A 461,373-nucleotide genomic window follows, 5' to 3' on the forward strand; every position below is an offset into this window, starting at 1 on the left:
AACGATAGCTCATCAGCACAAAAGAAAGCAGATGACTGATCAAAGTCAGTGCCAATAGGCTTGACCAAAGGGCGAACACCCAGAAATGAAGCCAGTTTTGCATGGATAAAAACCAAAAAGAAGCAGCGAAAAGTAAACTGAAAATGATCAGTGAAGTAATTGTCCGCAACCGCCAAACACGGATGATGGTCTGAGGCATTTGTTCATTTAATAAGGGATAATTCAAGGGAAACGTCCTTTCTACATAGAAATAACTGGTTTACCCACAAATATAGTGGAGATAGAAGAAAAAAACAAGCTTAGAAATTAAAAATAGTTAATTGTGATTTAAATAGTGTGGCTCTATCGAACAAAAAGAAAAAGCCGCTTTTAGCTAACCAATGAACATGAGTTTGATCGTCATGAAAAAAGTGAGTCTGCTATTGACTCTCCCTCAAGAGGAGACAGTATGCTTTAGTAGAAAGGGGCGATTGCTGTGGAAAAAATGATTGAGGTTGCCGAGCTATCTAAGAAAATCAACGGTAGGAAAATTATTGATCAACTTACCTTCACCGTAAAAAAAGGCGAGGTGTTCGGCTTATTAGGACCAAATGGAGCAGGAAAAACAACAACGATTGAAACAATTTTAGGTATCAAAACACCAGAGGAAGGTTCTGTCAAAATTCTCGGATCAGATCCTCAAAAAAAGCGACGTGAGGTATTTGAAAAAGTGGGGGTACAGCTTCAATCTTCAAGTTATCAGAACAATATTCGCGTCGGAGAATTGTGCAAAGAGATGACGCTCTTGTATCGACAGCCTCAAGACTATCAAGAGCTTTTGCGTTTGTTTCAGCTGGAACCATTCGAATCGCAATTCATCGACAAACTTTCTGGTGGAGAAAAACAAAAGCTTTCAATTGTACTCGCGTTGATCCCGAATCCCGAGGTGATTTTTTTGGATGAATTGACAACGGGACTGGATACAAAAGCACGGAGAAGTGTCTGGCAAACGCTCCTCAAAATAAAAGAAGCGCAAATGACGATTCTATTGACGACCCACTATATGGAGGAGGCGGAGATTCTTTGTGATCGGCTATGCATCATCGCTCATGGGCGCAAGGTAGTTGAAGGCAGCACGAAGGAGCTGTTAAAAATAAGCGGTCAGCAAAAACTTGAAGAGGCATATCTTTGGTTTGTAGGGGAGGAGATAGAATGAGCAATGTAATGAAACTAGCAAAAATTGAAGGTAAGTTAGCGTTGCGAGGAATTGATGGGATCGTCTTTGGCATTGGCATGCCGCTGGTCGTCCTGTTTTTGACGAATATGATTGGTGGAGAGAAAGTGATTGGTGCTACTTCATATACATTTCAAGAGGGCAGTTTTGCTTCGTTGCTGGTGGTGGGGATTTGCGCAACAGCCTTTATGGGGATTCCGTTAACTATCTGTGATTATCGAGACAAAAAGATTTTGAAACACTTTTTTGTTACCCCAGCTTCTCCAGTTCATCTGATTGCGGCTCAAGTGGTAGTAGCTGCAGCGACTGCACTGCTCTCAGCGATAGGTGTCGCATTCGTGTCGGTGGTATTTCTCGACTATCAAATGAAAGGCAGCTGGATAGTATTGATAGCTAGCTATTTTTTCGTTATGATTGCCATGTATAGCCTAGGACTATTGATTGCTAGTTTGTGTAAAAATATCAAGATTGCCAATCTCGTATGCACAGTGGTTTATTTTCCCATGTTGTTTCTTTCTGGGGCAGTGATTCCCTTTGAGCTCTTTCCAGAAGGTGTGCAAAAAGTCGCTAATGTTCTGCCATTGACACAAGGCGTTAAATTGTTAAAGAGTGTGAGTCTCGATCAACCAATCGGTGACCCTCGATTCATTCTTTTTCTATTGACAGTGGTGACGATCATAGGATTTGGTTTGGCAGTTAAGCTTTTCCGTTGGGAATAACAGGAAACGGAGGAAAGAGTTATGACACAAGAATGTGAAAAAACACCAGATAAGCTGTATCGAATCGGCATGTTTTCTAAAATGAATCAAGTGACGATAAAAACACTGCGTTATTATGATGAGGTGGGGCTGCTTAAGCCCCATTTTATCGATCCAGATAATGGTTATCGCTATTATATCTCTAGTCAGTTGGCACCATTGCATCGGTTATTAGCTTTACGCAGAATGGGGTATAACATCGATGAAATCAAACAAGTGCAAGCAGGAGAAAGCGAAAGGAGAATACTGCATCGCAAGAGACAGCAACTGATGAGAGAGATCACGGAACGGATGGCGATGCTCACGCAGATCGAAGGGTATTTGCAACAGGAAGAAGCCAATTACCAAATGATCGTGAAACGTTTGCCAGCAGTTATCGTCGCTTCAATGAGAATGGTCGTGCCAAACTTCGATCGGTTGTTTTCTATGATCCCAGAAATGGGGCTGCAGATGGAAACAGCTGGTTGCGTCTGCGCATTGCCCGAATATTGTTTTACTATCTATCATGACAACGAGTACAAAGAAGAAAACATTGATGTGGAAGTTTGCGAAGCGGTCACAGAAATGAAAGATAATCAAGGAAATTTGACCTTCAAGCAGATAGAAGAAGTACCAGAGGCAGTTTGCACGGTCCATAAAGGAGCCTACACTGAGTTTCCGAAAGCCTATGCTGCGGTGATCCAGTTTGCTGAAAATAACGGCTATCGAATCACAGGGCCTTTTCGTGAAAGCTATATTGATGGCATTTGGAATAAAGAAAGTGAAGAGGAATGGCTGACTGAGATCCAGCTTCCTGTTGAAAAAATCAGCAGGTGAAGGGAAGCAAAAAATCAGCGTTCTTGCAAAATTTCTACTCCGTAAGGCGTGAATTTCGGCAAGACCATCTTTTAATCGAGTGTCTACAGTCAATTCCCATTGACAAATCGACTGGCGCCTTCTAAACTAAAGGCAGAAAAACAAGAGAAAAAGGTGATGTCTCCGGCCTATCTGCTGTTATTCCTTCGTTAACAGGGGTAGGACTGGAAAAGAGTAAATAAAATCAATTTCATAGGCAAAAAATTGACTGCATGCAGTTTTATTTGAAGTGCCTATCATTGATTTTATTTTACTCTTCGCTTTTTGATCTTCATCGCTTGAAGATTGACCGCAGAGTAAAATCTGCGGTCTTTTTTGTTTTTCAATTATTTTGAAAGGGGAAAAGAAGATGTACCAAGAATTGAGAAAGGCAATCGAGCGGCCACCGCTCTATAAAAAAATGGCAGAGGCGTTTTGGGACGATGCGTATATTTCCAAGCAAATGTTAAAGGCTCATTTGGATCCTGATTTTGAGGGAGCGAGTAGAAAGGCTGACTTTATCGACGAATCTGTTCGCTGGATCAGTCGCATTGTTCCACCAGAAAAACAGACGCAACTTCTTGATATCGGCTGCGGACCAGGGATCTATGCGGAAAAATTTGTAGCGCTGGGCTATCAAGTGACAGGCGTTGATTACTCCAGAAGGTCCATCGCCTATGCGAGAGATTCCGCGAGTAAGCAGCAATTAAACATTACCTATCTATTTGATAATTATTTGGAGATGGCATTGCCTCAGCAGTTTGACTTTATTACCTTGATTTATTGCGATTATGGAGCCTTAAATCCAGAGAAACGAAAACTGCTGCTAAATAATGTGCTGGCGCATCTAAAACCAGGTGGCAAATTTTTGTTCGATGTATTTACGATTGCCCAGTTTTTAATGCTTGATGAAGAACAGACCTGGGAAGTTCATGAATCAGAAGGGTTTTGGCGGGGCGATCCTCATCTTGTGCTGAATCAACGATGGAAATATCCTGATCACGTCTTGCTGGAGCAAACAACGATTTTAGCAGAAACTGAGCTCACCAATTATTATTTATGGACGACCTATTTTACAAAAGATGCATTGCTGAGGGAAGTTCAGGCTGCAGGCTTTGATATCTGTGAGGTATTTGGCGATGTCAAAGGCAGCCCTTATAGCGAGGAAGGTTCAACAATGGCGATACTACTGAGAAAACCATGCACTCACTGAAAGAGTGGTTTTTATGTAAATAGAAACAAAAAGAAACGACGATTTTTTGTCGTTTCTTTTTGTTTGGCGCAGGTTTGGTCGATTGATTCCTAGGTACGAATGATGTGGCTCTTTTCGTACTATTCAGCGAACCGTCGAACCATCGTAATATCTGTTTCCAAATAGCCCATTTTTTTGTATAGCTGATACGCAGACTGATTATGGGCAAAAACGTGCAAGCCGATTTCAATGATGCCTTGCTGGATCGCCCACTTTTCTAAAGCCTGTAACGCTTTGGTGCCATAGCCTTTTCCTCGCTGGTCTTCCTCGATGATAAAGTCATAGATGAAGGCTTTCTGGGCAGCTGTGTTGACCCAAATCACCCCGATCGGTTCACTAAAATCAGCTGCAAATAAAGAAAACAAGTGATTGTTTTCGGTGGCAGTCCCTTGAGGAAGTAAAGAAGCAAAGCTTTCTTTGGCTAGGGCGAGGGCCTCGTCTTTGGCCCATGTGCCTGCTTGGACTTTGTCATTGGCGTATTCGAAAACTGCATTGGTTAAGTAGGCAGCATAGTCGCTGTCTTTCATTGGGATTAAGTTCATCTATTTCTCCTTTTGTCCTTTTCGGCTCTTCTTAACCTACAGAATGATTGTAGGCAATGAGAAACAAAGACATTTGATATGAAACGGTTTGTTTCCCCTTCAGTTGAGACGCTCTGACAGCGGGTCTCGTCGTTGAAACAAAAACAGGTCATCCGGTGCAAACTGGTGTCGTGCATCGCAGGTATAGCCTCGTAGCCAGTCAATCCCATCGATGCGGCGAACGTAGAATCCTTTGGGGAAATCGTCGGTTTTTTCCAAAGGCACAGAAGCGATCGTGATTGCGGCAGCTGGCGCTTTTCCTTGGGATTTCAATCCGGTACTATTTGCCAGTTGGCGATAGCCCAGACGAAAGTGTAAGGCCATTTCCAAGGTACAACAAGTCAATCCATAAGGAGGCGCAGCTGCAAAAATCTCCGTCAAAGAGCCGCCTTGGGGGAGTCCCAGTTCTTTAAGGGGAACAATCACACAAGCAGCACGCTGTTTATCGGCACTGAAGGAGAGCTGGGGATGGCGCAAGAGCTGGTTGGCATACGCGTTTAAGTGAATCTGATTTTCTTCCAACTGCTGGCAAAGGCGGTTTAGCGAAACCCCGCCATACTGTACGATCACTTCTTTCAAAATCAAACACTCCTTTCAATAGGGATCCTTTTCTTAAACAAATCAATTCGCACCCTCGTTCTTGGACAAATTGGCATAAATCGCAGCAACTTCTTCTTGGTAACGATTCTTTAGTCGAGGGGGACTTAAAATGCGTAGGCTTTTTCCAAAAGAGAACAAATAGGGCACTACCCAGCTTTCCTCGGGCAAATCAACGGTAACGACAGCAGTGCCTTCCTCCGTCAAAGTAATATCCTGATGATCGAACTCATCATATACCCGATAAAGAACGTCGGCTTGAAAGAATAGACGCGCAGGATAGGTGTCAACAGTCAACTCAATGGCAGAATCAGGCGCAGTGACTGGGAAAAAATGCTGGTCAGTGACGTAGACCTGACTCATGCGGCTGATTTTATATGTCCGAAAGGCATTCTTTTGCTGGTCGAAGGCTTGCAGATACCAAGCTTGCGAGCGAAAAAGCAGTTTATAAGGCTGGCAGATGCGTTTTTGCAGTCCCTGTTTACTGATATAGTCAAAGGTGATCACGTGGTTTGTTAAAATACTCTTTTTTAATAAATCAAACGTGTCGTTGCCGTTTTCTCGCCGATGCCAAGTGGAAAAATCCACTTCTAGCCAATCAGCATCGGGCTGCTTAAACAAGGATTGCAGTTTTGCCAGCGATTGCCCACTGATCTGTGGCGTCAGCTGGCGAATCCCTTTCAACGCCAAAAGCAGGTTTTTCCGTTCTTCCTCTGATAATAACACTTTATCCAACATAAAACTGCTTAACAAATAAACGCCGCCATTTCGACCCGTTTCGGTATAGATGGGCACGCCAATACTGCTTAGTGTATTGATATCTCTGGTGATGGTGCGAGTCGAGACTTCAAATTGTTTGGCTAATTCAGAAGTGGTTGCTTTTTCATGATTCAACAGGTGGTAGATAAGGCCGAATAGGCGTGTCGTGCTCACTTGGTTTACTCCTTTTATAAAAAGATGATAAAACACTGACACAAGGTGTCTAGGTTTCTATCGTATCATAAAGACAAAGAAGGAGGAACTCCAATGAAATTTTCGATAATGGCAACGGAAAGAACCAATAATTTTACTGATCCAGCGATTCAAGCAAAAATCACTGGCTTATGGGAGAAAAACAGCGAGGCGGTCAAGAAAGCCGCAGAAAAAGGAACGGTCATCGCTTGCGTTTACCACGAGTATGAGTCAAACTATCAAGGAGACTATGCCGTTTCGCTTTGTTTCGAAGAAACGGAGCAAGCAGACTTTGATACAGAAAAATATACTTGGAAAAAGTATCCGATCGATCGGCGCGATGCGCAGGGCATTTTGACTACTTGGCGTCAAATCTGGTCTGAGGAAGAAAACCAGCAGCTGCAGCGCAAGTATTCCTTTGATTTTGAACAGTATGCACCAGACGGCGAGGTGACGATTTTTATCGCCATTGCTGAAAGCGACAAAGAGCAGCTATTTTCCTGAATAGGAGGACAAACAATGAGACAATATGAAAGCAAAGCAGCGCTGATCCAAGAGATCGCAGAACGTTACCAAAAATTTCGCCAAGAATTTGATGAAATTCCTGAAGCCTTGCGAAATCAACGGATAGCAAGTGTCGACAAGACCCCTTCAGAAAACTTGTCTTACCAAATCGGCTGGGTCAGTTTGTTATTGTCATGGGAAGCACAGGAACAGCAAGGGATGAGCGTTCACACACCTGCTGACGGGTACAAATGGAACAACCTTGGCGGATTGTATCAATCTTTTTATCAGACATACGGCAGTTTGACCTTAGCACAGCAACAAGAGCTCTTAGACCAAAAAGTGACGGCCCTTTGCCAGTGGATCGAGGGCTTATCCGATCAGGAATTGTTTGAAGCAAGGCAGCGGGATTGGGCAACCACCAAAGCACAGTGGCCAGTCTATAAGTGGATCCATATCAATACAGTAGCACCCTTTACCAATTTCCGAACGAAAATCCGAAAATGGAAAAAGGAAGCACTGCATTGATCAATAAAAGAAGCAAGCTGGTTGAGCGTTTTTAGCAACTGAGGGAACAGCTGACTTAAAGAATTGTTAAACAGTTGATCTGTGAAGGTCAGCTGTTTTTTTGTTTTGTGTCATCGCAAGAAACCACCTGGAAAGCCTATGCTAGCTTATTGTCTAGTCGGTTCAGTTTAAGGAATAAACTGTTATTTTAATTCCTAAAGTGACGCGAAGGTGACAAAAATGAAACGCCAATTCGTAAAAGGGTATGCTATATTTTAAACAGTACTTGTTTTTTTACAGAAAAAAAGCGGGGAGTCGATGGCGTATCTTACGCAATCGACGCCAATTGTTTTTATAGAAAAAACACAAAACCATTCCCAAGTCTGATGCAAGTTTGCTGAATATTCAGCAAAATAAAAGTAAATGACTAAGAATAGAAAGGGTGAGGATCATCGAAAACAACCAAACCATTGGCTTGACGTCAGGAGAAGTCAAGGCGCGGGTGCAGCGCGGTCAAGTCAATAAGACAAAAAAGGATACGACGAATACGTACCCGAAAATCCTTTTTACTAATATCTTTACCTTTTTCAATTTGATCAACTGTGTCCTATTCTTTCTCGTCTGTTTGACGGGTTCTTATCAAAACGGCTTGTTCGTTTTTGTTGTCTTCAGCAATGTGATCATCAATCTCTTTCAAGAAGTTCGTTCCAAACGAACGCTGGATAAGCTGGCATTGCTAAAAGTTGCCAAAGCCGATGTTTATCGGGATGGCAAGCTAGAGAATTTGCCGATCCACAAACTCGTAATGGATGATGTGTTACGACTGAAAAGCGGGGATCAAGTGCCGACGGATGCCAAAGTTATTCAAGGATCTTTAGAGGTCAATGAATCCTTGCTGACTGGTGAAATGGATACGATCTACAAGCAGCCAGCAGACGAGTTGTTTTCTGGCAGTTTTATCACTGCTGGCGAAGCGTTATGCCAAGTGATCCACGTAGGCGCTGACAACTATATCGCAAAAATCAACAAAGAAGCCAAAACCATCAAACGACAAAAATACTTGATCCAAGGCAGTCTAAACAAAATCATTCGTTGGATCAGTCTGATTTTGGTCCCATTATGTACCCTCTTGTTCGTTAAACAGTTCTATTTTTCTCATGCAACTTTCAACACCGCCATCTTACGGACGGTGGCGGCAGCTGTGGGAATGTTCCCCGAAGGTTTGTTTTTATTGACGAGTGTCACGTTGACCATCAGTGCCGTCTATCTGGCGCGCAAAAAAGTGATGGTGCAGGAATTGAACTGCATTGATGCCTTGGCACGGGTCGATGTTCTTTGCTTAGATAAAACGGGCACGATCACCGAAGGCAAGATGACGGTGGAAAAGACGATTTCCTTTCAATCGGACACACCGTTGGCAGAAATCACTGGTAACTTAATGGCGCAGCTACCCGATCAGAACCCAACGGCAATGGCGCTGCGAACCTTTTTCCCAGAAAAAACGACGTACCAGATGCAGCAAGTCGTCCCTTTTTCATCAGATCGTAAATTCAGTTGCGTCACGTTTGAAGGACAAGGTACTTATTTCATCGGAGCTGCGTCGATTTTACTGGGAACCAACCATGAAGCTGTTTTAAAACAGGAAAGGCAGCTGGCAGAAGAAGGCTACCGTGTGATCGTTTTGGCTCACAGTACGCAAGGCTATGAGGAGGCAGGACTGCCGACGGATATTGAACCGTTAGGATTTTATTTACTGTCAGACACGATCCGTGAAGATGCCAAAGAGACCTTGGAGTATTTTCGTTCACAGGCAATCCAATGCAAGATCATCTCTGGCGATGATCCAGTGACAGTCAGTCAAATCGCGAAAAAAGTCAATCTACCAGGAGCAGCTGATTTTATCGATGTGTCAAAATTAACTGCGACCGAATTAAAAGAAGCTGTCAGCAACTATCAGATTTTTGGTCGAGTGACGCCGCAACAAAAGAAAGAAATGGTGCTCTACTTGAAAGAACAAGGGCATACCGTCGCAATGACTGGCGATGGCGTCAACGATGTTTTGGCGCTAAAAGAAGCCGACTGCTCCATCGCAATGGCTTCTGGTGTTGATGCTGCGCGTCAAGTATCAAATCTGGTTCTTTTGGAAAATCAATTTGATGCTTTGCCATCGGTCATGGACGAAGGCCGCCGAGTGATCAATAACATTACCCGCTCAGGTTCATTGGTGCTAGTGCAAGTCTTATTTTCCATCATGATCACCATGGGGACGTTGTTATCAGGAACGACCTATCCTTTTGAGCCGATCCAATTAACGATCATCAATGCCTGCTTTGTCGGCATTCCGACCTTCTTTTTAAACTTTGAACCAGACTTCAATCGGATCAAAGGGGACTTTATGACGACGATTTTCAAAAATGCTTTTCCAACAGCCTTGACGATTACGGTAGGAACTTTATTGATCATCAACTTTGGCTATTGGTTCAACAGCAGCAGTAAAGCTCTATCGATCATGAGCATTATTTTTACTGCTTGGAACTATCGCTTGATCCAGAAAAAAGTCTATCCAGCGATCAACAGCTATCGAACGATGATTTTTTTCAGCACCCAGATCTTGTACTTTGCCGCTTTGATCGTCGGTCGCGACCTCTTTAACCTAGGCAATACCAGCTATCTCAACCTCATTCTCTTGATTGCCTTGTTGAATTTTTCCGCTTACATGCAACGCTTTGCGGATAAGGGCATCGAGCTGCTGATGCGAAGATATACGAAGAAACGAGCGCTGCAGAAAGTGCAAAACTAATAGAACAAGCCTGAAATGATGGATACCACTCATTTCAGGCTTATTTTTTTGCAAAGAGGAGCTTTAAGCAATCATATTATCAAGACTGAACCTGTGAAAGGGAATCCTTGTCTAGGGGAGCTTGATTCAATGCACGTTTGCCGATATTGGTTACTAAGACGATTAGACTAATGATCACGCAAGCAATTCCACCGAATAAGAAGGCTTGTTCACCGGGATTAATCGTTAACCAACTTAGGATGATTGGTGAAAAAATACCGCCCAGTGAGTTCAAAAATTGGAACACGGACATAGCAATTGCAATCTCAAAAGGCCGTGCCTTCAAAGAGATATAGTAAGGAATGGTGGCCATAACCATAGCCATAGCAAATCCTGATAGAATAGCGCCGATAGACATGGTCAATACCGTTGAAGAAAAACGGCTGATCAAAAACGTCAAAGCTAACGATAGAAATCCTAATGCAAGTGTTTTATCTTTTGTCACGCGATTGATGTATTTCAAACTGAAGCCGGCAATGAACCCACCGACCGTTCCAATTGCATTGACTAATCCAGTCGTACTTGTACCGCCAATTTCTTTATGATTGATCAAAATAGAGAGATTACTTGGATAAATTGTGTAAATAAATGACATGAAAAATGAGAGCCCTGCAATAACAAAAATCAGTTTACTCATTGATTTTAAAACATCAATAGGAGCTAAGGCGGGCTGGCTCTTTTTATCAGCCGCCGTTTTTTGAATAATTTTATCCATAGGCAGATTAATTAGCAATAATAAGAAGATCAGGATGGTTATTAGAAAAATGTAGTAGGTATTCTGCCAATTTGATGCCCCTAACAACCCGCCACCCAGCATCATTACGACGGAGCCTAGCGAAGTAATTGCTGTTCCGATACCCATTAAGCCGGCTCGTTCTTCTCCTTCAAAGTACTCTGAGAGCAACATAGGACTGAGTGTATTCATAAAACCAATCCCAATGCCCAAAATAAGCGCAAACCCCAATAGGAGATTGATGCTTGAATGAAAGAAGATAGGGACTAATCCTCCAATAGCTGTTAAAAGAATTCCGAAGAGAGCTAAGATTTTTTTGGGGCATTTCATCGCTAATACTCCTACGAATAGTGTGGTAATCAAAGACCCTAAACTAGGGATCGTACCGATCATTTGAATCTTCGCAATCGGTTCATTAGGAAAATCAGCAATAATGGCACTGTAAGCATTCGTCACAACTAAGGCACTCATACTCATAAAACTCAGACTAATGATGCCGATTTTTAACCTCAATTTACTCATATATTTTCTCTCCTTTAATCGTTAAATGATGTTCGCCAGATGTTAAAACTTTTGAGGTCTCTCCATATTGGAAGACTGCGGTTGTATTCTGTGGCACACATAAACGGAATTGGTCATTGCTTCGTTCGATCTCAATGTCACCATATGCCGTTGTATAGTTCAAGTGATAACTTGGGATCACGTTTTGCTCAAGCGGTGAAATTGTAAAAGAAGTAAAACCAGGTTCTGTTACTTGCAATCCTGCCAAACGTCTCACTAGCCAATCCCCAACACAACCAAATGCATAGTGGTTGAAAGAAAAATCACAGACTGTACCATCAGGTTGAATCGATGCCCAGGATTCCCAAATCGTCGTTGCCCCATGTTTGACTTCGTAAAGCCAAGAAGGGCATTCCTCTTGTAGTAAGAGCTTCAGTGCCAATTCTTGATAGCCATAATCACAAAGAACGTCAAGGAGATAAGGGATGGATAAAAACCCAGTGTCTAAGCAATAATTGTTTGCAATAATCAGTTTGGATAGTCTTGCTGCTGCAGCTTTTGCCGCTGTTTCATCTAAAAGACCAAACGCGAGTGCGATCACATAGCTTCCTTGAAAATCAGCGGTAAGGTGATCATCGTGCCAGTAATATTTCTGAAAAGCAGCTTTTACCTTATGACTAAAATCATTCCAATCTTCTTCCTCTTCATCCAGTAGCTGGCTGATTTGAGCAAAAAGTTGAGACGAGTGTGCTAGAAAAGCCGTACCGAAAAGGTCTTTCGTGACGAATGCCGTTTCCATCGGACCTTTCGCATCTTCTCCGATCATAAAGCTAGGAAACATCCAGTCACCAAAATGAAACTTTGTATCCCATAAATATTGTTTGTCATCCTTCTTGTCTGCAGCTGCGCTTTTTCGACTAAAGGAGAGCCAACGCTTCATTGCTTGATAATTCTCGGCTAAAATTTCTAACTTGCCATACCGTTGATACAATGTCCAAGGAAGTAAGACGATTGCGTCACCCCAACCAGCAGAAGACAAAGAACCAGTAAGTGACTCTCCTTCAAAATAATCTCGTGGGGCAGGGGTATAGTCGACGATTTGTCCATCTACTTGTTGCTCCAATCGAACGTTGTCTAGCCAACGCCCTAAGAAGTCATAAACATCCATAAAGAAAGTTGCTGTGGGTCCGAACACTTGAATGTCACCTGTCCAGCCGACCCGTTCCCGTTGCGGACAATCTGTTGGAATCGATAGCATATTCCCTTTTTGACTCCATTGAATATTCTCAATCAGCTGATTTATTTTTTGATTGGATGTAGTAAAAGAGCCGGTTGCTTTCATATCAGAATAAATCGCATATGCCCAAACAGACTGTTTATCAGGCAGGACGTCAAGCCCGTCAATTTTGATGTAGCGAAATCCGTGAAAGGTAAAATCAGGCTCTAGGCAGGCTTCACGTCCGTTGCCAATAAATACATCTTTTTGGTCTTTGTTTCTTCCAACGATATTATTGAAAAAATGCCCCTCCCGATCGAGCACTTCGCTATGCTCAATGGTAATTTCCTGTCCATCAGCCAATGGAATCTGTAACTGGACGCGACCTGCGATCACTTGGCCGAAGTCTACGATCACAGCGTCCTTTTCCCACCAAATACTCTTTGCTGCAAGCTTTTCTTGGCGTTTGACTTGCGGTCCTCTTTGAGGAGTCAAATGATCGAAGCCATAATCTGCTTTTGATACTTTCGTAAATCCAGTTAGGTCAAAATCGGTTTCCCAGTTTTCCTTTTCTAAACGCAAATCTTGTTTTTCACCAATAAAAAGATCACTGTAGACATATTTGCCATGGCTGCTAACAAAATCTTCGTCTGTCACAATGATTTCATACGTACCGTCGGTATAGTAGATTTCGATTTCTCCTAAAATACCTAGTCGATCACCGAATTGAGCACTGCCGCCACTGACACTGACCCTGCCGGCGTACCAGCCGTCAGCTAACGTTACCGACCAAACATTTTTTTCTTTTAACATGTAGGTCACATCATATGTCTGGTATTGAAGATACTGCGTGTAAGAGGTATAATCTGGCGCAAATATGGCTTCTGATACAGCTTGTCCATTGATTTTTGCTTGGTAGATGCCGTGTGCCGTCATCGTAAGGGATGCTTGTTTGATAGACTTGTTTTCAACAGTGAATATTTTTTTCAAATAATGTGGTGGGAGTAACCTTTCTTCGGGAGGAGCCTGCACAACTTTTTTTCCTGAAAACATATCCGCCAAACTGAATGGTGGTTCTTTTCGAGTTGGCTCTTGCTGCGGTTCGATCCAAGTCGCTTGCCATTTTTTTGTCATAAACTGTCCTTCTTTCTTTCAACATTTGCCCTAAATGAAGCTTGCAATTCTTTTAATGGCTTGTTAGTATTACTACTAAGTTTTTGATACCTAAATTGTAAGCGCTATTCTTTTTTGTGTCTTAGCTATTATTGCCAACCCGATTAGTAAAAAAAGACATTGGAGGATTTCACAATGGCGACACTAACGATTCTTGAAAAAGCATTAAAAGAAGTTTATTTGGCTTGCCCAGAATTAGAACTCCAGGTACCGTTTCATGACAAAGTAATTCCCAAAAATTTAGCCTCAAGCAAACGGTTGATCCTAGAACAAATTTTCTCGGAATTCAGACCAGAACTCTCGGAGCACTACTTGATCGAAGAAGATGCTGACATTCAAGTGATTAGACACATTCGCTATTTACCGGCAAATTACCATGCACATGAATTTTTTGAAATGATTTATGTATTAAATGGTAGCTGTTATAATTTTTTTGAAAATCAGACCTATGAATTGAAAAAAGGGGATGTTGTGATCATTGCACCAAGGACTACCCATGCTATTAGTGGATTTACCGATGATTTAGAAGCTTTCAATATTTTGATTCGTAAAAGTACATTCAATGCTTCTTTTTTCGGTTTATTAGAGGATAAGGATATTTTATCGCACTTCTTTTTAAATGCACTTTACGAAAACAGCAAGCGATATCTTTATTTTCATACGAAGCCAGCTGCTGATTTATCAGAAGGAATTTTATTGATGACAGAAGAAATCAATAAAACGGATGGTTATTCTCAAAGAATGTTGAAGAATATTCTTGATACTTTTTTTATCAGGCTTTTAAGGGGATTACAAACCAATCAAGTCAGCCTAGATACTGAAGCGGGAGAGGAGTCAGAAATAATCGATATGCTTCAATATTTGCAGAATCATTTTGCAGAAGTATCAATTGCCGATTTATCTAAGAAGTTCAACTATAGCCAGCGACAAATTGCACGTATTCTAAAAAATAAAACTGGTAAAACTTTTTCACAATTGATATTGGAAATGAAAATCAGCAAAGCCAAAGTCTATTTAAAACAAACCAACTTACCCATCCAAGAAATTGCGGAACTCGTCGGTTATGGCGATTTGAGTAATTTTTATCGCTATTTTTTTAAAGTAACGGGTTGTTCGCCAAAGCAGTTTAGAGAAATGAATTGAGCGCTTATCAAAGAGAACTGCTCTTCTAGAGATGTTGAGCAGTTTTTTCGTATGCTAGGTAGTAGTTAAAGAAAAATAATGTGGGCAATAGTCTTGCTATGAAACTCGTTTCATACCGTACAATCAATCAAGAGACCTTTTCAGAAAATTGTCGAAAGTGGAACAACTAATTTTCTATGGTAGACTTAGGTCATTAGCAAAACAATCAGATAGGAATGAAAGAAATGGCAACGATTCGCGATATAGCAAAAATTACTGGTTTTTCGATCACGACGGTCTCTCGTGTGATCAATGGCCATCCTTATGTTGATGAGCAAAAGCGAGCAGCGATTTTGGCGGTGATGGAAGAACTGGATTACAAACCGAATAAAATCGCCCAAAAGCTCAGCTCGGGGAAAACCTATAATATTGGAGTCATCGTACCGTTTGTCAATCACGCCTTCTTTGATGGAATTTTAAATGGCATCATGGAAGAAGCCTTTGCCCAAAAATACAAGGTGACGTTGCTGCCGACCAATTTTGATCGGAAGCTAGAGCTAGAATATCTGGAAGAATTCGCTGCAAAGGGATTTGACGGCTTGATCGTCATCACTCGCGCAAATCATATCGAGACATTTTATCCCTACATGGAAAAAGGACCGATTGTTTTTTGTGAAAATTCGACCGGTACTGCCGTTCCTTTCGTTGCGATCGACTTGGTCGGCTCTGTGACAGCCAGTATCAATTATTTGAAAGAACAAGGTGTAAAACGCTTGGGACTGACGCTAGGGCGCAGCAAACGCCTCAGCTGCAATTCAGTCAACACGATCGCAAAAGCCAAGGAGCTGTTCCCTAATTTTTCTGAAGCAGATATTTATTGGGATTGCATCAAAGCACAAGATGGGATTCCCGCAGCTGCATTTTTTAAGGAACGAGGAATCGATGGGGTGATCACAAATGGGGACGAGATCGCAGCGATGATCTTAAATCAATACCCTCACGGAACAGCACCCGTCGTGATTGGGCAAGAAAACCTGCTCATCAGTCAAATGCTGCACTTTTCTTCCGTTGAGTTTCATCTGGATCAGTGCGGCAAAGAAGCCTTTCGCTTGTTTCAAGAAAGAAAACAAGAGCAGATCATTCTGCCTTACGAACTTATTATCCGTGAATAATCATTGTTATAAAAAGAACACACCTTTTTGTCGAGAGGTGTGTTTTTGCCTGCTTATTAAAGGGGAATTGTAGAGATAAAATAAAAAAATAAAGAAAAAATTTATTTTGAAAGCTTGCTTTTCACAGAGTAAAGGGCTACCATTGGTCTGTGGCTTTTTCGCCACAAAAATAGGAAACGTATCAGACAAGAGTACTTGGGGAAGATTCTCTTGGGGGAAGCCTGATACGTTTCCTTTTGTTCATTCTAACACTATTTATATATAAAGTAGAGAGATATTGAGTAGATAAATAAAAATACTACTGTAATTGATGAATAGGAAAAAGGCAATCTCACAGACGAGTATCTCTGGAGCGATTTCCTACAACATGCTGGATGGCAAATTGCTCCATCATGTTTTGATTAATTACAAAGCATCAACTAACTAATTGTGTTGCACCCACTAGAAAATTACATAATTTCGCAACACCTGTTTCAGCTGTTTCTTTGATTAGAACAGTCGCAGTATTTTCGTAAACATGAATCACACTAACTTCTTGTAAACCGGTAAAGCCAATAACATTTGCCTGATAGTTTTGACCAGGGAACACTTGGTATTTTTCCATGTTTTTATCTCCTTCATTAATCTTATTTCAAAAGAATAATAATTAAAATTTAAGAAAAAGTAAAGTGAAACGATTTTTCATTCAAAAACTCATCCTTTCGGCTGTTTATTCGAGTGGAAATCAACCTTTTCTGTAATTTTTCATTTGGTTTTTCAATAAATATACGATGGCTAGTTGAATATTATTCAATGGATCGTACCAATTTAGCGAGCGATCGACTACAAAGTTGAGGGAAAGAAAGCCAAAAATTCCCAGCTATTTTGTTTGTTTTGTCCCGTCTTCACGCTTATAATAAAGGTAGGAAGAACGATCGGCGTCACCACTTCCTAATTCAATTGAAAAGGGCGTGCAAGTTATGGAAAACGTATACCGAAATAACTTTGTCAAAAGAACGGTTCAACTGATGTTTGCACCAAAAAAAATCAGAAAACGTCCACCCGAACAATGGATCAAAATGCCTACCGACCGAGGTATTCGGAGAAAGGACGCGTGATCCAGCATCTCGCAGCTATGCGTGAAATAGTGTTTGAAGAAACGAAACTCAGGAAGTCCCGTCATGGGACTTCCTTTTTTATGTCATTTTTATCACATTCTTCATTGAGAAAATTATTAGTACAGGCGCTCTTTTACAGACGCAAGGTCAAGAATACGATGGAATAAGAAATCACAAACTACAAAGAAACGAATGTCAGAACTCAATGGATCATTGGGTGAAAGACTACAATCCTTCTTTTCATTGAGGGATTTCCCTGTTTCTTTTGATCGATTTTAAATTGGATATTGCCGGGAAAAATGCGCGCCAACGAACGATCACTTTCTAATGGTACAGGAGACCAACGTTTAAGGAGGGTAAAAGCAATCAAAAAAGCGCTTTTTTCGTACAAAGATTCTGTTAAAATGAAGATATGGATAAAAAAAAGTAATTGCTGCAAATCAATCATTTAAAGAAGGTGAAAGCATGGACTACCAAGAAATCGCGCGTCATTTTCAGACAACATCGTTTGATCCCCAACCGTTTGTGCAAACGGCGATCGATGATCGAAAGGTAAGGGAGAAGCTAGTGGAGAATGTCGTTGATGGTCAAAATCATATCAATGAGTATTTTAATAGTTATTTGATCATTAAAGAAGTAGCCATTAGAAATCCTGAGTTGATTTATGATGAGTGGGAACGGATTTGGGCATTGCATACCCACAAAAATTCCTATCATCGGTGGATCGCCCACGATTTGATCACGCAACTTCTGATGATCGATCATGAAGACAAGTTTGAAGCAATCAAGCGAGAATATGTACTGCTGCCAAAAGAAGAAAAAATCAGTAATTACAAGAAGATGTCTGAAAATATCCAAAAGGCTATGAAGCTCAAAGACCTCAGCAAAGAAATTTCACTGTTATGGAAAATTAAGTACATGTGATGAATGAACGGATAATCAGGTTGATGGTATTGCTTTCTATTAGCTAAATCATAGAAAAAACAGGCTATCTTTTTGTGATTCAAAAAAGAGCAGATGTATCAGTAGTAAGCAGCGATTATGAAGTTTAAAAAATTGATATCTCTGCTTTTTTTAGCCTGTAGTTGACTCATTATCCGATACTGAGCGCGCGTATTTCAACATGTCACTGTATGAAATAACAGGGAAATCTCCCTTAAGTCCTTGTAAGAAGCCAAGTGAAACTTTATACTAGAATGTAATACTTATTCAAAAAAAGGACAAATAAAATGAGGACATGAGCTTTTATGAAGAAATATTGTAAGGAAAATGTGCTAGAAGCGGCGATGACGCGTTTGGAATATATTTTTGATACGTTTCCCCATGTGTATTTCTCTTTCAGTGGTGGAAAAGATAGCGGGGCCATGATCCAATTGGCAGACCAAGTCGCACAGAAAAAAAAGAAAACCTTTGATCTGCTGATTTTAGATATCGAGGCAAATTATGATGCTACGAGAACGTTCATGGAAAAAATCAAAGCGTTACCAAGTATCAATCAAACCTTCCACTTCTGTTTGCCCTTTTACGAGGACAACAATACCAGCGTCTTTCAGCCACAATGGCTGATGTGGGATGAACAAGAACGTGAGAAGTGGGTACAGCCGATGCCAAAAGATGCGATTTCACTTGCTGATTTGGATGAATCATTGATGGAAATCTATCAGAGTGCAAATATGAACCCTGATAAGTTCTTACGAAACTTTGCTCATTGGTACGCAAGCTATCATCAGTTTGAGCCTGTTGCTTGTGGTGTGGGGATACGAACCCAGGAAAGTCTGTATCGGTATCGATCGATCACATCGCCAAAGTATAACTTTCGGAAGCAATGCTGGATCAAACGGCAAGTAGCAGATTCAATGGTCGTTAATTTTTACCCCATCTATGATTGGAAGACCGAAGATGTGTGGGGAGCCTATGCCCATTTTGACTGGCCGATCAATGGCTTTTATGAAAAGTTGTATGATCATGGCGTTCCGATCCATCAAATGCGGATCTGTCAGCCTTACGGTATGCAGCAACGAAAAGGCTTGTACCAATATGCTTTGGTGGAACCGGAAACGTGGGAACGCGTCGTAAATCGTGTGTCAGGAGCCAATTTTGGTCGCTTGTATGCCCAGACAGGATTGCTGGCGCATTACAATACGAGAAAGCCCAGTCATATGACTTGGCAAGAGTATGCGGTCTTTTTACTGGAATCAATTGGACTTTATTCAAAGAAATTACAGGATCATTATTACCGCAAAATCACGATTTTGATTGATCATTATCGAGAAAAGCACGGGATCGAAGTGGAAGATATACCCGATGTGACCAAACGTAAGGACTGGCTGAAAAACGAAGTACTCTGGCATGACTGGAAAGGGATCGCTCGTGCGTTAGAAAAAAATGATTTTTCTTTGAGTACGCGACAATATAGTTTGACGAAAAAAGATGAGTCTGAATTGTATGAGTTGGCGGTCGATTTTGGCGCGGCTTTGGGGATTGAGCATTTACCCAAGTATCAGTTAAAAAAATTGAATGCCAAATACGAGTATTTAACGAAAAAAATCACCTAACGATGGACGAGTGCGTCCTTAGAGAGGAAGGGTTTTGTGAACGAACGATTGGTTTTATTTTTTCCACCGTATAAGAAAAGCCAATTCTATCAATTGATGGGGGCTTTTTTTGCGGAACGGGTGTATCAGCAGCAATTTCCGTACTTAGTCAATGATGAGAACTGCTACTGGTACGTGATTCTTGATGACGAAAAACGGGTGACTGCTTTTTCTTATTATGAAAAAGGCGCCAACAAAGTGGAGCTAGGGGAATTTTATGAAAAAGATCCAGCCGCTCAATTTAAAAAGTTTCTTTTACGGAAAATGTTGGTGGATATCAGCCGCAACTACCCAGAAGCAGAGATTCTCGCTTCTAGTAACCAGCCTAGTGAAATTGCCCTTTTGGAATCAAAAGGGTTTGCGGTCTATCGCCAAACAAAAAATTATTCATTTCTAAAAAGGAGTGTAGTCCCTCATGAGCGATATCGATTTTCCAGTGTTAGCGGCGAAGCTGATCCCAGTCAGCAAGATTCACGCGAATACGTATAATCCCAACACCGTGGCTGCTCCAGAAATGGATTTACTGGAACTGTCGATTCGAGAAGATGGCTTTACGCAGCCATTGGTTTGTTACCACGATAAGGAGCAAGACAAGTATATTTTGATCGATGGGTTTCATCGGTACATCGTAGCAAAAGACCGCTTGGAATTGCCAAGTGTTCCGGTCACGGTGATCGATAAGCCTTTTGAGAATCGCATCGCTTCAACGATTCGCCACAATCGAGCACGTGGTACCCATGGCATCGAGAAGATGGGAAATATCGTGCAGCAGTTGGTGGCTAACGAGTGGTCGGATGAACGAATTGCCAAGGAATTGGGGATGGACCGCGAAGAGGTCTTTCGCTTTAAGCAGCGTTCAGGTTTAAAAAGTGCCTTTTCTAACCATGAATTCAGCAAATCTTGGATTGAGTTTGAAAAAAGATACTACAAAGGCAAAAAAGAGACCTGAGAGGTTGAAAAAACCATTGAAAAAACTATCTAAAAAAGCTATCTATTAGAAGATAGCGATTCGTTAATAATTCTTTTTAAATTTTGAATAGGTGTTTTTTACAACGATAACGATCAAATTGACCACCATCGACAAGCAAAGCGTCCCTAAGAGAATAGCTAGGATCACACCTAATGCGTCTCTTAAAAAGCTGAAGATCGCTTCAATGATAAACATGGTTTTTCCTCCTTTTCTCATCGTCTATTTTTTCTGACAATTGCAAAAACAGCTTCCTTGAGCAATAACTACCCAAAGACTTTGCCCTGCGGGGTACAAGCCTCAGTTTCTTGAGAACTCGTCGCTTCAAAATTGAGTATACTTTGTAAATGATGAAAAAACGTTTCTATTTTTTACAATCGGAGAAAAAATCGGAAATGTTAAGAATAACGACATCTTTTCTGATTTTTCTTCGGTTTACATGAATAATCGTATCAGGTTGCATAAAAAAAGTAAAATGATAACAAAAAATCGAATCGAGAGAAAAGATACCATCTCATAACTTTATAACCGTAAGCGAATTCAAAAACCCTGCTGCACCAAGTCTTTAATACGTAAAGACTTGGTGCAGCTCTTTTGTTTCCCGCTGTGACGAAGTTTACAAAATGACTGACATTATTTTTCTGGAAAAAGCATCATTGCATAAAAATCAATGCGGATTAAAACCGTTTTATAACAAAGATAGTAAGCGCATTTTTAGCTCGACGACAAAATTTTTTGTGATGCTGGGAGAAAGCATCAGTGGATGTTTTGACAATAAGCCGATCGACATGTGGGGATCAGGCAAAGGAAGCGAGATGATTTTTACTCGAGCATGAGTTTGCTCAATGATGGAACGAGGGATCAGACTGCAGTATCCAGTTCGTTCGATCAAGTAAGGAATCGTACTGATATTGCTGACAGACTCCCAATGGATCGAAGGAACCTGATTGTCAAGATAGCTTTCAATTTTTGTGCGAGCTGGACAGTCAGACTTGGAACGATAGAGATGGCTCCCTTCAAGGTCGGCTAGCTCATTGATGATTAATGGGTTTGAGAGTGAGGTAATGCAGCAAAGCTCTTCTTGAAACAATTCCTCGTAAGCAAAATGTTTCTCGTGAGGAAGTGAGCATAAGGCGAAATCAATTCGGTTTTCATTTAGTGCATTGGCTAATTCCAGTGTTGATCCCACGACGATCTCGAAGTTTATTTTTGGATAGTGCTGCGAAAAATCGTGAAGCAGTGCAGGCAAAACCAAAATGTCATAGGGTTGAAGGATGCCCATCCGCAACGAATACTCGACCGTATGGGAAGCATTGATCAACTGTTCTTTGACCCGCTCCCAGTGGGCAATCAGTTCGGGTACTTCCTGTTTCAACAATTCGCCTTCCAAGGTCAATACATTGCTTTTTCCTTCCAAAAATAACGCTACTTCTAATTCGTCTTCTAACTTTTTGATATGGTTCGTAACGGTCGACTGGGCATAGTTTAGTTTGGCGGCAGCTCTAGTAAACGTACCTTCCTCGACGATTGTTTTGAAGGATTGCAGCTCCTTGATAAAATCCACGTTTGTTCCCCTCTCTTTTTACCTATTATACAAAAAAGGAGCGGGGAGAAAATTTCTTTTTTTTCTAGTAAATAAAAAAAATAGATACAAATGTTATTTAAAGTATGCAGTCTGTTTTGACCGTATGTTTCTTTGTTTTTAAAATAACGCTTCTCACAGTTGGGGCTAAGAGTAGCTGCTAAAATTTCATTCATTAAAAAATCCACGAAGCAGGCCAACTTTTCAGGGATTACGAACAGCACACGAAAACAAGACAGTGGCTTTCTCCGCTGCGCTTGAATGGAAAAGCGTTTATTAGGAGAAGAATCTTGCGAAAAAGATCTGATTTTTTTCTGATGTGAAAAAAATAGACACGCTAAGAGAAATGAAAAATGGATACTTAGGAAAGGGCAAAATAGCGAATCATGCAATGAAAAACTGACGGCGCTTCCTTCAAGAAGGCCGCCAGTTTCCTTAGCTCAACGAATCGGTGTGATTCTTGGCTGAATCAGCTGTTCAATCGTTTTGTGGATGATCGTCCAATCCGAAAGGGTGGGGACATTGGAAATGCGCAGTTGCTGAAATTTGGTGTTGCTTTTCAGATGTAAGTCAAAATTGCTGACGATCAAATCTATTTCCCGATGGATCAATTCTTGTTCATCAGGAGCCACTTCAAAAAAGTAACTGATTTCTGTATGGTCGTTTTTAAATAATTCCGTTGATGCGGCTAAGAAAGCATCTAATCCAGCACCGCCTTGAAAAGCAAAGGCTACTTTGAGGTGTTTTTTCAGCTGGGGATTAGGCGCTAACTCGCTTAACAAAGTCAATGTGACTGCGATATGTTCCAAGTGTGTAAAGGAAAAGAAGCGGCTTTGATCGTTGAAAGGTTTCAACCACTCATTCCAAGAAAGGTAATCCGTCTTGAATGTCGTTTCAACAAAGGCTTTGATCTGCGGATCAGCAAACTCATAATTGGCAGAAATCATCGTCAGCAGGCGAAGATTTACGAGATAAGCGATGATCTTGTGGGCAGCTGCAGGTGGAATAGCGACGCCAGATTTCTCTAAAAAGGCAGCCGCTTCTGCAATAATTTCTGGTCTTTCTGTATGGTGAAAAATGTAATCCGCATCGCTTTCGCCGTTGATGTCCATCGTACTATAGGAAAGACAGTGGAGCGCATTGACAAAGATCCAAAGCAGCTCTTGTTGCGGCAAGTGGATGATTCGGTATTTTTTCAAGTAATATTCGTTTAATATTTCTGAGAAAATAGCGAAGCGTTCTTTCTCCAATAGATTGCGTTCTAAAGACGGCGGCAAGGTCAAAAAGTAAGAATAGCGCCACCTACGCTTGGCGATACTTAGCCACAGAGCAAGTCGGTAATGGCTGTAATGCAAATCTTTCGTGTTGGCTTCCTTGGCTTTTTGGACCAGCAGGCGGGCATCCGCTGGACTATCCTTATCTAAAATCGTGCTATCGCCATAAGCAGAAAAAAAGACGAACAGACAAAATCGGATGTCCGCTTCGGTACCAATAAAGTCAAGATGATTCGTGGCAATAGTTACAGAATAGGTTTGCAACGACTTGTTCATGTAGCTGATCGTCCGTAAAAGATGACTGCGAGAATAACCGAATTCAATCGTTGCTCGGTGAATAGAGTATTTTTTATTATCAATAATACTCGTCATGATTTTAAACTCCAGCGTTTCCATCCCCAGGTATTGGATGGCAGAATTGATGGAAGCGTTCGGCGCATAAGCGATCGAGACGATGTTCGTTTCTGAGAGTGTGATCTTGACCAGTTCTTTTGGCAAACTGTCACTTAAAATACTCAGCTCTTTGGTAACTGTAGGCAAAGATAGCCCTAGTAAGGTCGCTAATTCTTGTGGATGATACCCTGTCGGTGCAGCATTTAGCACTTGCAAGATTTTTACTTGTCGAGAAAATGCTTTGTCCCGATGCAAGTTGATAGATAAATTTTCTAACATTGAAGTCACCACCTATCCATTGAAATTACGCTCGTTTTAAGTAAATTATATAATACTCTGCGCCAATCAAGAAGTCTTATCCCTTGAAAATTGGCGGATTTCATGTTAATAGTGCGCCGCATGTTTCATCGAGTGTGAAGCAGTCATTGAAAACAGCTTTTTTAGAAAAAACAACCTTGCCAGTTGCAGACCTAAAACGCTTGGATAGATTGGTCCAAAGATAAGTGTGAATAACGTTGGGGAAAAGAAAAAGGAGAAAAAATGATAATGAAGAAACGCGTAGTTATAAGTAAGAGCGCTTTAGTAGGGATGCTGATTTTAGGGACAACCTTTCCAAGCACATGGCCGATCGCTCAGGCAACAGATACACAGCAAACAAAGCAGCAAACACCATCCATAGACTCATCGGTTCCCTTGCTGGCAGATTCAACAGGAAACATGAACACAGGAGAAACAAGCAGTGTCTTGCTAAGTGTGACAGGTATCTTATTCTTAATCGGCGGACTGGTGTTCTTGTACCGTAAGAAATCATAGAGAAAACAACAATAGGATCAACAGAAGAGCCAGAAGAATAAAACATACAGGACGAACAAGCTGGATGAATTGCTTTAAGAGAACAAATATCGATCTTTAAGCAATCACAAACATCAGCAATGTTCGTCCTGTTTTTTATATAGTGAGCAGCCGAAAGTACTAAGTTCAGCCAGCACGTGTATTTATGAAATGACCTCATCCTTCTCCAGACTAAGATAGCGATAAAAAGTCGAGCGCTTTAAGCCTGTTTGGGCACAGATATCCACAACGGCTTTTCCTTCCTTTTGATAAAGGTGCAATGCGTGTTGGATCAGTGCGGGATCGATTCGTGGACGACCGCCAATATTTCCTCTAGCACGTGCGGATTCTAAGCCTTCTTTGGTCCGTTCAACGATGATGTCTCGTTCGAATTGGCTGAAGGCTTGGAAAACAGTCATCATTAATTTTCCTTGAGGGGTTTGTGTATCAAAATTTTCTTTGATACTGATGACTTTTACGCCTTTCTTTTCAAAAAAGTAGACGAGATCAATCAGGTCTTTGGTACTTCTTCCTAGCCGCGAGAAACTTTCAATAATGATTTTATCGTTTTCTTTCACTCGTTTTTTTAGTTTATTTAATTCAGGACGATTTGCGCGTACACCACTGATCTTTTCAGTATAAATTTTGTTGCATTCATACCGGTCAAGTAAATCCAATTGACGAGAGAGATCCTGTTGTCTTGTGGATACACGGGCGTATCCATAAACCATATTTGTCATACAAATTCCTCCAGTTGCACAAAAGAGTCTACATAGAGAATACCTTGTTTGTTCACTTAAGTACATATTCTAACACCAACTTAAGTAAATTTGGGAAATAGGAAGGTTTTTTTATAGACGCAAATATTGTACTATAGAAAAGAAACCAGTCGGTGAAGGAGAAACACGGAGGGCAAAATGAGAGAATTGCAGTTAAATTTTATGCTAAACAAAACGACCGTTCGATGGCTTCAAATGTTAAATACCTTTGAGCGAGAACGGACTTGTTCCATCGCAAGTTTAGCCAACAAGCTTGATGTGACCCAAAGGACGATCAGCTCTGACATCAAGGAATTGAAAATCTATCTGCAGGAGGCAGCGGAATTTACTCTTGAAGCCAATGGCTATCATTTTAGGGAAACTGATCCGAAAAGATACTTGTCTCAAAAAAAGGAGCTTGTTGCAGAAGAAGGCATGTATCAAATCGTGGAAGCCATTTTCCACGGGGAATTCTGTTCGGTTGAAGAGTGGGCGCAGCGCTTGTATGTATCAGAAAGTACGATGCGTCGCTATTTGAATACCGCTTCTGCGACGTTACGAAAGTATCATTTGGAGTGGATCTTGCAACCGGTCAATTTGAGTGGATCAGAAGCCAATATTCGCAAGTTTTTTAAAGATTTTTATTACGAATCAGATGTCACGCCGCATACGCTCTTGCCCCCCAAAGAACTGATTGCGTTAGTCAGTGATGCCTTCTCAAAAATTCCCACAGCGCTGGTGAATACAGGCGTTTCTCCGAGTGATTTTTATTATAGTTTGTATATTGCGATCAAGCGCTATCAACTGGGAAAGACCGTTCAGATTCCTCGATCGTTGGCAGCAATCGTCGAAACGCATGAGGCATTTGCGATAATGAAGAACTTAGCGCCTAAAATCGAAGCGTTATACCGAGTAAGACTACCGCAACAAGAAATGATGTGGCTTTATTTAGTGACCGTGATGAAACGGACTTTGACCGAGCCTGAAAAAGAGCAGCAATTCGTTGCAGCGTTTGGGCTGTATCCTGAACTCGAAGAACTGAGTCAGCGCTTCGTGCAAGAATGGGGCATTTCCTTTCAAGAGCCTCAACAGGTTCAGACGATGATCCACGCCTTTTTCCTGTCAAAGAAAATCAATGAGCAGCTGGCGCCCGTTTTAAATCACTTGCTAACAGAAGTAAAAAATGAAGCGCAAAAGCATGGTTCTGCTGCTTATCAAAAAAATCTGGCATTTATGAAGCAGCACCAAGCGATTCTAGGAATCAAACAGGAGTATCTGTCAGATATTTGTGCCGCACTGACCCTTTATAGTGAAGCAATTAGGGAGCTTTATGCACAAAAAGTCAAACGGATTGCGTTGATAATAGAAGGTGATCTCTATGCCTGTCACACGATCCGTGCGCGCTTTTTGCGTTATGTCGGCAATGATCATCGGGTATTCTTTCCAAAAATCAATGAATTGACGAGCGATTATTTGAAGGAAAACGCCATTGATCTTGTGGTCACGAATTATAGTGAATATTTATCAGAGTTCATCTTATCGACTGATTCTCTTTTACTCAAAGCAATCCCCGATCATCAAGATTGGCTAAGAGTGATTGAAAAAATCGATCCTCAGTTAGGGCAAGCGTTAAGCGTTCCCACAACCTGATACACGTGTTGCAAAACAGCATGACGAGGACATAGGTGGATAGATCAAAGAGAAAAGCCGCAACCGTTACGATCGACGGGTGCGGCTTATATTCGTTTGTCTAATAAAAAAAGGAGTTATCTGAAAATATGCCCACTATTCCTGAATACCAAAAGATTGGGTTGTTTTGGTGAAAGAACAGCCTACGCGAAAATAATTAGTTGGCATTTACTAGTTTATCAAAAATCGCTTCAAAGGTTTCGAACGTATCACTATCTAACTGACAAAGCCATAAAAGGTAGCTTTTTTCTTTGAATGTCCATTCGATTGAAGGGTAAGAGGCAATCAAGGCATGGTATTTCTCTCGTTGTTCACTGGTAGCTAATAACCACCGCTTCTCAAAAATCTTTTTCTCTTCCATTTTTTATCTATCCCCCATAAAGAAACGTTGCCTGAAACTTCACTAACGGGCAACGTAAATCTAATGATACGCAGATCTATATTCAGTATACCAAAGAAAAATGAATTTTTTTAGAAGGTGTGTAAAATTACAACGAATTTCTTTTATTTTGCTTTTTTTCGGACATTTTTATAGAAATCGAATTGGCAGAAGAAGAGATCGTCAAGATGATCAAAAAGGACAAAAATGTCTATTACCGACAAATGGCAGGGATCGGCACGAACCAGAAAGCCCCCCATGGGTTGATCTACCTCAGCGAGAAATGAACACTCTGATCGGCTTGATCGATCAGAGTTTCAACCACTCGTTATGTAGGAGTTGTTCTTATAAAATAACGAGTTGCAGCTGCAACGATCCTACAAGATAGTGCCTGAGAAAATGTCCTATGCGTTGTTCAAAACCACCAGACGCAAGATTCGTGGATTGATTTGGTTAAGTAATCGATTCCAATCCGTGGCATCTGGAAAAGATTTTAGCAGGATACACTCGACTTCAAGCAAATATTCCATCGTATATTCCGAATAATTGGTTACTAGCAGATCAATTTGCTTTTCCTTTAAATAGGCTGGGGAGAGTTCGCTGGCATCAGGATAATACAACGTGTGGAAGCGTCCTAGATATTTCCGTACGATACTTTCGGCATATTCGCAGACATATTCATTTCCTTCAAAAATCACAGCGATCGTCCGTTGTGTCCCCCAATTTTCTTCTTTGATCGCTTCCATGTGAATCGTTAGACTGGCACAAAAGTCTTCGAGATAAGAAGGCGAATAGAGCTTTTTGACTAGCTTATGCTTTGCCAAAAATGCATAGTTTCTCTTATATTCGTGGGAAAACTTGTCTTTGACGAATTGGGTAAGATCGTCAATATTGACATTCATGATGGGAGAGAGCATGTCGCGTATTTTCACGATCGTAAAAAACGACTCTAACCAGTGTAAGTCTTTTTGTTCATCGTAGGAATTGCCGCGATTAATGGCATAGAAATCTTTTGCCACTTGTTTGATCTCAGGCCAGCGATTGTAGGATTGGCAAAATTCTTCGATCGAAGGATGATTGATTTTTCGGCGACAGATGAGGCAAAGAAGCAAATAAATGATTTCATCTTCAGGTAGGCGATAATGAAAATAAGAATAAAGGATCTCCGTCAACGTCTCTGGAGAAATCAATGAATCGTAAGCATAAAAAATCTCCTTCAGCTCAGGAGAAAGTTCGACCTGCAACCCTTTCTTGCTGCGTTCCAGCGTGATGTAGAGAATATAGGAAAAGTAAGAAAAGGTAGAAGCCGGTTGTTTTTTTGAATGCAAAAGATTCGTGATCTCAATCACGGCATCTTGGACATCCAATGACGGGAAGATCGTATTGACATTGATATCGGACTCATAATAAAACAGACAAAAAAAGCGGCGAATATCGATCTCGGAACCCACCAGTGTGACAGGATTCGTTGATAGGCGAAGGTTGAAGGGCTTTAATAAGCCATTCATTTTTTTTAAGTAGCCAAGCAATGCTTGTTCAGAAAGATTAAGGGTCAGGCTCCAATCCAGCACCGATTGTAATTCATCGAAAAAAATACTTTCGAGAATCATAAAAAAAGGTTCATCTTTGACTAAGTTTTGTTTTTGTTTGATATATGCCTCGGGATCCAGTTCTTCAAATAAATAACCAAACTTCGAGGAGTAGATTTCGATTGCATCATTGAAATGTTCACGAATCATAGCAATGTCCGCAATGATCGTGCGAGTACTGCTTTTTGTTACTTCTGATAAATCGCCCAATGTTGAAGACGGATTCTTCTCAAATTCATTTAATAATTGCAATCGTCGAATTAAAGAACGATTTTTGATAAATTTTAACTGAAAATTTTTCATAGATGCCCCCGTTGAATTTAAAAAAGAATTAATCACATTATAAACAATTGCTTAAAATACTTCAATTTTTATGTTTGTTTTTAATTTATTTGACTAAATACAAAGTTTTTATTATTCTAATGAATGTAAACGTTGAAACTATTTGGAACAATGTAGGTTTTTTCACCGACAGGTGAAAATTGCTATTTTTTTTTAAAGAGATTTGACGCTATAGTGAGACCATAGTCCGATGCTTAGGAGTATTTGTTTTTTCTCAAGAGGAAACCTGTGAATTGTTGGTTGGATCAAAAGAGAGAAGATGGAAAATAAATGGAACTAGCAAGTGCGTGAATGTGCCATCAATACCTAGAAATGCAGTGTCGTTGAAGGCTGTCCACGAATGAGATAGAAGGAAAAGAGATTGGTTGAAGAAAATCTACGGTTACTAGAAGAGGGAAACTGGGAACGATCGTACAGATAGATTACGAGGAGGCTAATATGCTGGCAGAAAAGATAGCGGGAGCAGAAGAATATTTGGCGCATTTTCAAACAGAGCTAGAAAAACAAGGGGTGTTACGCTTTTTTCCAAAACTAAATGCCTTTTATCATCGGTTAGCAAAAGAGTTTTTAACGATTTTTCATAGCAAGGAAGAAAACCTGTTTGTTCAATGGGGCAACTTATTGGCGATTGATGCACAATTGCAAATATTGATGGAAATCAGCAACAATCGCAAAGAAGGATTGCTAGATGACCTTGGGATGAGTGAGGAAGAAGTCATTGAAATGATTGAAAATGACCATAAGTATTTTTATCGTGAGATCACGGGGGCAAAGCTAACGCAAAAACCTAAAATGGGCTTGATTTATTTGAGCGAGCATTTAGCAGAGTCCTGAACATTCATTCTTGGTGCGCCGAGTTGTGTCTGAGAATTGGGAGAAAAGCTTGCGATAAATGGAAAACGATGACGAGCAATAGACTATTGGGGAAGTTTTATAGATAGAGCGTTTTTGGGATAGAAATGAAGAGTAGTAGTGGGGCGAAACGGACAATTTTCAGGTGGTAAGGACCCTTGAGAATAACCAAGAGCAAAAGGGCTACTCAAACAACGCAGTGGGGAAGGCAATTGGTTGGTCTTCCTTGCTTGAGTAAGAGCTTTTTTAGAAACGTTAGACTGACTGGTCAGGATCGTGGCAATGACGAACGCTGGTTGACCTTTTCGGCGAAACGAGTTACCTTGTAAGACAAGTCACAAAGAATACAAAAAGCGTATGAAGGTAGGACATCAATGGAATGAAACTTTTTATCATTTTTGCCTGTTTATCGGTAGGCATATCGGTGGCACAATATGGCGTATATTATTTCTTTCCCAGCATATCTGTGATCCTTCGCAGCTGGTTTCAATTGGGACAAGTCATTCTTTTGCTAGGCTATTTCTTTCTGCTGGTTATGTATTTTTGGGTGCAGCGCGACAGAACAAGGAAAGAGAAGCAATCTTTAGGAGAATGATCAATAGGTAAAGCACAAGGATCTGCAAAGAAGCGTTTCTTTTAAGTAGGAAGAAATAGCTTATTTGTAAAAAAAAGTATACATAAATGAAACGACCCAGACGATCCTTTTCGTAGGGGCTTACTTAACATAAGAGAATTGGCAGCAGATGTTTGCTCCTTTTGGTGAAAACCTAGGAGTGATCGTCTGCTGCTTTTTTGGTGCAATTGAACAGCCAATAATATATGTTTTCGGACGTGTGGAAGGGAACTGTAGAACAAGAAATTGAGAAATTCTTAAGGGGAAGGTTAGAAGAATCGATTCGTTCTGTAAATAATAACCAAAAATGGATGACTGAAGAATTATTTGTAAGAGAGTCAACAAAATGATTCATTTAGGAATTGTTTATTTGGCAAAGCGGCATTTCTAAGGAGTAATGAGGGATGTTAGATAGAGAGGATAAAGCAATGGACAGGTAACGCCAAATTTTTAGAGCCCCAATAGCCATCGGAGTACTCTTTGTTTTGACAGCATCACCTGTATTGAGAACAACGGATTGCTCAGTAAAGGGCTGGATAAGTGAAAGTGTACGGTAAAAGTGGCGATCTGAAAGAAGAACCATAGCTGCTGCTCCGTTAATCGTCGAGGAACCACCCAACCATTTTCCGCAGAAAAATACCCAACCGAGCGGAAGGCTACCACTGATAGACATGCTCCTTGTTCTTATCAGTTTAGTGATTCTAAGAAAAACGACATAAAAGAAAGAATACCCGACAAATGTAGCTTGGGGAATCAAATGAAAAGAGAGGAACGTTCTTAATAAGGATGACACTCCTTTTTTGACGTTATTTTATTGTACTTTTATACAAGGAAGAACTGCGGGTGCTTTGGAGAGTGATAAATGTTTTTTCTATGATAACAAGCGTTTTGACATATGTTAAGGATTGCTCACTTTAGTCAGATTCTCTGGTGAACAATTTATTTAAAACGGGGGTTTGTTTTTTTTATCTAGGCATCGATTTCATCAGCCAGTGAATTTATTGATTTTTCCCGCATCACAAAGATAGCTATAATGAAGTATATCGAGGGTAAAAACCAGCGTTTTTGAAAGCCAACTGAAACAAAGACCGATCGACTTTGTTCAAGGTTACCGTTTAAGTGAGGGTGTCTAAAAAATGGTGGTTTTTAGGCTTGATGATGTCAAAAAGGGGGAGGGAGAATGAAAAGAGCGAGGGGGAATGTTTGGGTCCACCTGATGATCTTCGCTGCTTTTTTTCAAGTGATCAGTGCTTCGACGATTTTGGTTTCGGCACAAGAGCAGCGTTCCGTCGATACAGAAGGCTCAGTGCAGTTCACGGGTGTCTATGAGACAGACAAACCAGAACCTTCACCACCGAGCGGACCGTCACAGCCTGGCGGCGATGGGGGACGTTTGCCCCAGACGAATACCCGAAAAAGTTCCAGTGCCACGGCACTCGGATCCTTGCTGCTATTGATCGCTGGCTATGCAACAGTGAAGAAGACACGCAGGTACCAAAAAGAACGAGCAACCTCACGAACACCAGAAAAATTGAGCAAGAGAGAATAAGGGAATGATCTTATGAGATTTTTGCGATTTGCAACGAGTACCGTACTTGCCGCAACCCTTTTGATTGGCGGGTTCCAAGGGACCGCCGCTGAAGTAAGAGTCGCTGAAACCGATGGTCAAGTCAGCTTTGTGCCCAATGACCGAGACCCGACGGAAGTCATCCCACCTGATCCAGGACCAGACGGACCAGATGTGGTGATCCCGCCGATCGGACCAGACGGACAAACAGGGCCATTGACGATCGCTTATGCGCCGACTTTGGATTTTGGTACCCAAGAAATCTCCAACCGCGATGCCGTCTATTCGATGGTGGCAGAGGAACAACAACTAGCGGATACTCAAGGGGAAGAAAACAAAGTGCCCTATGTTTCTTTCGCCCAAGTACAAGATACCCGCGGGTCAAATGCTGGCTGGCGTTTGACGGTAGCATTGAGTGCGTTTGAATCTGGGACGCAGCACAATGAACTGCGAGGGGCGCAAATCATCTTTGCCTCACGCGAAGTCGAGTACATTAGCTTTAATCAAGAGAATGCACCGTGTGCCCATGAAGCGGGCTTACGTTTGGATGCCAATGGGGCGGCACAAGCTGTTCTGACCGCCGATGCGGGCAAAGGGGCAGGCACCTCATCCGTTGTTTGGGGCGATCAAGATGAGCTGAATGCACAGTTCCATGACCAAGCGCCGGTGGTTCGCAATGAGGCGATCCAGTTGTTCGTCCCGGGAGCCACCGCCAAAGATGAAGCCCTCTATGTGGCGACATTGACATGGCAATTGAGCACCACCACCCCCCAATCAGGAGAAACAGTTCCAACGGCGCAAGCCGATGAAACAAACTAATTTAAAAGAAAGAAGGAATAAAAATGAAATGGATTCGCTTAACAACAGTCGCTGTACTGACCTCTACGATCTTCGCAGGCGGCGTACAAGTAGTAGCAGATGAGGAAGAAAATAATCAACCAAGAACACCACTTTTTGAAGTAGAGACACCAAATGAGGTTAACTTTGTCGAAGGGGAAGATGACGTTGATGACGTTGAAAATCCAATTCCTTACCCACCAGTTATCATTGATCCGCTTCCAGTAAAAGGTCCATTAACGATCGTTTACGTGCCAGAAATGTTCGATTTTGGTGAACAAGCCATTACTTCATCTTCAGCTGAATATTCTGTGATTGCTGAAATGCAAAAAGTAGATGAAGAACATCCACTTGCAATTGATGATGAGCTTACAGGCGAAGTTCCTTACGTTTCCTTCGCACAAGTCAGTGATACACGAGGAAACAGTGCGGCAGATTGGACGTTAAGTCTTTCTTTAACAGATTTTGTCGGTAAAGATACAAAAGATATCCTCTATGGCGCCCAGCTTCACTTCATTGATCCGCAGATCAAACACAATGATGGTACCGGGCCTGCTAACGAAGCGCCTGTAGCACCAGTAACTGAAACTGATGGCGATCGTGTGATTTTAAATGCTAATACAGATTTAGCATCGAGCATTCCAGTCATGACCGCAGGAGCCAACCAAGGACAAGGACGCTCCTCTGTCTTCTGGGGAGACCAAGACAAAATGATGGAGCAGTTTAATGATGATGATTTTAACGACACGATTCTGAATGATCGTATTCAGCTGTATCTTCCATCAGCTGCGACTCCACAACAAGACACCTATACAGCAACCTTGACCTGGACATTATCTACCACAGTAGGTGAAGATGGTGAAAATGGTGGCGATGAAAATGGCGGCGGTGAAGAGGACAACGATTCAAATCAAGAAGACTAATTTTCAAAGCAACGCAACAATAATGTGAAACAACTGGCAGGAGTAGACCGTTATTCCTGCCTTTTTTTGGAAGGAGAACCAACAGTGATCGAACAACCAACAAACCAACGCTGGCTGCGGCTTTTGACTGCAATGATCATGCTTTGCTCATTGATTACTTTGCCGACACCAGTACGAGCAAATGATGACATAGAATCAGAGTTGAATTTTTTTGTCACCCCGATTTTCCCTGATAGCCAGATAGAAGGCGGTGCCAGCGGCTATTTTGATCTGAATTTAGGCGCAGGGGAACAAGAGGAATTGCAGTTACGCATCCAAAATACATCGGAAGAAACCATCGACGTCGAAGTATCGGCTCATACTGCCTTCACCAACGTCAACGGAGTAGTAGAATACGGTCGTGATGCCGAATATCCTGATCCGACATTGCCGGCCTCGATTGCCGAATTGATTGAAGCACCCGGGGTCATCACCTTAGAAGCCCAAGAAGAACAGATCCTTACCCTTCCTCTGACGATGCCTGAAGAAGAATTTGAAGGAGTACTGGCAGGATCGATCCGAGTAGAAGAGGTCCGCGATGCAGCGGCAGCGGAGGCGGAAACAGAAGGAATCGGGATTCGTAATGAGTTTGCCTTTATTTTAGGAGTCGTCGTAAGCAATAACCGCTCGTCAACGGATCCGGGACTTGAATTGCTGGAAGTTTTTGCCAGTCAAGTCAATTATCGGAACGTGATCAGTGCCAAGATTCAAAACTACACACCGACTTTCGTCAACCACATAGAAATTGATGCCGAGGTTCGTGCCAGCGGCAGCGACACCGTCTTGTATGAAACACAGCGCACAAGTATGCAGATGGCACCAAATTCGCATATGGATTTTCCGATCCCTCTAAACGGCGAGCGTTTCCGTCCAGGAGACTATGTCCTGACTATGACGGCCCGTTCACAAGGGGAGGAATGGCATTGGGAAGAACCCTTTACGATTGCGGCTGCTGATGCTCGACGTTTGAATGAGGAAGACGTGACATTGGAACCAGAAACAAATTGGTGGCTGATAGGCGGAATCGCCGCACTTGTTTTGTTGCTGATCATCGTTGTTGTTTTAATCATTAACAAGAAAAAAAAGGCTAAGGAAAACAGTGAGCAATAGAAGAAAAGACACAGAAAAACGAGCGATCACATAAGATAGAAAGGTTTTGGATTTCTTTGTCTTGCTTAGCTGGTGATGTTTCCTTCATGGAAAAAAGGCAAGCGGCAGCTGCAGTTCCGTTACGCTTTTTTAGTTGTTCTTGAAAAATCAGACAGGCAGACAGCAATACCCTCGCTTTGCTGCTAGCGACCATCGATTTACTGGTGAGAGGAGCAGTAAAAGCAAAAGGGAGGCAGCGTTGTTCCGATGGAAACCGTTGATACCATTATGTGAGCGCAGAAAAACGAGGTTTTAATAAGAATCAAGCAGAAGCTGCTGGAAATTGCCTGCAGCTTCTCTACTTTCGGATGTGTGGGGAGGTGAAACGATGAGAAACAAGCCGTCTTTATTGATGAACAGTTTATTTTCAATGACGCGCAAACGGCAACTGACGATTTTGCGGCAGTTGGAATGTTACGGTCATTTAAGTGGGCAGCAGTTGGCACAAGCGTGCGGTGCTTCACGGCGGACGATTATTTCAGACATTGAGGAACTTCGCCAACTGTTTGGGGCTTCGACGATCCTCGCATCTGCCAGCAATGGCTATGAATTGGTGATCCAAGAATTGGCGGAGTATCAGGAAAAAAAGCGAGCATTGCTGGCGGATGACCCAAATCTGTTGTTTCTGCATTTCTTGTGTCAGCAAGAAACGGGGATACCTGAAAAACTGGCTGCCATCACCGGGTTAGGCAATCAAACCTTTTTGAAACAATGCCGCCAGCTTCAGACCTTGTTCGCTGCTTATGAGCTGACTTTGAATAAAAAGCAGTGGTGCCTAGAAGGGGCAGAAGGAAATATACGGTATTTTTATAAAGCCTTTTATTTTGAGGAAGAGGAACAGCCCCACCAACTCTTTGAGCAGCTGGCTGAGACGTTGACACTGCGGTATCGCCCCTCCTTGCCGATCGATCCAGTGGTTTCGCTGCAGTGGACGAAGGTCTTTCTTTTGCGGGCGCAACAAGGTGGGCGCTTGGAGGAAAATTGGGAAATGGCTGACTTTTGTCGGTTGTTTCTTGAAAAAACGGGCTTTGTCATCGAAGGCTTGGAGGTCTGCAGATCCTTGTCGCAGCAAGAACGGTGTGTCCTGCTATTCCTGATGATGGCAGATGAAGGGGTACTTTCGTTTTTATTGAAACATCCATGGGTCGAAGAAACGGTGCCGTTTGATCCAAGCGATAGTTTGCGAGAGACGTTTCCTAAGCAAGCAGAGACATTGAGAGAAGATCGCGTATTCGTGCAAGTGACGTTAGCAGTCATGTTACTGGATCGACTCTTCCATGTGCCCCCTCCATTACAGCGGGATCGTCAAAAGCCAGCAGTGTCTTCTGGTATTGGAAAGTCTACGGCACTTTCTAGCGCTGCTTCTCGCTACTTGGTGACATTGGGGGAGACGTATTTAAACAAGCAGCAGTTAAAAAACAAACAGCTGATGATCACCTATCACTTGAGTGGAAATGAGAAAATCAAAGGCTGGATCAAGCAACGTCTGAGGGATTGGCTGGTTGCACAAGGAGTGGATGTCGTCGTCGAGGCTACGAGTGAGCTGTCGATTTTCACCGCCCGCCAGGTGTTGGTCACCGATCAACCGCTCTTTTTGCTGGAATTGGAACAGCCCATCTATCGGTTGGAACGACCGATTGAGCCAAATTCCATCGAACGCCTCGGCAAGGCAATTTTAGCCGATTTTCTTGGTTCATGTGAAGGCTCGATTCCTAGTGAAGAGCTTCCAGCAACATCTGCCCTTCGCTAAAAGCGGTAGAGTCAACGGTATAATCAGTCAAAGGCTACGTACGACGTAAAATTATGGTAGAGGAGCAACAGGTATCATGGGTCGATTCCAAAAGCAATGGACACTTCGTGTGTTGGGAATAAGTTGTCTGCTACTGCTGCTGTTCTTTTTCTTTTCAAACTACAAAATTGCTCGGGTCAGCGGTGAGTCGATGGTCCCCATCATTCAAAACAACGAGTTAGTCGTTATTCAAAAGAATCAGCTGCCCCATCGCTATGATCTCGTGGCTTTTGAGCATGAAGGGCGGCTGATCGTAAAACGAGTGATCGGGGTTCCTGGCGATTCTTATGCCCGCAGTGGCAATCGCTTGCTATTGGGTGCGTCAGGTTCCTATTATGATTTTTCCTATACCTTTACGCTGACGCAAGAAACGGCGAGGGAACTGCCAATCGGGGGCATCTTGCAACCAGGTGAGTATTTCGTCGTCGGGGATGCGATCATGCACTCGATCGATAGTCGTGAATTTGGCATGGTGACGAGCGAGGCGCTTCGTGGGGTCGTCTTGAATTTATTTTAAGGGTTCAACGAGGTCAGTCAGCGTGTCGGATTGAAAATCGAGGCTTATTTAGAGACCGAAAGCTGGAAAGGGGGATGTCCGTGAAGATTGTTTATGGCAGTATACTGCTGCTTTGTTTTGTGGCGATCGGGGTACTTGCTCAACGGGGATACCTCGAAATCTTTGTTCGAAGGCTTGAGCGGCAAACAAACATGACGGAGTTGGAAAAAAGAAAACTGGCTTTTTTTAAGCATAAGATTCGTAATGAACATCCGTTAGCGTTGCTGATGGTCAGTGGTCTGTTTCTTTTAAGTCTGCTGCTTTTTACCTTTCCCCATTTTTCCTTACAGACGCAAGTTCGTAGGATTGAAAAGGAAAGCCAGCAGCTGAAACAGGAAATCTTGCATTTACAAAAAGAACAGATGGAAGGGATGCAACAACCGTTATCGGTGTACCCGTCTGCGGGGCTCCCTTTTGAAAGCCTTGCTTGGCAGACGCTGCTGATGGCGGATGATCGAGAAGCGCGATTTCAGCTAGAAGAAGAATTTGGGACACAAGTGACGCCCTTTTTAGGACCGACCGTCGTATTGATCCATATTGACCAACCGCTGCAAGAAATCACCTTAACGAGTGCCAGTCATTTGCGCTCAGTTGACGATTTTTCCACTTGGGAGGCCAACTTGGAACGAATCATCGATGATCTATCACAGGCACAAGGCGTGCAACGGTGCCATTTCGTTTTACAAGTAGCAGATGCGCCCGATACGTCATTTGAACAAACGATCGTCCGTGATGCCCAGGGACAGTGGCAAGTACTCAGCCGAAAAGAGCTTGCTCAAGCTTCAGACACGGGCGCTTAGAAAGAAACAATCAAAAGAGTTATTGATGAAAGGGAGGGATTCATGGGATGAGTAAGAAGAAGGGGCGTGGGTGGTTTTCTGCTCAGACGCTATTCGATGAAATGAACCAAGTATCATTGAAAGAATTAAAAGGATTTGAAGAAACGTATGAGAAAGAAAACGGATCTGCTGAGGCAGCTGTTGTCAGTGGACCAGTCAAAGAAACGATCACCGATACCTCAAAAAAGAAGACTACGAGTAACGATCAAGGGCTAACGGATACCAGTAGTAAACCCCAAAAAGGCAAAAAGCAGGGGCAACGAAACGGGCAGACGCTGGTACCGTCTCCTTCAGCACAAGCAGGGCTAGAGGAACGATCAGCGCCAGAAGGATCGCCTAAGCACTCTGCGCAATCCTGGTCGTCAGAAACTGGCATGCCCCATCCGACAAGCAGTAAAGGGAAGAAAAAGCGTAAAAGCACCAAAAAGCGCAATGACACCGTCAATGCGCCCTTACAGGGCTACCAAGAAAAACGCTCTTTTGAAGAGTTTAGCGCAGAAGCCAACAGGGGGCAGTTGGAGCTGGCGCCTGAGCTACCAGCAGATATGAGCTTTGAACAAACCCATCAAGAGTTAGCATTGGCACGTACGAGAATCACCGAACTTGAAAAACGGCTCCATGCAGAAGCCTTGCAGCGCTCACAATCGGATATCCAGCAAGTGAAAGAAAAAGCGATTTTTGAACGCTTGGATTGGGCGAGAGAAAAACAATGGTATGAAAGCAAAGCCCAAGAACAAAAACAGCTGTTGCTCCAAAAAGAAGAGGTCATCACTAATTTGGCGAACCAACTCGCTGAAAAAGAAGCACAGCTGGAGGAGCAGGCTCGAGGTGTTCAGGAAGAAGAAGCCGCTGCGCTTCGCAAAACAGTCAATGAGCTGCAAAAAGAAAACCAAGAGTTACAAAAAGAAAATCAGCAGTTTCAAGCGGAAATGCGGGATATTTTGCTATTTGCTAGAAAGAAAGCAGATCGGACGCTTGAAGAAGCGCAGGTTGAAGCAGAGCGGATGATCTACAACGCTGAAATGCGCTTGAATATCGCTCATCGGACGGCAAAAGAGATCCTTGATGAAGTGAGCGATACGAAAGAAAACATGAATACCCTCTTTGATTATTTGTATGAACAAGTCTATTCACTAGCAGACAAGCAAGTATTTGAAAAATATCCAGAGTAGGTTTGCTTCGGGCCACTAGAAGCAGACAGATAGTACTGTGAACGATACATAACGTTAGCGATCTTCGCTTTGCGCGGTGAGCGCTTGAAACTTCTCTTTGTTTCTCAAAGACATTTTGATTGGGAAATGGATTTGTTCTGTACCGGCTGCGATCGCTGATTCATAATACCAGCACTTATGGTCGATCAACGCCATCGATTGCTGCAAAGCGTCTATCTGCGCTTGCAGCGCTTTTTTTTGTTCAAGAAACATTTTATGGCGTTCTTGCAGCGAGTCATCACCAAGGCGTGTCAATTGTGCATAATCTTTGATCTCTTTAATGGTCATGCCTGTTTCCTTCAGACATTCGATCAATTCCAGCATCTCAATTTCGGTATCTGAAAACAAACGGTAGCCAGATTCTTTGCGCGCTAACGTCGGCAAAAGGCCTTCTTTGTCGTAATAGCGGATGGTTGACGTAGGGATATTTAAAGCTTTCGCAACTTGGGATATTGTATAGGTCATTTTTTCCACTCCTTAACATTGACTTTGAAGTTAACTTTAATGTTAGTATGACAGTAAGCAAAGGAAAAAGCAATGAGGAGGAAACAGAAATGACAGAAAAAACCATGAAAGCTGCTGTATTAAAAGGACCAGAAACAATCGAGGTCAAACAAGTCCCTGTGCCGAAAGTGGAAGAAGGACTGATCGAGATCCAAGTTTCAGCGTGCGGCGTCTGCGGCAGTGACGTGCATATGTGGCAAGCAGGGAAAGGTTGGGGCAAAACAGGGGAGTCCGATTTTATCATGGGTCACGAGTTTTGCGGTGTCGTGACGGATGCAGGCGATAGTTCCTTTAAAATCGGCGATCGTGTTGCTTTTTGGGCCAATCTTTATTGTGGGAAATGTGATATGTGCCAAAAAGGGCAAGAGCATTTGTGTCGGGAAGTAAATGGCACCAATTATATCGGCTTTGTCTGCAATGGCGCCTATGCCGAACGGTTTGTCGGAAAAGCGTCCAATGCTTATAAATTGCCAGATACAGTTTCAGATACAGCGGCTAGCTTGATTGATCCTTTGATGGTTGCCTATCATGCTGTCCGTAAATCCAACATCAAGTTAAATGACAAAGTCTTGGTTTCTGGAAGTGGGATCATCGGGCAATTGATTGGCGAATTGGCAAAAAAAGCTGGGGCTTCTTATGTGGCGATGTCCAAAATCAACGATACAAAAATAGAGAAAGCCAAGGAATTGGGAATCTTTGACGATTACTTTGACGCCAAGGATCCAAACCGTGGGGAAGTATTGAAAGACGCGTCTGCTGGTGGGTTCGATTTGATTTTTGAAGCAGTCGGTTCCAGCAGTTCCTTAGCGACGTGCATTGAGGCTGCTCGTCCTGGTGCAACGATCGTGGCGATCGGAAATTCCGTTGCTCCCGAAATTCCTTTTTCATTAAATCGGTTGGTCTTGCAAGAAATCAAGCTCATCGGCAGCGTTTCATGCACCCGCCAAGAGTTTGAAGAAACGATCGACTTGATTGCTAGTGGCATGATCGATCCCACAAAATATATCACGGAAGAATACCCATTAGAAAAACTGCAAGAGGCGCTAGAACGCCAAACGTTAGAAGATGATCCATTGGTCAAAGCGGTTGTGACGTTTTAACGCTACCTGCGGCACAGAAGTGAAGAACTTCTGTGCTTTTCGTTTGTAAAAAAGCATCTGGAATAAAAACACAAGCCCCCTCTCAATGTTGATTTGTTGAGAGGGGGCCACTCTTCATTTTATGGCGTAACTATTTTTTCCCAGCATTCTTCACGCTTTCTGCCACGACTTTAGCAACATCAGGCTGAAACGCATCTGGAATGATAGTGGTCGGAGTCAATGCTGATTCGGGGATCAAACTAGCGATCCCTTGTGCTGCTGCGATCTGCATCTCGATCGTGATGTCTCTTGCTCGAGCGTCTAATGCGCCTCGGAAGATTCCTGGAAAGGCCAAGACATTATTGATCTGGTTAGGGAAATCACTGCGACCAGTACCGACGATAAAGGCGCCAGCTGCCAGTGCTTCATCAGGAAAAATCTCTGGCGTTGGATTCGCCATCGCAAAAATCACTGGTTTTTCTGCCATCGTTTTGATCCATTCAGGGTGCAGCACACCAGGAGCGGAAACGCCTACGAAGACATCTGCTCCTTTAAGGGCATCTTCTAGTGTTCCTGTTAGCTGTTGACGATTGGTGACTTTGGCGATTTCTGCGTGATGGGGCGCAAGTTCATGGTTCGTTTCTGAAAGGATCCCTGCTTTGTCGACGACCGTGATGTGTTTGATGCCAGCAGCCAGAAATTTTCGGGTAATGGCAAGGCCAGCAGAACCACCGCCGTTGATCACGATTTTGACCTCTTCAAAGGATTTGTCGATCAGCTTCAGGCTATTGATCAAAGCGGCTAAAACGACGATGGCAGTCCCGTGTTGGTCATCGTGGAACACGGGGATCGGTAATTCCTCAATCAAGCGTCGTTCGATCTCAAAGCAGCGAGGGGCGCTGATATCTTCTAGATTGATCCCACCAAAGGTTGGTGCGATCGCTTTGATCGTTTGAATGATTTCTTCGGTGTCTTGCGTGTCTAGGACGATCGGGATAGAGTCGATCCCAGCAAAGCGTTGGAACAAGGCCGCTTTGCCTTCCATGACCGGCATAGCGGCTTTGGCACCAATGTTGCCCAAACCTAAAACTGCCGAGCCATCGCTGATCACGGCGACGGTATTTTTCTTCGTGGTCAAGGTGTAGGCGAGTTCTTCGTTTTCCGCAATCGCCGATGAAACAGCTGCGACCCCTGGAGTGTAAGCGATACTTAAATCTTCTTTTGAGTCAATAGTGACTTTAGAAACAACAGCTAATTTCCCCCCATTTTCCTCGGCTTGTTTCATAGCTGCTTCTTTGACATTGATCGTTGACATTCTTCATTTCTCCCTTCCGATTTCAAACAATTAAAATAATAGTCGTAACAGTGCGGTCATTGAGATAACCGTGATCGCGCCACCCAAACGTGTAGCTACTTGGGCAAATGGCATCAAATTCATGCGGTCGGCGGTACTTAAAATCGCGACATCGCCGGTTCCACCCATTCCGCTTTGGCAAGCAGAAACGATGGCCGCTTCGATGGGGTACATATTCATAAAGCGAGAAACGACAAAGCCCGTGGCGATCACGGTGAAAACAACGCTGATAACGACTAAAAAGTACTGCCAGGTCAGCATGCCGACGACATCCTTCAAAGGAATATAAAGCAGTCCTAATCCTGCCATGAGTGGAAATGTAAAGTTACCCGAGATGAATTTGTAAAGCTGTTTCGATCCTTTTTGGGTTTCTTTTGGTACGACATTCAAATATTTCAAGAAAGCGGCTGCTACGATCATGAGTACAGGTCCAGGGAACCCAGTGACGTGTTCCAACAGACCGCCTAGAATAAAGAGCGTACAAGCGGTCAGCACACCTGCGCCCATCAATTTGACATCGATTGGCGATTGATCTTCAATCAACGCATCTTTCAAATCATCCCCATCACTCATTTTAACGAGTTGGCCTTTTCCTGAAAGCCGCGGTTTTTGTTCCCCTAAGCGAGTCAACAAGCCAGTACAAACGATCGCGAAAAAGTTGCCGATGATGGTGGCTGGAATCAACTGCCCGACTAATTGCTCGCTACCTAAACCAGTGATGGCACTATAGCCTAAGGAAAGCGGCAAGATTCCTTCCCCAATACCGCCAGCTAAAACAGGAGTCACAATAAAGAACAAAGTGTGTTTCCAATCTAGCCCTAACAGGACACCGACAAGCGTACCTACGCCCATCGCTAAGACCATGCCTAACATCATAGGAATGATCATTCGCATCAACCCTTGGACTAAGATTTTGCGATTCATCCCTAAAATACTGCCGCAAACCAGACAGGCGATATAGAAATAAAGAAAGTTCGCTTGCTTCATTAAGATATTGGTTGATTCCAATACGTTTTGATTGATGAGATTAAAAAAGACCAGGATTGACGGAATCAACAAAGAAAAAATAGCGGGACCACCGAAATTCTTAATGATAGGGATGTTGGCACCAATCGTTCCTAATAACCAGCCTAAACTTAGGATAACTGCGAAGCCACCCAGCATATTGACAGGCAGTTGCTGCAGAAAAGCAGTGATCAAGATAATGGCAGACATTACCAGATAGACGGGCAAGGGAACGGAACCAACATAGAAAGACCACCACTTTGCTTTGGTTTGCGTTTTTTCAACAACGGGTTGTTTTGCGACGACTTGTTTCATTCAAATACCTCCTTTGGATGTCTCTAGTATAAGGAAGCGCTCACAAACAAAGAAGATTATTTAACTAATTTAATTAAATGCAACTTAAAAAAAGACCTTCGGAAAAAGATTCCTATGTTAAAATGAGCGTGTAATGAACGCTTATTAGCAATTGAGGAGGAACGACTATGCGGGAGCGGCCAGTCCGGCTGTGGATGCTGTTAGTAGGGATTTTTACCAGTACCTTATGTATCGTTCTAACATTATTTTATGTACTGATGATGATGGAACAAAAAGAGCAAATGCACCGAGATGAAGAAACGCTGCTGCTATCGATCGGCCGTCAGTTAGCGTCAGAAGCGGAGGTCAAGCAAGCACTGCGGGATGAGAAAGCCAGTCCCCAGTTGCAATCATATACCAATGAATTAGCAAAAAATTATGGGTTGGACTTTATTGTTTTGATGAACCAAGACGCTATTCGGATCACGCACCCAGATCCTGAAAAAATTGGTCAACCTTTTACTGGTGGCGATGAAACACCTGCCATTGAAGGCAAGGAGTCTCTCTCCATTGGCAACGGCACCTTAGGACAATCCTTCCGGGGGTTCGTTCCAGTGAAAGAAGATGGAGAACAACTTGGCGTCGTGGCATTAGGGATTAAAATGACTTCACTGCAATCGTTGATCTTACTATCACAAAAAGGCTATCGGAAAGCATTGTTCATCAGTTTGCTATTAGGCGGGGGGATTGCATTATTCGTGGCATTTTATTTGAAACGCCAACTGCATAATTTGGAACCACAAGAAATCTCACGTTTGTTAGAAGAGCGCAATAGTATGCTGGAAGAAACCAAGGATGTTGTTTTTGTCTTAGACTTAGCCAAGAACATCTTGCTGGCAAATCGAGCCGCCACGGCATTGCCGCTTGCTACTGCATCAGAAGATGGCTTGGTTGGCCAATCCCTGCTAACGATCCTGCCTGCTTTGCAGCATGTTGATTTTGACAAGAAGCAAGAGCGGTTAGTACAGCAAGAAGGGCAGGACTATGTCTTTTCATCGGCGCCGATCATCGTGAGAAATCAGCAGATAGGGTATATTATTTTTCTAAGAAATGCGACAGAGTCCTTATTCATTGCGGATCAGTTGGCAAATACGACAGCCTATGCGACGGCACTGCAAAGTCAAGCCCACGAATTTATGAACAAGCTGCATGTCATCTATGGTTTGGTGGACTTAGAAGCCTATGAAGAGTTGACGATCTATTTAGATGATATTTTGAAACCAGAGAAAGAATTTGCTCATCGGCTAGCGATTCTCATTAAAAATCCCTTGCTGGCAGGTTTTTTGATTGGCGAGCGGCAAAAATTTTTAGAAAAGAAATGCCAGCTGTTGGTAGAAATTTTTCCAGAGATTCCCCAAGGAGCCGTTGCACATGAAACCAAAGTCTTATTAAACCTTTATCAATATATACATCATCTTTTGCTGCAAAAGCATTTGACCCAAGAGGTATTTATGAAAATCGAGTACCAAGAAAATCAACTGCAAACGAGTTGGCAGCTAGCGGAAGAAATGCTGACACCCACAGAACAAGTGACTTTACAGCGAGTTGGCTATTTTCAGCAATTGTTGCATGAAGTCAACGGGAAAATCATTTTTCAACAAGCCCAAGGTGTTTTGGAAGTGACGATCACGAATGATTATCGGAAGGAGCAGCTATGAAAGCCAATATTTTGATTGTTGAAGACGACCCGATGGTTCAATTTATTCATCGCAGCTATTTAGAACGTTTGGCGGTTTTTGAGCGAATTTTTTCGGTGGAAACAGTGGAAGAAGCGCAAGAAATGCTGCAAAAAGAAACCATTGAGCTGCTCTTGCTGGATATCCATTTGAAAGATGGTAATGGTTTGGAGCTGTTGCAAACATTACGGGAACAACAACAGGCTGTGGATGTCATCATGATCACGGCTGCCGATGAAACACGATTGATCAGCCAAAGCCTGCATTTGGGGATGCTGGATTATTTGATCAAGCCGTTTTCCTTCGAACGATTTGCCCAAAGTATCCAAGTATTTCAGCAACGACGGGAAAGCCTCAAACATCCACGGATCGCTCAGCAGCAAATCGATCTGCTGCTGCAGGGAAACCAAAAAAGTCCGTGGATCGAACTGGAAAAAGGGTTGACAGAAGACACGCTTCAGCTGATCCAAGAAACGATTCGTACCATCAAACAGCCATTTACAGTCCAAGAATTGGCGCAAGCTTGTGCATTGTCCCATGTATCGGTACGAAAGTATGTCGCCCATTTAGAAAAGACCAAAGCCATTTGCAGCGAAAATGTGTATACAAAAATTGGGCGTCCATATAAACAGTATTTTTTGATCACTGACAAAGAAGAGTGAGCTTTGTTATCTTTATCCTTATCAGTGTTTTTGAAGCTAGCCAGTTCTCATGGTACTCGCCAAAAACAACGGTTCAAGTGATCTACCACTTGAAGGGGCGGTGAGCAACGGGCTGCATGGCTGGTGATTCCAGGCGCAATCATGGTAGGCGGTGTGTTAATAAGCGTACTGAAAAAGAAATAGGAGATGGTTCTAACTTATAATTCTATATAGTCAGCTAGACAAGTGTCTAGCTGCTTTTTTGTGCTTCAATCAGTTGAAATCGGCGCTGTTACTAAAAAAGCTGTGGCTTATTTGTGAGTATAGCTAGAAATTGATAAAGGAGAGATAATAAACAAAAACGTAGCGGAACTATTTAAAATAACAATTAATATTTACCTTTGAGAGTCTAAAAAATAGATGAATATTGATAGAAAGTCAATATTTTTGCACCCTCGTGTGCAAATGCTGGATAAAAAATAGGTGGTAATTTTGTTAGAATCAAACAAGAAACATTGCAACGATTCGAAGGCAGCGCTAAAGGAGGGACCTACGATTTGATAAATAATTTATAGGAAATTTGCTAAAGGAGATTAAGCCCGTGAACAGTCTTACATTCCAATTGGTAACGAACTCAGTGAATCGAAGAAGCCTAATACTATTGGCGTACATGGAAAACGAACAGATTTTGAGTGTCAAGCAGCTCTCAGAAAAAGCGAGTATTTCTCGGCGGACGATCTTAACGGACTTAAAAGCACTACGCACATTTTTTGGTGATACGATCTCTCTTGAAGGGACCCATCACGGGATGAAGTTAGTGATCAAGGATCATGGTGAGTACTATAAAAAACGACGCGCTTTCTATGAGCGAGAACCACTGATTTTATTAGTACAAGCTTTTTATGCGGGTCAAACGTTTCCTTTTCTAGCTTGGATACGAGCCATGCATATTTCAGAATCAACGGCAAATCGACTCTTAAAAAAATTACAGATGATTCTTGATGAATACGGTTTGGTGGTAACCAAAGCACCGATTGGGCTGATGGGAGAAGAAATCAATCAGCGAAAGTTCTTCTGGGATTTTTATTGCGAAACGCACTATTTTGAGTTGCCAGTTATTGATCATCAGCTCCAAGAAACGCTTTTAAAAAGAATTGAACAAAACGTGGGGATCGTTTCAAGAAAAAAGCTTCTCAATATTATTCGTTTGTCTTTTCAGCGTGCCACTTTTGGAACCTTGATCGTTGATCCTGAGGTCCTAGCAGTGATCCAGCAAGATCCGCTTTTTCTGACGATCAAGGAAACACTTCAAGAAAGTAGCAGTCTTCAACCCATCGCAAAAAAACGGCTCCTTCAGGAAGCGTGTTTTATTTACCTAATGCTCTATGCGCAGTGGGCGCTTCGGGGGAAAACGAGGATTCCCCTCAATACCTTTTCAAAAACGAGTAAGCGATTCGTTGAACTTTTTGTTGCTTTTTTTGAACAGCACAATTCTTACCTTGACGAACCTTGTGCAATTCAACAGGTCGTTGAAGATTTTTTAGTACGACAATATGCAAAAGTTGGTTTAGCACCTATCTACCTAAAAAATCCGGATAGTACGAATCAATTTGTGTTTTCTTTGCCTTTTGATCTGTATGAGCCTTTGATTAGGTTTATGGAAGTGAATGAGATTCCGCAATGTTTCAAAAATCAATTTTTGACGGACTTTTGTTGTTCCTTCGTTCTTTATCTTTTTGGCAATCAATTGATTCGGGTTTCGCAAAAAATCGTGGTGTTACTTGCCAATAATTATGTGATCGATGAATGGGTCTATAGTATCTTTGAACATCATTTTAGTGGTCGAATGGCTGTGCTCTATGAAGAGCAATTAACATCGGAACAGATCAACCAGCTTGACTGTGATATTTTGATCACCAATATCATCCCATTTGATTACTCCATAGAAAAGCAACCGCAGGTCTTTTTTTTGCCTAAATACATTGGGTATAAAGAAGCGATTAAAATGGTTGTCTCCATCCTAAATGAAGGATTGGAGGACTTCGTTTGTGTCTGAAGTATGTTTTTGGGAAGAGAAAAAGGAGTGAAAGGAAAATGAGGGGGAATACATGGCGCTTCGTAAATTGAGGTATTTTATTGTACCAATGTTGCTGTTAAGTTGTCTGCTAGTCGCTGATTTCGTAGAAGCCAAAGAAGTGTCCACCGCTAGAACAGAAGGGGTCATCCGTTTTGTTGGTGGCCAGGAACCTGAAAAGCCAGAGCCCAAACCGCCGACAGGGGAATGGCGAGCACCTGAAGAAGATTCGTCTGATAGCGCAAAAAATGATCGTTTTCCGCAAACGAACAGTCACCAACGACTACTTATTTGCTGGATAGGTCTGCTGCTCGTCATCTTGAGTGTGGTTGTTTACTTGAAACGATGCGCAGGACGATCCGCTAACGAGAAAAATGGCCTTTAGGCAATACGGTCGCGCGCTTGTTTTAGGATAAGGCAGTTGTGGATTTTGAAGAAAAGGAAAGATTAGTAAGTCATCTGGCAACCAATTCTAGCGAAAAAAGGTTTATGCATCGATCAATAGTAATCATCGTAGAGTCTTTCTACGAATAATAATAGTAAAAGGAGTAATTTTTTATGAAACGTATTTATTTAGCAACAATCAGTATCATGAGTATCGCTGTGTTATCTGGGGGAGTGACCGCAGCAGCAACACCCATCCTGCAAGGAAATACCGAAAATGAAGTAGACTTCATCCCTGGGAATGAGGAGGAGATCGATGTTGAATTACCTGAAAAAGAGCCAGAGGTAGAAATTGATCCGATCGATCCAGAGGTAACCGGTCCATTCACTTTGGTGCATGTGCCAAAGCGCTTCGATTTTGGGACCCAAGTGATCAGCACAGGACCTGGAAAATCCGCCATGCTTGCGGAGCTAGAACGACTGTCTGATGGGTCAGGAACCGCGCCATATGTCTCTTTTGCTCAAGTATTGGATACCCGTGGTGGACATAACGGTTGGACGTTAAATGTCGACTTGGATCAATTTACAAGTAACGATGCCACTTTGAATCATAAATTACGTGGGGCTTATATCGAATTTCAAAATCCACAGATTCGTTCGAATGCATTAGATCCGGCTACTTTCCCAACGGCACCTAGCGATCAATTTAACCATCAAACTATCGACGTTGGGACGGAAGGCAACACCTTGATGTCTGCAGCTCCTGGCCAAGGGGCGGGTCTTTCAACGGTTCAATGGGGTGATCAAACCCTGCTAAATCAACAGCATGCAGCTGGGGAAGAGGATATTCTCAATGAAGCGATTTGGCTCCATATACCGACAGGAGCGAATCCGCAAGCAACCGTTTATACGGCTACTCTGACTTGGCATTTAAGTGCCACTCCTGGTAATTAAGGAATAAGTTTTTTGGAAGAACACAGCAAAGAAGCCGGTCTTTTAGCTTGGCTCAAAAGCACGAATAAGGGCACATGGATTTAACGGATCATTTTACCAGTAAACGCGAGAGCGAATGATCCGCGTGTTGCGATTAGGGAAAAACGAATCGGGAAAGTGAGCAAGGGATATAGGGAATAGGCAGGAGACGAGTCGTTCCTGCCTATTTTGAAAGGAATGATTCATTATGAAGACACAAAGCAAGAGATCAATCAAAAAGAGGCTAGTAGCTGGGTTTGTTTTACTGGTGATAGTACTCGTTGGATTGCCGATGACAGGTTGGGCAGAAACACAATCAGAATTGCCATTTCATGTGGTTCCTAATTTACCGGAAAGCCAATTGCCAGATGGGAATAGTGGCTATTTTGATCTAGAACTAGCGCCAGGGACCGATGATGTTCTAGGAGTGACGATTCAAAATCGCGCGGAAAAGGAAATCACGATCGAAATATCCGCGCATACGGCGTTCACTAACGGAAATGGCGTCGTGGAATATGGCAAAGATGCCGCAGAACCTGATCCGACTTTGCCTTATTCGATAGCTGATCTAATCGAATCACCTGGAGAGATCATTTTGTCAGCCAAGGAAAAAAAGACGATCGAGTTACCCATACATATGCCTGAAGAAGCCTTTGCTGGTAGTCTAGTCGGCGGTTTACGTATTCGAGAGGTCATCGCAGAAACGACTGGATCAGAGGAAGAAGGTGTTGCGATCCAAAATCGGTTTGCTTATATTCTAGGCGTCGTTGTCCGCAATGAAGCTTCTATTATTGAACCAGAGCTTGCGTTATTGGATGTGTTTGCCGGTCAAGTCAATTATCGCAATGCGTTTCGGGCAACGCTGCAAAATCCGTTGCCGCGTTTTGTCAATCGCCTAGAGGTAGAGGCAGCTGTTCGACGAGCGGATCAGGAAGACGTTTTATATGAGGCGCAGCGTGAAGGGATGCAAATGGCGCCAAATTCACACTTTCATTTTCCCGTTTCATTGCAGGGGGATCGTTTTTACAGCGGAGAATATGTAATGAGCCTAACCGCTCGAGCTGAAGGCGAGGAGTGGACCTGGGAATTTCCGTTTACTGTGGAAGCAGACACAGCACGACAGTTGAATCGTGAAGATGTCACCATTGAAGAGGAGCAAAACTGGTGGTTGATCAGCGCATTAGGACTAGTGATTTTCCTTCTTGGCATAATCATTTGGCTGTTATGGAAGAACAAAAAGCCGACCATGGATACGTAAGAAGTAAAGGAGAGCATGGAATGAAAAAGCAAAACTTGAAGTATTGGATTCGCTTGCTGCTTGTTTTTATGGGATTACGCGTGATGAGTGTCCCTCTCATCGTTGTTTTTGCTGAAACCGAGCCGCCTTACCTTGCACAAACGCTAACGGATGAGGGCGTTCTTGAGGAGTTTGCCGCAGAAACCTCTGAGCCTGAAGGGACGGTGCAGTTCAAAGAACCTAAATTTGCTGGTACGGTAGGTCAACCGCTTACGATCGAATTGGTCAGCGACCAAGCAGTGGCAGAAATCTTCCTAGAATTACCAGCAGAAGTCAAGCTGATGACTGATGTATTGGCGCCCGGACAAACAGCAGTAAAACAAAGCGATCAAGGCTGGCAGATCAAAGCAAGTCAAGCGCAGCAGACATTTTCTGTCTTGGTCGTTGCCGAACGTCCTGGAAGTTTTGTTGTAGCCAGTGTAGGGAATGAAGCGATCGTCGAAATAGCTGCCGCAGAGACAGAAAATGAGGAAACACCAAAAGACATGGAAAACGAGTCCCAAAAATCGCCAGAAAAGGACAATGATCCTGCTGAAAAAGCAGCAGACGACGAAAGTTTGCAGCAAGCGTCAGAAGAACAGGTGGCTAGTGCGATCGTACCAAGCTCCTTTGCTGGTGGCACAGCTTTTGTAGCGAACATGTCGGAGTTTATTAGTGCTTTACAAGATCCAGCCGTATCAATTCTTTCCTTACAAGCAGACCTTGTCCAATCTACCCTCAGCATAATGACCATCGATCGTCCGATAATGATTCAAGGAAATGGCCATACACTGACCTTCACTAACAATAGTGCCTATTTTCGATTATTAGCTGTTAATGAAGAAACGATTTTTCGTATTGAAAATCTCACGTACCAAAAAACAGGCAACACCGCTTTGATCCAGACCACCAATGCGTTGAGTCAAAACTGGGTCGTTGAACTAGAGGGAGTGGAAGAAGCCGCGGAGAATCGGTCGCCTTTTATTTTAGCACGGGAAGCGACGGTTCGTTTTACAGGCGGTATCAATCGCTTTGAAGCAATGACGATGGATTCCGATACTCTGTTCAATCTGAAGGAAGTAGAAGCGAGCAATCAAGCACAGGTGGTTATTAATAAGCCGAATATGTGGATTTTTTATACAGCACCAGATATTCAAGAGCCACGATTTTTGCTTGGCGAAGAGACCCAAATGACCATCACTACGCGACAAGGGGATGCGAATACGATCGACCTGCGTGGCGATAATGGTCAAATGACAATTAATCACGGTGCCTCTTTAATCATTCAAAGCCCTGGAACAGCTGTTGATGCGACGATTTTGAATAACAATGCCGTGATCCTATCTGGGAAAAATCCCCGATTTATTGTAGCAGAGAACTCGGTTTTTTCCATCGATGTTGCGTTAAGAAAACGCGGGCTTGTTCTGACTGGCGAGCAACCAGAATTGACGATCCAATCTGGTGCAAACGTAACGATAAACACAATGCATGCGAGCGCCATTCTCTTAAATGGATTCTTTCCTTCTGCTACGATCTCAGGAGATACAACGCAAGTGCGAGTGAAAAATGAGACGGCAACAGATGCCAATGCGATCGAACTATTAGGAGACGACAGCAATTTTTATCTGATTGATGGAGGTACGCTCATTGTAGAAAGTCAAGGAGTAGCGACGGACACTTCTGAAGAACAAAATATTGCACTACTCATGAAGGGCGCTGATCCAAGAATGATAGTGGGGGAAGCTGCCTTATTGCAAATTGAAACGACACAAAAAAGGCGCGGCATTTATCTGACTGGAGAGAATCCTGAGTTGACGGTCCAGAACGGGTCAAAAGTACGCTTGATAGCCGAAAATGCAAATGCTTTACGAGTCAACGGAAAAAATGCCGACGTCACCATTAGTGGCGAAGACACACATGTACGGATTTTCAGTGAGATTGCAGCGGCAGAAGGAGCAGCAGCTTTTGTTTTAACGACACCGTCGAATGCGGCAGAAGCTGGCGTTCTTACTTTGAGTCAATCAGCAATTTTAGAGGTTGAAAGCATCACTGCTAGTGCGATCAATATCACCAGTCTCAACTTTACCTTTGAAGTGCAAAGCAATGGACAACTAATAGCTAGCAGTCATGAGGCTGACGGTGACCATGCTGTGATTCGCTTTTTATACTTCGGTATGGTGACGTTTCATGTGACGGATGGTGGAATAGTAAATGTTCATAAAAAAGGGGGCAGCGCACCCTTGATCCGAATTCCTAGTGGAGGAAATTCTTTTGAGATCACCGAAGGCGGCATCGTTGATCTTTATAATCCAGGAAATGGCAACGCGCATGATGGGAATGTTGCTGGAGGAAACCAAGGGATTTTTTATGCGAGAGGTATCCATGATAACGGGACAGAGAATAATTTTTCAATCGTAGGTGTCGATAGTAAATTTATGTGTGTAGCAGATAGTGGTCCAGGGATCGACATGCACACCTACTTCAATTCAACAATTTACGTTGAACAAGGATATTTCCAAGTGGAAGGGCGGACCAGTACCCCGAATGGTGGGGTATTTCGTTCAGGCAAACTATCTGTCTTCTTGAATGATCCAGTCTTTTTTGATTTTCGTAACGATCGGCTTGATGGAGGAAACATCTTTAGTGTTTCTAATCTTTCAACATTAACGGCGACGAATAGTGACTTAGCTGTCTGGAAAAATGGGTCAAATCTTTTTGGAGATCCCGATCTAAATTTCCCAACCCTTGATTTTGCTTTTTCAGGCGCTGATTTTGGCCTGTTGGGTTTGACGAATAAGCCAGAGATATTGAATACGGAGACCTTTGGCAATCAGGGACTGACGGCATATTCTCGCGTAAGTTCAAACAATGCGCGTTGGGCGATCGTTGATGAGTTGCGGGTGCCGACGAATGCGGACAAAAAAATTCATGGGCGAGTCAGCTTGCCTGTTGGGTTTGACGGGACTCGACCAGCTTGGGACGATGAAGCGAAAGTGACCGTTGAAATTGAAACAGCAGATGGTCAGAAGGAAGAAGTTACTGCAAAAACCGTTGGACATACAGAAGACACACCGGGGATCAGTATCTATGGAGAAGAGGCGCAAGGAGGAATTTTTGAGATTCCTCTTGTGGCTCCCTTGGAAGCAGGAACCATCGTCCGAGTCATCGCCGTCGAATTAACCAGCGGCGAACTGACAGAAGGTGCCCAGCATCAAATACGAACCGAGCCCGTGCAGGTTTTCCCCATTTTGCCGCCAACGCCCGCAGCTTTTGCTTCCTACGTTCTTCTTGAAGAAACAAACGAGATCCATGGCCACACGGAAGACACAAAGGTTGAGCTAAGTGCTACCCATAATGGTATCTGGTTTGATACAGAGGCGGTGGTTATCGATGAAGAGGGAACGTTTACGATTGATGTAAGTGATCGGCAGTTAAAAGCGGGGGATGAGATCCAAGTCTTTCTGAAAGATTCTGCTGGTTCGGCAAAAGAAGCTGGAGTGATCAATCCGCCGTCAACGAATGACGAACAGGGCAATCAGAATCCAGCTTCAGAACTCGTTTTTCGGGATACTGTGTTTCCCGCTGCAACTACCCTGCGAATCGCCCAGAGTGGCCCACTGCCGCCGGTTGATCCATTGGAACCAGATGTAGAGGTGAACCCAGAAAATCCACCGATCATTCCTGAAGACCAAGGATTACTTAGTCTTGATTTTGTTTCTCAGTTCCGATTTGGTCAAGCGCCGATCCGCAGTACCAAAGGAACGTATCACGCATTGCCTCAGCAAATGATTCCTACTGAAGGGGCAAGCGAAACTAAGGAACGTCCAAATTATGTACAGATAACGGATCAGCGTCAGGATACAGAAGAGACGAGTTGGCGTCTATCTGCGACTCTTAATTCACAGGGCTTTCGAAATGAAGACAATGAGCCCTTGATCGGTGCTCAAATCAGTTTAGCCAATCAACGGCTTATGACGACTTCAGAAAATTCCAATGCTAGTATGCCAGAGCTTTCAACGATGAAGGATAGGGTAACTTTGGCGCCAGGCGAAGCGCAGCCTCTACTAACTGGCGATAGTCAGAGTACGGGAACATGGGTCTATCGTTTTGGTGATCAAGAGACGGCAGCCACCAGTGTCACCTTAGAAGTACCTGCTGGTGCAAATCCCAAGTTGGGACGGTACCGTGCAACGATTGAATGGTCGTTAAGTAGTGTGCCAGAGTGAAGAACAAATACTACTCGTCCATAGAAACGAATGGAAAAGACGTGTGCGGCGTTCAAGTGCCGCACACGTCTTTTCAGTTATAGAAGGAGCTTTTTTCGGTGTTTTGCAACGCAAAATTATGGATGATTTTTGGGTTGATGATTTTCAAGAAATTGTTCCAATCATCTGCATCTGGGATCGATTTTATTAGGAGGCATTCAACATCCAGAATATACTCTTCCAAATACTCTGCGTAATTCGTCACGACTAGATCAATCTTGTTTCGTTCCACATAATCCAAAGAAAACTCACTGGAATCAGGGAATTGTAAAACATGATATCGACCAAAATATTTTACAGCAAAAGCATTGATGTGAAGGCAAATATGAGCATCCCCTTCTAAAAGAAAGGCGATCCGGCGTGGGTTGCCCCAGTATTTTTCTTTTAATCCTTCAAAGTACAAAGTGAAGCGGGCACTGATTGCTGGCAGAGCGGTCGCTTCAAAGAGAGGCTCTCTAAGAAGAAACCGTGTATTTTCCTCATACTCTTTAGGGTATTGTGTTTGTGCGTAATTGGAAATTTCTTCCATGCTTTGATTGTAGGTAGGGGATATCAGCTGCTTTATTTTTTCCGTAATAAAGAAAGAATGGAGAAAAACAAAATCTCGGGACTGATCATGATCGGAAATCTGCTGGAGCTGGCAAAAATTGGCAGTCAGTTCTTTTAGCTCAGGCCAATGGTCAAAGCGGGTAACAAATGATATTTCCCTGAGATAGTTGTTTATCCCACGGTTACTTGCTAGTAGAGCGAAAAGATAGACCAGCTCCTCTGACGGTAAAGACAAGGAAAAAGCGGTTTGGAGTCGTTGATTGAGGGGCTGGATTTCTTGGAAGAGTTCATCTGCCAAGACGATCTTTTTTAATTGTTCGGAGACAACGACAGTTTCTCCCGCTTGATGACGCTCAAGGATAATATACAACCAATAACTGATATACCAAAATGAAGCTGTATTATTGGTTTTGCCGCGTATATTGCGAAAAAAATCTAAGACGATATTTTGCACAGCAATGGTTGGACGTACCGTATGAGGCGTAGCGTCCGACTCATAATAAAAGGCATGGAAAAATTTGCGAATATCCGCTTCTGATCCGATCAGACGGAAATTCTTATGATCAACAGATAACTGAAAGGGCTTCAGGGCTTTTTCAAAAAGTGTCAAATAGCGTAAAAGGGAACTCTCAGAAAGATAAAAATAGTCTGCCCATTCGGAAACTGTTCGATATTCTCCCTTAAACAGATGCTCAAGAATAACGAATAACGGTTCATTTTGAAGGAGCGCTCGTTTTCGTTCCAGATATTCCTTCGGTAGTAATTCGTGAAGAGAATAGCCATTCGACGTGGATTCGATCATGAGCGTACTTCCAAAGTAGCTCCGTAGCCCCTCCATATCATAAATGATCGTGCGCCGCGAACTCTGGACAGCTTTGGACAACTCACGATTCGAAAGGATCTTATGCCGTTCCAAAAGATTCAATAGTTTCAACCAACGAATGGTGGTCGTAGAAGTAATAAACGTCATCTGAAAATTTTTCATTTGCAACACTCCCATACGGTCTGTTTGATGGATCATCGCTCACGTCTGATTATGGAATATGAATACGGGCAAGGCAAGGGAAAGGTTTTTGGATTCAAATTATCGAAGTGGGCGCAGAGTATAAGGAGAATTTCACCAATTCAACTTTGCTTTCCCTAGCTTTCATTGTATATTTAGGTGAAAGCGTATTTAGGAGGTAGATAGATCGAATGGAAAATAAAGGAACCTCAGTCAGAAGTCTTTTGTTGCGCTATTTAAATAATCAGAAAAAACAAGACAATAATTACTTTATTGCACAGGCGATTCTAAGAAGTTTTTCGAAAATCCCTAAGATGACCATTTATGAACTCGCAGAAGAATGCTTTGTGTCGACTGCAGCGATTTCGCGATTCATTCGAATTTTGGCTTTTTCATCTTATACGGAATTCAAACAAGCGGTTGAAAAAGAGATCGATATCGCCAGCGATTATTCCAAAAAAGTGATCCAGCCCGTGGAACAAAGGGAGGAATTTCTGGACGAATTCACCTCAAATCTTTTGATCAATTTGAGGTACGCCAAAGAACATCTCTCGATTTCAGAACTTGAAACAGTGGTCTCTGCGATCCATGAAACAGAAAACGTTGCTGTGTTTGGCTTAGAATTTGCTGCTTTTATGGGACAGCATTTGCAAAGCAAATTAGCAAGCATGGATAAAATTATTCGGATTGGTTTTACAGTGGAAGAGCAATTAAAAATTGTGGAAGAAAGCTCGCCAGATAGCTTGGTTTTGATTTTTTCGATGGAGGGTGGTTTCTTTTACTTTAGTGAAAAAGTGATTGCAGCCTTGAAGAAAAAGGGAATCAAAATTATCGTCTTTACGTTTAAGCATTCTCCAATCATTGAGCGAAGTGCAGACCAAATTATCCTCTGTGGAGAGATCAACGAAAACACCGAAGGACGGATTGCTATTCTATATATGATGGAGTTACTGATTTATATGTATATGAAAAAGTTCTATTTGCCTCAATAGTTTCATATTTTGAAACAAGACCTTTGGATTTGAAACCAGAGGTCTTGTTTTGTTGTCGTTAGAATTAATTCTGAATGGTATCGTTTTCTTATAAGGGAAAGGTGGAAGGAACAATGGTCAAAAAAGATTTTTATTGGGGGGCATCAACCTCAGCATTTCAAGTAGAAGGAGGCTTTGGTGAAGGTGGAAAAGGGGTTGCAACAACAGATGTGCGTCACGTACCGGAGGGAATTGCAGATTCGAAGATCGCGTCCGATCACTATCATCATCTAAGCGAAGACATTGAATTAATGGCAGACTTAGGGATCGATCTCTATCGTTTTTCGTTCAATTGGACACGTGTCATGGGTGATGGTGATCAGCCGAATCAAGAAGGCATCGATTTTTATAATCGTTTGATTGATGGGTGTCTTGAAAAAGGAATCACACCTTTTCCTACCCTCTATCATTTTGAAATGCCGCAAGCATTAGTAACCAAATTTGGCGGATGGAAATCAAGAAAATGTATTGATTACTTTGTTGCTTATGCAAAAGTTTGCTTTCAGCATTTCGGTGATCGCGTCAAGCTGTGGGGAACGATCAACGAGCAATTGATCGTCACAGCAGCTTCTGATTTAAATGGCAATCACGAAACGGATGCAGATGAAAAAATGAAGCAGATGTATCAAATGAGTTACAATATGTCGCTAGCTGAGAAAAAGACAATTCAAGTTTTTCGAAAAATCGTAAGAGATGGTCAAATTGGTCCCGTGTGCTCTATGCAAGTTGTTTATCCTGAAACACCTTCGCCAAGGAACATCTTAGCAGCTAAGAACGCCGAAGACTTTTTACAAAATTGTTTTCTCGACATGTCAGTATTCGGCGAGTACCCGAAAAGCTACTGCAATTATTTGAATGAAAAAGGTTGGTATCCAGAAACGGAACCAGCTGATCGAGAAATTTTGAAGAAGAATAAACCAGATCTTATAGGGATAAACTATTACTGTAGTACCTGTATTCGTGCCGTTGAACCGGGAGAAGATACAAGCAAACTACCACCATTTTATCGAAATGAGCGATTTACGTTAGGGAACAATCCTTATTTAACGAAGACGAAATGGATGGAATTTGGTATTGACCCTGAAGGATTATATATAGGTATGCGGTCGATTTATGAAAAATACCATTTACCAATGATGGTAACTGAAAACGGTTTAGCGTATTCTGATAGTATTGAAGACGGGCAAATTCACGATGTCTATCGTATTGATTACTTGGAACAGCATATTAAGCAATGTGAGCGTTTTATGGAGGAAGGATATCCTTTATTGGGTTATAGTCCTTGGTCACTACTTGATTTGGTTAGTTCACACCAAGGGTTTAAAAAGCGATATGGTTTGATTTTTGTTGATCGCACAGATGAAGATCCGAAAGAATGTCGACGAATTCCCAAAGACAGTTACTATTGGTACCAAAATAAAATAAAAAACACTAAAAAGGGGTAAGAAAAATGAATGCATTTATCCACTTTATGGAAAAGAGATTTATTCCCGTTGCGAATAAAATTTCTTTGAATCGCTATTTAAAAAGTGTGAGTACAGGTTCGATGTCATTACTAGGCGTTATTATGTTAGGTGCCATCTTTACAGTTATTTCTAGTTTAAGCTGGGAACCGTATCAAAACTTTCTATCAGTGACCAACATTGGGACAGTGATGAATTATATTCCAGCTTACACAATTGATTTATTAGGTTTGTATATGGCATTTAGTATTGCCTACTGTGGAGCAGGAATATTCGGGATCAAAGAACAAGCTTTGGGGACGGGGTTCATCTCATTGGTATGTTTCCTGTTATTAACGCCACTCACTGAAAATCCCGAAGCAAGAGCTTCATTTTTAAGTACCAATTATTTAGGCGCGCGCGGGGTCTTCGTGGCAATTTTCGTTTCACTGATCACGATTCAACTGATGAAATTGTTTGTGGAAAAAAATATTACGATCAAAATGCCTGATGGGGTGCCAGAAATGGTGACCAAGTCATTCACTTCTTTAATTCCAGCAGTTGTGATTGCATCACTTTTTGGAATTGTTAAATTTGGCTTTAGTGTAACTAGTTATAATTCGGCGACAGATTTTGTTTATACATTGCTTCAAGAACCATTGCAGCGATTGACGGGTTCCTTAACTGCCTTTTTGATTCTTATTTTGATCTCGAATCTCTTATGGTTTTTCGGGATCCATGGTTCAATGACCGTATTGCCGATTCTCATGCCGATTTTCTTGGGTTATCTTGCAGACAATAGTGCTGCTGTGGCGGCGGGAGAAGCAGTCCCTCATGCCATTAATTTTGGGTTATACGATTTGGCATGTTTAGGGGGCAGCGGTGCAACGATTGGTTTAGTGACTGACATGTTTTTATTTTCCAAGAGTAAGCGCTACAAATCATTTTCAAAAATCGTATTTCCAAGCGGTCTTTTTGGTGTAAATGAACCAGTTGTCTTTGGAATGCCGGTAATGTTGAATGTGATGCTTTTGATTCCGTTCTTATTGACGCCATTAGTGATCACTTCTCTTGGGTACGCATTGATTTCCATGGGAATCATTACCGCACCGATTGGCATCCTAGGGGCGGGCTCGTTACCTCCGCTGATCCACGGCATCGTTCAAGGGAGCCTCTCTTTTGGTATCTATCAACTATTTGCAGTTGCTATTTCTATGGCTATCTATTACCCGTTCTTTAAAACCTTAGATAATCAAGCAGTTCAAGAAGAACGTTTAGCACAAGAGCAAGCTGGATAAGAAACTCGCACAGGATTTACAGTTAACCATAATAACAACAAACGAGCGCAAGAGTGAAGTGATTCTTGCGCTCGTCGTCTGTGAAACTATCGATTGGAGGACAACTCAGTGAGAGAGACAAGAGAAACACTTTTCAAATTTACAGAGACAAGGAAAAAACAAATTCAGAAGATCGTAGAAAACATGTCAGTTATGGAAAAAATTGGTCAGCTTTTTTTCGTGATTGGACAATCAGGTTCTGTAAAGGAATTGACGGCTTTTATTAAGAAATACCAACCGGGAGGAATGATGTATCGCCCCGACAATGCTGAAAAATTGAAGGATCAGCTAAGAGCAGTCCAAGATGCTAGCACAATACCGTTATTTCTTTCAGCAAATTTAGAGTCAGGTGGGAATGGTATTCTTACGGAAGGGACATGGGTCGGTAATCCTATGCAGATCGCCGCTACAGATTGCACCGAAAATGCCTATTACTTAGGAAAAATTGCTGGGCTGGAAGCGGCTCGAATTGGTATTAATATGGCTTTTTCACCGATTGTCGATATTGATTATAACTTCAAGAACCCAATCACGAATACTCGCACATTTGGAAGTGATCAAAAACGAATTATTCGCATGGCTCAAGCGCAGATAGACGGTTTTTCTGAGAGTAACATCATTCCAGTGATCAAGCATTTTCCTGGGGACGGTGTTGATGAAAGGGATCAACATTTACTGAGTTCGATCAATTCACTCTCCGCGAATGAGTGGATGGAATCGTATGGGACTATTTATCGCCAGTTTATTGAAAAAAACGTCAGATGTATCATGGTGGGACACATTTATCAGCCTGCATGGGAGCGAAAACTTTCACCAACTATCAGAGAAACCGAATTGATGCCTGCTTCTTGCTCGAAACTTCTAGTTAACGGGTTACTAAGAGATACACTGGGCTTCAATGGTTTGGCTATCACTGATGCAACACCAATGGTCGGTTACACGACGATCATGCCTCATAGAGAGCGACTCGTTGCTTCAATCAATGCAGGAATCGATATGTTGCTTTTTAATAAAAATATTGATGAAGATTATGAAGTGATCGCATCTGCTGTAAAAGAGGGAAGCATTCGTATGGAACGTTTGGATGAAGCAGTCGCACGAATTTTAGCAGTCAAGATGTACCATGGTTTATTTACTGAAGTAAGGGAAGAGACAGTCAATAGTACTCCTAAAAGTGTCATCGATCGTACTGAATATCAGTGGGTAACGAAAAAAATTGCTGATGAGTCGATTACATTGGTCAAAGACAGAGAAAAACACTTACCACTCACCCCACAACGATACCCTCGAATCCGTCTCGTTATTTTGGGTGATTCTGACGACGGTGGATTTAAAGAGGGAGGACGAGTGGGTCCGCTTTTTCAAGCTGGATTAGAAGCTGCTGGATTTGAAGTCAACCTTTTCGATAATCAACAATTGGATTTCCAAGAGGTTTTCGAGGCAGGGGTTGAGGATCTTAGAAATAAATTTGATTTGGCATTGTATGTTGCTAATGTTGAGACCGCCAGCAATCAGACAACAGTTCGTTTGGATTGGAATCATTTGATGGCCGCAAATGCTCCCTGGTATGAAAAGGATCTCCCTACCATTTTTGTTTCTACTGCCAATCCCTATCACTTATTTGACATCCCTTATGTTTCAACTTTTATCAATGCGTATACAGGAAATCCAGAAACAGTGGAGGCTGTAATCCAGAAATTGCTAGGGAAAGAACCGTTTAAAGGTAAGAGCCCGATCGATCCATTTTGTGGGGACTTTTTAGCTAGAGCAAAATAACTTTTATAAGAAGGAGGAGAAAAAATGAGACAAAATCGATTACTGAATGATGGCTGGCAATTTCACTTAGGTGAGATAGAAGAGCCAATGAAAACAGTCAGAAAAGCCGCAGCTATCGGTGGCTTGGCAGCTCCGCTTGAAAATGAAGCGGGGGATACTGTTTTGATAGGTGCTGGTGGAGAACATTTTCTACGGCTGATTGCTCAAGGTGATCGTGAAAAAGGCTTGAGAATGTTGGCGAACACTGCTTTGGGAAGTGAACTTGACGAAGATTGGGTATCTGTTGATCTCCCTCATGATTGGAAAAATGAACTTCCGTATGTTAATGATCCCGATTTACTGATGAGTGGATCAAAGCCAGATGGCATTGCCTATTACCGTAAGACTTTTGCGTTAACTCTAGATGAAGTGAACGAAAAGCAAGTGACTCTCCACTTTATGGGCGTCATGCGTATGGCATCTGTCTGGTTTAATGGTGTATTTCTAGGTGATCATTACAGTGGATACGACGAAAGGCGCGGAAGGCTGGTGGTATGAGGGAGCAGGTATATATAAGGATGTATATTTAGAAATAAAGCCAAAGCTTCAGATCGTGGCAGAAGCATCGTTTATCGAAACAACTGAAATAAACCAGCAGGAAGCGCTCCTTAAAATCACCGTTGGTCTTGCTAACCATCATTTTGAGAAAAAACAAAAGATAACGATCAAAAGTCAGGTGGCTGATCAACAAAATATCCATGAGTGTAACGTGGATCCTTTGGCGACAACAGAATGGAGTTATTGTCAAAAAATCTGCGCGCCTCAGCTATGGTCTCTCGAGAATCCACATCTATACCAAGCTACTTTTCAACTATTTGATGGCGAGAACCAAATCGATGACTATCAGCTTTTTTTTGGTATTAGGACAGTCGTATATACTACGAAAGGTTTTCTGCTTAATGGGGAACGTAAAGAATTAAGAGGGGTCTGTGAGCATCAAGATTTTGGTGGTCTAGGTGTCGCATTACCAAAAGATATTTTACGGTATAAGCTGTTGAAAATGAAAGAAATGGGGGTAAACGCCTATCGCAGTGCACATCACTTTGCTTCTAAAGACCTCCTTGAATTATGTGATGAGTTAGGTATCATCGTTATGAACGAGAACCGCATCTTGGAATCTAGTGAGTGGCGGACAAATGAGCTGGCAAAAATGGTGAAGCAAACACGTAATCATCCTTCTCTTTGTTTTTGGTCCCTTTGTAATGAAGAGGTGATTGGTCATACGCCGCTTGCTTACCGAATGGCACAAAAATTAGCAGCTGTGATCCGAACCCATACTTCGCAAAGTCTTATTGTTTCAGCGGAATTACTTAATCCTGCTGGTCAGGTGGATGCTTCTTATATGCGTATTTTTGATGTGAACGGGGTCAATTATCCTGAGTCTGCTGTAAATGGGACAGGTTTAGTTGCTGTAAAGGAAAAGTATCCGCTATTTTCATATCTTAGTACGGAAAGTGCTTCTTACTTTTCGACAAGAGGGGTCTATCAAGATAACAGCGAAAAATGTCATACTTCAAACTTTGGTTCTCTTTATTCTATGGTCTTACCTGGGAAACGAAAGCCTGAAGAGCCAGGAACCGGTGGTACGGCTAAACCGAAAGAAGTACTGCGTTACTTAGAAGAACATGCCTATATGGGAGGTGTCTTCTTGTGGACATTTATGGATTACTACGGTGAGCCAGCACCGTTTCGCTGGCCTGGGATCAGTTCTCAATTTGGAATTACAGATACGGTCGGATTTGAAAAGGATTCTTTTTATTATTATCAATCAAGGTGGACTGAAACACCAATGGTTCATGTGTTTCCTCACTGGAACAAAGAAGGGTTAACAATTGACCAAGGGGTTACGGAGGTGAGGATTTTTTCTAATTGTCATACTGTTGAGTTGTTTCTGAACGGGAAGAGTTTTGGAAAGAAAAAAAATGATAAAGATGGCCTATCTTGGCGTATTCCTTATGAACCAGGTTGTTTAAAAGCCATTGGTGTCAAAGAGGAACAAACAATTGAAGCAACTCGAAAAACAAGTGGTCCGACTGATTCTGTCACAGTTAAAGAACGATTCTGTGGAGCGGACTACTCTCTATTTGAGATCCAAGGAATCGATTCAGAAGGGATCGAGGTGCCAACTGCAGACGAACTTGTAGCGGTTTTGGTAAAAAATGGCACAATCCTCGGACTTGCTAATGGCGATCCCGCAGATCTAGACGGGTATAATTGCCAAGAGAAAAAACTTTTTTCAGGAAAATTAATGGCAATCATAAAAAAAGAACCAGGAAAAGTACCACTTATCCAAGCAGCACTAAAAAAAGTTGAGTAAAAGAGAAACAATTGAAGGTAATAGTAGTTAGCTTTGGTGCTCACAGATTTTAACGGAAAAAGAAAAAAGCCGAACCACAACCTCGACAGTTTATAAAGTCATTGGTTGGTGGTTCGGCTTTTTCATCAAGCTGTTGCAAACTGGCTGTTATATAGTTGGGCGTAAAGGGAATCTTGTGCCAGTAATTCTGTGTGGGAGCCTTTTTCGACGACGGAGCCGTCTTTCATCACTAAGATCAAGTCAGCGTTTTTGATGGTAGAAAGACGATGGGCGATGATAAAGCTGGTTCGTCCTTGGGTCAAACGATCCATCGCCGTTTGGATCATTTGTTCCGTCCGCGTGTCGACACTGGAGGTGGCTTCATCAAGGATCAGGATCGTTGGGTCTGCTAAAATCGCCCGAGCGATCGTCAATAATTGTTGTTGTCCTTGTGACAGTTCGCTTTCGGAACCAATGACGGTATCGTAACCGTTGGGCAGGGTCCGCACGAAGTGGTCGCATTGGGCGGCTTTGGCGGCAGCCAAGATGTCTTCTCGAGTGGCATCGGGATTGCCATAAGCGATATTTTCAACGATGGTTCCTTGGAATAGCCACGTATCTTGCAGCACCATACCGAATTTTTTTCGTACTGCTGGTGCCGAAAAGGACATCATGTCTTGATCGTCCAGCAAGATCTTCCCACCATTCAATGGATAAAAGCGCATCAAAAGATTGATCATGGTGGTTTTTCCAGCACCTGTTGGTCCAACGATCGCGACCGTTTGTTTTGGTTTGACGGAAAATTCGACGTTTTCCATCAAGAGTTTTTCCTTGCTGTAGCCAAAGGAGACGTGTTGAAAATCGATTTTTCCTTTGATAGTTTGTGGAACTGGCAGTTGTTGGGTCGCAGTTTCTTCTTCAGGATAATCAAGGATCTCAAAAATTCGTTCGAGAGATGCTAAGGCACTTTGCAAGGTGTTCATAATATAAGAGGCTTGCGTGATCGGTTCAGACACTTGGTTGATGTATTGCAGATAGGCTTGTACGAGACCAATGGATAATTGCCCTTGCAACACCATCAGACCACCAACGACGGCGCTTAAGATAAAGCCGATTTGATTGATAAAGCGCACGAATGGATTGATAGCTGCACTGACGAACTGTGCTTTCCGAAAGGCTTTAAATTGGGCTTCACTCAATTCCGCCATTTCCGCTTCAACGGCAACTTGTTGGTTGTAGGATTTGATCAGCGGATTTGCGGTATAAAACTCTTCCGCACGACTGCTGACTGCACCTAATGTTTCTTGGTTTTTGGTAAAGTAGCTCAAGTTTTTTCGTGCGAGAACGGTAGTCACAAAAGCACTCAAAAGCAAAATCAGGACCACGCCGATCGTCAGTAATGGGCTGAGATAAAGCATGGCGATCAAGCCGAAGGTAATGCTGATGGTTGCGGTGATCAATTGCATCAAACCAACTTGCAAGACTTCAGATACTTTATCTAAATCGAGAATCACTCGGCTTAAAATATCGCCAGTATGGTGTTTGTCGTAAAAACTGATAGGCAGGCGATTGAATTTGTCACTGATTTGTTTGCGTAAAGTCAAGGTCAGGGTTTCACTGACACTGGCCATCGTATACTCTTGCAGCAAGGAAAAGAGACTGATCAAAAGCCACGTTCCCGCTAAAAGGACGACTGGACCTAAAATACTTTGCCAAAAATCATTGATCTGCCAGCCTTCTTGTTGAAACAAGGCAATCAGATTATCCAGTCCACGCCCCAAGATCAAAGGGGCGATGGACATTAGTAAGGAAAAGAACAAGGCGGAAGCGATAATCAGTAGAAAGCGGGCTTTTTGTTCCATCAGCAAACGCAGCAAGCGTCGGCTTGTATGTTTCATGTTTTTTGGTGTATCCATTGTTTGTTTACTCATCCTTCATTCCTCCCATTCCTTGAGATGAGGCAAACTCTTGATAAGTTTGGCAATTGCGTAATAATTCTTCGTGGGTTCCTTTACCGACCATTTTGCCGTTATCCAAGACAATGATTTGATCGGCATTTTTGACGGTCGATACCCGCTGAGCCACGATAATGACGGCGGCATCTTTCGTGTATTCTTTCAATGCACGCCGCAAATTGGCATCTGTTTGATAATCCAAAGCAGAAAAACTGTCGTCAAAGAAGTAGATTTCTGCTGGCTTTGTCAGCGCTCGGGCAATACTCAGTCGTTGCTTTTGACCGCCAGAGAAATTGCTGCCTTTTTGAGCAACTGGACTTTCATAACCTTCAGGCAAGCCTTCAATAAATGACTTGGCTTGAGCAACTTCAGCGGCTTTTGCCATCGCCTCATGGGTTGCTGGACGATTGCCGAAACGCAAGGTTTCTTGAATCGTGCCGCTAAGCAAGAGCGCTTTTTGCGGGACATAACTAATTTGGTCCCGTAATTCGGCTTGTGAGATCTCTTTGATGTTGCGGCCAAAAAGCGTGATCGAACCAGCAGTCACATCTTTGAAACGCAACAGCGCTTTGGCGATGGTGCTTTTGCCAGAGCCAGTTCCACCAACGATCGCTGTCGTTTTGCCTCGGTGGATCTCAAAGCTGATATCTTCTAAGACAGGTTCTTCGGCACCTTCATACGTAAACTGCACGTGATTGAAAGCTGCGATCGTTTCTGACACGGCGGTCTTGTTTAAGGTTTGGTCACCGTCGATCAAATCAATTGGTTCTTCCAAAACTTCTGTGATCCGTTGCAAGGAAGTCAAGCCTTTAGGCACCATCACGATCACCATCGCTGCCATAGTCAAAAACCAGAGACTCAGGATCGTGTATTCGATGATGGCAGTAATACTACCAATAGCAAGGTGGCCCTGCAGACTTTGATAGCCGCCGTAGACAAGGATAGTCGAAATCGAGAGTCCCATTACTAAATTGACGGTCGGATTCAAGACAGCAAAGAGGCGATTGACTTGGATCATGGTTTTCGCATATTCCGTCAGTGTTTGATCTGTCCGTTCTTTTTCGTAAGCAGCTTTGTCGAATGCTCGAATCACCCGAGCGCCAGTAAAGGTTTCTCGTAAGATCCGCATCATTTTATCGACTAGTTTTTGCGTAATTTGTGATAATGGGATCGCTTTGCGAATCACTCCATAAGCGATCATTGAAAAACATAGGATCGCTACGATTGGGACCCAAATCATCCGTAAAGAGACGGTGCCGGTTAGAAAAATTGAAGCAGCGACGATCATTGGGGCTGGCAAAATCATTTGCAGCGCCATCATCAAAATTTGTTGGATGTTGTTGATGTCGCTGGTGGTACGTGCCAGCAAAGTGGGCGTACCATAGCCATCAACAGCGGATACAGAGAGTTCTTGTGTTTTTTTGAAAAGGCGCATCCGCAAAAAATGCCCGAATTTTCCTGAAAGATGGGCAGATAAATAACTACCGCCTACAGAGACGATCACGGTGCCGATGGCAATGGCAAACATCCACCAGCCATTGTGCCAAATGGCTGTCGTGTCGACTTTCAAGATCCCTTCATCAATGATTTTTGCCAAAAAATACGGCAACAAGAGTGTGCCGAAGGATTGGACCAGCATCAAAAGAAATAAACTGAAAAAGAAGCGTCGTTCTTCTTTATAAAATAACTGTAATTGTTTCATGATTTCCCTCCAAAAATATCGTTCTATGGTAGAATAAACTGTAACGTTACGTTACAGTCAAGCAAGGAGTGAAATTTTTTTGAAAAAACAATTGACCATCAGTGAGATGTCCGCTTATGCTGGCGTGAGTCGGCGCACATTGATTTATTACGATCAGATCGATTTATTCAAACCGCATTCGATTGGTGAAAACGGCTATCGCTACTACGGCTTTGAACAATGCCTTGAGTTAGACGTGATTTTGCTCTTGCGTTCTTTAGACATGCCCTTGCAAGACATTCGACAATTTTTGAAAAACCGCAACCCTGAATACACGCAAAAGGAACTTGTGGAACGGCGAGGAGAAGTTCGTACCAAAATCGCTGCGCTGCAAGAATTGGAACGAACCTTCGATCGCTACATCCAGCGCTATGAAAAAGTACAGAAAGCCGATTTTGAGACCTTTACGATAGCGCACCACGAAGCAGAGGCGTTTATCGTTTCCGAAGAGATCGCTGGCGATGATCCAGAATCTGCTTATCAAGTGTACGCCCGTTTTTATCCGCTAGTGGATTATAAAGATGCTTTCAGTGGCTACCCCATCGGCTTTTTAAGTGCTGGAACGACATTAGAGGATCAGACCTTTCACGCATCGCCTTATCGGGCACTGATCTTGATTCCCCAAGATCGGCTACATCTCTATCCTGAAAAGCTGATCATCACGCGCCCTACTGGCACGTATGTGTCTGGGTTTGTCAGTGAGGGAGAGGAACAAATTGCTGCTTTTACCCATCGCATCCAAGCCTTTCTAAAAGAGAAGCAGTTGAAGATCGATGGCGATGTTTGGGAATTGTTATGGCAAGATGAAGTCTTTACCGCCCAAAAAGAATTGCAGATATTTGAAGTGATGGTCCCAGTGAAGCCCGAGTAATGGACGAGGCACGCGTATCTGTAGGAACCGAAAATCAAGATACGCAATCGCAATGGTTGTTGCGGGCTTTTCAATGGAAGCAAAATAGAAGCAAAAGAGATGGACGAAGCAAGATCCCTCCCCTACAAAGAGCCCAGAGAAGCGTTGAAATTCCCATTTTCCTTTTTTCTCGTTATACTTGAAAGAACAGATGAGAAAAAAGGGGAAATTTTAATGAAAAAAGAAACAGGATTACGCTCGCTTTATGCGTTGATTGGTGTCGCCATTTTAGGATTCGGGGCGGCATTGTTGCGGGTCGGCGGAGTAGGGCTAGACCCATACACAGCAGCCAATATTGGTGTCGGCGAGCTGCTAGGGTTATCTCTTGGGGTCTATCAATTGATGATCAATATCGCTGTCCTAGTATTGATTTTTATCTTTGGCCGTCGCCATATCGGTATCGGGACGGTCATCAATATGGTGCTGACAGGATTCTTCATCGACTTTTATACCAATGTTTTTGATTGGTTATCCGTCGGTCCGAATAATTGGTGGCAGCAAGGTTTGTTCTTGTTGATCGGGATCATCTTCTTTACCTTCGGAGCTTCATTTTATATGTCAGCGAATTTGGGCAGCGCCCCCTATGACGCGATCGCCCCAACCATCGTCGATCAGACGAAAGCTAATTACCGAGTGGTGCGGGTGATTCAAGACGTTGCCTTTGCCTTGATTGGACTCTTTACAGGCGGACCAATCGGGATCGGAACCTTCATCAGTGCCTTTTTAGTGGGCCCACTGATCAAATTCTGGGACAACCGTGTCTCTCAGCCATTCATCGAAAGCAGTGTCAAAAAAGCGATTTTTAAATAAAAAAGGTCTGCAGCAAAGAGAAGTCGAAGCGATTTAGTCGCCCACTTCACTCAGCTGCAGTTTTTTTGCCATTTGATCAAGGAATTCTTGCATAATTGCTTCTCAGTCGCTAGAATAAAAAAGCCGAGGAGGGGTAAGTATGCAATTACCAACACCGTTTATTGAAAAATACCAACAGTTGCTAGGAGAAGAAGCATCAGTTTTTTTTACCGCTTTAACCGATAATCAGCCAATCAAAGGCTTTCGCTTGAATATTGCTAAGCCGCACGCACAAGCGATGCTGGCAAAATATGGACCAGCTGCTGTACCCGCCCCCTATGCAGAAGCGGCTTATATTGGCGAAGTCAAAGGCCGTTCGCTGCTCCATCAAGCTGGCTATGTCTACAGTCAAGAACCTAGTGCGATGATCGTAGCAACGATCGCAGCCGCTCAACCAGGGGAGCGGGTCTTAGATTTATGTGCGGCACCAGGGGGCAAAACAACGCAGCTGGCAAGCCAATTACAAGGAAAAGGGCTGCTTGTAGCAAATGAGATTTTCCCCAAGCGTGCCAAAATCCTATCAGAAAATGTGGAGCGTTGGGGTTTTCCGAATGTAGTCGTTACCAATCAGGCACCGCAAGAATTGAGCCGCCATTTTCCTCAGTTTTTTGACAAGATCGTGGTGGACGCCCCATGTTCTGGTGAAGGAATGTTTCGTAAAGATCCCGTCGCATTAGAAGAATGGCAAGCAGATACACCTGATCAGTGTGCGATCAGGCAAAAAGACATTTTGGCACAAGCCGTTGCGATGCTAAAACCGGGGGGCCAGCTGATCTATTCCACCTGTACCTTTGCCCCAGAAGAAAACGAAGCGATGATGGCTTGGTTAATGGAGGAGTATCCCTTCACGATCGAAGCGATCGACTTGGACAATGTATCTCATGGGCGCAGCGAGTGGGGAGCTGCACCTGGGATTGAGAAAACCATCCGCTTATGGCCGCATTTAAACCAAGGAGAAGGTCATTTCGCTGCGAAATTGACCTCGCTAGCAGAAGCAGCGCCAGTGAAAAAGAAGAAAAAAGGCAAAGGAGCGACAGCCAAGAGTCCATTGGATGCAGCGACTCAAAAGTTGTGGCAAGCCTTTCGCAAGGAGTTTCCGTTTTTACAGGCACTGAATGCGACGCCACAGCTGCTAGGAGAAAACCTCTGGCTCGTTCCTGAAGAAATGCCTTCTTTAAAAGGGATCAAGTTTATGCGCCCAGGTTTGCACGTCGGCGTCGTTAAGAAGAATCGGATCGAGCCAAGTTATGCGTTGGCATTGGCGATCCATGCAGAAGAAGGGGCACCGACAGTGCCGATCACTTTGCCGCAATGGCAGCAGTATGTGGCAGGTGAAACCTTGAGCGTGCCAGGAAATGCTGGATGGGTGATTTTGACAGTCGATGAGATCCCAGTCGGTTTTGGAAAACAAGTCCAAGGAACCGTAAAAAACTTCTTTCCTAAAGGATTAAGATTCAAAGCGATTTAAACGAAATAGTGTTTTTATTTCAGTCCTCGTGCTATGATGGAAGTAGCAAAATAAGGGAGCTGATCGATATGAAAACATCATCAAAAGTAACGATTGGATTAAGCATTGCAGCGATCGCTGGGATCACTACTGCCGTCGTTGTATCAGACAAAGTATTCAATAAAGTACGCTTCGCTTGCAACCGACACAAAGTAAAGAAATTTGTCGATGACAAATTCAACGGCAATGAAAAATTGCTGGATGTCGTAGACGGCTTGTCTGACAATGAATTGGATTCGTTGTTAGGTGTGATGAAAAAAGTCAATGAGGGCCGCAACAAAATCTCTGTTTACGGAGACAATATCAAAGATTCGACAGAACATGTCAAAGACAAGTTGACGAGCTTTGTTGATTCCGTCTTTTAAGCCAATCATTCCATTTGAAACTCGCAGGGACATCGGTCTTTGCGAGTTTTTCTCGTCTTTCTAAGCGTTTTTCGTTATACTAACAAGGAAATGCACGAAATGGTGCGAGGTAGAGGAGTGAAAGTGAAGTCGTGGAAAAAACAAGTACCTTGACTGCCGAGGAAAAAGCCTTCTTTATGGAAGAAGCAATCAAAGAAGCCCGAAAAGCAGAAGGGTTGGCAGAAGTACCGATCGGTGCTGTCGTCGTCTTGGATGGTAAAATCATTGGTCGTGGGCACAATCTACGAGAAACGCAGCAGCAAGCCGCAGCGCATGCGGAGATGTTTGCGATCGAAGAAGCCTGTCGCACTGTCGGAAGTTGGCGCTTAGAACAAGCGCAGCTGTTTGTGACCTTGGAACCATGCCCAATGTGCAGTGGGGCGATGTTATTGGCACGGGTGGAAGAAGTGTATTTTGGTGCCTACGATCCCAAAGGCGGCACTGCCGGTACATTGATGAATTTATTGGAAGATGAGCGCTTCAACCATTGGTCCTATGTGGAAGGCGGCATTTTAGAAGAAGCATGCGGCCAGCTGCTAACAGATTTTTTCCGAGCATTACGAGAAAAGAAAAAACAAAAAAAGGCTGGCAATCTCTAACGAAATACGTTATACTAAGTTTTGCCGAAAGGCTAGGACAATGGAGGTCTTGTGAAGCGTGTCAGATCCGGAAGGAAGCAGCACTAAGCAGGATTCTCCATGTGTCTGATTGAAAAACTGCCTGCTATTGAAGAAAGCAGTAGTACTAATTGAATCGATGATCATTCAAACCTGAGACAGACTGTCTTAGGTTTTTTTATTTTTGAAATTCTTTGTGACACCAAGGACTGTTCTAATTGTATTCTGCTTTAAATCTAGGCAAGCGATAGCAGCTCTCAGAGGGTTAAGTTGTATTTTTGATACAAAGGCTTTATTCCTGTTTAGAACCTTACTCTGATAACTTTTGCGTTGGCGATTTTTATACTCTCAAAAAATCAGTAGTTCTGACGAACTGAAACATGGATTACCTGCTCTCGATATTCGATAGAATCGTCGTTTCAAAAACTCTTTATTTTCGCTTCAACGAATTGCCACCGTCGTGTTATCGATAGAACTTCCCCCAAATAACCAATAAAAATTACTTTCCTTTTTACAGTCAGAAAAGTGATTTTTTCTTTTGAACAACTGTCACTGCAGCTGGTTGTTTTTTACAAAAAGTCACCATTCTTTTCCAAGCATTCCAATGGTTTCCCAGAGATTTTATGCTATGCTTATTTTGTAGAGACTTCCGTCGTCTTTCTACTGGCAACCCTTGATGCCAAGAGAAATGGATAGTGATTTCAGGCGACGTATTTGAAAAGAGGCGCATAATGGAAAAAATTACGATTATCCATACCAACGATCTGCATTCCCACCTAGAACATTGGCCGAAGATGCGGCGTTATTTGGATCAAAGAAAACGAGAAGCGGATACGACCGAAGAAACAGTGATCGCAGTCGACTTAGGCGACTTTGTCGATCGCTGGCATCCTTTGACAGAAGCAACTGACGGCAAGGCGAATGTCGATTTGATGAATCAAGGACATTACGATGCGGTGACGATTGGGAACAATGAAGGGGTCGGCAATCCCAAAGAGGTCTTGCAGCATTTATATGACCAAGCAGAATTTCCTGTCATTTTAGGCAATTTATTTGATAAACAGGATTTACGTCCACCCAAATGGGCACAAGAATACAAAATCATGGAAAGCAATCAAGGCGCCAAAATCGGCCTGATTGCTTTTACAGCACCGTTTCCGCTGACATATGCCCCAAACGGCTGGGACATTCGCGAACCCTTGGAGATTTTGCCTTCATTGGTGCAGCATTTGCGCCCCGAGGTCGATCTGTTGGTCTTGATGAGCCATCTAGGCATCAATGCTGATCGCCAGATTGCGAGGGACTTTCCAGAACTAGATGTTATATTAGGTTCCCACACGCACCATTTGTTTGAAAAGGGCGAAGTCATCAATGGGGTTCAAATTGGTGCAGCTGGCAAGTTTGGTTTTAACATTGGCGAAGTCGAAGTGGTCTTAGATGATCACCACCGCCCGATCAAGCATCGCGCCCGTGTGATTCCGACGGATTCGTTGGTGGCTTTTCCGCAAGATGAGGAAGAGATCGCCGAATATCTATCGATCGGCCATCGCTTGTTGCGGGCAAATCAGGTGGCAGAAATTCCAGCAGCGTTTACGAGGGATTGGCAAAGTGAACATTCCTTGGTTCGGGAGGCGCTTTTGGCATTATGTGCCAAAGGACAGACAGATGTCGCCATCTTAAATACGGGGCTATTCTTAGATGATTTGCCACAAGGACGGGTTGATCAAGATCAACTGCACACGATTTTGCCCCATCCGATGCATTTGATTCGGGTGACGCTGCAAGGCGCGGATGTCATTCGATTGGTCTTAGAGATGGAAAAAAATCGCAACTTTTTGCGCAATTTCCCAATTATGGGAATGGGTTTTCGAGGGAAGATTTTTGGCGAACTGGTTTATGAAGGCATCCGCTTTGATGAAAAAAACCACCAAGTATTGTGGAAACAAGAGCCCGTCGATCCTGCTCAAAGCTACACGTTGACCCTTGTGGATCACTACTTGTTTATTCCGTTTTTCCCGACGATCGAGATTGCTGGAACCGTTGAGTTTCTTTTTCCAGACTTTATTCGCACAGTGGTCGGTGATTACCTGAGTCAGAAATACCCCATCCAGTAGTTCGTCACTCCTCCAGCTGGATTTTGCGAGAAAACCGCGACTATCATTGGGGAATAAAACAAGGTATAATAAACAGCAGGTGGTGAAAAAATGACCGAAAAACAAACGATCACAGATGAAATGACATCTGTACTAGAAGAAATTATTGAAGAACCAGCGAAACAACCGCAAAAAGGCGAGTTGGTGACTTTGTTAAATGATGAAGAATTAATGATTGGCAATCGACAATACAAATTGGTCATGGATTATCGTGAAGGCTTCAATCCAGAAAAACTTGGCGAGCGTTACAGTGAAGTGTTGGCACGTTATGATTATATCGTAGGCGATTGGGGTTATGAGCAGTTGCGTTTGAAAGGTTTTTTTGAAAAGGATAACCGCAAAGCATTACCCGATCAGCGTATCGACATGCTGGAAGACTATTTGTATGAGTATTGCAACTTCGGTTGTGCCTATTTCGTGATCCAACGAGTTGGCGGCAAAAAAGAAAAAAGTACCTCCCGCCGACGCAAGAAAAAGCCAACCCAAAACAATCAAAATCAAAACACACAACAAAACGCCCATATAGAAGAAAAGCGTGACACCGTACCGCAGAAAAAAAGCAAACCAACGATCAAAAATCGTAAACCAAAAGAAAAGAACGTCAAAAAAACCGAAACAACCACGGTGAAAAAAGGCAAAAAAGAGTTTACGATTCGACAAAGGGAAGAATAAGATGAAATATAAAGGCTATTTGATTGATTTAGACGGCACGATTTATTTAGGAAAAGCGCCGATCCCTGCTGGGAAACGCTTCGTAGAATCCTTACAAGAAAAAGGACTGCCCTATTTATTTGTGACCAATAATACGACCCGCAGTCCCGAAGTCGTGGCGCAGCGATTAGCGGATGAATTTTCGATCCATGTGGCACCAGAAACGATCTATACCGCAAGCTTGGCGACGATCGATTTTATGAAAGATCATGGCAAAGGCCGCAAAGTATTTGTGATCGGCGAAGCGGGGTTGATCGATTTGATCTTAGCTGCTGGGTTTGAGTGGGAGGAAACCAACCCAGATTATGTCGTGGTTGGCTTAGACAACCACGTGACGTATGAAAAATTTGTTTTAGCAACGTTAGCGATCCAAAAAGGGGCAACCTTTATCGGGACCAATCCAGACAAAAATATCCCGACGGAAAGAGGTTTATTACCTGGTGCAGGTTCACTGATAGCAATGGTGGAGACTGCCACCCAAACGCAACCGATCTTTATTGGCAAACCAGAAGCCATCATTATGGAAAAAGCGGTGGCACACATCGGCTTATCAAAAGAAGAGGTCTTGATGGTGGGAGACAATTATGAAACCGATATTCGATCGGGGATCCAAAACGGGATCGATTCTTTGCTCGTATTATCTGGCTTCACCCCGAAAGCGGCAGTTCCGACATTACCAGTAGCACCAACCTATGTGGTTGATTCTTTAGATGAGTGGGATTTTGAACAATGAAAAAACAAGTGTGGCTTGAACGCTTAGGATTTGTCTGCTTGTTTTTGTTTTTGGTCAGTCTAGCGATCACCCTAACGATCAATTTTCGACCGTTATATTGGTTTGATGTCGATCACTTGAATCTGCTGGATTATACCTCGCTAACAAGAGAAGAGTTGTTGAAGAACTATGGCTTATTGTTAGATTTTCTAAACAATCCCTTTGCAAGTACGCTCGCCTTGCCAGATTTTCCAATGTCTGAAGCTGGCGCTGGGCATTTTTACGATGTGAAACAGTTGTTTCTATTAAATTATGCCGTCATGATCGTCACTTTGCTGCCCAGTATCTGGTTCGTCAATCGGTTACGGCAAAAACAACAGCAATGGCGCTTGATTCGTCCCTTTCAATGGGGGATGATTTTGCCGCTGATTTTCGGGTTTTTGATGGCTGTCGGCTTTGACCGCTTTTTCGTTACGTTCCATGAGATTTTCTTCAGTAACGACGATTGGCTCTTTAATCCAGCCACCGATCCGATCATCAACGTGCTGCCAGAAACGTTTTTCATGCATTGCTTTATTCTCTTTTTCGTCTTGATTGAAGTCTTCTTTTTTGCCTTCTATTGGTGGGGCAAACGAGGCTTGAAAAAAACAGCATAATGAAAAAAAGACCAACGATCCCCTTCCTTTGAGGGAGGCGAATCGTCGGTCTTTTTTTATTGCGTAATGTAATGAGATTTACTTGGGTGTTGATGGGCTAAGCGACTTGCGGCAGAAGCTGCGATGGCACCTACGATATCATCTAAAAAGGTGTGAACGCGGGGACCGTCGTGCTTGTTCAGTTCTTTCAAAATACCCGGTTTGACTTTATCAATGTATCCGTAGTTAGTAAAGCCGATCGAGCCGTACACGTTGACGATGGATAGAGCGAGGATCTCATCGATCCCATAAAGCCCTTCGTCTTCTTTAACGATTTCTTGCAGTGGATGCAGCAGTTGATTTTCTTCTGCCAAAATATCCAATTGGACCCCCGTTAAAATCGTGTTGTGGACTTCCCGCTTGCTTAAGACAGCGTTGACGCTTTCGATACACATCTCCAAGGTGATGCCTTCAATGTAATCTTTTTGCAAGAACATCACCAATTCGCCAATGTCTTGCAGCGAGACACCGCGGTCGGCTAACAATTCTCTTGCTTTGTCTTCAAGTGTTTTGCTTTCTAATACCATATAGTTCCCCTCCATGTAAAAATAGTTTATTCAAAAGTCAACGTGCGACTGATGGATTGCGATCATAAGTAGTGCCCTATTCCAGTTGCAGGCCATGCCATTTGGGTCTTAATCCCTTCTGACATCCATTGAAGCACAGTTGTTGGCTAGTTCTGCTTTGGCTGCCACTGCCCAAGGATGGGGGACCACCAAGTCACCAGCAAAAAGCCAGTCCATATAATACCCAGCGGCGGCTTCCAAGGAATCATCGAGGCGGTCTAATAAGCCGGTTAAGAAAGGCGCTTGATCTTTGCGATCCCATTTGATTTTGTCGGCTAAAAAAACAACTAGATCGAGACGACGATAATGGGCCTTTAAGGTGGTATGACAGCTGATGGCGGACAGAATGTCTGGATCAGACACCTGAAAAACCGTTTTTGCCAACAAAGCGGATTGCTGCTGATGCAGCAAAAAAGGTGCTTGCCGCTCCGCATCTAAGATCGGTTCGCCTACCGCTATCTGCAAGGCGATTCGCTGGTCATGAGGGATGACGACGCTGACATCGTGCAGCAGTCCTGCCAAGTAAGCTTTCTCCGCATTGACTTGAAACCGTTCTGCCAATCGTTTGGCTTCTTGGGCAACGGCTAGATTGTGGACTGCCGTTTCGGCATGATCGAAGGCTTCCAGATACTGAACCATTTGCTCAGTGAGGGTCTCTCCCTGCAAAGGGAGGGTATAGGCGGCAAGTTGACGTTGACCAGCTTGTTTCATCTCAGCTACTCCTTAAAAAGACTTGTACTATGAGCAGGTTGTGTCCGCGTTTTGGGATTAATGTAGTGGAGCGCATTGTTCACCGCGGTTGGGGCTTCCCCGAAACCAGTAGCGATCAGGTCGACTTTTCCATCGTATAAAACGACATCCCCACAGCCATAGATCCCAGGAATAGACGTGCTCATATCTGAAGAGACGAAGACTCCTTGGCGGCTGCTTTTCATGCCCCAATCCTTGATGTTCAATGTGGAAGAAAAACCGTAATTGACGATCAAAGCATCCAATGAAAGGCTGACTGTTTCATCACCCTTGACTTGCTGCAACGAGACGCCAGTCAAACGTTGCTCTCCTTGGATTTCTTGGATCACATAAGGAGTCAAAATGTTGACGGCAGAAGCTTGCAATTTGCTGACGCTATGTTCATGGGCACGAAATTCAGGACGGCGATGGATCAAGTAGACTTCACTAGCGATCGGCTCCAGCATCAATGCCCAATCGATGGCAGAATCGCCGCCACCGGCGATCGCTACTTTGCGTCCAGCATACTTCATCAAATCGGTGACAAAATAGTCTAAGCCGTATCCTTCAAACCGCTCGCTTTCTGGCAAAGTCAGTTTGCGCGGCTGAAAGGAGCCGTTTCCTAAAGCCAAAATCACGGCTTTCGAGTAATGGATTCCTTTGTCGGTGGTGACTTCGATATAGTCTTCTTGTTTTTCGACCGACAAGACGGTTTCTTCTAAACAATATTGGTGATTGAAGGTCGTCAACTGTTTTTCCAGGTTTTGGACAAGATCGCCCGCTTTGATTTTCGGATAACCTGGGATATCGTAGATGTATTTTTCTGGGTATAAAGTAGCAAGCTGACCGCCTAATTGCGGCAAGCTGTCGATGATCTTGGTTTTGGCGTTACGCATACCGGCATAGAAAGCAGAAAACATCCCGCTAGGTCCCGCGCCGATAATCGTTATATCAAAAATATCCATGTTATTCCTCTTTTCTAACCACGTTGGGGTGAAGCGTGTTCGTAGTGTACGAATAGCTTCATTATAGCAAAAATTATCCAAACTAGCATTTTTTCAATTTTCTGCTATCATGGATTTATGAGAGAGAAGGAGGAGTTAATGTGTCTGAATTTCCACAGTTAGCATTAGAAAAACAAACTGGCCATAAAGCAGTCATCAAAACCAATCGTGGGGATGTAGTTGTACAATTGTTCCCAGAATTGGCACCAAAAACAGTGAAAAACTTCGTTGAATTAGCGAAAAAAGGGTATTACGATGGGATCATCTTCCACCGTGTCATTCCTGATTTTATGATTCAAGGCGGCGATCCAACTGGTACAGGGATGGGCGGCGAAAGCATCTATGGTGGCAGCTTTGAAGATGAATTTTCAAAAGAATTGTTCAATCTTCGTGGCGCTTTATCCATGGCAAACGCTGGTCCGAATACTAACGGCAGCCAGTTTTTCATCGTAAACAATCAAAATGTTCCTAGCAACATGTTAGGTCAATTAGAAGGTGCTGGTTATCCAGCTGAAATCATCGAAGCGTATCAAGCAGGTGGTACTCCTTGGTTAGATTTCCGTCACACAGTCTTCGGTCATGTGATCGAAGGAATGTCAGTCGTTGATGAAATCGCTGGCGTGCAACGGGGACCACAAGATCGTCCAGTGCATGATGTAGTGATCGAAACGATCGAAATCAGCGAATAAAACAAAAGAACCCAAAAGCAGTTTCAACGGTCATCCTCAAGGAGGTCGTTGAAATGGCAGCTTTAGGGTTCTTTTTTTCATAAGAAAGAGTTAACCGATCGGTTGGTCTTTAAACGCAGCGGCGATTTGATTGAGTGCTTTTTCTAATAGCTCTTTAGGACAGGCAAAGTTCAGCCGCATATGGTGACTGCCGCGAGGACCAAAGATACTTCCTTGATTCAATACGACATTGGCTTCTTTGATCAGTTTGCGCTGCAGCTGATTGTCCGTTAGGCCATAGGCAGAAAAATCCAGCCAGATCAAGTAAGTACCTTCGGGTTTTTGAAAGGTCACTGCTGGGAGTTGTTCAGTCAAAAAGTCGCAGACAAAGGTGCGATTTGCTTCTAAATAGGACAAAAGTTCTTCTAACCATGCTTCAGATTCACGATACGCTGCTTCAGTAGCGACCAACCCAAACGTATTGATTTCCCCTTGAACGTTGCGTTCTTGTGTTTTTGCAAATTGGCTGCGCAAGGTTTTGTCTTTGATGAATACCATCGAATTTTTGATCCCAGCTAAATTAAAGGTCTTGGTTGCTGAGGTCAAGATGATCGAAAAATCGGCAAAGCTTGGCTCGACTGTTTGGAAAGAGACAAATTGATTTGGTGCAAAAACGATGTCTTGATGGATCTCATCACTGACAACGATCACCTGGTGCTTTTGACAAATACGGCCGATCGTCAGCAGTTCTTCTTTGGACCACACGCGACCGCCAGGATTATGAGGATTACATAGAAGAAACAATTTTACCTTCTTTTCGATGATGGTTTGTTCCATCGCCTCAAAATCGATGACAAAGTGGCCATCTTTTTCTAGTAACGGTTCTTGAATTAAGGTCCGCTGATTGTTTTTGACAACATGGGCAAAGGGATGGTAGACCGGATCGTGGATCAATACGGCATCTCCTTCTTGCGTATAACTTTGGATCGCCAGTGCAATACTAGGGACCACACCGCTATTAAAAAGGATCGCTTCTTTATTGATGGTATAACCATGACGTCTTTGGTGCCAATCGATGATGGATTCAAGCAGCGAATCAGGGATGGTAGAGTACCCATAGATCCCTTGGGCAACTGCTTTTTCTAAAGCTTTTTTCACAGGTTCTGGTGCCAGAAAATCCATGTCGGCTACCCAAAGCGGCAACAAGTTTTCTTCCTTATAGGTTTTTGCAATGGTATCCCATTTGACGCTATTGGTATTTAAGCGCGGATGAACTTTGTCAAAATTGATCATGCGTTTCCCTCCTATATTGTGCAACGTTGTTTCTGATGCTTCAAATCTACCACTAGTTCAAGTATAATGAAAGTGGAAAAGAGAGGAAAGACTATGAATTATCAAATCGGGAACATTATAGAAGGAACAGTCACTGGGATTCAACCCTATGGTGCATTTGTTTCGTTAGATAAGGAAACACAGGGATTGATCCATGTTTCAGAGATCCAATCTGGGTTTACCAAAAATATCCATGAAGTCTTACAGATCGGGCAAAAGATCCGTGTACAAATCATTGATATTGACGAATACAGCCAAAAGATCAGTTTGTCCCGCCGTACATTGGAAACGAGTTTTGTTCAGCCACCCTTTAAGCGTAAACGCTACTTTACAAATAAGAATAAGCGGATCGGTTTTCGTACGATTGGAGAAGCTTTACCAGTGTGGGTGAAAGAGGCCAAAGAAATGTTAGAAAAAGAAAACAGCAGCAGATAATCGTGCATATTTTCTGAAAATGTGCTAAAATTAGTTTACAAACAGATGAATAACTGAGGTGGGTATTTTGGGATCCAAAAAAGTAGCGGGTACAGTTATGATGCACTTAGCAAATGGTTCGAAACGATTTTTGATGCAAATACACGAAGGCACTGCGGAATTAGCGTCAACGGATTTTTCTGAAGATAAAACCGGCTTGGCTACGATCTTACAATTGTTTAAAGACCGTATCCACCTTGATGTGACAGCGATCGAACTCGTTGAGCTCACAAATGGCAATATTGATACGCAAAACATTCCTTTATTTGTTTTTGAAACACAAGAAGCAGGACAAACGCAACAGCTGCCAGAAGGGTATGCGTGGGAAGAGCCCAATATCTTTCGTAAGATCATTGAAGACTACGAGATTGAAGGCGTTCCGTTCTTTTAGCACCTGAATATTAGCGAAAAGACTGAAGACCGTTACGACGGTCTTTTTTTATTGAAAACTTTTTGTAAATAAAATGAAATATTTCCTTGACCTGAGTCAAGAAGAATGGTAAATTAGTCAACGTTGGCAATGGAGCCAGCGGGTCAAAACAACAGTTGAAAAAACTTCAAAAAAAGACTTGACCAAAAATGCAACAGATGATATTATAACGAAGTCGCAATAATAAAACAGTTAATCAATGTTGATACATCAACAAAATTAATTGAAAAAAGTTGTTGACAAATAACAAATTATTTGTTATTCTAATTAAGTCGCTGAGACAGCCGCTACGAAGTTGAAAAACAACGAGCGAAAAAAACTTTTAAAAAAGAGTTGACAATTAAATGTCACTCTGATATGATATAAAAGTTGCTAACACAGCACGGTAGACCTTTGAAAACTGAACAAAGCAAGCAAACGAACCAATGTGTAGGACGTTTCAATTTATTGAAACAAATACATGCAAGCAATAGCTAGCAAAGTTAATTTTTATGAGCTTAATGACTGTATGGTCATTCAAACAAATCATTATGAGAGTTTGATCCTGGCTCAGGACGAACGCTGGCGGCGTGCCTAATACATGCAAGTCGAACGCTTTTTCTTTCACCGGAGCTTGCTCCACCGAAAGAAAAAGAGTGGCGAACGGGTGAGTAACACGTGGGTAACCTGCCCATCAGAAGGGGATAACACTTGGAAACAGGTGCTAATACCGTATAACACTATTTTCCGCATGGAAGAAAGTTGAAAGGCGCTTTTGCGTCACTGATGGATGGACCCGCGGTGCATTAGCTAGTTGGTGAGGTAACGGCTCACCAAGGCAACGATGCATAGCCGACCTGAGAGGGTGATCGGCCACACTGGGACTGAGACACGGCCCAGACTCCTACGGGAGGCAGCAGTAGGGAATCTTCGGCAATGGACGAAAGTCTGACCGAGCAACGCCGCGTGAGTGAAGAAGGTTTTCGGATCGTAAAACTCTGTTGTTAGAGAAGAACAAGGATGAGAGTAAAATGTTCATCCCTTGACGGTATCTAACCAGAAAGCCACGGCTAACTACGTGCCAGCAGCCGCGGTAATACGTAGGTGGCAAGCGTTGTCCGGATTTATTGGGCGTAAAGCGAGCGCAGGCGGTTTCTTAAGTCTGATGTGAAAGCCCCCGGCTCAACCGGGGAGGGTCATTGGAAACTGGGAGACTTGAGTGCAGAAGAGGAGAGTGGAATTCCATGTGTAGCGGTGAAATGCGTAGATATATGGAGGAACACCAGTGGCGAAGGCGGCTCTCTGGTCTGTAACTGACGCTGAGGCTCGAAAGCGTGGGGAGCGAACAGGATTAGATACCCTGGTAGTCCACGCCGTAAACGATGAGTGCTAAGTGTTGGAGGGTTTCCGCCCTTCAGTGCTGCAGCAAACGCATTAAGCACTCCGCCTGGGGAGTACGACCGCAAGGTTGAAACTCAAAGGAATTGACGGGGGCCCGCACAAGCGGTGGAGCATGTGGTTTAATTCGAAGCAACGCGAAGAACCTTACCAGGTCTTGACATCCTTTGACCACTCTAGAGATAGAGCTTCCCCTTCGGGGGCAAAGTGACAGGTGGTGCATGGTTGTCGTCAGCTCGTGTCGTGAGATGTTGGGTTAAGTCCCGCAACGAGCGCAACCCTTATTGTTAGTTGCCATCATTTAGTTGGGCACTCTAGCGAGACTGCCGGTGACAAACCGGAGGAAGGTGGGGATGACGTCAAATCATCATGCCCCTTATGACCTGGGCTACACACGTGCTACAATGGGAAGTACAACGAGTTGCGAAGTCGCGAGGCTAAGCTAATCTCTTAAAGCTTCTCTCAGTTCGGATTGTAGGCTGCAACTCGCCTACATGAAGCCGGAATCGCTAGTAATCGCGGATCAGCACGCCGCGGTGAATACGTTCCCGGGCCTTGTACACACCGCCCGTCACACCACGAGAGTTTGTAACACCCGAAGTCGGTGAGGTAACCTTTTTGGAGCCAGCCGCCTAAGGTGGGATAGATGATTGGGGTGAAGTCGTAACAAGGTAGCCGTATCGGAAGGTGCGGCTGGATCACCTCCTTTCTAAGGAATATTTCGGAAGACTACACATCGTTTGCCTTTGTTCAGTTTTGAGAGGTTTACTCTCAAACAAAATTTGTTCATTGAAAACTGGATATCGAAGAAATAATCAAAACAAGTAACACACACCGAGTTGAAATGTTAAAAGAGTTTTTTAATAAGTTCAACGCTTATTTTCTTGAGCAACCTTCTATCGCTAGAAGAAGTACTCAAAACCGACCGTAAGGTCAAAGGTTAAGTGAATAAGGGCGCACGGTGGATGCCTTGGCACTAGGAGCCGATGAAGGACGGGACTAACACCGATATGCTTTGGGGAGCTGTAAGTAAGCTATGATCCAGAGATTTCCGAATGGGGGAACCCAGCATCTTTTATAGGATGTTACGTCTGCGTGAATACATAGCGCAGTCGAGGTAGACGCAGAGAACTGAAACATCTAAGTACCTGCAGGAAGAGAAAGAAAATTCGATTCCCTGAGTAGCGGCGAGCGAAACGGGAAAAGCCCAAACCAACAAGCTTGCTTGTTGGGGTTGTAGGACTCCGATATGGTAGTCTATTCAGATAGTCGAAATACTTGGAAAAGTATGTCAAAGAGGGTAAAAACCCCGTAGGCGAAATTTGGATAACACCTAGGAGGATCCTGAGTACGGCGGAACACGAGGAATTCCGTCGGAATCCGGGAGGACCATCTCCCAAGGCTAAATACTCCCTAGTGACCGATAGTGAACCAGTACCGTGAGGGAAAGGTGAAAAGCACCCCGGAAGGGGAGTGAAATAGATCCTGAAACCGTGTGCCTACAACAAGTTAGAGCCCGTTAATGGGTGATAGCGTGCCTTTTGTAGAATGAACCGGCGAGTTACGATAGCATGCGAGGTTAAGTTGAAGAGACGGAGCCGCAGCGAAAGCGAGTCTGAATAGGGCGAATGAGTATGTTGTCGTAGACCCGAAACCATGTGATCTACCCATGTCCAGGTTGAAGGTGCGGTAAAACGCACTGGAGGACCGAACCCACGTACGTTGAAAAGTGCGGGGATGAGGTGTGGGTAGCGGAGAAATTCCAAACGAACTTGGAGATAGCTGGTTCTCTCCGAAATAGCTTTAGGGCTAGCCTCGGAATTGAGAATGATGGAGGTAGAGCACTGTTTGGACTAGGGGCCCATCTCGGGTTACCGAATTCAGATAAACTCCGAATGCCATTCATTCATATCCGGGAGTCAGACTGTGAGTGATAAGATCCATAGTCGAAAGGGAAACAGCCCAGACCACCAGCTAAGGTCCCCAAATAACTATTAAGTGGAAAAGGATGTGGGGTTGCACAGACAACTAGGATGTTGGCTTAGAAGCAGCCACCATTTAAAGAGTGCGTAATAGCTCACTAGTCGAGTGACCCTGCGCCGAAAATGTACCGGGGCTAAATAGTTTACCGAAGCTGTGGAGTGCACCATTAGGTGCATTGGTAGGAGAGCGTTCTAAGGGCGTTGAAGGCAGATCGTGAGGACTGCTGGAGCGCTTAGAAGTGAGAATGCCGGTATGAGTAGCGAAAGACAGGTGAGAATCCTGTCCACCGAATGACTAAGGTTTCCTGGGGAAGGCTCGTCCGCCCAGGGTTAGTCGGGACCTAAGCCGAGGCCGACAGGCGTAGGCGATGGACAACAGGTTGATATTCCTGTACCCGTTGTTTTTGTTTGAGCAATGGAGGGACGCAGGAGGCTAAGAAGTGCAGACTGATGGATATGTCTGTTCAAGCAGTAAGTCTTGGTAGGAGTCAAATGCTTCTACCTGTACGGACAAGCTGTGATGAGGAGGGAAATAATAGTACCGAAGCTTCTGATGTCACACTGCCAAGAAAAGCTTCTAGTGAGAAAACAACGGCCCGTACCGCAAACCGACACAGGTAGTCGAGGAGAGAATCCTAAGGTGAGCGAGAGAACTCTCGTTAAGGAACTCGGCAAAATGACCCCGTAACTTCGGGAGAAGGGGTGCTGCTCTAACGAGCAGCCGCAGTGAATAGGCCCAAGCGACTGTTTATCAAAAACACAGGTCTCTGCAAAATCGAAAGATGACGTATAGGGGCTGACGCCTGCCCGGTGCTGGAAGGTTAAGAGGAGTGCTTAGCGTAAGCGAAGGTACGAATTGAAGCCCCAGTAAACGGCGGCCGTAACTATAACGGTCCTAAGGTAGCGAAATTCCTTGTCGGGTAAGTTCCGACCCGCACGAAAGGCGTAACGATTTGGGCACTGTCTCAACGAGAGACTCGGTGAAATTTTAGTACCTGTGAAGATGCAGGTTACCCGCGACAGGACGGAAAGACCCCATGGAGCTTTACTGTAGTTTGATATTGAGTGTCTGTACCGCATGTACAGGATAGGTAGGAGCCGTAGAGATCGGGACGCCAGTTTCGATGGAGGCAATGGTGGGATACTACCCTTGCGTTATGGCCACTCTAACCCGCAGCCCTTATCGGGCTGGGAGACAGTGTCAGATGGGCAGTTTGACTGGGGCGGTCGCCTCCTAAAAGGTAACGGAGGCGCCCAAAGGTTCCCTCAGAATGGTTGGAAATCATTCGAAGAGTGTAAAGGCAGAAGGGAGCTTGACTGCGAGAGCTACAACTCGAGCAGGGACGAAAGTCGGGCTTAGTGATCCGGTGGTTCCGCATGGAAGGGCCATCGCTCAACGGATAAAAGCTACCCTGGGGATAACAGGCTTATCTCCCCCAAGAGTCCACATCGACGGGGAGGTTTGGCACCTCGATGTCGGCTCGTCGCATCCTGGGGCTGTAGTCGGTCCCAAGGGTTGGGCTGTTCGCCCATTAAAGCGGCACGCGAGCTGGGTTCAGAACGTCGTGAGACAGTTCGGTCCCTATCCGTCGCGGGCGTTGGAAATTTGAGAGGAGCTGTCCTTAGTACGAGAGGACCGGGATGGACTTACCGCTGGTGTACCAGTTGTCTCGCCAGAGGCATCGCTGGGTAGCTATGTAGGGAAGGGATAAACGCTGAAAGCATCTAAGTGTGAAGCCCACCTCAAGATGAGATTTCCCATTTCTTTAAGAAAGTAAGATCCCTGAGAGATGATCAGGTAGATAGGTCAGAAGTGGAAGGCCAGTGATGGTTGGAGCGGACTGATACTAATCGATCGAGGACTTAACCAAAAAGAAAAAAGCACGTAAACTCGTAGAGTTTTGATTTCTTCGATCCAGTTTTGAGTGAGCAAAACTTACTCAATTGAATAGTGTGGTGGCGATAGCAAGAAGGATACACCTGTAACCATGCCGAACACAGAAGTTAAGCTTCTTAGCGCCGATTGTAGTGAAGGGTTTCCCTTTGTGAGAGTAGGACGTCGCCACGCATTTCAATTTTTCCGGCATAGCTCAGTTGGTAGTAGCGCATGACTGTTAATCATGATGTCGTAGGTTCGAGTCCTACTGCCGGAGTTGCTTGATAGCATCTGCTATCTTTTTTTTTACATAAAATGACAAAAATAAAGACGTTGCCTTTGATGGGGCAGCGTCTTTTTTATTTAGATGAGATCAGAACGAAAAGGAAGAAGTGTTGCTTGTCCTGCTGTTTTTTTCTATACTATTAGAAAAGGAGACGATGGTGTGAGAAAGAAAGTACTTTTTGATTTAGATGGAACGATCATTGATTCGAGTGAAGGAATCTATGGATCGATTCAATATGCGATGGAAAAAATGGGAAAAGAGCAATTAGCGCAAGACGTACTGCGGAGCTTTGTGGGGCCGCCTTTGATTGATTCCTTCCGTGGCTTGGGCTTCGATGAAGCTGCTGCCCAGCAAGCAGTTGCCTTCTACCGGGAAAATTATCGTCAAGCGGGCATGTTTCAAGTCCAACCATATCTGTTGATCGAAGAAACATTGCAGGAGCTGGTGCAGGATCACGATTTGTATATCGCTACGTCGAAACCAGAAGTTTTTGCAAAAGAGATCCTGACCCATCTCAAGTATGATGGCTATTTCAAAGGAATCTATGGGGCGGATCTTGAGAATAAACGTGGGGAAAAAGCGGCCGTTATCCGCTACGCGCTAACTGAGATCGAAAAGGAGCAAAAAGTGCTGCAAGCCATCATGATCGGTGACCGTGAGCATGATATTTTAGGTGCAAAAGAAAACCAGTTACCGGCAATCGGCGTTCTATATGGTTTTGGGTCAAAAGAAGAATTGCTTGATGCTGGTGCGATCGCTTTAGCCGCTGAGACACAAGAACTCTTAGCGTTGATTCCAGATTCATTATAGAGAAAAAGAGCTGACAAGCACCTTACAAGGCGTTTGTCAGCTCTTTAGTTACGCATTCGTTTGTTTCAACTGTGGAGAGGATTCCAATAAAAGATTGGTATCCAGATAGCCGCTTTCGTTTTTCAAAATCAAGGTTCCTGAAGTTGGGTGAACATCTAGAATCAGATGACCAGTCAAGAACATTTGATCATAGGTTGATGTAAAGAAAGTAAACTGATTGCTTGAGACTAACTCATTGTATGGGTCTAACGGTTCGTCGATCGGTGTGATCAAAAAACGTTCACCGATCATACAGCATCCAGCTGCTGAAGAAAATTGGTTCGATCCGTCATTACTCGTCAGAATATATAAGTCGTGTCCTTTTGGAAAGCGAGCAGCGGCAGTAGGGGTAATATGTAAGTCCATTTTGCATGATCTCCTTTTTGAAACGAGTGAGCAGCAAACTGTTTCGTTTCGATAATTGTTGATAAACCAAGTGTATCACTCCTCTTAGGGATGTGACAGCAACTTGCTTTTCAACAAACCAAGCTTAAAGTTTTAGCAAGAAAAAGGCGATAATACCGATTATCAGCAAGAAAAGCCCTAAGTACAAGAGCACAGTGACCGCAGCCTGGAAAAAAGAGCGCATTTCTTTCACCTCGAATCATTCTTCTCTTTATTTTACTGCATAATCACAGAGACAAGTAAGGAACTTCACAAATCTTAAAGGAAGTTTTAGGTCTCTTAAGAGTAGACCTTGCCCTTTTTTGTAACGCTTCCATTTTTTGTGGTAAAATAAAGAAAAGGAGGCGATTTGGATGTTACGTAATTGTCAAAATGTACTTGTTGCCTTGGATGGGTCGGATCAGTCAGAAAAAGCGTTCCAAGAAGCACTCGCGATTTGTCGTATGAACAAAGCCAAATTGTATGTCCTCTCTGTTATCAACAATGCTGAGTTATCCACAAGTGCCTATGCTTTTGCGAAAATTTTCGACCAAGAAAAATTGCGTGTGGAAACGGACATGTTGAAAAAAATCTATGATGCCAATCAGCATGGGGTAGAAGATGTTGAGGTGATCGTTGAAGTCGGCGATCCAAAACGCTTTATCATTCATGCAGCAACAGAATTGTACCCGATTGATTTGATCATTATCGGTGCAACTGGTAAAGGTACATTGACCCGAGCTGTCGTAGGCTCAACCACCGATTATGTCGTCAATCATTCGAAATGTACGGTGTTGGTCGTGAAGTAAGAAGTTGAATCAAACGGAAACAGTATGTTATTTTTTAAGTCAGCATAAAGCGTATCCTTTTAAAAAATTCACTGCAGTTGAAAAACTCGCTCTTAGCTTTAGGAGAGCGGGTTTTTTGTGGTAAAAAAGATGTGTCTAAAATTGAGCTGTAAGCACCGATTGAAAAATCCGTTTTGTTCGTTTTGTAAAAAAGTATTTATTTAAATTGATAAAAATTAACTATTAGAAGAGATGGTTTGTTACACTTTTAATAAGCAAAGGCTGTAGGAAAAGTATTTGAGAGAGGGGCTGATAATTTATCGACTTTACAGAATGCAGCAGAATACAATCGAATATTGTTGGAAAGGAGAAATAAATGATGAAAAAGATTTTTAAAATTTTAATGATCATGTTTGTTATTTTTATAGTAATTATTTTTCTGCCTACTATTATACTTTTCATAATTAAATAGAAAGAAGGCATTTGAAATGAATTGGTTAAATTGAATTGAACCTTCACCCCGTGGTAATTGTTCAAGTTTGACTTGCGGAATTAAACCTTGTATTTCAGATTCTTGTTTAAATAATGAGGGACATTGAGAGGATGTTGGAATAAATCTTGTTATATCAATTTTAAACAATAAAAAAGGAGAATGAAATGAAGCGTGTTGCAGAAAACTATTTGGTTGTTTTTTCGATTCTTTTGCTGATTATATGGCTAGGTTTGATCCAAGTGAAAGAATATTCGCAAGAAGCAGTCCTGGCGATCATTTACTTTATTAATCTTTATACGCTCTTGTTTAAATTCAAAGATGCAGCGAGGATAGTGAAAGCAGTTGTATCTGTCCTACTATTGGGTTTTACGCTCTTATTTCTTTTGTATATCGCAGGGAATTAAGGGCGTACGAATGATTAAGTTCAGAAATTATCGCTATATTTTGGGAATTAGATGCACAAAAAAAAGACAACGTCCGACAAACGTTGTCCTACTAAAGCCACTTGACGGGCTTGAACCGTCGACCTCATCCTTACCATGGATGCGCTCTACCAACTGAGCTAAAGCGGCGTGTTATTTAACACAAGATATAGAATACCGTAAAGGCGCTGCTTTGTCAATGAGATTTTCGGATATTTCTTGAGAAAAACACTTTGCGGGAAGGGAAGTTTCTAAAAGGGGATTTTCTTGAAAAAAAGGAACAAAAAATTGATTTTTGCTCTTGCTAAATTATCTGACTATTTGGTATAGTACAGATAGATTCTTCCGGCATAGCTCAGTTGGTAGTAGCGCATGACTGTTAATCATGATGTCGTAGGTTCGAGTCCTACTGCCGGAGTATCAAAAACGACCTTCGTTTCGGAAGGTCGTTTTTTTGGTTGTGGATAGCCTGGGGATAATGGGTTCCCCAGTTTTTTCTCCAGAACACTCACTCCGCTGAGGAAATCTTCTGTACTAGTTCCTCGTATAAATCCGTCGTTTCGGCGGCTTTTTTATTTGTGTAAAAAACGGTTGGCCCATCTTTGGTGGTGACTTTTAAAATAGGTGTCGAGTTTATGTCCACGAACATTCTGGCAGGATCACCAGCAACGGTAAATTTACCGATTTGGTAACTGGCGGTTCCTACACCCATGGTACGAACACGAGGCGATGGCAAAGCTTCGATCAATTCCACCGTCTCTATATCTGCCAAAGAGACCGTTGTTTTCCCAGTCATTGGTGCATCGAAGGTGACTTCTTGTCCTTGCACTTCACCGATAATCGCATCAGGAGCGAAATCTAAGCGATACATCGGAATGATGGTACCGACCATTAATACAAGTAAGAAGACAGCGGTGATACCTGAGACGATTTGTCCGCTACGTTTGCCTAGATTGATGCCGATATTCATCCCGACACGGTCAGGAACGAACAGTCGCGCATCATTAGGATTGATGTAAAAACCATATCGCCAGTAAGCATCTTCACCATAATAGCGCGGTTGTCCTGCTGGTTCTAAGAGCTGATCTTGTTTTTTACGCAGATCTAGCAACAAGAAGAAGGTAAAGACGATCAAGAAAACAACCAAAACAACAAAGAGCACTAAGAGGATAGTACTGAATGCTCCAGTAGCGGACATGGATGCCAGCGGGACAGTCAACAAGAGCAGCGTAATGGTACAAGTGACAGCGATCAATAAGGACCAATAGCGCTTTGTTAAATCATTGATGTGCTGGTCGATAGCTGAATCACCGCTGATCCCGCGAACGGGTAAGCGGCTGATGATCACCCAGAGATAGACGAACAGCGCAAAAGTTGCTAAGGAGACGCCGCCCATCAAGTATCCTGTAGAAAGATCAGGCAACTGCCATGCTTGGTACAAACTGATCATCAACAAAATCCCCGCAGGAACGAGGCTATACCACGGCAGCATCCGTTTATTTTTGGCTTGAACGAGTTTGGTATCGATCCGAATCGGATCGATAGGTAGTTCCCATCCTTTGGCAAGGATCAATTGCCGCATTTTTCCAATGTAATGCACTTGCACCAGGTAAGCTGTCCCCAGCAAAGCGGCCATATAAAGCCAGAACAGGGTAAGGATGATGGAGTCAGATAAATTGAACAAAAAAAGGAGACTTGCTACACTAAATGTACCAACAATTTGTAAGATACGCTTGCGAAATTCTGTGATCAAGCTGTGGACGCTAGGATCATCCAGATGCTCAGGGGCAAGGGTATTTTCGAGTAAAACATTTTTGTGGGGTTTACTGATCAAGCGTAAACCAAAGGCGCTCGTCCCACAGAGGACAAGAGCAATAATGAAAAAAAGATAGGTCATTTGCATTCATTCCTTTCAGGAAATTGGTCCAGCAGTTGTTGAACATCCGTTAAAAGCGCTTGCTTGCTTTTGCCGTGTAAGAGAGCGGTTGCTAGCTGCAGCTGCAAGTTTTGGCGATACTCCGCTTCTTGTCCAGAAGTAAACGGTGGTGGCGCGGCAACGGCGGTTCCTTTACGGCGATCCGTGACCAACAAGCCTTCTTCTTTGAGGGAATTGTAGGCTTTTGAGATCGTCATGGTATTGATGCCGATCTCTTCGGCTAATTGACGGACGGATGGTAGCAATTCGCCAGCGGATAAATCGCCTTTTGCGATACCGACAATGATCTGTTCCCGCAACTGCTGGTAGATCGGTTGATTGCTTTGAGTTTGAATATCAAATATCATCGAAGACAGCTCCTTTGTATTATATATATTAATACAAAGTATACAAAATAGCAACTGGTAATCAAATGAACAAGAATCGTTAGGAAAAAGTAAATAGCTTGTTACAGTTCTGTTTCATGGATCAGGTATCCTTTGACAGATACAGCTTAGAGGAGGAACTTTTTATGAGCCAATCGCAAAGAACGGCTTACTTTGATAATGCAAAATTTTTACTGATGATCTTGGTCGTCTTCAGTCACTTACTACAGCCTTTTATCGGCGATCAGAAGTTTTATCATGACCTATATTATTTTATCTTCACTTTCCATATGCCAGCTTTTGTTTTTCTGGCTGGGTACTTTGCCAAACCGTTGACGAAGGGACACAAGCTTCGTGAGCTGATGAAAAAGTTCTTGCTGCCTTATGTCTTCTTTCAGGTGTTTTACACCGTCTATTACTGGTTGATCGGTCTACGGGAGTCGTTAAAAATCCAACTGTTGAATCCGCAATGGGCACTTTGGTTTTTGCTTAGCATGTTCTTTTGGCAGCTCTCCTTGCTGGTCTTTCAAAAAATGTCCAAAAAGCAGGCGATCTTGCTGAGTATCGGCTTGAGTATCTTCGCTGGCTACGTGCCATTTTTAAATCAAGTGTTGACCTTGCAGCGGACCTTTGTCTTTTTGCCGTTTTTCATCATCGGGTTTTATTTTCCCAAAAATGAGATGCGCTTTTTATTGAAACCAAAGATTCGGACTATCAGTTTGCTTTTCTTACCGATCATCTACACCTTTATCGCGTTTTTTCATGGGATGAACAAGTACATGGTTTTTGGTTCCAAGCCTTATGACGATTACTTGAGCTATCCGTTGTTCGGCGGTCCCTTGCGTGCGGTCTTTTTCGTGATCGGGCTGATGGGGATCATCGGCTTTCTGAGCCTCGTGCCTAGAGAGCACCTCTTTTTTACGAAGTGGGGCAAAAACACCCTGCTGGTCTATCTTTTACAGGGGATCTTCATCAAGGGCTTGCGGGCATTAGCGATCACCGACTTGAACCTGTCGGTATTAGGCTTTGTGACGTTGGTGTTAGCCAGTGTTTTACTGACGATCTTGCTAGCTAGTCGTCCGATCCGCTTCCTTTATGCACGATTTGAACGAGGACTATCCTTTGTTTTACTTGGCTTTTTGCTTTTGATGCTAACTCTTTAAATCCTTGATACGAGCAACCGCTCTTAGAAAGATGATCCTTTCATTTTTCTAGGAGCGGTTGTTATTTGAGAGGCAGAGGCGTAAAATGGAAGGAACGGAAAGTGAAAGGATGAAGAAATATGTCAGAAATTTCAAAAAAGACCACCGCTGCCTTTGCGCAAGCGTATCAAGACAATAATAAACAAACGGCACTGCAACGGAGTGTTGTGAAAAATGGGATCACCGCTTCTGCGGAAAACGTGTCAGCAAAAGTCAACAATGTGCCAGTTTTTTCAGTTGATGTGACAACCGGGAAAGTCTCAAACCAAAAACAATCAGGCCGCTGCTGGATGTTTGCCGCATTGAATACATTCCGTCATAAGATGCTGAATGATTTCAATTTAAAAGAATTTGAATTGTCGCAAAACCATACCTTCTTTTGGGACAAATACGAAAAAGCCAACTATTTCTATGAAAATATTTTAGCAACTGCTAACGAGCCTTTAACAAGTCGCAAAGTTGCTTTCTTATTGCAAACACCACAACAAGATGGTGGGCAATGGGACATGATCGTTTCGATTTTCCAAAAATATGGTGTCGTACCAAAAACGGTCATGCCAGAAAGCAGCAACTCTTCCAATTCTCGTGACCTAAACAATTACTTGAACAAAAAACTGCGTAAAGATGCGGTTGCTTTGCGTCAGCTAGTGGCTGAAGGCAAAACAGCTGAAGACATCCAAACAGCCAAAGAAGCGATGTTGGAAGACATTTATCGTTTCTTAGCGACTTCTTTAGGCACACCGCCAGAAACCTTTGATTTTGAATACCGTGATGAAGACAAAAACTATCACATTGATCGCAACTTAACACCGCAAAGCTTTTATGAAAAATATGTCGGGGTGGACCTTGACGATTATGTCAGCATCATCAACGCACCAACTGCCGACAAGCCTTACAATCAATCGTATACCGTAGAAATGCTAGGCAACGTGGTTGGCGGCAAAGAAGTCAAATACTTGAACGTCGATATGCCGACCTTCAAAAAATTAGCGATCGCTCAATTGGAACAAGGGGAGTCCGTGTGGTTCGGTTGTGATGTCGGTCAATCTTCTACCAGAGATACTGGGATCATGGCATTAGATGCGTATGATATCAACGACCTATTTGACATCGACTTTACGATGACCAAAGCAGAACGCTTAGATTTTGGCGAAAGCTTAATGACCCACGCGATGGTCTTGACTGGCGTTGACTTGATCGACGGCGAATCAACCAAATGGAAAGTCGAAAACAGCTGGGGTGAAAAAGTCGGAACGAATGGCTTCTTCGTTATGAGCGATGCGTGGATGGATGAATACACCTATCAAATCGTGGTTCGCAAAGAGTTCCTGACAGCAGAACAATTGGCTGCCTTTGAAGCAGAACCAACAGTCTTAGCACCTTGGGACCCAATGGGTGCTTTAGCGTAAGACAGCAATTTCTAATGATTGCCTGAATATTCTCTGAAATTTTTCAAAAGTCGAAATGAAAAAATAACGAACCAGTTGCCGCAATCCAACCGTTAGGAAAGTAGAAATCCTAACAGTGTGGGGTTGCGGCAACGGTTCTTTTTTTATTTTCTGACAAAAAAGCGGTACCACCCCAGAAAAGTGGGAACTTATTTATTGTAAGATGAAGCAAACTTCTTTAAAATGGAATAGTCACTAATGATGCCACACGTCTCATTAGAGTGAACTGTTGAAGAATGGTCACTGGGAACCTTTACTTCCTCTGACAGACTTTGTCATGTTTATTGAACAAAAGGAGGATTCAAATGACAAATCTGTTAACTATTATTGTTGTTCTACTTTTTGCTGCCCTTATTTATGGGTTCTACTTATTGCAAAAACGTCACGTGAAGTTTTCTACGCGGGTCTTTGCGGCGTTGTTCGTCGGGATCGTTTTTGGTGGCGTGCTGCAGCTGATTTTTGGGACAGGCTCTGACGTTGTCACGCAAGCTCTTGACTGGATCACGATGGTCGGTAGCGGCTATGTAGCTCTCTTGCAAATGCTGATCATGCCCTTGATCTTCGTTTCGATCGTTGGTGCTTTCACTAAGATGAAAGAAAGCGAAAAAATCAAGAAGATCAGTTTTACGGTTCTTGCGACTTTGCTAGGGACAACGGCGATCGCTGCCTTGATCGGAATTGTGATGGTCATGGTCTTTGGTCTTGACGGTGCCAGCTTTACCGAAGGGGCAACGGAAACAGCGCGGATCGCAGAATTAGCGGAACGTTCGACACAAGTCCAAGACCTATCGATCCCACAACAAATCGTTTCCTTCATCCCAAGCAATGTCTTCGCCGACTTTGCGGGTATTCGTTCGACAAGTACGATCGGGGTCGTGATTTTCTCAGCCTTTGTTGGGATCGCCTTTCTTGGTGTCAAACGTAAATCACCGAAAGAAGCGGAAACTTTTGCGAATTTGATGGACAGCTTATATAAAATCGTGATGCGTATCGTCACGTTAGTTTTGCGCCTGACACCTTATGGCGTTTTGGCATTGATGACAAACGTATTAGCTTCAAGTGATTTTGAAGCCATCTTGAACTTAGGCAAATTTATCATCGCCTCTTATGCGGCTTTGATTTTGGTCTTACTCGTTCATTCATTATTGCTGATCGCTGTTCGGGTCAATCCAGTAACGTATTTCAAAAAGGCCTTTCCAGTCTTGAGCTTTGCCTTTACTTCTCGTTCAAGTGCGGGAGCCTTGCCATTGAACATCGAAACCCAAACCAAAGCGTTAGGTGTTGATGAAGCCACGGCTAACTTTGCAGGCAGCTTTGGGTTATCGATTGGTCAAAACGGCTGTGCGGGTGTGTATCCAGCGATGTTGGCAACGATCGTTGCACCAACGGTTGGGATCAATGTCTTTGATTGGCAGTTTATCCTGCTGCTAGTTGCAGTAGTTACGATCAGCTCATTCGGCGTTGCTGGTGTCGGCGGTGGGGCAACCTTTGCTTCATTGATCGTCTTAGGCTCAATGAACTTGCCGATCGCCATCGTAGGCTTAGTTATTTCTGTTGAACCATTGATCGATATGGCACGGACACTCGTTAATGTCAGCGACAGTATGGTTGCAGGAATGGTGACCAGCAGTCGTATCAACGAACTGGATCGTTCGATCTTAGATGATTCTGCCGCCGTGATCGAAGCCGAATAGAAACGTTTTGTAACAAGCGAAAGCAAAGAAAGACTGCGTGTGGTCTTTCTTTTTTTTGTCCGTTAAAGCTCAGCTCATAGAAAAATCTAGGTTTCAGTGCCCTTAATAGCGAAGTTTCTGCTATACTTTTAACTAGAACATCGCGGGAGGGATAAGCAATGACACAATTGATTCAACTAGAACGAGCAGCAAACGTCAGAGAACTTGGCGGCTATCAAACGACAAACGGCACGACGATCAAACGAAAAAAATTGATCCGCAGTGCGGCGATCAATGAATTGACTGCTTCAGATCAAGCAGTACTGGCAAACTATGGGGTCAATCAGGTCATTGATTTTCGCTCTATCGCTGAAGCCAATGCACAGCCTGATCGACCAATCGCCACAGCAAAGCAGCTTTTTTTACCTATTTTTAAAGAAGACGAAACGATGGTTTCCTTGTCGCCAGAAAGCTTGAAGCAGCGCTTGGAAGATGGGGAAGATGCCGAAGAGCAGATGAAAAAAGTCTACCGTCACTTTGTTGAAAGCGACTATGCCCGCCAACAATATCGGCAGTTTTTTGATCATGTGATCGCCAATGCGGAAGGCGAAGGTGCAACCTTGTTCCACTGTACCGCTGGCAAAGATCGCACAGGCTTTGGCGCCTTTTTATTGCTGCATGTGTTGGCGGTGGCACCAACGACGATCAAAGAAGATTATTTAGCGACCAATCGCTATTTAGCGCCAATGCTAAAAGAAAAATTTGCCCCAATGACCCAGCATTTGCCGCAAGAGCTGTTAACGGCGATCACGGTTTTGATGAGTGCCAAAGAGAGTTTTCTTGATGAAAGCTTGGCTGCGATCGATCAGCATTTCGGTTCGGTTGATCAGTATCTCCTGCAGGGACTAGGGGTGACGAAAGAAGAGCAAGCGTATTTGAATGCCCAACTGACTGAGTAAAGAAAGGGACATCCGTATGGAGGAAGCATTGTTCGCAGCAATCGGGATGACCGGCTCGCTGACGCCCATCAGTGGTGGGGATGTCAATCAAACGTATCGTTTCACTACAGCAGAAAATCGCTATTTTTTAAAAACTCATCCTCATGTTTCATCGGTGTTCTTTCAAGCAGAGATCAACGGCTTAGCTGAATTAGCCCCTTTCGTGCGGGTGCCAAAAATCGAACATATCGGTCAGACTGAAGAGAGGGCATTTTTATTGATGGAATGGATCGATGGTGGGGAAGGACAGCAGCGACGCTTAGGTCAAAGCTTGGCTCGGCTTCATCAGCAGACGCAGGAGTCTTTTGGGTTTTACGAAGACAATTACATCGGCTTTTTGCCGCAAGTCAATCCGAAAACCACCGATTGGCTTGATTTTTACACAGTCTGCCGTTTGGATGTGCAAGTCGAATTAGCGAAGCTGGGTAACCGCTGGCATGCCAAACGGGGAGCTGCTTATCTGCGTTTGAAAGAATTTTTGCATGAAAATTGGCGTGATCGCAGCGTCACACCTGCTTTATTACACGGTGATTTTTGGCGGGGGAATGTGCTGTTCGATCAGCAAGGAGAACCAGTGTTTCTTGATCCAGCAGTCGCTTATGGGGATCGAGAAATGGATATTGCGATGTCCCAGCTCTTCGGTGGTTTTCGTCAGGAATTTTTGGAAGGCTATCAAGAAGTCTATCCATTAGATGAGGATTGGCAAGAGCGACTGCCAGTGTATCAATTGTATTATTTATTGGTCCATTTGAATCAGTTTGGCGAAAGCTATGGACCAAGTGTCGATGAAATATTGAGTCGTTTTTAGGAGGCAATTAGAACTATGGCAGCAAAGTATCAAACCACGCATGAAGTGGCGTATTATGAATGTGATGTCAACCAAACGATGACGTTTCCAGCCATGCTAGGCATCGCCATCAAGACAACAGAAGAACAAAGTGCGGCGTTAAACCGCGGACCAGAAGTCATCGCTAGTTATGGCTTGACCTGGATCATTACCAGCTATCACATAACGGTGACTCGTTTGCCGCGCGTAGGGGAGCAGATCCAAGTGGCGACCCAGGCGAGAGAATACAATAAATTTTTCTGCTACCGTTACTTTTGGTTATTGGCAGAAGATGGAACGGAACTGGTCAAAATCGAGGCGGTTTTTGCGTTGATGGACCCTGAGACGCGCAAAGTCAGCAGTGTACCAGATGAGATCGTGGCGCCTTTTGGCAGTGAAAAAATCAAGCGAATCAAACGCTACCCGAAGATCACCCCTATCACGCAAGGACAATTTTTGCCGTATCGGGTGCGTTTCTACGATATTGATAGCAATCAGCATGTCAACAATGCCATGTATTTCAATTGGCTGATGGACGTCTTAGGCTATGAGTTTTTAACAAAACATGAAGTGACACAAGTGACGATCCGTTTTGATCGGGAAGTGGCTTACGGCCATTTGATCGAAAGCCATTTTCAAATCAATGAGAAGACAGTCGATGAAGCCGGCGAGGCTGTGCCGCTGCAAACGATCCACGAGATCAAGATCGGTGAGGATACTTACTGCGAAGCCATCTTTACTTGGCGAGAAAAATAAAACAACCCTTTTGCCTCCATTAGCGGAATGGCAAAAGGGTTTTTGTTTGGTTAATTCTCCATGAAATCAGGCAGTTCATCCATGGTCAACCCACGGTTTTTCGCTATCAGCAATTTGATGCGGGCTTTTTGGCTATTGATGCTATTGCAGAAAATCACCCCAAGAGCTTGCAATTCGATCCCGCCGCCTAAGTAGTCATAGACCGGCTCGGCAACTCCGTTGAAGCAGCGAGAAACTAAGACGACTGGAATGTTTCTAGCGATCAGTTTTTTCAAAGGCTCTATGGTTTGCGGCGGCAGATTGCCAGCGCCTAAAGCTTCGATCACTAGTCCATCGATCAGCGAGTCGGCTAAAGCATCGAACAATTCCCCAGTCATTCCCGCATAGGCTTTGACGATCGGAAACAGACCATCGACACGATCAACATCCAAATGGCGGTTATTTAACAGCTCTTGCATGAACAAGATACGGTGCTTTGTGACTAAGCCGATCGGACCTAATGTCGGGGTGCGGAATGTCGCAATATTGGTGGTGTGGGTCTTCGTAACATAACGTGCGGAATGGATCTCATCGTTCATCACGACTAAGACGCCTTTTCCTAAGGCATCAGGTGATTTCGCCACCCGAATCGCACTTTCAAAGTTATAAAGTCCGTCACTGCCGATTTCATTACTTGAGCGCATGGCGCCAGTCACCACGATCGGTAACTGACCGCCGATTGTGGTATCTAAAAAGAAGGCTGTTTCTTCCAGCGTATCGGTTCCGTGAGTGATCACGACCCCATCGACACCGCTTAAATGCGCCAGCTGGATACGTTCTTTCAACTGCAGCATTTCTTTTGGAGTCATATGAGGACTGGGAATATTAAAAATGTCTTCGACGATCAATTCAACATCGTCGTCAATGTGGATCGGTGCATCCATCAGCGGATTGCTGACATCAGGGCTGACGCCGCCTGTCAGGGTGTCTTCTTTCATGGCGATGGTGCCGCCAGTGTGCAACACGAGAATTCGTTTCATTTTTTCATCACCTGCAATGATTTATTTACTCTTAACTCAAAACTATTGTATACTATTAAAATAAGAAAACAAGGAGCGATGGGAAAAAATGATTCGAATTGGCTGTACCACATTTAGTGAACATGGCAGTCTCGTGCAAAGAAAAAACTCGAAATTATTTGAGTATGCCCGTTATTTTCCGTTAGTTGAGCTGGATACCACCTATCATTTTTTGCCAAAAGAAAAAGACGTGCGCAACTGGTTGACCCAGATTCCCGAAAATTTCCGCTTTGTGTTGAAAGTCCATCAAAGTGTGACCACCCAAGGGGATTTGCCAGATCAGTTGACCATGACCGAAGCACTGCAGCTTTATAAAGAAGCGATCGCGCCAATGGTAGAAGCAGGCAAACTCTTTTGCCTATTGGCGCAGTTTCCCAACAGCTTTAAATGTACGAAAGAAAATGTCGCCTATTTAGACCAAGTGCGAGAATGGTTTGCGGGCTACCCAGTGGCGATCGAGCTGAGAGACAGCAGCTGGTATCAGCCGAAACTGTATCCGGGAATGATCGATTATATGAAGCGAAAACAGTTTTCCTTAGTAGTTGTTGATCAGCCGAAAAAGCTATCGACTACTATTCCCCTTGATCCAACCGTGACCAATCCCGCGTTTGTCTTGTGCCGTTTTCACGGACGCAACGACAGCGGCTGGACAGCGACAGGACCAGATGCCAAAAATCTGCGGACCTTGTATCGCTATGATCAAGCCGAACTAAGGGAGTTAAAACACGCAGTCCAAGCCATCGAAGCCAATGCCAAAGAAGTCGCAGTGGTCTTCAATAATAATGCCGGTCGTGATGCCGCTGACAATGCCCGCGCATTGATCGATGCGCTGCAGATCGATTACGAAGCATTAAATCCTAATCAGTTGAAATTATTTTGAGGAGTCATATGATAAAAGCAATCTTTTTTGATATTGATGGCACGCTGATTGCCAGCAACGGCAAGGCGCTTGCCAGTACCCGTGAAGCCATCAAACAAGCCCAAGCCAATGGCGTCCTCTGCGGCATTGCCACCGGACGTGGTCCGGTTGATTTAGAGAAGGTGATCGATTACTTGTCGTTAGACATGTTTATCACCTATAACGGCCAATATGTCTACACGAAGGAAAACTTGATTTATGCGAAACCTTTTCCAAAACAAACGCTGGAAGCGATCGTAGAATACGCAGATGAAAATTACCGCCAAGTCATGTTTGGCGGAGAAACCCAAGTGGCTGGCAGCTTGACGATCCGTTTAAGCCAATCACCCGTTATGCAGCGCTACTTGCGCTATGTACCGAAAAAATTTCCCGTCGGTTTTTTAAAGAAAGTCTTGCAGCGCTTTAGTCCTAATCGCAACGCCAAGCGCTATGAATCGTTGGACATTTTACGAGAGCCCATCTATCAGTGCATTATGCTGAGCCCTGAATCAGAGCGCGAAAAATTACGGTCCAAGCTGCCGCAATGTGATTTTAAGCGATCCAATGCCTATTCTGTTGACATCGTGCCGAAAAACGGTTCGAAAATTAAAGGCATCAAAGAATTTTTGGCCTATGAAGGGATCGCGATGGAAGAAGCGATGGCATTTGGGGATCATTTTAATGATGTAGAAATGTTAGAAGGCGTGGGGATCGGGGTTGCGATGGGCAATGCCCAGCCCATCACTAAAGCCAGTGCTGACTTTGTGACGGATACTAACGATCATGACGGCATCAAGAAAGCCTTGATCCATTTTGGCATTATTGCCGAGGATGCCAAAGCCAGGGAATGAAAAAAATAAGCAAGTAGCCAATCTATGAAGCAACGTAGAAGACAGCGCAGAACCATGAAACAGAACCATTAGAAAAAGCAGAAAGAAGCGAGCAAAATGAGTCCATTTGAAATGACGGAAGAGTTTCATAAAACCTTTGATCCAACGCGACCGCCATATCCACAAGCTTTTTCAGCGGAAAAAGCCCAGTTTCGTGCTGGTTTTAAAATTGAAGAATTAGTTGAGTTCCTTTATGCTGCCAGCAACAATGACGAAGAGACCTTTCAAGCAGGTCTGGAGCATTTGCATCAAGCGATCGATCAAGCCCAAGCCAAGCTGGCTGCCAAACAACAGCCTGTCAGTGATTCTCTAGTAGAACAAGTCGATGCGCTTTGTGATCTGCTGTATTTTACCTATGGCTCGTTTTCACTGTTAGGGGTCGATCCAGCGCCGATCTTGGCTATCGTTCATGACGCCAACATGGGAAAACTTTTCCCAGATGGGCAGCCTCATTATGATCCTGAGACCCACAAAGTCATGAAGCCGAGCGATTGGGAAGAACGGTTTGCTCCTGAACCGCGAATCAAGGCAGAAATCAACCGCCAATTGGCACAAAAACAAGTGCAAGCCCAAGAATCGTCAGAATAAAAACCAAACGTGCCAGTTGCCCGTTCCGATTGCTTATCAGCAAAAGGAGTGGTGCAACTGGCACGTTTGGTTTAATCAAAGAAAGTGTAGTAAAGGGTTCTGACAGCGGCTTTTTCTTGTTCTTTGTGGATACCGAACATGATGCTGACCTCAGAGGACCCTTGGTTGATCATCTCTAAGTTGATATTTTTCCGCGCAAGGGCAGCGGTACTGTCGGCAGTGATCCCGACTCGTTGACGCATTCCTTCACCAACGACGACGACCATGGATAGATCGTGGGTCATTCGCAGTTCATCGGGATCGATCTCGTAGGCGATCTTGCGCAGCAGTTCTTCTTCCAATACTGGATTCAACTGGTTGGAGCGCATAATGATCGAGATATCATCGATTCCTGAAGGCATGTGTTCATAATTTAAATCAAATTCACGGAAAATCTCTAAGACCCGTAACGTGAACCCAACTTCGCGGTTCATCAAGTATTTGCGGATATAGATCATACAAAAGCCTTCGTCACTGGCAACGCCGATCACGGGCTGATCCAAATTGTCCCTCTGGTTGGTGATCAAGGTACCAGGATGACTTGGATTATTGGTGTTTTTGATCACGACGGGAATTTTCGCATGGTATGAAGGCATCAACGCCTCATCGTGCAACACAGTAAAGCCTGCATAAGACAGCTCTCGCATTTCTCGGTAGGTCACTTCTTTGATGGACTCTGGATGATGAACATAGCCTGGATGAGCAGAAAAAATCCCATCGACATCGGTAAAGTTTTCGTACAATTCTACTTGCAGACCAGCCGCCACGATGGCACCAGAAATATCTGATCCTCCTCGAGAGAAGGTACAGATCTCGCCGGCTTCTGTGTAGCCAAAGAAGCCAGGAATCACTAAGATTTCAGGACTGTCGCGCCATTGTGCAATCTTGGCGTACGACTTGTTCAAGATACGGGCGTTTTGAGGTTCATCCGTCACCAGCAACCCAAGTTCTTGCGGATTCATGTAGCGAGCAGCTAACCCACGGCTTTGTAAAATCCCTGCGATCAATTTGGCATTGTTGTCTTCGCCGCTTGCCAAGACCGTATCATAAAGATGCGGATTGTCTTGGGTAGGCAGCGTTTGAAAAGCCGCCAAAGATTGCCAGATGCGGTCTAAATGGACTTGTTCGATCCCAAAGGGGGCAGCGATCGCTGTATAGCGGGCATAGATTTCTTCTATTAAATCAGTGATTTCTTCTTGAGCACACAGACGGGTACAGACTGCTAGTAACAGATCGGTGACTTTCTGATCGTCGCTGGAACGCTTACCAGGCGCTGAAACAACAACAAACCGTCTTTTAGGATCACTTTCAATTATCGCAACAACTTTTTCGACTTGTTCGGCTGAGGCAAGGGAACTGCCTCCGAATTTCGCTACTTTCATTTGACATTACTCCTGTTCAAGCTTTTTACTAGAGTACAGTTTCAATAGGGAGAAATCAAGCGGTTTCTTGAAAAAAATCGGAAAAATCAGAAAAAAAGTCACTTGTTGATGTAAATTTCACGATTTGTTTTCATTATCGCTGGAAAAGCCGTGATTTATTTTATTCGATGCGAAAAAAGTCGATCTTTTTTGCCTCAATCTAATGCTTGATTTTTTTCTTTATGCTATAATCTAGCGTAGATGCTTTTTTATAAAGGGACTATCTGTCCTTTTTATACTCAACGAACTTATCAATCAATCTGCTGATCAGCAGGTTTTAGACGAAACATGTATATTTGAAAATTGGAGGAACCACAAAATGGGAACTAATATCATCTTTGGAATTGTCATTGCCATCATCATCATCGCAGCGGTCTTGTATGCAATTGGCTTTTTCATGCGGAAGAAAAACCAAGAAAAGCTGAATGACTTGGAAAAACGCAAAGAAAATCTGTTTGACTTGCCGGTGATCGAAGAAGTCGATGAAGTAAAAAGAATGCACTTGGTTGGTCAAAGTCAAAACACCTTCCGTGAGTGGAACCAACAATGGACAGATATCTCCACAAAATCTTTTGCTGAACTTGAAAGTCAAATCTTTGAAGTGGAAGAGCTGAACGAACGCATCCGCTTTTTTAAAGCAAAAGGGGCGATCGTCCAAGCCGAAGCGACCATGGACGAGATGGAACGCCAAGTGGAAGAGATTCGCGCAGGCCTGAAAGAATTACGAGAAAGTGAAGAACGAAATTCCCTGGAAGTCCAAAAAGCGCTGGACGTTTACGAAGACTTGAAGAAGAAGCTGCGGGATCAAGGCGAAGAATTCGGTCCTGCTTACAATGAGCTGCAAAAACAAATCAAAAACATTGAAATTGAGTTCACCCAATTTGTTACCTTAAATACTTCAGGCGATCCTGTGGAAGCACGGGAAGTGTTAGACCAAGCGGAAAAACACACCTATGAAGTGGAAGACCTAATGAAACGGATCCCAGCGGCGTACGAAGAATTAAATCGTACCTTCCCTGATCAGTTGAAAGAAATCCAAGAAGGTTATAAAAAATTATTAGAACAAAAATATGTGTTCCCAGAAGCAAACTTCCAAGAAGAAATCAATCGTGTGAAAAAACGGGTTGAAAACTCCATGAACGATCTAGCGAAAACAGAAGTCGCTTCCGTTGAAGTGGCAAGCCGTGATACAGCAAGTGATATTGATGCCTTGTATACGGTGATGGAACGTGAGATCAATGCCAAGAAATATGTCATGAAAAATCGTCAGATCATCGAAGACTACATTGACCATGCAACGAAGAACAACCGTCAGTTGTTGATCGAGTTGGATCATACGGCACAAAGCTATACTTTGAATCATAATGAATTGGGTCGCGTCCGCGGCTTCCAAACCGAAGTGGACGAATTGGCTCGCCGCAACAACGAGTACTTACCGAAATTGGAAAAACATGAGATTCCTTATTCAGAAGTGCAAAGCTTCTACAAAGATGCCTACAAGATTTTAGATGATGTGGAAAGCCAGCAAGTCGAAATCGATGATTCTCTTGCGGAATTACGTCGTGGCGAAAAAGTTGCACAAGAAAAAGTGGAAAGCTTCGAATTCCGTCTACGCAACTTGAAACGGTTTGTTGAGAAACAACGCTTACCTGGTTTGCCAGGCGAGTATTTAGAATTCTTCTTCGTGGCAACGGATCGTGTCGAAGAATTAGGCAAAGAATTGAACAAGATTCGCATCAACATGCAAGAAATCAATAAATTGGTTTCTGTCTGTGAAGAAGATCTTGATCTTTTAGATGAACAAACGAAAGACTTAGTGGATGCTGCGGCATTGACTGAGCAAATGATGCAATATGCCAACCGCTATCGTCATTCTCATCCAGATATCAAGGCAGCGATCGATAAATCACTTTACTTGTTCAGTAAAGAATATCGCTACCAAGATGCGCTAGATGAAATCGGCACAGCGTTGGAACGAGTAGAACCAGGTGCCTTCAAACGGATCGAAAACTTCTACTTCAATAACCGCGACTTAGTATAATACGAAAGCCAGCAGTGAAAAACTGACTGGCTTTTTTCATGGAAAGAATGGCTCGCTGCATGAGTACCGCTTACGAAGGAAGGAAAAGTTTCCTTTAAAAAAAGCCAAAGCTAGCGAGTCACCTTGAAACTCAGCCCAAGAGCAGTTATAATGGGAAAGAATTTTTTTAGAGAAAGGGTCCTATCATTGATCTATTTTGACAACAGTGCAACAACCGCTATTTATCCACAAGCTTTAAATACATATGTCCAAGTCAGTCAGCGAATCATCGGCAATCCCTCAAGCCTGCATGATTTAGGAAATCAAGCCAATCGCCTGCTGCAGCAATCTCGACAGCAGATCGCCGATCTGTTAAACGTTTCTTCCAAAGAGATCGCATTTACCAGTGGAGGAACTGAAGGAGACAACTGGGTCATCAAAGGGACTGCTTTAGCGAAAAAAGCCTATGGGAATCACCTGATTATTTCCAGTATTGAACACCCTGCCGTCAGTGAAACAGCGGCTCAATTAGCCGAGTTAGGGTTTGAGGTCAGTGTTGTGCCTGTCGATGCCCAAGGCTTTGTCAACGTGTCTGAATTAGCAAACATGATTCGCAAAGAAACGATTTTGGTTTCGGTGATGGCGGTCAATAATGAGGTAGGGTCGATCCAACCGATCCATGAGATCGCAGCTGTGCTAGCGGACCATCCAACGATCCATTTCCATGTAGATGCCGTCCAAGCCATCACAAAGGTGCCGCAAGAACAATGGTTCAATGAGCGGGTCGATTTTGCCGTGTTCTCTGCACATAAATTTCATGGACCTCGTGGCGCGGGCTTTATCTATTGGAAACAAGGCCGTAAGCTGGCCCCATTGATGACCGGCGGTGGGCAAGAGCAAAACCAGCGCAGCGGTACCGAAAATGTGCCAGCAATCGTTGCTATGGCAAAAGCCCTACGTTTAGCGACAGAACAAAAGGCTGAAAAGCCGAACCATGTTCAATTATTAAAACGCTATTTGCAAGAAGCACTGGCTGGGTACGAGAAAGTCACGCTTTTTTCTGGCACAGAAGGGTTTGCGCCGCACATACTTTGTTTTTCATTAAAAGGGATCCGAGGAGAAGTTTTAGTCCATGCCTTTGAAGAAAAGCAAATCTATCTTTCGACGACGAGCGCTTGTTCCTCCCGTAAAAAGATGGCCAGCAGTACGCTTCATGCGATGCACGTTCCAGAACAGTTAGCAACATCGGCTGTTCGTATCAGTTTAGATGAGAGCAATACAATGGCAGAAGTCGAGCAGTTTCTGATCGTCTTCCACCAGTTGTACCAAAAATTTTCGAAAATCAATTAAGCACGACAGACCACTATAAAATCAATCCAAATCAAAGGAGTTTTCTCGTGAATTATTCAGAAATCATGGTTCGTTATGGCGAACTGTCAACAAAGGGCAAAAATCGTCGTAGTTTTATTATGCAATTAGCTTCAAACGTCAAACGTACCTTAGCAGATTATCCCCATGTCAAAGTTCATGCCGAGCGAGATCGCATGCACTTGCTATTGAACGGTGAAAACAGCCAAGAGATCATTCCTAAGCTGCAAAAAGTCTTTGGGATTCAAAACTTTTCCCCCAGCATTCGGGTCGAAAAAGATATCGAAGTATTAAAGAAAGCCGTTCAAGACGTCATGGCAGAGATCTATACGGGCGTTGAGACCTTCAAAATCATAGCCAAGCGCAGTGATCATTCGTTTGTGCAAGATAGCAACCAGTTGAATTTGACCTTAGGGAATGCGGTGATCGACCGTTTTCCTGCTATCAAAGTCCAAATGAAAAAACCAGACATCAATTTGCGTGTAGAAATACGGATCGATGGCGCTTATTTGTCTTATGAAACGATCCAAGGAGCAGCCGGGCTGCCAGTGGGCACCAGTGGAAAGGGAATGTTGATGCTTTCTGGCGGTATTGATTCGCCAGTCGCAGGCTACTTTGCCATGAAACGCGGCGTTGAGATCGAAGCGGTCCATTTTGCAAGTCCTCCTTATACGAGTGAACAAGCGTTGCAAAAAGCCAAAGATTTAACGAAGAAGCTTGCGCCTTATGTGGGAAGCATCCAGTTTATCGAAGTTCCGTTTACAGAAATCCAAGAAGAAATCAAAAATCGTGTGCCACAAGGCTATTGGATGACCATCACCCGTCGGATGATGCTGCGTTTGACGGATGCGATTCGGGAAGCTCGTCATGGCTTGATCATCTTAAATGGTGAATCATTAGGACAAGTGGCTTCACAAACTTTGCATAGCATGGTCGCCATCAATGAAGTAACCAATACGCCGATCGTGCGCCCAGTGGCAACGATGGACAAATTGGAAATCATTGAAGTTGCCGAAGCCATTGATACCTTTGAATTATCAGTTCAGCCATTTGAGGATTGCTGCACAATCTTTGCACCTCCTCAACCAAAGACGCGCCCAAGACTGGATAAGGTCCACCAATATGAAGAACGTCTCGATATCGAAGGGATGATGGAACGTGCGATGGCTGGGTTGAAACTGGAAGCAATCACGGCAAATCAAGAAAAAGCAGCAACGGAATTCGCTGAATTTTTATAATAAAACCCCGATTTTAATGCTACGACCACAACTGTTTTTGAATAGTTGTGGTCGTTTTTCATCGAGTGAGAGAGTTTGTGAATATTTTCTTGCTATTGAAAATGGAACATGCTACACTCAATATGTGAATCATTTAACAAGGAGGGTGGACAGGATGGAAGCATTAAGAGATAAAAAACTTCCGAAAGCGACGGCAAAACGTTTGCCAGCTTATTTACGACACTTAAAATTACTGGATGCCTCTGGTATTCAGCGAATCAAATCGAAAGAGTTTGCAGAAATCACGCAAGTTCCTTCAGCCACGATCCGCCGAGATTTTTCTCATCTAGGAGAATTGGGCAGAAGTGGCTATGGCTATGATGTTCCCTATCTGATTGAGGTATTGAGCTATATCTTAGAAACCAATGAAGAGAAAAAAATCGCCTTGATTGGTTATGGAAATTTAGGAAAAGCGTTAGCCAACAACAATTTTCGCAGAAATGAAAATCTTTCCGTGGTCGCGGTTTTTGACAATGATCCAGAAATGATTGGTCAGACCATTAGTGGGCGTTATGTCTATGGAATGGATCAATTGGCGGAAGTCGTAGCAGAAAAAGGGATCACCGTAGCGATTTCGACCGTTCCTAGTCGTTATTCACAAATGGCGATCGATGCGATCGTGGATGCTGGGATCACAGCGATTTTAAATTTTGCCCCTGATCCCGTCATCGTGCCAAAAGACGTCAATATCCAATACATTGATTTGACGACAGAATTGCAAACATTGATCTTTTTTGATACGACCTACTCGCAAAAATCGAAAGTCTGAGCAAATCCTTTTCGTTTTTTGACAATCTTTCTTATACTGGGAGAAAATGCTATAGGAGAGATGTTATGCAAGTTACACGCAAAGAAACGGTTTATGAGATGCCTGGCAACCAACCAAAAGTAGGGGATAAAGCGGCTGATTTTCGCTTGAAAAGTTTAGAGGACAAGGAATACACACTGACTGATTTTTTAGGAAAACCAACGATCATCAGCGTGGTTCCCGATATCGTGACACGCGTCTGTGCATTGCAGACCAAGCGTTTCAACCAAGAAGCAAGTCAATTGGATGACATCCATTTTGTCACGATTTCTAACAATACAAAAGAAGAACAAGCGCAATGGTGCGGCCAAGAAGGTGTTGACATGATCATGCTTCATGATCCGGCGAATACCTTCGGTGAGGCCTATCAAATCATGATCCCTGACTTCGGTCATTTTGCCCGAGCAATTTTCGTTTTAGACCGTGAAGGCGTGATCCAACACGTTGAGATCGTGCCTGAGATCTCCCACGAACCGGATTATCAAGCAGCCATTGATGCTGCGAAAGCAAACCTCTGATTGACTTTCAAAAAAGTTCATTGTAGAATGTAGCAAGATGAAACAAGAATCTATGATAGCAAGACAATGTTCAAGAGGAGTATCAGTGACCCTGGCGGTCAGAGAGAAGTCGGTCGGTGCAAGACTTCCCCAGACACTGAAAAGGTAGCTTGAAGGTCTTTGATCCGAACCACGGTTTGTTTCTTGCAGACAAAGCCGAACAGTAAGATCAAGCGCGTCGTGAACGTTACCTCACGTCAAAGTGGCAGAGCAATCTGCAATTTAGGTGGTACCGCGTATCAGCGCCCTAATGCCGAGGCATTAGGGCGCTTTTTGCTGTGAATCACTGCGAGTGGCCCACAAAGTGGGACAGAGCAGATGATGAACAGTACTAGGCGACCATAGGGAGCGTAGTAACCATACTAGGAATCACAATGAGTGGCCCACAAAGTGGGACAGAGCAGATGATGAACAGTACTAGGCGACCATAGGGAGCGTAGTAACCATACTAGGAATCACTGCGATTGGCTTGCGGAGCAAGACAGAATAGATGATGAACAGTACTAGGCGACCATAGGGAGCGTAGTAACCATACTAGGAATCACTGCGATTGGCTTGCGGAGCAAGACAGAATAGATGATGAACAGTACTCGAAGTCATCAAAATTGGTTCACGAAGCGAGGCAGATCGTTTGCCAAAATCCCTAAGACACAATAGCGGATCACGGAAGCGAGCCTTGACCTCTGTAAGCAACGTTTTTTTTACGAATAACAAGCGAGGCGTCAACAAACAGCTGATAATCATCTCTACCACGGCACTAATCCTGAACGATTCAAACATTGTCACGCTTTACCCAGTAACAGGCGCAAAAAACCCACACCAACCATTACGTCTAAAAAACGTAACTTTAGGAGGACCAACTATGACAGAAACTGAAAATCTATCCACCAAGTACAATCCCCAAGAAGTAGAAGCGGGGCGCTACCAAGATTGGTTAGAACATGACCGTTTTAAACCAAGCGGCAACAAAGAAGCAAAACCTTATTCTATCGTGATTCCACCACCAAACGTAACAGGAAAATTGCACTTAGGTCATGCCTGGGATACCACGTTACAAGACATCATCATTCGTCAAAAACGGATGCAAGGGTATGACACCTTATGGCTACCAGGTATGGACCATGCCGGGATCGCTACCCAAGCCAAAGTAGAAGAAAAGCTGCGGGAACAAGGGATTTCTCGCTATGACCTTGGTCGGGAAAAATTCGTTGAACAAGTATGGGATTGGAAAGAAGAATATGCCGGTCACATTCGGGAACAATGGGCGAAACTAGGTTTATCCCTAGACTATAGCCGTGAACGGTTCACATTAGATGATGGATTATCCGAAGCGGTCCGTAAAGTTTTCGTGACGCTATATGAAAAAGGCTTGATCTATCGTGGCGAGTACATCATCAACTGGGATCCGCAAGCCCGCACGGCATTATCTGATATTGAAGTGATCCACAAAGACATCGAAGGTGCTTTTTACCATATGTCATACGAATTAGCAGATGGCAGCGGTGTGGTGGAGATCGCAACGACTCGTCCAGAAACGATGCTGGGGGATACAGCAGTCGCGGTTCATCCAGAAGATGAACGTTATCAAGCATTGATCGGTAAAAAAGTGATCTTGCCTTTGGTCAATAAAGAGATCCCAATCATCGCAGATGAGTACGTGGACCAAGAATTTGGAACTGGGGTCGTAAAAATCACTCCTGCCCATGACCCGAATGACTTTGAGGTCGGTAACCGCCATGACCTACCACGGGTCAATGTCATGAATGATGACGGAACAATGAACGACTTAGCAGGTACTTATACAGGCATGGATCGTTTTGCTGCTCGTAAGCAAATCGTGAAAGACTTAGAGGCGTTAGGTCGTCTGATCAAAATCGAAAAAATGGTCCATAGTGTAGGGCACTCAGAACGGACAGGCGTAGTAGTCGAACCTCGTTTGTCGACACAATGGTTCGTAAAAATGGAGCCATTAGCAAAACAAGCCATCGACAACCAAGAAACCGACGATGCGGTGGACTTTTATCCGCCACGTTTCAACCAAACATTCTTACGTTGGATGGAAAATGTTCATGACTGGGTGATCTCTCGTCAGTTGTGGTGGGGCCATCAAATCCCAGCTTGGTACCACAAAGAAACGGGAGAAATGTATGTAGGACTTGAAGCGCCAGCAGATGCCGAAAATTGGCAACAAGATCCAGACGTATTGGATACCTGGTTTAGTTCTGCTTTATGGCCGTTTTCAACAATGGGGTGGCCAGATGAAACCAATGAAGATTTCCAACGCTACTTCCCAACCAATACATTAGTGACTGGCTATGACATTATCGCATTTTGGGTAAGCCGTATGATCTTCCAAAGCTTGGAATTTACTGGCAAACGACCATTTGAAAATGTCTTGATCCACGGATTGATCCGTGATGAACAAGGTCGCAAAATGAGTAAGTCGCTTGGAAATGGGATCGATCCGATGGAAGTCATTGAACAATACGGTGCCGATGCATTGCGTTGGTTCTTATCAAATGGCTCTGCACCGGGACAAGACGTGCGTTTCAGCTATGAAAAAATGGATGCCGCTTGGAACTTCATCAATAAAATTTGGAATGCTTCCCGTTTCGTCTTGATGAATGTCAGCGAAATGACTGCTGAAGACATTGATTTTTCTGGTGAAAAATCAGTGGCGGATCGTTGGATCTTGACGCGCTTGAATGAAACGATTGAAAAAGTCACTGACCTTTTTGAACGCTTCGAATTTGGGGAAGCGGGTCGTCAATTATACAACTTTATCTGGGATGACTTCTGTGACTGGTACATTGAAATGTCGAAAGAAACCTTATACGGTGACAATGAAGCAGCGAAACAAGTCAATAAGAGCATCTTAGTCCATGTTCTTGATCAAATTTTACGCTTATTGCACCCAATCATGCCATTTGTTACAGAAGAAATCTGGAGCAAACTGCCGCATACAGGGGAATCATTAGTCGTTGCTGAGTATCCACAAGTGGCACCAGAATGGACCGATGAAAAAGCGGCGCAAGGGATGGAAGTGTTGAAAGAATTGATTCGTTCGGTTCGAAACATCCGTGCAGAAGTAAACACACCACTTTCGAAACCAATCACTTTGCTGATCCAAGCAAATGAGCCTGAGATCGAAGAATTCTTGGTCGCCAACAAAAACTATATCGAACGCTTCTGTAATCCAGAAGAACTAGAAATCTCTAACAGCTTACAAGCCCCTGAATTGGCGATGTCAGCTATCCTATCAGGTGCGACGATCTACTTGCCGTTAGCTGGGTTGATCAACATTGAAGAAGAAATCGCGCGTTTGGAGAAAGAACTAGCGAAGTTCACCCAAGAAGTTCAACGGGTACAAGGCAAACTGGCGAATGAACGCTTCGTTGCCAATGCACCAGAGGAAGTCGTAGCACAAGAACGCAGCAAAGAAGCCGATTATCTTGAAAAACAAAAAGCAGTCCAAGAACGGATCGAGCAATTGCGCACGATTCAATAGGAAGCGTCGACTGTCTGCAAACAAGCATCTCTTGTAGATGCTTGTTTTTGCGTAATCAATAGAAACCGTCAAACAAATTTCTCGTTTAAAGGAAAGAAATTGGGAAAGCTGTGTGATTTTTGATAAAATAAGAGCGAGGTGAAGGAGATGACAAGCGAAGAAGCAACAGCGTGGATCCATTCGCGTTTGGCATTTGGGCAAAGACCCGGATTGATGCGTGTCGAAGCATTATTAAAACGAATGGGCAATCCTGAAAAAAACATAACCATGATCCATATCGCCGGCACGAATGGCAAAGGATCAACCGTCAGCTATTTGCGCAGTCTTTTAGAAGAAGCTGGGCAGCAAGTGGGGACTTTTACTTCCCCGCACATTGAAGCGTTCAATGAACGGATCGAAATCAATGGACAATTTATATCAGATGAGGATTTGGTCGCTTGGGTGGAAAAAATCCAGCCGCTGGTTGCTGAAATCGATCGTGATGAAACCCTGACGGGCATCACTCAGTTTGAGATCATTACTGCCATGGCATTAGGCTATTTTGAAGAAAAAAAGGTCGATGTTGCGATAATGGAAGTTGGCCTAGGGGGACTTTTAGATAGTACCAACGTTATTTCCCCGATGTTGACAGCGATCACGACGATCGGCATGGATCATATGGATGTCTTAGGCGATACCATTGAAAAAATCGCTGCCCATAAGGCGGGGATCATTAAACCACAAATTCCCCTTGTGACTGGCAATATCGTCGAAAGTGCGCTTTCGGTGATCGATTTGAAAGCTGCAGAAGCACAGGCACCTGCGTATCATGCAGGGCAAGAGTACCGTGTGACCTATCGTCACCCTGATGAAGAGTGGGGCGAATTGTTTGATTTTGAAAATGAGCATGGCAAAATCAAAGGCTTGAAAACGCCGATGTTAGGTCGCCATCAACCAGAAAATGCCGGTGTTGCGATTCAATTGTATAGCCTGTATTGCGACCTGCGGCAGCTGCCATTTTCAGCTAAAGAAATTCGTAATGGGCTAAGAAAGGCCTATTGGCCCGCCCGAATGGAACGAATCAGCAGTGAACCACTGGTGATCATCGATGGCGCCCATAACGTGCATGCCATGGCTCGCTTGGTGGATACGATGAAAGAAGAGTTCAGCGACTATCGCATCCATGTGCTGTTCTCAGCCTTAGAAACCAAAAACGTCAATGAGATGCTTCAGCAATTGCTGGCAATTCCGCAAGCCGAGATTTATTTAACGACCTTTGATTTCCCAAAAGCATTGCATTTAGCAGACGGCTATCAGGAACTCGATGAAAAACGAATCTCAACCGTCTCTTTATGGCAGTTTGGCTTGGCAGAATTATTAGAAAAAATGACCAATGAAGATTTGCTGCTGGTGACAGGATCGTTGTATTTTGTTTCAGAAGTTCGTGAATTGTTGTTGGCAATAGGAGGAAGAAATGGCTAAGTTACGTGGTGTGATTTTCGATATGGACGGCTTGATTTTTGACACGGAGCTGCTCTATTACCAGGCTACTCAAATCGTGGCGGATCAAATGGGGATTCCCTATACAAAAGAGTTGTATTTAGCTTATGTGGGGGTCTCGGATGAAGAAGTCTGGGCAGCTTACCATGAGCGGTTCGACGAAGCCTTTGGCCATCAAATGATCGAAGACTTTATCCAAGCGGCTTTTCAGCAAACGCTGGAAATGTTCCAACGGGGCGAGGCTGAATTGAAGCCGGGCATCCACGAGTTATTGCATTATCTTGATGAGAAAAAGATTCCCCGAGTGTTGGCGTCTAGCAACCAGCGCAAAGTGATCGATACCTTGCTGGAAGCAGCAGGCTTAACGGCGGAATTTCCTGAGATCGTCTGCTTTGATGATGTCACACGGGCAAAACCAGATCCTGAGATTTTTGAAAAAGCCCACGCATTATTGGCGGTACCAAAAGAAGAATTGGTGATCCTTGAAGATTCGGCTAACGGTATTCATGCTGCTCATGGGGCAGGGATCTCAGTCATTATGATTCCCGATTTGATCGCGCCGACGACCATCATTGAAGAAAAAGTCTTGAAAGTCTTACCATCACTAGAGGATGTCCCAGATTTTCTAGAAACCGCCTTTTCGATCTAGCTGCGATTTTTTGCGCACCTGACTCATGAAATACTCTCTCCTTTGCGTATCTTTTATTAGACCGACGCAAAGGAGTTTTTTTATGATCAATGAAACTGTGATTCCCCAAAGTTCGTTTCCCCGAGAGCGTTTAGTAGAATATGGAGTGGATGCCCTTTCGAATCAAGAATTATTGGCCATTTTGCTGCGAACTGGCTCACGTCCTCTGAATGTCCTCGAATTAGCGGCCAGTGTCTTAAATCGTTTTCAAGAATTGTATGAACTAAAGCAAGCGACGATCGATGAATTACAAGAAATTCGCGGCGTCGGACAAATCAAAGCCATCGAGATCAAAGCGATGGTTGAATTAGGTGTGCGAATCCAGCGCTCCGCTCAACCAAAGTACGGTAAGGTCAACTCTAGTATGGCGATCGCCCATCAGTTGATCCAAGAGTTGAAGGATTGTCGTCAAGAGCATTTACTAGGGCTATATTTGAATACGAAAAATGAGATCATTCAGAAAAAAACGATCTTCATCGGATCGTTGAATCAGTCGATCGCTCACCCACGGGAGATTTTTCATTGGGCGGTACGCTACAGTGCCGCCCGAGTGATCGTCGTCCACAACCATCCCAGCGGCAGTCCCCAAGCCTCAGAGGCAGATCTGCTGTTTACACGCCGCTTGATCAAGTGCGGAGACTTGATGGGGATCGACATATTGGATCATTTGATCATTGGCGACAACGCCTATGTCAGTTTGCGAGAAGAGGGACTGTGGCAACAAGAAGACTTGTAAAATAAGCCGAGTTTGCGAACATTATTAAAAATAAAGGTGAATTGTCTAATCGTCTGTCTTGCAAAAAAATACGGGCAAGTGTAAAATATTATTGTAATTTTGTTTGCTGAATAGATGTTGAAACGCACGTTAGGCCTCTATCGCACAAAGGCAATGTTACACACAATTAAGTGCTTATGCACGAGGAGGTTTTTTTTAATGGAACAAGGTACAGTAAAATGGTTCAATGCTGAAAAAGGGTTTGGTTTTATCTCTCGCGAAGACGGTACAGACGTATTTGTACACTTTTCAGCGATCCAAGGTGAAGGATTCAAAACTTTAGAAGAAGGTCAAGCAGTAACTTTCGACGTGGAAGATTCTGATCGTGGACCTCAAGCAGTTAACGTAAACAAAGCGTAAGCTTTCAAACAAACTGCCAGTAAGAGCACTTTGAAATCAAAAACCCCAAAAGACCATCTAATCGATGGTCTTTTTTTTTGCTTTTTATAACGGAAAGGAAAAAGGGTAGTTCTCAGTAACCTGAGAACTACCCTCGCATGTGAGACTATAAATCGTCCGGCGTCATGATCATCGAAAGGATCATTGGATGACGCTCGGTTTTTTCAAATAGGAATGGCTGTAACGCCGAAGACATCGCTTCTCTTAATTTGTGTTCTGTTGGGTCTGGTTGGTTCAAGACTTCCCGCAATGCACGGAAGAGGATCTGCTGTGCTTCATTGATCATCTCGCCAGATTCCCGCATATAAACAAACCCACGAGAAAGGATATCTGGTCCAGCAAGGACTTCTTTCTTCGCTACATCGACTGTCGCGACAGCTAAGACGAGGCCTTCCTCTGAAAGAATGCGACGATCTCGTAGGACGACATTTCCGATATCACCGATACCGCTGCCGTCGACATAAACATCATTGGCATTGAAATGACCAGCCAAGCGAGCGGTATCCGCTGTTAAGGCCAACATGTCACCATTTTCCATAATGAAACAATTTTCTTTTGGTACACCGACATCTTGTGCCAACTGGGTGTGGATGTTCAGCATCCGAAATTCCCCGTGGACAGGCATAAAGAATTTTGGCTTCATTAGACGCAACATCAGTTTTTGTTCTTCTTGGCCACCGTGACCAGAAGTATGGATGTTGTTCAATTTGCCATGGATCACGTTTGCGCCAGCTTCCAACAACAAGTTGATCAGCTGATTGACACTCGTAGTATTTCCTGGGATTGGTGAGCTTGAGAAAATCACGGTATCATCTGGGTGAATTTGGATTTGACGGTGAGTCCCGTTGGCAATCCGACTTAAAGCAGCCATTGGCTCTCCTTGAGAACCCGTACAAAGGATCATGGTTTCGTTTGCAGGCAAACGATTGATCTCATGAGATTCCACAAAGGTTCCATCTGGGACCTTGATATAGCCAAGGCGCTGTCCGTTGACGATTGCATTTTCCATACTGCGTCCAAAAACGGCGATTTTACGTCCAGTCGCAACCGCCGCATCTGCAGCTTGTTGGAGACGGAAAATGTTGGAGGCAAAGCTGGCGAAAATGATCCGACCATCGATTTTTTCAAAAATCTTTTGGATCGAGCTGCCAATCGTTTTTTCTGATTTGGTAAAGGTCGGAATTTCTGCATTGGTACTATCGGAAAGGAGGCAAAGGACGCCTTCTTCACCAATTTTTGCCATTTTGTGCAAGTTTGCTGGTTCGCCCACAGGCGTAAAGTCAAACTTGAAATCGCCAGTTGCGACGATATTGCCAGAAGGCGTTTTGACAACGACACCTAAAGCATCAGGGATACTGTGGGTCGTTCTAAAGAAGCTGATGGATGTTTTACGGAAACGAATCACCGTATCTTCATTGATTTCGTGTAATTCCGCATCCCGCAATAAGCCATGCTCATCTAATTTGTTGGTGATCAAAGCAAGTGCCAAGGGTCCCGCATAGATCGGGATATTGGCTTCCCGCAACAAGTAAGGGATTCCGCCAATATGGTCTTCGTGACCATGAGTGACGATCAAGCCTTTGACTTTCGGTAAATTTTGAACGATGTAGCTATAATCGGAAATGACATAGTCGATCCCAAGCAGTTCATCTTCGGGGAATTTGATTCCCGCGTCAATTAAGATGATCTCATCTTGGAATTGAACCCCATAACAGTTTTTTCCGATTTCGCCAAGTCCACCGACGCCGAATACGCCAGTCTCATTATTTTTCAGCGAAACTTTCATCTTAAAACTCCGCTAATTTGAAATCAGCGTTTTCTTTTTCGTAAGCTAAATGTTTTTCATCTAGTTCTTGAACGAACTCGATGTTGTATGGGGTATTTTGTTCAACCAGACGGCGTGCGATCACTGCATCGTCTGCTTCAATGTACAAAGAGTGGGTTTGTTCTCTCTTTGGGTTGCGGTCTTTTGTTTCTTGGTAATAAATTTTGTAAATCATATCTTTTCTCCTTTATCTGCTTTTCGCAGTAGTCTATTTGGTTGATGAATTCGCTGCATCACAAAATCGAGGTCCGAATAAAGTGACCTGAAAAGAAGGCTTCGAGAGCCGCTGCATGCTTTTTTCAGACAATCGTTGTGAGAAAAAAGAGAAAGCCTCGTCTTTGCTTTCCAAATGTCGTCATAAAAAATTCACCGGGTTTGTAAGTCGTTCCACTACAAGTATCCCTAGTTTATCACAGAAAAACGAATAAGTATAGAAACACGTCATTTTGAAAAGGCTTACTGAAAGAAAATGAAAGGACTATCGCTGAAGTTTGCTTTTTTTCGTTGAAAGTGCATTACAATAAGAATATTCCTATGCTATAGTAGAAGTAATGAAGTAAAAAAGGAGGGGATTTTTTGAAATTAATGTGGCACTACACGATGAGAAACAAGAAACTGCTGGTTTTTAATTTCATCTGTGTTTTTGGTTTTATTTTGATTGAATTAGGTTTGCCGACGTTATTGGCAAGAATGATCGACAAAGGGATCGCCGCTGGTGATCGCGACTACATATGGAAAATGGGTGCGGCGATGATCGCGATCACCATTGTGGGGATCACGATGAACATTTTGTTAGGCTATTTCACGTCACGTATCACCACTAACATTGTGGCAGATATTCGTGACGATCTTTTTGAAAAAGTCCAAGGCTATTCACATACCGAATATGAAAAAATCGGGGTTTCATCATTGATCACCCGTGTGACCAATGATGCGTATCAAATCATGCTGTTTATGCAAAGCATCTTACGGACAGGTTTGATGACACCCATGATGTTTGTGGTCAGCTTGTACATGGTCATGCGGACAAGTACACAACTAGGGTTGTATGTTTTGGGGGCATTGCCGATATTGCTGATGGCCGTCATCGCCATTGCCAAAATCTCGGAACCCTTATCCACTAAACAACAAGCCAATCTAGATAAAATCAATGGCATCTTGCGGGAAAATCTCTCTGGTTTACGAGTGATCCGTGCCTTCGTCAATGAAAAATTTGAAGAAAAACGCTTTGGCAAAGTTAACCAAGCCTATGCTTCTAGTTCTCGCAGCTTGTTTCGCTTGATGGCAACGGCACAACCGGGCTTTTTCTTCTTATTCAATATCGTGATGATTTTGATTATTTGGACGGGAAGTATTCAAATCGATCAAGGGCAACTGCAGGTCGGTGACTTGATTGCATTTATCGAATACATCTTCCATGCGCTGTTTTCTTTCATGCTGTTTGCGACTGTCTTTACGATGTATCCACGAGCGGCGGTTTCTGCTCGTCGAATCCAAGAAGCGTTAGATGCGACTTCTGAAATCAAAGAGCCAGAACAGCCAGTGACAGAAACTAAGACGAAAGGCTTCTTGGAATTCAAAAATGTTACCTTTGCTTATCCAGGACATGCTCAAAGTCCAGTGATCCGTAATGTTAGCTTTACCGCTTCACCAGGGGAAACCGTGGCGTTTATCGGTAGTACCGGGAGTGGAAAATCAACCTTGATCCAATTGATCCCACGTTTTTACGACGTCAGTGAAGGCCAAGTTTTGGTGGATGGTGTTGACGTTCGGGATTACAGCTTAACGACGTTGCGCAACAAGATCGGGTTTATCCCTCAAAAAGCGTTGCTATTTACAGGGACGATCGCAGAAAACCTACGCTATGGGAAAGAAGATGCCACGCAAGCAGAGCTGGAACGAGCAGCCGAGATTGCGCAAGCGGCAGATTTCATTTCTCGCACACCAGATGGCTTTGATGCTCACTTGGCAGAAGGCGGAACCAACTTCTCTGGCGGACAAAAGCAACGCCTAGCGATTGCCCGTGCGGTGATCCGCCAACCAGAGATCTATATTTTTGATGATAGTTTTTCTGCATTGGATTACCAAACGGATGCAAAATTGCGGGCACGCTTGAAAAAAGAAACCACAGAATCGACCGTTTTGATCGTTGCTCAACGAGTAGGAACGATCATGAATGCCGATAAGATCGTCGTCTTGAACGAAGGCGATGTGGTTGGCATCGGCACCCACAAAGAACTGCTGCAAACTTGTCCAGTATACTACGACATTGCGGCGTCACAATTATCAGAGGAGGAGTTGGCACAATGAAAGCAATCTCTTCTTTAAAACGGTTAGGTGCTTACATCAAACCGTACAAAGTACAATTTATCCTAGTCTTGCTGTTTACTGTTGCAACCGTCGGCTTCAATGCGGCCATGCCGTATGTTTCTGGATTACCGACGACAGAGATCAGCCGCAACATCGCCGCTGGCGAAGGCGTTAATTTTGATTACGTGATCCTTTGCTTGATCTGGATCGCAGTCGTTGGTGTCGGTTACTGTTTCTCACAATTGATGTCAGGGCTGCTGATCACCAACGTTGTCCAATCTGCGATGCGAGATTTGCGGCAAGATATTGAAGAAAAAATCAATCGTTTGCCCGTTTCTTACTTCGACCGCAACCAACAAGGGAATATCTTGTCACGGGTGACCAATGACGTGGATGCCGTCAGCGGTGCGATGCAGCAAGCCTTGATCGGGATCGTCAATGCCTTCTTAGGAATCGTTATGGCGGTTTCCATGATGTTTTACATCAATACCTACATGGCATTGGTTTCATTGATCATGATCCCAGCCTCCTTATTGATTTCTCGCACGATCGTCAAAAAGTCGCAAAAAGACTTCCAAGGCATGCAAAATGCGTTAGGGGATCTGAACGGCTACGTACAAGAAAACATGACTGGATTCAGTGTGTTGAAAGTGTATGGACGGGAAAAGCAAACACTTGAAGGGTTTAAAAACGTTAACCACCAGTTGCGCTATTACGGCTTTCGTTCTGCCTTTGTTTCAGGATTGATGATGCCGTTGGTGCAAATGACCGCTTACTTTACCTATATCGCAATGGCAGTCATGGGGAGCTTTTACGTGATCAGCGGCGTGATCGTTGTTGGTCAGCTGCAAGCATTCATTCAATACATTTGGCAAGTCAGTCAGCCAATGGGGAATATTACCCAGCTGTCTTCCGTCTTGCAAAGTGCCTCAGCAGCAGCAAAGCGGGTCTTTGAAATCCTAGATGAGGAAGAAGAGCCAGTCAATCAAACCGATATCCAATTGCCAGAACAAATCAGAGGCGACGTGACCTTTGAACATGTCGGCTTTGCCTATGATCCGAAAAAACCGTTGATCAAAGACTTGAACTTTGAAGTCAAAGCTGGACAAACCGTGGCGATCGTGGGACCAACAGGTGCTGGGAAAACCACCTTGATCAATTTGTTGATGCGTTTTTATGATGTCAATGAAGGGGCCATCAAGATCGACGGCATCGACACGAAGAAAATGGAACGTCACGATGTTCGGTCACTATTTGGGATGGTCTTACAAGATGCATGGTTGTACGAAGGCACGATCGGCGACAACATTCGCTTTGGGAAATTAGATGCCACCGATTATGAAGTCGTTGATGCAGCGAAAACCGCCAACGTCGATCACTTCATTCGCACGATGCCAGACGGCTACGAAATGATCATCAATTCTGAAGGGGACAATGTCTCCTTGGGGCAAAAACAATTGTTGACCATCGCTCGGGCAGTCATCTCTGATCCGAAGATTTTGATTCTCGATGAAGCCACCAGTTCGGTGGATACCCGCTTAGAAGCGCTGATTCAAAAAGCAATGGATAAAGTGATGGAAGGTCGTACCAGCTTTGTGATCGCCCATCGTTTGTCAACGATTCGTGAAGCAGATCTGATCTTAGTGATGGATCAAGGGTCGATCATTGAAAAAGGCAATCACGAAACCTTGTTGGCAGCTGGCGGCTTTTATAGCCAACTGTACCAAAGTCAATTTTCAGAAGAAGCCGAGTAAGCCCAAAAGAGCGTCCAGTCTGACTGGCGCTCTTTTTGCATTGTCGCAAGGGTGGTGCTATAGTGAAAAAAGAAAGCGCAGATCCGTTTATGGATTGGAAGGAGAAGTTGATGGACAAAGAACAATCAGGGAATGAAACCCACAAAACAGTTTCGCCAGCCTCGTTGCAAGGAACACCTTGTTTTGTGGCAAAAAATGCGACGATCGTAGGAAACGTGACTCTAGGAAAAGAGAGTACGGTCTGGTTTCAAGCAGTGATTCGAGGCGATGCCAATCGCATCGAAATCGGCGCGCGTACCAATATTCAAGATGGAACGATCATTCACGTTGATCACGATGCCCCGACGATCGTGGAAGACGATGTGACTGTTGGGCATCAGTGTATGCTTCATGGCTGTACCATCAAAAAAGGGGCGCTGATCGGCATGAGCTCGATTGTTTTGAATCATGCAGTGATCGGTGAAAATAGCTTGTTAGGTGCTGGTTCGTTAGTAACGGAAGGAACCGTCATTCCGCCCAATGTGTTGGCGTTTGGTCGTCCTGCACGAGTGATCCGTCCGTTGACAGAAGAAGAAATCGCCAAAAATCAGGCAAACATCACGCATTACGTGGAAAATGGGTATGCTTACCAACAGGGCGAATATGGTGAAGTCTGACGCCGAACCAAAAGACGCAAAAAGGTGTACGAATTGCTTCGTACACCTTTTTTTATGCAAGCTTATTTCAATTTGTTTGATTCCATGATCTCGTCGATCAAGCCGTAATCTTTGGCTTCTTGTGCGGTCATGAAGTTGTCACGATCGGTGTCGCGTTCAATCACTTCGATTGGTTGACCAGTACGTTCTGACAAGATTTTGTTCAGACGTTCGCGGGTTGCCAAAATGTGGCGGGCAGCAATTTCGATCTCAGTTGCTTGTCCTTGTGCGCCACCTAATGGTTGGTGGATCATGATTTCTGCATTTGGTAATGCAAAGCGTTTGCCTTTTTCACCAGCGGTCAATAAGAATGAACCCATAGAAGCAGCCATCCCCATAACGATGGTTTGAACATCGGCTTTGATAAAGTTCATGGTATCAAAGATCGCTAGACCAGCAGTAACGCTTCCGCCAGGCGAGTTGATGTACAAGTAGATGTCTTTTTCAGAATCTTGCGCGTCCAAGAATAAAAGCTGAGCAATGATCGAGTTTGCTAAGTCATCGGTTACTTGACCACTCAACATAATGATCCGGTCTTTTAATAGACGAGAATAGATGTCATACGCTCTTTCACCGCGAGATGATTGTTCAATGACTGTAGGAATTAAATTCATAGTGATAGTCCTCCTAAAAATCGTTATAGATATAGTTTAGCATAAAGTTTTCGCAATATCTAAGAGATAGTATACCGATTAGGTCAAGAAAGGTCAAATAAAAAGTTCGTTATCTTTTTTGCGAAACTTTCAAATATGATACAATATGAAAAAAGGAATGAGGAAGGATCGAAGAATGGCAGTAGCAATAGCAGGTTTGATCGGCGTCTTAGTGGGCGCATTGTTAGTAACCATCATTTTTAATTTACGCATTCGGTATGAGGAGCAAAAAGAAAAACAACGCCGTTTGTTGGAGCATAAAGTCAAAGAAATCGAAACGTTGGTTTTATTGAATCAAAAAATCAGTGAGATTCTACAAAAACGGGTCATGCTGATGGATGAGTATGTCAGCTTTGATGCCTTTGACGACTGTTATATCACCATCGATGATTTTGCCTATCTACAATCTTTTGCGGCGCAAAACAGTTTTTATCTACCGAATTTTTTCTTGGAAGAATTTTTCAAAAAAATCGGAACACGTCGGGTGATTTTATCCCCAGAGGAAACTGTTAAAATCGGTGGGTATACCTATAAAGGCGGTCGGATCATTATGGAAAATTTCCTTGATCAATTAGTCGAAATGGTCAATGAGCGTAAAACCCAAATGAAAAACATGACGAGCGAACCGTTGACCTATTTTTCAAAAACGATTTGATTCTACTGGTCAGCCGTTTTCCTTGGTTAAGGCAACCAAACCAGAGTATCGACGGTTGCGCTTTTTTAACTGATCACACACACTCTTACTGCGATCATAGTAAGGGTGTTTTTCTTTGACCGAAACAAAGCGTTATTATGCATTAAGAGGATCGAAACAAACAGAGGCTTTTTGGTTCTAGGAGATTCCATGGTAAAATAAAGAGTGAGAATGGAGTGAAAGAATGATGGTACAAATCGTTGCCCACCGCGGGAGTAGCGGCAACCGACCTGAAAACACGCTACCAGCATTTGCGGAAGCGGTGCGGGTCAAAGCTGATATCATTGAGTTAGATGTACATCTATCAAAAGATGGCGGCTTGATCGTCATGCATGATGAAACGGTTGATCGAACGACCAACGGCAAAGGTCGGATCTGTGACCTGACGGTTGCTGAACTAAAAGAACTCAATGCTGGCAGCTGGTTTTCTGAGGAATTCCAAGCCGCCAAAGTCCCCACACTAAAAGAAGTGTTGGATTTACTTGCAGCGAAGAATTATCGTGGCATTTTGACGATCGAATTAAAAACCGATCATTATGAGTATGAAGGAATCGAAGCCAAAGTATCCGACTTAATTAATAGTCAAGAATGGCCCTTTACTCATTGGTATTGTTCCTTCAATATCGAGACCTTGGATCGGATCCATGCGATCGAACCGGATGCGACCCTTGATTTTATTATGGGACGCGGGGAAGACAAACCACCGTTGGCGCTCAGCCGACCGTATATCGAAGGAATTCATCCTGCCTATCGCTGGGTCCAAGAGACAGCAACGGTCTTAACTGATTTTCCGATCGCGATCCGTCCGTGGACTGTCAACGAAGAAGCGGCGATTCGCACCTGCTTGGCTCTGGGGTTGACGGGGATCATCACCGATTTTCCAGAAAAAGCTCGGGCAATTGTGCAACAGGTCCGCGAGGAAACAAAAGGATGAAAAAAGTCTTAGTAATCGTGGGACCGACCGCAGTCGGCAAAACCGCCTTGAGTATCCAGTTAGCCCAAAAATACCATGGGGAGATCATCAGCGGGGATTCCATGCAAATTTACCGTCAGTTAGATATCGGTACCGCCAAAGTGACGAAGGAAGAAATGGCAGGGATTCCTCATCATTTGATCGATATTCGTGGGATGACGGAAGCATACTCTGCCGCTGATTTCCAGCAAATGGGGCGTGAAGCCATCGAGACGATCCAGCAGCAAGGAAAGCTGCCGATCGTTGTAGGGGGAACAGGGTTATACATCCAAGCGCTTTTGTATGACTTTCGTTTAGGGGCAGAAGAAGGCGACCCAACGATTCGTCAGCGTTACGAACAAGAAGCAGTAGTCATCGGCAAAGAAGCTTTATGGCAAAAGCTGCAGGCGGTCGATCCCTTGGCAGCAGCGAAGATCCACTACAACAATGAGCGGAAAGTGATTCGTGCGTTGGAGGTTTTTGAAACGACTGGCGAAAGTATCGCTGCACCAAAAGAGACACCACAAGCTTTGTACGATTTCTTCATGATCGGGTTAACCACTGAGCGAGAAGTGTTATACCAGCGAATCAATCAGCGGGTGGACTTGATGATGGATCAAGGCTTGATCGAAGAAGCAAAAGCTGTTTTGCAGTATCCAGAAACGCAAGCCGCTAAGGGGATCGGCTACAAGGAATTTTTGCCCTATTTTCAAGGGCAGGCCACATTGGAGGAGACCATTGAGCAAATCAAGCAAAACTCACGCCGCTACGCCAAGCGGCAGCTGACGTGGTTCAATAACCGAGCACAGCCCCGATGGATTGATTTAGTGAGGCAACCTGAAGAACAACGTACCCTTGAAACAGAAATCGACCAATGGTTGGAGGAGAAAAGATGAGCCAAGAACGTGTGATTCTTGTCGGAGTAGAAACGGAGAAAAACTATCTTCATTTTGATTCGTCAATGAAAGAATTGAAAAGCTTAACAAAAACCGCCAATGGTGAAGTTGTTTTTTCACTGGTGCAAAAACGGCAGCAAGTCGATCGACAAACCGTGATCGGCAAGGGGAAAGTTGCGGAATTGCAGCAGTTGGCAGAAGCACATGAAGCAGATCTAGTGATCTTCAATCATGAACTGACACCAAGGCAAAGCCAGTTGATCGGTGATGCGCTAGAAGTGCCAGTGATTGATCGCGTTCAGCTGATCCTTGATATTTTTGCGATGCGTGCCCGTTCCAAAGAAGGAAAGCTGCAAGTAGAATTGGCGCAGCTGGATTATTTGCTTCCACGCTTGATAGGGCAAGGAAAGAACATGTCTCGGCTAGGGGGCGGAATCGGAACGAGAGGACCAGGGGAAACCAAGCTGGAGACCGATCGTCGACACATCCGCAACCGCATCACCATCATCAAACGGGAATTGAAGGAAGTGGCAGCCCATCGAGACCGGACACGCCAAAAGCGCAAAGACAGCCAAGTCTTTCAAATGGGCTTGATTGGTTATACCAATGCTGGAAAATCAACTATTTTAAACATTTTGACCAGTGCGGATACGTATGAACAAGACCAGTTGTTTGCGACACTTGACCCTTTGACGAAACGCTGGCGGATGCCAGAAGGATTCGAAGTCACCATTACCGATACGGTTGGTTTTATCCAAGAATTGCCGACCCAATTGATTGATGCGTTTCATTCCACACTGGAGGAAAGTCAAAACATGGACTTCTTGCTGCATGTCGTCGATGCCAGTTCCGAAGAACGGGTCCAGCAAGAGGAGACGGTCTTAAAATTAATGGAGGAACTTTCTTTGACCCAATTACCGATGTTGACGGTCTACAATAAGGCGGATCGCATCGACGCCGATCAGTTTGTCCCAACACTATTTCCCAATGTCTTGATCTCAGCAAAGAGTACCAAAGGCAAAGAGCGCTTGACTCAGGCGATCAAAATGGAATTGATGCAGATCATGCAGCCTTATCATCTGGTGTTGCAAGCCGATGAAGGCAATGCGCTGAATCGTTTAAAACGGGAGTCGCTAGTGTTGAGTAATGCCTTCGATGAAGCAACACAGACCTATCATATCAAAGGATTTGCGCTGGAGGATACCTATCCACTACGCAGAATGGCGCAAGAACAGGAATAAACAGAAACGGTGCAACCGATGCACCGTTTTTTTGTGGTGACAAAATTATGGGAGTATAAGTGGTTTGACTTTCTTCAAGTGCAAAACCCGAACATTTTTGGCTAAGGCACCATTTCTTCCAGAAAAAGGACTGCTTGAACATGCGATCAAATCAAGGGCCCAATGGAAAAATCAAAAAAATTTGCATTCATGTCACTTTTTCTAACATCAGGGGTTGACACACAAAAAAAGAATTGGTATAGTTTCCATAAAGTTACGCAGCATCATTGAAACGGAGGGGAGCCAAGTTATGCGGGAAAAAGAATTGCGGCGCTCAATGTCAGTCTTTCCTATCGGAACAGTCATGAAATTGACCGATCTCACCGCCCGTCAAATTCGTTATTACGAAGAACAAGAATTGATCCACCCGGAACGCAGCGATGGCAATCGACGAATGTATTCGCTGAATGATATTGATACCTTGCTAGAGATCAAAGACTATCTTTCCGATGGACTGAACATGGCGGGAATCAAACGAGTTTATGAAATGAAAGTTGCCAAAGAAAAAGAAGCGAAGAACAAACCGCCGCTGACCGATGAAGATGTACGACGAATTTTTTATGATGAACTCTTGGCTCAAGGTGGATTGAATCAACAACAGCCATACCAGCAAAAAGGTCCACGAATGTAGAGCATTAGTAGATCGTTGCTGTGATATAAAAAAAGAATTGGGAAAAAGGAAGGGATACTATGCCAAAATTTGAAAGAACTGCCGAAGACATCAAACAAATCGTAAAGGATGAGAACGTGCGCTTTTTACGCTTGATGTTTACTGATATTTTAGGAACGAACAAGAACGTTGAAGTACCTGTAAGTCAATTAGATAAAGTACTGGAAAACAAAATGATGTTTGACGGTTCTTCTATTGAAGGGTTTGTCCGTATTGAAGAAAGTGACATGTATCTGTATCCTGATTTGTCCACCTGGATGATCTTCCCTTGGGAAAGTGAACATGGCAAAGTGGCTCGTTTGATCTGTGATATCTACAATCCAGATGGCACCCCATTTGCAGGCGACCCTCGTGGCAACTTAAAACGGGCATTAGCTGACATGCAATCCCTTGGTTTTACTTCTTTCAATCTTGGACCAGAACCCGAATTTTTCCTATTCAAATTAGATGAAGCAGGCGAAATCACAACGGAATTAAACGACAAAGGCGGCTACTTCGATTTTGCCCCAACCGATCTAGGGGAAAACTGCCGTCGCGATATCGTATTAGAATTAGAAAGCCTTGGCTTTGAAGTTGAAGCGTCTCACCATGAGGTGGCACCAGGGCAACACGAGATCGACTTTAAATATGCGGATGCAGTGGAAGCATGTGACAACATCCAAACCTTCAAGCTTGTCGTGAAAACCATTGCTCGTAAACATGGCTTGCATGCGACCTTCATGCCAAAACCATTATTCGGTATCAACGGTTCAGGCATGCACTGCAACATGTCCTTGTTCAAAGGTGATGAAAATGTCTTCTTTGATGAAGAAGGACCAATGCAATTAAGCCAAACAGCGTATCACTTCTTAGGCGGTTTGATCGAACACGCCCGTGCTTACACGGCTGTCTGCAACCCAACCGTCAACTCTTACAAACGCTTAGTGCCAGGTTACGAAGCGCCTGTATACGTGGCATGGTCAGGACGCAACCGTTCACCATTGATTCGGGTACCAGAATCAAGAGGCTTGTCAACACGTTTGGAATTGCGTTCGGTTGACCCATCCGCTAACCCATACTTAGCAATGGCTGTTTTATTACAAGCAGGACTTGATGGCGTTAGACGTGAGTTGACACCACCACCAGCTGTTGACCGCAACATCTACATCATGAACGAAACAGAACGGGCAGAAGCACAAATCGAAGATCTGCCATCAACGATCCACAATGCCATCAAAGCATTGCGTAAAGACCAAGTGATGATCGATGCCTTAGGCAAACACATCTATGCCAACTTTGTCGAAGCAAAACGATTAGAATGGGCAGCCTTCCGCCAAACAGTCTCCGAGTGGGAAAGAGAACAATACTTGGAACTCTATTAAAATCGCAAAAAAAGCCGCTAGAGATAAACAATCTAGCGGTTTTTTTATGATGAAACCAGCGTTTATCCTATTGACTCTGGTTTTATTTATTTCCGATCGTCAATAGCTACTTGATCAAAGTTTGGGAAAAACCATTGCGAAGCTAGAGCGGTTCTGTCTATAAGAAGTGTAACTCTTGACCATTGGGAAAAATCAAAAAATACCAGTCGGGCGAGGACTGGTAAGAGGAAGAAAAATAGTTTTGGTATAAAACTAGCATAGTCGGTCAAAGTAAAATGAACCTTAAAAAGTAGAAAGTTTCTTGTAAGAAGTCCTTATTCGTCAAAGGTTTCCAGCTCAGATAGTATTTTTGCGGGGACTTCTGATTGAGGGACTTCATTGGGACCAGAAATGATGCGGGTCTTACTGATTTCTGCTTTGACTAAAGTATTTGGAGCCAATGGTTTTACATTTTCGCCCGTCAGGTCATAGGTCATGAGTTCTTTTTCACCATTTTTCTTTACGAATTCAAAGGTGTATTTGTAGGTAAAAGAGCCATCTATTTTTTCACCAGAATCGCTGTAGGTTTGTGTCTTTTCAGGGACTTTGTTGGGCGTGATAGCATAAGCCGTGATGCCGCGATACGTTGTTGCATAGTACGTGTAGCCGAAATAGCCGGCTACGACAATAATCAAAACGCCAAGCGTTACTAGTAGTTTTTTCATGGGTGTCATTCCTTTCCATTACTAGCATCACTATAGCATGTGGCCACTAAAAGCACTCATCGAAAGGGATAACAATATTGTAAGTTTAGCATTTTTGAATAAAAATCCTGTAACTTTCTGTTTAACAATTGTGATAATGAAAAATATTTCTGAAACCTTCCTGCAATATTGTAATGTTATTCTCTTACTTGTGCCCGATAGCGGGACAAATAATCAAAAGAGAGGTTTTTTCATTTGAAAAAATTTGCATTTACAGTTGTTGCAGGATTTGGTTTATTCATTGGCGGAACAGTTGTTTCAGCAGCAGAACAAACCCATGTTGTCAAACCAGGAGACACTCTATCTGGGATCGCTGCTACTTATCAAACAACGGTCGAAGACCTTTTAGCTTTAAATGATTCGATCGAAAATCCAAATATGATTTTTGATGGCGAAACATTGTTGGTTTCTAACGATGGCCAATCAGTAGAAAACAAAGAAACAAGTACGAAAGAAAGCACAGAAAAAAGTGAATCCACAGCGACTGCTAACGTGAGTCAAACCCGTTCAAGCGTTCCTGGTGCTGGTTCTGGTGTCTTGAATCCAGTGGATGGGATCAATTACTTCAATGGTGTGAGAGAATCGTACTACTCACAAAAAGTCTTGCCAGGAGGCGGATTGAATATCCCTGGTCGCCATGTAGCATCAGACGGAACCATCCGTGATGCCGATGGGTACATCGTTGTTGCTAGTGATAATCAACCGAAAGGATCGACTGGTCAATCATCTTTAGGTGCCTATAAAGTCTATGACACAGGTGTCGGTCATAGCGGTATTGATGTTTATACAAATTGGTAAACAAGTAGAATACGAGTAGAGACGAGCGCATTTTAGAGCTCGTCTTTTTTTATTGGCGAGAAAAAATCGTCATCTGGTCTAGACTAATTATTGTAATTAAACACAACCTGTGGTATTATTGGACTATACCAAATAGAAACGGAGCGCTGATCATGGAAATTATTCGCGTTAAAGATGCTGCTCAAGGCGGAAAGAAAGCTTTTGAATTGATTCAAGAAGGTATGGCAAATGGCGCCAAGGTCCTAGGCTTAGCAACAGGAAGCACGCCAGAGACCCTTTATGCAGAAATGACTGCCAGTGAAGTTGATTTTTCAGAAATGACTTCAGTCAACTTAGATGAATACGTAGGACTAGGCGGCGAAGACGAACAAAGCTATCGCTACTTCATGAATGCTCATTTATTCAATAAAAAACCATTCAAAGAAACCTTCGTACCAAACGGCAAAGCGGAAGACTTAGAAGCAGAATGCCAACGCTACGATAGTGTGATTGCGGATCACCCAGTTGATATCCAAATCTTGGGTATCGGTCAAAACGGACATATCGGCTTCAACGAACCTGGTGCATCTTTTGAAGGAACGACCTCAGTCGTTGATTTGACTGAATCGACCATCAATGCCAACAAACGCTACTTTGATAAAGTCGAAGACGTCCCAACGACGGCAATTTCAATGGGGATCGGTTCGATTATGCAAAGCAAAAAAATCATTTTGATGGCATTTGGCGAAGTCAAAGCGGATGCGATCCAAAAAATGATTGAAGGACCCGTAACCAACGAATTACCAGCTTCTGTTTTACAAAAGCATGATGACGTGATCGTGATCATTGATGAGGCTGCTGCAAGCAACCTGTAAAACAAAATCAGCCCTTTTCAGAAATAAGTCAGAAGGAAAAATGAGCCATCCTCGCAGCTTCCCCCTGCGCTTGTGCAGTAGCGCCAGCGCAGCTGCGAGCAATGGTTTGTAGCTAACTTGCTTATTTTCTGAGGGGGCTTTTTTTATTTGGCTGATTCGGCGCTGTTTTTTTCTTTTTTTCATCAGAGATGCTATAGTTAAAAGAGAGAATACGAAGAAAAGAGGGATGCCAATGGTTGATATGCATTTATCCATTCCTGAAGTAGCGCTGAGATTGCTGCTGGCAATGATCATGGGAGGAGCGATTGGGTACGAGCGGCAATACAAAAGCCGACCAGCTGGTCTTAGAACCCACATCTTGGTTTGCATGGGGGCTTGTGTCATTGCTTTGATCCAAGTGGAGATCGCCACAGGTGCCATGCGAGATGCGCTGGATCATCCAGATTTAGCGGGCGTGATTCGTTCAGACGAAGCACGATTGATCGCCCAAGTCGTCAGCGGGGTCGGTTTTCTAGGCGCCGGAACGATCATTGTGACGAAGCGCTCGGTGACGGGGTTGACGACGGCTGCTTCCTTATGGGCGATCGCAGGTTTAGGAATTGCCATCGGGATGGGCTTTTACACCATCGCATTAAGCAGTTTTATCGGGATCTTCTTTGCATTGACGATCGTTAAGCGGATCGTCCGCGTACCGACAGCAAAAAAATTAGAGATCCAGTACATCCATCGCACCGAGACCAAAGAGTTTTTGACGGAGTACTTCCAAGAGAAAAATATCGTGATCGAAGATGTCAATTTTGATGTCAAATTCATGGAAGACTATCGCATTTATACCAACATTTATACGATTGATCTTCCCCGAGGACTAGGCTTTTCTGAAGTGATCGAAGAATTGTCTGTCTACAAAAATGTCACGAAGATCCGCTTAGTGGATATTGCTTAAAAGCAAAAAAAAAGCGAGATTGAAACGTAACGCAAACAGGTATCGTTTGCTTCGTTCCAATCTCGCTTTTTGTTGTGTTTTAGAAACGTGGATCGATCCAGTTTTTTGCCATAGCGCGACTAGCATCCCAGGAATCCCAGCCATACCAAGCAGGCTCATTGATCGTATCGATGGATAACTTATAGGTCCAGTACATATGTCCGGCTCCTTGGTTCCAAGCTGTGATTGAAGCACGCCACAAAGTTTGATAAACTTCTTCTAATTCACTTTTTGTCAAACTACGGTTACTGCTGAATTCTTCTTGTGTTGGATTGATGCCGCCTTTGGTATCTGTACCAACAGCATAGGAGTTGAACAAGGACCACTCTCCAACAAAAACCTCGACATATTGTGCAACCGTGGCGATCTCTTTGGCTAAGCCATCAATGAAAGACACGTAGGCTTCCAAGGATTGCTCTGTGCCGGCCATTTCTGCCATCATAACGTATTGGTGCGTATCTAGCATGACATTGTGAAAATCGTTTTGGGCGAAAAACTCTTTCCAAGCATGCAATTGGAAGCCGTCATGAAAGACGATCACTTTGTCATTGCTTAAATAGTTGCGCATTCTTCGATAGGCATCTTGATAAAAAGTTTTCAAAAAGTCTAAAGAGATTGGTGCGCTACCTTTTGCTAACGCAAGATCACGAGGTGGAAAACGATCCATGGGATTCATGCTGTGCCATACTTCACCATCTGTGATCGGTTCGTTTAATACTTCAATGCCCCACAATGCTTCGTGATCTGCATATCTTTGCGCCAAACGTTCCAAGACCGTTAATTCGAACGCCACTTCTTCGGGCATTTGTGCCCATCTGACTACACCCGAGAGACCACCATTGTCAAAACCATTTTGGCTGAAGGGTGCGGTATGAAGATCGATCAAGATTTTTAGGTCATAAGCCTTCGCCCAAGCGAAGGCTTTATCCAAATAGTCGATACAGCCAATAAAGGGGGCACGATCACCAAAAATAAAATAAGGGACAGGTATTCGAACGGTATTGAAGCCAGCTGCTGAAATGCGCAAGAAATCAGCTTCAGTGATGAATGTTTCACGATGAATCAACAACCGTGCTTGGTATTCAGCTTCTGGTAGATCATAGGCTAAATAATACTCGTCATCGGCAGGTGTTCCTTGAAAGAGACTAGGTGCCATCCATTTTTCTAATACAAGCCAACCGCCTAGGTTGACGCCTCTAAGTTTTTGTTCCATCTTATAGTTCCTCCTTACTAATAGGTGTGGTCGTTTTGTTGAAAGCGAGAAATAGAAAAATCAGAGCAATGATAGCCATGATTCCGGCAGCGATTCTGACTTGCATGACTGCCGTTGTCATGCCAAGTAGTTGACTGATAAAGTTTATGACATAGGGGGAGGAAAAAGCACCAAGATTACAAGCGACCATTGCCAAAGAAACAACTAAGTTATTGGCTTCTGGATCTACATCGCTAAGAATGACACTGTATACATAAGGCACTACAAGATTGGCAAGATAAACCACTAATAGACCAATGAAAAAGACGGTCATCGTAGGTGCTAAGGTTATCGTGAAAAAACCAACCATTGCGAAACTGATGACGACAACTGGCGTAAAGCGCTTTAATAATTTGGTGATTTGACCAAAAGCTAATGCGACCAAGCTGCTAAAAATACCGGCGATCGCTAATGAGGTGGAAAGAAATCCTTGATTCGTCAGCGCCAATTCTTGAATCAGTAATGCAGAAGAAGTAATGACGACCATCAAACTAATGAAGAATAAAAAGAGAGTCAAAATACCTAAAGTTACGCTTAATGGCAGCTTTCTTCTTTTTGCAGCGGTGGTTGATGGCTGCGTTGTTTTTACGGGTTTTTCATTGACGTTGCGGTAACCGAAAAGAAAAAGAAAGAGAATCGGTAAGATGACCAAGTACACTAAGAATGAAGCTTGCCACGAGATCGTTAACAGTAGGCCCGCAGCGAACGTCGCTAGGCTATTCCCTAAAGTCATCACGGCTGATTGAATACCTAATAAATTTTTTTGCTCGGCACCTGTAAAGTTGTCGCCGATCAAGGAGACGGTCATTGAGTTAAAGAGTCCCAGACCTGCGCCAAACAAAATACGGGCAAATAAAATCAAGCCAAAGTTCATTGTAAATGCCGGTAAGATGCCACCGACTAAAGCGATCATCAAGCCTAAACAGACCGTTCGCTTTTTGCCAAGTGCTTTGATAAACCATGAACTTAGCAGAATGAAAATCAAGATTGCCATTGATGGCAGTGTCAAAATAGATTGGATTTGTGCGGTGGTTCGGTCAGAAAAATCGTTCATAATAAAAGGTACGGCTGCTGCTACTGCACCAGCAGCTTGTACGACCAATGAAAGACTCAAAATTCCGATTTTTAACGGCAACCGACTTTTGATTGACATTGAATTTTCTGAAATCATACATATTCCCCTTAATGTAGTGCAAAGCAAGTGTGCTGAGAATACCCACTCATCTTGCTCTTTTGCAACTAACTGTTTTTATTCCTGCAAACGATTTCTTGGTATTAATCATAAAGAATGCAGACAGGACTTGAAATATCAAAAAAAAGGGGAAATTTACCATTTTTCATTTATTATGCGAAAAAAAAGCTTTTTTTCGCATCCTCAGAGGAAGAAGTAGGGGTCGCTTTTCTCGAATCATTATTTGTCGATTATTTATTTTGCTGCTTCTAACTGGAGCTTACGGTATTTATTCGGCGATATATTTGCCCATTTTTTGAATTGTCTCGTAAAGTGGGCGGCATTTTGATAGCCAATGATCTCAGCGATTTCGGCGATGGTCAATTTGGGTTGATGGAGATAGAATTTTGCCTGGTTGAAACGTAATTGATCTAAGTACTGTTTTGGACTACTAGCATAAACTTTTTTGAAAACCGTCAGCATCGTACTATTACTAATGTTCAATGAATTGGCTGTATAACTCATGGAAAGCAAGGCTTTGTTTTCTTCCGTTGGGCTTTGTGTGTACGTACGAAAATTTTGTTGGATCGCTTCAGCGATCGCTTTTGCTAAAATAAGGGAAGTGTTATCTGTATGCGCTAACTGATTTTTTTCATCTTCGACATAGTCTAGTAAGGCACGCATCAGTTCTAACAGTAAGATCTCAATGGCGATTTTTTCTTTCATTCCAAAGTATCCGCTTGCCAAAAACGCAATGTATTGCTGAAGGATCGCAACGATCGCTTGGTAGGCGGGATTCGTCTTTTTTAATAGTAAAGGACAATACATCAACAACTGTTGCTGAATCTCAGGATCATCAAGATCGAAATGCATACAAAAATACTCTAAACCTTCTGCTACGAGACAAGTATTTTCATGAGCGGTACCAGGCGGTATCAGGATCACATCATTTGCCACAAAATCAAACTGCCTGCCTTCAAAAATTGTTCGCTGCTCTCCATCAATGATCATCATGATCTCAAAAGCAAAGTGGGTCTCTTGTGGTGCACACCATCCTTGGGAAACACGTTGCTTGTGTCCGCCAAAGGTTTTTAAATTGATATCGATATCGGGTAATTTGACCAGCTGTTCTAGCCATTTAGGTGTTGGGTTCATTCAGAACGACCTCCTTAAAAATGAAAAATGGTAAGTATTGGCTTTTTTTTGATATTCATTCTACCCTAAAAGTTTCGTAAGATAAATGTAGCAACTAAATAAAACGGTTTCAATTTATCGCCTTCGCCTGCAAACGATGATAAAAAAACTGTCGTTTGGTTGCAAAACGAATAAAAAGTTAAGAATAGGAAGGAAGCTTATGACAATCATCAAAAATCCAGTTATTCCTGGAATGGCGCCTGATCCCTCTATCATTTGTGTGGATGAGCGTTATTATATCGCAACTTCAACCTTCCATTGGACACCTGCGATTCAACTTTTCGAATCAAAGGATCTTGCGAATTGGCAACTTGTTGGCTATGCCTTGAACAATGAAGAAGTGAATTTACGTGGAACCAATACACCAGCTGGTATTTGGGCACCGCATTTATCTTATGATCCACAAACAAAACGATTTTGGCTGGCGTATTCACATATGGTCAACATGGCAGGACGTGAATTTAATGCTGATTCTTATGCCATTTGGGCGACTGACATTCGAGGACCATGGTCAGAACCGATTTATTTTACCTCAATTGGCTTTGATCCAGCGCTGTTTCATGACGAGGATGGGCGGCATTATTTAACGATTTTGGAATGGGAAACAAGAGAAGGTTATCAAGCGCCGGGGCATATTGTTCTTGCGGAGATCGACTTGCCTTCAGGTAAATTACTGTCCCCTTGGCATCGCGTAACGCAAGGATTCACCACCAGAGGGTGTGCGGAAGCACCTCAAATCTACAAGCATCAAGGGGCGTACTTTTTATTGCTGGCATCTGGAGGCACGGGCTATGCTCATGGTGTGGAAGTCGGTCGCGCAGATACTATTTTTGGTCCTTATGAAGCGCATCCTTCAGGCGAACCGATCCTTACTTCTTCTCCAAGGCATCTGTTTTCTTTGGGGGACCCTGATGCTGGGCATTTTGAAATGGTCAATCCTCATTCAGTGATGCAAAAAGCAGGACATGGTTCGCTCGTCCATACCCATACTGATGAATGGTTCATGGCTCATTTAATGTCAAGACCCTTAGAGGGGCAGCTGTTGAATCCTCTTGGAAGAGAAGCTTCTATTCAAAGGATGCACTGGACCGAGGACAATTGGTTGGAAATGGAAGATAGAAGCAATTTGGCAAAAATGACTTTTAAAGGATTAGCTGGTGTTCCAATTGACAATGAACCAAACACTGATTTATTTGATTCATTTCAAGAGCCGCAGTATCTGTTAGAATTTATGACACCGTATCGCCAACAGCATCAGTCATGGGTCAGTACGCAAAAGCGGCAGGGGTTCTTACGGATCTATGGGGGCAATTCCTTGTTTTCACAGATGAATCCTGCCATCATGGCAACACGAGCAACCTCTTTCACCTATGAGGTGGAGACCTTGTTGGAGTTTCAACCGAACCATTATTCACAAACAGCAGGACTTGGGCTTTATTATGATTCAAACAATTGGTTATATGCTCATGTTACCTATTCAGAAGAAAAGCGATGTCCTTATTTGACTCTCTTACAAGCAAAATTAGGACAAAGGATCGAATATGTAAATACGCGCGTCGTCGTTCCCGAAGGAAATATTCAGCTGAAAATTGGATACGACCACGGGATCGCAAATGTCTACTATCGATTAGAGGAACAAGAGACTTGGCAAGTTGTGCTCCAAGATCTGTCAGTGGCTTACTTATCTGATGAAGGAGTCAATGGAATGCCTGGAGAAATAGGTGGCTTCACAGGATTGTTTAATTTTATTGGTGCCGTGGATGCACATCAACATCAATCCTATGCTGATTTTGCTTATTACAAAGTGACGAATCATTCGCCTGCATCTTAAGCAGGCTCCTTATGGAGTGAGCACCCGTATCATTCTTTCACTAAACAAATAAAAACCTTCAAGAGAAACACAAACGTGTAGCTCTCGAAGGTTTTTTGTATGAAGGAACTGTCATCGCAGTGGATTGCCTGATTACTTGAAAAAATAGCCAGTTAGCAAGACCGATACAATAACGATCACTATTGAAGTCAGCAAATTGACCCCTTCATTCGTTACAAAGGAAAGACCGCCGACTTGCTTGGTGGCAACGTCGTGGTGGACTTTTTTTTCGGTGTATTGGAGACAGACAGGGCATTGATAGCGCACCTGAATCGTTGCGCCCAGTAAGCTGTCCAAGAGACTGCCGCCAAAGCCTAAAGCAGTCAAGGTCAACCAGAGATCAAAGGAGAACGGCTTGCCGTTCAACCATAAGGCTGCTGCGAATAAACCAGTGATGGCGAGACTCCCTGCTAGGGAAGCGGCAGTTCCCAACCAACTGACACCGCCGGAAAGTCCCGGTGGTAATTTTTTTCCCGTTAGTAAGTGACGCGGTGGACTTGGACTCAGCACGCCTATTTCTGAGCCCCAAGTGTCAGCCGTACAGCTAGCGATTCCCGCCACAAATCCCCAAAGGAATAGCGGTTCTTTCGTCCAAAAGGCAAGCAGTAGAGCAAAGATGCTTGGTGCGATGTTCGCAAAGACTTGTTTTGCATCACGGCGAGCACCTTTGGCAAGCACAGCTAACTCTGGCTGACTGCGCATTTTCTTTAAAAGTCCAATGATGCCAGAGCTGGCAAAGAAAAAGCCAATCAAAAAGATGCTGTACCACGGACCAAAGCCAATGACCAGTGTGCCGCAAAGAATCGCAGCCAGTGCGCCAGAAACAGTCAGCCACTGAAAGACGAATGCTGCCGCTGCAACGAATGTACTGGCAAACAATCCCAGCATGAATTGATAAAAGAAAACCATTTGAACACTCCTTTGCGTATAGTGTAGCATAGGTCTCATTTATTTTACCGCAGTTAACAAAAAAATAGTCAGCCTGATAGCTTTTTACTCGTCAAATGAGAGCGTTTCATTTAAGCTAAGGGAGAGAGGTGATCCAATGAAAATCATTATCGTAGGCGGGTCCTTTGGGGGTGTCAGTTGCGCCCGTGAAGCACGCCGATTATACCCTGACGCAGAGATTTTATTGATAGAAAAAAAAGCCCATCTTGGGTTTGTTCCAAGCGGTTTGTTATTGCTGATCGAAGGCAGGATCGCATCGCTGGAAGAAGCATTCTTTTGTACGAAGGAGCAGCTGGAGGCAGAAACGATCGACGTTGCCTTAGAAGAAACGCTTCTGGAGATTTTTCCTTCGGATCATCGGATTCGAACGGATCAGCGAGAACTAAGTTATGATCGACTCGTCTTGGCAGCAGGCTCCAGTCAAGATTCCACTGTTTTGCCACAACCAGAAGAAGCACTACTGACCTACAAGGAATATGATGCAGCCAAGCATTTCTTGCAGCAATTGCCCCAAGCAGAGTCGATTACCATCGTAGGTGCTGGTCAAGCGGGGATGGAAGCGGCGAATACCTTGACTGCGATCGGAAAAAAAGTCAGTGTGATCGAATCAATGTCATATCCTTTATTCAAGTACTTTGATCACGATTTTTTGCAGCCCTTTTTAACGGAGATCGAAAAAATCCCCAACTTGCAGCTGCATTGGTCCAAGCCAACTTTGGCAGTCGTTAAAACGGAAACAGGCTTTCGGATCGAAACCGCCGATCAAGGCTATGAAAGCGATCTGGTATTGACGACAGTCAACGTTCATCCTCGCTTGCCAGAGGCATTTGCGGTCTTTGAATTACACAGTGATCAAACCATCTGGACAGATGCCTACTTGGAAACTTCTGCCACGGATATTTTTGCGGTCGGCGATTTGATCCAAATTCCAAATGCTATTACGAAAGACACGGTCTATATGCCCTTAGTCAACAATGCTGTTCGCTCAGGAATCGCAGCAGCTCGTAATCTGGCAAGCAAAACCACCCCGTTTCGTGGTGGATTGCGGACAGTCGGAACGCAACTGTTTGGGTGGTACTTAGCAAGCACCGGCTTGACCGAGTCGGATCGGTTTTTCTTCGAATCTCCGATCGTCTGTCATGCGTTTACTGCCGCCAGTTCCTTGTTTGATCCAACACAGGTTCATGGAAAAGTGATGATCGAACAAGCCAGCGGCCGAATCGTTGGTGCGCAGCTTTTATCAAAAGCCAATATTTTGGAAAAAATCAATTTACTAGCGTTTGCGATCGAGCAGCAGGCAACGATGGAGGAGTTGACCCAAAAAGACTTTTTCTTCCATCCACGATTCACTAATGTAATCGACGAAACTTTTCTGTGGTCGGGAAGTGATGCCGATGAGACTTGATCAGTTATTAGAAAAAAAAGAAGCAAAGCAATTGCAGCTGCTCAAAAAGCTTTTACTGGTGGGCGGAAAAATGGAGCTGCACGAGCTGGCGAGCTATCTTGGCATCAGTAAGCCTTCCTTGGAAAAATATGTGGAGGAGTTGCAAGATGAGCTGGCTCACTACCAAGAGCAGTGTCAGTTGTATTATCGAAAAGGTGTCCTGGTCTTTGAAATGAGTCCCACTTTTTCCCTCAATCAAATCGAATGGGCGTTTTATCGGTCAGCATTGAAATTTCAAATCCTCGAGCATCTTTTGCAGCATCAAGAGGTGACCACTGTCCAGCTGGCACAAAAATTAGCGGTCAGCGAGTCATCCTTGTTTCGCAAAATCAAAGAGCTAAATGGCTTGCTAGCAGAATTCGAGTTAGAGATCTGGCAAGGAAAGCTGATTGGGGAAGAAACGCAAATTCGTTATTTCTATTTTGAACTCTTTTGGTATGTCCATTCTTTCGACAGTCAGCCGCTGCCGATCGATGAAAAATACGTCGGTCTGATCACACGAGGTCTGAACATGACCTTCACGAAAGAAGCCCAACAGCGCTTGTCCCTATGGCTGAGGATCATGAAGGCGCGACTGAAAATTGCTACTCAATCCTTTCAAGTCTTACGGGAGAAAATGGTACCCTACACGAAAGATCCTTTGTTTCAGCAATTACGGGAGTTGGTATTTCGTGGGTTTGGCCATTATGCATTAGAAGTCAGAGAAGAGGAGGCGATGCTGCACTTTGTCTTTTTACTGTCGTTCTCGGTGTTATCCGAACACGATCTGCAAGTGTATATGCTGCAGCGTTCTCGGTTTACACCAACTGCCTTGACGGATACCTTGATTTTGGAACATATTTTGCATCTCTACCGCCCATCGTTTGTTCCCCGTGAAATCGAAGCCACTTGTTATGGTCACCTGCTGCAGATCCACAGCCGCGTGTATTTTTTCAAAGGGGATGTGGAGGTTTTTGATCGAGAAAATATTTGGCAGTTAGAAGCGCAGCTATCCAGTCGTAACATCCAGCAAATCAGTCACGAACTATTGGATAAGGCTTTAGCAGAGCTTGATATCAAGCCATCTGATAAAAATAGTTTGTTGATGATGACGATGGTCAAATACTTGAGCGTGATCACGATCATCGATTATCAAATCAATCGGGAGTTTCGCGTCGGGATCGCTTTGAAAATGGATGAACTGTTTAAAGAAGCCCTCTATTACATGTGGCTGCTGTATCTCAAAAATTTGAATGGCGTAGTCGTAGAACGCTATCGCCCGGAACAAGAATATGATTTGATCTTGGCAAATTATGCTATCGAGACGAAAACACCGACTTATCGAATCAGTGAACTAGGTACCGCTTATGATCGGGAAACGATCAAAAAAATGATCCGCGAACGCTTTCAATAGTGGATTTCGTCAATTTCTTAGAAATTTGAAAAAAAATTGACGAACCACATTGCGAAAGTTCAGCTAAAATAAAAGCAAGTCAGAAAGCGCTAACAAGAAAAGCGTATAAAAAACTAAAGGGAGCGAATCAAATGGCAGAAAAAAATTATGTAATGGCGATCGACCAAGGAACCACTAGTTCAAGAGCAATTATTTTTGATCGTAACGGGAAAAAAATCGGCAGTTCACAAAAAGAGTTTCCGCAATACTTTCCAAAATCGGGTTGGGTAGAACACAACGCCAACGAAATTTGGAACTCTGTCCAATCAGTCATCGCAGGGGCATTTATTGAATCAGGTATCCGACCAGAAGCAATCGCCGGCATCGGGATCACCAACCAGCGTGAAACGACAGTGGTTTGGGACAAAACGACAGGCCAGCCGATCGCAAATGCAATCGTTTGGCAATCCCGCCAATCTTCACCGATCGCTGACCAATTAAAAGCAGATGGCCATACAGAGATGATCCATGAAAAAACTGGGTTAGTCATTGATGCGTATTTCTCAGCGACCAAGGTGCGCTGGCTTTTAGACAATATCGAAGGGGCACAAGAAAAGGCGGATAATGGCGAGCTACTTTTCGGAACGATCGATTCATGGCTTGTGTGGAAACTGACAGATGGGCAAGTCCATGTCACCGATTACTCCAATGCTAGTCGGACGATGCTTTACAACATTCATAAATTAGAGTGGGATCAAGAAATCTTGGATCTTTTGAACATTCCAAGCTCGATGTTGCCAGAAGTCAAAAGCAACTCAGAAGTCTATGGTCACACCCGCAGCTACCATTTTTACGGCAGTGAAGTACCAATCGCTGGAATGGCTGGGGACCAACAAGCCGCCCTCTTTGGACAAATGGCCTTTGAAAAAGGCATGATCAAAAATACTTACGGCACTGGGGCATTTATCGTCATGAATACGGGTGAAGAACCACAATTGTCTGACAATGACCTACTGACGACCATCGGGTATGGCATCAACGGCAAAGTCTATTATGCCTTAGAAGGAAGTATCTTCGTTGCTGGATCAGCGATCCAATGGCTGCGGGACGGTCTACGAATGATCGAGTCTTCTCCGCAATCAGAAGAAATAGCTGCCAAAGCAAAAGGCGATAATGAAGTGTATGTGGTGCCTGCCTTTACTGGATTGGGTGCACCTTATTGGGATTCAGATGCAAGAGGAGCCGTCTTTGGCTTGACTCGTGGGACGACGAAGGAAGATTTTGTTCGGGCAACATTGCAAGCTGTTGCGTATCAATCAAAAGATGTCATCGACACGATGAAAAAAGATTCTGGCATCGATATCCCATTGCTGAAAGTCGATGGCGGTGCAGCCAAAAACGATCTATTGATGCAGTTCCAAGCGGACATTTTAGACATTGACGTGCAACGAGCAGCGAATCTGGAAACAACCGCATTAGGTGCAGCTTACTTGGCAGGGCTAGCGGTTGGCTTCTGGAAAGACTTGGATGAATTGAAATCAATGGCAGAAGAAGGGCAAATGTTTACACCAGAAATGCCAGCAGAAGAAAGAGACAATTTGTACGAAGGCTGGAAACAAGCGGTGGCAGCTACTCAGACCTTCAAATTCAAAGCGAAGAAAGAAGGCGAGTAAGCCATGACCTTTTCACATAAAGATCGGAAGCAAACCATTCAAGAAGCGGCAAAGACCACCTATGATGTATTGATCATCGGTGGTGGGATCACTGGCGCGGGGGTTGCTGTTCAAACCGCAGCCGCTGGGATGAAGACGGTGCTTTTGGAAATGCAGGATTTTGCCGAAGGAACGTCTTCGCGGTCCACCAAACTCGTTCATGGCGGTATTCGCTATTTGAAAACCTTTGACGTGGAAGTGGTCGCTGACACCGTGCGGGAGCGGGCGATCGTGCAGCAAATTGCTCCGCATATCCCGAAACCAGATCCAATGCTTTTGCCAATCTATGATGAACCAGGGGCAACCTTCTCCTTGTTTTCTGTCAAAGTGGCGATGGATCTTTATGATCGCTTAGCGAATGTGACAGGCAGTAAATACGAAAATTATCTGCTGACGAAAGAAGAGGTCTTAGAACGCGAACCTCAGCTGCAGGCGGAAAACTTAGTCGGTGGCGGTGTCTATCTTGATTTTCGCAACAACGATGCCCGCTTGGTGATCGAAAACATCAAACGAGCACAAGCCGATGGGGCAGCAATGATCAGTAAAGCCAAAGTCGTCGGCATCTTACATGATGAGCAAGGCATCATCAATGGGGTAGAAGTGGAGGATCAACTGACAAACGAGCGCTTTGAGGTTCACGCCAAAGTCGTGATCAACACGACAGGCCCTTGGTCAGACATCGTTCGTCAATTAGACAAGAATGATGAGCTGCCGCCACAAATGCGTCCGACGAAAGGTGTCCATTTAGTGGTCGATCGGGAAAAACTAAAAGTGCCGCAACCAACCTATTTTGATACTGGGAAAAATGATGGTCGGATGGTTTTCGTGGTACCAAGAGAAAATAAGACCTATTTTGGCACAACCGATACGGATTATACAGGCGATTTCGCCCATCCAACGGTCACGCAAGAAGATGTTGATTATCTACTGACCATCGTGAATGAACGCTTCCCTCACGCTCAGATCACCCTTGATGATATCGAAGCGAGCTGGGCAGGATTGCGTCCGTTGATTGTGAATAATGGCGGGTCTGATTACAATGGCGGCGGTAAAGGCAAACTATCGGATGAAAGCTTTGAGCAGATCGTTGAAAGCGTCAAAGAGTATCTTGAAGATGAGCGGCAGCGACCAGTCGTAGAAAAAGCTGTAAAACAAGCACAAGAACGAGTAGAAGCCAGCAAAGTGGATCCATCGCAAGTTTCTCGCGGCAGCAGTTTGGAACGCTCAAAAGACGGACTATTGACGTTGGCAGGGGGGAAAATCACCGATTATCGCTTGATGGCGGAAGGAGCAGTTAAACGGATCAATGAATTGCTCCAAGAAAGCGGTGCATCCTTCGAGTTGGTGGATTCAACCACGTACCCAGTTTCTGGTGGTGAGCTTGATGCAGCCAATGTAGAGGAAGAATTAGCGAAGCTGGCTGACCAAGCGCAAGCCGCTGGATTCGATGAAGCAGCTGCGACGTATTTGGCTCATCTTTATGGGTCGAATCTTCCCCAAGTGTTGAACTACAAGACGAAGTTTGAGGGCTTAGATGAAAAAGAAAGTACGGCCTTGAACTATTCCTTGCATGAAGAAATGGTTCTGACGCCTGTCGATTATCTATTGCGTCGGACCAACCATATCCTATTTATGCGAGACACCTTAGATGAAGTCAAAGCCGGTGTCGTTGCAGCTATGACCGACTTCTTTGGCTGGAGCGAGGAAGAAAAAGCAGCCCGTGTAGCCGAATTGAACCAAGTGATCGCAGAATCAGATTTAACAGCCTTAAAAGGAGGAAAAAAAGATGAATGAAACAACCCAGATCTTTAGTGAATTTCTAGGAACGGCTATTTTGGTTTTGTTAGGGGATGGTGTGTGTGCGGCTGTCAATCTGAAAAAGAGTAAAGCAGAAGCCTCTGGCTGGATCGTGATCGCAATGGGCTGGGCGACAGCGGTAACGATTGCCGTTTACGTTTCAGGGTACATGGGACCTGCTCACTTGAATCCAGCCGTTACATTAGGCATGGCGATGACGGGGAATTTTTCTTGGAGCTTGGCTGTACCGTTTATGCTGGCACAAATTGCTGGTGCGATCGTAGGGGCGATCCTCGTTTGGCTCAACTACTTGCCATTATGGGATGAAACAAAAGACCAAGGCGCGATTTTAGGTACCTTTGCAACAGGGCCTGCAGTTCGTAATTTAGTATCGAATACCATCACTGAAGTGATTGGTACCTTTGTCTTAGTCTTTGGCTTATTGGCTTTTGGTGCCAATACCTTTACGGATGGATTAAATCCCATCGTCGTTGGGATCTTGATCTTAGCGATCGGGCTGTCGCTTGGTGGACCAACAGGCTATGCCATCAATCCGGCACGGGACTTAGGACCACGGATCGCTCACCAAATCTTGCCAATCAAAAACAAAGGGACTTCCGATTGGGGCTATGCGTTAGTACCAATCATCGGTCCAATGATCGGGGCAGCGATCGCTGCTGGTTTGTTTATGATGTTGCCATTATAAACGATGTTATTTTAAGGATGATGCCTATTGGTATCATCCTTTTTTAATCTTTAGCGATTGTCATTGAATTTGCTAAAAAAACATGGTTAAATGAAAAAGCTGAAACAGAAAGAAGGAAGGAGCTTTTACTTGAAAAAAATTCTGCGCTTTTTCATGTGGGTGGCGATTGTCCTGATCGGACTCTTAGCTGCCGTTTTTCTGGCTTTTCAACTCTCCCCACGACCGGGGGCTTTTTTGATCGGTCATCTGTTTAACCAAGAAGTGACCATCAAGGATGAGGCAGCTTATCAAAAAAGTTTGCCGAATGTGACGGTCAAACAGGACTTGACGTATCAATCGGATTATCAACGTAGTACCTTTGATCTATATTATCCCAAAGAGGCACAAGAAGGCCCTGTTCCAGTCATTTTTTGGGTCCATGGGGGCGGCTATGTCGGCGGAGACAAAGAAGGGGTCAAAGAGTTTGCGACCTATGTCGTCGATGAAACCAAAGCCGCTGTGATTTCGATTAATTATGAATGGGCACCAAGTCTGCATTATCCTGGACAGGTCAAACAATTAGCCCAAGCGGTAGACTCGATCAAAGCAGATGCCCAAGCATACCCCATGCTGGATTTCGATCAACTCTTCTTCGGCGGGGATTCTGCAGGAGCCCAAATCGCTGGGCAATATGTGGCGCTGCAAACCAATCCAGCGTATGCGAAGGAAATGTCCTTTGATCAAGACATTCCTGCATCGGCCCTGAAAGGGTTTATTTCCTATTGCGGACCGCTTGATTTGAAGCAGATCGCTGGGACTTCTTCAGATGATCGCTTTATGAAATTCTTTGTCAAAACGGTGGCTTGGTCGTTATTAGGCAAAAAAGAATGGCAAGATAGTCCCCAACTGCAGGAGATCTCACTGGTGGATAAATTGACGGCTGATTTTCCACCAACATATATCACGGATGGCAATGCCTATTCCTTTGAAGACCAAGGCATTGCCTTTGCCAACCAGCTGCAAGCTCTTGATATTCCCGTGACGAGTCGCTTTTACAAAGGGGATTCGGAAACGGTGACCCACGAATACCAATTTGATTATAGCTTGCCCCAAGCACAGGCCTGTTTGACAGAAACGTTGACCTTTATCAAAGACCAGTTGGCTCACTAAAAAACACCTTGTTTCTCACCCTCAATTGGCGAGAAACAAGGTGTTTATTTGTCAGCAGATCAATCAAGTCCGATGAAGTAGTCATCGTCTTTCATCGCTTCTACGGAACCAAGCAGATACCCGTTCCCAACTTGTGAGAAGAAGTCGTGGTTGCTGGTACCAGTTGAAATACCGTTCATGACGATTGGATTGACATCGTTGGCGGTATCTGGGAAAAGCGGGTCTTGTCCTAGATTCATCAAAGCCTTATTGGCATTGTAACGCAAGAAGGTTTTGACTTCTTCGGTCCAGCCGATCTCATCGTATAATTCTTCGGTATAACGCTCTTCATTTTCATACAACTCATACAACAAGTCGTACATCCAGTCTTTCAGCTTTTGCTGTTCGTCTTCTGGTAATTCGTTGAAACCTAATTGGAATTTGTAGCCGATATACGTGCCGTGAACGGATTCGTCACGAATGATCAATTTGATGATCTCCGCTACGTTCGCTAGTTTGTTATTGCCTAAGTAGTAAAGGGGTGTATAGAAACCTGAATAGAATAAGAAGGTCTCTAGAAATACACTGGCGATTTTTTTCTCTAGCGGTGTGCCATTTTTGTAGATCTCATTGATTCGTTCGGCTTTCTTTTGCAAATATGGATTGGTGTTGGTCCATTCAAAAATATCAGCGATCTCCGCTTTTGTATTCAGGGTGCTGAAAATCGATGAATAGCTTTTTGCATGGACAGATTCCATAAATTGGATGTTGTTCAAGACCGCTTCTTCATGTGGGGTGCGGACATCTTTACGCAGTTGATCCATACCGCTTTCTGATTGAACGGTATCTAATAAAGTCAAGCCGCCAAAGACGTAGCCCACCGTTGTTTTTTCTAATGGAGATAGCGTCCGCCAGTCATCAAGGTCATTTGATAAAGGGATCCGCGTATCTAACCAGAATTGTTCTGTTAATTTTTCCCAAGTGGATTTATCGATGATATCTTCGATCTCATTCCAGTTGATTGCTTCATAGTAAGTCTTACCCATAGTCGGTTCCTCCAATAATCGTATCAAGACAACAGCCGACCCGCTGTCAAGAAAGAGCAGGGGCAGGCGGTTGGTTCGTTTTCAGGCAAAAGTTGGATTAGATGACGCAGCTTTCACATTGGTTGCTGCCGATCTCTTCTGCATCATCTGTAAAGGTCCGTACATAGTAGATCGATTTGATGCCTTTGTGGAAAGCGTAGTGACGCAAAATGTTCAAATCACGGGTGGTTTGTTTTGTCGTTTCTTTCCATTCGTAAAGACCTTCTGGAATATCTGAACGCATAAACAAGGTCATACTCATACCTTGATCGACGTGTTTTTGAGCAGTTGCGTAAACATCGATCACTTTGCGCATATCCATATCGTAGGCTGATTTGTAGTAGCCGATCGTCTCATTGCTCAAGTAAGGTGCTGGATAGTAGATCTTGCCGATTTTCTTTTCTTGGCGTTCTTCGATCATCCGAGTGATTGGGTGGATGCTGGCACTCGTATCATTGATATAAGAGATCGAACCATTTGGTGCAACGGCTAGGCGGTTTTGGTGATACAAGCCGGTTTCTTTGACGGTTTGTGCCAAGGCTGCCCAATCTTCACCAGTTGGTAAAAAGACGCCTTCAAACAATGCTTTGACTTTTTCCGATTTTGGTTGGTAGTCACCTTGGATATAATCGGTGAAGTAGCTGCCGTCTGCATACGCTGATTTTTCAAAGTTATGGAAAACTTCGCCTTTTTCTTTGGCGATGGCATTGCTTTCAACCAATGTCCAATAGTTCAACAACATGAAATAAAGATCAGTAAATTCAAGGGATTCTGGTGAACCGTATTCCATTTGATTTTTTGCAAAATAGGTATGCAAGCCCATTGCGCCTAAACCGATCGTGTGGTTCAAGGCATTCCCATTTTGGATCGATGGTACTACGTCAATGTCAGACGCATCAGTAACAAAGGTCAAGGCACGAGTCATTGCTCGAACAGATTTCCCAAAGTCAGGGCTGTCCATCAAGTTCACGATATTGGTGGAACCTAAGTTACAGCTGATATCTGTTCCTAAAACTTCGTATTCTTGTTTGCCGTTGATCTCAGATGGTGCTTGGACTTGAAGGATCTCGGAACAAAGATTACTCATGATGATCTTGCCATCAATTGGGTTGCTGCGGTTTGCTGTATCGATATTGATGATATAAGGATAACCAGATTCTTGCTGCAATTTAGAAATTTCGTTTTCTAGATCACGGGCTCTGATTTTGGTTTTGCGAATCCGTGGGTTCATGACTAAGTTGTCGTATTCCTTGGTGATATCGACATAAGAGAAGGGTACGCCATATTCTTTTTCGACACTGTAGGGACTAAAGAGATACATCTCTTCATTTTTGCGCGTCAATTCGTAGAATTTGTCAGGTACGATCACGCCTAATGATAAGGTTTTGACACGGATTTTTTCATCCGCATTTTCTTTTTTCGCTGATAAAAAGCTGATGATGTCTGGGTGGAAGACGTTCAAGTAGACCACGCCAGCCCCTTGCCGTTGACCCAATTGGTTTGAGTAGCTGAAGCTATCTTCAAACAATTTCATTACAGGCATCACACCACTTGCTGCCCCTTCGTAGCCTTTGATAGGCGCGCCGGCTTCCCGCAAGTTTGATAACGTGATCCCGACACCGCCACCGATTCGTGAAAGTTGCAGCGCGGAGTTGATCCCACGACCGATCGCGTTCATGTCATCAGTGATTTGGATCAAGAAACAAGAAACCAACTCACCGCGACGTTTGCGTCCTGCATTCAAGAAAGAAGGGGTTGCTGGTTGGTAACGTTGGTAGATCATTTCATCTGCCAAGCTCATTGCTAACTCTTCATTGCCATCCGCAAAGTAAAGGGCGTTGAAAGCGACCCGATCTTCGTAACGTTCTAGATACGCGGTACCATCATTCGTTTTTAATGCGTATTGTGAATAAAACTTGTAAGCAGCCATAAATGATTTGAAAGTAAAGTGTTGCTCATCTAAGAATTGATACAATTGCTCAATAAAGGCAGGGCGATACTTTTTGATAAATTCTTCTTCTAAATAATCATTTTCAATCAAATAATTGATTTTGTCCATTGCAGTCGCAAAGGTTAAGGTATTTGGTTCAACGTTTTCTTTAAAGAATGCCGCTAAGGCTTCTTTGTCTTTATTTAATGGAATTTGACCATCTACTGGACGGTTGATCTCATTATTCAATTTGAAATAACTGACATCTTTGATTTCTTTCAAGCTCATAAATGGCTAACCTCTTTTCTTGTTTTGTTCGTATAAAAAAGGACTTGCGGTCTGGACGACTGACAAATCCCTCAAAAGCATCACATTGAGAAAAATCTTAGCTCGCTAATTGACGTAGTTGATCTGGACGGAAACCGATGATCGTTTGCGCATCAGAGGTAATGACTGGCACACTTTGGAATCCTTGTTCTTTCAAAAATTCTAATGCTTCAGGCTCATTATCAATATTGATTTCTTCAAATGCAATCTGATTTTCACTTAAAAAGCGTTTCGCCATTTTACATTGCATGCAGTTGTTTTTAGAAAATAGTTTGATATTCATAATTGTTTCCTCCGAGTTGTAATAGTTATAAACCTAGTATAAATAAGTCTCGGAGAAAGTCAACGAAAAAACACTATATCTTGTGCTTGTGAATTCGACATACACAATTTATAGTGTTTCTGTGTTTTTTATGCAAGGGAAAAAAGCGGAAAATACTTAGAATTACAAGGTTTTTGCGTAATTAATACAGGGGATATGCAATCAAAATGAGTAAAAAAAATCCTTATTGTGAAGGAAGATTCAAAGTGAGGACCGAAACAGATTGACTTCTTATGGAAATGGCTCTATTATAATGATAATCATTCTCAATTAAAGTAGGTTAATTATAACAACACTTCACAAAAGGAGTAAGAAGCAATGAAAATGGCGCAAACTCGGGCTTCTGGAACATACAAAATCGACTCGTTGGCAACCACCAAAGAAATCACGGCTCATTTAAATGATCTTGGTATTCGCACGGGCGTTGAAATCGTTGTGGTACAAAAAGATCGCAAAGGCGGCATCATTTTACACCAAGGGACGCGGATCGCTTTAGATGAACGGGTCATGGAACAAATCGATGTCACAGAAACCCAGCAGCAAACCATCATTACCTCCTTGGATCAGCTGCAAGTCGGTGAAAGCGGGAAGGTCAATCAGATCGCCGCCAAAGGTGCGGTGCGCCGTCGATTGATGGATATGGGGCTTACGAAAAACGTCCATTTGGAAGTGGTGAAGCTGGCTCCTTTGGGTGATCCGATGGAGATTCGGCTCCGCGGCTATGAATTGTCTTTGAGAAGGCAAGAAGCAGCGTTAGTTTTTGTCGAAAAAGGAGTCGAAGCGTAATGACCTATCACTTTGCATTAGCAGGAAATCCCAATAGCGGGAAAACGAGTACCTTCAATCAATTGACCGGTGCCAAACAAACAGTGGGGAATTGGCCAGGCGTTACCGTGGAACGAAAAGCGGGGCGACTGCGAAAAGACCGACAAGTATTGATCCAAGATCTACCAGGGATCTATTCCTTGTCGCCGTACACACCAGAAGAACTGATTTCTCGCAATTATTTGATGGAAGCATCATTGGACGCGGTGATCAATATTATCGATGGAACCAACCTGGAGCGCAACCTGTATCTAACATTGCAATTATTAGAAATGAATGTCCCGACTGTGGCAGCCATCAACATGATCGACCTATTAAAGAAAAAAGGCTTGCAGATCAATTTCGAAAAGCTAGCTTACGGTCTAGGGATTCCCGTATTTGGCATCAGTGCTTTGAAGCAACGCGGCTTAACCAAAATGATCGAGGCAGCGAAGCATGTAGCCAATACACAACCGTTTCCTCCCCGCTACGATGCTCGTCTAGAAGCTGGCTTGACCGAGATCATGGCGATTTTGCCAGAGACGATCCCTCAGCAGCAAAAACGCTGGTTTGCCATAAAACTCTTCGAAAAAGATGAAGCGATTCAAACAATGTGTAAACTGACTGATTCCCAGCAGGCAGTCCTTCAGGAGACGATTTCGATTTTAGAGCTGATCTTTAAAGACAGCAGTGACGCCATTCTCGTCAATGAGCGCTATGGCTTCATTGAAGAATTGTTGGCGCTGGCAGTCATCAAGGAAACAGATCAGCACTTAGCCTTCAGCGACAAAATCGATCGCGTGTTGACCCATCGCGTATTGGCACTACCGATTTTTGCCTTCATTATGTGGGGAATCTACTATTTATCGATTCAGACGATTGGTACGATTGGTACTGATTGGGTCAATGATGTATTATTTGGCAGCTGGATTCCCGAAACAGCAGCGCACTGGCTAGAACAGCTGCAAGTCGCCCAGTGGCTGCAAGAACTGATTTTAGACGGCATCGTGGCAGGGGTCGGTGCGGTCTTAGGCTTTTTGCCGCAGATCTTCGTGCTGTTTTTTTGTTTGGCTATCTTGGAGGACTGCGGATACATGGCACGGGTGGCATTTGTCATGGATCGCCTGTTTCGCAAGTTTGGTCTATCTGGCAAGTCGTTTATCCCCATGTTGATCGCTACCGGTTGCGGGGTGCCCGGCGTGATGGCAAGCCGAACGATTGAAAATGAAAAGGATCGTCGGTTGACGGTGATGGTCACGACCTTCATGCCATGTTCTGCCAAATTGCCGATCATCGCATTGATTTCAGGAGCCTTTTTCCCTCAGTATAGTTGGGTCGCCCCATCGGCCTATTTTGTCGGCATGGGTGCTGTGATTTTTTCAGGGATCGTCTTGAAAAAAACGCCTTTATTTGCAGGTGATCTGGCACCATTTATTATGGAACTGCCAGCGTATCACTTGCCGCAGCTCACAACGATTTTGAAAAGTGCCTGTGATCGAGCCATTGCTTTTGTGAAAAAAGCCGGTACGATAATTTTTGTGGCTTGTATTTTTGTCTGGTTTACCTCCAGCTACAGCTTTGCCTTGCAGCGGGTCACAGGAGACCAAAGCATTTTGGCCTTTTTCGGACGACTTTTGGCGCCGCTTTTTGCTCCCCTAGGCTGGGGAACCTGGCGAGGCGCCGTGGCGACGATCACTGGCCTGGTCGCCAAAGAAAATGTGATCGGCACCTTTGGGATCCTCTACGGACAAACTGGGGAGTTGTCAGAAAGTGGGACGGAGATTTGGCAAGTGTTGCGCGGCGATTACACTGCTGTGGCGGCATACTCTTTTCTCGTCTTTAATTTACTATGTGCCCCTTGTTTTGCTGCTATCGGTGCGATCCACCGTGAAATGGGGGACAGCAAGTGGACGTGGTTAGCCATTGGCTATCAATGCGGCTTGGCATACTGCGCCAGCTTGTTGGTCTACCAATTCGGGCACGTCATCTTTGAAGGCGGACACCTCACGCTGGGTGTTTTCGCGGCAATCCTCATTGCTGGGCTATTGGTATTTGCTCTGTTGAAGAAACCATTCCGAGGGAGTGTACCCTTGATCCAAGTCGTAGGAGGCGAAAAATGATTGCTACAATAATTCTAAGCGGCCTGATTTTTGGCTATGGCACCCGTGTGGTGTACCGCATGGTGAAAAAGGATCATTGTTCTGATTGTCATAGCAGTTGTCCCGTGAAGCATGAGGAAGCAAAGTAGAAAATAGCAGTTGTAAGTAAAAATTTGTGTGAAAATACCTACGGGTAGAAATACAATTGAAACGGTAGATCTTAGCCATGAATAGATTGTTTGCTTTAAGAAGTTCTTAGTTTATTTAAGAGCTTCTTTTTTTATTGTGGGTGCAATCAAAAGATCTGTCCATTTTTGGTTCACTTTTTCCTTGAGAGAATAAGTTTTGTGAACTGCTCAAGAAGGTTATTGAGAAAAACTGGAGGCTAATAAAAAAAATAGCCAGTATACCTAGTCTTTTTGAAAAGAGCAGTTCACTTAATCTGGAAGCGCGTACAAATATGTGGTCTCAAATCGTCTATTCAGGCCAGAACTTTTCACTTATAGTGTGTGTATAGGAATGATCTCGAGAAATTCTTTACTAAAACCTAAAGAAATTTTTTTAGAAAGGAAATCGTCGTTTGCAAACTACATTATTAACAAAAGAAAACATTTTACTTCAGCAAGACAGTACCAGTTGGCAAGAAGCAATCAAAAAAGCAGCCCAGCCGTTATTGAAGAATGGCAGCGTTACAAAACAGTATGTCGATGCGATGGTTCAATCTGTCTTAGATGCCGGGCCGTATATCGTGCTTATGCCTGGGTTTGCTTTGGCCCATGCCCGATCAGAAGATGGGGTTTGTCGTTTAGGACTAAGTGCGATGACATTAAATACCCCCATCTCATTTGGTTCGCCCAATGATCCAGTGAAAGTCATTTTCTGTTTGGCAGCGATAGACCCGACCAGTCATTTGGAACTGATGGGTGAGTTAGCAGAAGTTTTAGCAAGGGACAATATCATTGATCGTTTAGCAAATGTGCAGACACCAGAAGCATTTATAAAACTATTAGAAGAAACGAGGAGTTAAGATGGGATTCTTTCAAAAAAAGAAAAATGATGCATCGATCCAAGCAGATGCAAAACCTAAGACAAGTAATGGCAAGAAATATTTGATAGCGGTTGCATGCCGTGCGGGGATGGGGAGTTCAACGCTGCTTCACATAAAAGTAAAATCAGTGATTGAAGAAAACGGCTATCCCATTGAAACGATTCATGGAAACCTAGACGTCCTCATTGGTTTTACGGGCGATGCCTTTATGAGTATGGCAGATATCGCAGCGGAACCTGATTTTCAAAACAAACCTTATGAAGTCATAGGCATTCAAAATATTATGAGTAAAGAAGAGATCCAAGGAAAACTAGAAACATTTCTTGAAACGATGCAAACAAAATAAATTGATGGAGCGAGGAATAAATTGAATGGCAATTTTAGTAATGAACCAATTCAGAAATACTGCTGTGTTGCTAATGATTTTGGCTTTGATTGGGTTACTTGCACAAAGAAAGCCTGCGAAGGAGACCCTGAGCGGTGTCCTCAAAGTGGGCATTGGGTTTATGATTTTTAATATTGGTGGTGGTCATGTAGGAACGATTGCTGCAAATTTTGCCACGTTGTTTCAGACCGCATTTGGTGTTCAAGGGACGGTTCTGGCAGTAGAGCCTGCTACAGCGTTAGCCATGGATGTATATGGTTTTGAAATATCAATGATTATGGGCTTAGGGTTCATATTCGGATTAGTTATTGCGAAATTGACGCCTTTAAAATCAATTTTCTTAACCGGTCAGCATTATCTTTTCTTTGCTGCTGTCATTGGGTTGATTTTTATTTCGAATGGTATGCCCACTTGGGTAACAGTTATCTTTGGTTCTTTGGTGCTAGGTTTTGCAGGAGCAGGGCTGCCCAAATTGGCTCAGAAATATACAGATGAGCTGACAGGTAATGCAGGGGTTGCACTAGGTCACTTTAACTTGATTTTTTACTGGTTCTCAGGTGTCATCGGCAGTGTCATTGGAGGGAAAAATTGGCAAGCAAAGAAAGAGAAAGCAGCCAATCGCGAGCTTCCTGATTTCTTCTCCGTATTCCGAGATTTTGTCTTCTCTGTTGCATTTTTCATGATTATTCTTTTCTACATTGCAACGATCGCAGCAGTTTTAAGTGGTCATATGGATGTCGTTCAAGAAATGGCTGGCAACGACTTATGGTTCTTATATCCGTTGATTCAAGGGTTGCAATTTGCTGCGGGGATGTCTGTACTGATTTATGGCGTGCGTCAATTTATTGCTGAATTAACGGCTGCCTTCGTGGCGATCTCAGAAAAGTATATCCCAGGATCAATGCCGGCAGTAGATGTTCCTGTGTTTTTCCAATATGCGCCAACCATGGTTCCTGTCGGTTTTATTACCTCGTTTATAGGTGGGTTAACAGCGACGTTTGCCATGGCTGCTATGGGTTCTCCCGTTGTGCTTTTGCCAGCAGCTGGGATTGCTTTTTTCTCGGGTGGAACCATGGGTGTCTTTGGTTCAATAAGAGGCGGATTGAAAGGGGCGATCATCGCATCCTTCTTAGGCGGTATTTTGCTGACCGCATTGCCTTTGGTGCTTTTCCCAGCTTTTTCTGAATTAGGCATCACAGACGCTGGATTTCCTCAAATCGACTACAATATTATCGGAATTTTACTAGACAAAATCTTAAAACTATTTAGTTAAACAGTATGATTAGCAAGGAGAAGGATGGATACAATTTCTCCTTGCTATAAGAAAGGAAAATCTGTATTGAATGAAAAAAACGTTTTGTTTGCATATAGTACGAATTTAAAAGCCCAAAGCGATGCTCAATTTTATCGGCTTGAAGAAGAAGAAGTCTATCAACAGATGGTGAAGGCCAAAGAACTTATTCTCCATGCAGAAAAAAATCATAAGCGCGTTCATGTAACAGGCGTGGGAAAATGTTCCTATGTAGCAGGCTATGCAGCTTCACTTTTCTCCTCTGTCGGTACGCCAGCCTATTTTTTAGACACAACCGAAACTGTGCACGGATCGGCAGGACAAGTCGTGGCTGGCGATGTAGTGATTGCGATAAGTAATAGTGGGAACACCAAAGAATTAGAATATGCACTTGCTGCCTTAAAAGCCAATGGCGCTGTAATTTTAGCGGTAACAGGAAATGAAGATTCTTCCCTAGCTTCCTGTGCTGAAGTCACATTGTCTTCTTATGTTTCCCAAGAAGGGGACTCATTGAATAAACCGCCACGTTCCTCTGTGATCGCCCAAATGATCCAGCTGCAGGTTTTGTCGGTGTTGCTGCAAGAAGCAAAAGAAATCAATTTAGAAGATTACCTTAAATGGCATCCAGGGGGAAGCTTAGGAGCAACGACAAAAAAGGAGCTTACGCAATGAAAATCAGAGGAATTATACCAGCAATGGTCACACCATTAAATGAGAACGGCATCAATGAAGAGGGCACTAGAAAGCTTGTAAGGCATTTGATTGCTGGTGGTGTCCACGGGTTGTTTATTTTAGGAACCAATGGCGAATTTCATACCTTAAGCAAAGAAGAGAAAATCCAGTTTGCAAAAATCGTTGTCGATGAAGTATCGGGCAGAGTACCAGTATTTGCAGGTGCCGGAGATATCGCAACGAATAAAGTGATTGAGTTAGTAAATGCGTTTGCAAAAATCGGCGTTGATGCTGCTTCCATTATTACACCATATCTTTTGAAATATACCGATGAAGAGCTGATTCATCATTACCGTGTGATTGCTGAGCAAACGACACTACCAATCATTTTGTACAATATTCCGCCAAATACTAGAAATTTCATCAATCGTCATGTTTTCTCGGAATTACTCAAAATTGATTCGATCATTGGGATAAAAGATTCAAGCGGTGATCTAGAAAACTTTAAGGGCTATCTTGAATTAAATCATCGAGAGGATTTCTCTTTGCTGATGGGAAGCGACTCTAAGATTTTAGAAGCGCTACAGTTAGGAGCAGATGGCTCTGTGGCTTCAACCGCAAATGTTGTGACGAAAACAGATGTGTCGATCTATGAACAATTTGTAGCTGGAAACATAGAACAAGCGCGGCAAGCACAAGCAAGTATTGATGATTTTAGAGAAGCCTGCAAATGCTCAACGATTCCGTCTGGGCTGAAATACTGTTTGCGGGCAATCGGACAGGATGTTGGGTTACCGAAACTGCCTGTTCTAGATCTTACGAAAGAAGAAAAGCAGCAGGTGGATCAAGTGCTTCAAAAATATGTACAAGCGGAAGGATTTACATTGAAAGTAGAACAGTAGGCTGCAGAAATGGGGGAACATTGATGGTGAGAATTGACTATAGGACGAGAAAGATGATGATGGCTCTGATTGAAAAACCGACCATCAGTTACGATTATCTTCAGCGGAATTATTCTATGAACCGCACTCAAATAGAGTATACCATTGATAAAATCAACCAGTTTCTATCTGCCCAAAAACTACCACTTAGCGTGAATAAGGAAAGTGTGATCCGACTGCCTGAAAAAAGCAAGGAATATTTGTTGGAGTCATTTTTACGTGAGCGTATGTTTAAGTATTATGAGATGAGTTCAAAAGAACGAGGAAAATATATCTTTTTGACGCTCTTTTACTACGAGAAAGACTATCTGTCGGTCAACCATTTTTTAGATGCGTTAAAAATCGGCAAAACAACCTTTATGAGTGATCTGCGCAAATTACAAGCGGAATTGCAGGGGTACGATATTTCAATCAGTTACTCGAGAAAAGAGGGGTATCACTTAGCAGGTGATGAACTGATGATTCGTTACGCTTTATTTCGAATGATTTTGGAAGATGTGACTAGCAAGGACGATGATTTTATTTACCGTTACTTTATTCATAACGAACGAATACAATTGGCGGATGAGCAGGATACCTATCTTTCTCTTCTTTTAGAAAAACATGCGATAGAGTTAGTTGAAAATAGGTTGATTGAATTGAACTATATCCTTATTTTTTTATACCCAAGAATGGGCTTGAATGAATTTGATCTAAAGCCCTTTTCTAATGATCATGAGTTAGTAAAAATGAAGGAGTACCGCTTTGCTGAAGAAGTTTTAGAAAACGCAGGGGTGATGAATAGTATAGAAAAGAACTATCTCTGTGGGTGGGTACTGGGAATGGCATTAGGGAATGAAAAGGAATGGCTTCAAGGAAATTTGGTCATCATTGACTTGGTAGAAAGAATTGTCGAGCGATTTGAATTGCTTTCAGGTATTCGTTTCAAGGATAAACACTCTGTCATCAAGCAATTATATAGTCATTTTCGACCGACCTATTTCCGAATGCTGTTTCGATTACCGATCATCAACCCTATGCAGGAGAAAATTTTTGAAAAATATAATGACCTTTATCAGATCGTAAAAGAAACCTTGAGACCAATCAGTGATAGCTTTGATTCAAAGCTTCCAGATGAAGAAGTAGCCTTTTTAACTATGCACTTTGCGCTTTTGATCAGAAATTCTGAAGAATATATGGTGCAACAAAAAGTGGGAGTCGTTGTCTGCCCAAATGGTATTGGAAGCTCAGCAATCATTTACAATGAATTAAAGGAAATCTTTCCCTCTTTTATCTTATTGGGACCGATTGAAACAAGCGAACTGCATTCATTTGATCAGTCATACGATATCATTTTTACGACAAAACCCAACTTTCAACTTTATCCGTTAAAAAAGCCGATTTTTGTAGTAAACCCGATCATGTCTTACGAGGAACGAACCCAGTTGTTTTTAGATGTCAAATTCGAAACCAGTACAAGCATCAAGCCCAATACTGTGACGATCGACGGCTTGATGCAGGTTATTCAACAATATTCAACAGTTACTAGTGAGTCAGCTCTGCGGCATCATTTAGAGAAATTTGTACAAGAGACCTGCTCGCCAACGGCATCTATCATGTCTCAAAAAGAGAAAAAGTCAAAAGAACCTGCAATGCTGTTGGATATGATGCGTCCAGAATTGATACAATTAAACAAAAAAGCCAGAACATGGGAAGAGGCCTTTTATCTCGCAGCCAATCCATTGATTGAAAGAAAGATCATCACTAGAAATTACATCGATTCGATCATTCAACAAACCAGATCAGAAGGCGCTTATATGGTGATATTCGATCAAGTTGCCTTACCGCATACGGTTCCTGAAGCAGGTGCAAAAAAACTTGGCATGGGATTGACAACGTTAGAATCTGAAGTATATGTCTTGGGAACGATTCCTGTAAAGTATATCTTTACCCTTTCTGCATTAGACAGCAAGCAGCATCTAAATGCGATGACTCAGTTTATTACCCTTATTGAATCCAAAGATTTTTTTCGAGAATTAGAAAAACATGAATGTCCGGAAACAGTTTATCAATGGTTTGCAGAGATTTTACGTACTGCTGTTGTATAAATTTTTTCGAAAATACTGTAAGTCTTATAGGATAAAACAGATACTCTTTGGTCTTTATTGAGAGAAGCGTGCGAAGGGGAGTCATTTGCCTTCATCATTTGCTGCTGTTCATCCGAACGCAAGCGATGTTACTCAGAACTGTTAACAGCGGAAGAATTAACTAATGATACTATTTATGCCGTTTGAGGTTAGTCCAGTTCTACAAGAAAGATGCATTCGGAAATCAGCTACCATAGAAGTGGAGAAACAGTTCGATCACGATCGGCTGTTTTTTTATTCTTTACAAAACGACCTATTAAAGGAATCTCAAATATAGTATAATTATTTAATGAAAAGATATTATTTAGTGGGGGTCGCAGGAAAGGGAGCAGGGAACCTCGTTAGAACGTAAACGAAGATAGGTTTTTGATAAAGCAGAGTGAAAGGGTGAGGGCATGAGACAACAACGAAGACGGGAGCGTCAGAAACACCAGCAGATCATTGTGGGGTTAAGTACAGCGTTGCTGGCAATCATACTTGGAGTGATTTATCTAGTGATTCAAGTGACAAGCATCCCCGAACAGCGTCATACAGCAGAAACGACAAAGGCAACAAAGCCAATGCAAGAAACGAGTAGTTCTACCGAAACAAAGCCAGCAGTAAAAACCATCACAGTGACAGCTAGTGGCGATATGCTTTATCATACACCTGTTTATTTAAGCGCTTACGATGGGAAGCGTTATGATTTTGACAATGATTTTGAGCAAGTCAAACCGCTGATTGCATCGGCGGACCTTGCTTTAGGTGATTTTGAAGGAACCATCAATCTTAATAAACCGCTTGGCGGTTTTCCCTTATTCAACGCCCCTATCGATGCTGTTGCCAGTATCAAAGACGCGGGCTTTGATGTGATTGATCTTGCCCATAACCATATTTTAGATACAGGGATCGAAGGAATCAAAACAACGGCGGCTGCTTTTCACGACCAAGGCTTGGCAACGATTGGTGTCACGGTCGACAATAGCGGAATCCTGGTCAAAGAAGTCAACGGGATTAAAGTTGCTCTCTTGGCCTATGCCTATGGCTTCAATGGCCTTGAAGAAAGCTTAACTCAAGCAGAGTATGACACCTATTTGAAAGACTTGTCGTTAGATAAAGTGGAAGCAGAGATCAAAGAAGCGGAAAGCTTGGCGGATATCACCATCGTGATGCCTCAGTCTGGTGTCGAGTATTCTTTAGAACCAACGGAAGAACAACAAACTGTTTATCGGAAGATGATCGATTTTGGTGCTGATATTATCTTCGGTGGCCATCCGCATGTAGCAGAACCAACCGAAATCATCGAAAAGGACGGTGAAAAGAAATTTATCATTTATTCAATGGGAAACTTATTGTCGAATCAACGTTATGAAACCGTCAATAACAACTATTGGACCGAACGAGGCGTCATCCCAGAAGTTGAAATCTCCAAAGAAGGGCAGCGGACCTATTTAAGCAAGATTGCCATGCATCCGACTTGGGTCTCCAAAGAACCGATCCCTGATCGTACCTATTATGATCCAGAATACGGCGTCTTGCAGGCCTTTGATTTTCAAGTTTACCTTGCCGAAGATTATCTGCCAGATGGGCAATATGCCAAAAATGTCCCTGAAGAAAAGCGCCAGCGGATCGAAACCGCCTACCATAAAATGCTGGAGCTGTTGGATTTGAAGTGGGAGTAGTGAGGACAAGAAAGCAATCTGGCTAACAGGTTGCTTTTTTATTGGCTATCGAAGAGTATGAACCATGAAATGAAAGTCAATCTATTTTTTTAAAACATGACACCAGATCACCATTTATGAACAAAAAATGACACCTCAAGCTGATAAAAATAAGTAATAATGTCAACATAAAGTATTCAGAAATCATTTCCAACTCATTTCTGAATAAATAAGAAAGGAAAGTAGGGTGTATCATGAGAATTATCATATTGACGAAAAATATATCATATGAGATTGATTTGCAGCGGGAGCTGCAGATTTTGAGCCATGAAGTGTTCGTGGGCAGAAGTACCGAAGAGGAGGAATGGTTGATAGAAAGCGCCAAGTTATTTGACTGTTTATTTGTCAGTGAAACAATTGCTGATCCAGAATTTTTATTGCTCAATCAGACATTGGCTCCTTATTATCAACAGCGGATCGTTCGAATCTTGCCAGGGAATGACGAACAAGAAATGATACTGGAAAAAGCGGAAAATGCGACCTATCTTAATCGGTCATTTGTCGAGTTGAGAGAATTTTTGGCGGCTTTGCCACCAAATACTCGCAAGTTAGAAAAGGCATCAGTAACGAAGGAATCGTTCCCTAAATTTCTTAGTCTGCAAGAACAGATCTTTTTCAATAATCTAGCAGAAGAGCAATTTATCAACCGAGAGGACCTTTGCTGGAAAATTTGGGGCAACGGCGGCACGAATTCCCGAAAATCGCAGCTATCGATTTTGGCGAAACGAATCAATGAGAAATTAGATGAATACGACTATACTGAAAAACGCGTCCGTACCGCTTGGGGCAAAGGATATATCTTGCAATAAAAAAGCTAAAAATGGGTTTAACTTTTTATGTCTGACAAATAGGCCTTCAGGTAAATTTGCCTATCTTGTAGAAACGACTCTGTGTTCAAAGCGAGTCGTTTTTTATATAAGTATATTAGCAATAAATGAAGAAGGTTATGAAAAAATATGATAATGCTTTTTTTTAGTGATAAAATAGAGATAATCAGTAATGGAAAGAAATACTGCGTAAATGAAAAAAGCATTTGTAGAAAATTGATGGAATACCTTTTGGAGGAGGAAATATCGTGAAGCAGGTTGAATGTGTGCTATTTGATTTAGATGGAACTTTATTGGATTCAAAAGAATGTAGTGTGAAGGCGACAAAAGCAGCTTTTAAAGAGATGGGACTCAAAGTACCCAGTGAAGTAGTCATTGAACATTATATGGGGATACCGATCGAAGAATCATTTTTTAAAATGTCTGAACAGCCATTAGATCAAGAAACCGCAGCGGAATTGATTCGGATTTTCCGAGCCTATTACCAAACCTTTGAAGAAAGTACCTTGAAAGTATTTCCAGAAATTCCCCATGTCTTAGAAATCTTAAACAAACGAAAGGTACCTTGTTTCGTCGTTTCAAGTAAGAAGACAGCGGTCGTCAAACGAAACCTAGCTGCTCAGGACCTTGTGGCGTTCTTTGAAGAAATCATCGGCTCTGATGCGGTGACCCACTACAAACCTCATCCCGAAGGAATCAATAAAGTCGTGGCACACTATCAATTTGACCCGACAAAGACGATCATGATAGGAGATGCTATTTTTGATATCCAGATGGGAAAAGCCGCGGGTGTCAAAACGATCGCCGTTACGTGGGGCAGCCACGATCCGAAAAAGCTTTCTGAAGAAAACCCAGATGCTTTGGTAGACGCGCCACGTGAGATTTTAGATTTTCTATATGCATGATCCTTTTTTGTGCTCACAGTGTAAGAGGACGTTTTAGCCTCGCTTATATCTTGGCATGATCGAAAAAGAAAGGACAGATTGTCCTTTTACAACATGCAATTTGAGAACTTTGACCAATGATCGAAACCAGCGATCATTGGTTTTTTGTGCTGTCGTGAGAATGAAGGTGCCACAACATTGGTTAAAAGCATTCATTTCCATTCGTTCTTTTGTTTGATCGTGTAATCATCGGAAAATCACTGCAAATAAATTCCTTTTGATCTTTCTTCTTGTTGATACAGCAATACTGGTACGCTGGATTTTTCTCTCTTATTCCTCTGCTAGAGCAAAAAGGAATTATAAGCTTGGAGCAACAAAAAACTATAATGAGAGTAACTGATTTCCTTAGATCATGCATTGGAGGTGAGCGCAGAACGGGATGCCACCCAAGGATTTCATGTGATTTGAAATACTAGAAGATAAAGCCTTTGTTTTATGTGAAGGGATGTAGGGGCGATTAACGAAGAAGGAAATCATTACGATTAAATGAGGGATCAATGCTATCATTGAAGAAAAGCCATGGATGGAAAGGAGTGATTCTGTGTTATCAGAAAAAATAAATAACCCGAAAGATTATCTGTCTTATTCAAAGGAAGTATTGTTAAGCGCTGGGGTACTGACAGCCTATCCAAAACTTTTTACTTATTATCAGGAACTTTGTGTTGACTTCGATGACATTTACTATGATCGAACAAAGAACTTATTTGATACCTTTCGAGCGCTTCTGGCTGTGGACGCACAGATCCAAATTCTACTGGAACTTGTGACCAATACCAAAACTGACCTATGTCAAGAGCTGGGGATGAAGGAAGAGGAAATTATCAGTATGATCAAGCATGACAAACGGTACTATTATCGCGAGCTTACGGGTCATGCAACTAACCAACTACCTAAATGGGGGTTGATTTATTTAAGTGAAGAGTAAGCTACGCAAAGGATAAGTCACCTTAAAAGTGATCAAATGAAAGCCATTTGACGATCATCAAAGATAAAGGGCATCGAGAAAAAAGGAGAGCGTGTTTATGTATGAGTCAGTAAAATAGTCTAGCGAGGTTATCTTGTGATTTGTTATACTAATAGCAAGCGGCTGATGGTGACATCTTGGATTCAGCAAATATGTTCATGTGAGCGCTTTATTGATTGGGTTAGGAAAGAGGGAATGAAATGACGAAGAAAATTGTCTTTTTAGATGTAGATGGAACATTGTGCGATGATGCGGGAAACGTACCTGAAAGTGCTCGCCAAGCGATCACAGCGGCACATAAGAAGGGGCATGAATTTTTCTTGTGTACGGGTCGTTCAAAAGCCGAAATCACAGAAGATGTACTGGCACTGCCTTTAAGTGGAATGATTGGTGCCGGCGGCGGTTATTGCGAGGTGCACGATGAGGTGATTTTGCACAAAGTTTTTGAAAAGGAAGCCTTATTAAGACTGATCGATTTCTTAAAAGCAAACCAAATCGAGTATTACTTGGAATCGAATCAAGGATTATTTGCAAGTACCAATTTACGAAATCGTTTGCTGGAGATCATCTTAGCAGGTGAGCCTGTTGAAAGTGAAGCAGGAAAACAACGTGTTCAAACTATTCAGTGGTTCCTTGATTTATTGATTGAGGACGAAGCGAAAATCGATTACGATGACGTGAACAAAGTTTCCTTCATCAATCATTCCATTCCTTATGAACAGGTCCATGACCAATACCACGAACAATTCCAAATGATTCGCAGTACAGTTCCTGTTTTTGGCAAAGACAGTGGCGAGATCGGCATCAAGAATATCCACAAGAAAACAGCCGTCGATTTTCTCTTGAACCATCTAGGGATCGATAACAAAGATACCTTGTCATTTGGTGACGGCCATAATGATGTCGAAATGTTTGAAGCCGTTGCGACAGGAATTGCGATGGGCAATGCCTGTGAACAGCTATTGGCAGTAGCTGACGAGGTGACGGCTCGACCAGAAGACGGCGGGATTGCGCAAGCACTCCAAAAGCACGGTCTGGTGTAACCACCAAGAAGCATGACCAGCACATGCTTTTTTATGCTAGTCAGGTTTCATAGCAACAAAGTTCAGAAGACCTGTGAAGTGATCGACAGAGTAGTTTTTTGCTTCATTCTTGTGAAGAAGACTCTGATTAGAAAGAAGTACTATCAGTGACTATACAACATACAATAGGTAAAAGGGGACAGAAGCCGAATTCTGTGCCTCTTTTTTTATTTCTAGATAAGATTTAACTGGGGACAAGACATGCACCCCAATATTGGAAACGGATACGTTATAATTTAGATACAATCAAACTTGGCCAAGGGAGATTAAAAAAATGGATAATAATCGATTGAATTTCATTTATAAGTTAAATCATATTGTGAACGAAAATGAAGTAGGGACGGTTGAATTTGAACTTGCTAAATTTTTCTTAGAGAACTTCAAAAGCGTGACTCGATGGAACATTTATCAGATTGCAGAAGAGCAGCATGTATCGCGGGCCTCCATTCGACGATTTGCGAAACAATTGGGCTACGAAAACTTTTTAGATATGAAAAAGAATGCGGAAACTTTTGATGATGGAATCAATGAATTTCTGAGGTTTTACGGCTACCCCAATTTTTTGACTAAGCTTCAAGACAATATTACTTCCTTAATGGAAGAATTAAGTCTGCGTTTTAATACACAAGAAGTCGATCGTCTTGTCCGATTAATCAATGATAGTCGAGAAGTTATGATTTTGTGTTCAAGCAATATTACAGGTAGTGTAAAAACATTCCAACAGCGAATGGTTATCTTCGGCAAAAGAATTACTCTATTAACGTCAAAGAGCGATCTGACGTTAGCCTTGGAACACTACCAAGATCCCTTGATCATTGTTTTTTCGCTATCGGGTCTCTTCGTTTCTTCCATGCTTGAAATACTAAAAGAAGTCAAGGCACCAACGATTTTGTTTACAAATAATAGAAACCCAATCTATAACCGCTATTTTGATAAATTGTATCATTTAAGTTCACAAACACATGAAAAAGAAATTAATGAGCTGCTTTACTATACGTATGGCATTGATTTCGTACTTGATCTGCTATTCAATGGTTATTTACTTAAATTTAAGAGAGAAGGCAATGGGCATGCATTATAAAGATAAACCACTATTTCCAAAGGATTTTTTATGGGGCGCTTCAAGTGCGGCGTGGCAAGTTGAAGGGGCTGTAGCAGAAGATGGGCGTTCAACTGCGATCATCGACTTAAACAGCAAAAAGAAAAAGCCCTATACAGATAATTCGATCGCCGCTGATCATTACCATAAATACAAAGAAGATGTCCAATTAATGGCTGATGCGGGCTTTACTTCATATCGCTTTTCGATTGCTTGGCCTAGGATCTATCCTGATAATTCAGGGGTGCCCAATCAATTAGGCATTGACTTTTACAATCAGCTGATTGATGAATTAGTTGAACATGGCATTACTCCAATCGTCACTTTGTATCACTACGATATGCCAGTCTGGGTTGATGAAGAATTTAATGGTTGGTACGACCGAGGCATCATTGATGCATTTGACCAATATGTTAGAACCTGTTTTGAGTCATTCGGCGATCGTGTGAAATACTGGCTGGCAATTAATGAGCAGAACATGCAAATTGTCTATGGAGACTGGTTAGGAGTATGCAAATACCCAGAGACTTGGTTCGAAGATAAGTGGAAAGTCAATCATATTATGAACCTATGTCATGCAAAAGCGGTGATTGCGTGTCATGAATTGGTTGAAGACGGCAAGATCGGCCCGGTTCCTGGGATGGTTCCGTTTTATCCTGAGTCAGCAAAACCAGCAGATCAGATTGCAGCGATGAATGCAGAAGAACTGACGGAAAAAATCTGGAATGATTTTAATGCAAATCGTGAATACAATGGTTTTATTAAACGTTATTGGAAAGAAAATAATATTGACCCAGATATTCGCCCTGGGGATATGGAATTGGTTGCACAAGCAAAAATCGACTTTTTCGGCATCAATTGTTACCGTAGCAATGTAGCGAAGGAGTCACCAGTGGCATCCGATCATCAAGAAATTGGGTTGAACAAATCGGGGATAAAAGGGGAATTTGTTTACCCAAATTATCCAGGGATTTTTGCGCAAACGGTCAATCCTTTTGTCGAGACAACCGATTGGGATTGGGAGATCGATCCAGTTGCTATGCGTTACTTGTTACGCTACATGGAAGACCACTATCATTTACCAATGGTGATTACTGAGAATGGTTACGGGGCGCATGAGAAGCTAGGTGAGGATGGAAAAGTACATGATCAAGAACGAATTGATTTTTTAAATGATCAGATTTATCAAGTCGGATTGGCGATTGAAGATGGCGCAAAAGTCTTTGGTTATAATCCATGGTCCTTTACTGATCTTTTGAGTACGGGCAATGGGATGGCGAAACGGTATGGACTTGTCTATATCAATACAACTGATGAAGAGTTACTGGATTTACGTAGAATCCCGAAAGATTCTTACTATTGGTATAAAGAAGTGATCCAATCAAATGGTCAAACGTTAGTACGTCCAAAAGGATGAGAAATGAGCGATAGAAGAAAGAGCTTCTATCGCTCCTAAAACTACTTTTGTGAAAGCGGTTTATAAAATAAAGTGAGGATGAATCACTATGTCAAACTATCATGAACTGGTTGTGTATATTATAAAAAATATCGGAGGAATCGAAAATGTTCAAACAGTCAATCACTGCGCTACTAGGCTTCGGCTGCAGTTAAGTGATCCGACCGCTTTTGATGACAAGCAATTAAAAGAAAATAAACTTATTTTGGGCACAGTGAGAAGAGGCCATGAAGTTCAACTGATCATCGGTCCTGATGTGCCAAAAGTATATGCAATTTTTACAGAAAAGCGAAATCAAATGAATGGTCAGACGAAGGAGGAACGAAAAACGAAGCACACCCTCAAAGACTACGGCTTGCTGGTTGTCGATTTTATCAGTGGAACCTTCGTTCCAGTTCTACCGGTATTGGTAGCTGCTGGGCTGGTATCGGCGGTATTGAATATTGGCGTGACCTTTTTCGGACTTGCAGCTGACAGCGGAACCTACACGATTTTAAATGCTATCAATGATGCGGGTTTTTATTTTCTACCGATTTATATCGGTTATAGTGCTGCTAGAAAACTTGGAATCAATGGACTGATGGGTATGTTCCTAGGTGCGATCCTCGTCCACTCATTGATCAATGGCGTGGAAGGGTTGAATTTCTTAGGAATCGCTATCCCAACGATGAGTTATAATACAACGACTATTCCCGTAATATTTGGTGTTTTGTTTATGGCGTTAATGGATCGAATCGGGGATAAGTTTATTCCGCAATCGATCAAGTATTTCGTCAAGCCATTATTAGTTATTTTAATTATCGTACCTGTCACATTAATCGTATTAGGGCCAATTGGAAATGCAGTGGGCGGATACATTGCTAGTGGTTTGAGCTTTTTATACGACAAACTCGGCTGGTTTTCAGTTGGTGTCTTAGGAGCAATGACTCCGCTATTAGTCATGACAGGTACCAATCAAGCGTTGTTCCCCTTGGTCTTTGCTATGTTAGGAGACTACGGCTATGATTCATTTGTTATGCCAGCTATGCTGGCAGCCAACGTTGCCGTGGGTGCATCAGCCTTAGCTATTTCTTATACGGAAAAAAATACTGAAAAACGAGCTTTGGCTCTTTCTTCAGGACTGACTGGTGTGATGGGGATTACCGAGCCGGCTATTTTTGGCATCTTGATCAACTATCGAAGTGCTTTTATAGGAGCGATTCTAGGTGGTGCAGTAGGTGGGATCATGGCAGGGTTTGTTCAACTAAAACAATATGCAGTTGTTTCACCAGGTCTGGTTGCGATCCCGACTTTTATCCCGACAGATGGTTCTGGATTCAATAGCAATTTTTGGTTTGCAATCGTCGTCATTCTTCTGGCTGTATGCGTTTCTTTTACTACAACGATTCTCTTAGAACGAAAACGAGTTCAAGCAAATCAAATGAGTAAAGCCGAAGATGCTTTGAAAGTCAGCAGCCCAATATCGGGAAGTGTTATTTCTCTTGAGGCAGTCAAGGATCCGATGTTTTCGGAAAAAATGATGGGGAATGGAGTGGCGATCATTCCTTCTGATGAAAACATAGTTGCTCCTTTTGATGGCTATGTGATTATGACTACACCCACCAAGCACGCGATTGGCTTAAGAGGCGAGAATGGGGTCGAACTTTTGATCCACATCGGGATCGACACGGTTCATCTAGATGGAAAAGGATTTACCCTTTATGTAGCTGAAAATCAATACGTTAAAGCTGGAGAAAAATTGATTTCTTTTGATGAAAAAGAAATCAGTGCAGCAGGCTATGATCTAACGATTCCCATCATTGTCACCAACACAGCTGATCATGAACCCTTTGCTCAGACGATACAGCAAAAAGTAAATAGCAGCGATTATTTATTTTCAGTTCAATAATGGGTTCCCAATCAATTCTTTTTCAAGCTCCTAGGCGCGGACCTCAACTATACCTTCAAGTGAAAGCCCTGTCCTGAATTTTCAGCAGGGCTTTTTATTTGATGCCCTTTCTTTGTCGCTACCAATAAAGTGTATAGAAAAATTCCAGAATATTTCGAAAAATACCATTGCTTATTTATGGCAAAACCATTAGTATTATTAGAAAAACTGATGGTGAATCGATGATAAAGCGAGCCTTTAACAGTGAGAAAGCCGAATCAGTGGCATGAAATAGGAGTGATAAGTGTGGAAGAGTTATGGAATGTATTAAAACCAGCCGAACAAGTCGAACTGAAATTAAGAAAATTGTATACGCAGCATCATTTTTCACCTTATCACTCGAACAATTTTGAAGAGTATCGCAACTATCAGCAAAATGATCAGTTTTTGCGTGGTTCTTCCATCATCACGTTTACAGGCACGGATGGCAGGACGATGGCGCTAAAACCTGATGTCACCTTGTCGATTGCCAAAAATACACCTTCTGGAGAAGCGCGCAGAGTGTATTATGTGGAGGATGTCTATCGACAGGATCGTCAAGCAGGGGAATACCAAAAGATCGATCAAATCGGTTTGGAGCTCATTGACCAAATCACATGGGAAGATCAACTGGAGGTTGTAAAACTGGCTTGGGAAAGTTTGGCTCAGGTGGGAAAAGGGACCTTGGATCTGTCTCATATGGGGATTTTGGATGGCATCTGCCAACGCTTCCCCGAAGCGGATCGACAAAAGGTACTGCACTGCCTGCGGGACAAGAGTTCTCATGGCATGGATGCACTGACTGAAAAAGCTGGCTTGTCAGCAACAGAAGCTGAAAAATTGGCGAAACTGGTACGTTTGTCAGGTGATTTTGAAACCAAGTATCAAAAGGCCAAAGAGCTGCTGGCAGAGTATCCCCAAGCACAAGCTGGTTTAGCAGAACTAAAACAATTGTATCAAGCATTGCAAAAAGAACAACTGTCAGCCTCCATTCGGATAAGGCTGGATTTTTCAATTTTAAATGATGCCGATTATTACAGTGGCTTGCTGTTTCAAGGATTCATCGAAGAAGCAAGAGAGACGATTTTATATGGCGGCCGTTATGATCGCTTGATGAGTCGGCAAGGCAAAGAGCAAGGAGCGATCGGGTTTGGTATGAAGCTCAACCATGTAGGGCAAAAGGTGCCGACTGACAACGAAAGTTCAGGCTATTTGAACATTGCGCTACCTAAAGGTCGAATGGGGGATGCCGTATACGATTTGTTTACGAAAGCTGGAGTTGCTGCGCAAGGCGTCTTCAAAGACAATCGCCAACTAATTTTTTGTGATGAAGAAAACAAGCTGCGCTTTTTCTTAGTCAAGCCTAGCGATGTGGCGATCTATGTGGAGCACGGAGTGGCGGATATCGGTGTCGTAGGCAAAGATATTTTAATGGAAAGCAAGGCAGAAGTCATCGAATTTCTTGATTTGCATATGGGGGTCTGCCGTTTGGCAGTAGCTGCGCGTACGGATTTTGAGGAAGATTTCTCCCGCCCGCTGCGGGTCTCCACAAAATATCCGCAGATCACCCGCCGGTTTTATCAAGGATTAGGTCGCTCGGTGGAATTGATCCAACTGCATGGATCGATTGAATTGGCTCCTTTGTTAGGTCTCTCCGATGTGATCGTTGACATCGTCGAAACGGGGACGACACTAAAAGAAAATGATTTAGAAGTGATCCAAGACATCGCGCCGTCTTCAGCGCGTTTAGTGATCAACCACGCCACGTGGCGTTTCAAGCAAGAACGCATTCAAACAGTGATTGAGAAGGTGAGGGAGCAATTATGAGAATTTTTTCGACCCAAAAAGATACGATCGAAACGATTGTGGCAAGGAAACAGTCGGAAACGAAGGATGTTTCAACCGTTGTCGCCCAAATCATTGACCGTGTTCAGCAGCAAGGAGATCAGGCGTTGTTTCAATTAATTGAAGAAATCGATCAAGTGACCTTGTCTTCCTTAACCGTCAGTCTTGAGGAGGTTGAAACGGCTGTCCAAGCCGTCTCCCCTGAGCTGCTTGAGGTGATGGAACAGGCGAAGGAAAACATTTTGGCATTTCATCAAAAGCAAGTCCAGCAAGGCTTTGTCTTGACGAAGGAAAATGGCGTTGTGATGGGACAGCGGGTCTTGCCACTAGCAAAAGTCGGGGTCTACGTTCCTGGCGGCACAGCAGCTTATCCTAGTACGGTTTTGATGGATGTCCTGCCCGCAAAAATCGCCGGGGTCAAAAAAATCGTTATGATCACACCGACGGACAGCCAAGGAAAAGTTCCAGCTGCTATCTTAGCGGCAGCTTCCGTTGCTGGAGTGGATGAAATCTACAAAGTCGGTGGTGCCCATGGCGTAGCGGCATTGGCTTATGGGACAGAAACGATTCCCAAAGTCGACAAAATCGTGGGACCAGGAAATATTTATGTCGCCACAGCGAAAAAAATGGTGTACGGCGAAGTTGATATCGATATGATCGCAGGGCCCAGCGATGTGCTGATCATCGCCGATGCCAGCGCAAATCCTCGCTGGCTGGCAGCGGATCTTTTGGCACAAGCCGAGCATGATATCTTAGCGCAAGCCATCTTAGTCACAACAGAAGCAGCCTTGATTGAACAACTCCAAGTAGAGCTTGACTTGCAGCTGAAGCAACTGCCCCGAAAAGACATTGCAGCTGCGGCACTTGAATCTAGCGGAAAGCTGATCCTAGTCAAAGATTTGACCGAAGCACTTACCATTGCCAATCAAATCGCCCCAGAACACCTTGAATTAGCAGTGGCAGATCCTTTTGCTTTGTTGGGACAAGTAGAAAATGCGGGCAGTGTCTTTTTAGGACATCATACACCAGAAGTGCTGGGAGATTATTTTGCTGGGCCAAATCATACCCTACCAACAGAAGGGACCGCTCGTTTCTACTCGCCGTTATCAGTGGATGATTTTATTAAGAAAAGCAGCTACTTGTATTATCCAGAAGCAGCCATGAAGGCGGCTGGTCCAGCCGTAGCGTTGTTCGCAGAAACCGAAGACTTGATCGGCCATGCCCGTTCGATCAATGTACGAAGAGAGGGAGAAAAATGACCTTTTTACATCAAAAGTATCACAAGCTGACTCCTTATACACCAGGGGAACAAGTAGACGAGCAAGCCGTTATTAAACTGAACACCAATGAAAGTCCTTATCCGCCAGCACCAAGTGTTCAAGCAGCGGTTGCCGATGCCACCCACAAGCTGAATCGTTACTCGGATATTGCTGCTGAAGTGGTGACAACCCCTCTGGCTGCTTATCTTGGCGTTACACCAGCCCAGCTGTTTCTCGGTAATGGTAGTGACGAAGTCTTGTCCTATCTCTTTCAAGGCTTCACGGAAAACGGCATCGCCTTTCCCGATGTGACCTATGGGTTTTATCAAGTGTATAGTGCCTTGTACCAAGTCGCTGCCACCGTTGTTCCGCTGCAAGAAGATTTCTCGATCGCGTTAACGGACTATGATTCGCTCAAAGGGACCGTCATTTTTGCCAATCCCAATGCGCCGACTGGGGTTTATCAAGAACAAAGCGAAATTTGTGCCTTTCTAAAACGGCATCCCGATCGCTTAGTGATTGTCGATGAGGCCTATATCGATTTTGGCGGCACTTCAATGGTTTCTTTGATCGATCAATACCCAAATCTCTTGGTTGTCGGAACGTTTTCGAAATCTCGGCAGCTGGCAGGGGCACGTCTGGGCTTTGCGGTTGCCAATGAAAGACTGATCCAAGACTTGAATCGGTTGAAATTTAGCTTGAATCCTTACAATGTTAATAGTTTGACCCAAGCCGCAGGTGCAGCCGTTTTGCAGGAACAAGCGTATGTCGATGAGAAGATCCAAGCAACGATCCACGTGCGTGAGTGGAGCAAGCAAGCCCTAGCGAAGCTCGGCTTTGAGCAGACCGACAGCCAAGGAAATTTTTTGTTTGCAAGGCACCCTGCGATTGCTGGTGAAGAGTTGTATCAGGCACTGAAAGAGCAGAAAATCTTCGTCCGCTGGTTTAATCAGCCCCGCATCAAAGAGTATTTGCGAATCACGGTAGGAACGAGGGCCCAGATGGAACGATTGATGACGGTGTTAACAACGATCATAGAAGAGGTGAAGGAATGAGAAAAGCAGAAGTTACCCGCAATACGACTGAAACCAAGATCCACCTGCAGTTGACGATCGATGGTACTGGTCAGCAATCAATCAAGACTGGTGTGGGGTTTTTAGACCACATGCTGGAATTATTTGTCCGCCACGGTCGCTTTGATTTGACGTTGGTCTGTGATGGCGATACAGAAGTAGATGCCCATCACACAACAGAAGACGTTGCCATCGCCATTGGCCGAGCGTTTTCAGAAAGTCTTGGGGAGCGACGAGGCATCAAACGTTATGGCAGTATGCTGCTGCCGATGGACGAAGCCTTAGTCATGACAGCGATCGATATCAGCGGTCGTGGCATGGCAGTCGTAGAGTTGGCGATACCGAGCGAAAAAATCGGGCAGCAGTTTGATACAGAATTGGTTGAAGAATTTTTCATTGCTTTTGCCCGTGAATTAGGTGCTACGATCCATCTCCATCAAATCGCTGGGAAAAACAGCCACCACATTGTGGAAGCTTGTTTTAAAGGCTTTGGGCGTGCCTTAGGTGAAGCAGTAGCGATCAATCAAGCAGCCCCAGATGAGATCCCTTCAACCAAAGGGACGATCCAGTGATTCATGAGGGAAAAATGATTACGTATCTTCCACACAGATGGATGAGATAAGGAAAGGGGCGTATTATGTTAGCAATCATCGACTATGGGGTCGGCAATTTGTTCAGCTTGTCTCGTTCGCTGGATTATTTGGGTGTTGACTGCCAAATCACGCGTTCACTAGCAGAATTAAAAGCTGCTGACCGCATTCTTTTACCCGGCGTAGGCGCTTTTGGCGATGCCCGCCAAAAGTTGGCAGAGTTGTCGCTGATCGAACCGATCCAAGAATTGGCAGCAGCTGGCAAACCCTTTTTAGGCATTTGTTTAGGGATGCAGCTGTTGTTCGACAGCAGCGAGGAGTTTGGCACACATGTGGGGCTCGGTTTGATTCCAGGACGGATCGTTTCCATGCAAAGCGCCTTTGAAGAAGCCAAACTGAATCTGAAAGTGCCGCAGATTGGTTGGAATCGGCTGACTGTCAGAAAGGAAAGTCCTCTCGTCAGCGGGCTAGGGGAACAAGACTTTGTCTACTATGTCCACAGTTATTTTGCTACTGATTGCCAAGAGTATGTCATAGCAGACAGTGACTATGGTCTAGCAATTCCCGGTATCGTGCAAAAAGACAATGTCTTCGGCACTCAGTTTCACCCAGAAAAAAGTGGGGCTGTCGGGTTGAAGATTTTAAAAGCATTTACGGAGGTGCCGCTATGAAAATTTTTCCAGCAATTGATCTGTTAGATCAAAAAGTGGTCCGTTTGTACCAAGGAGACTATGAGCAAAAAGAAGTGTTTGGGGATGATCCAGTGGCATTTGCTCGTTCATTTGAAGAAGAAGGTGCCAACTATCTGCACCTCGTCGACTTAGATGGTGCCAAAGCGGGCAAACTCCATTACTTTGATGTCGCAAAAAGCATCGTCCAGCAAACCAATCTGTTTGTCGAAGTTGGCGGTGGGATTCGTGAGGAAGAAACGATCCAGCATTGTTTAGCAGCAGGCGTTCATCGGGTGATCCTCGGCACGATTGCCCAGAAAGACCCAGCATTCACAAAAGCGATGCTCAAGAAATACGGCAATAAGATCGCGATTGGGGTCGATGCCAAGGAAGAAAAAGTGGCCGTGGAAGGCTGGCTCGAGAAAACGGCAACAGACGCGTTTACTTTTTGCCAACAATTGGTGGCATGGGGAGCGCAAACGATCATCTTTACCGAAATCTCGCGTGACGGTACAGGAGAAGGAATCAATCTGCCCTTATACGAAAAACTCAATCAATTGGATTGCGACATCGTGGCTTCTGGCGGCGTGGCTTCATTGGCAGATATCAAAGGATTAAAACAGTTGGGCATCTCTGGCGTGATCGTTGGGAAATCCCTATATAACGGCAGTCTCCAATTGGCGGATGTCTTAGCAGCAGGGGAGGCAGAAGCATGATCGCCAAACGAATCATTCCTTGCCTTGATGTGCGAGATGGGCGAGTCGTGAAAGGGGTCAATTTTGCTGGCTTAAAAGATGTCAATGATCCAGTGACTTTGGCGCGCTTTTACAATGAACAAGGCGCCGATGAGCTGGTTTTTTATGACATTACTGCTTCTGCAGAAGAACGCGGCTTATTCACGGACATTTTGCAGCGCGTGGCGTCAGAAGTGTTTATCCCCTTGACGGTGGGCGGTGGCATCAATCAAGTAGCAGATTTTGAGCGAGTCTTAAACTGTGGCGCCGACAAAGTCAGCGTCAATTCGGGAGCGCTTCGCCGACCAGAGTTGATTGCAGAAGGCGCGAAACGCTATGGCAGCCAGTGCGTTGTTTTATCCGTTGATGTTCGCCGAGTCGGTGAGAACTGGCATGTGTTTGCCAAAGGCGGCCGGGAAGATACAGGCTTAGAAGCATTGGCGTGGATTCACCAGGCTGAGCAGTTAGGTGCTGGCGAACTTGTTATCAACAGCATGGATACCGATGGCGTGAAGCAGGGGTTTGATTTAGACTTGCTGAAAGCTGTCAGCGAAATCACCAAATTACCGATCGTCGCATCGGGTGGTGCTGGCAAAAGTGCCGATTTTATCGAGCTGTTTCAATTGCCAAATATTGAAGCAGGGCTGGCGGCCTCGATTTTTCACTATGGCGAGGTGAAAATCCCAGAGCTGAAAAAACAATTACAGGCCGTCGATATTCCCGTACGAATCGTATAGCGTTGGCGTTTTGATAGGCAATAGAAGGAGTGGATAACATGGTGCAAGTACGATTTGATGAACAAGGATTGGTTCCAGTGATCGTGCAGGATGTGGAAACGAATGAAGTTTTGACCTTGGCTTATATGAACCAAGAAAGTTTGACCTTGACCTTGAAGGACCGATTGATGACCTTTTATTCCCGCAGTCGCCAAGAATTGTGGCGCAAAGGAGAAACCAGCGGCAATTACCAGCATTTAGTATCATTGACCGCAGATTGCGATCAAGATGCCTTAGTCGCCAAAGTAAAAAAAGACGGACCTGCTTGCCATACAGGCACAGAAAGCTGCTTTACAGAGGTGCTTTATGGTACAGAATCCTCTCCGACCATCGATGCGTTGTATGAGCTGATAAAAGGTCGTAAAGATACGCCGCAAGAAGGCAGCTATACCAGCTACTTGTTTGAAAAAGGCTGTGAGAAAATCTTAAAAAAAATTGGCGAGGAAGCAACCGAGGTCGTGATTGGGGCGATGAAGGAAGACCGCCAAGAAACCGTTTATGAGATTGCTGATTTGGCGTACCACACATTGGTTTTAATGGCAGAAATGGGGATTGATTTAGCGGCTATCCGCCAAGAGCTTGCCAAGCGTCATGTTGTGGACAAGAAAGTCAAACAAGAACGGATGCAATAATGGTCAGGGTTTTTCAGTAGAAAGAAAGCAACTGACGATAAAAAAAGAAGCCCTTCATCCATTGCTTGAAGGGCTTTGCATCCGTGCGATAAAGTTGATCTGCTGGTTCTTTGAGTGAGCACACAAACTGGCTATTTGTTTTCCAACTCTTCGATCAATTCTTTCATTTCTTTGATTTCTTTTTCCTGTGCGTCAATGATTTTTTCTGCAAGTTCTTTTACTCTTGGATCAGACAAATCGGCATTTTTACTGGTTAGAATCGCAATCGAATGATGGGGAATCATGGCTTTCATCCAGGCCGTATCTCCCACGGCGGTTTGGCTTCTGACCATAAATAGTGAACCAAAAAAAAGTACAACACTGACAACTAAAATTCCGATATTCATTTTCTTGTTGTCATACATCTTCCACATAAATAACAGCATGATGATCGCCATCATCGCGCCCATCATCAGTGCCATAAATAGGCGGGTTTGGCTGAAAAAGATATGATCGAGGGCGTAGACATTGAAATACATCATACAAAACATAATCACCGTCGATACCCCAATCATCACCAAAAATTTCCCGTATTTCTTCATTTCTTTCCTCTCCTTTTTGTTTTTGCTACACGAAATAAAACAATAAAATCAACCAAAAGGGTCAAGAACACCTGCCTTGCTTTTGATTATTTTATTGTTAAGCAAAAAATTTTCTCGTTAAATTAAGTATAGCGGATAAGAAGAGTTTAGAAAAATAATACACTTAAGCAGGTTCCTTTTAGAGATGAGGAAACGATGACCAAGCGTGCATCCTGTCATCCATATAGAGGCAACGATCGGCTAAGCCCCCCATTTTAAAAGAAGATTGAAAATCAGGGGATTTTAAGCAGTAAATGAAAAAGGACGAAAATACGCCCTTCATAAAAGAAATCAAACTCCCTTATTTCTTTTTTCTTTTGTTCGTTGAATAGATACTAAGCACAAGGGCTATTCCTATACATAGAATCAACACAAAAGTCATTTTTCCCCTCCTAGTTCTTTGTCCTGAAAAGCGAAAACCATCCATTTTTTGTTCCTTCAGTGTTTGATTGCGTTATGATGAATGAAGGATAAAGCAGACCTACTTTTATCATCGGTAATGATCGGCAGTAGAAAATACTCGAATGATTTTCCTAATCTATGTATCATGTTACAGTGAAGAAGACAGATGATGGCGACAGAAACTGTTTTGGTCGTTACTGTTTGTGTCGTGAATCAGTACAAGTGACATTCACATGAACGCAAACGGGTGTTATCTAAGCGTTGGACAATTGATTTTCTAGCAATCCCAAGCAAAGGAATTCAAAAATGATGGTTCTTAAGCATTTTTATTTGTTATAATCAACCTAAGAAATGGATGGTGTATAGAATGAATCACAATGATCGCTTGACGCGTTTACGCTATGCTTTGGATATCAAGGATACCGACATGGTGAAAATTTTTGAACTTGGCGGCGCTTCTTTCACAAAAGAAGAAGTAAGACAATTATTGAAGAAAAAAGATCCTGAGACCTACGAGATTGAGTGTACCAATGAAGCCTTTGAGCGTTTCTTAAATGGTTTGATTCGCTCGCAACGAGGAACAAAGCCAGATGCTGCAGAACCTGTCTTAGAGTTGAACAATGGCAATGTAAATAATTTGATGCTGAAGAAAATAAAAATCGCCCTTTCCCTAACAACAGATGAAATGCTGGACATTTTCGAGCAAGCGGGAGTCAAAGTTTCAAAAGGTGAATTAGGCGCCATTTTACGAAAAGAAGGCCATCGCAATTACAAGCCATGCCTAGACAAATATGCCCGCAACTTTTTAAAAGGATTGACGATCGAGTATCGGGATAATTAGTTTGACAGGTAAAAGGCAGATAGTGGGAAAAACATATGAAATAGTGGCACTTCGGCAATAGAGACTGATGAGTCATAGGTGAAGAACCCCACCAATTTCCAGATTGATAAACACAAGGATGATCTGCTTTTACTTATCCGTCTTTTTTCTATTCAATACATGTATATGTATTGAATAGAATTTGATGAAATCTCAAAATAGCCTGTTTAGACAGTTTCTTTCATACAGAATTGTCTAAATTGTGATCTTAGCAGTTATTTAGCTACTATTTTTCTTTACTCTTGAAAAAATATAAATTCATCATAATCTTTTAAAACAATACAAGGAGGAAGAAATTTGTTCGGATGCGCCCCAAGAAGCTGATCCGAATTGGTTCTTCGATATGAATAATCTGTTAGTGTATTTTGCTTCAGTTAGGGCGGCTGCCATTGGCTATTATCAGAGCATTATGCAAAGCAGTATCATGATTTTCTTAAAATTTGGATGACCAGATTATATACTAATAAAAGTGAAGGTGTGAGTACCTGAAAGTGAAATACCTAAGTTTTATCATAGATGTCTGAGTTGTGCTTTTATGATAATAGTCCATAAATAGTATTCGTCATTAATGAGAAATATGGTAAAATTATTAATGGAATTATGACTTTATTTTTGGTGAAAGTGATTTAATACAACAACGAGTTGACCCATCAATGATAGAAAGCTAGGCGACAATTGCTATGAAAAACAAACTATTCTTTTCTTTAGTATTGTGCGGATTACCAATAATCCCAACTATTTATTTCTTTTCAGATCTTCCTGATCAGATGGTTATTCATATCAATAGTGAGGGAATACCAGATGCTTATGCAAACAAATACTTGGCTACATTTGGTGTTATTCTCTTTTGCATGGTCATTCAATTTGTACATTATAAATGGAAGATTCAGAATAAAAATGAGTTAGATGGTATGGCAGAATTAATATCTTTGCTGGTCATGCCAGTTATTACTAATCTTACGCTATTAAGTATTCTACACTATTCATTAAAGGGGCAAAAATTGATTATTGATCCGACTAAAATAGTTGGAATCCTGTTACTTATTTTGGGTTTACTAATTTTCAACTTTAAATGGAATTTTATGTTCCTAAATCCGTGGAGAAAAATAGAACAGCCACTTAACGATTCACTCATTAAAATCACTTCAGTATTATATTCTCTTTCAGGTTTGTTTCTAATTTTTTTGCATCCCTCGGGATTGTTACAAATTTTAGTATTAATAATATTAATTGTGGCTCCTAGATTTTTTCTATTGTTATTAAACTGAATGAAATGGCTTTTTGTCAATAAGGACTAGTGAGTTGTGCAAAATCAAATCTGGGTCAGAATGAATCTCATTCTGGCTCAGATTTTTTGTTATCTTACTTTGAATACTTGATTGATTAAAAAGTTTCTAATTCTCATATTTACAAATGATTTAAGTTCGTAGGATATTCATTTCATTGTCTTTATGTGGCTGTCCTTCACTTCTATTTTTCCATTGGAGTAAGGATAGAACCTCGCAATGTGATGCCTTCTTCCTTTGAAGTAAAAATCATTCATTTTGAAAGGGGCAATGGAGTGAAAGTATTAGGAAGTTGTGTAAACACTCTAGGTAAGTAGCAGTGGCTTCTCCAAAATCCTTCGTATCAATAAAATTCGTTTTCTCATGACCGGCAGGAATGCAAGTCAAGCAATCCATAACTGAAAACTTTTCCTGTGGTTTTTTGGCAAAGTCAATCAGACAAACTTTTCACATAATATTTTCTTTCTTTACTATGGGTTCAATCAGGGGAAAACCGACTTTGAGATGAAAAAAATACTATGATTACAGGTTTTAAAAGAGATAAAAATAACCAGTATATCGAATTCGAATTTATTCGTAATTGTTATTTTTTATTGGATGCGCTTTCTATGGTGAAGGAAATATGTCACAATTATCATAAGATAAGAGGATTTTTTCGGTTAAAAGAAGAAAACAAAAGGAGGAGTAAAAAATGAAGACAGTCCTTTTTCGAGGCATGATGAATGGATTGGAAATCGATCGTGCACAAAGAGACAGTACGTATAACATGGTGAAGCATTGGCATCCAGAATGCGAGATTCAATATTTTATTGAAGGGAAACGCTATTTTTTAATCGACGAAAAAACCTATGAAGTTCAAACGGGTTCTTTGGTTCTGGTTCCTTCAACGCTTGTCCATAACACATTTTCGGGAAACTATATCTTTCACGATCGTATATTGGTCCTGCTTGAAGCAAACAAGTTTCCTAGAATCAATCAAGCTATTGGCGAACCCCTTTGTCAGTTTTTTGTAAAGCATCAAGGGAGGGTTCAAATTCCTAAAGAACAGCAAGCATATGTTCAAAAACTTTTGACTCAACTGGCAGACGAAGTCATCCAAAAGGAATCTAACTATCAGGCAATGGTCGAAACAAAATTGATTGAACTCCTGATCTTTCTTCAGCGAATCAAGCAAGCCGATTGTTTAAGTGATAAACCCTCGGGAAGCAAAGTGAAGGAACTTGTAGAACAGCTTTCTGCTTATATACGGCTTCATTACGCCACGATCCATTCGCTAGATCAAATTGCAGCTGCTTTTTATTTTGATAAATCGTATTTAAGTCGGATATTCAAAAGTGCCACTGGCTATACCATTACTGAGTATTTAAATATTCAACGCATTCGCCAATCACAGCGTTTGTTGGAAGATACCGATTGGGATATTGCAGAAATAGCGAAATCCGTTGGGTATAGTAATATTACTTATTTCAACCGTGTGTTCAAAAAATACACAGAGACATCGCCCCTTCAATACCGTAAAAAACAAAGCGCCTACAAAGAAAGTTTACGAGAAAAGAATAATTTTTGAACAGCTCATCTTATGTTTCTTTGGTTTTGCCACGTAACATAAAACTACAATCAAAAGAAAAAGTCAAAATTGTATAAGTTTCATGATATTTCATCACTATTTTGTGGAGGTTTTTGGGATCCATTGCTGAGAAAACATTCCTTCGTTAAAATCGTTAATGAATAGAGGATCACTGAAATGAAAACGTGTGCATTTAATGAAGGAGGAAAGAAATGTTATGAAAAGAAAGCTATTATTAGTCAGCCTTTTTAGTACGTTGGTTTTAGCTGCTTGTGGAACTCCGGCTGATTCCGACAGACCAGAAAGCGGAAGTACAGAAGAGGTTACCATCAAGTTTGCTTGGTGGGGCGCAGACAATCGTCATGAGGCAATGCAAGACTTGGTACAGCTATTTGAAGAAGAACACCCTCATATTAAGGTGGAAACTGAGTATGGCGCTTGGGATGGTTGGCAAGAAAAAACCTTGACGCAGCTATCAGGAAAAACAGAAGCTGATGTGATGCAAGTAAATTACAATTGGCTGTTTTCATTTGGAAAAGGCAAGAATATTTTTATGGATCTAAATGAAGTCAGCGATTATTTGACCCTGGATAATTGGGGAAGCTCTTATTTAGAAGCAATGCAAGTTGATGGTGAACAAGCGGCTGTTCCTCACGGATTAATGACTGGGCGAGTCCCCTTGATGAATCAAGCGTTGTATCAAGAAAATGGCCTTGATTTACCAACGACCTATGATGATTTACTTGCCGCGGGTCAAACGATTGCTAAAGATAATACGGCTACAGGGGAAGACAATCAGTATGCCTATCTAACAGTTGGTGAATTTGCACTCGATTTGTTTATTGCCCAAATGCTCTATGACTACACTGGAAAAATCATGCAAACCGATGGTACTGTCAATTATAGTGTAGAGGAAGTCCGAGAAGTGTTGAAACGCTACAAAGCGTTAGAAGATGCAGGGGCATTGCCAACCTTTGAACAGACAAGTCCAATTGATACGGAGTCTAACCCGCAGTGGGTCGAAGGAAAAGCGGGTTCGGTTTATGAATGGGCCAATACCTTGGCGAAGTGGACAGACTCTTATAAAGGCGGTCAGGCACAAGAGGAGCTGGTTGTGGGAGATTTCTTACAAGTTGATGCTGCAACTAAGCCGAAAGTTTATGTGAAGCCCACTTTCGGATACGCAATTTCTAGAAATTCCAAACATCCAGAAGCTGCAGCCACATTTATTGAATTCTTATTTACCAATGAAGAAGCAGTGAAAATCGCTGGTGGCACATTAGGAATTTCTAGCAATGCTGTTTGTTACGACTATCAAGTAGCGAATAATCTAGTAGAAGGTGCAGTTGCCCAAGGATACGAAAAGCTCGATGAGTATGAGACAACTGTTTTAGATCCCTATTTCGAAGACGAAAATGTTCGTGGAGAAAGATACACCGTTTATGAAGCATTTCGAACAGGTAAATTCACTGCCGAAGAAGCAGCCGCTCAATTTGTTGAAAAACAACAGGCGGCGTTAGATAAGCATTATCAAGAATAATTGATGGTTGGGAAGGAGTTGGGAAGGAGTCTGAACGAAGCTTTGCGGAGAGTCCTTCCCTTCTATTTTCAAAAAGCAGACACGGCTGTGGTTATTTCGCGTTTATTTTAAAGACAAAGGAGTCATTTGCATGTTGAAAAAAATGAAACGGTCACATTGGTTGATTTACTGTATGTTAATGCCATGGGCCATTGGGTTTGTTGTATTCAAAGTCTATCCCATCGTTGTTTCTTTCTATTATAGCTTATTAGAGTACCCGATTTTAGGAGATCCGGAGTTTATTGGCTTGCAAAATTATGTTGAAATATTCACAAAAGATGATACATTTTCAGCTAGCTTTTTTGCCACCATCAAATATGTTTTGATTGGTACGCCTGCTGTGATCATTGTGTCATTTACAGTTGCAGCTATCTTGAATTTTAAACTCAAAGGAGTAAATTTCTTTCGTACCGCGTATTACATCCCTTCCATATTAGGTGGGAATGTCGCAGTCTCCATTTTGTGGACTATGCTGTTTGATGTTAATGGTCCTGTCAATACGATTCTGAGTGTATTTACACTAGGCAATGACGTAGCGATCAACTGGACCAAAGATCCTAGATTTGCGATTTTTACCTTGATTATTTTAAAAACGTGGCAGTTTGGTTCCACCATGCTGATTTTTCTATCTGCCTTACAAGGGGTGTCCAAAACGGTTTATGAAGCAGCAGAGATGGATGGTGCCTCAAAAATCAGACAATTATTCAGTATCACTGTCCCTATCATTACCCCTGTGATCTTATTCAATGCGGTGAATGTCTTAGTCAAAGCATTTCAAGAATTCAATTCCGCCTATCTGATCACTAAGGGTGGGCCGAATAAAACCACTTATTTCTTGAATCTTTATATTTACGATCAAGCATTTCAAAATGGAAATTATGGTTATGCCAGTGCACTGACATGGATTTTGCTAGTGATAATTGGGGTCTTTACGATTATTATCTTCAAGTCATCCAACCGCTGGGTATTCTATAATGATTAAGGAGGCGAACTAATGGAAATGAGTCGTTCACGTAAACGGATGAATGAAATCATCCGCTATGGTTTGTTGATTGTTTTCGGAATAATTCTGATATATCCCTTATTGTGGATGCTGGGGTCAGCATTTAAGGAAAATCGCGATATTTTCGGGAGTATCAGCATCTTTCCACCAAGAGATCGGATAGTGACGAATAATTTTGCGGATGCTTGGCAAATGACCCGAGACCGATCGATCTGGTTTTTCTTTGGCAACACTTTACGATTTCTAATCCCCAAAACCATTTTTACCGTTTTATCTTGTGTCATTACGGCTTACGTCATTGCTCGCAAGTCGTTTAAAGGGAAAAAGTTTATTTTTGGTGCCGTGATTGTCACATTATTGATGCCAGAACTTGCCTTTCGAATCCCCCTTTATCTTTTGTATCGTGAAGTTGGTCTTTTAGACACCTTTGCCAGCCTGTATGTTGCGGATATGTTTGCTAGTTCTTCCTTCTTTATCTTTATGATCATTCAATTTATGCGGACTATTCCGAAAGAACTAGATGAAGCGGCTGTCATGGATGGCTGCAATGAATTTCAAATTTTGTTTAAAGTCATTATTCCTGTCATCAAACCAATTCTGATTACAGTCGCTCTTCTTAGCTTCATGTGGGGAATGAATGATTTTCAAGGACCATTGATCTATTTGAATAGCTCCGATAAAACAGTTCTATCCGTTGCCTTAAAGCAATTACTCGATGGCGAAGCGATGATTTCATATGGTAGAGTTTTTGCAGCATCTTGTTTAGGCTTATTACCGATGATTGCGATCTTCTTCACGGGTGCGCGGTATTTTGTTGATGGTGTTGCTTCAACAGGAAGCAAAGAATAGGTGGATGCAATGTTGATAAAAAGAGTTCTTGCACAAATTATTGACTTTGTATTAGGTATCTTAACCATCTTTTTAGTTTTTACAAAAGGAATTCCAATTATTAGTCAGATCATAGCAAATGATTTCGTGGTCGTGTTTCTTGCGATTGGTTTGATGGGAAGTCTGTATTTCCTTATTCAATACCCCTTTATGCAAAATCAGCAAACGATTGGAAAAGCATTCTTTCATTTACAGATCATTTCAACCGATCAATATCGCAAAGAGGTACCAGTCGCAGTCATCTTTCAACGGGAGATTTTATGCAAATTAGCCAGCTGTTTCTTCATCTGTTTACCGCTTTTTTTCGGCAAAGAAGGAGGACATGAGGCTTCCACCCACACCAAGTTAATATCAGTTATGAATGCAAAGGAGCAGAGGATTTGGAAGAAATCAGACACTATTTAAATCAGATCATTGAACGTTCATCTCCAGAGTCACCAATCTGGAATCAAGAAGCTCGTTTAGATAAGAAAACGGGGGGATGGAGTTATATTGATGGGTGCATGCTCATCGCTATCCAATCGGTGTACAATACAACCCAGGAGCAAACGTACTTTTCGTTTATTGAAAACTTTATTGACTACTATATTGACGATGAGGGACACCCCGTAGGATACGAGCCAGAGACTTATAATTGCGATTCGATCAATGAAGGAAAAGTCTTATTTCAATTATATGCGCAGACCAAAAAGGAGAAATACCGTAAAGCGTTAACTCACCTTTATCAGCAAGTTGTCTTACAACCGCGGACGAAAGAAGGCAGCATGTGGCACAAATTGATTTATCCGCAGCAAGTCTGGTTAGACGGGCTATATATGGTACAGCCATTTGCTCTTGAATATCAATTAACCTTTGGCACATCTCAAGACATCAGCGACATTGTTCGGCAATTTGAAAATGTTGTGACAGCTATGAAGGACCCTAAAACCGGATTATTGTTTCATGGATACGATTGTACCAGAAGCGCTTTTTGGGCAGACAAAATAACGGGGTGTAGCGCCAACTTTTGGACGCGTTCTATCGGGTGGTTTGCGATGGCATTGGTGGATACTCTCGCTCTTTTAAACGAACGTCAAGAATACGGTTCAGAAAGGAAAAAATTGCAAAGGTATTTGCAAGACTTGATGGAGGCAATCCTCGCTTATCAAGATCGTGAAACGAGCCTGTTTTATCAAGTCACAGATCATATTGGGGCACAAGGGAACTATTTGGAAACAAGTGGTTCAGCTGCATTGAGTTACGTCATGCTAAAAGGTGCACGGCTAAAACTATTACCATCTAACTTTCAAACGATTGGAAAAACAATACTGACCTCGCTTTTAAAAGGCAAGCTGACCTGTGAGAATGGTGTGTTTTCATTGGAAGATATCTGCTTGGTAGCTGGTCTGGGGGGAATCTCAGGAAAAGGCAATTATCACATAAGAGATGGTTCTTATGACTATTATGTATCAGAACCTGTCGTTTGCGATGATGCCAAAGGGATCGGTCCGTTTTTGTATGCCTATAGTGAGTGGTTGTTGCTATAAAAACTGCTCGTTCTTTCAATTATAGATGCGAATATGAAAAATCGAAGAAAACACAAGTCAGAAATAGATGTGGTTGCGAAGAACACTGCAACCTATTAAGTAAAATCATTTAAGAGAACGCTTCTCAACCTATCGAAATGAAGCAACCCCAAAAGTTAGACCAAAAAATCTAACTTTTGGGGATCACTACAAGATGCATGTTATGTGTCTCTTTTTTTTTATGTAAATTCAAAAACAATGTAAATCAGTAATTATAACGCTAACTGAGGCCAAGCTTGGAGCATGAAGGAGCAGGTGAAGTGAACGATCTGTTTGCTTGAATAACCTGTTCGTTAAAACCTGACAAGTTTGGTCATTTCTGATACAAATGTTGACGTGTTCAGAACGATCAACCATGTAATACTATCAAAATGAACAGGGGTATCCTGTGTCTAAAAGTTGTAATTAACAAGTCGTCACCATCATCAGAAGGGGAAGTTTGTCGATAGGTGAAAGATAGGAAAGCGTATCGTATTTAAACGAATATAAAAGGAGAATGTTATGAAAAGGAAATTTTGGGGTTATTTGTCATTGGCGATCTTGTTAAGTCAGCCTGTGTTGGCACCTTTGGCACAAGTTATGGCTGAGGAACAGGAAACCATTCCATCAAACAAAGAAATAACGACATTAGGAACATTAGAAAAAGTGGAGGAGACTACTGAAACAGTCGATTCTTCTCATATAGAAGAAATCAATGGAGACACCACAAGTAACTCAGAATCGCAAGAAGTGGTTAATGATGATGAGAAAAGTGGCTCGACGGAAAGTACAGAAAAAACCCTCCCTGATCCAAGTGAAGACACAGCTAGCTCGGCAACTGAATCATCAGCGGAAATGAAAGAGGCATCTAATCGCAGCGTTTCATTAGACGCTTGGATGCCAGATAAGAATTTGCAAAATGAGGTAGCGAAAGGGCTAAACAAAACAGTTGATACAATCACTCAAGAAGATATGGTGAATCTAAAACAGTTAGATTTTTCTTCTTTAGCCAAAGACACAGTAGTCGATTTTACTGGTTTAGAATACGCTAGCAACTTGCAAGCGTTATACACGACATCTATTATTGCTACGAATGTTCCCAAAATCACTATGGCGGAAAATGCAACATTGTTTACCCGTCCTAATGTACTAGCACACATTCTTCCAAAAGGATCTTTTTCAAATATCCACATAGGAAATTATGATGCCTATTTGACAGCCCAAGAATTAATTGGGGTTGGTCAATATCTTAGTGGATGGGTAACAGATTATCTGACGGTCTATGCAAGTAGCATGACGGATTTTTCTAAGTTAGAGCTATCTCCAGAACACCATCAAAATTCCCAACTATCTATTATGACTCAGGAGAAAATACTATTAGAGCCAATGCTAGTAAAAGATGGCCAATCTGATGTTCTTTATAAAGACCGTATGATGGTTGATACCCAAGGAAATGCGTTGCTCTCTTCTTTGTCCAACAAAAAGTATTCTTATTCGATTCGGGGGATAGATAAAAATGGCTATATCTTTCCCTTATATGAAAATGATGGGTTTGAACTGACTGAAGAAGGAATTCAATTTAAAAATATTCCCGCCAATGTTGCCTATTTGTCAATCACTTCTCTTGTTCCTAATCGTTTATCCACCGAGAGAGCTGCTAGTACAGGTACCATTCAATATTTAGTGAATTATCAAGTACCTGTGAAGTATGTGAATACTGCAGAAGATGTTACGGTCAAGTATCTTGACGAAAACGGACAGACGCTTGCACCAAATGTCACTTTATCAGGGTATGTAGGCGACCCCTTTACTACGGAAGAAAAGGATATCTCAGGCTATACACTGAAAGAGATCCAAGGGGATAGGATAGGGACCTTCAGTGATGTCGCGCAAGAAGTCGTTTATGTCTATGAGCGTAGTGATGCAGCGCCAGTGACGGTAAGATACGAAGATAAAGAAGGCAATGAATTGGCAGCACCAACCGTAATGAATGGCAAAGTAGGGTTACCCTATACAAGTGAAGCCAAAACAATCAATGGGTGGTACGTTTCTCAAACACCAACTAACGCTAATGGGACTTATAGTGAAACAGCTCAAGAAGTCGTTTATGTCTATGAGCGTAGTGATGCAGCGCCAGTGACGGTAAGATACGAAGATACAGAAGGCAATGAATTGGCAACACCAACCGTAATGAATGGCAAAGTAGGGTTACCCTATACAAGTGAATCTAAAGCAATCAACGGCTGGTATGTTTCCCAAACACCAACTAACGCCAACGGGACTTATAGTGAAAATGCGCAAGAAGTCGTTTATGTCTATGAGCGTAGCGATGCAGCGCCAGTGACGGTAAGATACGAAGATACAGAAGGCAATCAACTATCTGCCCCGACAGTATTGAACGGCAAAGTAGGTTTGCCCTATGAAAGTGAAGCCAAAGCAATCCCAGGCTGGTACGTATCCCAAATGCCAACTAATGCCAACGGGATTTACAGCGAAACAGCTCAAGAAGTCGTTTATGTCTATGAGCGTAGCGATGCAGCCCCAGTGACGGTCAAGTATGAAGATACAGAAGGCAATGAATTAGCAGCACCAACCGTAATGAATGGCAAAGTAGGTCTGCCATATGAAAGTGAAGCCAAAGCCATCCCAGGCTGGTACGTTTCTCAAACACCAACTAACGCCAACGGCAATTACAGCGAAACGGCACAAGAAGTCGTTTATGTCTATGAACGTAGTAATGCAGCGCCAGTGACGGTCAAGTATGAAGATACAGAAGGCAATGAATTGGCAACACCAACCGTAATGAATGGCAAAGTAGGTTTGCCCTATGAAAGTGAAGCCAAAACGATCCCAGGCTGGTACGTTTCTCAAACACCAACTAATGCCAACGGGACATACAGCGAAACAGCTCAAGAAGTCGTCTATGTCTATGAGCGTAGTGATGCAGCGCCAGTTACTGTGAAGTATGAAGATAAAGAAGGGAATCAACTATCTGCCCCGACGGTATTGAGTGGCAAAATAGGTTTACCATATACAAGTAAAGCTAAAGCCATCCCAGGCTGGTATGTTTCCCAAATGCCAACTAACGCTAACGGGACTTACAGCGAAACGGCACAAGAAGTCGTTTATGTCTATGAACGTAGTGATGCAGCACTGGTTATCGTAAGATATGAAGACATGGAAGGAAATCAATTAGCTGAACCAACGATCCTTAGTGGAAAAGTTGGCTTGTCTTATGAAAGCAACGCCAAAGAAATATCTGGCTGGCGGGTTTCAAAGACGCCTAAAAATGCAAAAGGTACCTTCAGTGATACCGTCCAAGAAGTTATTTATGTTTACAGTGCTGATAAAGAGAATGAACCGGGAGAAGATTCAGGAGAAGATACACCAGAATCAGAAAACAAGACGCCGAAAGAAGAGAACGGGAATAGCTCAGGAAATAATAGCAAGCAAACAAACACACAAACCAAATCAAAAAATAAGTTGCCTGCAACAGGAGAACAACTTACAGGTCAACGAATCATGGGCTTTTTGGGAGTCATCACTGTTCTGTTTTCTTTCGTAGTAATTTTGAGACGAAAAAGAAAAACTGAAAATTAAAAGCTATTTAATAGAGAGGAAAGAGTATCCAGAATTGATTGTTTTCTGGATACTCTTTGTTTAACCCTATTTAAATATGAGCGAGAATATTAGATTTTTATCAGTTATCTTTCGAATGTTACGTTCTTGAATTCATCATTCAAGCCATCCCGATAGGCAATAGTCAAGACTAATTTTCCTGTTGTTTTGTCATAGTCTATCACGTTTAGTTCTAGAGAGAAGTTCTTAACATTGGCATCAATATAAGAAACGATTTCTTTTTCTTCCTCACCGATTTTTATCGAAAGTGTGCTTTCACCTAGTAAATTCGCATCATCCAGAACTGTTTTTGCTGAGCGAATTTCAGGCTGATAGAAGACAGTGTTTGTTTGAGTTAAATAGGTTCTATTTATTCGCAACGGGACTGTGATTTTTCCAAAGTCATTTGAGACAACGATCCCAGGTTTATTACTAGGGGATAGAAAGACAGCGATACCTATTAAAATTAGAACGAGAATACTAGCAACACTTGACCATACTATTTTTTTTGATATTTTCATTGATTTCAGTTCATTCAGCGAAGCATGAATAACTTTCCCCCATTCTTTTTAAATAACGTAAGAAGTTAGCTTGATTATGGCGAAGATACTTTAAAAATGACTGTCACTAATTTTCAACTATATATAATCATAATCTTGATTGATAGAAAGTAGAAGCTTTTGGAATTGTTGAAATGCTCAAAGGCTACCTAACTATTCGATTGTAAATACTCCTAAAAACCGACTCTCTTATTATCGTAGCAAAATATACGGTCTTTTACTTTTATTATTATAAAATAATTTTTTGATAAATAGCGGTTTGGACTGTTTTGTCGTCTTAAACTAGCTGTTAGAAAGAGCAATGTTCTCCAGATGCAGTAACTCGTAGTTCTAAGTAGTTGTAGCCATGATTTTGCTTATCCTAAATGATTCAGAAGGTGATAGCTTAAGAGATAACTTCTTATAAAATGAAATAAGTGATCAATGAATACACACTAAATGAAAATAGATCGTGAAAGGAGTATAATTACCTTAAAAATAAAGTTAAGAGGTATTAGTATGTATAAATTTCTTTTAACTAAATTAGACCAAGATGTTTATGAATTGTTTGCGCATTTTTTTGAGCAGGCTGTGGAGCGTGAAAAACTAAATGTCCTTGCTGAAAAGACTAACTTATCAAAACGAAGAATCGTCTTAGTTTTTGAGCGAGCACTTGATTTGCAAAAGGCGTATCCTTATTTTGAGATTGCGTTGCATGAAGGTAGAGAGATGACGCTTTATTTTGCACCGAATTTTCTTTTGTCTAAGCTTTATTCGGTCATGCTAGAAGAAAGTATGCCATTTCAAATTTTAGACAGACTCTTTAGTGATAAATATGTTTCGCTGGAAGAAACCGCCCAACAACATTATGTCAGTAATCGCACCGTTCAAAGAAAACTAAAGGAAGTAGAAGCGATTCTTGAAAATTATCACATTCGACTGAATCTAAAAAGAAAACCGCTTTTTGTGGGAGAAGAATACCGCATTCGGCATTTTTTCCATATCATGTATTGGCAGATCTATGATGCAACGAACGCGCGTTATAGTGGCTTGTCGAAACAAAGTGTCAGTACATTGAAGAAAAAGTTGACAAGTTATCCTAGTTTTTATCGCGGGATTGATCAGGAAAAATTTGTTCAATTGTTGGCGTTAAGTATTTATCGTTTTAAAAGAGGCTTTCCTGTAAAAGAGATTCCTCAAGAGATGAGGGAGATGAGGCATCTGACGATTCCCTTTGATGAGTTTAAAGAAGAGCTCATCAAGCCGTTGCTAAGAGACAATTTGATTCTAAATGGGCTTCCAGAAACAGAGTTTCTCTTCTTGTATTATATGTTTTCTGTCATGACGACGTACTTACCCGAAGAGATTCCTAGTCAGTTAACAATTGGGGATCATTTTTCTCCTCAAGCAATCGCTGCAGCAAGGCTATTTACGGAAACCGCCCAGAAAGTTTTTCTCGTTTCTGAAAGTAATATTGATTATCTGTTGGTTAATGCCTTGAATATTCATTCGGTTTCGCTTCTTTTTGCATCGAAAAATAAGATCGATGCCTTTGGAAAAACAACAACAGACAAAGATTATCGTCGTGTCTTTCCTAAGATTTTTCCGCTTGTTCAGGAGATGTATCCATCGTTAGCGCAACAATCACCAATTTTTGTAACCATGTATGAAGCGAACAATCGCTTGCTTTTTCAATATAGTATGCTTCTTTCTTTGGTAGCAAAAATTGATCGTTCTACGGTTCGAATTTTTCACGAATCAAAATTCGGAAAAATCCAAGAAATCAGACAAAAGGAACGATTGAAGCGCTGGTTCGGAGACACACTTTCATTTGTTTCCGAAAATCCCGATTTTGTCGTGACAGATTATCCCGTCAATCGGCAAGCCTTTATTGACCAAAACCCTAACGTCCAATTTTTTAAATGGAATAGTTTTCCAACAGGTGATCGCTGGCTTGAACTGATTGAAGCAGTTGAAAAATTCCAGAATGAGTTTAGTCAAAAACATACGTAAAACTGTGGATTGCACAGTATGAAAAAAGGAGGATTCTCAAAAACAGAGAATCCTCCCTTTTTTAGTGGGAAGTGAAAAGTTTTGCACATCGTTTCTCAGATTTCCTATGTAGTTTGTCAAACGCTCAAACGGCTACTGGGCTTGTTTACTTTTATGAAACTAAAATTGATACGATCCAACTCAAAGGTACCTAACAGGACTTTATTTGCTTCTAACAAACCAATGATTGGCGTCTCCTTTCCTAAAAAACATGTAATAATGCAGGCATAAAGACATCGGTCAATAGAAACATTTTACGAAAAAGCGAAGCTAAAAAGTGTTCGAATCCTCTATCTAACGTAATGCTAATGATTTCAGCCTAAACGCCGATTTCCTTTAGACATTTCCATAGAGTACGCATCGACGTATTCGTTCCAACTACAAACATATAAACAGGGTTTTACATAAGATTCACCAATGAATAGAACAGGAGGGCTAAAGATGGAGTCAGCATTTAAGATCCATTCAATGGAAGAATATTTAAACTTCTACATGGAAGAAACGGAGCGGCTTTTTTTCAAAGAAGAGTTTCCAGAACTCAAAGAAAAGATTCTTGCCAATTGCTTCGAAATCAAACGAGCGATCCAAGAAATCAATCACGAAAACTTTTTTGAACAGTATGCGAGAATCAATACATTAGAAGCAGAGATTTTGATTATTTTGGAATGCAGTGAATTGCGGGGGAGTGACAATGTGGTTCCTTTTGCTGAAGCAGAAATTTTGCAAGTGGCGAAACAAGATAGCAAAACCTATTTTAAAGAAAGATGTGGGCTGACATTGATCGCGCCTACGCCACATTCATTGCATTTTTCCGTGGAGTAGTTGAAGTATCAACAAAGATCATTAGTGAGGAAAAAGTGTTGTAGGAAGTTTGAAAGGAGCCTTTCATTAAGGTTTGTGCAGGAGTAATTGTTTTACCAAAAGAAAAGGCTGCAGTCTTTTTATGCAACGTTGGACGCATTGTGGAAAAAAGCTGTACCTTTGATATAAATTTTTTTAACAAATAATTGGAGGTCAAATATGAATGCAATAGAAAAGAGGATCCAGTTTATTGTCGAAGCTGACAAGCTTAAATCTATCCTTAGACAATCGACACTGATCTATGATAGAAACCAACGGGAAAATGATGCAGAGCACACCTGGCATTTGACATTATGTGCACTATTGCTTGCAGAACATGTCGCAACCGAAGGGCAAGTGGATTTGTTGCGAGTACTCAAAATGTTAATTATTCATGACATGGTAGAAATCGAAGCAGGTGATACCTATTGTTATGATGAAGCTGGGTACCTGGATAAAGTACAGCGAGAACGGGAAGCAGCTACAAGTTTATTTTCTACATTACCGAGAGAACAATATGATGAATTTATGGCTTTGTGGGAAGAGTTTGAGGAGATGGCAACCGTAGAAGCAAAATATGCAGCGGCAATCGATAGGTTACAGCCTGTCTTGCAGATATACTACTGTGACGGGAATACCTGGTTAGAAAATAACATTGATGTTGAACGCGAATTAAAACGAAACGAGGTCATCAAAGAAATTATTCCAGAAGTTTGGGACTATGTTAGAAAACTTATTGATGATGCCGTAAATAAAGGCTGGCTGAAGCAATAAAGCAAAAATCAATAAGCTGCTAAACATGAGCCAAAGTAGAAGAGCATCATCAAAATGAACACTAAATGTACTAGAAGAGAAGGAATGGTTATGAGTATCGGGGAAGCAGGGTATATTTTTACAAAGTATTTTATCGTAACAGTGTCTATTCTTACATCAATATATGGAGGCTATTGGGTATACTATGCCTTTGTCCAAACGAAAGATGAACAAGAAAAGTCGCTTGTTTGCTACACGGCAGCAAAAGCATTCGGTGTCACTGCCCTCTTGTTTTTCCTCTATTATCTTTTACAGCTGATCGTAAAAGCCGCAAATGTAAAGCAGCTGACAAGGCTTTGGCAGATTCTTCATTTTGGAAGTCGTGATGAGTTTTCTGTAGGAATGGCTCTTTCCATCATGATGGTGGTCCTAGGTGTTTTTCTTTTGGTTGAAAAACGAAACATTCATTTGCGGTAATCACTGAATTTCCTGAGATTTGGCAAAACATAGGCATAGAAGTTTTTTTTAAAAGTAGTGAAAAAAATGGCTCAAACGCAAAAGGAGTAAAGAAGAGAATGATAAAGCGTTACGATGTTAATGAGGAATGGGCGCTTTCAGGCGTGATCGAAGCAGGAAATTTTGTTTTTGTTGGCTATTGTGTGGGAAATATTGGCGAGCCGATCGAAAAGCAGATTGTAGGGGCACTGAAGCAATTAGAAGCGCGATTGAAATTGGTGGATTTGGCACTAGCAGATGTGGTAAAGATGGATGTACTTTTCAAAAATATTTTTGATATTCCGATTATGGAAAAGACTTTGAAAGAAACCTTCCATGGGAAATTTCCTGTTAGAAAATCGATTCAGACTGAATTTGCTCATTCTGGCGAGGTGGGGATTCTTTTTCAAATTGATGCGATAGCTTTTAAGGGATAGTGCGATAAAACGAGTACGTTTCGAAAAAAACGGAACGTCTCTTTATGGTTACCTATCGGCAAAAGTAATGGCAAGCCAGTGTTTTCTTGAATGACGGTGTTGCTTACGGCTTCATTGATTAAAAAAGCAGACAAAGAAAAGGGGGCTGAAGAATCAGTCCTCTTTTTTTAATCTAACACATCTTTTTTAGAATCACGGAACTCCCATCAGTGTGGTAAGTTATTGAGAAGAAAGAGTTAAAAATAGAGTGTAGTCTGACAATAACGTGTTATTTATTGTATTTTGTATACACTTTTAGCGATCGCCCCCTTCATATTCCTTTATTTTCTTTTTATAAAATAGGACTTTTTTTGTATTTTTCAAGCCGTTTATTGTCGTGTCCTGATCCGAGAACCATGTAATAATGCAGGCATAAGGAATGAGAACAACGAACGTATTACATAGAAGTAAGAAGTAGTTGTCAACGGGCAGCTTTTTTGCGTTGGGGAGAGTGTCGCTGTGCTTATTCACTTAAATTGAAAGAGGGAACAGTAATGAAAAAATCAGCGAAGCAAGAACTATTGACACGTCTTCTTGTTAGTTTGTCAGTGTTTATTTTGGGAAGCCCAATTGTCACACAAGCAGTTGTTAGCATTCCTGCTGCGGCCGAAACAATCAGCACTTCAGAGATAGAGGAAGCAACACTGAGTACGAGTGAGAATCTTTCTGAACAGCAAGTTTCCGAACCAGCAGTAACGGAGGAAACGACCACTTCTGAAACGGGGAGCAAAGAAAAAGCAGTTGAACAAGAAATAGTCGAGACAACTCCAGTAGAAGAAACGGAATCTGATCAGCGAACAGAACAGTCTGCAGAAAACGCCAGTACAGAAGAAGACACAGAAAGCAGTATGGCGGCTGATGAGAGTCAGGAAGTAAAATCTGCGCTAGCAGAAAATATATTGTGGACGGGCATGTGGGGGACGGCGCCAGCAACATTAGATATTGAAGGGGTCTTGACTGTAGGAGCAGGTACACTGTCTACCACCGTGGATCAAGTGATCCCATTAGATGATTCTCTCAAAAACATGGTCATCAAAAAAGTTGTTCTCACTGCGCCAGTCATTCTGCCAGCAAATGTGCCTGGTCTGTTTGAGAGCACCTCTCATTATGGAAAAGTTCCATCAGAATTGGATGAGATTGTTGGGCTGACTTATCTTGATACGAGTCAAGCAACGACAATGAATAGTATGTTTTATGGATTTAGAGGAACAACGCTAGATTTGTCGAACTTTGATAGCAGTGGTGTAATAAGTTCTTTAGGAGCTGGGATGAACCAGTTTTTAGCCAATGTTTGGTATTTAAAGGAATTAAAGTTAGGACCAAATTTTAGTTTTGTAGGATGGAACAATTGGTCAAGCAATCCCTATCCAGTGAACTTAGTTGACCCTAGTCGAATGTATGGTTTTCATTCCAGTTACTATACCGGCTATTGGCAAAATGTTGGGACTGGTACCGTCGATGCGCCATATGGTGAAAATATATTGAAGTCACAGGAGCTAGTGTTGACCTATGATGGAGAAACAATGGCGGACACCTATGTGTGGCAGCCTCGGTTTATTGAAGGCGCACCAGTCACTATCAATTATTTAGATGAAGATGGTCAGGAATTGTTGCCTCCGAATGTACTGACTGGTGGAAATATTGGCGATTCAATTGAAGTTATTCCTGAAGATATTCCTAACTATACATTGAAGGAAGTCCATGGTGATGAGAAGGTTGTCTTTAGTAATGTTCCGCAAACGGTCACGTATATCTATAGTCCCTTGATAGAAACCAAGGAAGAAAGGAAAATTGTCGCACGAATCATTCACTATTTGCATGAAGACGGTACGGAAGCTGCTCCAGATCATGTAGATACAGTTGAATTTACTCGAGAAATAAGGACGAATCTAGCCACTGGCGAAGAAACGTTCGGTGAATGGCAAGCAAGAGATGATGATACAACCTTTGACTTAGTCAAAAGTCCAGAGATAGCCAACTACTATACAGACAGGGATTTTATTGATGAAGTCATGGATGTAAAGGCCGATTCAGAAGATATTGAAGAATTTGTCATTTACTCGCCAAAGATAGTCGAATCAACGGAAACAAAAGAAGTCAAGCGAATGATCCATTATGTGTATGAAGACGGCAAAGAAGCTGCGCCAGACAATGTAGACACGGTCACGTTCACACGCACAGTGACCACGAATGAAGCAACCGGTGACAAAACTTTTGGTGAATGGCAAGCCAAAGATGATGATACAACGTTTGATGAAGTACAAAGTCCTGAAATTGACAAATACAATGCAGACCAAAAAATGGTTGATAAAGTCATTGAGTTGACTGCAGAATCAGAAGATCTTAAAGTAACGGTCACTTATTCGCCAAACATGATCGAATCTACGGAGACCAAAGAGGTCAAGCAAACGATCCATTATGTTTATGAGGACGGTAAACAAGCCGCACCAGACAAGACGGACACTGTGACTTTTACACGGACAGTGACAACGAATGAAGCAACAGGTGACAAAACTTTTGGTGAATGGCAAGCCAAAGATGATGACACGTCGTTTGATGAAGTGAAAAGTCCTGAAATCAAGAACTATCACGCAGACAAAACAAGCATTGAGGAAGTCACAGGTTTGACAGCAGAGGACAAAGATCGCGAAGTGACTATCACTTATTCGCCAAACATGATCGAATCTACGGAAACCAAAGAAGTCAACCAAACGATCCGTTATGTTTATGAAGACGGCAAAGAAGCCGCCCCAGACAAAGTAGACACGGTCACGTTCACACGCACAGTGACAACGAATAAAGCAACAGGGGAAAAAAACTATGGGGAATGGCAAGCTAAAGATGATGATACAACGTTTGATGAAGTGGAAAGTCCTGAAATCAAGAACTATCACGCAGACAAAACAAGCATTGAGGAAGTCACAGGTTTGACAGCAGAGGACAAGGATCGTGAATCGACTGTTACTTACTCACCAAATATGACTGAGTCAACAGAAACCAAAGAAGTCAAACAAACGATCCGTTATTTTTATGAGGACGGTAAACAAGCCGCACCAGATAAACTAGACACGGTCACCTTTACACGCACAGTCACAATGAATGAAGCAACAGGTGACAAAACTTTTGGTGAATGGCAAGCCAAAGATGATGATACAACGTTTGATGAAATGAAAAGTCCCGAAATCAAGAACTACCATGCAGACAAAACAAGCATTGACGAAGTTACAGGTTTGACAGCTAACACCAAAGACTCCGAAGTAACTGTTACTTACTCGCCAAATATGACTGAGTCAACAGAAACTAAAGAGGTCAAGCAAACGATCCATTATGTGTATGAAGATAGTAAACAAGCCGCACCAGACAAAACGGACACTATTACTTTTATACGAACTGTCACAATGAATGAAGCAACAGGTGACAAAACTTTTGGTGAATGGCAAGCTAAAGATGATGACACAACGTTTGACGAAGTGGAAAGTCCTGAAATCAAGAACTATCACGCAGACAAAACAAGCATTGATAAAGTCACAGGTTTGACAGCAGAGGACAAGGATCGTGAATCAACTGTTACTTACTCACCAAATATGACTGAGTCAACAGAAACCAAAGAAGTCAAACAAACGATCCGTTATGTTTATGAGGACGGTAAACAAGCCGCACCAGATAAACTAGACACGGTCACCTTTACACGCACAGTCACAATGAATGAAGCAACAGGTGACAAAACTTTTGGTGAATGGCAAGCCAAAGATGATGATACAACGTTTGATGAAGTACAAAGTCCTGAAATCAAGAATTATCACGCAGACAAAACAAGCATTGACGAAGTTACAGGTTTGACAGCCGACACCCAAGACCGAGAATTGACCGTTACTTACTCGCCAAATATGACTGAGTCAACAGAAACTAAAGAGGTCAAGCAAACGATCCATTATGTTTATGAAGACGGCAAAGAAGCCGCCCCAGACAAAGTAGACACGGTCACGTTCACACGCACAGTCACAACGAATGAAGCAACAGGAAAAAATACCTATGGTCAATGGCAAGCCAAAAATGATGACACGTCGTTTGATGAAGTGTCAAGTCCAGAAATTGACAAATACAATGCAGACCAAAAAATGATTGATAAAGTCATTGAGTTGACTGCAGAATCAGAAAATCTTGAAGTAACTGTCACTTATTCGCCAAACATGATCGAATCTACGGAAACCAAAGAAGTCAACCAAACGATCCGTTATGTTTATGAAGACGGCAAAGAAGCCGCCCCAGACAAAGTAGACACGGTCACCTTCACACGCACAGTTACAACGAATGAAGCAACAGGTGACAAAACTTTTGGTCAATGGCAAGCCAAAGATGATGACACGTCGTTTGATGAAGTGAAAAGTCCTGAAATCAAGAACTATCACGCAGACAAAACAAGCATTGAGGAAGTCACAGGTTTGACAGCAGAGGACAAAGATCGCGAAGTGACTATCACTTATTCGCCAAACATGATCGAATCTACGGAAACCAAAGAAGTCAACCAAACGATCCGTTATGTTTATGAAGACGGCAAAGAAGCCGCCCCAGACAAACTAGACACAGTCACCTTTACACGGACAGTTACAACGAATGAAGCAACAGGTGACAAAACTTTTGGAGAATGGCAAGCTAAAGATGATGACACGTCGTTTGATGAAGTGAAAAGTCCTGAAATCAAGAACTATCACGCAGACAAAACAAGTATAGATGAAGTCACAGGTTTGACAGCCGACACCAAAGACCGCGAATTGACCGTTACTTACTCGCCAAATATGATTGAGTCAACAGAAACCAAAGAAGTCAAACAAACGATCCATTATATGTATGAAGATGGTAAGAAAGCCGCTCCAGACAAAACGGACACTGTTACTTTTACACGTACAGTGACAACGAATGAAGCAACAGGTGACAAAACTTTTGGAGAATGGCAAGCGAAAAACAATGATACGACCTTTGATGCGGTGAAAAGCAAGAATATTGATGGCTACACGGCAGATGTTACGACGGTCAAAGAACAAACAGGATTGACTGTGGAAGATGAAGATAGGGAACTGACTGTGACGTATATAAAAAATCCAACCGAACCGACAGACCCATCAAAAGAGCCAAGCAACACACCAAATGATCAGACAAATCCAGAAGCTACGACATCGTCTACTGATAAGGAACCAACGACTAAAGTACCAGAAACAACAAAAACAGCAACTAGTGAAAAAATTCTTCCGAAAACTGGGGAACAAGCAACGCCGTACGGTTTGTATGGAGGAGTGGCATTGGTTGTCGCATCACTATTAGGTCTCTTTATGAAACGCTCAAAAAGAAAGAGTGAGTAAGAAGGATCGAAGAAACGCTTGAAGAAGCTTTGATCGAGTGTTGCTTATACTAAATTAGAGGTAGGAAACTGCAAACAATTTTCGACTGTGACGATTGTTTGCAGTTTTTCTGCTTTACTTCTGCGAATAAAAAGTGAGTGATCTATGAACAGGTACTGATCACAGAAAAAAAACTCGGTTCCCATCTTAAAGGGACCGAGTTTGTTTTTTATAAAAATTGTTTTCTATACTGATAAACCAAACTCAGCCCACTCACTATAAAAGCCAGAGCATACTTGTAAAGGAAAAACTGATTCCACATGTAATCTTTTGGAAAGAGAATGTCTAAAAAGACGATCGTTAGCAGCATCGCATTCACGGAGATGTAATAAATTTTTTGCGAATGTTCATCTTCTTTGCCAATTTTTTTAGTGTAAACATAAACCAAAGCAATGCCAAAAATCAGTAAAAGCATACCGATACCTAGCAATAGGTTCCAGTTGGCATTAGAATATTCTGCCCAAGTTTTCAGACGGTAAAATAATGCGCTGGGAATATCTGAAAGTGATTTAATGACCATATTTCCTCTCTCCTTCTGTATAAGTAAATAAATCTGTGATGTCCACTTGAAAAACGTTCGCTAGACGATAGGCTAATAAAAGCGTTGGCGTATAGTTGCCTTTTTCCATGACAAAAATCGTTTGTTTTGAAACACCTACTTTGTCCGCAAGTTCTTGCTGAGTAAGCCTAGCTAACACCCGATATTCATATACTTTATTAGCAATAGAGTCGCCAAAATCTTCCTTCAAACGATCACCTCCCAAAATCATTGTAAACCATAGTTATATAAAAGTAAAGTTTAATTATACTAAAGCTAACTATATCTATACTGAAACTGAATGAATTGCCATAAAATAGCCGCCAGAAATGAACTGACGGCTGTTTTTTTAGATATCATCAATGTCCGCTGGTAAACTTGATGCCCAAAATCCCGACTATTAATAAAGCAACGAACACCCAAGTCAGAAGGGATAGCTGGTCTTTGAAGAACACGACGCCGATAATGATCGAACCAACTGCGCCTATCCCTGTCCAAACGGGGTAAGCAATACTTAATGGTAAGTTTTTTACCGCTAAAGCCAGGAAGCCAAAGCTGAAAATCATTCCGAGTAGTGTAGAGACACTATACCAAAAGTGGGTAAATCCATTACTTAGCTTCATAGTCGAAGCCCATACCACTTCAAAAAAACCGCCTAAAAATAAATACATCCATGTCATATACTTTTTCCTCCTCAAAAAAAAATAAGCATCCAGTAAACTCTTCAAGGACCTAATGAGTTTACCAAACACTTCTATCACCCGGTGGTGGTTTGGATATTGAATTAATGTAACAATAATAAAATCTTAGCTGAAAAGGGAGGGATTGTCAAACTCTCCCTTTTCAGCTAAGATTTTCATTTACTAACCATAGTTTGCATGCATTTCACAAAAATTAGAATCAACAAAAGGAGCTGGATTCCCCAGCTCCTTTTATAATTGCTTTATACAGCTCAAAAAGTGGTGATAGTCACTTTTTTGCAGGATTGCTTGTTGAATATCTTCACGATCCATCAACTCTAATAAAAGACTATAGATTTCTTCGGTATCTTCATATTCGTCTTTTTGAATCGCAAAGAGAAAGACGAATTTAACCAAATCACCATTTCCCCAATCAACGCCATCAGGAATGATCGCCACTGAAACGGCTGAGCGTTTTGCCATCAATGTCATGGGATGGGGGATAGCAAGCCACTCGTTAATATTAGTCTGATTGATTGCTTCTCGTTTTTTCACACTGTCATAAAAATCTTGGGGCACAAAATCTTTTTGGTACAGTTGCTGCGCCATTTTCTTTAGTAAGGTTTCTTTATCTGCATGATTTTCATGAAGAAAAAATGCTTTTTGAAACAATGAATAGATGCCGTCTTTTGTTTCACTGAGCGTTTCAATGAACGGTTCGATTTTGCCAATTTCTTTATCTAGCTTGGCCATGTTGATGTAAATAGAAGGAACCGAGAACTGTTCTAATGGAACGGTTGTGATCACAAAATCAATCGCAGAAAGATCACATTGTTGTAGCTCGACGTAAGAAAAGCGATCAACGACTTCGATCGTTTCTTGATAGTGCTTGATAACTTTCGCTTCAATAATACGACTCATAGCTCGACCGGTTCCGCAAACAAGGATGACGCGATGTTTATGATGATTTCTGATAGAACTCCTTTCCATAGCACCTGCGATGTGCAAAGCGATATAGCCGATCTCATCAGGAGAAAAATAAAAACCGTGTTTCAGGCTTACCGTTTCTAAATGGGTCAAGCATAAATCATAAGCCTGTGGAAAAGATTTCTTGATTGTTGCCAGCAATGGATTGCTACGGCGTGCATCCATTAGATTCATATTGATAAAGCCCTCAATATGAGATGTCAGATCTTCTATTAGCATCTTGTCTGTTTCTAATGCATAGTTTGCCGTCTGTTTGATCGCAGTTAATAATTCTTCCACAATGGCTTTCGCAGTTTTCGTGGAAGAATCGCTTGCATCACCTGTTTCAACTAAACGTGGTGCATTCATCGCAAGATAGTAAATGAAGTATTGTTTTTCTCCAGCAGTCAATTGTATATCAAATGCATGATCGATTTCTTCTAAGAAGTGACCTACAACTTTCTGGGCGTCTTTTTTGAGCGCGGGCACGTGCAAGGGAAATTCGTTGATATGATGACCGGCTATAAAGCGACTGATTGCTAAAGCAAAATGAGAAAGAATGTTTTTATGATAGTAGTCAGAGTCTAATAAGTCTAAGGGTGTCAGATGATTTAATGACAATTCTTGCAAGCGGGTCAGATCAATCGTATCAAACAACTCAAGTTCCATTTCCGTGAAGCCGACCAAATACTCTTGGAGATCTTTTTCAATCAACAGATCACTGATTGCTTGGCGTTTAGCGAATTCGTTACCCAAGACTTCAAAACCAATATTTGGACGATTTACTATTTTTAATTGATAGGTCGCTAAATTGTCTCGAGCCGTTTTTAAGTATGAGTAAAAGGTGTTTTTACTAATAAATAATCGATCAAGAAAATCATCTAAGGATAAAGGGTTTTCATTCTTAAACAAAAGGAAAAGTAGATAGGCTTGTCGTTCTTCACTCGTAGTTAGAAAGGACTCGGTAGTCGACATACTTTCAGTCCACCAGTCATGAAATTGTTCTTTTGAACCAATAGACAACAAATAGCCTTGCCCTCGAATCAACTTGATGGAGGCACCCACATTTGTTAACAAATCATTCAAATTTGCAATGTCGGTCCGAACCGTTCGCTCAGAAATCGAGAAGCTTTTCGTTAACTCCTTCATTGGTAGCGGCGCCGTTTGTCTAGTTAATACTTCCATTAGATCATCTAATCGTTGATAAGCAAGTTTTGACACTTGTTTCACCTCCGTGCTCTTTCTCATCATACAATAGAAAGAATAAGAATGAAATGCTTCACCAGTACCGAAAATTTCCAGAAGAGTTGGCAATCATTTTGGAAAACGCTTTACTAATGATTGCCACTTGAATTGGAAATTTGTTGTGTTTACATCGTGAATCAGAAACCGTAAATTAAACGTGTACAGAAAATAAACCACACGAATTACGCTAATGGTTTCATAATATAGGAAAGGAGCAGATGAGATGGATTTTCAGGAAAAAAATATTCTCTTGAATGTGGCTGTTACATCAAAAGAAGAACTGTTTCACGTAATTGCGCATCATGCCTATGAATCAGGTATCGTTACCAATGCAGTAGATACATGTGCGGCATTCATTGAACGGGAAGCACAATATTCAACCGGCTTACAAGAAGGCTTTGCTATTCCACATGCAAAAGCTGAACCGGTTTTGGAACCGACCGTTTTGTTTATTCGTTTAGAGCAAGCCATCGAATGGGAAACCTTCGATGATTCGGCAGTCAAAAATGTGTTTGCTTTGATGGTTCCTAAAAAAGATGAAGGAACGGTGCATCTGCAAATGTTGAGCCGCCTAGCAACTGCATTGCTTGAAGAGACATTCACTCAGCAGATTCAACAATCAGAAGACAAAGCTTATTTAGCAGAATTGATCAAAAAGGAAATGATGGGAGAGAAAATTGTATGAAAATAGTAGGAATTTCCGCCTGTCCAGCAGGATTGGCACATACACCGATGGCGGCAAAAGCTTTAGAAAAAGCTGGTGCGAAACTTGGCTATGAGGTCAAGATCGAACAGCAAGGCTCGTTAGGGCAAGTAAATGAGATCACTGCAGCCGAAGCAAAAGAAGCAGATTTCTTGCTTTTAGCGACTGACCAAAAAGTTGTTGGGATGGAACGGTTTGAAGGAAAACCGCAAATTCGAGTAAATATCAATACGTGTATCAAAGCACCGGAAGCGGTGCTGAAGAAATGTGTAGCTGCTGTTGAACAAAGAAACGCAAACTAAAGGAAAGAGGCAAGGATGATGAAAAGAGTTCTAGCAGATTTAAAAGGCCACTTGATGAGTGGAATTAGTTTTGTACTGCCATTGATTATTGGTGCTTCACTGGTTGTTGCCATTCCGAAAATGATTGCTCTTGGTATGGGAATCACAAGCTTAGATCCATATGCTGACACGGAAGGCTTTAAACATGCGCTTTATTTGATTGAACAAGTAGGGTGGACAGGAATCGGCTTGATCAATACTGTCTTGGCTGGTTTTATCGCGTATTCTGTTGGAGATAAGGCTGCGCTAGGTGCCGGCTTTATCGGTGGTGCGGTCGCTTCTAGTACCAATGCTGGGTTTTTAGGGGCAGTTATTGCTGGGTTCTTAGCAGGATACTTAGTGAAGTGGGCGAAAGAACATATCAACTTACCGGAGTCGTTTGCTGGTGTAATGCCGCTGGTAATTTTACCCTTGATTGCTACATTGTCCGTAGCAATCGTCATGGGCGCTTTACTCTCTGAGCCATTGGCGTGGATCAATACTAGTTTGGTTGAATGGATCCGAACCATGATTGAAAATGACGTTAACAAAATTTTACTGGCAGTCATCATGGGGGCAATGATTGGCTCTGACTTAGGGGGACCTGTAAACAAAGCTGCTTGGATGGCAGGAAATGTGTTACTAGCGGAAGGGGTCTATTTGCCAGCCATCATCGTGAACGTTGCGATTTGTGCGGTACCATTTGGATATGCCTTAGCAACTTTGTTCCACAAAAATCGATTCAACAAAGAGCTACTGGATGCTGGGCGTAATAACTTTATTATGGGGTTCATCGGAATCACAGAAGGAGCAATTCCTTTTACATTAGTCAATCCATTACGACTTGTGCCGATCAACATGTTGGGAGGTGCAATCGCTTCTGGTTTGGGGATCGCATTAGGAATGTATGACAAAATGCCGCCAGTTGGGGGAATCTACGGCTTCTTCACTGTTGGAAACGGTTGGGCGTATTTGATTGGACTATTTGCAGGAGCAGCCTTCATCGGTTTTGTCGCGCCTTTATTCGTGAATTTCAATAAGCAAGAAGAACAAACAGAAGATATTGCCCTCGATGATATTGAAGTGAGCTTTGAAAATTAAGCAACAAGGCTGATTAGCTAAATAGTAGCAAAAGAAAAGGCACGAGCAGGTGATTTTTCAAGAACGTTTTAAGGTATCTGACAAGGACAAGACTTGGGGAAGAAAACAAGAGTATTTGAAGAGAAACGATTTTCAAAATTCGAAGCATTTATGTAAGGATCAAATTATGCGTACCAGATGGTAAAAAAATTGAGAAAAATTAATAGGCACGAACGACACCCATCGTTACGTGCCTTTTTTAATCACGGGAGAGGAATGATTGAATGAAAAAAACAGTACATGTCGTACCCCACAGTCATTGGGATCGCGAATGGTATTTTACGACGAGTCGCTCGAAAATCTATTTGATGCACGATCTAAAAAACGTCATTGAACAACTAGAAAAGGATGATCCTTATGAAAGTTTCATTTTAGATGGACAGGCTTCTCTGTTAGATGATTACTTGAAATGGCGCCCACAGGACAAAGAAAGGATTCAACAACTTGTTCAACAAGGGAAATTGATCATTGGCCCATGGTACACACAAACCGATCAATTAGTGATCTCGGGAGAAAGCATTGTTCGAAATATGTTATATGGCATGAAAATTTGTGAAGCATTCGGAACCTACATGAATGTCGGCTATGTGCCAGATTCTTTCGGACAAGCAGCTAGTATGCCACAAATCTATCGTGAGTTTGGTATCACTGACACGATGTTTTGGCGCGGTGTCAGTGATGACGATGTTAAACACACAGAGTACAAATGGCGTGGAGAAGATGGTTCTGTGGTCAATGTTTACCAGATCCCAAGTGGGTACTACATTGGCGGTGCCATTCCTGAACGAGAAGCAGAATTAGCAGAGTTTTTACATCAAGAACCGTTTAAAACAACTTGGGGACGCAGTGCAACGGATCAAGTGTATTTTCCAAATGGTTTCGACCAAGCACCAGTTAGAGAAAATCTTCCAGAATTAGTTGATCGAATGAATCAATTGTATCAGGATGAGTATGAGTTACAATTTTCAACGATTGAAAAATACATTGCTGCGGTCAAAGCACGCCATCCTGAGTTGGAAGAAATCGCTGGTGAACTGATCAACGGCAAATTGATGCGAATCCACAAAACGATTTTTTCTTCACGTCCTGATTTGAAGGCGATGAACACTCAGATCCAACATTACTTAGTCAATGTCATGGAGCCTATCTTAACCATGGCTATGCAATTAGGATTTGAGTACCCCGTGGAAACAGTCATAGAGATTTGGAAGTTAATGTTTGAAAATGCGGCGCATGATTCGATTGGTTCTTGTGTTTCTGATACGACCAACGAAGATATCTATATGCGCTATAAGCAAGCGCGAGATATTTCTATGAATCTTGTCGAATTGACGTTACGACAGATTTCTACTGCAATCAACAACCCACAAGCAAAAGAAATTACTTTTACGCTTTTCAATACCTATGACACAAAACGTAATGGGGTGATCGAAGCAGAGATTTATTTGCCGCAAAAAGATTTTGCGATCCTTGACCAGTCAGGTCAGGCGTTACCTTATACGATTTTAGAGCTTACCGACCAAACGGAGTATGTGTTGAATCAGGGGAACATATTAGATCCAGTCAAGGAGATCTATTTGCCGGAGAAAGTCTATAAAGCAAAGATTGCCATAGAAACGACTGACGTGCCGAGTATGGGGTATACCCAGCTGACAATTGATTTAAAAGGTGATACAAGCGCACCATTGCAGGAGATTACAACCAATACGATCGAAAATGAGTACTATCAGATCACTGTCAATAGCAATGGCTCGTTAGATATTCTAGATAAAACCAATCAGGTGCTTTATCAAAATCAAGGGATCATTGAAGAAAATGGCGACGATGGTGATTCATTCAATTATTCACCACCTGTGAAAGATTTTGTGATTTCATCAATTGATGCGCAACCAACGATCTCGATTCAGCAATCAGCAATCTACCAAAAGATTGATGTGGCATTCACGCTGAGGGTTCCGAAGGATTTAGCTGAACGTGCAGAAAAGAAGGTCTCGGCTTCACTACCGATCCAATTGACGATCGTGTTGAAAAAACAATCGCAACAAATTGATTTCAACTTAACGGTTGAAAACCAACAAGTGGATAGTCATCGGGTATGTGTGCTATTTGATACCGGAATTGCCTCGAAATTTTCGCTGGCTGACCAACAGTTTGGTACGTTGCAGCGCCCTGTTGTGTTTGAAAAAGAAATGGCTCTTTGGGAAGCTAATAAAGAGCAATGGAATGAGCAGCCGATCGCCATAGAAACTTGTCAATCGTTTGTCGGTTTATTCGATGCATCCCATGGCGTAGCAGTCATGCCCAAGGGTGTACGTGAATATGAGATCGTGGGCAAAGCGTTTAATACGATTCGCCTAACGATTTTCCGAACCTATGGCTTCATGGGGAAAGAGAATCTACTGTATCGACCAGGGCGTGCTTCAGGAGAATCAGTGATTGCGACACCAGCTGCACAGTGCCACAAAACGATGCACTTTGATTTCTCTGTTGCTTACTTTGCTCAAGGATTTGATCAAGCAAATGTTGCACAACGTGCCAAACAAGCAGTAACACCGATCACTATTTATCAAACCGCAGAATTCCTGAATTCCCGCTTGATTTTTACTTTAGGACCGGTTGAACCAACCTTACCGGCAAACTTTAGTCTTTTTGAGATCAATGGCAATCTGACCCTGAGTGTATTGAAAAAAGCCGAAGATCGTCCAGGTTATATTTTTCGCCTATACAATGGGCTTTTAGATGAATGTGGACACGCGACGATCACATTCAATCATCCAGTGAATGTAGTAGAAACAGTCGATTTAAAAGAAGCTACAAAAGAAGCACTTGTTGTGGAAAAGAATGTAGTCACTCTTGAAAAAATAGGCCACGCAAAATTTGTGACATTGTATGTAGAGTAATTGCTAGTGATCGAGAGTAAGGATATTCAAACACAGAGTTGAAGAAAATTCATACTTAAAAGGTCAACCTCCCGTATACATTTTAACCAGATGTGTACGGGAGGTATGTTTTATTTTCGACTATTTTTAGCAGTCTTTTTTATTGAGAGTCTATCAATTCATAGCAATGACAAGTAAAGAATTTTCTCAGCCACAGCTTTTCCTAAAATTTCCCCTCCAGTTTGAGAAAAATGCAGATGATCCCCCGAATCAAATACAGAAGCTAATCTTGTTATATCAGAAGGATCTCTTACCATATCATTGATATCGATCGTATTTTCTTGCGTCATTAACCATTGATTAAACGCAGTTCGGATAGCTTCTTTTTCCTCGGTCCAACTCGGCTTTCCTTGGTTGTAAGAATAGTTAAAAGGGGGAAGCGTGAGAGGAACAAACGGAATTTCGGCTTTTTTTGCCAGACTTATTAGAACTTTGTAGTGTTTGATCAACTCCTCTTTGGTAGGTAATTCTGAAAGTGGAGAGCCCGTTCCTGGATGAAATAAGTCATTTAACCCAATCAATGAAACGATCATATCTGGCTTTTGATCCACGGCATCTTCTTGGAACCTGTTTATCCCAGCAACCCCAAAGCTGTCTTTCCAACGAGAAATCCCTGAACCTGCACATGTCAGACGGTTACCTGATATGCCAGCATTAAAGCTTGTTGCAACCAGACCACATTTATTTAGATTGTCGATGACATTATCACTAAAATATCCTTGATTCGTTAAAGAGTCGCCGAAAAAAGCAATGACTTTTGCATCAACTTTCGTTTCTAGAGCAACTGAAGTAATACCAAAAATAAAGTTATTGGTTTCTCTTATATTCGAACGGACTAATTGATCAGACAGTAAGTTTGCCGAGGAAGATACTCGATTGATCTCGTTAGAAAATAATGCTTCTATCAGAATATCGGCTCCTTTGGTTACTGAAAAATCAATGTCATCTGTCCATAAAGTGGCCCCAGCTGGGACAATGAATTGTGGTCGATTATCTAAGGTAATAACACTAGATTGTTGGTTTCCCGGATCACTACTGATTTTTATCGACTCTACGTTTAAATCAAAAGAATCATAGCGGTTACAAAGTTCGAGTGCTAATCGTTTTCCAGAAAGCGGCTGCTTGATTCTCAAACGTAATTTACGTCCATTAGGAGAAAAGTTTAGTACTTGGTAATTAGAAAATACTTGATGCCAAATTATTTTTTTCATCATATATCACCTTACAGTTCATCTGCAGCTTTCATTTTATCATTGAAACCAAAAAGCCAAGTCAAAAGAAAGGATAGCAAAAATGTTCCTATATGAGAGAGTAGATAAGCATAGAAGTTGTTATCGATCCCTGCAACCGGGTTGATAAAAGAGGCAAAGCCTATAACCCCACCTGCGAATCCATAGTTGACCAAGTGAAGGAAGCCTGCTAGAGCACCACCAAAAATATTTGAAAGGGTCACGAGATAGAAAACTTTTTTGTATTTTAGTAGAATACCATAGATTGCCGGTTCGCCAACACCGCATATTTGTGAAAGAGTGGCAGCAAAGGCAACTTGTTTTAGTTGAGCTTTTTTTGTTTTTAATGCAATCGAGCACGTTGCACCCGCAATACCCATCATCAATACAGACGAGAAGGCATTCATCATACTAAATCCGTTGACAGTTAAATCGTTGACGATGATCGGAATCAATGGCCAGTGCATGCCGAAGACCACTAAGACTGGAAAAAGTGCGCAATAGACGGCTCCGCCAATAATCGTGTTAAAGTCAAAAATGGTACTAATTCCGAATGCAAGCCCATCACTAATAATCGTTATGATTGGTCCGATGATAAGAAGAACGGCTAAGCTTAGTACCAGAACTTCAACGATTGGTGACACAATGGAAGAAATCACGAGAGGAACAATTTTCTTTAAAAACTTTTCAACATACGTTGCTAACCAAGCAGCGACCAGAATAGGGAAAACCGAAGCTGTATAATTCATAATGGGGAATTCTATGCCAAAAATAGCGACCTTCGCAGCTGTACTTGAAGCAATAGTGACTATATTTGGATGAATGAGTATCGCACCCACGACTGCCAGAACAATAGGATTCACCTTTAATTTTTGAGCCGCAGTAAAACCTAAGATGACAGGCAAAAAATAAAAAATGCCATCTGCAATCGTGTTAATCAATAGATAAGATTGCGAACTATCTTGTAATAAATCAAACGTCACCAACGAAGCTTGTAATCCTTTGATTATTCCAGCTCCTGCAAGAAGACCGATGACGGGCATCATTGAACCTGTAATTATGCCAATAAACTGATTGAAGCCATTTCGAAATAGCTGAAGAAAATCACTATTGGAATCATTTTCCACCACTCCTTCTGTAGAATCAAAGGCTTGATCATTGTTTAACTGGCGCATTACTTCCTCGTAAATAGCATTTACTTTGTTTCCAACAACCACCTGATATTGTCCTTGGGCTTCTACGACGCCCATTACACCATCCAACTCTTTTATCTTATTTGTATCGGCTTTCTCTTTGTCCACTAGATAGAAACGAACACGTGTAATGCAGTGGATTACATTTTTGATATTATGTTTTCCACCAACGTACTCAATCATGTACTCTGCTAACTGTTTGTCACTCATACTAAAACCTCCTCATTTCTTTATTTGTTTTAACCGGTTACGCTCATTTTAAATTTGTTTAAACAAATAATCAAGTATTTGTTTAAACAAATTTAAGTTTTTTGTATAGGTAGAATGATATCATGCTATAATTAACTGAAAGAGTGAGGTGGAACTATGGTGAACAAGTTTCGGGATATATATGACACTTTGAAAAATGAAATTAATGAGGGACTCTATAACGATACAATGGTTTTACCGACCGAAATGGCGTTAATTGAGCGATTTGGTACTAGCAGAAATACAGTTCGCCGAGCGATTCAACTGCTTAATGAAGATGGATTGGTTTATAGTGTGAAAGGAAGAGGGGTAGTGATTCTTGAAAGAATCGAGATTGACAAGAAGTCATTCAAGGTAGGAAATTTTCAAGGATTGAAGGCACTATCCTCAGATACTGAGGTCGAAAAAAAAACAATTGTGCAAGAATTTCGCGAGTTGACTGTTGATGATTCATTAGCAAAAAAAATTTCATTTCCGGTTGGTGAAAGAGTATACCTTGTGAAACGATTACGAATCATTGATGGGAAAGCGATGATGTCAGATACGAGTTATTTCAAAAAAAGTATCGTTAAGGGACTTAATGAGAAAATCATAGCCGGATCAATCTACGACCATATCAAACAAAACTTAGATTTTAAAATCGCTGCATCAAAGTCCATTATGAAAGTTGAGTCTGCAAAAGATTCTGACTTTAAAGAATTAGCTTTAGGAAAAAATAATTGTGTGGGGATACTGGAAAATGCGGTCTATAATGATATGGGAAAATTATTTGAATATACGACCATCAGGTATATACCTAACGAGTACGCACTCATTTCATTTGATCAGACGTAAATATTGATTTAGCAAAATAACTTGAAGGAATTTAGCAAGCGGGAAAAAGATAGTGAAAACAATAAGGTGATCGCTAGTATACTGTCTGTATATTTCCGTTTTCTATTGTGGTTGCACAAAGCGACTACTTACCATTTTTCCAAGTTGAAAATGAAATTAAACTTTCTAAAGAAATGACCGAACCAAAAGCAAAAGACAGGAGAATATCATGAAAATTAGAGCCGCAGCATTGTCTGATCATAAAGAACTAGCTCATTTGTCGAAAGTACTAGGCTATCCAATCGAAGAAGAAGTATTGATCGAGGGTTTAAAGAGGATCATAGCTGAGGAGGACCATCTCTTGCTTGTTGCCGAAATAAAGGGAAAAGCAGTTGGGATGATTGAAGCACAGCCGTATTCAACAGTTTATTCTGCTGGGCAATTTTTTAATGTCCTAGGTTTGGTAGTGGATGATCAAGTGCAAAAGCAAGGCGTTGGCGGGAAACTACTGTCGGCAATTGAAGAAGAAGCCCGACAGCGAGGAATGCAAGGCATTCGATTAAATTCGAATGTTAAACGCCATGCTGCTCACAGGTTTTATGAAAACCATGGCTATCATAGCAGTCATGAACAGAAACGGTTTATCAAGGAATTATAAAAATACAAAGACGCTGGAGGAGTGACAAACGACACTCCAGCGTCTTTTTTTATATTCACTTTAATTGGTTCAAAAGATTAATATTTATGGAATCAATGCCAACAACAGCCGTTTAATCTCCTCATAAACCTCTCCGGTTTCCGGCGTCACACGTTGACGATTCTGAATGATAAAAAGATCACGATAGCGGTACTCTGGATCAAGTTCCTGCCAAGGCAACCCTTCTGGTAATGAAAGTTTCGAGATGATCGATTTGCCGATGTTTTGTTTTAATAGGGACAAAATCACTTCACTGTTATTGGCTTTGAAGATTTGCGGATGCAGGTGCTGTGCGTACAGATAGGTTTCGTTAATGTAATACATCCCCGAGTCGTTTTCTCGCAAGACCCAAAAATCAGAAGCGAGGTTGCCTGCTAACACCAATTCATCGCGATAAACGAATTCTTTTTGGATCAATGGCGAAACGATTGATTTTTCGATCAGGCCGATATGGGCTTTGTTTGATTCGACGGCATCGATCACTTCTTGCGAATTCATGATTTTGATTTCAAAGGCAAATGTTGGAAATTCTGCAATCAGCTGTGCCATGATGCTGGGCAGTAAGTAAACGGCGGTGGTATTCGAACAAGCGAGCACACACGCTGTTTTAAAATTTTTGGTGTCTTTGGCTTGCGAAAAAATAGTGGACAAAGAGCGGAGGGACTCGACCACACGAGGATACAAAAACTCCGCTTGGCTAGTGGGTAAAATCAATTGTTTTCCTTTACGTTCAAAAAGTTTAAAGCCAAGTTCCGCCTCTAATCGTTGGATTTGTAAGGAGATCGTTGGCTGAGTTTTATAGAGCTGTTTGGCGGCAAGACTAAAGTTTCTCGTTTCATAAACAACAATGAAGGTTTTGAGCAATTCAATCATTTTGCGGACTCCTTTATTATTAATAAAATTTATAATTAGTATTTAAAAGTACAATTTTACAAATAGTTATCAGGTGATTATAGTATAAGTGTAGAGAAAAAAGAAAGCAAATTTAATTGAAATTTTCATACGTTTAGAAAGGATGAGTTGATGAAAACATCGATCCAGCATTTTTTACATTCATTGCCAATCCCGATTTGCGGCTTGATTTTAGGCACTGTGTCTTTGGGGAATTTATTGTATTCAGAAGGAATGGAGACGGTTGGAAATGCGTTTTGCACCCTTGGTATTTTCATCATGGGGCTCTTCCTTCTGAAAGTATGCTTTACATTTAAGCACACGATGTCAGAGTTGCAAAACCCAATCGTTGCTTCGGTGGCGCCGACCTTTACGATGGCGCTGATGGTGATCTCCACTGTTTTTGAACGGGTCATTCCCAATGCAGTGGTGAATGATCTGCTCTGGTGGGGGGCTATCGGCTTACATTTTGCTTTAATGATCTATTTTGTTGTCGTGCATATCTTGCCTGTCGACCTTTCGCTGGAATACATTTATCCAAGCTGGTTTATTACCTTCGTCGGGATTGGCGTCATTCCCAATACTTCTGCTGTCTTTTTTAAAGAGCTAGGAGAAGTGATCGTCTGGATCGCATTGGTATTGTATTTTGCGCTTTTGCCGATTATTTTAAAGCGAATCGTCCATCAAAAGCTGACGGAACGGGCGGCAGTTCCATTGATCACGATTTTAACAGCACCAGGTTCTCTTTGCTTAGCAGGTTACCTTTCCGTATTTGAACAAGGCTCTGCTTGGTTTGTCGCCTTTATGCTGTTATTGTCACAAACGATTTATTTCTGTGTCGTCGCTTATATGAAAAACATGCTGGCAGTCGGGTTTTACCCAAGCTATGCGGCATTTACGTTTCCTCTTGTGATCTCGGCGACTGCAATGTTCAAATCAGCACTGTTTTTTGCAAATCACCCACTGATATTTGGGTTTCTACAAGCCTTAACGATTATTGAAACCAGCTTTGCCGTGATCGTCGTCAGCTATGTGTTAGGAAAATATGCTGTTCATTTGTATCAGCAAACCAAAGCCCTGATTGCCGATCATAGTTACTAAGAAAGTACAAAAAATCATCCATTTTTCAAGAAAATGCGTAATCTACGCAAAACAATAGCACAAGTATTTGAAAAGAAAGGGAAGGGATCGCACATGAAAAGTACAAGCAGAAAAGTTGTCGTTGTCGGAACAGGTTTCGTTGGAACGAGCATTGCGTATTCCATGATCAATCAAGGACTGATCAATGAATTGGTCTTGATCGATGTCAATCGGGACAAAGCAGAAGGAGAAGCCCTCGATTTGTTAGACGGTATGTCATGGGGACAAGAAAACATCAAAGTTTGGGCGGGAGAGTACTCGGAATGTAAAGATGCTGATATCGTCGTTATTACCGCAGGGGTCAACCAAAAGCCAGGACAAACACGGCTTGAATTGATCGATGTCAACGCCGAAATTATGGCAAGCGTCACAAAACAAGTGATGGCTTCAGGCTTTGATGGCGTGCTTGTTATCGCTTCAAACCCAGTCGATGTCTTAACTTATCAAGCATGGCGTGTGTCCGGGTTGCCAGCCAATCGTGTCGTTGGTACGGGAACGACCCTCGATACCACAAGACTTCGAAAAGAAGTGGCGGCAAAATTAGCCATCGATCCACGGAATATTCATGGGTATATCATTGGGGAACACGGTGATTCGGAAGTCGCTGTCTGGTCCCATACAACGATCGGTGGGCAACCGATCGTAGAATTGATCAAGCAACAGGATCGTTTGACCGTTGCCGATCTAGCGGTTCTTTCTGAACGAGTAAAAAATGCCGCCTATGAAATCATCGATCGAAAACAAGCAACTTTTTACGGAATAGGGATGAGTGTCGCAAGAATCGTTCGAGCGATCTTAAATGATGAGCAAGCGATTCTGCCGGTGTCTTCCTACCTTGATGGGGAATATGGCATCAACGATTTATTCACAGGTGTTCCTGCAGTCGTGGACCAAAACGGTGTCCGCGAAATTATTGAATTGACGCTTACCCCTGAGGAAAAACGGCAGTTTGATACTTCGTGTCATCAGTTACGATCAGTAATTTCCACAATTGGACAAAGCAAAGTCAGCTGATCTCAAGAATACCAGTAATGAAATCCTCGTGTTCGTTTTTGCCAAAGCATGGTTCGACTATTTACGGTCGGCCATGTTTTTTTTACATCTAGCCAAGAATATTAAAAGGAAATGGCGTATTTTACGCGAAACGCCCACTATTCAACGCTCTTTTTTCTCACTCCTTTAGAAAAAACATCCTCAGTGAATGACAGAAAAAGAATGATCGATCAACCTTGCAATCTTTCCGAGTTGTAAAAAGTGACAAAGTGTCACCTTGTGTGGTATTCTTCAAAAAGTGACACTTTGTCAACATTTGGAAAACAGGAGGAAAGAGCAATGTTTCTGGCTATAAAAGAAATGCGTTATTCAAAATTAAGATATGGGCTGATCGTAGGAATCATGTTTTTGATCGCTTATGTTGTTTTTATATTGTCTGGCTTAGCTACCGGGCTTAACTGGGATTTTAAAAAGGCCATCGTCGACTGGGATTCATCCGCGATCATTTTATCAGAAGATGCGAATGACACATTTGCGGCTTCGCAATTGACGAGAGGGGATTTAAACCGTGTAGCAGGGACTCAAAAAGCCCCGATTGGTCTATACAGCAGTGTCATCACGGTCAACGATGAACAAGTCAATGTGACTGTTTTTGGTACACAAGACGATGCGTTCTTGTTACCAGAAGCCTTAGAGGGCAAGCTGTTTTCAAAAGAAAATGAGATCACGATTTCAGAAAACTTAGCAGAAGAAGGTATCAAGGTCGGGGATCAAGTGAAAATCGGGCGTTCAGATGAAACCTTCAAAGTCGTTGGGATCACCCCAGAAACGTCTTATACGGTGTCACCAGTGATTTATACTTCCCTCGATACTTGGACGAAAATGAAGTTTGCTAATCAACCATTTGCATCTGACAAGGAGCAGCCCATCAATATCATTGTGACCAAATCAAGTGATCCGAAAGTCGATAACCAAGAAGGAACCCAGCTTAAAGTGTTGGCAACGGAAGACTTTATTGAAAAGCTTCCTGGATTTTCTGCCCAAAACTTGACCTTAAATGCCATGATCTACTTCTTATTTGTCGTTGCAACGGCAATCGTGGGGATTTTCATGTATGTGATCACCCTGCAAAAAACGGCGATTTTTGGTGTGATGAAAGCCCAAGGCATTCGGACCAGCTTTATTGCCAAATCAATTATTGCGCAAGCATTTATGGTAGGTGTGATCGGGGTAGCCCTAGCATTTGCGGCGGCATACGGCACCAGTTTGTTTTTACCAGATGCCATGCCATTTTTCTTTGAATTAAAGCAGTGGCTGCTTTATAGCGGCATCTTGATTCTCGTGGCAGTTCTAGGCGGCTTATTCTCCATTCGGACGGTCACAAAAGTCGATCCAATCACTGCAATAGGAGGGTAACAAAGATGAAAGACATTTTAGTAATGAAGGATATTATAAAAAAATTTGGCAAGCAGCATACCGAAGTAACGGCATTAAAAGGACTGAATTTTCACGTTCAAGAAGGGGAGTTTGTCAGTATCATCGGCCCTTCTGGTTCAGGAAAAAGTACCTTTTTGACCATCGCTGGCGGCTTACAAAGTCCAACATCGGGAGAGATCATCATCAACCAGGTGAACTTTTCCCAATTAAATGAAAAGCAACGAGGAAAGTTGCGTTTTAAAGAGATTGGGTTTATCTTGCAAAGCTCGAATTTGATCCCTTTTCTAACGGTAAAGGAACAATTTTATTTGGTCGACAAAGTTTCAGGAAAAGCCAAGGAAAAGGAACGGATTGATGAATTGCTTGCTTCATTAGATATTCTCGATCTTCAAGACAAGTTTCCCCGTGATTTATCTGGTGGGGAACGTCAACGAGTAGCAATCGGCAGGGCGTTGTTTAATGACCCAAGCTTGATTTTGGCGGATGAACCAACTGCCAGCTTAGACACCGATCATGCGTATGAAGTGGTGAAGTTATTGGTGAAAGAAGCGCATGAGAAAAAGAAAGCGACAGTCATGGTCACTCACGACGAGCGAATGATCCAATGGAGTGATCGCATTTTCCGAATGGAAGATGGCAATCTCATCGAACAAAACGCCCCATCAAGAGAAACTGCACAAGTCTGAGTGGAAAAGTAGAGGGATTTGTTTATAATAGAGGGAGTAGATTGCGAATGATGGAGGAGAATCCCTTGCCAAGTACAACATTTTTTCATTTAAAACAAGAGAAAAAAGAAAAAATCGATGCCGTGCTTTTAGAAGAATTCTTCAGCAAGCACATCAGTCAAGTCAAGGTCTCTGCCATCGTCGAAAAGTCGCACATTTCTAGAGGAGCGTTTTACAAGTACTTTCAAAACTTAGAAGATGCCTATGACTATGCGATCGCAGACTATTCAAACCAAATCCATTCCGCGATTTTTACGTTTATCAATCGCAACAAAAATGATTTTTTCAAAGGGATCGAAGAATACTTGGCTTGGTGCAGTCAATGGTCACCTGAAGATGATCATTGGAAAATGATCCACTTATGTACCCAAAGCAATGCCTGGACGAAGCGCGATGCGATCCCTGACGATTCGCCCATGATTCGTCAGTGGTTGGAGCTGTTGGAAGAAAATCGCTTCACGATCCATGATACGCAAGAAGCCGTCAGTTTCCTTTACTTTATTATGGCGGTCGTGATGGATAGTCTGACAGATTTTATTTCCAATGAATGGAACGCAAAAGAGCTGATCAAAGATTTTCGCTATAAGGTGCAATGGATCAAGTATGGAATCAAAGAGGACAACAAAGAGGAAAATGACGAAGAATGAATGCTTCGGCAAGAGGATGGAGCAAATGCCTCGCACGGCGGAAAAGTTCATATATAAGGAAAGAGGTGCCCGACAACCGAAATAGTTGTCGGACACCTCTTTTTTGAGGGAATGATTATTTTTTATTTACACGTTTCGCAATGATCGGCAAGATCAAGCCAATCAAAAGAAAGGCGATTGGCGTAATGATATTTAAGGCCAATTGGAAGAACCAAGCTTGCGGATCTGCCGCATAATCAAGCTTAGGAACCATCCCTAAAATGCAGGCAAAGGCCGTAAACAAGAAGCACCATAAGCCGATCCCAAAGCCAACCTTGGTGTTTTTCACGAATTTATAATCGGAAGTAAAGCGATTGGCATGTTTGTTGACTAGCATAAAGGCTAAGAAGACCCATAAGTAACGCAATGGCATGACAACTGAATTCAAGTTTAGCAACCAACGATACAGTTCGGTCATATTGCCGATTCCTAGTGCTGGAATGATGATCAAAATGCTGACTAGGATACCAGTCATAATATACCCATTTACTGGTGTTCCTTTTTTGTTTAGTTTTGCTAAGCCATTTGGTACAAATTCTGAATCAGCATCAGACAATAATATTTTCAATGGGGCATCAATTGAAAATGCCAACGCAGAAATTTGCGCTAACGCATTGGCGATGGAATAAAGAATGACAAAGAAGTTGCCGATTCCGTAGAAGTTTCCTAGTCGTTGAAAGGCTTCATAAGCGCCGTTGACCATCAAATCTTCTGGAATATGATTGGCATCAAAAAGCATCCCCATAGCAATCGAGCCGAGCAATGCACATAACGCCACCATACCGGCTAAAAAGATCATGCCTTTTGGAAATTCTTTGGCAGGATTTTTTGTGTTATTTACGTAAGGCGAGATTTTTTCACAGCCACCTACTGCAAATACCAGCATCGAGATCGTGGTTAAATAGGTAAAGTCAAATTTAGGGATATAGGTTGAAACAGATGACATGTTTGGTGTAGCAATTTCAGCACCAGTCATTGCTGGAGCAGTGACTGCTAAAAGAATAAAAAGAATCGACATCACGAACATGGCTGTTCCCGCGATGTTCCCAATCATTTTTAAGGTCGTCAATCCTTTAGAGGCAATCCATAAAAAGAATAGAAAAATAGCTAAACAAATCAACGAGACTTCCATGGAGCCCATCGTTGATACAAATGTACCATTTCCTTTAAATAACCAACTCAATGATACTAAGATTCCTTGGGGTTTTTGTGCCAAATAAGGCACGTGAACGACCCAATAAGTCCAAGCAGCAAAAAAAGCCAACCGCTTTGTTGAGGTTTCTTTGATCCATGAGGAAACCCCACCACTTGACTCTTTGAAGGTTGATCCTAACTGACCAACACTTAATGCATAGGGTACAAAATAAAGAGCCATAATTAATAGCCACGAAACAACAACAGTCAACCCTTGTTGAGCGTAGTTGTTTACAACATTTCCCAGTCCCCAAACAGAGACGAACGCCATCAGCGCAATATTATACCAGCGTAATTGTTTCTCATTCATCGCTTTCTCCTTCTTAAAATGATTTTTCTGACTGGTTAAAATAGAGCGTTTTTTGAAATTTAGTGAGAAAAAAATTTCTTTCCATAAGCGCTTGATCACGATCAAGTTTCTTATGCACTTTTTCACAAATGTCAAAGGTCAAATTGAATAAAAAATTTCACTTGCTTCTTTTTTATCCAGTCGTTGATTTTCCATAGTTAGGATAAACCTCTGAATTCTTTTGGTCAAGAAAAATTAAATTGTTATTTAAAAAAAATAATAAATTTCTGATGATAGCAAAAGCAAACATCATCATTCATTAATAATCTGAAAGAAATCCAACTACATTTAGTCAAGGGCATGGATGAAAGAGGGAGTGTTTCATTCAAATGAATGGACGTATAAAGATGGAAGAAACCCTTTCGAAAGGCTTTTCAATGGTGCTTTTTGGATAGATTTTTAAGCAAAGGAAACAGGAGAGTAGTCGTAGTTTTTTTGTTTTTTAAGAAAAGTTTTACGCGAACATTCTTTCAAAGAAACACGAAAACAAAGTTAGCCGAATGCTTCGTTCCATCGAAATCACTCGTTTTTTTTCGCCAATTTATAGGAAGTGGGTGTTATTCGCTCAAATACTGGCGATAAAAGCAGATAAAAGACGAAGTTTCCACTGGCATGGAAGAAATCGAACAGTAGTCCTTGAAGGTAATAGGCAAGAAACGAAGGAAACTGATAAAGCCAAACCTCCATCAACGAAACGATCAAGCCATAAAGAAGTCCGCAAAGAAAGGCAAAGAAAGCTTGCAAGAAGCGGTTTTTCTTGATGATCGGCATTTTTCCAATCTGATGAAAAAGAACGATGGTGACAGTAAGTGCAGCCAATTGACTGATCGTCCAGGGACCCATGCCTAGATAGATATTTGTTCCGAGCAAACTTAATAAGGCAATCATCAACGCATCAGATAAACGGTAAGAAAAAGCCACTAAAAATAAAAGGGCACTCATAGGCTGAACGTTAGGGATAAAGACAAAAACTAACCGTCCAACGATACAAGCCGCAGTGATCAGTGCTAAATGAGAAATTCTTTGGATGGAAAATATCTTGGTTTGGGGAGGAAGCATGAAAATCGCCGTCTTTCTAATTGATAATCATTCTCATTATACATGGAAAATAATAAAATTCAAGATTGAAATACACATTATATAGTACGATAATAAAAAACGAGCACAATATGTTGTGTTTTAGAAGGCGAGGGAAAGAAATGGAATACAAAAAACAAACGATTGAGAAATTGAACGAGGATATCAAGTTGTTCCAAGAAGTTTCGGCGATCACACCAGAAATGACCCAAACATTTGAGGGAATCGCTCGTTTGATTATGCTGGATCGTTATTCATACAAGGATCAAACCCATCAAACATTGCGTAAGGATGATTTGGTGATTTTGACAACGAAAGCTGATCCTAAATATCCTGCAAGAGGAATCGGTGTGGTGAAAGCAATCGATGGGGAACTTGTCTCTATCGAAGTGGAAGAGGCCTATCGCTCAGCGTTAGAAGATATTGATGAACAAGCGAGTGGACTTGTTAAAAGAAGAAAAAGTGACATTGAAAAACCGTTAGAACTCTTTTTTGAGCAAGTGGCGCATCGTGTGGCCAAAGGGATTTCTGCCAACGAGTCCCATGACCAGGAGCGCTTCTTCGAGGCGTTTTACCAACAAATCGTGGCGCAAAATCTAATTTCTGCAGGCAGAGTACTTTATGGAGCAGGAACAAATTCTCAAGTTACCTACTTCAATTGCTTTGTGATGCCTTTCATTCATGATTCCCGAAAAGGGATTGCTGTTCATCGACAAGAAGTTATGGAAATCATGAGTCGAGGTGGCGGGGTTGGAACCAATGGGTCGACCTTGCGACCAAAATCAAGTGTGGTCCACGGTGTCAGTGGTCGGTCTTCTGGGGCAGTTTCTTGGTTGAATGATTTGGCAAACTTGACGAACCTTGTCGAACAAGGAGGTAGCCGCCGTGGAGCGCAGATGATTATGATGGCAGATTGGCATCCAGATATTTTTGCGTTTATTCTTTCTAAAATTCAAAATCCTGCTGTATTGCTTCACCTAAAAAAAACAATCACAAATGCGACGATCAAACAACTGATCAATGAAAAACTGCAATTTGACCCTCTGACAAAAATGGAAGAAAGAATGTTCACTTATCTAGCACAACTGCCTGAATCGTCAGATAAGGAACATAATGACATGATCCAAAAGGCAAAAGAAAAATTGCGCATAGGTGGCAGCTATACGGTGAAAGAAAGTGATTTCTTAACTGGCGCGAATATCTCAGTCTGCTTGACAGAAGAATTCATGGAAGCAGTGAAGACAGATGGGTGGTATGAGCTACGCTTTCCAGATATCGACAATTATTCAGAAGCAGAGATGGCGCAATATGATGCAAAATGGGCTGAAGTCGGGGATGTGCGAGAATGGGCAGCTACTGGCCATAAAGTCAAAACCTATCAAAGGATCAAAGCTCGTGAGTTATGGGAGTTGATTACTTTTTGTGCAACATATTCTGCTGAGCCTGGTATTTTCTTTATCGATAATGCCAACAAGATGACGAATGCTACAGCATACGGACAAAAAGTCGTGGCAACCAATCCGTGCGGTGAACAGCCCCTAACCCCTTATGCGGTCTGTAACTTGGCAGCCATCAATCTCGCAAACATGGCGGATCGCCAAAAGGGCACCGTTGATTTTGCCAAACTAAAAGAAACCGTGAAAACAGCGGTTCGTTTCCAAGACAATGTTATTGACGTAACGCCTTACTTTTTTGACAAAAATGAGCAGCAGGCGAAAGGGGAAAGACGTGTTGGATTAGGGATCATGGGCTTGGCAGATTTATTGATCTACTGCGGGAAAAAATACGGATCGGCAGAAGGAAATCAATTCGTTGATCAAATTTTCGAGGCAATGGCAGTCACTGCCTATGAGGCATCCATTGAACTGGCGAAAGAAAAAGGCAGCTTTCCCTTCCTGATTGGAAAAAATGACCAAGGGACGCAAGCGTTGCGGAAGAAATTTATCGATACAGGATACATGAAAAAAATGCCAGCGCACATCCGCGAAGGCGTGCTGCGATTCGGTATTCGCAACTCTCATCTTTTGACTGTTGCGCCAACAGGATCGACAGGCACGATGACGGGAGTTTCAACTGGTTTAGAACCTTACTACTCCTTTTCTTATTTTAGAAGCGGTCGACTAGGTAAGTTTATTGAAATCAATGCGGAAATCGTTGACGAATACCTGATGGATCATCCTGAACGAACCAAAGCGGAGTTGCCGGCATGGTTCATTTCCGCTATGGAGTTGACGCCCGAAGAGCATGTCGGTGTGCAATGCACCATTCAACGCTGGGTGGATAGCTCCATTTCAAAAACGGTCAATGCACCAAAAGGATATACAGTAAGCCAAGTAGCCAAGGTTTATCGAGATCTTTATGAAGGAGGAGCCAAAGGAGGGACTGTCTATGTAGACGGCAGCCGAGATTCACAAGTACTTACCTTAGAAGCGGTTGAAAATGAGCTGACCGCACAAGTTGAACCGCTGCCTGTCGTTCAAGTAGATGAACCCGTCGCCTCTGGTGAAATCTGTCCCATCTGCCATGAAGGAACCATTGAGGAAATCGGCGGCTGTAGTACCTGCACAAACTGTAAAATCCAATTAAAATGCGGGCTCTAAAAGGATACAGGATTGATAGAGCAAGTCTTATCCGCATATTGGATAAAAAAACGATTTGTATTTTGACTATTGGAGAGGAAGAAATAGATGAAAAAAGTATTTGTCGTATTCATGCTAGTGAGCACATTACTCGTCGCTGCAGGATGCCAACAGGCAAGTGTAACGCCAGAAAGCACGCAGCAAAGTTCCTTGAAGCAAGAACAAGGAACAGCTACGATCGTCATCCAAAATCAAGAAGCTGTGACCTCAAAAGAAGTAACATTCCGAGAAAATGAGTCGCTGCTGGAAGTAATGAAAGAAAACTTTGCGATCAAAGAAAAAGATGGCTTTATCACCTCTATCGACGGCATCAGTCAAGATCAAAAAGCCAATCTATTTTGGGTCTATACCGTCAATGACGAAATGACCGATAAAGGGGCACAAGCGTTGTTTTTAAAGAACAATGACACTATCACATTTGATTTGAAAGCATTCTGATTTGTTTGATTCTAAGGATCTTTACTGGTACAAAAGAATTTGCCCATAAAGAGCTTTATCTATAAAGATAGACCCTTGCGTTGATTTTGGAGGCAGTTTTGCATTCAAGTTCTACTCAAGAGTCTATTCTTGTTTTTCTATCAGGGGTTGGGGTGGTCGCTTAGTTTATTTTAAAATTGGAATAATAGAAGTAAAGATACCATTACATACATAAGTTTTAACGATGATGCTTCTTTCGTATTTTGGCTTGCGTTCCTATTTTTGTAGAAAATAATTTTTTATAGAAGAGTGGAAATGGACAAAAATTTGATTTATCCGTTAGCTTAAGTGGCTAACGCTTCTATTCTCTAATATATGGTTTTACTTCCTATTTTTCTTGAGATTGTTTCCCAATCTGCTTGTTGTTCATAAAAACAATGTTATCATTGTATCATCAGATGTAGGTGGCAAACAGTGGTCTAAAACATGAGCGTTGATTACAAATAAGGTTTTTTCGTTCTCTTTGTTTATTGATCAGAAAAGGTAGGAGGAGAATAATGGTTGAGGTACTTTTGATGTGTGGCGTTAGTGGTGCAGGCAAAACCACTTACTCAAAACAAAAAGAGCAAGAAGGCTATGTAAGATTAGCAATAGATGAATTGATTTGGGAAGACTATGGCGTTTATGGTGTTGATTACCCTTCGGAGAAATATGCAAAAGTTTCTTCATTATCTTCAGTTAAATTGAAAGAGCTTACAGTAAAGGCTGTTCAAGAAGGAAAAAACGTAGTTGTCGATTCTAGTTTTTGGGCTAAAAGTCACCGAGACGCTTATAGAGAACTACTGGCAGCATATGATGTGACGATTAAAGTAATCTATCTAAAAGCTGATTATGATACTTTACGAAAACGATTAGCGATCAGAAATAAAGTCCAGACTGCAAATTCCGCTTTTCCTATTACAGAAGAAATCCTTCAACGGTTTTTTTCAGGATTCGAAGAACCGGTAAATGAAGATGAGGTAGTGATCGAGCAAAAGAATATATGAAGTAGTATCAAAACGTTTTTTACTCTTTTTCAATACAGTTAGTCTTATTCCTGTGCAGGACACGAAGGACAGTCATGCTAGAAGCAAAATAGTGATTGGCAATTTCTTTTCTTGTTGTATTCTTCGATAGAAGAAAAAATTTAGCGGTGACCACCCCAAATGAAGAATAAGAGCAGCTATTACGAAATTTGTATCCAATTGCTGATGAGAGGAATTAGATCAGCCAAAATTGTAAAAGAGGGTAAGAAATAGGAGAACTATTTTAAAATGACGATCGTCCCCTCAGAACCTTCAGAATGCAAATAGAATAAAATCAATTGATTGTATAGGTGAGTTATGAAAGTTCAGTATAAACTAATTTTTCTTTTTATATTATTTATTTTGATAGGGTTAGTTTTAATTGGAGATCCTACAGATATTTTTTATATAGTGTTAAATTTTTCTCTTCCTGTGTTATTTATAATTTTTAGATTGTTTTTTTCTGATGTGAAAAACAGGAAATTGTTTTGGCAAAAAAGGTCGCCATACTTTGGAGAGCAAAGAAGAAAAATAAATAAAAACATTTTAAATCTATTTTTTATAATAGGATTAGTATGGTTTATGTATTTAGTTTATCAATACCTGAATTAAAAAAACAAGGGACATGACATAGGTTAACTAGTTATGCTCCTTGTTTTATGGTATTACGATAATTAGTGTTAGTGTAATATCCATGGATTTTTTGAAGAATACATGGAGATAATATAAGTAGGGGTTCGCGCCACGATTTACCTGTTCAGTGGGTGTCAAACCCACTGACTAAAAGTTAGGTAATTTAAAGAAGTAAGATTTCTTATTCGAAAAATAAATTTATTTATGAGTATAGTAAGTGAAAATAGCGTTCAAATAGAGTATAATATGAGTATAAAAAACTCTTTTTGGAGGTGCGTTATGAAGAAGGAAAAAGAAAGAATTCAGATTGCGGTTGAAAAAGATCTAAAAATGGAAGCAGAAGATATTTTACATGATTTAGGAATGAATCCCACTACGGCAATTACTATTTTTTATAAACAAGTCATAGAAAAAGGGGGATTACCCTTTGAGGTAAAACTTTCTGAACAAACAAAGCAAGCAAGGCGAATTGCTAAGTTAGCGAAAAAATCTACTAATGTGACGAGGATAGATGATAATAAGGCTTTCGAGGCTTGGTTGGATGAAGATGAATAAAATAGTTTCAATGTATGTGGCTTATGTGGGTAAACCAGAAGGAAAAAGACGACCAGTTTTGATTATTGAGAATAGTGAAAATGAAGTTCTTTTTTATGCGATTACAAGCAAGTTTGAACACAAATCAGAGCGCATAAAAAAGCTTTATTTTCATATCAATGATTGGCAAGATTCAAATTTAAAAAAAGAGTCTTGGATTGACACAGGAACGTTATTCGTTCTTTCCAAAGAAAAAATAGATTTTAAATATAAAGATATAGCGGAACTATCTCAGAAAGATTTGAATCGTTTAGAAGAGTTTCTTAAGGATCGCTCTTAGAAGAATGAACAGTATTAAAAATACACTACCTTTTCATTTGGACTAGGTAGTGATTTTTTTGATTTCATATCTAATTTGTAGTGGTAATAGTGAGAAAAAAATTACTGTAAAGGTTTTTGAACTAGCGAAGCACTCACTGAATTTATACAGAAGCTATTACTTCCACAAATTATCTGACTCAGTTAATTTATGGAAAAACGAAGCATTTCACGTGCAAAGAGTTCAGTCATCTCGTAGAAAAAAACTTTTCGAAAAGCATAGCTCTTACATACATCATTTAATAAGAAACTTTTTGACAGCAAGGCATTTCTTCTTATTCACTTGGCAATAAATTAATTATAAACAAAAAAAATGGAACAGCATAAATGTTTTCGAAATGCTTTCGCACCAACATTTACCTGTTCCGTGGGTTTGGCACCCAATGGGCCGTGAGGGGCTCGAACCCGCGACCCGCTGATTAAGAGTCAGCTGCTCTACCAACTGAGCTAACGGCCCGTACCAAAAGTACTTCATTATCTTAGCACTCCATTGTTGAAAAATCAATCATTCTTTTGAAAAAAATATGCGCTTTTTTCAGTTGGGAAACTGGCGTTATCTTAATAAAACACCATTTGTTTCCCAAATTCAAATGATAGGAAATTCTTAAAAGATTGATCAGATTGCTTTAAAAACTCAGAAAACCGTGATAAAATGTATCTAGTTATCAAAACTAGATGATTAGTTTGTGATAATCTAACCTTCTGTTCGTCAAAATGGAGGATGACATGGAAAAATTACAAGCAGACATGAAAAATTGGGGCAATTCATTGCTGAAATTCCACCTGCCGAGATGGGAAGAATTGCCAACGCTGGAACTGTATATGGATCAGGTGATCACATTGATCGATCAATATTTATCGCCGGTGATCCAAACGGAAAAGCATCCGCTATTGACCTCTTCCATGGTCAATAATTATGTCAAAAAAGGGATGATTCCAGCACCAGAGAAGAAACGTTACAATCAAAAGCATCTCGCATTTTTGATTGCGATCACGATGCTCAAGCAAGTGCTGACGATTCCTGAAATAAAGACGGGGATCCTTTTTCAAGGGAAAGTTGTCGGCATCAGAAATGCCTACAATGTATTTTGTGAAGAACAAGAAAAAGCGATCCACCTTGTCGGCAAAGAAGCGATGGGAGAACCCGAACAAATGACGTCGGAACCGATCCCGATTGAATTAGTAGCCATGAAAGGTGCGACGCGTTCCTTTGCCAACAAACTATTGGCAGAAAAAACGATTGAATTAGAAGTCATTTATTTAGACACACATAAAGGAGAAGCCCATGAATAAAGAGAAAATTGCCCTATTAGTTGATTCAGGTACCGATGTTCCCGCACAGATCATGGAGCAATACGGCATGTATATGCTGCCATTGCAAATTATCTACAAGGATCGGACCTATACCGATAAAGTTGATATTACTGCGGAAGAAATCTACGAGCGCTTGCCGCAAGAAATCCCTAGTACCTCGTTACCTGACGGTGCTGCGATCGGGGAAATCTTTGATCGGATCAAAGCCGATGGGTATGAGAAAGTCTTTGCCGTAACCATCTCCAGCGGATTGAGCGGAACGTTTAACGTCGTTCGCCTGTTAGGTGAACAACGGACGGATCTTGAGGTTTTCGTGCTTGATACGAAAAATATCGGAATCGGTGCAGGGCTGCAAGCGATTCGTGCAGCAGAACTGTTAGAAAAAGGCGTGACTTGGGAAGAACTACGGGCACAATTAACGAATGAAGTGCCGAAAAACAAAGTCTTTTTCAACGTAGCTACCTTAGAGTATTTACAAAAAGGCGGCCGCATCGGTCTGGTCGCATCCATCTTAGGCAATGCCTTGAAATTGAATCCAATTATCTCTTGTAATGAAGAAGGGATCTACTATACGGTCGCAAAATCTCGTGGACGGAAGAAAAGCTTGGACAAAACCGTTGACTTGATCAAGCAATTCATCGGTGATCATCGCCATGTGCGTTTAGCCGTGGCGCAAGGTGATGCACTGCAAGAAGCCAAAGAAATGAAAGCACGATTAGAAGCCGAATTTCCTAAGGTCAAAGAAATCTTATTTGGACAAATCTCTCCCGCATTAGTCGTCCACACGGGTCCTGGGTTGTTAGGGATCGGTATCCAACTTTTAGAAGAGTAAAAAAGAAAGGCCCCGTGCCTTTCTTTTTTTGTGCTTTCCTTAAGAATGAGGCTGCGGTTTTTGGGAAAGATGAAAAGCCCGTTTAAATAATGTATAATAAGTAAGAAACCAAAAAAAATTGAGGTGACATTTTTGAAAAAGATCCTAGTCGTGGACGATGAGAAACCAATTTCTGATATCGTCAAATTTAATTTAACCAAAGAAGGATATGAAGTATATACCGCCTATGATGGAGAAGAGGCATTAGAAAAAGTAGCCGAGGTCGATCCTGATCTGATTTTGCTTGATTTGATGCTGCCAAAAATGGATGGGTTGGAAGTTGCACGGGAAGTGCGCAAAACCCATGACATGCCGATCATCATGGTCACAGCCAAAGATTCTGAAATCGATAAAGTACTAGGCCTCGAGCTTGGTGCGGACGATTATGTAACCAAACCATTTTCAAACCGGGAATTGGTGGCCCGTGTCAAAGCCAATCTGCGTCGCGGCTCGGCAGCTGCGAAGGAAGCAGACGATAACGCCAACAGCGAATTAACGATTGGTGATTTAACGATTCATCCTGATGCGTACATGGTCACTAAAAATGGTGCAGCCATCGAATTGACGCACCGAGAGTTTGAATTGATGCACTACTTGGCAAAACATCTTGGTCAAGTGATGACCCGGGAGCATTTATTGCAAACGGTTTGGGGCTATGACTACTTTGGCGATGTCCGAACCGTTGACGTGACGGTACGCCGTTTACGTGAAAAAATCGAAGACAGCCCGAGCCATCCAAACTATTTGGTTACTCGTCGCGGAGTGGGCTATTACTTGCGGAACCCAGAACAGGAATAAGCTATGAAAAATAAAGTTCGCTTTTTTCAATCGGTGAACTTCAAAATCGCCCTGACTTTTATCTTGATCTTATTGATTGCGATCCAGATTATCGGGGCGTATTTTATTCGCGAATTGGAAAGAACAACGGTCGATGCCTTCAAACGCGACATGGAGGCACGTGCCAGCACGTTAGTGGTAACATTAGGCTCTGAATTGAGTCGAATGGATAATGATGACGGGTTGGATTGGGATTCCATGAATGCTTCCTTGAATCGAATCTTAACGAGTACCAACTCATCGGAAATTTTGGAGATGCGGGTGGTGGATGAGCAAGGGATCATTCGTGCAACCACCAATATCAATGATCGTGGCTCGGTGGGAGAAAAAAATGATTACCGTGATTACGATACGAACCGTAGTGAGGTCCTTTATGATGAATCCAGCGGACAGCGGGTGTTCAATATCGTGCAGTCGATCCAATCACCGACAGGGGATACCGTTTTAGGAACCCTTTATTTACGGAGCAATCTTGAGTCAAAATACAATGAAGTCAGTACGACTGCGGTCATTTTTGTGACAGCCTCGCTGATTGCGGCAGTGATTTCGATCATTGTGGCACTATTGGTCTCTCGTTCCATCACCCAACCAATCGGAGAGATGCGCGAACAAGCGATTCGCATCGCCAAAGGAGATTATAGCCGCAAGGTCGCGATTCATGGAAAAGATGAATTGGGGCAACTGGCGGAGACCTTTAATCAACTAGGAGAACGAATCGAAGAGACTCAAGAGGCGATGGAATCTGAGCGAAACCGCTTGGACAGCGTCTTGTCTCACATGACAGACGGCGTTGTTGCCACCGACCGACGAGGCAAAGTCATTACCATCAATGAGATGGCGATGTCCTTGTTGAATGTCAGCAACGAAGAAGCGATCGGGCAGTCGATTTTGACCTTATTGGAAATCGATGAAGAATACACGTTACGAAAGCTTTTGGAAAATCCTGAAGATATGCTGTTGGAGCGTCCTAGCAATGATTTGACGGGAGCAAATATGATTTTGCGCATCGATTTCTCCATGATTCGTCGGGAGTCTGGCTTTATTTCTGGGTTAGTTGCGGTGATGCACGATGTTACAGAGCAAGAAAAAAACGAACAGGAACGGCGAGAGTTCGTTTCCAACGTTTCTCATGAGTTACGGACACCATTAACGAGTATGCGCAGCTACATCGAAGCGTTGAGTGAGGGTGCTTGGAAAGACCCAGAAATTGCGCCGAACTTTTTGAAAGTGACGTTGGATGAAACGGATCGAATGATTCGGATGATCAATGACTTGTTGAGTCTGTCGCGGATGGATAGCGGCAATTCGCAACTGCAGTTGGAATACATCAACTTCAATGAAATGGTCAATTTCGTGTTGGATCGTTTTGACATGATGGTGACGAATGAAAGCAAAAAATACTTGATTCGTCGGGAGTTCACTAAACGAGAATTGTGGGTGGAAGTCGACACCGATAAAATGATCCAAGTGATCGATAACATCATGAATAATGCCATCAAATATTCGCCAGATGGCGGGATCATTACGGTGAAATTGATGGAGACCCATAACAACATCGTACTTAGCATCAATGACCAAGGACTAGGGATTCCGAAAAAAGATCTCACGAAGATCTTTGATCGTTTTTACCGAGTCGACAAAGCTCGTGCCCGTCAGCAAGGAGGTACTGGCTTAGGATTGGCGATCTCACGAGAAGTCATCAAAGCTCATGGCGGTGCGATTTGGGCGGAAAGTCGAGAAAATCGCGGGTCAACATTTTACATCATGTTGCCGTATGAACCGTATGAGGAGGATTGGTGGGTATGAGAATCTCAGAAAAAATCATTCGTGTAGGCTTGATCGTAATGATCGCCTTGAGTTTTTATTTCTCCTATATGATTTGGCTGAATCCGACTGGGTTCAACAATGCCAGCACGGAAACAGATACCGGCGTCAATCCTTCGGTTCAAACCTACAAACAAAAAAGCGATTTGTTTTTGCCCCTGTATTTGACTTGGAATGACGAGGACGCGATCAAAGAAACCAACTCTGAAGCGGTGATTCGTGAGATCCAAGAGGCGATCAATGAGGCAACGATCAGTGATTTGACGCTGCGAACCTATGGCGAGGAACAAGCTTTTTCAAAAGCCCAAGAAGTCAATCAAGGGGTGTCCTTAAACTACTATACAACGTTTTACTTGAAAGATTATGAGAAAACCTTTGAAAAAGAGCTGTCCTTAGAGGACGAAAGTGAAACAGAGGATTTTCCGTTTTCCCGCATCCAGTTTGACCTTGAAGAAAACACGATCCAATTTGTTGATTTTACCCATCAACGAGTGGTGCGAGGGAAAATCGACTGGGACAAAAGCCAAGTAAAACACTTACTAGCAGACAACCCTCGGGAATGGACGACAATGGTGGCAGATGAAGAACGATCCAGCAAGCAATATTATACGCAGGATTCGATCAAGCTGAAAAAATACAGCTACTATTCTTCGACTCAATCTCAGAGCTTGTTTCGAGAAGCCTTTTTCAGCAATCCTAAAAACGTCAAGATCAATGATGAAAGTGTCGATACCTACTATTATGAAGGTGGGCAAAACATGACGGTCTTGCAAGATCAGCAGCAAGTCAAGTTTGAAACTACCACAGATGATTCCGATGAAACGGATCTGGCGATGTTGAGTGCGGATTATATTATTCGTTTAGGCAACAATTTTGGGACGATCCGCTATTTTGATCAACAAGACAAGCACTTGGATTATCGGGTTTTCGTTGAAGGCTATCCAGTCTTTAGTACTGGTGGTCAAGGGGTGATCAGTGTGGCTTTTTCAGAAAGTGGTCAGACCGGCAGTCGGGAAATGACGATTTCTGCCAGTTTGAACGCGATTCAAGTGCCGATTCCTTCTGAAACCGAGATTGAATTACCCTCTAGTTTGTCGGTCAAAAATGATCTGATTGCGGCAGGGGCTGATCCTGAATTATTGCAACAGATCATCGTTGGCTATCAATGGGGGGAGATCAAAGATGCACCACTCGTTGATTTGACGCCTGCTTGGTATGTCAATTATGACTCGTCTTGGATCAGTTATGATGCATTAATGACAAAATTAGCAGAAACGGAGGAGAATTAATTGGATTTTAAACGAATCGAATGGATTTTTTTCCTCGCTTTTCTTGGTCTGAACGTCTTTTTATTCAATGTTTACAGTGAGGCTCGCAGCGAGCATCAGATGGTTTCACAATCAAACCAAACGATTCCTATCGAACAACGTCTCGAGTCTGAGGACATTCGGTATTCTGGCGAATTATCAGATGAGGTCTTGAGTGGCTATTATTTGAGCGGTGAACAGACGGATTTTGATGTGGAGCTACGAAATCCGCAACTCAATACGCAGTTCAAAAGAGGGTCGACGGTCAAAGGTCAGCAGTTGATCCATGTCTCAACCAATGGCTTTTACATCAGTGATGATTCCCAAACGGAAGAAACCGTCAATGGTTTTTTGCAACGAAAAGATCAAGTCCTGTTTGGGGATGAATATGACTATTTGGAAAACCTCTCTGTCTTGAACGCCAATCATCCGACGGTGGTGGCGGTCCAGTCGTATGAAGGCATTCCTTTCAATGACAGCTCAAGTCGGATCGATATCACCTTAGAACAAACGGATGATCTACTGCAGATTGCCCGTTATACGCAAACACATATCTCCAATATTACGCCTCTAAGGGAAAAGATGACGGTCTATTCAGAAAAAGAAGCAGTAAATACGCTTTATCTAAACAACAAGCTGCCGAGTCACTCGAAAATTCTCTGGACGGAATTAGCCTATACGATGATTTTGAAGGTTAGGGAAAAAAATGTGTACATTCCTGCATGGTTTATTGCGTTCCAATTAGATGGCGATGACACCATCCAAATCGAAACGGTCAATGCCTTTAGCAATCGGATCATCACGAATAATGCCGTTCAAAAGGTAGAAAATCCATAAAAAAGCGGGTATAATGGAACTCGTTGAAACAACCAGAGAGGAAGTCACGTAAACCATGATGAAGGAAAATGCCTTTCAAGTAAGTATTCTAGCCAGCGGAAGCTCAGGAAATTCGCTCTATATCGAAAGCAATAAAAAGCGGATCTTAGTGGATGCCGGTTTGAGCGGCAAGAAGATCACTTCATTATTGGATGAAGTAGGGCGGAAACCAGAAGACTTGGACGCCATTCTTGTGACCCACGAACATCGAGATCATATCCACGGTGTCGGAGTACTGGCGCGAAAATACAAACTTGATGTCTATGCGAATACAAAAACATGGCAAGCGATGGATCCAATGATCGGTAACGTCGCTGTCGAACAAAAACATATCTTTGAAATGGGAAAAGTGCTGACCTTGGGTGACTTGGACATTGAAAGCTTTGGCGTCTCTCACGATGCTGCAGCGCCGCAATTTTATCGTTTCCATAAAGACGGCAAATCATTCGTGATGTTGACGGACACCGGTTATTGCAGCGATCATGTGCGAGGCATTATCAAAGGCGCCGATGCGTACCTTGTGGAAAGCAACCATGACCTAGAAATGCTGCGAATGGGCCCTTACCCATGGAGCCTCAAACAGCGAATTCTTGGAGATCGTGGTCACTTATCGAATGAAGATGGCGCTCTGGTCATGACGGATATCTTGACCGACAATACCAAACGGGTCTATCTTGGTCATTTAAGTAAAGAAAACAACTTGAAAGAGTTGGCGCACTTAACGATGGTCAACACCATGAAAGAACATGATCTAGGTGTTGGAGAAACATTTGAAGTCTATGATACCGATCCTGACAAAGCGACGGAGTTATTTGCAATCTAATCGATCAACAAAGGATAAAATTGTCGGGTGGAGGCAGCAGGTATGTTTGATGAAGAAAAAATCAAGCGTCTGAACGAGCTTGAAATGGCTGTTTATAAGTACATTGTCCAGCATTTTGAAGAGATCGATCAACTGACGATCCGCGAATTGTCAGCTGCATGCCATGTCTCGACCTCGACGATTTTACGATGTATCACGAAATTAGGCTATCGCGGGTATTCAGAGTTAAAGTATGCGATCTGTCAAAAAAAGGAACAAGATGCACGAGCGTTTGATCTTTTCTATGATGCAACGATCCAAGTCAATACATTCTTAAAAAAAGTCAATAATGAAGATTACCGTAAGTTTATCCAGCCAGCGGTAGAACTGATTCTTTCCGCACGCCATGTGGCGTTTTCAGGTATCGGCACAAGTGGCATTCTTGGCACCTATGGCAGCCGCTATTTTGCTAATTTAGGCATCAATGCCTATAGCATCGTCGATCCCTTTTTGCCAGTACCGCCTCGTGGGATGGAAAATACGTTAGCGATCATTTTATCAGTTTCGGGGGAAACCATTCAAATGATCAAGCAAACGGAGGACTTCAAACGGTATGGGGCAAAAGTACTCAGCATCACCAATGATGAAAAATCGACGATCGCCCAAATGGCAGATTACAATATTTCCTACTATATGCCCGTCGTCAGTGGGGGAAAAGAAGTCGATTTGAACCTGACGACGCAAGTCCCAGTGATTACACTGATCGAACTTTTAGCCCATCAAGTCTACAAGCAAATCTAAGTGATCGTAAAAAAACAGCTTCGGCTGTTTTTTTTGTTGGAACATGTTTCATAACTTAGAAAAGCTATAGGCAAGGGGAATATTATCTATTAAGATTTATTTGTAAGCGAATTCACTGGCCGGTGGATGGAATTTTATTTTAGGAGTGATGTGAGATGAACGAATGGATCAATGAGAAATTATTACCCCCAATATTAAAATTTGTCAATACGAAAGCAATCACTGCATTAAGAAACGGTATGCTCTATACGATGCCCTTTTCAATCGTAGGATCGATTTTCCTACTATTAGCAAACTTTCCCGTCCAGTCGATTGCGGATTGGGTAACGAATAGCGGCTTAGGTGAATACTTCAACCAAGCCTATGGCGCCTCTTTTGCAATTATGGCCTTTTTCGCCGTAATGGGCATCGCCTATTCATATGTAAAAGCAGAAGGTTACGAAGGACTCCCTGCAGGAATGATTGGTTTAGTTATTTTCTTATTAACTATGGAGTCAAGTGTGACGGATGCTGAAGCAAATGTGACCATCGCAAATGTCATTGATAAGACGTGGACCGGTGGACAAGGAATGATCAGTGCCATCTTAGTGGGACTTTTTGTGGGTTGGGGTTATACGTGGTTCTTGAAACGCGACATCCGAATCAAACTGCCAGAGCAAGTACCCACCAATGTCGCAAACTCATTTACAGCATTGATTCCAGCCGCTGTTTTGACGACCATCGCATTAGGCATTTATATTTTCTTTGATAAAGTTTTTCAAACAACCGTGGTCGAATGGATCTACACCGTGATTCAAAGTCCAATGCAAGGGGTGACGGATTCCCTTGGTGGCGCAATGATGCTAGGCTTCTTAGTGCCATTCTTGTGGTTCTTTGGGGTTCATGGTTCGACGATCGTGGGCGGGATCATGGGACCAATTTTACAAGCCAATTCATTAGCCAATACGGCTATTCTTGAATCTGGTAAAGCATTGACATTAGAAAATGGCGGACACATCGTGACCCAGCAGTTTTTGGATCAATTTATGACGGTAACTGGCGCAGGAATGACGATTGGGATCGTGCTATACATGGTGGCTTTTGCCCGTTCGGCGCAGTTCAAACAATTAGGACGTCTTTCCTTGATACCGGCATTCTTTAATATCAATGAACCAATTATTTTTGCGACACCGATCGTCATGAACCCAATCATGGTATTACCATTTATTTTGACACCGATGGTTTCAGGCGTGATCACGTATTTTGCACTTTATACCGGTATCGTACCGCTATTTACTGCTGTGCAAGTTCCCTGGACGACCCCGCCGATCATTTCAGGTTTTCTAGTAGGTGGCATTCGGACCGCTATTTTACAATTTGTTGTTTTAGCAATCGGCTTCTTTATTTACTATCCTTTCATTCGTAAAGTCGATAGTTTGAACTATAAACAAGAAACAGAGATCGTTTAATACCAAGGAAGCAGGTTGAATAGAAATGAATAAACTAAGAAGCGATTTTTTATGGGGTGGCGCAGTCGCTGCTCACCAATTGGAAGGCGGCTATCGTGCGGGTGGAAAAGGCGTGAGTGTCGCTGATGTCATGACTGTCGGAGGCAACGGAATTCCTCGCCGAATCACGGAAGGTATCCAACCGGGCGAAAGCTATCCCAATCATGAAGCGATCGATTTTTATCATCGGTATCCTGAAGACATCAAGCTTTTTGCCGAATTAGGGTTGAAGTGCTTCCGAACATCGATTGCCTGGACCCGTATTTTTCCAAAGGGGGATGAGCGCGAGCCGAATGAGGAAGGCCTGGCCTTTTATGATCAATTATTCGATGAGTGTTTACGCTATGGCATTGAGCCAGTCATTACCCTGTCTCACTTTGAAATGCCTTATCATTTAGTGACCGAATACGGAGGTTGGCGTAACCGTAAATTGATCGATTTGTTTGTCCGCTTTGCAGAAGTTTGTTTTACGCGCTATCAAAAGAAAGTGAAGTATTGGATGACCTTCAATGAAATCAATAATCAAGCAAACTATAAAGAAGATTTTGCGCCATTTACCAATTCTGGTCTGTTCTTTACGGAAGGAGAAGACCGAGAAAAAGTCATGTACCAAGCAGCTCATTACGAGCTCGTTGCCAGTGCAAAAGCGGTGGCGCTAGGACATGCGATCAATCCTGCGTTTCAAATCGGATCGATGATCGCGATGTGCCCAATCTATCCGTATTCTTGCGATCCCAAAGACATGATGGCAGCCACGGTGGCCATGCAACGGCGCTATTGGTTTTCAGATGTTCATGCCCGTGGGCACTATCCGAGTTATATGCGCAGCTATTTTGAAAGAAAACAATTTGATTTAGATATCACCCCTGAAGATGAAGCAGCTTTGGCGAAAGGTTGTGTTGACTACATTGGTTTTAGCTACTATATGTCATTTGCGATCAAAGGCAAGGAGAATGATCCAACCTATGACTATGATGAGAGCCAAGATCTGGTGGGCAATCCTTATGTCGATGCTTCTGAATGGGGCTGGCAGATTGATCCCGTAGGCTTGCGCTATGCCATGAACTGGTTTAACGAACGCTACGAATTGCCGCTTTTCATTGTAGAAAATGGCTTTGGTGCGGTGGATACGGTGGAAGAGGATGGACAGATCCACGATGACTACCGTATTGACTACCTAAAAGCCCATATCGAAATGATGAAAGAAGCAGTAGCTTATGATGGCGTCGACTTATTAGGTTATACACCGTGGGGCATCATTGACTTGGTTTCTGCGGGGACAGGGGAAATGAAGAAACGCTATGGTGTGATCTATGTGGACAAAGACAATGAAGGAAATGGAACCCTTGCTCGTCGGAAGAAAGATTCATTTGCATGGTATCAGCAAGTGATTGCGTCCAATGGCACGAAGGTCTAAAGAAAAAAACGTTACGCAAAATTTCTGCGTAGCGTTTTTTCTTTAGGGCATTTGGATATAGCCGTAATGAAGCAATAACTGAATAATAATAACTAAAGTGTTCATTCCCACATGGGTGATCATGGAAGTCCAAATACTGCCGGTCAAAGCATAAAGCCCAGAAAAGAACAGTCCTAAGAAAATATAGACTAAGAGATGATTGTCATTGTGGGCAAAGGCAAAGGCTACGGCGCTGACCACTACACCGACCCAAACATTGCTGTATTTCCCAATGATGCCAACTAAGGCTCTGCGGAAGACAAATTCCTCCATAATTGGCCCACCGACCATTGCTGCGAGAGCAAAGAGTGGGTTTTGCACCACGATGGCAATAATGTTTTCGGTATTTTGCGAAGCGCTGACTTCTCCGAAAAAGGATTCGATAAAGATGGCTAGATTTTGCAACAAAATCGCTGCGACAATGCCGGTTAGCCCGTAAATAAGAATCGCTGAGACTTTGGTTTTTTTGTGTTCAAACGATAGCGGTTCTGTTTGTTTGAAATACAAGAAAAACATGATCGCTGCACCAGCTAAGTAACCGATCGTTGTTGCTGCTACTTGATGTCCGCTAGGGACGAAGGCGATCGGTAGAAAAAAGACGATGCCGTAAGTAAGAATCGTGGACAAAGAATATTTTGATAAAGACATAGTTGTTTCCTCACACTCCTTTGCTTCATTATAGACTAGGTTGCTTCTAGAAACAAAAAATCCTACTATATTTATCAATCAATTAGAAATGCAAAAAAAATTTAGCAAAAGGCTTGCAAAAATTTGGGAAAATGAGTAATATTGAAACTGTAAGTTAGCACTCGATACAAGAGAGTGCTAATGCTAAATTCTAAAACATTCATTGGAGGGATTTATCGTGTTAAGACCATTAGGTGATCGTGTGATTATCGAAGTCGCAAAAGAAGAAGAAAAAACTGTAGGCGGAATCGTGCTTGCATCAGCAGCAAAAGAAAAACCACAAACGGGTACCGTTATTGCAGTCGGCGAAGGACGCACGCTCGAAAACGGTGAAAAAGCTCCTGTTGCTGTCAACGTTGGCGAACAAGTAATGTTCGAAAAATACGCTGGCACAGAAGTGAAATATGAAGGAACAGAATATTTGATCGTTGCTGCAAAAGATATCATTGCAGTAGTAGAATAAGAAAAATAAAAAATACTTGAGGTGATGAAATCATGGCAAAAGAAATCAAATTTGCAGAAGACGCACGCGCAGCAATGCTTCGTGGGGTAGATAAATTAGCAGATACAGTAAAAGTAACCTTAGGCCCTAAAGGTCGTAACGTGGTTTTAGAAAAATCTTACGGTTCACCATTGATCACAAATGACGGTGTAACGATCGCTAAAGAAATCGAATTAGAAGATCATTTTGAAAACATGGGCGCAAAACTTGTTTCTGAAGTCGCTTCAAAAACAAACGATATCGCTGGTGACGGAACAACGACTGCTACGTTATTGACACAAGCAATCGTTCGTGAAGGATTGAAAAATGTCACCGCTGGTGCGAACCCATTGGGTATTCGTCGTGGGATCGAAATGGCAACAAAAGTGGCTGTAGAAGAGCTACACAACATTTCATCAATCGTTGATTCAAAAGAAGCAATCGCACAAGTTGGTGCTGTTTCTTCTGGTAGTGAAAAAGTTGGTCAATACATCGCTGATGCAATGGAAAAAGTCGGCAATGACGGTGTTATCACTATTGAAGAATCAAAAGGGATCGAAACAGAATTAGATGTTGTGGAAGGAATGCAATTTGATCGTGGTTACTTATCACAATACATGGTAACTGACAACGATAAAATGGAAGCAGCGTTAGAAAATCCATACATCTTGATCACTGACAAAAAAATCTCTAACATCCAAGATATCTTGCCATTGTTAGAACAAATCTTACAACAATCAAAACCATTATTGATCATCGCTGATGACGTTGATGGCGAAGCATTACCAACACTTGTATTGAACAAAATCCGTGGAACATTCAATGTTGTTGCAGTGAAAGCACCAGGATTTGGTGATCGTCGTAAAGCAATGCTAGAAGACATTGCGATCTTAACTGGTGGTACAGTGATCACTGAAGACTTAGGTCTTGAGCTGAAAGATGCAACCATCGATAACTTAGGTCAAGCAAGCAAAGTGGTTGTGGATAAAGACAACACAACAATCGTTGAAGGTGCTGGTGAAAAAGAAGCAATTGACGCACGCGTTCAATTGATCAAAAACCAAATCGCTGATACAACTTCTGACTTTGACCGTGAAAAACTACAAGAACGCTTAGCAAAACTTGCTGGGGGGGTTGCTGTGATCAAAGTTGGGGCACCAACTGAAACTGAATTGAAAGAATTGAAATTACGTATTGAAGATGCATTGAATGCAACACGTGCCGCTGTTGAAGAAGGCATGGTCTCAGGTGGGGGAACTGCCTTAGTGAATGTCATCAACAAAGTTGCAGAAATCGAAACAGATGGCGATGCAGCAACAGGTGTCAAAATCGTTTTACGTGCCTTAGAAGAACCAGTTCGTCAAATTGCTGAAAATGCAGGCTACGAAGGTTCAGTTATCATCGACAAATTGAAAAACGCTGACTTAGGCGTTGGTTTCAATGCAGCAACTGGCGAATGGGTAAACATGCTAGAAGCTGGGATCGTTGACCCAACAAAAGTGACGCGTTCTGCATTACAAAACGCAGCTTCTGTTGCCGCATTATTGTTAACAACTGAAGCAGTCGTTGCCGACAAACCAGAACCAGCAGCGCCAGCAGCTCCTGCAATGGACCCATCAATGGGTATGGGCGGCATGATGTAGTTATAATAAAAGAACCTCTATTTATAGGGGTTCTTTTGTTTGTTTATTATTAATTTTATATAAAAGGGGCAAAAAAGGGGCAAATTACAAGTTGTTTAATCTATCGATAACTTGTAATTTTGATTTTTTGGTTACATGATTATAGATTGATAAAGTCGTGTTAGCATCTGAATGTCCGACTCTTTCCATTATAGTTTTTAAAGGAAGGTTTAGTTCAGCTAGTAAAGAAATATGACTATGTCTGAATATGTGAGAGGATAAGTTTTTATCCCATTTAAGTTCGTCCTGTACCCGATGTAGTACCATATTAAAGCTATGGAGAGACAGCGGAGTACCTCTAGACGATTTAAATATATAGTCCTCATTACTTTGGGAGCCGAATACTAAAGAGTTGTGTTCTATAACTTCATTCACAATTTTTACTGCCCTATTAGGCAGAGAAACTATTCTTTTAGAATAGATATTCTTAGGTGAAGTTTTTACAGCATCTTTCATTTTTAAGAAAGAATAGTCCAATGTGCCGTTAATATCCAAAGCATTCCCGTCAAAGTCCTTTATTTGTAATGCCTGTAACTCTCCGTATCTTAGGCCGGTTAAATATAACAATTCTGCAATGTTAGCGTGCAATAATCTTTTAGTAGATTTTCTCATATATACAAGCAAATCTGTCATTTCGCTTTGATCAAGGTATTTTTCTTCCATGTTCTTTTTTCTTTTTTCTTCTTCAGCTTTTTTTCTTTGAATTTTGACATTTAGCGCTAGATTTTGTTTGATATACTTTTTCTCAACAGCATAACTCAACATGATTGAAAGGGTCGTCTTGGTCTGTTTCGTATAATTCAAGGATAGGTCACCGAAAGTATACATTTTTTCTGTAATACTACGAATCATATTCTCGTCGATATTTCGAACTAGAACATCGTCAGATATAACTTTTTGAATATGTTTTATCATCTTTGGAACTTTGGTCCAGCTTGTTCTTTTTACATGTTGTTGGTAATAAACAAACCACTCTTCGTAAAGCTCCTTGAAAGTGATGTCAGATTTATCATAATTACTCAAAGCTTCCGCTATTTTTTTGTCTAATATTTTCTGTGCATTCTTCCAGGCTCTGGAAGAATCACTTGTTAGAACAGTACTTGTCTTTTTCCATTTTTCGGTATAGGGATCTTTGTATCTTTCTATAAACTTATATCTTCCGTTGCCTAAAGATTCGCTCCACATTGTGTGTACCTCAATTCTTTGTTACAATAGGCATGACTAAATAAGCCTATCGTTTATTTTGTTTTGCACGCCTGTCTTTGGTCGGAGGGGCGTGTTTTTTTCTTTACTCGTAATAGCCTTGTTCGATAGCTTCTAATGTTTGAATTTCACCAGATGTTAATTCTCTATCTTGAATACTTTTTATTTCATTATATATACGTCTTGCATTTTCAGAAGTTCCTTCAGGCAATGTTGTTTGCTCAGCTTGACTACCATTAAATGAATCTTCATATTGACCGGAACCTACTACATAAGTTTCGTTTTCACTAGCTCTGACTGCTTCTTCCCAATCCTCGGCTGTCCAGCCTTCAGCCTTTGCTTTTTTCCACTCAGCTTCACCTTCTTGCCAGCTTGCTGGCATATCGGAAAGGCCTTCGTTATAGGAACTATCTTCATTGGGATTATTTGTATTGGCTAAAGATTTTGTTTCTTCAGGCTTTTCTAATTCAGTCAAATCAATTTCATAAATACCTATTTCTTTATCTTCATACATAGCTATCATTTTAACTGGGAAATCTAAGTTATCCAGAGAGTAAGTCTCTATTATGTCCACGGTTTTATCGGGTAACAGTTCATCAGAACGAGAGTTTTCTTTATCAACTTGCTCATTATATGATTCGACATCATCTGTTGATCCAAATGCATCTAAGCTATAGTAGGTATTATCGAGATCAACCTCAGAAGTTTCATTCTCTTGCTTAAATAAAACGTAATCATTAATAATATCAATAGGTGTGATATTGTTATCTGAAGTATTCTTTAATGAATACGTTATATATAACCCATAGCCATCTTCAGACGGACTTTTAACTATTTCAGAATTTTTATAAGTAAGTTCAAACTCGTCAGTAATGATTTTCCCATATTCGAAGTCAGCTTTCTGTTCTTCAGAAACAGAAGTCGTTTGAGAAGTTGTATCAGTTGGGGGAGTTGTACTTTCTTCATTATTAGAACATCCGGTCATTATTAAACCAACAAACAATAAGCACGGTACGACTTTTTTCATCTTCTTTCCTCATTTCTTTGATATAATATATTTGTACTATCTCAGAAATGAGTAACCCTTATCGAAGCTGGTCCTTTGATAGGGGTATTTTTATCTAGCATATTTAACATCGTAGCCCATCCCAATACTAAATTCTTCTATTAATTGACTATAATTATAAATGTCATCGTATTCGCTGGTGAAGTAGCTTATCATAAATCTATCTGCAGCATATTCCATTTTCGACTTTAAGACAAATGAGAGTTTATAAAGCTCGTAATTATCTTGATCTTCACAAGCATGCCCTAATTCATGAAGTAAAGCCTTCTTCGTATCAAAATCATTTAACTTACTATTCAATACAATTATATTTACAATTGGTAGATATTTCCCATGATCTTCCAAAAATTCATCATAAACTATTGTTATGTTCAACTTTTCAACAATTTCTAAAATCTGAGCATCCAAACAAACACCCTCTTATATTTTTCCGTCCAAGTATGCTTTTGCAATCCTCTCTAAAACTTGACGGTCATTTTCCGAAACTTCTTTACCGTTATAACTCATAACAGATTTCAAAGCTTCTTCTATGGTCATTTCTTTTTGTTTTTCGGACATTCCCATGTGTGGGTTGTCTGTCCTTCCTAAAAGGTAATCTGTCGATACGTGAAAGTAGTTTGCAATAAGCTCTAAAGTCTCAGCTTTTGGACTACTCGTTCTCCACTGATAGATAGCATTTTTAGATAATCCATTATCTTCTGCAACTCGATTTAAACTTTTCCCCTGTTTTTTTGCAAGTTCTGAAACCCTTTCAAATAAACTCATTTTCAACCATCCTTCTTGCAAATGAGTTATTTTTCCCAAAGTATAATAAAAAACGCTTTACAATTATAAAGTTATGGGATAATATTAGCTCATAAGCAAATTAAATACGCTAATAAATACAGAAAGACACTTATATTTATTAAAAACAATCGAGGTCGGGAAACTAAGAATGTTTAATATATAGGTATTATTCCGTCTTTTTATTAACCATAAACCAATATTATAAAACTTTGGGATTGATGTCAACTATTTTAGCGTATTTTGTTCGCTTTATTAAAAAAAGGAGGTGTGGGTATGTCTAAAGATTTCATCGTTAAAGTTAGGGTTGAGTTAGCACGGTACGATAAAACACAAAATTGGCTTGCTGAGACAATTGGAATTTCGAAAACATATATGTCTGACATTATGAATGGTCGACGTAAACCGGATAAACAAATAAAACCAATCGAAACAGCTCTAGAACAACTTAAGAATTCACATTAGAAAGGAATGTAAATATGAAAAAACCAACTATTCCGGAATTAATCAAAATGGCTACGGATAAGACTTCGATTTCTGAATGGGATAGGCGTGAGGATTTAATGATTCGTTTCAATGGGTTATCTCGTACTACTTTAAATACGTATCAAAAAGAGATGGAGAGTATTCCTGAATTCAAAGAGGGGGTTTTAAAACCAACCCATAGCGTAACTTGGATTCATCTTGGAACATTCCTTTGGTATTTGAAATGGAAAGAAGCTAACCGTTATAGATCAAAAAAGTTGAAACCTTCAGAGGTAGCATAAAGAGGAGGAAGCAAAATGAGCACACCGCAAATTTTCAATTTCGAAAAAAACGAAGTTCGAACATTTTTAGTGAATGATGAGCCGTATTTTGTTGGTAAAGACGTTGCAAGTGTTTTGGGTTATTCAAATACGCCAAAAGCAATTAGAGATCATGTAGATGAGGAAGATAAAACGCAGAACGAATCGTTCACCGTTAATGGAACAGCATTAATGCTAATAAATGAATCGGGGCTATACAGCTTAATACTTAAATCCAAGCTACCAAATGCAAGAAAGTTCAAACGTTGGGTAACGAGTGAAGTCCTTCCAACAATCAGAAAAACAGGTAGCTACACAAACGTTCCTCAAAGTTTCGCTCAGGCATTGCGACTAGCAGCTGACCTAGAAGAAAAGAACCAACTGCTCGAACAGCAAATCGCTGAATATGAACCGAAAATCAGTTACCTAGATATGATCCTGTCATCAACTGATACAGTAGCAACTTCTCAAATCGCAGCAGATTACGGAATGTCGGCAATCGCACTGAATAAATTGCTTAATGAGTTAGGTGTTCAGCATAAAGTCAGTGGTCAATGGATTCTGTACCGCAAACACATGAACCAAGGATACACAAAATCGCACACAAGCGAGATTCCAAAAGCTGATGGCGGCGTAAAAGTTGTGATGAATACTAAATGGACGCAAAAAGGTCGTGTCTTCATTTACAACTTATTAACTGCAGAGGGTTACTATCCTCAAATGGATCTACTAGATTAAAAATAACCCCCACACGGAAGGAGGGGCTTAGTCTTATTACTATTTCACTTGTTTGGTTTGATAAGTATTTTGCAAAGAATCGAAACAACTAGCATAAGAGTTATGGGTGAGGTGACACCATTAATTACACCAGAAGCCATTGCAAAAATAGTTTGGTAAATAAAGCCAGAAAGTTCATTATAAAATGTCTGTTTATTTAGAAGCACATCTAAGAAAGAAGGGTCGATATCTTGATTTATAACTTTTTCTTCGTGTTCGGAATCTTGAGTTTTATTAGATACCAACTCACTTTTATCACTTATTTCTTGATTGTCCTTGAGCAACGTAGGGGACATCGAATTAAGATAATTTCGAATCTCATTGGATTCTTGAATGTTCTGATTGGCAATAAATTCCGACGCTAACAACAAACTTTCTTTTTCCTCTTTTGTAAAATCTTGTTTCTCTTTCAACTCAACTAATCTGTAGTCTAAACTAGTAAGTTGAGTTTCGATCGGACCATCATTTTTGAGTTCATCGGGAGTAGTAATACCGCTATAAAATTTCTTTACATCTGGGATTAAGGAACGAATCTTGTCGTAATGTTCAGTTGCTACTTTCACATTTTCAGTAGCAGCATTCATTATCTTAACATGTGGAGCAATCACTTCTTCAAATTGTCGGATTTGTTCTAAGGCAGGCTCAATAATTTTCTTTCGTTCTTCTAAGTAAGAATTAAATGTTTCGAGATTAAATCCATCCACATTAACACCACCAGTTTTTAACAATTATACCAAAGGAGGAACAGCATGAAAATCACTATCTCAATAGAAACAAACGGATCGACAATGCAGCATACCGTATCAACAAAAGAAGAAGCGCTCGCTTTGATCGATCGATACTTCAAGGAGGAAAAACTATGATTAAGAAATTTTGCATCTGGTATTTACGAATCACTGAAACACCGGTATTTCTCAATTTAGAAACGGTGGATGGGGACATCAATCTTGCCGCAAAAAAAGGACCGGTTTTCCTAAGTGCGGATACTGGCCCCTATGGAGTATTCCTTAATTACAAAAGCAAAAGGAAGGTGAGACGGTATGACTAGGGCAGAAGCTTTGCGCATCGGTAAAGTCATTGCTGATCGCATGTATGAGATTGAAAAGCCATCTATTTTAGCTAAACAACATATCGAACGAATGAAACAAAAAAAGAGACTCAGCCGACCAAAGCATTGAGTCACAAACAAAATGTATTTAAGGAGAGTGTAACATGGATCAATTTGACAGTCTAGGGGCAAAACAGTTGTCAACTGATGAACCGGATCCGATTGCGTTTGATTGGCGTGGAAATCCTCTTTTCCAAGGTGAACTAGTATATTCCATTGATGATCAATTCATCCATGAGGATGACCTGTTGGAGTATTGCAAATCAAAACTGGGAAAGCCGGTGCCGTTATGAGTGAATTAGAACTGACTTTTAATCAGAAACTGATAAAAATCCAAGCGGAATTAAAGGTCCCGAAAAGTAATTACAGCGACTTCGGAGGATACAACTTCCGAAACGCAGAAGATATTTTGAAAGCAGTAAAGCCACATAATCAAAACCATGGTCTTTTGTTAACTTTGACAGATATGCCCATTTTTATGGATGGTCGCTTTTATATCAAAGCTACTGCAACCCTAACTGATGGAAAGGATTTATTGCAGGTGGAAGCATATGCTCGAGAAGCTGATGCGAAACCCAAAATGGATGATAGCCAAGTAACAGGATCGGCATCTTCATATGCTCGTAAATACGCATTACAAGGATTGTACTTGATTGATGATGGGAGTTGATTCGGATTCATTACCAAATGATGAGGGCGACAATGAGAGTCAAATGCGGACAGAATTCACTAATTACTTCAATCAATATGTTCAAGAAGTTGCAAATATATCTGGCACTGATCCTAAAATCATTGCAGCGAACATTCTAGGTAAACATGATTACGACAGTTTGGATCAGGTGACACCAGATTTTTACCAACAAATCATCGGTTACACAAAAGTGATGGTCAAAAAAGCCGAACAGAAAACAAAATCGAATAATAAACCTGTAGCAGATCCTAAGCCACAGCAAGAAACTAAATCTTTTACATGGGGGAAATAGCGAATGAATGAATTAATCAAAACAGACACAACAATTCAGATTGACTATACACCAAGTACCATTGAAATCAAAAATGAAGCAGAGCTTGAAGCGCTTGTTGAAAATACGGCCAATCATTACAAAAGCTTGACCTTTAGTGAAGGAGATATCCAAGGAGCTAAAGATGCACGGTCGTCTCTGAATAACATTATTAAGTTGCTGGAAGAAAAACGAAAAGAAGTAAAAAACGGATATTCTGAGCCGTTAAAAGCATTTGAAGCCAAGATCAAAACATTTGTTGATCAGATGGAAACTGCCAAAGAAGGAATTTCTCAGAGCCTCGAAAAGTTCGAAACTAAAGAACGTGATTCCCGATTGCAGAAAGTGAAAGAAAAAATAGAGGATCTGTGCAATGCATTAGGTGTCGATCAAAGTGAAATTGAAATTCCTGATAGATGGACAAATAAAGGCGCCTTTACTGCTGCAAAGGGTGAATTAACAAAAGCGATCAGTAAAGAAATCACAGATACCATCAACGAAATCGTGGCTAAAAAACAAACTTTAGCAGCGAACAAACAAGCAGTTGAAAGCTATGCGCAGGCCGTTGGCTTAGAATCATCCTCTTGGGTCCGTTGGATTGATCAAGGTCATGAATTGCAAGAAGTCTTTGATCAAATCAATCAAGTTGTTGCTGAACAAAAAGAAAAGCTTGCCAAAGCAGCAGCTATCATCGAAAAAGTTGAGAAACAAGAACATGTTCCATCAGTACCAATTGATCGAGAAACTGGGGAAATTATTGAGGAGCCTATCCGAGAAAAGAAAGTACCAGTACAAGGCAACGTGGTAACGCTGAAACTCAAAGGCTCAGATGAACAATTTAGTCTATTAAATCAAAGTATTGTGCAATTAGGGATCGAAGTTGTCGATGTGATTGAGTGATGCTAGCAAAGATTCTAATGCAAAAGGGGAACAGATTTCTACTGGAAGTTGACGAGGATGTGAATCCTGAACACCTTGAAACGATCCGACGGGGACAAGAGGGATTCGCAGAAATCCAGTTTATAGATAATGATCCCAGAAGTGCGAAGCAAAATGCGTTGTCTCATTCATTGATCAAAGATATTGCTGAGAGTGAAAATATTCCACGCTATGAAGCAAAAGAGAAAATGCGAAACATCTATCAAAACACCTACGATTGTGAATTCAGCCATGCGGAAGCTACAAAATCAGAGATGAACCAATGGATTGACTTTCTAATCGAATACGTTGTTGCAGAAGGAGTTCAGTTGCCAAGGCGCTATAACTACCTTCTGGAACACGACAGTTTCTTCTACTTCTGCTGCAAATACCGTAAGTGTGCAGTAACTGGTCAATCAGGAGCGCAGATCCACCATGTAACGGCAGTAGGGAATCGCCACAGGGACAAGGTCGATCATCGAAAGTTTCCGTTTGTTGCTTTGAGTTGGAAATACCACAATATCGCTCACAAATTGGGTCAAGAAGAGTTTATCCAAAAATATCAAATCAAACCAGTCTACTTAGACCAAGAGGCATTGATCAAGATCGGAATTATGAGCAATGCCCAGATCATGCGATTTGATGAAGAATACAAAACAGAGGATTTATTCAAAAAAGCTACAAAGGAGGTATAACGTGGCAATTCACAGAAGTTACTTTGCGATCATACCGGCAAGCGTTAGATATGACAACAGGTTGATACCCAGTGCGAAACTTCTGTATGGCGAGATAACCGCTTTATCAAATGAAAGAGGCTATTGCTGGGCAAGTAATGATTATTTCGCCCAATTATACGGAGTTAGCAAAACAACAATAAAATCATGGCTTAAATCTCTTGAAGATAATGGTCACATCAATCGAATAGTAAAGTACAAAAATGGCAGTAAAGAAATTGAAAATCGCTGGATTAGCATTAGTACCCCTAGGCAAGAAAACTTACCTACCCCAGTAGGGAATCTTACCGACCCTAGGCAAGAAAACTTACTTACCCCTAGGTCGGAAATCTGTCCAGATAATAATACATCTATTAATAATACATTTAATAATACAAATAAAGAAGAAGTTGAAACTTCTCCTGTGAAGTATTCTACCGAACACTTCACGCTTGCTTCGAAGCTAAAAAATAATTTGATTAATGATTTTCCAAAAGAAATGAAAAAAGCCAACTTGGAAAATTGGGCAGATGTTATCCGCCTTATGGAGGAAAAGGATGATCGTACTATCAAACAAATTGAGTATGTGATCAATTGGCTTCCTTCAAGTGAGTTTTGGTTTGGCAATATCAGAAGCGCTAAAAAGCTGAGAGAAAAATTTGACAGTCTCAAGTTTGAGATAAAAAAAGAAACAAGTAACCAAAAGCGAATAAAGAAACCTTTTATTCGAGAAGAACCATTGCCTGAAAGATTTGTTAATCCTGAACCGGAGCCTGAAATTGATCCTGAACGTCAAGCGGAAATAAATGCCAAGGTTCAAGCTTATCTAAACAAAAAGGGAGGCGGTTAGATGAATAAAGAAAAAAGACTTGAAAAAAAGATTCGCCGGCAGCGGATGGTGTACCTTGCAGAAAAAGTCGATCTCGAAAAAGACCCAGATGCCAAAAAGGAATGGGAAAAGCTTAGTGAGGATCTCTATGAAGGTGTAAATCCTGAACAACGTTTAGTTGAGGTTCTCTATAAAGGGGATGTCATTTTTACAGGGAATAAGAAAACCGTTAGTGAGAAATGCAAGAAGTCCAAAGTCACTGTTAAAAATTTAATCCAAAGTGGGAAACCTGATAAACAAGGGCGAATTTACCGCTGGAAGGACTGACCTCCAAGGTGTCCCACCATTTCATAGGAGGTGTCCCACCTGTTGGCTACGAAGAAAAAAAGACCCAGATACGCTATGGATGATGCAACCATCGAAAAGCCGTGGTAAAGGACTGCATAGTCTCAGAAAATACGTTAGCGGCAATTAATCAGTAATTGGAAGAAATAGAAAACTAGGAGGACCAAAAATGACTGAAGAAAAAAAGCAGCTAGACAAAAGAATTGAAGAACTGGAAAAGCTAGTAAAGAAACAGGAAACTCAAATTGATAGATGCAGTCTATCAGTTGAGCTTTTACTGGCTGGTCATCCAAATCAAGCATACAAAGCTTTACAAGGTTATGATTTAGACGGTTTCGAGTATTGATTGGAGGAAGGATATGAACAAAAAGCAACAAGTAGCAATAGAAAGAGGGAAAAAGGACTATTTGGAAACAGGCGATGTTTATAGCGCTGTTAATAACATGATGTTTTATATAGATGCTCCACTGTCTGACAAAGAATGGGCTGCAGCTGTCATTGAATTTTTAACATGGGTCAAAGATCAGGCGGAGTGATTTCACTATTGACAGATATAAACAACTAGGAGGGAATGATATGAGAATAGCTTTCCATCTATTTGATTTAACTGACCAGTCATTTAAAAAAGTTTATTTCAAAAAATGGCATGGAAATGTGCCAGAATTCTCAGATAAAAAGCTTGCACAAGAATACTGGAATGAGCGTCAAGCAGTTGATGACATAAGTCGACTAAAAAAGGCAACATCACAAAGAGCTAGGACGCTGGCAGTTAGATTGGAAGGTAAAATCGAGTGAACAAAAGACAAAAAAAGAAGCTTGCTAAGAAATGGTTAATCAAAGCAGGGTATAGTGCCGATGGGAAAATGTACTGTTTGAATTGTAGCGATAAATTAGATTACAACAACAAATGGCAGATGATGAATGGAGCATGTGATCGCCACTGCTATGGAAAAGCAGTTGGTGTTTACTAGTCCACTATCCACCAAAATAGTCAACTAGCGAAATGAGATAAGTATTAGTTGTGATTTTCAGATTTCTTTAGTTTCATTGCTCGTATTAGATGGACGCAAAAGCTAGCAAAAAATAAAAGCCCTGCAATTTTTGGAATGGCACCAATTGAAGTTAAAAATAAAAAAGCTGCTATAAGGTTTACAAAAGCGGCTAACAGATAAAGGTAGAAACTAGTTTTTCTGTTCAATGTACTCACTCCTTTTGAACAGAATATCATATTTTATTTTTAATGTAAAAAAATAATTAAAAAGAAAGTCTTGAATAAATAATTTCACTATCTACGGAAATAAAAAAAACTACCCTAATAGAGTAGTAACTATGTCACAGATTATCTTTATTAGAATCGGCAATCCCATGTTTAACTGCTAACCTGATGATTCCATAAAGCATAAATCCTATAAAAATATACCAAATAAAAGCTAAAAAAGTTCCCAAAGCAATACCTCCTTTTAGGTATTGTAACATATTTTATATTTTACCAAGTCAGTTATCCGACGAAATAGAAAATATACAAAAAAGCCTGAGACTTATTAGCTAAGACTTTTGAAATAGGATCTTTTATCAAAGAACGACAATCAATCTTTAGTATTATTCAGAATTTCAATTGCTTTAATGCATTTCTCTCTATATACCAATGCATCAGAATAGGTGACTATAATATTAGAAGTATGAATAACATTATTCCGTAGTGTTTTTAATTGCATAAAAAATTTTTTATCTTTAAATGATAAATCATTACTTTTAAAGAAGTCATTAATATTCACAGGCTTACCAGTAAAATTTGTGCTTTTTAGTTTCATATCATCAGTTATTCTTCTTTCGACAGATTGCCAAGAATCCAAAATAGCATAGTCTGGTCTGAGTTTTGCTAGTTCTAAGAATTCATTTTTTGGAGTGAACCATTTCAATACCATTTCTTGGTTAGAAGGGTCAGTAGCTTCTTCATTGATCGAACTTTCTTTATAAATTTCTTCATCTGAATCTTCATTTTTCTGAGGATCATCAACTTTTTTTAAGTCCTCAGTAAACTCTATTGATGCTTGTCCAATTTTGACTGATTTAGTTCTTTTTAAAAAATCTAACAGGAATGGGAGATGTTTAATAATATATTTTCTTTTTTTATAAAGAACAACAAATATGAAAAAAATTAGAAGGGGCCAAATAGTTGATTTAATAATGTCAGAAATAAACTGTAACCAATATGGCGTGTTGTTAAATTGAGCTGATGTAACTGGATGTTCCATGCAGATATCACTCCTTGTTTTTTATCTAAATCATAACATAAAGAAAGTTAAACAGCAGGAAATTCTACAATCGTCAGCGATAAATGAATGGAGGAACATTATGTATCTAATAGGGGCGTTTATTATAACTTGTTTAACTAACATTATTTTCTATCGGTGGTATACAAGTGAAATTGCAAAAGAATTAGAAAAAATAGAAAAAAGAGTAGACAAAAAGCTACTCTTTTTCTGGGAAAATCATTGAACAAAATATATCTCCTAAATCTGTTATCGTTATTGAACCACGAGAGTTAATAATATCAAAATCAATTCCAATAAAATAAGGATGATTCTGAAAATCTTCTATTAACTGATCCTTGGTATCTGAAAATTGCTTTGAATTTTCGAAAATGTCATAAAGTGCGAATTTTTTTTCATCTTTAAGCAGAACTGAAGGAGCGATGTCAATTAGTCCATATGATTGCAAAGTTTTTATAGCTAAGTTCTCATCAACATAATTGTTTTCATCAATTAAGAGTAAATTTTCGATTAGGTCCACACCATCTCCATTAGATTTCTGAACTCTTAATGATTCTGTAGGAATGCCTTTTAAATTATAAAATTCAGAAAGTAGTCTTGCTTCTTTTGTGGTCAATTCAGACAAAATCATAGAAAACCTGGGTGAAGATTGACTGTTTTTTCTATTATCAACTAAACCCGCTAAAAGATTGGCAAAGTATTCACGCATTTCTTCATTTTCAAGTTGGTATCTAGCATCTTCCATTGTTTTCAAAGCCAGACCGAGTTTAGAAATATCTCTATTTTCAGGTGGTATTTCATCAGTATTTGTATTAATTTTGTCAACAAAATCTTGGAAAGATTTTTCGCTTGTAATATTGAGCCTACGTAAAGGTCCCATCACATAGTTAGCAATTCCTCCCAATCCTTCGCCGATAGATTTTGATGCAGGGCCAAAGATATTGGTTATGAGCTCTTTTGGGATAAGTTCAATATTAATTAGGGATTTTTTTTCATCTGACATTTGAGTACCTCTTTTTTTATAAAATTATATCAGCAAAGAAGGTGTAAATCCATGGGTTTAAATTTTAATAATTATACATGTTTTATTTTGAAGAAATCTGTGCTTCTTATATATTCGATTGCATTTAGTTGGCTATCCTATACGATAGTTGACCAGCAAAAACAGATCGTGAAGCTAGAACAGCAGCTGCAGCATGAGCAGATGAAGTACAAGATTATTATCAATGATCCGCTAGTGCGAGATGCGATGGAAAGTGGAGGATAAATGATGGACTTTGCAGTAGCATTTTTTCTCGCAGTCGTAGCGACAGTGGTTGCAAGTGTGATTTTTGGTAAAGAAGACAATGAGGAGGGCAAGTGATTGAGTAAGAATGATTCATTAATCAATGAGCTAGATAGAAAGTTTGCTAACTACCATGCATATAACAAAGAGATTGCTATTCGAAAAGAGGAGCTGAAGCTTCGAGAAGTCGATGAAAATATTGGTGGCGGTCGAAGTAATATCATGAGCAATCCGATTGAGTCACAGGTAATCAAGGAAATGTCTGATCCGTACATTATGAATCGAGAACTGTGGAAAAAGGCAGTCAAAGAAACTCTAAGCGATCAAAGCGCGGAGATAAGACAGTTGATTGAGACAAAATACTGGGGTGAAGATAGCTGGATGGATTGGAAATCTTTCGGAGATAAACACGGATACAGCAAACCAACAATCTATCGGATCCGTCAAAAAGTATTATTCGATTTTGGTAGAAGAATTGGCGAAATCAATTAATTTGAGACAAAAATGTATAGTTGTCTCACTGTCAATAGGTGTAAAATAGTATTATCAGATATCATCCACAAGCAAATGACAGATCACTCTCCTTTCATTAATGCTTAGTTGGTGTTTGTGGGCGATAAATAGATTTTTGCAGTGAGCAAGGCAAATATTTCTCAGTGAGTTAATAGATTTAGAAAGGTTAAAAAAATCTAACTATCAATGGGCGTTTCTTCTTTTCCTGTTATTATAAAAGGAAAAGGAGTTTTTTTATGATATCAAATGATTATCAGGACATTAGAGAGTTTAAGCAATACCTTCAAATCGAAAAGAGAATATCTTCTTGTGGAGAGGGAGAAGTTGAGGTAATGGTTTCTCTTATTGAACAGAACGATAGACTTTCTGTGCCGATATTGATTTTAACAATGGATTCAAATAGGTTTGGTATCGAGATTTTCTGGGATAGAGTAAACATTAGTGATGAACAGGTTAAATCGATGGGTCTGTGGTCAAGGTACAGTACCGGATATAATTATAATTTCAGATTTTCTGATAAGGACAAAACATTAACTATTTTTGATAGCAAAAAGAAAATATTAGTTTTTAAGTAAGAACTTAACGCTCACAATTGTGGGTGTTTTTTTATTGTGGGTAACTTTTTAATATAAGAATAACGTGAGGTGGTAATCATTACTAAATGGACGGAACCGCAGGTCAAGCGATTGTCGGAATTGGCAAATGAAGGACTAACAAATATAGAGATAGCACCTATGTTGTCAGAGGAGTTCGGCAAAGTCTTTTCTTGGCCAAGTGTTAGAAGTAAACGTGCCAGGTTGAAGTTGCCACCGAGTGAAAAGAACATGCGTGTTAAGCAAACTGATAAGTCTAAGAAGAATGTAGTATCTACAGAAATCAAATCAGATGGTACTCAGACAAATCTTATCAAGCTGCGTATGACTGAAGAGCAGTCAAAGAATCCTGATTATGTATTACAAGCACACGGATATGATCCCGAAAACTGGGAACTGGTCCAAGCGACTAACAACATCTGGGAGCAGAACAACCAAGTAGATGGACTTATACAGCTTTATCATCCAAAGATAGTTGTTAAGCCGAGGGCAGCAGTGAGCATCCAAGCGTTGGCTGCAAAATTGTTGCAAAGTACTAAGTCGATTACTATTCAACCAATTATCAAAGGGAAGTGCAATCTAGTCATACCGTTGGCTGACTTGCACTTCCCTATTTTGTCGGAACGAAAGTTTGAAGCCTACCTATCCGATGTATTAGCAATCATAAATAAAGGCTATAAGACAATCGTCATAGAAGTTTTGGGGGACATCTTTCACTCAAACGCTATGAAGGCAAGCCAAACGATCAAAGGTACCCAACTTGAAGATGTGGATATGGTCGAAGCAATTGAGTTGGCTAAAACATTCTTCATTACGCTGATCGATGAATCATTAAGAAAAAGCTCAGAGGTGCGAATTGAATTTGCCAGTGGTAATCACAGTGACTTTGAGTATTTGTTTCTAATGTACTTAGAGACACTCTATCCACAAGTAACGGTAAACAAACACAACCTACCAAGGATCGCATATCAGCTAGACAATGTAGGCATTATGCTCACTCATGGACACTTTGGGAAAAAAGGCGATTATCCTATGCTTTTCGCTACCGAGTTTCGAGACGTATGGAGCAAGAGTAGTTGGCTAGAGATTCACCAAGGGCATTATCACTCAATGGAAGCTCAAAACCTTAAAGGCGTGATTCATCGGCAGTTAGGAACAATAAAACCTAATGATCAGTATGAGTCGGAGAATGGTTACACAATGAACTATAAGAGCACACAGGCCTTTGAGTATTCAGCGGACAAGCTGAAAGTAATCTATGAGTTGGAGTGACTGATATGCATTACTATTACATCCAACTATCAGTAGGAATACTAAGGCATAAGAACATCCGACAAGCGGAGTTGAAACCTAAGCACACATTGCTTGAATGCTATGGCCAGTTTAGTGACGAGTATATCGATAGGCATAGGTTGATATATGTTGGACATGGTTGGAAGAGTGATCCGCATATTGTGCAGAGGTTGCACAGATATTTATAGAAAGGTGGCGGCGTTAATGTGCAGAAATGGGAGTTAGCATACATAGATTATCAAAACGGCATGAAGTACAAAGACATAGCCGCTAAATATGATGTATCTATAAATACAGTTAAGTCTTGGAAGTCTAGAAAGTGGAATGCACCTCCTGAAATAAAGGGTGCAACAAAAAAAGAAAAGGTTGCACACAAAAAAGAGGTGCAACCAGTAATAGATAATGATGATCTTACAGAGCAACAAAAACTGTTTTGCCTTTACTATTTAGAGTGTTTTAACGCTACTAAAGCATATCAGAAATCATACCAATGCGACTATCAGTCCGCCAAAACTGCTGGAAATAGATTGTTGACAAATGTTCACATTAAAAATGAATTGCATCGACTCAAAGCTGAATTGCAAAATGATATGTTTTTAGATGTTAAAGATTTGATTAGCGAGTATGCAAAACAAGCCTTTTCTGATATCACTGATTTTACAGAGTTCGGACAAGAAATAGTTCAGTTCAGTGATGGTAGCGAGGGTCCAGTGTCATTTGTACGATTAAAAGATTCGGATTCGGTTGATGGCACTCTTATTCAAGAAGTGAAAAAAGGCAAGGACGGTGTATCTGTTAAGCTTTACGATAAGCAAAAAGCAATGTCAGAACTTATGAAATATCTTGGTGGAGATCGGTTGCGAGAAGTACAGATTGCTGCAGCTATTGCTAAGAATAAGGATGGCAACGAAGAGTTTGAGATGGAAGACGATGGTTTCTTGGCAGCATTGGAAGCTGAAGGTGAAGAACTATGGCCAGAAGAGTAAAACAGGCAGCATTTAAGTTCAAACCTTTCAGCAAAAAGCAGAAGATGATTCTTACATGGTGGACCAAGAAGTCTGCTGTCAAAGACAAAGATGGAATAATAGCCGATGGCGCTATTCGTTCAGGCAAAACTATTTCAATGTGTTTATCATATGTCATGTGGGCTATGTCAACATTTGACAGTAAGAACCTTGGTATGGCAGGTAAGACAATCGGCTCGTTTCGGCGGAATGTTCTTTTTTGGTTAAAACTCATGCTTCTATCAAGAGGATATCGATACAAAGATCATCGTGCTGACAATATGTTGGAAGTGACTAAAAAAGGCAATACCAATTACTTTTATGTTTTTGGTGGTAAAGATGAACGATCTCAAGACCTGATTCAAGGTATTACATTAGCTGGCATGTTTTTTGATGAAGTAGCACTTATGCCAGAATCCTTTGTAAACCAAGCGACTGGGCGTTGTTCCGAGAAAGGTTCCAAGTTTTGGTTTAACTGCAACCCAGATGGCCCATATCATTGGTTCAAACTGAATTGGATTGACAAGATTAAAGAAAAAAATCTGGTGTATCTTCACTTTACGATGGAAGACAACCTTAGTTTAGATGAATCAATCAAGAAGAGATATCGCAGCATGTATTCAGGAGTCTTCTACAAACGATATATTCTTGGTTTGTGGACAGTTGCTGAAGGCGTTATTTACGATATGTTTGATCAGTCAAAGCATGTCTACAATAAACTAATTGATTTTATTTTTGGCGATAATTATATAAGCGTTGACTACGGTACGCAGAACGCTACCGTGTTTTTATTGTGGCAAAAAGGCAAAGATGGCATTTGGTATTGCGTGAAGGAGTTCTATTATTCTGGACGTGATAGCAAGAAACAAAAAACAGACAGTGAATTTGCTGATGAACTACAGAAGTTTACAGAAAGTATACGAATCAAAGAGGTGATTGTAGATCCGTCTGCTGCTTCTTTTATTGCCGAATTAAAGAAGCGAAACTTCAAAATAAGAAAAGCAAAAAATGATGTGCTAGATGGCATTCGTTTTGTTAGTACTCTCCTTAACGAAGAAAAAATAGCGTTTAATTCCTCTTGTGTGAATACGCTTAAGGAATTTAGTTCATATATATGGGATTCTAAAGCAATGGATCGTGGGGAGGATAAGCCAATAAAGCAAAATGACCACGCAATGGATGCTGTAAGATATTTCGTTTACACGATTATCTTCAAGAGCAATAAAGTTAAAATTACTAATCGTCCTACATGGATGGAATAAAGAAGGTGAAAGAATGGCAATTGCTATTGATCGTGAATTAGCTGGTGATATTAATAACCCTAGTATGGAAGTAATCAATTTCTGCATGGATGAGCATAAGAAAGAAATACCACGGCTAGATATGTTGTTTGATTACTACGAAGGTAAACCGCATAAAATTGGGCAAACGAAGATTCGAACACCACACGATATGGACGAAATATTCGTAAATAACGCCAAATATGTAACGGACATGATGGTCGGATTCACAGTCGGCGCTCCTGTATCTTATGCACCAGCAAAGGATAAAGATATTACACCAGTCACAGAAGCGTTAGAAAAGATGAAAATCAAAAAGCACGATAAGGAATTAGAAAAAGGTTTATCAACAATGGGCATGGGGCTTGAGTTACATTACCTTGCTATTAAACCTGGTACCAAAGGAAACGATGTTCCTGAAACCATACCTAAGATTGCATGGATTGATCCAAGAGGAATGTTTCTTGTTGTTGATGATACTATCGACCGAACGAAACTATTTGCTGTTCGTATGGTTAAAAAGCGGGATTTAAAACGAAGAACATTTTGGGAAATATCAGTTTATACAAAAAAAGGAGTAATCATTTATTACTCAAAAACAAAACATTTGGATAAGACTAGTTTAATAAAGCGAACTCCTAATCCGAAGTTCAAACCACATTACTATAAGGATGTGCCTGTAGTTGAATTTCGGAACAATGAAGAAAAACAAGGCGACTATGAGCAGCAATTGTCCCAAATAGATGGGTACAACGTCTTGCAGACTGATCGTATCAAAGACAAGAAGAACTTTGTCAAAGCGATTATGATTATGTTCGGATTTGGTTTGCCTGACGAAAAACCAGATGAGATAAATGGAACAATGGCCATTGAAGCGCCAGCCAAATCAGATGGTGGAGATTTCCAGTATGCTACGAATACATTCGATGAGACTCAAGTACAGACACTTGCTGATTCTTTGTTAGACGATTTTCACAAGACTACTTATGTTCCTAACCTGAACGACGAGAACTTCGCTGGAACCCAGTCAGGTGAAGCTATGAAGTACAAGTTGTTTGGATTGCTACTTGTGTTATCAATTAAAATTGGATACTTAGAAGATGGAATCATGCAGCGGTTGGAATTGTTGCAAAACATTTTAAATGTAAAAGGCCATAACGTTGATGTCGAAGGAACAACAGTCAAGTTCAAACCTAACTTGCCAATCAACCGATCGGATATCATCAATCAAATCAAGGAGTCACAAGAGTTTATCCCGTTGTTGATTAGCCTGGGATGGTTGGATGACATTGACAATCCGCAAGAAGTAGTTGAAATGTTGAATCAGCAAAAAGAGGAAAATATGAAGCTTCAAGCCAAAGCATTGGGTGTACAAGCTGAAGACAGTCATTCGGAATTGGACAACGAGCCAGGGGAGGGCAAAGAAGATGAATGAAAAGCAGCTAAACGAACTAATGAAGATGAATGAGAACAACCAAACACTTGAGGCCACTTTCTTTGAAATGCAAAAAGGTTTAGATTATATAGCCAAGCAAGGGAAATATTTGTTTGATAAATGTTTAGAAGAGGGATTTAACGAAGAGCAAGCTTTAAAATTTTCTATCAGCATTTTAACTGGTGGGGTGAAATAAGGAGCTGATTAAATGGCTCAAAAGAAACGTAAGCTATCCTACTGGGAGCGCCGCAATGTTGATGCTGAACAAAAGATAAACGATGGCGCAATCAAAGTCGAAGAAGCTGTAGCCAAGGCATACAGACAAGCACAGACCTACTTAACCCAAAAGGTTAGAAAGTTATTCGCTCGCTCTCAGCAACGTTCTGGACTATCTGAGGATGAAGCTAAACGGATACTGAATCAAACAACATCAGTTGAAGAATTAGCAGAATTGAGAAAGCTATCCAAGCAGATTAAAGATCCAGAATTACAATCTTCAGCAAAAAACAGATTGCAAGCATTAGCATTTAAAGAGCGTATCACTCGTGCAGAAGACTTGAAAGCCAAGTCTTTTTTAGTTTCTAAGCAAGTTGCTGATGTTCAGCTAGAAAAGCAGACAGAGTTCTATGTAGATGCTATTCATGAGTCATATCGTGAGGCTACTGCTGAAGCGGTCATTCGTAAGGCGCAAGAGAATGCCAAGAATGGTGTAGTCATAGAGGTGTGGAATAAAAAGGATTATCAGTTCAAAGAATTATCTACCAGGTATACGAAAAACATTCTTGATAGCCATTGGCATGAATCAAATTATTCTAAACGGCTGTGGGGCGATACTGAAGCTTTAGCAGCAAGGTTAGAAGATCTGTTCGCCGTGGAGTCTATGACCGGTATGTCAGAATTTGAAATGGCTAAGGCAATAGCAAATGAGTTTGACCGCTCTATTGGCGTCGCTAGGCGTTTGATACGCACAGAAGCTAATTACATGGCTAACCAAGCAAAACTAAAAGCGTGGCAAAACAACGGCGTAAAAGAGTACATGCTTGTTGCTGTGTTGGATTTGCGAACATCTGAAATTTGTAAGGGTAAAGATCATAAGATCTATCTTGTATCTGAAGCAAAGGTAAACGGTTCTAGCGGAACGTATCCGCCTTTCCATCCTTGGTGCAGAACAATAGCTATCATGTACAGCAAACGCACGCTGAAGCTTCCTAGAAACGCTTTGGATCCTATTAGCGGCAAAATCATTTTGATAAAAGGTGAGACGACCTATAACGATTGGATGAACAAGCTGAAAGAAAAGTATTCTGAAGAAGAAATAGCATTGCAAAAAAAGAAGATAAAAAATGCTACAAAAGATAATGCTGAATACAGAAACTTAAAAAATGTAATAGGGTATAAGAATGCACCTCAGATATTGGATAAGTACCAGGATAGCAAGTATAATAAGGGTAATGAATGGGATGAATTAAGAGATCATTACTTTGTTAAATCTCGTCTGAAAGACGGAAGGTATGGTTCTGTCATAAATACTGACAAGCAAGCACCACATATGAAATCTACAGTTGATAAAGGGAAAAGTTATTTTAATGATGACGTGGATATTCAAGAGTTACTTGATAAGTACGCTGGTACTGGTAATGTTGAAAGGGATAGAAACGGGAGAAGTAACAAAGAAATAGTTTATGCTAAAGAGTTTGAAGGAATAACAGTCAATCAAGGTAATGAAAGTAAAACAAATTACTTTAAGATACATTACTCAAAAAAACGAACACATGTTGTTCCGTATGAAGGGAGAAATCAAGAATGAATCTTCATCAATATCTTGGGAAGAAAATAAAAGTTACATTTACTGACAATAAAGTTCTAAGTGGATTCTGTAATGGTTTCACTGGCAAGCTTGATACTGATGATGAACTTTATGATGAAATTACAATTGAAACTGATAAATATAAATATGTTGGTTTCAACGAAAGTGAAGTAAAGGAAATCGAAATAATTAACTAATAGCGTTTTAACCAATAAAAAGGTTATGTGCTATTTTTGTACATTAAATTAAGAAAATAATCAGATGAAATTTACAGATTTAGACCTTGATGATTGTGGAAGTAGTTCTCTAAATGGACGAATAACCTTCCACTAGGTGCGGAAGGTTATCAAAATAGTAAAGAATAACTGTCTATTTTTAAAAGGTGGTCACTGTAATTCTTTTAGCGAATACTTTTTTAAACCATTCTCAAAAATCAAATAACAAAAATTCGAAGATAATAGACAGAATAGCATTAAACTAAAAGCTTTTACTTGGTTAGTTTCTGTTTCAGGGTATAGCAGAATAATGAAACTAATTACAAGGGTGAAAAATTCAGATGATATGTTTTGAAAGTTTTTGTCTATTAATAAAATCTGTAGTATTTTGTACTTCTTCTTAGCGCTAAAACTTTTTTGAACTCTATATATGATAAAAAATATAATGAGATAAACAAATATCAATTTAAAAAGGTATGGTTTTGCAAAAGCTAACACTCTATCTGAAATAGTTTTTAATTCTGTATTATTTGGCAAGGGTTCACATAAATACAAAAGTGCTGGGGTAAAAAAAGTTATTAAGACTAAAAGAGTATTAAAAACTAATTGTCCAAATTTGTACCAATCGATTTTACGTATGTTAGTTTGCCATTTATATATCAGTAAATACCAAAAAGGGAAATACAAAGAAATGCAAAATGCTATCAAGATTATTGAAAATAAGTAACTCAATGTCAATCTCCTCCAAAAATTTATTTTTAATAACTGATTAACTATATCATAAAAAAGCTTTATGGAACGACCGAAAATTAACTATTGATACTTATAAAAAAGGTAAATATTTAAAATAATGCGTAGTAAGTCACTAGTTTTTTTGTCCAACACTTTGAAGACTTTAAAAGCTAAGTAGAATCTAAAAACGTGTGTGGATTCAAAAAGGAATATCAAAGTAAAAGCACTGTATCTGGGCGAAAGCGTGGATGGGGTGCTTTTTGTTATGCCTGTTTTGAGTGTGCATGGGTAAAGGAGAAAGTTATGAAAGGGAATAAATTGTTAATGAACCAATTTGTAGGACAGGTATGTGTCAATCGTTTGATGAAGATGAAACTGCAGTTCTTTGCTGAAGGCGGCGAAGGTGACGGTACAGATGGTTGCCAAGATGGCGATGAAGGTGATGGAGAAAGCAAACCAATTTCTTTTACCAGCCAATCTGAATTTGATTCTGTTGTTGACAAACGTATTTCTAAAGCTATCGAAAAGGCGCAGGCTAAATGGCAAGAAGAAGCAGATAAAAAAATTAAAGATGCTGAGAAAAAAGGTCAAATGTCTGCCGAAGAAAAAGCACAATACGAGTTGCAACAAGAGCGTGATCAATTAGAAGCCGATCGTGTGGCTCTGAAGCGTGATAAAGACGAAGCGGGTGTAATCAAACGCCTTTCTACTGATAAACTGCCTGATTCGCTATCAACTGTTTTGGCACCATTGTTCGGCGGTGATGAAAAGAATTTGGATGAAGCATATGGCAATGTATCTAAAGCATTCCGTGAAGCAGTTGAGCAAGCAGTTAACATTCGTCTTGCCGGATCAGCTGATAACCCAGCAGGTAATGGTGGCGGTTCAGAAGCAGAATCAATCGGTAGTCAATATGCCAAAAATGCAAACAGTCGTACAAAAGCAGACAATGATAACTTTTGGAAATAAAAAATAGGAGGAAATACAAATGTATGTAAAACCAATCAAAACAGCTGAGCAATTAAACTTCTTAGCTAGCGCAACGTTCCAAAACTTTACCTACCAAGCTGACAAATCTTTTAAAGCTGGTGAAATTTATCCAGCTAATGACGGTACAGCTTTAGGTATTGTATTCAATTCAGTAACTGTAGATGCCGAAACAGGTTCGCAACCAGTAGCAATCCTTGTGGGTGGTTATGTATTGGCTGATCGTTTGCCAGAAGCGCCAACGGATGCTGCCATCATTGCACTGAAGAATATCACCTTCTTAGATGCTGATAAAAAACCAAAAGTAGCCGCTGACAGCGGAGAATAAAAGAAAGCAGGAGGAAATAAGCATGCCAACAATTATGGAATTATTTACACAAAATGAAGTTTTAAGCTATGTTCGTGATCGCGAATATAAACCTTTACTAGGTGAAACACTCTTCCCAGAGCGCAAACAACCGTCTTTGAAATTGGATCAATTAAGCGGTGGTAGCCGTATCCCTATCGCAGCATCTATCCACGACTTCGATACTGAGGCTGAAATCGGTAGCCGTATTGCTAACAAGCAAGAATTAGAACTAAGCTTGATCAAACGCAAAATGCAATTGAAAGAAACAGACATTATTGCATTAGAAAACCCACGTACACCAGCAGAACAAGCGTATCTAGTAGGACAAGTTTACAACGACATCGATCAGTTAGTAGCTGGTGTTCGCGCTCGAGTGGAAGCTATGCGGATGGAAGTATTAGCAGCTGGTCAAGTGACTGTTAAAGAAAACGGATTGAACTTTACACTTGATTACCATGTGCCTGCTGAACACAAAGAAGCTTTGACTGGTACAAACGTATGGACGAATGAAAATTCTGATCCATTGGCTGATATCGAACGTTGGATTGATGCATTGGATACTAAGCCAACTCGTGCATTGACTTCTCGCAAAATCTATCGTGCACTTGCTACCCATCCTAAAATCATTGCAGCAATCTTCGGCAAAGATTCTGGTCGTGTAGTTTCTCAAGCTGATCTGGATGCATTTATGGAAACTCATGGTTATCCAGTGATCCGTACCTACGATGAAAAATACAAAGTACAGGAAGCTAATGGAACATACACTACTAAGAAATACTTCCCAGAAAACAAATTTGCAATGTTCAATGACGACTTGCTGGGAGAAACATTATATGGGCCAACCGCAGAAGAAACTCGTTTGACTCGTGATCCGGCTGTCGATACCAGCTTAGTCGGAAACGTCTTAGCTTCTGTATATGACGAAACTCGTGATCCAGTTGGAACTTGGACAAAAGCTGTTGCAACTGCATTACCTTCATTTGCAGCTGCTGATGAAGTGTTCCAAGCACAACCGATTTAGGTCTAGCTTATGAAGGTAAAAGTTAAAGATACCCCGGTGTTCTATGATGGACACCGGTATAAATCAGGAGAAACACTTCAAATCGACAAGAAGTATTTTAACTCAACTCTCTTTGAAGAAGTACAACAGAAGAAAAAAGCTAACTCAAAGGAGTGATAGCTTATGAACGAACAAAATCAAATTGTCCTAGATAAGCTTGCTGTCGAACTAGGGCGTAAGTTTTCTATCACGGATCCAACGGCCGTAGAAGTTTTGAAAGATGATATCAAAGATGCAATGTATGATGCATTGGATTATTGCAATCGAGATGTACTTGTGGGCAATATGTCGTCTTCTGTTAAAGATTTGTATATCTTTCGCAGAAATACTGAAGGAAACGAAGGAGAAACCGCTCGTACTGAGGGCGGCGTATCTCAATCGTTTGAAATTGGTGTGCCTGCAAAGATCCAATCAAAACTCAATCGCTACAGAGTGGCTAAAGTGAGGTCGTTCAGATGAGACTTAGAGAACGAGACTTGCAAACAGTCTACCTAAAAAAGCGAAAAGTCACTCATGACGAAGAAGCAGAAGAAATAGTCATATACCCGTTTGATCCAATTGAATTACGAATGAACGTGCAAGCAGCAAGCGGCACAGTAAACGTACAAATCTACGGTAGCAAGCTTGAAACAATGAAAGCTTGCAAATATCAAGGCGATACGATTAACGAGGCGCAAAACGAACTAGATGGTGTTTGTGTATATGTTGGCAAAGACGAGGAACCAGACTTCACAATCAAATCTATCCAGACATTTTCGACACACAAGAACATTATGCTAGAAAGGAATGATAATCGTGGGAGTTGAAATCAAAGGACTGGAAAGCTTACATCGAAAAGCCAAAGCACTGCCTCAAATTTTAGATGATGCGATGTGGGATGCGACTTTTGAAATCACCGAGTTGATCAAACAAGTTGCCGAATTGCGGTTATCATCTAGCATGAAATATTCAAGTGGAGAATTATTGGGTAGTTTGAAGAACGAAGTCGTGATCAACGCACAAAACCAAATTGTTGGGCGTGTCTGGTCCGACAAGCAAGAAGCGCTATTTCGTGAAGTTGGTACTGGTCCTGTCGGTGAAGCTAGTCAAAAAGACTTACCAGAAGGATTTACACCAGTTTACTCGCAAACAGCATGGTTTATCCCAGCAAAAGATGTTGCTGTGGATTTGGAAGCTATATACGGTATTCCTCGTGTGACTGTTCAAGGTACAGACTTCTACATTACCAAAGGACAGCCAGCACGACCGTTCTTGTATCCTTCTTTAGTAGATTTGATCGGTGAAGCACCAGAAATCTACAAAGAGCATGTACAACGGAAGTTAAGGGAGTTGAAGTGATGGAACGAGTGAATATGAAGACAGTCACTGTTGAAGTATTACAAGCCGTCACTGACATCAAAAAGATTGCCACGGACTATCCTTCAACTGGGAATACATTCCCATTGGCTATTTATAGGACAGCCAATAAACCACATCAGATTGATTCGTTGGGTAATGAGTTACAAACAGATTGGACAATCACAGTTGAATTATACGGAGACAAAAGCCAGACCAGTATTGCTGAAAGTGTTTTAAGCACATTCGGTAGTATTGGTTTTTCTGGTACCGCTAAAGATGCTAACACGGCTGATCTAAAGCGAATCATCGTTGAAGTAACAGCTGTAGTTGATAATGTTACGAAATATGTTTACAAAAAATAGGAGGAATTACACATGGATTTTGCAGGACTATTATCAAAAGGTACCGTCTTAACCTACAAAGATGGTGCAACAACTAAAACTGTAGCAGCAGTTAAATCTATCCCGGCATTGGGCAGTGACCCAGAAAAAGTTGATGTTACACACTTGGGATCAGAAAAGAAAGCTTATATCAAAGGTATCGAAGATGTAGATAACTTTGAATTTGCGATCGTTTATCAAGGGGACAACTTCCGAGATGTCCATGCATTGGTTGAAACTGGCAAATCTGTGGCTTGGACGATCACATATCCAGACGGATTGAAAGCTGAATTCACTGGCGAGCCTTACTACAAATTTGATGGAGCTGAAGTTAACCAAGCGATTGGGTTTAACTTAGGTATCGTTGTAAGTGACGGTCCAGATATCACACCAGCTCCAGCAAAGTAATTAACCCCGAGTCGGTTTCTTTGTCACCTAAGACATCTACCGCAGTTGCGGGGACTGCATCAAATCGCCAACTTTTGGCAACTGTAGCACCAAGCAATGCTACCAATACGACAGTCGTATACACCATTGCCCCAGCAACCGCAGGTTTAGGTGTATCGAATACTGGCAATATAACTTGGACAGCAAGCGTGCCAGCCGGAACGTATACAACAACAGTTACGACGAACTCAGGAAGTAAAAAAGATACACACGTTTTAACATTAACTGAACCACAAGAAGGTTAGTCGAAAGACTAGCCTTCTTATATTAGGAGGAAAACAATTATGTCAAAAAACAATATCGCACAATTTCCGCACACAACACCATTTGAATTAGGTAACTTAAACCTACAACTTCGGTTAGATGGTAAAGCAATTATTGCAATCGAAAAGAAACTAGATGAAGGAATCATGGGCCTGTTCGTTAAAAAACAAGGTGAAATTAAACTGCCGCCAGCAAATAGCTTGCTGATTGTTTTGCAAGGAGCAAATAAAACGAGCGGTGTTACTGAAAAAGCAATTATCGAAGCTTTTGAACAATATATTGAATCAGGCAAAACAACCATGGATCTATTTGGTGAAATCAATGACTTCTTGGATGAAGCGGGTTTTTTCGGAAAGAAAGAAACGGCGAACGAAGCGACCGATGGGGAATCTTTGGATCAGACGAACAGCGAAGACAGTCTTCTATAAAAAACTTCGATAATCTATCCGAAATGCTTGAATTCATGTACCCACAAGCGGTCGAATCAGGAATCCCTGCCACTGACTACTGGGGAATGACGCTTGAGGAAATTATGATACAAGTTCAAGCCAACAAGAAAATCAAGGAGAATGAGTTAAAAGAAAAAGCATTATTCGACTATTCTCAGCAAAGGTTAGCCGTTTTTGCATTCAATGATCCGAAGAAGTTTCCAAAATTTGAAGATGCTTATCCATTTCTCAAACAAATTGAACAAGCCGTTGAAGAAGCGAAAACGGAGGAAGAAACAAAGCAAGAAGCTATGCAGCGTGAGCAAGAAATGTTCTTGGCCCAAGCGCAGGCTATCAAAGCAACAAGAGAAAGAAGAAAACTCATAGAAGAAAGGTAGGTGAGAAAGCATGGAATTAGAAACACTTGAAGTCTTGTTAGATATCAATACTGCTCGAGTTGAGCAATCCCTAGAGAGTGTATTGCCAAAAATTGAGGGTGCAATGAGTCGAATCCAACAAATGTCCGGTAACTCAATGGATCGCACAGAAAAAAATATGGATATTGAAAAAGGCGCTAGCAATTTCACGAAACAACTAGAAAAAATGAATCAAGCACTTGAAAAGACATTAGCAAACTTCGAGCGATCGACAAAGCAATCGTCTGAAGCTGCTGGCGACAACTTCGCAACCGGGGTGCGCAAAGCACGTCCGAAGGTTACCAAGGAAATAGATGCGATGGTGAATGAGATCAACGCTAAAATGGGACAAGCGAAAGCAGCACAAGAAAAGGTTGCTTATCTGAAATCGCAAAGGCAAACGGCATCCAGTCAAGGAGATACAGGGAAAGTCGTTAAATACGATGAACAAATCGCTCGAGCGCAAGCTCAGATGACAAAATTCCAAGATCAGGCAAAAGGAATGGGTAATACAATCAAGCGTGAATTAGATGCTGTACCGTCTTCCTTGGAAAGTATAACAAAAGGCATGAGCCAAAACGAAGCCCAAATTGAAGCGATGAGAAAACGAATTCGGACGTTGAAGGCGGAGTACAACGACCAACGTGTGCCAACTGGCAGCTTTACATCTGGATTCAAGAGTTATGAAGATACTCCTCAATCACTGAAAACGTCTGGTGAGATTCAAAAACAATCAATCAAGATGAATAAGCTTATAAGTGATAGTGATCGTTTGCAAAAGGAATACGCACAAACAGAAGACAGAGCAGATGCGTTGAGAAAGGCTCTGCAACGAGTTAACTCTGCTTTGGGACAATCATCCATTCAAACAGGCAACGCTTCTAGCGGTGCTAGTATGACGGGGACAGGACTGAAGCAATCTGAGCGAGCTGTTTCTAAATACGGCGGTGTATTCAACCGCATGTCCAATGCTGTTTCACACGGATTCGGGAGCGTCGGAAATGGATTAAGGAACTCTCTTGGATTTATTGTAAAGTTCGGAAGTCTATTTTCTAGTAATTCCAACAAAGTTACAGCTGGAACAAATCGAATGACAGGAAGCACGAATGCTTTTGGTCAGTCAATGAAATATCTGTTACCTTCATTGGTCGTTTATCAGCTGTTAGGTGGCGCAATTACCAAACTAGCTAGCGGTATGATGTCAGCGTTGAAAACGAACGATCAATTCAGCGATTCGTTGAATCAGATTAAAGTCAATCTTATGACGGCATTCTATCCAATATACACGGCAATCTTACCAGCGTTGAATGCGTTAATGAGTACAGTAGCCCAACTCACGGGGCAGCTTGCTTCATTTATTGCAATGTTATTCGGGACAACCTATGATGCAGCAAAACAAGGCGCTAGTGGATTGTATGACAATATCCAAGCGCTAAACGATACTGGGTCTTCTGCAAATAAAGCCAATGAGAAAGTGAAGAAGCTACAAAAATCTCTCATGGGATTTGACCAAATCAACAAGTTGACAATGGATACGGATAATGAAAAGAAGGAAGATTCTACAACTCCTGGCATTGATTTTGGTTCAGCGACAGGCACTTATTCAACGCCTAAATGGATGAAAGACATCCAAAACTTGTTGAAGGATTTCTTCAAGCCTTTCCAAGATGCATGGAAAAATCAAGGACAACGAGTGATCGATGCTTGGAAGTATGCATTAGGTGAGGTAATAGCTTTGGCTTCTGCTATCGGCAAGTCATTTATGGAAGTTTGGACAAACGGAACGGGTCAATTATTTATTGAAAATATCCTGATTTTATTAGCAGATGTGCTTGGCATAATTGGCGATATTGCTGGTGCGTTCAGACGTGCATGGGAAGATGATGGGCGAGGAACAAGGCTGATTCAATCGTTCTTTGATATGTGGAATCGAATTCTTGAATTACTTCATGAAGTTGCTGTTGCTTTTCGAAACGCGTGGAACGATGGGCGTGGAGAAAGTGTAGCTGCCAATATTCTTGAAATCTATACGAATATCTTCAACACGATCGGCAACATTGCTGAGCAACTTAAAAAGGCGTGGAAAGAAGGAAGAGTTGGAGAATCAATCTTCGGAACAATACTCGATGCAGTAGATGATTTGTTAGGTAATATCAACAGTATGACCAAAGCCACAGAAGAATGGGCAAAAAACCTTGATTTCACGCCATTACTTAAAGCGATCGATGGATTATTCAAATCGATTCGTCCTATCCTGAAAAATGTTGGCGATGGACTTGAGTGGTTGTATAAAAACGTTCTACTACCTTTGACAAGCTTTTTCATTGAAGACTATGTGCCTAAGTATTTTGATATGTTCTCAGCAGCATTGAAGGTCTTGAACCAAGTGATTGAGATTTTCAAACCAATCTTTAAATGGTTCTGGGACGTCGTTATTGTTCCTCTTAGTCAAGTGGCTAAATTCCTGATTATTGGACAAATTGAACTTTTGACAAAAGGGTTAGAATTTCTTGCTGGTGTGTTAGAAAAAGTTGCTAACGCAGTTAAGAATCCTAAAAAAGCGATTGGTGAACTTAAAGATGTTATCGATGATCGCTTTGGCAAAATAATGAAGACTGTTTCAGATACTTGGGGCAATGTCCAAAAATGGACCAGTGACACTTGGAATAATGCTAAGAAAACAGTTGCTGAGAAAGCTTCTGATATCTGGAATAATGTTAGCGGTCGATGGAGTGACATCAAAAAGAATACAAAGGAAACTTGGGATACTTTTTCCACAGATGTATCAAACAAAGCAAGAACAGCAAAAGATAATGCATCAAACCGATTACAAGAACTTCGGAATAACGTTTCTGATCGATGGAATAATGTCAAAAATAATACCGTTGATAAATGGAATGAAATTCGTGATAAGGTTTCAACTTCAGCTAATTCAGCTAAAGAAAAAGCAAGTACTGCATTTAGTAATTTAAAAACGAGCATGAGTGGCTCGTTTGATACTATGAAGACAAATGCTTCTGAAGCGTTCGGAAAGATTACCGGTTGGGCTAATGAACTAGGAGAAAAAATAGGGAAAGGGCTTGGCAATGGCGCTAAGAAAGTTAAAGAAGGAGCAGGTAAAATTTTCAATGGCATGGTCGGCGTTATCGGAAAAGGTGTCAATGGTGTTATCAGCGGTATCAACTGGGTACTAAGTAAAGTCGGAGCAGGAGACAGCGCTCTGAAGAAATGGACCATTCCTACTTATGCTAAAGGTACCGGCTATCATCCGGGCGGACCCGCTTTAGTAAATGATGGGTTAGGATCTAATTATCAAGAAGCTTACCGGACACCTGATGGACGTACTGGTATCTTTCCAGCGCAAAGAAATCTGATGGTTAACCTTCCAAAAGGAACATCCGTCTTGAGTGGTCCAAAGACTGCCGCAATGTATGGTGTACCAGCATACGCAAATGGGGTAGGCGAATGGCTAAAAGAGAAATGGGATGGCGCAAAAGAGATTGCATCGGATATTTGGTCTTATGCATCAAATCCTAAGAAGCTTTTGAATGCAGCAATTTCTAAATTCGTTAATTTGAAAGGCGCTGTTGAACCAGCTCTATCAATGGCGAAAGGTTCTGTTGGAACGATCGCAGAAGGTTCTTATGAATGGTTTAAATCGAAGTTCGATGCAGGATATGAAGCACAAAATAGTTCGTTTGATGGATCAATGGGAAGTTGGGGTGTTTACAAATACCTATATGATATCGCTAGAAAAACCGTTGATCGATATCCTGGTATGAGAATCACTTCTGGCTTTAGACCAGGTGATCCACATTCCCATGGGAAGTATCAAGCGATTGACGTTGCGTATCCAGCAAGTATGAACGGATCTTCGAAATACTTTGCCCCAGCGAACTGGGTGTTTGATAACTTTGCCTCAAAAGTAGCTTACGTTATCACCCAAGGTAAAGTTCGAGATCGCAAAGGAATGTCTGGTACTGGATCGAGTGGTAGTTGGGTAAGATGGCCACAGAATGACCACTACGACCATTTGCATATCAACGGCTCACTCGGAGCAAGCGACATTGACAAGAATGCTTCTTTTGGTGCATCTGGAGGTGCAGCAGCTGGTAAGTATGGTTCATCAGTAGAAAGATGGCGATCGACTGTCAATAGCGCATTGAACAAATTAGGCATTTACTCACTAGCCAATGCAAATCGCACGCTTTACCAAATGAAGACTGAATCAAATGGTAATCCTAACGCTATCAATAATTGGGATATCAACGCTAAGAACGGAACCCCTTCTAAAGGATTGATGCAGGTCATTGATCCAACCTTTAGAGCATATGCAAGAAGCCCGTACAACAAAAATATTTGGGATCCAATGTCTAATATTTTGGCTTCTATGAGATATGCACTCAGTCGTTACGGGTCGCTTGCGTCAGCGTACAGAGGTGTGGGCTATGAGAATGGCGGACTAGTTACCCAAGACGGTTTATATCGTATGGGAGAAGGCAACAAGAAAGAGATGGTTATCCCTCTTGAGAAACCGAAACGTGCTGCTGAATTGATCCAACAAGCTGTTGAGTATCTTGGACTTGATATGTTCAATTCAAGCATAATGTTGCCAGAAATGTTCCAAACACCAACATTCACACCGTCGAATAGTACGTTTAGTAACAATAACCAAATGAATTATGAAGGTGGCGGCATGAAAGACTTCACTTCATCTATAGTAACAACATTGATGAATGCTATTTCTGCATTGGGTGCTACACCAACACAAGCGCCAAATGGCGATATTGTCATTAATATTGGCGGTAAAGAATTCGGTCGTATTGCAGTGAAAGAAATCAACAAATACCATCAGCAGCTTGGTTATACAGAATTAAACATTTAGGAGGATTGATCTGATGGCTGGATATTTGAAAATTAATGGAGTTACGATCAAGACTCCTAAAAAGTTTACTGCGGGTATACAAGCAGTTGATGGTGATTCTGGTCGTAATGCGAAAGGCGATATGACTCGTGATTATATCACTACAAAACGAAAAGTGGACCTTGAATGGGGCGCCTTAACGGATGCGGAGATTTCACCAATTTTAAAAGCGGTGATGTCTCCTTTTTTTGAAGTCACTTATCCCGATCCGATGGAAGGCAACATTATTACGAAAACATTCTATGTCGGCGATCGATCAGCTCCAGCATATTCCTGGCATGACAAATTGCCTAAATGGGAAGGGTTAACGATGAGTTTTATTGAAAGGTAGGTGAGGTAATTTTGTTAGTCACAACAGATGATGTAATAGCTGCTTGGTTAAGCCCTTCAAGACAGCTATCTATTCGAGTAAAAATGAATGACGTTACGTATGGGAGTGAGGATATTACCTCACTCTCTTTTGATTCTGGCAGCATTTCTGGTGAAACGTACCAAATAGGATCTACTTACATGAATTCTATTCAGCTAGTTTTTCCTTCGATAATTGAAACGGTCAAAGAAGATTTAGAGGTAGTACCTGAACTTGGTGTTTTGGTAAATGGTAATTACGAATACACAAAGCTTGGCCACTTCTTTATAGATGAGTTTGAGCGAAACAGAAACAGCAATACTACAATGATTAAAGCAACTGATAAGATGCGTTTCATGGAAGGGCCGTATGATTCCAAACTGAGTTATAAGAAACCATATAGAGAAGTGGCTTTGGAGGTAGCGAATATCGCAGGGGTCGAAATAAATGAAGCATCATTTTCTGCTCTGGGAACAGCTGCAATTAACAAACCAGAAGGATATACATTCAGACAAGCAATTGGCTTAATCGCACAGTTCGAAGGCGGTTTTGCTAGCTTTAATAGAAATGGTGAGTTGGAGATCCGAAGATTAGCGCCTACAAACTTTGAAATCACACCAGAAAGTTATATGTTAAAAGGATTTACAAAAAATGAGGTCAGCTATCGAATTGGCGGAATAACAGTAAAAACGGGTGAAGAGGAAACGGATGTCATACGTGTAGGATCAACAAATGGTTCTCAAGTTCAATTAGAAAACAAAGTTATGACCCAACAATTGCTGAACCAAACTTGGGAATTGGTTAAGGATTTGAATTACTTTCCTTACGAATTGAAATGGCGAGGTTGCCCGCCACTTGAAGCAGGCGACTGGATATACGTTATTGCTAATGACGGAACAAAATACTCAGTTCCTAATTTATCTTATAGTATTACTTTCAATGGTGGGATGTCTTCCGAATCAAAAGCAACTACCAGTTCAAGCTCGCAAGCCACCTACAAGTATAGAGGGCCTCTGAATCAACGAATTGATTATCTTGATTCTATTTTAAGCTCGAATAATTGGAACTCGAACTACTATGATACAAACGAACCTCTTAATCCCAAAGAAGGTGACATTTGGTTTAAGCCAAATGGACAAGATAGAGAGATATGGATTTATAAAAACGTAGATGGCGTATTAGATTGGGTGATGGAAATCACCTCAGCTGGTGATCCCGAATTGCTCGCCGCAATTGAAGAAGCGATACAAGCTGGGAAAGATGCAGAAGCATCTGCAGAAGGAGCAAAAGAAGAAGCAGCTGCAGCAAAGCAAGCAGGGGAGAATGCGGCAAGCTTAGCCACACAAGCTGGTATAGATGCTCAAGCAGCCAAAGATAAAGCAGATGCGATACAGATTGATGTGAATGGACTGGTATCTGATGTAGCTAATATCAACGGCACTGTTACATCAATCAGCAAAAAGGTAGACGAAGCATATGATAAGGCGAATGCTGTTGAAGGCAGAACAGCAACTCTGGAAACCTCAGTTACTGGATTAACTGGCAGGTTGACTGATGTTGAAAGCACGGCTGGATCAACCACGAAGAAATTGAATGAATTAGTTGTTACAGTTGATGGACAGAAGCAAACATTGGCAACTGTAACGACAACAGCAGAAAGTGCTTTGAATAAGGCGAATGTATTAGAAACAACTGTTGATGGGTTTACTAGAACTATATCTAGTGTACAAACGGACTTGGCAACAAAAATTACTGATCAAAGCTACGCTACCTCTTCGAGTGCAGATGTAAATATAAGAAAATGGACTCTTATCGCAAAAACTAAACTTATTGTTCGTTATCAAGATATTCGGGTTGGTATTGATTTTATTGGATCAGGAGCAGGGAATTCCAAGACTACTCTTGGCCGTATATATTTGAACCATAAGCAACAGGCAGCTATGGGACAAAACAGTTTGTTCGAGATATCTATATCTGATACCTCTTTAGTTACAGCTAGTGATCTGGTAGCTATAGAAGTAACCACGAGCGAGTCTCTTAGTGAAGTTTGGTATTACATGAAGTGGTCTCAAACCTATACCGCATTTAGGATGACACCATTTAGCAAAGCGGGCGCAGGAACAATTGAACACATGGCTACACAACCTTTTATAACGGAATTGCCGCCATATAATGCCATACAATATGGAGTTGAAAGAGGTTCTCTAGCTAGTAATACTGAAACCATTACAAAAGTAAATCAGGTCTCAGAAACAGTTGACGGACACACACAGTTAATAGCTAGTACGAAAACAACAGCAGACTCTGCTCTTACTAAAGCAACGCAAGTCGAAACAACTGCGAATGGCTTGAAAACAACAATATCAAGTGTTGAGACAACAGCTAATACTGCTTTGACGAAAGCAACTCAGGTTGAGCAAACGGCTGATGGCTTAGTATCAACTGTTAACCGAATCGATGGCGGAGGAACAAATCTAGTATCAAATGGAGGTTTTGAGAATGACTACGTTGGGTGGACACAACCTACGGGGTTCACAATTACAACAAATGATTCTCATTCAGGTTCTAAGTCCTTAGCTGTGAGCAATACTGGTTCTGCGGGAAGAGCGATTGGAAGAAGGCTAAATGTTCCAGTAGTTCCCGGGCGAAAATATGAAGTTAGTTATTGGTATAAGACAACGGCGGATGCAAATGGTGTTTCTGGTAACCAGAAGCTTAGAATAGGACAAGCTAACGGAACGTTAATTAACGCTCTAGGTTGGGATGGGGCATCAACAGAATGGAGTCAGAAATCACAAATATACACTGCAGGGAACAATATATTTGAGTGGAGTATTACGCTAACTGCTTCTCATACAGTGGGAACTGTTTGGTGGGATGACATATCTATTGTTGATGTGACCGATCGAGAAGCAACTGCGTCTCAAATAACCCAGTTGTCAGATACCATCAATTTAAAAGTTTCAAAGAACGATGTGGTGAATCAAATCAACTTGTCTACTGAAGGTGTTTTGATTGCGGGTAATAAAATTCAAATTGTTGGTACTACTTATATTGCGGATGCGGTTATCAAATCAGGGAATATTGCTGATCTAGCGGTTACCAACGGTAAAATTGCTAACCTTGCTGTAACAGAAGGGAAGATAGGCAATGCTGCCATTACAACGGCGAAAATTGGCGATTTATCTGTGAGCACAGCGAAAATAGCAGATGGTGCAATTGTTAATGCAAAGATTGGGAATGCAGCAATCACTAACGCTAAGATTGCTGATGCGACTATTTCAAGTGCGAAAATCATTAGTATAGATGCAAACAAAATAGTTGCTAATAATTTAGCCGCCATAACCGCAAATACAGGCACTTTAAATGTTTCAGGATATCTTAATATCTTAAATCAGGATACAGGAATCTATGGTAGTTACGATTATGGTGATAGTCTGACAGGAAGTTATAATCCAAGATGGTACACAGGATCTTGGCGGATCGGTAATAACTTATTTCGTCATACTGCAGATATTTTTTCTTTGACCACATCTGGGGGGAAAGGCACACGTCAAGGATATTTCGAGACTTCATATGGTTCAGATTATGTAGCAATGCGTAAATACAACACTAATACTTCAATGACAATGTCAGCAAGGGTTGATATAAATTCGGACCGATTGCAGGTATCAAATAGTTGGAATGAAACTTCAGGAGTGATTCTCTCTGCAAATGGAGAGATGAGTGCTTCTGAAGTTCGTTCACGTGGTGCTGCTTTTCTGCAGTCCACTTTAGACGTAGCCGGTGCGGCTTACCTGAGGAGTAATGTCGATATCAGTGGAGGGCTTATTACACGATCAACAGCTGATTTACAGGGAAGTGTCATTACACGATCGAGATTTGAATTTCAAGGTAGTTTATGGTTAACAGGAGATAGTTACATCAATTCTATGCCTACTTATAACCGTACTACCTCGTCAGCAGCAAATTTAATGGTAACTTCAAATGGATATTTTGCACGATCAACATCAGCTAGAAAATACAAAACTGAAATCGAAGTTGCTTCAGATGTTATAGCAAAGGCGAAAAAAGTTTTATCTATTCGGCCAGCATCTTGGATGGATAAAGCTGAAATTGCTAGAGGAGAAGTGAGACACAGATACTATGGTTTTATTGCAGATGAATTCGATGCGGCAGGATTAACAGAAGTAGTATCTTACGGTGATAGCGGCTTGGTTGAAAGTCTGGCCTATGATCGTTTATCCATTTATCACAATGTAATCCTCGGAGAGCATGAACGAGAAATCCAAACTTTGAAAATGGAAAATGTAAGACTACTTGCACAACTCTCGCAATTAGAAAGTCGTTTAGATGCTGTGAATGTTGCTTAAAAATGGAGGGAAAAGAATGAAAATTACACTGAGAAACAATGAACTAGCACCAGCCATCAATTTTTTGGAAGGAATGACACTTGAAGCTAATAAAGATAGCCGACATCGAACGAAATTAGCTAAGCAGATTCGAGAAGCATTTAAAGAATTGGCTGAGGAAGAGAGAGCTTTAATGAAAAAATTCAATCTTCTAAATGAAGAAGGACAACTAAAAGAGTCAGAAGCCCAAGATAAAACTGATGTTGCTAATTTTACAAAAGAACAGTCGATCCTATTGGAGGAAGAAGTAGTAATAGAAGGCGGAATGTTTACTAGAAACTTCGATGAAATCCCTCGGATTCTCTTAAATTATGATGGGATGCTTTCTGGAAAAGACGCAGAGATATATGATCGCTTATTAGATGAATTCGAAAAAGAGGACACTGAATAATCGGTGTCCTATAAAAATATAAAAAATGGAGGAATCAATCATGGCACTAGAAGTAAAAAAATCAATCAACATTACTGGTGAATCTAAAATCAGTGGGCAACAAGTCATCTATCTTTCAGCAAATGTCACTACTGATAGCGCTGGGAATACAAATATTAGTCAATCAATCGTAAATCAGGAACTGTATCGACAAAATCGAACAGAATGTCGCAAAGATGTTGAAGACTTCCAAGACAGAGTTTGGACAGTGGAAGATGATCTATTACAAGAAGTTGAGGGGCAGGCGTAAGCTTGTTCCTTTTTCTTTTAGAAAGCAGGTGACCTATGTGGAAAGTGTTGGTATTAAAGTGGGATAGTTTGATTTTATCACTGGTTTCAATAATCTATGGCGTTCAACTTCTATTTTATCCAGATATTCTTCAGAGCTATAAAGTTTATCGTTTGATAGATGGAATGTTTGATCAGAAATTAATCAGTTTAACATTCGTTGTACTAGGACTAATGAAGTTGTTAGGTGTGGTGTTAAACAAGAAGGTCATCAAAAGATTTTCACTGACGACCCTTTCATTTTTATGGATGGTTTTTGCAATCTCGTTTTTAATTAGTCCGCCAGCAAATACTGTGTGGATATTCTCTCTAGCGATGGCGCTTCTAGCGTTTGGAATCGCACTGAAAGAGGGTTAATTATGACTGAGCAAATGTGGATAGTAATATTACCGTCATTAGTAACTGGATTGATTACCTATGCAGCTACTAAAACTACGAATAAAACTAACTTAGCTGAAACGAATATCAAAAATGCAACTCAGCTTTATCAGAAGTACGAAGAACTAAATAAAGGATTAGAAGCGAAAGTTGATCGTTTAGAACACCAAATTGAAATCATGAAAACCAAGTACGAAAAAGAAATAGCATTTTATCAATCTGAAGTTGAAAGACTAGAGGATGAAAATGAAGAACTAACAACGAAACTAATAAATATTGAGAATGAACTAGGAAAACTGAAAGGTGGAATTTAAATGGATTTATCAGTAGTAACAGAAAACTTTGTACCAGTGATTGTGATTGCGTGTTTAGTAGTTGGTTATATTATCAAGACTACACCTGTTTTAACCAATAAGGTGAATGATTACATTCCATTGATTGTCGGCTCACTAGGAGCAATTCTAGGACTTGTCATGAATGGTCTTACGGTTGAATCTATTGTTTATGGTGCAGTTAGTGGGCTAGCGTCTACAGGGTTGCATCAAACATTTACCCGGATTATCAATCAAGGAGTGGCTGAATAAGCCGCTCTTTTTATTTTAGAAAGGATGATACAAATGAGTTTTATTAAGTACGAGTATATCAATATGAACAAGTTTTCTCGCCCAGGTATCAGGAACAGCGGTATTAAAGGCATCATCATGCATTATACTGCAAACAACGGTGGCACAGCCCGAAACCATAAAACGTATTTTAATAATTTGAGCGGTGTCTATGCTTCGGCTCAATTGTTCGTTGATGATATTGAAGCAATCTGCATTATTCCGTTAAATGAAGTTGCTTATCATGCGAATGATATCCAAAAATATGTAAATGGCCAACCGTACTATCCACTTAGAAGTATCTTAGGAAATGCTAACTACTCCACGATTGGGGTTGAAATGTGTTTGGATAAGAATGGAAGAATTACTGAAAAAACTTTCCAAAACACTGTTAAGGCTGTTAAAGAATTGATCGCTATCTATCCTAATATTACAAGAGAAAAGATTTGGCGGCACTTTGACGTAACAGGCAAGAATTGTCCGGCTCCTTGGGTAGCAAAGCCAAGTGAGCTGGAACGTTTCAAAGATGCGGTGTTTGAAAAAGCGAATGGAGGCACAACAAACGTGACAAACAAAAAAACATATATTCAAAGCGCAAGACGTGTTGAAGTGATTCGTGAAGGTGGAGATCAAGAGTACACGGATTTAGAATTTACTAATATGCGTGGTAACTATTATCCGAAGGGCAGCAAGCTTCTGGTGAAAGAGGTTGTGAAGCATGGCAATATTACACGGCTTCTTTTAGAATCTGGTGGGTATTTTACTGCCAATGAAGCTTACGTGAAGAAACTCAGATAATTAAAAACAGCCCGCTATGGCGGGCTTGTACATAATTCATATTCGTTTTACTTGCAGTAACCAAGTTTATCCTATAGATTAGTAGGTGCGTGCAATACTCTACGAGGAGTATTAGGCGGTAATGCTTGGGGAAGTGTGCCTAGTACTCTTCGATTTTTTTATTTTAGCATTATTTCAATGTAATAGATATTATTGATTAGAAAATCGTCATAAATTGGTTCAGTTTAATTAATAAAAGATGTATCGTAGATTCATACCAACCAATCCAATTTTTCATTTGTTTACTTTTCTTTTAGTCCACTCTAGGCAGAATAGTTAATGTTTTTTGTTGAAACAAAAAATATTAACTTGTAGAATGAAGTCATAGCCTTGACCGGGGCTACTTCATTTTATATCTTTTTTCAGGCCCACTCTCCTTGAGGGTGGGTTATTTTTGAGCAAAAGATTATTACAATGGTGCAGTCGATGGACTTTGTGGAAAGAATACAATCAAAGCAATGCAGAAAGCTTTGGGTACAATACAAGATGGCACCATCAGTCCAACTTCTAATATGGTAAAAGCAGTACAACGGACGCTTAATAACGATAAGTTACCATGGTAAATAAATACCCTCTTCTCTTAATTGAGTAGGAGGGCTTGTACATAAACTCAGATAAATTATAGAGGGGAATCAACTTCTGCCTGAATTACGTTAAAAGTTTTTCTTTTTTTCATTATAAAATAGAAAAATTCCAAAAAGTACAATGAACGATTTTGGACTTAATATATCGTTGAATAGAAAGTACGAGAAAGTAAGATTACCAGAAATTAAAGAAACAATCAAAATAATTAAGACATAATAAAAGAGCATTTTTGAGATAAATATTATAGTTTGCTTTTTAGTCATATAAAATTCCTCCCTCAAACAAATTCACTTGAAAAAAGTTTACTTTAAAATATTATTATATAGTGCAACATGCACAAAAAAGAGCGTTAGGCAGAAACTTGGGGAAGTTTTCTGGACTGCGACCAGTACTCTTCATATTTATTTTATCATTGTTCTTACTTAATAGATATTATTGTTCAGAAAGTCGTCTAATTTATCTACTTATCTTCAGAAATTATCTTATAATTTGGTCATAACTATTATTATATTTATGGAATTATTATTTTATCAAAACTAAAAATTTGATAAAAGATTAATTTTACGTTAGATTTGTATTAGAGGTGATTCTATGAAAGTTGATAAATTACATTATAGAAAAGTAATTAATAGTGCAAAACACCTGGAGTACAACGCAATACGATACTTTCAGTCATTGTCTGATCAAAGCAACCTCGAGACAATTAATGAGGAATTAGACTATTTAATTAAAAATGATGTTTATCATAAATTAGCACGTACATCTCGAAAGTCGTTATTGGGAGATAAAATATTGATCAGAAAAAACTTCGAGCAGGACTTTAAACTTTTAGAGAAGTATACAGCGTTTTTTAACCAGCATGAAATTTGAAAAACAATATTCATTAAAAAAACTTTTCATTTAATTATGTTACTCCTCCATGAAGATGGTTGGTTTTTATAAATAAATAGCCCGCTTCGGCGGGCTTGTAAAAATATTTAGTTAACCGTTAGATCTTTTGTAAAAAATTAATAAGATTTTCTGCATCTTTCATATTATCCAACTCATAGATGCTCTGTGCATTATCGGTTTTTACTGTGACAAAATTTCCATAAAAAGTATAGCTAGTAATTATCTTATCATTTTCAGATAAATCTAGCGTATAAGTATTAGCTCCAACAAGTCCATCGTAATCTTTTACTTTATTCTTATCTGTAAGCTCAAGTTCGGAGATCATATCTTGAACCTTTGAAATTATTTTTTGATCCGAACTTTTCTTATCTATATCTTCAAATTGATAGATACTTCCGTTCGTAACTTGAAAATGAACTTCATCGATATTATTCGAATCAGAATTTTTACTGGCTGATGCACAGCCACTTAAAACTAATATTAGCAATAATCCACCTAAAATTTTTCTCATGACGGTCCTCATTTCTTTTTTTCAGTATATCAGAAATTTATTTAAATAAGTCTGAAAAAAGAAAATCTTAAAAAGGGTAATTGTATCAAAATAAGGGTATAGTATTTAAATAACTAACCAATTCAATTTTTTCATTGTTTTACTTATTTTGATCCACTCTATCATAACTAGGGCGGCCTTTTTGTTGAAATAAAAAATATTACCTTGTAAAATGGAATCATAGCCTTGACCGGGGCTATTTCATTTTATATCTTTTTTCAGGCCCACTCTCCTTGAGGGTGGGTTATTTTTGAGCAAATGGTTTGAAAGATTTGGAAATAGTTAATATAATGAAATCACCTTATAAAAAACTTTTTCATCTAATTGTGCCACTCCTCCCCGGGAGTGGTTTTTTTTGCAAAAAAAAGCACAGCATATTCTCATATGCCGTACAAGTGGAACTATGTTCCGTCATCATAATAATTATAAACCAAATTAATGGACAGGCCAAGAACTATGTAGATACAATGTTTATATTTTCAATTTCGTGCAGAGTAGCTTTTTGTTTATGCAAAGAAAAATATAGTGTTTACAAAAGTAATGTAAAAGGGGATAATTAATGAAAAAATAAGATTGAGGTGTAATATGACTGCTGAAATAGCAATTCTAAACAAAAGTGGTATTGTCTTGGCTTCAGATTCTGCTTCAACCATAGGTGACAACAAAGTGTATAATTCTGCAAGAAAGCTATTTACTCTTAGTTCGAATCACTCTGTTGGAATTATGGTATATGGTAACGGAGAATTTATGCAAACTCCTTGGGATATTGTGATAGGAGAGTATCGAAAGTCTATAGGAAACATAAAACAATCCAAATTAGAAGATTACGCAAGTTCGTTTATAGAATATCTAAAAACAAATGATTTTTTAAAAAATAAGGAAATCCAAGATAATTATATCTATGCCTTCATAAATAAAGTAACTACGTTTGTTTTTTCAAGCACGGAAGAATCAGTTAATTTTTTGATTTCTCAGGGCCAGACAGTTGGCTCTGACGTTTTGATACCTTTATTAAGAGAAGAAATTAAGAATATAAAAAATCAATTTAATGAAGCTTATGTTTTGGAATTGGATCTAGAGGATTTTAAAGAAAGATACTATGCTGTTTTTTTAGAAATACTGTATAATATTTCTGCTATAGATGAAGTTTCTGAAGCTATAAGTTCAGATTTGTTTGATCTAATTTATTTTACTTTAATCAGAGATAACTTATTTTTATCATCAACTGGAATAGTAATTGCTGGTTATGGTGAAGATGAAATTTTTCCGTCTTTAAGTTCTTTTAGAATATACTCTTTTATTATGGATGAATTCAAATATTCTCTTCATCAACAAGCTAGAGTTGGACAGGGAAGTAATGAATTAAAATCGACAATTATTCCTTTCGCTCAAGACGATGTTGTCAATACCGTCGTCCAAGGTATAGATCCACAATTATCTCAATTTCTTGTTGATCAATCTGCGGTGTTTGACGGCTTAGACAAAGAAAAGTATAATCGTATTATTAATAATTTATCTGAAATACAAAGAAAAGTATATATAGAACCAATGCTAGATATGATTGCATTATTGCCAGTTGAAGAAACATCAGTGATTGCCGAAACTTTAATGAATCTTACAAGTTTTAAACGAAAATACAGTACATCAGTAGAAACTGTTGGTGGGCCTATAGATGTTCTTGCTATTACGCCTAGCGAGGGTCCAATATGGGTTAAAAGGAAACATTACTTTAATTTGGATGATAATTTAGGATATAAATTAAGGAGGAATTCAAATGGTTAAATTGATTAAAGAAACTAGTACAAAATCACAGTTTTTTTTAGAAACAAAAAATTTTTCTCCAAGAAATATCGATGTAAGATCCACTGTTAAAGATTTTACACCTAAAGAGCACAGAAACGTGCATAATAGTTTCAATAGTAAAATAAATAATTTGTCACACACATTTTAAGTTTCTTTCAAAAAAAGACCCTAGCGAAAGCTAAGGTCTTTTTTCATTGCTTCAAATTCAATCATGATCTTAGTCTTACCAATCACCGAATACTTTTTCACAACGAACTGCTTTCGATCGTTATACTCACCAGCAACCACAATCTGCATTCCTTCATCCACATCTGCCAAGAAGTTCAAGCTATGAGCTGCAATCAAGCAATTCTCATTATTCAAAGAGAACCGCACCAAAGGGGTCTTGCTCATCTTCAACACACGTATCTTCGATACATAGCCTTTCATCGATTTCATAACAATCGCCTCCGTAAGCTTGTACATAATAGCGACAATCCGTTTTGCCTAAAGTGACAGCAACATAAAACTCGACACATTTTGAGCCGAATAATGCTTCCTGTGATTCAGAAATAGAGTCGGGAAATGCGTTTATAAACTCAGGAAGAGATAAGTAGCCTTGATCGTATTGGCTGATTATATTCATATCAATTACCGCCAGGCTTGTACTTAATGCTAGGGTCGTATTTTCGAAGAATCTTGTCTTGCGTTCTAACGTGATCGAACAGATAATTATCTCCGTCTTTCTTAAATACATAAGCTAATTCTTTAGGATATCCACTGTAGGTGCGGGGTACCGTAAAGTAGGGTTTCCCGAAATTATCCATAGTTTTAGCGAATTGATCGTATAATAGATGAGCTGGTCCCATTCTTTCGATAAACTCGTAGTAGTAACGTTCAAAAGCATAGGTTCTTTGATGCGCTAATGGTATTTGCATATCAATCACTCCTATTCCATTTCGACATCAGCAAGAGAATCTGACAGTACTTCAAACAGATTTCTACTTTCCATAAATTTAAGCCAATCATTGTAAGGGTCTATTGACCGACTGTTTGGAATCTTATCCATATTTTTTACAGTCTGGTAGATATTTTGTGCAGCTTGATCCCACATACCGTTAATTGCTTTGTTAACTTTTTTATCGTTCCACTTAGCCTTTCCAGAACGCAATTTATTCTTAGCAATTTGGAATTCCTCGGCTTTTTGCATAAATACTTCGTAACCAGATAGACGGTTTTCCAAAAGATTTTTAAAATTATTATATTTCAATTTGACCACTCCTCCTGTTTACTTCTTCTTCAGTATAAGAACGTTTGTTCGTTTTGTAAAGTGGTTAAACAAAGAATAGGGGGCAAAAAAGGGGCAAAATAACTTTATTAGTTCGAACTAGTTGATTTATTTTTATAATTAAAATTGATCAAAAGGCTGTTATATAGACATTTTTATACTGGTATAAATAAGTGAGTCAGATAATCTTTGATGGGCGGCATGATGTAAGCAAGCCTTGAGAACTCCTCTTTTGAGGGGTTCTTTTTTTATTTGTGGAAAAAGTTTAGTGACTAGGGGCAAGAAAAAGCAAATTGTTTTTTAAAGCGAGAAATACCTACTCAGCGAGGGCTCTGATTTCTGATAGCTGAACAGACTAAGGCATCGATTCGGTTCGAAAATCCCAAGATTTTTTAGAAAGCGGCAACAATAATCATTTCTTTTCATGGTATACTAAAAAAAATTTGAAGAAGGTGATTTTGTGCAGCTGGTAAACCCTTGGGAAAATATAAAGATAGAAAAACTAAATACTTCAGAGCTCTATTATTTTGATAATGATATTCATCTGCTGTTCGTTCTGATCGGCGATGTTTCGATTCAAGACAGTGATCAGCTATTTGTTTTGCAAAAAGACGATTTTTTAGTTGTTCCTAAAGGAGAAAAAATTTTGATCCAGAACAACAATGCGGAAGTGTTCACACTGACTTTGTCTTATGATTTTCCCATGAACACAAAGGATACTGATATTGAGTATATCTTCCAAGGCAACTCTATTGAAAAGCAAAGTACTGTTAACAATGAGATTCGTAAATACATTCATCGCTTGTTGCAATTATTTGTTTATAAAGAATATAACCAGAATGCGTTTGCCTTTCAAAATTATTTTGCGCTGATCGGAAATCTGGAAAAGCATTTTCGAAAAAAAGAGACCATGGACCGTAAAAAAAGTACAACGAAAAAAATTGAAGAAATCAAGTTTTACATCGACAATAATTTTCAAAAGGATATCAAATTAGCGGATATCGCCAATAATCTGTACTTGTCTGAACAATATATTTCTCGAGTCTTTTCTAAAGAAGTTGGGCTTTCGATCAGTGATTATTTAGTGCAGAAACGTCTGGAAAAAGTCAGAAATGAACTGCTTCATACGGAAAAATCGGTGATTGAAATTGCTTATGATGCCGGTTTTTCCAATATCAATTCTTTCAATCGAATATTTAAAAAGTATCAAGGCCTGACGCCGACTGATTATCGGAAAGAAGTAAAGCAATCAATCGTTGTCTTATCGAATCCTGTGGAAGAGGAGGAGACAGATCTGGCGGATTTAAAGAAGCTGATCGATACGACAACTTCCCATGAAGGAACCGACACTTATGCCATCCAAATCAGCAATGAGAAAAGTTTTGAAAGCTATGCACCGACTTTTTTGATAAATTTAGGGTTTGCACAGGACTTGTTAAGAAAGGATTTTCATGTAGCGCTAGCACGTGTGAAGAAAGATGGACCATTTACTTACGGACGGATTTGGGGTCTATTGTCGCCGGAAATTATCGGTTGTGACCCAGATCAGCTGGACTTTTCGCAGACAGACCAAATCCTTGATGCGATCCTTGATGCTGATTTAATTCCATTTCTGGAACTTGGCTTTAAAGGGAAAACAATCTACAAAGATTACACTTCGATTTTGGCGAATCAAGTTTTCAGTAAAAACAGCCTTCACTTAGAAGCGTACCTAAAAACCATTGCTCTGTTTTTTAAGCACTGCATCAGCCGCTATGGTCGGATCGCAGTTGAAAAATGGCAGGTCGAGGTATGGAAACCGCATCCCATCGTCCTACAAGCAATCCAAGCTCCATTTCTTGGTGAAGTCTTTTATGATGATACGCGGTTAAAAATTACGCGAGCCAAGGACTTCTATTGCTTTTTTACCAAGATAAGTGAGCAAATCAAGAAAATCCTTCCGAACATGAAGGTGGGTGGTTGCGGCATTAGTGTCGATATCAAAAATAGTGACGAAAATTTCCCTACATTTATCGAGTTATGGCTAGAACAAAAACAGCAACCGGACTTCTTTAGTCTAGCGGTTTATCCGATGGATGAGATCAAAAGTGATTTTACTGAACAAAGAAGAAGTAATCCAATATCACCGGATATGTACTTTATGTCGCGCCACGTAAAAGCCGTCAAAAAGATATTTAATCGCCTTCAAGCTGATATCCCGATTTATATCACTGAGTTTAATGTTACGATCGCAAATCGAGATCTGATCAATGATACAGCTTATAAAGGCAGTTATATCATTAAAAATGCGATAGAAGTCAGTCCGTACTGTAAAGTGATCGGCTATTGGCTGCTTTCAGATACCTCAGCTGTTGCTGTTGATTGCCAGGAGAAGGAAGTATTTGGCGGGGCAGGTCTCCTAACCCGTCATGCGATTCCGAAAATCGGTTACTATGCGTTCTTATTTTTAGCGAAAATGACAGGGCGAACCCTCTACTATAATGAAGAACTGCTCGTTACAATGCCTGATCCGTATACAATCAATATTCTGGCGATCAGTTATGCCCATTTAAATTCAGCATACTATTACAATTCTCAAGGAACCTTCCGCAAAGAAAATGTCTATGCAGTTTTCAATAATATGCCAGATAAAAAATTTCGCGTGACGATTGATTTGCCGGAGATTAACAAAAGGCAACAAGCCAAAATCACTACGCAGCAGATTGGCTTAAAAAACGGGACTCACTTAGAAGAAATGGCAAAAATTGCGATTGAGACTCTTAGTACAAGAGAAGAAGAGGCGTATTTACAAGCGCAAAGTCTGCCAAAAATGTGGATCGAACATTTGCCGCTAGGGGAACAGCTGACGATCGAATTTGCGATGGAAACCCATGATTTGCTTTTTAAACGTATTGTAATCGAAGAATAATAAGTAAAACAAACAGGAAAGTATCACACTTTCCTGTTTGTTTTATTTGCGAAACATAGTAGTGTCATACACATACAAGAGATAAGGAGAAACCTGCGAAGTAACCACAAGGAGAACTTGATATGATTCAATTGTAATCGATTACAAGATTTTTAGATTATAGAAGTAAGCAGATGTGATGACAGAAAACGAGGCGAGTGAAGATGGAAATTTATTTTGTTCGACATGGTGAAACGTATTTGAATAAATACGATCGTATGCAAGGATGGGCGGATACCCCGCTGACACATCAGGGGAGAATAAGTGCTGAAAAATGCGGAGCTTATTTGGCTTCTAAAGGAATCAGCCAGATTGTTTCAAGTGATTTAGGCAGAACGATTGAAACCAGCAAAATCATTAGAACTCAGTTAAACATAACAAAGGAGCTCTATCTCATGCCAGAGTTCCGCGAAACATTTTTCGGTTATTTTGAAGGTGAATTGAACCAAAACGTTTGGCCCAAAGTTGCAAAGTCAAAAGGCTTTGAGACCGTCAACGAGTTTTATGCAAATTTAAAAATCAACGAAGTGATGAATGCTTTTCATGAAGCTGATCCGCAAAAAGACGCAGAGGATTACGAAACTTTTATCACTCGAATCAAAGCTGGGTTGGAAAAACTCGAAAATACGTTTTCTTCTGACAGCAAGATTTTAGTCGTGACTCACGGCAATACGATTCGAAATCTCGCCTATTTAATTGATCCGCAGATAGATTGTGCGGAAGTTGTCTTGAATGCAGCAATCACAAAGATAGCACTGACAAAGCATGAAAAAAAACTGCTCTTTTATAACCAGAGCGTGAATTTATAAGTATAGTTTTATCGAGAACGAGAAAAGACGATCACAATGGGAAGGAATTTGTAGTACGTATTATGCAGACACTAAAGCGATGAGTGACTCATAAATTTAAAGTAAGTCATCGAAGAGTGGGTTAAATTAGAGAAACGAATGGGGAGGTTTCAAAAATGAATTTTATAAATAAGCTTGAAAAGCTGCAAATAGCGGCAGAAGGAATGTCGAATAATTGTTATTTCAAGGCAGTCAGTAAAGGGATGGTCATGACAATTCCTTTCAGTATCACAGGATCGATGCTGACTTTGTTGGCAAATATACCTTTTGATGGTTACCAAAATTTTGTTGATGCGAATGGGTTAAGAACATTGTTGCTGCTTCCAGGAATGTTTACTAGCAATATCATGGGGGTCATTGTGGTGTACTTTATTGCCTTCAATTTGGCAAAATCGTTTAAACTTGACGGAATGGTTCCCGGTTTCTTAGCAATCGTTTCATTCTTGTTACTGACCCCTTTAGCAACGATTGATCAAGAAGTACGCGGAGCCATGCAACCAGTCGATTTTATTAGCTTTGATTTTATCGGTTCCAGAGGGATGTTTGTAGGAATCATTGTCGGCTTAGTCGTAGCAAAGTTATACAGTTGGTTTATTGAAAATAATATTACCATCCGAATGCCAGAAAGTGTGCCGAGTTTTGTAGAAAAATCGTTTAGTTCCATCATCCCGTGTTTTTCGATCGCTTTATTGATGGCGGTTATTTCTTGGGGCTTTGCTTTCACAAGTTATGGTAGCGTTCACAATATGATTTATACAGTGGTTCAAGCGCCGATTCAATCGATTGGCGGGTCGGTTGCCGGTGTCTTAGTCGCCTATTCATTGATTGGCTTGTTCTGGTGGTTTGGTCTGCACGGCAAAGCGATTATTTTCGGAGTATATGCGCCGATCTTACAAGCGATGACGACCGAGAACATGATTGCAGCAGCAGCTGGTGAGGTACCGCCTAATGTGATTGATCTTGGTTTTACTTATGTCTTTTTGGAAATTGGCGGGGGAGCCTGTGTTTTAGGACTTGCGGTTTGTTTTATTCTTTTTGCTAAAAGCAGTCAGTACAAAAACATCGGTCGGATCACCAGTATTCCAACCTTCTTTAGCATCAATGAACCCATTACTTTTGGAACACCGGTTTGCTTGAATCCGATATTTCTTGTACCGACCCTGGTAACGCCGTTAGTGACTGGTTTAATTGGCTACTTCTCGATTGTCAGCGGATTGGTACCTAGACCGCAAGGGGTCCATCTTCCAACAGGGTTTCCAACTTTCTTTAATGCAATAGTGGTCGGTGGCTGGAAAATGATGCTAGCACAAGTCATTTGTGTCATTGTTGCCACTGCAATTTACTTCCCGTTTTTCAAAGCAGTCGACAATCTTGAATACAAGCGGGAGCAAGCAGAAGAAAAAGAACAAGCGGCAGAAAAAGCAGTCGATTTAGGTGCTGTCGTAACGGAATAAACATAAAGGAGCGAGTGAAAATGAAAAAAATCAACATTTTATTAGTCTGTAATGCGGGAATGAGTACTAGCCTTCTAATTGAAAAAATGGAGAAAGCCGGGGTAGCCAAGGGAATTGCCGCTACTGTTGATGCGCGACCAATCGAAGACATCAAAAGTTATCTTCCCGGCAAAGAGGTGATTCTGTTAGGTCCACAAGTTCGATTTAAGGAAAAACAGATTCGCGCAATGGTAGAAGATCAGATTCCGGTTTCGGTGATCGATATGTCTGCATACGGAACGATGAACGGAGAAAAAGTACTACAACAAGCAATAGGATTGGTATCGCAAGCACAGTAACCGAGTGTTAAGAAAAGAAAAAGCGAGTTGCGAATACAGGATTAGTAAAATCAACAATGTATCAGCTGGAGGCTACCCCAATTTTCGAAGACTCGTCAGTCACGTTGTTGCCAATCAAGCAATGCGAAAATTTGCGATAGACAGCAGGAAACCTTAAAAAACAGCACATAGAAGGGATTTATTCCTTCTGTGCAAAGGAGAGTCAACCGATGAATCAAGAACAGTTAGAAGCAGTGATGGGATTGATCATCCATAGCGGTAACGCAAAAAGTGACGCGATGGAAGCTATCAGTGCGGCAAAAAATAGCGACTTTAAGCAGGCGAAAGAACGGATGAAAAGCGCAGAAGCTGCGATTGTAGAAGCGCATCATGCCCAAACCACTATGCTGACAAATGAAGCCCAAGGAATCGCAGCAGAGATTACGCTGCTGACCATCCATAGTCAGGATCATCTGATGACAGCGATTGCGTTTTGTGATTTAGCGAAAGAAATCATTGCGATCCACCAACGGATCGAGCAAGACGAAGCATAGATGCTTAATCATTGCTCTTTGCGTGTTCTAAGGTATTTTGTGCAAAATCAACTTAATCTGTGTTTCCTAACGTACCGGACGTTCTTCAAATGAAGGATATGTCCGGTTTTTTTTATTGATAGGCCAACAGCGGTAATGCAGTATGAAAAGTATGGTGTTTTTTTGCTTTGGATCGAGATGAAGTTTTTTTTAGTTAAATTTGTGTGTGCAAATTTATTGAAATAAGGAAGTGGATTTTTTTGAAAACGGTTAATCTATAAATGTAAAACAAAACAAGGAGGAACCAACATGACAAAATTACGCTTTGGATTTATCGGATGCGGAGGAATTGCGAATACAAAACATTTTCCAGCACTAGCTAAGTTAGCTGACCAAGTAGAGCTGGTCGCCTTTTGTGACATTATCGAAGAACGAGCTGTTCAAGCGGCGGAAACCTATGGAATCGGTGGTGCTTTCGTTACGACAGACTATCAGGAATTGACCCAGCGCCCAGACATTGATGTGATTCACGTCTTGACACCGAATGTTTCACATGCGGAAATCACAGTGGCAGCGCTGGAGGCTGGCAAACACGTGATGTGTGAAAAGCCAATGGCTATCAATTATGAAGAGGCAAAAAAAATGTTGGAAGCAGCCAAAAGAACAGGTAAAAAATTAACGATCGGCTATCAAAATCGCTTCCGTTCGGATTCATTAGCTACCCATGATGCCTGCGCCAAAGGGGAATTGGGAGACATTTATTTTGCTAAAGCTCATGCGGTAAGACGCAAAGGAGTACCAACCTGGGGTGTGTTTCCGGACAAAGAAAAACAAGGCGGCGGACCGCTGATTGATATCGGGACACACGCATTAGACCTTACTTTATGGTGCATGGATAATTACAAACCAAAAATGGTCTTAGGGTCAACCTATCAAAAACTAAAGGATAATCCAATGGCGAATATGTTTGGTCCTTGGGATCCTGAAACATTTGAAACCGAAGATTCAGCGTTCGGTTTAATCAAAATGGAAAATGGTGCCACGATCTTTTTAGAAGCTGCTTGGGCCTTAAATATGGTGAATCCGAAAGAAGCACAAGTTACCTTATGCGGAGATAAGGCAGGTGCGGAAATGTTTGGCAAAGCCTTTCTTGATCAGGGCTACGTCGTTTTCAATAAAGCCGATCATAATCAATTAGAGCAAACACAACCTTCTGATGCTGGCGGTGTCTTCGGTTTTGAAGGGGCTTCGTTGGAACAAAGAGATGCGGAAGCGAAACAATGGGTCGAAGCAATCTTAAATGACACTGAGCCGTTGGTAAAACCGGAGCAGGCAATCGTTGTGACACAGATTTTAGAAGCAATTTATCAATCAGCAGAAACCGGGCAAGTCGTGGAATTATAGAAGAGGGGAATAGACGATGTTAAAATTTGGAATCATCGGTTTTGGTTTTATGGGCCAGACCCACGCAAAGACGATCGAGACATTGGACTATGCAGAACTGCTTGCAGTATGCGATACCAATGCACTGCAGTTTAAAGAAGCAAGCGATCCTATTTTAACCTTTTTAAAAGCAGATGAGTTGTTGGCTGTCCCTGAAATCAACACAGTCATTATCGCAGTTCCGAATCACCTGCATTTAGAAATGGTCAAAAAAGCAGCCGAAGCCGGTAAAGACATTATTTGCGAAAAACCAGCTGCTATGAATGCCGCAGAATTTTCCGAGATGATGCAGATCACTCAAGCTGCCAATGTCCGCTTTACGATTCATCATCAACGTCGCTGGGACAAAGATTTCTGTATTGCCAAGGAAATTTACCAAAGCCAGACGTTAGGAAGAATCTTTACGGTCAAAAACAGTCTCTATGGGTTTAATGGCAACATGCATGATTGGCATATTTATCCAGAATTTGGTGGTGGCATGCTTTATGATTGGGGCGTTCATTTGATCGATCAAATGTTGACGATGCTCTCACCGAGTCGGTTAACATCTGTTTACGCCGATGTGCAAAACGTCATTAATAAGAATGTTGATGATTATTTTTCGATTATGCTTCGCTTTGACAATGGAGTGACCGGGCAAGTCGAGCTAGGCACCTATATGCTGAGTGAGAAAGAGCATTGGTTTGAGCGCCACTGGTTTATTGGTGGGAACAAAGGAAGTGCGGTTATCGATGGGTTTGATCCGCAAGGTACGATCACTCGTACTTCTGAGCTGCTGCAAAGTGTTAGTGGCAAAGTAACCATGACCCCAGCAGGTCCGACCCGTTCATTTGGCCCACCGCCGGAAGGCCGAATCATCAGCGAACCGCTGCCAAAGGTTCATGTGAATCATGAAATGTTTTTTGATAATTATTATCGCTTTGTCCAAGGAGAAGAAGAGTTGGCTGTTAAACCAAATCAAATCTTTTTCTTGATGAAAGTACTGGATGCTATTCGCGTATCTGCCGAAACGAAGCAGGCAGTTGCGCTGGCCTAGTCGCTTGGTCGTTTTATCAGACAAATTTCAGACAGTAGCTACAGAAGGAAAATAATTGAAACGAGAAAAACCCACTTGAACAGGTGGAAAAAAGAAGGAGCAGATAAGGATGAAACTTGGTGTTGTAAGTGCCATATTTGATCAAAGCAATTTTGAAGAAATGATCGATATCGTTGCTGCTAACGGCTTGGAGTGCGTGGAAGTCGCTTGCTGGCCGCAAGGAAAAGCCCAAAGGCGTTATGCAGGGGTATCGCATATCGATACGAAACAGTTGACGGATGAACGCATTCGAGAAATCCAACACTATTGCCAAATAAAGGGAGTGGAAATTTCTGCATTGGCGTATTATCCCAATCCTTTAGACGAAAACCTGAATAAAAGGCAAGAAGCGATTGACCATTTGTATACGCTGATTGATGCGTCCAAACGCATGGGAATCAATCTTGTCACAACGTTTTTAGGAAGAATGCCAACGAAAAATATCCGAGAGAACCTTGAGGAAGTGGTCAATGTCTGGCAACCGATTCTTGCTTATGCCGAAAAGCAGAAAGTGAGAATCGCCATCGAAAATTGTCCGATGCTTTTTACAGAAGATGAATGGCCGGGAGGACAAAATCTGATGACCACACCAACGATTTGGCGTCAGGTTTTTCAGCTGCTCGACAGCGAATACCTTGGTCTAAACTATGATCCATCCCATTTTGTTTGGCAGCAGATCGATTATATTCAACCTTTATATGAATTTAAGGAAAAGATTTTTCATGTTCATTATAAGGACATCAAGGTGTATCAGGAAAAGCTAAACGATGTTGGTACGATGGCTGTGCCTCTGAGTTATATGAGTCCTAAATTACCTGGTCTCGGCGATGTGGATTGGGGCAAGTACGTCTCGGCATTAACAGATATCGGCTTTGACGGATACAGCTGTATTGAGATCGAGGACAAAGCCTTTGAGAATAGTTATGAGGCCGTCAAGAAATCAGTTGCCCTAAGTACCCATTACTTGCGAAATTTTGTTTAGGAGAAGCTGCTATGGAAAACTATTATCTTGGCATTGATTTAGGCGGTACTACGACTAAATTCGGGTTGGTCACCACCGAAGGCAGATTGAAAAAAGAATGGTGGATTCCGACAGACTGTCGTCAGAACGGAACACGGATCATTCCTGACTGTCTGGCAAGTATTCAAAAAGAGCTGGCATCAGAACTGAAGCAAAAATGGATTTTAGGTATCGGGATGGGCTGTCCTGGCGCCGTTGACCGGGTCCATGGAACGGTCAGTAATGCCTTTAACCTAGGATGGACGCATGCGCAACCGATTCGTGCGGCCTTTGAACAAAGTTTGTGTCTGCCTTTCTTTCTTGAAAATGATGCCAACGCGGCGGCTTTAGGAGAGAAATGGCAGGGGTCTGGGGATGGCGAAAAGGATGTAGTTTTTTTGACACTAGGAACTGGAGTCGGTGGAGGTGTCATTTTGAACGATCAACTAGTTACCGGAGTCGGGGGTGCCGGTGGTGAGATCGGACATTTTCCTGTGACAAATCCTCATTCGTTTGATTGTTCGTGCGGTAACAGCAGTTGTTTAGAGACGTTAGTCAGTGCTACCGGTATCGTCAAGTTAGCAGAAAGTTATCGGCTTACCACTGCGACTACGTTGAATGATTGCCCTAAATTGACCAGTGCAATCATCTTTGCTGAAGCCGAGAAAGGGGATTTGCTTGCATTAAAAGTGGTGAATGAAGCTGCCAACTATTTGGGACAAGCCTGTAGTATGATTGCCAATCTGCTAAATCCCCATTCGATCATCATTGGCGGCGGGGTAGCAGAAGCTAAGGACTTTTTAATGGACCGTGTTCGTGCACGATTCGAACAAGGGAATTTCCCAGCAGTTCGCAAGACAACGAAACTCAAAAGGGCATCATTAGGTAAAGATGCTGGTATCTTCGGCGCAGCTTATTTAGTCAAAATCAGAAACACTGCTGGCTGAAAGAATAAGACAATAATAAAAATAGTAAAGGAGAAGTTAGTATGGGAATAAAATCAGGTGTAAGCTTATACAGCTTGCAAGACGAATATATGAACAAACGAATGACCCTTGCAGAAATCATCGCATTTTTAGATGAACATGACGTTGAGGGGTTTGAAATCTTACCGGATCAAATGCTCCATAACACACCTCATCCAAGTAAAGAAACGCTGGCTGATTGGGATCGCATCATGAGTAAAGCACAGGTCAAGCCGGTTTGCGCAGATGTCTTTCTTAATACAAATTTGTATAACAATCGTGAGTTGACGCAAAAAGAATGCCTGGATCTTTTAATCGATGAAATCAAGCTTGCCTCTCGCTTAGGCTTCAAACTCATTCGACTGGTCTCGATGGTTCCAAGTTTTGTGATTGAACCGTTGCTACCGTATGCGGAAAAGTATGATGTGGCTTTCGCGCTGGAGATCCACGCGGGGATGAGCTTTGATATTCCCGAAACAAAAGCATTTATCGATGAAATGAAACGAGTCAATTCACCCTATTGCGGTTTGGTGATTGATACCGGTATTTTCTGTGATCGAATTCCCCGTGTCTTTAATGAATTCAATAAGCAAGTTTTGGGAGTCAATCCAGCTATTATCGACTATTTCAATGCCTTTTTTGATCAAGGATTGGATGGCTCGCAAGCCTTTGATGAAGCTCACCAATTAAAACCAGAATTGGCTGCGATGGCTGAACCAAAAGACATGCCTTACATTATGTTGGCTGACGGTTATGAGAATACACCTCTCTCAGTTTTAGAGGACGTTTTTCCGTATATCAAACATTTCCATTTTAAACTGTGGGAAATGACAGACGAAGGAGAAGAGTATTCCATCGATTATCGTAAGATTTTGACTTACTTGCATGAACATGGCTACGATGGTTATGTGGCGACAGAATATGAAGGCAACCGTTGGATTTTGCCAGGGCACCCAATGGTCGAAAAAGAACAAGTGATTGCCCATCAGAAATTGATTAAGTCGATAATCACTGAATTGGAAGGGGCGACGAGCAATGTTTGATAACAATGTGTTTATTAAAGGATCTTGCAAAAATAAAGTCGTTGAAGGAGAGACGGCTGGGTTTGAATTACAGACGCACATCACGTATTATCGTGGTGTTCCTTTATCAATGGTCAATGATATTCGCGTCACTGTAGACGGTGAAGAAGTAGCAAGAGAAGCTATTCGTTGCAGTGTTGACCAAAAAGATTGGTTCACACTAGATGAGATGACGACGGTTACCACCTATAAGTGGGAGTATGGCGAGCCTTTATACATTTATGCTCAGCAAGCAGGCGGTTTACCCGTAGGTACTCATGAAGTAGAATTAGCTGTGGTGACTCGTACAGCTTACATCCCGATTCCGATTGAAGGGATCTGTAAGAGAGAAGTAGTTGTTTAAGTAAAAAGAGATAGCGGAACCAACTGGTTCTGCTATCTCTTTTTCTACTCTTTCTTCGCAACAGCAATGAAAAAGCAGCAGGTGTGAGAACAGGATATCCCTTTCAAATGATTGTTCCTGTTAGTTGGCTATTTTTCATAGGCTAGAGACTTGCTAGCGCTCTATATAATTTTTAGTTAACGAAAGATTTGTTACAACCGTTCCCAAAATCCCTGCGCAAAACCAGTAATAAATTCGTAGAGAGCCGGCAGTATCACCGAAATACATAAAACGACAAAGACCATTTTCTGAACAGCAGTTAATTGTTTGAGGAAATGTTTTTTTGTGAACAATAAATACGCGATACAGGTAACGGCAAGCAGCTGCAATAGATCAAATAAAATGGACAAGAAAATCACCTTTTCTGATTAGATTGAATGGACGATAGAATGATGGATTCTCTCAACATAGAGCAAAGAGTTGAATGATATGGTTCTGAGAAAACGTGAAGATCAACGTTTATAAAGAAACGGTATTTCGACTCCAAAGAATGCGAAGATCCCGCTTAAAAGAAAGTAAGTCAATAAGCCTAGATAAAAAAGGACTTTCCAATTCAATTTCTTTTTCATTCGATCCACTCCTTTTGTGTATCATAGCATAAAAAAACGATAATATAAATAAATAATCTAAAGATGCAAATTTGCATTTTTCAGCAAGTGTAAGCTCTCTCAAGCTACATTTTCGCTATCTTGAAAAACCTGAGCTAAAATAGAAAGAGGAACAAAATCATGGCTCACTTTGATTTTTAAATGAACAACGAGTCGAAAGAAGGAGACATTTCTTTGAAAAAACCATGGATAAAACGCAAAAAGAAGCAAAACGAAAATGAATTATTAACGGAACAGTCCGTTCAAGTCGAGCAAAGTCAAATGGGAGAAGAGTTGCAAGAAGAAGCGGAGTTTACTTCTTTTTTTGCGGATGTCATGAAGCGAATGCCGAAAAAATCGGCTGCCCTGGTGATGAAAGGCTATGACGGATCAAAAGCCCAGGCGGAAAAAGTGTTAGCGAAAAGCAAGGATCAATTTGATCAGGTGTTTGAGGAGTTTTTGGTTGGCGTAGATGATGAAACGCGGAAAAAAGCCCACCGCACGATCCATGCGGCTTCTTTGACGGCGGCGATCATCGGCTGTTCACCGATTCCCTTTTCAGATGCAGTGTTACTTGTGCCAGTTCAAATGACGATGATGGCCCGTTTGTATCGTATTTTTGGGCGAACATGGCGTGAAGGGTTAGCGAAAAGTATTTCGAAAGAGCTAGTCGTTGTGAGTTTTGGTCGCAGTGCCGTTGGCAATATCTTGAAATTTGTTCCAGCAGTTGGCACCGTTGCTGGAGCTGCAATCAATGCCAGTGTGGCTAGTGGTATCACCGAAGCATTAGGCTGGGTGACTGTCAAGATGCTGAATGATGGGGAAGATGTGTTTGAGCAAGTGATGTCCTTTAAAGGCCAATTTCACACGCTGTTCAATGCGTTGAAAGTTGGCAAGAAATCTAAGTGAGACAAACAGAAGAAGAACGAAGCAGGTCCAGACGACTTGCTTTTGTTGCTTCTTTTTCTTCACAGCAAATAAAAAATATTTTTTAAGGAGTGAGTAAAATGAAACAACGAGTGACACGGGAAGAAGTCAAAGAACGGTTGGTCACCGATGCGTATTTTCAAAAAGGTCGTTCCGCTTTAAAGACCCGCCAAACGATTTTGACGATTCTTGCTTGGCTGATGGTCTTGGTTCCCTTTGTCTGGCTGGCCATTCCATTGACGCTGCCGAATCTGGCGGATCGGATCGCCTTTCGGACCTATTTAGAAGAAGCTGTCACTTTCGAATTTCTAGCGTTATTTTTAGGCATTTCTTTTTTGATTTTAGTTCTTACGTTTACTTTATTAACTTTGAGGAACAACCGCCGCTTCAAACGATTGCTGCAAAAGCAATCGATGCATGATGAAGCTGACTTGGAAAAACGCAAAGAGTTGCTAGAAGCATTTTACGAAGAACGCTTCGGGACGAAAGAAGAACGCCACGGGGCAAAATACTACGCGGTTGCACCGGAGCAAAACATCGGAGAAAGAGAGATCCAAGAACTTTTCCGTAGAAATGGGGTGGGCTGATGGTTGTCAATTTTGATACTGGGTTCCCGTGGTTGGACACATTTTTAACAGTCGTTTTAATGATTCTGTTCACGTATCCGATTTTAGGTGGCTTTGCTTGGTTCATCGGGGTGATCTGCAATCGTTTTTTGTTCCGTTATCGACAATTAGAGTGGATACCGATCCCCGAAGAGATCGAGCCGATGATCACGATTATGGTACCAGCTCACAATGAAGAAATCGTTATTGAAGACACGATTCATTATTTAATGAACAATCTGAACTACAGCAATTATGAGGTGTTGGTGACTGATGATGGCTCAACGGATAAAACCCCTGTGATATTAGACCGATTGATGGAACAGTACCCAAATCTAAGAGTGTTGCGCATTGAAAAAAACCAAGGAAAAGCCCATGCCTTTAATATTGGGGTAGGGTTTGCCAAAGGGGAATTGATCTTGAGCAACGACGCAGATACGGTTCCTGAACCTGATGCGTTATGGAAATATGTCAATTATTTCATCCGTCAAGACTCCATCAATATTTCTGCCATTACGGCGAATATGGACGTTCAAAACCGCACAACGATCGTAGGAAAATCACAAACCGTTGAATTTTCAAGTATCGTAGGAATTATCAAACGGACCCAGCAAGCCGTTTTTGGCGTCATCTATGCCTATAGCGGTGCCAATACGATGTATCGACGCGCGGCATTGATGGACGTGGGACTGTTTCGACAAAATCGAGCAACAGAAGACATCAGTATTGCCTGGGACCACCAATTCCGAGGTTGGCTGTCTTTATTTGCTTCACGAGTGATGTTTTTCATGGAGGTGCCAGAAACACTCAAGATGCTCTACCGACAACGGAAACGCTGGGCGAAGGGCGGTACAGAAGTATGGCTGACCAACTTTAAAAAGGTCTTTTTGCATCCTTTTGAAAACATTGGTCGAACCGCTATGTTTGTCGATCAAACATTAAGTATCATCTGGTCATTCTTTTTCTGGCTTTCATCTGCCTTGTTTGTCTTCTATCTGATCTATTATGGTGCAACTGGGAATTACGAACGGATCTATCATATGTTTACGATGGCCTTTCTCTTCGTTTGTTTCGAGATGATTGCGGGGGTCATGCAGCTATTTACCAGCCTCTTGGCGGATGATAACCGCAGCAAGCTGAAGTATTTCCGTTTTGCCCCTTTTTACATGCTGTTTTACTGGATGATCAATGCCATAACGATCGTCACTACCTTTATTCCAGCCGTCAAGACCATCCTTGGCTACGGCAGCGGCGTTTGGGTCAGCCCTGAGCGAACGGCGAAAAAAACCGAAGAATCTTAATGAATTCACCTTCCCTGGATAATAAAAAAACAAGTCTGAGTTTTCTTCAGACTTGTTTTTTGCCATTAAGGTTCAGAAAGATAGTAAATCTCACGATTTTGGTATGGATAACGAGTTTGCGAAAATTCGAAAGGTCGTCCGTCGGAGAGACGAGCAACTTGTTCTAATTCTAAGATCGGATCATTGGGATCGACTTCTAAATATTTGATATCATAGGAATCCGCTTTGTCGGCACGGATTTTACGTATGGCGGGACCTATTTTGAGATGTAAGGAATCAGTGATATATCGATAGATCGAGTGTTCAAGGATCGCCATATCAATATCGGGAATGGTTTTGATGGGCATGATCGTGTACTCCAATTCAAAGGGTTCGTTATCAACATAGCGCAGTCGTACGATATCATAAACAGGTTCGTTTTCTCGCAAAGACAAGTAATCCATTTCGTTGGCTTCTGGAAAACGTACATTGAAACTAATGATTTTACTTTGCACTTTATGCCGTCCGCCATATCGGTTGACTAAACCGATATACTCATTGATCTGTCCTTGGTAGGTCGCTGAATTGACATAGGTGCCATGACCTCTTTTGGTAGAAATCAGGCCTTCTTGCTTCAATTGATTTAGCGCTTTTTGGATCGTCATTCGCGAGGTTTGAAATCGTTTGGCTAACGCCGTTTGTTCCGGTAGTTTTGATAAAGCTGGAAAAACTCCTTCATAAATATCCGTCCGCAACTGATCAACGATCTCTTTGTATTTTGTCATAGTCATCACTCCTTATGTAAAGAAATTCATGGACTTGAGTTTTGTTTGAAGGGGATAAAAACAAGGTATATCACTAAAGAATCCGCTGAAATTCACATGTATAGAAAAAGCTTTACATGTGTTTTTGAAAAATTTACATGCCTGTTTCGCCTAATTATAATAGGTTTTGTAAGCGAATACAAACGATGGAGGAATCAATATGAAAAAATTTTACTGGGGAAACAGTGTCAGCAGTATGCAGACAGAAGGTGGTTGGAATGAAGGCGGTAAAAGCTTATCCGTTTATGATATACGGGAAGCTTCGGAACAGGCTAGCGATTGGCATGTAGCAAATGATAACTATCATGCGTATACAGAAGATTTTGATTATATGCAAGATTTGGGGATGAACATGTATCGTTTCCAAATTTCTTGGTCAAGGGTCGTTCACGATGGAGATGGTGCCTTTAATGAAGAAGGGATCGCCTATTACGATCGTTTTATTGATGATCTGTTAGCTCGAGGGATCGAGCCTATGATTTGTTTGTACCATTTTGATATGCCTCTGCATCTGGCGAAAACCTATAACGGGTTCATCAGCAAAGAAGTGAAGGACGCATTCATTCGTTTCGGAAAAGAAATGGTGGATCGTTTTGCGGATAAAGTCCATTATTGGTTAACCTTTAACGAACAAAATCTTTTCCACCAAGACCATGGTTTTAAGATCAGCGGCTATTTAGAAGGGGAAGAAACGACAGAAGAATTGTATCAGATTTTCCACAATGTCATGGTTTGCCATGCAGAACTCTGTAATTATCTTCATGAAACAACAAATGCGAAGATCGGCGGCATGCTGGCGTATTCTGAGGCGTATCCAGCGACTTGTCGTCCACAAGACATCAAAGCAGCAAGAGAGTTTGATGAATTTGCGAACTTTACTTTATTAGATTGCTATGCGCACGGCAAGTATTCGGCAGCACAAGACCGATACGTGAAAAATCATCAACTCAATATGAATATTTTACCTGGGGAATTAGAAGCGATCGCAGCGCAGAAAAATGATTACATTGCCTTTAGCTATTATGCTTCTTCTACCTTGAATGCTGAAAAAATTCCTGAAGGAACGCCGCCGAATCGGTACATGACTTTTGGAAAACAAGACAATCCGTATATTGAAACGACGGAATGGAATTGGCAAATTGATCCGCTCGGCTTCCGTGATGTCTTAAATAAAGTCTATCAGCGGTACCGGTTGCCAGTGTTTCCGATTGAAAACGGGATTGGGGTCAGAGAGCATTGGAATGGCAAAGAACCGATTCAAGATGATTACCGTATTGCCTACCATCAAGAGCATATTCGAGCGATGTTTGAAGCGATGGTGGAAGATGGAGTGGTCTGTCTTGGTTATCTTGGTTGGGGGCTGATCGACATTTTGAGCTCGCAAGGTGATATGGAGAAACGATACGGACTCGTGTATGTCAATCGTGGCAACCATGAGTTGCGAGATATGAAACGTGTACCGAAAAAATCGTATGAATGGTTCAAAGAAATGATCAAAACGAATGGTAGTACGATCTATACAAACCCATATACAGAATAGGAGGAACAAAAATGGCAGCAGAAAAGCGCACGTTTTTAGATAAATTTACAGAGTTTTCGGTCCGTCTCGGCAATCAGGTTCATCTCAAAAGTCTTCGTGATGCGTTTGCGACCTTAATGCCTGCCTTTATTATCGCAGGGATCGCTGTGTTGTTTAATAATGTCTTCTTTCCATGGTTTTTAGAAGGGGCTACCTTGGCGCGAATGCAAGTGTTTGGCAATTCCATCACCAATGGAACATTGAATATCGCCGGTCTGCTGATCGCCCCGATGATCGCTTATTTTCTTTGCCGCAATAAAAACAATCCGAGCGCCATCAATGCAACCTTTGTGGCAACGACTTGCTTAGTGGTCATGTTGTCGATGGCTCATGCCGTGATGCCAGAAGGCGCTCAAGCAGAAGTGACCATCAGTGGTGTGATGCTATTTGACGATGTCGGGACCAAAGGGATGTTTTCTGGAATCATTTGTGGGTTAGTTGCCACGGAATTATTTATTCGACTGTCAGAAAACAAGCACCTAAAAATCAATTTAGGGGATCAAGTTCCTCCTGCCGTCAGCAAATCCTTCAGCACGTTGATCCCTGCTATTTTGGTGATTTCCTTCTTTGCCGTAGTTGCGACCGTGCTAGCAGCCTTTGATACCGACCTGATTCAAATCATTTCAACAGTGATCCAAGAACCACTGCGTTTATTGAACACATCGATTTTTGGGTTCTTGATCATCTATTCAACGGGCAATTTTCTGTTTACTTTAGGCATTCACCAAACCGTCATCAATGGCACCTTGTTAGATCCATTGCTGTTAGTCAATATGAATGAAAACATGCAAGCCGTGCAAGAAGGCGCTACGCCACCCAATATCTTAAATTCAGCATTCGTGACGGTTTTCGCACAACTAGGCGGGACTGGATTTACGATCAGCTTGATCATTGCAGTGCTCTTATTCGTCCGCAATTACCAACCTTTTCGGGATGTCGTCAATCTATCCCTAGCTCCGGGTATTTTTAATATCAACGAGCCAATCATCTTTGGTTTACCGATCGTCTTCAATTTACCCATGATCATTCCCTTCGTTGCAAGTCCAATTGTGGCAACGTTGATTGGCTACTTTGCTACCGCAGTAGGATTCATTGAGCCGCTTTCTGTGATGGTTCCTTGGACGACACCACCAATTCTTAGTGCATTGTTGGCATCAAAAGGGGATTTTAAAGTTGTTTTGGTTCAAGTGATCATCATCGTCGTCTGTGTAGCAATCTATTTTCCATTTTTAAAAATCGCTCAACGGGTTGCAATCAAATCTGCTGAATTGGAGCGGGCAGAATAAACAAGCTAGTGTTTAAGTAAAAGAACGAAAGAGTAGAGAAATCTACTCTTTTTTGATTGTTCTGAATAAAAAAGTGTTCTTTAACTCCTCAAGAATGGTTCAAAAGTCAGAGATTCAATGATTTTTCAGCAAAATCTATAAATCGAATAATGTTTTGTTAAAAAATACTGCTTTACTTTCGTTATGTCACCGTTTACAATGAGCTTGTACTCGGTTGTACACACTGGTTTAAAGTTGTCTATAGTGGTGTATACATGTACGCAATGAATGAAGGAGGTGATTGTATGATTATCAATCGTAATGTTTCCAAGCCGATTTATCTTCAAGTGGCAGACTACTTGAGAAATGGTATCTATGCTGAGGAATGGGGAAAGGGGGAACAAATACCGTCAGAGAATCAAATTATGACGGATCTTGAAGTCAGTCGAGGTACAGTCAAAAAAGCAGTGAATATGTTAGTTGAAGAAGGGCTTCTCCATCAGATACAGGGGAAGGGTACCTATGTAACAGAAGGAAATATTTCCTATCCTTTAGGAAAAGGGTTGCTTTCTTTTGCTGAATCTTTGGAAAGTCAAAAATTGTCTTATGAAACAAAAGTTATCACTTCTGAATTTCGAAATGCTACGAAAGAGATCGCGACAAGACTCAGTATTAATGTTGGCGATGAATACCTGTACATGAAACGGATTCGATATGTTGAAGGTGAAAAAGTCATGTTGATTGAGAACCGTTTAAATGCAGAGCTGTGCAAGGGAATCGAAGCGCATGATTTTAATCACGAAAGCCTATTTCGTGTAATCGAACAATTGACTGGCAGCAAAATTGCGTATTCAGAAAGTCGGTATGCTGCGAGAGTAATGGGAGAAAAGCGAGCGCTAGAATTAGAGGTTTCACCGGATTCGCCCGTTCTTCATTTAGAACAATTAGTTTATTTGGAAGGAGGAACCCCTGTCGAATTTGGAAATGTCTGGTTAAAGGCTAATAAATACTACCTTGGAACGATCCTTCAAAGGGAGGAAATTTAATTGCCATTAGTAAACGGATTCACATTGTTAGATATTATAAAAGAACGGAAAGTCATTGCGGGAGCATTCAATACGACGAATTTAGAAACAACTATAGGAATATTACAAGCAGTTGAAAAGACAGGCATCCCAACATTTATTCAAGTTGCGCCTACTAATATAACGCTTGCTGGGTACGAATACTTAGTTGATATGGTTTCACGATATGCAGAAAAGATGGACACACCTGTTGCATTACACTTAGACCATGGCAAAAAATTTGATGATGTGAGGAAAGCGATACGCGCAGGATTTACCTCAGTTATGATTGATGGTGCTGCTTTTGATTTTGAAGAAAATATTGCCTTCACTAAACAAGCAGTGGAATTTGCGAAATCGTATGGTATCCCAGTTGAAGCGGAACTTGGTGCTATTCTTGGGAAAGAAGATGATCATGTTTCTGAAGCCGATGCAAAAACGGATCCTCAACAGGTGAGAGAATTTGTTGAGCGGACAGGTTGCCACATGTTAGCGGTTTCTGTCGGCAATGTTCATGGATTAGAAGATGAACCGAATATTGATTTTGATCTATTAAAAGAAATCAATGAAGTATCACCAGTTCCATTAGTGATCCATGGTGGATCAGGTATCCCAGATGAACATATCCATCAAATGGTTGAATACAATGTTGCCAAAATCAATATTGCGAGTGATTTGCGGCAAAGCTTTATTAGAAGTGTCGGGAGAGCGTATGAAGAAAACCCGAATGAAGCAAACTTAATCAAAGTGCTGCAAAAAGCAGAGGATTCGGTTTTTAAGACGGTTCACGAAAAAATCTTGAGTATGAATAGTGTGGTGCAAAAATAGTGGTAGAAGAATTAACAAATGAAGAAAACATTTTTGTTGATATTGAGATCTCAAATTTTGAAGAGCTTGTGGAAATAATCGCGCAACCATTACTTGAAAACAATGATGTGACTGTGGATTTCCCTAAGCAAGTGATAGAAAGAGAACGAGTATTTCCCACAGGATTACCGACACAACCGATAGGCGTGGCGATTCCCCACACGAATCCAGAATTTGTATACAACAATAAAGTAACGATTGCCACCCTGAAAACTCCGATACAAATGGAAATTATGGGGGGAATGGATGAAGGAACGGTCGATGTTTCAATTGTTTTTCTTTTAGCACTGGGAGAATCAAATAAACAATTGAATATTTTACAAAAATTGATGGGGATCTTAAATCAAGAAGAAATCTTAAAAGCATTAAAGAATAGCAGCAAAAAAGAAATTTTTGCTTTTGCTAAAAATGAATTGAACTTTTAAAAATAGGAGGAAAAAAAATGGCTAAAAATCTTTTATTCGTATGTGCTACAGGTATTGCAACTTCAACAGCAGTTACTGAGAAGGTAATGGAATTTTTAAAAGAAAAAGGCTTGAATTCAGTGAATTATTCACAAACAAATGTTGCTTCAGTTCAATCGAATTCTGATGATGCAGACTTGATCGTTTCAACAACAAAAATACCTTATGAGTTAAATGTTCCAGTAATCAATGGATTAGCGCTTATTACAGGTATCAATGAAGAGAAGGTATTGAACAGTATTTATGAAAAACTAACAGAAGGAGAATAAAATGGGGGATCTTACACAGAAATTATATGATGGTGTGCAATATATTTTAGGGTTTGGACCAACAGTTATGCTGCCTTTAGTATTGTTCATTTTGGCACTATTTTTCAAAATCAAGCCAGCGAAAGCACTGAGGTCTTCTTTAACCGTGGGAATTGGGTTTGTCGGCATTTATGCGATTTTCGATATATTGACTAATAATGTAGGTCCTGCAGCACAAGCAATGGTAGAACAAACAGGGATCAATCTTCCAGTAGTTGACTTAGGTTGGCCGCCTTTATCAGCAATTACATGGGGATCACCGATTGCTCCATTTGTTATTCCACTAACGATGTTGATCAATGTAATCATGATCGCAATCAAGCAAACGAGAACCGTAGACGTTGATATGTGGAACTATTGGCATTTTGCGCTTGCAGGAACCTTAGTATATTATAGCACAGGTAGTTTTTGGTTGGGAATACTAGCTTCTGGTGTGATCGCAGTCATTGTCTTCAAATTGGCAGACTGGGCAGCGCCCATGGGAGAAGAATATTTTGGTCTAGAAGGAATTTCATTACCGACTGTTTCTTCTATTACTTTTTTTCCAATCGGTTTGATTGGAAACAAGCTGATCGACATGATTCCAGGCATCCGCAAAATTGATATCAATCCGCTGACGATTCAAAAAAGATTTGGAATTTTCGGCGAACCGATGATGGTGGGAACGATTTTAGGTTTATTATTAGGAATCGTTGCTGGATATGATTTACAAGGGATTTTAACGACCGGTATCAGTATCGGAGCGGTAATGTTTATCTTGCCACGAATGGTTCGTATTTTAATGGAAGGATTGCTTCCCCTATCAGAAGCAATCAAAAAGTTCTTGAATGAACGTTATCCAGATAGAGATGATCTGTATATAGGTCTCGATATTGCCGTGGCGATTGGTAATCCTGCGATCATTTCTACTGCATTGCTCTTAACACCGATCGCAGTTGTATTGGCATTTATCTTACCAGGAAATACGGTTCTTCCTTTGGGAGATTTAGCTAACTTAGCAGTGATGGCGTCAATGGTAGTTCTTTCGACTAAGGGAAATGTTTTTAGAGCAGTCTTGATTGCAATTCCAATCATGATTGGTGATCTTTATATTGCTTCAGCAATCGCCCCTTTCATCACTACTATGGCAAAAGATGTGAATTTCAACTTTCCAGAAGGTTCGAGCGGCCTTGTTTCAAGCTTCTTGGACGGTGGGAACCCTTTACGATATTGGTTACTACAGATTTTCAATGGGAATATCATTGCTCTTGGTCTGATTCCTGTAGTTGGAGTGGTTATATTCTGGATTTATAAAGTAACTTACAATCAAACGCATTTAATTGATAAAGGAACTGCACAATGACCAAAAATCTTGCCATTACGGTTGACATAGGGACAACGAATGCGAAAGTTACTTTATTTGACTATACTACAGGAGAAATTCGTGAAAGGGCCTCTTTTCCTACGATAAAAATAGAGGATAAAGAGGGTGAATTATTTGATCATCAGGCAATTTGGGGACAATTGGAAGCAATCTTGAAATCATTTGTAGTCCAAAACAAGGAGAAAATCGATTCAATCACTATAGCCAGCGTTGGGGAGGCAGGTGTTTTGCTTGATCAAGAAGGAGTAGTTGTAACTCCAATGATCGCTTGGTATGATCAACGGGCAAGAGAATATATCGAATGCTTATCAAAACAACAGAAAGAAACGATCTATCGGATCACTGGGTTACCGGCGCATTCTAATTATAGTTTGGGGAAAATCAAGTGGCTGATGGATCGAATTAAGAACAAAGAGCAAGGTCCATATTTGTGGTTGAATATTCCTGATCTTTTTGCTTACTATTTAACGAAAAGAAAAGTGACGGAATATTCATTAGCCAGCAGAACAATGTGCTATGACATTGAAAAAAAAGACTGGTCCAATGAACTACTGAGCTATTTTGACTTAGATGGGATGATTCAGTTTCCAGAAGTCATCTCTGCAAGCACTATTATTGGTTATACCACAGATTCTGGGTTACCTATTTTAAGTGATGAAAAAATAGCTATACGTATTGCTGGACATGACCACATGGTGGGTGCTTTTGGAATCGAATTACAGGAAAACGAGCTTTTAAATTCAACTGGTACGACAGAAGGCCTACTTCAATTAATGAAAAGTCCAGCAAATAATCAAGAAAATTTCGGGAAATCATTGTCAAATGGTGTTTTTATTGATGCGCAGATGTACACGATTTTTTCCTCTATGCCAACGGGAGGGAGTGCCTTTGCTTGGTATCAGCAGCTATTTAACAAATCCAAGGAACAATTAACTAGCGAATGTGGCCAATTGCTTAATGAGTATCTAAAAGATAAAATCGTTCCATTAGAAACTGGTTTTTTTATTCCGCATTTAAATGGTTCAGGCGCTCCTTTTAAAAACGGACGTTCGAAGGGAATGCTCTATGGATTGGACCTGACGACGCAAGCTAAGGACATTCTTTTTGCCTTAGTTTTAGGACTAGTTTTAGAACTAAAATTAGTAACTGAATGCTTTGAGCATAATATTGCTGACAGAATTGTTGTTATTGGTCCAGCAATCAATAATCCGTTATGGCTGCAACTAAAAGCAGATGCGATGAACAAAGAGTTGAAAGTCATTAATATCGATGAGGCAGTGTCCTTTGGCGCACTAAGAATCGCCTATCCGACGTTTACTGCAAAACTACCTTCGGAAACTTACCAACCGAATCCAAAGCGAGCAACAGAACTTTCTCAAGTTTTTGAAAAATATCAAACGCTGTATCAAAGCAAAAAACAAATAACGAAAGGAAAGCTCACTTCTTAGAAGGGGCTTTTCTTTCGTTAATACAATTATTGATTGGCAGAATTGTTAATTAGGTAAGATAAAATGGTATACTATCCCAAAAGGAGCGACTATGAAACTTTCAGAAATGCAAAAAGCGATTTATCAAAACAAAATCGATCACCAATTCAATGTCACAAATATTGAAAAAGAGTTTTTAGCTTTATATGGTGAAGTAGGGGAAGCCTTTGACGCGTATCGGAAGCAACAAGAGGTAGGAGAAGAATTGGCGGATGTGGCGATTTATCTTCTTGGGTTAGCGGAAATCCTTTCCATCGATCTTGAAGCAGAGATTCATAAAAAAATGGCCGTCAACCAAAAGCGTCGTTATACGAGTTATGGCAATGGCTATGCCAAACGAATCGATAATTGATACACGCACAAAAACTAGTGGATTCCTCGAGTATAGGCCCTTACCGAAATATAGATGGAAGCAGGAGATAGGATGGAAAAGAATGTAAGCATGCGTGAATTAACCACGGCGGATTTAGCAGAAGTTGTGGACCACTATATTGCCGTATTTTCAGCAGAACCATGGAATGACCAATTGACAGTGCCGCAAATCACCGACTATGTATCTTCAATGATGGCAATGAATACTTTTATTGGTTATCGACTAACAGACCGAGCATCGAATGAATTGATTGGTCTTTCATTAGGCTTTATCAAGCCCTGGTATCAAGGAAAAGAGTATGTGATCGATACCTTTTTAATTACTGGCACGCATCAAGGAAAAGGCCTTGGTTCCACTTTTTTAGAAAGAATCAAAGAGGATCTGCTCAAGAAAGAGATTCCAACGATTTTGTTAGATACCGAAGAAAGTATGCCAGCAGCGGATTTTTATAAAAAGAATGGCTTTAAACCACTACCAGATAATGTGAGCTATTATTTATCTCTAGATTAATCCAAGCATGTCAATAAATAAAAAAGTCTGCGAAAAAATCGCAGGCTTTTTAGTTATGCACAGTTTCAACAGGTTTATCCACAATATGTTGTAGGAACATGTTTTCGCCTACTAAATATTGGGTGTGTGGTTTTTAGAAAAGGATTTCAAAGAGATTCTTATGGACCAATGAGCGTAAAAGTGAAAAAAGTACTGAAACGCTTATAGAATATAGCAAAATTTATCTAGATGAGAGGCTCTGTTGGTACCGATCAGCTAATTTCTATCATCTTCGCGATAGGTTTTGCGATACTGTAGCGGCGTTAAACCAAATTTACGCTGAAATCTTTTGCTAAAGTAGCTCAAGTGATTGAAGCCAACGTGGTAGCAGATGGTTGAGATCGGCTCATCCGTTTCGATCAATAGGTTTTTGGCTTGAGACAATCGATAATCAATCAGATAGTTGATTGGGGTCAATGTCGTGTATTGCCGAAAAAGGGCGGTACAAGTACGTGTATTGATGGCAGCAGCTTTAGCGATCGCAGGAACCGTTAATGGTTCTTGATAACGCTCATGGACAAATGCCAGCATTAAGTAGATAGTTTCTTTCTTGGGTGAAGCAGGTCTTGCAGCCATTAGCTGTGAAAGGGCAGCTAAAAACAATTCATAGAGAGTAAATCGTTGTTCAATAAGCAGAGGCAGACGCACGGTTTGAACAAATGCTTGATGTTGGGCGGTTAAGGTTAAGCGCCGATAGCTGCGGGTGCGATCGTGGACTAATTGTTCGATCGCTTCTTTAAAAACAGGGTCAGCAATAAAGCCTGAAGAAAAATCAAAGCAGCAATATCGGACGTTTTCTGAAGCTAAAACAGCACCATGGAGTACACGGCTATTAATAATGATCGCCTCATTCTTGCTTAGCAAAATTTGCTCGTCGTCTATCGTATACACGAAGCTACCTTCTTCGACCCATACAATTTGCAGCTCGTCGTGCCAATGCAGAGGCAATTGGTCGCCACGCTTTTGTTGCAAGCAACGTTGATAAATTGCGAAGGAGCGATTTGTAGTTGTATGTTTGGTCGTTTCTTCGTTTTCTTCTGTGCGTTCAAAGTACATACCGCACCACCTTTTTACAGAATAGTGTTAAAAACAATCAGGATATTGACAAAAGTTCACTATCTGATTCGGTATAATACTAACAAAGTAAAGTGAAAGACAAAAGGTGTTTTTATGAAAAAAACAGTTGGGATTGTTTATGCTTGTTCAGCAGCAGCTTTGTGGGCAGTTTCTGGCATCGCTGGACAAATTTTATTTACGAAATATAGTATTTCAGCAAATTGGCTCGTTTCAACACGATTGGTTCTTTCAGGGTGTTTGTTGCTAAGTATTGGGTTAAAGGATCGCGCCCGTTTGATTTCCCCATTTCGTGAGAAAAAGGACTTCATTCAGCTGCTCTTGTTTTCTTTCTTAGGCATGTTTCTCGTTCAATTTACCTACTTTAAAACGATTGAGCAAAGCAATGCTTCGTTTGCAACGATTATTCAATATACTGGACCTTTCTTTGTTTTACTCTATGCTGCGATAGCCAAAAGGCAGCTCCCCTCTTTAAAGACATGTTTCTGGTTACTGGTAACCTTACTTGGTGTGACGGCTGTGGCATCAAAAGGACAGATTGAGCAATTAGCGACTTCCCAATCTGCGCTAGGCTGGGGGTTAGCATCAGCGATATCACTAGCTTTTTATTCTATACAGCCGCGTAAACTCTTGCAAAAATATGGGAGTTTACCAATTGTCGGCTGGGGGATGTTGATTGGTGGAGGCTTGGCGAATGTGGTTCATCCAATGTGGCAGATTGATAGTCAACTGAACGTTCAAGTGATTCTTTATTTGTTGGTGGTCATTTTATTTGGAACAGCACTAGCGTATTTGATTTTTTTAACAAGTTTACGCTATTTATCCTCAACACTTGCAACAGTTTTAACAGCAGTTGAGCCACTGCTGGCTGCTTTCTTATCGATCATTGTTTTTCATGATCACTTCACAGTGGTGGAGCTAGTAGGATTTATGGCAGTTATAGGGAGCATCATGTGTTTACAAAAAAATATGGAGTGAGTTAAGTAATGAAGTAATAGAATAATGAAATCTCTCTATGTTCCTTTATCAATGAAGGAACATAGAGAGGTTTTTTTAGTTATACCCATATCAAAAGGGTTACCCACCAAATATTAGGAAAACTTATTTTCGCCTAATAAATATTGTATGTTTAGAGTTTTTTGATGATGAGAAGGATAGTGGAAAGTTCCAAATCGTTGATCAAAACATCGAAGCTTTTTTCTAATTTTCTTAAGATCTTTGCAATAATCAAAGCATCTTGCTTAAATGTTTTCATTACAGCGAGATTTGCTTTGGCAATGTTGGGTGAACGGTTTTCTAATAACCGTTCGATCAGACAAGCTAAGTGCATGAATAAGCCAATGGATTGATCAAGGGAAAGAGGATAAAGGGCGCAAATCTCATCAATGACTTCTGGCAAGACCATTTTTAATTTGCCAATGTCGGTATACTTGAACGAATCAGCTAAGTAATTATAGACTTCTGTGTAATCAAAGAATTGCGTCTTTACGGGCTCAAATAAAAGTAAGCGATCGAGTGTTTCCTTTGGTGTCTCAAATACTTTCCCAATTGAGATAAAAGGAATACCGAAAATGTTAGGATCATAAGTCCCAACAAAAGCATGTACTTTATAGACTTTCTTTAAGTTACTCACTTCTTTGATTAGTTCATTTCTCGAAGAGATAGCCAGTGCTTTAACTTTCATACCAAGTTTTGAGTAACTTTCGATGTACCGTTTTAGTTGTTCTGCGCCTCCTTCTCCGGTATGGCATAAAGTAATGATCAATTCATATCCTTTTTCCGCTTTTTGTAACAAGTCGTTCATACTCATACTGACCGTGTGATAGACATAATCAATATCGGTTTCCATTGCACTTTTTCGAGCTGCTTCGATGCCGATAAGAGTTATAGGTAAGTAAATCAGTCGAAGCTTACAATTTAATTCCTCAGCGATCGTTTCAACAATCGTTTTTATTGAACCCATATCATAAAGAACGATCACACCTTGTCCTTGATCAATTCGTTTGATGACTTGTTTAATTTCGATCATCGACTGGCGAGGTGTGCTATCAAGTTTCATGTCGTAGCTATAAATGTTATTTGTCTGAGTCAGCATGTTTGTTGTTTCAGCCAATGAAGAAGCTGTTCGATTTCCATGCATGAGATATAACAATACTGGATGACCGGTTAATTGAGTCTGCTCTTGGTTAATCAGAAAAAGTAAAATCAGAATAATCTCATCTTTTGGTAAATTCAAGTTGAGCTGCTTTTTTAATTCAATCGAAAGCTGAACACTTAGCGCATATTCCTCAGGGTATTGTTGAATAAATTGAGTGACTTCCTCTTGCGAGAGGGTTTGTCGATTGGAAGCCAGTGTCAATAAGGAGTTGATATGAAGACAAAGCCCATAAAATACGCTTGATTTAAATTCTCTGTTGAGTTCCTTTTTACAGGTTTTTAGCCAGAAATCAACAATTTGAATGACTTTAGCATCGACGATTTTTGCTAATTGAGTAATGTTATATTGATCATCAAAGACATTGTAATAGTTGTACTTATTAAAAAGATTTTGCACATACTTGTTCATTAGGGGAGTGATCGTTAATTCATTGATGCCGCTCTCCGAAAGTGATTGATATTGATTGCGAATCTCCTCATAAAGGTATAAGCGTTCATTTTTTCCAAATTCTTTTAAGTAACCCTCATTCTTATCATAAATAATATGCTCAACATTTCCGAATAGCTCGTCGAAAACCATCGCATTTTCTTTCACCCGTAACAAGCTCTGTTTGATTTCTGGTTTGAAATCAGCGAGGGAAAGAGCAATATCTTGGTCACCCTCATTGATTACGCGAACATACCCTTTGGCACAAGCAGCTGTAATATCCATTTTCAGCTCTTTTACTTGATAAGAAAAATTTGCTAACAATAGACCTCGGATCACTTCTGAGGGAACAACGATTGTACGTCTAGAATGAACGGCTTCTCTGGAAAAGAAATGATTGATCAAGTCAAAACGTTCTTTATAGGAGCGCTTCTCTATTTCAGGCAATTCGATCGTCAGTGGAATCGCTTGATTAATTAAAAGTTCTTTTGAAGGCATGATTGATAAGATCACCATCACATTATTCGGCTGAGATTGCTTTTTTTCTTGAAATAGGGGGATTTTGTTGTTTAAAAAATCTAAAATTTTGTTTTGCTGCTTCGTGTTTAATGAATCGTATGCTTCTAGAAAAAGAATACCAGACCAAGCTTTCTCAAATACGCTATTGGCATAATCCTCGTTGGTTCCGAAAAGATCCTCATCAAGCAAATGAGGATCTTTGGAATAATTTCGACAATTAATTTTTATATAAGGAGCTTCTTTAGTCAGCACCTGTCGCTGTTTGGCAAAATCTACTAGTGTATCAACAAAGTAACTAGTACCACAGCCTGGTTTGGCTTGAATCAGCACATTTAATGGATTTTTTGGATATAAGACGGCGGCTTTTGCCAATTGAATCGCATTTTTAAGGCTTTGATTGGCACCAATGATGACGTCAAATGCATCCTTTTCAGCGATTGGTTCTGCTAAAGAATAGAGAACAGGTCTCGATGTGGATTTCACTAACTTCTTTTCTTGAACAAGTTGATTAAGAAGGGTGCTGGCATTCGATCTTTGTAGATTCAATGCCTCAGCAACCTGCTTTGTAGTCAGACCATTCACTTGTTCTTGATTGGTGTAGATTTGATTTTGGATAAAGTCAAATACGATAGCTTTCATTCTACTCATAGTTTTACTCCTTTGAAACATTCTCAATGTATTGGCTTAGAAATCGCCTATCCCCATTCTATGTCAATTCATCAGGACAAATTAGTCCTCCTCTTCTCATGGATTTTTTTTTGGATATCGAATAGAGTATCAGACATTCTTCCTAAATAGACACCTTCGCTAAAGAGCCGCATCAGTCGGTTTTGTTTTTTCATTTCAAAACTTTCGATGTGCTGTTCGAATTGTATCTCTAAACCGTTTTCATTTTCTTGTGTTGTGTACTTAAGAAAATATGTCTCATAGGAAGAGGAGATTTTGACTTCATAAAGTGTGCCACGAATATAGTTGATCACGAAAACTGAAATTTCCATTTGGGTTTTGGAATCAGTTTTTTTGTAATTCAGTCCTTTCTCAATCTTTGTTTTCGTGAGCTGACATTCGCGAATGAGTTCACTTTCAAGATAGTCATAGAATTCGTTTTCGCTTATTTGTAACGTTCGTTTGATTTTCATGAGTGTATTATAGGGGGAATTAATTGAGGGTGCAACCGACGGTATTTTCTAGAAATTGACAAATTTTATACAACTATTTTATAGGATTATACAGTAGGAAGAAATTGATTTACTTCTTTATACACTAGTTATAGAAATGGATGAATGAAGGTATTATTTTGATTTTTTCAGATTTTAAAGGTTGTTTTTGTGAAACTTAGTGTATAAAAAATTTTTTTCGCGAAATGTAAGCGCTTGATTAAAAAGGTGTTTATGATAGTTTTGATTTTGTAAGTGAGAAAAAAATTGGGAAGGAAGAGTCACTATGGAAAAAATAAACAATACAGAGTCGGCAGCCATGAACTTGATTGCTAACTCAGGAGATGGGCGTTCCTATGCATTCCAAGCATTAGAGGAAGCGCGTAACGGCAATTTGGAAGAATGTAATCTTTTATTGAGAAAATCGGATGATGCGATCAAAAAAGCCCATCAGGCACAAACAGAGCTATTATTTTCAGAAGCAAGGGGGGAAAAGCAAGAAATCAATGTCCTATTGATACACTCACAGGATCATTTTATGACAAGTATGTTAGCCAATGAATTGATCAAAGAAATCATTCGATTCTATCAAAAATAAAATGGAAAGAAGGGAAATTCATGAAGAAGATGAAAATTTTATTGGTTTGTGCTGGAGGTATGTCTACCAGTATTTTGATGCAAAAAATGAGTAAGTACTGGAAAGAAAATGATATGGAGTTAGACATTAAGGCCGTCGGACTATCGGAATATCAGGATGTTTATCAAGAGTATGATGTAGTGATGGTGGGACCACAGGTCTCTTATCGTTTGAAAGAAATCGTGGAAAATACTGGTTTGCCAACTGAAGCCATTCCATCTTTTGATTATGCAATGGCAAATTGCTCGAATATTATGAAGCTCGCAACGAAATTGTATGGTCAAAAGTAAGACACAATAATAAAAGGAGTGTGGATCATAATATGGAAAAACTTTTTGATAGTCCAGTGATGATAAAATTACAAGATTTTGGACAGAAACTCGGGAGTAATAAGTTTCTAGCAGCTTTGCAAGCATGTATGATGTCTTTGATGGGCATCATTATGGTTGGGGCAATCTCTCAAATCACTGTTTCGGTTTTAGGTCCTACGATGTTTCATGTGATTGCTGCGGAAAGTCAGCTCTACGAAATTATTTATCTGCCTTATAAGTTCACAATGGACCTTTTATCTGTATGGGTCGTCATTCTATTTTCTTTTAATTATGCCAAAAACTTAAAAATGAAGTCGCCCATCATGAATGCAGTTGATGCATTGATTTGTTTTTTCTTGGTTGCTGGCACGTTAATGATCAGTGAAGCAGGAGTTACTAGTATCGATATGACTTACTTAGGATCGACTGGTATGTTTATCGGATTTGTTGTTGTCTTCCTTTCTGTTCAAATTGAAAAATATTGTGCGGATCATAATATTCGCATCAAAATGCCAGACGTAGTACCGCCATTTTTACAAGATGGCTTTGCCTCGATCGTACCGTTAGCAATTAGCGCCTGCTTTTTCTTAGCGTGCAGTGCTGCGGTAGATATCTTTACCAACGGCAATTACACGATTGCCTCTGGTTTTATGGCGCTTTTAGGCATTCCATTGTCTGCATTGTCTTCCACCGTTGGGATGTTTATCATGTGTGTATTTGCAGCGTTATTATGGTGTTTTGGGATTCATGGCACGATGATCTTAGTGCCGATTATTATGCCTCTTGGAATCCAAGCTGCAACCGCAAATGGCGCTGCTGCTGCTGCAGGCGAGCCACTCGTTTTTTATCCCGTGGCTTTGTTTGGTGGGATGGCAATTGCCGGAGGAACAGGGAACACGTTACCACTAGCTTTAATGGGTTTAAAATCAAAATCGAAACAAATCAGCGCGATATCAAAAATCGCAGCTGTGCCAGGATGGTTTAACATCAATGAACCGCTGACTTTTGGTATGCCGATTATGTACAATCCAATCATTTGTATTCCATATGTGCTAAATATTCCTGTGGTGATGTTACTGACATTAATTGGCTATCGAATCGGTTTTCTAACACCTGGTTGGATTTCCATTTCTGCTTTGCTGCCAATGGGGATGGCAAGTTATCTCAGTACGCTCAAATGGCAAAATGCTATCTGGGATTATCTAATGTTGATTCCTGCAGGCTTAATTTATTATCCATTTTTCAAAGCATATGAAAAACAATTGATCGCCAAAGAAGCGTTGGCGGAACAAGAGGAACAATTTGGTGTAGTAGCAGAACAAGAATAAAGGAGCGAACAGAATGAATAAACGATTTCCAGATAATTTTTTATGGGGTGGCGCAACTGCTGCGAATCAATTAGAAGGAGCATTTCTTGAGGATGGAAAAGGATGGTCAACTGCGGATACTGCCCTTTACATTGGAAAAGAGGCACGGACAAAAATGCTGTTAGGGGAACCTATGACTAGAGACCAAGTCGAATTTGCTATGAAGGATAAAAAGGGACATTATCCAAAAAGGCATGGTATCGATTTTTATCATCGATACAAAGAAGACATCGCGCTTATGGCAGAGATGGGGTTTAAAACATTTCGTTTATCAATCTCTTGGCCAAGGATCTTTCCAAATGGCAATGACCAAGAACCCAATGAAGCTGGGTTAGCCTTTTACGATGCAGTCTTTGATGAGTGTCTAAAGCATGGAATCGAACCGTTGGTGACGATCTCACATTACGAGTTCCCATTGCACTTAGCGCTGACTCAAAATGGCTGGCTCTCACGGGATACTATTGATCATTTTGTTCGCTATGCAGAAACGCTGTTTAACCGTTACAAGAATAAAGTCAAATATTGGTTGACGTTTAATGAAATCAATATAATTGGGATGACTGGTTATCTGAGTGGAGGGATTTTGGCAGACGGAATTGACAATATGCTAGCAGCACAATATCAAGCAGGACATCATCAGTTCCTTGCAAGTGCTTTAACTGTAAAGAAATGCCATGAAATTATCCCAGATGCCAAAATCGGTTGTATGTTGGCTCGAATGGAGGCATATCCTGAAACATGTAATCCGCAAGATGTTTTGGCTTCTGTAAAAGCAGATGAAATGAATTTCTTTTATACTGACGTTCAAATACGTGGAGAATATCCAGCATATATGGATTCATTTTTTGAAGAGAATGGAATTGTGATCGACGTTCAGGAAGGCGATCGTGATATTTTGAGAGAAGGAACAGTGGATTTTCTTTCCTTTAGTTATTATATGTCAATGGTTGTAGGAGAATCAAAAGAAGAAACTGGTGGGAATCTTTTTGGATCCATCAAGAATCCTTACTTAAAAGCAAGTGATTGGGGCTGGCAGATCGATCCAGTAGGTTTACGAATCACCATGAAAAAAATGTATCAGCGTTATCAAGTCCCTCTCTTTATCGTTGAGAATGGTTTAGGTTCTGAAGATGTGGTGACAGAGGATAAACGGATTCACGATGCGTATCGAATCGATTATTTGCGTGACCATATCGAGCAAATCGGTTTAGCGATTCAAGAAGGAGTTGAGGTGATGGGCTATACTCCTTGGGGATGCATCGACTTAGTCAGTGCTAGTACAAGTGAAATGTCGAAGCGTTATGGGTTTATATACGTGGATCTTGATGATGATGGAAAAGGAACCTTGGAAAGAATTCGTAAAGACTCTTTTTATTGGTATCAAAAAGTGATAGCGACCAATGGTGAAGAGCTGGCATGAAAATTTTATCCCTATAATAATCTTAGCTTTCATGGATTCCCACTCTGCATTGGGGAATCCTACAATCTATATCGAACCCAACAAAGTTCAAAAAAAGTGATCGGACTAAGTATTTTTTAGACAAAAATAGTAATCGTCAAAAAAGACGAGACTCGCCAAAATTGGTGAAGTCTCGTCTTTTTTATAAATCAACAGAAAAAGAAAACGCAGGAGTCTACGCTTTCTTTTTCTGTTCTTCTTTTTTCTTGTCTGTGGTCGGTACGGAATCTAGGGCTTTTTTGAAAATCTCTTCTTTTTTCGTTTTATAGTTATGTTGTCGTTCAGCATAAACTTTTTCTTTCGTCTTTGTTTTCATACTCGGTCACCTCTTCCTTTTTTTAAGTATAGCACGATTTCACAAACTTATGCAAATCCTTGGTTTTCTCCTTGGTGTTATAATCTTTCCCATAAAATACATTGTGAAAATATTTCTTTTGGCAGAGATGAGGGACTTCTCTATTAAGAAATTCGCATCCGGTTGGAAGCGATGTAACAGGATTTCATCTAAGCGTCGATCACACAGGTGAAAGCAGCGTTCTTTTTGAAACAATTTTTTCACAGAATCCCTCGTGTAAAAAAGGAATGATAAATGGGTGGTTTTAGTATCGATTTTTGAAAAAGGGAATCAGGAAAGAAATGTTATTCAAATAACAGTCTTGTTTTTCAAAAAGTGGGTTTGTTTGCAAAAAAAATCCTGTTTTTATTCGCGAATTAAAATAACGTTGAATGAAATAGCGTTTTTCTGTAGTTTATAGAAATCTTTGTAAATAGAGTGCCATTGAGCAACACCAAAGAGAAAGTGATCAAAAAGAATAACGCAGGAAAATAAATGACACGTTTTATTAAACGTAAAGTAAAAAAATACAAAACGAAAACAATATCAAAAAATATTAATTTTTGTTAAAATGGGGTACAGGGGGTGTTTTATTGGAATCTCGGAAAATCAAACGTAAGCGTTTAGTGAAACAAAAACGGTCCCTTTTCGTACAAAAAGGATTGGGTATCACAGCAGCGTTAGCATCGACTTCAGGTGTCTTTACGTCTCTTGCTCATGCGACCGAAACGACAAACGCTTCGTCATCAACCAACACAACTGCTACTCTTGCCAGATCGTCAGCTGAAACGGCGATCAATCGACAATTTAAAACAACAGCTTCACTGAATGTTCGTTCAAATGCTTCAACAAGTGCCTCTATCGTAAGTGGTGTAGGAGCAAATACAACAATCACTGCGGTGGCTCAAAAGAACGGTACCTCAGTGAATGGCAATACAACATGGTATAAGCTATCAACAGGCGGCTGGATCTCAGGGGCTTATGTGAAAAGCACTTCAGGCTCTTCTTCTGCCAATACAGGCTCGTCCAATTCGTCGTCTTCATCGGAAAAAGCAATTTCGAAATCAGTGAAAACGACCACTGCATTGAACGTCCGTTCAAATGCAACGACTAGTTCTAGTGTCGTACGTGGACTAAGCAGCAATGCGACGGTGAAAGTCGTTGCACAAAAGAGTGGAACGTCGGTGAATGGCACGACCACTTGGTACAAATTGTCCACAGGCGGTTGGATCACGGCGGCCTATGTCAAAGATGTTTCCAGCAGTTCGACAGGAAATAGTTCTTCTGGCGGCAACACAAGTGTTTCTGCAGAAACGGCTATCAACAAGAACGTGAAAACAACAGCGGCATTGAATGTCCGTTCGAGTGCCTCAACAAGTGGTAGTGTCGTTGGCAGCCTAAGCAACAGCACGACGGTGAAGGTCGTTGCCCAGAAAAATGGCACATCCGTTGGCGGCACCAATGTTTGGTACAAAGTATCGACTGGTGGTTGGATCACAGCGGCATATGTGCGTGACGTCACGTCTAGTTCTGGAAATACAAGTAATAACAATAATTCAAACACAGGTTCAAGCAACACTGGTTCATCAAACGGCTCAAGCAATGCGAGTGAGCAAGCCATCAATAAAACGTTCCAAACAACCACTGGTATGAATGTCCGCTCAAATGCATCGACTTCTGCAAGTGTAGTCAGCAGTTTGGGCAGCAATGCGACCTTCAAAGCAGTCGCTCAAAAACAAGGAACGTCAGTCAATGGCAATGCCACTTGGTATAAGTTATCAACGGGTGGCTGGGTATCTGCAGCGTATGTGAAGGAAGTCAGTGCAACGACTCCTGGCAACAATAACAACGCAGGCAATACCAATGTTCCGATGAGCGTGAACGGAGCAGCGATCGTTGCAGAAGCTAGAAAACATATCGGCACTCCTTATCAATGGGGAGGCAAAGGACCAGATGTCTTCGACTGTTCCGGGTTTACACGCTACGTCTTCTTAAAAGTGACGGGCAAAAACATCGGTGATTGGACAGTCCCACAAGAAAGCGCAGGGACAATCATTCCTGTCTCGCAAGCACAAGCTGGCGACTTGCTGTTCTGGGGTCAAAAAGGGAATACCTACCACGTAGCGATCGCTACCAGTAATACAAGCTATATCCATGCGCCAAGCACGGGTTATACAGTCACCGAAGCACAATCAGGCTTTTCGACTGCTAGCTTCGCTCTACGAGTGAAATAAATGTTTCATTGAAAAAGCAAAGGGTTTGTCCTTTGTTAGAAACGCCCCTAAGAAAGCTGCCATCAGTTTTCTTAGAGGCGCTTTTTGGGTTGGGCGCAGATCTTTTTAAAAGGTGGGCCTTTGCCCTGTTTTTTTGACAAAAAGGCCGATTTGTCAAAATCACTTGTTTTTACTAGTACAAATTTTTGTCAAAAAAAATAGTTACTGATACCATAAAAACGTACCAATATTAGGAGGGATCTACATGAGATATACGAACGGAAATTACGAAGCTTTTGCAAGAAGCAGAAAACCGAAAGATGTCGAAAAGAAAGAAGCCTATATTGTTGGTGGGGGATTAGCAGGACTTGCTGCGGCAGTCTTCTTGATCCGTGACGGCCATATGGCGGGTGAGAAAATCCACGTCCTTGAAGAACTTTCTTTATCAGGCGGTTCATTAGACGGAAAATTCATTCCCCATGATGGATTTGTGACCCGCGGCGGTCGAGAAATGGAAAATCATTTTGAGTGTCTGTGGGATCTATTTCGCTCGATTCCATCTTTGGAGGTGGAAGATGCTTCGGTGCTAGATGAGTTTTACTGGTTGGACCACGATGATCCAAATTCGTCTAACTGTCGGATCATCCACAATCGCGGCCAACGAGCAGCAGATGATGGAGAATTTACCTTGTCTGCTACAGCACAAAAAGAATTAACCCAATTATTTATGACTTCAGAAGATCAATTGATCGGGAAAAAAATCGAAGATGTTTTTGGCGATGAATTCTTTGAATCCAATTTTTGGCTATACTGGTGTACGATGTTCGCCTTTGAAAAATGGCATTCGGCGATTGAAATGCGCCGCTATGTGTTGCGTTTTGTGCACCATATCGATGGCTTGCCTGATTTTACTGCGTTAAAATTTACCCGTTACAACCAATATGAGTCATTGGTCAAACCACTACTTGCTTATTTGGAAGAACAAGGAGTTGACTTCCAATATGAATGCACCGTCAGCAATATTGATGTTCGGATCGTGGGCGAGGAAAAAGTTGCTCAAAAACTTGTGCTAGAAAAAGCGGGTGCAATCGAAGAAATTCCTTTATCAGAAGATGACTTGGTCTTTGTTACCAACGGATCGATCACTGAAAGTTCCACGCAAGGGGACCATTATACTCCAGCGCCTATCTCAAAAGCACCTGGTGGCAGCTGGCGTTTATGGAAAAACTTGGCGGCGCAATCGCCTGAGTTTGGTCATCCAGAAGTCTTTTATGAAAACTTACCTGAAGAAAGCTGGTTTGTTTCGGCAACCGTGACTTGGCAAAATTTTGATGTGGAACCTTATTTAGAAAAATTGACCCATCGCAAGTTACGAACAGGCAGAATCGTCACTGGCGGGATCATCACCATCAAAGATTCCAATTGGATGATGAGCTTTGCGACCCATCGCCAACCGCACTTTAAAGAACAAAAAGACCAACAAACGATCACATGGGTGTATGGCTTGTTGTCAAATACACCAGGGAACTACATCAAAAAACCAATTGAACAATGTTCTGGACAAGAAATCGTGCAAGAACTGCTTTACCATTTAGGCGTGCCAGAAGCAGAAATCCAACGCATTTCAAAAGAGTCAAGTGTGGCAGTTCCAGTCTACATGCCGTTTATCACTTCTTACTTCATGCTGCGTGAACCAGGGGATCGGCCATTGGTTATTCCAAATGGCTCCAAAAACTTAGCTTTTATCGGTAATTTCGCAGAGACTGAACGAGACACTGTTTTTACAACAGAATATTCCGTTCGGACTGCAATGGAGGCTGTTTATCAGCTATTAGCTGTGGAACGTGGGGTACCAGAAGTGTTTGCTTCCGCTTATGATCTACGTACTTTGGCCAAAGCTGTCTATTATCTGACCGATAAGAAAAAAATTACGGAAATGGAGCTGCCGTTTATCGAACGGAAACTCTTGGAAGGCTTCGTTAAGAAAACCGAACATACCTACATTGGCGATCTGTTGAAAGAAAACCATTTGATTTAAATAAAACGCAACGACAACGAGGCGAAAGAAGCTGCTCGTTGTCGTTGCGTTTTTTATTTGCTTTTTAGCGCAGTTTGAACGAATCATTATTCCTCAGATAAAATCCGAACTTGGATCTCTGTCAAATAAGCTTGCTCGTTGCTAAGGGTCGTTTCGTGGATCGATCGTTCATAGAAGTAGTCATCGATTTGCCATTGGTGCGTCGCAATCAGCTGCTTGAGTTTTTGATAGAACTGCTTCAATCCTTCGTCATCCCCCTGATAAATGGCGGTTAAATAGCATCCTGCTGGTTTCACGAAGGAAGTCCCTTGCGGCTCTTCTTGCCGCACGTAAACGTAGTCGATGTCTTGCGTATCGTCTTTGTTCGTCCGAATCATAAAACCGTACTCGTTATTCGAGAATAGATAAGGCTGTGCCATCAAGAGATCGTAGGCTTGGGTGATCATCTCTGGGATGGAGCTGCCGTTTAATCTAGGACTAAGGGAGAAATATTCCTCTGGCTGTTCCTTCAAGGTGAAGGGGGAAGTTTTTTCTGCAGCCAGGCGCAAGTCCGCAGCTTTTCGTTCGATGATTTTTTTGATGTTGGTCAACTGCTGAATTTTTTCATCGATGGTTTGCCGCTTGGCTTCCAATAAGTTTCTCATGGTCTCGGCATCCCCCTGCAGCGCTGTTTGGATCTCTTTTAAGGGCATCGATAATTCTTTCAATGACAGGATCAATCCGAGATCCAAAAGTTGATCAAGGGAATAATACCGATATCCGTTCTCGTCTTTGCTGTTTGGTTGAAATAGCCCAATCTCGTCATAATAGTGGAGTGTCCGAGGATTGATCCGCGCGAAGCGTGCCATTTCCGATACTTTTAATTTGGTTTTCATGGCGTTCCTCCTTGACTTTACAGTTACTGTAAACTTTATACTAAGGATAGTCAACTACTGGGAGGAAGATAGAATGAATAAAAAAGTAACGTATCGACCATTTAAACGAGAAGATCTGCCTGCGCTTGTGCAAGTAATTATTGATAGCTGGAACTACGACAAGCAATTTGACAAGAAGACTGCCAAGCACTTTGCTCATGTCTTTTTGTGTTATGAACTTGCCCGTGCGACCTATTCGCGTGTGGCTCTTTTAAATGGTGAAGCTGTCGGCATCTTATTAGCAGACAGTAAAAGAGGGAAGAAGCTTCATCCAATGCGCTATTGGGGGAAAACGATTTGGCATGCTGGCTGCTTACTGCTTACGAAAGAAGGGAGAAACACGCTGCTGCATTATGCCAAAGAGGTGGCTGAGTTAAATCAAGCGATGTTGAAAGACTTACAAACTCCTTTTCAGACCGAAGTTGGTTTGTTTGCCGTTAGTCCCAAAACACAAGGATTGGGTGTAGGCAAGCAGCTCTTTACTTCCTTTTTAGCGATGGTCCAGCAGGAAAAAACGGCTCCGTTTTTCCTTTATACCGATACCACCTGTAATTTCGGTTTTTATGAGCATATGGGCTTGAAGCGGGCAGCTGCTGTGAAACGCTGGATCAAAAAACCGATCAAGAAGGAAATCGAGTTTTATATCTATACTTCCTAAGAGTGCAGCGATGCACTCTTTTTTCATTGGCTAGTATGGTAAACTGGAAGCAAAGAAGGACAAGGAAGCTGTTTTCGGTTTATGGAAACGGCGCTTGTTTTGGTCGAAAGCGATGGCTCAATCCGCTTTCGTAAAAAGGATGGGGAATGGGAAAGGATGGTTTATTTGGAAAAAAAGCAGATAGGGTTTATTTTAAGTGATATTGATGGGACGATCTTGGATCATAAGCATCAAATCGATCTGGATTTGATTGAAGAAATCAAACGATTGAAGCAGCAAGCGATTCCTTTTGTTTTGGCTTCCGCTCGCTCCCCGAAAGGAATGCTACCGATAGCTCAAGAATTAGGGATAGAAGACTGGCCCTTGGCTTGTTACAACGGTGCCCTGATTGGAGGGTACGATCAAAAGGGCACACTGGTACCGATTTTCAGTCATGAGGTCAAAAAAGCAGAAGCAAAAACTTTGGTTGCGCGCATCAAAGCTGATTTTCCTGGTGTTTCCATCAATGTCTACTCTGGTGATCAATGGTATTGCGAAAGAGTGGACCAATGGGCACGAGCAGAAGCGGCGATCACCAAAGAGACTCCTGTAGAAACTTCATTAGAACAACTGTTGGCACAAGAAGCTTTTGAGGTTCATAAGTTTCTTTTGATCGGCACAACGGCAGAAATCCAAGCGCTTCATGCTGCCTGCCAGAACGCTGGATTTTTAGAAAGCGCCTTTTACTTATCCAAAGAGAATTATTTGGAAGTCACTCATCAAGCTGTGGGAAAAGATAAGGCGCTAAATGAATTGGCGGCCTATTTTCAAGTGCCGCTGGCGCAAACCTTAGCGATTGGCGATAATTTTAACGACCTGCCAATGATTGCTTCAGCTGGTATTGGTGTTGCGATGGAGAATGCGCCCGAATTGGTCAAAGCAAAAGCTGATTTTGTGACGACTAGCAATACAGACCATGGGGTTGCTGATGCGTTGCGGCGATTTGTCACAGAATAGATAAAAAAACTAGGTTTTTTGAACAAATTGATTGACTTTCATTTCTACTCTCCTTAAACTTTTAGCTATACCTAAAAAGGTAAGTGTTTGTTGGAAAGAAGGAGAAAAATGAATAAGAAGATCGAGAAGACATTGACCAAATTTGCCGAGCCGTTGGGGCTCTCCGTTGATACTTCCACTGGGGTGATTTATGGAACGTATCATAGTTATAAACTTTTTTTAGTTCAAGAGAATAACAATAGTTATTCTCTAGTGGCTCATTTTTCACTTAGCAAAGATGGCGAACTTCCCAACCAAGAAGAAGTCAAAGAAGTTTTAAGTGAGTCAAAAGAGATCATCGACTGTGTGATCCAAGGATATCAAGTTGCCTATACTTTACGCGGAGCGATGACTGCAGGGAAAACTGTGGACAAGTTGCGTACTGCGTTGGACCAGTTGACGAATTTTTTGAAGACCAAAGGCTTCCAAAATGCTTGTACCTTCTGCGGCGCGGTCACTGAGCCGGTTTCGCTGTACGCTATTGGCGGCGCTCCCGTCATTGCCTGTGAAGCTTGCTTTAAGAAACAACAAGAAGCAGTCCTTGCGCAAGAACGGGAAAAAGGGCAGAAAAAAGAAAATTGGTTAGCTGGAACCGTGGGTGCGTTTCTTGGCTCACTGATTGGTGCCGGCGCAATTATTTTATTAGGACAACTGGGGTATGTTGCTGCATTGTCGGGGATCGCGATGGCGATCTGTGCCATCAAAGGGTATGAATTATTAGGTGGAAAACTCAGCACAAAAGGTATTATTAGTAGTATTATCGTCATGATCATCATGGTCTATGTCGGGAATCGTATCGACTGGTCGATCAGTGTAGCGAATTATTACACGGACGTTGATGTCTTCTATGCCTTTCGTATTTTACCTGATTTGATTCGTGAAGGATATTTGGAAGCGAGTCAGTATTACGGGAACTTAGGTCTGGTCTATCTCTTTACGGCGATTGGGGCTGTGCCAACTATTATCGCTACGGTACGAGAGGGGAAAGTGACACGTCAAAGCTATAAAATGGAGTAATCCACGTTTCTATCCAAAGATAAAAAAACACAAAGCGAGATCTTGTTCGCTTTGTGTTTTTTGTTTTTGTGTCATAAATAATAACATGCAGTGTTAATATAAAAAATAAATAATAATAAAATGAGAAAAATAGCTTGCTTTTATAATTAACATTTATTAAAATCTTATTTACATTCAGAGTTTTGTAATAATTCTGAAAATTTTGGATTTTCATAAGGGGTAGGTAAGATGAAGAAAAAATGGGGATATGGTGTCGTCGCTGTTTGTGGAATCGTATTAGCAGGTTGCTCAACAGGAGGGACATCAAGTACAGGTGAAAGTTCAAGTGATAGTGGGACAGCAGCTGCCGAACAAATTTTTAATGTTGTGGTTCAACAAGAAATGCCGAGTGCCGATCTATCCTTAGCCACCGATACGATCAGTTTCAGTGCTTTAAATAATGTGTATGAAGGGTTGTACCGCTTAGATGCTGATAGTAAGCCCGAACCAGCAGGTGCCGCCGAATTAGCGGAAGTCAGTGAAGATGGTCTGACCTATAAATTGAAATTACGAGAAGATGCCAAATGGTCAAATGGAGAACCAGTAACAGCAGCGGATTATGTGTTTGGTTGGCAACGCACCGTAAGTGCGGAAACAGGTTCTGAGTATGCGTACTTATTTGCGCCCGTAACCAATGCCGAAGCGATAACAGCAGGTGAAAAAGATGCCTCAGAATTAGGGATCAAAGCAGTCAGTGACTATGAATTAGAAATCACGCTGACGACGCCTACGCCATACTTCCAATACTTATTGGCGTTTCCATCCTTTTTCCCACAAAGCCAAGCAGTTGTAGAAGACAACGGCGATCAATATGCTTCAACAAGCGACAATGCCGTTTACAATGGACCCTTTGTGTTAGCTGGCTTTGATGGGCCAGGAACCGATACAGAATGGTCATATGAAAAGAACGACCAATATTGGGACAAAGAGACGGTGAAACTTGATACCATCAATGTTAGTGTCGTAAAAGAATCATCAACTTCCTTGAATCTATTCCAAGATGGGCAAGCAGACGACGTCATCTTAACAGGAGAATTGGCACAGCAAATGGCCAATGATGAAGCGTTTGTTTCAGAACCATTAGCCCGTACTTCCTATATCGAGTTGAATCAGCGAGAAGAAGATTCGCCATTCCGCAATGAGGATCTGCGTAAAGCAATTTCTTATGCCATCGATCGTGATGCATTAGTGACATCGATTTTAGGGGACGGTTCATTGGCTTCCACAGGATTGATACCAAAAGGAATGACCTTTAACCCAACTGATAATACTGATTTTGTCGATGAAGCGGAAAGTGTCATTGAATACGATCAAGAAAAGGCCAAAGAACATTGGGAAAAAGCCAAAGAGGCGTTAGGAATCGATTCCTTGAGCTTTGAAATTTTGGCTTCTGATACAGATTCAACCAAAAAGGCCATTGAGTATATTCAAAGTGCGATTCAAGACACGCTGGATGGGGTGAAAGTTAGCCTAAGTCCTGTTCCTTTCTCCGTTCGTTTAGATCGTTCAAACTCAGGTGACTTTGATGTCGTCATGGGTGGTTGGGGAGCTGACTATGCGGATGCTAGTAGCTTTACTGATTTGTTTGTTACCGACAATTCCTACAACCGCGGTCGTTGGACAAGTGAGGAGTACGATGCAGCAGTGAAATCGTCTGCCACGACAAACGCTGGCAATCCAGATGCTCGCTGGCAAGACTTGTTAGATGCAGAGAAAATCATTATGGATCAACAAGGGGTTATCCCTGTGTACCAAAACGTTGAAGCTCATTTACGTGCACCAAAAGTAAAAGGGGTCGTATCACACGGTGCTGGTGCGCAATATGACTACAAGTGGGCAGTTATTGAAGAATAAGCGCCTAAAGAAGAAACTGGTTTTGCGTAAGCAAGCCAGTTTTTTTTCGTGGGCTTTGTTCTTACTTACACAATGTTAGTAATGAGAGCGGATGCAATTGTTTATAAAAAAACAAAAAAAGTTGGCAAGGGATCAACGATCGACTTGCCAACCTCGTTTTTTGTTCATCTATTTCACAGAAATCCAGTGAAAGATTATTCGCTAACTGTTACGTCACCTGTTACAGAAGCGCCATCTTCGTCAAGTGTTGCTGAATCTTGGAATTCTTTTGAAGTGAATGTTACGTTACCTTCAACTTTTGCACCGTTCAATACAAAGCCGTTAGCATTCACTTCAACGTCACCTTTGATTACACCGTGAACGATGTTGAAGTTTTCTGAGTTAACGATCAATTTAGGAACAGTTACTGTGTATTCAGCTGTTACGTTGCGGTCTTCATCTTGTGAGTACAATGCAAATTTACGGTAGATATCAGCAGAGTCGTCACCTTTGTCGTGGAATTCGCCATCAACGGTTACATCGTTATCAAATGTCATGTCGCCAGTTACAGCAACGATCCAGTTACCATCTGCGCTCAATGCTTTTTCGATCACTGAAGTTTGGTCACTGATAGAAGCAGTTGAAACAACGTCATCTGATGATTCAGTTGATGCAGCAGTTGAAGCTGCTGTTGATGATGATGAGCTTGCAGCTGTATCGTTATCTGAACTACATGCAGCTAAAAGAGTGCCTCCCATAAGCAATGATGCAGCGATTAAAGTGATTTTAGTTTTTTTCATGTTTCCTTCTCCTTTGTATTCCCATAGTTTTCTTAAAAACAAAATGATTATACCATACCGAGGTGAAGTTTGTGAAACAAAAAACATAAATGAGGAGAAATTTAATAAATAGCAGCCTAGGATTAAAAAAATTTCAAAGAAACTAAGAATAAATGAGTGACGCTTACGAATGAATGAGACATCTTATTCACAAAGAACCCTCCATTATGGAAGAAATGCCCTTCTTCTATAATGGAGGGTCATTACTACATGCGCTTTCGATCCGTCAACTGCTTGAACTTCGATACGATCAAATCCATGATGAACTGATACATAAAAGCATGGGTTTGAAAATGGGTTTGGTGAGGGAAGATGATTGCTTCTTGGACAAAGGGCAGTTCCGAGATCTGTGGATTAGCGGTGATCACGATGACTTTGGCTTTGGTTCGATCGAAGAAATCTTTCCGTGGTGTTCCATTTCGAATTTGCTGTTTCGTTAGGTAGTCACCGGAGTTGGTAAAAATGATAAACAGCGATTCTTCATCAGCGGTCTTGATGATTTCTTCCTGTACGAGATCGTCTTGGAAGGTCCGAATGAACTTGCCGTTGTATGCTAGTTTGATCTGGAAATCAATAGCAGCCGATTCTGAGAATAAAATTCCAAAAGCAAAGACATTTTTATGCGTCACAATGGCTTTTGCGACCCGTTCGATGGCTGGCAGATCAAGATGATGACGCAGATAATCGATGTCTTGTACAACTGCGTCAAAATAGGAGTCTACGCCCTCTTGCTCTAAGGCAGACAAAATATTCGAACGATAATTCAGGGGATTGTTGAAGCGGTTTTCGATAAAGGCAGCGTTGTCTTTTAGATCGCCATAATCATCAAAGCCCAAGGTGCGAGCGAATTTTGAAACGGTTGACTTTGACACATGGCAAAGAGCAGCGAATTCACCAATGCTTAGAGTTTGGATCTGATCATAATGGTTGATCATGGTCAAACCGATATAGTAGTTGGTGGAATCAGTGGGTGCATTATTTAAAAGATTCAATAAACGAATGATTAAGAGGCCCATTTTCTTTCCTTTCTTGTAAGCAGTTTCCAAATTGCGAACTTTCGCAGGTGAGAGAAAAAAATCTGCTATAGTAACGCCATAAAGCGCTTTATAAATCAAACACGGGAGTGAGTCATTTGGCAAAAGATTATTCAAAACTTGCTAGTGAAATTATAGCACAGGTCGGTGGGGAACAAAATATCGTTAGCCTGTATCATTGCATCACTAGATTGCGTTTTAAGTTGAAAGATGTCGAGTTGGCACGAAAAAATAAGGATAAGATTCAGCAGCTTGATGGGGTATTGTCTGTCATTGAAGGAAATGGCCAGTTTCAAGTCGTGATCGGTAATCATGTAGCGGATGTTTTTCAAACGATCATGAGTAAGTATTCGATCCAAAATGCTTTGGAAAGTGATGGGGATGCCGAAGAATCAACAGAAAAACAAGGTAATGTATTTATCCGATTCTTCAATGTATTGTCTGCGATCTTTAATCCAATCATTGTTGCTCTTGCAGGGGCAGGGATGTTGAAAGCTTTGCTAGTTGTTTTTACAACCTATCATTTGATGGATGCGGAAGGAAGCACCTATAAAATATTAGCTGCTGCTGGCAATAGTGTTTTTTATTTCTTGCCTTTATTTTTAGCGATCAGTGCAGCGCGGATTTTCAAAGTCAATATGTTTATTGCTTTAGCAATCGTTGGGGCGTTGCTGGAGCCGAATTTTACAGCAATGGTGACGGAAAACGGTGTGACGGTCGATTTCTTTGGCATCCCAGCTGTGTTGATGGGGTATTCGGGTACCGTGATTCCAGCGATCGTTTCGATCTATATCTACTCGCACTTGGAACGACTACTCAAACGGATCATTCCTAAGAGTATCGAGATTTTTGCTCTATCACTAGTAGCTCTTTTGATCATGGTGCCTTTGACCGTTTTGATCATTGGACCGGTCGGTGTAATGCTTGGGGACGGTTTAGGCAATGCCATGAACTTTATCAGCGACAAGAGCGGGCTGTTGGCTGGCTTGTTGATCGGTGGCGGTTGGACATTCTTAGTAATGATCGGGATCCATTGGGGAGTTGTACCGATTATGGTCAATAACCTAGCGGTATATGGCTATGATACGCTGCGCCCGATGATCGCAGCAGCAACATTTGCGAGTGCTGGGGTTGCTTTAGGTGTGTTTTTACGCTCTCGCAGAAAAGAAACCAAAGGTCTGGCGCTATCTTCTTTGCTTCCAGCATTGCTTGGAGGAATTACAGAGCCAATCGTCTATGGACTTTCGGTAAAATTTAAAAAGCCGTTGATTGCTCAAACCATCGTTGGTGCCCTTGCTGGTGCGTTTATGGGAATGATGCAAACCAAGGCCATCGTCTATGTTTTCCCAGCATTGACGACATTGCCAGCTTTCTTTGGGGACACCTTTGTGTACTATTTGATCGGCATTGCCTTTGCGTTCTTCGGTACTGCTATTTTGACCTATGTATTAGGATTTGAAGAAACGGTAGAACCTGTTTTAGAAGAAGGTGCAGGGCTGCAAGTGATGACACCAGTTGCTGGTGAAGCGATCACGCTTGATGATGTCAAAGATGAAGTATTTTCTTCTCGAGCAATGGGGGATGGATTAGCCGTTTATCCATCAGCCGGCGATATTTATGCGCCACTTACTGGTACGGTTGTGACAGTTTTTCCAACTGGACATGCTTTTGGGATCCAATCAGCTGCTGGGACGGAAGTGTTGGTTCATATCGGCTTAGACACGGTTGATTTAGCAAAAGGCGTGTTTGAGATTTCGGTGAAACAAGGGGATCAAGTCGTGAAGGGGCAAAAAATTGGCACCTTTGACTTAGCAAAAATTATTGAAAAAGGATATGATCCGACAACCATGTTGGTCTTTACCAGTGTGATCAAAGAAGATGCATTGACAGTTGTGGATCAAGCGAAAAAAGACGTTACCGCTTTGGTAGCAAATGATTTATTAAAAGGAGCGATTTCATGAGTGTATTTCCAAAAAATTTCCTATGGGGCGGCGCGATCGCCGCAAATCAAGCCGAAGGAGCTTATTTGGAAGGAGGAAAAGGATTAAGTGTAGCAGATATTTTACCAGTTGGTGAAAAACGTATTGAGCAAGTTTCACTGCAGCTTGAAGAGGATAACTTTTATCCGAGCCATGAAGCCATCGACTTTTATCATCGGTACCCAGAAGACATTGAACTGTTTGCGGAAATGGGCTTGAAGTGTTTGCGTACCTCAATTGCTTGGAGTCGCATTTTTCCGAATGGGGATGAGACGGAACCCAATGAAGCAGGTTTACAATTTTATGATGATTTATTTGATGCCTTGAATGAAAAAGGGATCCAACCAGTTGTTACATTAGCTCATTTTGAGACGCCACTGCATTTGGTGACGAAATATGGTGGTTGGCAAAATCGTGCACTGATCGATTTTTTTGATCGGTATACAAAAGTGGTTTTTGCACGCTACAAAGGGAAAGTGAAATATTGGATGACTTTCAATGAAATCAACCATACCCATACGATCCCGTTACTCGCAGCAGGTATCGATGTGTTTTCTTTCGAGACTGAAGAAGAAAAATTACAGGCACTTTATCAAGCGAGTCATAATATGTTTGTTGCAAGTGCCAAAGCAGTTCTGAATGGGAAGGCAGTAGATGAAAACAATCAGATTGGCTGTATGCTGTCACTGAGCCCGATTTACCCTGCGACGTGCAACCCGCAAGATGTTTTTGAATCGTATCAACTGCGCCGTCGTTCCTTGTTCTATAGTGATGTGCAATTGCGAGGAGCCTATCCGGAATACTTCGACCGCATCGTGAAGGATAATCATCTGTTGCTGGACATTACAGAAGAAGATCTAGCGATCATTAAAGCGGGGACCTGCGATTATTTAGGCTTTAGTTTTTACCGCAGCTCATTGCATGAAGCAGGCATGAAAATTTTAGGCAATACTGGCGGATTACTAGGGAAAAAGAATCCTTACCTAAAAGAAACTGCTTGGGGATGGCCGATCGATCCGCTGGCATTACGCTATGTTTGCAGCGAATTGACTGATCGTTATCAAAAACCATTATTTATCGTTGAAAATGGAATTGGTTTAAAGGATGTTGTCAATGAAGATGGATCGATCGTCGATGAAGAACGGATGGCCTATTTGAAAGACCATGTAGAAGCAATGGCGGAATCGATCAAAGATGGCGCAACGATTCTAGGCTATACATGGTGGGGACCGATCGATATCGTTTCTGCGGGGACAGGAGAGATGGAAAAACGATACGGCTTTATCTATGTCGATAAGCAAAATGATGGTAGCGGAGATCTTTCCCGCAAGAAAAAAGCTAGTTTTGCGTATTATCAGCAAGTGATCGCCACGGATGGGGAAGCGTTGGCATACGAATCATTTTTGAAAGGCGGCAAGTAAAATGAAAAGTTATTTTCCAAAAGATTTCCTCTGGGGAGGAGCAACAGCTGCCAACCAAGTTGAAGGAGGTTCTGGAATCGATGGAAAAGGCTTGTCGGTTTCTGATGTCTATCTATTCGATTCCTCAATGCCGAAAGAACGATGGACTGACCAATGGCATATGATGACTCATCAGCAAGTTGCAGAAGCCCAGGATCCAAACAGCACGAAATACTATCCGAAAAGACAGGGAATCGATTTTTATCATCACTTTAAAGAAGATATTCGTTTATTTGCTGAGATGGGCTTCAAAGCCTATCGGATGTCAATTGCCTGGACACGGATCTTTCCAAAGGGGGATGAGGTAGAGCCAAACGAAGCTGGATTGGCATTTTACGACGCAGTCTTTGATGAGTGTTTGAAGTATGGGATCGAACCAGTGGTATCACTATCCCATTATGAGATGCCTTTGTATTTAGTGACTGAGTATGGAGGATGGCCAAACCGGCAAGTGATCGACTTTTATGTCCGTTTTGCCAAGACGGTGATTGAGCGATACCAAAAGAAAGTCAAATATTGGGTAACTTTTAATGAAATCAACTGTGTTAAACACCATCCATATGTTAGTGTCGGGATCATTGAAGAAGGTCATCCTAATATTGAACAAGACAAGTACCAAGGGGCGCACCATCAATTTGTCGCCAGCGCAATCGTGACTGACTATTGCCATCGATTGATTCCCGATGCCAAGGTCGGCTGTATGATCAGCTATCAATTATTAACGCCGTACAGCTGTGATCCGGACGATGTCCAAAAAACAGTCGAAAGTCAACGAACCTCACTCTTTTTCAGTGATGTGCAGGCAAGAGGCTATTATCCAGCATATGCCAACCGCATGTTTGAAGAAAAAGGAGTGGAATTGGTGATCGAACCAGGAGACTTAGAAGTCATCCGAGAAAACCCGGTTGATTTTGTTTCCTTTAGTTACTATATGTCCAGTGCAGTCAGCGCACATCCAGAACGATTGGAAAGTGCTGTTGGGAATCTGATCACTGGTGGGATTAAAAATCCCTATTTGCCAAGCAGTAAATGGGGCTGGCAGATCGATCCCAAAGGGTTGCGAACAGCATTGAATCAACTCTATGACCGCTACCAAAAACCTTTGTTTATTGCCGAAAACGGTTTGGGAGCAGAAGATGTCGTAAACGAAGATGGCACCATCGATGATTTTTATCGAATCGACTATCTGCGTCAGCATATTGAACAAATCAATGAAGCGTTGCATGATGGCGTCGAGGTCTTTGGCTATACGGCATGGGGCTGTATCGATATCATTAGTGCCTCAACCTCACAAATGTCGAAACGTTATGGCTTTATCTATGTTGACCAAGACGATGAAGGCAATGGCACAAAGAAGCGCATCAAGAAAGCGTCATTTGATTGGTACAAAAAAGTAATTGCTTCAAACGGCGCAACTCTTTGATTTTTGATTCTTCCAGATAAAGCAATTGCTAGGCTTAATCATAAGGTTTCTTAACAATTTACCTTTTTATCAAGAAAAAAAGCCAACTTTATTTGCTATTTTATTTTAACCATGCTATGATGAATAGGTAAAGTTCTGATATGTTAATACTTGTTTATCTTTTCTATTGATACACACTTCAATTACACATCATTTTCTATTACAAACAAATAAACACAGTCGATGTGTAATATGGAGGTATACGTTTATGAATAACGGTACAGTAAAATGGTTTAATGCAGATAAAGGTTTTGGATTTATTACAGGTGAAGACGGCAATGATGTATTTGCTCACTTCTCAGCTATCCAAGGCGACGGCTTCAAAACTTTAGAAGAAGGTCAAGCAGTGACTTTCGACGTTGAAGAAGGCCAACGTGGCTTACAAGCAACAAACATCGTTAAAGGTTAATTGACGTTAACAAGCGAGAATCCATTGGGTTCTCGCTTTTTTTGTTTTATTTTATATAAATATTGAAATGGATCGGGTGTTGATGATCTGCTACAAGAGAATAGTTGCAGGTTTTGAGGACCTGACATGGTAAATAGTACATCTTTGATTTCACTATTCATCTAGCCCTAAGCGTCGCGGTTTACTTACCTATGATTTCTCATTCGATGATAAACATATAAAAAGAAAGAGAGGCTGTATACCGTATTCAATAAATTAATAAAGTGGTTGAATAGGTTTAGTGGCGTTGCTACCATTAAAAGCAATGATTACTAGTGATTCAAATGGCATGACTCACGTGAATGGAATAAAGAAACAGGTAAAGCGGAACATGCCACGATTCAGGTACCCCGTACTTATACAAGAGTAATCGATGTGAAAGGTCGATAATTCTTATTCGTTTCATCGATATTGTCTTGAATGAATTGTAAAAGTAGAATATATTGATACAAATTAGCTACTTTTTTTATTGCGATTGGAACAAAGATGATTACATTTCGAGGGGGATTTATATGAAGCCAAAAGAAATACTTTGCCAATGGGTTGATGCGTTTAATCAGGCAGATGTTGAAATTATTTCAGAATTATATGATGAGAATGCAATAAACCACCAGGTTGCTAATGAGCCAGTTGTTGGGAAACAAGCGATCAAGCAGATGTTTGAGCAAGAATTTTCTAACGCAAAAATGGTTTGTATCGTTGAGAATATTTTCGAAGATGGACAATGGGCAATTTTAGAGTGGCGTGACCCCTTAGGTTTGAGAGGTTGCGGTTTTTTTCAAATAGTAAATGATAAAATTTTATTTCAAAGAGGCTACTGGGATAAATTATCTTTCTTAAAACAGCACGACTTGCCTATTGAATAAAAGGAATTCCCTTATAGGAATGGTTAGCAGATATGCATGACAGGAAGGTTGATCGCTTCACGTAGAATTCTTAAAGGAGCAACACTGTTTGAAAACAATACCTTTTGTTTAAGTAATGATTAAGAATAAGCTAGTTTACTTCCGTCGGCGCCTAGTTGCGTGGTATAGTTATTGATAAGCGACAAATATTTTTGTACCACACGTTACTTGTTTTGAAGAAATTTATTCAAACCTGGCGTAACTTCAGAGTTACAAGGATACAATAGAGGTTAGGGATTGTATCGTTTAAATGAGAAATAAATAATAGTAGTAATAGTATGCTGCACTTTCAAAGAATAAATATTGACTCGTCAGATAGCCTTCTCGTTTACCCAAACGAGAGGGCTATCGTTCATTAGAAAAGAAAAAGTGTCTTTTTCCTAAAAGAAAGGAAGAAGACACTTTTTGGCTTTATTCTGCTGTGAGGGGGATCGTCAGTTTGCGATCATCGGTTTGATCGTCGAGCATTGAATCGACATATTGCTTCAAAAAGTAAGAATAGGTCGCTAACCACTGATACTCCTCGGAGTCTTTGATAGCAGTTTTTTCTTCGGCTGAGTAAGTATCATTGCCAGTAAAAAGGGCGGTGTTCAACTTCGTGACAAACGCGCAAAGTTTTGTCATCTGGGCATCTGACAGTTCAGACACTGCGGACAATTGGTCACGGACCAGTTGGTCGGTGTCTTTTTCAAAAATACTTTTCTGGTAGTTTTGATAGTTCAGCAACTGTTCATCTGTTTGCTTCGTTTCAGCCGCCCAAGCATCGAGATCAATCTGGCGTGCTTCGTAGTTGATTTCCTTGTCAGAAAGAGAAAGGACACCGTAGCCTAATTCTGCCGTTGAATAAGACCCAGTGACTGCTTCATAAAGCGAATCATTCCCTTCGTTAATGTCTTGAATGTGGATATGACCAGAGAAAACGGCTGGCACGTTGAAGCGTTCCAACAAAGCGACAGTCTCAGAGGCGTTGTCAAGAACATAACCGTCTTGTAAGAGTTCATTATGACTGAACAAGTTATGGTGCAAAAAGACCAGTGGTACTTGCTCCGCTTCTTTCGTCAGGGTTAATTGCTCCTCCAACCAAGTTAGAGTAGCCGGTTTTAACTCACCATTCGTAATAGGATCATCCCAATTAACCTCAGAATCGTAGATACATGAATCGAGCAAAAAGAGACGATACTTGTCGTTTAACTGAATGCTGTAGCTAAGGGAAGACTTGTCGATACTGTTGGCTTTTTCGTAACCTTCAGCAAAAATCGTTTGAAAATCCTCAGGACTGATTTGATCTGCGTAGTATTCCTTTTCACCTTTAAATGCTCGCGCCCAACCATTGTAAATCTCGTGGTTGCCAGGTAATGCTAAAACCATAATGTCAGCTTCTTGCAATGGTTCAAGCAATCTTGCCAACTCTTGAGCACTTGCTTTCTCGCCATTGAGCGTCATATCACCGGTCAAAATAATTCCCGTGGGTTTCTCTTTTAAGGCTTGAGCGGTGAAGGCCTCGATCGATTGTTCTTGATACGTCATCTCTTTGCCAGCAGCTCCCTTTGTGAAGGTCTGAAAGGCTGCGCCGTTATCATGGAGCGTGGAGGAAAGAAAATGAATATCACTTAAGAGCCAAAACTCACTGTTGCTCGCCTGTTGCAATGGAGTATCGGCTTCATGCACCTTACGAAATTGAAAGAATAACAGGAAACAGGTGACAAAAAGTGTAAGTAGTGCCAATGGCCAAAACCATTTTTTGTGTGTACGAATCGCGATTCCCTCCTCGCTTGTTTTATTTATTATAGAAAGGAATAGGGATCTTGTCACATAAATGGTCTTTTTTTGAATGATTTCTTGTTTTCATAGTTTTTCTTATTAAAAAAAGTGTGATCAAGCTTTAAACCCTGACGAATTAGCTTTACTTTCGATAAAGATAACATGAATTGATTTTAGTTTTGATGATGAAAATGAAAAGAAAACGCGGTAATTTATTCAGAAACGTTGATTTAACGGTCTTTAATTGTCCTGTTATTTATCGTTGAGATAAAGGGAGTGTTAGATTGAAACATTTTTGTAACATATCCTTTATCTGTGTGTCATATCATTATGGTAGAATTCATTTGTCGTTAAATCGAACATTAAACTTTCTTAGACAAAATTAAGTTTTTATAAAGGCAGTTCATCTGTCAAATCAACCAGCTAGTCGGAGGAAAAACGAGTGAAGAATAGTTTGTTATCAGCATTAATGGTGTGTTCACTAACATTAACAGCAGTTGCAGCACCTGCATTAGCATTTGCAGATTCCATTGATGATCAAATCGAGCAGCAAGACCAAAAAATCAATTCTCTTAAAGGTCAGCAAGCTGACGCACAATCACAAATCGATTCTCTAGAAGCAGAAATTGAAACAGTGAGTGCAAAAGTTGCTTCATTAGAAGCGAAACAGGTTGAGTTAGGTCAAGAAGCTGAGAAATTGCAAGACAAAATCGCAACATTGAAATTGCGTATTGCCAAACGTGAAGAAGCAATCCAAAAGCAAGCCCGTGATGTACAAGTTAACGGTCAAAGCACCAATTTCATTGATGCTGTTTTAGAAGCAGATTCTTTAACGGATGTTATCGGTCGCGTACAAGCGATGACAACGATCGTCAATGCAAACAATGATTTAGTTGAACAACAAAAACAAGACAAACAAGATGTTGAAGACAAAGTCAAAGAAAACGAAAGCAAGATCCAAGAAGTTGCTGCGAACCAAGCAGAACTTAGCCAACAAAGAGATGCCATCGCAGCAAAACAAGCTGATTTAAATGTCTTGAAAGCAAACTTAGCAGCAGAACAAGCAACTGCTGAAAAAGACAAAGATGCATTGAATAAGAAAAAACAAGAAGCAGAAGCTGAAAAAGCACGTATCTTGAAAGAACAACAAGAAGCTGCTGCTGCTCAAAAAGCAGAAGAAGAAAGACAAGCTGCTGCTTTGAAAGAAGCACAACAAGAAGCTGCTGCTCAATCAACTGAAAGCACGACAGAGAATACAACAGCTTCTACTGAAACAGCAACAAGTAGTTCTTCAAGCAACACAAGCTCAAGCAATACCAGCAGTTCGAACAGCTCAAGTTCATCGAACGCAGGCTCTTCAAACACTGGTTCAAGCAATTCAAGCTCAAGTAACTCAGACTCAAACTCTTCATCAAACAATAATTCTACCGGAAGTATTTCTACTGGCGGCGGAAAAGATCATTCAAGCTCAGGTAACATGTATGCTTGGGGTCAATGTACTTGGTACGTGAAAAACCGCGCTCCTTGGGTAGGTACTTACTGGGGTAATGGTGCACAATGGGGTGCGTCAGCTGCAGCTGATGGATACACTGTCAATGGTACACCAGCAGCCGGTGCCGTTGTAGTCTTTGCCGCTGGTCAATCAGTTGGTGGCGAATGGACTGCTGATCCAACTTATGGACACGTAGCCTATGTTGAATCATACAACCCATCAAACAATACCATCACAATCTCTCAAGGCGGAATGGGCTTTGACAGTCCTGGTGGACCAAACACTGCAACAATGAGCGCATCTGGATATACTTACATCCATCGCTAATCAATTCAAAAGCAAAGCATCAACGCAATCGCGTTGATGCTTTTTTTTTTGATCGATAGCTTTCTAAATCAATCAGATAAGAGAACTACTCAGAGAGGCAAGACAGGGTTCTCTCAAATCTCATCAAGATTCTATAGAAAGTAGGAGGTTTCTCGTTTTACTATTCAAGGAGTGAGAAACGGCGAAAAGGTTCCTTTTGAAGTTACCACCAGTTCTTCCATTGCACGAGAAATCGCCGTGTAGAGAATTCGCCGGTCTTGATCGGTATGATAATTTTCTTCTGAGACATCATATAAGAGGACCTGCTTAAATTCCAATCCTTTGGCAAGATAAATCGGTAAAACCGTTCCATGAAATGACACGGCCTGTTTATCGAAGAACTGTTTGAGCTCCTCACTGGATCGACTATCTTTGGTGATGATCGTTACTGGTTGCTTAAGTTCCTTTATTATGTCTACTAACGCAACGTCAGGCAGATTGGCATAAAACCGTGGCAACTTTCCTTCTGGTCGAACGGCAGAGATGTTTAAATTGGTTTCTTTTGGTAGCATTTGGGCAAATAACCGCGTGATTGCACCGCTAGAACGATAACTCGTAGTCAGCTGATACGTTTCGAGGAATTTCGCCTGTTGTTGAAATAACGTTTGGATTTCTGATACGGTGATGGCACTTGTAAAGATCGCCTGTTGCTGATCCCCCACGAGGGTAAAAGCGGTCATAGGAAAAAGACATAATAGAAACTGAATTTGTGCTGGCGTATAATCTTGGACTTCATCGATAAACAGATAGCGTAACGCAGGGACAGGTTGTTTTTCGGCGAGCAAATGACGAATCAGCAATAGACAAACGGTATAATCCAAACTATCTGTTGTTTGCGTCAAAGTGATCTGTCCGTGAGTAAAATAGTCGGCACTGTCTGCTAACAATCGTTTCGTATCAAACCAAGTAAGGTCGTTGATTTGTTTGGAAACTTTTGCGTATTTTTTCTTCAGGAGGCGAATGGCTGCTTTCTGAATCGTTTTTTCTGAATCATCCTTTAAAACTGTCCCTAATAGGGAGCGCTGTTCGTCTTCAGTCAAAGAACGAACTTGGTCGTGAACATTTGCTGCTAAGGCATTTTTTTGCAGTCGATCCTCCCAAGCGTAAGCCAATTTCTTTTTGACTGCTTGGATGCGATCGCGCAAGGATGCCTGTTTCGGTGTCTCTTGGAAGAAAGTGTCGATCGTTTCTTCAGAAAAAAGGACGACGTTTTTTCTTTTGATTGGTTTAAACTGAAGCACAAGTTCTTCTGGCAGCTGTTTGCTCAAGGATTGAAGAAAGCGGCTGAAGTCCGCACTGCGCAAAAGGTCGATTGCTTCACTGGGTGTTTGCTGGATGCGGTCAAAATACGCCTCTTCCGATTCTAAGTCAACACTAGGAAATGCTTGGCAAAACTGGCGCATGGTCAACGTCAATGGATTTTTTTCACCGAGGGAAGGCAGCACTTGCGAAATATAATCAATAAACCGAGAGTTCGGGGAGAGGATCAAGACATTCTCTGCGGTCATCTCTTCACGAAAATGGTACAGCAAAAAGGCGACTCGCTGCATGACAGCAGACGTTTTTCCGCTTCCAGCAACACCGTTGACCAGTAGGTTTTTATGCGCTAAGTCACGGATGATGACGTTTTGTTCGTGTTGGATCGAAGCGGTGATATCTTGCATTTTTTGACTATTATTGGCTTCAAGGGCTGCCAGTAACACTTCATCTTGAATCGCGACTGAGGTATCAAAGGCTTGCTTCATGTGATCTTTTTCGATAATAAATTGTCGGCGATGTTCAAGAGCAGCAGAAATCGTCTGATTGTTCACTTGATAAGAGACCGGGCCCAAGCGTTTGGCATAGAACAATTCGGCAATAGGGGAGCGCCAATCATAGATCAACCCTTCCTTATTTTCATTAACAAAACCATTGATCCCAATGTAAAAATCTTCTATCGTTTCCTCATCTTCAAATTGTAGGGAGATTTTACCAAAGTAGGGACTATCCAGTAGACGGTCGATGGCAGCTAATTCACGTTCAGCAGATTGAAGAGCGGCGTTCATTTGGTCGATCTCACGATTCTTACTTTCGATGGCAGCAAAAGTATCTAAACGGTCAGCAAAATTATCAAAGTTTAAGCGAATCTCTTCGCCGATGCTTTGCATCTCAAGGCGATCTTTTTTTCTGCCTTCAGTCAATAAACTGTTCAGCACTGTCTTTCGCGTCAGCAATTGCTGGTACGTGTCTGCGAGATGCTTCTTTTCAGCCTTTAGGTCGTTCATTTAGACTCACATCCATTCTCCAAAGTATCTCAATTATACGGGCATCCACCAAAAATACTAGTCTATTTTTTTGACTCTGGATGCGGTATAATAATAGTGGGAAGAGGCAGCTGATTGTTCCAATGTCATGGGAGCAAGCAGAATGCGTCTATTTTTTTGTTTTAAAAATGGGAAAAAGGGTCATTGCTTGTGTTTTTGAAGGGGCTGTTTATACTGAATATAGAGAAAAATACAAAGCGAAAAATCGTTGAGGGAGTGTCAGCATGTCCAAATTATTGTCACCAGTGAAGCTAGCGAATTTAGCATTGGCCAACCGCGTCGTTATGTCGCCGATGTGTATGTATGAAGTAAAAAAAGAAGACGGTGTTGCGGAGCCTTTTCATTTTGTTCACTACGGGGCACGAGCATTAAGCAAAGTCGGCTTGATCATTATTGAAGCGACTGCCGTTGAACCAGACGGACGAATCACAAACAATGATCTAGGGTTATGGAATGAAGAGCAGCAAACAGAGCTAACGAAATTGGTGGAACTGCTGCATGGGTTCGATGCGCAAGTAGGCATCCAACTAAGCCATGCAGGACGAAAAGCAGTTGATGCCAGCAATCCTTTGGCACCAAGTGCCGTTGCCTTTAACGAACGCTACCCGTTACCGTCAGAAATGACCCTGTCGGAAATCAAACGGGTGCAAGATAGTTTTGTTCAGGCTGCCCAACGAGCAGCCAATGCGGGTGTCACGATGATCGAGCTTCATGGGGCTCATGGCTACTTGATGGATCAATTTCTTTCGCCTCTCGTCAATCAACGCACCGACCTGTATGGTGGTTCCTTAGAGAATCGGTATCGCTTTGTAAAAGAAACGATACAAGCAGTTCGAGCAGTCTTTTCTGGGTCCTTGTGGATGCGCTTGTCACTGACAGACTATGAAGAACCAGGACGCCAAAATTCGTTGGAAGATTGGCAGCAAGTGGCCCAATGGCTTCAAGCAGATGGCATTGATTGTCTTGACTGTTCCACAGGCGGTGTGGTGGATAAAAAGCCTAATATTCCGATCTATGATGGCTATCAAGTGCCCTTTGCTACAGCTATCAAGCAAGTGGTCGATATTCCCGTAGCAGCAGTCGGTTTATTGGATAATCCTGATCTTTGCGAATATCTTTTGCAAACCAATCAAGTGGATTTGGTTTTACAAGGCCGCGCATTGATCAGAAATGTCAACTGGTTGGCAGATGCAGCGACTAAACTTCACGATAAGTCCTTTCAAGCGTACAATGATTCCTATCAACGCGGGGTGAAGCGTTGAATCATTTGATAAAAAACTCTCCTAGAAGAAAATTCTTCTTAGGAGATTTTTTTATTCTACTAGTATGCTTTACAAACTAGTGACGAACACGTATACTAGGTACAATACTAGTTTGTATAACAAACTAGATAAAGGGAACCAAAGGAGGGAAATCGTGAAAGAGACGCAATTGCTAAAAGGGGTTTTGGAAGGGTGTGTTTTGCAAGTGATTGCTCAAAAAGAGATTTATGGTTATGAACTGGTACAGGAACTGAAGCAAAGAGGCTTTGAAACGATCGTTGGCGGCACGATCTATCCTTTGCTGCAGAAGTTGGAAAAACAAGAACTTATTACCTCTGAGATGAAAAAATCACCTGAAGGACCTGATCGCAAGTACTTCTCGATCACCCCGAAAGGCATAGACTATTTGGCACAATTTAGAGAACAATGGACGAACCTAATGAAGAAAGTCGAAGGATTATTTAAGGAGTGAGGAAACATGGCAAATAAACAAGAGACGACCTATTGGCGAGAGCAAACCAATCTGATCGAGCAACAATTCAATGAGAAAAATCGCCAATTTTTTGATGATTTTCGAAGCTACCTCTTACTTTCCAGCCTTTTTTACGATGAGCATAAAGTCACAGAGCAGGTATACGCGATTGCAATGGATTTATTAGAAGCACAAATTCATGGAGAAGAGGCGCAACACTATTTTGGCAATGATCCGAAAGGGGTGGCAGATGAACTATTGGCAAACACGCCAAAGAGCAATCTCAAAGAGCGTCTCAAATTGGCATATCTAGCGGTTGGTATCAGTTGGGGCATCAAGTTTATAGCTGATTTTACAAATCAAGGACCACTGGTTCTTAACCTGCTGGATTATCTTTTAACAGGATTGGTAACTGTGGTAGCGGTCATCGGGATTTTTGCGATTATCAGCAAAACCATCTATCAAAAGAAGGGCACAAGCAAGGTGATTCGTTTCGGCTCCCTTTGGCTCGTTGTGAGTGGCTGGATTGGTCTTTCACTGTTTATCAATCTGCTGACCCCAAACTGGTGGCTCCTGACGATCGCATTTCCTTTTGATGTAGTATTGGTTGGCAGTTTGCTGGTAGCGGCGATCGTTTTTGTTGTATCACGCAAAGAAAAAGCTTTTTATCCGATCGTTTTTCTACTGGGGGTATTTGTGTTGCTTGGTTGCCTGCAAAAAGCCATGGCATTTTATCACATTGGGGATCCATCGTGGATGACCGGAGGACTTTTGACACTGCTCGTTGTAGGGTTTCTTATTTTTCTCTGGTGGACCCGTCGAGTGATGAAAAAGCAATAAGCAAAGCCAGAAACAAGTGTGTTGCTTGTTTCTGGCTTTTTTACATGGACAAAGGCATTATCCTGAGGAATCTTTCTGCTTCATGCTACACTTAAAAAAGAAACGGAGGGAAATCAAGATGTTGACAACAGATCGGTTCTTTCACGGCCACAATAAGCAGACCGCTTTTTTTGAAGGCTGGTACCATAAGCACCAAATCGGTGAAGAAGTCTATGCTTTTATTCCAGGTCTTTCGATTCAAGAAGACGGTACCAAAGAAGTGTTCATTCAAGTGATCAATCATGAGGGCGCGCATTACTTCTCCTTTCCAGAAACTGATTTTCAGGTTTCAGAAGAGGAGCGAAAAGTAACGATTGGTGACAATATCTTTAGTGAAGCAGGCATTCAAGTTTCTTTAAAAAATAACGATCTCCAAGTACAAGGAGCAGTAAAATATAACGACCACAAACCGATTCAGCGGACACGTTATGCGCCGAGTATCATGGGGCCTTTTTCGTACCTGTCATTTATGGAGTGCTACCACGGTGTCTTGAGCATGAGTCATACCTTAGAAGGTACGCTGTACTGGAACGAAGAACCAATCGATTTTACGAACGGGATCGGTTATTTGGAAAAAGACTGGGGTACCTCCTTTCCAGCAGCTTATATCTGGGTTCAGTGCAACAGTTTTGATGCACCAGATGTACGGTTCTTTTTCTCCGCAGCCGACATTCCCTTTGCTGGTTTTGCTTTTTTGGGAACGATTTGTGTTCTGCAAGTCGGCAGCCAAGAATATCGTTTTGCTACTTATCATGGTGCAAAGATTCATGATGTCAAACGTACGGAAGACCGTTTAGTGATCCATCTCAAACAAAAACAGTGGCTGCTGACGATCGAAGTGTTGACGAAAGAAGGCCATTCGTTGTTAGCACCTTCTATTGGGCAAATGAATCGGATCATTCGCGAAAGCGCCAGTACGGAAATTGCCTTGACCCTTTTAGAAAATGGGCAGGAGATCTTGCGGCAGACAGGGACGTCGGCTGGTTTTGAAGAAGTAGCGAATCTGCGAGGATTTCACTATTAAAAAAAGGCGGGAAAAAAGCAGAAAAATTCGTTTCTTTTGATATACTAGTAGATAGTTACTGCGAAAACACGTATCTTTGGAGGGAAACGGATGGAAAAAATAACGAATGAGACACTGTTTGAACTGAAAACGATTGCGCAGCCTGCAGTGGGGCAAAATCAGGTTTTTTACTTGGAAACGGCAGTCAACCAAGAGACCAATACGTATGATTCAGCGATTTATAGTATTGACCCAAAGACCAACGAACGGCGTGAGTGGGGCACCGAAGCGACGACCCACAACAACCTAAAGGTCTCGCCAGATGAGCAAAGGCTCAGTTTTGTGACGACCGATCCAAAGAAAGGTGAAAGTACGTTATGGACTATGCCAGTGTCCGGCGGCAAGCCCCAAGCACTTGTCACTGAGAAGGGTCTGGGGGACTATTTTTGGAAGCAAGACGCAACGGCGGTCTATTATAAGCTGGCACAAGAAGAGCCGGTCTCAGAGAATCAAGACGACACAGAAAAGACGGACAAGCAAAAGGAATTTCCAAAAGTAAAAGCTACTACGAAAGTCAATTATTTGGCGGATGGCGTCGGATTTTTAAAAGAAAAAAAACATTCGATCGTCAAAAAAACGATCACGACACAAGAAACGGAACTGATTTTTGAGCATGATTCTCCCTTTGTTTTTTCTGGCATCGCGGATGATCAGAAGACGTTGTTCCTCACCTTTGACAAAGAGGAAGAAGATGAATGGGACTATGGCTCGAAGGTTTGTCTCCTTGATAGCCAGACGAAAAAGACAGAAAGTTTAGAAAACATCCTGCCAGAAGGAACCTACACTTTTGCTGCTGCGCGCAATGATCAGCTGTTACTATTAGGCAATGATCTCTCTTACGGATTTGTGACCTTGGATGATTTGTTTTTGATCGACTTAAAAACGAAAGCAGTCAAAAATCTTTCCAAGGAGTTAGATGTTGCCTTTGGCAATGCGATCATCAGTGATTTTCAACAAAAAAATCGTGGCGTAGCGATCACCTGGTTGACGGATGACACATTCCTTGTACCCGTAACAGAACATGGCAAGCTACAATTGTATCGTGCCACGACCCAAGGAGAATGGACCAAACTCCTTGATGAAAAAATGGATATCCTCGATGCGGCGATCTATTCAGAAGCCAAACTTGCTGTTGCTTATGCGTCGCCAACGATCCCTAGTCGCTTAGCATTGATTGACTTAACAAGTGGTGAAGTAACCGATCTCTATGATCCTAACCAAGCAGTTATGTCACAGTTAGCGATCAGTAAACCCGAAGCGTTTTGGTACGAAGGAGCAGATGATTGGCAAATTCAAGGCTGGTATTTGCCCCCGACCGAAACACAAGAAAGTCATCCAGCAATTTTGTACATCCATGGCGGTCCGCAAGTCTGCTACGGCGAAACATTTTTCCACGAGATGCAAGTCCATGCCGCCAACGGCTATGGGGTCATCTTGTTGAACCCTCGTGGCGGGCAAGGGTACGGTCAGGCGTTTGTCAAATCGATTTTAGGTGATTATGGCAATAAAGATTATCAAGACTTGCTGTTGGGGGTGGATGCCGTGGTGGCAAACCATCCAGAAATCGATACGAACACGATCCATGTAGCTGGTGGCAGCTATGGTGGCTTTATGACCAACTGGATCGTTGGTCATACCGATCGTTTTTGTGCGGCAGTTACGCAACGCTCGATCTCAAATTGGATCAGCTTTTATGGGACGAGCGACATTGGACCTGCCTTTGTCAAATTCCAATTGTTGAGGGAACTTGATGAGACCGAAGGACTTTGGAAGATGTCGCCTTTGGCCTATGCCAGCCAAGTCAAGACACCCACGCTAGTCCTCCATGGGGAAAATGATTTGCGATGTCCGCAAGAACAAGGACAGCAGTTTTACATGGCATTGCAACGTCAAGGCGTCGATACGAAGCTGATACTGTTTCCTCAATCCTCTCATGGTTTATCACGCAATGGCTTGCCGAACTTGCGGATAGAACGCTTGCAGGCGATTAGTGAATGGCTTGCGTCACATGAGAACCAATCAGTAAATTAACCGAATGAAATCACCTGACAAAGAATCACGACTTGGGCTGCTTGAAAAGCCCAACCAGTGATTTCTTAAAGATCAGGTGATTTTTTTGCGCGATCAAAAGCTATAGGTTCCTGATATCTTGCCGCCAATGACAGCGACGGTTGAAAACAAATTCATATGACGTTTTCTTCACGTGTTAAATAACAAAAAGAAGAAATAGTTTTGCTTGCTTCCTGTGTTTTAGTGTGATATGATACAAAACGTAATCGTTACACTTTGAGTGTTCTTTTGGTGTGACGCAAGAGAAAGGAGCTGGTTATTATGAGAAACAATATTATTTTGGCATGTGTGGAGACAGGGGAAAGACTTTATTTGACCAATAAGAACCAGCGCAATACGCCGGAACGTTTAGAATTAAAAAAATATTCACCAAAGTTGCGGCGCAGAGCGATTTTTCGTGAAATCAAGAAATAGGAAGGAAAATAACTGAATGGCAAAAAAATCAAAAATTGCAAAATACAACAAACAAGTACAACTCATCGAACAATACCGAGCAGTACGTCAAGAACTAAAAGCACAAGGAGATACCCAAGCATTGGCCAAACTACCGAAGGATTCGAATCCGACTCGTTTGAAGAAACGGGATATGATCGATGGTCGTCCGCGCGGCTACATGAATAAATTCGGCATGTCACGGATCAATTTCCGTAAGCATGCACATCTCGGAGAAATTCCCGGCGTTACAAAAGCAAGCTGGTAACAGAAAGGAGTCAATATGGAAAAAACGGACTTGTCTAGTGCGTATCGACGTTTAAAGAGCCCGAACATCAAAACAAGGAAACGCGCATTAAAGATCATTCATGAATTTAAGCGAAATAAACGAAAAAATGCATTGCAGCTGCATGCATAATGAGAAAGTGAAAGAAAGTTGGAAATGACATGGCAGTACCTGCAAGAAAAACATCAAAAGCAAAAAAGAATAAGCGCCGGACCCACTATGGCGTCAAAGCACCAGCGATTTCGTTTGATGGGACAACAGGAACCTTCAAGCGCAGCCACCATGTATCATTAGCAGAATATAAAGCGCAGCACCCGATCGAAAAGAATTAACGGCGTCTTATGACGCCGTCCAGAAAGCAGGGGGAAAATGGAGATCATCTATCCGTCATTGATTGAAGAAGCCTATCGTCACAGTAAAAAATTTCATCCAGAGATCACCAAAGAGGCAATCTATCGCCATTTTTACGAAGCGGGCTTGATCAAAGAAAACGGCGATCCGACGGAAAAAGCCTTGTCAGAAGGGGTCGTTAAAGATTATACTGAGGACTGGGATCTTACCTTTGAAGAATTTTTGATGATCTACCCCGTGTTTCGTTCCTTTGACTCAAAGCATTTCAAGAAGATCGAGCATTTTTGGGAAATGGATTTGGCTTTGCAAGAACAAATTCTTGCCCAATGGGAGCAAGAAACCTTCACAGAGGAAGAGATCATCGACCTAACTGCTTTTTTTGAAGAGCGATTACCTTCTAAAAAGCAACAGTGAATGAACCGTGAAAGGCGTACATGTGATGAAAAAGACGATCCAGCCATTTTTAAAACTTTTAAAGCCCTATGATTATCTGCTGTTTGTTCTGTTAGTTGTCGGCTCTTTTTTACCGCTTTTTCTATTTGAAGCACAAGCTCAAAGTGATACCGGCGATCGGTATGCAATCGTGCGGATCAATGGAGAAGAGGTTGACCGTTTTAACTTAGAAGAAATCGATGCGATGGAAAAAACCTACTATCCAGCAGAAGGTCAGTACAATATCGTCGAGATCAAAGATGGCGCGATCCGAGTTCGTGAAGACAATAGTCCCGACCAGATTGCTGTCAAAACCAGCTGGATCTATCGCAATGGGCAGACGAGCATTTGCCTGCCTCATAAGCTGGTGATCGAGATCAAGCAAGCCGGTGCCTCTGACTATTTAATTTATTAACAGAAAAAGGAAGCCAGCTGAACAATTCCTGTTCAGCTGGCTTTTTTATGAGGATGAGCAGAAGAAGCTGTCAAAACCGCCAATCGACCAACGTGTAAGTCAGCCAGAAACAGCGTTTTTGATACAAGAAAAGCGCAGAATTCCAACTGTCAGAAGAAAGAGGAACTATGGGTGAAAGCTACAATCTCTGTCCAATCGTTCACAAAAATTTCTGCCCAATCATCTAAAATAGTTGGGGAACTGCGGCTCTATTTGGTATACTTAGGCAAGTCAGTTCCTTTGAAGCTTCTTTTTCTAAGGACTATGAACGAGCGATGATACAAATATGACCAATTTTCGGAAGTGATAACTTTACTAGATGGGGGCTTAACGAAGATGGGAAATGAAACAATTTGGGAAAACACAGACAATTTTTATCTGTTATGTCAACCAATCATGCAGGTAGAATCGCTAAGTCAGCAAGAGGTGAACGGCTATGAGGTCTTGCTGCGCAGCGAGAAAAACAACCGCTTTCCGCAACAAGAATTCAGCGCAATGATTCAATCTGAAAGCGGCAATCAGCAGTTGATGGGGTGGTATGCCCAGGAGTTGCAACGGTTGTGCCAAAAAAAGCCGAAAACCCGCTTTAGTGTCAATATTCATCCACAACAGCTGCTGTGGCAGTCAACGTGGACTTTTTTTGAGGGGATGACTGCCCACAAAGAGCAGTTGCAGATCGAATTAACAGAGCATCCTGTTAAAGGTCAGCATGATTCTTTTGATTTGTCTACTGCCCTTGCAAAAATCAAAGCCTATGGCTATGTGATCGCTGTCGATGACATCGGCTGTGGCCAAAATACCCTGTCATTGGTCTTTGCCAATCTTGAAAATGTGGATTGTTTGAAATTTTCACTACTGCCGTTTATTCAGCTCGATGAGGAGATCGGGTTTAGTTTCTTGACTTGTTGGTTGAAGGTCGCCAAAAAGTATCAGCTTGAGTTGATCGTTGAAGGCATCGAGACCCGCGATAAGATGGCGCAGCTGCTTGAGATGGGGGTTCATTTACAACAAGGATATTTATGGTCTAAAGGAGAGCGATTGTGATGGAATGTTAGAACGAGGCGTGCTCTTGGCGTTTGGTTTGCCGCTGATGATTGCCAGTTTACTGGTGACCGCAGATGTTTTTGTACGAAGTGTGCAAAAAATATCGGTTTCTCGTCCATTTAAGTATTTTATTATTGGTATTCTGACGTTTACGCATTTGTATTTTATTCTTTCTTTCTCAATGAATTCAGTTGGGTTTATCTGTTATCAATACACAACTGCTTTTATTGCGAGTCATTTTTTCTATGGTGATCGTGGCAAGATCTTGATTTTGATAACGCCGTGTATGGTCGTTTTCTATTTACTGTTTGTCGGTTTTTCTGACATTGGCAAAGCCTTTTATTTACCGCTATTAGGTGTCGGCGTCTTTGTCCTTGATTTTCTCTTATCAAAAATCAAGCCGCTGCGTCCGCAACAGCAATTTTATTTGATGTATTTTTTGACCTGTCTGATCTCACCGCGTTTTTCGATGTTGGTCCATCATACGACGACCTATGACTGGGAAGCGATGTTGGCAGTACTTGTTGGTTCTTTTGTGCTGTTGGGCGGCTTTATGTGGCTGCATCGGTTGATTGAAGGCGAAGAGTACCAAGTACTGGCAGAGTTGGCGAATAGTAAGATCGATGCATTGACCGGCTGCTTCAACTATGGGACCTATAACCACGATCTGCTTCAAGCCGTTTCACAGAAAAAGACTGTGACGATCGCCATGATCGATCTCGATCACTTCAAAAAGGTCAACGACCGTTATGGTCATATCGCTGGAAATGAGCTGTTGAGAACCTTTGCCACACGGACAACTATTTTTTTAGAGGCGCATTTTGCCGAGACCTTTTCCTTTTATCGTTATGGCGGCGAAGAGTTCTGTGTCGTGATCGAAGGGGATGTCAAAGAAAAGACCGTAGCTGCGATGACGACGCTGTGTCAAACTATTTCCAGCAGTATGTTTCCTGTCGCCAATTTTGAAAAAGGGACGATGTCTTTGTCTTGCGGCGTTGAAGCGAGCACCGTTTGTCATGGCGATATCTTGGCAGCCGTCGAAAGAGCCGATCAAGCACTCTATCTCGCAAAACAAAGTGGTCGAAATCGGGTGTGCACCTTACCTGAGACGTAAAAAAATAATGAAAAAATGATTTGCACAAATTCACAAAGAATTAAATCTTTATGCACAAAAAGTTAGTAATAATAAAGAAATAATGTTATTTATTTAAAAAATATACATTTTGCTTTTTTTGTTTATCTTGAGAATCTTCGCATATCAACAAAAAGATTGAAACTATGTATAATTTCTGGTAAATTATTCTAAATCAAGAGTGATAAAAACTGTCAATAATAAATAGTGATTCTTACTTGATGCTTTGTCCGCTTTTCCAATGAAATGTTTCTGGAATTGTCCCGTCGAATCAGCAAGTAAGGGTTCTTTTTTTTAGAAAGGAAGCACAGGAAATGGCAAATACGTTGGTTGTCAATACACTCGCAAATTTAGGCGCAATTATCATCAATATTTATTTGTTATTCAAAATCAGTGACGGATTCGTTGGCCAAGGGACGTTCAAAGCGAAACAGATCGCAGCTGCGATTGCTTGTGAAACCGTGGTGGGGATGCTGATGATGAATTTCTCTTACGTCGTATATGAAACGCGATTTGACCTGCGCTTTTTGCTTTACGCTTTTTCCATGAAATATCTGGGGTGGAAGGTGACCGTACCGACGATGGTCAATCTAGCGTTAGGGCGTTTCTTGTTTGAAGTATCAAAATCGTCTTGGTTGAACTTATATCTTACGTTTTTTTTGATAGTGACACTGACATTTCTGCATGCTTGGGCCAAACGGCGATTTACTGACAAACAAGAGTTATTCCTATCAATTACCTACTTGATCGCTATCTCCTTTCTTTTTGGTTTTTATCTGACGGGCGATATTCAAAAAACGACCCTAATTTATATAGTTTATGGCATTCTCGCCTATACGTTGGCGTTTTTCCTTTACTCGATAGTAAATGATATGCAGCGCATTTTGGCATTGGTCAAAATCGACGATCTTACGCAGTTGAACAACTTCCGTAAATTTCAAGATGACCGCCAACGCCTAGACACGACCGAGGTGGACTTATCGATCGCTTTGATCGATATCGATCATTTCAAAAATTACAATGACCGTTACGGACACCGTGCTGGGGATGTGATTTTGCAAGAAATCGCTCGTATTTTTTCGACCTACTGTACGGCGAGCAATCCGGTCTATCGCATCGGTGGGGAAGAGTTTGCGATCTTGATCCAAGGAGACGCACAGGCTGCTGCTTATCTCCTCGAAAAAATCCAAAAGCGCATCCGTTACCAAGAGATCATCTTGGATGCAGGCGATTCGGTCAGCATCACGTTGTCGATTGGGATCGCACAACGGCAAAAGGGCGAGTTGCTACAGCAAACACAAGAACGAGCCGATCAAGCATTGTATCGAGCCAAGCGCAGCGGTCGCGACCAACTCTGTCTTTACTGATGGAGTTGGCTTCTTTTCTTTTTTATTTTCAAAAATACTACCTTAAATGAGGAGCGCATATGGAAAATAGTTTAATCATGATTCCTTCGCTAGAACCTGACCACAAACTGCTGGCTCTGGTGGAGAAAATTCGTTTGCATAACCAGCACCTGCCGATTTTGGTCGTGGATGATGGCAGTGGGGCAGCTTATCAGCCTGTCTTTTCGGCATTGGCACAGCAGTTTGGTTGTCAGGTTTTGACCCATCCAAAGAATCTTGGAAAAGGCGCAGCCATCAAAACCGCCCTCACCGAAGTGCTGACAAACCAGCCAGCTGTTGAATTTATGGTGACCATTGATTCGGATGGGCAGCATGAGTATACCGATATGATGGCTTGTTTAGCAAAGGCCCAAGCCCATCCCGACAGTATTATTTTAGGGACCCGATCCTTTGGCAAAGAAGTGCCCTTACGGAGTAAGTTCGGCAACATATTGACCCGAAATATCCTACGTTTAGCGACTGGTCTTGCCATCGAGGATTCGCAGACGGGCTTAAGGGTTTTCCCTCGGAAATTCATGACAGATTTGTTGGCGATCTCAGGTGAGCGCTTTGAATATGAAACGCGGATGCTGATCGAAGCCCAGAAACGGGGGTGGCCGATTCTCTCGCAACCGATCGCCACTATCTATATTGAAGAAAATGCCTCTTCCCATTTTCGGGTCTTGGCAGATTCCGTCGCTATCTATAGCGTCTTTTTGAAGTATTTGTTTTCATCTGTGGTCTCCTTTTTTGTCGATGTGATCGCCTATGCGTTATTGATCCATTTCTTGTCTGTCATCGATCTGTCCTCCATCGTGATCGCTTCGTTGGGTGCCCGCTTGATTTCGGCGATCGTCAATTACTACATCAATCGCGAGCTTGTTTTTGGTCAACGGACAAAGAACAGTATGCTGCAGTATTTTTTATTAGTGATCGTACAGATTTTGCTGTCCTCTTTCCTCGTCTACCTGATCTATTTGATCCTGCCGATCGGGGATTCTGTGTTGTTAAAAATAGGCGTCGATTGCCTGCTCTTTTTCTTTAGTTACCATGTGCAAAAAAATGTCATCTTTAAGGAGTGATTGAGGTGGAACAAAAACGTTTGCCTTGGGCGAAAAAAGTCGTTTACTTTCTGGCGTTTGTCTTCTCACTGATCTATTTATCATGGCGGGGGCTGTATACATTGCCATGGCACGAGTCTTGGTTTGCCCTGCTGTTTGGTTTGCTGCTTTGGGGCAGTGAGATCGTATCGAACTTTACGGGCTTGCTGTTGATTTGGAACAAAAACAAAGCAAAGCCTTTTGAAAAACCGATCGTGCCAGAAGCCGACTATCCAGCGATCGATGTGTTGATTGCTACCCATAATGAAGAAGTGCCGCTTTTATTAAAAACAGTCAATGCGGCAGTTCATATGAAATACCCCGATCCCAAAAAAGTTCACATCTACTTGTCAGATGACACCAACCGTCCAGAGGTCAAAGCACTGGCAGATAAATTTGGCATCGGCTATATCGGATTGACAGGCAATCAGCATGCCAAATCAGGCAATCTCAATCATGCATTGTCAAAAACCAATTCGCCGCTAGTGGCGACCTTTGATGCAGATATGATCCCTTACTCAGATTTTTTGCTGGAAACAGTGCCATATTTTGTGGCAAATCAGCAGGAACGCCGCAAAGATCAGACCATCAAACCGTTGGGCTTTGTCCAAACACCGCAAAGTTTTTACAATGCGGATCTTTTTCAGTACAATCTTTTTTCAGAAGCGGCGATCCCTAACGAGCAGGACTTCTTTTCCAGAGAAGTCAATGTTTTGAACAACGCCCATGATACAGCTATTTATACAGGTTCCAATACGGTGATCGCACGAGAAGCGATCGAAGCCGCTGGCGGATTTCCGACGGACACGATCACGGAAGATTTTGAATTAGGTGCCTTGATCAATTGCCAAGGTTATCGCAGTTTATCAACACTGCAGCCCATGGCCAGCGGTCTGTCTCCCATTGATATCCCAAGTGCCTTAAAGCAGCGGATTCGCTGGGGAAGAGGAGTGGTCCAAAGTGTCCACAATCTCCATCTTTTTAAGAACAAGACGTTGTCTTTGGCGCAAAAAATGGTTTTCTTAAACAGTTATTTGTATTGGTGGTCGTTTTTGCGTCGGTTGCTGTTTATTTTCGCGCCGATTTTGTACACCGTCTTTAATGTAAGGGTCGTAGAGACCAACTTTTGGGTCTTGCTGCTGTTTTGGCTGCCAAGCTATACGTTCTTGCATTTGGCGATGCAGGATTTGAGCAGTGATATTCGAACGCAGCGCTGGGGCGAGATCCAGGAAACGATTTTTGCACCTTACCTAGTGATTCCTGTCTTTTTACAAGCCATTGGCATCAAAGAGACCCGTTTCAAAGTGACCAATAAAGCAGCAACTCAGTCTAAAAAAGACTTGTTGTTTGTGGTGCCGCATTTGTTGCTGTTGATTTTGACGATTATCGGCTTAGTGAAGTTTAATTACGGCAAATTCGGTTCAGAGATTTTCTATGGCAGCGTGTTGACCTTCTGGCTGCTGACCCATTTCTTTAACTTAACCTTTGCGGTCTTATTTTATCTCGGTCGCCCGATTTACCGAACGACGGAACGGTTCAGAGCCCATTATCCTGTTGAAGTTTCCGACCAAGACGCCAGCTATTCTTTGATGACAGAAAATATCTCAGAAAACGGCTTGTCCTTCGTTTCTGACGTTCCTCTTTATTTTCCGCCAGATGCGCAGCTGACGTTTAAAATCACCCGTAATGGCTACCAAGCAGAGATGACGGGAAACGTCGTCCGCGTCTTTTCAGGCAAGGATCGCTGGGTCTATGGGGTTGCTTTACACCAATTATCAGAAAAAGACTACTTGGCTTATTTGCAGATCATTTATGATGGCTTCAATCAAAGCTTGCCAGTTCTGCGTGATCCGTGGATGACCTTCTTTGACAGTCTTTTTGAAAATCTCGGTAAGCATCTGCTGCAAGCCAAACAAAAGCCATTGCCGCCTCAACGAGTGCCCATACTGACCATTGATCAAAAATGGAACTTTGATGAAGGAACCTATACGGTCACAACGTTTGGTTTTGACCAGCTCACGTTGGCAAAAACAGAAGAAGTCGAGATGCCGACCCATCTAACCTTACCGATCAGTAATCTTGTGCTTCACGCTGAAAAAGCAACGCTTCAACCAACAGAAAATCAAGTGATTTATCAAGTAAGCAATCTTTCCGAGCTGCGTTTTACAGCACCCTTTCAAGAATGGGTAGACAGCTTGCTGAGAAAGGAGGAAGATGATGATCGAGATCCTGCTGCGATTTAGTCTCTTTGGTTTATCATTAGCTGGCTATGCCTATCTTTTTGTACGAGTTTGCCATTTTCCCAAACACATCAGCTGGATCGCTGCTTGCTGTTTGCCGATCCTCGTTCTTTCCTTTGTCGCATATGGTCCAAAAGGATGGTTGATCTGGGGGGCATGGGTTTTATTTGGTCTTGGCTTACTATTATGCGTTTGGCGTTTTTGGCAGGAGCGCTATCAGGTACGGTGGGGCTTACAAGAGCCCATCATGCTGTGGTTTTACGGCTATTTTGCTTTGTTCGTTTTAACATTGCTTCACAGTCATTTGACCCACTATGACAACTTCTCCCATTGGGCGACGATCGTTAAATTCCTTTATACGCAGGGACAATTGCCAACGGCAGCCGATGCCATCATCAGTTTTACTTCCTATCCTTTAGGCAGCTCGCTGTTTGTTACTTATACATCGATCATCGTTGGCTATCATGAGAATGTCTTGCTGATTGGTCAATTGATTTTGATTTTCTGTAGTCTGTATAGTTTCTTTGCGATTATTCGTGATCCGAAAAGAAAGCTGGCTTTTGCCCTGATCTTCACCAGTATGGCGGTTTTCAATTATTTTAATATTGCGATTCGAATGAATAATTTGTTAGTAGACTTTATCCTGCCAATGTTGACTTTAGCTGGCATCGCTGGCTTATTCGCTTTAAAAGGCAAAGTATTACCGTCGATCGGTTTCTTTCTTTTGATTGGCGCCTCTCTTGATTTGGTCAAAAATAGTGCCGTCTTTTTTCTGCTGATTTTAGGCGGCTATTTACTAGTCTGCTTGTGGCAGGCATCAGTTCGTTGGCGGCAACGACTGGGCATGATGATTGTAGGATTAGCTGCCATTGGGCTATCTGTCCTGCCAGCGATTCTTTGGAACCTGCATGTCAAAGCGAATTTTCCTAAATCGAAGCATGAAGTCAGCGTGACCGCTTATAAACAGATTTTTGGTGAAAAGGATTCTCAGATACTGCAGCAGATTACGGATGTGTTTGTCAAAACGATCACGGATGTTGCGACGATCTCCACGCAAGGGATTCTCTTGATCCAGGTCATCCTGTTGGGCAGTTGGCTATTTGTCCGATTTATCATGAAAAAACGCAATCCATTTTTAAAAGAACTGCTGTTGATCGATGGTATCATTGGGGGGTATTATTTAGGAATCTATGCCATGTTCTTGTTCTCGATGCCCACTGATGAAGCATTGTCTTTGGCAGGGTTCGATCGCTATGCCTCAAGTATCGTGATTTTAGCACTTGGCTTAATGACCTTTTTCATGGTCAGAGGCATTGATCATTTGTATCATGAACAAGCGATCGATCGGCGAAACTACCGTAGTTTTGCCAGCTTGACCACGAAAAAAATCTATCAATACAGTACTTTGATTCTGTTGTTTTTTGCGACATTGCTGATCCTTTCAGAAAACAATGGCATGCGTTATACCAATCGTGAATATGCTGCTTCGATTCCAGCACAAGTTTCAGCCGTTACTGGCGATCACTTTGACCTAAACGAGAAAAAATATTTGGTGGTCAGTACTAACAAAGAAGCAGTAGATAGCTACTTAGTTGGCTATGTCGGAAAATATTACTTGTTTTCACCTAATGTCGATGGCCGAGAGAATTTCCTCTTATCCGATGCAGATTTTCGCACGCTTTTAAAGCAATACGATGAAGTCGTCGTCTTAGAAGAGCACTATACCTTTAATGCCATGACGAAGAAGCTAACAGGCAAGACCTTTGCCCCAGGCGTATATTCGGTGGCGGAGGTGTTGGGGCGTTAAGGAAAGGAATTTTTCAAGCGTGTCTCGTTATTAGAGAATCAAAAGTTAAAATACCAATGAAACAGACGACAGTTCGTTTGTTCATTGGTATTTTTTTTCTGTTCCCACTGAGTAATATCCTCTATACTATGAAAATACCAAAGGACATGTAAATAATCTGGATTAAACGAAAAAGTACACATGAAAAAAACGGTGCAATATATTCAGTGCCTATGAATTACTGTAATGAATGCAGTAAAAGTAAGTGTTTTCATTTTTTTAAGAAAAAGCTACCATTAGTAATGTAGATGAGGTGATAGTTTCATGATCAGTGAACGGGAAAAAGAAATTATTCGATATCTCTTAGAAAATGGACCAACAACGGTTGCTAAAATTGGGTTGCATATGTCGCTTTCGCAAAAGACAGTTTCGCAATCGCTAAAGAGAATTGATGAATTTTTGCAGGAAACAGCAATAAGGCTTGTTCGCAAACCTAGAGTAGGGGTATTTCTTGATGGCGATTCAGCTGAAATTCTAAAGTATCTTGATGGGCACGAGGAATCAAACTTACCGACGAGCAAAAAAGATCGTATTCAGTTTCTTTGCTTTGAAATACTGAAACAAAAAACGTATTTTACGCGTCAACAACTACAAGATGCACTTTACATCAGTAAATCAACTTTAGAAAATGACATGGGGCAGGTAAGCGAGATCTTTCGTCATTTTAACGTTACGATTGAAGTTTTACCGGGGAAGGGTTCCTTTTTGAATTTGTCAGAACAAGAAAAACGTCGTTTAGCATTTGATTTGATCTACTATTTCTGGGGTGGAAATTGGAAAATAACACAAGAGCAGCAACGCTATTTGCATTCGATTCAAGGAATTCCTCAGTTTGTTAATGATTTTATTGACCTGACAAAGATTTCTTTAGTTGATACGCTCTTACAAGAGTATTTGAAAAAAGAACAAATTACGCTTAATGATGCTGCCTATCACTCACTATTGCTTCATCTAATCATCATGATTGATCGGGTCAAAGAGAAGAATTATCTGACTTTCGAAGAAAGAAGACATCCTTTGATGGAGAATAGAGCTTTTTATCGTTTTATTGCTTCAATAGAAGAAACGTTTTCTCTGTCGTTGCCAGTTTCGGAAGTTCATTATATTTCGCTTCATATCTATGGGGATTCGTTGGTGAAGAAGAATGACTCCGATGATTTGCTTGATGAAACGATACGCAAATTGATTCATGAAACGATCTCCCTACGCAATGAAAGTCTTTTGTTAGGATTGGTATCACACATCAAAGAAGCTATTTATCGCATTCAAAAAGGATTAGTCATTCATAACCCTTTTCTAAATGATGTGAAGAAGAATTTCCCTTTGTCTTTTGAGGAAGCGCTTCGATTAGCTCGTGCCTTAAATTGGCATTTTTCGATTTCGATCCCCGAAGATGAGGTTGCCTTTCTGGCCGTACACATCCAAGTGATGAAAGAACAACGAGAAGAAAAACAACCGAAGAAAGTGAGTGTCTTATTAGTTTGTAGCAGTGGGAAAGGCACTTCACAGCTATTAGCTGCTCGTATTCGGAGAAATTATGAGCAAATCGATATTTCCAGGATTCTTTCAATTCAAGAGTTGATTCAGACCAATATTTATGAGGACTTGATTTTATCGACAGTGGATTTAAAAATCGATTCGATTCCAACAATCCATGTTTCACCTGTACTGAATAAAGATGAGCAGCGAAAAATAGAAGCCTTTTTAAGAAAAATCGAAGAAAAACAAAATGGTTCTTTCAATCAGTTTGCGAAATTGATTCATGAGGACTTGATTTTTTTAGATCATCATTTTGAAGATTATCAAGAGGTGATTACATTTATTGGGGAGCAATTGATTACTCGTGGGTATGTAAACGAGGAAATGATTGACTCTTCACTAAAAAGGGAACAGCTTTCCTTTACTTCTTTTGGACGATTCGCAACACCTCATGGTACACCAGAATACGTGAAAAAATCAGCGATTGTATTTTTACGTCTTAATAATGAGATCCACTGGGGAGAAACAAAGGTGAAATATGTCTTTTTCATCTGTATCAAAGATGAAACTGTACAAGAACTTGAGGAAATCTATGACACGATGCTTAATGTGATGGAATCAGATGAACGAACCTTCCTCCTTAAAGGGACGAAAGAGGAATTAAAAAAGTATTTACAAGGGGGAACATAATATGAATATAGAAACACTACTACCTTTTGAACATATTGTTCTTGGTCTAGAGGCAACCACTAAAGAAGAAGTGGTCCGTCAATTAGCAAAAATATTGGTAACTGAAGGAATTGTTCAATCCGAAAATGAGTATGTTCAATCAGTTATGGAAAGAGAAGATCACTCGACCACAGGAATAGGCAATAATATAGCAATCCCCCATGGAAAAAGTCGTGCAGTTTCTGAACCCGCAATCGTTTTTGCTCGGTTAAAGGCACCATTAGAATGGCAATCCTTAGATGATGAACCAGTAACGGTTGTGATTATGCTTGCTATTCCTGAAGAACATCAAGGAGACACCCATTTACGGATCTTATCAGAAATTGCCATGAAATTGATGGATGAAGACATCACAGAAGCGCTGAAAAGCGAAACAGATAAAGAGATTATCGCGAAACTATTAAGCGAATAAAACGGAGAAAAGGAGAAAGAAGAATGAAGAGAAAAATTATTGCAGTAACGGCGTGTGCCACAGGAGTTGCCCATACCTTTATGGCGGCACAGGCGCTAAAAAAAGCAGCAGCGAAACGTGGGGATTTAATCAAGGTTGAGACACAAGGAGCAACAGGTATCGAAAATGAATTGAACGAGCGGGATTGTCAAATTGGGGAAGTCGTGATTTTTGCCGTCGATACGAAAGTGAGAAATGAAGAGCGTTTCAATGGCAAGGAGATCCTTAAAGTCCCGGTAGCAGCCCCTATAAAAAATGCAGAAAAAGTAATTGAAGATGCATTAAAGCTGATTGATCAATAAAGAGGAGGAAAATCAGATGAAAAAGTTGGCAAGTGAAATGAAAAATCATGTTTTAACAGGAATATCTTATATGATTCCTCTGGTGATTGCCGGAGCAGTTATCATGGCGATTTCTCGAGTAGGCGGATCAATATTTGGGATCGTCGATATTTGGGACGCCTCTCATGGAGAAAGTGCGAATACGATCATCCGATTACTCCATAGTTTAGATGGATTCGGTGGCATCGCTTTAGGATTGATGTTTCCCGTAATATCGGCATTTATTGCTTATTCGATTTCCGATAAGCTAGGGATTGCCCCTGGTCTTGTTGGAGGTATGTTAGTAAAAGACATTAACGCAGGCTTCTTAGGCGCAATTGTTTCAGGGCTGATCGCTGGGTACATTTGCTTGTGGATCAAAAACCATATAAAGCTGCCAAAATCGATGGCATCGGTAGTTCCAGTGTTCTTAGTTCCTGTTTTAGGTACTTTAGTCACTGTCCTACTTGTGAATTATGTGATCGGTACACCATTTGCAGCTATCAATGTAGGCTTAGAGTCATGGTTGAACGGATTGAGTGGCGGAAATGCGATCGTGATGGCGGCAGTTGTAGGGGCAATGGTTGGATTTGACCTTGGGGGACCAGTAAATAAGGCAGCTGTGACAACCGCGATGGCTTTATTGACAAGTAACGTTTATGCACCAAACACTGCAGCGCAAGTGGCAATCATTATTCCACCAATTGGTTTAGGTTTAGCGACTGTTTTTGCCAAGAGTAAATACAATAACGAATTAAAAGAAGCAGGAAAATCGTCGATCATTATGGGTCTAGTAGGCATTTCAGAAGGAGCGATCCCATTTGCGGTGGAAAATCCACTAAAAGTGATCCCAGTGAATATGATTGGTTCAGCGATTGGTTCTGCAATGGCTGTTGGTCTAGGAGCTGTCAATACAGCCCCAATCTCTGGTTTTTATGGCTGGTTCACTGTAGAAAAATGGCCACTGTATGTTTTATCGATTGCTACCGGCTCATTATTCATTGCGATTTGTACAAGCTTGCTACGTTCAAAAGATGCGGGGAAAGAAACAGATACCACGATGGAAGAATTTGACGAAGCTGCTTGGGAAGAGCAGTGGGAAGCATAGCTATGACAAATGTACACATAGTAAACCACACCCATTGGGATCGTGAATGGTATTTTACTTCAATGGACTGTGTCGTTTTGAGTGACCAATTATTTAGTGATGTACTAAAAGAACTAAAGAGGCAACCGACTGCTTCTTTTGTGCTAGATGGACAACTGTCTATTCTTGACGATTATTTAGAACTATATCCTGAGCGCTTGACTGAGGTCAAAGAGTTGATCGCCAATGGTCAATTGTTCATCGGTCCTTGGTACACCCAAACAGATGCCTTTTTTGCTTCTGGTGAGTCCATCATTCGAAATGCCATGATTGGTATATTTGATAGCAAAAAATATGGCAGCTATATGCCGATCGGCTATTTGCCAGATACATTTGGTTTTAATGCTCAAATGCCAACCATATTGAACGAAGTTGGACTTGATAACATTATCTTTTGGCGAGGCATCGATTTAGGGGAACAGGTCAAATCCCCTTACTTTAAATGGACGAGTTTAAGTGGGCAAGATTCACTGTATGCGGTGAATTTTCCTCAAGGATATGGTGCACAGCAGCAATTGGAGCCAACGAGCAGTTATGTAGATGGCAGACTCGATAAAGGTGTCGATTTTATTAAGAGCTACGCGAATGAACCTGAAATCTTGATTCCAACTGGAAATGATCAGTTAGGCATTGTTTCTGCCATAGAAGAAAAACTAACGAAAATCAATCAGCTTGGAAAATACAAGTATCAATTGAGCACCTATCCAGCATTTATGGAGATCGTCCGTCAAAAAGAACTGGAAGTTTATCAAGGAGAGTTTCGTGCACCGGTTTTTGCTCGGGTCCACAAAACAATTGGTTCTGTACGAATGGATCTGAAACGTGAGATATTTCGATTAGAAAACAAATTAGTCTTAGAAATTGAACCAATGCTAGTTATTGCGAAAGATTTAGGGGTTGAATTAAGTAATCGATTGCTAATGAAAGCTTGGAAAAAGTTATTTGAATGTCAAGCCCATGATAGTTTGGCAGGCTGTGTATCAGATAGTGTTGCTCAAGATATCAGTCATCGATTAAAAGAAATCAGTGAGATTTGTGCTAGTATTGAAAATTTGATTTTAAAAAGAATCAGTGAAGGACTCGCTTTACAAGCCAATCAATTTCTGATTCTTCATCCAACACCAGTGCCATTTCAAGGGGAGAAATTCGTTAAGATCGTATCCAGAACCAACAATATCAAGGTTATTGGAGCTGATTCATCTGTTCTTGAAGCAGTGTATATCCCAAGCAGGAAAAATATTATGGAAGAAACGCCTGCTGGCAACCGTTTTATTGAAGAAGAGGGGTATTATCTGTTAACTGTTCAAGTGACTTGTGCCTTTTCAGGCCTTGGTTATCGAGTCTTTACATTTGAAGAGCAAGAGACAACTCCCGAATTTTCTTTAGATCAAAACACATGGATTAGAAATGGGAAATATACGCTTTCCTTTGAAGACGGCCACCTGATTTATTCAGATGGAAAACAACAGATCGTGGATTTCTTGTCGATCATCGATGATAGTAATGCCGGTGATACGTATGACTATTCGCCTATTTTGAATGATCAACCGATCACGCTTTCTTTTGCCAGCTGCAAAGGAAAGCAAGAAACGTTGGTTTTGGAAGGAAGTTTACATCTACCGTATACGATCGAAGAACGGATGAAAGGGATCGCCACCAAAACATTCGCCTATACATTGATCCTCCAACTGACAAAAAACGGTGAGGTAAACGCAAAGCTACGTTTTAAAAATACGCTTTTAAATCATCGGATTCGAGTGAAAGCTCGACTAAACAAGCCGATAGAAAGAGCGGTTGCAGCCATTCAATTTGGTTATCTTGAAAAGAGAAATCAAACACTGGAAAATTGGCAAGAAAAATATGCAGAAAAACCCGTCAATATTGAACCATTTGAAAAACAAGTGGTTGTTTATGATAAAGAAAACGCCCTCGTTTTTTATAGTGAGCAGAGCAAAGAGTATGAATATCTCGACGACTCCTTATATGTAACGGTACTAGCTACAACCGACTCCCTTGGAAAACCGGATTTGTTGTATCGACCAGGTCGCGCTTCTGGCGATACAACCAAAAAGGGACATATTATGATGGAAACGCCTCTTGCTCAAATGGAAAACTATGAGATGGTCTTCGATTTTTCCCTGCGAGTTGCATCAACAGCTATTTCTGAAGAGTTGTTGGCTGCTTGGAAAACTGTTAAAGAACAGCCATCGATTTCTTATCAATTGCAAGATTTGAATTACTTTATTTATCGCATAGATAATAAAATTCAAAAGCGCATTGATCCATTATCTCTGACCGATATGTCTCTTTCTTTGTTGTCCTGCAGCTTAGAACCAGGTGTGGGAGTCAGTGCGCTTCATAATGCGTATTACTCTGAGGGAATCGTTATCCGTTTCGTCAATTCAACAAACAAAGAACGATCTCTTGAGCCAAAAAAATTATTTAATGGGTACGCATATCAACGAATCAATGCATTAGAAGAACCGCTTGAAGCGGATCATATCATCCATGCTTATGGGGTAGCAACCTATTTATTAACTAAAAAATAGGAATAAAGAACACAAAATTTGTCGAGAAGGAATTGCTTCTGTAACGTTTTCCTCTACAAGATTTTGTGTTCTCGCTTTTTACAATGTTTAGAAGGAGTTTTTATGTCCGTACAACTTTTATTGCTTGCCTCACTGCCTGCACTAGGATGGGGCTTAATGCCAATCGTCGCTAAATTGATGGGAGGGAAATCAGAGGAACAACTGCTAGGAACAACAATCGCAGCCTTGATTTTCGGTAGTGTATTTGGTTTTTTGAATCAAGTGAGTTATGCCATGGTGCCATTTTTCATCAGTTTATTATCTGGGGTTTTTTGGGCTTGCGGACAATACTTCCAATTTCTCGCTTTGGAAAAAGCGGAGGTTTCTAAAGTAATGCCCGTCTCCGTCGGTACCCAATTATTATTTGTTACATTAGCATCTGGCTTCTTTCTCAAAGAATGGAAAGATTTAACGACGGTAATTTTCTCAATCATGGCACTAGGAGTCATCCTAACAGGTGTTTTCCTTGTAACTAAGACAACTCATCAGAAAACAAGCTTATCACAGCAAGTACTTCTTTATCTATGTTGTTCTTCAGCTTTTTTGATGCTATATGTGACAGTCACTGGTCTGTTTCAGATAAGTGGCGCACAGATTTTCTTGCCTCAGGCAGTAGGGATGTTTCTCGGGGGAAGCGTGATTTCCTTGAAAAGTAAGAAACAACTGCGTTTCCGCAAAATAATCCGCAATTTAGGTACTGGTAGCACTTGGGTTCTCGCGAATGCTTCGTTATTCGCTGTGTCGTCTTCTTTGGGTGTAGGCGTAACCTATTCATTTTCTCAAATGAGCTTACTTGTTGCCACCTTTGGAAGTATTATTTTCTTAAAGGAACGAAAAGTTGGCAGAGAAAAGCAATTTGTTGCTCTTGGTAGCTTGCTCTATATTGTTGGTGTATTAGGGATGAGTTGGTTGAAATAAATTTATCAGTTGAGCAATTTTAGTTAGCGACCAATAAAATAGCAGATAATAGTTTAACAAATAAATAATTTATTTAAAAATCAAAGAGTGGGTAGCCACTCTTTTTTTGTTTTGTTTAGAACATGAATAGTTAACTTATGCCACATTTTTTTATTTAAACAAGTGGCAAAATAGGATCATTTCTTCTTTTTCTTTGATGTTGTAGTTGCTGCCTTAGTTCCGACAAAGCATGTGATCGTCTTGACCAGTGAGCAAGATGTCGAACTTTCGACCCATATCGGTGTTGCCACCGTAGAGCTAGAGGGAAGGCACTTTACGCCCCTTGTTGAAGCAAATCAAGCAATCAAAAAGAGCCAACCGCTGATAAAAGCCGATCCTACTCTAGAGAGGATCGGCTTTTGTGGTGTCTGAAGGTTGATTTATACGGAATGCACATCAATAAAAGGAACGGCTGGCATACGAAACGTTTCTTATAGCGAACAACAAATCTCATAACTGAAGGCATCAGCATTAACGACTTCTGAAAAAAGTTCCGTTTGGAACAGGACGCGAGGTTTTGATGTACGCAAAAGGTCTGAAAAGACGGTACTTGCTTTTTGAATGTTTGATTCCTTTGTTGTTAGGGTGACATAGGTCGCTGCTGGTAAATGAAGGATTTGTTCCATTTCTTTGATTCCATTTGTTTTTGCTAATTCGATAAAGAGATAGGTCTCGAACTTATTCTGATCCACAAAGCTGATTAAGCCACACTCATAGGTAGGCGTTAGCTGATGTGAAACGATGGTATCATAAGCCGCTGCCATATTTTGGTGGTAAGCAATATCACCAATATTTCCTTCATAAGGAACTAGCCAAAAATGAGCTTCAGGAATTTCCAATGTGTGGACAACTTCACGCTTTTTGATTTCTTCCGAACGTTGGATCTCCGTTTTTATTTCGGTTAATAAGGTAACTTTTTCTTTCATTTCCGCTATTTTCTCTATTGCCGCTTTCGTGGCAAAATCGATCAAATTTGTTAGTTCGACTTGGACTCCATCTGTGGAAACAAATTCTTTCAGTGTTTTCAATGGAAGCTGAAGATCTGTCCATAATCGAATGACTTCAATCAGATAGACATGGGTATGGCTGAAATAGCGATACCCATTTTCAGGATTGACGTAAGTGGGTGGCAAAAGACCGATTCGCTCATAATACCGCAAGGCTTTCACATGGACATCGCTGATTTTTGCTAATTGACCGATGGTGATCAAATGTTTGGTCTCCATAAATTTCTCCTTGACCTTCCCTTTAAGGGATACTTTATAACTAGAGTATACCTTTTGTTCGGTCGTTAAAAAAGAAAAAGCTTCGATTATTTGATAAAAAGAAGTTTTTGCAGGTTTATTTGAAATGGCAAAGGGAACTATGATTAGAGGAGTGTAGATTTATGTGGAATTTATTTATACGAGCCAAAATAAACAAAAAAAAGCTGTTGCTTTTGCTCGTATTCATCAGCTTGCAAGTGCTGGGAACTTTGTATTTGCCTACTTTGACAGCCAATATTTTGAATGAGGGTGTTTTACAGGCAGATCTGGATAAGGTTTATGAGATTGGAAAAAGCATGTTGTTAGTTGCAGTTGGAACTGGTGCTGCGGCTATTTTATCAACCTATTTATCAGCTGACGTTTCGGCAAAGTTTTCCAGAAACATAAGAAATATGTTTTTTAAGAAAACCCAACTTTTATCAATACAAGACTTTAAACAATTCAAAACGTCCTCATTAATAACTAGAGCGACTAATGATGTGGAACAAGTTCAAGCAATGCTAAGTATGTTTTTCGAGATGTTATTACCTATGCCGTTTGTCGTCATTATCGGTATGATTTTGGCTTATTTAAGAGAGCCACAGATGGCTATGATCATATTTATAACTATGTTTATTTTCTTTGTTATTGCAGCGTTGTTGATTAATAAAGTTATGCCCATGTTTGATCAAGTTCAATCGGGGTTAGACCAGATCAATGAAAGAGTTGGACAATTTTTTTCAGGGATTCGAGTAATCCGGGCCTTCAACCGAACCAAATTGGAACAGCAGCAAATGAATGAGTCGTTCCATAGGTTTGCAAAGTTAAACATTCGGATCAATCGCTGGTTTGCTCTGATGATGCCGCTGATTTTATTGATTTTGAATGTAGCAACTGTCGCAATTGTCTGGTTTGGAGCGGAAAGAATCAATGCTGGGGATATGCAGATCGGTGATATTACTGCGGTGATGGAGTATGCGATGAACATTCTCTTCTATTCTGTGATGGCTCTGTATTCTTTCGTAATGATGCCCCGAGCGATAACTTGTGCCAAACGTATTCGAGAAGTTCTGAATTATTCTCCAGAAATTGAAGATGGGAAAGAGACGATGAATGTACGAACAGAGAAAGCTAAATTAGAATTCAACAATGTTAGTTTTTGCTATAGCGATGCGGAAAATCCTGTGTTGCATAATGTGAGCTTTACTTGTGAAGCGGGGAGCACAACGGCGATCATCGGTGGTACTGGTTCTGGTAAAAGTACAATTGCTAAGCTAATACCACGCCTCATTGATACACAAGGAGGAGAGGTCCTACTAAATGGTTACGCTCTTGCAGATGTCCCACAAAGAGAGCTGCGAAAGCAGATAGGTTTTGTTCCTCAAAAAGCATACTTGTTTAGTGGAACGATCGCTGAAAACCTGCGTCATGGAAATAAGAGGGCAACTGAGGAGGAAATAAATCATGCATTATCGATTGCCCAAGCAACCCCGTTTATTTCTTCATTACCACATGGAATAAAAACAACCGTATCTCAAGGAGGAACTAACTTTTCTGGGGGGCAAAAACAGCGTTTGGCTATTGCCAAAATGCTGATGAAAAAGCCTCAAGTCTATGTTTTTGACGATAGTTTTTCGGCATTAGACTTTAAAACCGACGCTGCCTTGCGCAAAGCATTGAAAGAAGAAACGAAAGAGGCAATCGTTATTTATGTAGCGCAGCGAATCAGTACGATCAAGGATGCAGATCAGATTATTGTTTTAGATGAAGGGAAAGTCGTAGGGAAAGGAACCCACCACGAACTGTTACGTTCGTGTCCGCATTATCTAGATATTGCAAGGTCACAATTGAGTGAGGAGGAACTCGTTTGAATCAAGAAAATAATGAGCAGTCAACTGGAACTATCGATGCTGAATTTTCATTAGATAAAGCTCGAAACAGCAAAGAAACACTGACCCGTTTAATAAACTACTTGATGCAGCAAAAAGGACGTCTGCTGGCGGCTTTTCTGTCTGCTATCATGGGTGTCGTTTTGACGCTTAGAGCACCACTGATTTTTAGTGAAGGAATCGACTTGATCGTCGAAGGAGTTATGCCAATGCTCATGGGAGCTGGTCCAGCTGCAATCGATTTTCAGGAACTCGGAAGAGTCATGCTGGTCCTTTTGACTTTGTATAGTCTCAGTGCGGGAATGATGTATATGCAAGAATACTTGATGGCAACTGTTTCTCAGAAACTCGTGCTCGCCTTACGGAAAGAATTGAGCGAAAAACTAACGAACGTTCCTCTGCGTTTTTATGATGATCGTCAAAAAGGAGAGATTTTGAGTCGTGTGTCAAATGACTTAGAACGAGTCAACGAGGTGTTGCAGTCTGGGATCATGCGTTTGTTTACCTCAGTATTAACGATTATCGGTGCGTTATTCTTAATGTGGCGCATCAACTACACGATGACTTTGGTTTCATTAGCTACGATCCTTGCGGGCATTCTACTTACCGCACTCGTTAGTGTGAAAATCGGTAAGTATTTTGCCAATCGTCAACGCTCGTTAGGAGTCTTCAACTCTCGTATCGAAGAATACTTTTCGGCACAAACAGAAATCAAAGTATTTACCCTTGAAGAAGAAGTCAATGAGCGTACGCAAGCAGCGAATCAGCAGTTGTATCAAGATGATAAAAAAGCACAATTTGGCATGTATGTCATTACGCCATTGATTCGTTTAGCCAATCAAGCTGGATATGTCATTATTGCTGCATTAGGTGCGAAATTAGCGATTGAAGGGAGAATTTCGATTGGTGATATTCAGGCATTTTTCCAATATGTCAACCAAGCTTCGGAACCTTTAGCAGAAGCCAGCTATGTCGCAAATTCATTTCAAGCAGCGATCGCGTCGGCAGAGCGAGTGTTTGACGTCTTGGACGAAACAGAGGAATTGGACGATTCTGCTGGTGTGAATTTGACAGAATTGCCGAAAGGAAACATTCGCTTTGAAAATGTCCGCTTTGGCTATGGCAAAGATTTACTGATGGATGGGGTAAATTTTCAGGTCAAAGCAGGCCAAAAAGTAGCGATCGTCGGACCAACAGGCGCTGGGAAAACAACACTCATCAATCTACTGATGCGTTTTTATGAATTGAATGATGGTTCGATCACGATTGATGGATTAGATATCAGGAAATTCAAACGGCATCACTTACGCTCGCTTTTTGGAATGGTCTTGCAGGATTCATGGTTAAGTAATGACACCATCAGTAGCAATATTGCTTATGGCCGTCATAAGGCAACGAAGGCTGAAATCGTTGAAGCCGCAAAAATGGCCCATGCAGATTATTTTATTCGCACACTGCCGAAGGGGTATGAATCAGTGATTAGTGATGAAACAGCAAATCTTTCTCAGGGGCAAAAACAACTGCTGTGTATTGCCAGAGCGTTTCTAGGGAATCCCCATATCTTACTATTGGATGAAGCAACCTCCAGTGTGGATACGAAAACAGAAGTCGAAATCCAAAAAGCAATGGATAATTTAATGGGTGGACGCACCAGCTTTGTGATCGCTCATCGCTTGTCCACCATTAAAAATGCTGATTTGATTCTTGTAATGGATAAAGGAACGATCGTTGAAAAAGGTAGCCATCAAGAATTACTTCAGCAAGAAGGACTATATAGCGAGATCTATCAGAGCCAGTTTGCCACCTAGAGGATTCGATCGGTTGAAAAAGCAAGCAGAGAGAAATGAAAAGGGAGGATACGATGAAAAGAATAATGGATTATCTCTTAAACAGACAAGCGACAAGCAAGGAGGTACTAACGGATGCCGATCTTTTATTGGGCAGTCATCCCAAAAAAGTGATCCATTTTGTCACATTCAAAGAGCTTTCCGTCAATGTATTTCAAAGTATTAAGCAGGTACAAAAAATCGTCTCCGAAGCGAATGTACGGCTGATAGTGAATGGGAATCTAAAAGATCGTCTACTTATAAAGTTACTTACCTTTACGATCCAGCAAAAAAAGGCGTTTACCGTCGTTGTAACTGACGGATATCGTGCCTTAAGAAACCCTAAATTGAATCAGTCGGAGGATCTGGCGATCATTATTGAAACACATTAACAAAGGTATAGTCGAGCGACCAATGCGAATAAAAAGCACTTACAACCATTTCTGTAGAGACCCTCAAAAGTTAAACTTTTGCGGTCGTACTTTCTACACATGACAGTAAGTGCTTTTTTAATAAGAACCAGCCCTACCGTCCATTCTCTGTCTGTCGATAATCACTAGGTGAAATGCCGACTTTTTTCTTGAATAAACGGCTGAAATAGGCGGTGTTTTCGATGCCGATCGCCAATGAGATCTCTTTGATGGAAAGCCGAGAATAGCGTAAAAGGTCTTTCGAATAAGAGATGCGTTTGCTGATCTGGTACTCGATGGGGGGCAAGCCCATATATTTGGAGAACTCCTTGACGATTTGATACTTATTGATATGATACTTTTCCTCCAAAGATTCCAAGGTGATCCCTTGACGGAAATCTTCTTCTAGCTGGTCACGAATCTGCAAAATATAAGGCGGGATTTCACTATCCGAAAAGTCGAGATGATATTTTTGCAGAAGCAGTTCATTGAGCAGCTGATGGATCAAAACAGAGCTTTGGAAGGCAGTTTTTGCATTTGGTTCTGGCTGTAACATCAATAAATCTTGTAAGACCAAATGGATCGGATTTTGGCGGCTGCTGGCAGGATTGGTGTGAAAAACTGGACTGCCATTTTTGAGGAATTCCTCATAAAACGCTGCGACGTTGGCGCCATATAGATGGATCCAGTCCATTTCCCAGGGATCTTGACTAACGGTACGGTAGTACTGATAGTCTAGACAGTCGATAAAAAACACATCACCTGCTTTCAATTGATAGCTTTTTCCTTTGTAGCGCAATTCACCGCAGCCGGACAATGTATATTTGATCAAATAAGAAGGCAGGTTCTCTCGTTCTGTAAAGTAAGGTTTGCTGGCTTTGAAATAGCCGATTTCTTGAATGTAATAGAAAAGTTCACGCTGCTTTTGGGTTGAAGTATTGATGTAACGCAGTGAATCAGTTGACCATGAGTGGTTGGCTTTTTCCCAGTAATCCATCGGATCCTCCTTTTTACCAAGATTGTGCAAGTCTTTATCAAAATTGTGTGATGAAACTCGTTGATTGTCAAGCTAAAATTGAGGCAACAAGAATGAATCAGTGAATTGTAATCGATTTATTTTTAAACAAGATAATGAAAGGTGGAGACCAGTGAACACATTTATCGCAATCGATATCGGTGCATCAAGCGGTCGTCTGATGCTGAGCCGTTGGGAAAATGAGCAGATCACTTTAGAAGAGATCCATCGCTTTAAAAACGGCTTTCGTCCTCATGAAGGCTTTGACCGTTGGGCGATCGATTATTTGATCCAAGAGATTTTAGTAGGACTGCAAAAAGTGAAACAAGCAGGTATCAATGACTGCTTCGTCGGAATCGACACCTGGGCAGTGGATTACTGTTTGATCGATCAAGCAGGCGAACGTTTAGGCGACCCAGTCGCTTATCGAGATAGTCGCACCAATGATGCGATCGCAGCTTTTGGTCAGCGCTATTCTTTGCAAAAACTGTATGAGAAAACAGGCATTCAGCTGCAGCCCTTCAACACGATTTTTCAGTTAGCCGCAGAAGAAGCGCAACTGCTGCAAAAAGCCGACAAGCTGCTGCTGATTCCAGACTACTTGGGCTACGTTTTTACTGGCAAGATGGTCACGGAAAAAACCAATGCTTCGACGATGCAGCTTCTAAATGCCAACACCCAAACATGGGATGCAGAATTGTTAGCTGAGATCGGCGTAACAGAAGGCCTATTCCCACCATTGGTTGATGCTGGAACGGTTTTAGGCGCACTGCAAACACAGAAGTTTCCAGCCTATGATTTGCCACAAGCGACCTTTGTCACTGTCGCTAGTCATGATACGGCATCAGCGATCATCGGTACACCTGGCGAGGGGGCAGATTGGGGCTACATCAGCAGCGGGACTTGGTCATTGCTGGGGATCGAAACCAAAGTACCCAATGTTTCCCTCGCCGCCTTTGATGAAAATTATACGAACGAATGGGGTGCCCACAACACGATTCGCTTTTTAAAAAACATCATGGGCATGTGGCTGATCCAAGAAGTGGCTCGGCAGCAAGACTATCAGTATTCCTATGCAGAATTGGCGGAATTGGCGCAAGCAACGCCTGCTTTTCAACAGTTTGTCGATGTCAATGATCCTCGTTTTTTGAATCCAGAAAACATGATTACTGAACTGCAAGCGTATTGTCGAGAAACCCAGCAGAAAGTTCCAGAAACCGCAGGGGAACTGGCTCGCTGTGTGTATGATAACTTAGCGCTTTGCTATGCCAGTGAATTACAAAAGCTGGAACAGCTGACAGGTACGACGAACAAGCTGCAAAAACTGCATATCGTGGGGGGCGGTTCCAATAATCGCTTTTTAAATCAACTGACGGCTGATGCTGCGCAGCTGACGATCGAAGCTGGCCCAAGTGAAGCAACGGCGATCGGTAATCTTTTAATTCAGATGATGAGTGCTGGCATCTTCACGTCGCTGGCTGAAGCACGCCGCGCGGTCAAACACTCATTTCCTTGCAGTGTTCATGAACCACAGTCTTTTGATCACAAGATTTTAAGCAACTATCAACGTTTTATAAAAGGAGTAGGAAAAAATGACAACGATTCAACAGCGTTATGAAGAAGCTAAGACAGCATATGCTAAATTAGGCGTCGACACGGATGCGGTTTTGAAAAAATTAGCCGATGTGAAAATCTCGATGCATGTTTGGCAAGGGGACGATGTCCAAGGATTTTTGAGTGATGAAGCATTATCTGGTGGGATCTCTGTAACGGGGAATTATCCTGGTGCTGCCCATACCCCAGAGGAGTTGCGCCAAGATTTAGAAAAAGCCTACTCTTTGATTCCTGGAAAACACAAATTGAACCTTCACGCCATCTATTTAGACACCGAGGAAGCAGTGGATCTAAATGAATTGGAGCCGAAGCATTTTGAAAAATGGGTTGCTTGGGCGAAAGAACAAGGCTTAGGTTTAGACTTCAATCCAACCTTTTTCTCACATCCCATGTTCAAAGATGGCTTTACCCTTGCTTCACCAGATGAAGAAGTTCGTCAGTTCTGGATCGAACACGGCAAACGTTCTCGTCAAATCGCTGCTTATATGGGGAAAGAAACTGGGCAAGTCTGTGTCAATAATTTCTGGGTGCCAGATGGCTACAAAGACAACCCAATCGATCGTTTTACACCACGGGAACGCTTGATGACAGCATTAGATGAGATTTTTGCTGAAGAATTGCCAGCGGAATACACGGTAGATGCCGTGGAAAGCAAGTTGTTTGGTCTTGGTGCCGAAGCCTACACCGTCGGCTCTCATGAATTTTATATGGGCTATGGCTTGACACGCGATAAATTGATTTGTTTGGATGCTGGACATTTCCATCCAACCGAAGTGATCTCCAATAAACTGTCTTCATTGGCACTATTTAGCAAAGGCATTTTGCTGCATGTCAGCCGTCCTGTACGCTGGGATAGTGATCATGTCGTGATCATGGACGATGAATTGCAAGAGATTGGTCGCGAATTGGTTCGCAATGACTTATTGTCAAAAACCAACATTGGGTTAGATTTCTTTGATGCGACGATCAATCGGGTCGCTGCGTGGGTGATCGGGACGCGCAATACTCAAAAAGCGTTGCTAAAAGCGATGCTAGAACCGATCGAAGAACTAAAAGCAATCGAATTGTCAGGTGATTTCACCACTCGTTTAGCCATGACGGAAGAATTAAAAGACTATCCGTATGCAGATGTTTGGAATTACTTCTGTGAAAGCCAAGGGGTACCAGCAGGTCTGGATTGGCTATCAGAAGTGAAAGCCTATGAAGAAACCGTCTTAAAAGCCAGAAAGTAGGAGAACGATGAAAAAGATTGATATTTTACAAGCGAATTTTGTACAAGAAATGATGGAAACGACAGCAAACCTTTACCGTTTAGGGTGGGATGAGCGCAACGGCGGCAATATTTCTTACTTATTAACAGAAGAAGAGATCTTGCCTTTCATCGATCCGCAAAGCGTCTTGCGGGAAATTCCCATGATTTTTGATGCCACGGCACTAGCTGGCAAGTACTTTATCGTGACAGGTTCAGGAAAATACTTTAAAAATGTAGCGGCACATCCAGCGGAAAACCTTGGTGTGATTCGAGTCAAAGAAGATGGGCAAACATTGGAATTGCTTTGGGGCTTGGAAAATGGTGCGGTGCCAACGAGTGAACTGCCAAGTCATTTCATGAGTCATATCGCTCGCTTGTCGGTCGATCCAGAAAACCGAATCATCATGCATAACCACGCATCGCATCTTTTAGCCATGAGTTTTACCCATGAGTTGGATGAACGCAGTTTCACGCGGACCTTGTGGCAAATGTGTACGGAGTGCTTGGTGGTCTTCCCAGAAGGTGTTTCCATCATTCCTTGGATGGTCCCAGGAACGAATGAGATCGGCGAAGCAACGGCTGCTAAAATGAAAGAGACCCGTTTGGTTCTTTGGCCGCAACATGGGATCTATGGTGCTGGCAAAGATATGGACGAAGTCTTTGGCTTGATTGAAACGGCAGAGAAAGCTGCGGAAGTGTACACCTATGTCAAAGCGCAAGGCCCAATTTTACAAACCATTACAGATGAAAATCTGAAAAAACTGGCTGACGCTTTCAAAGTCACTCCCCGAGCAGGCTATCTTGAGGTATAATCAATGGTAGAAGAATAGAAAAGGCTTTCAGTCTTTTCTATTTAAAATATATTGTGAATAAACAAACAAATGGAGGTAGGAAGAATGGCAAATAGAATGATTTTGAATGAAACATCGTATTTTGGAAAAGGAGCGATCGAGAACGTACCGACCGAATTCAAGGCACGAGGGTTTAAAAAAGCGGCAGTGATCACCGACAAAGATTTGGTGAAATTTGAAGTTGCAACCAAAGTGACGAAATTATTGGATGAAGCAGGTGTCGATTATGCGTTATATGATGGGATCGTGCCGAACCCAACGATCCAAAATGTCAAAGACGGCTTAGCGTTTGTCAAAGAATCCCAAGCCGATTGTATCATTGCGATTGGCGGTGGTTCACCGATCGATACGGCAAAAGCGATCGCGATCATTGCTACGAATCCTGAATTTTCAGATGTGATTAGTTTGGAAGGCGTGGCAGACACGAAACATCCATGCTTGCCGATTTTAGCGGTACCGACAACTTCTGGGACTGCAGCCGAAGTAACGATCAACTATGTGATTACAGATGAAGAAAATCATCGGAAATTTGTTTGTGTAGATCCTCACGATATTCCTCTGGTAGCCTTTGTGGACAGCGATATGATGATGGGGATGCCTAAGAGCTTGGCAGCCGCAACGGGAATGGATGCCATGACCCACGCCATCGAAGGCTTCATTACCAAAGGCGCTTGGGAAATGACTGATATGCTGCACATCAAAGCAATTGAGATCATCGGCCGCTCATTGAGAGATTCCGTGAATGGCGATCAAGCAGGACGAGAAGCGATGGCGTTAGGACAATACATTGCCGGTATGGGCTTTTCAAACGTCGGCTTGGGCTTAGTCCATGGCATGGCACATCCATTGTCCGCTTGGTACAACATTCCTCACGGAGTAGCGTGCGCGTCCTTGTTGCCAACCATCATGAAATACAACAAAGACTTTACGGGTGAAAAGTACCGTGAGATCGCGATCGTTTTAGGCATTGAAGGGGCAGAAACGATGTCACTTGAAGACGTCCGCGATGCTGCTTGCCAAGCAATCGATCAGTTAAGCAAAGATGTGGGCATTCCAGCGACCATTTCTGAATTAGGCGTCAAAGAAGAAGATATCCCAGCCATCGCCAAAGATGCCTTGAACGATGTCTGCACACCAGGCAACCCGCGGGATACGACTTTAGAAGAAATTATTGAGCTTTATCGTTCGTTGATGTAAAAAGCTCAAATCATTCCTTTCAATGAGAGTGGATATTTCGCTTGCTGCACAAGCCGTTTAAACCTGGATTGCTCCTTAACGGGGTTTGAAGGGTTTCGATAAGCGGCGTTTTCCTTCTCGTTTTATTGGAACTAGCAGCTTTTCTTATTCCAACAGTTGAATAAGGAACATTGATGATAACACAGATTTTGTTACAGCCATTTTGAAAAATGGCTGTTTTTTTTGTCCTTATCGTTGTATTGTAATTCTTATTATCGATCGTCTTTGTCCCTTGAAGGGGACAAAGAATGATAGAACGCTTACATTTCCTGGTGCTATGATAAGTGTGTAGAAAGGAGAACGGTTACATGACTGTTATGGAACAACGAAAGAGAAAAATCATCCATATTCTTTCCAATACGAGAGAATTTGTCACAGCCGATGAACTATCCGCAGCGCTTCGACTTTCTACAAAGTCGATTTATCGCATCGTAAAAGCGATCAATGAGGATGCCACGATTGACTATGTGATTCTCTCAGAAAAAGGGAAAGGCTACCGCTTAAGTTTCCATCATCAAGAAAAGCCCCAGAGTCAGAAAGCAGAAATGCCGAATGCACTGACACCAGTGGAACGCCGTAACAAGGTGATGGAGGAGCTATTGCTTATTTCCCCCAAAAGAAAGAATATTTTTTCCCTGTATCAGCCTTTTTATGTGAGTGAAACGGTCATCAGCAGTGATGAGAAATTAATTTCTGAAGCTTTGCAGCGTTTTGAGCTGACGGTTTCCCGCAAAAATAAAATGATCGGGGTGAACGGTGCAGAAAAAAATATCCGTCGTGCATTGCAGGAGTATATCCAGCAAACCCGCAATATCCGCTTGGATGATCTGCATGTGACGAATGAGGCGTTCAACCGTTATGATGCGGAGTTTGTTTTGCGACAGCTGAATTTGATTGAAAATCATCTAGGCTTAGTAATTCCTCACCCATACAACATCAATCTTTTTTCTCACCTGTATATCTTATTGCGGCGGTTTCGCAAAGTAGGGAATTCGTTTAACGAGGATATTTTAGATGAGAAAGAGAAACAGCAAATGCAAGAAAACCCAGAGTTAGCCACCATCGCCAAAGAGATCATTGGCAATAGCGAACAGTACTTGCATACGAAATTACCAGAAAACGAAAGCTATTATATGTATCAGTACCTCGTCTCCTCACGGATGCAAAAGGCCACGGATGAATTAGAGGATCTGTCAGAACAAGTAAAACTGATTTCCAATGCATTTATAGAAAAAATGAGTACCCAGCTGCAGCGCTCATTTGAAGACGAGGAGTTATTCGGTAAATTGGCTCGCCATATCAAACCAATGATCAATCGATTGCGACATGGGATTGAAGTAAAAAACAATCTTTTGGAGCAAATCAAATTAGAATACACAGATTTGTTTTTTGCTACCGAAGAGACTGCAAGAGAAATCTGCCAAGTGTACGATTTGCCAGCGCTCACAGAAGATGAAATCGGCTTTGTCACCCTTTACTTTGCTCAAGCGATCGAAGAACATCCTCAACAACTCAAGGTTATGATCGTCTGTACTACGGGAATCGGGACCTCCGAATTATTAAAAGTAAAAGTGCATAAGAAATTTCGTGAGTTGGCAATCACCGCTGTCCTACCTTCTCGTGATGTGGAAGCGGCTTTAAAGCAACACCCGGATACGGAGATGATCATCTCAACCGTTCAATTAACGATCGATAGTCCGATTCCGGTCGTGATCGTGAGCGCCATGCTGACGATGGAAGACCAAAAACGCCTTGAAGTGATGATTGGGAGGGTGAGAAATGACTAAATTCCCTTTGTCCCTTACTTTAGTTTCAACAAAAGCAGGAGAGACGAAAGTCGATGTTTTAAGGAAGATTGCAGCTGTTAGCCAAACAATCGGGCTGACGGAGAGCAAAACCCTGCTATTTGAAGCACTGCAAGCCCGAGAAGCGAGCGGCAATACGATGATTGCTGAAGATTTTGCGCTACCACACATTGAAAGTGCAGTGGTGAAAAAAAGCGGAATCGTTCTAGTCAGAGGTGAAAAAGTCCTTTGGCAGGGAACGCTGCAAGCAAAAACGATTTTTGCGATCCTGATGAAGACTGACGAAACAACCGCGGTGAAACAAGCAGTCATCCGCTTAATGAAATGTTTCGCCTATGAAGAAAATCTGCAATTCATTGCAGAAAAATCAAAAGAAGAAATCGAAGCCTTCCTTCTCAACCAACGTGGCTGATAGGAATGAATGATCAATTCAGTAAGGCAAGAGGGACTCAACTAGAGGAGGAAAACGAATGGATATTTCAACAGTGATTGATCCAAAAATAATCAAAACCAACATGGAGGCAGCTTCTAAAGAAGAAGCCCTGCAGCAATTGAGTCAGCTTTTATATACCAATGAGTATTTGACGGATCAGGCAGCATTTTTAAAAGATGTCTATGAGCGGGAAGCAGTTGGTCAAACAGGGATTGGTAATTACATTGCCATTCCTCATGGAAAAAGTGCTCATGTGAAGGAGATCGGCGTAGCAATCGGGGTTTTAAAAGAAGAGATCCCTTGGGAAACGTTGGATGGCAAGGGAGTGAAAGGAATTATCTTATTCGCCGTCGGTGATGACACGGAAGGGGCGCAAAAGCATTTGAAACTACTCTCTTTGTTCGCTCGGAAATTAGGAAATGACGAGGTGACGGCTGCCTTGTTGAAAGCAAAAGAGCCGCAGCAAGTGATTGAAGCATTTCAAGGATAACAGAAAATTTAAGGAGGAATTATTTATGAAAATCGTCGGAGTATGTGCATGTACAGTAGGGATCGCTCACACTTATATTGCTCAAGAAAAGTTAGAAAATGCGGCTAAAAAGGCAGGCTACGAGATCCATGTGGAAACACAAGGAACGATCGGTCGTGAAAATGAATTGTCACCTGAAGCGATTGCGGCTGCAGATGTCGTGATTTTAGCAGTTGACGTCAAAGTAGCAGGACGTGAACGATTTGAAGGGAAACGGATCATTCAAGTGCCGACCGAAGTTGCCATCAAGTCCCCAAGCAAATTGTTGGAAAAAGCCAAAGAGGTCGTCCAACAGCAGGCGGTCTAAGAAAACCGAAGGAGGAAGGAAACTATGGAAAAAATCAAAGCATTGAATTTAAAAGGACACTTGTTGACAGCCATCTCCTATTTGATTCCGATTGTCTGCGGTGCCGGATTCTTGATTGCCATTGGCATGGCTTTCGGCGGCACCAGCCAGGGACAACTAGTGCCAGGTGAATTTACGATTTGGGATGCTTTAGCTACGATGGGAGGCGCAGGACTCGGGTTGCTTCCAGTGGTCATTGCGACAGGAATTTCTTATGCGATTGCCGAAAAACCGGGGATCGCGCCAGGGTTTATTATTGGTTTGACAGCCAATGCCATTGGTGCAGGTTTTATTGGGGGAATTTTGGGCGGCTACTTAGCTGGATATCTAGTAATTGCTATTTTACGATTTATTAAAGTACCAAATTGGGCGAAAGGCTTGATGCCGACATTGATCATTCCCTTTTTGACCTCTTTGATCGGTGGTCTGATCATGGTCTATATTATCGGTACACCGATCACTGCCTTTACGAACTTACTGACGCACGCATTAAATAGCTTAGGCTCCTCTTCATTATTGGTTTTTGGTGCCGTCATCGGCTTGTTGAGCGGCGTTGATTATGGTGGACCAATCAATAAAACGGTCTTTGCTTTTGTTCTGACGATGCAAGCAGAAGGGATCAATGGACCGATCACTGCACTGCAATTAGTCAATACTGCAACACCGATCGGCTTTGGTTTCGCATTCTTCATTGCAAAACTGTTCGGCAAAAACATCTATACGCCTGTAGAAGTGGAAACGTTAAAGTCTGCCGTACCAATGGGTGTGATCAATATCGTTGAAGGGGTGATCCCAATCGTTATGAACGATATCGTCCGAGGGCTGATCGCAACTGCTATTGGCGGCGCTGCTGGCGGGGCTGTTTCAATGGTCTTAGGGGCAGATGCAACTGTACCGTTTGGTGGTGTGCTGATGCTGCCGACCATGACTCGTCCATGGGCTGGGGCAGTAGCTTTGCTGGTAAATATAGTAGTGACTGGGATCACCTTGGCTTTGATTAAGAAAAATGTCACTGAAGAACAAGTAGCCGCACAAGCAGAAGTGGAAGAAGAAGAAATCGATTTAGATGATATTCAAATTTTCTAAAAAAGCGATTCAATTGAAAGAAGAGTCGTTCCTCTCAGTACAAGACTGATTGAGGAGAAAGGATAAGTCTATGAACAAAGTTGAATTTTCACCGTCATTGATGACGATGGATCTAGATAAATTTAAAGAACAAATCACTTTTTTGAATGACCAAGTTGACTCCTATCATATTGATATTATGGATGGTCATTACGTACCCAATATTTCCCTATCCCCATGGTTTATTCAAGAGGTCCGCAAAATCAGTACTTTGCCTCTGTCCGCTCATTTGATGGTCACTGAACCTGCTTTTTGGGTGCAGCAGCTGATCGATATCAACTGTGAATGGATCTGTATGCACGCTGAGGTTTTGGATGGATTAGCATTTCGTCTGATCGATCAAATCCATGATGCTGGATTAAAAGCCGGGATCGTTTTAAATCCTGAAACGCCAGTATCGGTCATTTTGCCTTATATCGATCTTTTGGATAAAGTCACGATCATGACAGTTGATCCAGGGTTTGCTGGCCAACGCTTTATTGAAGGGGCGTTAGATAAAATTGTTGAACTACGGGAATTACGGGAAGAATACGACTATCACTATGTCATTGAAATGGACGGTTCCTCCAACCGGAAATCCTTCAAACGGATCGATGAAGCCAATCCAGACATCTATATTGTCGGACGCAGTGGATTGTTTGGTTTAGATGACGACATTGCCAAAGCATGGTCGATCATGGTCGCAGATTATCAAGAAATGACTGGAAAAGTTTTGAGCAGCTAAGCAAAGCCGAAAGCAAAAGAACCGAACGACCAAAGTTAGGACTGTTAAAAAGAGGAGCATTCGTTGCCTATTAGCCAGTAAACTTTGGACGTCCGGTTCTTTTCTATTGTGAAAAGGCAGTGAATAGAAACATGCTGGCTGAAGAAAGTGAAGGAGGCAAATTAATTGAAAAAACTATTTGATAAAATCGATCAATTAGGAGTGAACACCCTTCGTACATTAAGTATCGAAGCCGTACAAAAAGCCAATTCAGGACATCCAGGATTACCGATGGGGGCAGCACCCATGGCCTATGCCTTGTGGACGAAACACTTGAAAGTCAATCCAACGACTTCTCGCAACTGGGTGGATCGTGACCGCTTTGTTTTGTCTGCTGGACACGGTTCGGCGTTATTGTACAGCTTGTTGCACGTGTCTGGTTACGATGTGACCATTGAGGATCTAAAAAACTTCCGTCAATGGGATAGCCGCACGCCAGGACATCCAGAAGTCGATCACACAGACGGCGTGGAAGCAACCACTGGACCTTTAGGACAAGGGATCGCCATGGCAGTCGGTATGGCGATGGCGACTTGATGGAAGGTGTTTCGCAAGAAGCTGCATCCATGGCTGGTCACATGAAATTAGACAAACTGATCGTCTTGTACGATTCAAATGACATCTCCCTAGATGGCCCAACTTCAAAAGCCTTTACAGAAAATGTCGGTGCGCGTTTTGAAGCGTATGGCTGGCAACACATTCTCGTTGAAGACGGCAATGATTTAGAAGCGATCTCGAAAGCGATCGACGAAGCAAAAGCTGAAAGCGACAAACCAACCTTGATCGAAATCAAGACTGTGATCGGATACGGTGCGCCAAATCAAGGCACCTCTGCCGTTCATGGTGCGCCGATCGGCGCCGAAGGCATTTCTGCAGCCAAAGCGATTTATGGTTGGGAATACCCAGAATTTACCGTACCTGAAGAAGTTGCCGCGCGCTTCAAAGAAACCATGATCGATGAAGGGCAAAAAGCTGAAGCAGCTTGGAACGAAACCTTCCGTGCCTATGAAGCAGCCTACCCAGAACTTGCTGCGCAATTCAAACAAGCCTTTGCGGGTGAATTGCCAGCAGATTGGGATGCAGCATTACCAAGCTACGAAGTTGGCAGCTCACAAGCTAGTCGAGTATCTAGCAAAGAGATGATCCAAGCCTTATCCAAAGCCGTCCCTAGTCTCTGGGGTGGATCGGCTGACCTTTCTGGATCCAACAACACGATGGTGGCAGCAGAAAAAGACTTTGAACCTGGCCAATACGAAGGCCGCAACATTTGGTTTGGCGTCCGAGAATTTGCGATGGCGGCAGCGATGAACGGCATCCAATTGCATGGCGGTACGCGAATCTATGGCGGAACCTTCTTCGTCTTCGTTGATTACTTACGTCCAGCGGTGCGCTTGTCTGCGATCCAGCATGCACCTGTGATCTATGTCTTGACGCATGACTCCGTGGCGGTGGGAGAAGATGGACCGACGCATGAGCCAATCGAGCAATTAGCCAGCGTCCGTTGCATGCCAAATGTCCAAGTGATTCGTCCAGCAGACGGCAATGAAACCCGTGCTGCCTGGAAATTGGCCATGACGACAACGGATAAACCAACAGTCTTAGTCTTAAGCCGACAAAATCTACCAGTGATCGAAGGCACGCAAACCGGTGCGGATGAAAATGTCGCAAAAGGTGGTTACGTGATTTCAAAACAAGCTGGTGAAACACCAGCGGGGATTTTGATCGCCACAGGTTCTGAAGTGAATCTTGCGGTTCAAGCACAAGCTAAATTGGCAGAAGAAGGCATCGATGTATCGGTGGTCTCCTTACCAAGCTTTGATCTGTTTGAAGCACAAAGCTCAGAATACAAAGAAAGCGTCTTGCCAAAAGCAGTGAAGAAACGGGTAGCGATCGAAGCGGCTTCCCCATTTGGTTGGGAACGTTACACCGGTTGCCATGGAAAAGTGATCGCGATCGATCATTTCGGTGCATCCGCACCTGGTAACAAAGTCTTAGCGGAATTCGGCTTCAGTGTTGAGAATGTCGTGAATACTTTCAACTCACTATAATCAAAAAACAGGCGATCTTTAGAGGGAACACTCCTTTGAAGATCGCCTGTTTTTGTTTACTAAAGAAGCATGGCTAAATCTGCGCTTAATTTTTCTCTATTGTTAAAAGGAGCCATGAAATCATCTCTTGATAGCACTCATCAGCGATCGCATTTGGTGTCCGATCAAAGTCATGCTGATCTAAGTCGAGCCAAAGTGTTTTGGCATGGGGGACTTGTGCAGCGAAAGCTTCGGATGCGCTGAAGGGAACATCTGGATCTTTTTTGCAATGAACGACAAAGCAAGGAGGAAAGTCTTGGTAAGCGGCAGTAGGAATCGCCAAGGCTGCCAGCTGTTCCCGATTGCCTAAATAACGCTGCCAGTTGCCATATTGACGGGCGGAAAGGTACAAAGGGAATCGTTTTTCTAACGTGCCGTGGGTGATGGGTTGGCTTTCGATCATGGCTTCAGCGACGAATGGTGGGACTTTCGGAAATTGTGTGTAAAAGCGTGCCGGTTGCAAAAATTCTTTACAAAACAACTCTTGGTAACCGTAAAATCGGATCAAGCCCTTTTGCTCCGAGTGCTTTGTGCTTGCGGTCAGTAAGGTCGCTAAAAAACCGCCGGCGGAGCGACCGAACAAAACGTACTCATTTGTACCAACGCCGCTGAACTGCCAGCCTTCGGCCAAAAACCACTCCACTGCCTTTTTTGCATGAAGGTAGATATCGTGTAGCGCTACTTCGGGAGCCAGTGGATAATCGAACAGGTAAAGGCTAACACCGGCAGCCAGCAATTGGTGGACATAATCCTGCGGAAGGTCTTCTCGCTGACCATAGAGGAAGCCACCACCATGAAAATACAAAAGGCTGATCCGAGGCTGCGCTGCTTTTAGGATCGTCACTTCTAACGGCAAAGTGCCGTAGGTGTCAAATTGGATTTTTTCTGTTTGCGCAAAGGCATTTTTAGGATAAACCATTGTTTTCTTCCTTTCTCTTCTTCGATAGTATAAGGAAGAGTATAGGTGAAGGAAGCGGTTTAAAAAACAGCGTTATGACTAAAAATAGAAACGGTTTTGTCGAAAGTGAACAATGATGTTCTTCAGTAACACGCTTACAATAACCGTATAAATCAAAGGAGGCAGAACAATGGAGTTGAAAAAAGAAGTAGCGGCAATGATCGATGCACTATCTCAGATTGGGAGTGATCCAACTGGAGGAATGACTAGACTGCTTTATACCGATTCATGGAAAGAAGCGCAATCATTTGTAGAAAAACAATTAAAAGAAACTGGCTTAACGACGTCCTATGATGCAGTCGGCAATCTCTTCGGCAGAATGGAAGGCAGCCAGTATCCAGAAGAAACGATTCTTTCAGGGTCACATATCGATACCGTCGTCAACGGTGGCACATTAGACGGTCAATACGGGGTCGTTGCTGCTGCTTTAGCAATCAAGTATTTAAAAGAGACCTATGGGCAACCTTTACGCTCCTTGGAAGTCATCTCAATGGCAGAAGAAGAAGGCAGTCGTTTTCCAACCGTTTTTTGGGGAAGTAAAAACTTTGTCGGAGAGGCCAAAAAAGCCGATGTTGAAGCGATCGCAGATTTTGAAGGCAATCGCTTCGTGGCAGAGATGCAACGCCAAGGCTTTGATTTTCGCGACCCACAAGAACCAGTTCGATCAGACATCAAAGCCTTCGTGGAAATCCATATCGAACAAGGCAGTGTTTTAGAAAAAGAAAATTTGCAGATCGGTGTCGTCAATAGTATCGCTGGTCAAAAGCGCTACACCTTTGTCTTAAAAGGACAAGCCAATCATGCAGGAACCACACCGATGGGCTATCGCCAAGATGCTGTGTATGGTTTTGCCAAAATGTGTGCCGCAGTGATCGACCGTGGCTTAGAGCTTGGGGATCCATTAGTAGTGACATTCGGTAAAGTTGAGCCAAAACCGAATACGGTCAACGTGGTTCCTGGTGAAGTGTTGTTTACGATGGATTGTCGCCATACCGATGGGCAGCTATTGGATGCCTTTACTGCTGAAGCAGAACAGATCATTCAAGCGATCGCCAAAGAGCACGACCTGACAGTGGAGATGGATCTATGGATGGATGAACGACCTGTGCCGATGGACGAGACGATCGTTGCCACGGTGGAACAAGCGGTGAAGCAAACTGGCAAACGCTACAAAGTCATGCATAGTGGGGCGGGGCATGATTCCCAAATCATTGCACCACATTTTCCAACTGCGATGCTGTTTGTACCAAGTATTGATGGGATTAGCCACAACCCAGCCGAAGCAACGATTATCGAAGATTTAGTAGCTGGGGTTGAAGTTTTAGCAGCTTCCCTTTACGAGCTAGCATACAAAGAATAGAAAGCAGGGACACACATGGGATATAAAAATAATAATACGGGCTATTTAGATGGATTGCTGCAATCACGAGCAGTCATTAGAAAAAATAATTTTGCGATCTTGCCGCATGATGGGCTAGTGAATAATGTCATTCCAGGCTTCGAAAACTGTGAATGTTCGATACTCGGCACACCAAAATTAGGGGCGTCTTTTGTCGATTACATCATTTCATTCAAAAAAGATGGCGCCAACCAATTGGGCTTCGGCGGTCCAGAGATCGAGAGTTTCTTGTATGTCATCTCGGGCAAACTGGAAGTAAGTGATGGCAAAGAAACCCATACATTGACGGACGGAGGCTATATCTATCTGCCTGCTGGAGAAAAACTGTATATGAAAAATCTCCAAGAAGAAGCGACAGAAGTGTTCTTGTATAAGAAACGTTACCAACCACTTGAAAATCACCAAGCCTACAAAGTAGTGGGGAATCTTTCAGAGTTGACACCGATCCAATACGAAGGGATGGCAGACGTCCTACTTTGGGATTTCCTGCCAAAAGAGCTGGGCTTTGACATGAATATCCATATCCTTTCCTTTGAACCAGGGGCAAGTCATGGCTACATTGAGACCCATTACCAAGAACATGGGGCGTACTTACTGTCAGGTAAAGGGATGTATAACTTAGATAATGAGTGGTTCCCAGTGGAAAAAGGCGACTACATTTTCATGAGTGCCTATGTACAGCAAGCGGCCTATGGTGTTGGCCGTGACGAACCATTGACCTATATTTATTCCAAAGATTGCAACCGCGATCCGGAAATTTAAAGGAGTTTAGAAGATGGAAGAAACGGTTATTGTACAGTCACAAGAGTTACAGCAATTGATCCAAAACAAATTAGCGGCTGCTGGTTTGTCTGAAGAGCACGCAGCCATCGTTGCAGAGCATTTGGTTTTTGCCGATGCCAGCGGGATCCACTCTCACGGGGCTGTGCGGGTAGACTATTACGCAGAGCGGATCGCTAAAGGTGGGATGAATCGCACTCCACAGATCACGTTTGAAGAGACTGGGCCGAGCAGCGGGATCGTTCACGGTCAAAATGGCGCAGGGCAGGTCGTCGTATTAGAAGCGACAAAGTATGCCATTGAGATGGCCAAACGTTCTGGGATCGCGGCGGTTGGTGTACGGAAAACGAGTCATAGTGGGGCGCTATCCTATTATGTCAAAAAAGCTGCAGAAGCTGACTTGATTGCATTATCTATGTGCCAATCGGATTCAATGGTGGTTCCTTTTGGCGGCAAAGAAAATTATTTTGGTACCAATCCGATTGCCTTTGCGGCACCGCGAAAGCATGGTGCGCCGGTGGTTTTTGATATGGCAACGACGGTCCAAGCGTGGGGCAAAATTTTAGATGCTCGTTCCAAAGATAAAGAGATTCCAGCAACATGGGCCGTTGATGCCCATGGCAAGCCAACGACAAATCCGCATCATGTTCATGGGTTATTGCCAATCTCAGGACCAAAAGGCTTTGGGTTGATGATGATGGTGGATATCTTGTCTGGAATGCTCCTTGGGCTGCCTTTTGGCAAGCATGTTTCCTCTATGTACAACGATCTGACGAAAGGCCGCGACTTAGGGCAATTTATTTTGCTGATCGATCCGCAACGCTTTACAGATTTAGACACATTTAAAGAGTCAGTCGAAACGATGATCGAAGAGCTACACGCCATACCGGCTGCTGAACAGTTCCAGCAAGTCTATTATCCAGGCGAGATCAATCAACTAACCTATGAAAAATATATGGCAGAAGGCATTCCTATCGAAAAGAACATTTATCGCTATCTCATTAGCGACACGGTTCATTTTGACCAGTATTCTGGGTCAGATGCCTTTGCACAGACAGGAACAGGAAAGTGAGGAGACCCATGTTACACACTATTATTCAAAAAAACAATTACCAAGATTCCATTGTTTTAATGCTTTTGACCAATCGTTTACTGACGATCGAAGGGATCAACAACGCTTCGGTCATGATGGGTACACCTGCCAATAAGGATATCTTCAAGACGGGTGGTCTTTATACCGAGGAGATGAGCAATGCGACCTCCAACGATATGGTGCTCGTGTTAGACATTGAAGAGGAAGAAATCATCGAAACAGTCCTGTCAGAAATCGATGCCTTCTTATCGGACCAAAGCAATAGCGCAGGAGAAGAAACCCAAAGCGTCAAAACTTGGGAAAAAGCCTTAGATCTTGGAAAAGATGCGAAGGTCGCTGTCTTATCGATTCCTGGTACTATGGCAGCACCAGAAATTGAAACCGCATTAGCAGCGGGCAAACATGTTTTTTGTTTCAGTGATAATGTTTCATTGGAAGAGGAAGTTCGGCTAAAGAAAATGGCTCATGAACAAGGACTTCTTTTAATGGGACCAGATTGTGGCACAGGGATTCTCAATGGGATACCAGTAGCCTTCACGAATGCCGTTCGTAAAGGGAAAATCGGTGTTGTCGGCGCTTCGGGTACGGGCATCCAAGAAGTCACCACCATCATTCATAAATTGGGTGCCGGTGTGACACAAGCCATCGGAACCGGTGGACGAGATCTCAAAGAAGCCGTCGGTGGGATCACCATGAAAGACAGCATTCTTGCCTTGGAACATGATCCTGATACGGAGGTGATCGTGGTGATCTCCAAACCACCTGCACCACGTGTCCGAGATGAAGTGTTGGCATTATTAAGAAGAGGAACAAAACCTGCAGTCACGATTTTTCTGGGGGAAGAGCCAACGGACCACGAAGAAAATCTTTACCGAGCTTACACGCTGGAAGAAGCGGCTCAATTAGCCGTGCAGCTACTACGTCAAGAACAGATTGGATTAGAGCCAGTAAAAGAGGAAACGGCAGCTGCCGCTTTTGGACCTGAACAGCAAAAAATCAAAGCTTACTATTCTGGCGGAACATTGGCGTACGAAGCAGCGATGCTAGTCAAAGCAGGATTAAATCTAGAACAAGAAGATGCCCATCAGGAAGGGTACATCTTAAAAGCAGCTGGCCATGAGATCATCGATTTAGGTGATGACATCTATACGCAAGGCAAGCCCCATCCGATGATCGACCCAACAAAGCGGATCGAACTGTTGAAACAAGCGGGAGAAGATCCTGAAACGGCAGTGATTTTGTTAGATATCGTTTTAGGGTACGGCTCTCATCAAGATATGGCGAGTGAATTGGCACCGACCATCAAATCGTTGAAGGAAGCAGCACAAGCAGCTGGCCGGGAGTTAGCGGTGATCGCTACGATCGTCGGAACTGATTTAGATCCCCAAGACAGCAACGAGCAAGCAGAGATTTTAACCGCAGCTGGCGTGATTTTGTGTCAAAGCAATGCCCAAGCAGTCAAACAAGCTTTAGCAATGCTCGGTCACCCGTTTTCCCCAATTAGTCGTAAGCTGTTGCCAAAAGCAGTGACAACTGCCGATGCGTTGCCAGAGCCATCTGAAAAGAGCCGTGAATTGTTGGCGAATGACGCGTTCATCAATGTAGGATTGCGTAGCTTTGCGGAAGCAATCCAGGCGCATCACGGTCAAGTCGTTCAATATGACTGGCAGCCAATTGCTGGTGGAAACGTAACGTTACAAAAAGCCTTACGTTTCTTAGCACAAGTGTCACTATCAGAGTAGGAGGAAGTTATCGTGTACGAAACTATTGAAGAAGCAAACCAAGCCGTTATTGCCAAAATCGTTGCGGGTTCGCCTTTTTTGTTGGATGTCGTTCCAGCAGTCAGTGTCATTCCAGAGTTAGGTGAAGGAAAAGTCCTATTGCATGCAGGACCACCGATCCGCTACGATCAGATGATCGATCCGATTCAAGGTGCTTGTGTTGGTGCGGGGCTTTTTGAAGGCTGGGGCGAAACGGAAGAAGAGGTACGTCATTTATTAGCATCTGGGGAGGTTCAACTGATTCCTTGTCACCACGTGCAAGCGGTTGGCCCAATGGGGGGCATCACCTCTGCCAATATGCCAGTGCTCGTGGTGGAAAACAAAACCGATGGCAACCGAGCATATTGTACGATGAACGAAGGGATCGGGGCAGTTTTACGTTTTGGCGCCTATTCTCAAGAAGTCATTGATCGCTTGCATTGGATGAAAAATACGTTAGCACCAGTTTTAAGTGCTGCACTACAAACAAAACCCGATGGCTTGAACATCAATGTCTTAGTCGCAAAAGCAATCGCCATGGGGGATGAGTTCCATCAACGGAATATTGCTGCTTCGTTGGCGTTCTTAAAAGAAGTAGCGCCAGCGATCGTTACCCTGGAAGGATTTGAAAAAGAAAAACCAGAAGTCATTCAGTTTTTAGCAGACACGGATCAGTTTTTCTTGAATATCATGATGGCTTCTTCAAAAGCGGTGCTTGATGGCGCCCGGACGATTGAAGAAGGCACGGTTGTGACCGCAATGTGTCGCAACGGGCATGAATTCGGTATCCGTATTTCTGGCATGGGAGATGAGTGGTTTACTGGTCCTGTCAATACACCAAAAGGGCTGTATTTCTCAGGATTCAGTGAAGAAGATGCCTCTCCAGATATGGGCGACAGTGCCATTACGGAAACCTTTGGTGTTGGGGGAATGGCAATGATTGCTGCCCCAGCTGTGACACGCTTCGTTGGTTCTGGTGGATTTCACGATGCGTTGAAAACCAGCAATGAGATGTTAGAGATCTCCATTGATACCAATCCGAACTTTCCCGTCCCTACATGGGACTTCAAAGGGATCTGTTTAGGGATCGATGCTCGGAAAGTCGTGGAAACAGGGATCTTACCGGTGATCAATACAGGGATCGCCAACAAACAAGCTGGACGGGGACAAATTGGTGCCGGGACAGTGACACCACCAATGGAATGCTTTGAAAAAGCTGTCTTGGCTTATGCAAAAAAATTAGGATTTGAAGAATAAATCAGGGACTGAAAACGTGGAAAAGGAGCAACCTAGCGATGATACAGGCAAAATGGATCGACCAAGCTTTATTTGAACCCGCATTTATCAATGGCAACTGGCTCGTTCACAGTGTGTTTCAGCATAGTTTCAATCTACAAGATCCTCGTCAGGATCAGCTGATCTGTGTCTCCAAACAAGCGGCTCGCGTGCCCAAAGGGATGATTTTAGCTGCCGACGATTATGCAGCGTTGGCGACAGGCTTAGTTGCTGGTACCACTCTTGTGGTTCAGCAACGGGTGATCCATTTTCCGCATCATCGTCTGTCTTTTCAAAAGGCAGCCAAATTTACAACCACCTTTCCAGCTGGCACAGTCCCATTTGATCGAGAACTGTTTTGGTCAATCCTGCAACATGTCACGGAAAAGACGAGGATTCAAGAAGCTGTTTCAGCAACCATCCGCAGCAATCATCCGTTTTATGACGCAATCGATCAGCTATGCACGCCTTCATTTAAGGAACAACGGCAAGCAGTCGCTTATTTAGTCGGACGGGGTGTCGGATTGACCCCCACAGGCGATGATATGCTAGTTGGTCATTTACTGGCTCGCCGAGTGATGGGGCAAGCAGATACCCGCTTGGTGGCTTATCTACAAAGAAGGCTGTTGACAGTCAATGATTTAACGACTGACGTCAGTAAACATTATCTTCTGCATGCACTGACAGGCGCATTCAATCAATCGGCATTATCCTTGACCAGGTGTACCGATTCAGCGGCTTTTTACCAAGTAATTAAAGAGATACTAGCGATCGGTCATACCTCGGGGGCTGACTTTTTGGCAGGGTTTGCTCGCAGTATCGATCAATTTCAAAACAATAGAAATGAGGAATTCATATGGCAAAACGAGTGGTCATCGCTCTAGGGGGCAATGCAATTTTAAAACCGAATCAACCAGCGACCGTAGAAACACAGCTTGCAAATATCCAGTTAAGTGCGGAACAGATCGCTAAAATCGAGAAGCTTGACCATCAAATCGTCGTGACGCACGGCAATGGTCCGCAAGTCGGCAATATTTTACGACAAAATGAAGAAGCCAAAGAAGTCGTGCCGCCTTTTCCACTAGATGTCTGCAATGCAGAGTCACAGGGCTTTATCGGTTATTTAATGGAGCAAAGCATCAAAAATAAAATCGAGCAAGAAGAACTGACCAGCAATGTCGTGACCTTATTGACCCAAGTGGAAGTGGCAGCGGATGATCCCGCGTTTGAAAAGCCAACGAAGCCGATCGGCTTGTTCTACTCAGAAGAAGAAGCAAAAAAGATGGCTGAGGAAAAACATTGGGTGATGGAAGAAGATGCTGGACGTGGGTACCGTCGCGTCGTGCCATCTCCACAACCTGTGACGATCCACGGCGTGGAATCAATGGTTCATTTATTGAATCAAAATACCATCGTGATCGCTGGTGGCGGCGGAGGGATTCCAGTCGTAAAACAAGCGGAAGGCTTGAAAGGGATCGAAGCAGTCATCGATAAAGATCGAACTGGGAAAAAACTGGCAGAACAAGTGGATGCCGATGTATTTATGATGCTGACCGACGTCAACAACGTTTATATCAATTACGGAACACCGGAGCAAGAAAAATTAACGGGCTTATCCGTAAGTGAAGCGCAAGCATATTTTGATGCGGGGCATTTTGCAGAAGGTAGTATGGGGCCGAAAATGGAAGCGGCGATTGCGTTTGCCAAACAAGGAAAGACAGCAATCATCTGCTCATTGGAAGAAGCGGACTTAGCATTGTTAGGTGAAGCAGGCACAAGGATCGCTGGGTAACACCAGCGATCCAACTGCTTGATTCGCCTATTAGTCGCCTTCTTCGGACAGCTCAAGGGCTAAACGCAGATCCAGGCTGATGCTAGGATCATGCACGTTTTTTCCTAGTAGCTTTTGACACTGTTCGATGCGGTATTTGATCGTGTTGCGATGAACGAACAAGGCTTTGGCGGTGCGGGTGATCTCACATTGATAATCCAAGTAAGCCCGCAAGGTTTTGCGCAATTCGATGGTGGCATCTTCTTGCGGAAACGCCAATTCTTTAAGAATCGTACGGCAGAAATAATGGATATCTTCAGGGCTCATTTTTTCAAATAGACTCCGCATTCCCCGTTGATGGTAGAAAGAGACGATGGACGAATCATGCTGGCCTCTTCGTTCTTCATAAGCAGTCTTTGCTTCGATGTAGGAGCTGGCTAAATCATTGATACTTTCACAGACACTCCCTACCCCAAAGGCCATTCGAAATGGCAACCGATTGGTCAAAGCATTGGCGGTCTCGATCAAATGATCTTCTAAGGCATCACACTTGTGCTGCACGAAAATCGCAAAGTGATTGCTGCCCTTTAAGCGAAAGAGACAAACATCTTTGATGCGATAAGGTAGTTGTTCACTAAACCACTGATAGACCAGGTCACTTTCTTCTTTTAGGTATTTGTCTTTTCCTTTGGTTTCTTTGGTTGGTTCACAGGCACCATAGATGACACGATAATGGCGGGCTTTGACCAACCCGTAAGTCTTTCCGAGGTCTAACCAATCCTTTTGTTCTTGCTTGGTGGATTGCTGGTATTCGATCATCCGTGTTAAAAAGTCACTTTTTAAATCTTCAAAAGATTCTTGCACTTTTTGGTTCTTGAAGAGCATAAACGACAAGACCAAGGCTGCTTGTTCCAGCGCAAAATCCGAGACAGGATAAGGAATCGCCTCAGGATTCAAAATGACTAAATAATGGGGGAAATAAGTGGAGGTTTCAATAGCATAATAAGAAATTTGTGACGTTTTTTCATGAAGATCTTTGATAGGGATCGCCCCGCTTTTTTCACCAGTAAAAACCCCTTTCGTTTGTCCTAATTGATGGATGTAGTACTCCGCGGGTTTTGACATGCGGGTGAAATGCTTGGAGTGGGCGATCACTTGTTTAAAAGGATTCAACAAAATGATCGGTGTATTGACCATTTGGCCAAAATCAGCGATAAAGCGAGCGATGCTGACATCCTTCATCAAGGAAGCAGAGAACCGTTTTTGAATGTCTAACGCATAACTCAGCTGCTCGGTTTTGGTGTTCCACAATAAATTCAAAAGCTGGTGCATCAAACGACCTAGCGGCATCGTGGCAGGTACTTCTACGATGGGGAAACCCAAGCTATCGGCGTAGGCGATCACTTCAGGATCGATGACATCCAAAAAACGACCGATCTTGATGCCTAATCCAGCGGCATTTTTGGCTACGAGAGAATCGATCAGCTCCAGAAGCGCTCCTTGATTATCTTTATAAACCATCGCCGTGCTTAAGATAAAGGTATGCTCAGGAATATAGTGGGCGATATCGGGGGTCTCGGTGATTTCGATACTGTCGACGGGAATTTCCGCAGTCAGGGGATCTGTCAATAAACGCAAATTGGAAAAGCGTGGTATAGCAAGCAATTCAGCAACTAACTTCATAGAGAAACTCCTTTTGGAATTGAACAAAACAAACAAAAACATGTCCTTTTTTAGCTTTATTGTACAACAAACTTGGAAACGTTGACAAGGCGTTGGACAGTGAAATCAAAAAGAGAAATGAGGGAAAAAGATGTATAAAGAGTTAACGATCGCACAACGTACGATCATGACACCTGGGCCTGTAGAAGCCCATCCAGCTGTTCTACAAGCAATGACCAATCGCATTTTGGGGCAGTTTGATCCGAATTTTTTGACGATCATGGATGAGGTCAAAGAAATGATCAAACAACCGTTTGGAACCAAAAATAAAGAGGCATTTGCCATTGTCGGGACTTCCCGAGCTGGTTTAGAAGCGGCGCTGATCGCTTTGATCGAACCAGGGGACAAAGTCTTGATCCCAGCCTATGGGCGCTTTGCTTTCTTACTGGGAGAAATCTGTGAACGTGCCCAAGCACAAGTCAAATATGTAGAAAAAGAGTGGACAGCTCCTTTTGCACCCGCAGAGGTCATCAAAGAAATCGACGCATTTCAACCCAAGATCGTGGCGATGGTCCACGGGGAAACCGCCAATGGGCAAATGCAGCCGTTAGCAGAAATCGGGCAGTATTGTCGCGCAAAAGATATTTTCTTTGTCGTTGACATGGTGGCGACTTATGGTGGCGTGGCCCTGTCAGTCGATGATTGGTGTGTCGATTTAGCGATTGCCGGTACACAGAAGTGTTTAAGTGTGCCGTCTGGTCTTTCATTAGTGACCTACAACGAGCGAGTCGAAGCCGTCCTTAATGCTCGTTACCAAAAAGAATTAGGCTTGAGTAAAACGGATCGAAACAAGCGGCACATTATGAGCAATTACTTGGATTTGAGTCAACTGCAACGCTACTGGAACACAGAGCGAATCAACCATCACACAGAAGCGACGAGTATGATCTATGCGCTTCATGAAGGATTACGGATGCTGCTAAACGAAGGCCTTGATGCAGCCTATCAACGTCATTTGACGAATGAAGGCGCGTTGGTCGCTGGACTGGAGGCAATGGGGCTGTCGATTTATGGCGAAAAAGCAACCAAAATGCCGACAGTTACCCCTATCTTTATTCCAGAAGGTGTTGATGGCGAAGCTGTCCGAGAAGAGATGCTTCACTCCTTTGGTGTAGAGATCGCTAGTTCATTTGGTGATCTAAAAGGAAAAATCTGGCGGATTGGAAATATGGGCTACAGCAGCCGCAAAGAAAATATTTTACATGTCTTAGCCGCGTTAGAAGGGGCACTATTGTACCAGCAAGCACCAATTTCTGCTGGCAAAGCGCTCATCGCTGCGTTAAATTACTACCAAAAAACGACTTAAATTTTTAGCACAAATGCACAACGACTGAAAGCGCTTTGTGAAAAATGACAAATGCAATCGTCGGCAAAAAAACGTACACTAAGACTATCTTAAAGCGCTTTCGTTGGCGTGCTTCACAAACTTTACTTGTGTAACTGATGGAGGGAAAAAAATGGAAATCAATAAAGAACGTGGTGGGCTTGCCTACTGGAAACAAATTATTATCTTAATGTGTTCAGGCTGGGTCACTATCTGGATTTATCGCGCTGCATTATCGCCAGTCTATCCGCAAATCAATGAGTCACTTGGCGGCAATATTTCTGATACAGCATTAGGATCGATTGCCAGCTTTTACTTTTTCGGCTATGTAATCATGCAGATCCCGGCCGGCTTTTTGGTGGATAAGATTGGGAAGAAAACAGTTCTGCTTCCAGGATTCGTGGTATTTGCACTGGCAGCTTTACTGATTTCACAAGCCTCTTCAATCTCCATGATCTATACCGGTAGCTTTTTAGCAGGGATCGGCTGTGGGTCATTTTACGGTTCAGCGTATTCTTTGACCTCACAGAACATTCCGAAAGAAAAGAAGAGCTTCTCAACAGCGATCGTCAATAGTGGTTCTGCCGTTGGTTCAGGGTTTGGGATGATCTTATCAAGCTTTATCGTTATTCAGATGAACATGCCTTGGCAAACAATGATGTATTTATCCGCTTTCTTGATCGTTTGTATGACGATCGCTTTTGCATTGGTGATCCGCAGCAACAAAGAAGACGTGGCTTTCTTGGAGAGCCAAGCAGCAGCTGAAGAAGAAACAACGGATCAGCCGAAAGAAAAAGTTTCCCTTTCGACCTTGTTCTCACTGCGGATGCTCTTTACTTATGTGTTATATTTTGCGACGTGTTATGCCTACTATATGACGGTTACTTGGCTACCAAACTTCTTAGGAACAGAACGAGGCTTCCAAGGAGTCGCGATCGGTTTCTCTTCTTCATTAGTAGCATTTGCTTCCATTCCTGGGGCATTGTTCTTTAGCCGCTTGGCAGACAAATACATGCACAAAAAAGTAACTTTTATCGTTATTTTAGAAGTATTGGCGGCGTTGATGTTATTAGTAACGGTGCAAGCGACAAATTCGACCTTCTTAATGATCGCGTTGATCTTGTACGGGTTCCTTGGGAAATTAGCGGTTGAACCAATCATCATTTCTTGGCTAGGGGAAAATGCACCCAAAGTTGGGGTCGGTACGACATTAGGGGTCTTCAACTTTTTCGGCATGATGTCTTCCGTTATCGCACCAACATTGACCGGATCGATCTCGGATGCAACAGGGTCAAAAGTAATGGGCTTTTATATCGCAATTATTTTGTTGATCGGTGGTACATTCTTATTCTTGACTGTAAACTCTAAGAAAACAGCCAAGTAGAAAAGTGAGGCACAACAGATGAAAAAACGATCCTTAAAAATCAGTTTGACCAACCAAATCATGATTGCAACGGTATTGGGGATTTTTTGGGGCGTTTCCTTTCCCGGGTTAGGTGATCAAATGCAGCTAGTCGGGGACTTCTTCTTGCGACTGATTCAAATGTCTGTGGTCGTGCTGGTCATGGGCTCGGTGATTGAAGCGGTGGGGGGACTTGATCCAAAAGAATTAGGTGGGATTGGCGGGAAAGTCTTCCTCTGGTTTACTGGATCGACCCTCGTCGCCGCTATTTTCGGTCTCTTGTTCGCCTTGATCCTCAAGCCTGGCGCAGGCCTTGATCAGTCCCTGCTGCAAAGTACAGAAACCGCATTAAGTACCAGCAGCATGGAAGAAGTCATCTTAAACTTTGTTCCACTGAACATTATTCAAGCCATGGTGGAGCAGAATATGATCCAAGTGATTATTTTTTCGCTCTTCTTTGGCCTTGCCTTGAGCTTGATCAAGCATGAAAAAAAGAATCAGCTGTTTCTAGATATGATCAGCAGTTTTAATAATATTTTGATAAAAATGGTCAGCATGATCATGAAGTTGGCGCCGATCGGGATTTTCGGCCTTGTTGCTTCCTTAGTAGAAGATACCGGTATTCGTGTGTTGGGAATGTTAGCCAGTTTTTTATTGACGTTAGCAGCAGCATCTTTGCTCTTTTTGTTTCTTTGGTTTCTCTTGACGTCGCTCTATTGCAAAGTTTCCTTGTTTCGTTTGATAAAGAACATGTGGCGCCTCTCGGTGGTTTCCTTTACGACCACCTCCTCTGCTGTTTCATTGCCGTTTCAAATCGAAGATGGCAAAGAGCGATTTGGGATCAGTGATCGAATCAATAAGCTCGTGATGCCTCTGGGCATGACCTTAAATAGCAATGGGCTCTCCTTATTTTTAGCCCTGGCAATCGTAACCGTTGCTCAGGCGTACCAGATCCAATTGAGCTGGGGGGATCTTTTGCAAGTGGTCTTGTTGTCCTCGTTGGCATGCTTGGGAACGATCGTCGTTCCAGGCGGCGGATTAGTCACACTGGCTACGGTTTTACCTATGTTAGGACTGCCTAATGAAAGCATCGCCTTACTGGCTGGGATCGATTGGTTTTCTGGGATGTTTCGGACCCTCTTGAATGTTGACCCTGACGTCTCGGTGGCGTTGATCGTTGCTCATGATGAAGGAGAACTGGATCATGCAGTCTTCAATGGTGAAAAAGCCTCGGTCAAATTAGCAGAAAAAATCACCGATGGCGTATAAGACCAATCATTCTTGTGATGAAACTTTACTCTTTTTTGAAAACGTGCTACGATTGATTCGTTGATAGACTAAAGAAGCTTCCTGAAATACCGTAAACGGTAAACAGTAGCGGCTGATTTTCCGCTCGTCATTTAACAGACAACTACGACAAAAAGAGGAGGAAAAAACATGACAGCATCGATGAAATTGTGGATTGACCTTTTAAATAGCTAATTTAAATCTATTTCAAAAGTCTAGGCAATCGTGATTTCAAGGGATGAGTGTCCTCTTTTTTCCAATTTCTTATTAAAATCAGGGTATAGCGGTAGGCTATGCCCTTTTTTTGTGCTTACGTTTTCCTAGACGGGAAGGACAGACTGATGGAACAATTAAGTGTAAAAATAAACAATCTAATCAAAAATTATGGGTCCAAAGAAGTACTGAACATTGAAGAACTGAGCACCTATCAAACGGATCGTATCGGGATCGTGGGAGCAAACGGGCAAGGCAAGTCTACCTTGCTGAAGTTGATTGCGGGAGTGGTCGATCCTGATTCAGGAACGATTCAAAAAGAAAATTCGTTTCACTATTTCCCGCAAATCGCTGAGGTGACTGAAAAGACGGAGGCCCTTGACTGGGCGCTGTTCGGTCGTTTTTCGATCCCAACAAATGAATTGGCGACACTAAGCGGCGGGGAGGAGACCAAATACCGGTTGGCACAAACGTTATCTTCCTATCAGTTAGGACTTTTGCTCGATGAGCCAACGACCCATTTGGACCAGCAAGGAATTCAAGTCTTGATTGAGGAATTGCAGTATTATTATGGCACCCTGATCGTGGTCAGTCATGATCGGTATCTATTGAATCAGCTGGCAACGAAAATCTGGGAAGTCGATCAAGGAAAAGTCACCGAGTATTCTGGCAATTATGACAGTTACCGACAGCAAAAAGAGCAAGCGGCACAGCGTGTTGCCTGGGAGGCTGCGCAGTATCAGCAACAAAAACAGCAGTTGACCCAAGCAATCCAAAAGAAAAAAGAACAAGCGATCAAGAGCAGTCGTATTTCTGAAAAAAAGCGGCAGCAAAACATCCGACCAGACCGTTTGTCGTCATCAAAACAAAAAGACACGGTGCAAAAGTCATTGCAAAAAACAGTCAAAGCCATGGAAAGCCGCTTGGATCAGTTGGAAGAAGTGAAGGGCGTCGCCCGGCAGCAGGTGATTCGTTTTCCAGTAGTCCCTGCAGTGGAGCTGCATAATAAACGACCGATTCGTGGGGAGCAAGTAACCATTCAAAGAGGGGCGAAACGTTTGCTAGACAGCAGCAGTTTCCAGTTTGCTGCCGGGAAGAAAATCGCTATCGTGGGTCCGAATGGTTCTGGAAAGTCGACTTTACTAAAAGAAATCATCGCAGGTGGAGAGGGAATCTATGTATCACCGAAAATCGTCTTTGCGGTCTACGAGCAAATGGGCTATCGAAAAAACAGCACCACACCGCTTTTGACGGAATTGATGGCTCAAACAGACTATCAGGAACCACTGGTCCGCAGTATTTTACACAATCTGGGATTTAGCCAGATTGACGTGATGAAGCCAGTCAATGTGCTAAGCGGCGGAGAAGCGACACGGGTCGAGCTCGCACGCATCTTTACTCAACCTGCCAATGTCTTGATACTTGATGAACCGACGAACTTTATTGATCTGCCGACAATCACCGTCTTGGAACAATTGATTCGCAGCTATCGAGGCATGGTTTTGTTCACATCTCACGATCAAGCGTTTATCGATGCCGTCGCGGATGATGTGTATCAAATCGATCATGGAAAATTAACATTGGTTTCCAGTAACTAGCAGCATTGTCGCTTTTATAACTGTATAAAGAAAAACAGCGCGGGAAAGGAAGCGACCGCCCAACGTTCGATCAACAATCGGCCGTTGAGCGGTCGCTATAAAACCCGTGCTGTTTTTTTCGCAATCATCGGTATCGCCTAGCTGTTGCTACATCGCTTAATAAATCTTTTTCGTAAAGTATTTTAAGATCAGGGGAGAGATCAAGGTACTCAACAAGACAACGATCACCAAAGGGGAATACAATGCGGACGAAATCAATTGGTTTTGTTGACCAATCTGCAAAATGATCAATGCCATTTCACCTCGGGAAATCATTCCAGCTCCCACCATCCAAGCACTGTTGTTCGAGAATTTCGCGATTTTCGCCCCGACATAGCCGCCGACCAGTTTGGTCAAGATCGCGACCACGGTAAAGGCAAGAATAAAGAATAATTGCTCATTTAAGCGGGAAAAATCAACTTCTAAGCCAACGCTGACAAAGAACACCGGAATGAAGACGGCGTAACCTAATGCTTCGACACTGTGTTCCACTTCCTCACGAACCTTTGTTTGACTGACAGCGATCCCTGCGAAGAAGGCACCAATGACCGAGCTTAACCCAACGAGGTCAGCAAGATAAGCCATTCCTAAGCAGATGATCAGTGACATGATGATCACCGCGGAATTTGCAAATAGCTTTTCTGCAAGTGCCATTAAGAACGGAGCGATCCACTTCACCAATAGAAAAATCAACACAAAATAAATCAATTCTACCAATAAGGTGACCGGCAGTGGTGTTGCTTGGCTGCTTTCGCCGCCTAAAAAGGAAAGGCTAAGACTCAAAACCAACACGACCAAAATATCATCCACGACGGAAGCACCAAGAATCGTCGATCCTTCTTTCGTATTCACCACATTCAACTCTTTCAATACTTCGACAGAAATACTGACTGAGGTGGCAGCTAATACGATCCCGAAAAAGAACGCTTCTGTGGGACTGCTTTGAAAACCGACCCCTGTGGCATACCCGAATAGCATTGGGAACACGATCCCCAAAAGGGCAACGAGCATCCCAGGACGAAAATAGCGTTTCAATAAAGAAATATCACTTTCCAGTCCCGCTAAAAACATCAGCAAAATAACACCAATCTCTGAAAAATCATGAACCAGAATATCTGGATGGACCCAATTGAGTCCTGCGCCTCCTAATAAAACCCCTGCTAACAACTGCCCGATAACAGCAGGAACGCCCATCCGTCTCGCCAGATGCGAGAAGAGGGTCGTCGTGATTAGGATCAAACACAAAATCCCGACAAAATGCATAAAACCTCATCCTTCTTTCCTATAACATACTCCCCTTTAGTATAGCATTCTCTCTTGAATTGAGCCTGTATCAAGCCTTTTTTATTAAAAGAGTTTCATTAAACCGCACGTTTTTTGAGATAAGGAGGAAGCGAAGGCAATCAGAGTTTTTCTGTGCACTCGTCGCAATAAAAAAACATTATTTTCACTTTACTTGTATCAAATTATTGTTTGAGCCAACGGGCGAGCTGCTGAAACACCATTTGGACTTGCGGCTCCTCGACGTTTTTCAAAAAGTCGTGGGGCAAATCATAGACAGGGACAAATTTGCTTTTAGGCACTTTCTTCAAGCCTTTGCTGTAACGAAAAGGAACTTCCTCATCGGTACTGCTGGCACTGCTGAAAATTGGAGGAAATTGAGCAAGCAGCTCAGGATCAATGGCATAGTCAGAAAGAGCTTCAGCTGTTAGACCATAGATCGTGGTGAGTTCTTGCTGTTGAACCCAATAAACATAAGGCAAATAGCGCTGAAACTGCGGATCATCCCAAACGATCTCGGTTTGATCCAAAGAAGGGACTTGCTCTTTGCTTAAGAGCGGCTGCTGCAAGACTCGTTTGTTTTCAATAAAAGAAAGATCGGTATACCCATAAAAGTTGACCAGTTTTTCAGGCAATCTCTGTTGTTCCTTCAGTAATTGCTGGGTCAGCGCCAGCATCAAATAACCGCCAGCTGAGCGTCCGCAGAAACAAAACGGGTTATCTTTAAGCACAGTTGCTTGCAATTCTTGAAAATTTTGCCAGTTCAGCGCCAAAATCTCCACTAACGAGGAATTGGGCGCCAGCAAATAATCGACTGTGAGGACGCTGTATTGCTGCTCTTGAAATAGTGCGATCAGTGATGCGGGAATGTCTTGACGGGTTCCATAAACAAAACCGCCGCCGTGAAAGTAAATCACGTATTTCTCCGAAGCAGGATAAAGGGACACCGAAGCACCGGTGGTCAATTGCCATTCTTTTTTCATTTTGCTTGACTCCTTTTCTGAAGCTCTAATAAATAGGTGCCGATCTCGTAATTGACTAATTGGATCGGACTTGTCAGATCGATCTCTAGTAGCTGTTCGATTTTGCTTAGCCGATAACGAATCGTTTTGGCATGAAGAAACAAGGTTTCAGCCGTATTTTTGTAATTGCGATTCGTGATAAAAAAGGTATACAGCGTTTTGAACAGCTCTTCATTTTCTTCCGAGAGTTGATACAGCTTCTGGGGAATGCTTTGCTGCAGCTTTTCCAGTTGGTTCTCCTTGATAAAGGAACTAAAGATACCTAAGTCGCTATAGGCAATGATTGGCGCCAAATAAAACTGCCGATTGAAGCGAATCGCATCCAAACACTCTGGCAGGATCTCTTTGATCTGTTCCTTGCGCAAGACTTCGCTGACCACCAAGCAGCCATGTTCATCGGCTAACAGGGCATCATCAAAATGTGTCTGCAGCATCTGTTTCGTCACCTGATGGGCGATCGATTGGAAATTATAGAGGATCACCAAATAATTGTGGTGTTCAAAAAAGACGTGGGGTGTTTTCAACGCCCGTAGCTTGTGCAAAACGACGGACTTACGCTCCTTATCTTTGAAGCTGTTGGAAGCAAAGGCAATGCCTTGGTAGAAATCGTAGCGATCCAGTTGCGCTTCTTCTAACAAAAGATCCAGCTCAGCCAAATTACTAGGAGTGTTTTGTAAGATCGCATCGGCAAGATTGTTCATGCGATTGTAACGTTCTTTCTTCAACAAATACTCCATTTGGAGGCGTTCATAAATGACGTCGATCACATTTTCAATGATCATGACTTTTGCCTCAGGGATCTGCGAATCTTTCTGATAAACGATCAAGGTACACAGATCATTGTAAGGATTGATGATCTCTACTTTTATGGCAGTCACATATTGATTGTTTTCATGAGAAAATAATTCCAAATATTCGTAGTGGTTCTTGGTAAACTCGATGGTTTTCATGGGTTCTTGTTTGGTCACAACGAAATTCTTAAAGGATTGACCGACGGACACATGCACATCTAAATGGGGGATGCGCAACGAACAAGGCTTTTCGATCAATTGATAGAACTCCTGCATGATCTGATCGAAAGAAGAGTGGTTGCGCTCGACTTTCATGAAGCGCTGGCGAACTTCGTAATAGGTACGCAGCAGCTGGGTTTGGTGATTTAGCAATGGTTCGTAAACCGCTAGCATGATGGCTTCATAGCTGACTTCTTGCTGCACTTTGATCAAAGGGATCTGATAAGCAAAGCTAAGCTCGATCACCCAATCTGGGATCATAGGGATCAAGCGATCCACTTTGATCACTAAACCGCTGACACCGATTTGCTGCATTTTTTCAAAAAAAACACGCAGTTCCTCAGGCGTTTGGTCTTTGAAGGCATAAAAAGAAGTCAAAATCAATTGATGGGCTTTGCTCCACTTCTCAATGTCCATCGCTTCCAGCACCATGACGGAACCAACGGAATTTGTTAAACCAATGGAGCCAGTCAGGACTTTACTTTTTTCAAAAAGCGGCAGTTCAACCAATTCTTTTAATTTCATAAAACGCTCCTTTTTTCTCTTTTGGATAAAAAGTATAGCATTTTTTTAGAACTTTATCCAATGAAAACGCAAACAAGGCTCGTTAGAATGAGAGTATAAGAAAAGGAGGAGAACAAATGCTGCACACAGTAATCTTAAAGAATAACTACCAAGATTCCATTAACTTAATGCTGCTGACGAATACGATCAATGATCTAGACGATGTCGAAATGAGTCAAATCATGATGGGGACGGATGCAAATAAAGATATATTAAATAACACTGGCTTGCTTTCTAAAGAGGCAGAAGGTGCTTCACCCAACGATATGATGATCGTGGTCGATAGCCAAAACGAACAGATCATGGATCAAGTAATGCCAGCGATCGATTCATTTTTAGCTGATCTTTCAGCAAAAGATCAAGGCAAAGAAACGCCAGCGGCGGCTTCATGGCAAGAAGCCTTGAGCGCAATGCCAGATGCCAATGTTGCATTGTTTAGTATTCCTGGGGAATATGGTGCAGCCGAGATGGAAAAAGCCTTGAAAAATGACTTGCATGTTTTCTCGTTTACGGACAATGTTGCTATCGAAGATGAAGTGCGTTTGAAAAAGCTGGCTCATGAAAAAGGCTTATTGATGATGGGGCCAGACTGTGGGACCGGTATTATTTCCAGCATTCCGATTGCCTTCACGAATGTCGTGGCACCAGGAAACATCGGCGTCGTTGGTGCCTCTGGTACGGGGATTCAAGAAGTGACGACGATCATTGACCGATTAGGCGGTGGTGTCGTTCATGCCATTGGGACCGGCGGACGTGACTTAAGCGACAAAGTTGGGGCGATCACTGTCAAAGATGCCATCGTTGCTTTAGAAAATCATGAACCGACAGATGTGATTTGCGTGATCTCGAAACCACCTGCAAAAGAAGTGCGGGATGAAGTCGTTCAATTGCTGCAAAGTATCAGCAAACCTGTGGTAGCAATTTTCTTAGGAGAAAAACCAGAAGCCCATGAAGGAAAAGTCTATTTGGCACATACTCTGGAAGAAACAGCGCGCATCGCTGTTGATCTTGCCAATGAAGAACCCGTCAAAGCGAACTATTTTGAACGCGTGGCAACCCCAGATGTGCCCAAACTCGCTGAAGACAAAGTGGTCAAAGGTCTTTATTCTGGCGGTACATTAGCTGCCGAAGCAGGAATGCTGATCTCCGAAGCCTTGAATCTAGAAGGCCTTGTAAAACAAGAAGGCTATATCTTGCATTCCCACGGCTATGATGTGATCGACCTTGGTGATGATATCTATACCCAAGGCAAACCGCACCCAATGATCGATCCTGAAGTGCGCATCAAAAAAATCGAAGACTATGCGCAAGATGAGCAAACCGGGGTCATTTTATTTGATGTGGTGTTAGGTTACGGCGCACATGCAGATATGGTAGGTGCACTGTTACCAGCCATCGAAGCTGCACAGCAAACAGCCCAAGCAGCCGATCGCGCGTTGTACTTTGTTGCTACCGTCTGCGGAACTGAAAAAGATCCGCAAAACTATCAAGAAGCAGTCAACCGTTTGAAAGCAGCTGGCGTCTATGTGGCACCAAGCAATGCTCAAGCAGTGCAATTAGCCCTCGCCTTAAAAGGGGCGACTCTTTCTGAAGCAGACAAAGCGGTCAATGACTATACTGGTAGCAAAGTTGAGGTGCCGACAGTTAGCGAGAAAGTGATGGAGCTGTTGACCACCAAACCACGGATCATCAATGTTGGCTTGCAAAGCTTCAATGAATCGATCCTGCAATATGGCGGGAAAACAGAACAATTTAACTGGCGTCCTCGTGCCAACGGCAACAAGAAAATGATCCGTATTTTAGACGCGTTAGAAGAATTTGACGAAAAAATCACAGCTGAAAACCAAGCAGTGACGGATAAAATCAAAAATGCCCAACCATTCTTGATCGATGTCGTTCCAGCTAAATCAGTGATTGCTGAATTAAACGAAAGCCAGAAAACCTTGCTGCATGCAGGACCGCCGATCCAATGGTCGGAAATGACGGGACCGATGCAAGGGTCTTGTATCGGCGCTGCCTTGTTTGAACGCTGGGCGAAGGATGAAGACGAAGCCCGCCGCTTACTCGAAAGTGGGGAAGTCCGCTTTATGCCATGTCACCATGTCCAGGCAGTTGGACCAATGGGGGGAATCACTTCTGGGAATATGCCTGTCTTTGTGGTTGAAAACCGCCTTGTCGGCAACAAAGCCTACTGTATTTTGAACGAAGGGATCGGTAAAGTCTTACGATTTGGTGCCTATTCACAAGAAGTCATCGATCGTTTGGATTGGATCAAAGACGTCTTAGGACCAACCATTGCCAAGGCATTACAATTAACAGAAGAAGGCATCAACTTGAATGTATTGATTGCCCGGTCGATCACAATGGGGGATGAATTCCATCAACGAAATATTGCAGCATCATTGAACTTTTTGAAAGAAATCGCGCCGTTGATCATCCAAACAGAGATCGATGAAAAGCAAAAATATGAAGTGATCAAGTTCTTAGCAGATACCGATCAGTTCTTCTTGAATATCATGATGGCAACTGGCAAAGCCATCGTTGACGGTGCCCGTGTCGATGCCAAAGGAACGATCGTGACCACCATGACGAGAAACGGTGTTAACTTTGGGGTTCGTGTCGCCCAAACAGAAGACCAATGGCATACTGCACCAGTCAATACGCCGAAAGGTTTGTACTTTACTGGGTTTACCGAAGCAGATGGCAATCCCGATATTGGGGATAGTGCCATTACTGAAACCGTCGGCGTCGGAGCAATGGCGATGGTAGCCGCACCAGGGGTAACACGCTTTGTCGGCGCTGGGGGCTTTGAGGATGCGCTGGAAACTTCCAACGAAATGGCAAAAATCTGTTTCGGTCATAATCCGACCTTCTCGATCCCAACATGGGACTTCCAAGGGACTTGTTTGGGGATCGACATCCGCAAAGTCGTTGAAACAGGCATCACCCCAATCATCAATACTGGGATCGCCCATAAAGAAGCAGGTGTCGGTCAAGTCGGCGCAGGCACGGTGCGTGCACCGTTAGGCTGTTTTGAAAATGCCTTGACGGCTTATGCGAAGGATCTGGGGATCGATGTTGACTGAGAGAATCAAAATCAGTGATTATCTAGACCCACTGCAACGATTCGGTCGTACCGGTCGGGTGCATAGCGTGTTTGATCGTTCATTCAATGTGATGATCGGGCAGCAGCTGGTCAATATCAACAACTATCGCAACTATTTGACTGGCTTCGGGGTCTTTTTACCCGATGCATTGTTTGAACAAGTCTTGCCTTTGATCGAAGTCGGCAATCGCGTGCAAGTCCGAGAGCATGGTCTGACCTTTTACAGCACAAAAGGAACATTTTCTCTTTCATTAGAAGAGAAAGAATTGGTTTCGCTGCAGGTGAAGGAGTTATCCTTCACCTCTGCGGAATTGCAGCTTTTGAAAGAAATACTGCTTCAGCAAGAACTAGAAACCAAGATTGGGTTGCCAGAAGATGAGAAAACCCAAGCAGTGTTTGCGGCATTGCGGCAGCCTGTCTCAGATTGGGAACCAATCATTGACCACCTGATTGGCCGCGGCAAAGGTTTGACACCTAGCGGCGATGATCTTCTCGTTGCCTATCAAGCGATGCTCTATGCCTTGCAACAGCCAGAAGCCGACGCGTTAGCACAAGCATTGGCAAAACCGCTGTCTACGACGGATGTCAGCCTTGCTTATATTCAAAGTGCCAGTCAAGGGTATGTCAATTCGGTAATGCTGCAATTATTCCAAGACGTAAAAAGTAAAAACCCGCAGGTGCTGGAAAACGATGTGCAGCAGCTGATGTCCATCGGTCATTCGTCAGGCAAAGATCTTAGCTTTGGGTTGTTGTTAGCGTTGGAGTCATTGTCACTTGAGGAGAAAGAATAGAAAAGGGGAGAAATCATGGAAATCAGTAACCAGAAAGATGCGGTCAAAGTAAGCAATTCTTACTGGAAAAAAGTCGTTGCTATTTTCTTTGTCGGCTGGATTTTAATGTACGCCACACGGACGATCTTCAATCCAATCATGGGTGTGATCGGTGAAGAATTCAATTTAAGTAACACACAACTAGGACTTGCCAATAGTATTTTCTTTTTGACTTATGCCGTTGCGCAAATTCCTTTTGGGATCATCGGCGACAAAATCGGTCGTAAATTAGTGATCGCTCTAGGCTTTGTTTTATTGGCGGTGACTACGTACTTCAGTGGGCTAGCCACAAGCTTTGTTTTGTTTTTAGTGATTCGTGCCATTGCAGGGATTGGTCAAGGTGCCTATTACGGTCCGCAATACGCATTGTCTACCGAAGCGATTCCCGACAACAAACGAACCGTCGGAAATGCCATTATCAACAGTGGGATGGCGTTTGGAACGTCTGGCGGGTACTTGCTTTCTAGTAAATTGGTCTTGGATAACGGGGGCCATTGGAGCCAACCCTTCTTCCTAATGGCGATTCCGACCTTGATCGTCGGTGTCTTGTTCTATTTTGTTTTGAAAGAAAAAGTGATTCGTCCAGAAGATGAAGGACAAGAAATAAAAGAAGAAGGGCCGAAAGAAAAGATTTCCTTGAAGCAGATTTTTTCAAACCGCAATCTCGTGGCAGCCTTTGTTCTATGCTTTACCAGCATTTATGCAAACTTTGTGATCATTACTTGGCTGCCGCAATTCTTGATTGCCGAGCGTGGCTTTGAAGGGGCGAGTGTCGGCTTTATTGCTTCCTTAGTCCCATGGGCATCAATTCCAGGTGCGTTGATTTTTGCTCGATTGAATGATAAAACAGGCGCAACGAAAAAATTAGTCTATTTATTGGTCCCATTGGCTACCCTTTCCGTATTTGCCATTGCCTTTGTAACGGATCGTACCTTATTGATCACTGTCTTGATTTTGTATGGATTGACTGGCAAGCTGGCGCTTGATCCAATCGTCGTGACCTTTGTGACGAAAAACGCACCAAAAGGCGCCTTAGGAACGACTTTGAGTGCTTATAATTTTATCGGGATGTCGGGGTCGATCTTAGCACCTTATGTTACTGGCTTTTTAGCCGATTCTTTAGGATCGATGCAGGTCGGGTTTTACCTGTCTTGTCTATTACTGCTGATCGGATTAGGTGTTTTTGCCGTATTAGCAAAGGAAAATCAGAAGGAGAGCATAAAATGAGTTTGAATGTGATCGCGTTAGGCGGCAATGCTATTTTAGATAAAGACCCTAGTGATGAAGGACAAAAAGCAGTTGTTGCGCAAGCAGCACGTTATATTGCCGATTTTGTCGAAAAAGGGGAAAAAGTCATTGTTTGTCACGGCAATGGACCACAAGTCGGCAACTTACTGTTGCAGCAAAAAGCCGGGGAAAGTGAAAAAAATCCCCAATTGAAATTAGACAGCTGCGTGGCTATGACCCAAGGAAGTATCGGTTATTGGCTGCAAAATGCCTTGATCAATGAGTTTGCCACACGTCAAGCACATCCTTCGGTGATCTCATTAGTCACCCAAGTTCGTGTCGATCCAGCAGATCCATCCTTTGAGAAACCTTCCAAACCAGTCGGACCTTTTTATAGTGAAGAGGAAGCCAATGCTGCGATGGCAGCCAATGGCGGGGTATATCAAGAAGATGCTGGGCGTGGTTACCGGAAAGTGGTTCCATCCCCGAAACCGCAAGAAATCGTTGAAAAAGAAGCCATCAAAACATTGGTCGATGCTGGTGTGATCACGATTTGCGCCGGTGGTGGTGGCGTACCTGTCGTTCGCAACGACAATGGGTTTACTGGCGTGGAAGCCGTCAACGACAAAGACTTTACCGCTAGTGTCTTAGCAAAAGACGTGCAGGCCGATCGCCTGATTATTTTGACCGGTGTCGACAATATCTACATCAATTACAATCAGCCGAATCAGCAAGCCTTAGGGGAAATCAGTGTGGCACAAGCCAAGGGCTACATCGAGGAAGGCCATTTTGCAGCGGGCAGTATGTTGCCAAAAATAGAAGCTGCGATTGATTTTGTCGAAGAAGATGCAGCCAGAACCGCGATTATTACCTCAATCGAAAAGTTAGCTGAACTAGATCAGCATACAGGAACCATACTTCGAAAATAAAGAGGGGATCAAAGTGAAAGCAAAAAAACTACCGATGGTGACGCAGATCGTTATTGCCGTTCTTCTAGGGATTCTTTGCGGTTTGTTCTTTGGGCAAGCCGCTTCGTTCCTAAAAATTTTGGGCGATCTTTTCTTGCGTCTGATGCAAATGGCGATCCCATTATTGATCGTTGGCCAAATCATTCAAGCAGTTGGGGGGATTGCCCCGAAAGAACTCACTCGTTTGGGTGGAAAAACGATCGCTGTCTTTGGGATTTCCTCCTTATTCGCTGCTGCATGGGGCGTGCTGATGGCGCTCTTCTTTGCTCCAGGCAAAGGGATCGACTTTTCACAAGCTGCCGGCGAACCTCTGCAAGCACAAGAAATTTCTATATCAGAGACAGTGATCAACTTTATTCCCACGAATATTTTCGATGCGTTGAGTAAAGGGTCAATTATTCAAATCATCGTTTTTGGGTTATTTTTTGGTGTTGCCCTCAATCGCTTTATGCAAAAGAAACCTGAGTCAGCTCTTTATGGGCTGATCGTGGATCTGAATGAGGTCGTCATTGCCATCATTCGTTACGTGATGATTGTGGCACCAATCGGTATTTTTGCTTTGATCGCTTCAACGATCAGCTCCCTGGGCTTGCAGATCATTTTGCCATTAGGCAGCTATTTGCTTGTCTACGGTCTAGCCACCGTCACGTTCCTTGGGCTGTGGCTAGTCTTGTTGACCGTGTATTGTCGGATCAATCCGTTACGATTGATCAAAAATATGAAAAATATGTCGGTCATGGCATTGGCGACAACCTCCTCTGCCATCACGCTGCCGATCGCTATGGAAGAATCCCAGAATAAATTAGGACTCAGTAGCCGTATCACCAATTTGGTATTGCCGTTAGGGATGTCTTTGAACAGCAATGGATCAGCGATGCATATGGCGATTACAGTCATGACGATCGCCCAAATGTATCAAATCAACTTTGACGGGATCCAAATGGTGACGGTAGCTGTAACTGCGACTTTCGTTTCTTTAGCCAATGCAGTTGTTCCCGGAGCGGGGTTAGTTTCCTTGGCAATCATTGTTCCCCAGCTCGGTTTACCAATCGAAAGCATTGCGCTATTTGCTGGTGTTGAATGGTTTGTTGGTATGCTGCGGACGATCTTGAACGTGAACTCAGACGTCTATTCAGCGCTTTTGATCGCTAAGTCAGCCGATGAACTCGATCATCGCGTGTTTAATCAATAAGAGAAGCCGTTGCCAAGCGTGCTTCTCTTTTTCTAAGGAGGAGAAAAGATGGAAGAAATGAGCAGATGTTCTCTGCTGGAATTAGAAGCATTGATGAAAAAGAAACTCTTGGCTGCTGGTTTGCCAGAAGCCGCTGCCAGTGAAACAGCGGCGCATTTGACCTTTGCGGATGCGTGCGGGATCCATTCTCATGGTGCCGTGCGGATGGACTACTATGCCGAGCGCTTAGTAAAAGGCGGCATCACGCTAGAACCAAACATGTCTTTTGAAAAAACAGGCGCCGCTACCGGAATTTTTCACGGAGATAACGGCATGGGGCATTATGTGTGCAACGAAGCGATTTCGATCGCCATTCATCTGGCGAAAGAAGCAGGGATCGCTGCAGTAGGAATCGAGCAGACCAGCCATAGCGGGACGATGGCGTATTACGTCAAACAGGCTGCTGAAGCCGACTTAGTGGCGATCGCCATGTGTCAATCGGATCCGATGGCGGTGCCTTTTGGTGGGACCGAAAACTATTTTGGCACCAATCCAATCGCGTTTGCAGCACCACGAGCCAATCATCCGCCGGTGGTTTTTGATATGGCGACGACGGTTCAAGCGTGGGGCAAAATTTTGGACGCTCGCTCGAAGAAGCAGCAGATCCCCGATACTTGGGCCGTAGACGAGCAAGGCTTGCCTACCACCGATCCCTATGCAGTCCAAGGATTATTGCCTATCGCTGGTGCCAAAGGGTATGGCTTGATGATGATGGTGGATATTTTAGCCGGCTCGATGCTAGGCTTGGCTTTTGGTAAACAGGTCACCTCCATGTATGCGGACTTGACGGAAAAACGTCGCTTAGGACAATTCCTTTTGGTGATCGATCCGTCTCGTTTTACGGACACCGAAACCTTCAAGCAAAGCATCGATCAGATGGTGACTGAGCTGCATGCAATCCCGCCAGTAAAAGGGCAATCACAAGTCTACTATCCTGGAGAGATCAGTCAAATACACTTTGAAAAAGCTCAGCAAGAAGGGGTCATGATCCCCAAAGCGATCATCGATTATCTCGAAAGCGAAACCCTCCATTTTGATCGCTATGGGAGTCAAGATTCCTTTGCTAAATAAAGATCTGCAGAAGACGGTTGGTTCATAGGGGTATTGAACCAACTGTTTTTTTGCTGTGTGGAGCAAAGAGAATTTTTCCGTCAAAAAATCGCAGCTTTTTGACAGGAGCAGACGAATTCTTTGAGTTGGTTCATTTTTTTCAAAGCATTTCTTAAGCCATTTAACCTTTGATTGCTTGTTTTTTGGAATATGGTAGAATAGGTCGCATAAGTTTAGATCACTCAAGAAATGAGAGAAAAGCGAGGATGCAGCGTGGCAATGAATAAAGTGGTTCTTACTGGGAAAATCGCAGCGATGCCTAGTAAAGAAGCGTTTGATGCGGCGGACGATCAGGGCGTACGTTTTGATCTTGTCATTGTATCTCAATGGCAAAACAGTGAAGAAGTGCATCATGAATGGTTTGCTTGTGTCGTTCATGGGAAACAGGCAGAGACCTTTTTACGGTATACTCAAAAAGGAGCAAGTATCAAAATCAACGGACACTTGCAAGGCTGTCCGTATGAAACAGCAGAAGGGCAAAGATTTTGTGCGGCAGAAGTCGTGGTGGATACCTTTCAAATTTTAGAGTTAGCAGAAGAACCAGCGGCGCCTTTTCCTAAAAAGCGACCATCGACACTTGATGAACCGACGCAAACAAAGTCGATCCGTAATGAAAAAGATCCCCTAAAAACACAGATGCTGGAGTTTTTAAAAGACAATCGATTATTTTAATGACGAAACATGCGGAAAGCAACGGCTTCTCGCATGTTTTTTTACGTAGAGAAAGCGTTGGTAAAATTCAATTATATCTGACTAGCGGTGTTCTTTATTGCGAATCAAAGAGGCGGTTAAATAGAATGGTGATTGTAATAAATGATCACGAAAGTGAAAATAGTGTTTCACAAAAAGTGTCGATTGGTTTAGAATAGTTGAAACATATCTTGAGGGAAAAAGCGGCGCTTGCCTTGTTCAACTGCTAGATGCCGCTTTTTTCTGAAAAAATCGTTAATCAGGGAGGGAAGTCGATGGGCAAACCAATTATAGGGATCGCTGCGAATGAAGTGCAAGATGCTGGCGATGTGCTGCATCATTTGCCGATCGCCTACACACCATTAGGGTATGTGCGAGCGATCCAGCAAGCGGGCGGACTGCCATTGCTCTTGCCAATCAGTGAGCCAGCTATAGCCAAGGACTATGTTTCACAGATCGATAAACTGGTATTAGCTGGTGGACAAGATGTTTCACCCAAGTTTTATGGGCAGGAGGCTCATCAAGCAACTGGAAGCGGCTTTTTGGCACGGGATGAGTTTGAACTGGCGCTGATCGATGAAGCACTGCTGCAAAAGAAACCAATTTTTGCGGTTTGTCGGGGGATGCAGCTGGTCAACGTGGCCTTTGGGGGCACGCTGCAGCAAGACATCAGTACCTTCAGTGAGATCATTCATATGCAGGCGCCGATTCCGAAAGAAGTGCCGACCCATGCCATCGCGACGGCTGAAAAAAGCATGTTGGCTCGTGTATACGGTCAAAAAACAAAGGTCAATTCCTTTCATCATCAAGCGGTGGATCGATTGGCTCGTCCATTGCAAAAGACAGCTTGGAGTCCTGATGGCATCATTGAAGGCATTGAACACGTGGGTCAGCGCTTGTTGGCGGTTCAGTGGCATCCTGACTTTGCCTATGATGCGCTTTTACAAGAACAAGCGGTTTTCAAGTATGTCGTTGATGTGTTGTAAGAAAGAGGGTCACGCAAGGAGGAGAAAAATGAAAAAGAAAATGATTGGTATCACTGCTTTCACAGTATTGGTTTTAAGTGCCTGCAGTACCACGAGTCCCACGACGGATTCTGGACAGCAAGAGGAGCAAGGCGCTGTTGCGCAAGAGATTCAAGTGTCAACCGCGGGCGCCTTATCGACCCTTGATAGCGGGCAATACACGGATGTCAACAGTTCCGATATGATCGGACAAGTGGCAGAAGGGTTATACCGTCTGGATCAAGAGGGGGATCCTGAGCTTGCGATGGCCGCTGAAGAGCCTACGGTATCAGAAGATGGACTGGTTTATACCTTCACCATTCGTGATGCAACATGGAGCAATGGCGATCCTGTTACAGCGGATGATTTTGTCTACGCCTTTCAATATGTTGCCAATCCAGAGAACGGTTCTAGCAGCAGCAATCAAATGGATGTGTTGAAAAATGGCAGTCAAGTACGTCAAGGAGATGCTGAGGTGAGTGAGTTAGGTGCCAAAGCATTGGACCAGCAGACGTTAGAGCTGACATTGGCAAGTCCAATCTCGTATTTGGATCAGATTCTGGTCGGGACACCTTTTATGCCAAAAAATCAGGCATTTGCTGAAGAAAAAGGTGCCGATTATGGGTTATCAGCGGAAAATTTTGTCGGCAACGGCCCATTCTTGATCGAAGGGTGGAACGGGACCAACGAATCATGGACGTTAACGAGAAATCCTGATTATTGGGATGCTGAGAATGTCCAATTGACCAAGATCGACGTGCAAGTAGTGAAGGAAACGGCAACTGGTGTCAGCCTTTTTGAAACAGGAGAACTGGACTACACCACCTTAACGGATACGTACGCGCAGCAATACCAAAACTCAGCTCAAGCCAACTATGTGCCAAAGGCGCTGGTGGGGTATTTAAGTGCCAACCAAAAACGAGAAGTCACAGGCAATGTCAAGGTACGTCAGGCGATTTTACAAGCTATTGACAAAGAGGCATTTGCTGAAAATATCTTAGGCGATGGATCGACTGCATTGAACGGCTTTGTGCCAAGCAACTTTGCCAAAGATCCTGAAACAGACCAAGATTTTCGTGAAGAAAATGGCGATTTACTGCCGTATGATCTCACAGCCGCACAAGCGCTTTGGGCACAAGCCAAAGAAGAGTTGGGACAAGACGAGATCACTTTGGAACTGTTGTCAGCAGATACAGCAGCAGCCAAGAAAACCATCGAATTTGTCCAAGGACAGTTAGAAACTAATTTGCCTGGATTAACCATCGATGCCAAGTCGATTCCTTTACAAAACCGCTTGGACTTGCAATCCCAAGGTGAATTTGATCTCGTCTTCGGGACTTGGACACCAGATTACGCGGACCCGATCAACTTCTTAGAATTTTATGATTCGACAGGTGGCTTGAATACCTCTGGGTATGCTAGTGAAAAGTACGACCAAGGGTTACAAGAAGCACGGACGACTTTAGCAAACGACCCAGCTGCCCGTTGGGACTTATTGAAAGAACTCGAGAAACAATTGATCGTTGAAGATACAGCCGTCTTGCCGTTATATCAAGGAGCGGTAGCGTATTTGAAAACAGATCGTTTGCAAGGGGTGCAAGTGTTTCCTTTTGGACGAACAGTATCCTATCGCCTAGCATCTGTCTCAGAATAAACAGGAAGTAAGAAAACAGAGGAACTTTTTTTCAACCAAGTGTGCTGACCAAACAACGCTTGTTGAAGAGAGGGGCATCTGTTTTTTTATTTTGCCAGATTCCTTGCAGCGCTTAGGATAAATCGAGAATTCGTTTTCAAAAAATAGTTGTTAAAAAGCGAGAAATTGAGAAACGCCTTTTTAGAAAAGTCAATCTTTTTGAAAAAAAATTAATAAAAGTTGTTGCATTCTCAGAAACTTATCTGTAAAGTGTTAGGTGTAGTCAGCAAAAATAAAAAGAGAAGGAGGGATTACGATGCAAAAAGTATTTGATAAAAAAACAAGCAAATTGAATAAAGTGAATCCCTTATTCGGTAACCATTAGTGTACAGGTAATGTCTATAATAACGACGTTTATGCTCTGTCCTTTTTCCGAAGGGACAGAGCTTTTTTGTGTACTTTTTTAGAATGTGAGGGATAAAACATGAAGTATGTATTAAAACAATTAACAACGTATTTTAAAGAACATAAGGTGCGCTATACCTTTGTATTCGTCTTTATGGTGATCGCTAGTGCGATGTATGTCGCACCGATCTATATTCTGCGCTTGTTCATCGATGCGTTGATTCAAGATAATTTTGATTACTCCGTACTGATCCAATATGTGAGCCTCTTCGCGGGAGCTATCTTGTTAGGATATTTGGCGGAATTTGTTTGGACGTTTAATTTATTTATTGGTTCCTACGATCTGCAAAAACAATTACGGGAACAATTGATGAGCCACTTTCTCAAAATGGGGGCGCCGTTTTACCATCGTTTCCGAACAGGTGATTTAATGACTCGTTCCAGTGACGATGTCCAAGTGATGGGGATGACCATTGGGTATGGACTGATGGTTTTCTTAAATACTAGTTTGTATCTAAGTTTTATCGTAGCGATGATGGCTGGGACGGTTTCTTGGCTACTGACCTTGATTGCCTTGATTCCAATGCCGCTTTTAGCCTATTACATTTTCAAATGGGGCTCGCAAGTCGATAAGGCGTTTACGGAAGCGCAGAATTCTGTTTCTGAGATGAACAGTGAAGTGCTGGAGATCATTGATGGCATTCGGGTCGTCCGAGCTTATGGACTAGAAGGAGCCACCACGAAACAGTTTCAAAAGAAAACACTGGAAACACGAGCGAAAAACAATATCGTTTCTGAGATCGATTCCCGTTTTGGGCCGCTGATTACCATCATCTTAGCAATCAGTTTTGTGATGAGCTTTGGTGTCGGGGCGTTTCTTGTTGCCAACCAAACGATCACCATCGGTGCGATGGTCTCTTTCCAAGTGTACTTGACTATGGTCGTTTGGCCGATGATCTCAGCAGGAGATCTTGTGAATGTGATGCAGCAAGGTGCCGCATCCTGGCGTCGGATCAATGAAGTGCTGCAGACGGGGGATGAATTAGAAACGCCAGGTGAAGCCGACCTGCAAGCTATCAATACGATCCGTTTTGAAGCATACTATTTCCAATACCCACAAGCAGCTCGTTATGTGTTAGAAGGACTGGATTTGACGATCACTCGTGGAGAAGTCTTAGGGATCGTTGGGAAGACCGGCAGCGGAAAAACGACGCTGCTAAGACAATTCGGTCACCGCTATCCATACTCTGATCAAGTCCCCTTGATCAACGAGCAGCCGTTGACGGCCTATCAAACAACAGCAGTGCGGAACCACTTTGCAGAAGTACCGCAAGAACATACCTTGTTTTCACGAACGATTCGCGAGAACTTATTATTCGGACAGCCAGACGCTTCCGAAGAAGTATTGTGGGAAGCACTGGAGGCTGCTTGCTTTAGCGAAGACATCAAGCGGATGCCAGAAGGGCTCGAAACGGTCGTCGGTGAGAAAGGCGTTTCCCTTTCTGGTGGACAAAAACAACGCTTGTCCTTAGCACGGGCGTTTTTACGAAACAGTGAAGTCCTCTTACTGGATGATGCCCTTTCGGCAGTTGATGCCAAAACGGAACAAGCCATCATCACGAATTTGAAAACGATGAAGCAGGCACCGACCTCCATCATCGTGACCCATCGATTGTCCGCCATCACCGAAGCGGATCAAATCATCGTCTTAGAAGACGGACGGATCACACAGCGTGGTACCCATCAGGAGTTGATCGAAACGCCAGGCTGGTACCAAGAGCAGTATTATCATCAACAGTTAAAGGAGGACGATACGAGTGTTCTCAACGATTAAACGTTTGCTCACGTATTTGAGCTATTATAAAAAACAATTTACCGTGGGTGCGATCTTGCTGTTGCTGGCTGCAGCGCTCGAACTGACTTCCCCACTGATTGCCAAGCAGCTGATCGACCGAGTGATGACACCAGCGGTTAACAGTAGCAATTTAGACACGATGCTTTTGATCCAATTGCTCGCTGGGTATTTGCTGGTCAATTTGATTGGTTCCCTCTTTCGTTATATCAGCTTGCTGCAATTGCGAAAAATGTCCAACAGTATCGTCAAAAAAATGCGGGATCAGCTTTTTGACCATATGCACAAATTACCGGTTTCTTACTTTGACCAAATCCCAGCAGGTAAAGTCGTTGCACGAATCACGAATGACACCGAAGTCTTGCGGTCGAATTTCTACGTGATCGTGATCAGTAATTTGTTAAGCAACATCATCCAAATCATTGGTGCGTTTATTGCATTGTTTCTTTTGAACCGCACCTTAGGAGCAGCGATGCTGATTTTGATCCCGATTTTAGGAATCTGGCAGCATTTTTATACCAAATATGCCTCTCGTTACAATTTAGCAATGCGGGAGTACATCTCACAAATCAGTGGGCAGTTGAATGAATTTGTCCAAGGAATGGCGATCATCCAAGCCTTCCAACGAGAAAATCAGTTGCAGAAAGAATTTAATGAAACAGTAGAGAAATGGTTCAAAACTGGACGTAAATACCTCTTGCTCGATTCAAGTATCGCTTGGGGATTAGGCAACTTGTTGCGAAATTCAACGATCTTGATTTTGATCACGACCTTGGCCGCCTTTTTCCTTGATGGCCGCTTGGCGATCTCAGCAGGCTTGCTGTATGCCTTTATTGATTACATCAACCGCCTGTATGATCCCATCGAAGGGCTTGTCCAAACCATCACCAATGTGCAGCAATCATTAGCTGCTGGACAGCGGGTCTTTGAGTTTGCTGATCAGCCGGTTGAAAAACAACAAAGTGAGCAGCTGACTGTCACGAATGGCGATGTTTCTTTCCAACAAGTGACCTTTGGCTACGATCCTGAGCAAGCGATCTTGCACGATATCAACTTTGATGTTGCCGCAGGAGAGACCATTGCTTTAGTTGGTCATACTGGTTCTGGAAAATCGAGTATTTTGAACCTGTTGTTCCGTTTTTATGATCCGCAGCAGGGAAAAATCGTTGTGGATGGACAAGTGATCGCTGATTATGATCGTCATAGTTTAAGAGATTCAATGGCGATCGTCATGCAAGATCCCTATCTATTTACTGGAACGATCGCCAGCAACATCGAGATGAATGATCCAACGATCACCGAAGCGATGATTATCGATGCCTTGAAACAAGTCGGCGCTGACTACCTTTTGAGCCGCTACGAAAAAGGCATCCATCATCCAGTCGTTGAAAAAGGCAATGAGTTTTCTAGTGGAGAACGCCAGCTGATCAGTTTCGCCCGTGCGCTGGTCTTTGATCCAAAAATCTTGATTCTGGATGAAGCGACGAGCCATGTGGACACTGAAACAGAGTCCATCATTCAAAAGGCGATGACCGTCTTGCAAAAAGGACGGACGACCTTCATGATCGCTCACCGGTTGTCAACGATCAAACAAGCCGATCAAATCTTGGTCCTAGACCAAGGGAAGATCGTGGAACGGGGAACCCATGCGAGTCTTGTCCAAGGGCAGGGAATCTATCAGCAAATGTATCAAATGCAGGCAGAGCAGCTGTAATCAGCGGTGATTGCCGACAACAGTAACCGTAAAAGAAAATCCTTGAGCCTCCTGCATGGGAAGTGGCTCAAGGATTTTTTATATAATGCGAAGGTGCAGCCAATCATCTATGGGGAGTAGGAAGAGGAGGCCTTCGCTTATATATCAGTAGGAAACGCGGCAAGGTGTTGTCGTAATTTTGTTAAGAAACGCTCGCCGATCATTGATAACGGGCGAGCGTTCTTTTTAATGAGGATGATCTCACCCTCGGACGCGTCGATCAAAGGAAGAAAAGCCAAGCCTTGGCGTTCTGGTTGGGCAACGATCCCCGAGCCGGTTCCATAAAGATCCGTCTGCTGTAATAGCTGGACCATTGTGCCTCGATCGCTGACATGCACCACTTGGGGGCTTTGAGCAAAGTCGATCAAATCCTCGGAAAAGAACGAATAGCGCTCATCTTCTTGCAAAAAGCGTACTTGCGGATAAGGGGCGAGATCCTTTAAGGAAAGCCGCGTTTTTTCTGTCAAGGGATGAGTCCCTCGTAAAAAGACATGGGGGCGAAACCGTCCCAATGCCTCGAAGGACAATTGGGCGCCTTGTAACAGTCGTTCCAATCCTGCTTGGTTTTGCTCATTCAAATAAAGAACCCCAAATTCACTTCGATATTGCTGCACGTCCGTGATTACCTTTAAGGTCGTGGTTTCTAATAGGCGAAATTGACGACAGTCGGGAAATTCCTGCAGCAGCTCACTGAAAATTCCAGCCGTGAAATCATAGTGCTGGCTTGCGATGGCGAAGGTTTGACTCGCTGCTTGCTTGCTGGAAAAACGCGTTTGCAGCTGCGCCACTTGACTCAAGATCGGCTGGGCATGGTCTAGAAATTCCGAGCCTTCGGCAGTCAAGCGGGCACCTTGATTCGTACGCTCGAAAAGCTGGACCTCCAATTCTGTTTCCAACTCTTTCACGGCTTGGGAAAGACTTGGCTGTGAGAGATACAGCCGCTTGGCTGCTTCACGAAAACTTCCATGGTCAGCGATCGCTTGCACGATCCGCATTTGTTGAATATTCAATTTTTGACCTCCTTTACAAAGATTCAGACGGAAAAAGGGTCCACCAATCAATAGTAGTCAGTTCTTTTCCTTCTATAATAGAAGCTTCTTAAAAAATAAGACGACAGTTGCTGCTTATTGCTACTTTTCAAGCGGTCATTGCACTTCCTCAGGAATAAACCAATAACCCGTTTGATTCTCTTCTGCCAGCAGTTCTTTAAAGGCTTCAGAACGATATGCTGCCACCACTGCCTGTGCCCAATCACTGTCTTGGTTGGCTTCTTTGACCGTTGCCACCAGTTCATACTCTTGCAAAATGTCTTCACTTAATAAGCTTTCCTCTGCAGCAATTCCAGCACTATAAACGATGCTGCCGGGAATCACCGCATAGTCTAAGTCTGCTAAGCTGCGGGGGATTTGCGCAGAATCCATCTCGACGATATCCAGGTTATAAGGATTGTCAGTAATGGTTCTTAACGTCGCGTCAATGGGCGACACTTCGGGGTCAAGTTCGATCCAGCCAGCTTTTTGCAGCAGCAACAGGGCACGGGCGCTATTTGACGGATCATTGGGAATCCCGATGGTATCGTTTGCTTCAATCGCTGCTAAATTGTCCTTTCTGCCAGGATACAAGCCAGCTGGAACGGTAGGGATCGGTGTGATACCCACCAAATCGGCACCCGTATTTTCATTAAAGTTCTCTAAATAGGCGGTATGCTGATCGACGTTTAAGTCGATTTCGCCATCGTTCAGTGCAATGTCTGCTTCCAACACCCCAGTAAAGCCAATATCAGTCACGGTATAGCCTGCTTCTTCTAAAATCGGTTTGATTCCCTGAAGAAACAGTTCGCTGTAAGGTCCTGGTGTCGTGCCAACTCTGATTTCTGTCTGCTGCTCTTCGGCATTTCCGGTCACTTCTTCTTGGTTGCCACAGCCCGTAAATAAGACCAAGGACAACAGACCAATGCCCATACCTAATCGAATCCTTCGTTTCATACCTCTTCCTCCTTTTTTATAAAAAAAACCTTCCCAAAGACAATTCTTTGGGAAGGACGATCATTTCGCGGTACCACCTTCATTTGTTTTTTGTTGAAACAAAAAACCTCAGTCAGTTCATCAAATAAACTGCATTGCGCTATCGGGCTTTCTCCGTCGGGGATTGTTCGTCCACGAATGCTCAAAGGTCATCTTCGGATCGTCTTCCTTACTCGTTTCCACCAGTTCCGAGCTCTCTTGAAAGAAAGGGGGGGATCGTACTCTTCTTCTCACTGCATGTGTATGAAATTAGTAGTATCTTAGAACAAGATGAGAAAGTTGTCAATTGCTTTCGTGATAGGTGATTCCAATCACTACGCAGGTAGTAGGGGAACAAATGGGGAAGGGTAAGAATAGATCAATAAGGCAGGAAAAGCAGATGAATGGTCGAAATCGCTTGGTTGGGTTAGAATCGAAGCACAAAACAAAAAAAGAGGCGAGGAAATGAAATTACTTTTGATTGGACATACCGGCACACTTGGCCAGCTTTTAGTTGAAGGCTTTCAGCAGCTACCAGAGGTGGAGCTGATCACGGCTAGCCGTAGCAGCGGCGATCATCAAGTCGAAATTGCGGATGCAGACAGTGTCAGCCAGCTATTTGCAGCTACTGGGAAAGTGGATGCCATTGTTTCCGCTGCGGGAAGCACAGTGTTTAAACCCTTTGAGGAATTGACGCCAGCAGATATTCAACAGTCGGTGGCTTCGAAGCTGCAAGGACAAGTCAACCTTGCGTTGATTGGCCAGCATTTTCTCAATGAAGGCGGCAGTATCACACTGACTTCTGGAATTATCAAAGACGAATTTATCCCAATGGGCACGCCTTCAGCACTGGTCAACGGCGGTTTGGAAGCCTTCGTGGCATCGGCAGCTTTTGAGATCGGTCATGGGATACGAATCAATGCAGTCAGTCCCAATGCGCTTGTGGGCTCTTGGGAAACCTTCGCAGATTCTTTCAAAGGCTTTATTCCCGTTGGTGACGCACCCGTTTTTGCAGCGTATCAAAAAGCAGTCTTTGGGATCATGACTGGCAAAACCTTCACCGTTTATTAAGAAAAAGCAGAAATTGGAAAAACCGCCAAATCAAAGCTGACTTGGCGGTTTTTGTTCTGCTGAAAAAGAAGCAGCAAGCAGTTAAGAAGAGAGCAATTGAGTTTTCAGCTTGGGCATTTCTGCTTTGAGTTGTTGGCGAGCAAAAGCCAAGTCATTGATCCAAGAAGCAATCGCTTCTTTTTCTAAGAACAGAGGCATTCGATCATGGACTGGTTCAACAGAATCGTTCGCGGCAGTCGTTAGAATGATTGATTCGGTTTCGATTTGATCCTCTTTTTGAAGGATGCGATAAAAACCAGCGGCATAAATCACGTGATCTTGCGAAAAGAGAAACTTTTCCTTTTCATGATTCCATTCATAGAAACCAGACATCGGAAAGACACAGCGATGCTCTTGGAAAGGTTTGCGAAAAGTCGGTTTTTCTTCAACGGTCTCAGAACGGGCATTGATCATCAAATGCCCTTTTTTAAAGCCGGTAAAGCCCCATCTTGTCACACCAGCTACAACTTGTTGTTGTTGATTTGCACCGATGGTTACGACATGATTGGAAGGGAAAACATCATTGACAGCGACAGTCTGTTGGCGCTTGCGGGCTTTCGCCGCGGCTTCTTGATAATATTCTGACAATTCGCCAGTTGTTGGGTCAAATAAGTATCGGCCGCACATGGACGGGTCACTCCTTTTTTTGGATTGGCTGGTGCCTTTGTTTCAGTATAAAGACTCAAGGCGTCAAAACCAACTAACTTGCTTCACTTCTCGATTTAACAAGAAAAGGATCTTGAACATATGTAAAAAGTCAGAAGTATCGCTTGATTTTCTGGAAATCAGATAACAAAAAAAGGCAGTCACCTACTGAGGTTGACAGCCTTTTTTATTCTAGTTGGTTAGCCAATTTTTTTAACTCTCCCGCCGATTTTATTTGCGAAACGTTCAGCATCTTCTCTGCAAGTATAGGTCAATGCAATTGTTTTGTCCCGTGTTCTTTTTCCTTCGGCGGTTAGATAACCATGAAAGATTTTAATCGCATACAATAGATAAACACCTCCTTATCCTTGGTAATAATAACAAATTTACCGCTTACATTCAAGGGATATAGTAAAAGTTTATTTTTTGTTAGTTATTTTATTAAGAATTTATTCAAAGGTTTAAGAAACGATTGAAGGAGAAAGTAAGGGGTGGAATAGACCAATGCGCATTTGAAGGAAAGACGAAGGAACGTAAACGTATAAAATTTCTGCTACTTCCTTTCCAGCAGAGAAGGACAAAGAATGAAAGCTATTTTGTTTTGACATTTCAACAAATAGACCAATCGAGGAATAACTAAGATATGTGTCAAAAGTAAAGAATAGAAGCTACTTTCGTTTTTTGCGTGTTATTTATACATTTTCCCCTCAAAAAATGATTTGTAGAAGAAACGATGACTCAAGCGCTATATAAGCACGAAGCTTGTTGTTTATTGTGTTGGCAAGTTGCTGGTTTTTGGGGAATAAAAAAGCAAAAGTTGTTCTTGAAATGTCCGTCTGACAAAGGCAGCTTTTGTGAGAAGCTTAACGGGGGCTTAACCGATCGTGTGAAAAATTTTAAGGAAGCGATTGACAAGTTTTTTTTGAAGTGCTATGATACCGATGTAATTAGATAACGGTTACAGAAGTGCTGTGACCAAGAGGCGTGTTACTGTAAGAAGGCAAACCTCATATTCCACCAAGGGTGGAGTATGAGGTTTTTTAGTGTTTTTAAGGTGGAGGAAATCATGAAAATAAAGAAGTTTTTAAATAATAATGTTGTCTTACTAAAGAAAGGCAGCAATGAAATTATCGGATTTTCTACAGGCATCAGCTTCAATAAGAAGGTAGGAGATGATGTAGAAGAACAAGATTTTGAAAAGATTTTTGTATTGGATACCCATGCAATGCTGGAACATTTTAGCTATCAATTAGGAAAATGCGATCCGAAATACGTAGCGATCGTTGCTAAAATCGTGGCTTATGCCAAACAGAATTATCGCTTAGCAGTCAGCGACTATATTTATTTGACTTTGCTGGATCATATTGATTTCACTGTTCATCGGATCAAGCAGCAAATGACTTTTCATAGTCCTTTGCAATGGGATATTCGGCGATTTTATCCCGATGAATATGCCATTGGGGTGTATGCTGTCCAGCTTATGGAGCAAGAACTAGCGATCGATGTACCAACAGAAGAAGCGATCTCCATCGCATTGCATTTTGTAAATGTCCAATCACAAAAGAAGGATATGGCGGTTACCAATCAAATCGCGAAGTTTATAGAAGACGTACTGACGATCGTAAAGTATGAGTACAAACAAAATTTTGATGAGAATAGTTTCCATTATTCTCGCTTTGTCACGCATCTGCACTATTTCGCACAAAATGTGATCAATCATACACTTCCCAGCTATGAAGCGTCGACGCTCTATGCACAAATTGAAAAGATGTATCCGCAAGCATTTCACTGTGTGGAAAAAATCAAGGTTTATATCAAAAATACGTATGATATCAATATCTCAGAAAATGAAGAAATCTATCTATCACTCCATATCCAGAAATTGACGGAACAAGGAGAAAGGGAGAAAAACAATGGACTATAAACAACTAGCCAATGAAATTTATGAAAATGTCGGCGGTGGTAAAAATATCCAGCACGTGACCCACTGTGCAACAAGACTGCGTTTCACGCTGGCCGACGACAAAAAAGCTGACAGTGAAGCAATTAAACAATTAAAAGGAGTGACTGGACTCGTTCAGGGAAATGGTCAATACCAAGTGATTATTGGGCCGGATGTATCGAGTGTATACGCTCAACTTCCGACGACAGAAGCGACGGCTGATCAAAGCAACAACGATCAATCGATCATCTCACGACTCCTTGACTTTATCGCAGGTTGTTTTACACCGATGATTGCAATCATTGCAGCTGGAGGAATGCTGCAAGTGGTCCTTTCACTGTTGGAGTTATCAGGCATTTTAGCAGCAACTGATGATACGTATCTCGTATTGTATCAAGTATCGCAAGCAGCCTTCTTTTTCATTCCCGTTTATTTAGGAAATTCTGTGGCCAAACGATTAAAAATTGATCCTTTCTTAGGAAGCTACGTCGGAGCGATTTTTGTGATGCCTGGATTGACGGCCCTTCTTAGCCAAGAAGGAGGAATCTCATTATTTGGGTTACTCGTACCGAATGTGAGCTACAATGCCTCCGTTTTGCCAGTCTTATTAAGTGTCTGGGTTATGTCTTATGTTTATCGGTTCGCCGATCGGATTTTACCGAACAGTGTCAAATTTATTCTACGTCCTTTGATCGCCATCATCGTGATTACACCGCTGGCTCTATTACTAATCGGACCATTAGGTGTGACGATCGGTAACTATGTGTCACAGTTTTTGAACTACTTAACAAACAATTTTGGTCCGTTAGCGGTCTTGTTTATGGGTGCCTTTGCTCAATTGCTAGTAATGACGGGCATGCACACGACGTTGACCCCTATTTTATTAACTTCTCTGGCGACTTACGGGTATGATGATTTGATCGTCCCTGGTATGTTGCTTGGATTGGCTGCCGAAGCAGCGATTTGTTTAGCGGCTGGAATCAAAGCTAAGGATACGGAATTTAAACAAGTGAGTTTTTCATCAGCAATTACTGCCCTGATGGGTGTATCTGAACCTGCTTTATACGGAGTAACCTTACGTCTGAAAAAACCGATTGTCGGAATGATCCTTGGGGGTGCTGCTGGGGGACTTTATTTCGGTTTGATGAAAATCAATACGCCAGTAGTCATTGCTTCATTTGTGGCGCTTCCATCATACAGCAGTGTGTTTCATGCGCTGATCGGCTCGTTGATTACTTTTGCGATTGCCTTTGCCTACACTTGGCTCATGGTCAAAGATGCAGATTTTCCTAACAATAATCAGCCACAAGCAGTAAAATCTGGAGCGCAAGATGCGACACCCGAAGCAACTGATGTTTCTTCTGAAACGAAGAAAGAACAACCAGCGATTGAAAAAATTGTATTATCACCTTTAAAAGGGACTGCTGTTCCATTGACAGAAACCAATGATCAGGCGTTTGCTTCATTGGCATTAGGTAAAGGAATTGCAGTTAAGCCACACGATCAACAGGTGATAGCACCATTTACGGGACAGGTTTCTGCCGTTTTTGCAGGAAATCATGCGATTGGTCTTACCAGTACCGAGGGGATTGAACTACTGATCCATATCGGTATCGATACGGTGAATATGCAAGGAAGTGCCTTTGAACGACTAGTCAATGAAGGTGATCTAATCACAGTGGGAGAAACGTTATTGCATTTTGATTCAGAAAAAATCGCTCAGGCAGGGTATGAAGATACCGTTATGATCACTGTTACTAATACGGCAGACTTCTTAGATGTTGTGGCACTTGCCCAACATCAAGAAATTCAAGCTGGCGATCAGTTATTAGCCATTTTTTAACCATTTGAAAGAAGAAAGGATGACAGCAATGAGTTTCCCAAAACATTTTTTATGGGGCGGCGCTTCGGCGGCAAACCAATATGAAGGCGGCTATAATGAGGGTGGAAAAGGGCTCGCTTGTGCTGACTTGATCAGTGGTGGCAGCCATACGACTTCTCGGAAAATCACAGCGAAAATTGAAGAAGAGTTGTTGTATCCGAGCCACGAAGCAACTGATTTTTATCATCATTATCAAGAAGATATTGCATTGTTTGCAGAAGCTGGATTTAAAGCTTTCCGCATGTCTATCAACTGGACACGGATTTTTCCCAAGGGCAACGACGCTGAACCGAATGAAGAAGGACTGGCCTTTTATGATCGTGTGTTTGACGAGTGTCGGAAGTACGGGATCGAACCAATTGTAACCATTGCTCATTTTGATGTTCCCGCATATTTGAGCCAAGAATACAATGGTTGGGCGAGTCGTGAAGTGATCGACTTTTATGCGAGATATGCGGCGGTGTTGTTTGAACGCTATCACGAAAAAGTAAACTATTGGATCACTTTTAATGAAATCAACACGGCCACTTTAAGTATCGGAAACTTTTTATCACTGGGACTGCAAGTTGGTGAATCTGAATTTATCAATCAGCCGGATAATCTACAGCAACGATACCAAGCCCTGCATCATCAATTTGTTGCCAGTGCAAAGGTTGTCGCTTACGGACATGAACACTATCCAGATCTGAAAATCGGCTGTATGATTTCTTATATGCCACGCTATCCTTATACCAGCCATCCAAATGATGTATTACTAGCCAAACAAGAAGAAAATATGCACTCGAAGTTTTGTGGCGATGTGCAGGTCACAGGGAAATATCCTTATTATGCAAAGAAATATTTTGCTGATCATGGCTTTACAATCGAGTTTGCACCAGAAGATCAAGCGATCCTAGCTAAGGGAACAGTGGATTACTACACGTTTAGTTACTATCTTACACTTTGTGTCTCTGCAGATGAGAAAGTTACCAAAAATGGACACAGCATGATTGGCGGCTCTGGCGTAAATAATCCTTATCTAGAGCAGACGGAATGGAATGCGATGATTGATCCAGTAGGATTGAGAATTGCGTTGAACGATATTTATGATCGCTACCAACTGCCATTAATGATCGTGGAAAATGGGATCGGGGTTTCAGAAACTGTTGCTGAAGATGGACAGATTCATGATGATTATCGCATCAATTATTTAGAAAAGCATATTGCTGAAATGGAGAAAGCCATCGATGATGGTGTCGAGTTGATTGGTTACACGATTTGGAGTGCCGTCGATATTGTCAGTGCTTCTACAGGAGAAATGAAAAAAAGGTATGGGATCATTTTTGTGGATAAATATGACGACGGGACAGGGACTTTAGATAGAAAGAAAAAAGACAGTTTCTATTGGTATCAAAAAGTGATTGAACAAAACGGCTTATGATTAAATACTCCAGTACTTGCGGTGAACAAGTGCTGGAGTTTTTTTGCGCATCAATTTCAGCGCGTACAAAATAAAAACCACGCGTAGCTCACGCGTGGTCCCTATCGGTGGTTCATGTCAATTACGCCAATAAACAAATCGCCCATCAAATACCGTCGCTTCAACAGTCGTTTGAAGCAATTCTTCGGCAGTCAAAGGCAAGATGTTTTGGGACAAAATACAAAGATCGGCTAAACAGCCAACTTCTAAACGACCGATATCTTGCCGACTCAAGGCTTTGGCGGCGCCTGCGGTGTGGGCATAGAGGGCATCGGCGATGGAGATTTTTTCTTGAGGCATCAATCCGCCTGCTGGCTGGCCGTTTTTTTCCTGCCGAGCAACCGCATAATACAGCGAGTCTAAAGGGGTCACGTCGATCACGACTGGCGTATCAGTCCCAAAAGCCAAGGTTGCGCCTTGCTCTAGAAAGGACTGAAAAGGAAACATTTGACTGGCACGCTGAGGTCCTACTTCTTCATCGAGGGTCTCATAACCGACTAATAAATGGCTAGGCTGTACGGAGAGTACCAGTTGTTCTTGGCGAACTAGTGGCAGATCAGCGGCATCCATCACTTCCAAGTGTTCCAAGGTATTGGCTTTGCCTTTAGAAAGCGGGTGAGCAGCAGCACTTTCTTGATAAAAGAGGAGTGCTTGTCGAATCGCTTCATCACCGATGGTATGGATGCGCATCGGCCAGTCTTGCTGGTTGGCTTGTAAAATAAAGCGGCGCATCCGTTGAACATCGATCAAGGGCATCCCGACATCACCAGCAAAATACGGTGTTTCATATTCCTCTTTTAAAAAAGCCGTGTGCGTACTCGTCACGCCATCAAAAAATTGTTTGACGCCGCCCATTTGTACTTTTTCGGAGCGATAAGTACGGTAAGTTTCTTTCAGTTGCGTGATGTCTTCTCGCATGGCTGGATAAAAAACAGCGCGCAAGGTCGCTTCTGCTTCTGTTTGCCGATAAAGAGTGGGGTAGACCAAATCGTCCCAGCTTTCTCCTGTCAAGGCAACATCACCGATCGTCGTAATGCCGTATTGATTGAGCTGCTTCATATAGGTCAGAAAGGCAGCAGGGCTTTGTGCCTGAAATGACTGTAAGACCTTTGCTAAATAATGAATGGCGATCGCTTCTAAAAAGCAGCCGCTTAATTGTCCGCTGTTTTCGTCAAGCAGTGCCTCCCCGCTGATCCCTGCTGGTAAGTTCTCAGGTGTGATCCCTAAAGCAGCGATCCCTTGGCTATTCAACCAAATACTGTGGGCATCACCTGAAATCAGCATGACAGGCGTGTCGGCACAATAGTTGTCGATCGAATCTTTCGTCGGGTAGACTTGCTGACCGAAATCACTGCTGAACCAGCCGATGCCGATTTTCCATCCATGGGTGATGGGCAAGGCGGGCACTTGCTGGGCAACGGCTTCTTCTGTCACTCCCGTAAGATGGGTCAGTGCCCCTTGATGGAGTAATGCGGAAAGATAAAAATGAACATGAGCATCAATAAAGCCTGGAATGATCATTTGTTCTTTGAGATCAATGACCTGGGTGTCTTCAGCAAATGTTGGCAGCGCTGAAAGAGGACCCACAGCCGTGATTTTCTGGTCTTCTATCAGGAGAAAGCCCGCAAAAGTCGTTTTTGTTTTGGTATCAAAGATGTGTTCAGATTTTAGTAAAAGTGACAATTATAATCCCAACTTCCATTCAAGGAAAAGATCGTTGTAAAGCTCAACCGCTTCTTTTCCTAAGTATTCATAATGTTCCATTTGTTCCATCGCACTTGGCTCAGGGTAGAAAGCCTTGTCAGCAGTCAGTTCTACTGGCAGCATAGCTTTGGCCGTTTCACTCGGCGTGGCGTAGCCCACGTATTCGGCATTTTGTGCGGCATTTTCTGGTCGCAGCATAAAATTGATGAAGGCGTAGGCTCCCTCAAGATTGCCAACGGTTTTCGGGATCGCAAAATTGTCTGTCCAAATCGCACCGCCGTCATTGGGAACGATATAGGTGACGGCAGGATTTTCCGCCATCACATAAGCGGCATCGCCCGAATATCCGATTCCTAAAGGGGCATCGTTGTTGATCATCAAGGTTTTGATCTCGTCGGTCAAAACTGCTTTGACATTGGGACGGATACTTTCCAGCTTCTTCAAGGCTTTGGTGACCTTGGTCGGGTCTTTTTCATTTTGGGAAAGACCGAGCGTCTGTAACGCGATTCCTAAGGTTTCGCGAGCACCATCCACCATCAATACATCATTTTTAAATGCAGGGTCCCATAAATCACTCCAGCCATGGATCGAAGAAACATCAACTTCTTCAGTATTTGCCATGATTCCGATCGTGCCCCAAAAATAGGGGATCGAGTAGGTATTGTTAGGATCAAAGGCTTGATCCATCAAAAAAGGCGAAAGATCTTCCGTTCCCGTCAATTTCTGATGGTCTAAAGGCACTAACAGTCCTTCTTCGATCATTTTCGGAATGATCGATTCGCTAGGGAAAACCAAATCATAGCGCGAGCCGCCTTGTTTGATTTTGGTTTCCATCGCTTCGTTGGAGTCAAATGTATTATAAATCACTGAGTAACCAGTCTCAGTTTCGAATGTTTTGATCAATTCGGGGTCAATATATTCGCCCCAATTGTAAATAATCACTGTATTTTTGTCAGACGACGTTGCTGCCCCCGATTCTTTCGTTAACACCGAAGCACCTAAAAACAGCAACGCGGTGATGCCGATCACACCGCCAAAAAATACCCACAACCTTTTCAATTCATCAATTCCTTCTTTCTCTACAATTTCGTATTTCTTGAGTAGCGTAATTGATTTTTAAAGAAAAGGCAATAAAAAAATGAAGAAAAAATAAACCCGTTTCTTTCAAGGCTTTGAAAGAGGAACGGCCAGGTGGCTGGGGCAATTTCCAAACATATCATTTGTCAAATTCCCTCCTTTTGCCTAAGCTAGGGAAGTGAGAAATCAAGGGATGGAAAAACAGGAACCTCTCTTTGATGAAGAATGAATGTAAGGAGTGAAGCATCAATGGAAACACGTGCTGTCGTTATTGAAGCCTATGGTGGAAAAGACCAATTAAAAGAAGCAACGGTCCAATTACCAGAATTAAAAGCAAATCAATTATTAGTCAAAGTTGCCGCAACGTCCATCAACCCGATCGATTGGAAATTAAGAGAAGGCTATTTAAAACAAATGTTTCCGTGGGACTTCCCAATTATTTTAGGTTGGGATGTCGCAGGGGATATCGTAGAAATAGGTGCTGACGTGACAGAATTCAAAGTTGGTGATGCGATCTATGCCCGCCCTGAAACGACTCGTTTTGGGACGTATGCTGATTACGCCATCGTGGATGCTGAGTTAGCAGCGATCAAACCAGAAAACCAAAACTACGCAGAAGCAGCTGCAGTGCCATTAGCTGGTTTGACTGCTTACCAAGCGTTGTTTGAACACGGTCGTTTAAAAGAAGGGGAAAAAGTCTTGATCCATGCCGGAGCAGGCGGAGTTGGTACCTATGCGATCCAACTAGCAAAAGCAGCTGGCGCTTACGTCATCACGACGGCTAGTCCTCGTAACCATGAGTTATTGCAAAAACTTGGTGCCGATGAGATCATCGATTACCATACGACAGATTTTGAAGAAGTCTTGCAAGACATCGATTTGGTCTTTGATACGATGGGGGGCGACACCCAGAAGAAAAGTTTCACTGTCTTAAAACCTAAGGGCCGTCTGATCTCGATTTTGAGTATTGAAGACGAAGACTTGGCAAAAGAAAAAGACATCTTCGCCAAAGCAATTTGGTTACGAACCAACGGCAAACAATTGGCAGAATTGACAGAGCTGATCGAAGCAGAAAAAGTCAACAGTATCATCGGTGCAACCTTCCCATTGACAGCACAAGGAATTTACGATGCCCACGCATTGAGTGAGACACACCATGCAGTCGGCAAGATCGTTATTGAAAACCAAGACAATTTCATCAGCCAAGACGCAGAATAAAGGAGGCTGAACCGATGCGCTTATGGCATGAAGCGCTGATACCTGCTTTGCCTCGGCAGCAGCTGTTAGGCCAGCATCGTGAAGCAGCAGCCTTGCGGGGGCTAGGCTGGGGCAAGAAGCACGCAACCGTCGATTACGTTTTTACCCATCCGCCCTATAAATTGTTTCAATACCATCAGTTAGTGCTGGATGAAATGACCTATCGAGGCTATCGGCCAGCACCTGAATGGTACGATCCAGCGTATCGTGGCAAAAATCTGCCGCTGGAACTCTCCGTTCAAGCTGTTCCTTTGACTACGCCGATCTATCCAGAACATGATGAAGCATACTTGGAAGAATGCTTAGTGAATCTCCATAGTAAAGGGATCTATCTTTAAAGACCAAACACTTTCCTGAATTTTTGTTCGGGAAAGTGTTTTTTGCTTTAAAATCGATAACTTACAAAAAGTAAGCATATTGTTCGCAACTTTTTTTGTTCCTTGTTATAGTGAGAACAGAGAATCAGTAATGAGAAATGAGGAAAAGAAAATGACCATCAATCACAGAAATCTTGAATTTGGGTTAGATACGTTTGGCGATCTAGCCTTTGATGATACAACGAAAGAACGGATCAGTTACAGCGAATCGTTGCGCAATATCGTGGCAGAAGGAAAATTAGCCGATGAAGTCGGCATCGATGTCATTGCCTTAGGGGAGCACCATCGGGAAGAATATTCGATCTCAAGTCCTGATACGGTACTAGCGGCGTTAGCGATGGTTACCAAAACCATCAAATTAGGTACCGGTGTAACTGTCTTGAGTTCGGATGATCCCGTGCGGGTCTACGAACGGTTTGCGACCGTTGACGCGTTGTCGAACGGTCGTGCACAAATCATGCTGGGACGAGGATCTTTTACTGAATCATTCCCTCTATTCGGCTATGACTTGCAAGATTATGAAGAACTATTTGAAGAAAAAACAGCGATGTTTAGTGAACTGAGAAAAGGCAAACCATTAACTTGGGAAGGCAAGTTCACGCAATCCTTAAAAAATGCCGACGTTTTTCCAAAAATCGAGGGACACCAATTAGATACCTATGTAGGTGTTGGTGGAACCCCTGAATCGATCATTCGTGCCGTCCGTTATGGATTTCCCGTTATGTTAGCGATCATCGGTGGCGAACCTGCTCGTTTTGCGCCCTATGTTGATCTGTATAAAAAGGCAGCGCAGCAATTGGGGCAACCGATTCTGCCAATCGGCATGCACTCCCATGGTGTGATCGCCGACACCGACGAAGAAGCCTATGAAATCGGCTGGAACTACATCAAAAAGAGCATGGACAAAATCGGTCTTGATCGCGGCTGGCCAGCCATGAGCAAAGAGCGCTTTGACTTTGAAGTCGAACATGGATCTTACTATGTAGGCAGTCCAGAAACCGTGGCGCAAAAAATCGCCCGTATGATGCCGCAAGTCGGTGTAGAACGCTTTGATCTGGTTTACGGTACTGGCGGACAGCTGCAAAAAGACCGTTTCAAAACGATTGAATTGTATGGAACCAAAGTGATTCCACGGGTGAAAGAATTGTTGGCAGCAGGTGATAGCAATGCCTAAAACCATCGGTATTTTAGGCGCAGGCAAGTTAGGCTTAGCGCTCGCAAATCTTGGTGCCAAGGCGGGCTATCGGGTCTTGATCGCCAGTACGAAGCCAGCAGAAAAAATCGCCTTGTCCGTTTCTGTGTTGGCTCCGGGAGCGATCGCAAAAAATGCCGCTGAAGTGATGACAGAAGCCCAAACGATCATTTTGGCAATCCCATTGAGTAAGTACCAACAGCTGCCAGCAGAAGCTTTGGCTGGCAAGCTAGTGATCGATGCCATGAATTATTGGTGGGAAGTCGATGGCAAAGAAACAGAATACTCATCCATCGAGCAGACTTCTTCGGAACGTGTGCAACGCTATTTTTCCCAAAGCAAAGTAGTCAAAGGATTCAATCATATGGGGTACCACGATATCCAAGAGGAATCTTTGCTGACGAGAACGGCTGCTCAAGGAACTGCCAAAAAAGCCATCGCCATTGCTGGTGATGACCAAACCGCCCTTGATCAGACAGCAGAAATCGTTGCTGCCTTCAGCTTTGATCCCTTTCCTATCGGTGCTTTAGCTAATGGCATCATGTTAGAACCCGGCAGTCCTTTCTTTGGTGCCAATCAAACCAAAGAGGGATTGACGGCATTGATGAAGGCGTTTTGGAGCAGTGAGAAAGGGCAAGCATTTCTGGCGCGACCTTCCGCTGTGCGTAAAAAGGAACAGGCTCCGCAGTAAAAGAGCCGCCTCAAAGTACGGCTGGATACGATAAAAACAACCCTCTTCTCAAAAAAAGAAGAGGGTTTTTCCCATCCAGTCAAATCAGCACGTGGTCGCTAAAAAATACAATGTGATTGTTACGATTGTGATTCGTAAGCAGTGGTTGTTACGTTTACGTCTCTGCCAGACGATCCATAGTGTACATATCAGCCTGTACCTGCTTTGTGCTCGCCTTTGACACCCACCCATGTTTGTTAAAGATCGACCAGCCAGTTGGTTTGTTGGATCTTTCCATCTAATTCTCGCAGCTGTTTGGCGGTCGCATTTAATTGCTCCGTTAGCGTTTTTGTATCGATCGTGCGCACCAGTCGAATTTCGTTGCGACCCATTCGTGGAGCTGCTTTGGTTTCATCCAGTGCTTGCGTAAGCAGTGCATGCTTGCGGCGCAGCTGTTCTCGCTGTTCTAGTGCTTCCATCAGTAATAACGCACTATCTGCTAAAGAGGCAGTCGCATTTTTCCGATTGATGGCTACGACTAATTCTGAATACTGTTGATTGATCTCATCGTATTCCTTGAACAATTCTGTGATACTGCGATCCAAGGTATCGCCTTCTTGGACTAACACACTGCTAGAGATTTCGTTGCGCAATTGAAACAGACGATTGTTCAAATCTCGTCTTAAAAGTAACGCTTCTGCTAATTTCATTTTGGCACACTCCTTTTTACAAATGAGAAGGCTTATCTAGTTCTTATCCTAGAGAAGAACGTGACGAAAGGCAAGCAAGACGCAAAACAAGCTCTGATAGAAAAATCATAAAAAACTGAATATTCGCAATTCTTGTTGACTTCCAAAAACACCAATAGTATACTTTAAAACAATCATGAAATAGACAAAAAAACGTCATTTACCTGTTTTTTAGATAAAAAGAAAGACGATGAAGAGAAGAGTAGCTTTGGAATCTGTTAGAAGAGAACCCGGATGGTGAGAAAGGGCAGCAGAAAAAAAGTGAAGATGAGCTCTGAGTGATCTGATTTGTTCACGCAAATCAGACGGAAAGCAGCCGTTACCGTGCCAAGTATCTTAGCGTACTGTTGAGGTGCCATTTGTGAGAATGGTGCGAAAAAGGGTGGTAACACGAAAATCTCGTCCCTTTGTTTGTCAAAGTTGATAAGCAAAGGGATGAGGTTTTTTCTTTTTATCGTTGAATGCGTTTTTTGCTGTCATGAAAAACACTTGCGTTGGTTGCGCAATCACATAGGAGGAAGAATGAAAATGATCTGGAAGAAGCGTTTATTGGTTGCAGCAGGAGTGATTGGGTTGACCCTTTCTGGCTGCACGACAACAGGAAATACCGAGGGATCAGAGGCTGAAACTAACGGTGCGCCGAATCAAGCGATTGCGGTGAGTCTACCAGCTGAGCTGACGACTCTCGATACGACCCAAACGACGGATAAAGCAACGTTTACCATCGTACAACATTTATTCGAAGGGCTTTATCGTTTCGATGAAAACAGTGAACCAGTTCCAGGCTTGGCAGAAGGAGTCGAAATCAGTGAAGATGGCAAAACCTATACCTTTACTTTGCGAGACGATGCGAAGTGGAGCAATGGCGAAGCGATCACTTCGGCTGACTTTGCTTATGCGTGGAAAAAGTTAGTTGATCCAGCAACGATGGGACCAAATGCCTATTTGTTGGATAATGTAGTCAATAGTAAAGACATTCGTGAAGGCAATGCAGAGGTAGAAACGATTGGTCTGGAAACCCCAGATGACGCGACCTTTATCGTGCAGTTGGAGCAGCCGCAGCCTTCCTTTTTATCCTTGATTTCCATCGGTTGGTTGGCACCGCAAAATCAAGCCTTTGTTGAAGAAAAAGGCGAGACCTATGCCCGGACAAGTGAAGATTTGTTGTATTCTGGTCCCTTTACTTTAACCGATTGGCAACAGACAGGAGACGAGTGGACGCTAGTGAAAAACGACCAATACTACGATGCTGATGTCGTTCAATTGGAGGAAATCAAAGGCTCCACCATCAAAGAAGAAAATACGGGGATCCAATTGTTTGAAAGCGGCGACCTGGATTTGCAAAAAATCAGCGGAATCTATGTTCAACAATACGGGGACAATGAAGAGCTAGTTACGCAAAACGATGTGGCGAACTTTTTCTTAGACTTCAATAAAACCGCCAACGATGCTTTAGCAAATGTTCATGTGCGTAAAGCGATCGCGTTGGCGATCGACAAAGAAAGTCTCGTGGATAATGTGTTGAACGATGGAGCGAAAGTTTTAAATGGATTGATCCCTACCGGCTTAGCAGCGAATCCAAATACTGGCGAAGATTTTCGAGCATATAGCGGTGATTATAATCTGTATGATTTAGAGGCTGCCAAGGAAGAGTGGGAAAAAGCCCAAGCGGAAATTGGCGAAAGTACGACGCTGCGTTTATTAGTGACAGATGATGACAATGGTCAAAAAATCGGGGAGTACTTGCAAAGCCAACTGCAAGAAAACTTGCCAGGCTTGTCGATCTCCATCAACAAACAGCCACGTGCCAGCTTGAATCAATCAAGAGCAAATAGTGATTATGAGCTTTCCGTTTCTGGCTGGATCGCTGGAAGCAGTGACATGGATATGTTCTTTATCTTATACAAAAACGGCGCTTCCTTTAACTACGGCGGCTATATCAATGAAGAATATACGGCGTTGACGGAAGATGCGCGCACCGTTCATGCCAACGACCCCGATCAATATTTTGAAGATTACAAAGCGGCAGAAGAAATTTTGTTGGAACAAGATGCTGCGCAAGTCCCTCTTTACCAAAGTGCTTCAAATTATTTGATCAAATCAAATGTTAAAGACATTCAATTCCCAGCTTATGGTGCGCATTTCTTTTTCCGCACCGCCTATGTTAGTGAATAAGGGGAAAAATAGTTGAATGAAACGCGCATGTTTATTTGATGAACATGCGCGTTTTGCAACAAAAAAAGCAGTTCAGAAAGCTGAACTGCTAAATGCGGAAGATGGGAGTTGAACCCACACGAGATAAACTCACACGCGCCTGAAGCGTGCGCGTCTGCCATTCCGCCACTTCCGCATAAGATAAAGATAATCCTTTCTAGGAAGAAATGCAAGTCCAATCTCACAAAAAGGAGCCCGCCAGCGGGGACTGGCGGGATAGGAGTAAAAATGAAAAAGTGTTAGGGTTGTTTGTTGGTATACATTTATAATAGCGGGAAAATGTGAAAAAAAATTGACGAATCAAACAGAATTCTGAGAAGAAATCGCCAAGAAAAAGTGAAACCATCTAAAACAGTCAGAAGACAAAAAGGAGCCCGCCAGCGGGGACTGGCGGGAAGGAGTAAAAATGAAAAAGTGTTAGGGTTGTTTGTTGGTATGTATTTATAATAGCGGGAAAATGTGAAAAAATATTGACGAATCAAACAGAATTCTGAGAAGAAATCGCCAAGAAAAAGTGAAACCAGATAAAACGGTCAGAAGACAAAAAGGAGCCCGCCAGCGGGGACTGGCGGGAAGGAGTAAAAATGAAAAAGTGTTAGGGTTGTTTGTTGGTATACAGGTATCATACCGAGAAAATATGAAGAATTTTCGAGTGAAATTTAGAAATTGCGTGAATCTTTTGACAAATTATGGCTTCTGTTTGAATTTTTTCTTAAAAGAGAATTGACAAAAGGCACAAGCTTTGATAATTTTAATGAAACAAAATGCAAACGCGATGAAAAAGAAAGTAGAATCACGGGCGTTGTCTAGCAGAGAGTTCCAGCAGGTGAGAAGGAACGACAACAAATGATTTGAAAATGACTTTGGAGCGGATTTTCTGACTAATTAGGAAAATACGGTTGCCCCGTTAACAAGCGACAGTCTCCGAGTGTTTTCGGGTACTGAATGAGGTGAGGCCTGTGAAGGCTTTACAGATTAAGGTGGTACCGCAGGTGATGCCCTTAGCTTTGGCTAAGGGCTTTTTTTGTGTCTGTAGGGTCAGCTGTTTCATGCGAAGGTTTTGTTGAAAAGGAGAAAGGTTGTTGGGAGGAGAGAAAATGCACAAATTAGTGGTTCAAACCGATTTTGGTTTGCAAGATGGAGCGGTCAATGCGATGTACGGGGTAGCCTATCAAGTGGCACCAGAGCTGGTCATTGCGGATTTGACTCATGAGATCGAGCCATACAACATTCATGACGCCAGCTATCGCCTGCTGCAAAGCGTCACCTATTGGCCAGCAGGAACAGTCTTTGTTTCAGTGGTCGATCCTGGCGTAGGGTCTGATCGACGAAGTGTGGTTGCCAAGCTGGCGACCGGGCAGTTGGTTTTGACACCAGATAACGGCACCCTGACCTATTTAGCGACTTATATCGGAATCGCTGAACTTCGGGTGATCAATGAGGCAACTGAGCGCTTGGCAGGATCAGCCGAAAGCCATACGTTTCATGGTCGGGATGTTTATATGTATAATGCCGCTCGGCTCGCCAGCGGTGCCATCAGCTTTGAAGAGCTAGGAACACCTGAACCTAAAGAAGCGATCCAAGTTTTTGCCATTGAAAAGCCAAGCCAAACAGCTGAAACGATCACAGGGACGATCGATATTCTCGATATCCGCTTTGGTTCGTTGTGGACGAATATTCCCCACACGTTCTTTAAGCAATGGCAGGTCCAATACAATGAGTCGCTGCTCGTCAGTATCTACTACCAAGATACCCTGCGTTATCAAGAAGAAGTGCGTTTCGGACGCTCCTTTGCGCAAGTGGCAGAACAAGAACCCGTCTTATATGTCAATTCCTTGCTGAATATCGGTTTAGGGCTCAACTTGGCTTCATTTGCTGAAACCTATAAAATCGGCACTGGCACAAATTGGAAAATTACCCTCAAAAAAAGGAGAAATGAAAAATGAATCAATCAAAATTTACAGTAAAACACATTGTTGCAATCGGTATCGGTGCCGCGGTCTTTTTCGTCTTAAAACGTTTCGTCACGATTCCGACGGGTTTCCCAAATACAGATATCGCCACAGCCTATCCTTTCTTGGCGCTATTAGGCGTTGTCTACGGTCCGATCGTGGCTGGTTTAGCAGGCTTTATCGGTCATGCTCTAGGAGATTTAACGACTTATGGTCCATGGTGGTCTTGGATCGCCGCCTCTGGGATCTTAGGGGTGTTCTTTGGACTTTTGACTCGTTGGATTCCAATCCAGCAAGGAACCTTTGGCGCTAAAGAAATTCGGACCTTCTTGATCGGTGAAACGATCGCAAATTTGGTCGTCTGGGTGATCATTGCCCCGATCGGGGATATTTTGTTCTATGGCGAACCAGCGAACAAAGTCTTTACGCAAGGAGTCATTGCGGGATTGACCAATGCAGTCGTAACTGGGATAATCGGAGTGATCCTGCTAAAAGCCTATGCCCAAACCAAAATCAAAAAAGGCAGCTTGAGCAAGGAATCCTAACCAAAGAAATGTGTGAAGGCTAAAAATGAAACAAAAAATCATTCAATTTACGAATTTTTCTTTCCAATATGATGCACAAGCGGAACCGACCTTGAAAAACATCGATCTAACGATCTATGAAGGAGAAAAAGTCCTGATCGTCGGTGCCAGCGGTTCTGGCAAAAGTACATTAGGAAAATGTTTGAACGGTTTGATCCCGCAAAACGACAAAGGCAGTAGTACTGGAGAATTGACGATCGGTACCAATGCCTTTGGGCAAGCTTCCATCTACGAGCTGTCTTTGACCGTCGGCACGGTGCTGCAAGACACCGATAGCCAATTTGTAGGCTTGACCGTAGCAGAAGATATCGTATTTTCATTGGAAAACGATCAGCGCAGTCAAGCAGTGATGCAAGAGGCGCTGCGTTTTTGGGCAGAAAAGACTGACTTAATGGATCATTTGGCGAAAAAACCGCAGGAATTATCGGGTGGCCAAAAGCAACGTGTTTCAATGGCAGGTGTTTTGATCGATGAAACACCGATTCTACTGTTTGATGAGCCGCTAGCCAACTTGGATCCGCAAACAGGTGTGGAAGCTATCAAAATGATCGACCAGCTGTATCAAGAGAAGCGTTTTACCACCATCATCATTGAACATCGCTTAGAAGAAGTGTTAGCCGCTGCTGTCGATCGCATCATCGTGATGGAAGAAGGCCGCATCCTTGCCGACAGTACACCGAATGAACTATTAAAAACGGACATGCTACAGCAAGTCGGCATTCGTGAACCGCTGTATTTAGCCGCCTTAAAAAAAGCGGGGGTTCCCGTGACCGACGCTGCTGATTTGGTCGCGGTAGAAGCATTTGCATCACCTGAGATTGCCGAAAAACTGACTCAGTTTCAAGAAAAATTTCCGAAACCGGCGCTTCCTAGCCACCAGCCGCCGTTGTTGCAAGCAAAAAATCTATCGTTTTCCTACCAAGTGGGCAAACCTATTTTGCAGGCACTGGATTTTACCATCCATCAAGGAGAAATGATTAGTTTGGTCGGGCATAATGGTGCAGGAAAATCGACCTTGTCCCATTTGATTACCGGCTTTTTGACTCCGACTTCTGGCAAATTACTTTGGCAAGGAGCAGACATGAGCAATGATTCCATCAAAGAACGAGCGCAAAAAATCGGGTATGTGTTGCAAAACAGCAATCAAATGCTGTCAAAAAACTTCCTGTTTGACGAAGTTGCCTTAGGCTTGCGCAACCGAAACGTTCCAGAGGCTGAAATCACAGAAAAAGTTCACCAGACCTTGAAAATTTGTGGTCTTTATCCGTTTCGCTCATGGCCATTGTCAGCACTAAGTCATGGGCAAAAACGCCGAGCCGCCATTGCAGCGATCCTCGTCTTAGATCCTGAACTCATTTTATTGGATGAGCCGACAGCGGGACAAGACTATCGCCATTACACCGAAATGATGCAATTCTTACAGGAGTTGAACCAGCGGGGATTAACGATCGTTATGATCACCCACGATATGCATTTGATGTTGGAGTATACACAGCGGACGATCGTTTTGACACAAGGAACGATTTTGCTGGACGCACCGCCAGAAGTTGTTTTAGCAGACAAACAAGTGGTGAGTGCCGCGAACCTCAAAGAAACCAGCTTGTACACACTGGCGACCCTTAACCAGCTGACAGATCCCGCCGCTTTTACTGCCGCCTTCATTGCCAGCGAGAAGGAGGAACACGATGGAAAGTAATCTAATCGGTTATCTTGACCGCAAAACGTGGATTCACCAATTAAGCGGTGCCGCAAAACTGATTTGTTTTTTGCTGCTATCCGTCATCGGGATGATCTCTTATGATACGCGTTTTCTCATTGGACTGGCATTGTTTTCGGTCTTTCTATTTGCCAGTGCTGGAATTCGCTACCGAGATATCGCTTTTGTATTGAAATTTATCATCTTCTTTTCGCTTTTGAATTTGGTGGCGGTCTATCTTTTCGCACCAGAATATGGGGTGGAGATCTACGGTACGCGCCACGTGATTTTCGAAGGGATCGGTCGGTATACATTGACCCAAGAGCAAGTGTTTTATGAGCTGAATCTGTTGATCAAATATTTTGTCACGATTCCCCCAGGGTTGATTTTCCTGTTTACCACCAATCCTAGTGAGTTGGCGTCCAGCATCAACCGCATCGGGATTTCCTACAAGATCGCCTATGCAGTCGCACTGGCTTTGCGTTACATTCCCGATATTCAAGATGATTTTCGGACCATTGCCAAAGCGCAGCAAGCACGGGGCGTGGAGCTTTCTAAAAAAGCACCTTTGCGCAAGCGAGTGGCAGGCAATGTCGCGATCGCGATTCCTTTGATTTTTTCCAGCTTGGAACGGATCGACCATATTTCTGCTGCCATGGAGCTAAGAAGGTTTGGCAAGCACAAGCAGCGTACCTGGCTGAAAGCTAAGCCGATCCAAGGCAAAGATCTCTTGGCGATTGCTGTCGTTTGTTTGATCGTGGCGCTCGGATTGTCCTTGATGGTCCTTAATGGCGGACGTTTCTACAATCCGTTTCGTTAACAAATCACCCCATGAAAACTTAAAAAACGGACGCATTGTCAATAATGAAAGTGGGACGGATGAGTCAACTCTGATTTATCCGTCCCAGAAATGATCGAGCCAAAAAACGCAGGATAGTCAGTCAATTGACTTTAGCGAGTGCTACAATTGCTAAAGTCAGTTGCTACTAGGTCTGCGTTTTTTTGCCGCAAAAAAAAGGAGCCCGCCAGCGGGGACTGGCGGGATAGGAGTAAAAATGAAAAAGTGTTAGGGTTGTTTGTTGGTATGTATTTATAGTAACGGGAAAATGTGAAAAAAATAGGAAGAGAAAGCAATAGAAGTGTGTCAATCTGTTGATGATTTTCGTAAAACATTCCAGCGTAACCCTTTTAGATGTTTGATTGACGGAAACGCGAAATAAGGCTACACTGATGGCATCAAAGCAGTACAAGGAGGGGACAGGATGGATGCCATTACGATCAACGGACTAAGCAAACAATACAACAAGAAGTACGCCATCGAGAACGTATCATTGCAAGTGGCAGAAGGAGAGATTTTTGGCTTTATCGGACCAAATGGTGCGGGAAAATCAACGACCATCAAAGTATTGTTGAATTTTATCAAACCAGATGCAGGACAGGCGGCGATTTTTGGACGAGATTGCCAAAAAGCAGCCAAAGAGATCAAAACGTTTACTGGGTATGTTTCCAGTGATGTACGGTTTTATTCAAAAATGACGACAGCAGAACTACTGGCATTTACGGCAGATTTTCATCAAGTCAAGCAGCCAAAAAAAGAGATTGAGGAGTTGATGGAGCTTTTTCAAATTGATCCCAATAAATCGATCGCAGAACTTTCTTTAGGGAACAAGAAAAAAGTCGGGCTTGCGAGCGCCTTGATTGCACAACCGAGAATGTTGATTTTAGATGAACCGACCAATGGCTTAGATCCCTTGATCCAAAAACGGCTGTTTGAAGAGCTTCTCAGAAGAAACAAACAGGGGATGACGATTTTTCTATCCAGTCATGATCTGCATGAAATTCAGACCTATGCCCATCGGACCGCCTTCATTCGTGAAGGACAGATCATCACCGTGAAAGAACTGAGTGAGGAAGAAAATTTCGGCAAAGTTGTAACGCTCACGAATGAGGATAGCCTCTCATTAGCCGGCTTGGAAAATGTACAGGTTCTTGCTCAGGAATCACATACCGTGCGTTTTTTCTATCAAGGGGACATGAATCAGCTGGCACATTTTCTAACCAATCCTGCCATTAAAGAGTTCACGATCGAACACCCAACCCTTGAACAGCAATTTATGCTCCTGTATGAAGGAGGTTCTCAAAAATGACTTTAATGAAAATCGATCTTAAAAATACCTTCAAAGGCTGGCTAGTCTGGGCGATCCTTTTTGCAGCAATCATTTTTGCATTTACGGCTATCTATCCTCAAATGATCACGCCAGAAATGAAAACGTCGTTAGACCAGATGTTGGGCTCTTTCAGCCCAGAATTACTAGGCATCTTTAACATCCAACTGACAGGACCCTCAAGTTTGGTTTCTCCAACAGGTTTTTTCGGGTACTACTTTCAATACTTATTTATTGCTGCGTGTATTTATGGGATGCTTTTAGGCTTGAACAGCCTGATCACTGAAGAATCAGAAGGAACGATCGAGTATTTATATGCTCAGCCTATTAGCCGCAGAGAAATCGTTGGGTGGAAGTTCCTCGCTCGATTGTTGTTGCTGACTGGCTTTTGGCTGATTGCTTATGGCAGTAGTCTGGCCTCATTTGCTTTGTTCAAACTACCTGAAGATGACCTGTCCGCTTTTATAGAAGAAATCAGCAAAATCTTCGTTGCCGAGTATGGTGTCTTAGTCTTTTTCCTCTGTCTAGGTTTCTTTTTATCCACGATCTTGCGTTCCAGCAAACAAACCGCCAGCGTCGGCTTAGGCTGCGTGTTCGGTCTGTATTTGCTCGGCATCGTGGGGGAACTCTACGATAAATTGGAATGGCTGGCAGGACTTTCACCCGTCCGCATGGCATTACCCGTCCAACTCATGGATAACGGCGCGACATCAGTCCTATGGGTACTGCTGCTCGGTATCATCTGTTTCTTTGGCACCTTTTCCCGTTATGAGCGTAAAGACTTGCAAGTCTGAGTATATCAATCAAAAGACAAAAAAGAGCCTGTCAGCGGGGACTGACAGGCAAAGGAGTAAAAATGAAAAAGTGTTAGGGTTGTTTGTTGGTATGCTTATATAATAGACTCGAAATGTGAAAAAAGTATGACGAAGCAGGCACGTTTTTGCGAAAAAATCGTTGCGAAAGTTAAGAAAGCGTAAAGCGTTCCTTCATCAAAAGGCTTGAAAGGGCAACAAGAACCTAAAATCACTCCGAAGCAGCAGGCGGTTCATGCTGTTTCGGAGTGATTTTTTAGTTGAAGCTACTTGCTCAAATCAAGGCTATCGACGTTAAAGGTGTCGCCATGTGCTAAGTCACCATAACGATAGCCACGGTTAAACCAGTCCACGCGTTGCTGCGATGTGCCGTGCGTAAAACTATCTGGAACAACGTAGCCTTGGTATTCTTTTTGCAGCGTATCATCTCCGATAGCATTGGCAGCCGTGATCGCTTCTTGAATGTCGCCAGCTTCTAAGATCGGTTGTCCTTGATAGGTTTCGCCTTGCAAGTATTTCGCAAAAGTACCAGCTAAGTAGTCAGCTTGCAGTTCCAAACGAACGCTGTACTGATTGTATTCCTTCTCTGAAACTTGCTGGCGGATTTTTTCCAATTGTTGGGTGATCCCCAGCTCATTTTGCACATGATGACCGACTTCATGGGCGATGACATAGGCCATTGCGAAGTCGCCGCTTGCGCCATATTTATCGGAAAGCTCATTGGCAAAGCTAAGATCAAGGTACACATTCTCATCTGCTGGGCAATAAAACGGACCAACCTGTGACGTGGCATAGCCGCATGCCGACTGTACGCTTCCCGTAAATAATACGAGTGTCGGGTCTTGATAGGTTTCTTGCCGCTCTTGAAAAACGTCTTGCCAGTAATCTTCTAAGTAGCCGAACACGACTGCGGAAAATTCTTTTTCCTCCGTGTATTCACTAGTGCCCACATTTTCTGTCTGGTAATTGGCTGCTTGACCGCTGCCACCCAAGACATCCGGCAGCGAACTTAAATCACCACCGCTAAACAGGAAAAATAAAACAGCGATGATCACCGTACCGATCCCGCCACCAGCAGCCAACATCCCGCCTGAGCCAGATGATCGCCCCGTTCGATCATCGACATTCCTGCTTTGTCTACCCCCACGCCATTTCATGTTATCTCCTCCTATATAAATCCTAGCTTAATTATAAGAGAAAGGCGGCAGATTGTGAAAAAAAGCGCCTTGAAATTGTTATAAAATGCCTGCAGGAGCCTTAAAAATCAAAGTGTACACTCCTTTTAATCATTCTTTAATCTAACAATTAGCCTTCTAATTTGGTACAGTAGCAATAAAATAGAGGTAGAGGGTGAGCGTATGAAAATGAATTATTCGGGGACATCGGAACGAAGGATTTTGATTTTTAAACGGTTGATTGCTGGCGAGCACCTCAGCTATCAGCAGTTAGCAGAGGATTATTTCGTTTCCCGCAGCAGCATTGCAAAAGATATTTCTTATTTAAAAGAACTGTTTCAAAAAGAAAGCTTGCGCCTGAGATTTGATAATTCAGGTACATTTTTTGAAGGAAGTGAATCCCAGATCCATCGAGTGCTGAAACGCTTTTGCTTAATGATGCTGGATCAACCAGCGGCGTTTTCCTTGTTGGTGGAACCTGAGAAATACCAGGAAGTAAATCAGGCCTTTCGTCGAGCGTTAGTGGAAAAACAAGTGGAAATGCCCGACAGCTATACTCAAAGTATCGTCCTTTCCATCGTGCTGCTGATCGAGCGGGCGAGTCATGCGGAAAACTTAGTGATTGAAGAAAATCGCCAAGTGGGGAAGCTGTTTTTGGAGTTCGACAAATATCCGTTAGTCTATGAGCTACTGAAAGAAATCGAAGAACAACACATTTATCAATTTTCACCAAAAGAAGTGCAATATCTAACCTACCTGATCGTCGGTAGCGGCTTGAAATTTTTTATGAAAAGTGAAAAAGTTCCTTTCGTCTTTCGGGGAAAAGTGCGCAACTTGATTCAAAAAATCAGCGAAGGCTTAGGCACCGACTTGACCCAAGACAATCGATTGGAAGAAGATGTGACGATCCATCTGTATCAACTACTGCTGCGGATCGAAGCGCAAACCACAGTCATCAACCCTTTGTTAGAGGAAATCAAACAAAACTATCCTGCCTTGTATGGCGTGGTCTGGTTCTCGCTCCATGATTTCTTGAAAGCGTATCAAGTGGGGATCTCTGATGATGAGATCGGATTTGTCACGATCCATTTTCAAGCAGCAATCGAGCGAATGCGCCGCATGAACAAAATCATTTTTGTTTGTCCCAATGGCGTCGGCACTAGCTCGTTTGTCTCTGCGAAAATTCGTCGCATTCTGCCAGAGATCGACAGTATCGAAACCGTTTCAGTAGAAAAATTAAAGCAGATGGACATCTCGGCGATCGATTTTATTATTTCAACCATCGATCTCGTCGGGATTCAAAAACCTGTGGTGCGGATCTCGCCTATGGTGACCAATCGCGACATGAAGCGGATCATGAATCACTACATCGATTTAGTCATCGATAATGAGGCGGCGGTCGATCAAAATGGTTTACTTCTTCAAGCCCAATCGATGATCCAGCCAACGGTCTTTTTCGAGCGATTTGCCAGCAAAACAGAAGCCATCAATTTTCTGATCGAACAAACCCCTTTTAGTGATGAAAAACGAAAAGCGCAGTTTCAGCAATCCGTCATTGAAAGAGAGCAGCTACAATCAACCTATTTAGATAATGGCTTTGCCATCCCTCATGGCAATCCGAATTATGTCGAAAAAACAGCCATCTCGATTTTGCTTTTGGATCAGCCAGTAGAATGGGGCAACCAAAAAGCCGACATCATTATTTTATTGATGGTCCGAGAGGATGAGACGCAAAAGGTGGAACCAATGATGAAATTGATCATGCAAGGAATCGAAAACAAAGAATGGTTCCTATCAAAAATGTTGGAGGTTAAATCAGAATGAAAGTGAAGGATTCTTTGCCTGAAAAGCATATACAAACGGATGAGAAAGTGACAGATTGGCGCTCAGCCGTAAAATTAGCCAGCCAGCCCTTGCTGGATGAAGCGCTGATCACGTCAGAATACATCGAAGCGATGATTCAAAGTGTGGAAGAAAATGGTCCTTACATGGTGTTGGCGGATTACTTTGCCCTGATGCATGCCCGTCCTGGAGAAGGGGTTTTGGAACAAAGTATTAGCCTTTTAGTAACGAAACAGCCCATCGATCTTGAGGGCAAACCGGTGCGGATATTTCTTGTCTTAGCCGCCGCAGATAGTGAAAGCCATCTAGAAAGCTTGAAAGAGATCATGGCGATCTTTATGGATGAAGAAAAATACAACGTGATATTAAATGGCGATCGGGAACAAATTTGTCAATTATTCCAATAGGAGGAAAAGGATATGAAAATTTTAGCAGTATGTGGATTTGGTGTAGGAAGCTCAATGGTATTGAAGATGACGATCGACAAGGTGATCAAAGAGTTAGGGTTGACGGCAACTGCCGAGAATACTGATTTATCGACGGCAAAAGCGACACCAGCAGATGTTTATTTTACGAGTAATGAATTATTGAATGAGTTAAAAGCATCCGTTAAAGCACCCGTTTATTCAATCAAAAAGTATATGGATAAAGAAGAAGTCAAACAGCAAATGGAAAAATTTTTAGCTGAAAGAGAGGGATAATCATGAATTTTGTCACGGATTATATTTTAAAAAATCCGCCAGTCCTACTGGGGATCATTGCCATGATTGGGTTATTGGTACAAAGAAAACCTTTTGCAGAAGTCGTCAAAGGAACCTTAACAGCTTCCTTCGGGATGGTGGCATTGACGGCTGGGGTAAATATGTTGGTGGGAACGATCGCACCGATCAATGCAGCGGTTCAAACCCAATTAGGCGTTGCTGTGTCAGATGGGCTCTCTGACATCACCTTTACGGCAGAATACGGCGGAACAGTAGGATTAGCGATGTTTTTCGGACTTGTCATTCATTTATTGATTGCTCGCTTTACACCTGTGAAGACGATTTTCCTCACCGGTCACATGTTGTGGTGGTTCCCATTTGTCATCGTCGCTGGGGGCGTTGAAGGCGGACTTACTGGAATCCCACTGTTGATCTTAGGGGCGGTTCTATCTGCTTGCTACTGGTCCTTCATGCCATGGATCATGCGTAAATATGTATGGGATGCCACAGGCGACGATTCATTTTTGATCGGTCATCCAACGGGGATCTTGTCATTGGTTTCAGGCTTTGTTGCAAAACGGGTCGGAAACAAAGAAAAATCGACGGAAGATTTGAAAGTGCCAGAAAATCTCTCGTTTTTCCGTGAAATATCGATTACTGGCGCGTTAGTGATGTTTTTGATGAATATCGTTATCGGTTTGATTGCGCCCGTATTAGTTCCTGAAGGGGGCAACTTGGTGATGTTTGCGGTTGATGCTGGCTTGAACTTCGGTGCAGGATTATTGATCATGTTGTATGGGGTACGTCTATTGATCAACCAAATCATTCCCGCCTTTCAAGGGATCGCAGAAAAAGTCGTTCCTGGAGCAAAACCAGCTTTTGATGTACCAATCTTGTTCAACTATCGTCCAAATGCTGTAATCATCGGCTTTATCGTGGCGATGATCACCTCAACGATTTTAGTGATCATTGCCAATACGACCAACGTCTTTGGCATTTTGATCGTTCCTTTAGTCATCACCAGCTTTTTTGAATGTGGCGGTGCTGCGGTGATCGGCGAAGGACAAGGGGGCTTGCGAGGTGCCATTATTGGTACGATCACAGCTTCTGTCGTTATGGTAGCACTCGTTGGGATCTCTGCAGCGATGTTCTCAACGACGATTCAAAACTGGATCTTGATTTTCGGTGGGAACGATTTATCTCTATGGGGCATCCTTGGTGAATTGATCGGCAAGCTGTTTGGAGGGTTTTAAATGTTTCAATACTTTGAAAAAGCAAAAGAACTATTGTCTATTGTAGAAGAAAAAGAAGCACCAGCGATTAAGCAAGCCATTGAATTGCTGACGCAAGCCAACCTGACCAAAAAAGCCATCTACATTTTTGGCGCAAGTCACGCTGGGATCTTAGCTGAAGAGATGTATTATCGAGCAGGTGGCATGATGACCATCAATGCGATCTTTGGAAGAGAACTGATGCTTGATCGCAGCCCAATCACCTTCACTAGTAAAATGGAGCGCTTAGAAGGCTACGGTAGTGCCTTGGCGGCGACCCAACCCTTTACAGCAGGTGATGTGCTAATCTTGCATTCGGTGTCTGGGCGAAACCCAGTTATCATCGATATGGCGCTTCATGCCAAAGAAAAGGGGGTCAAGATCATCGCATTAACGAATCTTACCTATTCGAAAACAGTCACCAGCCGCCATACTTCAAGCTTGCGTTTGTTTGAAACGGCGGATATCGTCATCGACAATCATGGGGAGATTGGCGATGCTGCGTGTACGATTCCTGACGTCGAACAAAAAGTCGGCCCCACATCCACCGTAGTCGGTGCAACAATCTTAAATGCGATCATCGTTGAAGTTTGCCAAAAACTAAAAGAAGCCGGTGTCGACTATCCGCCGATTTTTTACTCAGCGAACCTGGACGGCGGGGATGAATTGAACCAGTCCCTGTTTGAAAAGTACCAAGAAGCGATCCATTATCAGCTGTAAGTCAAGAGTTAGTCGTTCCTTAGCGAAATAAGACGGTCAAAGAAACCATTCAAGACATTTTCTCCTTGCGAGAGAATGTCTTTTTTTTTTGCTTACTTGTTAGAAAAGGGCCGGAGCATAGGGATGAAAAAGCGATTCAAGCAAAGATGGCTTAAACTAGAATTATGTATTTTTTACTTAATAATGGTCTTTAAAAATAAAAATATATAAAATAATAGCTAAAATATGAATAAAATACTACAAAAACGATTGTTGTTTAACTTCCCGCTCGGTATAATTAGCTTGGGAGCTACAGCAAGACAACAAATAATGAATAAAAAATCTACAAACCGTTGATTAGAAAGGAGCAGCTTATGGAGTAGGTAGTGGGTATCGATTTTTCGATAAGAAGGAGAGGAAGAATGTGAAAAAAGAAAAGAGAATGTTAGGTGATAAAAGTTATTGTGAAGAAACAGACAAGCGAAGGAGTCGGAAACTACATAAGTATCTGCTTGTCGGACTGATCGTTGTCCTTGTACTTAATCTATTTCCATTTGGTCGTTATGCTGACAATGTGGTAGAAGCCGTTACTTCTACAGAACAAAAGCAAAATAGTGAAGATGGTATCGAATATACAGAGATTCATTCAGCAGAAGAATTAGATACCTTAATACGTAAGGAACTAAACGGTAATTTTAAGCTAGTTAAGGACATTGATCTATCCGACTATCGTTCTAATACAAATACTGCGAATCAAGGATGGCTACCGATCCCAAACTTTACGGGTGTGTTCAATGGTAATGGCCATACGATCAGTGGGTTGCGGATAAATCGAACAGGTAGTAGTTTTTTAGGTTTATTTGGTTCAGTCAATGGAGCGACAATCAAAAATGTGACCGTTGCACTTGGTGGGGATATCCTAGGATCTTCCGCTGTTGGTGTCATTGCAGGGCGAACGACGCATGTAACAAACAATGGTGCCGTTTTAGAAAACAATCAGGTGATTGGCAACGGGCATACAGTTAGAGCCACGGCGCTGCTTGGGTATGCCGGCGGGCTGATTGGTTATTCTGGAGATAATACACGACTGGAAAACAATCAGGTAGAACATATCAATGTCCTGACAAACGGCGTTAGCAATTACGCCGGAGGACTTGTCGGTGCTGCTCGTAACTCTTCATTATTCGATAATGCAATCAATCGTGCCAAGGTAGAGGCGTATTCCTATGCTGGAGGGATAGCTGGGGTTACTTATGGATACTCTGCTCAGGCGCACAGCAATGGCACATTAGTAACGAAAAACATTGTCGATACTGAAAGCAGCGTACAGGGAAGAGGTTCCTATGCCGGAGGGGCATTTGGGGCAATTTATGAAGGCAGTGAAGTGCGGCAAACACTGACGCATGCGAAAGTAGTCGGCAAAGGGTCCTACAATGGCGGCTTTGCTGGAGTTATTTACGATCGTTCAACGGTTGACCAGTCTGCGGCTTATGGTTCTGTCGAGGCTGTGCGCTATACAGGTGGCTTTGTCGGAGCGTTGTATAACTCGGCCTCTGTAAGTAATTCTTACGCACGAGGAGCAGTGACTGGAACAACCGAACTAGGTGGTTTTGTTGGTACATTCTATGATTCAGCGATCATTGAAAACAGCTATGCAGCGAATACGATCCATACGGATGAAAGAAATCAAGAGCGTGCAGGTGCTTTTGCCGGTCAACATCTTGGCACACGGCAACAATATGCAGGGACGAATTATTTTGATCAGCAAATAGCTGGTATCGCACAAAATTTAAGTAATGCAGGCGGCGAGCAAACGAGTGGTGCTAGACCTCAAGGAAAAGATACGCAAGAATTTTCACAGTCAGGGACATTCGATGGGTGGGACTTTGATGATACTTGGATCATTGATAAGGGCTATCCAGTATTTCAATTTTCCTATAAAGAAACTGACATTCCAAAGGAGATCGAAGAACCCATGATCATTGTTCATACGGCGTTTCCAGAAGGAGAAGTCACTGTCCCATTCATTGACATTGAGTATACAGCAACCCCAACAATAGGCAATGAGATTATAGAAGTCTATGTGAAAATCAACGGTAATTTTGATAGTTATTTGTATCTGAAAGGCGGGAATGGTATTACGCCCAAGGGTGAGTTGGGCACAGGGAGAGTCTTTTTCCGACCGATACAAGGAGAAAATCATATTGAGGTCGTGGCTTTTGATAGTAGTGGTGTGACAGGAAGTTATAAAGTTGATCAGCCTGTGAAAGTGGTGGAACATCCTGTTCCAGATTCACCAAAACCAGAAGAAATTAGTACGGAGTTCTTTTGGGAAGATGAACGCACCTTTGTGAATAATCGCTTCCAGTTATGGCTTACAGGAGCTACCGTTGAGGAAAGAAAAAATGTGACGCCAGAGATGGTTGAAGAAGCACTTGCTTCCATCGATGCCACTTTATTGATCGAACCTGATTGGCTCGGTCAGCTTACTGTTCAAGTGAAAGAAAGTACGGCAGAAGAGCTGATTGAAATGATTGAAAATGTGATAGAAAATTTCCCGGAAGTCTTTGAAGATGGCAATCTTGATACATTAGATGATGCATCAATCAACGAAGTCACCCCTGTGGAAACAATGAGCAATAAGGAATATTTTCCTGACGATCCTTGGTGGAATAACGGTGAATGGGGGCTACGTGCGATTAATTTACCCGAAGCATGGGCGTCATTTGGCACACATGAAAGGGAGAATGTTAAAGTAGGGATTATCGATGATGGTGTATGGGGGGAGCACGAGGATCTACAAATACCAGCTGGAAATATTCAAAATGATCCCAGAGCTAAAACAAATACGGATCTATTTACAGCCGATCATGGTACGCATGTTATGGGAACGATCGGAGCCATTCAAGATAATCAACTAGGA

At 42.1% G+C, this 461,373-nt stretch carries 417 protein-coding genes, 5 tRNA genes, 3 rRNA genes, 1 other RNA gene, 3 pseudogenes and 3 other annotated features (2 of these 432 only partly in view); of the genes and pseudogenes, 335 read left to right on the plus strand and 94 right to left on the minus strand.

Annotated features, from left to right (window positions below; genetic code table 11):
- On the minus strand, positions 1–226 hold the 5' portion of the coding sequence (locus tag ACTW1R_RS02680; protein WP_167822121.1) for a PH domain-containing protein. Its footprint begins 266 nt before the window's first position; 226 of the gene's 492 nt are visible here — the first part of the coding sequence; its start codon is at positions 224–226; its stop codon lies off the left edge, out of view.
- Between the two features lie 249 nt (positions 227–475).
- On the opposite strand from ACTW1R_RS02680, the gene ACTW1R_RS02685 reads away from it, so the two are divergent.
- The 4 genes from ACTW1R_RS02685 to ACTW1R_RS02700 all read left to right on the plus strand — a co-directional run bounded on the left by ACTW1R_RS02685 (position 476) and on the right by ACTW1R_RS02700 (position 4,018).
- Positions 476–1,195, plus strand: coding sequence for an ABC transporter ATP-binding protein (locus tag ACTW1R_RS02685; RefSeq protein ID WP_271814101.1), 720 nt, complete (start codon positions 476–478; stop codon positions 1,193–1,195).
- Complete coding sequence (locus ACTW1R_RS02690; protein WP_271814103.1) at positions 1,192–1,932, plus strand: ABC transporter permease; 741 nt, start codon at positions 1,192–1,194, stop codon at positions 1,930–1,932. Before ACTW1R_RS02685 ends, ACTW1R_RS02690 begins: the two co-directional genes overlap by 4 nt.
- A 21-nt stretch (positions 1,933–1,953) precedes the next feature.
- The gene (locus ACTW1R_RS02695; protein WP_034868784.1) at positions 1,954–2,787 is read left to right on the plus strand and encodes a MerR family transcriptional regulator; all 834 of its coding nucleotides are present in this window, start codon (positions 1,954–1,956) and stop codon (positions 2,785–2,787) included.
- 388 nt (positions 2,788–3,175) lie between these two features.
- On the plus strand, positions 3,176–4,018 hold the full coding sequence (locus ACTW1R_RS02700) for a class I SAM-dependent methyltransferase (RefSeq protein WP_271814108.1): 843 nt from the start codon (positions 3,176–3,178) through the stop codon (positions 4,016–4,018).
- A gap of 119 nt (positions 4,019–4,137) precedes the next feature.
- Here the strand turns inward: ACTW1R_RS02700 and ACTW1R_RS02705 are convergent, their stop codons facing one another.
- From ACTW1R_RS02705 to ACTW1R_RS02715, 3 genes are all read right to left on the minus strand, one after another.
- Positions 4,138–4,599: a GNAT family N-acetyltransferase gene (locus ACTW1R_RS02705; protein ID WP_034868779.1), complete on the minus strand. Its 462-nt coding sequence runs from the start codon at positions 4,597–4,599 to the stop codon at positions 4,138–4,140.
- Between the two features lie 99 nt (positions 4,600–4,698).
- Complete coding sequence (locus ACTW1R_RS02710; RefSeq protein WP_271814176.1) at positions 4,699–5,208, minus strand: helicase; 510 nt, start codon at positions 5,206–5,208, stop codon at positions 4,699–4,701.
- Positions 5,209–5,259: 51 nt separating this feature from the next.
- A complete protein-coding gene (locus tag ACTW1R_RS02715) occupies positions 5,260–6,168 on the minus strand; it encodes a helix-turn-helix transcriptional regulator (protein WP_489927387.1) in 909 nt (302 codons plus the stop codon).
- A gap of 93 nt (positions 6,169–6,261) precedes the next feature.
- Here ACTW1R_RS02715 and ACTW1R_RS02720 point away from each other — a divergent pair, with 93 nt between their 5' ends.
- The 3 genes from ACTW1R_RS02720 to ACTW1R_RS02730 all read left to right on the plus strand — a co-directional run bounded on the left by ACTW1R_RS02720 (position 6,262) and on the right by ACTW1R_RS02730 (position 9,997).
- Positions 6,262–6,690, plus strand: a complete 429-nt coding sequence (locus tag ACTW1R_RS02720) for an effector binding domain-containing protein (RefSeq protein WP_128488312.1) — start codon at positions 6,262–6,264, stop codon at positions 6,688–6,690.
- 15 nt (positions 6,691–6,705) lie between these two features.
- Positions 6,706–7,218 carry a ClbS/DfsB family four-helix bundle protein gene (locus tag ACTW1R_RS02725; RefSeq protein WP_271814113.1) on the plus strand — a complete coding sequence of 171 codons (513 nt, stop codon included), beginning with the start codon at positions 6,706–6,708 and terminating at the stop codon, positions 7,216–7,218.
- Positions 7,219–7,639: 421 nt separating this feature from the next.
- A complete protein-coding gene (locus ACTW1R_RS02730; RefSeq protein WP_271814114.1) occupies positions 7,640–9,997 on the plus strand; it encodes an HAD-IC family P-type ATPase in 2,358 nt (785 codons plus the stop codon).
- Between the two features lie 79 nt (positions 9,998–10,076).
- On the opposite strand, the gene ACTW1R_RS02735 is transcribed toward ACTW1R_RS02730, so the two are convergent.
- Both ACTW1R_RS02735 and ACTW1R_RS02740 read right to left on the minus strand, forming a co-directional pair.
- Positions 10,077–11,291: an MFS transporter gene (locus tag ACTW1R_RS02735; RefSeq protein ID WP_016609717.1), complete on the minus strand. Its 1,215-nt coding sequence runs from the start codon at positions 11,289–11,291 to the stop codon at positions 10,077–10,079.
- The gene (locus tag ACTW1R_RS02740; RefSeq protein WP_489927388.1) at positions 11,284–13,620 is read right to left on the minus strand and encodes a family 78 glycoside hydrolase catalytic domain; all 2,337 of its coding nucleotides are present in this window, start codon (positions 13,618–13,620) and stop codon (positions 11,284–11,286) included. The genes ACTW1R_RS02735 and ACTW1R_RS02740 overlap by 8 nt, the downstream gene beginning before the upstream one ends.
- A gap of 174 nt (positions 13,621–13,794) precedes the next feature.
- On the opposite strand from ACTW1R_RS02740, the gene ACTW1R_RS02745 reads away from it, so the two are divergent.
- On the plus strand, positions 13,795–14,802 hold the full coding sequence (locus ACTW1R_RS02745) for an AraC family transcriptional regulator (protein ID WP_271814119.1): 1,008 nt from the start codon (positions 13,795–13,797) through the stop codon (positions 14,800–14,802).
- 224 nt (positions 14,803–15,026) lie between these two features.
- The gene (locus ACTW1R_RS02750) at positions 15,027–15,953 is read left to right on the plus strand and encodes a LacI family DNA-binding transcriptional regulator (RefSeq protein ID WP_034868775.1); all 927 of its coding nucleotides are present in this window, start codon (positions 15,027–15,029) and stop codon (positions 15,951–15,953) included.
- 415 nt (positions 15,954–16,368) lie between these two features.
- Here the strand turns inward: ACTW1R_RS02750 and ACTW1R_RS02755 are convergent, their stop codons facing one another.
- Positions 16,369–16,557, minus strand: coding sequence for a hypothetical protein (locus tag ACTW1R_RS02755; protein WP_005227564.1), 189 nt, complete (start codon positions 16,555–16,557; stop codon positions 16,369–16,371).
- Between the two features lie 958 nt (positions 16,558–17,515).
- On the opposite strand from ACTW1R_RS02755, the gene ACTW1R_RS02760 reads away from it, so the two are divergent.
- The 4 genes from ACTW1R_RS02760 to ACTW1R_RS02775 all read left to right on the plus strand — a co-directional run bounded on the left by ACTW1R_RS02760 (position 17,516) and on the right by ACTW1R_RS02775 (position 20,593).
- Entirely contained in the window at positions 17,516–17,974 is a 459-nt protein-coding gene (locus ACTW1R_RS02760) for a hypothetical protein (RefSeq protein WP_087626905.1), read from the plus strand.
- A 323-nt stretch (positions 17,975–18,297) separates the two neighbouring features.
- A complete protein-coding gene (locus tag ACTW1R_RS02765) occupies positions 18,298–19,605 on the plus strand; it encodes a DUF3440 domain-containing protein (protein WP_016609725.1) in 1,308 nt (435 codons plus the stop codon).
- Between the two features lie 36 nt (positions 19,606–19,641).
- Positions 19,642–20,133, plus strand: coding sequence for a hypothetical protein (locus ACTW1R_RS02770; RefSeq protein WP_005227570.1), 492 nt, complete (start codon positions 19,642–19,644; stop codon positions 20,131–20,133).
- Complete coding sequence (locus ACTW1R_RS02775) at positions 20,060–20,593, plus strand: IbrB-like domain-containing protein (RefSeq protein ID WP_005227576.1); 534 nt, start codon at positions 20,060–20,062, stop codon at positions 20,591–20,593. Before ACTW1R_RS02770 ends, ACTW1R_RS02775 begins: the two co-directional genes overlap by 74 nt.
- Before the next feature lie 63 nt (positions 20,594–20,656).
- Here the strand turns inward: ACTW1R_RS02775 and ACTW1R_RS02780 are convergent, their stop codons facing one another.
- The 3 genes from ACTW1R_RS02780 to ACTW1R_RS02790 all read right to left on the minus strand — a co-directional run bounded on the left by ACTW1R_RS02780 (position 20,657) and on the right by ACTW1R_RS02790 (position 24,139).
- Positions 20,657–20,809 (minus strand): hypothetical protein, encoded by a 153-nt coding sequence (locus ACTW1R_RS02780; RefSeq protein ID WP_010748814.1) that lies wholly within the window; start codon positions 20,807–20,809, stop codon positions 20,657–20,659.
- 490 nt (positions 20,810–21,299) lie between these two features.
- The gene (locus ACTW1R_RS02785; protein WP_087626907.1) at positions 21,300–22,175 is read right to left on the minus strand and encodes a LysR family transcriptional regulator; all 876 of its coding nucleotides are present in this window, start codon (positions 22,173–22,175) and stop codon (positions 21,300–21,302) included.
- Between the two features lie 458 nt (positions 22,176–22,633).
- Positions 22,634–24,139, minus strand: a complete 1,506-nt coding sequence (locus ACTW1R_RS02790) for an AcpB/EbpR/MafR family transcriptional regulator (protein WP_087626908.1) — start codon at positions 24,137–24,139, stop codon at positions 22,634–22,636.
- A gap of 267 nt (positions 24,140–24,406) precedes the next feature.
- Here ACTW1R_RS02790 and ACTW1R_RS02795 point away from each other — a divergent pair, with 267 nt between their 5' ends.
- Positions 24,407–24,673: an LPXTG cell wall anchor domain-containing protein gene (locus tag ACTW1R_RS02795; RefSeq protein WP_223597606.1), complete on the plus strand. Its 267-nt coding sequence runs from the start codon at positions 24,407–24,409 to the stop codon at positions 24,671–24,673.
- 182 nt (positions 24,674–24,855) lie between these two features.
- Here ACTW1R_RS02795 and ACTW1R_RS02800 read toward each other — a convergent pair whose 3' ends face one another.
- Entirely contained in the window at positions 24,856–25,431 is a 576-nt protein-coding gene (locus tag ACTW1R_RS02800) for a recombinase family protein (RefSeq protein WP_005227582.1), read from the minus strand.
- Between the two features lie 177 nt (positions 25,432–25,608).
- Here ACTW1R_RS02800 and ACTW1R_RS02805 point away from each other — a divergent pair, with 177 nt between their 5' ends.
- Complete coding sequence (locus tag ACTW1R_RS02805; RefSeq protein ID WP_489927389.1) at positions 25,609–27,099, plus strand: AcpB/EbpR/MafR family transcriptional regulator; 1,491 nt, start codon at positions 25,609–25,611, stop codon at positions 27,097–27,099.
- A gap of 196 nt (positions 27,100–27,295) precedes the next feature.
- On the opposite strand, the gene ACTW1R_RS02810 is transcribed toward ACTW1R_RS02805, so the two are convergent.
- Positions 27,296–27,499, minus strand: a complete 204-nt coding sequence (locus ACTW1R_RS02810; RefSeq protein ID WP_005227584.1) for a hypothetical protein — start codon at positions 27,497–27,499, stop codon at positions 27,296–27,298.
- A 182-nt stretch (positions 27,500–27,681) separates the two neighbouring features.
- Here ACTW1R_RS02810 and ACTW1R_RS02815 point away from each other — a divergent pair, with 182 nt between their 5' ends.
- On the plus strand, positions 27,682–27,804 hold the full coding sequence (locus tag ACTW1R_RS02815) for a DUF7006 family protein (RefSeq protein WP_254907890.1): 123 nt from the start codon (positions 27,682–27,684) through the stop codon (positions 27,802–27,804).
- A gap of 117 nt (positions 27,805–27,921) precedes the next feature.
- Here ACTW1R_RS02815 and ACTW1R_RS02820 read toward each other — a convergent pair whose 3' ends face one another.
- On the minus strand, positions 27,922–29,409 hold the full coding sequence (locus tag ACTW1R_RS02820; protein ID WP_005227596.1) for an AcpB/EbpR/MafR family transcriptional regulator: 1,488 nt from the start codon (positions 29,407–29,409) through the stop codon (positions 27,922–27,924).
- Positions 29,410–29,886: 477 nt separating this feature from the next.
- On the opposite strand from ACTW1R_RS02820, the gene ACTW1R_RS02825 reads away from it, so the two are divergent.
- Complete coding sequence (locus tag ACTW1R_RS02825) at positions 29,887–30,282, plus strand: DUF7006 family protein (RefSeq protein WP_005227597.1); 396 nt, start codon at positions 29,887–29,889, stop codon at positions 30,280–30,282.
- A 986-nt stretch (positions 30,283–31,268) separates the two neighbouring features.
- Here ACTW1R_RS02825 and ACTW1R_RS02830 read toward each other — a convergent pair.
- Positions 31,269–31,586 (minus strand): hypothetical protein, encoded by a 318-nt coding sequence (locus ACTW1R_RS02830; protein WP_159098053.1) that lies wholly within the window; start codon positions 31,584–31,586, stop codon positions 31,269–31,271.
- 507 nt (positions 31,587–32,093) lie between these two features.
- Between ACTW1R_RS02830 and ACTW1R_RS02835 the strand changes: the two genes are divergently transcribed.
- From ACTW1R_RS02835 to ACTW1R_RS02870, 8 genes are all read left to right on the plus strand, one after another.
- The gene (locus ACTW1R_RS02835; RefSeq protein WP_271814133.1) at positions 32,094–32,462 is read left to right on the plus strand and encodes an LPXTG cell wall anchor domain-containing protein; all 369 of its coding nucleotides are present in this window, start codon (positions 32,094–32,096) and stop codon (positions 32,460–32,462) included.
- Positions 32,463–32,474: 12 nt separating this feature from the next.
- Entirely contained in the window at positions 32,475–33,299 is an 825-nt protein-coding gene (locus tag ACTW1R_RS02840; protein WP_034868768.1) for a WxL domain-containing protein, read from the plus strand.
- A 23-nt stretch (positions 33,300–33,322) separates the two neighbouring features.
- Positions 33,323–34,240, plus strand: a complete 918-nt coding sequence (locus tag ACTW1R_RS02845; protein WP_271814137.1) for a WxL domain-containing protein — start codon at positions 33,323–33,325, stop codon at positions 34,238–34,240.
- Positions 34,241–34,324: 84 nt separating this feature from the next.
- Complete coding sequence (locus tag ACTW1R_RS02850; protein WP_218212299.1) at positions 34,325–35,389, plus strand: WxLIP family cell surface protein; 1,065 nt, start codon at positions 34,325–34,327, stop codon at positions 35,387–35,389.
- A gap of 367 nt (positions 35,390–35,756) precedes the next feature.
- On the plus strand, positions 35,757–37,178 hold the full coding sequence (locus tag ACTW1R_RS02855) for an HTH domain-containing protein (protein ID WP_271814140.1): 1,422 nt from the start codon (positions 35,757–35,759) through the stop codon (positions 37,176–37,178).
- 76 nt (positions 37,179–37,254) lie between these two features.
- Entirely contained in the window at positions 37,255–37,734 is a 480-nt protein-coding gene (gene lepB, locus ACTW1R_RS02860; RefSeq protein ID WP_086339129.1) for a signal peptidase I, read from the plus strand.
- 74 nt (positions 37,735–37,808) lie between these two features.
- Entirely contained in the window at positions 37,809–38,573 is a 765-nt protein-coding gene (locus tag ACTW1R_RS02865; protein WP_271814145.1) for a hypothetical protein, read from the plus strand.
- Between the two features lie 47 nt (positions 38,574–38,620).
- Positions 38,621–39,784, plus strand: coding sequence for a hypothetical protein (locus ACTW1R_RS02870; protein ID WP_167822113.1), 1,164 nt, complete (start codon positions 38,621–38,623; stop codon positions 39,782–39,784).
- 54 nt (positions 39,785–39,838) lie between these two features.
- Here ACTW1R_RS02870 and ACTW1R_RS02875 read toward each other — a convergent pair whose 3' ends face one another.
- A complete protein-coding gene (locus ACTW1R_RS02875) occupies positions 39,839–40,288 on the minus strand; it encodes a MerR family transcriptional regulator (protein ID WP_015509014.1) in 450 nt (149 codons plus the stop codon).
- A gap of 89 nt (positions 40,289–40,377) precedes the next feature.
- Between ACTW1R_RS02875 and ACTW1R_RS02880 the strand changes: the two genes are divergently transcribed.
- Positions 40,378–41,427: a zinc-dependent alcohol dehydrogenase gene (locus ACTW1R_RS02880; RefSeq protein ID WP_240935748.1), complete on the plus strand. Its 1,050-nt coding sequence runs from the start codon at positions 40,378–40,380 to the stop codon at positions 41,425–41,427.
- Between the two features lie 130 nt (positions 41,428–41,557).
- Here ACTW1R_RS02880 and ACTW1R_RS02885 read toward each other — a convergent pair whose 3' ends face one another.
- The gene (locus ACTW1R_RS02885; RefSeq protein ID WP_015509016.1) at positions 41,558–42,721 is read right to left on the minus strand and encodes an NAD(P)-dependent malic enzyme; all 1,164 of its coding nucleotides are present in this window, start codon (positions 42,719–42,721) and stop codon (positions 41,558–41,560) included.
- 30 nt (positions 42,722–42,751) lie between these two features.
- Positions 42,752–44,080, minus strand: a complete 1,329-nt coding sequence (locus ACTW1R_RS02890) for a 2-hydroxycarboxylate transporter family protein (RefSeq protein WP_015509017.1) — start codon at positions 44,078–44,080, stop codon at positions 42,752–42,754.
- 167 nt (positions 44,081–44,247) lie between these two features.
- Here ACTW1R_RS02890 and ACTW1R_RS02895 point away from each other — a divergent pair, with 167 nt between their 5' ends.
- The 7 genes from ACTW1R_RS02895 (at position 44,248) to ACTW1R_RS02925 (ending at position 55,368) form a co-directional block, all read left to right on the plus strand.
- Positions 44,248–45,777: a Spo0B domain-containing protein gene (locus ACTW1R_RS02895; RefSeq protein WP_489927390.1), complete on the plus strand. Its 1,530-nt coding sequence runs from the start codon at positions 44,248–44,250 to the stop codon at positions 45,775–45,777.
- Positions 45,774–46,457, plus strand: a complete 684-nt coding sequence (locus ACTW1R_RS02900; protein WP_156236320.1) for a response regulator — start codon at positions 45,774–45,776, stop codon at positions 46,455–46,457. The genes ACTW1R_RS02895 and ACTW1R_RS02900 overlap by 4 nt, the downstream gene beginning before the upstream one ends.
- Positions 46,458–47,037: 580 nt before the next feature.
- The gene (locus ACTW1R_RS02905) at positions 47,038–48,492 is read left to right on the plus strand and encodes a helix-turn-helix domain-containing protein (RefSeq protein ID WP_489927391.1); all 1,455 of its coding nucleotides are present in this window, start codon (positions 47,038–47,040) and stop codon (positions 48,490–48,492) included.
- 52 nt (positions 48,493–48,544) lie between these two features.
- Positions 48,545–48,895 carry an EF2685/EF0750 family sortase-dependent surface protein gene (locus ACTW1R_RS02910; RefSeq protein WP_249270010.1) on the plus strand — a complete coding sequence of 117 codons (351 nt, stop codon included), beginning with the start codon at positions 48,545–48,547 and terminating at the stop codon, positions 48,893–48,895.
- Between the two features lie 173 nt (positions 48,896–49,068).
- Complete coding sequence (locus ACTW1R_RS02915; RefSeq protein ID WP_375826397.1) at positions 49,069–49,848, plus strand: WxL domain-containing protein; 780 nt, start codon at positions 49,069–49,071, stop codon at positions 49,846–49,848.
- Between the two features lie 226 nt (positions 49,849–50,074).
- Positions 50,075–51,124 (plus strand): WxLIP family cell surface protein, encoded by a 1,050-nt coding sequence (locus tag ACTW1R_RS02920; protein WP_489927392.1) that lies wholly within the window; start codon positions 50,075–50,077, stop codon positions 51,122–51,124.
- Between the two features lie 20 nt (positions 51,125–51,144).
- On the plus strand, positions 51,145–55,368 hold the full coding sequence (locus ACTW1R_RS02925; RefSeq protein ID WP_489927393.1) for a WxL domain-containing protein: 4,224 nt from the start codon (positions 51,145–51,147) through the stop codon (positions 55,366–55,368).
- Between the two features lie 73 nt (positions 55,369–55,441).
- Here the strand turns inward: ACTW1R_RS02925 and ACTW1R_RS02930 are convergent, their stop codons facing one another.
- Positions 55,442–56,941 (minus strand): AcpB/EbpR/MafR family transcriptional regulator, encoded by a 1,500-nt coding sequence (locus ACTW1R_RS02930; protein WP_218212284.1) that lies wholly within the window; start codon positions 56,939–56,941, stop codon positions 55,442–55,444.
- A gap of 209 nt (positions 56,942–57,150) precedes the next feature.
- On the opposite strand from ACTW1R_RS02930, the gene ACTW1R_RS02935 reads away from it, so the two are divergent.
- The 6 genes from ACTW1R_RS02935 (at position 57,151) to ACTW1R_RS02960 (ending at position 64,901) form a co-directional block, all read left to right on the plus strand.
- Positions 57,151–57,951, plus strand: a complete 801-nt coding sequence (locus ACTW1R_RS02935; RefSeq protein ID WP_489927394.1) for a MurR/RpiR family transcriptional regulator — start codon at positions 57,151–57,153, stop codon at positions 57,949–57,951.
- A 113-nt stretch (positions 57,952–58,064) separates the two neighbouring features.
- On the plus strand, positions 58,065–59,435 hold the full coding sequence (locus ACTW1R_RS02940) for a glycoside hydrolase family 1 protein (RefSeq protein ID WP_218212283.1): 1,371 nt from the start codon (positions 58,065–58,067) through the stop codon (positions 59,433–59,435).
- Between the two features lie 5 nt (positions 59,436–59,440).
- Entirely contained in the window at positions 59,441–60,730 is a 1,290-nt protein-coding gene (locus tag ACTW1R_RS02945; protein ID WP_489927395.1) for a PTS sugar transporter subunit IIC, read from the plus strand.
- A 108-nt stretch (positions 60,731–60,838) separates the two neighbouring features.
- Complete coding sequence (locus tag ACTW1R_RS02950; protein ID WP_489927396.1) at positions 60,839–62,545, plus strand: glycoside hydrolase family 3 protein; 1,707 nt, start codon at positions 60,839–60,841, stop codon at positions 62,543–62,545.
- Between the two features lie 24 nt (positions 62,546–62,569).
- A complete protein-coding gene (locus tag ACTW1R_RS02955) occupies positions 62,570–63,082 on the plus strand; it encodes a hypothetical protein (RefSeq protein WP_489927397.1) in 513 nt (170 codons plus the stop codon).
- Positions 63,045–64,901, plus strand: coding sequence for a glycoside hydrolase family 2 TIM barrel-domain containing protein (locus tag ACTW1R_RS02960; protein WP_489927398.1), 1,857 nt, complete (start codon positions 63,045–63,047; stop codon positions 64,899–64,901). Before ACTW1R_RS02955 ends, ACTW1R_RS02960 begins: the two co-directional genes overlap by 38 nt.
- A 125-nt stretch (positions 64,902–65,026) precedes the next feature.
- On the opposite strand, the gene ACTW1R_RS02965 is transcribed toward ACTW1R_RS02960, so the two are convergent.
- Positions 65,027–66,811, minus strand: coding sequence for an ABC transporter ATP-binding protein (locus ACTW1R_RS02965; protein WP_489927399.1), 1,785 nt, complete (start codon positions 66,809–66,811; stop codon positions 65,027–65,029).
- Positions 66,804–68,537 carry an ABC transporter ATP-binding protein gene (locus tag ACTW1R_RS02970; RefSeq protein WP_015509023.1) on the minus strand — a complete coding sequence of 578 codons (1,734 nt, stop codon included), beginning with the start codon at positions 68,535–68,537 and terminating at the stop codon, positions 66,804–66,806. Before ACTW1R_RS02970 ends, ACTW1R_RS02965 begins: the two co-directional genes overlap by 8 nt.
- A gap of 106 nt (positions 68,538–68,643) precedes the next feature.
- On the opposite strand from ACTW1R_RS02970, the gene ACTW1R_RS02975 reads away from it, so the two are divergent.
- From ACTW1R_RS02975 to ACTW1R_RS03020, 10 genes are all read left to right on the plus strand, one after another.
- Positions 68,644–69,447, plus strand: a complete 804-nt coding sequence (locus ACTW1R_RS02975; protein WP_159161531.1) for a MerR family transcriptional regulator — start codon at positions 68,644–68,646, stop codon at positions 69,445–69,447.
- A gap of 213 nt (positions 69,448–69,660) precedes the next feature.
- Positions 69,661–70,296, plus strand: a complete 636-nt coding sequence (locus ACTW1R_RS02980; RefSeq protein ID WP_010748831.1) for a YczE/YyaS/YitT family protein — start codon at positions 69,661–69,663, stop codon at positions 70,294–70,296.
- A 139-nt stretch (positions 70,297–70,435) separates the two neighbouring features.
- A complete protein-coding gene (locus tag ACTW1R_RS02985) occupies positions 70,436–71,803 on the plus strand; it encodes an RsmB/NOP family class I SAM-dependent RNA methyltransferase (protein WP_005227634.1) in 1,368 nt (455 codons plus the stop codon).
- A gap of 68 nt (positions 71,804–71,871) precedes the next feature.
- Positions 71,872–72,207: a hypothetical protein gene (locus ACTW1R_RS02990; RefSeq protein WP_005227636.1), complete on the plus strand. Its 336-nt coding sequence runs from the start codon at positions 71,872–71,874 to the stop codon at positions 72,205–72,207.
- Between the two features lie 131 nt (positions 72,208–72,338).
- A complete protein-coding gene (gene tadA / locus ACTW1R_RS02995; RefSeq protein ID WP_015509027.1) occupies positions 72,339–72,845 on the plus strand; it encodes a tRNA adenosine(34) deaminase TadA in 507 nt (168 codons plus the stop codon).
- A gap of 29 nt (positions 72,846–72,874) precedes the next feature.
- An RNA gene (gene ffs / locus ACTW1R_RS03000) (signal recognition particle sRNA small type) lies at positions 72,875–72,961 on the plus strand.
- Positions 72,962–73,594: 633 nt separating this feature from the next.
- Complete coding sequence (locus ACTW1R_RS03005; RefSeq protein ID WP_218212277.1) at positions 73,595–74,977, plus strand: bifunctional metallophosphatase/5'-nucleotidase; 1,383 nt, start codon at positions 73,595–73,597, stop codon at positions 74,975–74,977.
- Between the two features lie 90 nt (positions 74,978–75,067).
- Positions 75,068–75,688 (plus strand): YutD family protein, encoded by a 621-nt coding sequence (locus tag ACTW1R_RS03010; protein ID WP_015509029.1) that lies wholly within the window; start codon positions 75,068–75,070, stop codon positions 75,686–75,688.
- Position 75,689: 1 nt separating this feature from the next.
- Positions 75,690–76,460 carry a TIGR01457 family HAD-type hydrolase gene (locus ACTW1R_RS03015; protein WP_010748835.1) on the plus strand — a complete coding sequence of 257 codons (771 nt, stop codon included), beginning with the start codon at positions 75,690–75,692 and terminating at the stop codon, positions 76,458–76,460.
- Positions 76,457–77,095, plus strand: coding sequence for a TIGR01906 family membrane protein (locus ACTW1R_RS03020; RefSeq protein WP_074934539.1), 639 nt, complete (start codon positions 76,457–76,459; stop codon positions 77,093–77,095). Before ACTW1R_RS03015 ends, ACTW1R_RS03020 begins: the two co-directional genes overlap by 4 nt.
- A 56-nt stretch (positions 77,096–77,151) precedes the next feature.
- Here the strand turns inward: ACTW1R_RS03020 and ACTW1R_RS03025 are convergent, their stop codons facing one another.
- From ACTW1R_RS03025 to ACTW1R_RS03035, 3 genes are all read right to left on the minus strand, one after another.
- A complete protein-coding gene (locus ACTW1R_RS03025; protein WP_005227653.1) occupies positions 77,152–77,661 on the minus strand; it encodes a phosphatidylglycerophosphatase A family protein in 510 nt (169 codons plus the stop codon).
- 108 nt (positions 77,662–77,769) lie between these two features.
- On the minus strand, positions 77,770–78,411 hold the full coding sequence (gene yqeK, locus ACTW1R_RS03030) for a bis(5'-nucleosyl)-tetraphosphatase (symmetrical) YqeK (protein ID WP_159161505.1): 642 nt from the start codon (positions 78,409–78,411) through the stop codon (positions 77,770–77,772).
- Between the two features lie 5 nt (positions 78,412–78,416).
- Positions 78,417–79,394 (minus strand): NAD(P)/FAD-dependent oxidoreductase, encoded by a 978-nt coding sequence (locus tag ACTW1R_RS03035; protein ID WP_086339149.1) that lies wholly within the window; start codon positions 79,392–79,394, stop codon positions 78,417–78,419.
- Between the two features lie 140 nt (positions 79,395–79,534).
- Between ACTW1R_RS03035 and ACTW1R_RS03040 the strand changes: the two genes are divergently transcribed.
- Entirely contained in the window at positions 79,535–80,122 is a 588-nt protein-coding gene (locus ACTW1R_RS03040; RefSeq protein ID WP_005227659.1) for a peptidylprolyl isomerase, read from the plus strand.
- Positions 80,123–80,212: 90 nt separating this feature from the next.
- On the opposite strand, the gene ACTW1R_RS03045 is transcribed toward ACTW1R_RS03040, so the two are convergent.
- Positions 80,213–81,394, minus strand: a complete 1,182-nt coding sequence (locus ACTW1R_RS03045; RefSeq protein ID WP_016611170.1) for a MalY/PatB family protein — start codon at positions 81,392–81,394, stop codon at positions 80,213–80,215.
- Positions 81,395–81,487: 93 nt separating this feature from the next.
- On the opposite strand from ACTW1R_RS03045, the gene ACTW1R_RS03050 reads away from it, so the two are divergent.
- From ACTW1R_RS03050 to ACTW1R_RS03080, 7 genes are all read left to right on the plus strand, one after another.
- On the plus strand, positions 81,488–81,868 hold the full coding sequence (locus ACTW1R_RS03050; RefSeq protein WP_005227662.1) for a CvfD/Ygs/GSP13 family RNA-binding post-transcriptional regulator: 381 nt from the start codon (positions 81,488–81,490) through the stop codon (positions 81,866–81,868).
- 67 nt (positions 81,869–81,935) lie between these two features.
- The gene (locus ACTW1R_RS03055; protein ID WP_005227664.1) at positions 81,936–82,298 is read left to right on the plus strand and encodes a hypothetical protein; all 363 of its coding nucleotides are present in this window, start codon (positions 81,936–81,938) and stop codon (positions 82,296–82,298) included.
- 565 nt (positions 82,299–82,863) lie between these two features.
- Positions 82,864–84,423 (plus strand): 16S ribosomal RNA (locus tag ACTW1R_RS03060).
- 229 nt (positions 84,424–84,652) lie between these two features.
- Positions 84,653–87,567, plus strand: a 23S ribosomal RNA gene (locus ACTW1R_RS03065).
- An 81-nt stretch (positions 87,568–87,648) separates the two neighbouring features.
- Positions 87,649–87,764 (plus strand): 5S ribosomal RNA (gene rrf, locus ACTW1R_RS03070).
- Together the 16S, 23S and 5S rRNA genes with 1 tRNA gene alongside form the textbook arrangement of a ribosomal RNA operon.
- Before the next feature lie 11 nt (positions 87,765–87,775).
- A tRNA-Asn gene (locus ACTW1R_RS03075) sits at positions 87,776–87,849 on the plus strand.
- Between the two features lie 168 nt (positions 87,850–88,017).
- Positions 88,018–88,668 (plus strand): HAD hydrolase-like protein, encoded by a 651-nt coding sequence (locus tag ACTW1R_RS03080; RefSeq protein WP_271815142.1) that lies wholly within the window; start codon positions 88,018–88,020, stop codon positions 88,666–88,668.
- A 48-nt stretch (positions 88,669–88,716) separates the two neighbouring features.
- Here ACTW1R_RS03080 and ACTW1R_RS03085 read toward each other — a convergent pair whose 3' ends face one another.
- A complete protein-coding gene (locus ACTW1R_RS03085) occupies positions 88,717–89,073 on the minus strand; it encodes an iron-sulfur cluster biosynthesis family protein (protein WP_005225129.1) in 357 nt (118 codons plus the stop codon).
- Between the two features lie 392 nt (positions 89,074–89,465).
- On the opposite strand from ACTW1R_RS03085, the gene ACTW1R_RS03090 reads away from it, so the two are divergent.
- Positions 89,466–89,900, plus strand: coding sequence for a universal stress protein (locus ACTW1R_RS03090; RefSeq protein ID WP_005225130.1), 435 nt, complete (start codon positions 89,466–89,468; stop codon positions 89,898–89,900).
- A gap of 636 nt (positions 89,901–90,536) precedes the next feature.
- Positions 90,537–90,776 carry a hypothetical protein gene (locus ACTW1R_RS03095; RefSeq protein ID WP_087626937.1) on the plus strand — a complete coding sequence of 80 codons (240 nt, stop codon included), beginning with the start codon at positions 90,537–90,539 and terminating at the stop codon, positions 90,774–90,776.
- A gap of 95 nt (positions 90,777–90,871) precedes the next feature.
- On the opposite strand, the gene ACTW1R_RS03100 is transcribed toward ACTW1R_RS03095, so the two are convergent.
- A tRNA-Thr gene (locus ACTW1R_RS03100) sits at positions 90,872–90,944 on the minus strand.
- A 194-nt stretch (positions 90,945–91,138) separates the two neighbouring features.
- Between ACTW1R_RS03100 and ACTW1R_RS03105 the strand changes: the two genes are divergently transcribed.
- Positions 91,139–91,212 (plus strand) — tRNA-Asn (locus ACTW1R_RS03105).
- 90 nt (positions 91,213–91,302) lie between these two features.
- On the opposite strand, the gene ACTW1R_RS03110 is transcribed toward ACTW1R_RS03105, so the two are convergent.
- Entirely contained in the window at positions 91,303–92,691 is a 1,389-nt protein-coding gene (locus ACTW1R_RS03110; protein WP_271813699.1) for a hypothetical protein, read from the minus strand.
- Entirely contained in the window at positions 92,688–93,077 is a 390-nt protein-coding gene (locus ACTW1R_RS03115; protein WP_005225133.1) for a GntR family transcriptional regulator, read from the minus strand. The genes ACTW1R_RS03110 and ACTW1R_RS03115 overlap by 4 nt, the downstream gene beginning before the upstream one ends.
- Before the next feature lie 164 nt (positions 93,078–93,241).
- Between ACTW1R_RS03115 and ACTW1R_RS03120 the strand changes: the two genes are divergently transcribed.
- The 6 genes from ACTW1R_RS03120 to ACTW1R_RS03145 all read left to right on the plus strand — a co-directional run bounded on the left by ACTW1R_RS03120 (position 93,242) and on the right by ACTW1R_RS03145 (position 99,998).
- Positions 93,242–94,258, plus strand: coding sequence for an acyltransferase family protein (locus tag ACTW1R_RS03120; RefSeq protein WP_086339168.1), 1,017 nt, complete (start codon positions 93,242–93,244; stop codon positions 94,256–94,258).
- Positions 94,259–94,377: 119 nt separating this feature from the next.
- Positions 94,378–95,706, plus strand: a complete 1,329-nt coding sequence (locus ACTW1R_RS03125; protein ID WP_005225135.1) for a C1 family peptidase — start codon at positions 94,378–94,380, stop codon at positions 95,704–95,706.
- Positions 95,707–96,050: 344 nt separating this feature from the next.
- Positions 96,051–97,439: an L-cystine transporter gene (locus tag ACTW1R_RS03130; protein ID WP_489927400.1), complete on the plus strand. Its 1,389-nt coding sequence runs from the start codon at positions 96,051–96,053 to the stop codon at positions 97,437–97,439.
- A gap of 158 nt (positions 97,440–97,597) precedes the next feature.
- Positions 97,598–98,377, plus strand: a complete 780-nt coding sequence (locus ACTW1R_RS03135; protein WP_010747448.1) for a tyrosine-protein phosphatase — start codon at positions 97,598–97,600, stop codon at positions 98,375–98,377.
- A gap of 16 nt (positions 98,378–98,393) precedes the next feature.
- Positions 98,394–99,224, plus strand: coding sequence for a fructosamine kinase family protein (locus ACTW1R_RS03140; RefSeq protein ID WP_271813700.1), 831 nt, complete (start codon positions 98,394–98,396; stop codon positions 99,222–99,224).
- A gap of 15 nt (positions 99,225–99,239) precedes the next feature.
- Positions 99,240–99,998, plus strand: a complete 759-nt coding sequence (locus ACTW1R_RS03145) for an acyl-ACP thioesterase domain-containing protein (protein WP_271813701.1) — start codon at positions 99,240–99,242, stop codon at positions 99,996–99,998.
- 50 nt (positions 99,999–100,048) lie between these two features.
- On the opposite strand, the gene ACTW1R_RS03150 is transcribed toward ACTW1R_RS03145, so the two are convergent.
- Complete coding sequence (locus ACTW1R_RS03150; protein WP_005225140.1) at positions 100,049–101,017, minus strand: asparaginase; 969 nt, start codon at positions 101,015–101,017, stop codon at positions 100,049–100,051.
- Positions 101,018–101,105: 88 nt separating this feature from the next.
- On the opposite strand from ACTW1R_RS03150, the gene ACTW1R_RS03155 reads away from it, so the two are divergent.
- The 3 genes from ACTW1R_RS03155 to ACTW1R_RS03165 all read left to right on the plus strand — a co-directional run bounded on the left by ACTW1R_RS03155 (position 101,106) and on the right by ACTW1R_RS03165 (position 103,432).
- On the plus strand, positions 101,106–101,936 hold the full coding sequence (locus tag ACTW1R_RS03155; RefSeq protein WP_087626940.1) for a DUF72 domain-containing protein: 831 nt from the start codon (positions 101,106–101,108) through the stop codon (positions 101,934–101,936).
- An 8-nt stretch (positions 101,937–101,944) separates the two neighbouring features.
- On the plus strand, positions 101,945–102,805 hold the full coding sequence (locus tag ACTW1R_RS03160; RefSeq protein ID WP_123834029.1) for a Cof-type HAD-IIB family hydrolase: 861 nt from the start codon (positions 101,945–101,947) through the stop codon (positions 102,803–102,805).
- 96 nt (positions 102,806–102,901) lie between these two features.
- A complete protein-coding gene (locus ACTW1R_RS03165) occupies positions 102,902–103,432 on the plus strand; it encodes a pyrophosphohydrolase domain-containing protein (RefSeq protein ID WP_261222755.1) in 531 nt (176 codons plus the stop codon).
- Positions 103,433–103,503: 71 nt separating this feature from the next.
- Here ACTW1R_RS03165 and ACTW1R_RS03170 read toward each other — a convergent pair whose 3' ends face one another.
- Entirely contained in the window at positions 103,504–104,853 is a 1,350-nt protein-coding gene (locus ACTW1R_RS03170; RefSeq protein WP_005237529.1) for an aspartate kinase, read from the minus strand.
- Between the two features lie 358 nt (positions 104,854–105,211).
- Here ACTW1R_RS03170 and ezrA point away from each other — a divergent pair, with 358 nt between their 5' ends.
- The 10 genes from ezrA (at position 105,212) to ACTW1R_RS03220 (ending at position 117,732) form a co-directional block, all read left to right on the plus strand.
- The gene (ezrA, locus tag ACTW1R_RS03175) at positions 105,212–106,933 is read left to right on the plus strand and encodes a septation ring formation regulator EzrA (protein ID WP_005225145.1); all 1,722 of its coding nucleotides are present in this window, start codon (positions 105,212–105,214) and stop codon (positions 106,931–106,933) included.
- Positions 106,934–107,119: 186 nt separating this feature from the next.
- Positions 107,120–108,262, plus strand: a complete 1,143-nt coding sequence (locus ACTW1R_RS03180; RefSeq protein ID WP_311904308.1) for a cysteine desulfurase family protein — start codon at positions 107,120–107,122, stop codon at positions 108,260–108,262.
- Positions 108,263–108,309: 47 nt separating this feature from the next.
- Complete coding sequence (gene thiI, locus ACTW1R_RS03185; protein WP_489927401.1) at positions 108,310–109,518, plus strand: tRNA uracil 4-sulfurtransferase ThiI; 1,209 nt, start codon at positions 108,310–108,312, stop codon at positions 109,516–109,518.
- Between the two features lie 154 nt (positions 109,519–109,672).
- Positions 109,673–110,326, plus strand: a complete 654-nt coding sequence (locus tag ACTW1R_RS03190; protein WP_005225148.1) for a redox-sensing transcriptional repressor Rex — start codon at positions 109,673–109,675, stop codon at positions 110,324–110,326.
- 65 nt (positions 110,327–110,391) lie between these two features.
- Positions 110,392–110,883, plus strand: coding sequence for a thiol peroxidase (gene tpx / locus ACTW1R_RS03195; RefSeq protein WP_010747457.1), 492 nt, complete (start codon positions 110,392–110,394; stop codon positions 110,881–110,883).
- 57 nt (positions 110,884–110,940) lie between these two features.
- Positions 110,941–111,175, plus strand: a binding site (T-box leader).
- Between the two features lie 609 nt (positions 111,176–111,784).
- On the plus strand, positions 111,785–114,430 hold the full coding sequence (locus ACTW1R_RS03200) for a valine--tRNA ligase (RefSeq protein WP_271813704.1): 2,646 nt from the start codon (positions 111,785–111,787) through the stop codon (positions 114,428–114,430).
- A 147-nt stretch (positions 114,431–114,577) separates the two neighbouring features.
- Positions 114,578–115,891: a bifunctional folylpolyglutamate synthase/dihydrofolate synthase gene (locus ACTW1R_RS03205; RefSeq protein WP_086339175.1), complete on the plus strand. Its 1,314-nt coding sequence runs from the start codon at positions 114,578–114,580 to the stop codon at positions 115,889–115,891.
- Positions 115,884–116,558 (plus strand): HAD family hydrolase, encoded by a 675-nt coding sequence (locus tag ACTW1R_RS03210; protein WP_005225153.1) that lies wholly within the window; start codon positions 115,884–115,886, stop codon positions 116,556–116,558. Before ACTW1R_RS03205 ends, ACTW1R_RS03210 begins: the two co-directional genes overlap by 8 nt.
- An 82-nt stretch (positions 116,559–116,640) precedes the next feature.
- Complete coding sequence (gene radC / locus ACTW1R_RS03215; protein WP_016610434.1) at positions 116,641–117,333, plus strand: RadC family protein; 693 nt, start codon at positions 116,641–116,643, stop codon at positions 117,331–117,333.
- A 198-nt stretch (positions 117,334–117,531) separates the two neighbouring features.
- Positions 117,532–117,732, plus strand: a complete 201-nt coding sequence (locus tag ACTW1R_RS03220) for a cold-shock protein (protein WP_005225155.1) — start codon at positions 117,532–117,534, stop codon at positions 117,730–117,732.
- Positions 117,733–117,877: 145 nt separating this feature from the next.
- On the opposite strand, the gene rnjA is transcribed toward ACTW1R_RS03220, so the two are convergent.
- Both rnjA and ACTW1R_RS03230 read right to left on the minus strand, forming a co-directional pair.
- The gene (gene rnjA, locus ACTW1R_RS03225) at positions 117,878–119,557 is read right to left on the minus strand and encodes a ribonuclease J1 (RefSeq protein WP_005225156.1); all 1,680 of its coding nucleotides are present in this window, start codon (positions 119,555–119,557) and stop codon (positions 117,878–117,880) included.
- Position 119,558: 1 nt separating this feature from the next.
- The gene (locus tag ACTW1R_RS03230) at positions 119,559–119,771 is read right to left on the minus strand and encodes a DNA-directed RNA polymerase subunit epsilon (RefSeq protein WP_005225157.1); all 213 of its coding nucleotides are present in this window, start codon (positions 119,769–119,771) and stop codon (positions 119,559–119,561) included.
- Positions 119,772–120,172: 401 nt separating this feature from the next.
- On the opposite strand from ACTW1R_RS03230, the gene ACTW1R_RS03235 reads away from it, so the two are divergent.
- The 3 genes from ACTW1R_RS03235 (at position 120,173) to ACTW1R_RS03245 (ending at position 124,316) form a co-directional block, all read left to right on the plus strand.
- Positions 120,173–121,906 carry an ABC transporter ATP-binding protein gene (locus ACTW1R_RS03235; RefSeq protein WP_010747462.1) on the plus strand — a complete coding sequence of 578 codons (1,734 nt, stop codon included), beginning with the start codon at positions 120,173–120,175 and terminating at the stop codon, positions 121,904–121,906.
- The gene (locus tag ACTW1R_RS03240; RefSeq protein WP_005225159.1) at positions 121,903–123,660 is read left to right on the plus strand and encodes an ABC transporter ATP-binding protein; all 1,758 of its coding nucleotides are present in this window, start codon (positions 121,903–121,905) and stop codon (positions 123,658–123,660) included. Before ACTW1R_RS03235 ends, ACTW1R_RS03240 begins: the two co-directional genes overlap by 4 nt.
- Positions 123,661–123,722: 62 nt before the next feature.
- A complete protein-coding gene (locus tag ACTW1R_RS03245) occupies positions 123,723–124,316 on the plus strand; it encodes a gamma carbonic anhydrase family protein (protein WP_005231095.1) in 594 nt (197 codons plus the stop codon).
- Positions 124,317–124,378: 62 nt separating this feature from the next.
- Here the strand turns inward: ACTW1R_RS03245 and clpP are convergent, their stop codons facing one another.
- The gene (gene clpP, locus ACTW1R_RS03250; protein WP_005225161.1) at positions 124,379–124,969 is read right to left on the minus strand and encodes an ATP-dependent Clp endopeptidase proteolytic subunit ClpP; all 591 of its coding nucleotides are present in this window, start codon (positions 124,967–124,969) and stop codon (positions 124,379–124,381) included.
- Between the two features lie 175 nt (positions 124,970–125,144).
- On the opposite strand from clpP, the gene ACTW1R_RS03255 reads away from it, so the two are divergent.
- The 6 genes from ACTW1R_RS03255 (at position 125,145) to glnA (ending at position 130,861) form a co-directional block, all read left to right on the plus strand.
- On the plus strand, positions 125,145–125,663 hold the full coding sequence (locus tag ACTW1R_RS03255; protein WP_005231097.1) for a hypothetical protein: 519 nt from the start codon (positions 125,145–125,147) through the stop codon (positions 125,661–125,663).
- A 223-nt stretch (positions 125,664–125,886) separates the two neighbouring features.
- The gene (locus tag ACTW1R_RS03260) at positions 125,887–126,636 is read left to right on the plus strand and encodes a glycerophosphodiester phosphodiesterase (protein ID WP_489927402.1); all 750 of its coding nucleotides are present in this window, start codon (positions 125,887–125,889) and stop codon (positions 126,634–126,636) included.
- Entirely contained in the window at positions 126,633–127,550 is a 918-nt protein-coding gene (miaA, locus tag ACTW1R_RS03265) for a tRNA (adenosine(37)-N6)-dimethylallyltransferase MiaA (protein WP_005225164.1), read from the plus strand. The genes ACTW1R_RS03260 and miaA overlap by 4 nt, the downstream gene beginning before the upstream one ends.
- Complete coding sequence (gene hflX, locus ACTW1R_RS03270) at positions 127,547–128,791, plus strand: GTPase HflX (protein ID WP_005225165.1); 1,245 nt, start codon at positions 127,547–127,549, stop codon at positions 128,789–128,791. The genes miaA and hflX overlap by 4 nt, the downstream gene beginning before the upstream one ends.
- 289 nt (positions 128,792–129,080) lie before the next feature.
- Positions 129,081–129,461: a MerR family transcriptional regulator gene (locus ACTW1R_RS03275; protein WP_005225166.1), complete on the plus strand. Its 381-nt coding sequence runs from the start codon at positions 129,081–129,083 to the stop codon at positions 129,459–129,461.
- Positions 129,462–129,520: 59 nt separating this feature from the next.
- Positions 129,521–130,861 carry a type I glutamate--ammonia ligase gene (gene glnA / locus ACTW1R_RS03280; RefSeq protein ID WP_005225167.1) on the plus strand — a complete coding sequence of 447 codons (1,341 nt, stop codon included), beginning with the start codon at positions 129,521–129,523 and terminating at the stop codon, positions 130,859–130,861.
- 314 nt (positions 130,862–131,175) lie between these two features.
- Here glnA and ACTW1R_RS03285 read toward each other — a convergent pair whose 3' ends face one another.
- A complete protein-coding gene (locus ACTW1R_RS03285) occupies positions 131,176–131,565 on the minus strand; it encodes a YxeA family protein (RefSeq protein ID WP_060792935.1) in 390 nt (129 codons plus the stop codon).
- Between the two features lie 234 nt (positions 131,566–131,799).
- Here ACTW1R_RS03285 and ACTW1R_RS03290 point away from each other — a divergent pair, with 234 nt between their 5' ends.
- The 3 genes from ACTW1R_RS03290 (at position 131,800) to ACTW1R_RS03300 (ending at position 134,199) form a co-directional block, all read left to right on the plus strand.
- Positions 131,800–132,402: a LysM peptidoglycan-binding domain-containing protein gene (locus ACTW1R_RS03290; protein ID WP_489927403.1), complete on the plus strand. Its 603-nt coding sequence runs from the start codon at positions 131,800–131,802 to the stop codon at positions 132,400–132,402.
- A 152-nt stretch (positions 132,403–132,554) separates the two neighbouring features.
- A complete protein-coding gene (nagB, locus tag ACTW1R_RS03295) occupies positions 132,555–133,256 on the plus strand; it encodes a glucosamine-6-phosphate deaminase (RefSeq protein WP_005225171.1) in 702 nt (233 codons plus the stop codon).
- 232 nt (positions 133,257–133,488) lie between these two features.
- Complete coding sequence (locus ACTW1R_RS03300) at positions 133,489–134,199, plus strand: MgtC/SapB family protein (protein ID WP_034858162.1); 711 nt, start codon at positions 133,489–133,491, stop codon at positions 134,197–134,199.
- A gap of 79 nt (positions 134,200–134,278) precedes the next feature.
- Here the strand turns inward: ACTW1R_RS03300 and ACTW1R_RS03305 are convergent, their stop codons facing one another.
- From ACTW1R_RS03305 to ACTW1R_RS03315, 3 genes are all read right to left on the minus strand, one after another.
- Entirely contained in the window at positions 134,279–135,451 is a 1,173-nt protein-coding gene (locus ACTW1R_RS03305) for a glycoside hydrolase family 5 protein (protein ID WP_074934473.1), read from the minus strand.
- A gap of 1 nt (position 135,452) precedes the next feature.
- Positions 135,453–136,661, minus strand: a complete 1,209-nt coding sequence (locus ACTW1R_RS03310) for an MFS transporter (RefSeq protein ID WP_271813706.1) — start codon at positions 136,659–136,661, stop codon at positions 135,453–135,455.
- 255 nt (positions 136,662–136,916) lie between these two features.
- Positions 136,917–137,816 carry a helix-turn-helix domain-containing protein gene (locus ACTW1R_RS03315; RefSeq protein WP_159161392.1) on the minus strand — a complete coding sequence of 300 codons (900 nt, stop codon included), beginning with the start codon at positions 137,814–137,816 and terminating at the stop codon, positions 136,917–136,919.
- Positions 137,817–138,015: 199 nt separating this feature from the next.
- Here ACTW1R_RS03315 and ACTW1R_RS03320 point away from each other — a divergent pair, with 199 nt between their 5' ends.
- On the plus strand, positions 138,016–139,686 hold the full coding sequence (locus ACTW1R_RS03320; RefSeq protein ID WP_271813707.1) for a glycoside hydrolase family 43 protein: 1,671 nt from the start codon (positions 138,016–138,018) through the stop codon (positions 139,684–139,686).
- Between the two features lie 132 nt (positions 139,687–139,818).
- Here the strand turns inward: ACTW1R_RS03320 and ACTW1R_RS03325 are convergent, their stop codons facing one another.
- Positions 139,819–140,634, minus strand: a complete 816-nt coding sequence (locus ACTW1R_RS03325) for a DUF92 domain-containing protein (protein ID WP_271813708.1) — start codon at positions 140,632–140,634, stop codon at positions 139,819–139,821.
- Between the two features lie 136 nt (positions 140,635–140,770).
- Between ACTW1R_RS03325 and ACTW1R_RS03330 the strand changes: the two genes are divergently transcribed.
- The 6 genes from ACTW1R_RS03330 (at position 140,771) to ACTW1R_RS03355 (ending at position 148,853) form a co-directional block, all read left to right on the plus strand.
- Positions 140,771–142,078 (plus strand): NAD(P)/FAD-dependent oxidoreductase, encoded by a 1,308-nt coding sequence (locus ACTW1R_RS03330; RefSeq protein WP_271813709.1) that lies wholly within the window; start codon positions 140,771–140,773, stop codon positions 142,076–142,078.
- A complete protein-coding gene (locus ACTW1R_RS03335) occupies positions 142,068–143,510 on the plus strand; it encodes an AcpB/EbpR/MafR family transcriptional regulator (protein ID WP_015509062.1) in 1,443 nt (480 codons plus the stop codon). Before ACTW1R_RS03330 ends, ACTW1R_RS03335 begins: the two co-directional genes overlap by 11 nt.
- Positions 143,511–143,641: 131 nt before the next feature.
- The gene (gene glpK, locus ACTW1R_RS03340; protein ID WP_005225176.1) at positions 143,642–145,162 is read left to right on the plus strand and encodes a glycerol kinase GlpK; all 1,521 of its coding nucleotides are present in this window, start codon (positions 143,642–143,644) and stop codon (positions 145,160–145,162) included.
- Positions 145,163–145,165: 3 nt separating this feature from the next.
- Positions 145,166–146,995: a type 1 glycerol-3-phosphate oxidase gene (gene glpO, locus ACTW1R_RS03345; protein ID WP_271813710.1), complete on the plus strand. Its 1,830-nt coding sequence runs from the start codon at positions 145,166–145,168 to the stop codon at positions 146,993–146,995.
- Entirely contained in the window at positions 146,988–147,704 is a 717-nt protein-coding gene (locus ACTW1R_RS03350) for an MIP/aquaporin family protein (RefSeq protein WP_005225178.1), read from the plus strand. The genes glpO and ACTW1R_RS03350 overlap by 8 nt, the downstream gene beginning before the upstream one ends.
- Before the next feature lie 90 nt (positions 147,705–147,794).
- Positions 147,795–148,853, plus strand: a complete 1,059-nt coding sequence (locus tag ACTW1R_RS03355; RefSeq protein WP_050759597.1) for an alpha/beta hydrolase — start codon at positions 147,795–147,797, stop codon at positions 148,851–148,853.
- Between the two features lie 59 nt (positions 148,854–148,912).
- Here ACTW1R_RS03355 and nrdF read toward each other — a convergent pair whose 3' ends face one another.
- From nrdF to nrdH, 3 genes are all read right to left on the minus strand, one after another.
- Positions 148,913–149,878 (minus strand): class 1b ribonucleoside-diphosphate reductase subunit beta, encoded by a 966-nt coding sequence (nrdF, locus tag ACTW1R_RS03360; RefSeq protein WP_005225180.1) that lies wholly within the window; start codon positions 149,876–149,878, stop codon positions 148,913–148,915.
- Positions 149,879–149,975: 97 nt separating this feature from the next.
- Positions 149,976–152,135 carry a class 1b ribonucleoside-diphosphate reductase subunit alpha gene (gene nrdE / locus ACTW1R_RS03365; RefSeq protein WP_005225181.1) on the minus strand — a complete coding sequence of 720 codons (2,160 nt, stop codon included), beginning with the start codon at positions 152,133–152,135 and terminating at the stop codon, positions 149,976–149,978.
- 97 nt (positions 152,136–152,232) lie between these two features.
- Positions 152,233–152,457 carry a glutaredoxin-like protein NrdH gene (gene nrdH / locus ACTW1R_RS03370; RefSeq protein ID WP_005225182.1) on the minus strand — a complete coding sequence of 75 codons (225 nt, stop codon included), beginning with the start codon at positions 152,455–152,457 and terminating at the stop codon, positions 152,233–152,235.
- Positions 152,458–152,814: 357 nt separating this feature from the next.
- On the opposite strand from nrdH, the gene ACTW1R_RS03375 reads away from it, so the two are divergent.
- From ACTW1R_RS03375 to hisIE, 25 genes are all read left to right on the plus strand, one after another.
- Positions 152,815–153,282, plus strand: a complete 468-nt coding sequence (locus ACTW1R_RS03375) for a FeoA family protein (protein WP_195961430.1) — start codon at positions 152,815–152,817, stop codon at positions 153,280–153,282.
- Positions 153,282–155,420, plus strand: a complete 2,139-nt coding sequence (gene feoB, locus ACTW1R_RS03380) for a ferrous iron transport protein B (RefSeq protein WP_271813711.1) — start codon at positions 153,282–153,284, stop codon at positions 155,418–155,420. The genes ACTW1R_RS03375 and feoB overlap by 1 nt, the downstream gene beginning before the upstream one ends.
- A complete protein-coding gene (locus ACTW1R_RS03385) occupies positions 155,417–155,548 on the plus strand; it encodes a hypothetical protein (RefSeq protein WP_010747544.1) in 132 nt (43 codons plus the stop codon). Before feoB ends, ACTW1R_RS03385 begins: the two co-directional genes overlap by 4 nt.
- A gap of 431 nt (positions 155,549–155,979) precedes the next feature.
- On the plus strand, positions 155,980–156,426 hold the full coding sequence (locus ACTW1R_RS03390; RefSeq protein WP_271813712.1) for a PTS sugar transporter subunit IIA: 447 nt from the start codon (positions 155,980–155,982) through the stop codon (positions 156,424–156,426).
- Between the two features lies 1 nt (position 156,427).
- Positions 156,428–156,793 carry a PTS sugar transporter subunit IIB gene (locus tag ACTW1R_RS03395; protein WP_016610456.1) on the plus strand — a complete coding sequence of 122 codons (366 nt, stop codon included), beginning with the start codon at positions 156,428–156,430 and terminating at the stop codon, positions 156,791–156,793.
- Between the two features lie 25 nt (positions 156,794–156,818).
- Complete coding sequence (locus tag ACTW1R_RS03400) at positions 156,819–158,105, plus strand: PTS ascorbate transporter subunit IIC (RefSeq protein WP_016610457.1); 1,287 nt, start codon at positions 156,819–156,821, stop codon at positions 158,103–158,105.
- A gap of 24 nt (positions 158,106–158,129) precedes the next feature.
- On the plus strand, positions 158,130–158,795 hold the full coding sequence (locus ACTW1R_RS03405) for an SIS domain-containing protein (protein WP_016610458.1): 666 nt from the start codon (positions 158,130–158,132) through the stop codon (positions 158,793–158,795).
- Positions 158,792–159,697 (plus strand): 4-hydroxy-tetrahydrodipicolinate synthase, encoded by a 906-nt coding sequence (dapA, locus tag ACTW1R_RS03410; protein WP_005225189.1) that lies wholly within the window; start codon positions 158,792–158,794, stop codon positions 159,695–159,697. Before ACTW1R_RS03405 ends, dapA begins: the two co-directional genes overlap by 4 nt.
- A 23-nt stretch (positions 159,698–159,720) precedes the next feature.
- Positions 159,721–161,823 (plus strand): BglG family transcription antiterminator, encoded by a 2,103-nt coding sequence (locus ACTW1R_RS03415; RefSeq protein ID WP_271813714.1) that lies wholly within the window; start codon positions 159,721–159,723, stop codon positions 161,821–161,823.
- Positions 161,824–162,257: 434 nt separating this feature from the next.
- On the plus strand, positions 162,258–163,523 hold the full coding sequence (locus ACTW1R_RS03420; protein WP_489927404.1) for a CapA family protein: 1,266 nt from the start codon (positions 162,258–162,260) through the stop codon (positions 163,521–163,523).
- 233 nt (positions 163,524–163,756) lie between these two features.
- Positions 163,757–164,371, plus strand: a complete 615-nt coding sequence (locus tag ACTW1R_RS03425; protein WP_005225192.1) for a hypothetical protein — start codon at positions 163,757–163,759, stop codon at positions 164,369–164,371.
- Between the two features lie 266 nt (positions 164,372–164,637).
- Positions 164,638–165,294: an HAD family hydrolase gene (locus tag ACTW1R_RS03430; protein ID WP_087626970.1), complete on the plus strand. Its 657-nt coding sequence runs from the start codon at positions 164,638–164,640 to the stop codon at positions 165,292–165,294.
- A 580-nt stretch (positions 165,295–165,874) separates the two neighbouring features.
- Complete coding sequence (locus ACTW1R_RS03435) at positions 165,875–166,258, plus strand: DUF7006 family protein (RefSeq protein WP_413127066.1); 384 nt, start codon at positions 165,875–165,877, stop codon at positions 166,256–166,258.
- Between the two features lie 239 nt (positions 166,259–166,497).
- On the plus strand, positions 166,498–167,340 hold the full coding sequence (locus ACTW1R_RS03440) for a Cof-type HAD-IIB family hydrolase (protein WP_489927405.1): 843 nt from the start codon (positions 166,498–166,500) through the stop codon (positions 167,338–167,340).
- Between the two features lie 313 nt (positions 167,341–167,653).
- Positions 167,654–168,460: a MurR/RpiR family transcriptional regulator gene (locus tag ACTW1R_RS03445; RefSeq protein ID WP_005225196.1), complete on the plus strand. Its 807-nt coding sequence runs from the start codon at positions 167,654–167,656 to the stop codon at positions 168,458–168,460.
- Positions 168,450–169,895 (plus strand): glycoside hydrolase family 1 protein, encoded by a 1,446-nt coding sequence (locus ACTW1R_RS03450; protein WP_087626973.1) that lies wholly within the window; start codon positions 168,450–168,452, stop codon positions 169,893–169,895. The genes ACTW1R_RS03445 and ACTW1R_RS03450 overlap by 11 nt, the downstream gene beginning before the upstream one ends.
- An 88-nt stretch (positions 169,896–169,983) precedes the next feature.
- Entirely contained in the window at positions 169,984–171,822 is a 1,839-nt protein-coding gene (locus ACTW1R_RS03455) for a glucose PTS transporter subunit IIA (RefSeq protein ID WP_489927406.1), read from the plus strand.
- A 285-nt stretch (positions 171,823–172,107) separates the two neighbouring features.
- A complete protein-coding gene (gene hisG / locus ACTW1R_RS03460; RefSeq protein ID WP_167821588.1) occupies positions 172,108–173,667 on the plus strand; it encodes an ATP phosphoribosyltransferase in 1,560 nt (519 codons plus the stop codon).
- Positions 173,664–174,944: a histidinol dehydrogenase gene (gene hisD / locus ACTW1R_RS03465; RefSeq protein WP_489927407.1), complete on the plus strand. Its 1,281-nt coding sequence runs from the start codon at positions 173,664–173,666 to the stop codon at positions 174,942–174,944. Before hisG ends, hisD begins: the two co-directional genes overlap by 4 nt.
- On the plus strand, positions 174,941–175,999 hold the full coding sequence (hisC, locus tag ACTW1R_RS03470) for a histidinol-phosphate transaminase (protein ID WP_271813717.1): 1,059 nt from the start codon (positions 174,941–174,943) through the stop codon (positions 175,997–175,999). The genes hisD and hisC overlap by 4 nt, the downstream gene beginning before the upstream one ends.
- Entirely contained in the window at positions 175,996–176,589 is a 594-nt protein-coding gene (gene hisB, locus ACTW1R_RS03475; protein WP_005225202.1) for an imidazoleglycerol-phosphate dehydratase HisB, read from the plus strand. Before hisC ends, hisB begins: the two co-directional genes overlap by 4 nt.
- Before the next feature lie 65 nt (positions 176,590–176,654).
- A complete protein-coding gene (hisH, locus tag ACTW1R_RS03480; RefSeq protein ID WP_194188730.1) occupies positions 176,655–177,278 on the plus strand; it encodes an imidazole glycerol phosphate synthase subunit HisH in 624 nt (207 codons plus the stop codon).
- Entirely contained in the window at positions 177,275–177,994 is a 720-nt protein-coding gene (hisA, locus tag ACTW1R_RS03485; protein WP_271813718.1) for a 1-(5-phosphoribosyl)-5-[(5-phosphoribosylamino)methylideneamino]imidazole-4-carboxamide isomerase, read from the plus strand. The genes hisH and hisA overlap by 4 nt, the downstream gene beginning before the upstream one ends.
- A complete protein-coding gene (hisF, locus tag ACTW1R_RS03490) occupies positions 177,991–178,749 on the plus strand; it encodes an imidazole glycerol phosphate synthase subunit HisF (protein WP_086293280.1) in 759 nt (252 codons plus the stop codon). The genes hisA and hisF overlap by 4 nt, the downstream gene beginning before the upstream one ends.
- Before the next feature lie 38 nt (positions 178,750–178,787).
- Positions 178,788–179,420, plus strand: coding sequence for a bifunctional phosphoribosyl-AMP cyclohydrolase/phosphoribosyl-ATP diphosphatase HisIE (hisIE, locus tag ACTW1R_RS03495; protein WP_086339201.1), 633 nt, complete (start codon positions 178,788–178,790; stop codon positions 179,418–179,420).
- A gap of 131 nt (positions 179,421–179,551) precedes the next feature.
- Here hisIE and ACTW1R_RS03500 read toward each other — a convergent pair whose 3' ends face one another.
- A complete protein-coding gene (locus tag ACTW1R_RS03500) occupies positions 179,552–180,001 on the minus strand; it encodes a DUF305 domain-containing protein (protein WP_005225207.1) in 450 nt (149 codons plus the stop codon).
- An 808-nt stretch (positions 180,002–180,809) separates the two neighbouring features.
- Between ACTW1R_RS03500 and ACTW1R_RS03505 the strand changes: the two genes are divergently transcribed.
- A complete protein-coding gene (locus ACTW1R_RS03505; RefSeq protein WP_010747557.1) occupies positions 180,810–181,283 on the plus strand; it encodes a YehS family protein in 474 nt (157 codons plus the stop codon).
- Between the two features lie 719 nt (positions 181,284–182,002).
- On the plus strand, positions 182,003–182,590 hold the full coding sequence (locus tag ACTW1R_RS03510) for a DUF1648 domain-containing protein (RefSeq protein WP_115231893.1): 588 nt from the start codon (positions 182,003–182,005) through the stop codon (positions 182,588–182,590).
- Between the two features lie 89 nt (positions 182,591–182,679).
- Here the strand turns inward: ACTW1R_RS03510 and ACTW1R_RS03515 are convergent.
- Positions 182,680–182,843: pseudogene (locus ACTW1R_RS03515) on the minus strand (ISL3 family transposase); the annotation flags it as partial.
- A gap of 456 nt (positions 182,844–183,299) precedes the next feature.
- On the opposite strand from ACTW1R_RS03515, the gene ACTW1R_RS03520 reads away from it, so the two are divergent.
- The 7 genes from ACTW1R_RS03520 to ACTW1R_RS03550 all read left to right on the plus strand — a co-directional run bounded on the left by ACTW1R_RS03520 (position 183,300) and on the right by ACTW1R_RS03550 (position 192,789).
- Positions 183,300–184,175 (plus strand): AraC family transcriptional regulator, encoded by an 876-nt coding sequence (locus ACTW1R_RS03520; protein ID WP_115231894.1) that lies wholly within the window; start codon positions 183,300–183,302, stop codon positions 184,173–184,175.
- A 217-nt stretch (positions 184,176–184,392) separates the two neighbouring features.
- Positions 184,393–185,715, plus strand: a complete 1,323-nt coding sequence (locus ACTW1R_RS03525; protein ID WP_489927408.1) for an ABC transporter substrate-binding protein — start codon at positions 184,393–184,395, stop codon at positions 185,713–185,715.
- A 142-nt stretch (positions 185,716–185,857) separates the two neighbouring features.
- Positions 185,858–186,736: a carbohydrate ABC transporter permease gene (locus tag ACTW1R_RS03530; RefSeq protein ID WP_201290607.1), complete on the plus strand. Its 879-nt coding sequence runs from the start codon at positions 185,858–185,860 to the stop codon at positions 186,734–186,736.
- Between the two features lie 12 nt (positions 186,737–186,748).
- Entirely contained in the window at positions 186,749–187,606 is an 858-nt protein-coding gene (locus tag ACTW1R_RS03535; RefSeq protein WP_489927409.1) for a carbohydrate ABC transporter permease, read from the plus strand.
- Between the two features lie 9 nt (positions 187,607–187,615).
- Positions 187,616–188,050, plus strand: a complete 435-nt coding sequence (locus tag ACTW1R_RS03540; RefSeq protein WP_034858295.1) for an RDD family protein — start codon at positions 187,616–187,618, stop codon at positions 188,048–188,050.
- Positions 188,026–189,171 carry a glycoside hydrolase family 88/105 protein gene (locus ACTW1R_RS03545; protein ID WP_489927410.1) on the plus strand — a complete coding sequence of 382 codons (1,146 nt, stop codon included), beginning with the start codon at positions 188,026–188,028 and terminating at the stop codon, positions 189,169–189,171. The genes ACTW1R_RS03540 and ACTW1R_RS03545 overlap by 25 nt, the downstream gene beginning before the upstream one ends.
- 540 nt (positions 189,172–189,711) lie before the next feature.
- Positions 189,712–192,789: a MucBP domain-containing protein gene (locus ACTW1R_RS03550; protein WP_489927411.1), complete on the plus strand. Its 3,078-nt coding sequence runs from the start codon at positions 189,712–189,714 to the stop codon at positions 192,787–192,789.
- Positions 192,790–192,893: 104 nt separating this feature from the next.
- Here the strand turns inward: ACTW1R_RS03550 and ACTW1R_RS03555 are convergent, their stop codons facing one another.
- Positions 192,894–193,328 (minus strand): Asp23/Gls24 family envelope stress response protein, encoded by a 435-nt coding sequence (locus ACTW1R_RS03555; protein ID WP_115231899.1) that lies wholly within the window; start codon positions 193,326–193,328, stop codon positions 192,894–192,896.
- 537 nt (positions 193,329–193,865) lie between these two features.
- Here ACTW1R_RS03555 and ACTW1R_RS03560 point away from each other — a divergent pair.
- From ACTW1R_RS03560 to ACTW1R_RS03585, 6 genes are all read left to right on the plus strand, one after another.
- On the plus strand, positions 193,866–195,359 hold the full coding sequence (locus ACTW1R_RS03560) for a helix-turn-helix domain-containing protein (RefSeq protein WP_271813724.1): 1,494 nt from the start codon (positions 193,866–193,868) through the stop codon (positions 195,357–195,359).
- A gap of 480 nt (positions 195,360–195,839) precedes the next feature.
- Positions 195,840–196,220, plus strand: a complete 381-nt coding sequence (locus tag ACTW1R_RS03565) for a DUF7006 family protein (RefSeq protein WP_005225213.1) — start codon at positions 195,840–195,842, stop codon at positions 196,218–196,220.
- 198 nt (positions 196,221–196,418) lie between these two features.
- Positions 196,419–197,012: an HD domain-containing protein gene (locus tag ACTW1R_RS03570; protein WP_325837133.1), complete on the plus strand. Its 594-nt coding sequence runs from the start codon at positions 196,419–196,421 to the stop codon at positions 197,010–197,012.
- 90 nt (positions 197,013–197,102) lie between these two features.
- Positions 197,103–197,468, plus strand: a complete 366-nt coding sequence (locus ACTW1R_RS03575) for a hypothetical protein (protein WP_074934516.1) — start codon at positions 197,103–197,105, stop codon at positions 197,466–197,468.
- A 98-nt stretch (positions 197,469–197,566) separates the two neighbouring features.
- Positions 197,567–197,923, plus strand: coding sequence for a RidA family protein (locus ACTW1R_RS03580; protein ID WP_156236513.1), 357 nt, complete (start codon positions 197,567–197,569; stop codon positions 197,921–197,923).
- 533 nt (positions 197,924–198,456) lie between these two features.
- A complete protein-coding gene (locus tag ACTW1R_RS03585) occupies positions 198,457–203,319 on the plus strand; it encodes a mucin-binding protein (protein WP_489927412.1) in 4,863 nt (1,620 codons plus the stop codon).
- Positions 203,320–203,527: 208 nt separating this feature from the next.
- Here ACTW1R_RS03585 and ACTW1R_RS03590 read toward each other — a convergent pair whose 3' ends face one another.
- The 4 genes from ACTW1R_RS03590 to ACTW1R_RS03605 all read right to left on the minus strand — a co-directional run bounded on the left by ACTW1R_RS03590 (position 203,528) and on the right by ACTW1R_RS03605 (position 206,763).
- On the minus strand, positions 203,528–203,878 hold the full coding sequence (locus ACTW1R_RS03590) for a hypothetical protein (RefSeq protein WP_016610497.1): 351 nt from the start codon (positions 203,876–203,878) through the stop codon (positions 203,528–203,530).
- Positions 203,868–204,107 (minus strand): helix-turn-helix transcriptional regulator, encoded by a 240-nt coding sequence (locus ACTW1R_RS03595; protein WP_015509117.1) that lies wholly within the window; start codon positions 204,105–204,107, stop codon positions 203,868–203,870. The genes ACTW1R_RS03590 and ACTW1R_RS03595 overlap by 11 nt, the downstream gene beginning before the upstream one ends.
- A gap of 148 nt (positions 204,108–204,255) precedes the next feature.
- A complete protein-coding gene (locus tag ACTW1R_RS03600) occupies positions 204,256–204,576 on the minus strand; it encodes a DMT family transporter (RefSeq protein ID WP_015509118.1) in 321 nt (106 codons plus the stop codon).
- A 252-nt stretch (positions 204,577–204,828) separates the two neighbouring features.
- Positions 204,829–206,763, minus strand: a complete 1,935-nt coding sequence (locus tag ACTW1R_RS03605) for a BglG family transcription antiterminator (RefSeq protein WP_325837130.1) — start codon at positions 206,761–206,763, stop codon at positions 204,829–204,831.
- Between the two features lie 247 nt (positions 206,764–207,010).
- Between ACTW1R_RS03605 and ACTW1R_RS03610 the strand changes: the two genes are divergently transcribed.
- From ACTW1R_RS03610 to mngB, 4 genes are all read left to right on the plus strand, one after another.
- Positions 207,011–207,472, plus strand: coding sequence for a PTS sugar transporter subunit IIA (locus tag ACTW1R_RS03610; RefSeq protein WP_151195690.1), 462 nt, complete (start codon positions 207,011–207,013; stop codon positions 207,470–207,472).
- Positions 207,469–207,792, plus strand: a complete 324-nt coding sequence (locus ACTW1R_RS03615) for a PTS fructose transporter subunit IIB (protein ID WP_005237427.1) — start codon at positions 207,469–207,471, stop codon at positions 207,790–207,792. Before ACTW1R_RS03610 ends, ACTW1R_RS03615 begins: the two co-directional genes overlap by 4 nt.
- Before the next feature lie 18 nt (positions 207,793–207,810).
- Positions 207,811–208,911, plus strand: coding sequence for a PTS fructose transporter subunit IIC (locus ACTW1R_RS03620; protein WP_034858185.1), 1,101 nt, complete (start codon positions 207,811–207,813; stop codon positions 208,909–208,911).
- Between the two features lie 263 nt (positions 208,912–209,174).
- A complete protein-coding gene (mngB, locus tag ACTW1R_RS03625) occupies positions 209,175–211,850 on the plus strand; it encodes a mannosylglycerate hydrolase (protein ID WP_271815053.1) in 2,676 nt (891 codons plus the stop codon).
- A 158-nt stretch (positions 211,851–212,008) separates the two neighbouring features.
- Here the strand turns inward: mngB and ACTW1R_RS03630 are convergent, their stop codons facing one another.
- Both ACTW1R_RS03630 and ACTW1R_RS03635 read right to left on the minus strand, forming a co-directional pair.
- Entirely contained in the window at positions 212,009–213,100 is a 1,092-nt protein-coding gene (locus ACTW1R_RS03630) for an SGNH/GDSL hydrolase family protein (RefSeq protein WP_271815052.1), read from the minus strand.
- An 11-nt stretch (positions 213,101–213,111) separates the two neighbouring features.
- Positions 213,112–214,521: a PTS transporter subunit EIIC gene (locus ACTW1R_RS03635; RefSeq protein ID WP_489927413.1), complete on the minus strand. Its 1,410-nt coding sequence runs from the start codon at positions 214,519–214,521 to the stop codon at positions 213,112–213,114.
- 156 nt (positions 214,522–214,677) lie between these two features.
- Between ACTW1R_RS03635 and ACTW1R_RS03640 the strand changes: the two genes are divergently transcribed.
- Positions 214,678–215,394: a GntR family transcriptional regulator gene (locus tag ACTW1R_RS03640; RefSeq protein ID WP_271815050.1), complete on the plus strand. Its 717-nt coding sequence runs from the start codon at positions 214,678–214,680 to the stop codon at positions 215,392–215,394.
- A 208-nt stretch (positions 215,395–215,602) separates the two neighbouring features.
- Entirely contained in the window at positions 215,603–216,031 is a 429-nt protein-coding gene (locus ACTW1R_RS03645) for a GNAT family N-acetyltransferase (RefSeq protein ID WP_261223867.1), read from the plus strand.
- 84 nt (positions 216,032–216,115) lie between these two features.
- Here ACTW1R_RS03645 and ACTW1R_RS03650 read toward each other — a convergent pair whose 3' ends face one another.
- Positions 216,116–216,943, minus strand: a complete 828-nt coding sequence (locus tag ACTW1R_RS03650; protein WP_271815049.1) for a LysR family transcriptional regulator — start codon at positions 216,941–216,943, stop codon at positions 216,116–216,118.
- 150 nt (positions 216,944–217,093) lie between these two features.
- Here ACTW1R_RS03650 and ACTW1R_RS03655 point away from each other — a divergent pair, with 150 nt between their 5' ends.
- From ACTW1R_RS03655 to ACTW1R_RS03675, 5 genes are all read left to right on the plus strand, one after another.
- Positions 217,094–218,062: a TDT family transporter gene (locus ACTW1R_RS03655; protein ID WP_115231910.1), complete on the plus strand. Its 969-nt coding sequence runs from the start codon at positions 217,094–217,096 to the stop codon at positions 218,060–218,062.
- Between the two features lie 93 nt (positions 218,063–218,155).
- Positions 218,156–219,115 (plus strand): L-lactate dehydrogenase, encoded by a 960-nt coding sequence (locus ACTW1R_RS03660; RefSeq protein WP_115231911.1) that lies wholly within the window; start codon positions 218,156–218,158, stop codon positions 219,113–219,115.
- A gap of 318 nt (positions 219,116–219,433) precedes the next feature.
- Positions 219,434–220,510, plus strand: coding sequence for an ABC transporter permease (locus ACTW1R_RS03665; RefSeq protein WP_271815048.1), 1,077 nt, complete (start codon positions 219,434–219,436; stop codon positions 220,508–220,510).
- 5 nt (positions 220,511–220,515) lie between these two features.
- Positions 220,516–221,217, plus strand: a complete 702-nt coding sequence (locus ACTW1R_RS03670) for an ABC transporter ATP-binding protein (RefSeq protein WP_077453594.1) — start codon at positions 220,516–220,518, stop codon at positions 221,215–221,217.
- A gap of 47 nt (positions 221,218–221,264) precedes the next feature.
- Entirely contained in the window at positions 221,265–221,903 is a 639-nt protein-coding gene (locus ACTW1R_RS03675; RefSeq protein WP_144771950.1) for a TetR family transcriptional regulator, read from the plus strand.
- Positions 221,904–222,018: 115 nt separating this feature from the next.
- Here the strand turns inward: ACTW1R_RS03675 and ACTW1R_RS03680 are convergent, their stop codons facing one another.
- Positions 222,019–223,446, minus strand: a complete 1,428-nt coding sequence (locus tag ACTW1R_RS03680) for an APC family permease (RefSeq protein WP_005225272.1) — start codon at positions 223,444–223,446, stop codon at positions 222,019–222,021.
- A 558-nt stretch (positions 223,447–224,004) separates the two neighbouring features.
- Positions 224,005–224,544 (minus strand): hypothetical protein, encoded by a 540-nt coding sequence (locus ACTW1R_RS03685; RefSeq protein WP_271814905.1) that lies wholly within the window; start codon positions 224,542–224,544, stop codon positions 224,005–224,007.
- Positions 224,545–224,684: 140 nt separating this feature from the next.
- On the opposite strand from ACTW1R_RS03685, the gene ACTW1R_RS03690 reads away from it, so the two are divergent.
- The 5 genes from ACTW1R_RS03690 to ACTW1R_RS03710 all read left to right on the plus strand — a co-directional run bounded on the left by ACTW1R_RS03690 (position 224,685) and on the right by ACTW1R_RS03710 (position 230,189).
- Positions 224,685–227,162 carry a vitamin B12-dependent ribonucleotide reductase gene (locus ACTW1R_RS03690; RefSeq protein WP_489927414.1) on the plus strand — a complete coding sequence of 826 codons (2,478 nt, stop codon included), beginning with the start codon at positions 224,685–224,687 and terminating at the stop codon, positions 227,160–227,162.
- Positions 227,163–227,249: 87 nt separating this feature from the next.
- Positions 227,250–227,639, plus strand: a complete 390-nt coding sequence (locus ACTW1R_RS03695; RefSeq protein WP_159161428.1) for a DUF4430 domain-containing protein — start codon at positions 227,250–227,252, stop codon at positions 227,637–227,639.
- Positions 227,640–228,175: 536 nt separating this feature from the next.
- A complete protein-coding gene (locus tag ACTW1R_RS03700) occupies positions 228,176–228,664 on the plus strand; it encodes a P-loop nucleotide/nucleoside kinase family protein (protein WP_034868317.1) in 489 nt (162 codons plus the stop codon).
- Between the two features lie 930 nt (positions 228,665–229,594).
- Positions 229,595–229,870 carry a type II toxin-antitoxin system RelB/DinJ family antitoxin gene (locus ACTW1R_RS03705; RefSeq protein ID WP_005225277.1) on the plus strand — a complete coding sequence of 92 codons (276 nt, stop codon included), beginning with the start codon at positions 229,595–229,597 and terminating at the stop codon, positions 229,868–229,870.
- Positions 229,857–230,189: a type II toxin-antitoxin system PemK/MazF family toxin gene (locus tag ACTW1R_RS03710; RefSeq protein WP_034868321.1), complete on the plus strand. Its 333-nt coding sequence runs from the start codon at positions 229,857–229,859 to the stop codon at positions 230,187–230,189. Before ACTW1R_RS03705 ends, ACTW1R_RS03710 begins: the two co-directional genes overlap by 14 nt.
- A 422-nt stretch (positions 230,190–230,611) precedes the next feature.
- On the opposite strand, the gene ACTW1R_RS03715 is transcribed toward ACTW1R_RS03710, so the two are convergent.
- A tRNA-Lys gene (locus ACTW1R_RS03715) sits at positions 230,612–230,684 on the minus strand.
- Positions 230,685–230,953: 269 nt separating this feature from the next.
- On the opposite strand from ACTW1R_RS03715, the gene ACTW1R_RS03720 reads away from it, so the two are divergent.
- The 10 genes from ACTW1R_RS03720 (at position 230,954) to ACTW1R_RS03765 (ending at position 241,763) form a co-directional block, all read left to right on the plus strand.
- Positions 230,954–231,520, plus strand: a complete 567-nt coding sequence (locus tag ACTW1R_RS03720) for a DUF1836 domain-containing protein (protein ID WP_034858210.1) — start codon at positions 230,954–230,956, stop codon at positions 231,518–231,520.
- Positions 231,513–232,373 carry a DegV family protein gene (locus ACTW1R_RS03725; protein ID WP_005225280.1) on the plus strand — a complete coding sequence of 287 codons (861 nt, stop codon included), beginning with the start codon at positions 231,513–231,515 and terminating at the stop codon, positions 232,371–232,373. The genes ACTW1R_RS03720 and ACTW1R_RS03725 overlap by 8 nt, the downstream gene beginning before the upstream one ends.
- A gap of 132 nt (positions 232,374–232,505) precedes the next feature.
- The gene (gene yycF / locus ACTW1R_RS03730; RefSeq protein WP_010747607.1) at positions 232,506–233,210 is read left to right on the plus strand and encodes a response regulator YycF; all 705 of its coding nucleotides are present in this window, start codon (positions 232,506–232,508) and stop codon (positions 233,208–233,210) included.
- A gap of 3 nt (positions 233,211–233,213) precedes the next feature.
- Positions 233,214–235,055: a cell wall metabolism sensor histidine kinase WalK gene (walK, locus tag ACTW1R_RS03735; RefSeq protein ID WP_016610545.1), complete on the plus strand. Its 1,842-nt coding sequence runs from the start codon at positions 233,214–233,216 to the stop codon at positions 235,053–235,055.
- A complete protein-coding gene (locus tag ACTW1R_RS03740; protein WP_060792693.1) occupies positions 235,052–236,362 on the plus strand; it encodes a YycH family regulatory protein in 1,311 nt (436 codons plus the stop codon). The genes walK and ACTW1R_RS03740 overlap by 4 nt, the downstream gene beginning before the upstream one ends.
- The gene (locus tag ACTW1R_RS03745; protein ID WP_005225285.1) at positions 236,363–237,217 is read left to right on the plus strand and encodes a two-component system regulatory protein YycI; all 855 of its coding nucleotides are present in this window, start codon (positions 236,363–236,365) and stop codon (positions 237,215–237,217) included. It abuts the gene before it with no gap.
- A 55-nt stretch (positions 237,218–237,272) separates the two neighbouring features.
- Positions 237,273–238,079, plus strand: coding sequence for an MBL fold metallo-hydrolase (locus tag ACTW1R_RS03750; RefSeq protein WP_005231151.1), 807 nt, complete (start codon positions 237,273–237,275; stop codon positions 238,077–238,079).
- 42 nt (positions 238,080–238,121) lie between these two features.
- A complete protein-coding gene (locus ACTW1R_RS03755; RefSeq protein WP_010747610.1) occupies positions 238,122–238,859 on the plus strand; it encodes a MurR/RpiR family transcriptional regulator in 738 nt (245 codons plus the stop codon).
- Positions 238,860–239,014: 155 nt separating this feature from the next.
- Positions 239,015–240,307 carry a PTS sugar transporter subunit IIC gene (locus tag ACTW1R_RS03760; protein WP_005225288.1) on the plus strand — a complete coding sequence of 431 codons (1,293 nt, stop codon included), beginning with the start codon at positions 239,015–239,017 and terminating at the stop codon, positions 240,305–240,307.
- Positions 240,308–240,332: 25 nt separating this feature from the next.
- Complete coding sequence (locus ACTW1R_RS03765; RefSeq protein ID WP_086294638.1) at positions 240,333–241,763, plus strand: 6-phospho-beta-glucosidase; 1,431 nt, start codon at positions 240,333–240,335, stop codon at positions 241,761–241,763.
- A 42-nt stretch (positions 241,764–241,805) separates the two neighbouring features.
- Here ACTW1R_RS03765 and ACTW1R_RS03770 read toward each other — a convergent pair whose 3' ends face one another.
- Positions 241,806–242,450 carry a CPBP family intramembrane glutamic endopeptidase gene (locus ACTW1R_RS03770; protein WP_005225290.1) on the minus strand — a complete coding sequence of 215 codons (645 nt, stop codon included), beginning with the start codon at positions 242,448–242,450 and terminating at the stop codon, positions 241,806–241,808.
- A gap of 217 nt (positions 242,451–242,667) precedes the next feature.
- Between ACTW1R_RS03770 and groES the strand changes: the two genes are divergently transcribed.
- Positions 242,668–242,952 (plus strand): co-chaperone GroES, encoded by a 285-nt coding sequence (gene groES / locus ACTW1R_RS03775; protein WP_005225291.1) that lies wholly within the window; start codon positions 242,668–242,670, stop codon positions 242,950–242,952.
- 32 nt (positions 242,953–242,984) lie between these two features.
- The gene (gene groL / locus ACTW1R_RS03780; protein ID WP_005237384.1) at positions 242,985–244,613 is read left to right on the plus strand and encodes a chaperonin GroEL; all 1,629 of its coding nucleotides are present in this window, start codon (positions 242,985–242,987) and stop codon (positions 244,611–244,613) included.
- Between the two features lie 84 nt (positions 244,614–244,697).
- Here the strand turns inward: groL and ACTW1R_RS03785 are convergent, their stop codons facing one another.
- The 4 genes from ACTW1R_RS03785 to ACTW1R_RS03800 form a co-directional block, all read right to left on the minus strand.
- Positions 244,698–245,837: a tyrosine-type recombinase/integrase gene (locus ACTW1R_RS03785; protein WP_489927415.1), complete on the minus strand. Its 1,140-nt coding sequence runs from the start codon at positions 245,835–245,837 to the stop codon at positions 244,698–244,700.
- Between the two features lie 103 nt (positions 245,838–245,940).
- On the minus strand, positions 245,941–246,882 hold the full coding sequence (locus ACTW1R_RS03790) for a DUF5067 domain-containing protein (RefSeq protein ID WP_489927416.1): 942 nt from the start codon (positions 246,880–246,882) through the stop codon (positions 245,941–245,943).
- Positions 246,883–246,972: 90 nt separating this feature from the next.
- Positions 246,973–247,329 carry an ImmA/IrrE family metallo-endopeptidase gene (locus tag ACTW1R_RS03795; RefSeq protein WP_123834873.1) on the minus strand — a complete coding sequence of 119 codons (357 nt, stop codon included), beginning with the start codon at positions 247,327–247,329 and terminating at the stop codon, positions 246,973–246,975.
- Between the two features lie 12 nt (positions 247,330–247,341).
- The gene (locus ACTW1R_RS03800; RefSeq protein WP_086294642.1) at positions 247,342–247,686 is read right to left on the minus strand and encodes a helix-turn-helix domain-containing protein; all 345 of its coding nucleotides are present in this window, start codon (positions 247,684–247,686) and stop codon (positions 247,342–247,344) included.
- 294 nt (positions 247,687–247,980) lie between these two features.
- On the opposite strand from ACTW1R_RS03800, the gene ACTW1R_RS03805 reads away from it, so the two are divergent.
- From ACTW1R_RS03805 to ACTW1R_RS03815, 3 genes are read left to right on the plus strand one after another with little or no spacing between them, the layout of a single operon-like run.
- Positions 247,981–248,169, plus strand: a complete 189-nt coding sequence (locus ACTW1R_RS03805; RefSeq protein WP_086294643.1) for a helix-turn-helix transcriptional regulator — start codon at positions 247,981–247,983, stop codon at positions 248,167–248,169.
- Positions 248,170–248,183: 14 nt separating this feature from the next.
- Positions 248,184–248,471 carry a hypothetical protein gene (locus tag ACTW1R_RS03810; protein WP_162985197.1) on the plus strand — a complete coding sequence of 96 codons (288 nt, stop codon included), beginning with the start codon at positions 248,184–248,186 and terminating at the stop codon, positions 248,469–248,471.
- A gap of 15 nt (positions 248,472–248,486) precedes the next feature.
- Complete coding sequence (locus ACTW1R_RS03815) at positions 248,487–249,227, plus strand: phage antirepressor KilAC domain-containing protein (RefSeq protein ID WP_142963204.1); 741 nt, start codon at positions 248,487–248,489, stop codon at positions 249,225–249,227.
- Between the two features lie 44 nt (positions 249,228–249,271).
- Here ACTW1R_RS03815 and ACTW1R_RS03820 read toward each other — a convergent pair whose 3' ends face one another.
- Entirely contained in the window at positions 249,272–249,970 is a 699-nt protein-coding gene (locus ACTW1R_RS03820) for a hypothetical protein (protein ID WP_421758282.1), read from the minus strand.
- A gap of 155 nt (positions 249,971–250,125) precedes the next feature.
- On the opposite strand from ACTW1R_RS03820, the gene ACTW1R_RS03825 reads away from it, so the two are divergent.
- From ACTW1R_RS03825 to ACTW1R_RS03880, 12 genes are all read left to right on the plus strand, one after another.
- Positions 250,126–250,314 carry a hypothetical protein gene (locus ACTW1R_RS03825; RefSeq protein WP_142425404.1) on the plus strand — a complete coding sequence of 63 codons (189 nt, stop codon included), beginning with the start codon at positions 250,126–250,128 and terminating at the stop codon, positions 250,312–250,314.
- Positions 250,307–250,444, plus strand: coding sequence for a hypothetical protein (locus ACTW1R_RS03830; protein WP_421758281.1), 138 nt, complete (start codon positions 250,307–250,309; stop codon positions 250,442–250,444). The genes ACTW1R_RS03825 and ACTW1R_RS03830 overlap by 8 nt, the downstream gene beginning before the upstream one ends.
- A 34-nt stretch (positions 250,445–250,478) precedes the next feature.
- Positions 250,479–250,667 (plus strand): hypothetical protein, encoded by a 189-nt coding sequence (locus ACTW1R_RS03835; RefSeq protein ID WP_421758280.1) that lies wholly within the window; start codon positions 250,479–250,481, stop codon positions 250,665–250,667.
- Positions 250,664–251,044, plus strand: coding sequence for an ERF family protein (locus tag ACTW1R_RS03840; RefSeq protein WP_489927417.1), 381 nt, complete (start codon positions 250,664–250,666; stop codon positions 251,042–251,044). The genes ACTW1R_RS03835 and ACTW1R_RS03840 overlap by 4 nt, the downstream gene beginning before the upstream one ends.
- Positions 251,031–251,357: a hypothetical protein gene (locus ACTW1R_RS03845; RefSeq protein ID WP_489927418.1), complete on the plus strand. Its 327-nt coding sequence runs from the start codon at positions 251,031–251,033 to the stop codon at positions 251,355–251,357. Before ACTW1R_RS03840 ends, ACTW1R_RS03845 begins: the two co-directional genes overlap by 14 nt.
- A gap of 3 nt (positions 251,358–251,360) precedes the next feature.
- Positions 251,361–252,275 (plus strand): DUF1351 domain-containing protein, encoded by a 915-nt coding sequence (locus tag ACTW1R_RS03850; protein ID WP_489927419.1) that lies wholly within the window; start codon positions 251,361–251,363, stop codon positions 252,273–252,275.
- 59 nt (positions 252,276–252,334) lie between these two features.
- Positions 252,335–252,988 (plus strand): putative HNHc nuclease, encoded by a 654-nt coding sequence (locus ACTW1R_RS03855; RefSeq protein WP_489927420.1) that lies wholly within the window; start codon positions 252,335–252,337, stop codon positions 252,986–252,988.
- A gap of 1 nt (position 252,989) precedes the next feature.
- Complete coding sequence (locus tag ACTW1R_RS03860) at positions 252,990–253,856, plus strand: helix-turn-helix domain-containing protein (protein ID WP_489927421.1); 867 nt, start codon at positions 252,990–252,992, stop codon at positions 253,854–253,856.
- The gene (locus ACTW1R_RS03865) at positions 253,857–254,162 is read left to right on the plus strand and encodes a hypothetical protein (protein ID WP_489927422.1); all 306 of its coding nucleotides are present in this window, start codon (positions 253,857–253,859) and stop codon (positions 254,160–254,162) included.
- Positions 254,163–254,349: 187 nt separating this feature from the next.
- Positions 254,350–254,526 carry a hypothetical protein gene (locus ACTW1R_RS03870; RefSeq protein WP_489927423.1) on the plus strand — a complete coding sequence of 59 codons (177 nt, stop codon included), beginning with the start codon at positions 254,350–254,352 and terminating at the stop codon, positions 254,524–254,526.
- 13 nt (positions 254,527–254,539) lie between these two features.
- Positions 254,540–254,716 (plus strand): hypothetical protein, encoded by a 177-nt coding sequence (locus ACTW1R_RS03875; protein ID WP_489927424.1) that lies wholly within the window; start codon positions 254,540–254,542, stop codon positions 254,714–254,716.
- 40 nt (positions 254,717–254,756) lie between these two features.
- Positions 254,757–254,975, plus strand: coding sequence for a hypothetical protein (locus ACTW1R_RS03880; RefSeq protein ID WP_489927425.1), 219 nt, complete (start codon positions 254,757–254,759; stop codon positions 254,973–254,975).
- Between the two features lie 791 nt (positions 254,976–255,766).
- On the opposite strand, the gene ACTW1R_RS03885 is transcribed toward ACTW1R_RS03880, so the two are convergent.
- Entirely contained in the window at positions 255,767–256,435 is a 669-nt protein-coding gene (locus tag ACTW1R_RS03885) for a hypothetical protein (protein ID WP_489927426.1), read from the minus strand.
- 217 nt (positions 256,436–256,652) lie between these two features.
- Positions 256,653–257,456: a DUF4393 domain-containing protein gene (locus ACTW1R_RS03890; protein ID WP_489927427.1), complete on the minus strand. Its 804-nt coding sequence runs from the start codon at positions 257,454–257,456 to the stop codon at positions 256,653–256,655.
- Positions 257,457–257,507: 51 nt separating this feature from the next.
- Between ACTW1R_RS03890 and ACTW1R_RS03895 the strand changes: the two genes are divergently transcribed.
- From ACTW1R_RS03895 to ACTW1R_RS04040, 30 genes are all read left to right on the plus strand, one after another.
- The gene (locus ACTW1R_RS03895) at positions 257,508–257,720 is read left to right on the plus strand and encodes a hypothetical protein (RefSeq protein WP_489927428.1); all 213 of its coding nucleotides are present in this window, start codon (positions 257,508–257,510) and stop codon (positions 257,718–257,720) included.
- Between the two features lie 96 nt (positions 257,721–257,816).
- Positions 257,817–258,230 carry a DUF722 domain-containing protein gene (locus ACTW1R_RS03900; RefSeq protein WP_244733442.1) on the plus strand — a complete coding sequence of 138 codons (414 nt, stop codon included), beginning with the start codon at positions 257,817–257,819 and terminating at the stop codon, positions 258,228–258,230.
- A gap of 257 nt (positions 258,231–258,487) precedes the next feature.
- The gene (locus ACTW1R_RS03905; RefSeq protein ID WP_244733444.1) at positions 258,488–258,826 is read left to right on the plus strand and encodes a hypothetical protein; all 339 of its coding nucleotides are present in this window, start codon (positions 258,488–258,490) and stop codon (positions 258,824–258,826) included.
- A gap of 69 nt (positions 258,827–258,895) precedes the next feature.
- On the plus strand, positions 258,896–260,116 hold the full coding sequence (locus ACTW1R_RS03910; protein WP_489927429.1) for a helix-turn-helix domain-containing protein: 1,221 nt from the start codon (positions 258,896–258,898) through the stop codon (positions 260,114–260,116).
- Positions 260,117–260,343: 227 nt separating this feature from the next.
- On the plus strand, positions 260,344–261,123 hold the full coding sequence (locus ACTW1R_RS03915; protein ID WP_489927430.1) for a terminase small subunit: 780 nt from the start codon (positions 260,344–260,346) through the stop codon (positions 261,121–261,123).
- A complete protein-coding gene (locus ACTW1R_RS03920) occupies positions 261,108–262,403 on the plus strand; it encodes a PBSX family phage terminase large subunit (RefSeq protein WP_489927431.1) in 1,296 nt (431 codons plus the stop codon). The genes ACTW1R_RS03915 and ACTW1R_RS03920 overlap by 16 nt, the downstream gene beginning before the upstream one ends.
- A 13-nt stretch (positions 262,404–262,416) precedes the next feature.
- Positions 262,417–263,856, plus strand: coding sequence for a phage portal protein (locus ACTW1R_RS03925; protein WP_167823126.1), 1,440 nt, complete (start codon positions 262,417–262,419; stop codon positions 263,854–263,856).
- A complete protein-coding gene (locus ACTW1R_RS03930) occupies positions 263,849–264,052 on the plus strand; it encodes a hypothetical protein (RefSeq protein ID WP_086317145.1) in 204 nt (67 codons plus the stop codon). The genes ACTW1R_RS03925 and ACTW1R_RS03930 overlap by 8 nt, the downstream gene beginning before the upstream one ends.
- A 12-nt stretch (positions 264,053–264,064) precedes the next feature.
- On the plus strand, positions 264,065–265,663 hold the full coding sequence (locus ACTW1R_RS03935) for a polymorphic toxin type 50 domain-containing protein (RefSeq protein ID WP_489927432.1): 1,599 nt from the start codon (positions 264,065–264,067) through the stop codon (positions 265,661–265,663).
- Positions 265,660–265,860: a hypothetical protein gene (locus ACTW1R_RS03940; RefSeq protein ID WP_489927433.1), complete on the plus strand. Its 201-nt coding sequence runs from the start codon at positions 265,660–265,662 to the stop codon at positions 265,858–265,860. The genes ACTW1R_RS03935 and ACTW1R_RS03940 overlap by 4 nt, the downstream gene beginning before the upstream one ends.
- 1,053 nt (positions 265,861–266,913) lie before the next feature.
- Positions 266,914–267,579 carry a DUF4355 domain-containing protein gene (locus ACTW1R_RS03945; RefSeq protein WP_489927434.1) on the plus strand — a complete coding sequence of 222 codons (666 nt, stop codon included), beginning with the start codon at positions 266,914–266,916 and terminating at the stop codon, positions 267,577–267,579.
- A gap of 19 nt (positions 267,580–267,598) precedes the next feature.
- Positions 267,599–267,925, plus strand: coding sequence for a hypothetical protein (locus ACTW1R_RS03950; RefSeq protein ID WP_489927435.1), 327 nt, complete (start codon positions 267,599–267,601; stop codon positions 267,923–267,925).
- A gap of 22 nt (positions 267,926–267,947) precedes the next feature.
- On the plus strand, positions 267,948–268,967 hold the full coding sequence (locus tag ACTW1R_RS03955; RefSeq protein WP_252704441.1) for a major capsid protein: 1,020 nt from the start codon (positions 267,948–267,950) through the stop codon (positions 268,965–268,967).
- A gap of 162 nt (positions 268,968–269,129) precedes the next feature.
- Positions 269,130–269,465: a phage head-tail connector protein gene (locus ACTW1R_RS03960; protein WP_086317159.1), complete on the plus strand. Its 336-nt coding sequence runs from the start codon at positions 269,130–269,132 to the stop codon at positions 269,463–269,465.
- Positions 269,462–269,812, plus strand: coding sequence for a hypothetical protein (locus ACTW1R_RS03965; protein ID WP_489927436.1), 351 nt, complete (start codon positions 269,462–269,464; stop codon positions 269,810–269,812). The genes ACTW1R_RS03960 and ACTW1R_RS03965 overlap by 4 nt, the downstream gene beginning before the upstream one ends.
- The gene (locus ACTW1R_RS03970; RefSeq protein ID WP_489927437.1) at positions 269,802–270,344 is read left to right on the plus strand and encodes an HK97 gp10 family phage protein; all 543 of its coding nucleotides are present in this window, start codon (positions 269,802–269,804) and stop codon (positions 270,342–270,344) included. The genes ACTW1R_RS03965 and ACTW1R_RS03970 overlap by 11 nt, the downstream gene beginning before the upstream one ends.
- The gene (locus ACTW1R_RS03975; protein ID WP_489927438.1) at positions 270,344–270,706 is read left to right on the plus strand and encodes a hypothetical protein; all 363 of its coding nucleotides are present in this window, start codon (positions 270,344–270,346) and stop codon (positions 270,704–270,706) included. The genes ACTW1R_RS03970 and ACTW1R_RS03975 overlap by 1 nt, the downstream gene beginning before the upstream one ends.
- A gap of 12 nt (positions 270,707–270,718) precedes the next feature.
- Complete coding sequence (locus ACTW1R_RS03980; protein ID WP_489927439.1) at positions 270,719–271,132, plus strand: phage tail protein; 414 nt, start codon at positions 270,719–270,721, stop codon at positions 271,130–271,132.
- A 20-nt stretch (positions 271,133–271,152) separates the two neighbouring features.
- Positions 271,153–271,416, plus strand: a complete 264-nt coding sequence (locus ACTW1R_RS03985; RefSeq protein ID WP_489927440.1) for a phage tail protein — start codon at positions 271,153–271,155, stop codon at positions 271,414–271,416.
- Between the two features lie 39 nt (positions 271,417–271,455).
- Entirely contained in the window at positions 271,456–271,863 is a 408-nt protein-coding gene (locus tag ACTW1R_RS03990) for a DUF6096 family protein (protein WP_429961135.1), read from the plus strand.
- 23 nt (positions 271,864–271,886) lie between these two features.
- Positions 271,887–272,261 (plus strand): hypothetical protein, encoded by a 375-nt coding sequence (locus tag ACTW1R_RS03995; protein WP_489927441.1) that lies wholly within the window; start codon positions 271,887–271,889, stop codon positions 272,259–272,261.
- A 10-nt stretch (positions 272,262–272,271) separates the two neighbouring features.
- On the plus strand, positions 272,272–277,164 hold the full coding sequence (locus ACTW1R_RS04000) for a transglycosylase SLT domain-containing protein (RefSeq protein ID WP_489927442.1): 4,893 nt from the start codon (positions 272,272–272,274) through the stop codon (positions 277,162–277,164).
- A 13-nt stretch (positions 277,165–277,177) separates the two neighbouring features.
- Complete coding sequence (locus ACTW1R_RS04005) at positions 277,178–277,534, plus strand: DUF6711 family protein (protein WP_489927443.1); 357 nt, start codon at positions 277,178–277,180, stop codon at positions 277,532–277,534.
- An 11-nt stretch (positions 277,535–277,545) separates the two neighbouring features.
- Positions 277,546–281,925 (plus strand): carbohydrate binding domain-containing protein, encoded by a 4,380-nt coding sequence (locus tag ACTW1R_RS04010; RefSeq protein ID WP_489927444.1) that lies wholly within the window; start codon positions 277,546–277,548, stop codon positions 281,923–281,925.
- Between the two features lie 16 nt (positions 281,926–281,941).
- Entirely contained in the window at positions 281,942–282,355 is a 414-nt protein-coding gene (locus ACTW1R_RS04015; RefSeq protein ID WP_489927445.1) for a DUF1617 family protein, read from the plus strand.
- Between the two features lie 40 nt (positions 282,356–282,395).
- Positions 282,396–282,644 carry a hypothetical protein gene (locus tag ACTW1R_RS04020; RefSeq protein WP_489927446.1) on the plus strand — a complete coding sequence of 83 codons (249 nt, stop codon included), beginning with the start codon at positions 282,396–282,398 and terminating at the stop codon, positions 282,642–282,644.
- Between the two features lie 35 nt (positions 282,645–282,679).
- Positions 282,680–283,039 carry a hypothetical protein gene (locus ACTW1R_RS04025; RefSeq protein ID WP_325836429.1) on the plus strand — a complete coding sequence of 120 codons (360 nt, stop codon included), beginning with the start codon at positions 282,680–282,682 and terminating at the stop codon, positions 283,037–283,039.
- 2 nt (positions 283,040–283,041) lie between these two features.
- On the plus strand, positions 283,042–283,374 hold the full coding sequence (locus tag ACTW1R_RS04030) for a hypothetical protein (protein WP_128489074.1): 333 nt from the start codon (positions 283,042–283,044) through the stop codon (positions 283,372–283,374).
- Positions 283,375–283,644, plus strand: a complete 270-nt coding sequence (locus ACTW1R_RS04035; RefSeq protein ID WP_489927447.1) for a phage holin family protein — start codon at positions 283,375–283,377, stop codon at positions 283,642–283,644. It abuts the gene before it with no gap.
- A gap of 33 nt (positions 283,645–283,677) precedes the next feature.
- Positions 283,678–284,460 (plus strand): N-acetylmuramoyl-L-alanine amidase, encoded by a 783-nt coding sequence (locus ACTW1R_RS04040; protein ID WP_413136284.1) that lies wholly within the window; start codon positions 283,678–283,680, stop codon positions 284,458–284,460.
- A gap of 1,612 nt (positions 284,461–286,072) precedes the next feature.
- Here the strand turns inward: ACTW1R_RS04040 and ACTW1R_RS04045 are convergent.
- A complete protein-coding gene (locus tag ACTW1R_RS04045; protein ID WP_489927448.1) occupies positions 286,073–286,486 on the minus strand; it encodes a hypothetical protein in 414 nt (137 codons plus the stop codon).
- Positions 286,487–287,110: 624 nt separating this feature from the next.
- On the opposite strand from ACTW1R_RS04045, the gene ACTW1R_RS04050 reads away from it, so the two are divergent.
- Both ACTW1R_RS04050 and ACTW1R_RS04055 read left to right on the plus strand, forming a co-directional pair.
- The gene (locus tag ACTW1R_RS04050; protein ID WP_413136287.1) at positions 287,111–288,307 is read left to right on the plus strand and encodes a hypothetical protein; all 1,197 of its coding nucleotides are present in this window, start codon (positions 287,111–287,113) and stop codon (positions 288,305–288,307) included.
- Positions 288,300–288,476 carry a hypothetical protein gene (locus tag ACTW1R_RS04055; RefSeq protein WP_271814797.1) on the plus strand — a complete coding sequence of 59 codons (177 nt, stop codon included), beginning with the start codon at positions 288,300–288,302 and terminating at the stop codon, positions 288,474–288,476. The genes ACTW1R_RS04050 and ACTW1R_RS04055 overlap by 8 nt, the downstream gene beginning before the upstream one ends.
- Positions 288,477–288,496: 20 nt before the next feature.
- Here ACTW1R_RS04055 and ACTW1R_RS04060 read toward each other — a convergent pair whose 3' ends face one another.
- Genes ACTW1R_RS04060 through ACTW1R_RS04075 form a run of 4 tightly spaced genes read right to left on the minus strand, consistent with a single transcriptional unit; the run spans position 288,497 to position 289,586 of the window.
- Positions 288,497–288,766 carry a hypothetical protein gene (locus ACTW1R_RS04060; RefSeq protein WP_271814799.1) on the minus strand — a complete coding sequence of 90 codons (270 nt, stop codon included), beginning with the start codon at positions 288,764–288,766 and terminating at the stop codon, positions 288,497–288,499.
- Positions 288,684–288,953 carry a hypothetical protein gene (locus ACTW1R_RS04065; RefSeq protein WP_271814801.1) on the minus strand — a complete coding sequence of 90 codons (270 nt, stop codon included), beginning with the start codon at positions 288,951–288,953 and terminating at the stop codon, positions 288,684–288,686. Before ACTW1R_RS04065 ends, ACTW1R_RS04060 begins: the two co-directional genes overlap by 83 nt.
- A 1-nt stretch (position 288,954) precedes the next feature.
- Entirely contained in the window at positions 288,955–289,245 is a 291-nt protein-coding gene (locus ACTW1R_RS04070; protein WP_489927449.1) for a DUF5960 family protein, read from the minus strand.
- 11 nt (positions 289,246–289,256) lie between these two features.
- Entirely contained in the window at positions 289,257–289,586 is a 330-nt protein-coding gene (locus ACTW1R_RS04075) for a hypothetical protein (protein ID WP_489927450.1), read from the minus strand.
- 469 nt (positions 289,587–290,055) lie between these two features.
- Here ACTW1R_RS04075 and ACTW1R_RS04080 point away from each other — a divergent pair, with 469 nt between their 5' ends.
- The 11 genes from ACTW1R_RS04080 to ACTW1R_RS04130 all read left to right on the plus strand — a co-directional run bounded on the left by ACTW1R_RS04080 (position 290,056) and on the right by ACTW1R_RS04130 (position 301,602).
- Positions 290,056–292,503, plus strand: a complete 2,448-nt coding sequence (locus ACTW1R_RS04080; protein WP_489927451.1) for a GH39 family glycosyl hydrolase — start codon at positions 290,056–290,058, stop codon at positions 292,501–292,503.
- A 203-nt stretch (positions 292,504–292,706) separates the two neighbouring features.
- Positions 292,707–293,351, plus strand: a complete 645-nt coding sequence (locus tag ACTW1R_RS04085; protein ID WP_086294712.1) for a histidine phosphatase family protein — start codon at positions 292,707–292,709, stop codon at positions 293,349–293,351.
- Positions 293,352–293,506: 155 nt separating this feature from the next.
- Positions 293,507–294,844, plus strand: coding sequence for a PTS sugar transporter subunit IIC (locus tag ACTW1R_RS04090; RefSeq protein ID WP_489927452.1), 1,338 nt, complete (start codon positions 293,507–293,509; stop codon positions 294,842–294,844).
- Positions 294,845–294,864: 20 nt separating this feature from the next.
- A complete protein-coding gene (locus ACTW1R_RS04095) occupies positions 294,865–295,182 on the plus strand; it encodes a PTS sugar transporter subunit IIB (RefSeq protein WP_489927453.1) in 318 nt (105 codons plus the stop codon).
- A 209-nt stretch (positions 295,183–295,391) separates the two neighbouring features.
- A complete protein-coding gene (locus ACTW1R_RS04100) occupies positions 295,392–295,715 on the plus strand; it encodes a PTS lactose/cellobiose transporter subunit IIA (RefSeq protein WP_153883423.1) in 324 nt (107 codons plus the stop codon).
- Between the two features lie 288 nt (positions 295,716–296,003).
- Positions 296,004–297,098, plus strand: coding sequence for a Gfo/Idh/MocA family protein (locus ACTW1R_RS04105; protein ID WP_153883422.1), 1,095 nt, complete (start codon positions 296,004–296,006; stop codon positions 297,096–297,098).
- Positions 297,099–297,114: 16 nt separating this feature from the next.
- Positions 297,115–298,173, plus strand: coding sequence for a Gfo/Idh/MocA family protein (locus ACTW1R_RS04110; protein WP_275851807.1), 1,059 nt, complete (start codon positions 297,115–297,117; stop codon positions 298,171–298,173).
- 109 nt (positions 298,174–298,282) lie between these two features.
- Positions 298,283–299,194: a sugar phosphate isomerase/epimerase family protein gene (locus ACTW1R_RS04115; protein ID WP_311956606.1), complete on the plus strand. Its 912-nt coding sequence runs from the start codon at positions 298,283–298,285 to the stop codon at positions 299,192–299,194.
- An 11-nt stretch (positions 299,195–299,205) separates the two neighbouring features.
- Positions 299,206–300,159: an ROK family glucokinase gene (locus ACTW1R_RS04120; RefSeq protein ID WP_489927454.1), complete on the plus strand. Its 954-nt coding sequence runs from the start codon at positions 299,206–299,208 to the stop codon at positions 300,157–300,159.
- Positions 300,160–300,200: 41 nt separating this feature from the next.
- Positions 300,201–301,220, plus strand: coding sequence for a sugar phosphate isomerase/epimerase family protein (locus ACTW1R_RS04125; protein WP_325836417.1), 1,020 nt, complete (start codon positions 300,201–300,203; stop codon positions 301,218–301,220).
- Entirely contained in the window at positions 301,213–301,602 is a 390-nt protein-coding gene (locus ACTW1R_RS04130) for a C-glycoside deglycosidase beta subunit domain-containing protein (RefSeq protein WP_489927455.1), read from the plus strand. The genes ACTW1R_RS04125 and ACTW1R_RS04130 overlap by 8 nt, the downstream gene beginning before the upstream one ends.
- A gap of 191 nt (positions 301,603–301,793) precedes the next feature.
- On the opposite strand, the gene ACTW1R_RS04135 is transcribed toward ACTW1R_RS04130, so the two are convergent.
- Positions 301,794–301,991: a hypothetical protein gene (locus ACTW1R_RS04135; protein WP_489927456.1), complete on the minus strand. Its 198-nt coding sequence runs from the start codon at positions 301,989–301,991 to the stop codon at positions 301,794–301,796.
- A 399-nt stretch (positions 301,992–302,390) separates the two neighbouring features.
- Here ACTW1R_RS04135 and ACTW1R_RS04140 point away from each other — a divergent pair, with 399 nt between their 5' ends.
- The 3 genes from ACTW1R_RS04140 to ACTW1R_RS04150 all read left to right on the plus strand — a co-directional run bounded on the left by ACTW1R_RS04140 (position 302,391) and on the right by ACTW1R_RS04150 (position 305,061).
- A complete protein-coding gene (locus ACTW1R_RS04140) occupies positions 302,391–303,137 on the plus strand; it encodes a YcjF family protein (protein WP_034695380.1) in 747 nt (248 codons plus the stop codon).
- Positions 303,138–303,235: 98 nt separating this feature from the next.
- Positions 303,236–303,742 carry a hypothetical protein gene (locus ACTW1R_RS04145; RefSeq protein ID WP_156236992.1) on the plus strand — a complete coding sequence of 169 codons (507 nt, stop codon included), beginning with the start codon at positions 303,236–303,238 and terminating at the stop codon, positions 303,740–303,742.
- A complete protein-coding gene (locus tag ACTW1R_RS04150) occupies positions 303,742–305,061 on the plus strand; it encodes a glycosyltransferase family 2 protein (protein WP_034868331.1) in 1,320 nt (439 codons plus the stop codon). The genes ACTW1R_RS04145 and ACTW1R_RS04150 overlap by 1 nt, the downstream gene beginning before the upstream one ends.
- Before the next feature lie 65 nt (positions 305,062–305,126).
- Here the strand turns inward: ACTW1R_RS04150 and ACTW1R_RS04155 are convergent, their stop codons facing one another.
- A complete protein-coding gene (locus tag ACTW1R_RS04155; protein ID WP_034858220.1) occupies positions 305,127–305,825 on the minus strand; it encodes a GntR family transcriptional regulator in 699 nt (232 codons plus the stop codon).
- A 199-nt stretch (positions 305,826–306,024) separates the two neighbouring features.
- Here ACTW1R_RS04155 and ACTW1R_RS04160 point away from each other — a divergent pair, with 199 nt between their 5' ends.
- The 10 genes from ACTW1R_RS04160 to ACTW1R_RS04205 all read left to right on the plus strand — a co-directional run bounded on the left by ACTW1R_RS04160 (position 306,025) and on the right by ACTW1R_RS04205 (position 315,144).
- The gene (locus ACTW1R_RS04160) at positions 306,025–307,404 is read left to right on the plus strand and encodes a glycoside hydrolase family 1 protein (RefSeq protein WP_489927457.1); all 1,380 of its coding nucleotides are present in this window, start codon (positions 306,025–306,027) and stop codon (positions 307,402–307,404) included.
- 11 nt (positions 307,405–307,415) lie between these two features.
- On the plus strand, positions 307,416–308,729 hold the full coding sequence (locus ACTW1R_RS04165) for a PTS sugar transporter subunit IIC (RefSeq protein WP_271814826.1): 1,314 nt from the start codon (positions 307,416–307,418) through the stop codon (positions 308,727–308,729).
- A 254-nt stretch (positions 308,730–308,983) separates the two neighbouring features.
- Positions 308,984–309,754 (plus strand): GntR family transcriptional regulator, encoded by a 771-nt coding sequence (locus ACTW1R_RS04170; RefSeq protein WP_240935591.1) that lies wholly within the window; start codon positions 308,984–308,986, stop codon positions 309,752–309,754.
- Positions 309,755–310,600 (plus strand): class II aldolase, encoded by an 846-nt coding sequence (locus tag ACTW1R_RS04175; protein ID WP_167821614.1) that lies wholly within the window; start codon positions 309,755–309,757, stop codon positions 310,598–310,600.
- Positions 310,600–311,064: a PTS sugar transporter subunit IIA gene (locus ACTW1R_RS04180; protein ID WP_167821615.1), complete on the plus strand. Its 465-nt coding sequence runs from the start codon at positions 310,600–310,602 to the stop codon at positions 311,062–311,064. The genes ACTW1R_RS04175 and ACTW1R_RS04180 overlap by 1 nt, the downstream gene beginning before the upstream one ends.
- A 17-nt stretch (positions 311,065–311,081) precedes the next feature.
- Positions 311,082–311,372 (plus strand): PTS sugar transporter subunit IIB, encoded by a 291-nt coding sequence (locus ACTW1R_RS04185; RefSeq protein ID WP_086294728.1) that lies wholly within the window; start codon positions 311,082–311,084, stop codon positions 311,370–311,372.
- 1 nt (position 311,373) lies between these two features.
- Positions 311,374–312,753, plus strand: coding sequence for a PTS galactitol transporter subunit IIC (locus ACTW1R_RS04190; RefSeq protein ID WP_086294729.1), 1,380 nt, complete (start codon positions 311,374–311,376; stop codon positions 312,751–312,753).
- The gene (locus ACTW1R_RS04195) at positions 312,750–314,222 is read left to right on the plus strand and encodes an FGGY-family carbohydrate kinase (protein WP_167821616.1); all 1,473 of its coding nucleotides are present in this window, start codon (positions 312,750–312,752) and stop codon (positions 314,220–314,222) included. The genes ACTW1R_RS04190 and ACTW1R_RS04195 overlap by 4 nt, the downstream gene beginning before the upstream one ends.
- Before the next feature lie 91 nt (positions 314,223–314,313).
- A complete protein-coding gene (locus tag ACTW1R_RS04200; RefSeq protein ID WP_016610558.1) occupies positions 314,314–314,613 on the plus strand; it encodes a MazG-like family protein in 300 nt (99 codons plus the stop codon).
- Positions 314,614–314,685: 72 nt separating this feature from the next.
- Positions 314,686–315,144, plus strand: a complete 459-nt coding sequence (locus ACTW1R_RS04205; RefSeq protein ID WP_081118375.1) for a GNAT family N-acetyltransferase — start codon at positions 314,686–314,688, stop codon at positions 315,142–315,144.
- Positions 315,145–315,399: 255 nt separating this feature from the next.
- Here ACTW1R_RS04205 and ACTW1R_RS04210 read toward each other — a convergent pair whose 3' ends face one another.
- Positions 315,400–316,239: an AraC family transcriptional regulator gene (locus ACTW1R_RS04210; RefSeq protein ID WP_016610560.1), complete on the minus strand. Its 840-nt coding sequence runs from the start codon at positions 316,237–316,239 to the stop codon at positions 315,400–315,402.
- Between the two features lie 114 nt (positions 316,240–316,353).
- Here ACTW1R_RS04210 and ACTW1R_RS04215 point away from each other — a divergent pair, with 114 nt between their 5' ends.
- Positions 316,354–317,235: a DMT family transporter gene (locus tag ACTW1R_RS04215; RefSeq protein WP_142967826.1), complete on the plus strand. Its 882-nt coding sequence runs from the start codon at positions 316,354–316,356 to the stop codon at positions 317,233–317,235.
- A gap of 151 nt (positions 317,236–317,386) precedes the next feature.
- On the opposite strand, the gene ACTW1R_RS04220 is transcribed toward ACTW1R_RS04215, so the two are convergent.
- Both ACTW1R_RS04220 and ACTW1R_RS04225 read right to left on the minus strand, forming a co-directional pair.
- Entirely contained in the window at positions 317,387–320,008 is a 2,622-nt protein-coding gene (locus ACTW1R_RS04220) for a PRD domain-containing protein (protein WP_167821617.1), read from the minus strand.
- 71 nt (positions 320,009–320,079) lie between these two features.
- Positions 320,080–320,499, minus strand: coding sequence for a DUF3284 domain-containing protein (locus tag ACTW1R_RS04225; RefSeq protein WP_005225314.1), 420 nt, complete (start codon positions 320,497–320,499; stop codon positions 320,080–320,082).
- A 304-nt stretch (positions 320,500–320,803) separates the two neighbouring features.
- On the opposite strand from ACTW1R_RS04225, the gene ACTW1R_RS04230 reads away from it, so the two are divergent.
- Genes ACTW1R_RS04230 through ACTW1R_RS04245 form a run of 4 tightly spaced genes read left to right on the plus strand, consistent with a single transcriptional unit; the run spans position 320,804 to position 324,252 of the window.
- Positions 320,804–321,115 carry a PTS lactose/cellobiose transporter subunit IIA gene (locus ACTW1R_RS04230; RefSeq protein ID WP_005225315.1) on the plus strand — a complete coding sequence of 104 codons (312 nt, stop codon included), beginning with the start codon at positions 320,804–320,806 and terminating at the stop codon, positions 321,113–321,115.
- A gap of 20 nt (positions 321,116–321,135) precedes the next feature.
- Positions 321,136–321,444, plus strand: coding sequence for a PTS sugar transporter subunit IIB (locus ACTW1R_RS04235; RefSeq protein ID WP_005225316.1), 309 nt, complete (start codon positions 321,136–321,138; stop codon positions 321,442–321,444).
- Between the two features lie 32 nt (positions 321,445–321,476).
- Positions 321,477–322,793: a PTS sugar transporter subunit IIC gene (locus tag ACTW1R_RS04240; protein ID WP_034868338.1), complete on the plus strand. Its 1,317-nt coding sequence runs from the start codon at positions 321,477–321,479 to the stop codon at positions 322,791–322,793.
- A 13-nt stretch (positions 322,794–322,806) separates the two neighbouring features.
- The gene (locus tag ACTW1R_RS04245) at positions 322,807–324,252 is read left to right on the plus strand and encodes a glycoside hydrolase family 1 protein (RefSeq protein ID WP_167821618.1); all 1,446 of its coding nucleotides are present in this window, start codon (positions 322,807–322,809) and stop codon (positions 324,250–324,252) included.
- 214 nt (positions 324,253–324,466) lie between these two features.
- Here the strand turns inward: ACTW1R_RS04245 and ACTW1R_RS04250 are convergent, their stop codons facing one another.
- A complete protein-coding gene (locus ACTW1R_RS04250; protein WP_005237363.1) occupies positions 324,467–324,607 on the minus strand; it encodes a hypothetical protein in 141 nt (46 codons plus the stop codon).
- Between the two features lie 611 nt (positions 324,608–325,218).
- On the opposite strand from ACTW1R_RS04250, the gene ACTW1R_RS04255 reads away from it, so the two are divergent.
- Positions 325,219–326,859 carry a C40 family peptidase gene (locus tag ACTW1R_RS04255; protein ID WP_086338612.1) on the plus strand — a complete coding sequence of 547 codons (1,641 nt, stop codon included), beginning with the start codon at positions 325,219–325,221 and terminating at the stop codon, positions 326,857–326,859.
- Between the two features lie 244 nt (positions 326,860–327,103).
- Positions 327,104–328,876 (plus strand): oleate hydratase, encoded by a 1,773-nt coding sequence (locus ACTW1R_RS04260; RefSeq protein ID WP_074536535.1) that lies wholly within the window; start codon positions 327,104–327,106, stop codon positions 328,874–328,876.
- Between the two features lie 86 nt (positions 328,877–328,962).
- Here the strand turns inward: ACTW1R_RS04260 and ACTW1R_RS04265 are convergent, their stop codons facing one another.
- The gene (locus ACTW1R_RS04265) at positions 328,963–329,751 is read right to left on the minus strand and encodes a MerR family transcriptional regulator (protein ID WP_118214741.1); all 789 of its coding nucleotides are present in this window, start codon (positions 329,749–329,751) and stop codon (positions 328,963–328,965) included.
- A gap of 73 nt (positions 329,752–329,824) precedes the next feature.
- Here ACTW1R_RS04265 and ACTW1R_RS04270 point away from each other — a divergent pair, with 73 nt between their 5' ends.
- The 4 genes from ACTW1R_RS04270 to ACTW1R_RS04285 all read left to right on the plus strand — a co-directional run bounded on the left by ACTW1R_RS04270 (position 329,825) and on the right by ACTW1R_RS04285 (position 334,393).
- Positions 329,825–330,448 carry an N-acetyltransferase gene (locus tag ACTW1R_RS04270; RefSeq protein ID WP_167821619.1) on the plus strand — a complete coding sequence of 208 codons (624 nt, stop codon included), beginning with the start codon at positions 329,825–329,827 and terminating at the stop codon, positions 330,446–330,448.
- 156 nt (positions 330,449–330,604) lie between these two features.
- Positions 330,605–331,444 (plus strand): Cof-type HAD-IIB family hydrolase, encoded by an 840-nt coding sequence (locus tag ACTW1R_RS04275; protein ID WP_159161305.1) that lies wholly within the window; start codon positions 330,605–330,607, stop codon positions 331,442–331,444.
- Between the two features lie 108 nt (positions 331,445–331,552).
- A complete protein-coding gene (locus ACTW1R_RS04280; protein ID WP_060792887.1) occupies positions 331,553–332,500 on the plus strand; it encodes a hypothetical protein in 948 nt (315 codons plus the stop codon).
- Between the two features lie 228 nt (positions 332,501–332,728).
- Positions 332,729–334,393 (plus strand): peptide ABC transporter substrate-binding protein, encoded by a 1,665-nt coding sequence (locus tag ACTW1R_RS04285; RefSeq protein WP_167821620.1) that lies wholly within the window; start codon positions 332,729–332,731, stop codon positions 334,391–334,393.
- Between the two features lie 194 nt (positions 334,394–334,587).
- Here ACTW1R_RS04285 and ACTW1R_RS04290 read toward each other — a convergent pair whose 3' ends face one another.
- Both ACTW1R_RS04290 and ACTW1R_RS04295 read right to left on the minus strand, forming a co-directional pair.
- Complete coding sequence (locus ACTW1R_RS04290) at positions 334,588–335,172, minus strand: polymer-forming cytoskeletal protein (protein ID WP_010747631.1); 585 nt, start codon at positions 335,170–335,172, stop codon at positions 334,588–334,590.
- A gap of 245 nt (positions 335,173–335,417) precedes the next feature.
- Positions 335,418–336,227: a MurR/RpiR family transcriptional regulator gene (locus tag ACTW1R_RS04295; RefSeq protein ID WP_015509153.1), complete on the minus strand. Its 810-nt coding sequence runs from the start codon at positions 336,225–336,227 to the stop codon at positions 335,418–335,420.
- A gap of 107 nt (positions 336,228–336,334) precedes the next feature.
- Here ACTW1R_RS04295 and ACTW1R_RS04300 point away from each other — a divergent pair, with 107 nt between their 5' ends.
- From ACTW1R_RS04300 to ACTW1R_RS04320, 5 genes are all read left to right on the plus strand, one after another.
- The gene (locus ACTW1R_RS04300) at positions 336,335–338,206 is read left to right on the plus strand and encodes a beta-glucoside-specific PTS transporter subunit IIABC (RefSeq protein ID WP_005225328.1); all 1,872 of its coding nucleotides are present in this window, start codon (positions 336,335–336,337) and stop codon (positions 338,204–338,206) included.
- Complete coding sequence (locus tag ACTW1R_RS04305) at positions 338,203–339,645, plus strand: glycoside hydrolase family 1 protein (protein ID WP_489927458.1); 1,443 nt, start codon at positions 338,203–338,205, stop codon at positions 339,643–339,645. Before ACTW1R_RS04300 ends, ACTW1R_RS04305 begins: the two co-directional genes overlap by 4 nt.
- Before the next feature lies 1 nt (position 339,646).
- On the plus strand, positions 339,647–341,107 hold the full coding sequence (locus ACTW1R_RS04310; protein ID WP_074536531.1) for a glycoside hydrolase family 1 protein: 1,461 nt from the start codon (positions 339,647–339,649) through the stop codon (positions 341,105–341,107).
- Positions 341,108–341,354: 247 nt separating this feature from the next.
- Positions 341,355–341,555 carry a cold-shock protein gene (locus ACTW1R_RS04315; protein ID WP_005225331.1) on the plus strand — a complete coding sequence of 67 codons (201 nt, stop codon included), beginning with the start codon at positions 341,355–341,357 and terminating at the stop codon, positions 341,553–341,555.
- A 551-nt stretch (positions 341,556–342,106) separates the two neighbouring features.
- Entirely contained in the window at positions 342,107–342,460 is a 354-nt protein-coding gene (locus ACTW1R_RS04320) for a nuclear transport factor 2 family protein (protein ID WP_154694199.1), read from the plus strand.
- 450 nt (positions 342,461–342,910) lie between these two features.
- On the opposite strand, the gene ACTW1R_RS04325 is transcribed toward ACTW1R_RS04320, so the two are convergent.
- Positions 342,911–344,311 (minus strand): metallophosphoesterase, encoded by a 1,401-nt coding sequence (locus tag ACTW1R_RS04325; RefSeq protein ID WP_167821621.1) that lies wholly within the window; start codon positions 344,309–344,311, stop codon positions 342,911–342,913.
- Positions 344,312–344,702: 391 nt separating this feature from the next.
- On the opposite strand from ACTW1R_RS04325, the gene ACTW1R_RS04330 reads away from it, so the two are divergent.
- On the plus strand, positions 344,703–346,079 hold the full coding sequence (locus tag ACTW1R_RS04330) for a CHAP domain-containing protein (RefSeq protein WP_060792881.1): 1,377 nt from the start codon (positions 344,703–344,705) through the stop codon (positions 346,077–346,079).
- A gap of 164 nt (positions 346,080–346,243) precedes the next feature.
- Here ACTW1R_RS04330 and ACTW1R_RS04335 read toward each other — a convergent pair whose 3' ends face one another.
- On the minus strand, positions 346,244–348,382 hold the full coding sequence (locus ACTW1R_RS04335) for a HelD family protein (protein ID WP_156236027.1): 2,139 nt from the start codon (positions 348,380–348,382) through the stop codon (positions 346,244–346,246).
- A 263-nt stretch (positions 348,383–348,645) separates the two neighbouring features.
- On the opposite strand from ACTW1R_RS04335, the gene ACTW1R_RS04340 reads away from it, so the two are divergent.
- From ACTW1R_RS04340 to ACTW1R_RS04455, 24 genes and pseudogenes are all read left to right on the plus strand, one after another.
- Complete coding sequence (locus tag ACTW1R_RS04340) at positions 348,646–349,683, plus strand: NADH:flavin oxidoreductase/NADH oxidase (RefSeq protein WP_167821622.1); 1,038 nt, start codon at positions 348,646–348,648, stop codon at positions 349,681–349,683.
- 154 nt (positions 349,684–349,837) lie between these two features.
- Positions 349,838–350,155: a PadR family transcriptional regulator gene (locus ACTW1R_RS04345; protein WP_008377296.1), complete on the plus strand. Its 318-nt coding sequence runs from the start codon at positions 349,838–349,840 to the stop codon at positions 350,153–350,155.
- A 6-nt stretch (positions 350,156–350,161) separates the two neighbouring features.
- Complete coding sequence (locus ACTW1R_RS04350; RefSeq protein ID WP_271815046.1) at positions 350,162–350,995, plus strand: DUF1129 domain-containing protein; 834 nt, start codon at positions 350,162–350,164, stop codon at positions 350,993–350,995.
- 118 nt (positions 350,996–351,113) lie between these two features.
- Positions 351,114–352,058, plus strand: a complete 945-nt coding sequence (locus ACTW1R_RS04355; RefSeq protein WP_128488067.1) for a tocopherol cyclase family protein — start codon at positions 351,114–351,116, stop codon at positions 352,056–352,058.
- Positions 352,059–352,148: 90 nt separating this feature from the next.
- Positions 352,149–354,128, plus strand: a complete 1,980-nt coding sequence (locus ACTW1R_RS04360) for a S9 family peptidase (protein ID WP_271815045.1) — start codon at positions 352,149–352,151, stop codon at positions 354,126–354,128.
- A gap of 300 nt (positions 354,129–354,428) precedes the next feature.
- Positions 354,429–354,581, plus strand: a complete 153-nt coding sequence (gene rpmG / locus ACTW1R_RS04365) for a 50S ribosomal protein L33 (RefSeq protein WP_005225339.1) — start codon at positions 354,429–354,431, stop codon at positions 354,579–354,581.
- Between the two features lie 16 nt (positions 354,582–354,597).
- Complete coding sequence (gene rpsN / locus ACTW1R_RS04370; RefSeq protein WP_005225340.1) at positions 354,598–354,867, plus strand: 30S ribosomal protein S14; 270 nt, start codon at positions 354,598–354,600, stop codon at positions 354,865–354,867.
- Between the two features lie 15 nt (positions 354,868–354,882).
- Positions 354,883–355,017 carry a putative metal homeostasis protein gene (locus ACTW1R_RS04375; RefSeq protein WP_218212891.1) on the plus strand — a complete coding sequence of 45 codons (135 nt, stop codon included), beginning with the start codon at positions 354,883–354,885 and terminating at the stop codon, positions 355,015–355,017.
- A gap of 29 nt (positions 355,018–355,046) precedes the next feature.
- The gene (gene rpmF / locus ACTW1R_RS04380; RefSeq protein WP_005225341.1) at positions 355,047–355,217 is read left to right on the plus strand and encodes a 50S ribosomal protein L32; all 171 of its coding nucleotides are present in this window, start codon (positions 355,047–355,049) and stop codon (positions 355,215–355,217) included.
- A 37-nt stretch (positions 355,218–355,254) separates the two neighbouring features.
- Positions 355,255–355,650: a hypothetical protein gene (locus tag ACTW1R_RS04385; protein WP_015509167.1), complete on the plus strand. Its 396-nt coding sequence runs from the start codon at positions 355,255–355,257 to the stop codon at positions 355,648–355,650.
- 25 nt (positions 355,651–355,675) lie between these two features.
- On the plus strand, positions 355,676–356,083 hold the full coding sequence (locus ACTW1R_RS04390; protein WP_005237322.1) for a NusG domain II-containing protein: 408 nt from the start codon (positions 355,676–355,678) through the stop codon (positions 356,081–356,083).
- Positions 356,084–356,458: 375 nt separating this feature from the next.
- Positions 356,459–357,166 (plus strand): EAL domain-containing protein, encoded by a 708-nt coding sequence (locus ACTW1R_RS04395; protein WP_074932405.1) that lies wholly within the window; start codon positions 356,459–356,461, stop codon positions 357,164–357,166.
- 4 nt (positions 357,167–357,170) lie between these two features.
- Positions 357,171–358,280 carry a GGDEF domain-containing protein gene (locus ACTW1R_RS04400; protein WP_123834635.1) on the plus strand — a complete coding sequence of 370 codons (1,110 nt, stop codon included), beginning with the start codon at positions 357,171–357,173 and terminating at the stop codon, positions 358,278–358,280.
- Positions 358,281–358,612: 332 nt separating this feature from the next.
- Entirely contained in the window at positions 358,613–359,665 is a 1,053-nt protein-coding gene (locus ACTW1R_RS04405) for a GGDEF domain-containing protein (protein WP_005225346.1), read from the plus strand.
- Positions 359,666–359,724: 59 nt separating this feature from the next.
- Positions 359,725–360,765 carry a bifunctional glycosyltransferase family 2/GtrA family protein gene (locus ACTW1R_RS04410; RefSeq protein WP_005225347.1) on the plus strand — a complete coding sequence of 347 codons (1,041 nt, stop codon included), beginning with the start codon at positions 359,725–359,727 and terminating at the stop codon, positions 360,763–360,765.
- A complete protein-coding gene (locus tag ACTW1R_RS04415; RefSeq protein WP_368854524.1) occupies positions 360,762–363,026 on the plus strand; it encodes a glycosyltransferase family 2 protein in 2,265 nt (754 codons plus the stop codon). Before ACTW1R_RS04410 ends, ACTW1R_RS04415 begins: the two co-directional genes overlap by 4 nt.
- On the plus strand, positions 363,001–364,830 hold the full coding sequence (locus ACTW1R_RS04420) for a lantibiotic ABC transporter permease (RefSeq protein WP_271814937.1): 1,830 nt from the start codon (positions 363,001–363,003) through the stop codon (positions 364,828–364,830). Before ACTW1R_RS04415 ends, ACTW1R_RS04420 begins: the two co-directional genes overlap by 26 nt.
- 303 nt (positions 364,831–365,133) lie before the next feature.
- A complete protein-coding gene (locus ACTW1R_RS04425; RefSeq protein ID WP_271814936.1) occupies positions 365,134–367,038 on the plus strand; it encodes a BglG family transcription antiterminator in 1,905 nt (634 codons plus the stop codon).
- Between the two features lies 1 nt (position 367,039).
- Positions 367,040–367,489: a PTS sugar transporter subunit IIA gene (locus tag ACTW1R_RS04430; RefSeq protein WP_086297724.1), complete on the plus strand. Its 450-nt coding sequence runs from the start codon at positions 367,040–367,042 to the stop codon at positions 367,487–367,489.
- Between the two features lie 23 nt (positions 367,490–367,512).
- Positions 367,513–367,830, plus strand: coding sequence for a PTS fructose transporter subunit IIB (locus ACTW1R_RS04435; RefSeq protein WP_008380922.1), 318 nt, complete (start codon positions 367,513–367,515; stop codon positions 367,828–367,830).
- Positions 367,820–368,956: a PTS fructose transporter subunit IIC gene (locus ACTW1R_RS04440; RefSeq protein ID WP_071859233.1), complete on the plus strand. Its 1,137-nt coding sequence runs from the start codon at positions 367,820–367,822 to the stop codon at positions 368,954–368,956. Before ACTW1R_RS04435 ends, ACTW1R_RS04440 begins: the two co-directional genes overlap by 11 nt.
- Before the next feature lie 2 nt (positions 368,957–368,958).
- Positions 368,959–371,544 (plus strand): glycoside hydrolase family 38 N-terminal domain-containing protein, encoded by a 2,586-nt coding sequence (locus ACTW1R_RS04445; RefSeq protein ID WP_156236011.1) that lies wholly within the window; start codon positions 368,959–368,961, stop codon positions 371,542–371,544.
- Between the two features lie 102 nt (positions 371,545–371,646).
- Positions 371,647–372,501, plus strand: coding sequence for a GRP family sugar transporter (locus ACTW1R_RS04450; protein WP_156236009.1), 855 nt, complete (start codon positions 371,647–371,649; stop codon positions 372,499–372,501).
- A 204-nt stretch (positions 372,502–372,705) separates the two neighbouring features.
- Positions 372,706–372,912 (plus strand): annotated as a pseudogene (locus ACTW1R_RS04455) (PTS glucose transporter subunit IIA); the annotation flags it as partial.
- A gap of 59 nt (positions 372,913–372,971) precedes the next feature.
- Here ACTW1R_RS04455 and ACTW1R_RS04460 read toward each other — a convergent pair.
- Positions 372,972–373,766, minus strand: coding sequence for a MerR family transcriptional regulator (locus ACTW1R_RS04460; RefSeq protein WP_156236007.1), 795 nt, complete (start codon positions 373,764–373,766; stop codon positions 372,972–372,974).
- Positions 373,767–373,927: 161 nt separating this feature from the next.
- Between ACTW1R_RS04460 and ACTW1R_RS04465 the strand changes: the two genes are divergently transcribed.
- The 3 genes from ACTW1R_RS04465 to ACTW1R_RS04475 are packed head-to-tail and all read left to right on the plus strand — an operon-like array spanning position 373,928 to position 377,891.
- Positions 373,928–375,655 carry an ABC transporter ATP-binding protein gene (locus ACTW1R_RS04465; RefSeq protein WP_270290611.1) on the plus strand — a complete coding sequence of 576 codons (1,728 nt, stop codon included), beginning with the start codon at positions 373,928–373,930 and terminating at the stop codon, positions 375,653–375,655.
- The gene (locus tag ACTW1R_RS04470; protein WP_205820704.1) at positions 375,652–377,481 is read left to right on the plus strand and encodes an ABC transporter ATP-binding protein; all 1,830 of its coding nucleotides are present in this window, start codon (positions 375,652–375,654) and stop codon (positions 377,479–377,481) included. The genes ACTW1R_RS04465 and ACTW1R_RS04470 overlap by 4 nt, the downstream gene beginning before the upstream one ends.
- Before the next feature lie 53 nt (positions 377,482–377,534).
- Positions 377,535–377,891, plus strand: coding sequence for a hypothetical protein (locus ACTW1R_RS04475; protein WP_115232017.1), 357 nt, complete (start codon positions 377,535–377,537; stop codon positions 377,889–377,891).
- A 133-nt stretch (positions 377,892–378,024) separates the two neighbouring features.
- Here the strand turns inward: ACTW1R_RS04475 and ACTW1R_RS04480 are convergent, their stop codons facing one another.
- Positions 378,025–378,906 (minus strand): AraC family transcriptional regulator, encoded by an 882-nt coding sequence (locus ACTW1R_RS04480; protein ID WP_271814935.1) that lies wholly within the window; start codon positions 378,904–378,906, stop codon positions 378,025–378,027.
- A gap of 151 nt (positions 378,907–379,057) precedes the next feature.
- On the opposite strand from ACTW1R_RS04480, the gene rhaB reads away from it, so the two are divergent.
- The 11 genes and pseudogenes from rhaB (at position 379,058) to ACTW1R_RS04535 (ending at position 390,926) form a co-directional block, all read left to right on the plus strand.
- Positions 379,058–380,542 carry a rhamnulokinase gene (gene rhaB / locus ACTW1R_RS04485; RefSeq protein ID WP_413158518.1) on the plus strand — a complete coding sequence of 495 codons (1,485 nt, stop codon included), beginning with the start codon at positions 379,058–379,060 and terminating at the stop codon, positions 380,540–380,542.
- On the plus strand, positions 380,517–381,770 hold the full coding sequence (gene rhaA, locus ACTW1R_RS04490; RefSeq protein ID WP_270290608.1) for an L-rhamnose isomerase: 1,254 nt from the start codon (positions 380,517–380,519) through the stop codon (positions 381,768–381,770). Before rhaB ends, rhaA begins: the two co-directional genes overlap by 26 nt.
- A gap of 7 nt (positions 381,771–381,777) precedes the next feature.
- Positions 381,778–382,602 (plus strand): rhamnulose-1-phosphate aldolase, encoded by an 825-nt coding sequence (gene rhaD / locus ACTW1R_RS04495; RefSeq protein WP_005234418.1) that lies wholly within the window; start codon positions 381,778–381,780, stop codon positions 382,600–382,602.
- Positions 382,603–382,686: 84 nt separating this feature from the next.
- Positions 382,687–383,838 (plus strand): lactaldehyde reductase, encoded by a 1,152-nt coding sequence (gene fucO / locus ACTW1R_RS04500; protein WP_270276985.1) that lies wholly within the window; start codon positions 382,687–382,689, stop codon positions 383,836–383,838.
- A 347-nt stretch (positions 383,839–384,185) separates the two neighbouring features.
- On the plus strand, positions 384,186–385,664 hold the full coding sequence (locus tag ACTW1R_RS04505; RefSeq protein ID WP_489927459.1) for a BglG family transcription antiterminator: 1,479 nt from the start codon (positions 384,186–384,188) through the stop codon (positions 385,662–385,664).
- Positions 385,657–386,094, plus strand: a complete 438-nt coding sequence (locus ACTW1R_RS04510; RefSeq protein ID WP_312190490.1) for a PTS sugar transporter subunit IIA — start codon at positions 385,657–385,659, stop codon at positions 386,092–386,094. The genes ACTW1R_RS04505 and ACTW1R_RS04510 overlap by 8 nt, the downstream gene beginning before the upstream one ends.
- Before the next feature lie 58 nt (positions 386,095–386,152).
- Positions 386,153–386,605 (plus strand): PTS sugar transporter subunit IIA, encoded by a 453-nt coding sequence (locus tag ACTW1R_RS04515; RefSeq protein WP_074536500.1) that lies wholly within the window; start codon positions 386,153–386,155, stop codon positions 386,603–386,605.
- A 25-nt stretch (positions 386,606–386,630) separates the two neighbouring features.
- The gene (locus tag ACTW1R_RS04520; RefSeq protein WP_008380953.1) at positions 386,631–386,951 is read left to right on the plus strand and encodes a PTS fructose transporter subunit IIB; all 321 of its coding nucleotides are present in this window, start codon (positions 386,631–386,633) and stop codon (positions 386,949–386,951) included.
- Between the two features lie 24 nt (positions 386,952–386,975).
- Entirely contained in the window at positions 386,976–388,076 is a 1,101-nt protein-coding gene (locus ACTW1R_RS04525) for a PTS fructose transporter subunit IIC (RefSeq protein ID WP_489927460.1), read from the plus strand.
- Positions 388,077–388,146: 70 nt separating this feature from the next.
- Positions 388,147–388,839, plus strand: a complete 693-nt coding sequence (alsE, locus tag ACTW1R_RS04530; RefSeq protein WP_086294769.1) for a D-allulose 6-phosphate 3-epimerase — start codon at positions 388,147–388,149, stop codon at positions 388,837–388,839.
- A gap of 165 nt (positions 388,840–389,004) precedes the next feature.
- Positions 389,005–390,926: pseudogene (locus tag ACTW1R_RS04535) on the plus strand (transketolase family protein).
- Between the two features lie 85 nt (positions 390,927–391,011).
- On the opposite strand, the gene ACTW1R_RS04540 reads toward ACTW1R_RS04535, so the two are convergent.
- The gene (locus tag ACTW1R_RS04540; protein ID WP_489927461.1) at positions 391,012–391,884 is read right to left on the minus strand and encodes an alpha/beta hydrolase; all 873 of its coding nucleotides are present in this window, start codon (positions 391,882–391,884) and stop codon (positions 391,012–391,014) included.
- 169 nt (positions 391,885–392,053) lie between these two features.
- Here ACTW1R_RS04540 and allC point away from each other — a divergent pair, with 169 nt between their 5' ends.
- The 7 genes from allC to arcC (ACTW1R_RS04575) are packed head-to-tail and all read left to right on the plus strand — an operon-like array spanning position 392,054 to position 400,022.
- Entirely contained in the window at positions 392,054–393,283 is a 1,230-nt protein-coding gene (allC, locus tag ACTW1R_RS04545; protein ID WP_489927462.1) for an allantoate deiminase, read from the plus strand.
- 15 nt (positions 393,284–393,298) lie between these two features.
- On the plus strand, positions 393,299–394,084 hold the full coding sequence (gene allE / locus ACTW1R_RS04550; protein ID WP_005225360.1) for a (S)-ureidoglycine aminohydrolase: 786 nt from the start codon (positions 393,299–393,301) through the stop codon (positions 394,082–394,084).
- A gap of 13 nt (positions 394,085–394,097) precedes the next feature.
- Positions 394,098–395,174 (plus strand): ureidoglycolate dehydrogenase, encoded by a 1,077-nt coding sequence (gene allD, locus ACTW1R_RS04555; protein WP_156235996.1) that lies wholly within the window; start codon positions 394,098–394,100, stop codon positions 395,172–395,174.
- Between the two features lie 8 nt (positions 395,175–395,182).
- Positions 395,183–396,937, plus strand: a complete 1,755-nt coding sequence (gene fdrA / locus ACTW1R_RS04560) for an acyl-CoA synthetase FdrA (protein WP_016610608.1) — start codon at positions 395,183–395,185, stop codon at positions 396,935–396,937.
- Between the two features lie 12 nt (positions 396,938–396,949).
- Positions 396,950–398,212 (plus strand): YlbE family protein, encoded by a 1,263-nt coding sequence (locus ACTW1R_RS04565; RefSeq protein WP_489927463.1) that lies wholly within the window; start codon positions 396,950–396,952, stop codon positions 398,210–398,212.
- A 38-nt stretch (positions 398,213–398,250) separates the two neighbouring features.
- Positions 398,251–399,114: an oxamate carbamoyltransferase subunit AllH family protein gene (locus ACTW1R_RS04570; RefSeq protein ID WP_489927464.1), complete on the plus strand. Its 864-nt coding sequence runs from the start codon at positions 398,251–398,253 to the stop codon at positions 399,112–399,114.
- Complete coding sequence (gene arcC / locus ACTW1R_RS04575; protein ID WP_015509188.1) at positions 399,087–400,022, plus strand: carbamate kinase; 936 nt, start codon at positions 399,087–399,089, stop codon at positions 400,020–400,022. Before ACTW1R_RS04570 ends, arcC (ACTW1R_RS04575) begins: the two co-directional genes overlap by 28 nt.
- 30 nt (positions 400,023–400,052) lie before the next feature.
- Here arcC (ACTW1R_RS04575) and ACTW1R_RS04580 read toward each other — a convergent pair whose 3' ends face one another.
- Complete coding sequence (locus tag ACTW1R_RS04580) at positions 400,053–401,684, minus strand: PucR family transcriptional regulator (protein ID WP_167821641.1); 1,632 nt, start codon at positions 401,682–401,684, stop codon at positions 400,053–400,055.
- 130 nt (positions 401,685–401,814) lie between these two features.
- On the opposite strand from ACTW1R_RS04580, the gene ACTW1R_RS04585 reads away from it, so the two are divergent.
- From ACTW1R_RS04585 to abc-f, 4 genes are all read left to right on the plus strand, one after another.
- Positions 401,815–403,029: a pyridoxal-phosphate-dependent aminotransferase family protein gene (locus ACTW1R_RS04585; protein WP_489927465.1), complete on the plus strand. Its 1,215-nt coding sequence runs from the start codon at positions 401,815–401,817 to the stop codon at positions 403,027–403,029.
- A gap of 151 nt (positions 403,030–403,180) precedes the next feature.
- Positions 403,181–404,431: an MFS transporter gene (locus ACTW1R_RS04590; RefSeq protein WP_005225368.1), complete on the plus strand. Its 1,251-nt coding sequence runs from the start codon at positions 403,181–403,183 to the stop codon at positions 404,429–404,431.
- Positions 404,432–404,449: 18 nt separating this feature from the next.
- Positions 404,450–405,718, plus strand: coding sequence for a dicarboxylate/amino acid:cation symporter (locus ACTW1R_RS04595; protein WP_156235988.1), 1,269 nt, complete (start codon positions 404,450–404,452; stop codon positions 405,716–405,718).
- A 359-nt stretch (positions 405,719–406,077) separates the two neighbouring features.
- On the plus strand, positions 406,078–407,547 hold the full coding sequence (abc-f, locus tag ACTW1R_RS04600; RefSeq protein ID WP_074932364.1) for a ribosomal protection-like ABC-F family protein: 1,470 nt from the start codon (positions 406,078–406,080) through the stop codon (positions 407,545–407,547).
- Between the two features lie 156 nt (positions 407,548–407,703).
- Here the strand turns inward: abc-f and ACTW1R_RS04605 are convergent, their stop codons facing one another.
- The 3 genes from ACTW1R_RS04605 to ACTW1R_RS04615 form a co-directional block, all read right to left on the minus strand.
- Positions 407,704–408,849, minus strand: a complete 1,146-nt coding sequence (locus ACTW1R_RS04605; protein WP_005225371.1) for a cation:proton antiporter — start codon at positions 408,847–408,849, stop codon at positions 407,704–407,706.
- 203 nt (positions 408,850–409,052) lie between these two features.
- Entirely contained in the window at positions 409,053–409,850 is a 798-nt protein-coding gene (locus ACTW1R_RS04610) for an alpha/beta hydrolase (protein ID WP_288722232.1), read from the minus strand.
- On the minus strand, positions 409,847–411,424 hold the full coding sequence (locus tag ACTW1R_RS04615) for a PucR family transcriptional regulator (RefSeq protein WP_489927466.1): 1,578 nt from the start codon (positions 411,422–411,424) through the stop codon (positions 409,847–409,849). Before ACTW1R_RS04615 ends, ACTW1R_RS04610 begins: the two co-directional genes overlap by 4 nt.
- A 116-nt stretch (positions 411,425–411,540) precedes the next feature.
- On the opposite strand from ACTW1R_RS04615, the gene ACTW1R_RS04620 reads away from it, so the two are divergent.
- The 11 genes from ACTW1R_RS04620 (at position 411,541) to ACTW1R_RS04670 (ending at position 427,233) form a co-directional block, all read left to right on the plus strand.
- On the plus strand, positions 411,541–414,549 hold the full coding sequence (locus ACTW1R_RS04620) for a bifunctional FdrA/YlbE family protein (RefSeq protein ID WP_375826188.1): 3,009 nt from the start codon (positions 411,541–411,543) through the stop codon (positions 414,547–414,549).
- Positions 414,539–415,360 carry an oxamate carbamoyltransferase subunit AllH family protein gene (locus ACTW1R_RS04625; protein ID WP_270290833.1) on the plus strand — a complete coding sequence of 274 codons (822 nt, stop codon included), beginning with the start codon at positions 414,539–414,541 and terminating at the stop codon, positions 415,358–415,360. Before ACTW1R_RS04620 ends, ACTW1R_RS04625 begins: the two co-directional genes overlap by 11 nt.
- A gap of 15 nt (positions 415,361–415,375) precedes the next feature.
- On the plus strand, positions 415,376–416,626 hold the full coding sequence (locus ACTW1R_RS04630; protein WP_005225376.1) for an MFS transporter: 1,251 nt from the start codon (positions 415,376–415,378) through the stop codon (positions 416,624–416,626).
- Positions 416,623–417,555: a carbamate kinase gene (arcC, locus tag ACTW1R_RS04635; protein WP_008379201.1), complete on the plus strand. Its 933-nt coding sequence runs from the start codon at positions 416,623–416,625 to the stop codon at positions 417,553–417,555. The genes ACTW1R_RS04630 and arcC (ACTW1R_RS04635) overlap by 4 nt, the downstream gene beginning before the upstream one ends.
- Before the next feature lie 13 nt (positions 417,556–417,568).
- Positions 417,569–418,786, plus strand: coding sequence for a dicarboxylate/amino acid:cation symporter (locus ACTW1R_RS04640; protein ID WP_015509197.1), 1,218 nt, complete (start codon positions 417,569–417,571; stop codon positions 418,784–418,786).
- A gap of 48 nt (positions 418,787–418,834) precedes the next feature.
- A complete protein-coding gene (gene allD / locus ACTW1R_RS04645; RefSeq protein WP_413131875.1) occupies positions 418,835–419,896 on the plus strand; it encodes an ureidoglycolate dehydrogenase in 1,062 nt (353 codons plus the stop codon).
- 228 nt (positions 419,897–420,124) lie between these two features.
- Entirely contained in the window at positions 420,125–420,607 is a 483-nt protein-coding gene (gene ssb / locus ACTW1R_RS04650; protein WP_016610622.1) for a single-stranded DNA-binding protein, read from the plus strand.
- A 293-nt stretch (positions 420,608–420,900) separates the two neighbouring features.
- Positions 420,901–421,611, plus strand: coding sequence for a gamma-glutamyl-gamma-aminobutyrate hydrolase family protein (locus ACTW1R_RS04655; protein WP_060791746.1), 711 nt, complete (start codon positions 420,901–420,903; stop codon positions 421,609–421,611).
- Positions 421,612–421,639: 28 nt separating this feature from the next.
- The gene (locus ACTW1R_RS04660; protein ID WP_489927467.1) at positions 421,640–423,283 is read left to right on the plus strand and encodes a peptide ABC transporter substrate-binding protein; all 1,644 of its coding nucleotides are present in this window, start codon (positions 421,640–421,642) and stop codon (positions 423,281–423,283) included.
- Between the two features lie 463 nt (positions 423,284–423,746).
- On the plus strand, positions 423,747–425,501 hold the full coding sequence (locus ACTW1R_RS04665; RefSeq protein ID WP_489927468.1) for an ABC transporter ATP-binding protein: 1,755 nt from the start codon (positions 423,747–423,749) through the stop codon (positions 425,499–425,501).
- Positions 425,485–427,233, plus strand: coding sequence for an ABC transporter ATP-binding protein (locus ACTW1R_RS04670; protein WP_489927469.1), 1,749 nt, complete (start codon positions 425,485–425,487; stop codon positions 427,231–427,233). Before ACTW1R_RS04665 ends, ACTW1R_RS04670 begins: the two co-directional genes overlap by 17 nt.
- Positions 427,234–427,370: 137 nt before the next feature.
- On the opposite strand, the gene ACTW1R_RS04675 is transcribed toward ACTW1R_RS04670, so the two are convergent.
- Both ACTW1R_RS04675 and ACTW1R_RS04680 read right to left on the minus strand, forming a co-directional pair.
- A complete protein-coding gene (locus ACTW1R_RS04675) occupies positions 427,371–428,282 on the minus strand; it encodes a LysR family transcriptional regulator (protein ID WP_489927470.1) in 912 nt (303 codons plus the stop codon).
- Between the two features lie 135 nt (positions 428,283–428,417).
- Positions 428,418–429,257 (minus strand): MetQ/NlpA family ABC transporter substrate-binding protein, encoded by an 840-nt coding sequence (locus ACTW1R_RS04680; RefSeq protein WP_489927471.1) that lies wholly within the window; start codon positions 429,255–429,257, stop codon positions 428,418–428,420.
- A 49-nt stretch (positions 429,258–429,306) separates the two neighbouring features.
- Positions 429,307–429,539 (minus strand) — a binding site (T-box leader).
- A 201-nt stretch (positions 429,540–429,740) separates the two neighbouring features.
- On the opposite strand from ACTW1R_RS04680, the gene ACTW1R_RS04685 reads away from it, so the two are divergent.
- On the plus strand, positions 429,741–430,346 hold the full coding sequence (locus ACTW1R_RS04685) for a short chain dehydrogenase (protein WP_221693167.1): 606 nt from the start codon (positions 429,741–429,743) through the stop codon (positions 430,344–430,346).
- Between the two features lie 81 nt (positions 430,347–430,427).
- Here ACTW1R_RS04685 and ACTW1R_RS04690 read toward each other — a convergent pair whose 3' ends face one another.
- Positions 430,428–431,012 (minus strand): SOS response-associated peptidase, encoded by a 585-nt coding sequence (locus tag ACTW1R_RS04690; RefSeq protein ID WP_005225388.1) that lies wholly within the window; start codon positions 431,010–431,012, stop codon positions 430,428–430,430.
- 218 nt (positions 431,013–431,230) lie between these two features.
- Positions 431,231–431,377, minus strand: coding sequence for a hypothetical protein (locus tag ACTW1R_RS04695; RefSeq protein WP_005234527.1), 147 nt, complete (start codon positions 431,375–431,377; stop codon positions 431,231–431,233).
- A gap of 719 nt (positions 431,378–432,096) precedes the next feature.
- Between ACTW1R_RS04695 and ACTW1R_RS04700 the strand changes: the two genes are divergently transcribed.
- The 3 genes from ACTW1R_RS04700 to ACTW1R_RS04710 are packed head-to-tail and all read left to right on the plus strand — an operon-like array spanning position 432,097 to position 436,274.
- A complete protein-coding gene (locus tag ACTW1R_RS04700; RefSeq protein WP_074534926.1) occupies positions 432,097–432,954 on the plus strand; it encodes a PRD domain-containing protein in 858 nt (285 codons plus the stop codon).
- Positions 432,944–434,815: a beta-glucoside-specific PTS transporter subunit IIABC gene (locus ACTW1R_RS04705; RefSeq protein ID WP_156235958.1), complete on the plus strand. Its 1,872-nt coding sequence runs from the start codon at positions 432,944–432,946 to the stop codon at positions 434,813–434,815. Before ACTW1R_RS04700 ends, ACTW1R_RS04705 begins: the two co-directional genes overlap by 11 nt.
- 28 nt (positions 434,816–434,843) lie before the next feature.
- The gene (locus ACTW1R_RS04710; protein WP_156235955.1) at positions 434,844–436,274 is read left to right on the plus strand and encodes a glycoside hydrolase family 1 protein; all 1,431 of its coding nucleotides are present in this window, start codon (positions 434,844–434,846) and stop codon (positions 436,272–436,274) included.
- A 117-nt stretch (positions 436,275–436,391) separates the two neighbouring features.
- Here the strand turns inward: ACTW1R_RS04710 and ACTW1R_RS04715 are convergent, their stop codons facing one another.
- The gene (locus ACTW1R_RS04715) at positions 436,392–437,996 is read right to left on the minus strand and encodes an amidohydrolase (protein ID WP_156235952.1); all 1,605 of its coding nucleotides are present in this window, start codon (positions 437,994–437,996) and stop codon (positions 436,392–436,394) included.
- Positions 437,997–439,076: an ABC transporter substrate-binding protein gene (locus ACTW1R_RS04720; protein WP_156235949.1), complete on the minus strand. Its 1,080-nt coding sequence runs from the start codon at positions 439,074–439,076 to the stop codon at positions 437,997–437,999.
- Positions 439,077–439,343: 267 nt separating this feature from the next.
- Here ACTW1R_RS04720 and ACTW1R_RS04725 point away from each other — a divergent pair, with 267 nt between their 5' ends.
- The 4 genes from ACTW1R_RS04725 to ACTW1R_RS04740 all read left to right on the plus strand — a co-directional run bounded on the left by ACTW1R_RS04725 (position 439,344) and on the right by ACTW1R_RS04740 (position 442,611).
- A complete protein-coding gene (locus tag ACTW1R_RS04725) occupies positions 439,344–440,312 on the plus strand; it encodes an NADP-dependent oxidoreductase (protein ID WP_015509211.1) in 969 nt (322 codons plus the stop codon).
- A gap of 14 nt (positions 440,313–440,326) precedes the next feature.
- Complete coding sequence (locus ACTW1R_RS04730; protein ID WP_270290837.1) at positions 440,327–440,689, plus strand: TIGR02328 family protein; 363 nt, start codon at positions 440,327–440,329, stop codon at positions 440,687–440,689.
- A gap of 151 nt (positions 440,690–440,840) precedes the next feature.
- Positions 440,841–441,902 carry an LLM class flavin-dependent oxidoreductase gene (locus tag ACTW1R_RS04735; protein WP_087627089.1) on the plus strand — a complete coding sequence of 354 codons (1,062 nt, stop codon included), beginning with the start codon at positions 440,841–440,843 and terminating at the stop codon, positions 441,900–441,902.
- On the plus strand, positions 441,895–442,611 hold the full coding sequence (locus tag ACTW1R_RS04740) for an NADPH-dependent F420 reductase (RefSeq protein ID WP_271814439.1): 717 nt from the start codon (positions 441,895–441,897) through the stop codon (positions 442,609–442,611). Before ACTW1R_RS04735 ends, ACTW1R_RS04740 begins: the two co-directional genes overlap by 8 nt.
- 236 nt (positions 442,612–442,847) lie before the next feature.
- On the opposite strand, the gene ACTW1R_RS04745 is transcribed toward ACTW1R_RS04740, so the two are convergent.
- Complete coding sequence (locus ACTW1R_RS04745) at positions 442,848–443,300, minus strand: DIP1984 family protein (RefSeq protein ID WP_005225396.1); 453 nt, start codon at positions 443,298–443,300, stop codon at positions 442,848–442,850.
- A gap of 561 nt (positions 443,301–443,861) precedes the next feature.
- Here ACTW1R_RS04745 and ACTW1R_RS04750 point away from each other — a divergent pair.
- Positions 443,862–445,514 (plus strand): peptide ABC transporter substrate-binding protein, encoded by a 1,653-nt coding sequence (locus ACTW1R_RS04750; RefSeq protein ID WP_270290839.1) that lies wholly within the window; start codon positions 443,862–443,864, stop codon positions 445,512–445,514.
- 93 nt (positions 445,515–445,607) lie between these two features.
- Here ACTW1R_RS04750 and ACTW1R_RS04755 read toward each other — a convergent pair.
- Positions 445,608–445,689: transfer RNA gene (locus tag ACTW1R_RS04755), tRNA-Leu, on the minus strand.
- 630 nt (positions 445,690–446,319) lie between these two features.
- Positions 446,320–446,559 (plus strand) — a binding site (T-box leader).
- A gap of 91 nt (positions 446,560–446,650) precedes the next feature.
- Here ACTW1R_RS04755 and ACTW1R_RS04760 point away from each other — a divergent pair.
- The 6 genes from ACTW1R_RS04760 (at position 446,651) to ACTW1R_RS04785 (ending at position 452,744) form a co-directional block, all read left to right on the plus strand.
- The gene (locus tag ACTW1R_RS04760; protein WP_005225399.1) at positions 446,651–447,499 is read left to right on the plus strand and encodes an SAM hydrolase/SAM-dependent halogenase family protein; all 849 of its coding nucleotides are present in this window, start codon (positions 446,651–446,653) and stop codon (positions 447,497–447,499) included.
- Positions 447,496–448,050 carry an ECF-type riboflavin transporter substrate-binding protein gene (locus tag ACTW1R_RS04765; protein WP_489927472.1) on the plus strand — a complete coding sequence of 185 codons (555 nt, stop codon included), beginning with the start codon at positions 447,496–447,498 and terminating at the stop codon, positions 448,048–448,050. The genes ACTW1R_RS04760 and ACTW1R_RS04765 overlap by 4 nt, the downstream gene beginning before the upstream one ends.
- Positions 448,051–448,075: 25 nt before the next feature.
- Entirely contained in the window at positions 448,076–449,785 is a 1,710-nt protein-coding gene (locus ACTW1R_RS04770; RefSeq protein ID WP_271814435.1) for an ABC transporter ATP-binding protein, read from the plus strand.
- Positions 449,775–450,605 carry an energy-coupling factor transporter transmembrane component T family protein gene (locus tag ACTW1R_RS04775; protein ID WP_005225404.1) on the plus strand — a complete coding sequence of 277 codons (831 nt, stop codon included), beginning with the start codon at positions 449,775–449,777 and terminating at the stop codon, positions 450,603–450,605. Before ACTW1R_RS04770 ends, ACTW1R_RS04775 begins: the two co-directional genes overlap by 11 nt.
- A gap of 442 nt (positions 450,606–451,047) precedes the next feature.
- Entirely contained in the window at positions 451,048–451,932 is an 885-nt protein-coding gene (locus ACTW1R_RS04780) for an ABC transporter ATP-binding protein (RefSeq protein WP_270290842.1), read from the plus strand.
- The gene (locus ACTW1R_RS04785) at positions 451,929–452,744 is read left to right on the plus strand and encodes a DUF2705 family protein (protein WP_086294801.1); all 816 of its coding nucleotides are present in this window, start codon (positions 451,929–451,931) and stop codon (positions 452,742–452,744) included. Before ACTW1R_RS04780 ends, ACTW1R_RS04785 begins: the two co-directional genes overlap by 4 nt.
- 284 nt (positions 452,745–453,028) lie before the next feature.
- On the opposite strand, the gene ypfJ is transcribed toward ACTW1R_RS04785, so the two are convergent.
- Positions 453,029–453,919 carry a KPN_02809 family neutral zinc metallopeptidase gene (gene ypfJ / locus ACTW1R_RS04790; RefSeq protein WP_081117419.1) on the minus strand — a complete coding sequence of 297 codons (891 nt, stop codon included), beginning with the start codon at positions 453,917–453,919 and terminating at the stop codon, positions 453,029–453,031.
- Positions 453,920–454,120: 201 nt separating this feature from the next.
- Here ypfJ and ACTW1R_RS04795 point away from each other — a divergent pair, with 201 nt between their 5' ends.
- The 6 genes from ACTW1R_RS04795 to ACTW1R_RS04820 all read left to right on the plus strand — a co-directional run.
- The gene (locus ACTW1R_RS04795; RefSeq protein WP_271814430.1) at positions 454,121–455,761 is read left to right on the plus strand and encodes a BglG family transcription antiterminator; all 1,641 of its coding nucleotides are present in this window, start codon (positions 454,121–454,123) and stop codon (positions 455,759–455,761) included.
- Positions 455,758–456,186, plus strand: coding sequence for a PTS sugar transporter subunit IIA (locus ACTW1R_RS04800; protein WP_271814428.1), 429 nt, complete (start codon positions 455,758–455,760; stop codon positions 456,184–456,186). Before ACTW1R_RS04795 ends, ACTW1R_RS04800 begins: the two co-directional genes overlap by 4 nt.
- A 12-nt stretch (positions 456,187–456,198) precedes the next feature.
- On the plus strand, positions 456,199–456,480 hold the full coding sequence (locus ACTW1R_RS04805) for a PTS sugar transporter subunit IIB (protein WP_271814426.1): 282 nt from the start codon (positions 456,199–456,201) through the stop codon (positions 456,478–456,480).
- A 2-nt stretch (positions 456,481–456,482) separates the two neighbouring features.
- Positions 456,483–457,733: a PTS ascorbate transporter subunit IIC gene (gene ulaA, locus ACTW1R_RS04810; protein ID WP_142967068.1), complete on the plus strand. Its 1,251-nt coding sequence runs from the start codon at positions 456,483–456,485 to the stop codon at positions 457,731–457,733.
- Entirely contained in the window at positions 457,734–458,471 is a 738-nt protein-coding gene (locus tag ACTW1R_RS04815) for an SIS domain-containing protein (RefSeq protein ID WP_271814424.1), read from the plus strand.
- 403 nt (positions 458,472–458,874) lie between these two features.
- Positions 458,875–461,373 carry the 5' portion of a S8 family serine peptidase gene (locus tag ACTW1R_RS04820; RefSeq protein ID WP_271814849.1) on the plus strand. It continues 1,659 nt past the right edge of the window, so the window shows 2,499 of its 4,158 coding nt (coding positions 1–2,499); it begins with the start codon at positions 458,875–458,877; its stop codon lies off the right edge, out of view.

The organism is Enterococcus sp. R12, from assembly GCF_058135755.1.

What these genes read in the sequence shown, in the direction of transcription:
- ACTW1R_RS04145 (WP_156236992.1), top strand. Translation starts at nt 303,236, where the DNA reads ATGAAACAACGAGTGACACGGGAAGAAGTCAAAGAACGGTTGGTCACC.
- ACTW1R_RS03375 (WP_195961430.1), top strand. Translation starts at nt 152,815, where the DNA reads ATGAAAATGGCGCAAACTCGGGCTTCTGGAACATACAAAATCGACTCG.
- ACTW1R_RS02845 (WP_271814137.1), top strand. Translation starts at nt 33,323, where the DNA reads ATGAAATGGATTCGCTTAACAACAGTCGCTGTACTGACCTCTACGATC.
- arcC (WP_015509188.1), top strand. Translation starts at nt 399,087, where the DNA reads ATGGCAAAACGAGTGGTCATCGCTCTAGGGGGCAATGCAATTTTAAAA.
- rnjA (WP_005225156.1), bottom strand. Translation starts at nt 119,557, where the DNA reads ATGAAAGTTTCGCTGAAAAATAATGAGACTGGCGTATTCGGCGTCGGT.
- ACTW1R_RS04285 (WP_167821620.1), top strand. Translation starts at nt 332,729, where the DNA reads ATGAAGAAAAAATGGGGATATGGTGTCGTCGCTGTTTGTGGAATCGTA.
- ACTW1R_RS02835 (WP_271814133.1), top strand. Translation starts at nt 32,094, where the DNA reads ATGAAAAGAGCGAGGGGGAATGTTTGGGTCCACCTGATGATCTTCGCT.
- ACTW1R_RS02720 (WP_128488312.1), top strand. Translation starts at nt 6,262, where the DNA reads ATGAAATTTTCGATAATGGCAACGGAAAGAACCAATAATTTTACTGAT.
- clpP (WP_005225161.1), bottom strand. Translation starts at nt 124,969, where the DNA reads ATGAATTTAATTCCTACAGTCATTGAACAATCATCTCGCGGTGAAAGA.
- nrdH (WP_005225182.1), bottom strand. Translation starts at nt 152,457, where the DNA reads ATGAATATCAAACTATTTTCTAAAAACAACTGCATGCAATGTAAAATG.
- ACTW1R_RS04025 (WP_325836429.1), top strand. Translation starts at nt 282,680, where the DNA reads ATGTGGAAAGTGTTGGTATTAAAGTGGGATAGTTTGATTTTATCACTG.
- feoB (WP_271813711.1), top strand. Translation starts at nt 153,282, where the DNA reads ATGACCTATCACTTTGCATTAGCAGGAAATCCCAATAGCGGGAAAACG.
- ACTW1R_RS03835 (WP_421758280.1), top strand. Translation starts at nt 250,479, where the DNA reads ATGGATCAATTTGACAGTCTAGGGGCAAAACAGTTGTCAACTGATGAA.
- ACTW1R_RS04525 (WP_489927460.1), top strand. Translation starts at nt 386,976, where the DNA reads ATGGAAAAAATCAAAGCATTGAATTTAAAAGGACACTTGTTGACAGCC.
- ACTW1R_RS03635 (WP_489927413.1), bottom strand. Translation starts at nt 214,521, where the DNA reads ATGAGTGACAAACAGTTAGCAGAGTACATGATTGAGTACGTTGGTGGA.
- ACTW1R_RS03415 (WP_271813714.1), top strand. Translation starts at nt 159,721, where the DNA reads ATGGTGAGAATTGACTATAGGACGAGAAAGATGATGATGGCTCTGATT.
- lepB (WP_086339129.1), top strand. Translation starts at nt 37,255, where the DNA reads ATGGGTCGATTCCAAAAGCAATGGACACTTCGTGTGTTGGGAATAAGT.
- ACTW1R_RS03945 (WP_489927434.1), top strand. Translation starts at nt 266,914, where the DNA reads ATGAAAGGGAATAAATTGTTAATGAACCAATTTGTAGGACAGGTATGT.
- ACTW1R_RS03555 (WP_115231899.1), bottom strand. Translation starts at nt 193,328, where the DNA reads ATGAAAATATCAAAAAAAATAGTATGGTCAAGTGTTGCTAGTATTCTC.
- ACTW1R_RS03355 (WP_050759597.1), top strand. Translation starts at nt 147,795, where the DNA reads ATGAAAAAGCTGAAACAGAAAGAAGGAAGGAGCTTTTACTTGAAAAAA.
- ACTW1R_RS04375 (WP_218212891.1), top strand. Translation starts at nt 354,883, where the DNA reads ATGGAAAAAACGGACTTGTCTAGTGCGTATCGACGTTTAAAGAGCCCG.
- ACTW1R_RS02750 (WP_034868775.1), top strand. Translation starts at nt 15,027, where the DNA reads ATGGCAACGATTCGCGATATAGCAAAAATTACTGGTTTTTCGATCACG.
- ACTW1R_RS04005 (WP_489927443.1), top strand. Translation starts at nt 277,178, where the DNA reads ATGGCTGGATATTTGAAAATTAATGGAGTTACGATCAAGACTCCTAAA.
- ACTW1R_RS04360 (WP_271815045.1), top strand. Translation starts at nt 352,149, where the DNA reads ATGGAAAAAATAACGAATGAGACACTGTTTGAACTGAAAACGATTGCG.
- hisA (WP_271813718.1), top strand. Translation starts at nt 177,275, where the DNA reads ATGAAAATTTTTCCAGCAATTGATCTGTTAGATCAAAAAGTGGTCCGT.
- ACTW1R_RS04065 (WP_271814801.1), bottom strand. Translation starts at nt 288,953, where the DNA reads ATGAATATAATCAGCCAATACGATCAAGGCTACTTATCTCTTCCTGAG.
- ACTW1R_RS03990 (WP_429961135.1), top strand. Translation starts at nt 271,456, where the DNA reads ATGTCAAAAAACAATATCGCACAATTTCCGCACACAACACCATTTGAA.
- ACTW1R_RS02695 (WP_034868784.1), top strand. Translation starts at nt 1,954, where the DNA reads ATGACACAAGAATGTGAAAAAACACCAGATAAGCTGTATCGAATCGGC.
- ACTW1R_RS03685 (WP_271814905.1), bottom strand. Translation starts at nt 224,544, where the DNA reads ATGCTTCCTCCCCAAACCAAGATATTTTCCATCCAAAGAATTTCTCAT.
- ACTW1R_RS03255 (WP_005231097.1), top strand. Translation starts at nt 125,145, where the DNA reads ATGGCAGTAGCAATAGCAGGTTTGATCGGCGTCTTAGTGGGCGCATTG.
- rpsN (WP_005225340.1), top strand. Translation starts at nt 354,598, where the DNA reads ATGGCAAAAAAATCAAAAATTGCAAAATACAACAAACAAGTACAACTC.
- ACTW1R_RS03500 (WP_005225207.1), bottom strand. Translation starts at nt 180,001, where the DNA reads ATGAAGAAATACGGGAAATTTTTGGTGATGATTGGGGTATCGACGGTG.
- ACTW1R_RS03260 (WP_489927402.1), top strand. Translation starts at nt 125,887, where the DNA reads ATGATGGTACAAATCGTTGCCCACCGCGGGAGTAGCGGCAACCGACCT.
- ACTW1R_RS02820 (WP_005227596.1), bottom strand. Translation starts at nt 29,409, where the DNA reads ATGAAAAATTTTCAGTTAAAATTTATCAAAAATCGTTCTTTAATTCGA.
- ACTW1R_RS03445 (WP_005225196.1), top strand. Translation starts at nt 167,654, where the DNA reads ATGGATAATAATCGATTGAATTTCATTTATAAGTTAAATCATATTGTG.
- ACTW1R_RS04405 (WP_005225346.1), top strand. Translation starts at nt 358,613, where the DNA reads ATGGCAAATACGTTGGTTGTCAATACACTCGCAAATTTAGGCGCAATT.
- ulaA (WP_142967068.1), top strand. Translation starts at nt 456,483, where the DNA reads ATGAATTTTGTCACGGATTATATTTTAAAAAATCCGCCAGTCCTACTG.
- ACTW1R_RS03560 (WP_271813724.1), top strand. Translation starts at nt 193,866, where the DNA reads ATGTATAAATTTCTTTTAACTAAATTAGACCAAGATGTTTATGAATTG.
- allC (WP_489927462.1), top strand. Translation starts at nt 392,054, where the DNA reads ATGGAGTTGAAAAAAGAAGTAGCGGCAATGATCGATGCACTATCTCAG.
- ACTW1R_RS02760 (WP_087626905.1), top strand. Translation starts at nt 17,516, where the DNA reads ATGGACTACCAAGAAATCGCGCGTCATTTTCAGACAACATCGTTTGAT.
- ACTW1R_RS04240 (WP_034868338.1), top strand. Translation starts at nt 321,477, where the DNA reads ATGGAAAAACTTTTTGATAGTCCAGTGATGATAAAATTACAAGATTTT.
- ACTW1R_RS03660 (WP_115231911.1), top strand. Translation starts at nt 218,156, where the DNA reads ATGAAAAGTACAAGCAGAAAAGTTGTCGTTGTCGGAACAGGTTTCGTT.
- ACTW1R_RS04095 (WP_489927453.1), top strand. Translation starts at nt 294,865, where the DNA reads ATGAAAAAAATCAACATTTTATTAGTCTGTAATGCGGGAATGAGTACT.
- ACTW1R_RS04780 (WP_270290842.1), top strand. Translation starts at nt 451,048, where the DNA reads ATGGATGCCATTACGATCAACGGACTAAGCAAACAATACAACAAGAAG.
- ACTW1R_RS04420 (WP_271814937.1), top strand. Translation starts at nt 363,001, where the DNA reads ATGATCGAGATCCTGCTGCGATTTAGTCTCTTTGGTTTATCATTAGCT.
- ACTW1R_RS04385 (WP_015509167.1), top strand. Translation starts at nt 355,255, where the DNA reads ATGGAGATCATCTATCCGTCATTGATTGAAGAAGCCTATCGTCACAGT.
- ACTW1R_RS03155 (WP_087626940.1), top strand. Translation starts at nt 101,106, where the DNA reads ATGATTCGAATTGGCTGTACCACATTTAGTGAACATGGCAGTCTCGTG.
- ACTW1R_RS03995 (WP_489927441.1), top strand. Translation starts at nt 271,887, where the DNA reads ATGCTTGAATTCATGTACCCACAAGCGGTCGAATCAGGAATCCCTGCC.
- ACTW1R_RS04030 (WP_128489074.1), top strand. Translation starts at nt 283,042, where the DNA reads ATGACTGAGCAAATGTGGATAGTAATATTACCGTCATTAGTAACTGGA.
- ACTW1R_RS03700 (WP_034868317.1), top strand. Translation starts at nt 228,176, where the DNA reads ATGGTTGAGGTACTTTTGATGTGTGGCGTTAGTGGTGCAGGCAAAACC.
- ACTW1R_RS03025 (WP_005227653.1), bottom strand. Translation starts at nt 77,661, where the DNA reads ATGGTATTAGAAAGCAAAACACTTGAAGACAAAGCAAGAGAATTGTTA.
- ypfJ (WP_081117419.1), bottom strand. Translation starts at nt 453,919, where the DNA reads ATGAAATGGCGTGGGGGTAGACAAAGCAGGAATGTCGATGATCGAACG.
- ACTW1R_RS03540 (WP_034858295.1), top strand. Translation starts at nt 187,616, where the DNA reads ATGTTGATAAAAAGAGTTCTTGCACAAATTATTGACTTTGTATTAGGT.
- ACTW1R_RS03690 (WP_489927414.1), top strand. Translation starts at nt 224,685, where the DNA reads ATGGAATACAAAAAACAAACGATTGAGAAATTGAACGAGGATATCAAG.
- ACTW1R_RS04060 (WP_271814799.1), bottom strand. Translation starts at nt 288,766, where the DNA reads ATGAAATCGATGAAAGGCTATGTATCGAAGATACGTGTGTTGAAGATG.
- allE (WP_005225360.1), top strand. Translation starts at nt 393,299, where the DNA reads ATGGGATATAAAAATAATAATACGGGCTATTTAGATGGATTGCTGCAA.
- ACTW1R_RS03980 (WP_489927439.1), top strand. Translation starts at nt 270,719, where the DNA reads ATGGATTTTGCAGGACTATTATCAAAAGGTACCGTCTTAACCTACAAA.
- ACTW1R_RS02915 (WP_375826397.1), top strand. Translation starts at nt 49,069, where the DNA reads ATGAAACGTATTTATTTAGCAACAATCAGTATCATGAGTATCGCTGTG.
- ACTW1R_RS03285 (WP_060792935.1), bottom strand. Translation starts at nt 131,565, where the DNA reads ATGAAAAAACTACTAGTAACGCTTGGCGTTTTGATTATTGTCGTAGCC.
- ACTW1R_RS04730 (WP_270290837.1), top strand. Translation starts at nt 440,327, where the DNA reads ATGCGCTTATGGCATGAAGCGCTGATACCTGCTTTGCCTCGGCAGCAG.
- ACTW1R_RS04290 (WP_010747631.1), bottom strand. Translation starts at nt 335,172, where the DNA reads ATGAAAAAAACTAAAATCACTTTAATCGCTGCATCATTGCTTATGGGA.
- ACTW1R_RS04215 (WP_142967826.1), top strand. Translation starts at nt 316,354, where the DNA reads ATGAAAAAAACAGTTGGGATTGTTTATGCTTGTTCAGCAGCAGCTTTG.
- ACTW1R_RS03880 (WP_489927425.1), top strand. Translation starts at nt 254,757, where the DNA reads ATGAGAATAGCTTTCCATCTATTTGATTTAACTGACCAGTCATTTAAA.
- ACTW1R_RS03580 (WP_156236513.1), top strand. Translation starts at nt 197,567, where the DNA reads ATGATAAAGCGTTACGATGTTAATGAGGAATGGGCGCTTTCAGGCGTG.
- ACTW1R_RS04450 (WP_156236009.1), top strand. Translation starts at nt 371,647, where the DNA reads ATGTCCGTACAACTTTTATTGCTTGCCTCACTGCCTGCACTAGGATGG.
- ACTW1R_RS04395 (WP_074932405.1), top strand. Translation starts at nt 356,459, where the DNA reads ATGGGAAATGAAACAATTTGGGAAAACACAGACAATTTTTATCTGTTA.
- ACTW1R_RS03050 (WP_005227662.1), top strand. Translation starts at nt 81,488, where the DNA reads ATGAATTATCAAATCGGGAACATTATAGAAGGAACAGTCACTGGGATT.
- ACTW1R_RS03950 (WP_489927435.1), top strand. Translation starts at nt 267,599, where the DNA reads ATGTATGTAAAACCAATCAAAACAGCTGAGCAATTAAACTTCTTAGCT.
- ACTW1R_RS04130 (WP_489927455.1), top strand. Translation starts at nt 301,213, where the DNA reads ATGTTTGATAACAATGTGTTTATTAAAGGATCTTGCAAAAATAAAGTC.
- ACTW1R_RS04775 (WP_005225404.1), top strand. Translation starts at nt 449,775, where the DNA reads ATGGAAAGTAATCTAATCGGTTATCTTGACCGCAAAACGTGGATTCAC.
- ACTW1R_RS03720 (WP_034858210.1), top strand. Translation starts at nt 230,954, where the DNA reads ATGGAAAAATTACAAGCAGACATGAAAAATTGGGGCAATTCATTGCTG.
- ACTW1R_RS03455 (WP_489927406.1), top strand. Translation starts at nt 169,984, where the DNA reads ATGTCAAACTATCATGAACTGGTTGTGTATATTATAAAAAATATCGGA.
- ACTW1R_RS04040 (WP_413136284.1), top strand. Translation starts at nt 283,678, where the DNA reads ATGAGTTTTATTAAGTACGAGTATATCAATATGAACAAGTTTTCTCGC.
- ACTW1R_RS03045 (WP_016611170.1), bottom strand. Translation starts at nt 81,394, where the DNA reads ATGATCAATTTTGACAAAGTTCATCCGCGCTTAAATACCAATAGCGTC.
- ACTW1R_RS02855 (WP_271814140.1), top strand. Translation starts at nt 35,757, where the DNA reads ATGAGAAACAAGCCGTCTTTATTGATGAACAGTTTATTTTCAATGACG.
- allD (WP_156235996.1), top strand. Translation starts at nt 394,098, where the DNA reads ATGGAAGAAACGGTTATTGTACAGTCACAAGAGTTACAGCAATTGATC.
- ACTW1R_RS02935 (WP_489927394.1), top strand. Translation starts at nt 57,151, where the DNA reads ATGGAAAATAAAGGAACCTCAGTCAGAAGTCTTTTGTTGCGCTATTTA.
- ACTW1R_RS03425 (WP_005225192.1), top strand. Translation starts at nt 163,757, where the DNA reads ATGAGAATTATCATATTGACGAAAAATATATCATATGAGATTGATTTG.
- ACTW1R_RS04155 (WP_034858220.1), bottom strand. Translation starts at nt 305,825, where the DNA reads ATGACAAAATACAAAGAGATCGTTGATCAGTTGCGGACGGATATTTAT.
- ACTW1R_RS03090 (WP_005225130.1), top strand. Translation starts at nt 89,466, where the DNA reads ATGTTACGTAATTGTCAAAATGTACTTGTTGCCTTGGATGGGTCGGAT.
- ACTW1R_RS04685 (WP_221693167.1), top strand. Translation starts at nt 429,741, where the DNA reads ATGAAATTACTTTTGATTGGACATACCGGCACACTTGGCCAGCTTTTA.
- rpmF (WP_005225341.1), top strand. Translation starts at nt 355,047, where the DNA reads ATGGCAGTACCTGCAAGAAAAACATCAAAAGCAAAAAAGAATAAGCGC.
- ACTW1R_RS03300 (WP_034858162.1), top strand. Translation starts at nt 133,489, where the DNA reads ATGGTTGATATGCATTTATCCATTCCTGAAGTAGCGCTGAGATTGCTG.
- ACTW1R_RS02930 (WP_218212284.1), bottom strand. Translation starts at nt 56,941, where the DNA reads ATGAAAAATTTTCAGATGACGTTTATTACTTCTACGACCACCATTCGT.
- ACTW1R_RS04205 (WP_081118375.1), top strand. Translation starts at nt 314,686, where the DNA reads ATGGAAAAGAATGTAAGCATGCGTGAATTAACCACGGCGGATTTAGCA.
- ACTW1R_RS04110 (WP_275851807.1), top strand. Translation starts at nt 297,115, where the DNA reads ATGTTAAAATTTGGAATCATCGGTTTTGGTTTTATGGGCCAGACCCAC.
- ACTW1R_RS03610 (WP_151195690.1), top strand. Translation starts at nt 207,011, where the DNA reads ATGGATTTTCAGGAAAAAAATATTCTCTTGAATGTGGCTGTTACATCA.
- ACTW1R_RS03755 (WP_010747610.1), top strand. Translation starts at nt 238,122, where the DNA reads ATGTTTGATGAAGAAAAAATCAAGCGTCTGAACGAGCTTGAAATGGCT.
- ACTW1R_RS02705 (WP_034868779.1), bottom strand. Translation starts at nt 4,599, where the DNA reads ATGAACTTAATCCCAATGAAAGACAGCGACTATGCTGCCTACTTAACC.
- ACTW1R_RS03320 (WP_271813707.1), top strand. Translation starts at nt 138,016, where the DNA reads ATGACAATCATCAAAAATCCAGTTATTCCTGGAATGGCGCCTGATCCC.
- ACTW1R_RS03350 (WP_005225178.1), top strand. Translation starts at nt 146,988, where the DNA reads ATGAATGAAACAACCCAGATCTTTAGTGAATTTCTAGGAACGGCTATT.
- ACTW1R_RS03815 (WP_142963204.1), top strand. Translation starts at nt 248,487, where the DNA reads ATGAGCACACCGCAAATTTTCAATTTCGAAAAAAACGAAGTTCGAACA.
- ACTW1R_RS02920 (WP_489927392.1), top strand. Translation starts at nt 50,075, where the DNA reads ATGAAGACACAAAGCAAGAGATCAATCAAAAAGAGGCTAGTAGCTGGG.
- ACTW1R_RS03905 (WP_244733444.1), top strand. Translation starts at nt 258,488, where the DNA reads ATGATATCAAATGATTATCAGGACATTAGAGAGTTTAAGCAATACCTT.
- ACTW1R_RS03865 (WP_489927422.1), top strand. Translation starts at nt 253,857, where the DNA reads ATGAATAAAGAAAAAAGACTTGAAAAAAAGATTCGCCGGCAGCGGATG.
- ACTW1R_RS03760 (WP_005225288.1), top strand. Translation starts at nt 239,015, where the DNA reads ATGAACGAATGGATCAATGAGAAATTATTACCCCCAATATTAAAATTT.
- ACTW1R_RS02875 (WP_015509014.1), bottom strand. Translation starts at nt 40,288, where the DNA reads ATGACCTATACAATATCCCAAGTTGCGAAAGCTTTAAATATCCCTACG.
- ACTW1R_RS04690 (WP_005225388.1), bottom strand. Translation starts at nt 431,012, where the DNA reads ATGTGCGGCCGATACTTATTTGACCCAACAACTGGCGAATTGTCAGAA.
- ACTW1R_RS02800 (WP_005227582.1), bottom strand. Translation starts at nt 25,431, where the DNA reads ATGACAAATATGGTTTATGGATACGCCCGTGTATCCACAAGACAACAG.
- ACTW1R_RS04765 (WP_489927472.1), top strand. Translation starts at nt 447,496, where the DNA reads ATGAATCAATCAAAATTTACAGTAAAACACATTGTTGCAATCGGTATC.
- ACTW1R_RS03190 (WP_005225148.1), top strand. Translation starts at nt 109,673, where the DNA reads ATGGAAGCATTAAGAGATAAAAAACTTCCGAAAGCGACGGCAAAACGT.
- ACTW1R_RS04305 (WP_489927458.1), top strand. Translation starts at nt 338,203, where the DNA reads ATGAGTGTATTTCCAAAAAATTTCCTATGGGGCGGCGCGATCGCCGCA.
- ACTW1R_RS02840 (WP_034868768.1), top strand. Translation starts at nt 32,475, where the DNA reads ATGAGATTTTTGCGATTTGCAACGAGTACCGTACTTGCCGCAACCCTT.
- ACTW1R_RS03020 (WP_074934539.1), top strand. Translation starts at nt 76,457, where the DNA reads ATGAAAAAACAAGTGTGGCTTGAACGCTTAGGATTTGTCTGCTTGTTT.
- hisH (WP_194188730.1), top strand. Translation starts at nt 176,655, where the DNA reads ATGTTAGCAATCATCGACTATGGGGTCGGCAATTTGTTCAGCTTGTCT.
- ACTW1R_RS03450 (WP_087626973.1), top strand. Translation starts at nt 168,450, where the DNA reads ATGCATTATAAAGATAAACCACTATTTCCAAAGGATTTTTTATGGGGC.
- ACTW1R_RS04235 (WP_005225316.1), top strand. Translation starts at nt 321,136, where the DNA reads ATGAAGAAGATGAAAATTTTATTGGTTTGTGCTGGAGGTATGTCTACC.
- yqeK (WP_159161505.1), bottom strand. Translation starts at nt 78,411, where the DNA reads ATGAAACAAGCTGGTCAACGTCAACTTGCCGCCTATACCCTCCCTTTG.
- ACTW1R_RS03960 (WP_086317159.1), top strand. Translation starts at nt 269,130, where the DNA reads ATGAACGAACAAAATCAAATTGTCCTAGATAAGCTTGCTGTCGAACTA.
- ACTW1R_RS04505 (WP_489927459.1), top strand. Translation starts at nt 384,186, where the DNA reads ATGACTGTTATGGAACAACGAAAGAGAAAAATCATCCATATTCTTTCC.
- ACTW1R_RS02870 (WP_167822113.1), top strand. Translation starts at nt 38,621, where the DNA reads ATGAGTAAGAAGAAGGGGCGTGGGTGGTTTTCTGCTCAGACGCTATTC.
- ACTW1R_RS03655 (WP_115231910.1), top strand. Translation starts at nt 217,094, where the DNA reads ATGAAAACATCGATCCAGCATTTTTTACATTCATTGCCAATCCCGATT.
- ACTW1R_RS03035 (WP_086339149.1), bottom strand. Translation starts at nt 79,394, where the DNA reads ATGGATATTTTTGATATAACGATTATCGGCGCGGGACCTAGCGGGATG.
- ACTW1R_RS04165 (WP_271814826.1), top strand. Translation starts at nt 307,416, where the DNA reads ATGGCAGCAGAAAAGCGCACGTTTTTAGATAAATTTACAGAGTTTTCG.
- arcC (WP_008379201.1), top strand. Translation starts at nt 416,623, where the DNA reads ATGAGTTTGAATGTGATCGCGTTAGGCGGCAATGCTATTTTAGATAAA.
- ACTW1R_RS02945 (WP_489927395.1), top strand. Translation starts at nt 59,441, where the DNA reads ATGAATGCATTTATCCACTTTATGGAAAAGAGATTTATTCCCGTTGCG.
- ACTW1R_RS04275 (WP_159161305.1), top strand. Translation starts at nt 330,605, where the DNA reads ATGGTTTATTTGGAAAAAAAGCAGATAGGGTTTATTTTAAGTGATATT.
- ACTW1R_RS02745 (WP_271814119.1), top strand. Translation starts at nt 13,795, where the DNA reads ATGGCGACACTAACGATTCTTGAAAAAGCATTAAAAGAAGTTTATTTG.
- ACTW1R_RS04210 (WP_016610560.1), bottom strand. Translation starts at nt 316,239, where the DNA reads ATGTACTTTGAACGCACAGAAGAAAACGAAGAAACGACCAAACATACA.
- ACTW1R_RS03230 (WP_005225157.1), bottom strand. Translation starts at nt 119,771, where the DNA reads ATGATTTACAAAATTTATTACCAAGAAACAAAAGACCGCAACCCAAAG.
- ACTW1R_RS03205 (WP_086339175.1), top strand. Translation starts at nt 114,578, where the DNA reads ATGACAAGCGAAGAAGCAACAGCGTGGATCCATTCGCGTTTGGCATTT.
- ACTW1R_RS04570 (WP_489927464.1), top strand. Translation starts at nt 398,251, where the DNA reads ATGATACAGGCAAAATGGATCGACCAAGCTTTATTTGAACCCGCATTT.
- ACTW1R_RS03015 (WP_010748835.1), top strand. Translation starts at nt 75,690, where the DNA reads ATGAAATATAAAGGCTATTTGATTGATTTAGACGGCACGATTTATTTA.
- ACTW1R_RS04120 (WP_489927454.1), top strand. Translation starts at nt 299,206, where the DNA reads ATGGAAAACTATTATCTTGGCATTGATTTAGGCGGTACTACGACTAAA.
- ACTW1R_RS04590 (WP_005225368.1), top strand. Translation starts at nt 403,181, where the DNA reads ATGGAAATCAATAAAGAACGTGGTGGGCTTGCCTACTGGAAACAAATT.
- hisD (WP_489927407.1), top strand. Translation starts at nt 173,664, where the DNA reads ATGAGAATTTTTTCGACCCAAAAAGATACGATCGAAACGATTGTGGCA.
- ACTW1R_RS04245 (WP_167821618.1), top strand. Translation starts at nt 322,807, where the DNA reads ATGAATAAACGATTTCCAGATAATTTTTTATGGGGTGGCGCAACTGCT.
- ACTW1R_RS04660 (WP_489927467.1), top strand. Translation starts at nt 421,640, where the DNA reads ATGAAAAAGAAAATGATTGGTATCACTGCTTTCACAGTATTGGTTTTA.
- ACTW1R_RS04460 (WP_156236007.1), bottom strand. Translation starts at nt 373,766, where the DNA reads ATGGAGACCAAACATTTGATCACCATCGGTCAATTAGCAAAAATCAGC.
- ACTW1R_RS04620 (WP_375826188.1), top strand. Translation starts at nt 411,541, where the DNA reads ATGCTGCACACAGTAATCTTAAAGAATAACTACCAAGATTCCATTAAC.
- ACTW1R_RS03765 (WP_086294638.1), top strand. Translation starts at nt 240,333, where the DNA reads ATGAATAAACTAAGAAGCGATTTTTTATGGGGTGGCGCAGTCGCTGCT.
- ACTW1R_RS03895 (WP_489927428.1), top strand. Translation starts at nt 257,508, where the DNA reads ATGGGTTTAAATTTTAATAATTATACATGTTTTATTTTGAAGAAATCT.
- ACTW1R_RS03010 (WP_015509029.1), top strand. Translation starts at nt 75,068, where the DNA reads ATGACCGAAAAACAAACGATCACAGATGAAATGACATCTGTACTAGAA.
- ACTW1R_RS03920 (WP_489927431.1), top strand. Translation starts at nt 261,108, where the DNA reads ATGGCCAGAAGAGTAAAACAGGCAGCATTTAAGTTCAAACCTTTCAGC.
- ACTW1R_RS04625 (WP_270290833.1), top strand. Translation starts at nt 414,539, where the DNA reads ATGTTGACTGAGAGAATCAAAATCAGTGATTATCTAGACCCACTGCAA.
- ACTW1R_RS04595 (WP_156235988.1), top strand. Translation starts at nt 404,450, where the DNA reads ATGAAAAAACGATCCTTAAAAATCAGTTTGACCAACCAAATCATGATT.
- ACTW1R_RS03140 (WP_271813700.1), top strand. Translation starts at nt 98,394, where the DNA reads ATGGAGGAAGCATTGTTCGCAGCAATCGGGATGACCGGCTCGCTGACG.
- ACTW1R_RS04050 (WP_413136287.1), top strand. Translation starts at nt 287,111, where the DNA reads ATGACTGCTGAAATAGCAATTCTAAACAAAAGTGGTATTGTCTTGGCT.
- ACTW1R_RS04190 (WP_086294729.1), top strand. Translation starts at nt 311,374, where the DNA reads ATGGGGGATCTTACACAGAAATTATATGATGGTGTGCAATATATTTTA.
- ACTW1R_RS04340 (WP_167821622.1), top strand. Translation starts at nt 348,646, where the DNA reads ATGTCCAAATTATTGTCACCAGTGAAGCTAGCGAATTTAGCATTGGCC.
- ACTW1R_RS03935 (WP_489927432.1), top strand. Translation starts at nt 264,065, where the DNA reads ATGGCTCAAAAGAAACGTAAGCTATCCTACTGGGAGCGCCGCAATGTT.
- ACTW1R_RS03130 (WP_489927400.1), top strand. Translation starts at nt 96,051, where the DNA reads ATGACAAATCTGTTAACTATTATTGTTGTTCTACTTTTTGCTGCCCTT.
- ACTW1R_RS02940 (WP_218212283.1), top strand. Translation starts at nt 58,065, where the DNA reads ATGGTCAAAAAAGATTTTTATTGGGGGGCATCAACCTCAGCATTTCAA.
- ACTW1R_RS02900 (WP_156236320.1), top strand. Translation starts at nt 45,774, where the DNA reads ATGAAAGCCAATATTTTGATTGTTGAAGACGACCCGATGGTTCAATTT.
- allD (WP_413131875.1), top strand. Translation starts at nt 418,835, where the DNA reads ATGGAAGAAATGAGCAGATGTTCTCTGCTGGAATTAGAAGCATTGATG.
- ACTW1R_RS04150 (WP_034868331.1), top strand. Translation starts at nt 303,742, where the DNA reads ATGGTTGTCAATTTTGATACTGGGTTCCCGTGGTTGGACACATTTTTA.
- ACTW1R_RS04805 (WP_271814426.1), top strand. Translation starts at nt 456,199, where the DNA reads ATGAAAATTTTAGCAGTATGTGGATTTGGTGTAGGAAGCTCAATGGTA.
- ACTW1R_RS04705 (WP_156235958.1), top strand. Translation starts at nt 432,944, where the DNA reads ATGGACTATAAACAACTAGCCAATGAAATTTATGAAAATGTCGGCGGT.
- ACTW1R_RS04785 (WP_086294801.1), top strand. Translation starts at nt 451,929, where the DNA reads ATGACTTTAATGAAAATCGATCTTAAAAATACCTTCAAAGGCTGGCTA.
- ACTW1R_RS04815 (WP_271814424.1), top strand. Translation starts at nt 457,734, where the DNA reads ATGTTTCAATACTTTGAAAAAGCAAAAGAACTATTGTCTATTGTAGAA.
- ACTW1R_RS03650 (WP_271815049.1), bottom strand. Translation starts at nt 216,943, where the DNA reads ATGATTGAATTGCTCAAAACCTTCATTGTTGTTTATGAAACGAGAAAC.
- ACTW1R_RS03395 (WP_016610456.1), top strand. Translation starts at nt 156,428, where the DNA reads ATGGGATTCTTTCAAAAAAAGAAAAATGATGCATCGATCCAAGCAGAT.
- ACTW1R_RS02880 (WP_240935748.1), top strand. Translation starts at nt 40,378, where the DNA reads ATGACAGAAAAAACCATGAAAGCTGCTGTATTAAAAGGACCAGAAACA.
- ACTW1R_RS03955 (WP_252704441.1), top strand. Translation starts at nt 267,948, where the DNA reads ATGCCAACAATTATGGAATTATTTACACAAAATGAAGTTTTAAGCTAT.
- ACTW1R_RS03705 (WP_005225277.1), top strand. Translation starts at nt 229,595, where the DNA reads ATGAAGAAGGAAAAAGAAAGAATTCAGATTGCGGTTGAAAAAGATCTA.
- ACTW1R_RS04520 (WP_008380953.1), top strand. Translation starts at nt 386,631, where the DNA reads ATGAAAATCGTCGGAGTATGTGCATGTACAGTAGGGATCGCTCACACT.
- ACTW1R_RS04515 (WP_074536500.1), top strand. Translation starts at nt 386,153, where the DNA reads ATGGATATTTCAACAGTGATTGATCCAAAAATAATCAAAACCAACATG.
- ACTW1R_RS03535 (WP_489927409.1), top strand. Translation starts at nt 186,749, where the DNA reads ATGGAAATGAGTCGTTCACGTAAACGGATGAATGAAATCATCCGCTAT.
- ACTW1R_RS02975 (WP_159161531.1), top strand. Translation starts at nt 68,644, where the DNA reads ATGTCCGCTTATGCTGGCGTGAGTCGGCGCACATTGATTTATTACGAT.
- ACTW1R_RS02790 (WP_087626908.1), bottom strand. Translation starts at nt 24,139, where the DNA reads ATGTTAGAAAATTTATCTATCAACTTGCATCGGGACAAAGCATTTTCT.
- ACTW1R_RS04475 (WP_115232017.1), top strand. Translation starts at nt 377,535, where the DNA reads ATGAAAAGAATAATGGATTATCTCTTAAACAGACAAGCGACAAGCAAG.
- ACTW1R_RS04350 (WP_271815046.1), top strand. Translation starts at nt 350,162, where the DNA reads ATGGCAAATAAACAAGAGACGACCTATTGGCGAGAGCAAACCAATCTG.
- ACTW1R_RS03135 (WP_010747448.1), top strand. Translation starts at nt 97,598, where the DNA reads ATGACACAATTGATTCAACTAGAACGAGCAGCAAACGTCAGAGAACTT.
- ACTW1R_RS04585 (WP_489927465.1), top strand. Translation starts at nt 401,815, where the DNA reads ATGTATAAAGAGTTAACGATCGCACAACGTACGATCATGACACCTGGG.
- ACTW1R_RS03160 (WP_123834029.1), top strand. Translation starts at nt 101,945, where the DNA reads ATGATAAAAGCAATCTTTTTTGATATTGATGGCACGCTGATTGCCAGC.
- ACTW1R_RS03590 (WP_016610497.1), bottom strand. Translation starts at nt 203,878, where the DNA reads ATGGTCATTAAATCACTTTCAGATATTCCCAGCGCATTATTTTACCGT.
- ACTW1R_RS03575 (WP_074934516.1), top strand. Translation starts at nt 197,103, where the DNA reads ATGAGTATCGGGGAAGCAGGGTATATTTTTACAAAGTATTTTATCGTA.
- ACTW1R_RS03670 (WP_077453594.1), top strand. Translation starts at nt 220,516, where the DNA reads ATGAAAGACATTTTAGTAATGAAGGATATTATAAAAAAATTTGGCAAG.
- radC (WP_016610434.1), top strand. Translation starts at nt 116,641, where the DNA reads ATGATCAATGAAACTGTGATTCCCCAAAGTTCGTTTCCCCGAGAGCGT.
- ACTW1R_RS03965 (WP_489927436.1), top strand. Translation starts at nt 269,462, where the DNA reads ATGAGACTTAGAGAACGAGACTTGCAAACAGTCTACCTAAAAAAGCGA.
- ACTW1R_RS03875 (WP_489927424.1), top strand. Translation starts at nt 254,540, where the DNA reads ATGAACAAAAAGCAACAAGTAGCAATAGAAAGAGGGAAAAAGGACTAT.
- glpO (WP_271813710.1), top strand. Translation starts at nt 145,166, where the DNA reads ATGACCTTTTCACATAAAGATCGGAAGCAAACCATTCAAGAAGCGGCA.
- ACTW1R_RS03665 (WP_271815048.1), top strand. Translation starts at nt 219,434, where the DNA reads ATGTTTCTGGCTATAAAAGAAATGCGTTATTCAAAATTAAGATATGGG.
- ACTW1R_RS04390 (WP_005237322.1), top strand. Translation starts at nt 355,676, where the DNA reads ATGAAAAAGACGATCCAGCCATTTTTAAAACTTTTAAAGCCCTATGAT.
- ACTW1R_RS03405 (WP_016610458.1), top strand. Translation starts at nt 158,130, where the DNA reads ATGGATACAATTTCTCCTTGCTATAAGAAAGGAAAATCTGTATTGAAT.
- hisB (WP_005225202.1), top strand. Translation starts at nt 175,996, where the DNA reads ATGAGAAAAGCAGAAGTTACCCGCAATACGACTGAAACCAAGATCCAC.
- ACTW1R_RS04735 (WP_087627089.1), top strand. Translation starts at nt 440,841, where the DNA reads ATGACCATCAATCACAGAAATCTTGAATTTGGGTTAGATACGTTTGGC.
- hisC (WP_271813717.1), top strand. Translation starts at nt 174,941, where the DNA reads ATGACCTTTTTACATCAAAAGTATCACAAGCTGACTCCTTATACACCA.
- ACTW1R_RS04425 (WP_271814936.1), top strand. Translation starts at nt 365,134, where the DNA reads ATGATCAGTGAACGGGAAAAAGAAATTATTCGATATCTCTTAGAAAAT.
- ACTW1R_RS03400 (WP_016610457.1), top strand. Translation starts at nt 156,819, where the DNA reads ATGGCAATTTTAGTAATGAACCAATTCAGAAATACTGCTGTGTTGCTA.
- ACTW1R_RS02910 (WP_249270010.1), top strand. Translation starts at nt 48,545, where the DNA reads ATGGCGCTTCGTAAATTGAGGTATTTTATTGTACCAATGTTGCTGTTA.
- ACTW1R_RS04045 (WP_489927448.1), bottom strand. Translation starts at nt 286,486, where the DNA reads ATGAGAAAAATTTTAGGTGGATTATTGCTAATATTAGTTTTAAGTGGC.
- ACTW1R_RS04615 (WP_489927466.1), bottom strand. Translation starts at nt 411,424, where the DNA reads ATGAAATTAAAAGAATTGGTTGAACTGCCGCTTTTTGAAAAAAGTAAA.
- ACTW1R_RS03680 (WP_005225272.1), bottom strand. Translation starts at nt 223,446, where the DNA reads ATGAATGAGAAACAATTACGCTGGTATAATATTGCGCTGATGGCGTTC.
- mngB (WP_271815053.1), top strand. Translation starts at nt 209,175, where the DNA reads ATGAAAAAAACAGTACATGTCGTACCCCACAGTCATTGGGATCGCGAA.
- ACTW1R_RS03710 (WP_034868321.1), top strand. Translation starts at nt 229,857, where the DNA reads ATGAAGATGAATAAAATAGTTTCAATGTATGTGGCTTATGTGGGTAAA.
- walK (WP_016610545.1), top strand. Translation starts at nt 233,214, where the DNA reads ATGAAAAATAAAGTTCGCTTTTTTCAATCGGTGAACTTCAAAATCGCC.
- ACTW1R_RS04310 (WP_074536531.1), top strand. Translation starts at nt 339,647, where the DNA reads ATGAAAAGTTATTTTCCAAAAGATTTCCTCTGGGGAGGAGCAACAGCT.
- ACTW1R_RS03125 (WP_005225135.1), top strand. Translation starts at nt 94,378, where the DNA reads ATGTCAGAAATTTCAAAAAAGACCACCGCTGCCTTTGCGCAAGCGTAT.
- ACTW1R_RS03725 (WP_005225280.1), top strand. Translation starts at nt 231,513, where the DNA reads ATGAATAAAGAGAAAATTGCCCTATTAGTTGATTCAGGTACCGATGTT.
- ACTW1R_RS02825 (WP_005227597.1), top strand. Translation starts at nt 29,887, where the DNA reads ATGCTGGCAGAAAAGATAGCGGGAGCAGAAGAATATTTGGCGCATTTT.
- ACTW1R_RS04580 (WP_167821641.1), bottom strand. Translation starts at nt 401,684, where the DNA reads ATGAAGTTAGTTGCTGAATTGCTTGCTATACCACGCTTTTCCAATTTG.
- ACTW1R_RS03315 (WP_159161392.1), bottom strand. Translation starts at nt 137,816, where the DNA reads ATGAACCCAACACCTAAATGGCTAGAACAGCTGGTCAAATTACCCGAT.
- ACTW1R_RS04320 (WP_154694199.1), top strand. Translation starts at nt 342,107, where the DNA reads ATGAAGCCAAAAGAAATACTTTGCCAATGGGTTGATGCGTTTAATCAG.
- ACTW1R_RS04260 (WP_074536535.1), top strand. Translation starts at nt 327,104, where the DNA reads ATGAGATATACGAACGGAAATTACGAAGCTTTTGCAAGAAGCAGAAAA.
- ACTW1R_RS04315 (WP_005225331.1), top strand. Translation starts at nt 341,355, where the DNA reads ATGAATAACGGTACAGTAAAATGGTTTAATGCAGATAAAGGTTTTGGA.
- ACTW1R_RS02990 (WP_005227636.1), top strand. Translation starts at nt 71,872, where the DNA reads ATGAAAACATCATCAAAAGTAACGATTGGATTAAGCATTGCAGCGATC.
- hisF (WP_086293280.1), top strand. Translation starts at nt 177,991, where the DNA reads ATGATCGCCAAACGAATCATTCCTTGCCTTGATGTGCGAGATGGGCGA.
- ACTW1R_RS03525 (WP_489927408.1), top strand. Translation starts at nt 184,393, where the DNA reads ATGAAAAGAAAGCTATTATTAGTCAGCCTTTTTAGTACGTTGGTTTTA.
- ACTW1R_RS04760 (WP_005225399.1), top strand. Translation starts at nt 446,651, where the DNA reads ATGCACAAATTAGTGGTTCAAACCGATTTTGGTTTGCAAGATGGAGCG.
- ACTW1R_RS04410 (WP_005225347.1), top strand. Translation starts at nt 359,725, where the DNA reads ATGGAAAATAGTTTAATCATGATTCCTTCGCTAGAACCTGACCACAAA.
- ACTW1R_RS03585 (WP_489927412.1), top strand. Translation starts at nt 198,457, where the DNA reads ATGAAAAAATCAGCGAAGCAAGAACTATTGACACGTCTTCTTGTTAGT.
- ACTW1R_RS04655 (WP_060791746.1), top strand. Translation starts at nt 420,901, where the DNA reads ATGGGCAAACCAATTATAGGGATCGCTGCGAATGAAGTGCAAGATGCT.
- ACTW1R_RS03870 (WP_489927423.1), top strand. Translation starts at nt 254,350, where the DNA reads ATGACTGAAGAAAAAAAGCAGCTAGACAAAAGAATTGAAGAACTGGAA.
- ssb (WP_016610622.1), top strand. Translation starts at nt 420,125, where the DNA reads ATGAGAGAAAAGCGAGGATGCAGCGTGGCAATGAATAAAGTGGTTCTT.
- ACTW1R_RS03200 (WP_271813704.1), top strand. Translation starts at nt 111,785, where the DNA reads ATGACAGAAACTGAAAATCTATCCACCAAGTACAATCCCCAAGAAGTA.
- ACTW1R_RS03570 (WP_325837133.1), top strand. Translation starts at nt 196,419, where the DNA reads ATGAATGCAATAGAAAAGAGGATCCAGTTTATTGTCGAAGCTGACAAG.
- ACTW1R_RS02765 (WP_016609725.1), top strand. Translation starts at nt 18,298, where the DNA reads ATGAAGAAATATTGTAAGGAAAATGTGCTAGAAGCGGCGATGACGCGT.
- ACTW1R_RS02795 (WP_223597606.1), top strand. Translation starts at nt 24,407, where the DNA reads ATGAAGAAACGCGTAGTTATAAGTAAGAGCGCTTTAGTAGGGATGCTG.
- ACTW1R_RS04270 (WP_167821619.1), top strand. Translation starts at nt 329,825, where the DNA reads ATGAATAAAAAAGTAACGTATCGACCATTTAAACGAGAAGATCTGCCT.
- glpK (WP_005225176.1), top strand. Translation starts at nt 143,642, where the DNA reads ATGGCAGAAAAAAATTATGTAATGGCGATCGACCAAGGAACCACTAGT.
- ACTW1R_RS03220 (WP_005225155.1), top strand. Translation starts at nt 117,532, where the DNA reads ATGGAACAAGGTACAGTAAAATGGTTCAATGCTGAAAAAGGGTTTGGT.
- ACTW1R_RS04020 (WP_489927446.1), top strand. Translation starts at nt 282,396, where the DNA reads ATGGCACTAGAAGTAAAAAAATCAATCAACATTACTGGTGAATCTAAA.
- ACTW1R_RS04335 (WP_156236027.1), bottom strand. Translation starts at nt 348,382, where the DNA reads ATGAACGACCTAAAGGCTGAAAAGAAGCATCTCGCAGACACGTACCAG.
- ACTW1R_RS03800 (WP_086294642.1), bottom strand. Translation starts at nt 247,686, where the DNA reads ATGAGTTTATTTGAAAGGGTTTCAGAACTTGCAAAAAAACAGGGGAAA.
- ACTW1R_RS04125 (WP_325836417.1), top strand. Translation starts at nt 300,201, where the DNA reads ATGGGAATAAAATCAGGTGTAAGCTTATACAGCTTGCAAGACGAATAT.
- ACTW1R_RS04105 (WP_153883422.1), top strand. Translation starts at nt 296,004, where the DNA reads ATGACAAAATTACGCTTTGGATTTATCGGATGCGGAGGAATTGCGAAT.
- ACTW1R_RS04295 (WP_015509153.1), bottom strand. Translation starts at nt 336,227, where the DNA reads ATGGGCCTCTTAATCATTCGTTTATTGAATCTTTTAAATAATGCACCC.
- ACTW1R_RS03510 (WP_115231893.1), top strand. Translation starts at nt 182,003, where the DNA reads ATGAAAAACAAACTATTCTTTTCTTTAGTATTGTGCGGATTACCAATA.
- ACTW1R_RS04795 (WP_271814430.1), top strand. Translation starts at nt 454,121, where the DNA reads ATGAAAATGAATTATTCGGGGACATCGGAACGAAGGATTTTGATTTTT.
- ACTW1R_RS02700 (WP_271814108.1), top strand. Translation starts at nt 3,176, where the DNA reads ATGTACCAAGAATTGAGAAAGGCAATCGAGCGGCCACCGCTCTATAAA.
- ACTW1R_RS03770 (WP_005225290.1), bottom strand. Translation starts at nt 242,450, where the DNA reads ATGTCTTTATCAAAATATTCTTTGTCCACGATTCTTACTTACGGCATC.
- ACTW1R_RS02755 (WP_005227564.1), bottom strand. Translation starts at nt 16,557, where the DNA reads ATGGAAAAATACCAAGTGTTCCCTGGTCAAAACTATCAGGCAAATGTT.
- ACTW1R_RS04610 (WP_288722232.1), bottom strand. Translation starts at nt 409,850, where the DNA reads ATGAAAAAAGAATGGCAATTGACCACCGGTGCTTCGGTGTCCCTTTAT.
- ACTW1R_RS04745 (WP_005225396.1), bottom strand. Translation starts at nt 443,300, where the DNA reads ATGAAATTAGCAGAAGCGTTACTTTTAAGACGAGATTTGAACAATCGT.
- rhaA (WP_270290608.1), top strand. Translation starts at nt 380,517, where the DNA reads ATGACAACGATTCAACAGCGTTATGAAGAAGCTAAGACAGCATATGCT.
- ACTW1R_RS03505 (WP_010747557.1), top strand. Translation starts at nt 180,810, where the DNA reads ATGAATCACAATGATCGCTTGACGCGTTTACGCTATGCTTTGGATATC.
- fucO (WP_270276985.1), top strand. Translation starts at nt 382,687, where the DNA reads ATGGCAAATAGAATGATTTTGAATGAAACATCGTATTTTGGAAAAGGA.
- ACTW1R_RS04000 (WP_489927442.1), top strand. Translation starts at nt 272,272, where the DNA reads ATGGAATTAGAAACACTTGAAGTCTTGTTAGATATCAATACTGCTCGA.
- ACTW1R_RS04800 (WP_271814428.1), top strand. Translation starts at nt 455,758, where the DNA reads ATGAAAGTGAAGGATTCTTTGCCTGAAAAGCATATACAAACGGATGAG.
- ACTW1R_RS02735 (WP_016609717.1), bottom strand. Translation starts at nt 11,291, where the DNA reads ATGAGTAAATTGAGGTTAAAAATCGGCATCATTAGTCTGAGTTTTATG.
- ACTW1R_RS03240 (WP_005225159.1), top strand. Translation starts at nt 121,903, where the DNA reads ATGAAAGCAATCTCTTCTTTAAAACGGTTAGGTGCTTACATCAAACCG.
- ACTW1R_RS03165 (WP_261222755.1), top strand. Translation starts at nt 102,902, where the DNA reads ATGAGTCCATTTGAAATGACGGAAGAGTTTCATAAAACCTTTGATCCA.
- nrdE (WP_005225181.1), bottom strand. Translation starts at nt 152,135, where the DNA reads ATGAGCTTGAAAGAAATCAAAGATGTCAGTTATTTCAAATTGAATAAT.
- ACTW1R_RS02775 (WP_005227576.1), top strand. Translation starts at nt 20,060, where the DNA reads ATGAGCGATATCGATTTTCCAGTGTTAGCGGCGAAGCTGATCCCAGTC.
- ACTW1R_RS04250 (WP_005237363.1), bottom strand. Translation starts at nt 324,607, where the DNA reads ATGAAAACAAAGACGAAAGAAAAAGTTTATGCTGAACGACAACATAAC.
- ACTW1R_RS03890 (WP_489927427.1), bottom strand. Translation starts at nt 257,456, where the DNA reads ATGTCAGATGAAAAAAAATCCCTAATTAATATTGAACTTATCCCAAAA.
- ACTW1R_RS04085 (WP_086294712.1), top strand. Translation starts at nt 292,707, where the DNA reads ATGGAAATTTATTTTGTTCGACATGGTGAAACGTATTTGAATAAATAC.
- ACTW1R_RS03385 (WP_010747544.1), top strand. Translation starts at nt 155,417, where the DNA reads ATGATTGCTACAATAATTCTAAGCGGCCTGATTTTTGGCTATGGCACC.
- ACTW1R_RS03550 (WP_489927411.1), top strand. Translation starts at nt 189,712, where the DNA reads ATGAAAAGGAAATTTTGGGGTTATTTGTCATTGGCGATCTTGTTAAGT.
- ACTW1R_RS04400 (WP_123834635.1), top strand. Translation starts at nt 357,171, where the DNA reads ATGTTAGAACGAGGCGTGCTCTTGGCGTTTGGTTTGCCGCTGATGATT.
- ACTW1R_RS03095 (WP_087626937.1), top strand. Translation starts at nt 90,537, where the DNA reads ATGAAGCGTGTTGCAGAAAACTATTTGGTTGTTTTTTCGATTCTTTTG.
- ACTW1R_RS04680 (WP_489927471.1), bottom strand. Translation starts at nt 429,257, where the DNA reads ATGAAACGAAGGATTCGATTAGGTATGGGCATTGGTCTGTTGTCCTTG.
- ACTW1R_RS03845 (WP_489927418.1), top strand. Translation starts at nt 251,031, where the DNA reads ATGATGGGAGTTGATTCGGATTCATTACCAAATGATGAGGGCGACAAT.
- nagB (WP_005225171.1), top strand. Translation starts at nt 132,555, where the DNA reads ATGGAAATTATTCGCGTTAAAGATGCTGCTCAAGGCGGAAAGAAAGCT.
- ACTW1R_RS04200 (WP_016610558.1), top strand. Translation starts at nt 314,314, where the DNA reads ATGAAACTTTCAGAAATGCAAAAAGCGATTTATCAAAACAAAATCGAT.
- ACTW1R_RS04170 (WP_240935591.1), top strand. Translation starts at nt 308,984, where the DNA reads ATGTACGCAATGAATGAAGGAGGTGATTGTATGATTATCAATCGTAAT.
- ACTW1R_RS03630 (WP_271815052.1), bottom strand. Translation starts at nt 213,100, where the DNA reads ATGAAAAAAATAATTTGGCATCAAGTATTTTCTAATTACCAAGTACTA.
- ACTW1R_RS02895 (WP_489927390.1), top strand. Translation starts at nt 44,248, where the DNA reads ATGCGGGAGCGGCCAGTCCGGCTGTGGATGCTGTTAGTAGGGATTTTT.
- ACTW1R_RS04225 (WP_005225314.1), bottom strand. Translation starts at nt 320,499, where the DNA reads ATGAAAATCAAACGAACGTTACAAATAAGCGAAAACGAATTCTATGAC.
- ACTW1R_RS04220 (WP_167821617.1), bottom strand. Translation starts at nt 320,008, where the DNA reads ATGAGTAGAATGAAAGCTATCGTATTTGACTTTATCCAAAATCAAATC.
- ACTW1R_RS04665 (WP_489927468.1), top strand. Translation starts at nt 423,747, where the DNA reads ATGAAGTATGTATTAAAACAATTAACAACGTATTTTAAAGAACATAAG.
- ACTW1R_RS03840 (WP_489927417.1), top strand. Translation starts at nt 250,664, where the DNA reads ATGAGTGAATTAGAACTGACTTTTAATCAGAAACTGATAAAAATCCAA.
- miaA (WP_005225164.1), top strand. Translation starts at nt 126,633, where the DNA reads ATGAAAAAAGTCTTAGTAATCGTGGGACCGACCGCAGTCGGCAAAACC.
- ACTW1R_RS03210 (WP_005225153.1), top strand. Translation starts at nt 115,884, where the DNA reads ATGGCTAAGTTACGTGGTGTGATTTTCGATATGGACGGCTTGATTTTT.
- ACTW1R_RS03420 (WP_489927404.1), top strand. Translation starts at nt 162,258, where the DNA reads ATGAGACAACAACGAAGACGGGAGCGTCAGAAACACCAGCAGATCATT.
- ACTW1R_RS02890 (WP_015509017.1), bottom strand. Translation starts at nt 44,080, where the DNA reads ATGAAACAAGTCGTCGCAAAACAACCCGTTGTTGAAAAAACGCAAACC.
- ACTW1R_RS03850 (WP_489927419.1), top strand. Translation starts at nt 251,361, where the DNA reads ATGAATGAATTAATCAAAACAGACACAACAATTCAGATTGACTATACA.
- ACTW1R_RS03120 (WP_086339168.1), top strand. Translation starts at nt 93,242, where the DNA reads ATGAGCCAATCGCAAAGAACGGCTTACTTTGATAATGCAAAATTTTTA.
- ACTW1R_RS03645 (WP_261223867.1), top strand. Translation starts at nt 215,603, where the DNA reads ATGAAAATTAGAGCCGCAGCATTGTCTGATCATAAAGAACTAGCTCAT.
- ACTW1R_RS03085 (WP_005225129.1), bottom strand. Translation starts at nt 89,073, where the DNA reads ATGGACTTACATATTACCCCTACTGCCGCTGCTCGCTTTCCAAAAGGA.
- ACTW1R_RS04195 (WP_167821616.1), top strand. Translation starts at nt 312,750, where the DNA reads ATGACCAAAAATCTTGCCATTACGGTTGACATAGGGACAACGAATGCG.
- ACTW1R_RS04070 (WP_489927449.1), bottom strand. Translation starts at nt 289,245, where the DNA reads ATGCAAATACCATTAGCGCATCAAAGAACCTATGCTTTTGAACGTTAC.
- ACTW1R_RS04230 (WP_005225315.1), top strand. Translation starts at nt 320,804, where the DNA reads ATGGAAAAAATAAACAATACAGAGTCGGCAGCCATGAACTTGATTGCT.
- ACTW1R_RS03325 (WP_271813708.1), bottom strand. Translation starts at nt 140,634, where the DNA reads ATGGTTTTCTTTTATCAATTCATGCTGGGATTGTTTGCCAGTACATTC.
- ACTW1R_RS03305 (WP_074934473.1), bottom strand. Translation starts at nt 135,451, where the DNA reads ATGGAACAAAAACTTAGAGGCGTCAACCTAGGCGGTTGGCTTGTATTA.
- ACTW1R_RS02810 (WP_005227584.1), bottom strand. Translation starts at nt 27,499, where the DNA reads ATGGAAGAGAAAAAGATTTTTGAGAAGCGGTGGTTATTAGCTACCAGT.
- ACTW1R_RS03520 (WP_115231894.1), top strand. Translation starts at nt 183,300, where the DNA reads ATGAAGACAGTCCTTTTTCGAGGCATGATGAATGGATTGGAAATCGAT.
- ACTW1R_RS03675 (WP_144771950.1), top strand. Translation starts at nt 221,265, where the DNA reads ATGATGGAGGAGAATCCCTTGCCAAGTACAACATTTTTTCATTTAAAA.
- ACTW1R_RS02690 (WP_271814103.1), top strand. Translation starts at nt 1,192, where the DNA reads ATGAGCAATGTAATGAAACTAGCAAAAATTGAAGGTAAGTTAGCGTTG.
- ACTW1R_RS02780 (WP_010748814.1), bottom strand. Translation starts at nt 20,809, where the DNA reads ATGTTTATCATTGAAGCGATCTTCAGCTTTTTAAGAGACGCATTAGGT.
- ACTW1R_RS03530 (WP_201290607.1), top strand. Translation starts at nt 185,858, where the DNA reads ATGAAACGGTCACATTGGTTGATTTACTGTATGTTAATGCCATGGGCC.
- ACTW1R_RS03440 (WP_489927405.1), top strand. Translation starts at nt 166,498, where the DNA reads ATGACGAAGAAAATTGTCTTTTTAGATGTAGATGGAACATTGTGCGAT.
- dapA (WP_005225189.1), top strand. Translation starts at nt 158,792, where the DNA reads ATGAAAATCAGAGGAATTATACCAGCAATGGTCACACCATTAAATGAG.
- ACTW1R_RS03640 (WP_271815050.1), top strand. Translation starts at nt 214,678, where the DNA reads ATGGTGAACAAGTTTCGGGATATATATGACACTTTGAAAAATGAAATT.
- ACTW1R_RS03615 (WP_005237427.1), top strand. Translation starts at nt 207,469, where the DNA reads ATGAAAATAGTAGGAATTTCCGCCTGTCCAGCAGGATTGGCACATACA.
- ACTW1R_RS04510 (WP_312190490.1), top strand. Translation starts at nt 385,657, where the DNA reads ATGACTAAATTCCCTTTGTCCCTTACTTTAGTTTCAACAAAAGCAGGA.
- ACTW1R_RS04430 (WP_086297724.1), top strand. Translation starts at nt 367,040, where the DNA reads ATGAATATAGAAACACTACTACCTTTTGAACATATTGTTCTTGGTCTA.
- ACTW1R_RS02830 (WP_159098053.1), bottom strand. Translation starts at nt 31,586, where the DNA reads ATGTCTATCAGTGGTAGCCTTCCGCTCGGTTGGGTATTTTTCTGCGGA.
- ACTW1R_RS03940 (WP_489927433.1), top strand. Translation starts at nt 265,660, where the DNA reads ATGAATCTTCATCAATATCTTGGGAAGAAAATAAAAGTTACATTTACT.
- ACTW1R_RS03885 (WP_489927426.1), bottom strand. Translation starts at nt 256,435, where the DNA reads ATGGAACATCCAGTTACATCAGCTCAATTTAACAACACGCCATATTGG.
- alsE (WP_086294769.1), top strand. Translation starts at nt 388,147, where the DNA reads ATGAACAAAGTTGAATTTTCACCGTCATTGATGACGATGGATCTAGAT.
- ACTW1R_RS04540 (WP_489927461.1), bottom strand. Translation starts at nt 391,884, where the DNA reads ATGGTTTATCCTAAAAATGCCTTTGCGCAAACAGAAAAAATCCAATTT.
- ACTW1R_RS04710 (WP_156235955.1), top strand. Translation starts at nt 434,844, where the DNA reads ATGAGTTTCCCAAAACATTTTTTATGGGGCGGCGCTTCGGCGGCAAAC.
- ACTW1R_RS03695 (WP_159161428.1), top strand. Translation starts at nt 227,250, where the DNA reads ATGAAAAAAGTATTTGTCGTATTCATGCTAGTGAGCACATTACTCGTC.
- glnA (WP_005225167.1), top strand. Translation starts at nt 129,521, where the DNA reads ATGCCAAAATTTGAAAGAACTGCCGAAGACATCAAACAAATCGTAAAG.
- rpmG (WP_005225339.1), top strand. Translation starts at nt 354,429, where the DNA reads ATGAGAAACAATATTATTTTGGCATGTGTGGAGACAGGGGAAAGACTT.
- ACTW1R_RS02740 (WP_489927388.1), bottom strand. Translation starts at nt 13,620, where the DNA reads ATGACAAAAAAATGGCAAGCGACTTGGATCGAACCGCAGCAAGAGCCA.
- ACTW1R_RS04100 (WP_153883423.1), top strand. Translation starts at nt 295,392, where the DNA reads ATGAATCAAGAACAGTTAGAAGCAGTGATGGGATTGATCATCCATAGC.
- ACTW1R_RS03565 (WP_005225213.1), top strand. Translation starts at nt 195,840, where the DNA reads ATGGAGTCAGCATTTAAGATCCATTCAATGGAAGAATATTTAAACTTC.
- ACTW1R_RS03335 (WP_015509062.1), top strand. Translation starts at nt 142,068, where the DNA reads ATGAGACTTGATCAGTTATTAGAAAAAAAAGAAGCAAAGCAATTGCAG.
- hisIE (WP_086339201.1), top strand. Translation starts at nt 178,788, where the DNA reads ATGGTGCAAGTACGATTTGATGAACAAGGATTGGTTCCAGTGATCGTG.
- ACTW1R_RS03825 (WP_142425404.1), top strand. Translation starts at nt 250,126, where the DNA reads ATGATTAAGAAATTTTGCATCTGGTATTTACGAATCACTGAAACACCG.
- ezrA (WP_005225145.1), top strand. Translation starts at nt 105,212, where the DNA reads ATGGGAACTAATATCATCTTTGGAATTGTCATTGCCATCATCATCATC.
- ACTW1R_RS03930 (WP_086317145.1), top strand. Translation starts at nt 263,849, where the DNA reads ATGAATGAAAAGCAGCTAAACGAACTAATGAAGATGAATGAGAACAAC.
- ACTW1R_RS02970 (WP_015509023.1), bottom strand. Translation starts at nt 68,537, where the DNA reads ATGAAACAATTACAGTTATTTTATAAAGAAGAACGACGCTTCTTTTTC.
- ACTW1R_RS03975 (WP_489927438.1), top strand. Translation starts at nt 270,344, where the DNA reads ATGGAACGAGTGAATATGAAGACAGTCACTGTTGAAGTATTACAAGCC.
- ACTW1R_RS03110 (WP_271813699.1), bottom strand. Translation starts at nt 92,691, where the DNA reads ATGACCTATCTTTTTTTCATTATTGCTCTTGTCCTCTGTGGGACGAGC.
- ACTW1R_RS03150 (WP_005225140.1), bottom strand. Translation starts at nt 101,017, where the DNA reads ATGAAACGAATTCTCGTGTTGCACACTGGCGGCACCATCGCCATGAAA.
- ACTW1R_RS04355 (WP_128488067.1), top strand. Translation starts at nt 351,114, where the DNA reads ATGTTGACAACAGATCGGTTCTTTCACGGCCACAATAAGCAGACCGCT.
- ACTW1R_RS04435 (WP_008380922.1), top strand. Translation starts at nt 367,513, where the DNA reads ATGAAGAGAAAAATTATTGCAGTAACGGCGTGTGCCACAGGAGTTGCC.
- ACTW1R_RS04035 (WP_489927447.1), top strand. Translation starts at nt 283,375, where the DNA reads ATGGATTTATCAGTAGTAACAGAAAACTTTGTACCAGTGATTGTGATT.
- ACTW1R_RS04750 (WP_270290839.1), top strand. Translation starts at nt 443,862, where the DNA reads ATGAAAATGATCTGGAAGAAGCGTTTATTGGTTGCAGCAGGAGTGATT.
- fdrA (WP_016610608.1), top strand. Translation starts at nt 395,183, where the DNA reads ATGTTACACACTATTATTCAAAAAAACAATTACCAAGATTCCATTGTT.
- hflX (WP_005225165.1), top strand. Translation starts at nt 127,547, where the DNA reads ATGAGCCAAGAACGTGTGATTCTTGTCGGAGTAGAAACGGAGAAAAAC.
- ACTW1R_RS04725 (WP_015509211.1), top strand. Translation starts at nt 439,344, where the DNA reads ATGGAAACACGTGCTGTCGTTATTGAAGCCTATGGTGGAAAAGACCAA.
- ACTW1R_RS04740 (WP_271814439.1), top strand. Translation starts at nt 441,895, where the DNA reads ATGCCTAAAACCATCGGTATTTTAGGCGCAGGCAAGTTAGGCTTAGCG.
- ACTW1R_RS03750 (WP_005231151.1), top strand. Translation starts at nt 237,273, where the DNA reads ATGATGAAGGAAAATGCCTTTCAAGTAAGTATTCTAGCCAGCGGAAGC.
- ACTW1R_RS02925 (WP_489927393.1), top strand. Translation starts at nt 51,145, where the DNA reads ATGAAAAAGCAAAACTTGAAGTATTGGATTCGCTTGCTGCTTGTTTTT.
- ACTW1R_RS04115 (WP_311956606.1), top strand. Translation starts at nt 298,283, where the DNA reads ATGAAACTTGGTGTTGTAAGTGCCATATTTGATCAAAGCAATTTTGAA.
- ACTW1R_RS04280 (WP_060792887.1), top strand. Translation starts at nt 331,553, where the DNA reads ATGAATAAGAAGATCGAGAAGACATTGACCAAATTTGCCGAGCCGTTG.
- ACTW1R_RS04185 (WP_086294728.1), top strand. Translation starts at nt 311,082, where the DNA reads ATGGCTAAAAATCTTTTATTCGTATGTGCTACAGGTATTGCAACTTCA.
- ACTW1R_RS03805 (WP_086294643.1), top strand. Translation starts at nt 247,981, where the DNA reads ATGTCTAAAGATTTCATCGTTAAAGTTAGGGTTGAGTTAGCACGGTAC.
- abc-f (WP_074932364.1), top strand. Translation starts at nt 406,078, where the DNA reads ATGGAACAATTAAGTGTAAAAATAAACAATCTAATCAAAAATTATGGG.
- ACTW1R_RS02965 (WP_489927399.1), bottom strand. Translation starts at nt 66,811, where the DNA reads ATGAGTAAACAAACAATGGATACACCAAAAAACATGAAACATACAAGC.
- ACTW1R_RS03810 (WP_162985197.1), top strand. Translation starts at nt 248,184, where the DNA reads ATGAAAAAACCAACTATTCCGGAATTAATCAAAATGGCTACGGATAAG.
- ACTW1R_RS02725 (WP_271814113.1), top strand. Translation starts at nt 6,706, where the DNA reads ATGAGACAATATGAAAGCAAAGCAGCGCTGATCCAAGAGATCGCAGAA.
- ACTW1R_RS03620 (WP_034858185.1), top strand. Translation starts at nt 207,811, where the DNA reads ATGAAAAGAGTTCTAGCAGATTTAAAAGGCCACTTGATGAGTGGAATT.
- ACTW1R_RS03310 (WP_271813706.1), bottom strand. Translation starts at nt 136,661, where the DNA reads ATGATTTCAGAAAATTCAATGTCAATCAAAAGTCGGTTGCCGTTAAAA.
- ACTW1R_RS04090 (WP_489927452.1), top strand. Translation starts at nt 293,507, where the DNA reads ATGAATTTTATAAATAAGCTTGAAAAGCTGCAAATAGCGGCAGAAGGA.
- ACTW1R_RS04630 (WP_005225376.1), top strand. Translation starts at nt 415,376, where the DNA reads ATGGAAATCAGTAACCAGAAAGATGCGGTCAAAGTAAGCAATTCTTAC.
- ACTW1R_RS04140 (WP_034695380.1), top strand. Translation starts at nt 302,391, where the DNA reads ATGAACAACGAGTCGAAAGAAGGAGACATTTCTTTGAAAAAACCATGG.
- ACTW1R_RS03790 (WP_489927416.1), bottom strand. Translation starts at nt 246,882, where the DNA reads ATGAAAAAAGTCGTACCGTGCTTATTGTTTGTTGGTTTAATAATGACC.
- ACTW1R_RS03115 (WP_005225133.1), bottom strand. Translation starts at nt 93,077, where the DNA reads ATGATATTTGATATTCAAACTCAAAGCAATCAACCGATCTACCAGCAG.
- ACTW1R_RS03330 (WP_271813709.1), top strand. Translation starts at nt 140,771, where the DNA reads ATGAAAATCATTATCGTAGGCGGGTCCTTTGGGGGTGTCAGTTGCGCC.
- ACTW1R_RS03925 (WP_167823126.1), top strand. Translation starts at nt 262,417, where the DNA reads ATGGCAATTGCTATTGATCGTGAATTAGCTGGTGATATTAATAACCCT.
- tpx (WP_010747457.1), top strand. Translation starts at nt 110,392, where the DNA reads ATGCAAGTTACACGCAAAGAAACGGTTTATGAGATGCCTGGCAACCAA.
- ACTW1R_RS04480 (WP_271814935.1), bottom strand. Translation starts at nt 378,906, where the DNA reads ATGGATTACTGGGAAAAAGCCAACCACTCATGGTCAACTGATTCACTG.
- ACTW1R_RS04160 (WP_489927457.1), top strand. Translation starts at nt 306,025, where the DNA reads ATGAAAAAATTTTACTGGGGAAACAGTGTCAGCAGTATGCAGACAGAA.
- ACTW1R_RS04770 (WP_271814435.1), top strand. Translation starts at nt 448,076, where the DNA reads ATGAAACAAAAAATCATTCAATTTACGAATTTTTCTTTCCAATATGAT.
- ACTW1R_RS02885 (WP_015509016.1), bottom strand. Translation starts at nt 42,721, where the DNA reads ATGTCAACGATCAATGTCAAAGAAGCAGCTATGAAACAAGCCGAGGAA.
- ACTW1R_RS04445 (WP_156236011.1), top strand. Translation starts at nt 368,959, where the DNA reads ATGACAAATGTACACATAGTAAACCACACCCATTGGGATCGTGAATGG.
- ACTW1R_RS03005 (WP_218212277.1), top strand. Translation starts at nt 73,595, where the DNA reads ATGGAAAAAATTACGATTATCCATACCAACGATCTGCATTCCCACCTA.
- ACTW1R_RS04015 (WP_489927445.1), top strand. Translation starts at nt 281,942, where the DNA reads ATGAAAATTACACTGAGAAACAATGAACTAGCACCAGCCATCAATTTT.
- ACTW1R_RS02955 (WP_489927397.1), top strand. Translation starts at nt 62,570, where the DNA reads ATGAGACAAAATCGATTACTGAATGATGGCTGGCAATTTCACTTAGGT.
- ACTW1R_RS03830 (WP_421758281.1), top strand. Translation starts at nt 250,307, where the DNA reads ATGACTAGGGCAGAAGCTTTGCGCATCGGTAAAGTCATTGCTGATCGC.
- rhaD (WP_005234418.1), top strand. Translation starts at nt 381,778, where the DNA reads ATGAAAAAGATTGATATTTTACAAGCGAATTTTGTACAAGAAATGATG.
- ACTW1R_RS04465 (WP_270290611.1), top strand. Translation starts at nt 373,928, where the DNA reads ATGTGGAATTTATTTATACGAGCCAAAATAAACAAAAAAAAGCTGTTG.
- ACTW1R_RS02985 (WP_005227634.1), top strand. Translation starts at nt 70,436, where the DNA reads ATGCAATTACCAACACCGTTTATTGAAAAATACCAACAGTTGCTAGGA.
- ACTW1R_RS02980 (WP_010748831.1), top strand. Translation starts at nt 69,661, where the DNA reads ATGAAAAAAGAAACAGGATTACGCTCGCTTTATGCGTTGATTGGTGTC.
- ACTW1R_RS03600 (WP_015509118.1), bottom strand. Translation starts at nt 204,576, where the DNA reads ATGACATGGATGTATTTATTTTTAGGCGGTTTTTTTGAAGTGGTATGG.
- ACTW1R_RS03785 (WP_489927415.1), bottom strand. Translation starts at nt 245,837, where the DNA reads ATGTGGAGCGAATCTTTAGGCAACGGAAGATATAAGTTTATAGAAAGA.
- groL (WP_005237384.1), top strand. Translation starts at nt 242,985, where the DNA reads ATGGCAAAAGAAATCAAATTTGCAGAAGACGCACGCGCAGCAATGCTT.
- ACTW1R_RS03275 (WP_005225166.1), top strand. Translation starts at nt 129,081, where the DNA reads ATGCGGGAAAAAGAATTGCGGCGCTCAATGTCAGTCTTTCCTATCGGA.
- ACTW1R_RS04265 (WP_118214741.1), bottom strand. Translation starts at nt 329,751, where the DNA reads ATGAAAACCAAATTAAAAGTATCGGAAATGGCACGCTTCGCGCGGATC.
- ACTW1R_RS04605 (WP_005225371.1), bottom strand. Translation starts at nt 408,849, where the DNA reads ATGCATTTTGTCGGGATTTTGTGTTTGATCCTAATCACGACGACCCTC.
- ACTW1R_RS04055 (WP_271814797.1), top strand. Translation starts at nt 288,300, where the DNA reads ATGGTTAAATTGATTAAAGAAACTAGTACAAAATCACAGTTTTTTTTA.
- nrdF (WP_005225180.1), bottom strand. Translation starts at nt 149,878, where the DNA reads ATGGGTAAGACTTACTATGAAGCAATCAACTGGAATGAGATCGAAGAT.
- ACTW1R_RS03170 (WP_005237529.1), bottom strand. Translation starts at nt 104,853, where the DNA reads ATGAAAGTAGCGAAATTCGGAGGCAGTTCCCTTGCCTCAGCCGAACAA.
- ACTW1R_RS03145 (WP_271813701.1), top strand. Translation starts at nt 99,240, where the DNA reads ATGGCAGCAAAGTATCAAACCACGCATGAAGTGGCGTATTATGAATGT.
- ACTW1R_RS02805 (WP_489927389.1), top strand. Translation starts at nt 25,609, where the DNA reads ATGAGAGAATTGCAGTTAAATTTTATGCTAAACAAAACGACCGTTCGA.
- ACTW1R_RS03740 (WP_060792693.1), top strand. Translation starts at nt 235,052, where the DNA reads ATGAGAATCTCAGAAAAAATCATTCGTGTAGGCTTGATCGTAATGATC.
- ACTW1R_RS02865 (WP_271814145.1), top strand. Translation starts at nt 37,809, where the DNA reads ATGTCCGTGAAGATTGTTTATGGCAGTATACTGCTGCTTTGTTTTGTG.
- ACTW1R_RS04700 (WP_074534926.1), top strand. Translation starts at nt 432,097, where the DNA reads ATGAAAATAAAGAAGTTTTTAAATAATAATGTTGTCTTACTAAAGAAA.